Below are 461373 nucleotides of genomic sequence, written 5' to 3'. Positions count from 1 at the left end.
CTGCGGCTCACCGTCGCGGGCCGCACGGACGCCGGGGTGCACGCCCGTGGGCAGGTCGCCCACGTCGACGTCGACCCGGCGGGGTGGGCAGCCCTGCCCGGACGCTCCGACCGCGCGCCCGGCGAGGCGCTCGTGACGCGTCTGGCGGGGGTGCTGCCCCCCGATGTCGTCGTACGTCGCGCCGCGCCGGCGGCTCCCGGCTTCGACGCCCGCTTCGCCGCGCTCGAGCGTCGGTACGTCTACCGCCTGGCCGACCCGGGCGCCGTCCGTGACCCGCTCCGACGTTTCGACACCGTCGCGTGGCGCAAGCCGCTCGACGTCGAGGCGATGGACGCTGCGTCGCGCGGCCTCGTCGGCCTGCGCGACTTCGCCGCGTTCTGCAAGCAGCGCGAGGGAGCCACCACGGTGCGCACCCTCCTCGAGTTCTCGTGGCGGCGCCTCGAGGACGGTGTGCTCGCCGCCACGGTCCGGGCCGATGCCTTCTGCCACTCCATGGTCCGCTCCCTGGTCGGGGCCGTCGTGCCTGTCGGCGAGGGCCGGCACCCGGTCGAGTGGCCGGCCGGCCTCGTCGCGCGCGGGGGGCGGGCCAGCGAGGTGCACGTCATGCCGCCGCACGGACTGAGCCTCGAGCAGGTGCGCTACCCCGACGACGCGGGCCTCGCCGCCCGTGCACGGCAGGCGCGCGCCCGCCGTGAGACCCCCGGCGAGCACGACGGTCAGCCCCTCGACTAGCCGGCCGAACAGCCCCACGAACGGCGTGACGCGTCCGTCGCGGGCGGCGTCGAGGCGTCCCGCTCCCCGGCGCTGACAGGGCGTTCCCACGGGCCCTGTGGTTGGATCTTCGGCATGATCGCGCGCCCCTCCCGCCTCGCGTCGGCCCTTGCCGTGACGTGTGTGCTCGTCCTCGCCGGCTGCTCCAAGGACGCCGGCGGCACGGGCGGTGCGTCCGGTGGCGCCTCGGCCGGAGCCACGTCCACGGCGGGCACGACCTCGGCGGGCGGGGCGGGCACGACCCCGGCCGGCACCGGGACCGCGGCCGCAGGTGACGCCGTACCGGGCCGGTCCGCGAGCTTCACGGTCGTGCCGCCGGAGGGGTGGGCCGAGGCCACCGACCGCGCCAACGGCATCAAGGACATCGACCTCGTGCTGCTGTCCTCGAAGAAGGTCGGCAGCTTCGCCAACAACCTCGTCGTGCTGAGCAGCCCCGGCGACGACCAGACCCTGCGCGACGAGCTCGACAAGGGACGCACCCAGCTGCAGGCGGCCGGCCGCACCGTGTCCGCAGCCCCTGACCAGAAGGTGGCCGGCGCGACCGCCACCGGTTTCACCTCGGCCTTCGAGCAGCAGGGGATCAAGGTCGTCGCCCGGTCCTACGGACTCGTCCACCAGGGCCGGGTGTTCCTGCTCACCCTGTCGTCCTCGCAGGAGGACGCCGACCATGCCCTGACCGAGCTCGACGAGATCCTCTCGTCCTGGTCATGGTCCTGACGACCGCCGGACGACACCCGGACACGCTCGGACGACCCCTCGTGAACCGACTCGGACCCGCCCTGCCCACGCTCGCCCTCGTCCTCGGCCCCGTGCTGCTCGCCGGCTGCTCGCACGACCCGGCACCCGCACCGCCCAAGCCCACCGACATCGGCACGGTGATCCTGCCCACCTCGAAGGCGCCGACCACCGACAGCGCCGGTCACCTCATCGAGCCGCTGCCGACGAACCTGCCGCAGGCCGCGCTCACCGACGACCGCGTCCGGGGCAAGGACTACAGCTACCCGATCCCGGTCGGCTGGGCCTCCGGCCGGCGCGACCTCACCCCGCGGCCCGACACGCTCGTCCAGCCGCAGGACACCGACGTGCCCGGGTTCATCGCGGTCGAGCGGCCGTTCGACGTGGGCTCCTCGCAGCTGCCCGACGTCGTCGACAAGCTGCGGTCCGGCTTCGAGCAGAAGGGCTTCGCGCCCAAGGCAGCCCCCGAGCGGCAGGTGGCCGGCTACCAGGCGCAGGGCATCGTCGTCGACCAGTCCGAGGACGTGCGGCACGTCTACTACATCGTCGTGTACACGCAGCAGGCCTTCGCGATCCGCCTCACCTACGACCCCCACGACCCGACGGCGCTCGCGGCCTACGAGGCCGTCCTCGACGCGTGGTCCTGGGGCTGACCCCGCCCGAGCGGCCACTCGGGGATATCCGCGCGACGGCGGCCCGGCCGATGCGTCAGGCTTGACCCTCGTGGGTCACGTCGACGTCAACTCGGTCTCCTTCAGCCTGCCCGACGGCAGGCCGCTGCTCGGCGACGTCTCGCTGCGGGTGGGCGAGGGCGCCAAGGTCGCGCTCGTCGGTCCCAACGGCACCGGCAAGACGACGCTGACACGCATCATCGCCGGCGACCTCGCCGCGCACGACGGCGCTGTGACGCGCTCGGGCGGGCTCGGTGTCATGCGCCAGTTCGTCGGGTCGGTCCGCGACGACTCGACGGTGCGCGACCTGCTCGTGTCGGTGGCGCCCGAGCGGATCCGCGTCGCGGCGCAGGAGATCGACCGCACCGAGCTGCTCATGATGGAGCGCGACTCCGAGGACGACCAGATGGCCTACGCCCACGCCCTCGTCGAGTGGGGCGAGGCCGGCGGCTACGAGCAGGAGACGCTCTGGGACCAGTGCACGACCGCCGCGCTCGGCATCGCGTACGACACGGCCCAGTGGCGCGCGGTCAACACGCTGTCCGGCGGCGAGCAGAAGCGGCTCGTGCTCGAGGCGCTGCTGCGCGGCCCCGAGGAGGTGCTCCTGCTCGACGAGCCGGACAACTACCTCGACGTGCCCGGCAAGCGCTGGCTCGAGGACGCGCTGACGGCGTCGCCGAAGACCGTCCTGTTCATCAGCCACGACCGCGAGCTGCTCGACCGTGTCGCCACCCGTATCGCGACGCTCGAGCCGGGCGCCGCCGGGGCGACGCTCTGGGTGCACCCCGGCCGGTTCTCGACGTACGCGCAGGCGCGGGAGGACCGCAACGCGCGGCTCGAGGAGCTGCGCCGGCGCTGGGACGAGGAGCACGCCAAGCTCAAGGCGCTCGTGCTCATGTACAAGACGAAGGCCGCCTACAACGACGGTCTGGCCTCGCGCTACCAGGCGGCGCAGACGCGTCTGGCCAAGTTCGAGGAGGCCGGCCCGCCCGAGGCGACGCCGATGACCCAGCACGTGAAGATGCGCCTCACCGGTGGGCGCACCGCCAAGCGGGCGGTCGTCGCCGAGGGGCTCGAGCTGACCGGCCTGATGAAGCCGTTCGACCTCGAGGTCTGGTACGGCGAGCGGGTGGCCATCCTCGGCAGCAACGGCTCGGGCAAGTCGCACTTCCTGCGGCTGCTCGCCTCCGGCGGCACCGACCCCGAGCGCGAGCACCAGCCCGTCGGGGACATCCGCCCCGAGCCGGTCGCCCACGACGGTGTCGTGCGGCTCGGCTCGCGGGTGCGTCCGGGGTGGTTCGCCCAGACCCACCAGCACCCGACGCTCGTGGGCCGCACGCTGCTCGAGATCCTGCACCGCGGCGACGAGCACCGGGCCGGCAAGCCCCGGGAGGAGGCGGCCCGTGCGCTCGACCGGTACAACCTGGCCCGCAGCGGCGAGCAGCGGTTCGAGTCGCTGTCGGGGGGCCAGCAGGCGCGGTTCCAGATCCTGCTGCTCGAGCTGTCGGGGGCGACGCTGCTGCTGCTCGACGAGCCCACCGACAACCTCGACCTCCAGTCCGCCGAGGCCCTCGAGGAAGGGCTCGACCGGTTCGACGGGACCGTCGTCGCGGTGACGCACGACCGGTGGTTCGCCCGTGGGTTCGACCGCTACCTCGTGTTCGGCCAGGACGGCCGGGTGTACGAGTCCGACGAGCCCGTGTGGGACGAGGGGCGCGTCATCCGTCCTCGCTGACCCCGGCTGACCCCGGCTGACCCGGGCTGACGCCGGCTCACGTCAGCCGGCGGTGACGCGGCCGGGCCCCGGCGGTAGCGTCGGGGGATGGCCGACTCACCGCTGCTGACGCTCTTCGAGGTCCCCGTCGTCGGCGCGCCGATGGCAGGCGGCCCCTCGACGCCCGATCTCGCGTCGGCGGTCAGCGAGGCCGGCGGGCTCGGCTTCCTCGCCGGAGGCTACCTCGGCGTCGATCAGCTCGCCCGCCAGCTCGCCGACGTCTGGGACGCCACGAACCGGCCCTTCGGCGTCAACCTCTTCGTGCCGGAGTCGGCCAACGCCCATCCCACGCAGCAGGGCCTCGAGGGCGTGGAGCGGGCCGGCGCCGTGGCGGCCTACCGCGAGCGGCTGCTGGCGGACGCCGAGCGCCTCGGCGTCGACCTGCCCGTACCCGAGGCCGGCGACACCGACGACTGGGAGCGCAAGGTCGACCTCCTCGTGCGCGAGCGGGTGCCGGTCGTCTCGTTCACGTTCGGGCTGCCCGAGGCCGCGGTGCTCGGTGCCCTGCGCCGGTCGGGCTCGCTCACCGTCGCGACGGTCACCGACGCGGGGGAGGCGCGCAGCGCACTCGAGGCCGGTGTCGACGGTCTCGTCGTGCAGGGCCACGAGGGCGGCGGCCACCGGGGGACGCTCGACCCCCAGGCGGTGCCCGGCGAGGACGACCTCGTCGACGTCGTGTCCGAGGCGGCCCACCTCGCCGACGTGCCCGTGGTCGCGGCCGGGGGCATCGCCGACGCCGGCCAGGTTGCCGACCTCCTCGCGGCCGGTGCGGCAGCCGTGCAGGTGGGCACGGCGCTGCTGCTGACGCCGGAGGCGGGCACCGGGCTCGCCTACCGCCGGGCCCTCGCCGACCCCTCGTTCACGGCGACCCGGGTGACCCGGGCCTTCTCCGGGCGCCTGGCCCGCTCGCTCGAGACCGACTTCGTGCGCGAGCACTCGGACGCCGCGCCGGTGGCCTACCCGGAGGTGCACCACGTAACGGTGCCGCTGCGTCGGGCCTCGGCGGCGGCCGACCGCCCGGACCACCTCGCCCTCTGGGCCGGCACCGGGTGGCGCAGCGCCCGGTCGGTGCCCGCCGCGACCGTCGTCGCGAGCCTCCTCCCACGCTGACCTCCCGGGGCGGAACTACGGTGAGCGCATGGCATCTGCGCAAGGAAACCTGAGCTGGGTCCCGGCGGGGGAGCGGCCCGACTTGCTGGCGGCACCCGTGGCCGCCGCCCTGACGCTCGTCCCCGAGGCTCGGGTGGCACCCATCGACGCGGCGCTCGCCGACACCGCGGCGTTCTGTGCGGCCTACGACGTCGCGCCCGAGGCGTCGGCCAACTGCGTCGTCGTGGAGGCGCGGCGGGGTGAGGTCACGACGCTCGCCGCGGTCATGGTGCTCGCGACCGACCGTGCCGACATCAACCGGGTCGTGCGCAAGCACCTCGGGGCGCGCAAGATCTCCTTCGCCGACCAGGCGGTCGCCGAGTCGCTGACGGGGATGCAGCAGGGCGGGATCACGCCCGTCGGTCTCCCGGCGGACTGGCCGGTGCTCGTCGACGCGGGCGTTGTGGCGGCCGGATCAGTCGTCATCGGGGCCGGGGTGCGCGGGGCCAAGCTGCTCCTGGACGGAGCGAGCCTGGCGGGACTGCCGAACGCCGAGGTGGTGCAGCTGGCCGTGCCCGCCCCCGCGCCGGTCGTCGACCCCGCGGGCTGAGCACGGGGGACGGCGCGGGGGCGGCGTGGTGCGCAGAGCGCGCCCACGCTCCGACGAGCCGCGAGGGGGGCGGCTCAGCCGGCGGCGTCCCAGAGCAGGCGCGAACGCTCGGCGGCGGTGGTCCCGCCCCAGATGCCGAACGGTTCGGGCACCCGCATCGCATGGTCGAGGCACTGACGGGCGACGGGGCAGGAGGAGCACACGGCCTTGGCGGCGTCGGTGCGCTCCCGGCGGGCCACCTGCCCGAGGTCGGGGTCGTCGGCGAAGAACTGCTCGACGTCGGCCCCGCGGCACAGGCCCTGCTCCTGCCACTCGTAGGACTCGTGCACGGGTCGAGGAAGTCGCGTCACGGTCATGGGTCGGTCCTTCCGGCCTGGTGGCCGCTCGTGCGGCCCGGTGTTGGTGGTTCGGGGTCCAGGGCCGGCCGGTGCGTCGTCCTGCCAGCGGACTGGCACCCCGTGAGCACGATCGGACCCTGCACACCAAACTTATGCACAACTCATGCACTTGCACAAGATTGCTGCGCAAGTTTATGGTTAAGAGGTCGAACGGGCCGCGCGCCAGGACGACAGGAAGTCCCGCGCAGCGCGGCACCGGGCGGCACGACGGTTCGGTGAGGCAGGCATGAGTGATGACGTGACGGCACAGGACGGGACCGCCCAGGAGGGCGGCCCCGACGCCGACGTGCCCGGGCGACATGTGCCGGCGCTGAGCTGGTCGGTCGGTGCCGTCGCCGAACGACTCGGACTCTCCGCCTCGACCCTGCGCTCGTGGGAGCGTCGCTACGGCCTGGCCCCCACCCACCGCACGCACGGCAACCACCGCCGCTACGGCCCGGCCGACGTCCAGCGCGTCCAGCTCATGGCGCGCCTCACCTCGCAGGGCGTGCCCGCCCAAGTGGCCGCCGAGTCGGTCAGCGCCCTGACCGATGCCGCCGTGGCCGCGCGGCTCGCCTCGTCCGAGGCGTTCGAGGCCGCCTTCGGCCTCGACCGCGAGAGCGCGCGGTCGACCGGGCGTGACCGCGACACGGTCGACGACGTGCCTGAACCCTCGTTCGCCCCCGAGGCGATCGTCGAGGGGATCATCGGTGCGGCCCTCCATCTCGACTCCGGCACCCTCGTGGCCTTCTACCGCCAGGCCCTGCGCCAGCTCGAGTTCCGCGACGCGTGGACGTCGGTCTTCGCTCCCGCGCTGCGCCTCGTCGGGGAACGCTGGGGCGACGGCTCCCTCGGTGTCGAGGGGGAGCACCTGGCGAGCGAGCTGCTCCAGGGCGAGCTGCGCTCGGTCGTGCGCGCCAACCGCAAGCGGGTGTCCGGGGTGCCGGTCCTGCTGGGCAGCGCCGACGACGAGCACCACCACCTGCCGGTCATCGCCGTCGAGGCCGAGCTGGCACGCTGCGGGGCCCCCAGCGTCTTCCTCGGTGCGCGGGTGCCGGCCAGATCGATGGTCGATGCGCTCGTGCAGACCCGGGCCCGCGTCATGTTCCTCTGGGCCTCGCTGCCCCGCCCGGAGTCAGAGCCGTTCTGGCGGCTGGTCTCCGACTCGGGTCGGCCCGTGACGGTCGTGCTCGGTGGGCCGGGGTGGCCGGAGGAGCCGCCCGAGGTGGGTCCCGGCGTCGACGTGCGCCTCGTCGGCGACCTCGAGGGTGCCGTCGACCTGCTGCTCGAGGTGAACGAGCGGGGCCCCCGCGCCTGACGCGTGTCGCCACTCCGCAAGAAATGGGCGTTCGCTGCAAAAAGTTGCAGCCAACCCCTAGCGAGTCGGACGAATGGGACGCTACGTTGCCGGGTGGCCGGCGAGGGGACCCTCCACGAACGCGTGGCGACCCGCCGGCTCCTCACTGCACGAAGGAGTGCACATGCGTCGTAGGCCGGCTCTGACCGCCGCCAGCGTCTCCGCCCTCGTCCTCGCCGGCGCGGTCGTGCCTCTGACCGGGACCACGACCGCCCGCGCCGCCGAGCGCACCGCGACGCTCGTCGGCTCGCTGCAGAGCGAGCTCGGCTGCTCCGGTGACTGGCAGCCCGACTGCACCGACACCGACCTCGTCCGGCAGGCCGGAACGAGCACCTATGCCGCGGAGTTCGACGTACCCAAGGGCTCCTACGAGCTCAAGGTCGCGATCGACCACGGATGGGGCGAGAGCTACGGCCAGGACGGCGGCGGCTCGAACGTGCCCCTCGTCCTCGAGGGCCCCGAGCGGCTCAGGGTGACCTACGACGACACGACGCACGCCGTCGGCATCGCGCCCACGGACCTGCCGGGCACGGCCACGAAGGCCGACGCCGCGCTCGCCGGCCAGTCGCTGCGCACCGGCTCCACGCGTGAGCGCTTCTACTTCGTCATGGCCGACCGGTTCGCGAACGCCGACTCCGCCAACGACCGCGGCGGCCTGACCGGCGACCGTCTCGCCACCGGCTACGACCCCACGGACATGGGCTTCTACCACGGTGGCGACCTCAAGGGCGTCATCGGCAAGCTCGACTACATCAAGGGCCTCGGCACCACGGCGATCTGGCTGACGCCCTCGTTCAAGAACCGCCCGGTCCAGGGCTCGGGGTCGAACGCGAGCGCCGGCTACCACGGCTACTGGGTCACCGACTTCACGCAGATCGACCCGCACCTCGGCACGAACGCCGACATGAAGGACCTCATCGCCGCGGCGCACGCCAAGGGGATGAAGGTCTACTTCGACATCATCACGAACCACACGGCCGACGTGATCTCCTACCAGGGCGGCCAGTACACCTACGTCCCGAAGGCCGACAAGCCGTACAAGGACGCCCAGGGCAACGCCTTCGACGACGCCGACTACGCGGGCAAGGACACCTTCCCGGCGATGGACCCGGCAACGTCGTTCCCCTACAAGCCGGTCGTCGCCGACGCCGACAAGAACGTCAAGGTGCCGGCGTGGCTCAACGACGTGACGCTCTACCACAACCGCGGCGACTCGACCTATGCCGGTGAGTCCTCCACGTACGGCGACTTCTCCGGTCTCGACGACCTCTTCACCGAGAACCACACGGTCGTCACGGGCATGGAGGACATCTACAAGGCGTGGGTCGACTTCGGCGTCGACGGCTTCCGCATCGACACTGCCAAGCACGTCAACCTGCCCTTCTGGCAGCAGTTCTCGCCGGCGATCCTCGACCACGCGAAGCAAGCCGGGAAGAACTTCTTCATGTTCGGCGAGGTGTACGACGGAAACCCCTCGTACACCAGCCAGTTCACGACCAAGGGCAAGCTGCCGGCGACCCTCGACTTCGGCTTCCAGGGTGCTGCGCTCGGCTTCGCCCAGAGCAAGGCGACCACCGGCGTCCGTGACCTGTTCGCCGGCGACGACTACTACACCGACACCGACTCCAACGCCTACGAGCTGCCGACCTTCCTCGGCAACCACGACATGGGCCGTGTCGGTGCGATGCTCCAGGCGGCCGGCTACACCGGCAAGGAGCTGCTCGACCGCGACGCCCTCGCGACGTCGCTGATGTTCCTGACGCGCGGGCAGCCCGTCGTCTACTACGGCGACGAGCAGGGCTTCACCGGTCCGACGACCGACTTCGGTGACAAGCGCGCCCGGCAGGACATGTTCGCGACGCAGACGGCCGACTACGCCGACGACACGATCGTCGGCAGCGCCGACAAGGCCGGTACCGGCGAGCACTACGACAGGAGCGCCCCCCTCTACCGGCAGATCGCCGCCCTGTCCGCACTGCGCCAGGCCCACCCGGCGCTCGCCGACGGCGCGCAGGTGCACCGCTACGCCAGCGACAGTGCCGGCATCTACGCGATCAGCCGCATCGACAAGGCGGCCAAGCGCGAGTACCTCGTCGTGGCCAACAACGCGACGACGGCCAAGCAGGCCACCTTCCAGACCTACTCGGCACGGTCGAAGTTCAGCCCGCTGCTCGGCGGCCCCGGCGACCTGCGCGCCGACGCGTCGGGTCGCGTCACGGTCAGCGTCCCGCCGCTGTCGGTCAAGGTCTTCCGCGCCGACTCGACGATGGAGGTCTCGCGCACGGCCCCGCCGGTCTACCCGCTCTCGCCGAGCGCCGGCGGTGTCGTCGGTGGGCGCGCCGAGATCTCGGCCGCGGTCCCCGGCGACACGTTCGCCGACGTCACGTTCCTCGCGCGTCCGGCCGGCACGTCGGCCTGGACGACGCTCGGCACCGACGACAACGCGCCGTACCGCGTCTTCCACGACGTCAGCGGCTACGCCAAGGGCACGCTCATGGAGTACCGCGTGCTCGCCCGCGACCTCGCCGGCCACGTGTCGGCGACCTCGACGTACGGCGTCGTCGGCGACCCCGCGCCGGCAGGAGGCAGCGGTGGTGGCGGCGGCGTCGGCCCGGTGACCCAGCCGGCCAACGTCAGCGTGCCCGGCAGCCTCAACAGCGGGATGGGCTGCCCCGGCGACTGGCAGCCGACCTGCGACCAGGCGCAGCTGACCCTCGACCCGAAGGACGACATCTGGAAGGGCTCGTACTCCTCGATCCCGGCCGGTGACTACGAGTACAAGGCCGCGATCAACAAGTCGTGGGACGAGAACTACGGGGTCGGCGCCGTCAAGGGCGGTTCGAACATCCCCGTCACGGTGCCCGGCGGCAAGGCCGTCAGCTTCTACTACGACCACCGCACCCACTGGGTCACGAGCGACGCGCAGGGCCCGATCATCACCGCGCCCGGCTCCTTCCAGAGCGAGCTCGGCTGCCCGGGCGACTGGTCGCCGGACTGCATGCGCTCGTGGCTGCAGGACCTCGACGGTGACGGCACGTACACCTTCAGCACCGACGCCATTCCCGCGGGCAGCTACGAGTTCAAGGTGGCGCACGGGCTGAGCTGGGACGAGAACTACGGCGCCGGCGGTGCCGCGGGCGGTTCGAACGTCGCGTTCTCGGTGCCGTCCGACGGCGTCGTCACGACGATCAGCTACGTCCTCGCCACGCACCAGATCTCGGTCAAGACCTCACGTGCCGGGGCGGCGCCCGACCTGACGAAGGCCAAGGCGTTCGTCGTAGGGCCCGGCCTCGTCGCGTGGCCGGCCACCGGCCTGCCGGCCGGCACCGACCCGGCGACGCTCTCCTGGCGTCTGCACTGGTCGGCCACCAGTGGCCTCGGCCTCGATGCCGAGTCCGTGACGGGTGGCTCGGTGGCGACGCTGACGCGTGACCCGGCCGGACTGCCGGCCGCGCTCACGGCGGCGCACCCGGAGCTCAAGGGCTACGTCGCGCTGCGCACCGACAAGGCCACGTCGCGGCAGATGGCCGAGATCCTGCGCGGCCAGGTGGCCGTCGCGATGTACGACTCGTCGGGCGCCCTGCTCGACGCGTCGGGCGCCCAGACGGCGATCGCGCTCGACGCCCTTTATGCGACCCCCGCGAGCCGGGGCGCCTACGGCGTCAGCGTCTCCGGCGGTCGCGTCGGGTTCCGCCTGTGGGCGCCGACGGCCCAGGGCGTCACGCTGCTGACGTGGGCCGCGGGCTCGGCCGACCAGCCGGTCGCCACGGCGCACCGCACGCCGATGACGCGCTCGACGGACGGTTCGTGGTCGGCCTCGCTCGGTGCTGCGGGACGCAACGTCCGGTACCTCTACGAGGTCAAGGTGTGGGCTCCGAGCACGCAGAAGGTCGAGACGAACGTCGTGACCGACCCGGCGTCGGTGGCGCTGACGCCGAACTCGACAAGGTCGGTGGCCGTCGACCTCGCCGACCCGACCTTCATGCCCTCGGCCTGGCGCACGACCCCGTCGCCACGCCTCGCCCAGGACGTCGACTCGACGATCTACGAGCTGCACGTGCGCGACTACTCGATGAGCGACGCCAAGGTGCCGGCGGCGCTGCGCGGCAGCTACCTCGCCTTCGCCGAGAACGGTGACGGGCGGGCCCACCTCAAGGCCCTGGCGAAGGCGGGCCTCAACACCGTGCACCTGCTGCCGACCTTCGACATCGCCTCGATCGAGGAGGACAAGGCCAAGCAGCAGACGCCGCAGTGCGACCTGCGCACCTACGCCCCGGACAGCGAGCAGCAGCAGAAGTGCGTCACCGCGGTCGCGGGCAAGGACGCCTTCAACTGGGGCTACGACCCCTACCACTGGAACGTCCCGGACGGCTCGTACACCTCGACGACCCAGGCCGCCGACGGCGGGCAGCGCGTCTCGCAGTTCCGCACGATGGTGGGCGCGCTGCACCAGGACGGCCTGCGCGTCGTGCTCGACCAGGTCTTCAACCACACGTCGGCCTCGGGCCAGGCCGACCAGTCGGTCCTCGACAAGATCGTGCCCGGCTACTACCACCGGCTCAATGCGACCGGCGCCGTCGAGACGTCGTCGTGCTGCCAGAACGTCGCCACGGAGCACGCGATGGGCCAGAAGCTCATGGTCGACTCGGTCGTGTCGTGGGCGCGCAACTACAAGGTCGACGGCTTCCGCTTCGACCTCATGGGCCACGCGAGCCGCGACAACATGCTCGCCGTGCGCTCGGCGCTCGATGCCCTGACGCCGGCCAAGGACGGCGTCGACGGCAAGGCGGTCTACCTCTACGGCGAGGGCTGGAACTTCGGTGAGGTCGCGAACAACGCGCGCTTCACCCAGGCCACCCAGGGCCAGCTCGGCGGAACCGGCATCGGCACGTTCAGCGACCGGCTGCGCGACGCCGTCCGCGGTGGCGGCCCGTTCGACGACGACCCGCGCCGCCAGGGCTTCGGCTCGGGCGAGTCGACCGACCCCAACGGGGCGGCCGTCAACGACGGTGCCGCAACGCGTCTCGCGCACGACACCGACCTCGTGCAGCTCGGCCTCGCCGGCAACCTGCGGGCCTTCGAGTTCCGCAGCCAGGAGAGCGGGCAGGTCGTGCGGGGCGACAAGGTCGACTACAACGGCGCGCCGGCCGGCTATGCCGACCAGCCCGACGAGGTCGTCAGCTACGTCGACGCGCACGACAACGAGACGCTCTTCGACGCGCTGACGTACAAGCTGCCGGTGGCGACGTCGATGACCGACCGGGTGCGGATGAACACCCTGTCGCTCGCGACCACCGCTCTGGCACAGACGCCCTCGTTCTGGCACGCCGGCGCCGACCTGCTCCGCAGCAAGTCGCTCGACCGCGACTCCTACGACAGCGGCGACTGGTTCAACCGCCTCGACTGGACCGGCGCCGACAACGGCTTCGGACACGGGCTGCCGCCCGAGGGCCCGAACTCGAACAAGTGGTCGTACATGAAGCCGCTGCTCGCGAACCCGGCCCTCAAGCCGGCCGCGGGCGACGTGCAGAAGGCGAGCGCCATGGCGCAGGACCTGCTGCGCCTGCGGTTCAGCAGCCCGCTGTTCCGCCTGGGCTCCGCCTCGGCCATCGAGTCGAAGGTGTCGTTCCCCGTGTCGGGCACTGCCGACGCGCACGCCGGCGTCGTCGTCATGCGCGTCGACGACACCGTGGGCGCCGACGCCGACCCGCGACTGGACGGCCTCGTCGTCGTCTTCAACGCGACGCCGGATGCCGTGTCCCAGAAGGTGCCCGGGCTCACCGGCGCGCTGACGCTGAGCTCGGTGCAGGCCGGCGGGTCCGACGCGGTCGTCAAGCAGTCGACGTGGAACGCCGGGACCTCGACGCTCACCGTCCCGGCCCGCACCGTGGCCGTGTTCGTCCAGGCGCACTGACGAGCCGGTCCAGCCGCACGACGACGGGCCCCGGGGAGACGTGTTCTTCCCGGGGCCCCGTGCATCCGAGAGCTGTTTGACGAGTCCTGCCTTGCCCACCCTCGGGCCGGACGCGTCGGGGCGGGTCTACGTTGGACCGGTGACCGACATGACGTACCGACAGCTCGGCGACAGCGGCCTCACCGTCTCGACGGTGGGGCTCGGCTGCAACAACTTCGGCCGCCGCATCGACCAGGAGGCGACGAACGCCGTCGTGCGCACGGCGATCGACGCCGGCGTGACCCTCTTCGACACGGCCGACATCTACGGCCAGGGGGCGAGCGAGGAGATGCTGGGCCTGGCCCTGGGCGCCGAGCGCGAGAACGTCGTCGTCGCGACGAAGTTCGGCATGGACATGCAGGGCTCGAACGGGCCCGACTGGGGCGTCCGTGGCTCGCGGCGGTACGTCCGCAAGGCCGTCGAGGCAAGCCTGCGCCGCCTCGGCACCGACTGGATCGACCTCTACCAGCTGCACCGCCCCGACCCCGTCACGCCGATCGAGGAGACCCTCGCGGCCCTCGACGAGCTCGTCCGCGAGGGCAAGGTGCGCTACATCGGCAGCAGCAACTTCACCGGCTGGCAGGTCGTCGACGCCGACTGGACCGCCCGCGCCGCCGGCACCACGCCGTTCGTGTCGGCCCAGAACGAGTACTCGCTGCTCGAGCGCGACGTCGAGGACGAGCTCGTGCCCGCGTGCGAGCACGTCGGGGTCGGCCTCCTGCCGTTCTTCCCGCTCGCGAGCGGCCTGCTCACCGGCAAGTACCGCCGCGGCGAGGCGGCCCCCGAGGGCACCCGCCTGGCCGGCAGTGCCGACCGGCTCGCCGGCGCCGACTGGGACACCGTGGAGGCCCTCGAGGCGTTCGCCGCCCGACGCGACCTCCGGCTCATCGACGTCGCCATCGGTGGTCTGGCCGCCCAGCCGGCCGTCGCGTCGGTCATCGCCGGCGCGACGCGTCCCGAGCAGGTGCTCGACAACGTCCGTGCCGGCGGCTGGGACCCGAGCGCCGACGACCTCGCCGAGCTCGACGACCTCACCGCCCCGCCCGCCTGACGCCGCCCGGGGTGTTTCACTCGATGGGGAGGGGAGCCGACGTGTCGGCGGGGACGCCGGCCGGCTCGCCGGCGCGCTCGACCTCGGCGCGTCGGGCGGCCCGGTAGAACACCGCGCCCACGATGCTGACCGCGCCGGCGCAGACCATCGCCGTCTGGGTCGACGTCGCGTCGGCGAGCACACCCATGACGGACGCGCCGACGGCGAAGGCGGCCGAGGCGACCATCGAGTTCATCGACAGCACCGTCGCCCGGTTGCGCGCCTGGGCCTCGCGGTGGAGCAGCGTCGAGTGAGCCGGCCCGGCCGACCCGTGCAGCAGGTAGGTGACGGCGTAGGCGGCGATGAGTGCGGCCGGGCCGGAGACCAGGCCCATGACGACGGCGCCGAGTCCGTTGAGGACGCGGGCGAGGATCGCGGTGCGGGCCACGCCGATGCGGCGGCTCGACCACCCGGACAGCGCCGCGCCGACCGCGAAGATCGCCCACCCGGCCGCCGCGACCGGCCCCATGATGGCGCCGGCCCGCTCCTCACCGCCGACGAGCTCGGCCAGGCGAATCGGCTGGAAGGTCTCGAAGACGATCATCGCGACCGACCAGAACACCTCGACGAGGACGATCCCGCGAAGCACCCGGTTGGCGCGCAGCATGCCGAGGCCCTCGCGGACGACGACCGGTGCCTCACGCGTCGAGGCGATCGCGCGACGCAGCCCGGTGGCGTCGACGTGCTCGGTCGAGGGTGGCTCGCGCAGCAGGACGAGCACGGCGACGAGGTGCACCACGTTGAGGGCGACGAACACGGCGACCGGAAGCACGAGAGCCGACGCGCCGGCGAACGGGTGCCACCACACGAGCCCGCCCGACAGGAGCGCCCCGGCGGCGATGCTTCCGCCGAGGACGGTGCCCTGGGCGGCGAGCGCGCCGTCGACGTCGGCGCCGGGGGTGCTGGCGTGGACGGTGTCGACGAACCACGCCTCGAGCGGGCCGGAGTCGAGGGCGCGGAAGACGCCGGTGAGCACTGCGGCGAGCAGGAACATCCAGTACGTGTGCGCGGCCAGCAGCAGCGCGCTCGCGACGACGTTGACGACCGCCGACACGACGAAGACCGGTTTGCGGCCGAACGCGTCGGCGAACCCGCTGGTCGGCAGCTCGAGCAGGAAGATCGTCAGCCCGGCGGCCGAGGACGCCGTCATGGCCTGGGCCACGGTGAGACCCCGCTCGAGCTGCCACAGCGTCAGCAGGCCGACGACGAGGCCGACGGGGAACCAGCGGGTCAGGGTCAGTGCGAGGAAGACGCGTCGGGCGGCGGTGGGGGACAGCACCGCCGCCCGCCTCGCGGCGCTCATCGGTGGCCTCGTTCGGTCGGCGCGTCGCCGCTGGTGCCGCCGGGCGGCCGGCCGAGGTCGATGGGGTAGGCGAAGGCGTACACGGCCACCCGGCGGGCGCTCGGGTTGCCCTGGCCCACGCGCCGGTAGCGCTCGATGAGGTCCCACATCTCCTCGCGCAGCTCCTCGAGCGCCTCCGGCGTGACGAGCACCGCGGCGTCGCTCGAGCCGCAGGCGTCCTGCCAGGCGGGGGGCCAGGTCATCGAGACGTCGAGCCAGCGGTCGTACTGCTCGGAGAAGTGCCGGGCGTAGTCACGGGTCAGCCAGTTGAGGGCGGTCTCGGAGTCCTCGTCGCCCTCGAAGTCGCTCGGGTGCCACGAGTGGAACTCCGAGCCGGCGCGCCAGAGGCGACGCTTGCCCTCGCCGTCGCCGGTGTCCTCGACGAGGCCGACCGACTCGAGCTTGCGCAGGTGGTAGCTGGTGGCCCCGGAGTTGGTGCCGAGAGCCGTGGCGAGGTCGGTGGCCGTGGCCGGACCGCTGCGGCGCAGCGCCCCGAGGAGGCGGGAGCGCAGGGGGTGGGCCAGGACCCGGAGGCTCTCCGGCGTGAGCCAGATGTTGTCCGGTGTCGGGGAGTGTGCAGCCATAGTGTGCACACTACCTTTGCACAATCTGTTTGCACAAGAGTTCTGCACGAACCCGGGAGGCGTGCATCGCCGCAGGTCAGAGCGGGTTTCAGGGGGTCGGTGCGACGATTTGGCCGCGAGCCGCCTCCTCCGTAGACTGGATCACTGTTGTGTCGAACCGGCAGGGCGAGGCCCCGGACGCTCGCGCGATCAGCGCGAAGGGTCCGAGCCACACGCATCGGACCGGCGCGGGTCATCGCCCCGGCGGCACGCATCCATCGTTTGAAGCGAGAAGGCAGACTCCATTGCGTACGTACACCCCGAAGCCCGGCGAGGTCACTCGCACGTGGCACGTCATCGACGCGACCGACGTCGTGCTCGGTCGCCTCGCGAGCCAGGCTGCGATCCTGCTGCGGGGCAAGCACAAGCCGCAGTTCGCGCCGCACGTCGACACCGGTGACTTCGTCATCATCATCAACGCCGACAAGGTCGCCCTCACCGGCGCCAAGCTCGAGCAGAAGAAGGCCTACCGCCACTCGGGCTTCCCGGGCGGCCTGCGCTCCACGTCCTACACCGAGCTGCTCGCCAAGAGCCCGGAGAAGGCCGTCGAGAAGGCGATCCGGGGCATGCTCCCGAAGAACTCGCTGGCCCGCCAGCAGCTGTCCAAGCTCAAGGTCTACCGCGGTGCCGAGCACCCGCACGCGGCCCAGCAGCCCGTCCCCTTCGAGATCACCCAGGTCGCGCAGTAAGCCCGGCCCCGCCGCTGCTGCGTAGAAAGCGAACACACACGTGACTGACATCATCAACGAGGGCGTCCTCGACACCGACGAGCCCGAGCTCACCGAGTACACCTCCGAGTCCGACGCCTCGGTGGCCGGCGAGGCCAAGCGTGCCCGCCAGGTCTCGACGCCCGGCGCGGCCACCGGCCGCCGCAAGCAGGCCATCGCCCGCGTCCGCATCGTGCCGGGCACCGGCGAGTGGAAGATCAACGGCCGCGCCCTCGAGGACTACTTCCCGAACAAGGTGCACCAGCAGATCGTCCGCGAGCCGCTGACCATCCTCGAGCTCGAAGGCTCCTACGACGTGCTCGTCCGCGTCCACGGCGGTGGCCCCTCCGGCCAGGCCGGCGCGGTCCGCCTCGGCGTCGCACGCTCGCTCAACGAGGTCGACTCCGAGCTCAACCGCCCGGCGCTGAAGAAGGCCGGCTTCCTGACCCGCGACGCCCGCGTCCCGGAGCGCAAGAAGGCCGGTCTCAAGAAGGCCCGCAAGGCGCCGCAGTACAGCAAGCGCTGATCCGTCGCCCCGGTCGGGGCGCGCGTCACGCCCGAAGGCCCCCGAGCAGTGCTCGGGGGCCTTCGTCGTACCTGGCGTGCCGGTCGCGCGACGCGTCAGCTCACGGTCGCGTGCGACAGGTCGCAGCGGTTCGTGTCGTTGGACCACGTCGCCTGCATCGCGAAGGAGCCCTGCGCCGTCGACACGTTGCCCGCGCCGCCCGCCGATCCCGGGGAGATCCAGGCGCACTCGTCGGCGTTCTCCTCGCCGGAGTACGTGCGCGAGGTCGTGTTCGTCCAGCCGCCGGCCGGGTTCTGGTCGGTGATCGTCTCGGCGTACTCGTGGCCCTCGACCATGGAGTAGCCGTCGTCGGTGCCGGCGGCCCCCGCGTTGACGAAGTTCTGCCCGCAGCTGGTGCCCATGTCCATGACGTAGGGCATGTTCGTGAAGGCGATGTCGCCGTAGGCCGAGGCCGAGCCGACGTACGGGTCACCGTTGTAGTCGTGCCACGCGCAGAAGTTGCCCGACGCCGTGTTGAAGCCGTCCGGGTGGGTGCCCGTCGGGGAGAGCACGACGTACTGGACGTACCGGTTGCTCGCGGCGGTCGTGTTGCCGAAGTGCCCGGCGGCCTTGACGGCCTCGTCGCCGAGCTGCTTGGCCGTGGCCGAGGACGGGGCGGCGGTCGACGGGTCGTACCAGACGCCGGCGAGGTTGCCGCCGGTCGGGTAGCCGACGTGCGCCGAGCCCGCGGGGCACGAGGTCGCCCCCTTGGCCACGAGCGGGCCGTCACAGTACTGCGTCATGACGCCGCTCCACGCCTCGCCGTTCGTGCCCAGGCCCTTGAAGAGCTTCTGCACGACGGGCGCACCCGTCTTCGGGTCGCCGGTGAAGGTGAGGTTGCCCGACGCGTCGGTGCCCTGGGTGCCCCACTGGCTGCCCCAGAAGACGAGGTACACCTTCGGGGTGCCGCTCGTGACGCCGATGCCGTCGACGCCGCCGCCGTAGGACAGCGTCTTGCTCGCGGCCGGCCTGGCGCCCTTGGTCTGGGCCTCCCAGCGGTGCATCTGGGTGTTGAGCTCACGCGTCGGCACGCTGCCGTGCCGGTAGGGGTGCCCGTACGCGGGGGAGTACGGGTTCGTGACGCCACCGGACGTCGAGGGTGCGGCGTCGGGGCTGCTCGCGGTCGCGCTCGTGGCGCCGAAGGCCGTGCCGAGGGCGAGCGCGGCTGCCGAGACAGCGACGGCGACCGAGAGGCGACGGGAACGTCGAGTGCTCATGCGGGTCCTTTCACAGGGAACTCCCGGGGGATGGCGGGATGCCGCACATCGTCGTGGCGCGCGTCTGTGAAAGTGGTGGGAGCCGGCTGCCAGTTCCCTGCCACTTCCTCCCGGTCTGCACCGGGGCGGACCGGGCGCAAGCAGGAGGAACGGGGCGCGCCCGCCTCGTGCGGTGGTCGACGGGGACTGGCGGTATCGTCGTGCGAGCACATGACCTGGGTCGGCCCGTGGGCCACCCGACCGGGAAGGCACAACGCGTGGCTCGACTCTTCGGCACGGACGGCGTCCGTGGCATCGCCAACCAGGACATCACCGCCGAGCTGGCCCTCGACCTCTCGGTCGCGGCTGCGCACGTGCTCGGCGAGGTCGGGGAGTTCAACGGGCACCGGCCCGTGGCCGTCGTCGGGCGCGACCCGCGCGCGTCCGGTGAGTTCCTCGCCGCGGCGACGATCGCCGGGCTCGCCTCGGCGGGCGTCGACGTGCGCGACGCCGGCGTCCTGCCGACGCCGGCCATCGCCTACCTCGTGGCCGAGCAGGACGCCGACCTCGGCGCCATGCTGTCGGCCTCGCACAACCCGATGCCCGACAACGGCCTGAAGTTCTTCGCCCGGGGCGGGCACAAGCTCGCCGACGAGCTCGAGGACCGCATCGAAGCGCGGCTGCGCGCCGACTGGCAGCGACCCGTCGGGGGTGCCGTGGGCCGGATCACCACGCTCGAGGACGGCGCCGACCGGTACGTGCGTCACCTGCTGTCCGTCCTGCCGCACCGCCTCGACGGCCTGCACGTCGTCATCGACGCCGCTCACGGGGCCGCGTCGGAGGTTGCCCCACGCGTCTTCCGCGAGGCCGGCGCCACCGTCACGACGATCGGCTGCGAGCCCGACGGCATCAACATCAACGACGGCTTCGGCTCCACCCACACCGACGCCCTCAAGGCGGCCGTCCTCGAGGCGGGCGCCGACCTCGGGATCGCTCTCGACGGCGACGCCGACCGCTGCCTCGCCGTCGACGCCGCGGGCCGTGAGGTCGACGGCGACCAGATCATGGCCATCCTCGCGCTGGCCATGAAGGAGCAGGGCGTGCTGCGCGGCGACACCCTCGTCGCGACGGTCATGAGCAACCTCGGCATGATCCACGCCCTCGCCGACGCCGGCATCAGCGTCGTGCAGACGGCCGTCGGCGACCGCTACGTCCTCGAGGGGATGAAGGAGGGTGGCTTCGTCCTCGGCGGCGAGCAGTCCGGCCACGTCGTCATGCTCGAGCACGGCACGACCGGCGACGGCACCCTGACCGGCCTCATGCTGGCCTCGCGCGTCGCGGCGAGCGGGCGCCCCCTCGCCGACCTCGCGACGGTGATGTCGCACTTCCCGCAGGTGCTCGTCAACGTCAAGGACGTCGACAAGTCGGCCCTCGAGGCCAACTCCGTCGTCGCCGAGGCGGTGCGCGTGGCCGAGGGTGAGCTCGGCAGCACCGGCCGCGTCCTGCTGCGCAAGTCGGGCACCGAGCCGGTCGTGCGCGTCATGGTCGAGGCTGCCGACGGCGACCAGGCCCGGCTGCTGGCCGACCGACTCGTCGGCGTCGTCAGGGCCGAGCTCAGCCTCTGACGCGTCGCGTCGACAAACGGGATGCCCCGGTGGGGCGTGCTGCGTAGGGTCGCGTCATGCCCGACGCCGCCACCACCGCCGCCACCGACACCAGCGACGCGAACCCACTGCTCGAGCCGAGCACGCTGCCGTTCTCGCTGCCGCCGTTCGCCCAGATACGGGTCGAGCACTACGGCCCGGCCCTCGACGCCGGCATGGCCGAGCACCGCGCCGAGGTGGAGGCGATCGCCGGCAGCACCGAGCCGCCGACCTTCGAGAACACCGTTGTCGCGCTCGAGCGGTCGGGTCGGCTGCTGAGCCGGGTCAGCCTCGCCTTCTTCGGCACGTCGAGCTCGCTGGCCACCGCCGAGATGCAGGCCCTCGAGGAGGAGTACGCGCCGAGGCTCACCGCCCACGGCGACGCCGTCCGCCTCGACCCACGCGTCTACGCGCGCATCGCGGCGGTGCACGGCGACACGGAGGCGATGGCGGCCCTCGACGCAGAGTCGCGTCGGCTCGTCGAGCGACACCTGACCGAGATGACCGTCGCCGGCGCAGGCCTCGACGACGACGCGAAGGACCGGCTTCGCGACCTCAACGGCCGGCTCGCGACGCTGAACACGCGCTTCGAGAAGCAGCTGCTGTCCGACTCCAACGACCTCGCCGTCCTCGTCGAGGACGCCGCGCAGCTCGAGGGCCTCACCGCAGGCGAGGTCTCCGCTGCGGCGGAGGCGGCTCGTGAGCACGGCCACGACGGGGCCTGGCTCGTCACCCTCGTCCTGCCGACGAGCCATCCGCACCTGGCTTCCCTGACCGACCGCGACCTGCGCCGCCGCATCCAGGACGCGCAGACGAGCCGCGGCAACCGCGGGAACGCCGACGACACGAAGGACCTCGTCCTGCAGATCGTGCGGCTGCGGGCGGAGCGGGCCCGGCTGCTCGGCTACGACACGCACGCCGGCGCGGCCCTGGCCGACTCGACCGCCCGCTCGCCCGAGCGCGTCCTCGAGCTGCTCGGTCGTCTGGCGCCCGCCGCGGCCCGCAACATCGAGCGAGAGCGCGAGCTGCTAGAGCGGGACGCCGGCCGCCCGGTGGAGGCGCACGACTGGGCGTTCTGGTCGGAGAAGGTGCGTGCGTCGACGTACGACGTCGACCTCGCCGCGATGCGTCCCTACTTCGAGGCCGAGCGGGTGCTCCAGGACGGCATCTTCCTCGCCGCGGAGCGGCTCTACGGCCTCACCTTCCACGAGCGCGACGACCTCGTCGGCTACCACCCCGACGTCCGTGTGTTCGAGGTGCACGACGCCGACGGCACCCCGTTCGGCCTCTACCTGCTCGACCTCTACACCAGAGACACGAAGAAGGGTGGTGCGTGGATGAACAGCCTCGTCCACCAGAACACCCTGCTCGGCCAGTCGAGCGCCGTCGTCGTCAACAACCTCAACGTGCCCAAGCCCGGCGACGGCGAGCCGACCCTGCTCACCTACGACGAGACCCGCACCTTCTTCCACGAGTTCGGGCACGCGATCCACGGCCTGCTCGCGCGGGTCACCTACCCGCACTTCGCCGGCACCCGGGTGTTCCGCGACTTCGTCGAGTACCCGAGCCAGGTGAACGAGATGTGGATGCTCTGGCCGGAGGTGCTCGGCAGCTATGCCGTGCACCACCAGACGGGGGAGCGGCTGCCCCAGGAGCTCGTCGACCGGCTCGTCGCCGGGCAGTCGTGGGGCGAGGGATTCGCGACGGGGGAGTACCTCGCGGCAGCGCTGCTCGACCAGGCCTGGCACGCGCTGACGGTCGAGGAGGCCGAGGCGGTCACCGACGTCGAGGAGTTCGAGGCGCAGGCCCTGGCGAAGGTCGGGCTCGCGAACCCGCTCGTGCCGCCGCGCTACCGGTCCACGTACTTCGCGCACACGTTCTCCTACTCCTACGACGCGCAGTACTACGCCTACATCTGGAGCGAGGTGCTCGACGCCGACACGGTCGCGTGGTTCCGCGAGAACGGGGGTCTGACCCGGGAGAACGGCGACCGCTACCGCCGGTACGTCGTCGGCATCGGCGGGTCGGTCGACCCGCTCGCCTCCTACCGGGAGTTCCGCGGCGCCGACGCCGACATCCGCCACCTCCTCGAGCGTCGCGGCCTCGACTGAAGGCCTGCTGGCAGACTCGGGTCGTGAGCCACGTCAACGTCGTGCCCCTCTCGCGACGCATGCAGCCTCGGGACCCGCACGAGGAGCACCGCGTCGCGACGCCGCTCGAGCTGTTCTTCGACCTCGTCTTCGTCGTCGCCATCGCCAGTGCGGCGGCGCAGTGGCACCACGGACTTGCTGCCGGACACCTCGGCGAGCTCGTCAACTTCGTCATGGTGTTCTTCGCCATCTGGTGGGCGTGGATGAACTACACGTGGTTCGCCTCGTCCTACGACTGCGACGACGTGCCCTACCGGCTGCTGACGTTCGCGATCATGGCCGGGTCGCTCATGCTCGCCGCCGGCATCCCCGAGCTCTTCCTCACCGAGCAGTCGGGGCTCGTCGTCGGCGGCTACGCGCTGATGCGGTTCGCCATGGTCGCGATGTGGCTGCGCGCCGCCAGGAGCCATCCGGAGGGCCGGCGCACCGCGCTGACCTACGCCGTGGGCATCTCCGCCGTCCAGGTGCTGTGGATCGGCCGGCTCCTCATCCAGGACCGCACGGCGCTCATGGTGACGTTCTTCGCCCTCGTGGTCCTCGAGCTGCTCGTGCCGGTCGTCGCCGAGCGGAGCGGCATCACGCCGTTCCACCCGCACCACATCGCCGAGCGCTACGCCCTGCTGACGCTCATCGTGCTCGGGGAGGTCGTCCTCGCGTCGGTGCAGGCCGTGCAGGGAGCGCTGGCCACCGGTGCGGCGGGCGGCCTGCGGGCCCTCGTCGTCGGCGGGCTGCTCATCGTCTTCTCGATGTGGTGGCTCTACTTCAAGCGCGAGCACGCGGGCCTGTTCGAGGGGTCCATCGCCAGCGTCTTCCTGACGGGCTACGGGCACTACCTCGTGTTCGCGTCCGTGGCGGCGACGGGTGCGGGGCTCGCTGCTGCGGTGGACGTCGTGCAGAGTCACGCGGAGGCGTCCGCGCGCGTCGTCGGTCTGGCTCTGACCGGTGCTGTCGCCGTCTACGTGTGGTGCCTGACGGCGATGCACTCGATGGCCGGCGCGCCGGCCGCCGAACGGCGCGTCGGCATCGGCGTGGGTCTGCTCGTGCTCGTCGTCGCGGCCGTGGCGCAACCGATCGGCGTCACGGTGCTCGTCACCGGCCTGGTGCTCGCGGCCGCCGTGGCCCACCACGTCTGGAGCACCCGCTGAGGCAATCGAAAGAGCAGTTCGTCCCCGTGATCGAAAGAGCAGTTCGTCCCCGTGATCGTGAGCGCGCGGTCCACTGGCAGGGGACGAACTGCTCTTTCGATCAGGTCAGGCGACGTGGCGCAGCAGGCCCGTGTCGACGTCGTAGATGAACCCGGCGACCTGCGTGCCCTGGGCGATGAGGGGGTGCGAGCGCACCCGGGCGAGGTCCTCGCGCAGGGCCCGCTCCTGGTCGGCGATGGCGTGGAAGTGCATCCACGACGCGTCCTCGCCGGCGCTCGCGCCGACGCGCTCGCGCAGCTCGGCCTCGGTGTTGGAGGCCATGGCGCACCTCGTGTGCGGCACGACGAGGATGCGCTCGACGCCGAGCAGGTGCGTGGCGAGCACGAGCGCCTCGAGGGCGTCGGAGCCGACGCGCCCGCCGGGGTTGCGGAAGATCTTCGCGTCGCCGGGCTTGAGGCCGACGAGCTGCAGCGGCGCGATGCGCGAGTCCATGCAGGTGACGATGGCGACGCCCGCACGGGCGATGCCGTCGAAGCCAGCCATGTCGAAGTTGTCGGCGTACTCGCGGTTGGCGGCTACGAGATCCTCGAAACCGGCTGGTGCGGAAGCGTTCTCGGTCAATGCAGTTGTCTCCTTGTTCACTCGAGCCCGGGGCGCTTGGCGATGGTGAAGGCGACCGGCTTGCTCACCTCGGCGAAGAAGTCGTTGCCCTTGTCGTCGACCACGATGAAGGCGGGGAAGTCCTCCACGTCGATCTTCCACACCGCCTCCATGCCGAGCTCCTCGTACTCGAGGACCTCGACGTGCTTGATGCAGTCCTGGGCCAGGCGCGCGGCCGGGCCGCCGATCGAGCCGAGGTAGAAGCCGCCGTGCTCGTGGCAGGCGTCGGTGACCTGCTTGCTCCGGTTGCCCTTGGCGAGCATCACCTTGCTGCCGCCGGCGGCCTGGAACTGGTCGACGTAGGAGTCCATCCGGCCGGCCGTCGTGGGGCCGAAGGACCCCGACGGCATGCCCTCGGGCGTCTTGGCCGGCCCGGCGTAGTAGACGGGGTGGTCCTTGAGGTACTGCGGCATGTCGTCGCCGGCGTCGAGGCGTTCCTTGATCTTGGCGTGCGCGATGTCGCGGGCCACGACGAGCGGACCGCTGAGCGAGAGGCGCGTCTTGACCGGGTGCCTGCTCAGCTCGGCGAGGATGTCGTCCATCGGCTGGTTGAGGTCGATCTTGACGACGACGTTGCGGCTCGTCGAGCTGACGCCGATGGCGTCGTCCTCGTGGTCGCCGAGGTCGACCGAGCCGGCGTCGGGAAGGAAGCGGGCCGGGTCGGTCTCGAGCTGCTCGATGAAGACGCCCTCGGGCGTGATCTTGCCGAGCGCCTGGCGGTCGGCGGAGCACGACACGGCGATGGCCACGGGCAGCGACGCGCCGTGGCGGGGGAGTCGCACGACGCGGACGTCGTGGCAGAAGTACTTGCCGCCGAACTGGGCGCCGATGCCGAACTGGCGGGTCAGCTCGAGCACCTGCTCCTCGAGCTCGGTGTCGCGGAACGCGTGCGCCGTCATCGAGCCGCTCTTGGGCAGGCTGTCCAGGTACTTGGCGGACGCGTACTTGGCTGTCTTCAGGGCGAACTCGGCGCTCGTACCGCCGATGACGATGGCCAGGTGGTACGGCGGGCAGGCCGCGGTGCCGAGCGAGCGCAGCTTCTCGTCCAGGAAGCGCATCATGGCCTCCTCGTTGAGGATGGCCTTGGTCTCCTGGTAGAGGAAGCTCTTGTTGGCCGACCCGCCGCCCTTGGCCATGAAGAGGAACTTGTACGACGTCTCGTGCCCGGGCAGCGTGTCGGCGTAGAGCTCGATCTGGGCCGGGAGGTTCGAGCCGGTGTTCTTCTCCTCCCACGTCGTCAGCGGCGCCATCTGGGAGTAGCGCAGGTTGAGCCGCGTGTACGCGTCGTAGACGCCCTCGGCCACGGCCCGCTCGTCGGTGCCCTCGGTCAGCACGTGCTGACCGCGCTTGCCCATGACGATGGCGGTGCCCGTGTCCTGGCACATGGGCAGCACGCCGCCGGCGGCGATGTTCGCGTTCTTGAGCAGGTCGAGCGCGACGAACTTGTCGTTGTTGCTCGCCTCGGGGTCCTCGAGGATGTTGCGCAGCTGCTGCAGGTGCCCGGGCCGCAGGTAGTGCGCGATGTCGTGCATCGCGGTCTCGGTGAGCAGGCGAAGCGCCTCGGGGTCGACCTCGAGGAAGGTGCGGCCTCCGGGACCCTCGACGGTTCGTACCCCGTCGGTGGTGAGCAGGCGGTACGGCGTCTCGTCGGCGCCGATGGGCAGCAGGTCCTCGTAGGCGAACTCGACCACGACAGCTCCTTGGTGCGTCGGTTGCAGCTGCGACGCCGCCCCACGGGCGGCGCCCGGACCACGACGGCTCCGGCCGGCGAAGCGGCCGTGGACGCGAAAGTCCCCTCCCAGCCTAGTGATGGCCGGGAGGGGACCTTCGCGCAGGTGGTGCTGTGGGCCTCCTCAGCCCTTGACGGCGCCGGAGGTCATGCCGCGGACCATGAACCGCTGGAGGGCGAAGAACACGATGAGCGGGACGATCATCGTGATGAACGCGCCGGCGGTGAGCAGCTCCGCGCCCTGGCCCTGCGTGCCGAGCAGCTGCTGGAGCTTGACGATGACCGTCGTGTTGCCGCTGTTGAGGAACAGCTTGGCGATGAGCAGGTCGTTCCACACCCAGAGGAACTGCAGGGTGGCGAAGGCCGCGACGGCCGGGATCGACATCGGGAACACGAGGCGCCAGAACGTCTGGTAGTGCGAGCAGCCGTCGATCTTGGCCGACTCGATGACGCTCTTGGGCAGCGTGCTCATGTAGTTGCGCAACGTGTAGATGCACAGTGGCATGCCGAAGCCGGTGTGCAACAGCCACACGGCGATGTACTGGCCCGAGATGCCGAGGCCACGCGGGCCCAGGATGTTCAGCATCGGCTGGAACGCCACCTGGATGGGCACCACCATGACGCCGATGATGAGCAGGAAGATGAACTCCTTGAACGGGAAGTTCATGAACGTGAAGGCGTAGGCCGCGAACGCCGCGAACATGATCGGGATGACCGTCGCGGGGATGGCCACCACGATGCTGTTGATGAAGCCGCTCGCGAAGTCCTGCCCGCTCCACACCCCCTGGTAGTTGCTCGTCGTCCAGTTGGCACTGCCTGGGTTGAACAGCGCCGTCCACCACCCCGACGACGCGGCGTCGTCGCGGGTGCGGAAGGAGGTGACGAGCAGACCGATGGTCGGGATCGTCCAGAGGAGCGCGAAGATCGTCATGGTGACGATCGAGAACGGGCTGAGCGGCCGCCCGTCCTTCATGAGTCGCCTGCTCATCGGTTCGCCTCCTCGTCCTTGAAGTGCTTGATCTGGTACCAGATCAAGGGGATGACCGCGACGAGCAGGACGACGACGATGGCAGTCGCCTGACCAGCCTCGCTCGCGGCGAACAGCTTGTTGAAGAAGAGGTTCGCGATGACGTTGGTGTTGTAGTTGCCGTTCGTCGTCACGTACACGATGTCGAAGACCTTGAGCACGAGGATGAACACCGTCACGAAGACCGTGATGATCGTGCCCTTGATCTGCGGCACGACGACCCGCCAGAAGATCTGGAACTCCGTGGCGCCGTCGATGCGCGCCGCCTCGATGGTGTCGTCGGGAACGCCCTTGATCGCCGAGGACAGCAGGACCATGGCGAACCCGACCTGCAGCCAGATGAGGATCACCATGAGCAGGAGCGAGTTGAGCTTGGCCGTCGAGATCTGCAACCACGTCTGCGGGTCGCCGCCGAGCCCGGTCCAGATCGCGTTGAGCAGGCCGGTCTGGGCCTCACCCGGGTTGTTGTACGCGTAGACGAGGCCCCAGATCGCCGAGGCGCCGACGAACGAGATCGCCATCGGCATGAACACGAGGCTCTTGGCGACCTTCTCCCCGAGCGCCGACAGCTTGTCGGACAGGACGGCGACGCCGACGCCGAAGCCGACGACGACCGCCGGCACGATGATGAGCCACAGGATGTTGTTGAGGATCGAGTTCCAGAACTCGCTGTCGCCGAAGATCGTCTTGTAGTTCTGCAGGCCGACGTAGGCGGTGCTGTCGGCGTTGGCGAACGAGTAGTTGATGGTCTGGAACGTCGGGTAGATGAGCATCAGCGCGACGAAGAACAGAGCCGGCAGCAGGAAGGCGTACGGGATCACTCCCTCGGACAGGCGTGAGGGCAGGCCCTCGACGAACATGTTGAGGAAGAAGAAGATCGCCCCGGCGCCACCGACCCCGGCGATGATGGCGAGCAGGCCGATGACGACCTTGTTGCCGAACCACTGGGGGTAGAAGCCGAACGCGAGGAACAGGTTGCCGAGGAACCAGACCACGACGACCATGCCGACGACGCCGAGGATGATCTTGAGCGGGTTGGCCCGCAGCGCGGCCTCGGGGTCGCTCGGGCGCGACCTACTTCCTTGCGTGATGGATGCGGTGTCGGCGGTCATGACTTCGGCCAGGAGTTCTCGATGTTGTCGACCGTCTGCTGGGTCGGCTGGCCGTTCATCCACTTGACCATCTCGGTCCAGAACGTGCCCGACCCGACGGCCTTGGGCATGCTGTCGGAGCCGTCGTAGCGCAGGGCGCTCGCGGCGCCGGCCAAGGCGGCGATCTCCTTGGTGGTCTTGTCCGGGTAGTTGCTCGCGTCGAAGGTCTTGTGCGGCGAGAGCCACCCGCCGGCCTTGGCCCACTCGGCACCGAACTTGTCGGAGGTCAGGAACTGCATGACCTTCTGCGCGTCGGGGTCGCCGCCGTTGAAGAGCCCGGCGATGTCGCCACCACCGAGGACGACGGGGCTGTCGTAGCCGCCCTTCCACTGCGGGAAGACCATGATGCCGACCTTGTTGTCGAGGTCGGCCTGGACCGGCTTGGGCAGGAAGGTCGTGATGAAGTTGCCCTGGCGCAGGAGCATGCACTTGGCCGGGGTCTGGAACGCCGGGTTCATGGCGTCACCGAACGCGGTGTTGAGGATGCCCTTGGGGCCACCGAAGGAGTTGTTGTCGTCCTTGATGATCTTGCCGACCTCGTCGAAGGCCTTGACGACCTTGGGGTCGTTGAACGGGATGCGGTGGGCCACCCAGTCGTCGTAGACCTGCGGGCCGTACATCGACAGCATCAGCTGCTCGATCCAGTCCGTGCCGACCCAGCCGGTGGCCTGGTCCGAACCCCAGGCCTCGCACCAGGGGGAGACGCCGCCGGCCTTGATCTTGTCGATGACCTGGGACTGGAGGTCCTGGAAGGTGTTGAACCGCGTCGGGTAGCCGGCCTTGGTCCAGGCGTCCTTCGGGTACCAGAGGACGCTCTTGAAGGCCATGCGCATCGGGGCGCCGTAGACGCGGCCCTTGTAGCGGCCGGCGTCGAGGAAGCCCTTGATGAGGGTGCGGTCGAGCTGGTCGTAGTTGAGGAAGGTGTCGATCGGCTGGATCTTGCCCTGGGCGGCGAACTCGAGCAGGCCACCGGGCTGCGGGAACAGGCCGATGTCGGGGGAGTCGCCGGACTGGACCTTCTGCTTGATCGTCGTGGTGAAGTCCTGGTCGGAGGTGTACTGCACCTTGATGCCGGTCTGCTGCTCGAACTTGGCGAGCGAGGCGTTGAAGTTTTTCTCCTCGTCGCCACCGAAGGCGCCGAGGATGGTGACGACCTTGTCGTTGGGGGCACTGCCCCCCTGGGCCACGGCGTTGCCGCCGCCGCCGGCACCCCCGCCACCGCCGCCGGCGTTGGGGTTCTGCAAGCACCCGGACAACAGCGCCATCGCGGCCGCGACCGCACCTGCCGTCGTGAGGGCCCGTCTCGGAAAACCGGTCATGCTCGCTCCTCGTCGTTGAGTCGTGCCGTCGATCCCCGCCGACCACGTGAGCAGAGTCACGTTTCGTAGTCCATTCCTACCGCGACGGAGGGGGGCGGTCCAGCGTCGCTACCGCACCGTGATCTTGCGGCCGGTGGTGCCGAAGCGCTCGATGGGACGTATGGGGCACCGCGCTCATACCCGTAGCGTCGCTGTTCGCCGCGGTGGTCGCGTCACACCCGTGCCACGCGAAGGGGCCCCCACCGCGGTCGCGGTGGGGGCCCCTCGGCGGGTGTGCGGCGGGCTCAGACGCAGCGCCCGTTCTTGCAGTCGTGGTCGAACAGCGCCCGCGCGAGCACGGTCGTCATGTCGGCCGGGGTCGGCGCCGAGTAGAAGTCGGAGTACGTCATCTTCGAGATCGCCGTCAGTGCCGTGGCGTCGACGTCGGGCCCGATGCCGATCGTCGTGATGGCGATCGGCTTGTTCGGGTCGCTCGCGGAGCGCAGGTTGGCCTTGAGCTGCTCGAGGGAGATGCCGGCCGGGTCCTCGTTGCGACCGTCGGTGAGGATGACGACGGCGTTGACGCGTTCGGGGTCGTACTGCGCCTTGGCCTTCTGGTAGGCGGCCCAGATCGTGTCGTAGAGGCCGGTGCCGCCGCCGACGTTCTTCGACAGCGTCGCGGCCGCGGTGGCGACCTGCGCGCGGTGGCTGTCGTCGTCGAGGCGGCCGATCGGGGCCAGCTCACGCCAGTCCCGGCCGGGGCCGCCCTTGTCGATGGAGAAGATCCAGAGGCCGAGCTTCGTCGTCTTGGGCAGGGCCGAGAGGGCGATGCCGGCGGCCTCCTGGGTGATGGCCACGCGCGTGCTGTTGCCGACCTTGTCGTTCATCGACCCCGAAACGTCGAACACCGACAGGATCGAGAAGTCGGTCGTCGCAGACTGCCACGTGTCGGTCGCGGCCGACACGGTGGCGGCGTCCGGCGTCGGGCCGATCTTGACGTCGCCGATGCTGCCGGTGGGCGTCGGCATCGTCACCGGCACCGCGCTGGAGCGGATGCCGTACTGCGCGAGGATCTTGGCGGCGTCCGGCGTCATGAGGTAGGTGCGGAGCATCTCCACGGCCTGGGCCTTGACGGGGTCGGTGGCGACGTTGATGAGGGAGAACTCGAAGGCGGGCGTCCCCTCGCTCGGGGTCACCGACACCATGCGATGGTCGGGGTAGAGCCGGTTGTGGTCGATGAGGTCAGCCTCGGCGACGGGGAACGAGGCAGCGTCCTGCGGCTTGGCGTTGTAGGTCGAGAAGAGCTCGTCGATCGAGGAGGCAGCACCCTTGGCGAGCGTGGGGATGACGACGCGGCCCTGCTCGGTGCTCAGCTGGGGCAGCGCCGAGGCCAGCGTCAGCATGCCGGCGGTCGTCGAGCGCGGGTCGCTCATCCGGATCGGGGAGTCCGAGCCGACGAGCTCGAGCCACGTCGGCTGCCCGTCGAGGGCCTTGGCGCGCGCGGGGTCCATGGCGATCACGAGCGGGCTCTTGGCGAAGGGCTTGGCGACCTTGGCGTTGATCTTGGCGGACTCGTTGACCCGCTCGACCCAACGCTCGGAGTCGGGGATCCACCCGTCGGGGCGGTTCGGCTGACCCTGGCCGAGGCCGATCATGGCCTCGATCGGGGTCTTGCTGCGCACGACGAAGTCGACGCACGGCGAGTCTGGGTCCGCCTGGTACTCCTTGGCGAGCGCGAGGACGGCGGGCTGCGCCGCCTCGGACACCCAGAGCGAGACCGGCGTGCGCTCCGGGCAGGACTTGCCCGGCGTACCGGTCAGGGCGGCGACGGGTGCCTGGTCGCGGCCTTGCCACCACGTGAAGCCACCCGCGCCGGCGCCGACGACCACGAGCACCAGGGCGAGCGCGACGGCGATCCGCCGGTTGCGACGGCTGCGGGCCAGCTTGGCCTCGAGCGCCTTACGGGCGGCACGGCCCTCGAGAAGGCTCTGCTCGTACGGGCCGAGGGGGCGACGTGGAGGGGTCGGGTTGGACACGGGGTTTCCTCACATGAGGACGCCCCGGTGCCGGGACGTCGGGGTGAACCACCGAGCAACGGTACCGGGCGGCTCGCGCAGAATGGTGCCTGAACTGTCGCGCGTTTGTCGAATGCCCGAAATGTCCTATCGCAGCGTGGATCTCGTCGGTGCGAACGCGCCCGCTCGCTGCACCGTCAGGGCCCCGGTCAGCAGGGCGCGCTCGACCGCAGGCGTCACGTCGGCCAGCGTCGCGGCGTGCAGCCGCTCGCGGGACGCGGCTCCGCCGAGCAGGCCGGCGTCGAGCAGCCCCGAGATGAGACCTGCCATGAAGGAGTCGCCCGCGCCCACGGTGTCGACGACGTCGACGCTCGGGGCGGGCAGGGACACCTGCTCGCCGGTGACGGTGACCCGCACGAGGGCGCCCTGCCCACCGCGCGTCACGACGACGACGGCCGGGCCGAGCTCGCCCCAACCGCGCACGACGTCGTCGAGGGACTCGCCCGGGCAGAGCCACTCGACGTCCTCGTCGGACAGCTTGACGACGTCGGCCAGGGCGACGGCGGCCTCGATGACCCGCCGCGCGTCGGCCGGGGCGCCCATGAGCGTCGGGCGGGCGTTGGGGTCGTAGGAGACGGTGGCACCGGCGCCCCGGGCCGCCTCGAGCACGGCGCGAACCTCGTGGCCCCCGGGCTCGATGACCGCGGCGATGCTGCCGGTGTGCACGTGGCCGTAGGCCTGCAGGTTGGGCACCGGTGCGACGTGCCACTCGAGGTCGAAGACGTAGGTGGCCGCGCCCGACGCGTCGAGCGTCGCGTGCGCGAGGGAGGTGGCGGCGGCCTCGCGGGACCCCTCGGTCAGGGTGACCCCGCGCTCGGCGCAGTGTGCGGCGATGCGCTCGCCGCGGGCGTCGTGACCGATCCACGTGGCCAGGTCGACCGGGTGATCGAGCGCGGCCAGGCCGAAGGCGACGTTGGCCGGGCTGCCCCCGACGTGCTCGGCGGTGGCGCCGTCGGGCGTCGTCACGGCGTCGACGAGCGCCTCACCGACGACGAGCGTGCGGATGTCGGACACGCGCGCCCCCTCAGGCGTCGACCATGTCGGCGCTGCCGAACCAGCCCGGACGGTCGAAGCGGTGCTCGCTGTCGATGGTGCGGATCGTGCCGCTGCGCGAACGCATGACGAGGGAGTTGGTCCGAGCCGACTTGGCGCCGTAGCGGACTCCGCGCAGCAGCTCGCCGTCGGTGATGCCGGTGGCCACGAAGAAGCACTCGCCGACGACGAGGTCATCGGTGGACAGCACCCGGTCGAGGTCGTGGCCGGCGTCGAGGGCCTTCTGGCGCTCCTCGTCGTCCTTCGGCCACAGCTTGCCCTGGATGACGCCACCGGTGCACTTGATGGCGCAGGCCGCGATGATGCCCTCCGGGGTGCCGCCGATGCCGAGGAGCAGGTCGACGCCGGTGCCGGGGCGGGCCGCCATGACGGCGCCGGCGACGTCGCCGTCGACGATGTAGCGGATGCGGGCGCCGGTGTCGCGGATCTGCTGGGCGAGTCCCTCATGGCGGGGCCGGTCGAGCATGACCACGGTGACGTCGGCCGGGGTCTCCTTCTTGGCCTTGGCGATCCGGCGGATGTTCTCGGCGACGGGAAGCCGGATGTCGACGACCTCGGCCGCCTCGGGCCCGGTGGCGAGCTTGTCCATGTAGAACACCGCCGACGGGTCGTACATGGCGCCACGGTTGGCGACGGCCATGACCGCGACCGCGTTGTTCATGCCCTTGGCCGTGAGGGTCGTCCCGTCGATGGGGTCGACGGCGACGTCGACCTCGGGGCCCGTGCCGTCGCCGACCTGCTCACCGTTGAAGAGCATGGGGGCGTTGTCCTTCTCGCCCTCGCCGATGACGACGACGCCGCGCATGCTGACGGTGGAGATCATGGCGCGCATCGCCTCGACGGCGGCGCCGTCGGCCTTGTTCTTCTCACCGCGGCCGACCCACCGGCCACCCGCCATGGCGGCGGCCTCGGTGACCCTCACCAGCTCGAGGGCGAGGTTGCGATCGGGCTGGCTGTGCTTCATCGGGTCCTCCGTCGGCGCAGAACGAGTCCGCGCCAGCCTAGCGGTGGCCGGACCCGCGTTTGGACGGCGTCCGCACGTCGGGGACGATGGGGGCATGAGCACGACCTCCACCCCCTCGCCGACCGACCTGCCGGGTCAGCAGCCGGTGGAGGAGCCTGCGGCACCGCGCAGCCGGTACTCGATGGGCACGCTGCCCAACATGCTGCGCTCGATGCTCGTCATCGGCCTGTTCGTCCTCGCGCTCGTGGCCATCGTGCCGCGCACCGACCACGTCGACCGGCCCGCCGTCGACGCGCTCGACAAGGCGCGTCAGGTCGCGGCCCAGGCGAAGATGACCGTCCAGCTGCCACAGGGCCTCGGGTCCGGCTGGGTGCCGACCGTCGCGTCGTACGCACCCGGCACCGAGAAGGTCCGCACCTTCACGACGGTGTGGACGACGCCGAATGGGGCGGACATCAGCCTCAAGCAGGCCGTCAACCCGACCGACGGCTGGCTGCGCCGCTCGGTCAACGACGGTGACGCCGCCGGCACGGTGCAGGTGTCGGGCCGCAGCTTCGAGCGGTTCACCGCCTCGGACGCCGGTCAGGTGGCCTACGTCGTGCGCGGCACCGGCGCGACGCAGCCGACCATCGTCGCCTCGGGCAACGCGTCCGAGGACGAGCTCAAGGCGTTCGTCGCGGCGATGCGCCCGGTGCAGCCGGCAGCGGCACCCTGACGCCGGGGCCCTGACGCGTAGGGCGGTCGCTCAGGACTCGTCGTCGAAGACGGCGTCGTCGGCGTGCAGCGGGTTGCCCTGGGCGGGCGCGGGGGCGCCGCCGCGGGTGGCCCGCTCGATCTCGGCCTGGGCGCCGTCGAGCCAGGTCGCGCAGTGCGCGGCCAGGGCCTCGCCCCGGCGCCACAGGTGCATGGAGTCCTCGAGCGGGGCCTGACCGGCCTCCAGCCGCGCGACGATCCCGACGAGCTCCTCGCGGGCGTCCTCGTACCGCAGCCCGGCGATGTCGGGGAAGTCGGCGGTGCTGGCGGTGGGAGATGCGTCGGACATGCGCGTCACCCTACGGTGTCGGGCCGACGTCGCCGTCGGCGTGCGGGGTCGGCGTCGCCTGCTCCGAATCCGCCGTGGGGGCGGCCGGCTTCGTCGACGTCGTTGTCTTCGTGGGCGCGGACTTCCGGGCCGGCGTGGTGCGTGCCGTGCTCTTCGCCGTCGGCTTCTTCGTCTCCGCGGTCTTCGCCGAAGCGGTCTTCGCCGTGGCCTTGCTCGCCATGGCCTTGCGCGCCGTCGCCTTCTTCGGCGTCGTCACCTTCTTCGGCGTCGTCGCGGCGCCGTCGGTGCCGGTGCTGACCGGCCGGACGCCGAAGTCGCCGCGGGCGACGCGGACGCGCAGCAGCTCACCGACGCCGACGTCGTCGCGGTCCATGACGACCCGTCCGTCGCGATGCTGGACGACGGCGTAGCCGCGCTCGAGCGTCGACTGCGGCGAGAGCGCGACGACCTGCCGACGCAGGTGCTCGGCCTCGTCGGCCGCCCGGTGCAGGCGTGCCTCGAGACGCGTCGCCGCCCGGTCTCGGAGGGAGGCCAGCTCGACGCGTCGCTGGCGCACGAGCGCGACGGGGTCGGCCATGACGGGGCGCGACACGAGTGCCCGCAGCCCCGCGCGCTCGTGCTCGAGGCGTCGGGCCAGGGCCCGGCGCAGGCGCTCGCGGCCGGTGTCGACGGTGCCGCGTTCGTGGGCGGCGTCGGGCACGACGCGCTTGCCGGCGTCGGTGGGGGTGGAGGCACGCCAGTCGGCGACGAGGTCGAGCAACGGCTGGTCGACCTCGTGGCCGATGGCACTGATGACCGGGGTGCGGGCCTCGGCGACGGCCCGGACCATCGCCTCGTTGGAGAAGGGCAGCAGCTCCTCGAGGGCGCCACCACCGCGGGCCACGATGATGACGTCGACGTGGGGATGGGCGTCGAGCTCACGCAGCGCCGCGACGACCTCGGTGACGGCGTTGGTGCCCTGCACCGCAACCTCGCGCAGTTCGAAACGTACCGCGGGCCAACGGCGCCGGGCGTTCTCGACGACGTCGCGCTCGGCGGCCGAGCCCCGGCCCGTGATGAGCCCGACGCGGTGGGGCAGGAACGGGATGGGTCGTTTGCGGTCGGCGTCGAAGAGCCCCTCGGCGGCGAGCGTGCGCTTGAGGATCTCGACGCGGGCGAGGAGGTCACCGATGCCGACGGGGCGGATCTGCCGGGCCTCGAGCTGCAGGGTGCCGCGCTTGGTCCAGAACGTCGGCTTGGCCTGGAGCACGACGCGGGAGCCCTGGGCCAGCGGTATCGCCATGGCGTTGACGGCGTTCATCGGCACCGACACGGAGAGCGACATGTCGACGTCGGGGTCGCGGAGAGTCAGGTACGCCGTGCCGCCGCGCGGGTTGAACTGCACGACCTGCCCCTCGACCCACAGCTGGCTCATCCGGTCGACGTAGTCGCTGATCTTGAGGCTGAGCACGCGGACCGGCCAGGGCTGCTCGGCGGTGGTGTCGGCTGCCTTGTCCGGCAGCGGGTTCGGCAGGCTCACGCGGGCAACGATAAGGCGTTGCGGCGACAGGACCGCGTCCATACCGTCGATCCGGTGACGACACCGCTCGGGACGGACGCGACGACCTGGCTCGCCGACGCCTTCGACCTCGGCTCACCGGCCGGGTCCCGGTGGGTCGCGCGCGGGGCCATGGGCGTCGTGCATCGGCTCGACACGACGAGCGGGTCGTTCGCGGTGAAACGGGCCTTCTGGCAGGAGAACCCGCCGGAGGTGGCCGAAGCGCTCGCGGAGCGCGAGGTCGACCTCGTCGAGCGGGCCCGCGGCGTGGGCGTCCGTGCGCCTTGTCCGGTGCGGTCGCGGTCGGGGACCGTTCTCGCCCACGACCCACAGGGCGTCGCGTGGCGCGTCCACGAGTTCGCGCCCGGGGCAGTGCCGGATCGCTCCGACGAGGACGCGCAGCAGTGGGTCCTCCGCTGTGGGGCACGGATCCACCGGCTCGGCCTCGTCACGGCACCGAGTGAGGGTGTGCACCCCTTCTACACGACCGTCGACGTCGACTGGGCTGCCCTCGCCGACCGCGCCCGCGATGCCGGCACCGACTGGGCGCGGAGACTGGCCGGCCGGGCCGCCGAGCTCGCGGACCTCGCCGCCTGGGCCTCGGCGACGCCCCTCGGTCCGACCCGGCGATGTCACCGGGACCTCAAGGCGAACAACACGCTGCTCGAGCCCGACGGGCGCCGGTGGCTGCTCGACTGGGAGGACGCCGGACCGCACGACCCGGCGCGTGAGGTGGGCACGGTGCTGCTCCACCACGTCCCCGACGAGGGGGTGCTCGCGCGCCTCGCCGCGGCGTACGGGGCGGCCGGAGGGGTGGCGCTGCCAGAGGGTGGAGAGGTCTTCGCGAGCGGGATCGCCGTGTGGCTCAACTTCCTCGGCGGGCAGGTCGGCGTGCTCCTCGACCCTGACGCCGGCGCGGAGCACCAGGCCTTCGCGGCGCCCAAGGTTCGCGGCCTGCTCGACGACGTCCCGGACGCGTCCACGCTGGAGCGCTGCGGGCGCCTCGCGGCTCGGGCTGCCCGCGGCGGGGCCCGTACGATGGACCCATGAGCGCCACCCCCGAGACGCCCGCCCCGACCACCGGCACCGACACGCCCGACACCCCTGCCGCAGCGAGCAAGAAGGTCCTGCTCGCTGCGCCCCGCGGCTACTGCGCGGGCGTCGACCGAGCCGTCGTCACGGTCGAGAAGGCCCTCGAGCTCTACGGCCCGCCTGTGTACGTGCGCAAGCAGATCGTGCACAACAAGCACGTCGTCACGACCCTCGAGAAGCGCGGCGCGATCTTCGTCGACGAGACGGACGAGGTGCCCGAGGGTGCCACCGTCATCTTCTCGGCCCACGGCGTGGCCCCTGTCGTCCACGAGGAGGCCAGGGCCCGCAGCCTCAAGACGATCGACGCCACCTGCCCGCTCGTGACGAAGGTGCACCGCGAGGCGGTGCGGTTTGCGAGCGACGAGTTCGACATCCTGCTCATCGGCCACGAGGGCCACGAGGAGGTCGTCGGCACGAGCGGCGAGGCGCCCGAGCACATCACGCTCGTCGACGGCCCCGACGACGTCGACAACGTCACGGTCCGCGACCCCGAGAAGGTCGTCTGGCTCTCGCAGACGACGCTGTCGGTCGACGAGACGATGGAGACGGTCAAGCGCCTCAAGGAGAAGTTCCCGGCGCTGCAGAGCCCGCCCTCGGACGACATCTGCTATGCCACGCAGAACCGCCAGCTGGCCGTCAAGCAGATGGCCGGCGACACCGACCTCATGATCGTCGTCGGCTCGCGCAACTCCTCGAACTCGGTGCGCCTCGTCGAGGTCGCCCTCGAGCACGGTGCGCGCGCCGGGCACCTCGTCGACTACGCCGACGAGATCCAGGAGGAGTGGCTCGAGGGTGTCACCACGGTGGGCGTCACCTCTGGCGCCAGCGTGCCCGAGGTGCTCGTGCGCGACGTGCTGTCATGGCTCGCCGAGCGCGGCTACGGCGACGTCGAGGCCGTCATCGCGGCGGAGGAGTCGCTGCTCTTCTCGCTGCCCAACGAGCTGCGCCGCGACCTCAAGGCCCGCAAGGGCGAGGACTCCGGCACCGTGCGCCACGACGCCGCGTTCGAGGACGCCGGCTCGCTGCACTGACGCGCACCGACCCGTCGGGCCGGAGGCACCGCCGGTCGGCGGCCCGACAGGTCAGCCGCCGAGGGCGGAGGTCAGGGCCGGCTGCAGGTCATCGAGGCTGTTCGTCGCGACGTACTGCCCACCGGTGACCGCGATGACCTGCTTGAGCGCCCCGGCGTCGGCCTTGCCGCCGATGTCGACGACGACGAGCCGGACCGGCCGGGCCGGGTCCTTGGCGGCCGACAGCTGCTGCTTGAGCAGGTCGAGGTTCAGGCCGAAGTCGTCCTCGTTCGGGCCGCCGGTGACGATCACGACGGAGTTGGTGTAGCCCGGACGCCAGGCGCCCTTGGCCTGCACGTACGTCGCGGCGATCGAGTCGTAGAGTCCACGGCCTCCGCCGACGGCCGAGCCGAGCCCGGCGACCGACCGGTCGAAGGCCGCGAGCCGCCTGCCGTCGCCGAGGCTGCCGTAACCGACGAGCGGCTTGTAGTCGTCGGCCTTGTCGCCGACGTGCAGCGAGTACACCCACAGCGAGGCGAAGGTCGTCGGCGACACCGCGGCGGTGGCCCGCACGGTGGCGCGCTGCACGGTGCCGAGGCGGGTGGCGCCGCTCTCGGTGCGGTCGAGCATCGAGCCCGACACGTCCACGGCGAGCAGCGCCTGGGTCTTCGGTGCGGAGGCGTTCCACAGTGCCGCAGTCTTGGCCACCGACGCGTCGGCCGGGGCGGATCCCACCGTGATCGTCCCGCGCAGGGCGGAGGGCTCCTTGGGGTCGGCCCCACCCGGCGTGCGCAAACCGCTGTCGCGCAGGATCTTCCGCGCCTCCTCGGTGTGGAGGTAGCTGCCCAGTGCGCTGACCAGGCGCGCGGTCGCGGCGTCGTCGGACAACGACGCGAGTGAGTACGTGGCCGGGCCGGTGCCCTCCGTCGGGGCGACGGCCGTGAGCGGGGCATCGGCATGTGCCGCGTTCCACGTCGTCAGCTGGGCCTCGGTGGTCACCGCGCCGGACGGGGTCTTGCCCGCGAGGTCGTCGAGCGACACCGAGCCGGTGCCGCTCTTGGCGGCGCGCGACACGACGGTGCCCAGCGCGCTGTCCGAGGCCGATGCGGCGACCGCGCCGAGCGCGAGCCGTCCGACGGTCGAGCGGTTCGGGTCGGGAATCCGGACCGGGGTCGTCCCACCGAGCACTGCGCCCCAGGTCAGGTTGTCGCCGAGGGCCTCTGCCGCTCCGTCCGGCATCGCGACGACGACAGCGCTCGTCGCGAACGGTGGGCCAGCGGTCGCCTTGACCCCGGAGATCGAGGCGGCCCTCCCGAACCACACGTCCGAGTCCGTGATCCACGCGTCCGGGCGTCCGGCGCCGATGAGCGACCCCGCGACGGCGAAGGGCTCGGCCGGCTCGAAGGTGTAGGCGGCGCAGGGGCTGTCGGAGTGCTTGCTCAGGGCCTGGGCGGCCGCGGCCACCGCCGGCGCGACGGCCGGCGCGACGGCGACGCGCACCTTCGCCGGGTTGGCGCACGAGGTCGGGCGGGCGGCCACGCCCGGTACGCTCGTCGGCACGTCGCGTCGGGTCAGGAACACCCACGCCCCGACGGCGCCACCCGCGACGAGAACGACGGCGAGGAGCGAGCCGAGCACCTGGTGGCGGCGTCTACGGCGCAGCCGGTCGCGCTCGGCGGCCTCGGCCCGCTCGCGGCCGTCGATGAGGCTCTGCTCGTAGGGGCCGATGCGACGGCCCGTGCCTGCTGCTGGATCTTCGGGTCCCGGCCCCCCGCTGCCGGTCACTGTGCTGCCACTCCCACGCGCCGTATTGTCTGTGGCGGCCCGCGTGGGTGTCCACTATCGCCCTATCCCGGACATTTCGCCCCGACGCATCTCGAGGGGTCGGGGCGGGACGTACGTCGTGGTGGCGGGCGCGCCACGTCAGGAGTGGTGACGCGTCAGGCGGTGTCGGCCCTGCGCTGGGCCGAGGCCTCGCCCTCGTGGCGCAGGAACGCCTCGTCGCGCTCGGCACGTGAGTGCTCGCCGTGGGCATCGTCGAGATCGGGCCCTTCGGTGAGCTCGGCGGCGCTGAGGGAGCGTGGTGCGGCCTCGAGCGGCGCGAGCTCGGTGGGCCGGTCGGTGGCCAGGTGCAGCTCGTGCATGCGTCGGGCGGTGACGAGCACGCGCGACTCGAGCGTGCCGACGAACTTGTTGTACTGCTCCACCGACCGTGCCAGCGACTGGCCCATGCCGGTGACGTGCCCGCCGAGGGTGGCGAGCCGGGCATAGAGGTCCTGGCCGAGGGCGAGCAGCTCGCGGGCGTTCTGCTCCAGGGCGTCCTGCTGCCAGATCGCACCGACGGTGCGCAGCACGGCATAGAGGGTGCCGGGCGAGGCCAGCACGACCTTGCGCGTCAGGGCGTGCTCGTAGAGGCCGGGGTCGTCGGCGAGGGCGGTGGCGAGGATGGCCTCGCCGGGCACGAAGCAGATGACGACCTCGGGCGAGCGGGTGAAGGCGGTCCAGTACGCCTTGGCGGCGAGACCCTCGACGTGCCGGCGCAGCGCCGTGGCGTGCGCGGCGAGCAGCTCGCCGCGCTCGAGGTCGGAGACGGTGTCGCCGTGCGCCTGGAGGAAGTGCGCCATCGGCGCCTTGCTGTCGACGACGACGTGACGGCCGCCGGGGAGGTTGACGACGGCGTCGGGGCGCACCGTGGCGCCGTGCCGGCTGACCCGGGTGACCTGCTCGTCGAAGTCGCACCGGGCGAGCAGCCCCGACACCTCGAGGACCCGCCTCAGCTGCACCTCGCCCCAGGCGCCGCGGACGGTGGACGCGTTGAGGGCGCTGGCGAGCGTCGCGGTCTCCGAGCGCAGCGACTCGGTGGACCGGCTCACCTCGGTGAGGCGCTCACCGAGCTGGCCGAACTGCTGGACGCGGTCGCGCTCGAGGACGCCGACGTGCCGCTCGACGCGGCCGATGGTCTCGCGCAGCGGTGCGAGGACGGCCGCGGTGGCGTCGTCCTCGGCGCGGGAGGCCTCGAGGTCGTCGACCCGCTCCCGCAGCACGTCACGGGCCGCCTCGGCGGCCGCGGTGCGCGACACGAGGGCGGAGCGGACGGCGAGCCAGGCGACGAGCGCGCCGGCGACGAGGCCCAGCGCGAGGCCGGTGAGCAGCGACGAGGTCTCCATGGCCCCACCGTCCCAGAGAGGTCCGACAGGGCCGTGGAGCCCACGCGCTCAGCCGAGCTCGAAGTGCTGGTAGTCCTTGTACCGCCAGTAGCCGCCCCACACGCCGCCGCGGGAGAGCACCTGCTTCGTGATCGTCGAGGAGGCCCAGATCATGCCGGGGTCGTGCAGCTTCCGGTTGATCCAGCGGGTGCCGTTCGGCGGGTACCAGACGCCGTTGGCCGCCTTGTACGGGTTGCGCATCGTGTTGACGTCGATGGCGGTGCCGTAGGAGTGCGGCGACATCCGCGAGCTGTTGCCGGTGACGCGCCGGCAGTTGAACGCCGAGGTGTTGTCGGCCTTCATCATCGCCTCGTCGCTGCCCTTCCAGAGGTTCGGGTTGTCCATCCGGCGGATCTTGAAGCCGGCGAGGTAGGCGGCTCGGAAGATGGCGGCCGTCTGCGTGACCTTGTCCGAGCGGACGATGAGCATGCCGCGGTGGATCCTGCCGTCATAGCCTCGGAAGTTCATGGCGACGACCCGTAGGCGGCTCGGCCCGACGGGGCAGCCCGACCGCCACGTGTAGCGGACGTCGGCGGCCGTCACGCGGCGGACGCTGACGCGTATCGGGTCCGGTGCCGTCGCCGTGGCAGCGGCCGTGGAGGCCGCGACGACGAGGGCGGAGACGTCGGGGAGGGCGCCGAGGGAGTGTGGCTCGGGCGCGAGGCGAGCCACCGGGACCGGCGCCGCCGCGGTGGAGTGCTCGGGGGCGGCGCCCGATGCCGGCGGCGCCGTCGTCGTCAGCGCGAGGGTGGTGAGGGCCGCGGCAGCGAGGCCGCCACCGCGCAGGAGGGATCCAGCCATGAGTCGTCCTTCGGGTCGGTCGGGTGGGTGACCTGCGTCCGTGCGGAGAGAGGGGCGGAGACCGTGCGGATGTCCGTTTCATACCCTTTGTGCGGCTGTGGCCCACGGCACGCCCCGTCCGGACGGGCGGCGTGCCGGCGGTCTGCTAGACAGGCGGCGTGAGCGAGTACGACGACGCGATCCGCCTGACGCCAGGTCCCACCGCCGACCAGCGGACCGGCACGTTCCACGAGGACTGGATGATCGGCAACGCCGTCAACGGCGGCCTCGTCATGGCCGCGGCCCTGACGGCACTCGGCCAGCACCTCGACGCCGACCCGGCCGAGTCCACCCGGCACGTCGATCCCGTCGTGCTCTCGGCGTACTTCACGACCGCCTCCCAGCCGGGCCCGTTCACCGCCACCACCGAGGTGATGCGCTGCGGGCGGGCCCTGTCCACCGGGCAGGTCAGCATCGCCCAGGCGTCGGACGCCGGTGATCCCGTGGAGCGGATGCGCGCCATCGCCTCGTTCGGCAACCTCGACGACGTCGACGTGCAGCGCCAGTCCGACCCGCCCGACATGCCGCCGCCCGAGCAGTGCCTCGGCGCCGACCAGGCGCCCCCGGACTTCCTGGCCCACGCCCGCTTCCTCGAGCGGCTCGACCTGCGCCTCGACCCCGCCACGGCCGGCTGGGCCATGGGCCGCCCGTCGATGCAGGGCGTCATGCGCGGGTGGCTGCGGCTGCGCGACGGCCGCGAGCCCGACACGACGCTGCTGCTCCTCGCCCTCGACGCGCTGCCGCCGGTCGCCTTCGACCTCGGCCTGTTCGGCTGGACGCCGACGCTGGAGTTCACCGGGCACGTGCGACGCCGTCCTGCCCCCGGCTGGCTGCGGGTCGCGCTGTCGAGCGAGAACCTCGGCGGCGGGATGATGGAGGAGGACGCCCGGATCTGGGACTCCACCGGTGCCCTCGTCGCCCAGTCGCGCCAGCTCTGCGGCGTCCGGCCCGCGCCGGCCGGCGCCTGACCGGCGGCCAGGTCCCGGCCATGGACGTCCACCTCGTCTACGAGACCCACGCGACCACCGAGGACAACGAGAACGGCGTCGCCACGGGCTGGCTCCCGGGGCGCCTGTCCCCGGCCGGTCGGCAGCAGGCGGAGGACCTGGGACGCCGGCGCCGCGGCTCCGGCGTCGCGGCCGTGTATGCGTCCGACCTCGCGCGGGCTGTCGAGACCGCGCGGATCGCCTTCGGGCACAGCGACATCCCGGTGCACCTCGACGCGCGTCTGCGCGAGTGCGACTACGGTCGCCTCAACGGTGCGCCGGTCACCGTGGTGGGCGAGCAGCGGCGTCGGTGCATCGACGAGCCGTTCCCCGGCGGCCAGAGCTACCGCGACGTCGTGGCCGCCACGCGCTCGTTACTCGCCGACCTCGTGCGCGACCACGACGGGCAGACGGTCGTCATCGTGTCGCACTCGGCCAACCGTTGGGCGCTGCAGCACCTGCTCGACGGCACGCCCCTCGAGGACCTCGTCGACGCGCCTTTCCAGTGGTGTCCGGGCTGGGAGTACTCGGTGCCCTCGGCGCCCCACGCCTGACGCGTCGCATCCTGGGGCGCCGCCGGGCGGCCGGTGCGTGGTCGGCGGTCGCGTGCGCCCGCACTAGACTCCTGTCCTCGTGGCACTCACCATCGGAATCGTCGGTCTCCCCAACGTCGGCAAGTCGACGCTCTTCAACGCGCTGACCAAGAACAACGTGCTCGCCGCGAACTACCCGTTCGCGACGATCGAGCCGAACGTCGGCGTCGTCCCGCTGCCCGACAGCCGCCTCGGCGCGCTCGCCGAGATCTTCGGCTCGGACAAGATCCTCCCGGCCACGGTGAGCTTCGTCGACATCGCCGGCATCGTCCGCGGCGCCAGCGAGGGGGAGGGGCTCGGCAACAAGTTCCTCGCCAACATCCGCGAGGCCGACGCCATCTGCCAGGTCGTGCGCGCGTTCGAGGACGGCGACGTCGTCCACGTCGACGGCAAGGTGAGCCCGGCCGGCGACATCGAGACGATCCACACCGAGCTGATCCTCGCCGACCTGCAGACCCTCGAGAAGGCTGTGCCCCGGCTCGAGAAGGAGGCGCGGATCAACAAGGACAAGAAGGCCGTCCTCGAGCTGGCCCAGGCCGCCCAGAAGGTCCTCGAGGAGGGCCACACCCTGTACGCCAAGGGCCCGGCCGCCGGCGTCGACCTCGCCGAGGCCAAGCAGCTCGGCCTGCTGACGACCAAGCCCTTCATCTACGTCTTCAACCTCGACGAGGACCAGCTCGCCGACGCCTCGCTGCAGGAGTCGCTGCGCGAGCTCGCTGCCCCGGCCGATGCCGTCTTCCTCAACGCCAAGCTCGAGATGGACCTCATGGAGATGGAGCCCGACGAGGCGCTCGAGATGCTCCAGAGCTTCGGCGCCGAGGAGTCCGGCCTCGACCAGCTGGCCCGCACCGGCTTCCACACGCTCGGCCTGCAGACCTACCTCACGGCCGGGCCCAAGGAGTCGCGGGCCTGGACCATCGGCAAGGGCTGGACCGCACCCATGGCAGCCGGCGTCATCCACACCGACTTCCAGCGCGGGTTCATCAAGGCCGAGATCGTCGGGTTCGACGACCTCGTCAAGGCCGGCTCGATGAACGCCGCGAAGGCTGCCGGCAAGGTCCGCATCGAGGGCAAGGACTACGTCATGCAGGACGGCGACGTCGTGGAGTTCCGCTTCAACGTCTGAGGTCGACGCCTAGAGGTGCAGCACCTTCTCGATCTGGGCCACCGTCGCCGCGGCGATCTGCTCGTGCCCGGCCGCGTTGGGGTGGTCGCCGTCCGGGGCCAGGTAGTGGGTCTCGTCGTAGGCGTGGTCGGGGCCCTTGAAGGCCGTGCGCAGGTCGATGTAGGCCGAGGCCGTCGCTGACGCGGTGGACGCGATGACGGTGTTGACCTGGTCGGTGACCTCCGCCGCCGCGCTGACGTAGGCCTCGCCCTGCGCAGCGGCGTACTGGCCACCGAGCCAGACGCTCCAGTAGTCCAGGAGCACGACGAGCACCGGGTGACCGCTCGTCAGGGCATGCACGCGGCCGACGATGGCGGCGAGGTTCTTCTCGATGACCGGGATCGTCGGCTGGTAGCACGCCACCGAGGGGCCGCACGAGGACGAGTAGCCCACGTCGTTGGCACCGACCTCGACCTCGACGACGTCCGCGGCGCGGACCCGGCCGATGACGGCTGTGTCGCTCTGGAGCTGGGTCAGGACGTCGTCGGTGGTGAAGCCGCCGACCGCGTCGTTGGCCACCGTGACCATCCGCGTGGGGGGTGAGGCCAGGTCGTCGCCGGACAGCTGCGGGTAGGGCGTGCACCCGCAGCCGCTGCCGGCCGGCACGGAGTCGCCGAGGGCCACGATCGACCACGTGTGGGCGGTGGCGCCGGAGGGGGTGGGGCTGGTCGGGGCAGAGAGATCCTGGCCTGCCGGGGCGCCCGCCGGCGAGGCGGAGCACCCCGCCGCGAGGAGGCCCGCCAGGGCCAGCGCCATGACGTGGCATGTCGACCGACGTGCGCCCATGCGCGGAGTGTAGGCCGGTCGGCTGGCGCGACGCTGGGCCCCGATCCGGGCCTCGGGCCGGGTCCGAAGCGGCCTCTGTACCGGCCTCCGCACGAGGTGGTCGTCCGGCTTTGGAGGGGGAGCAGGCATGCCGCAGCGATCCGCTTGATGGGCCGAAATCATCTGTAGCACAGTGGATTTCGTGGATTCGGCGACCATTCGATTTCAGCCCGTGGGCCATCTGTTGCAGGTTCGGGCACTGGTCCCTATGGTGGGAAAGCGCTTTCCGATTATGCGCACGCACAGCTGCACGTGCCACACAACAAGGAAGTTGGTGTCATGAGAACAGCAGGACGCATGGGCTCCACCGTCGCGGCACTCGTCGCCGCGACCCTGCTCACCACCACCGTCGGGACCGACCCGGCACAGGCCGACCGCGGCCGACCTCGCGACGTGCACCCCGCCCTCGCGAAGGACCTCGTCGCCTACTACGACTTCGACCATCCGGCTGCCGGCGACGCGGGCGCCGAGGCCGACCTCGGGCCGTCGGGGACGAGCATCCGGCTCGTCAACGGCGGTGCCGCGATGCGGGTCCCCGACCGGGCCTACCCGGGCAGCGGCAACGCCGTGCAGACCCGACAGGTGGACCCGGCCGTCGCCGGCAACGACGACTGGAAGGCCGGCACCTGGTCGGACACCGGCGTCAGCACGCTGCGCGCCTTCAACGCGGCGTCAGGTGCCACCCTGATGGGCTGGTTCAAGGTCGACATGGACGGCCCCGCACTCAACTCGAACACGACGAGCCCGACCGACCGCTTCAACGCGATCGGCCTGTCGGGTGTGCTCACCGGCGACTCGGAGGGCCACAACGTGCGGGCCCTGCTCGAGCTCATCGACGTGGGCGGCGAGCTGAAGCTCGTGGCCCTCGGTCGCAGGCTCGACGGCGGTCTGTCGCAGACCTTCGCTGCCAGCCAGGACTGGCGCACCATCCTGCCGCGCGGGCAGTGGGTGCACCTGACCGCCACGTTCGACTTCACGACGGGGTCGATGGCGCTCTACCGCAACGGCCGTCCCCTCGAGGGCTTCTACACCCGCACCGACGACCCGTGGCGGCTGACCGGGCCCGGTCCGTACGTGACGACCGGGACCGACCCTAGAGGCATCAAGATCGGCGGCAGCTTCCCGCAGAACACCCGGGAGCAGAACCCCTGCGACTGCCGCATGGACTCGCTGATGTTCCTCGACGCGCCGGTCTCCGCCGGTGACGTGAGGAAGCAGTACGAGTTCATGACCGAGTGACCGCCCCACCACGCATCGACCAGGAGGTAACCGTGCTCCACCGCAACACGAACCCACCACGCCGTCGCCTGCGCGCCCTCGGGGTGTCCCTCGCAGCCGTCGCGACGGCAGCCACGCTCGTTGCAGCGCCGTCGCACGCGGCGGACGTCATCAGTGACCCGATCAAGGACATGCCCTCGCAGTCCCAGCTCGGGCTGGTGCTCAGCGAGTACGCCTCGTTCCCGCAGTCCACGCCGAACCCGCCCCCGACCGACCAGCGTCTCGTCCGGGTCGCCCGGATCAACACGATCATGGAGGTGCCGGACGGCTCGGGCCGCCGGGCCGTGCCCGACCTCAACGGCAACCTCTACCTCGTCCGCGACGGCAAGCCCCACGTGTACCTCGAAGTCGCGAAGACCTTTGCGCCGCAGTTCTTCTCGGGCCGCGGCCTAGGCCAGGGCTTCGGCTACGTGGCCTTCGACCCGCAGTTCCGGACCAACGGCAAGTTCTACACGCTGCACACCGAGAACGCCGCCACGACGACGGCGGTGCCCGACTACGCCCAGCCGAAGACGATCTACCACGGCGTGCTCACCGAGTGGACCGCGGACGACCCCACGGCCGACACCTTCTCCGGCACCCACCGCGAGGTCCTTCGCATCGGGTTCGCCGGGCAGGTGCACGGCGTCCAGGAGATCAACTTCAACCCGACCGCCGAGCCCGGCGACCCCGACTACCGGCAGCTGTACCTCGCGGTCGGCGACGGCGGCGTGGGCTACAGCAACGGCGACCCGCAGAACATGGCGATCCCGCACGGCAAGCTGCTGCGCATCGACCCGAACGGCCACGACTCCGCCAACGGCCACTACGGCATCCCGGCCAGCAACCCGTTCGTCGGGCGGCCCGGCGCGCTCGGCGAGATCTACGCCGTGGGTTTCCGCGACCCGCACCGCTTCAGCTGGGACCGCAACACCGGCCGGATGTACCTCGGCCACATCGGCGAGCACGCCATCGAGTCGATCTACGAGGTGCGCGCCGGCGACAACATGGGATGGAGCGAGCGCGAGGGGTCGTTCGTCTTCGACAAGACGACGACGAACCCGTGCGACAAGCTGCACCCGCTGCCGGCCGACGACGCGAAGAACGGCTACACCTACCCCGTCGCCGCCTACGACCACGACCCAGCGCCCGGCTGGGACTGCAAGGGAGACGTCGGCGTCGCCGTGGCGGGAGGCTTCGTGTACCGCGGCGCGGCCATGCCGCAGCTGCGCGGCAAGTACGTCTTCGGTGACCTCGTCGACGGCCGCATCATGTACACCGAGACCTCGCAGATGCAGCGCGGCAAGGGCCTGGCGACCATCCACCAGCTGGCGCTCTACGACCCCGCGGGCAACCTCGTGACGATGCGCGACCTGTCCACCCCCGGCTCGGTCGGCGACCCGAAGCGCGTCGACCTGCGGTTCGGCACCGACGCCGCCGGCGAGCTCTACATCGTGTCGAAGGCGAACGGCAAGATCTGGAAGGTCGCCGGCAGCAAGGTCGTCGCGGACGGCGCCGTCGGTGGCACGACGCTCCGCCCGTCGCCCGCGCTGTCCGACTGGACGCCGATCACACCCTCGAAGTGGCAGTTCACGAAGGACGAGGTGATCCTCGCGCAGGCCGGGGAGAGCCGTCCCGGACCGCGGCGGCCGTTCGAGTACGCCGTCGTGAGCAAGGGCGCGCCGTGGTCCTCGGTGGACATCGAGGCCGACGTGCGCATCGACACCCCCGTCGAGGTGACCAACCGCGACGTCATCATCGTCTTCGGCTGGCAGTCGGACACGAAGTTCTACTACGCGCACCTGTCGACCGACAACACGATCTACCCGCACAACGGCATCTTCAAGGTGGACGACGCCGACCGTGAGCGGATCGACGACCAGTGGAACGGGCGGTCGCGGGGAGCCAACCCGACCGTCACCGACGCCGACTGGCACAAGGTGCGGGTCGTGCACCTGCCGCGCACCGGCGAGATCGCCGTCTATGTCGACGGACGCAAGGACCCGGTGCTGACCGCGAGCGACAAGACCTTCGCGTCCGGACGCGTCGGCTTCGGCTCCTTCGACAACGAGGGGAGGCTGCGCCGGATGGTCGTCACCGGCACGCCGGCCGCCTGAGGCGGCCGATACGTCCAGCCACCCGGACCCCGGCGAGGCCCGCCGTCGCACCCGCGACGACGGGCCTCGCCCACGGAGCCAACGGCTCTGCCGCGGGGCACTCCTGCGGCCGAGCGCCCCGGCGAGCAACGCCGGATCGGCGGGATGGTAGACCCGCGGAGCCAATCGCGCGCGTCGGCGAAGTGACCGTCGGGTAAGGGTTGCCCCGGGTGGCCCGCGCCACTTGGATCGGCTCACCACGACCGTGGAACCCTTTTCGCCGAAAGGTTGTTCGCATGGAAAGTCGCCGATTCCGGCGGCGCTGGACCGCGGGACTCACCGCGGGCGCGCTGGCCGTGACCATGGCCCCTGCACTGGCCGGCATGGCCGCCGCGGAGGCCCCGTCTGGTACCGCCGTCGGGGCCGACGGGCCGTCAGAGCCGTCCCTCGTCGCCCTCGTCGCCCGTGACGACGCAGCCGTCGAGCGGCTGGCCGCCGAGGGCTACGACCTGACCGAGTACACCAAGCCCCTCAGCTCGGGGATCGAGGTCCACGTCGTCGCCGACGCGCAGGAGCTCGCGACCTTGCAGGCCGAGGGGTACCAGGTCCGCGAGACGATCCAGGGCACCGACGACGCTGCCGGCAACCGCGCCGAGCGCACGGCCACCCTCGGCGCCCTCGCTGTCGCCGCGCAGTCCGCCGACACACTGACCACCTTGCGGTCGGAATGGTTCTCCTCTCTCGAAGGCACCCGCTTCCTCAACGTCGAGGTCCGCGCGTCCGACAGCAGCGCTGCGAACGTGCTGACGGCACAGTGGGACTCGGGCCCCGGGACCGCCATGGGCAGCGGTGGCACCGCGACGATGCAGCGTTTCGTCGACGCCGGCCAGTACATGTACCACCGGTTCAGCGCACCGATCAACGTCGACGCCGTGCCCAGCAAGGTCACGGTCACCAGCTCCAGCGGAGCCACCGTGACGGCCGACGTGACGCAATGGCTCGGCGGCCCGCGCAAGGCCCCGAGCCCGCACTACGCGGCCGACTTCGTCGACCACTACATGGACCCCACGGAGGTGTACGCCCGGATCCGGTCGCTCGCCGCCGAGTTCCCCGCGATCAGCGAGGTCGTCGACCTGCCCAACAAGACGAACGGCTACCGCCGCAAGGCGCAGGCGCTCGTCGGGCTCGCGAGCGCTTCCGGCTTCTACGTGACCTCCAAGGCCTGGGGCCACGAGGGCGGCAACGACCTGTCCGTCGCGCTGAAGAACCCGGCATCGAGCAACGCGCCGCTGTCGGTGTCCGTCGCCGGCAAGGACATCACCGTCAGCCTGGCGACCAACACCTCGGGCGCCCTGACGAGCACGGCCGCCCAGGTGGTCGGTGCCCTCAACGCGAGCCCTGCCGCGGCAGCGCTGGTGACGGCCGCCCCGTACCGCACGACCGGCGGGTCGGGCACGGCCGCAGCGGTTCCGGCGGTCAGGCTGACCGACAACCTCAAGGCACCGGCGAGCGTCAGTCGCGAGCCGTTCCAGATGCAGGCACTGCGCATCGGCAAGGCCCGCAACGGGTCGAAGACCGGCGTCCTGCTCTACTGCCAGGAGCACGCTCGTGAGTGGGTCACCCCGCTCGTCTGCGTCGAGACCGCAGAGCGGCTGCTGCGCAACTACCGCAACGACCCGACCACCAAGAAGCTCGTCGACAACCTCGACATCTTCATCGTCCCGTCGATGAACCCGGACGGAGGCCACTACAGCTTCTACGACAGCGCGATGCAGCGTCGGAACCTGACGAACTACTGCCCGGCCACGAGCGGCGACCCGAACAACCGCAACAGCTGGGGCGTCGACATCAACCGCAACTTCTCGGTCGGGTCGGTCTACGACGGGTACACCGGCGGCTCGACCTCGTGCACGAGCGACACCTTCGCCGGACCGTCGGAGCTGTCCGAGCCCGAGGCGCGCAACGAGGTGTGGCTCGCCCAGACCTTCACCAACATCAAGTTCGCCATGAACACCCACTCCTACGGCGGCTACTTCATGTGGCCCCCGGGCGCCTACAAGACCGCCGGGCGCGAGCTGCTGCCCAACGTCGACCTCGGGACCGAGGAGTTCTTCTGGGGTGCCTCCTCGCACATCCTCTCGGCCGTGCAGGAGTGGCGCGGCACGGCGATCTGGCCCGGCCGCACCGGCCCGGTCACCGACGTGCTGTACTCCGCGGCCGGCAACTCCGCCGACGAGCTGTGGTACAGCTACGGCATCATCGGCTGGGACTTCGAGGTCGGCGCCGACGTCTGGAACCCGACGACGAAGCGCTTCTCGGCGGTCGGTTTCCAGCCGCCGTTCGCCGAGGGGCACCAGGAGGCGATGGAGTTCGCTGGCGGCCAGATCGGCATCCTCGAGGTGGCGCTCGCGCACCAGTCCGACGTGCGACCTCCGAGGTCGGAGGTCGTCGTGACCGACCGCACGCCCGGCGCGTCGACGTTCACCATCTCGGTGGACGAGCCGGCGACGGTCTACTACACGCTCGACGGCAGCCGGCCGACCTTCTCGTCGCCGAAGCTGAAGACGGCGGGCATGCGTCAGGGCGCCGAGTCCGTGCGGCTCACCTCGACGACCGAGGTCCGCTGGTTCTCGGTCGACATCGCCGGCAACGTCGAGGCGCGCTACTCGCCGACGGGCAAGGGGCAGAACTTCAACAAGAAGATCGTCACCGTCGGCTGAGCGCCGGCCGACCGTCGGGTCACCCGGACCATGCACCGGGTGACCCGACGCGTCGGCGGGATGATCCGTCGGCGGTGACGCCTCGAGCAGGGCACGGCGGCCGTCGCTAGGGTTCGGCGCATGAGCGACGACGTGACGATCCTGCACAACAACCGCTGCTCGACCTCCCGGTCGGCCATGGAGCGCCTCGACGAGGCACACGCGCAGGCCGAGGTCGTCGACTACCTGCGCCACCCGCTCGACGCCGCCGCGCTCGAGGACCTCCTCGACAAGCTGGAGGACGCCCCGACCGACCTCGTGCGCCGTGACCCCCACTTCGCCGAGCTCGGCCTCACCGACGCGGACGTCGCGACCCGCGAGCAGGTCGTCGACGTGCTCGTGCGGCACCCCCGGCTGCTCCAGCGCCCCGTCCTCGTCAAGGGTGAGCGCGCCATCATCGGCCGGCCCAAGGAGCGCGTCGCGGCCTTCCTCGCCGAGTGACCGCACCGGGTCCGTCCACCCGGCCCGACGCTTCCCGCCGGGACGTGTAACGCGGCCGGTGGTCATGCCGATGGAACGGCTGAAAGAGGCGCCTCCCGGACCCCCGAGCGGGAGGCGCCTCTTCGCACGTCCGGCGGTCACCGAGCGGAGACGCGCCGACCGCCCGGAGCGTCAGCCGGCCTGCTGCTCGCCGAGCCCGGAGACCCCCGACGCCTCGTCCAGCGGACCCAGCCCCGACGCGTCCGCCACGGTGTCGCCGGGGTGCCCCGACGCATCGGTGCCTCGCGTGCCCCCGGTGCCCCCGGTGCCCCCGGTGCGACCCGGCTCGCGCATGAACGCTCGCAGCGCGTCGGCGAACCGCTGCGGCTCGTCGAGGTGCGGAAAGTGCCCGGCGCCCTCGAACAGCTCGATGCGGCAGCCCGGGATGGCCTCCCGGGCCAGGGCCGCGTGCGCCGGCGGGATGATGAAGTCGCGGGTGCCCCACACGACCAGGACCGGCAGGTCGACGAGGTCGGGCAGGTAGTCGGTGGCGCTGACGCGCTGGCCGCCCGGGTCCATGACGGCGCGTGTCGTGGCGAGGAAGGCGCGCCGGCTGTCGGCGTCACCGAGCGAGGTGAACCCCTCCCAGGCGGCCCGCATGTCGTGGCTCGCGCGCCAACCGGCCAGCGACAGCACCCGCCCCACCGCGGCCGCGCCACCGCGGACCCACGGGGAGGCGATGACGGGCAGCACCCACTCCGCGCCGGGCAGGGTGGCCGAGCGCAGGACGGGGTTGACCTGCCGCCCGAGGCCCCCGCTGCCGACGAGGACGAGTCGGTCGACGCGGTCCGGGAAGAGGTAGCAGAACTCGAGGGCGATGCCGCCGCCGAGCGAGTGCCCGACGATGGTCACCCGGTCGATGCCGAGCCGGTCGATGAGGTCGCGCAGGGTGGCCGCGTGGGCCGCGACGGAGTAGTCGCCGATGTGCTTGGCCGACGCACCGTGGCCGAAGAGGTCGGGCACGACGACGCGGAAGGAGTCGGCGAGGGTGTCGACGAGGTGGCCCCAGTAGCGGTGCGAGCCGAGCAGGCCGTGGACGAAGAGGATCGTCTCGCCGGCACCGGCGTCGACGTAGGAGAGCGCGTGCCCGTGCAGGGTCACCGTCATCGGCTCGGACGTGCTCACGTCGATCTCCTCCGGAGGCGCTCGCTGCGCCGCCTCCCCCTCCTACTCAGGGTAGGTCGAGCGCGGACCCGGCGCGGGGGCTTTGAGTCCGGCTTCACAGAACGGTCACGGACGCCTGCGGACTCGCGACGCGGCAGCCTCGACGGCGGGGTGCGTGGGACCCCTGTGGCCTGCGGTGCCGGTGGGGCGCTGTCGCCGGAACACCGGGAGAAAGGGCGTCCGGTCCTGTAACGGCCCGCTCCACCCGAGCGATGGTGTGGGTGAACGAGGCGCCACTCGAACCCCCGAGCGAGTGGCGCCTCGTCATGTCCAAGGGCCGGGCCGTGGTCAGCCGGGGCTGACGACGAGGAACGGCAGGCCCGCGCACCGCAGGGCGGTCCACCCGCCGGGGCCGGTGACGTCGGGACCCGTCGGGTCGAGCCAGGCCGCGAGCGGCAGGTCGCGCACGAGGTCGCCGGTGACCCACGCGGCGTCCGAGGAGGTGACGACGCGTCCCGCCGCGTTGACGAGCAGGCAGGTGTCCTCGACGTCGTCGAGGACGTCGAGCAGCTGCTCCTCGAACCAGGCCACCAGGACGTCGGCGCCGACGACGCCGGCGAAGCGGCCCCCGAGCAACAGGGGCTGGGTGAACGTCAGCGTGTACTGGTCCGTGCAGAGGTAGTCGACGTACGGCCCGGTCACGTGCCGTTGGCCGGTCGTCAGCGGCCTGGCGTACCAGGGCAGCTCGGTGTAGTCGCGGAAGCCGACGGCCCGCGGGTCGGTCTCGGCCGCGAGCTTGCCGACGACCGGGCCGCCGGACGACTGCTCGGCGGTCCACCACTCGAGCCAGTACGGCGCGTCGGCCAGGACGCCGGGCGCGAACACCGCCCCGGCGCCGGCCACCGGGGTGCCCGGCTCGGTGAGCAGCCGGCGGCACCACGCCTCGAGATGGAGGTCGGCCCTCCTCGGCACGGCCGCGGCGTCGAGCTGCGACGCGGTCAGTGCGCCGAGGTCGTCGAGGCGCCCGAAGAGGTCGGTGCCGAAGGCCGACACCCAGGCGGCGACGTCGGCGGCGTCCGCCGCGGGGGTCGGTGCGGGGGTCGGCGCTGGGGTCGGCGCTGTCGTGCTCATCGCGGCCTCCTCGTGCGCATCCGGCGGTGCAGGGTCTTGACCGCCTCGAACAGCTCCGTCACATGATCCTCCGCCTCGCGCCGGGCCGCGTCCGGATCGCCCGAGGCCACCGCCGCGACGATGGCCTCGTGCCGGTGCGCGGACTGCTCCTGCTGGACGGACAGGCCGACGCCGCCCTCCTCGAGGTCGGCCAGCCAGAGGACCGGCCCGATCTCGCGCTGGAGGGCCATCTCCTCCCGGGTCAGGCGTGCCGACTGTGCCGCCGCCGCGAGCTCGAGGTGGAAGGTGCCCTCGTGGCGGGCCGCCTCGCTCGGGGCCTCGAGGCCAGGGCGCTGTGCCGCCAGACGCGCCAGGCGGGCGAGGTCGTCGGGGTCGGCGCGCCGGGCGGCGAGCACCGCGCAGTGGCCGCTGATCGCTCCGTAGTGGTCGGCGAGGTCGCGCAGCTCGCCGAGGCCGGTGTGCGACAGGCGCGCGAGCAGGGCCGCCCGCCCGCCGTCCTGAGGGGCCCTGACGAAGGAACCGCCGCCGCGGCCGCGCCGGGTGACGATGAGGTCGTCGTCGCGCAGCGTGCCGAGGGCCTCGCGGACCGTCACCGTGGCGACCCCGAAGCGCTCGGCCAGGTCGCTCTCCGGCGGCAGCATGCTCCCGTCGGGCAGCAGCCCGAGGGCGATCGCCTCGCCGAGCCGGCGTCGCACGGCGTCGGCGCGGCCCTCCGCGGGCAGTGGCGCGAAGACCGCGGCGTAGGGGCCGAGCGGCAGTGACCGGTCCGCCATGGCGACGTCCTCCTAACGGTTTGGTCATACCGGTTGCGGCTAAACATATGGAGCCATATGTTTTCCGCCGAGACAACACACCCTAGATCGAGGGAGTGCCATGCAGGCCCCGACCGGCTCCACGCCCGCCATCCGGCTCGTCCGGCTGCGCAAGGAGTTCACGGGCACCCCGCCCGTCGTCGCCGTGGACGACATCGACCTCGAGATCGCCCAGGGCGAGTTCTTCTCCATGCTCGGCCCGTCCGGGTCGGGCAAGACCACGGTGCTGCGCATGATCGCCGGGTTCGAGGAGCCGACGTCCGGCACCGTCGAGCTCGCCGGCGCCGACGTGACCCGTCGCCAGCCCTACGACCGCGACGTCAACACCGTGTTCCAGGACTATGCGCTCTTCCCGCACATGAGCGTCGCCGAGAACGTCGGGTACGGCCTCGTCGTCAAGAAGGTCGCCCGCGCCGAGCGGCGCGCGCGGGTGGCCGAGGCGCTCGAGCAGGTCCGGCTCGGCGACCACGGCGCCCGGCGCCCGGGCCAGCTCTCCGGCGGTCAGCGCCAGCGCGTCGCCCTGGCCCGCGCCCTCGTCAACAGGCCCAAGGTGCTCCTGCTCGACGAGCCCTTGGGGGCCCTCGACCTCAAGCTGCGCGAGCAGATGCAGGTCGAGCTCAAGGCCATCCAGCGCGACGTCGGCATCACCTTCCTCTTCGTCACCCACGACCAGGAGGAGGCGCTGACGCTCTCGGACCGGGTCGCGGTCTTCAACGCGGGACGCATCGAGCAGGTCGGCACCGCCCACGAGGTGTACGAGAGCCCCCGCACGGCGTTCGTCGCGGGCTTCGTCGGCACCTCCAACCTGCTCACCGGGGAGGCGGCGCGGTCCGTCATCCGCCGCGACGGCTCGTTCGCCATCCGCCCGGAGAAGCTCGTCGTCGTGCCCGAGGTGGGCGCGGGGCGCTCCGACGGCGGCCCCGAGGCGGCCGGCACGCTCGAGGAGGTCGTCTACGGCGGACCGGTCACCCGGTACGTCGTCGCCCTCGACGCCGGGGGTCGCCTCACCGCCCTCGAGCAGAACAGCGGGGCCCGTGCCCCGTCGGCGCCGCGGCGTGGGGACCGCGTCACGCTTCGCTGGGATCCCGCGCACGTCATCGACGTCCCCAGCACCCCGGCGGCCGTGCCCGCGGCCGCCGCGTCCGGCCCCTCGGGGCCCGGATCGACAAGGACCGACTCATGAAGGAGAACGGCGTGCGTATGTCACACAAGTCGCTCACCGTCGTCGCGGCCGTGGCCGCGCTCGCCCTCGCCGGCTGCGGCTCGACCGGAGGCGGTGGCGGCGGCAGCAGCGCGGCCCCGGGGGGCATGCAGGTGCCGGCGCTCAAGGCCCTCGACAAGCTCGGGACCCCGGAGGGCGAGGTCAACGTCCTCGCCTGGCCCGGCTACGTCGAGGACGGCAGCAACGACCCCAAGGTCGACTGGGTCACCGACTTCGAGAAGTCGTCCGGCTGCAAGGTCAACATCAAGACCTTCGGCACCTCCGACGAGGCCGTGCAGCTGATGCGCACCGGCCAGTACGACGTCGTGTCCGCCTCGGGCGACGCCACGCTGCGGCTCATCGCGGCCGGCGACGTCGAGCCGGTCAACACCTCGCTCATCACCAACTACCCGGACATCTTCGACGCGCTGAAGATGAAGCCGTGGAACTCGGTCAACGGGGTGGCCTACGGCATCCCGCACGGCCGCGGGGCCAACCTGCTCATGTACCGCACCGACCTCGTCAAGCCGGCCCCCGACTCGTGGTCGGCCGTCTTCGACCAGGCCGGGGCGCAGAAGGGCAAGGTCACCGCGTACGACTCGCCGATCTACATCGCCGACGCCGCGCTCTACCTCATGGCGACCAAGCCGGACCTCAAGATCAAGGACCCCTACGCCCTCGACGAGACCCAGCTCGCCGCGGCCGTCGACCTGCTCAAGGCGCAGAAGGCGAACATCGGCGAGTACTGGAGCGACTACCTCAAGGAGATCCAGGCCTTCAAGAACGGCACGTCGACCGTCGGCACGACGTGGCAGGTCATCGCCAACCTGGCCAAGGGCGAGAAGGCGCCGGTCGAGGCGTTCCTGCCCAAGGAGGGTGCGACCGGCTGGTCGGACACCTGGATGGTCGGGGCGAAGTCGCAGCACAAGACGTGCGCCTACAAGCTCATCGACCACCTCGTCTCGCCGAAGGTCAACGCCCAGATCGCCGAGTACTTCGGCGAGGCCCCCGGCAACCGCAAGGCGTGCGCCGAGACGGTCGACAAGAACCACTGCACGACCTTCCACGCCGAGGACGAGGCGTACTTCAGCAAGGTCCACTACTGGACGACGCCGATCGCCACGTGCCTCGACGGGCGTACCGACGTCAAGTGCACCGACTACGCGACGTGGTCCAAGGCCTGGACCGAGATCCGCAACAGCTGACCCGCACGACCCGGTCACCGACCGCTGACCACCGACCACCGAAGACCGACCACCGAAGACCGACCACCGAGGAGGCGACGATGAGATCACGCAGGGCGCTCGTGGCGCTGCTCACGCCACCCATGCTCTGGCTCGTCGTCGCCTACCTCGGGGCGCTCGCGGTGATCTTCGCGACGGCGTTCTGGACGACCGACCCGTTCACCAACCTCGTGGTGCGCACCTTCACGCTCGAGAACTACCGCGAGCTGCTCACCCCGACCTATCTCGGGATCATCGGGCGCACCCTGCTCATCGCCGTGCTCGTCACGGTTCTCTGCGTGCTCATCGCCGTGCCGTTCGCGTTCTTCATGGCGCGGGTGGCTCCACGACGGCTGCGGGCGCTGCTCCTCGCGGCCATCCTCGTGCCGCTCTGGGCCAGCTACCTCGTCAAGGCCTACGCGTGGCGCACGATGCTGCAGCCGGGCGGGGTGGTCGACAGCGCGTTCGGCGCCACACCCGGCTACGGCTTGGCGGCCGTCGTCCTGACGCTGACCTACCTCTGGCTGCCGTACATGATCCTGCCGGTCTACGCCGCCTTCGAGCGGCTGCCCGAGAGTCACCTCGAAGCCAGCGCCGACCTCGGCGGGCGCCCGGGAGCGACGTTCCGACGCGTCGTCGTCCCGTCGCTGCGGCCGGCGATCGCGGCGGGCTCGGTCTTCACGTTCTCGCTCAGCCTCGGCGACTACATCGCGGTGCAGATCGTGGGCGGCAAGCTGCAGGTGCTCGGCACCACGGTGCTGCAGAACATCACCCTCGACCTGCCGTTCGCGGCGGCGCTCGGCACGGTGTCGGTGCTCATCATGGTCGTCTACCTGCTCGCGGTGCGGCGCACCGGCGCGCTCGAGAACCTCTGAGGAGCCGCCGTGAGACTCACCCGCGCCACCCGCATCGCCCTCGGCGTCTTCGCGACCCTCGTGCTCGCCTTCGTCTACGTGCCGCTCGTCGTCATCGGCATCAACTCGTTCAACAGCGACCGCACCTTCGGGTGGCCACCGCCCGGGTTCACGACGCAGTGGTGGAGCGCGGCGCTGCGCGCCGAGGGTCCGCGCGACGCGCTCGTCACCTCGGTCAAGGCCGGCCTCGGCGCGACGGCGATCGCGCTCGTGCTCGGCACCCTGCTGGCGCTCGCACTGTCCCGCTACGACTTCTTCGGCAAGCACTCCATCTCGGTCCTCGTCGTGCTGCCGATCGCGCTGCCGGGCATCGTCACCGGCATCGCGCTGCAGTCGGTCATCCAGAACATCCTGACGCCGGTGTTCGGCATCGGCGCCGGACTGTTCACGATCATCGTCGGCCACGCGACGTTCTGCATCGTCCTCGTCTTCAACAACGTCACTGCGCGGCTGAGGCGGCTCGGCGGCTCGCTCGAGCAGGCCTCGGCCGACCTCGGGGCGCGGCCGCTCACGACGTTCCGACGCGTCACGTTCCCGCTGCTGCGCTCGAGCCTCGTCGCCGGCGCCCTCCTGGCCTTCGGGCTGTCCTTCGACGAGATCGTCGTCACGACCTTCACGGCCGGGCCGGAGAGCCCGACCCTGCCGATCTGGATCTTCAACAACCTCTTCCGGCCCAACCAGGCACCGGTCGTCAACGTCATCGCCGTCGTGCTCGTCGTGCTGTCGATCCTGCCGGTGTGGCTGGCCCAGCGCCTCGGTGGCACGGACGCCACCGAGAGCCGCCTCTGAGCAGGGCCGAGGCGGCTCCCGGCGGTGACCGGTGTTCGGTGACGCGGGCCTCAGCCGGCGCGCCTCGCGGTGAGCAGCAGGTACTCCCAGTGCATCAGGCCACCGGCGTCGGTGGCCTCGCGGGCGAGGTCGGCCAGCCCGGCGTCGAGGGCGGCGACCCGGTCCGGGTCCTCGGCGATGGAGCGGTAGGTGGCGACCGTCGGGCCGTAGGCGGTCTTGAAGAAGTCGCGGAACGCCTCGGGGGAGTCGAACCGGACGTCGAGCAGCTGCCGCGTGGCCTCGATGTCGGTGACGCCGTCGCCGAGCAGCGCGCGCACGTGCGACTCGTCGCCCCAGAGCGGTGCCGGCTGCGCCCCGGGAGGGGGCGGCGGCGCGAACGGCTTCATGACCCCGAAGAGCCGGCCGATGAACCCCGACGGGGTCCAGCTCAGCAGGGCGATCCGCCCCTGCGGGCGAGTGACCCGGACCAGCTCGGCGGCCGAGCGTTCGTGGTGCGGGGCGAACATGACCCCGACGCACGAGAGCACGACGTCGAAGGACGCGTCGGGGAACGGCAGCGCCTCGGCGTCGGCGACGTGCCACTCGACGTCCAGGCCCGCGTCGGACGTGACGCGGCGTCCGACGTCGACGAGGGCGGGCGCGAGGTCGGCGGCGACGACGGCGGCGCCGGTCCGCGCGGCGGGCAGCGTGGCGTTGCCCGTTCCGGCGGCCACGTCGAGGACGCGGTCGCCGCGGCTCACGCCGGCGGCGTCGACGATGGTGCCGCCGAGCGACGGGATGACGTCACGGGCGACGGCGGCGTAGTCGCCGAGGCCCCACATCGTCGCGTGACGGGCCTTGAGGGCGGCGTCCTCGGCGTCGGGTGTGGTCGGGATCGTGGTGGTGGTGCTGGTCGTCATGCTGGTGTCCTCCGGTGCCGGGCCCGCGGTGTGCGGGCCCTCTGCCGTCCACTGTCCGGTGCCGACCCTGCCTCGCGGCAGTCCAGAAGATGGACTGACGCGGTACACGTCCGGGACCGATACTGGGTGGGGCCCAGGCCGCACGATCCAGGCGCCGGGCCGGAGGTGGCACGGAGGTGTTGCATGGGGACTCACGATCCAGGCGCGGGGCAGTACTGCCCGATCTCGCGGACGCTCGACGTCGTGGGAGAGCGGTGGACGCTGCTCATCGTGCGCGACATGCTCGTCGGCGCGACGCGCTTCAGCGACCTCGCCCGCGGGCTGCCCGGCCTGTCCCGGACGCTGCTGTCCAAGCGGCTGCGCCACCTCGAGAAGCACGGCGTCGTCGAACGACACGGCCAGCACTACGTGCTCACCGGCGCCGGGCGGGCCCTCGAGCCGCTCGTCTTCGGCCTCGCCGAGTGGGGTGCCCGCTACCAGTTCGGCGACCCCGAGCCCGAGGAGCTCGACGCCCAGCTGCTCGTGTGGTGGATGCACACCCGGCTCGACACGTCGGGCCTGCCGGGGGAGCGGCACGTGCTGCACCTGCGCTTCGCCGACGACGCGCGCAGGTTCTGGATCCTCGTCGACCACGGGGTCCCGTCCGTGTGCATGAGCGACCCGGGGTTCCCGGTCGACGTGACGATCAGCTCGGACGTGTCCTCGCTCTACGCCGTGTGGCTCGGGCGGGTGCCGCTGCCGGTCGCGCTGCGCGCGGGGTCGGTGCTCGTCGAGGGGCCGACCACCGTGACGCGGCACCTCGACGAGCTGCTGCGCCTGTCGCCCGTAGCGCCCTTCGTCGCCGCCATGGCCTGAGCGCTCCTCAGACGGCGCAGCCGTCGGGACCGCACGACGGGTCGGCGCCGCCGGTCGAGCCCGTCGGACCGACCATGACGAGCGGGTTGGTCTCCCGCCACACCTGCTCGAGAGCCTGCGTGAACATCTCGGTCGGCTGTGCGCCCGAGACGCCGTACTTCCCGTCGAGGACGAAGAACGGCACGCCGCGGATCCCGAGCCGCTGCGCGTCGGCGACGTCGGCGCGCACGGCGTCGAGGTGGGTGTGCTCGTCGAGGGCGCGCTCGACGTCGTCGGCAGCCAGACCCACGTCGGTGCCGACCCGCACGAGGACGGCGCGGTCGCCGATGTCCTCGCCGTGCTCGAAGTGTGCCGACAGGAGCGCCTCCTTGACGGCATCACCGACGCCGTGGGCCCTGGCGAGGTGGAGCAGCTCGTGGCCGGGCAGGCTGTTCGCGACGACGACGCGGTCGAAGTCGTAGGTCAGTCCCTCCTCGGCCGCGATCTGCGTGACCTGGTCGAACATGGACCGCACCTGCTCGCGGGACATCCCCTTGCGCGAGACGAGGTAGTCGAGCTCGGTGCCGTCGTGGTGGTCCGGGAGCGAGGGGTCGAGCTGGTAGCTGCGCCACGTCACCTCGACGTCGTCGCGGTGCGGGAACGCCGCGAGCGCCTTCTCGAACCGGCGCTTGCCGATGTAGCACCACGGGCACGCGATGTCCGACCAGATCTCGACCTTCATGTCGTGCCCAACCACGACGCGCCCGGTTTGCTTCCCGGGTGCCGCCACGCGTCACTCGGTCCACCCGCCCGGCGGAATCGACAGAACAGCTCGTCCCACCGTGGGGACGAGCTGTCCTGTCGATCGGTCGAGCCGGGCGGTCAGGCCCCGCCGGGCCCGGACGCGTCCGGCGACGTGTCACCCGAGGTGCCACCCGACGCGTCGCGCGGGACGACCCGGGGGGCGGCGCGGGACGCGTCGTCGTGCGGTACCTCGCCCGCCGGGGAGAGGTCGGCGGCCGCCGCCTCCAGCGGCGACGACGCACCGGGACGCAGGGCGGGGTCGGGCAGGTCGACGTTCTCCGGGAAGTGGCAGGCGACGGCGTGGCCTGTCCGCAGCTCGACGAGCGGCGGCGTCTCCGTCTTGCAGACCTCCTGCGCCTTCCAGCAGCGGGTGTGGAAGCGGCAGGCCGGCGGCGGGTTGATCGGGCTCGGTACGTCGCCCTCGAGGCGGATCCGCTCGCTGCGACCCCGGCGGGTCGGGTCGGGGATCGGCACCGCCGACATGAGCGCCGTGGTGTACGGATGCATCGGCCGGGAGTAGAGCTCGTCGCGGTCGGCGATCTCGACGAGGTTGCCGAGGTACATGACCGCGACGCGGTCGCTCATGTGCCGCACCACCGACAGGTCGTGCGCGATGACGACGTAGGTCAGGTCGAGCTCGTCCTGGAGGTCCTCGAGGAGGTTGATGACCTGCGCCTGGATCGACACGTCGAGCGCCGAGACGGGCTCGTCCGCGACGATGAGCTTCGGCTTCAGGGCCAGCGAACGGGCGATGCCGATGCGCTGGCGCTGGCCGCCGGAGAACTCGTGCGGGTAGCGGTTGTAGTGCTCCGGGCTCAGGCCGACGAGCTCGAGCAGACCCTGGACCTCGCGCTTGACGCCGTGCTCGGTCTTGACGTTCTGGAGACGGAACGGCGAGCCGACGATCGTGCCGACCGTGTGCCGCGGGTTGAGGCTGCCGTAGGGGTCCTGGAAGATCATCTGCACGTCGCGGCGCAGCGGGCGCATCTCGCCGACCGACGCGTGCGTGATGTCGCGGCCCTCGAAGAGGATCTCACCGTTGGTGGGCTCGAGCAGGCGCGTCAGCATCCGCCCCGTCGTCGTCTTGCCGCAGCCGGACTCGCCGACGAGCGAGAGCGTCTCACCCTTGGCGACCTCGAAGGTGAGGCCGTCGACGGCCTGCACGGCGCCCACGACCCGCTGGAGCAGGCCGCGCCGGATCGGGAAGTGCTTGGTGAGGTCGGTGACCTTCAGCAGCGGCTCGAGCTTCTGCGAGGCCGCCGTGGGTGCGGTGGCGGGGGAGGCGGTCACGCTACGGCTCCTCGGGTCGTGGCGCTGGACGCGCCGGTCGGGGCGGTCACAGCGTCGGCCTGATCTCGTCGTCCCAGATGGACCTGCGCTGCTCCAGCGAGAGGTGGCAGGCCGCCCATTGCCGCGGCAGCGACTCCTCGAAGGCGGGCCGCTCGTTCTCGCTGCGACCCCCGGTGAGCGTGCGGTACGCGCAGCGCGGGTGGAACGGGCACCCCGAGGGCACGTTGATGAGGCTGGGTGGGGCTCCGCCGATGGGGCGCAGGCGGTCGGTGCGCGCGCGGTCCAGCCGCGGCATCGAACCGAGCAGGCCCCAGGTGTAGGGGTGCTGCGGGTTCTCGAACACCTCGGTCGAGGACGCGTACTCGACCGAGCGCCCGGCGTACATGACCATGATGTCGTCGGACAGCTCGGCGACGACGCCGAGGTCGTGGGTGATGATGACGACCGCCGAGTTGAACTCCGCCTGCAGGTCGCGGATGAGGTCGAGGATCTGCGCCTGGACCGTGACGTCGAGGGCGGTTGTCGGCTCGTCGGCGATGAGCAGGTCGGGGTCGCACGACAGCGCCATGGCGATCATGGCGCGCTGGCGCATGCCACCGGAGAACTGGTGGGGGTAGTCGTCGACGCGGCTCGCAGGCTGGGGGATGCCGACCCGGCCGAGCATGTCGATGGCGTGCTTCTTGGCCACCGACGTGCTGACCTTGTTGTGGATCTTGTACGCCTCGATGATCTGGTGACCGACCGTGTAGAACGGGTGCATCGCCGAGAGCGGGTCCTGGAAGATCATCGCCATCTGCTTGCCGCGCAGCGACCGGACGGTCTCCCGGCTGGCGCCGACGAGCTCGGTGCCGTCCAGGCGGATCGAGCCGCGCATCTGCACCGTGCCGGGCTTGTGCAGGCCCATGATCGCCATGCTCGTGACGCTCTTGCCCGAGCCCGACTCCCCGACGATGCCGAGCGTCTGGCCGCGGGCGAGGTCGAAGGACAGGCCGTCGACCGACTTGACGAGGCCGTCGTCGGTGGGGAAGTGCACGCGCAGGTCGCGCACCGACAGGAAGGTGCCGGGCGCCGGGGCGCCGAGACCGCCGATGCCGTCGAGGGCGTTCGGGGAGGCATCCCCCTTGCGCCGACGTCGTCCGGAGTGGTCGACCGTGACGGACGCGTCGGACAGCGCCTCGGCCTCGGCTTCGGTGGTTCGTTTGCTCGGCTCGCTCATGCTGTTCGCACTCTCGGGTCGATGACGGCGTAGAGAAGGTCCACGACGAGGTTGGCGATGATGATGAAGACGGCGCCCAGGATCGTCACCCCGAGGACCTTCGGGAGGTCGTTGTTCTCGATCGCCTGCACGGCGTACTGGCCGACACCAGGAAGCGTGAAGGTCGTCTCGGTGAGGATGGCACCACCGAGGAGCAGGCCGAGGTCGAGGCCGAAGATCGTCAGGATGGGCGTGAGCGCCGCGCGCAGACCATGTCGGACGACGACGTCGTTCTCCTTGAGCCCCTTGGCCCGCGCGGTGCGGATGTAGTCCTCGTTCATCGTCTCCAGCATGCCCGCGCGGGTGAGCCGGGCATAGGCGGCGGCGTAGAGGAACGCCAAGGTGATCCACGGCAGCAGAAGGTCGTAGGCCCACATGAAGGGGTTCTGCTGCAAGGGCGTGTAGGACCCTCCCGGGGCGGTCCAGCCCAGGCCGTAGCTGAAGATCGACAGGGACAGCAGACCTGTGAAGAAGATGGGCAGGGACACGCCGGCGAGTGCCACGGTCATGCTCGCGCGGTCGATGAAGGTGCCGCGCCGCAGCGCCGACACCACCCCGGTGGCGACCCCACCGAGCAGCCACAGGAACGCCGCGCCGGCAGCCAGCGACAACGTCACGGGGAGGCGGTCGAGCAGGTCGGGCAGGACCGGGTTCTGGGTGAGGAACGAGTAGCCGAGGCACGGGGCGGGGCAGTGCTCGACCCCCGCGCCGTAGTCGTAGTCGGCCCCGGCGACCAGGCCCTTGACGTACCGGCCGTACTGGACCCAGATCGGGTCGGTGAAGCCGAGGCGCACGGCGGTGTCGTGGATCTGTGCCGCCCCGGCCGACTTGCCGACGTACCTCGAGGCGAGGTCGTCGGCGCTGGCGCCGCCGATGCGCGGTAGCAGGAAGAAGATGGCGAAGACGACCGCCGTCACGATGAACAGCAGGACGATGGCGCTGAGTAGGCGTCTGGCGAGATACGCGAGCACTGTGGTCGGCGGCCCCGCCGGTGGCAGTCGACGTCATCGTCGACTGCCACCGGGGCCACGCCTTCACCTTCCTTCGGTGGATGGGGCGGTGGGAGGTCGGGAACCGCTTTTACTGCTTGGAGGTGCCCATGCCGACGTAGTCGTACATGTTGAACGCGTCGTTGACGTACACGTTCGTCAGCGTCGGGGGCCGGTAGAGCAGCACCTTCGGCCAGACACCGGGCAGGATCACCGCGTTGTCCATGACGGTCTTGTCGACCTGGCCCCAGATCGCCTCGCGCTTGGCCGTGTCGTTCTCCGACAGCGCCTGGTCGATGAGCTTGTCGACCGCGGGGAGCTTGATGCCGAGGTTGGTGTTGCCCGCCGCCCGGATGACGCGGCTGTCGACGATCTGCTGGAGGAAGCCGAAGCCGTCCGGCCAGTCAGCACCCCAGCTCATGACCATGAGGCCGAGGCCGTTGGCCTTGGCGTAGTCCGGCTTGCCGGCGTAGAGCTTGAAGTAGTCAGCCTTCGGGAAGCCCTTGAGGGTGACGTTGACGCCGATCTTGGCCAGGGACTGCTGCAGCGACTCGGCGACGGCCTTCTCCTTGGGCCGCTCGGTGCGGTAGGAGACGATCGTGTCGAAGCCGTTCGGCTTGCCGCACTTGGCCAGCTCGGCCTTGGCGGCCACCGGGTCGCCCTGGGGCTTGGCGGCGAAGTTGTACTGGTCCGTGTCCTGGTGACCGGGGATGACCGGGGGGAGCAGGCTCGTGGCGATGGTTCCACCGATGGAGCCGCCGTAGGCGCGCTGGTAGCCGGTCTTGTCGTAGGCGAGCAGGACGGCCTTACGGCAGTCGATGTTGTCGAACGGCGCCACGTCGGTGTTGATCTGCGTGTAGTTGGTGCGCGCCGTGTTCGGGTTGTCGCTGTTCGCCTTGAGGCTCTGGTCGGCGAGGATCTTGCCCTGCGCAGCGGCCTGCACGCCGGCACCGTCGAGGTCCACGTCGAGGTCGCCCGACATGAGGCGGTTGTCGAGGTCGGCCGCGTTGATGCCGATCTGGACGGTGATCTTGTCCGGCAGGGCCTTGCGACCGGTGTCGGGGTCGGTCTTCGGGTCGTAGTTCGGGTTGCGGTCAAGCTCCATGAGCTTGCCCTCCTGGTACGTCACGAACTTGTACGGACCGCTGGAGATCACGTGCTCCTTGTACTTCGCGCCCGTGTCCTTGGCCTGCGGCACCGGTGCCGTGGCGGGGAGCATCGCGAAGTAGTCGAAGCTGGAGAACGGCTGGTTCAGGTGGAAGACGATCGTCTTGTCATCCGGCGTCTCGATCGACTTGAGGTCGTCGAGGTTCTTGTCCTTGTAGACCGAGTAGTCCTTCGGGACGTCCTTGAGGAAGGAGTTGAAGTACGAGGGCCCCTGCGGGAACGTCGTCTTGTCGAGCGAGCGCGCGACCCCGTACTTGACGTCCTTGCTCGTGATCGGCGTGCCGTCCTCGAACTTCAGTCCGTCGCGCAGCGTGTAGGTCCACGTCATGTTGTTGTCGCTGGGCTTGCCCAGGGACGTCGCCAGGTCGGGGGCGAGCTTGTTGCCCTCGGCGCCAGGCGCCGACTTGAAGGCGACGAGGGTGCGCGCGTAGTTGCGCAGGAAGTTCCACGACTGGCCGTAGTACGTGTCGCCGGTGTCGACCGAGTCCCACATGGCGGCGACGCCGAAGCGCAGGGTGCCGCCCTTGGTGGTCGATGGGTTGTAGGCGCTGGACAGGGCTGCGTTGGGGGCGGCCTTGGCCCCACCGCCTCCGCTTCCGCCAGTGCCGTTCCCGGAACTGGTGGTGCCGCCTCCACAGGCGGTCACCCCCAGCGTCAAGGCCGCCGCACCGGCGAGGGCCATGATGCGCTTCATCTTCATGTGCTTTGCGCTCCCTTGTTTTCTAGGGTGGTGCCTACGGTCGCAGTGGTCACCGCGACCGAGGATCGAGGGCGTCACGCAGACCGTCCCCGAAGAGGTTGAAGGCCAGGACCGTCACGAAGATGGCCATGCCCGGCGAAATCATGAACCAGGGGTCGATCTGGTACCAGGTGGCGGCGTCGGACAGCATCCCGCCCCACGTGGCCCGGGGCGCCTGCACGCCGACGCCGAGGTACGACAGGGCCGCCTCGAACAGGATGTTGGTCGGGATGAGCAGGGTGGCGTAGACGAGGATCGGCGCGAAGAGGTTCGGCAGTAGCTCACGCGTCACGATGTACGGGGTCCGACCGCCGAGGCTCCGCGCGGCGTCGATGAACTCGCGCTCTCGGAGCGAGAGCGTCTGCCCGCGGACCAGGCGCCCGATGTACGGCCAGTTGAAGAAGCCGATGATGAAGATGATGACCGCGATGCGCAGCGAGTCGCCCTTGAGGCCGAAGGCCTGCTCGGGGATGACACCGACGAGGGCGAGGGCGAAGAGCAGCAGCGGGAACGCCAGGAAGATGTCCATGAGCCGGCTGATGAGGCTGTCCACGGCGCCGCCGAAGTAGCCGGCGATCAGGCCCATCGTCGTGCCGATGACGACGGAGACGAGGGTCGCGAAGAAGGCGATCAGCAGCGAGATCTGCGCTCCGTAGAGGATCCGGCTGAACAGGTCGCGCCCGTTGACCGGCTCGACGCCGAAGAGGAAGTCCTTCGAGACCCCGCCGAACGGCCCGGTGGGGACCTGCAGGTTCGGGTCGACGAGATCCTGGTGGAACTCGTTCGGTGGGTGCCCGAGGACCTTGACGATGAGCGGGGCGATGATCGCCACGACGATGAGGAAGATGACGAAGAATCCACCCGCCAGCGCGACCTTGTCGCGCTTGAGCCTGGTCCACGCGATCTGGCCGAGGGACCGACCCTCGATGGCACCGCCGCCTTCGAGGACTGCCTCCGGTGGAGCCGAGGCTCCGCCTGGTTCGAGCTCGACGGGAAGGGTCATCTGCCGTCACCTCCAGTACGACTCGGGCCGGGCGGCCACGGTGCCAGCTCCGACGTTCTGTGACGCAGCGCAAAGGTACGCGCCCCACAACCGCGCCGCCCATCATTCAGCGACGGAACACGGTCGGCAACCGACTTGGCCGAATCGTGACAGGGCGGAGATCTTCCGGCGATCTGGCCCGCCCGAGCGAAGGATTCCGCGGTTCGGCGCCCATTTCGGGCGCCGAACCGCAACTCGGGGCAAGGCCTCCCCATCCGGCTCACCGGGTACTGGGAGGTGACTCTCAGGCGTCGGTCTCGTCGTCGAAGCGCCCGAGGACGCGTTCGAGGAGGTCCTCCATCGTGACGATGCCGACCGGGCCGGCGGGCCCGTCGACGAGGGCGAGCTGGGCGCGCTCACCCCGCAGCACCGACAGCGCGTCGAGCAGCGAGAGCCCCGACGCGACGCGCACGACGGGAGCCGTCACCGTCGTGACCGGCGCCTCGGGGGCGGCTCTGACGACGTCGCGCACGTGCGCGAGACCGACCGGACGGCCCTCCTCGGTGACGACGAGCCGGGAGCGCCCGGACTCGCGCGAGACCGCCTCGGCGTCGGCGCACGAGGCCGTCGTCGGCACGCCGACGACCCGCTCGAGCGGTACGACGGCCTCGGCGAGCGGCGTCGTGTCGAGGGCGATGGCCCCGGCGAGCACGCGGTGTTCCGGCTCGGCCAGCTGGCCGTGCTCGTGGGCGCTGGCGAGGAGCAGCTGCAGCTCCTTGGGGCCGTGCACCTGGGCCAGCTCGTCGACCGGCTGCACCCGGACGAGCCGCAGGCAGGCGTTCGCCATGGCGTTGAGCAGGCTGAGCGCCGGGCGGACCACCCGGGCGAAGCCGCGGAACGGCAGCGCGAGGAGCACGGCGGAGCGCTCGGGGTGGGCGATGGCCCACGACTTCGGGGCCATCTCACCGACGACCATGTGCAGGAACACGACGATGCCGACGGCGAGCACCACGGCGATCGGGTAGGCGGCCGCCTCCGGCAGGCGCAGGAAGATGAACACCGGGGTCAGCAGCTCGGCGACGGCAGGCTTGGCGAGCGAACCGAGGCCGAGGGTGCACAGGGTGATGCCGAGCTGGGCGCCGGCGAGCATGAGGGAGAGCTCACGCGAGCCCTTGACGGCCGAGCGGGCGGCGACACTGCCCTTCTCGGCGAGATCCTCGAGGCGGTGCCGCTTGCTCGCGACGAGCGCGAACTCGGCGGCGACGAAGAAGGCGTTCAGCACGAGCAGGAGCAGCGAGACGAGCAGGGCGGTGGTCATCGGTCGGCCTCCGTCCGCTCGACGGCCGGGCCGTGGTCGGCATCCTCGCCGCTCAGGTCCTCGAGGTCGGACATGAGGTCGAGCACCTCGACCCGGACCGAGGAGGGTACGTGTCGCTCGACGGCCTCGACCGTCACGCGCACCGAGACCGGCAGGCGGCGCGGCTCGTGGTCCTGGCGGTCCTCGCGCCCCTCGCGCCCGTCGCGCTCGCCGCTCGACCCGGGATCGACTGCATCAGAGTCGCTCCCGTCGGTGCTCGCGTCGTGGCGCCGGTCGGCGACCTCGCGCCTCGCTGCGACGACGACGACGTCGCCCGCGACGGCCGTGCGACCGAGGTGCTCGAGGACGAGCCCGCTCAGTGTGGAGTACTCGTCGCCGCTCTCGAGGCGCAGGCCCGTGGCGGTGTCGAGCTCGTCGAGACGTAGGTGGCCCGGCGCGAGCCAGGCGTCGTCACCCGCGTCGGCGATGCCGGCGGGGACGGCGTCGTCCTCGTCGAGGATCTCGCCGACGACCTCCTCGGCGATGTCCTCGAACGTGACGATGCCGGCGAAGCCGCCGTGCTCGTCGACGACGACGGCCAGCTGCCGGTGGTCGGCGCGGATCTGCTCGAGGACGCGGGGCAACGGGGCGCTCGTCGGCACGACCGTCGGCTCGGGGACGACCGACCCGATGCTCGTCGTGGCGCGCCGCGACGGCTCGACGGCGAGCACCTCGGCGATCCCGGCGACCCCGACGATGTCGTCGCCGTCGCGGCCCGTGACCGGGAAGCGCGACCAGCCGGTGTCGAGCAGCTCGACGAGGCGCGCGACCGGCTCGGCGGCGCGGACCGTCGTGACCCGCACGCGCGGCGTCATGACGTCGCCGGCGTCGAGCTCGCGGAAGCGCAGCCCGCCCTCGAGGACCTCGGAGAGGTCGTCGTCGAGCAGCCCGCCGGCGTGCGACTCGTCGATGATGCGGGTGAGGTCCTCGGCGGTGGCGCCGTGCTCGAGCTCCTCGACGGGCTCGATGCCGACCTTGCGCAGCAGCGTGGTCGAGGCGCGGTCGAAGAGGCGCACGAGCGGACCGGCGAGCGTGAGGTAGACGAGCGTCGAGCGGCTCAGGGCCCGGGCGAGCGGCACGGTGCGGGCGATGGCGAGGTTCTTCGGGGCGAGCTCGCCGAAGACCATCTGGACGACGGTCGAGAAGACGAGCACCGCGGTGACCGACAGGCTCAGGCGCGCCGCGTAGGACATCGACGGGTCGAGCAGCTCGGCCAGGCCCGCCCCGACCAGGGGTTCGGAGACGTAGCCGACGAGCAGCGCCGTGACGGTGATGCCGAACTGGGCGGCCGACAGCGTGAACGACAGCCGGGAGGTGACGCGCAGCGCGCGCTCGGCGGCGGCGTCGCCGTCGTCGGCGAGCTGCCGGAGGGCGTTGCGGTCGACGGCGACGTAGGCGAACTCCTGGGCCACGAAGTAGCCGGTCGCCGCGGTCAGGGAGAGGATCAGCAGGATGCCGAGGGCGATGCCGAGAAGGGTGCTCATGCGATCACCACCCCGGTGAGCGGGTGGCGGGACTGGGGCGGCCGGACGGCGTCCGGCGAGGGACTATGGCCCTCCTGGGAGCCGTCGCGGGACCCGCGCGACTCGTGCCTCGTGTGGGATCGCATGAGGTGATCCTACGTTCCGGCGCGGCTCAGGACGGTGTCGTCGACCCGGCGCTCGCCCCGAGCCGGGCGGCCGCCTGCGAGATCTGGTGCGCCAGCTCGACGTCGAGCTGGGTCAGGCCGCCCTCCGAGTGCGTCGAGAGGGCGAAGGCGAGGGTCGTCCACCGGATGTCGATGTCGGGATGATGGTCCATGGACTCGGCGTCGGCCGCGACCTCGTCGACGAGGCGGATGCCGGTCGGGAAGTCGGGCGCCGTGAAGCTGGCCCGGATCGTGTCGCCGTCACGCGTCCAGTCGGGCAGGTCGCCCAGCTGCCGCGTGATCTCCTCGTCGTCCAGTCGTCGTGCCATCGCCCCAGTAAACCCCTCCCGCACGGCCGGGCGCGTCCGAGCGGCAGGGCCACCGGTGGAGGAGGGCGCGGTAGGCGGGGAGGTGGCCGCCTCGGGGGTTCGCGAGGTCGCTGAGTCTTCCGGCAGCCCCTGCCTGTGGCACCATCGACGACGCCATGAGCACGACTGCCCCCGTCCCCGCGCGCCTCGTCGTCGGCGCAGCGCTCGTCGACGACCTCGCCCGACCGACGCGTCTGCTGTCGGCCCGGCGCACCGAGCCCTCGGCGCTCGCAGGCGGCTGGGAGCTGCCCGGCGGCAAGGTCGAGCCGGGGGAGGAGCCGCTCGCCGCGCTGCACCGCGAGGTGCGCGAGGAGCTCGGCGTCACGGTCCGCGTCGGGGAGCAGGTCCCCGGTCCGCTCCGCGGCGCCACGTGGCCGCTCGGCGACAGGTACGAGATGCTGGTGTGGCTCGCCGAGGTGCTCGAGGGCGATCCGTCGCCGCTGGAGGACCACGACGAGCTGAGGTGGCTCGGCGTCGATGACCTGCGTGACGTCGCCTGGCTGCCGGCCGACCTGCCCATCGTCGAGCAGATCGAGGGCATGGTCCGCGCGGGCCGGGCCCCCTGACGGTCCCGTTCCATCCCTTTTTGTCCTGCATCGCCCGGCACGTCCGGTGGTCGGAAGCACCGCCCAAACCCTGAGAGACTGTCCCTCATGCCCCAGAAGACCCGTGCGGACATCCGCAACGTCGCCATCGTCGCCCACGTCGACCACGGCAAGACCACCCTCGTCGACAAGATGCTCTGGCAGGCCGGCGCCTTCGGCGAGCACCAGCACGTCGACGAGCGGGCGATGGACTCCGGTGACCTCGAGCGCGAGAAGGGCATCACGATCCTCGCCAAGAACACCGCGATCCACTACACGGGCAAGGCGGCGACCGACCGGGGCCTCGGCGACGGCGTCACCATCAACATCATCGACACCCCCGGGCACGCCGACTTCGGTGGCGAGGTCGAGCGCGGCCTGTCGATGGTCGACGGCGTCGTGCTGCTCGTCGACGCGTCCGAGGGCCCGCTGCCCCAGACCCGCTTCGTGCTGCGCAAGGCGCTCGCCGCGAAGATGCCGGTCATCCTCTGCATCAACAAGGTCGACCGCCCCGACTCGCGCATCGCCGAGGTCGTCGACGAGGCCTACGAGCTCTTCCTCGACCTCGACGCCACCGAGGAGCAGATCGACTTCCCGATCGTCTACGCGTCGGCCAAGGCCGGTCGCGCCTCCCTCGAGCGCCCCGCCGACGGCGGCCTGCCGGAGGGGGAGGACCTCGAGGCGCTCTTCGCGACGATCCTCGAGACCATCCCCGCCCCGACCTACGACGACGAGGCCCCGCTCCAGGCCCACGTCACGAACCTCGACGCGTCCAACTTCCTCGGCCGCCTTGCCCTGCTCCGCGTGCACAACGGCACGATCAAGAAGGGTCAGCAGGTCACCTGGTGCCGCCACGACGGCTCGCAGCAGCGCGTGAAGATCACCGAGCTGCTCATGACCGAGGCCCTCGAGCGCAAGCCCGCCGAGGAGGCCGGGCCGGGCGACATCATCGCCGTCGCCGGCATCCCCGAGATCACGATCGGCGAGACCCTCGCCGACCCCGAGAACCCCATCCCGCTGCCCCTCATCACGGTCGACGAGCCGGCCATCTCGATGACGATCGGCACGAACACCAGCCCGATGGTCGGCAAGGTGCGCGGCTCCAAGGTGACCGCCCGCATGGTCAAGGACCGCCTCGACAAGGAGCTCATCGGCAACGTGTCGCTGCGCATCCTGCCGACCGAGCGTCCCGACGCGTGGGAGGTCCAGGGCCGTGGTGAGCTCGCGCTCGCCATCCTCGTCGAGCAGATGCGCCGCGAGGGCTACGAGCTGACCGTCGGCAAGCCGCAGGTCGTCACCCGCGAGGTCGACGGCAAGGTGCACGAGCCGGTCGAGCGCCTCACGATCGACACCCCCGAGGAGTTCCTCGGCCCGATCACCCAGATCATGGCCGCCCGCAAGGGCCGCATGGAGCAGATGACCAACCACGGCACCGGCTGGATCCGCATGGAGTTCCTCGTGCCGAGCCGTGGCCTCATCGGCTTCCGCACCGAGTTCCTCACCGAGACCCGCGGCACCGGCATCGCGCACCACGTCTTCGAGGACTACGAGCCGTGGTTCGGCACCATCACGACCCGCACGAGCGGCTCGCTCGTCTCCGACCGCACCGGCGTCGTCACGTCCTACGCCATGGTCAACCTCCAGGAGCGCGGCGTCCTCTTCACCGACCCGACGACCGAGGTCTACGAGGGCATGATCGTGGGCGAGAACTCCCGCGCGGACGACATGGACGTCAACATCACGAAGGAGAAGAAGCTGACCAACGTGCGCGCCTCCTCCTCCGACAACTTCGAGAAGATCGTGCCGCCACGCAAGCTGAGCCTCGAGCAGAGCCTCGAGTTCTGCCGTGAGGACGAGTGCGTCGAGGTCACGCCCGACGCGGTGCGCATCCGCAAGGTCGTCCTCGACGCGAACGAGCGAGCGCGCACCGCTGCCCGGGCCCGGTCGGCGGCACGCGCCGAGGCTTGATCCGGCGTGGCGGGCGTGGTGAGAGCGCTTCGGCAGTCCCTCGTGTCCCGGCGGGCCGCGGTGGCCGGCCTCGCCGCCGTCGTCCTGTCGACGGTGGCGGCCGGCTGCTCCGGCTCGGGTGAGGCCGGTTCGGCCACCGACGTCGCCCGCTCGTCGCCCTCGGCGGGCGCCAGCGGCGATGCGGCCCCGGCGCCCGGCGGCACCCTCAAGGTGCTCGTCGCCGGCGACGTCGCGACGTGGGACCCGCAGCTGATGTACGTCGGTCCCGAGGCGTTCTTCGCCCAGCGCGTCTTCGCCCGGGGCCTGACCGCCTACGGCACCGGCAAGCACCAGCGCGACGTCGTGCCCGACCTCGCCACCGACACCGGAACCGCCAAGGACGGCGCGAAGACGTGGACGTTCACGCTGCGCGAGGGCCTCACCTGGCAGGACGGCTCGCCGATCACCTGCGAGGACGTCCGGCACGGCATCGCCCGCACCTTCGACCGGCGCACGCACGTCGCCGGCACGAACTACGCCAGCTTCCTGCTCGCCATCCCGACCAAGGTCACGCTCGAGGGCCTGGAGAAGCCGGTCTACGAAGGGCCGGGCGACAAGAGCCACCAGAAGGACTTCGACCAGGCCGTCGGCTGCAACGGGCGCGCCATCACCTTCCACCTGCGCGACGCCGAGCCCGACTTCCCGCAGGTCGTGGCGCTGCCGGAGTTCGCCCCGCGCAAGGCCTCCAGCGACCGCAAGGACGACAAGACCTCCTACGACGTCATGTCGAGCGGCCCGTACAAGCTGGAGAAGCCGTGGAAGCCCGGCGAGGGCGGCACGTTCGTGCGCAACACGAAGTGGGACCCGCGCACCGACCCCGTGCGCCAGGCCTATCCCGACCGCATCGAGGTCACCGCCGGCCTCGGTGAGTCCACCGTCATCCAGCGCCTGCTCAACCAGAGCGACGACGACTCGAACGCGGTGTCGTGGGTCCAGGCGAGCCCGACCCTGCGCAACCAGGCCGGCACCGACCTGCAGGCCCGCCTCACCTTCCCGTACACGGGCAACGTCGACTACCTGGCGCTCAACATGCGCAGCAAGGTGATGTCGAATCCCGCTGTGCGCAAGGCGTTCTCGATCGCGACCAACCGCGCCACGTACGTCACCGCCAACGGTGGCGACGGTGCCGGCACACCGACGTGGTCGATCCTGTCGCCCGCGGTCGACCCCTCCACGGTCGAGGTGCCGAGCGGCGCCAAGGTCGACGGCGACCCCGAGCAGGCCCGCCGGGTGCTCCAGCAGGCGGGCGTCAGGACGCCGGTGCGGGTGCGCGTCGTCTACGCGCGCTCGGTCCTCGGCGACAAGGCGTACGCCGCCCTCGCCGCCGGCTGGGAGCGCGCCGGCTTCGACGTGCAGCTGACCGGGGTGCCGCCGGAGGAGTACTACGAGACGATCGAGCGCAAGACCTCCGGATCGTCCTTCGACGTGTTCCGAGGCGTCTGGACGCCCGACTGGCCGTCGGCGTCCGGCGTGCTGCCGGCCCTGTTCGACTCGCGCATCAACATCGACTCCACCGGCCCGGGCCAGGACGTCGGCTACTTCGACGACAACACCGTCAACGGGCTCATCGACAAGGCCGAGACCACGGCCGACCCCGCGGCGCGCGAGAAGGTCTGGATGCAGGCCGACACCGCGCTGCGCGACGCCGGTGGCTACGTCGCGCTCTCGGCGACCAAGGCGCTCTACCTGCACGGCGCGGGCGTGGTGCACTACGAGGACCACGCGGTCGGCGGCATCGTCGACCTCGCCACCGTCGCCGTCCGCTGACGGCCGTCCCCACTCGTCCCGAAGCGAGGAGGCCTCGTGGCCCGGCTCCTGTTCGTCCACGCCCACCCCGACGACGAGACGCTGACGTGCGGCGTCGCGATGGCCCACCACGTGGCGCGCGGCGACGACGTGCACGTGCTGACGTGCACGCTGGGGGAGGAGGGCGAGGTGATCCCCGCCGACCTCACCCACCTCGAGGGGCATCCCGACGACGCCCTCGGGCCGCACCGGCACGCCGAGCTCACCGAGGCGCTGCGCCGCATCGGCGCCACGATGCACGTCCTGGGCGCCGACCCGGGGTCCGGCCGGCTCTCGCGCTACCGCGACTCCGGCATGGCCGGCTCGCCCGCGGCGTCGCGGCCTGACGCGTTCGCCGGCGCCGACCTCGACGCGGTGGCCGGTCTCGTGGCCGACGTGCTGCGCTCCGTGCGTCCGGACGTCGTCGTCACCTACGACGAGCACGGCGGCTACGGCCACCCCGACCACGTGCGCACCCACGACGCCGTCCGGCGCGCGCTGACCCTCCTCGGGACCGAGGAGCTGCCGGGCCGCACGTTCGAGATCCTGACCCCGGAGTCATGGGCCCGTGCCGACCGCACCTGGCTGCGCGAGGCGGACCCGTCGACCCGGGGCCGTCCCGCCGGCCTGCCGCCGCTCGTCCTGCCCACCGACGCCGACCCGTTCCCGCCGTCGGTCGTGCCCGACGACCGCGTCACGCACGTCGTCGAGGACGCCGCCGCCCGACGCGTCAAGAACGACGCCCTGCGGGCGCACGCCACCCAGGTCATCGTCGCAAGCGAGGAGGTGCACGCGCTGTCCAACCTCCTTGCGGCCCGCACGTCGGTCCGTGAGGGTTTCCGACGGGTCGACCCCCTGACGTGGGAGACCGTCGGAGCCGCCGTGCCGGCCACCGAGGCGGGCCTGCTCGCCTGACGCTAGCGCCACGGCTGTGACGCGTGGGACTGCGTGCTCACTCGACAGGTGAGAGGCGAGCGCCCGAGGGGAGCGCCAGAGGGGAGCGCCAGAGGGGAGCGCCAGAGGGGAGCGCCCGCGTCCTTCCTGCATCGAGTGAGCAGTTCGTCCCACCCGTCACACCGCACGCGACACGGGGCGGCAACGAGTCGGTCACGTCGGTGGCACGCCGCGCCGCCTCGCACCATCGCGCGCCGCGCCGGGTTACCGTTCCTGCCACCTGACCCGCACTGCACCGCACCCGAGGCCGTGCCACCGCACGGCGCCGCGCACGGAGAACCATGGAGACCTGGCAGCCCCAGCCCCGCCGCGAGACCCGCGGCACCGCCCTGCGCCTCGTCGTCGCCGCGCTCGTCCTCGGCGGTGCCTACGCCGGCCTCGGCTACTGGTCCTCCGAGCACCTGCCCTCGAGCGTCACCGTGGGCGGCATCCAGGTCGGCGGCATGACGCCGGAACATGCGGTGGCCCGGGTGCAACGCGGGGCGGCCGAGGTGCTCGCGCGTCCCATCGCGCTGAGCGTGCCGGGGCGCGCGGACCCGCTGCAGGTCGTGCCCTCGAAGGCGGGCCTGCACGTCGACGTCGACCGCTCGCTCGAAGGCCTCACCGGCTTCACCCTCAGCCCCACGCGCATCTGGGAACGGCTCACCGGCACGGTGCAGCGGCCCCTGCTCACGAGCGCCGACGACGACCTCCTGCAGGCCTACGTGACGACGCTGGCGCGCACCGTGGAGCAGCAGCCGCACCAGGGCGGCGTCGCGTTCGGCGGTGGCCGGGTCACCGTCGACCCCTCCCGCCCCGGCGCCACCCTCGACGTCCCGGCCACCAAGCTCGCCCTGCGCCTCGCCTTTCCCGACACCGCCGTGGCCACCGCCGCGGTCCACGTCGTGCGGCCCGACGTCGCCGCCCCCGACATCCAGCGGTTCGCCGACACCGTCGGCCGGGCCGTCGTCTCCGCCCCGGTGACACTCGTCGCTGGGGCGAACCGGGCCGTCGTCGGCCCGGCGGCCTTCGCGCCCTTCGTCTCGGCCGAGCCGGACGGCAACGGCGCGTTGGAACTCGTCTTCGACCAGCCGGGCCTGGCCCGCCTCGTCGCCTCGCAGGTCAAGGTCCCGACGAAGGTCGCCGCCAACGCGCGCTGGACCCTCGCCACCGCCGAGACACCGCCGACGCTCGTGCCCTCGGTCGACGGTGCGGCCGTCGACGAGGACGCCGTCGCGAAGCGCTTCGCTGCGGCGATCAGCGGCTCGAACCGCGTCGTCGACGTCGGTGCCGTGGCCGCCGCGCCGGCCTTCACGACCGCGGACGCCCAGCAGGCCGGCGTCACGACGGCGGTGTCCCGGTTCGACGCCGCCTTCCCCAAGACCGACGCGGCCCTCACGGGACGCCTCGTCGCCGCCACGCAGCGCCTCAACGGCACGTACGTCCCGCCGGGGGGCAGCTTCAGTCTCCGCGCCGTCCTGGGCGAGGGGGTCATGACGTCGGGCGAGACGTGGGACCCGGAGAGCGCGGTCGTCGTCGACGGCCGTGTCCTGCAGGGGACGGGGGGCGGCATCTCACCGATCCCGACCGTGGTCTACAACCTCGCCTACTTCGCCGGCGTGCCGATCACCGAGGCGAGGGCGCACGCCTCGTTCCAGTCGCGCTACCCCGAGGGCCGCGACGCAGCCGTCTACTGGCCGTCGGTCGACACCGCGTGGACGAACGACTCCCCGTACGGGATGCTCCTGCAGGTCTGGGTGGCCGACGGCGTCGTCCACGGCCGCCTCTGGAGCACGAAGGTGTGGGACGTGCGCTCCGTGGCAGGCCCGCGCACCGACGTCGTCGAGCCCCGGACGGTCAGCCGCGGCGACCTCTCGTGCATCCCGCAGCAACCCGTCCAGGGCTTCGAGGTCACGGTGACGCGGCAGTGGTACCGCCCGGGCTCACGCGACCTCGTCCGCAGCGAGCCGGTCACGACGCGGTACGTGGCGCAGGACCGCGTCGTGTGCACCAACCCCTTCGTCACGCCTCCGTGACCGTGGGGGCGGGCTGACGCGCCGCGTGGCCCGCTGCGTCAGGCCTCGGGCTTGGCGAGGTAGGTGTACTCGTGGTGGGTCTCGAAGCCGAGCCCGTTCCAGAACGCGATGCCGTCGGCGTTGTCGCCGGAGACCTGCAGGTAGATCGCCGGCATGTTGTTCTCGCGGGCCACCATGGCGATCGCGGACACGATGGTCGAGGCGATGCCGCGACGGCGGTGGTCCGGGTGCACCCAGAGGCCGAAGATGCCGGCCCAGCCGGGCTGGATGGCCATCCTGGCGATGCCGACGATGCGCTTGCTCGCCTCGTCGCGGACCGACAGGAACAGCTGGCCCTCGCTGCCGGTGAGGACGGCCTCGGTGGTACCAGGCACGACGCGGCGCTGCTCGGCGTAGGCCATGAGCCACTCGGGCGACAGCTCGGCATCGGCGTTGACCGGCAGCGACTCGGTGGTCAACGGCGGCACCTGCGCCGACAGGGCGGTCAGCACGAGGACCCGCGACCAGTCGGGGCGGCCACCGCCGGCCTCGTAGCCGCGCTCGAGGAGCGCCCGGCCGAGGGGCTCCTCGGCCACGTCGAAGCCGGAGCGACCGTGCACCTGGAAGAGGGCCGGGGCCTCGTGCTCGGCGTACCAGGCCTCGGCGTAGTCGATCGCCTTGTCGAGGGGGAGGCTCGGATCGCCAACGACGAGAACGGAGTTCGCGCGGCCGGTGAAGCCGGACGCGGAGCGGAGCACCCAGTCGCCCAGGCCCTTGCGCTCGGTGGGCTGCCAACCGCGCGCCATGAGCTTCTCGAGCTCGTCGGCCGAGACGCGCTGGTGGGCCCGGCCCGGCTGGCTCGCCGGCGGCGGGACGTCCTTGGCGGCGATGACGTCGGCCCGGATCAGCTTGACCCGCTCGGTCGCCTGACCGCCCTGAGCGCCCTGACCGGCCCCGCTCACCCGGGCGTCGACGACGAGGAAGTCGTCGTTGCGGGCGATGAGCTCGCCGACGAAGTCGGTGGCACCGGCGTCGCTGCCCTCCTGGAGCCGGTAGCGCACGACGACGCGGCCGCCGACCGTCAGCCCGGCCGTGACCCGGTGTCCCGTGGTGTCGGTGATGCCCGGGGATGCTGCCGCGGAGGCGCTCTCGTGGTGGGCCAGGGGGCTCTCCTCGGGACCCGTCTCAGCAGCGGGGTCGTGCATGGGCTCGCCAGTCATGTCCGGCATACTAGGCGGTGCAGCAGCCCACCCCGAACGCTCCCAGGAGGTCCCCTCCCCATGACCTACGTCATCGCCCAGCCGTGCGTCGACCTCAAGGACCGCGCGTGCATCGAGGAGTGTCCGGTCGACTGCATCTACGAGGGCAAGCGTTCGCTGTACATCCACCCCGACGAGTGCGTCGACTGCGGCGCCTGCGAGCCGGTGTGCCCGGTCGAGGCCATCTACTACGAGGACGACGTTCCCGAGCAGTGGGCCGACTACTACAACGCCAACGTCGAGTTCTTCAACGACCTCGGCAGCCCGGGTGGTGCCGCCAAGCTCGGCGTCATCGACAAGGACCACCCGCTCGTGGAGGCCCTGCCGCCCCAGTCGCACGACGAGTGACGCGGCCGGCTGACGACTCGGTGTCCGCGACCCCCGCCTCCGGACCGGCGCCGCCCGACCTGCCCGCCTTCCCCTGGGACTCGCTCGCGCCCCACAAAGCGCGGGCGAGCGCGCATCCCGGGGGTCTCGTCGACCTCTCTGTCGGCACACCCGTCGACCCCACCCCCGAGGTGGTCCGGCGCGCGCTGGCCGAGGCCGCAGACGCGCCGGGCTACCCCCTGACCGTCGGCACCACCGACCTCCGCGCGGCGATCGTCGAGTGGTTCGCCCGCCGTCGCGGCGTGCCCGGGCTCGGCGCCGACGCCGTGCTGCCGACCATCGGCAGCAAGGAGCTCGTCGCTTGGCTGCCCCTCCTGCTCGGGGTCCGCCACGGCGACGTCGTCGGCATCCCGGAGGTGGCCTACCCGACCTACGACATCGGTGCCCGCCTCGCCGGGGCCACCCCGCGCGTCGTCGGTTCGCTCACCGGCCTCGGCCCGCTGACGCCGTCCACGACGCCGAAGATGCTGTGGCTCAACAGCCCCGGCAACCCGCACGGCCAGGTCCTCGGGGTCGGCCACCTGCGCAAGGTCGTCGACTGGGCGCGTCGCCACGGCGTCGTCGTCGCGAGCGACGAGTGCTACGCCGAGCTCGACTGGCGCGAGGGGCAGTACGGCACGGCGACGCCGAGCATCCTGCACCCCGACGTCTGCGACGGCGACCACACCGGACTGCTCGCGGTGTACTCGCTGTCCAAGCAGTCCAACCTCGCCGGGTACCGCGCCGCGCTCGTCGCCGGCGACCGGGCGCTCGTCGGGCGGATCCTCGAGGTCCGCAAGCACGCCGGCATGATCATGCCGGCACCGGTGCAGGCCGCGATGGCCGCGGCCCTGCGCGACGACGCCCACGTCGAGGCCCAGCGCGCCGTCTACGCCCGGCGTCGGGCCCTGCTGCTCGAGGCCGTCACGCGGGCCGGGCTGCGCGTCGACCACTCCGAGGCCGGCCTCTACCTGTGGGCCACCCGCGACGAGGACTGCTGGTCGACGGTGGCCGACCTCGCCGAGCGAGGGGTCCTCGTGGCCCCGGGGGCCTTCTACGGCAGCGCCGGTGCGCGGCACGTCCGCATCGCGCTGACCGCGAGCGATGAGCGCATCGCCGCCGCGGGCGAGCGGCTCTGAGCCGCGGGCTTCGCGCGGACCGGTTTTCTCTGGTCAGGTGACGCTGGGGTAACGTCGCTGCGGAATACGAAGACTCAGCGCCTCGTGCCCGGGGCAACCAGGAGGAACGAAGTGACGAAGGCAGTGGACGCGACGCTCAAGGTCGCCGACAAGGAGCTCACCTTCCCCGGTGTCGAGGCCGTCGAGGGCAATGACGGGCTCGGCGTGAGCTCGCTGCTCAAGGAGACCGGCCTGGTCACCTACGACGTCGGCTTCGTCAACACCGCGTCGTGCAAGAGCGACATCACCTACATCGACGGTGACGAGGGCATCCTGCGCTACCGCGGTTACCCGATCGAGCAGCTCGCGGCGCACTCGTCCTTCACCGAGGTGTCCTACCTGCTCATCTACGGCGAGCTGCCGACCCCCGAGCAGCTGACGCGCTTCGAGGACTCCATCCGCCGGCACACGATGCTGCACGAGGACCTCCGCGCCTTCTTCAACGGCTTCCCGCGTGACGCGCACCCGATGCCGGTGCTGTCCTCGGCCGTCTCGGCGCTCGGCACCTTCTACCAGGACAGCCTCGACCCGTTCGACCAGGAGCAGGTCGAGATCTCGACGGTCCGCCTGCTCGCCAAGCTGCCGACGATCGCGGCGATGGCCCACAAGAAGAGCGTCGGCCAGCCGTTCATGTACCCGGACAACTCGCTCTCGCTCGTCGAGAACTTCCTCCGGATGACCTTCGGCTACCCCGTCGAGCCGTACGAGGTCGACCCGACGATCGCCAAGGCCCTCGACCTGCTCTTCATCCTGCACGCCGACCACGAGCAGAACTGCTCCACCTCGACGGTCCGTCTCGTCGGTTCGGCGCACGCCAACCTCTTCAACTCCGTGTCCGCGGGCATCCACGCCCTGAGCGGTCCGCTCCACGGCGGTGCCAACTCGGCCGTGCTCGACATGCTCGACCAGCTGAACGCCTCGGGCGACGACCCGAAGAAGTTCATGGAGAAGGTGAAGAACAAGGAGGGCGGCGTCCGGCTCATGGGCTTCGGCCACCGGGTCTACAAGAACTACGACCCGCGCGCGGCCATCATCAAGAAGTCGGCCGACGAGATCCTGGCCAAGCTCGGCCACGACGACCCGCTGCTCGACCTCGCCAAGGGCCTCGAGGAGATCGCCCTGGCCGACGACTACTTCGTCGAGCGCAAGCTGTACCCGAACGTCGACTTCTACACGGGCCTCATCTACAAGGCGATGGGCTTCCCGACCAAGATGTTCACGGTCCTGTTCGCCATCGGCCGCCTCCCGGGCTGGATCGCCCAGTGGCGCGAGATGATGAACGACCCGGAGACCAAGATCGGCCGCCCGCGCCAGATCTACACCGGCTCGCCCGAGCGCGACTACCCGCAGCGCTGAGCCCGCCGGCCCCACCGCACCAGACGCCTTCGGCACCGAACGACTCGTTCGGTGCCGAAGGCGTCGGTGCACCGGCGTGTTCGCGCCTCGGCTACGAGGTCGGCACCGAACGGCTCGTTCGGTGCAGGCGGGGATGGGGCAGGGTGGGTCCATGGCGACGTACACGGTCAACGACGCGGCGGTGGCGGCGGTGCGCGAGCGCATCGACCGGCGGCAGTACGTGCTCGACAGCGACTGGGGACAGGTGCAGCCCGACGCCGAGACGCAGAACGCCTACCTCGAGCGGCACTCGTGGGAGGAGTACGCGTCGTGGCACCTCGGTCTGACCGAGGGCGCGAACGACGGCACCAAGGCCCGGTACGCCTTCGTCTGCGGCGACCTGCGCCGCGTGCACCGCAGCGGGCTCATCGCCTGCGTCTACCGGGCCGCCGAGTGGCGCCACAAGGAGGTCGAGCTCGCCGCGCACGACCTGCTCCAGCACCTCGACGCCGTCGCCGGCATCGACTGACGCGCCGGGCCGCCGGCGGTCAGGCGAGGGTGATGGTGACCGTGGTGCCGGCCGAACCCGGGGACCAGCCCTCGTCGCCCTTCGAGCGGTCCCAGACGCGGTCCCCGATGGCGACGCGGGTCGCGCCGTACTGCTCGGCGCGGGCGACGCCCCAGTGCGCGACGGCCCAGGCGAGGGTCGCGTTCGGTGCGGTGACGACGACCTTGCCCTGGGCCGTGCGTACCGAGGTGATGCCCATCTGCTCGGCGAGGTCGCTCGCGACCCGGTCCGGCCCGACGCTCGTCTTGGCCGCGTCGAGGCGGCAGGTGAGCCCGGCGGGGGAGTGCCCGGTCAGCGTCGAGGCCAGCACGCGGCCCTGGCCCTCGTGGTCGCGGTAGGCCTCGGGGAAGCCGCTGCGCTGGACCTTCTGGGCGATGGTCGTGATGTCGGCGGTCTGGTAGCCCTTGAACTTCACGAGCGCGTCGTAGAAGGCGTTCGTCGCGTGCACCATGTCGAGGATCTGCTTGTCGGTGCCCCAGCCCTGGCTCGGCCGCTGCTGGAAGAGGCCGAGGGAGTCGCGGTCGCCGTAGCGCAGGTTGCGGATCTTCGACTCCTGGAAGGCCGTCGTCAGCGCGATGGTCGCGGCCCGCGGGGGCAGCTCGCGCTTGACGGCGAGCGCGGCGACGAGCGCGGCGTTCGCCGTCTGCTCCGGGTCGAAGGTCTCGGTCATCCCGCCGGCCGTGATGGTGCACGTCGGGTTGACGACGCTCGTGTAGAGGAAGCGCGCCCCGAACCAGACGCCGGCGGCCACAAGCGCGACCACGACGAGCACGACCAGGCCCCGCCTACGGCGTCGGGCGGGGCTGGGCCGGGGTGCGCGGGACTCGGCGAGAGTCGAGCGCGTACGGGTCGGCATGAGGTCCTCGTCGTCGTCGGCGTCGCGCGCCGGGTCGTGCGCTGCTGCGGGCGGGTCAGTCGTTGGCGTGGAGTGCGGCGTTGAGCGCGATGCCCGTACCCGCGCGGTCGCGGGCCTCAACGGCGCCGGTCACGCTGTTGCGGATGAACAGGATGTTGCTCGACCCCGACAGCTCGCGGGCCTTGACGACCGAGCCGTCGGGGAGGGCCACCTTGGTCCCCGCCGTCACGTAGAGACCGGCCTCGACGACGCAGTCGTCGCCGAGGGCGATCCCGATGCCACCGTTGGCCCCGACGAGACAACGCTCGCCGATGCTGACGCGTTCCGTGCCGCCGCCGGAGAGCGTGCCCATGATCGAGGCGCCCGCCCCGATGTCGGAGCCGTCGCCGACGACGACGCCCTGCACGATGCGGCCCTCGACCATCGAGGTGCCGAGCGTGCCGGCGTTGAAGTTGCAGAAGCCCTCGTGCATGACCGTGGTGCCGGGGGACAGGTGGGCGCCGAGCCGGACCCGGTCGGCGTCGGCGATGCGCACGCCCTGGGGCACGACGAAGTCGGTCATGCGCGGGAACTTGTCGACCCCGTACACCGAGACGTGCTGTCCCGACGTGCGCAGCCGCATCCGGGTCTGCTCGAAGCCCTCGACGGCGCAGGCGCCCACACTCGTCCACACGACGTTCGGCAGCACGCCGAAGACGCCGTCGAGGTTGACGGTGTTGGGCGCGACGAGGCAGTGCGAGAGCAGGTGCAGGCGCAGGTAGGCGTCCGGGGCGTCGGCCGGGGCGGCGTCGAGGTCGATCTCGACGAGCCGCACCTCGGTGCGCACCCGGCGCACCGTGTCCTCACCGGCCAGCGAGGCGAGCCCCGCCGGCGTGCCGGCGTCGGCCGGCCGGGCGCCCAGCGCGGGCTCGGGGAACCACGTGTCGAGCACCTGCCCGCCGTCCGTGATCGTCGTCAGTCCGTGACCCCATGCGCTGCGCTCCGACATGCGCGAAAGGATAGGGCCGTGCCGCCGCTGGTCGAAACCCGACCGCCGGGCCGTCCGGCTGGCGGGCAGCCGCCCCGCTAGCCTTCCCGGTATGCCGCAGCCGACCCCGTCCACCGAGCCCGTGACCGCCGAGCGCGCGGAGCCGGCCGCCTCGGCGCCCGTCGCCCCCGCGCTCGACCTCACCAGCGACGTCACCTCGCTCGTCGCAGCGATCTGCGACATCGAGTCGGTGAGCCAGGACGAGCAGGCCCTCGCCGACGCCATCGAGGCCGCGCTGCGACCGCTGGCCCACCTCGAGGTCGTCCGCGACGGCAACACCGTCGTGGCCCGCACCGACCTCGGACGCGCCGAGCGCGTCGTCCTCGCCGGCCACATCGACACCGTGCCGCTCACGGCCGAGCCGAACCTGCCCACCCGGCGCGTCGAGGAGAACCTCTGGGGCCGCGGCACCGTCGACATGAAGGGCGGCGTGGGCGTCATGCTCCGCATCGCCGCCCAGCTGGCCGAGCCGAACCGCGACCTCACCTTCCTCTTCTACGAGTGCGAGGAGATCGACGCGAAGTACAACGGCCTGGCCCGGGTGGGTCAGAACCGGCCAGACCTGCTCGCCGGCGACTTCGCAGTGCTCCTCGAGCCGACGAACGGCGCCATCGAGGGTGGCTGCAAGGGGACGCTGCGCGCGGAGGTCACGACGACCGGCGTCGCGGCCCACTCGGCCCGGCCCTGGAAGGGGCACAACGCCATCCACGACGCCGCCACCGTGCTGGCGCGCCTCAAGGCGTACGAGGCCGAGACCATCACCGTCGACGGCCTCGACTACCACGAGGCCCTCCAGGCCGTGGGGATCGCCGGCGGCATCGCGGGCAACGTCATCCCGGACCGCTGCACCGTCACCGTCAACTACCGGTACGCCCCCGACAAGGACTCCGCCGAGGCCTTCACGCACGTGCAGCACGTCTTCGAGGGCTTCGAGGTGACCCTCGCCGACGCCGCCGACGGCGCGCGTCCCGGCCTGCAGCTGCCCGCGGCCAAGGCCTTCGTCGAGTCGCTCGGCGTGCCCGTCGACGCCAAGGAGGGCTGGACCGACGTCGCCCGGTTCTCGGCGCTCGGCATCCCCGCCGTCAACTACGGTCCCGGCGACCCGAACCTCGCCCACATGGACGACGAGCACTGCCCGGTCACCCAGTACGTCGACGCCGAGGCCGCGCTGCTGCGTTGGCTCGGCTGACGCGTCGGCGCACGGCACCGGCACGTAGGGTGACGCTGTGACTGACGACGAGCACGCCTCCGCCGACGAGCCGACGCCGACGCGTCGGCCCGCGCCGGCCTCGAGGCCGGGCGGGCGCGCCGAGACCCGGCGCCAGACCGGCCCGGTCACCCTGCGCCGGGAGCAGGTGCCTGCGACGACCACCGACCAGAGGCTGCTCCAGCAGCCGCAGCGCACCGACTGGCTGCACGCCGACCCCTGGCGCGTCATGCGGATCCAGTCCGAGTTCGTCGAGGGCTTCGGTTCGCTGGCCGAGCTCGGGCCGGCCGTCGCCGTCTTCGGGTCGGCCCGCACGGGTGTCGACGACCCCGCATACGCGATGGGTGTCGAGGTCGGCCGCCGGCTGGTCGAGGCCGGCTACGCCGTCATCACCGGCGGGGGCCCGGGTGCGATGGAGGCCGCCAACCGCGGCGCGTACGACGCCCGCGGCACGTCGGTGGGCCTCGGCATCGAGCTCCCCTTCGAGACCGGCCTCAACGAGTACGTCGACCTCGGCATCAACTTCCGGTACTTCTTCGCCCGCAAGGTCATGTTCCTCAAGTACTCGCGCGGGTTCATCGTCCTCCCGGGGGGCTACGGCACCCTCGACGAGCTCTTCGAGGCGCTCACCCTCGCCCAGACGCAGAAGGTCACCGAGTTCCCGGTCGTGCTCATGGGCGCGGCGTACTGGTCCGGGCTGCTCGAGTGGCTGCGCGGCACCGTCCTGGGGCAGGGCATGATCTCGCCCGCCGACCTCGACCGCCTCGTCGTCACCGACGACCCCGCCGAGGCCGTCCGCGCCATCCGTGCCTTCGAGGAGCCCGGCCCGACGCCGTCCGACGAGAGCCGGGCGGCCACCGACGCCGAGGGCGAGGGGGCCGCCTCGTGAAGTGGCTCATCCTGCTCGTCGGCGTCGTCGTCGTGTGCGCCGTCGTCGCGATGATCCTCGGCCTGGCCGGCGGTGGTCTCGGCCGGCCGACGGCGTCGCTGTCGCACGAGCCGCTGCCCGAGGACGCCATCGCAGACGACGACTTCGACGACCTCGTCTTCGACGTCGCGGCCCGCGGCTACCGGATGAGCCAGGTCGACGGCGTCATCGACCGGCTCCGGAGGGAGCTGCGCGAGAAGGACGAGCAGATCGCCGTCCTCCGAGGCGAGGAGGGCGAGCCGACGCAGCCGACCGAGCCGACCGAGCCGACCGAGCCGACCGAGCCGACCGAGCCGACCGAGCCGACCGAGCCGACCGAGCCGACGACGCCGCAGCACGAGTCCGCGCCGCAGCACGAGTCCGCCGAGGCGGAGCCGGAGGCCGACGCCGCGACGGCGAAGGACAGCCGCACCGCATGAGGGACCTCGCCCCGAGCCTGTCCCGCCGGGCCTTCGTCGGGTGGGTGCTGGGCCTCTACGCCCTGGCGCGGGTCGTCACGACGACGATCCTGCTGCTCGTCATGCGACACCAGGTGCCGAGCGGCATGACGGGCGGCGACGACGTGCCGGTCACCTACTTCCCGTTCACCGCGCTCTGGGACGGGCAGTGGTACCAGACCATCGCCCACGACGGGTACCCGTCGCAGCTACCGGTCGACGAGCTCGGCTCGGTGCGGCAGAACGCCTGGGCCTTCTACCCGCTCTTCCCCTACGCGTCGCGGGCCCTCATGGCCACGGGCCTCTCGTTCCCCGCGGCGGGCTCGACGATCGCGCTGCTGTGCGGGTTCGGAGCCGCGGTGCTCATGGGCCTGTTGCTCCGCGACCGCATCGGCGACCGGGCTGCCCTCGTCGTCGTCCTGCTCTGGGCGAGCTTTCCGGCGTCCGCCACCCTCCAGCTGGCCTACACCGAGGCGCCGGCGATGCTGCTGCTCGTCGGCTACCTCTACGCCCTGGCCCGTGAGCGCTGGCTCGTCGCCGCCGGGGTGGCCGTCCTGCTCGGCCTGACGCGTCCGGTCGCGGTGCCGCTCGGCGTCGTGACGCTCGTGGCACTGTGGCTGCGCTGGCGCGCCCGTGGTGAGCGGCCGGTGACCCGAGGCGAGTACGTCGCCGGGCTCACCTCCCTGCTGGCGTGCGGCGTCGCCGGCTTCCTCTGGCCGGCGATCGCGTGGTGGGGCACCGGCGAGCGCGATGCCTACACCCGCACGATGGGGTCGTGGCGGGGCTCGGGCACCGTCGAGCCGTTCACGCCGTGGCCAGGCATGGCGCGCTACGTCTTCGGCGACACCTGGGGACCGGTCCTGCTGTGGGTCGTGCCGATCGCCGTCGTCGTGCTCGTCGCCGGCCCGTGGGCGAAGGCTCTCGGCGCCGAGCTGCGCACCTGGTCGCTGGCCTACCCGGCCTACCTCGCGGCGGTGCTCGACCCGTTCACGAGCATCTTCCGCTACCTCGTGCCGCTCTTCCCGCTGCTCGCGGTCGTCGTCGGCGCCGGGTGGCAGGACCGACGCGGCACGACGTGGACCCGGCTGCTGCTGCGCGCCGGGCCGCTGCTCGTCCTCTTCGTCGTCGGCCAGTGGTTCTGGGTCGACATCCTGTGGCGTTACGTGCCGTCGCCGAACGGCGACTACCCGCCGTGACCGCGGCGCCGGCCACGGCGAGGCGCGCCCGCGCCCCGGGGCGTCAGCGTCCGGTGTAGACCGGCTTCTCCTTGGCCAGGAACGCGTCGACGGCCGCCCGGTGGTCGGCGCTGTGACCCGTGTAGGCCATCAGCTCGGCCTCGTTGGCCAGGGCGTCGGCCAGTGGGGCGGTGGCACTGAAGGCCACGGCCCGACGGATCGAGCCGTAGGCCAGCGTCGGGCCGGCGGCGAGCGTCGTCGCGAGCTCGCGGACGGTGGCCTCGAGCTCGGCAGCCGGCACGACGCGGTTGACCAGGCCGAGTTCCAGCGCCTCCTGCGGCGCGACGGTGCGCGGGAACATCAGCAGGTCCTTGGCTCGGGCCGTGCCGACCAGCCGCGGCAGCGACCACGAGGCGCCCGAGTCGCACGAGAGTGCGATGCCGGCGAAGGAGGTGTTGAGCCCGGCGGTGTCGGCGGCGACCCGCACGTCGCAGGCGAGCGCGAAGCTGAGACCGGCACCGGCGGCGACGCCGTTGAGCGCGGCGACGACCGGCTTGTTCATCGTCGCGAGCGCGGTGACGATCCGGTTGTAGTGGCGGGTCACCGTCGTGGCGAGGGTGGCGCTCGCGTCGGCGAGGCTGCGCACGTGCTCCTTGAGGTCCTGCCCGACGCAGAAGGCCCGGCCGGTGCCGGTGAGCACGACGCACCGCACCGCCTCGTCGGCGGCGAGCGTCTCGAGGGCCTCGACGAGCGCGTCCTTGAGTGCCTCGTCGAGTGCGTTCATGGCGTCGGGGCGAGACAGGCGCACCCACGCGACGCCGCCGCCCACCTCGACGACGAGCGGGCCGGGGGCGTCGGTACCGGGCACGCCCGCGCCGTCCGAGGTGGCGTCCGCGGTGGCGTCGGGGGTCAGGTCGTCACGGGGTGCGGTCATGGGCGTCACTCTGTCCCATCGGGCCCGCCGACGGTAGGTCGGGGCCCCCACGTGCGGTTCGTCACGTCCCGGATTAGGTCTCGGAATCGAGACACGGAATAATGGGACCAAAGCGCGAGGATTCCTAGGGAAGGGGAACCATGGCAGCAATGAAGCCGAGGACCGGAGACGGACCGCTGGAGGTCGTCAAGGAGGGTCGCGGCATCGTGCTGCGAATGCCCCTCGAGGGCGGCGGCCGGCTCGTCGTCGAGATGACCCCCGACGAGGCTGCGGCTCTGCGCGACGCCATCCAGGGTTGCGACGGCGTCAGCTGACGCCGTCCGGCGAGGGATCCTCGCTCCAGGCTCCGACGGCCCCCGACCTGTAGGTCGGGGGCCGTCGTGCGTCCCGGCCGGGGAGCGCGGTCCGGCCGGGGTCAGGGGACGGCGACGCTGAAGCGGTCGGCCACGGCCGCGGCGACGTCGACGAACGCCTCCCGCGTCGCCGGCGCCAGGTTGGAGAGCAGGGTGCGCCCGCCGGTCTCGAGGGCCGGGTCCCACGGGATGTGGGAGACGTGCGCGCAGCGACGGGAGAAGTGCTCGGTGATCGCCATGACGGCCGGCTCGCCGGGGTGGGTCACGGCGTTGACGACGACGACCGCCGAGGACACGAGGTCGCCGAAACCGTGCGCCTCGAGCCAGTCGAGGGTCTGGGCGCCGGCGCGGGCCCCGTCGAGCGCCGGCCGCAGCACGAGGACGAGCTGGTCGGCCTCGGCGATGAGCCCCTGGTTGGCGCTGTCGAGGATGCCGGTGCCGGTGTCGAGCAGGACGAGGTTGTAGTAGACGTCGAGGAGGGACACGACGCGCCGGTAGGCCGGGCGGTCGAGGGCCTGGCTGATGCTCGCGTCGTCGTCGGAGGCCAGCACCTCGAGGCGCGACTCGTCGCACTGCGAGGTGTAGCGGCGCATCGCCCCGAAGGTGTCGATGGCCTCGGCGTCGGACAGCAGGTCGGTGATGGTGCGTGGACAGTCGCCGGCGATGCGGCGCGCGAGGTTGCCGGCGTCGGGGTTGGCGTCGACCGCCACGACCCGGTCGCCCCGGCCCTGGGCGAAGGTCGCCCCCAGCCCGACGGTGACGGTCGTCTTGCCGACGCCGCCCTTGCGGCTCATGACGACGATGCGCCGGGTGCCCTCGATGGGGGCGCGGACGCGGGACTCGAGCGCGTCGTGGCGTCGTTCGGCCGCTCCCGGTCCGGGGGCGAGGCGACCGCCGGTCAGCGTCGCGACCCGTCGTCGCCACCCGGTGCGCGCCGTGGCGCGCTCGCGGCCGAGAATGCCCTCGTCGGTGAACGCCTCGGCGGTGAGCGGGGCGGAGGGCGTGGCCGGCCCTGGGTCGGCGGCATCCCTCGCGCGAAGCTGCCCCGGACGCGTCGGGCGTGAGAAGAGGCCCGGCCGAGAGGGACGCTCGGCGCTCGCGGCGCCGGCCGCCCGGGCGGCCTGGGCGAGGTCGCGAGCCGTCGGGCCGGAGGCCGTGGGGCGCTCCGGCGCGCCGGGCTGCCGGGGCTGCCCGGGGGGCTCGGGCTGCCCGGGGGAGTACGGAGGCCGTGAACCGGCACCGCCGGCGGGTGGGGTGGAGGGTTGCTCGATCGTGCTCATGCGCGCCCGTCTCCTGTGGCGAGCCGGGCGCGGGGCCCGGCAGCAGAACGAACCGTGAGGAGGCCAAGGCTAGCCCTCGCGACCCGCCCGGAAGCGGGTCGACGCCGACATCGATGACACGTGTGGGCGGTCTGTCCCGGTACATCCCGGTACGTCCTGCGCCGCGGCGTTCGAGGATGGGGCCCGGGGCGTGACGGCGGGGGCGGAGAGCCGCCCGGGACGGATGTGGCGGGTGGCGGCCGGGTCGGCGCGTCAGCCCTTGACGGCGACGAGCAGGCCGTCGCTGACCGGCAGGAGCGCCACGGTGAAGCGGTCGTGGTCGCGCATCGTGCGCCCGACCTCGCGCAGCGTGCGGGTCTCGGGGTCTCGCCGGGCGGGGTCGGACTCGTCGTCGGACCACGTGAGCACGAGGGTGCCGCCGGGGCGCAGCAGCCGCGCGGCCTGCTCGACGTAGTCGGGGTACTCCTCCTTGTCGGCGTCGACGACGACGAGGTCGTAGGCGGCGTCGGTCATGCGCGGCAGGACGTCGAGGGCCCGGCCGGCGATGACACGGGTGCGCTGGTGGGCCACTCCGGCGGCCGAGAAGGCGTCACGGGCGGCGCGCTGGTGCTCGGTGTCGAGGTCGATCGTCGTGAGGACGCCGTCGGCGGGCATACCGCCGAGCAGCCAGAGGCCGGACGTGCCGGCGCCGGTGCCGACCTCCATGACGGCCTTGGCACCGGTGGCGGCCGCGAGAACCTGGAGGGTCGCCCCGACGCCGTTGCCGACCGGGCGGGCGCCGAGCTCCTCGCCGCGCAGGCGGGCCTGCTCGACGTGCTCGCTCGGGGCGACGAACTCCTCGGCGTGCGACCACGCGGCGACCTTCTGCGAACTCATGGCCGCAACCCTACTGCGGCGAGGGCACGGGATTCCGGACGCCGCCGGGCCCCGTCGTGCCTATGGTGCGGACATGGACGAGACCGATCTGCCGACGACGCCGCCGGAGCTCGACCGACCCACCGGCGAGCACTGCCGCCCGCCCGGCGTCGACGACGCCACCGTCGCGGCGCTCGGCAAGCTCTCGGAGGCCTTCGAGGTCGTCGAGGACGCCCGCGGCCACCTCTACCGGTTCCACCGGCTCACCGGCACCGCCGACCTCGCCCTCGGCGAGGCCGTCGACATGCTCCGTGAGGCCGGCCACACCGACCTCGCCGAGCGCATCGACCGCGAGCTCGTCGGCCGCAACGTGCTCGAGGGGCGCTGGACCTTCCAGGTCATCGAGGAGTACGACGACGACTACTACGCGACGTTCCGGCGGTTCGACCGGGAGGCGCGCGAGGCCCTCGTCGGCGGCCGGCGACACCTCTTCGAGGCGGAGATGAAGAACCGGGAACGGACGCCGGGGCTGCGCCACCACGAGGCGATCCCGGACGACGCGAGCGAGCAGGGCGCCCGGGGGCCGGCGGGCGAGCGAGCTCGGGCGGCCGGGTGGAGCGGCACCGGGGGGAGCGACTCCGGGGAGTGCGACGACGGTGGCCGCTAGGCCGACCACTCGGCGACTCACAGCGTGCGCACAGGTTCCGGCTGGTAGCCGGACAGTGCGATCGGGCACTGTGAGGGGGAACGAATCAGCGACGCGGCGCGTTCACGTCGTTGAACCGATCCTCTGAAAGGCCTCAGGCTCTCTCGTGACCAGCAGCGTGCCGTCCACCCAGCCCACCTCCACGGTGGCGCCGGCCGAGTCGACGTGGACCCCTCCCACGTGGGAGGAGATCGTCGAGCAGCACTCGGCGCGCGTCTACCGCCTGGCCTACCGCCTCACGGGCAACCCGCACGACGCCGAGGACCTCACCCACGACGTCTTCGTCCGGGTCTTCCGCTCGCTCCACTCCTACCAGCCCGGCACGTTCGAGGGCTGGCTGCACCGCATCACGACCAACGTCTTCCTCGACAAGATGCGCCGCAAGCAGCGGATCCGCTTCGATGCGCTGCCCGAGGATGCCGCCGGCCGGCTGCCCAGCTACGAGAAGGGCCCCGAGCAGACCTACCACGACGCCCGCTTCGACGACGATGTGCAGCGCGCGCTCGACGCCCTGGCGCCGGAGTTCCGCGCCGCCGTCGTCCTGTGCGACATCGAGGGACTGTCCTACGAGGAGATCAGCGCGACGCTCGGGGTCAAGCTCGGCACCGTCCGCTCGCGGATCCACCGGGGTCGCGCCCAGCTGCGCGAGGCCTTGGCCCACCGCGCCCCCGACGCCGTCGCCGCCCCGGCCGCGGCCAAGCCCGCCAAGCCGGCTCGTGCCGGCCTGCGCCTCCCCGGTCGCCGTGTCGCGGCCGGCACCCGCTGAGCACCACCTACTGAGCACCACCCACTGACCGCCCCGACCCCGAACCGCCTGGAGGTGAACCCGTGACGCCGCACCTGCGAGGTTACGTGCGCGCCTACGTGGACCGGGCCCTGCCGCCGGCGATGTTGCACCTGTACGACAAGCACCTCGTGTGCTGCCTGTCGTGCCGCGACGCGGTCGACCGGGAGCGACGGATCGTGGCGTCCCTGCGCTCGGACACCGGCGTGCCGACGTCCCTGCGCTCGGCGCTGCTCGGCCTCGCGGCCACGCCCCCGGCCTCCGAGCCCGAGCGTGACCACGGCCCGCGCATCCCGATCGCGCCGGCGGGGGTGCGGGGCGCCCTGCCGACCTACGACCCCGTCCCGACCGTGCACCCGGGAGCCCCGGCGCTGCACCGATCGCCGATGCGGGCCGCCGTCGTGGCCTCGATCGCGGCGGGCGCGTCGGTCGCCGCGGCCTGGGGCCTGGCCGTCTCGCCCGTCCCGGGCGGCACGCGCCTGCCCACCTCCCGCGTCCCCGTCGCGAGCTTCGGCGCCGGACCCGGCTCGGCCGGCGGCGGCCCGAACGTCCTGACGGTGAGCCGGTCGACGTCGTCCTCGGGCTCCGGCTCCACGGCCGGGCCCGACGCGTCGCTCACGAGCCGCCTCGGTGCGGTCACCGTGCCGTACTGGGTCATGACCCACCGCGTCGTCAACCGGGCGCCGCAGCTGGGTCAGGTGCGCTTCTCCGGCGCGGGTTCGGCAGAATCGACCCCATGAGCGACGAGCCGCGCAGGCCCGACCCCGAACACCCCGGTGTTCCCGAGCCCGGTGGCGCGTCCGACGCCGACCGCACCACGGTGCGAGGCGGCGAGCGGACGGAGCGCACCGGCATCATCGACCTCGGCGACACCCAGCAGATCCCCGACGCCTCGGGCCCGCAGGGTGCGCCGGCTCAGGGTGATCCGGCTTCCGGTACTGCGGGTGCCGGCGGCGAGGAGTCGGGCTCCGACGCCTGGTTCGACGTCTTCGGCGGCGACCCCGCCGACGGGCCGGGCGTTCCCGCCCGGGCCGACGCCACCTGGGGCAGCGACCGTGCCGACGCCGCGGCCGAGGCGGCCCATCGCGCGTCGTACGCGCCGCCGGTCGCGTCTGCCGACGAGCCGGCCGCCGCCCCCGGCACCGCGAGCGCGTCGCCTGCCGCGGCGTCGGGCGACGCCGAGGCCACCACGAGCTCGACCCCGAGCGGCTACTGGGCCGCACCCACCGGCTCGCCCGTCACGGTGCCCATGGCGCCCGCCGGCGGGGAGGCCTCGGACGCCGCGCCCGGTCCCGTCACCACGACCACGAGGCGCCGCCGCCGTGGCGTCCTCGTCGCGGCCGTCGCGGGACTGTGCCTCCTCTCGGCGGTCGTGGGAGGCGTCGCCGGGCAGCTGCTCGGCGACCGCGTCTCCCTCACGAGCGGCTCGACCCTGCCCGCGCCCGGCGTCGGGGTCACGTCCCGGCCCGCCGGCAGCATCGCCAACATCGCCGCGACCGCGGTGCCGAGCGTCGTGACGATCAAGGTCGACGGCGGTAGCGAGGGCTCGGCCACCGGGTCCGGGTTCGTCATCGACCGCAAGGGCCACATCCTGACGAACAACCACGTGGTGTCCGCCGCGAGCGGTCAGATCGACGTCATCCTCAGCAACGGCGACACCGAGAAGGCCACCGTCGTCGGCAAGGACGCCTCCTACGACCTCGCCGTCATCCAGATCGACCGCACCGACCTCACGCCGCTCACGCTCGGCGCGTCCGACAAGGTCGTCGTCGGCGACCAGGTCATCGCCGTGGGCGCCCCGCTCGGGCTCGACCAGACGGTGACCACCGGCATCGTCAGCGCGCTCAACCGCCCGGTGACCCCGGGCGAAGGCACCGAGTCGTCGTACATCAACGCCATCCAGACCGACGCGGCGATCAACCCGGGCAACTCCGGCGGTCCGCTGCTCGACATGAACGGCCAGGTCATCGGCATCAACTCGGCGATCGCCCGCGTGCCCGGCACGAGCGGCTCGACCGGTGGCAGCATCGGCCTCGGCTTCGCCATCCCGAGCGACCAGGCCCGGCGCACCGCCGACCAGCTCATCGCGACGGGCAAGGCGACCCACCCGATCATCGGCGTCGCGCTGAGCCGTACCTTCGCGGGCGAGGGCGCCGAGGTCGATGACACCCCCCGCGCCGTGACCTCGGGAGGTCCCGCGGACAAGGCCGGCATCAAGCCGGGCGACGTCATCATCGCCTTCGAGGGCAAGCGCATCCGCACGCCCGACCAGCTCATCGTCGGGATCCGTGCTCGCGCGGTCGGTGACACGGTCACGCTCAGGGTGCTGCGCGACGGCAAGCAGACCGACCTGCGGATGACGCTCGAGGCCGAGCCGGACAAGTGAGCCGGCTCCCGGCGCGCTTCCGTATGATGTCGCGCGCCGGCCTGCAGGGAAGCGAGGAAGAGTGTTCGACATCAACGGGTGGGAGCTGCTCCTGCTCGGCGTCCTCGCCGTCATCGTCCTCGGCCCGGAACGCCTTCCGGAGTACGCCGCGAAGTTCGGCCGGTTCGTCCGGCAGGCGCGCGCCATGGCCGACCGGGCCAAGGAGCAGCTCAAGGACGAGATGGGTCCGGAGTTCTCCGACATCGACTGGCGGGCCTACGACCCGCGCCAGTACGACCCGCGCAAGATCGTCCGCGACGCCCTCAGTGCGCCGGACGACGACGCCGAGGTCGCGCCGGACAAGCCGGTCAGCGCGCCCCGCGGCCACGACCCGTCCAAGCCGACGCCGTGGGACGCCGACGCCACGTGAGCGGCTCCGGGAGGTCCCGCAGGGGCGTCCGGAGCGCGACGCGCGAAAGAATCTGACCCAGAGGCATCGGTAGTCGGTGGCGGGGGTTATCGTCACCCCTTGATGCCTCACGAACCCGCCGCGCACCCGCCTGCCTCCGTCCGGTCCCTCTGGCGCCTGCGGGGGTACCTGCGGCCGCACCGATGGGCCCTGCTCGTCATGTTCGTCGCCTCGCTCGCCGGCGTCGGGCTGTCCATCGCGCTGCCCCTCGTGACGCGCGCCATCATCGACGGGCCGATCACGCACCACGAGCTCGGACCGGTCCTGCCGCTCGGGCTGCTCGCCCTCGGTCTCGGGGTCCTCGAGGCCGTCCTGATCTTCCTGCGCCGGTGGGTGCAGTCCAACGCCGTCCTCGGCCTCGAGACCGACCTGCGCCGCGACCTCTACGAGCGGCTCCAGGCGCTGCCGATGAGCTTCCACACCCGGTGGCAGTCGGGCCAGCTGCTCTCGCGCGCCACCACCGACCTCTCGGCGATCCGCCGGTTCAGCGGGTTCGGGCTGCTCTTCCTCGTCGTCAACGTGCTCCAGCTCGCCGTCGTCACCGGCGTGCTCCTGTCGATGTACTGGCCGCTCGGGCTCGTCGTCGCGGCCGTGTCGGTGCCGATCATCTGGCTCTCGATGCGCTTCGAGAAGGCCTACGTCGTCATATCGCGCAGGGTCCAGGACCAGCAGGGCGACCTCGCCACGCAGGCGGAGGAGGGCGCCGTCGGCATCCGCGTCATCAAGTCCTTCGGCCGCAGCGACCACGTCGCCGGGCGCTACGACGCCGCCTCCCTCGAGCTGCGCGCCACGAGCATGGACAAGGTGCGCCTGTCGGCGAAGTTCTGGACGTTCCTCGAGGTCATTCCCAACCTCGCCGTCGTCGTCGTCCTGCTCCTCGGCGCCATCGGGGTCGGCCGGGGCGCCCTGACCCCGGGCGAGCTCGTCGCCTTCATCACCCTCATGCTGTCCCTCGTGTGGCCGGTCTCCTCGCTCGGCGTCATCCTCGCGATGGCCCAGGAGGCGATGACCGCGGCGGCTCGTGTCCTCGAGATCTTCGACACCGAGCCCGACATCGTCTCCGGCGAGCACGCGGCGCCGCCTCGGCGCGGCCACCTGCGCTTCGAGCACGTCGACTTCGCCTTCCCCGACGCGCCCGACCAGCCCGTCCTGCGCGACGTCAACCTCGACCTCCCGCCCGGCCAGACCCTCGCGCTCGTCGGGGCCACCGGCACCGGCAAGACGGCCCTGACCTCGCTCGTGCCGCGCCTCTTCGACGTCACCGGCGGTCGCATCACCATCGACGGCGTCGACGTGCGCGACCTCGACCTCGCGGCGCTGCGCAGCCTCGTGGCGACGGCCTTCGAGGAGCCGACCCTGTTCTCGATGAGCGCTCGCGAGAACGTCACCCTCGGGCGGGTCGACGCGGGCGACGAGGAGGTCCTCGCCGCGCTCGAGATCGCCCAGGCCGGGTTCGTCCACGACCTGCCGTGGGGCCTCGACACCCGCATCGGCGAGCAGGGCATGTCGCTGTCCGGTGGCCAGCGACAGCGCCTCGCCCTCGCCCGCGCCGTCCTGTCGCGCCCGGCGGTGCTCGTCCTCGACGACACGCTGTCCGCGCTCGACGTCCACACCGAGAAGCTCGTCGAGGAGGCGCTGTCGCGCGTGCTGTCCGACACCACCGGTCTCATCGTGGCCCACCGCGCGTCCACGGTGCTGCTCGCCGACCGCGTCGCCCTGCTCCAGGACGGCACCATCACCCACGTCGGCACGCACCGCGAGCTGCTCGACACCGTCCCGGCCTACCGCGACCTGCTCGCCGCCGACCCCGTCGACGGTCCCGTGGACGATCCGGTGGGTGACCGCGACACCGGCCGCCACGCCGGGAGCGCCGCGGGCCACGGCGCCTCCGAGGGGGTGCCGGCATGACCACGCCCACCACGACCACCGCCGACGCCGCCAGCACGACGCAGGACTGGCGCGGCGTCGCGTCCGACGAGATCGAGGGCGAGCTGACGGCGGAGACCTCCGCCCGCCTCGCGGGGCGCTCGCGCCGGCTGCTCGCCGACGTGCTCCGGCCGTGGCGTCGGGCCCTGGGCTGGCTCATGGTCGTCGTCGTCGTCGAGAACGCGGCCCGCCTCGCGATCCCGTACCTCGTCAAGGAGGGCATCGACGTCGGCATCCCGCCGATCCGCGCCTCGGGCGAGCTCGGGCCGCTGCTGGGAATCGTCGGGCTCGTGCTCCTCGCGACGGTCACCCAGGCGGTCGCGCGCAACCTCTTCCTCGTGCGCTCGGGCCGCATCGGCCAGGACATCCTCCTGTCGATCCGCCGCCGGGTCTTCCGCCACTTCCAGCGCCTCAGCCCGGCCTTCCACGACCGCTACACCTCCGGTCGCGTCATCTCACGGCAGACCTCCGACGTCGACGCCATCTACGAGATGCTCGAAACCGGCTTCGACGGCCTCGTCACGGCGGCGCTGACCCTCGTCGGTACGTCGGTGCTGCTGCTCGTCCTCGACGTCAAGCTCGGCCTCGTGGCGCTGCTCTGCGGGCCGTTCCTGGCCTGGCTGACCAACTGGTTCCGCAAGGCCTCGGCCCGCAGCTACCGCGCCACCCGCGAGAAGGTCGCGCTCGTCATCGTCCACTTCGTCGAGTCGATGAACGGCATCCGCGCCGTCCAGGCCTTCCGCCGCGAGCCGCGCAACCAGGAGATCTTCGACGACGTCAACGACCAGTACCGGCAGGCCAACCTCGTCGCGTTCCGGCTCGTCGCGTGGTTCATGCCCGGCATCCGACTCATCGGCAACATCACCATCGGCGTCGTGCTGCTCTACGGCGGCTACCTCGCCTACCACGGTGAGGTCACGGTCGGCGTGCTCGCGGCGTTCCTGCTCTACCTGCGGCAGTTCTTCGAGCCGATGATGGAGATCTCGCAGTTCTACAACACCTTCCAGTCGGCCTCCGCCGCGCTCGAGAAGCTGTCGGGCGTCCTCGAGGAGGAGCCCGACGTGGCCGAGCCCGGCGACCCGGTGCCGCTCGTCGACGCGCATGGCGAGGTGCGTTTCGACCACGTCCGGTTCGAGTACGTGCCCGGCACCCCGGTGCTGCCCGACCTCGACCTCACGGTCCCCGCCGGCCAGACCCTCGCCCTCGTCGGCACGACCGGCGCGGGCAAGACGACGCTCGCCAAGCTCGCCACCCGGTTCTACGACCCCACCGGCGGCACGGTCAGCCTCGACGGCACCGACCTGCGAGGCGTCACCTCCGAGGACCTGCACCGCGCGGTCGTCATGGTGACCCAGGAGAACTACCTGTTCAGCGGCACGGTCGCCGACAACATCCGCTTCGGCCGTCCCGACGCCACCGACGAGCAGGTGCAGGCGGCGGCGCGGGCGCTCGGGGCCCACGAGTTCATCTCGGCGCTGCCCGAGGGGTACGCGACGCCGGTCTCCAACCGCGGCGGGCTGCTCAGCGCCGGGCAGCGCCAGCTCGTCGCGTTCGCGCGGGCCTTCCTCGCCGACCCGGCGGTCCTCATCCTCGACGAGGCCACATCGTCCCTCGACATCCCGTCCGAGCGGCTCGTCCAGCAGGCGCTGCAGACGATCCTCGCCGGGCGCACGGCCATCGTCATCGCGCACCGGCTCTCGACCGTCGAGATCGCCGACCGGGTCATCGTCATGGAGCACGGGCGCATCGTCGAGGACGGCGCCCCGGGCGAGCTCATCGAGGCGGGGTCCGGCCGGTTCGCCGGCCTGCACCAGGCCTGGGTCGCCTCCCTCGCCTGAACCACCCCCAGCTCAGCGATCGAAAGAGCACTCAGTCACGGGCCACAATCGAAAGAGCACTCCGTCACGGGCCGTCATCGAAAGAGCACTCCGTCCCGCTTCCGGAATCGAGAGAGCACTCCGTCAGATGACGGAGTGCTCTTTCGATTGGGCTGGCCGTGACGCGCTGCTCTTTCGATCAGGTCAGCGACCGACGGGGGACAGGCCCAGCGAGCGGCCGGCGAGGCCACGGGCCCGGTTCGCCAGGCCGCGGGAGATGCCGCGCAGTGCGACGCCGGCGGCGGAGTCTGGTGCGCCGAGGACGACCGGCGTGCCGGCGTCGCCCCCCTCGCGCAGCCGGGTGTCGAGCGGGATCTGGCCGAGCAGCTCGACCGGCGCACCGATGCTGCGGCTCAGCGAGTCGGCCACGGCCTTGCCACCGCCGGAGCCGAAGATCTCCTGGCGCGTGCCGTCGGGCAGCTCGAGCCAGCTCATGTTCTCGATGACGCCGGCGATCCGCTGGTGGGTCTGCAGGGCGATCGAGCCGGCCCGCTCGGCGACCTCGGCGGCGGCCTGCTGCGGCGTCGTGACGACGAGGATCTCGGCCGTCGGGATGAGCTGGGCCACCGAGATGGCGATGTCGCCGGTGCCGGGCGGCAGGTCGAGCAGCAGGACGTCGAGGTCGCCCCAGAAGACGTCGCCGAGGAACTGCTGGAGCGCGCGGTGCAGCATCGGGCCGCGCCAGACGACGGGCTGGTTGCCGGGCACGAACATGCCGATCGAGATGACCTTCACGTCGTGGCTGATCGGCGGCAGGATCATGTCGTCGACCTGAGTCGGTCGCTGCTCGACGCCGAGCATGCGCGGCACGGAGAAACCGTAGACATCGGCGTCGACCACACCGACGCGCAGGCCCTGCTCGGCCATCGCGGCCGCCAGGTTGACGGTGACCGAGGACTTGCCCACGCCGCCCTTGCCCGAGGCCACGGCGTAGACGCGGGTCAGGCTGTTGGGCTTGGCGAAGGGGATCTCCTTCTCCGGGGCGCCCCCGCGCAGCTGCTGGCGCAGCGCCGAACGCTGCTCGTCGCTCATGACGTCGAGGGTGACCTCGACCGAGGTGACGCCCTCGACCGCGAGGAGGGCGTTCGTCGAGTCCTTCGTCAGGGTGTCCTTCATCGGGCAACCGGAGACGGTGAGGAAGATGGCGAGGGCCACCGCACCGGCGTCGTCGATCTCGACCGACTTGACCATGCCGAGCTCGGTGATCGGCTTGCGGATCTCGGGGTCGTTGACCTTCGACAGCGCCGTGAGCAGGGCGTCACGGCTCGGCAGTGCGGGGACGGACATGTGCTCCATCGTAGGTCGCGCCGGCACGGCCCCCGACCACGGGCCGTGTCTACCGCGACACACCCGGTCGGTGGCTACTCGCCGTGGTGCGGCGCTGCCGACCCGTCGACGCGGTGGATCAGGGCGCGCTCCTCGAGCTCGTCGAGCAGGCCCCGCAGCTCGGAGCGGACGAAGTCGCGGGTCGCCTGCTCGCGCAGCGCCAGTCGTAGCGAGGCGACCTCACGCGTCAGGAACTCGGTGTCGGCGAGGTTGCGCTCGTCGCGGGCGCGGTCCTGCTCGAGGGCGACGCGGTCACGGTCGGCCTGACGGTTCTGCGCGAGGAGGATGAGGGGGGCCGCGTACGAGGCCTGCAGGCTGAGCATCAGCGTCAGGAAGATGAACGGGTACTCGTCGAAGACGAGGCCCTTCGGCGCGAGGAGGTTCCAGGCGACCCAGGCGACGACGAAGATCGTCATGCCGATGAGGAACTGCGCCGTGCCCATGAAGCGGGCGAACTTCTCCGACAGGACCCCGAACGCCTCCTGCGAGAACGACCACGTCAGGAGCTGGGCCCGCTGCTCGCGCGGCTGGTCGAGCTTGTCGAGCTTGTCGCGCTTGTCGATGCGGCCCGAACGAGATCCGCCGCGGCGCTCTGCTCGCTCGCTCACGGGCGCACCTCCAGCTCGTGCCGCTCCTCACGCCAGTCCTCCGGGAGGATGTGGTCGAGGACGTCGTCGACGGTGACCGCGCCGATGAGGCGTCCGTCGTCGTCGACGACGGGCAGCGACACGAGGTTGTACGTCGCGAGGGTGCGGGTGACGGTCTCGAGCGACGCGCTCGCCGGCACCGGCTCCATCTCCTTGTCGATGATGCTGCCCACCGCGCCGTGCGGCGGCTCGCGCAGCAGCCGCTGGATGTGCACGAGGCCCAGGTAGCGGCCGGTCGGCACCTCGAGCGGCGGGCGGCACACGTAGACCATCGAGGCGAGGGCCGGGGCCAGCTCCTCGCGGCGGACCATGGCGAGGGCCTCGGCGATCGTCGCCTCGGGGCCGAGCACCACGGGCTCGGTCGTCATCATGCCGCCGGCGGTGTTCTCGTCGTAGGACAGCAGGCGGCGCAGGGGAGCGGCGTCCTCGGGCTCCATGAGCTGCAGCAGGGTCTCGGCCTGCTCGGGCGGCAGGTCGGCGAGCAGGTCGGCGGCGTCGTCGGGCTCCATCGCCTCGAGGACGTCGGCGGCCCGCTCGGTGTCGAGGCCGGCGATGATCTCGACCTGGTCGTCCTCGGGCAGCTCCTCGAGCACGTCGGCGAGGCGCTCGTCGTCGAGGGCCGCGGCGACCTCGGCGCGACGCTTGGGGTTGAGGTCGTGGATGACCTCGGCGAGGTCGGCGACCTTGAGGTCGTCGTAGGTCTCGAGGAGGCGCTCGGCGCTCTGGGCGGCGGCCTGGTCGTGCAGGCCCGTCACGTCGCGGATGTCGACGAGCATCGTCTTGCCCGAGCGGCGCCGGGTCAGGCGCGACACGGCGCGGGAGGCCGACGAGACACCGGACACCTGCCGGACGAACACCTTGACGCCGAGCCAGTCGCGCCGTGGGCCCTGCTCGATGGCGAGGTCCTCGACGACGGCGTCGGCGAACCCGGCCTCGACGGCCTCGGGAGTCGTGACCTGAACGGGCCGGTCGAACAGCTCGGCCGCGACGAGCACCTCGTTGGTGCGCTGCTCGAAGCGGCGCATGTTGACCAGGCCGGTCGTGATGACGGCGCCGGCGTCTATGGACGTGACGCGCGTCATCGGCACGAAGACGCGTCGGCGCCCCGGCACCTCGACGACGAGACCGATGACGCGGGGCTGGGGGCGGCCGGAGGGGAACATCACGACGACGTCGCGGACCCGCCCGACCTGGTCACCGAGCGGGTCGAAGACGCTCAGGCCGGTCAGGCGCGCGACGAAGACGCGGGTGCTTCCACTCATGGGGCCAAGGCTATGGGGTCACGACGGGCGCCGACGTCCGCCACGTCGCTTGCGCATCCTGGCCCGTTCCTTGGCGGCCTTGCGGCGTGCCTTCTCCTCGGCCCGGGCCTGCTGGCGCTGTGCCTTCTCCTCGCCGCGGCCGCCGAGGTGCCACGGACGCCAGGCGGTCGTCGTCGCGGCGGTGCGCGCGGGGGCGGCGCGGTGCGCGTCGTTCGAGTACGCGCCGGGCGACTCGACCGGCTCGCCGAACGGCACGAGCGCGGTGATGGTGCACTCGGCGGCCCAGCGCGTCAGGGAGTCGTCGACGGCGTTGAGACGCGAGGCCTTGAGCAGGTCGGCGGCGCGGGCCCACTGCTCGGTGCCGGGGTCGAGGACGTGCACGGTGGCCCGGACGGTGAGCAGGCGGCCGCCGGTGTCCTTGCTGCGCAGGACGAGCCGGACCTCCTTGGGCAGCCACGGCAGCGGCTGCTCACCGGGGCCGCTGACGACGAGCGCGGCGCCGTCGTCCCACACGTGCCAGGCGGGCCAGGCCCGGTCGTCGGCGACGTCGATCCACAGCAGCCCCGACTTGCCCATCGCCTCGCCGAGCAGGGCGCTGAGGTTGGCGGCCGGCTGGGCGGGCTCCTCGGTCGGTCGGGTGCTGGCGTCGGTCACAGGCCCCACCCTAGTGATCCGCGCCTCATGCCGGTCGGGCGTGAGCGCGGTCATAACGGACGCCGCCGGGCCGACGCTAGGTTGGCGCCCATGCGCAGCGCGAAGGACTTCTTCCGACCCCTCGCGGTGGGCGCGCCGGCTCCTCTCACCGAGGTGCCCGCCCGTCCGTCGCGGGTCATCCACTTCTTCGACCCGAGCAACGAGAAGATGGCGGCCAAGGTCCCCGCCCTCGTCGGCACGGTCGACGTGCTGCTCGGCAACCTCGAGGACGCCGTCAAGGCCGACCGGAAGGAGGCGGCAAGGGCCGGCCTCGTCGCGATCGCCAAGGCCACCGACTTCGGCGAGCACACCCAGCTGTGGACCCGCGTCAACGCCCTCGACAGCCCCTGGGTGCTCGACGACCTCACGACGCTCGTCACCGAGATCGGCGACAAGCTCGACGTGATCATGGTGCCGAAGGTGCAGGGCGCCGAGGACATCCACTACGTCGACCGCCTCCTGGCCCAGCTCGAGGCCAAGGCCGGGCTGACGCGTCCGATCCTCGTGCACGCCATCCTCGAGACGGCGCGCGGCATGGTCAACGTCGAGGAGATCTGTGGTGCCAGCCCGCGCATGCAGGGCCTGTCGCTCGGGCCGGCCGACCTCGCGGCCGACCGCCGGATGAAGACGACCCGCGTCGGCGGAGGCCACCCGGGCTACCTCGTGCGCGAGGACGCGCCCGGCGACGACGTCCACGCGACGCGTCCGGTGCACCAGCAGGACCTCTGGCACTACACGATCGCCCGGATGGTCGACGCGTGCGCGATGCACGGGATCTACCCGTACTACGGGCCGTTCGGCGACATCTTGGACGTCGTCGCCTGCGAGGACCAGTTCCGCAACGCGTTCCTGCTCGGCTGCGTCGGCGCCTGGTCGCTGCACCCGGTGCAGATCGAGATCGGCAAGCGGGTCTTCAGCCCCTCGGCCGAGGACGTGCGCCATGCCCGACGCGTCGTCGCCGCGATGGGCGACGGCACCGGGGCCGTGATGCTCGACGGCAAGATGGAGGACGACGCGAGCCTCAAGCAGTGCCTCGTCATCGTCGAGCTGGCCGAACGGCTCGCCGGCACCGACCCTGACCTGGCCCGGCTCTATGCAGAGCCGGCCGACGCAACCGCGAGCCAGGAGGCCTGAGCCGCAATGGGATACGAGCAGTCCACGTTCCGTCCGCGACGCTCCGTGCTCTACATGCCGAGCTCGAACGAGCGGGCGCTCGAGAAGGCGAAGACGCTCCCGGTCGACGCCCTGATCCTCGACCTCGAGGACGCCGTCGCACCTGACGCCAAAGACGCCGCACGCGAGAACGCCTGTGCGGCAGCCCGGTCCGGTGAGTACGGCCGGCGTGAGGTGACGATCCGCGTCAACGGTCTCGGCTCGCAGTGGCACGACGCCGACCTCGCCGCCGCGGCCGCCGCGGGCCCCGACGCCGTCGTCGTGCCCAAGGTCGGATCGGCCGACGAGGTGCGCGCCCTCGTCGCGGCGCTCGAGGCGGCCGGTGCCCCGGACCACATGCGACTGTGGGCCATGGTCGAGACGCCGGCGGCGATCCTGCACGCCGCCGAGATCGCCGCCGCCTCGGAGCGCCTCGCCTGTCTCGTTCTCGGCACCAACGACCTGTACAAGGAGCTCGGCGCCACGTACGCGCCCGGGCGCGCCGCCGTCATGACGAGCCTGCAGCTCGCGGTGCTCGGTGCCCGGTCGGCCGGGGTGGCCGTCCTCGACGGAGTCTTCAACGACGTCAAGGACGGCGACGGCTTCCTCGCCGAGGCGCGTCAGGGCCGCGAGATGGGCTTCGACGGCAAGACCCTCATCCACCCGGGCCAGGTGGAGCCGGCCAACGCGGTCTTCGCGCCGAGCCCCGAGCAGGTGGACGACGCGCGCGCCGTCATCGACGCGTTCGAGCAGGCGCAGGCCGAGGGTCGTGGCGTCGCGACGCTCAACGGCCGCCTCATCGAGAACCTCCACGTCGACACCGCCCGCAAGGTCCTGGCGACCGCCGACGCCATCGCCGCCCTCGACGGCTGAGCCGCGAACCGACAGGCACGGCGTCAGGTGACGGCGTGCAGCTTCTCCGGGTTGCGCACGCCGTGCAGGGCGACTGCCCGGTCGCCCTCGACGGTGAGGAACCACACCGAGTCGACGCCCTCTGCGGTGAGGAACACGACGGCGTCCTCGCCGTTGACCACGCGCATCTCCGCACCGGTGACGAGCTGCGCCTCGGGACGGTTCATCACGGCGGCGAGCCAGCGGATGACCTTGTCGGCGCTGTGGATCGGGCGCAGCGCCGCCTTGCGGATGCCGCCGCCGTCGCTGACCAGTGTGACGTCGGGCGCGAGCACCTCGAACAGGGACTCGACGTCGCCGCTCGTCGCGGCGGCGAGGAAGCGCTCGACGACCTGCCGGTGGCGTGCCGCGTCGACGACGCCGCGGGGGCGGCGGGCCTCGACGTGCGAGCGCGCGCGGTGCACGAGCTGGCGCACGGCGGCGGGGGAGCGGTCGAGGGTCGTGGCGACCTCGGGTGCCGGCATCCCGAACACCTCGGTCAGCACGAAGGCGGCCCGTTCGAGGGGGCTGAGCGACTCCAGGACGATGAGCATCGCCATCGACACGTCGTCGGCGAGCTCGGCGGCGGCCGCGCCGTCGTCGCGTGGGTCGGTCGCGACGGGCTCGGGCAGCCACGGCCCGACGTAGGCCTCCCGGCGTGAGCGCAGCTGGCGGATCCTGTTGAGGGCCAGACGCGTCGTCACCGTCAGCAGGTAGGCGCGCGGCTCGTCGATGGTGTCGAGGTCGACCTCGCGCCATCGCAGCCACGCCTCCTGCACGACGTCCTCGGCGTCGCTGTGGCTCGACAGGATCCGGTAGGCAGCGCCGACGAGCGAGCCGCGGTGCTGCTCGAAGACGGTGGTCGCCGCGTCTCGCGGGTCGACAGCCCCATCGGTGGGGCGGTCCGGCGTCGGGGGCGTCGTCATCGGTCATCACCTCGGGATGCGTGGGTCGGCGGCGGCCTGGTACCGCGATCATCGCAGCGTCCGGCACGGGCTACATCGGGTGGACACGCGACGTCTGCCGACTGTGACATCGCCGACGCCTCGCGACGGGCAAACGGACATTTCGGACGCGCCACGCGGGGACGAGGTTTCCCGGTGAGGCCCGGCTCGGGTGAGACTGGGGTGGTGACGACGTCCGAGACGCGCCGACCGAGCCCTCCAGCGTCGGGACCCCGGCCGTCGGTAGGGCGACGCGCGGCACCGAGCGGGGAGCCCCCGCTGCGCCTGACGCGTCGGGGCGTCCTCGTCCTCGGCGGCCTCGGGGCCGCCGCGGTCGCCGGTGGCGGCTGGGCCCTGGCGTCGGCCACGGGGCCCGACCACCCGGTGACGATGACGCCCGAGGCGCGTGCGCACCCCGTCGCGCTCGACCGCGAGACGCTCCGGCGGCGCACCTCGGTCGGTGGCGCCACGCACGTCTACGAGGTCGACGGGCGGGCGACGCCGTACTACGTGCAGGACGCCTTCGCGGCGACGCTCGCCGCGTGGATGACGACGCACCGCACCCTGACCGGCCAGCGCCCCGACGCGCTGCACTCCTACGGCGGGTGGACCCAGGGCACGGGCACGTCGTGGCACCACTCGGGCCAGGCGCTCGACATCGCCCGCCTGCGCACCGGCGGCGTCGACGTCGCCTCGCTGCGCTACGACCGCTGGCGCGACGACACCGCGGCCGAGGTGCGGCGCCGGATGCGCACGTACTGGCAGGTGGCCGCCGGCCTGCACCTGCACTTCGCCGACGTGCTGACGTACCTGTTCGACGCGTCGCACTCCAACCACATCCACGTCGACAGCGGACGCTTCGGCCCCGGCGGGGTGCCCCGGCTCATCCCGCGCTCGGGCGCGCAGGTGCAGGCGGTCCAGGCGATGTGCGTGCACGTGTGGGGACGCTCAGGGGTCCGGACCACGGGCGAGCTCGACGGTCCGACGCGTGATGCCACGACGGCGATCCTGCGCGACCACGGCGGCGTCGGCGAGCTGGCCGACGGCGTCGAGGCGTGGCAGGCGTTCCTGCGCGCGACGGTCCGCAAGGCCCGCGACGCCTGAGCGTGCACCGCCACCCTAGGATCGAGCGCATGCCCAAGAGCGTGCTGACCCCGCAGTCGCAGGACTTCCCCCGTTGGTACCAGGACGTGGTGGCCAAGGCGGAGCTCGCCGACAACGGACCGGTGCGCGGCACCATGGTCGTGCGACCGTACGGCTACGCGATCTGGGAGCGGATGCAGGCCGACATGGACCGGCGCATCAAGGAGGCCGGGGCCCGCAACGCCTACTTCCCGCTGTTCATCCCCGAGTCCTACCTCAAGCGCGAGGCCGAGCACGTCGAGGGGTTCAGCCCCGAGCTCGCCGTCGTGACGCACGCCGGCGGCAAGCAGCTCGAGGAGCCCGTGGTCGTGCGCCCGACGTCCGAGACCGTCATCGGCGAGTACATGGCCAAGTGGACCCAGAGCTACCGCGACCTGCCGCTGCTGCTCAACCAGTGGGCCAACGTCGTGCGGTGGGAGCTTCGCCCGCGAATCTTCCTGCGCACCAGTGAGTTCCTCTGGCAGGAGGGGCACACCGCCCACGCCTCGGAGCAGGACGCACGTGCCTACGCGCGGCGGATCCACGCCGACGTCTACGCGGCGTTCATGCGCGAGACGCTCGCGATGCCCGTGGTGCTCGGCGTCAAGACCGCGCGCGAGCGGTTCGCCGGCGCGACGAACACCCTTGCGCTGGAGTCGATGATGCGCGACGGCAAGGCCCTCCAGATGGGCACGAGCCACGAGCTCGGCCAGAACTTCGCCCGGGCCTTCGACATCACCTACCTGTCCGAGCAGGGCCGGCAGGAGCTGTGCTGGACGACGTCGTGGGGCACCTCGACGCGGATGCTCGGGGGCCTCATCATGGGCCACGGCGACGACGCAGGCCTGCGGCTGCCGCCGCGGCTCGCGCCCGTCCAGGCGCTCGTCATGGTCGTCAAGGACGGTGAGGGCGTGGCCGAGGCGGCCCGCCAGGTCGTGACCGACCTCCTCGCCGTCGGCGTCCGGGCCGAGCTCGACGACCGTACCGACACCGCCTTCGGACGACGTGCCGTCGACGCCGAGCTCAAGGGGATCCCGGTGCGTGTCGAGGTGGGTCCGCGCGACCTCGCCGAAGGGTCGGTCACCGTCGTGCGGCGGGTGGCCGGCGGCAAGGCTCCGGTGTCGCTCGGCGCACTGGTGCCGGCCGTGACGGCGGCACTCGACGAGGACCACGACGCCCTCTACGCCGAGGCGCTCGCGCGCCGCGACTCGGGCACCCGTGCCGTGACGACGGTCGAGGACGCCCTCGAGGCTGCTCGAACCGGGTGGGCCACCATCCCGTGGGCGACGCTCGGCGTCGAGGGCGAGGCGCTCCTCGCCGCGTCGGCCGTCACGGTGCGCTGCCTGACGATGCCCGACGGGTCGGTGCCCGACTCGGAGGACGCGGACGGCGTCCTCGCCGTCGTCGGCCGCGCGTACTGACCGACGAGGGTTCGCCACGTCCACCCGACGGCCGTCGTGGGCGCCGTCACGCCCCGCCGGGGAAGGTCCGGGCACGCGGCGTCGTTGAGGTGGGGGAGAGGACGGTGGACGCGTGAGCGACCAGAGCAGTGACGAGACGGTGACGCCGGGGCGCCCGGCTACGGCGCAGGCGACGACGGCCCAGCCCGAGGTGCTGACGCCGCTGCTGCGCGACCGCGAGAGCGTCATGGTCTACGACCGCGAGCACGAGCTGTCGCCCGACGCGCTCCGGGCCATCCTCGAGGCCGCCCGGTGGGCGCCGTCGGCGGGCAACTCCCAGCCGTGGGGGTTCATCGTCGGCCGGCGCGGCGACGCCACCCACGACGCGATGCTCGAGGTGCTGACCCCACCGAACCGCGTGTGGGCGCCGTCGGCGTCGGCGATCGTCTTCACGCTGCACCAGGTGGCCACCGACGAGGACCACGAGGTGTCCTACAGCGACTACGCGATGTTCGACCTCGGCCAGGCCGTCGCCCACATCACCGTGCAGGCCCGCTCGATGGGACTGCAGGTGCGTCAGTTCGGCGGCTTCGACCACCGCGCCGCCACCGAGGCGTTCGCGGTCCCGCGCCACTGGGCCGTGACGACCGGCATCGCGCTCGGGCTGCCGGCACCGGGTGGCGAGGACGAGCAGATGCCCGACTGGGTGCGCACCCGGGCCCGGCTCCCCCGCTCGCGCCTGCCGCTCGAGGAGTTCGTCCACTCGGGCAAGTTCGGCCATCCCGCGGACTTCCTCACCGACGCCGACGGCTGACGCGCACCGACGGGTCGCCACGGGCGGGGCCACGCCACGAACGCGTGGCCCCGCCGTGCCGTCCGGTCCCTGCCGGTGTCACCAGCGGGACGTCGCGGCGGCCATGAGGTCGCCGAAGAGCAGGCCGTGGTCCACCTCGAAACCGCGGCGGGTGAACCAGTCGCCCATGTTGCGTGCGTCGCGCTCGAGGAACTCCGGGCCGTGCGGGTTGCCGATGACGTCGACGACCTGTGGCCAGTCGATGAGGACCAGGCGCGAGGCCTCGCCCTCACCCTCGAGCAGCACGTTGTACGGCGACAGGTCGCCGTGCGCCCAGCCGAGCTCGGCCAGCCTGAGCATCGCCTCGCGCAGCTGCTCGAAGAGCACCGGCAGCAGCTCCGGGTGCGGGCGGGTCTGCGCGAGGCGCGGTGCGGCCTGCCCGTCGGGGGAGCCGATGAACTCCATCAGCATCTCGTCGTCGGACATCTGCACCGGGTAGGGCACCGGCAGCCCCTCGTGCCAGAGCCGCACCAGCGTCTCGAACTCGGCGAAGGCCCAGAGGCCGCTGATCAGCTCCTTGCCGAACGAGGTGCGGGTCCGGATGGCCCGAGTCTCGCGCGACTTCCGCACGCGGCGCCCCTCGAGGTAGCCCGAGTCGCGGTGGAAGAGGCGGTTCTTGCTCGACCGGTAGCGCTTGCCGGCCATGAGCACGTCGCGCTCGGGCGAGCCCGGAACCCACCGCCGCACGAGGTGGACGTCGGCCTCCTTGCCGGTCTTGAGGACGCCGAGGTCGGACTCGACGGCCCCGAGGTCGGTGATGACCCAGCCCGGTCGCGGCTTGGGGCCGTGCGTGGCGCCGTCCCAGGACGACCATCGGTCACCCTCGGGCGGGCCGTCGGGGTCGGTGTCGACCGCGAGCTGGTGGACGTCGCGGTCGGAGGGGCGGCCGTCGGTCAGCCGAGGATCGAATACCTCGTACTCGTCCTCGTGGAATGCATTGAAAGACAAGGGAACTCCAAGGAAGAAGTGAACTGGGCAGGCGTGCCCGGGACCGTGATGGACATGTCACCCTCCTTGGGTAGGTGTGGACGGCCGTGTGCCGCCGCGCTCGGGTAGAGAGTGGCGCGACGGCACACGGTGCCGCAACCGGTTTTCCGGTGTGGGTCCGGCCTCAGCCGGTGATCTTGCCGTAGCGGTACGGCAGGAAGGTGCCGTAGCCGGAGAAGTACGGGTAGGGGACCGTGCGCGCGATGGCGCCGTGGGAGCCGGACTCCTCGCTCGCGTAGTACGACGTGTGTGCCGAGTTGGCCCAGCCACGGAAGAGCACGACGTGCCCGGACGCGCCCGCCGACCCGGGGCCGCCCTTGAGGAGCACGTCGCCGGGGCGCAGCTCGCCCTTGGTGATGCGGTGCGAGACGTTCGGCAGGGTCACCGTCGACAGCGACGACGACAGGTGCCAGGCCATGGAGACGAATCCCGAGCAGTCCGTACGGTACTGACGACCCTGCGGGTCGCCCGTGTAGCGGTTCATGCTGTACGGCACCCGTCGGTCGGTCCAGTACCTGGCACGGGCGAGCACCTCGGTGCGCGAGATGGTCCCGCCGACCTTCGAGCCGCCGCTGGGCGGCGGCGCCGGCGTGCACGACAGGACGCGCTTGATGCCCATCGCCTTCATGGTCAACGGCCCTGCCTGGCCGCCGGTGGGGATGCCGTGCGCCTTCTGGTAGGCCTTGACCTTGCCCGTCGTCACCGGGCCGTAGACGCCGTCGGCCGACGCGCCGGCCTTGCTCTGTACGGCTTTGACCTTCGCGATCACCGTGGGCTGGGTGGCCGCACCGGCGACGCCGTCCTGGGTGAGGCAGTTGTCCTTCTGGAAGGCGCGCACCGCGGCCTTCGTGCCCGAGCCGTTGACGCCGTCGACCGGCCCGGAGTAGTAGAGCAGCCCCCAGAGGTCCTGCTGGAGCTGGCGGGTCGTCAGCGAGCTGACGGCCTGGGCCGGGGCGTCGTGACCGATGACGGTGACGGCCGTCAGCGCGAGTGCTGCCAGCAACGCCGTGACGAGGCGCGCGGCCCGCGGCGCCGGAGTCCGCTGCGCGGTGGTGGTCGAACCCATGGTGTGTCCCTTCGTCGACGGGGTCCCCCTGTGGATCCCGCGCCCGACCGTAGGGGTGTCCGGGCCCTGCACGGAATGGGGAGCACTCCCCGACGTCGACGACCCACTTGGCGCGATCCGTATCAAAGCGACCCGCCGCGGCTCTACCGTGACAAGGAGCAGGTCCGTCTCGGAGGTGAGCCAGGAATGCCGTCCGCGTCCTTCGGTGGGGGAGTGCGCGTCCACACGCCACCGGGTTACGACGCCGTCCCCGTGCCCGACCGCACCCGCGACCTGCCGCTGCCGTCGTCGGACGCGGCCCGCAAGGAGGGTGTCGTCGCGGCCCTGCAGGGCGACGAGTTCGACGTGGTGCAGCGGATCGCACTGTCCCCGAGCGTGACCCGTGACCTGGACACCTCCGCCTCCACCCGCGTTGGGACGGTAGCAGTCGACGTCGACGTCGCCCCCGAGCAGGATGCCGTCGTCCTCGTCGAGCGCGACGGCGTCTGGTCCTGGCACCTGCCCGCCGAACGCGCGCGCGAGCTCGGCGACGGGCCGCGCACGGTGACCTTCCGTATCGACGTGCAACCGGTGGGTCCGGCAGGCCGGCCCCGCGGAGGGACCGACGGCACCGGCAGGACCACCCGCGACCTCGGGGAACCGCCTGCTGACCGAGGCCTCATCGGTGACCTCGTGCACGGGGCCGCGGAGGCGATCGTGCTGCGCTTCGCCGCGCCGCTGCTCGGACACCTCGTCGACCACCTCGAGGCCTCGACGCGCACCGGCCTCGTCCACGTCACGGGCGAGCCGCTCGAGGCGTGGCACCCCGTCGACACGCTGGCCGCCGTCCCGCTTCCGACGGACCGCACGCCGCGCGTCCTGCTGCTCGTCCACGGGACCTTCTCCTCGACGGCCGGCGCGTTCGGGGCACTGTCGCTGGCACCGGGGGCGGGTGGGTTCGTTCGAACCCTCGTCGACGCGTACGACGCCGTCGTCGGCTACGACCACCGCACCCTGAGCCTCGACCCGGAGCAGAACGCCCGGGACCTGCTCGACCGGTTGCGGGTGCCGGGGGTGCGCGACGACCTCGTCATCGACGTCGTGACGCACAGCCGCGGCGGCCTCGTGACGCGGTCGTTCATCGAGGAGGTCCTGCCTGGATCCGGTTGGGGCGCAACGGTGGACAATGCAGTGTTCGTCGCCTCGACGCACGGCGGAACCCATCTGGCCGACCCGTCGCGCTGGCACGACCTCGTGGACCTCTACACCAACCTCGTCACCATCGCCGCGAGCGGGCTCGGGCTCGTGCCGGGTGCGGCCCCGTTCGCGGCGGTCGTCGGCGGCGTGGTGCGGGCCGTCGGTGGCCTCGTCAAGGTGCTCGCCACCGCGGCGACCTCCGGCGGCGAGCACGCTGCCGTGCCCGGGCTCGCGGCCATGGTCCCCGGAGGCCCGTTCGTCACCGAGCTCAACGCCGACCAGCCGGGCCAGCCGGGGCCGGGCACGAGCTGGTTCGTCGTGAGCAGCGACTTCCACGCGGACCTCGACGGGCACGACGCGCCGTCGCGGCTGCCGAAGGAGCTCGCGACGTGGCTCACCGAGGGGTTCGTCGACGGGCTCTTCCACGGCCCGAACGACCTCGTCGTCGACGTCGCGTCCATGTCGGCGATCGGCCCACCGAACGGTGGCTACGTGCGCGACTCGCTCGCGCTGGGCCGCAACGGAACCGTCACGCACGTGGACTACTTCGCCCAGCTCGAGGTCATCGGGGCGCTGTCGCAGTGGCTGCCGCTCGGCCTCGGAGCGGGTGGCGGTGACGACGCGTCCCTGCCGGGCTGGATGACCGGGGGCGACGAGGCCATGCCGTCCGACGCGGCTGCCGAACTTGCCGAGGCGGGCGCCGAGCCACCCGAGGCCGGCGCCGAGCCCGACGATGGCGGGTCGCGCGACCTCGCTCCCGCGCCGCCCGTGGCCCCACCCGCACCCGCTCCGTCACGGGCCGTCCCACCCGCACCGCCCCCGCCCCCGCCCTCGTCGAGCCCGCCCGCGTCGTCCCGCGCCGTCCCTCCCGCGCCGACCGTGCCAGCCCCCGCCCCACCGCGTGTCGCCGCGGGGCGCGGACCGGGGACCAGCCTGGCCCGCGCCGTCCGCAGGGCCCTGGGACGGATCACCGCGTCCCGCATCACGAGCAGCAGGCCCGCCGAGCCGCCGCCCCCCGCGCCCGCCGCGGCCCCGACGACCCGTGCCAGCCTCGGAGCCGAGATGCCGTCGGTCCTGACCCCGGGGCAGACGTTCACGGTGCGCGTCCGGCTCGCCCGCGGCCGGCTCACTGCCACCGAGGGCACCGCGAGCGTCAGCGAGACCGTCGAGGTCGTCGCCGAGCGGCCGGTGTCGGTGCAGGTGCTCGCCAAGGACAACGTCGAGGTGCTCGACCGCGAGCCGAAGGTCTTCGGCCTGCCGTCCGGCGACTGGGCCAGCGAGCTGACCTTCAGCGCGCGGCCCCTCGCAGCCGGACGGGTGGCGGTCGCCGTCGTGCTGCGCCAGGGCTGGGTGCCCGTGGCGAACGTGACGCTCGAGGCCACGGCCGGGGCGGCGTCGATCCTGACGCCCCCGCCCGTGAGTGCGACGGTGCATCCCGGCATCGACGCGCCCGAGCTCGACGGGCTGCCCTGCCTCGACATCGTCGAGGGTCGGCGGCCGAACGGCGACCGCGTCTACTCCTACGCCGTGCGGCTCGTGCCGGGGGAGGAGCCGAGGCTCTTCGAGTCCGAGCCCGTCGTCGGGCGTGACGACTTCGTGCGCGACCGGATCGCCGAGGTCGAGCACGTCATCCGCGACCCCGACCTGAGCGACTCCCGGCGCCTCAAGCAGCTGCAGAACACCGGCTCGCTCCTGTTCGACCAGTTCTTCCCCGAGGACATGCGCGCCTACCTGTGGGACAACCGCGACCGCGTCACCGACCTCATCGTCTACACGGACGAGCCGTGCGTGCCGTGGGAGCTGTTCCACCTCAAGCCTGCCCGCGGCAAGCGTGGCGTGGAGCCACGGTTCCTGGCCCAGGGCGGGCTCGTCCGCTGGCAGCTGGGCAGCTTCCCGCCGCAGCGGATCCGGGTCCGGTCGGGCAAGGCGCGGACCATCTGCCCCCAGTACGCCGACCCCATGTTCAAGAACGACGTCGGCCTGCTCGAGGCCGCGTACCTGCACGAGCGCTTCGGGGCCCGACCGGTCACCGCCACGCCCGACGGAGTCGAGCGCGTCCTGCGGGGCGGCTCCTTCGACCTGCTGCACTTCTCAGGTCACGGTGCCGCCGACGCCGCGGACATCGCGGACGCGAAGGTGCTGCTCAAGGGGCGGCGCCGGGGCCAGGAGGTGCTCCAGGAGTTCCTCACCTCCACCGACGTCTCGCAGAACGTCGCGTGGGCGGCGGCCGGACAGCCCGGGCCCGTCGTCGTGCTCAACGCCTGTCAGACCGGGCGTGGCGGCGAGCTGTTCACGACCGTCGGCGGGTTCGCCAAGGCCTTCCTCGACGCCGGGGCGTCGGCCTTCGTCTCGTGCCTGTGGTCGGTACACGAGGAGCCGGCCCGCGTCTTCGTCGAGACGCTCTACGACGAGCTGCTCCGCGGCACACCGATGTCGCGGGCCACCGCCGCCGCACGCACCGCCGCACGTGAGGCGGGCGACCCCACCTGGCTCGCCTACGTCGTCTACGCGCGCCCCGACGCGGTGCTCGAAACCGCCTGAGACGCAGACTCGCCCGGCCCGCACCTCCACCGACCGTGCACCACCCGCACCACCACCCGAATCACCTCCACCCCTCGAAGTAGGAAGGAACGGCCATGGCACGCAAGGCCCTCTGCGTCGGCATCAACCAGTTCGCGTCGCTCCCGCGCACGAGCTGGCTCAACGGCTGCGTCAACGACGCCAACGACGTCGCGGCAGGACTGCGCGCGTTCGGGTTCACTGCGCGCAACACGACGGTCCTCACGGACGCCGACGCCACGAAGAAGAACATCATGGCCGCGCTCACCGACCTCGTCGGCAAGGCCAAGGCCGGCGACACCATCGTCTTCACCTTCTCCAGCCACGGCACCCAGGTGCCCAACGAGCCGGGCGGTGACTACGAGCCCGACGGCCTCGACGAGGCGTTCGCGTGCCACGACATCCGCCAGCGCGGCAACCAGTGGGACCGCGACACCGTCATCGTCGACGACGAGCTGCACGACCTCTTCGCGTCGGTGCCGAACGGCGTCCTGCTCGAGGTGCTCCTCGACACGTGTCACAGCGGCACGGGGCTGCGCGACCTCGAGGAGGTCATGCAGGCGGCCGTCCTCGGCCGTGCGCCCCGGTTCCTGCCACCGCCGACCCCTGCCGGGCTCGAGCAGGTTCGCTCGATCCGTGCCCTCGCACCGCCCCGGACCGTCGACCGCAAGGCCCTCGTCGAGCTGACCAAGGGCCGGCGCGCCGGTGCCAAGCCGGTGCTCTTCGCGGCGTGCAAGCCCGACCAGACCGCCGCCGACGCCACCTTCGACGGCCGCTCCAACGGCGCCTTCACCTACCTGTTCCTCCAGGCGCTCAAGTGCAACCCGACCGCATCCCGCACCGAGCTGCTGCGCTCGGTCACCTCGGGGCTCAAGGGGGGCGACTTCAGCCAGCGTTCGACGCTCGAGGGCCCGGTCGCCTCGAAGAAGGTCGGGTTCGGCCAGCCCTGGTGACCGATGCCACAGGTGGGCACCCTCACACGCGAGGGCGCTGCGGGGGTGCGTGACGCGGCGGCATACTCGGTCGCAGCCGACCCCGGCACGATGCAGCCCAGACGCAAGGTGGCGATCCGAGCATGTCCCGACTCCAGCAGACCGATGGCCTCACCGAGGAGCAGACCGAGCTGGTCAAGCTCGTCCGTGAGTTCGTCGACGAGCAGATCATCCCCGTCGCGACCGAGCTCGAGCACCGCGACGAGTACCCGACCGAGATCGTCGAGGGCATGAAGGAGATGGGGATCTTCGGGCTGATGATCCCCGAGGAGTACGGCGGCCTCGGCGAGTCGCTGCTCACCTACGCCCTGTGCGTCGAGGAGATCGCCCGCGGCTGGATGAGCGTCAGCGGGATCATCAACACCCACTTCATCGTCGCCTACATGCTGCTCCAGCACGGCACCGACGAGCAGAAGCAGCGCTACCTGCCGAAGATGGCCACCGGTGAGATCCGCGGGGCGTTCTCGATGAGCGAGCCCGGTTGCGGCAGTGACGTGTCCGCGATCAAGACCAAGGCCGTCAAGGGCGACGACGGCGAGTGGACGGTCAACGGCCAGAAGATGTGGCTCACCAACGGCGGCTCGGCCAACCTCGTGGCCGTCCTCGTCAAGACCGACACCGGCGCCGACTCGGTCTACAAGAACATGACGACGTTCCTCGTCGACAAGGAGCCCGGCTTCGGCGAGACGGCACAGGGCATCACCGTGCCCGGCAAGATCGAGAAGATGGGCTACAAGGGCGTCGACACGACCGAGCTGATCCTCGACGGCCACCGCACCACCGACGCGCAGATCCTCGGCGGCGAGCCGGGCAAGGGCTTCTACCAGATGATGGACGGCGTCGAGGTGGGCCGTGTCAACGTCGCCGCCCGCGGCTGCGGCGTCGCGCGTCGGGCCTTCGAGCTCGGCGTCTCCTACGCCCAGCAGCGGGAGACCTTCGGCAAGAAGATCGTCGACCACCAGGCGGTGCTCTTCCGCCTCGCCGACATGGCCGTCAAGGTCGAGGCGGCTCACGAGATGATGGTCAAGGCGGCCCGCACGAAGGACTCCGGCCAGCGCAACGACCTCGAGGCCGGCATGGCCAAGTACCTCGCCTCGGAGAACTGCGCCCAGGTCGTCGAGGACTCCTTCCGGATCCACGGCGGCTACGGCTACTCCAAGGAGTACGAGATCGAGCGGCTCTACCGCGAGGCGCCGATGCTGCTCATCGGCGAGGGCACCGCCGACATCCAGCGGATGATCATCGGCCGTCGCCTCGTCGAGGAGTACAAGCTCAAGGCCTGAGGCCCTGGGTGCCAGATGCCCCGAGGCCCCCGAGGTGCCCCGCGCTGCCCTGAGGTGCCCCGAGGTGCCCTGAGCGCAGCGCCCGGGATGCGAGGATGGGGACATGAGCCTGCAACCGAAAGGTCCCGGGGGACGACCGGGATTCGCGACGCTCTCCCTCGACTACCCCATGTCACTCGGCATCTTCGACAAGTACGAGGACGCCCAGCGGGCCGTGGACACCTTGTCCGACAAGGCGTTCCCGGTCGAGAACTGCCTCATCGTCGGCACCGAGCTCAAGCAGCTCGAGCGCGTCACCGCCCGCCTCACGTGGGGGCGGGTCGCGCTCGGCGGCATGCTGTCCGGTGTCTGGCTCGGCCTCTTCGTCGGCCTCATCCTCATGCTCTTCACGCAGACCTCCAGCCCCCTCAACCTGCTGCTGCTCACCGTCGCCTACGGCGCCGGGTTCGGCCTCATCTGGTCGCTCGTCGGCTACTCCTTCACCCGCGGGGCGCGCGACTTCTCCTCGGTGAGCCAGGTCGTCGCCACGAAGTACGAGGTCTTCTGCGAGCACAAGTTCGCCCAGCAGGGCCGGGCGATCCTCACCGAGGCCGGCATCGCCGGCGTCGCCCGGACGACGCACCCCACCCATCCGGCAGCGGCACCGTCCTCGACCCCGGCCGGGCCGTCGGGCACGACCCCGGACGACGCCCCCCGCTCCGACCCGCCCGCTCCGCCGAGCGCCTAACCTAGGGACGCCGGTGCGTCGGGGCGTGGAACGGTTCGCGGCCCCGACGTGTCACCACGGGTGAAGGACCACCCGATGGAGGAGCTCCCGATGCCGACCCGCCCGTCCCGCAGCACCCTCGCCGTCACCGCCCGGACCAGGCACGGCGGCCCGTTCCGACGCGTCGTGCTCGTGGGCGCTGTTCTCGCGGCGGGTTCGGCCCTGACCGCCTGCGGCTCGACGCCGTCGCCGGGCACCGGTGCCACGACGCCGCCGGGGGCGACGGCAGGGCCGAACCGCCCGGTCACCGCCCAGGCCGTCGACGCCGACGGTGCACTGTCGTGCCCGAAGAGCCTCGCCTCGGCCGACGGGCTCACGGTGCCGCAGAAGCCGCAGGGGCTCGACGGCAACGCCCGGCTGCTGCCCGAGCGCGACCCGGCCTCGCTCGTCGTCTGCGGCTACCCGACGATGACGGTCACGTCGTCGACGCCGCCCACCGCGCCGTACCGGCTCACCGAGCGCTCGGTCGCCACGGCCGAGCAGCGCCGTCAGGTCGTCGACCTGCTCTCCTGGGCGCCACGGTGGAACGGGCAGGAGAACGTCTGCACGATGATGGCCGGCGACGAGACGGCCTACCTCGTCGGCGTCCGCTACGACGACGCGATCGTGTGGGTGGCCGCCAAGGCCGACGCCAACTCCTGCTCGAAGGCGACGAACGGTCACTTCACGTCAGGCGCCCCCCTGGGCGTCCCGCTGCGCGCCCTGCTCGCCCAGACCCCCGAGCCGGGCGGGACACGTTGCGACGCAAGGACGTTCGGGCGTCTCGGTGACGAACGAACGCTCGCCCCGGAGGGCGCTCCCCTCGTCACGGTCTGCCGGACCGCTGCGGACGGCGGCAGCAGACCCACCGACCTCGACGCGTCACGGTCGGCCCAGGTCGTCGCGGCGCTACGGGCGCTGCCGACGCGACCGACCTCACACACGTGCAACGGCTCCGGCAAGGCCGCCGACCGGCGCTTCCACCTCGTGCTCACCTACCCGGAGGGCCCGGCCGTGCGCGTCGACGTCGACCCCGACTGCACGCCGCCCGTCCGGGGCGGTGGCGTCGAGTCGGCGCAGGTGGGGCAGGTCGTGGGGCTCGTCGAGCAGTGGAGCCCGCGCATCCCGGGCCCGGACCCGAACGGCGCGGTGTCGTCCGGCGGGAGCGGGGCCGGGGTCATCAGCCCGGAACGACCCGTGGCGCCCGACGCGACGCCGGGCAGCACGGGAGGGTCGAGCGGGTCGGGCGCGGTGCCGGGCCCCCCCGGCACCGGCATCGGGACGGCGACGCCGACCGACCTCCCGCTGACGCCCTGACGCGGGTGGCTCAGGCGGTGACGCCGCGCTCCGCCCAGATTCGCGCGATCCAGGCCTCGACGTCGGCGCTGCTGCGCGGCATCGCGGCCGAGAGGTTCTCGCAGCCGTCCTCGGTGATGAGCACGTCGTCCTCGATGCGCACGCCGTTGCCGCGCAGCTCCGCCGGAACGAGCTCGTCGTCGGCCTTGAAGTAGAGGCCCGGCTCGACGGTGAGGATCATGCCCGGCTCGAGGATGGCGTCGTTGTACTCCTCGCGGGTGGCGAGGGCGCAGTCGTGGACGTCGATGCCGAGGTGGTGGCTCGTGCCGTGGACCATCCAGCGCCGGTGGTACTGGCCGTGCTCGGCGTCGAGGGTGCCCTCGACGTCGACGCCCTCCGGGAGCAGGCCCCACTCGTGCAGGTGCTCGGCGATGACGCGGATCGCGGCGGCGTGGACGTCGCTGAACTTGTTGCCCGGCTTGCAGGCCGCGATGCCCGCCTCCTGTGCGGCGTACACGGCGTCGTAGATCTTGCGCTGCGCGTCGCTGAAGGTGCCGCTGACGGGCAGGGTGCGGGTGATGTCGGCGGTGAAGAGGGAGTCGACCTCGACGCCGGCGTCGAGCAGGAGCAGGTCGCCCTCGGTGATGTCGCCGGTGTTCTTGATCCAGTGCAGCGTGTTGGCGTGGTCGCCGCTGGCGCAGATGGAGTCGTAGCCGATGCCGTTGCCGTGGTGGCGGGCGTGCAGGCCGAAGACGCCCTCCACCCAGCGTTCGCCGCGGCCGCGGCGGACCGCCTCGAGCAGGTCGGCGATGACGGCCTCGAAACCCTGGTGCGTGCCCTCGATGGCCGAGCGCATCTGCTCGACCTCCCAGTCGTCCTTGACGAGGCGCAGCAGCGACAGGAAGTGGGCCAGCGCGTCGTCGGCCTCGCGCTCCTGCTCGGTGCGCGACTCGACCTCGGCGGCGTCCTGCGACTCGGCGGCGGCCGCGCGGGCCTTGTCGACGCGCTCGGAGACCTCTGCGTCGGCGTCGCGCACGACGCGGACGGTGACCGAGCCGGCGTCCTTGGCCACCGCGTCGGCGAACTCGTCGATGTGACGGGCCGTCAGCCCGAGCTCGGACTCGACGTCGGCGAGCGTCGGGCGGGCGCCGACCCAGAACTCGCCGTAGCGCGAGTCGCCGAAGAACTCCTCGGTGTCGCGGTCGGCGAGCGGGCGGAAGTAGAGGACGGCCTCGTGCCCGGCGTCGTCGCCCTCGCCCGTCGGCTCGAGGACGAGCACGGCGTCGGGCTCACGGTCGCTGCCGAGGCCCGTCAGGTGGGCAAAGGCGCTGTGCGGGCGGAAGACGTAGTCGCAGTCGTTGCTGCGCACCTTGAGCCCGCCCGCGGGCACGACGAGGCGCTCGCCGGGGAAGGCGGCGCTCACGGCGTCGCGGCGCTTGGCGGCCCAGCCGGCGGCCTCGGACCGGGGGGTCACCCCGGCGCTCCGCGGCGCCCAGCCGGAGGCGACGAACGCCCGGAACTCGTCGGTCGTCGGGCGCTTGCGGCTCGGTGAGGTCTGCTGCTTCTCGCTCATCACCGGCTCATGGTGCCACGAACCGACGGGTACGCCGTAGCCGGTTTCCGGAGCCCGCGGCAGTGCCGGCGACAACGGGCCGGGCGGCTCCGTGGCGCCGCTCCGCACGACCCCGCGACGCCACCGCGACGGCCCCGGGGGTGCCGCGTCCGCGTCGGCCCGGTGTCCTAGGGTCAGGGAGGTGGCGCGCACCGACCGACCGACCCGGCCGACGACCGCTCGACGGGCCCTGCCCTCGCTTCGCGCGAGCACCCGCCGGGCCATGCGACCGAGCGGTCCACCGACCGACGAGATCCCCATCTGGACCAGTCCCGACGGCGTCGACCGCGACACCTCGCTGGCCGTCATCGACCTCGCCATTCGTGCGGGTGTCGCGATGCTGTCCACCGGGGCCGCGGCAGCCGACGTCACGGCCACTGTTCTCATGCTGACCAGGGCCTACGGCCTGGCCACCGTGCACGTCGACGTCACGTACACCTCGGTCTCGGTGTCCTACCACCGCGGGCCGCACGCCGACCCGATCACCGTGCTGCGCATCGTCCGCTTCCGCGTCCAGGACTACACGCGCCTCGAGCGGCTGCGGGAGCTCATCGTCGGCCTCGTCCAGGACCCCGTGAGCGTCGACGAGGCCAGGGTGCGCTTCGACGCCGTCATCACCGCGCCACACCCGTACCGACGCTGGGTCGTCACCGTCGCCGGCGGCGTGCTCGCGGCAGGCGCGGCCGGCCTGCTCGGGGCCGGCTGGCTCATCATCCTGACCAGCTTCGTCACCGCGACCCTCGTCGGCCGCGTCATCACCTGGCTCGCCGGGGCCGGGGTCTCGGCCTTCTTCGCCCAGTGCGTCGGTGCGGCCATCCCGACGGCCGTCGCCACCCTCGTCGTCGTCGCGGGCTCCTTTGGCGTGAACGTCGCCGAACGCGTCTCGCCCTCGCTCGTCGTCGCCTCGGGCATCGTGCTGCTGCTGTCCGGGCTCTCGATCGTCGGCGCGGCGGACGACGCGCTCGAGGGGTACTACGTCACGGCGGGAGCGCGCGCCTTCGAGGTCATCGTGCTCTCGCTCGGCATCGCCGTCGGCATCTCGGTCGTCCTCGCCATCGGCACACGGCTCGACTACCCGATCGCCATCTCGTCGCAGACCCAGCTCATCGGCAACCTCACGATCCAGGTGATCTGCGCGGCGATCATCTCGGTGGCGTTCGCGGTGTCGTCGTACTCGAGCGGTCGCGCGGTCGTCGTGGCCGGGCTGGCGGGGGCCCTCGGCTGGCTCGCGCTGGCCGGTGCCGAGGCCCTCGCGTTCGGCGCGGTGGCGGCCTCGGCCATCGCCGCCCTGCTCACCGGTTTCGCGGCGCGGCTCGTGTCGCGGCGGCTCGGCGTCTCGGCGCTGGCCGTCACCACGGCCGCCATCGTGCCGCTGCTGCCGGGGCGGATGGCCTACGAGGGCATCTCGGCCATCGTCACCAACCCCGACGGCAACGGCCTCGCCACCGGGATCCCGACGCTGCTGCAGGCGTTCGGCCTGGGTCTGGGCCTGGCCGCCGGGGTCTCGCTCGGCACGTACTTCGCCGGGCTGCTCGAGGCCAAGAAGCAGGGCGTGCGGCCCCGACCGGCAGCCGGAGCCACCCTCCCGTCCGACCCCGACCGCGATGCCGCGGCCAGCACCGCGCCGGTCCTGTCCGACACCGGGGAGCTGTCGGCCGTCCTGGACGAGGCCGCCGCGAGCGGCGACGCGTCCGCGCCTGGGGTGTCGGCCACGATGGGTGCCTCGTCGGCGTCGGTGAGCGATCCCACGGCGTGAGCAAGCCCACGGCGTCCGGCGGTGTCCGGACGCGTGGGGCTCCGGCAGGCTGGGGACCGTTGGCCGTCGGTGTCTGGCAGATGGAGGAGCGAGCGATGCAGTTCGGGCGCAGCTACGAGGAGTTCGAGGTCGGTGCGGTGTACAAGCACTGGCCGGGCAAGACGGTCACCGAGTACGACGACCACCTCTTCTGCCTGCTGACGATGAACCACCACCCGCTGCACCTCGACACGAACTACGCGGGCGAGACGACGCAGTTCGGGCAGAACGTCGTCGTCGGCAACTACGTCTACTCGATCCTGCTCGGCATGTCGGTGGCCGACGTCTCGGGCAAGGCGATCGCCAACCTCGAGATCGAGTCGCTGCGGCACGTCGCGCCGACCTTCCACGGCGACACGCTCTACGGCGAGACCCGCGTCCTCGACAAGTGGGAGTCGACGAGCAAGGACGACCGTGGCGTCGTCCACGTCGAGACGATCGGCTACAAGCAGGACGGCACCGTCGTGTGCATCTTCCGGCGCAAGGTCATGGTGCCGAAGGAGTCCTACCTCGAGGCGCGAGGCGGCGAGCAGCCCGGGCGACCCCTCCCGGTGCCCGACCGCAACTGGCCCGGTCCCGACCCCGCCTCCCAGGCCTGACGCGTCACGCCGCCTCGCACACCGGCCGGGTCACGGGGTGGCGGTCTTCGACGGGCCCGGGTCGGGGGTGGCGGTGGCCCCCATCGCGGCGCGCTCCTGGGTGAAGTCGACGGTGCGCGTCGTGCCGGCCGCCGTCACCGTGAGGATGCCGCTGAAGTGCGGCCTCGTCGAGGTGAGCAGGAAGGCGCGGCGCCCGTCGACGACGGCGTCGGAGACCGTCCACGCGTCGGCAGGGTCGGAGGAGCGGACCGTGGGGGCGGCCGTGCCCTCGACCCAGCCGAAGAGCACGTCCGGGAGATTCCCCGGGCCGTCGTTCGTCGGCGCCGGGTAGAGCTGGACCGGCCCGGAGTCCGGCTTGCCGCCGGATACGCCCCGGGGGCCGATGCCGATGTGGTCGTTCGTGGCCCAGCTGAGCCACTGCTGTCCGTCGGGAGCGCGGAGCACCGCCGCGACGGTCCCTGCGGGAAGGGGCCGCAGGGCGATCGCCCGCGTCTGGGGCATGGTCGACCGTGCCGGGTCGATCTCGCTCCACGTCACGCCGACCACGTCGTCGGGGATCGGGGTCGTCGAGGTCTCGGCGAAGGCGTGCACGGTGCCCGTCCCGCCCGTCAGGGGCGCGTCGGTGCCGCTGACCCTGTCCGATGACGTCGGTGACGCGGGAAAGGGCGTGGTGGACTCGGGCATCGCCCACAGGGCGTCCGGTCGGCCGGTGTCGACGTAGCCGGCGAGCAGCCTCGGCCAGCCGGACTGGCTCGGCAGCAGCAGGCTGGCCTGTCCCACCGTGACGGCGCCGACGATCCGGCGCACCGTCTTGGCCGGCGAGCCGCCGACGATGATCGTCCAGGTCTCCTCGACCCGACGCGCGTCGACCGGCGTGACCGACACCCGGACCGACGGCGCGTCCGCGGTCCCGTTCGGGTCGCTGCCCGTGGTCACGCCCCCGGAGAGGGCGGCGGGGGCACCGGTGCGCTGGCCGGCGGGCGGCAGGGCCCGGGTCTGCCCGGTGCCGAGCTGGACGGCCACGACCGCGACGACGGTGGCAGCGGCCGCTCCGACCGCCCCGCCGAGGACGCGTCGCCTGCGGACGACGCGGTGTCCCTGGTGGAGCACGAGCGCGGGGTCGATGCGGAGGTCGGGAGCGCCGGCCGCGGCGTCGAGGGCGGCCCGCACGTCGGCGTCGGGTGTGGTGGTCATCGGGCGCTCCTCTCGGTGGCGGAGGCATCGGGGCTCCGGTGGGGTGCGGTGGCGTCGGCCAGACCGGCCCGCAGGGTCGCGAGGCCGCGGGAGCCGGCGCTCTTGACGGCGCCCACCGAGATCCCGAGGACGTCGGCCGTCGCCTTCTCCGACAGGTCGGTGTAGTAGCGCAGCACGACGACACGGCGCTGCTGCTCGGGCAGGGTGGCGAGCAGGCGCACGACGAGGTCGCGGTCGTCGGACCCGCCCATCGGGTCGGCCGGGCGGGACGAGGGCTCGGGCACCGCATCGGTCGGGTGCTCCAGGCGGGTGGCCCGCCAGCGGTCGGTGCGGTGGTTGACGAGCACCCGGCGCGCGTAGGCCAGGCCTTCGCCGTCGCGGACCCGGCCCCAGGCGACGTAGGTCTTGACGAGCGCCGCCTGGGTCAGCTCCTGGGCGTCGTGGGCGTCGCCCGTCAGCAGCCACGCGGTGCGCAGCAGCGAGGGCCCCGCCTGTTCCATGAACTGCGCGAATGCCGCGTCGCGTGCCGCGTCCTTCCCGCTCACCGTGCGCCCCTGTCGTCGTCCATGCCCGGTGATACGGGAGGATCCCGCGAAAGGTTGCCATGCCTGCCGTCTGGTCTCGGCCCCGGCCAGGCCGGACACACCGGTCTGCACACCGGAGGTCACAGCGACCACGACGGCGGCCTCGCCCCTACGCTGGGGCCCGTGAGCACGGTCAGGGGAGGGGCGCCGGTCATCGACCTGCACGCCCACTCGACGGTCAGCGACGGCACCGAGACGCCGTCGCAGCTGCTCGCGTCCGCCTCCGCCGCCGGAATCGACGTGCTCGCCATCACCGACCACGACACGGTCGGCGGCTGGGACGAGGCGGCTGCAGCGGCCGCGGAGCACCGGGTCGGGCTCGTTCGCGGCATCGAGGTGTCGTGCACGTGGCGCTACGCCTCGGTTCACCTGCTCGGCTACCTCACCGACCCGCACGACGCCGACCTGATGGGCGCACTTGCCCGAGCCCGTGAGAGCCGGGCGACGCGCCTGCAGCGGATGGTTGCCAAGATGGCCGCCGACGGCATCCCGGTGACCTACGAGCAGGTGCTCGCCCAGGTGGCGCCGGGTGCCACGCCGGGGCGTCCGCACATCGCCGACGCGCTCATCGCCGGCGGCATCATCGCGCACCGGGACGAGGCGTTCCGCGAGTGGCTCACCGACGACTCGCCGTACTACGTCGGGCACTGGTCGCCCGACCCGATCCAGGCCGTCGAGCTGGTCCGTGCCGCGGGCGGGTCCCCGGTCGTGGCGCACCCGTTCACGCGCACCCGCAGCGGCGGCCTGACCGACGACCTGCTCGAGCGGATGACCGATGCCGGGCTCGTGGGCCTCGAGGCCTTCCATCGCGACCACGGGCCCGAGGAGGTCGCCCGCGCCACGGCGCTCGGCCAACGCCTCGGGCTCGTCGTCACCGGCTCGAGCGACTACCACGGCAGCGGCAAGCTGAACCGCCTCGGCGAGAACACGACGAGTCCCGAGGCGCTCGCGGTCATCGAGGCGCGCAGCAGCGGCGTCACGCAGGTGCTGCGCCCGTAACCCTGGTCCGACGCCGGCCCGGGAGGGGTGCGGGCTTCCTGCAAGAGTGCGTGTTTCCTCCAAGAGTGCGTGTTTCCTCGACGGGTGCGCGACGCGTCGCGCACTGCTGGAGGAAGGGCGCACCTCTGACGCGAACGGGCACCCGGCACGCCGGTCGGGGTCGCGAGTCGCGCGTCTGGTCGGGGACCGGGTGGGGTGCCGGGCCGAGGCCGGTCAGGGGTCGACGCGCTCGAGGAGGACCGCGGTGCCGAGCCCGGCCGCGCCGCTCACGGCGGCGACCCCGTAACGCCCGCCGCGTCGCTCGAGGGCCTCGACACACGCGCCCACGAGGATCGCGCCAGTAGCCCCGAACGCGTGACCCATCGCCATCGTGCCGCCGTCGGGGTTCATCCGGTCGGGCCCGGCACCGAGGTCGCGCCGGAAGCGCAGGCACAGGCCGAGAAGGCTTCCGCGAACTCGAACACGTCGATGTCGCTGGGCCGCAGGCCCGCCCGTGCGAGGACCTGCTCGACGGCACGCTGCCCCGCGGTGAGCATGACGACCGGGTCGACCGCCGTCGAGGCGGCCGCGACGACCCGCGCGCGTGGCGCCACCCCGACCTGCTCAGCAGCCCGACGCGTGCCGAGCAGCAGGAGCGCCGCCGCGTCGGCGACGGCGGGGGAGGTGCCGACCGTGTGGAGGTGCTCGATCCGGGCGAGCGGCGTCCGACCCGCGGCGCGCCCGTACGCGTCGAGGGCGACGGCGTCCTGCCCGTCGGCACCGAGTGCCGCGAAGGCCGGTGGCAGGGCCGCCAGGGTCTCGGCGCTGGTGCCGGGCCGGACGAGCTCGTCGTGGTCGAGACCGGGGCCGCGCTCGTCGGCCGGGACCCCCACGAGGGACCGGGCGAACACGCCGTCCGCGCGGGCCCGTGCGGCCTTCGTCTGCGTCTCGAGCCCGTACGCGTCGAGCTCGTCGCGGGTGAACCCCTCGAGCGTCGCGTTGAGGTCGGCGGCGATGCCCATGTGCACGGAGCCGACGCGCCGCACGACCGCCGGGTCGGCGTAGAGCGGGCCGCGGTCGGAGAACATCGGCACCCGCGACACGCTCTCGACGCCTCCGGCCACCGCCAGCGAGAGGTCGCCGGCGCGCACCCGCGCGGCGGTCTGGCCGACAGCGTCGATGCCGCTCGCGCAGAACCGGTTGATCGTCGCCCCCGGGACCGAGTCGCCCCATCCCGCAAGGAGGTTCGCGGTGCGGGCGAGGTTGGCTCCCTGCTCGTCGCTCTGGGTGGCGCAGCCGAGGGTGACGTCGTCGACGCGTTCCGGGTCCAGGGTGGTGCGGCGCACGAGGGCGTCCTGCAGGTGGACCACGAGGTCGACGGCGGTGAGGCCGTGCAGCGAGCCGCGGGCGCTCGCCCGACCCCGCGGCGTCCGGACGAAGTCGAGGACGAACGCGTCAGGACCATCGGCGCCACCCGCGTCGGGGGCTGTCGTCGTCACGCCGCCTCCTCGCCCGCGCCGCCGGCGTACCCCACGGGCCGACCCGTCCCCTGCGCTGAAAGCGGCCCCTGCCGCAAGCCGACCCGTGGAGTAACTCTGCTAGTTGTAGTACGGTCTGGCGTGGGAGGCAAGGCACGTCGCCCTGGCGACGCTGACGAGCCCGGCCCCGACGCCGCGAGGCCGGCCGGGCAAGGAGGCACCGATGACGCACACGACAGTGTGGGTGCTCGGCGGATACCAGAGTGACTATGCGCGCAACCTCAGCCGGGAGGGGAGGTCCGTCGCCGATCTCACGTCAGAGATCGTCGGCGGAACCCTTTCCGCCTCCCGGGTGCCGCCCGCCGACGTCGAGGTCGTCCACGTCGGCAACGCCTTCGGCCAGCTCTTCACCGGCCAGGGCCACCTCGGCGCCATGCCCGCCACCGTCGAGCCCGACCTCTGGGGTCGGCCCGCCACCCGGCACGAGGCCGCGTGCGCGTCGGGCGGCGCGTCCGTCCTCGCGGCCATGGCCGACCTCGAGTCCGGCCGCTACGACTGCGCGCTCGTCGTCGGGGTCGAGCTGGAGAAGACCGTGCCGGGCGACGAGGCCGCCCGCCACCTCGCGGCGGCGGCCTGGGTCGGCCACGACGGCGAGGGCGCCACGTTCATGTGGCCGCACGTCTTCAGCGCCGTGGCCGACGAGTACGAGCGCCGCTACGGCCTCGACGAGGAGCACCTGCGCGCCATCGCCGCCCTCAACCTCGCATCCGCCCGCCGCAACCCCAACGCGCAGACCCGCGCCTGGGACGTCCCCGACCTCACCGACGCGTCGGTCGCCCGCGACGACACGCGAAACCCCGTCGTCGAGGGCCGGCTGCGCCGCTACGACTGCAGCCAGGTGACCGACGGTGGCGCCGGCGTGGTCCTCGTGTCCGACGCGTGGCTGCGCGCCCACCCGGAGGTCCGACCGGCCGCCCGCGTGCTCGGCTGGGGCCACCGCACCGTCGGTCTCGGGCTGCGGCAGAAGCTCGAGCGCGACGCCGACGACCCCTACGTCATGCCGCACGTGCGGGACGCCGTCACCGACGCCTTCACCCGGGCCCGTGTCACCCTCGCGGACGTCGACGGTTTCGAGGTGCACGACTGCTTCACGCCCACCGAGTACCTCGCCATCGACCACATCGGCCTCACCGGGCCGGGCGAGTCGTGGAAGGCCGTCGAGGACGGCTCGATCGAGCTGGGCGGCCGACTGCCGGTCAACCCGGGCGGCGGCCTCATCGGCGGGGGACACCCTGTCGGCGCCACCGGCGTCCGGATGCTCGTCGACGCCACCCGCCAGGTCAGCGGCGCGGCGGGCGAGTACCAGGTCGAGGGGGCGACTACCTTCGGCACCTTGAACTTCGGCGGCAGCACGGCCACGACGGTCGCGCTCGTCGTCGGTGCGGCGCCCGACGGGCGCGGCATGGGCACCTGAGCCACCAGGAGCGCCGGCACCACCAGAGCAGCAGCACGACAGCTCGGAGCACCACCACAGCACGCAGCACCACCAGCACGACCCGCACAGCCAACCGCGGCGCAAGGAGACTGACATGGACGTCGAGATCGTCGGCCGGATGCTGTCGACGCTGCCCCCCGACGACGACCATCCGTACCGCACCGGCCCGTGGCGGCCGCAGACCACCGAGCTCGTCGCCGACGACCTCGAGGTGGTCCAGGGCGAGGTGCCCACCGACCTCGACGGCGTCTACCTGCGCAACACCGAGAACCCGGTGCACCCGTCGCTGAAGAACTACCACCCGTTCGACGGCGACGGCATGGTGCACGTCGTCGGCTTCCGGGAGGGAAAGGCCTTCTACCGCAACCGGTTCGTGCGCACCGACGGGTTCCTCGCCGAACAGGAGGCCGGGCAGTCGCTGTGGGCCGGCCTCGCCGAGCCGCCGTACCTGTCGCTGCGCGAGGAGGGTTGGGGCGCACGCGGGCGGATGAAGGACGCGTCGAGCACCGACGTCGTCGTGCACCGCGGCACCGCCCTGACGAGCTTCTACCAGTGCGGCGACCTCTACCGTCTCGACCCGACCACCGCCGAGACGCTCGGCAAGGCGACGTGGAACGGCCGGTTCCCCTTCGACTGGGGCGTGTCGGCCCACCCGAAGGTCGACGACCGCACCGGCGAGCTGCTCTTCTTCAACTACGCCAAGGACGACCCGTACATGCACTACGGCGTCGTCGACGCGTCCGACGAGCTCGTGCACTACATCGACGTGCCGCTGCCCGGACCGCGGCTGCCGCACGACATGGCCTTCACCGAGAACTACGTGGTCCTCAACGACTTCCCCCTTTTCTGGGAGCCGGAGGCCCTCGCGCACGGGGCGCACGTGGCACGCTTCCACCGTGACCTGCCGAGTCGCTTCGCCGTCGTGCCGCGCCGCGGACAGACGCGCGACATCCGGTGGTTCGAGGCCGACCCGACCTACGTGCTGCACTTCGTCAACGCCTACGAGGACGGCGACACGATCGTCCTCGACGGCTTCTACCAGGGCGACCCGTCGCCGCGCGACAACGGCATGGGCAACCGGTGGGAGCGCGCGTTCCGCTTCCTCGCCCTCGACCGGATGCAGTCGCGGCTGCACCGTTGGCGCCTCGACCTTCGCACCGGGCTCGTTCGCGAGGAGCAGCTCTCCGACAGCATCACCGAGTTCGGCATGATGAACGGCAGCTACGCCGGGGGCGGCTACCGGTACGCCTACGCGGCCACGGGCAAGCCGGCGTGGTTCCTCTTCGACGGCCTCGTCAAGCACGACCTGCACACCGGCAGCGAGGAGCGGTACGCCTTCGGCGAGGACGTCTTCGGCAGCGAGACCGCGATGGCGCCCCGCGTCGGCAGCACGGGCGAGGACGACGGCTACCTCGTCACCCTGACCACCGACATGCGCGCCGACGCGTCCTTCTGCCTCGTCCTCGACGCGTCGCGGGTGTCCGACGGGCCGGTGTGCACGCTGCGCCTGCCCGAACGCATCTCGAGCGGCACGCACTCCACCTGGGCACCGGGCGCCGAGCTGCGCCGCTGGCGCGAGACCGACCGGGCGGCCGATGCCATCGGTCTCTGAGCGTCTCGTGCCGCGTCCTGCCGACGCCGACGTGCCCGGTGGCCCCCTGCCGCCCGGACCGCTCGCCCCGCCCACCCTGCCGGCCCGGTCGGGCGACGCCCCGACGCGCCTCGAGCGAGGCTCGACGAACTCGATCGGGCGGATGCTCGGCCTCGTCGGCGACGAGTGGACGCTGCTCATCCTCCAGCGCGCGCTGCGTGGGGTGACGCGGTACGGGCACTTCCTCGAGCAGCTGCCGATCTCCAACGCCGTGCTCACCGCCCGTCTCGCGACGATGGAGCGCGAGGGGGTGCTGACGCGCGTCGTCTACCAGCAGCGGCCGGTGCGGGCCGAGTACGTGCTGACGGCGCGCGGCCGGGCGATGTGGCCGATCCTCATCGCGATCTGGGAGTGGGAGCGGCGGTGGGTCACCCGCCACGCACAGACGCTGCCCGACATGGAGCACACCGCGTGCGGCCGGCACTTCTCGCCGGTCCTGCAGTGCACCACGTGCCGGGCGACGGTGACGATCCGGGACATCGAGGGCCGGTTCGGCCCGAGCGGCTCGTGGCAGCGGTCCGTGCCCGGGGGAGCGACGCGCCGCCGACCGGCCAGCGAGGCGCGCACCGACGCCGGGCTCTTCCCCGAGACGATGACGATCTTCGGCAACCGGTGGTCGGCGGCCATCACCGGCGCCGCCATGCGCGGCGTCCGGCGCTTCGGCGACTTCGAGGAGGCCCTGGGCGCACCCCCGGCGGTCGTCGCTGAGCGGCTGCGGGCCTTCACCGACATCGGGTTCCTCGCCGCCGTGGCGGGGGAGCGCCCTGACCGGTTCGAGTACCGCCTCACCGAGAAGGGCCGCGCCTTCTACCCACCGGTCGCGCTGGCCCTCGAGTGGGCCGAACACTGGTACGTCGCGCCCGAGGGGCCGGCCCTCGTGCAGCGGCACCAGGCCTGCGGCGCGGCCCTCGCCGTGGGCCTGGCGTGCGACGCCTGCGGCGAGCTGCTCCACGGCAGCGACATCCGGGTCGTGCCACGCAACGGCTCGGGGCCGCGGCGCCCGAGCCTCACGTAGTCCAGGCGCGCCCCAGCCACCTGACCCCACCGGACCCACCGAGCCCTCCGACCCGACAGGAGCCCACCCGATGGCGATCGCACGAGGACTGCACCCGGCCGACAAGGTCGCCGACTACCGGGCGCGCGGCTGGTGGACCGACGACACCCTCGACGGGCTCTTCCGGCAACGCGTCGCCGAACGGGGCGACGCGCTCGCCGTCGTCGACCCCGCCAACCGTGAGGCACTGACGGGCTCGGCCCCGCGGCGCCTCACCTGGACCGAGCTCGACGCCGAGGTGACGTGGCTCGCGGCCCGACTGCTCGAGCTCGGCCTGCGCCGCGGCGACGTGCTCGGCGTCCAGCTGCCCAACACCGTCGAGCTCGTCGAGGTCTACCTCGCGGCGTGGACCCTTGGCGTCGTCGTGTCGCCACTGCCGGTCCAGCTGCGCGAGCGCGAGGTGGCCGGCGCGGCGCGCCAGGCCGGGCCGGTCGCGTTCGTCACGACCGGACGCGTCGGTGAGCACGCGCTCGCGGCCGAGGCCGCGCACGCGCTGGCCGGCGTCGACTCGGTACGGACGGTCGTGGCCTTCGGGCCCCCGGCCGACACGGCCGCCACCGCCGACGTCCCCGAGGGCGTCGTCGTCTGGAACCCGGCCCCCGCCTCGGAGCAGGACCGCGCCGCGGTGGCCGAACACGTCATCGCCGACCAGGGCGACCCCAACGACGCCGTGACGATCTGCTGGACCTCCGGCACCGAGAGCGAGCCGAAGGGCGTCCCGCGCTGCCACATGGACTGGCTCGCGGTCGGCGTGGCCACCACCGAGGCGCCGCGGGTCGCCGTCGAGGACGTCCTGCTCAACCCGTTCCCGATGGTCAACATGGCCGGCATCAGCGGGATGTTCCTGCCCTGGCTGCTCAGCGGCTGCGTCCTCGTGCAGCACCACCCCTTCGACCTGCCGACCTTCCTGCGGCAGGTGGCCACCGAGCACGCGACGTACACGTGCGCCCCGCCGGCCCTGCTCTGGATGCTCCTCGGCAACCCCGAGCTGCTCGCTGCCCTCGACACCTCGAGCCTGACCCGCATCGGGTCGGGATCGGCCCCGCTGCAGCCGGCGATGGTGCGCGGCTGGCAGGAGCGCGGCATCAGCGTCATCAACTTCTTCGGCTCCAACGAGGGCATCGGGCTGCTCTCGAGCCCCGAGGACTTCCCCGACCCCGACGACCGCGCCCAGTTCTTCCCCCGGTTCGGCGCCCCCGGCGTCACGTGGTCCACGAGCGCCGGGGAGTGGATGCGCACCCGCCTCGTCGACATCGTCACCGGCGAGGAGGTCACTGAGGCCGGCCGTGCCGGCGAGCTGCGCATCAGCGGGCCGACCGTCTTCGCCGGCTACCTCGGCGGCGACCAGCTGCCGAGCCCCTTCGACGAGCAGGGCTACCTGCGCACCGGCGACCTGTTCGAGATCGCCGGCGAGCAGGGCCAGTTCCTGCGCTACCTCGACCGGGCCCGCGACCAGGTGATCCGCGGCGGCATGAACATCGCCCCGGCCGAGATCGAGGGGCTCGTCGCGGCCCACCCGGCCGTCGCCGACGTCGCTGTCATCGGCGACCCCGACGACGCGCTCGGCGAGCGCGTGGCGGCCGTGGTCGTCCTGCGCGAGGGGCAGAGCCTGACGCTCGAGGAGCTCGTCGCGTGGCTGCGCGACCAGCAGGTCGCCTCGTTCAAGCTGCCCGAGCGCCTCGAGGTGCGCGACGCGCTGCCGCGCAACCCCGTCGGCAAGGTGCTCAAGCGGATGCTGCGCCACCCCGACGCCCCCGACGTGCGCGAGAACGTCCCGTGACCGACGCGTCAGCCGGGGCGGACGCGTCAGGCGGGGTCGACGCGTCCGGCGTGAGCGACGTGCCCGACGCGTCCGGAGTGGTCGACGCGTCCGGCGTGAGCGGCGTGCCCGATGCGTCCGGCGGGATCCACCGGGCGCGGACGCTGGCCGCAGGGCTGCGGGTGCCGGTCGTGGCGGCGCCGATGTTCCTCGTGTCGGGGCCCGAGCTCGTCGTCGCGGCCGCACGGGCCGGGATCCTCGGGGCGTTCCCGACGCAGAACTGCCGCACCGCCGAGGAGCTCGACGGCTGGCTCGCGCAGGTTGCCGCCGGTGTCGGCGACGCGCCCTGGGCCGTCAACCTCGTGACGCACCGGAGCAACGCGCGCCTGCCTGCCGACCTCGAGCACGTCGTGCGGCACCGGCCTCCGGTCGTCATCACGGCGCTCGGTTCGCCCACGCCGGTCGTCGAGGCCGTGCACGGCTACGGCGGGGTCGTCATCGGCGACGTCGTCGACCTGCGGCTCGCGCACAAGGCGGTCGACGCCGGGGTCGACGGGCTCGCGTGCATCAGCGCGGGTGCCGGCGGCCACACCGGCCACCTGTCGCCGTTCGCGTTCGTGTCGGCGGTGCGCGCCTTCTTCGACGGCCTCGTCGTCGTGGGCGGTGGGGTCGCCGACGGGTTCGGCGTCGCGGGGGCCGTCGCGGCCGGGGCCGACCTCGTCTACATGGGCACGCGGTTCCTCGCCACGCGCGAGAGCCGGGCCGCGGAGGACTACAAGCGCATGGTCGTCGAGTCCGCGAGCAGCGACCTCGTCGTCAGCGACGGCGTCACCGGTGCTCCGGCGTCGTGGCTGCGTCCGAGCCTCGAGGCGCACGGTCTCGACCCCGAGCACCTCGTCTTCACCGGCGACCGGACCTACGACGTCGCCCAGCCACAGCCGAAGCGGTGGTCGGAGCTGTGGGCGGCGGGGCAGGGGCTCGGCGCGATCACCGGCATCGCGTCCGTGGCCGAGGTCGTCGACGCCCTGGAGATCGAGTTCCACACCGCGGCAGACCGGCTCGCTCGTCTCGCCCCTGTCGCGCACCGCGACTGAGCCCCCGCGGACGCCACTCGACCGGGGGAGCTCGGCGGAGAAGGTGCCCACTCGACGGTCTGGGGTGGTGGGGCTGGGGATGTCGTCGGGCGGGGTGTCCGCGGAGGGTCGTAGGGTGTCGGCGTGACGACGGGACCGGCAGAGCAGACGACCTTCGCCGGCATGCCGACGCCCCTCTACACCGGCTCGCCGTCCAAGCTGCTCGCCTGGCTCGACTGCCCGCGCCGCTACCGGATGCAGTACCTCGACCGCCCGCGTCCGCAGGCCCGGCCTCAGCGCGCGCACACGTCGGTGGGCATCGCGACGCACAACGTCCTGCGCGACTTCTGGGACCTCCCGGTGTCGCAGCGCACCCCCACCGGGGTCGCCGAGCTCGTCCGCTCGTCGTGGATCGACGTCGGCTTCCGCGACCCCGAGCAGTCGATGGCCTGGCGCCTGCGCGTGCGTGACCTCGTCACCGAGTACCTGCGTCACAGCGACCGCGACAACCAGCCGGTCGGCATCGAGCGCAGCGTGTCGCTCAAGACCGACGAGATCGCCGTCACCGGGCGCATCGACCGCCTCGACGACCGCGACGGCGAGCTCGTCGTCGTCGACTACAAGACCGGGCGGCAGGTGCCCACCGACGACGACGCGCGCACCTCGCTGCCGCTCGCGCTCTACGCCGTCGCGGTGGCGCGGATGTTCCGCAGACCGTGCCTGCGGGTCGAGCTGCACCACCTGCCGAGCGGCACCGTCGCGAGCCACGTGCACACCGAGGAGTCGCTGGCCCGCAAGGTGGCCGAGGCCGAGTCCATCGCCTCCGACCTGCGCCGCGCCGACGCCGACTTCAAGGACGTCGGCGTCGAGTCCACCCGGTTCGCGCCGCGCACCTCGCCGTTGTGCTCGTGGTGCGACTTCCGGGCGCACTGCCCCGAGGGCCAGCAGCAGGGGCCCGAGAAGTCCGACTGGGCCGGCCTCGAGCGCGACGACGTCTGATCGCCCCAGACCAGCAGACCCCCCGAGGAGACCTGTCGTGACCGACCTGCGTGAGGCGTTCCTCGCCGCCACCGACCACGTGCTCGCCGTCGTGTCGCGCGGCGACGTCGCCGAGGCGTGGGAGCGCCCGAGTGCCCTGCCCGAGTGGACCGTCGGCGGCCTCGTCGCCCACCTCGCCGCCCAGCCGGCCACGGCGGTCACCCTCCTGTCGGCCCCGCCGCACCACCACCCGATCCCGCTCGAGGAGCACTACCGCCGCTCGGCGTGGGCCGCCGCCGGCCTCGACGACGACGTCAACGTGTCCATCCGGGCCGCGGGCGACGAGAAGGCGGCTGCCGGCCCGGACGAGGTCGTCGCGGGCGTCGTCGCCGCCCGGGCCGCCCTGCCCGGCCTCCTCGCCGCCCAACCGGCCGACCGCGCCGTCCTCATCCCCTGGAACGACTGGTCGCTCGCGCGCGACGACTTCCTCACCGGTCGGATGATGGAGGTCGTCGTCCACGGCGAGGACGTCGCCGCCAGTGTCGGCTTCACGTCCCCGGTGCTGCCGGCTGCGGTGCTCGACCCGGTCCTACGGCTGCTCACCCACCTCGCCGCCGAGAAGCACGGCCAGGGCGCGGTCGTGTCGGCGCTGTCACGCTCCGAGCGTGCCCCTCGGACGATCTCCGCGTTCTGACGACGCGCGGCAAAGCGCCATGTGGTCGCTTGTCGCGCCCGGTGGGCGGGTTCCGACGCGGTGGCGCGCCACGTGGTCGCTTGTCGTGGTCGGCGGGCGGCAGCTGACGCGGCAACGCGCCAGGTGGACGCTCGTTGCGGTCGGGGCCGACGTCAGCGGCCGCGACGCGGACCGGCGCTGCCGTGTCGGCTGCGTCACGCTCGGGCGCGCCCGCGGACGATCTCGGCCCACCGAGCCCTCGACCTGACACACTGACGGCCATGGCCGCCCGTTCCCGCCAGGACGCCAGCACCGCACCGACCCCCCGCCCGCAGTCGGCGGAACGCCCGACCGTGCTCGCCGTCGCCAACCAGAAGGGCGGCGTCGCCAAGACCACCTCGGTGGCGAGCCTGGGCGCAGCCTTCGCCGAGCACGGCAGACGCGTCCTGCTCGTCGACCTCGACCCGCAGGCCTGCCTCACGTTCTCCCTCGGCGTCGACCCCGACACCGTCGAGAAGTCGGTCCACGACGTCCTGACCGGTGGCACGCCGCTGGCGGACGTCGTCGTGGCGTGCGAGGAGGGCGTCGACCTCGTGCCCTCGACGATCGACCTCGCCGGAGCGGAGGCTGCCCTCATGCCGCGCCCGGGCCGCGAGTACGTGCTGCGCACGGTCCTCGAGGACCTCCCGACGCCGTACGACGTCGTCCTGCTCGACTGCTCTCCGAGCCTCGGTGTGCTGACCCTCAACGCGCTCACCGCCGCCGACGGCCTCGTCATCCCGATGCCGTGCGAGATGCTGAGCCACCGCGGCGTGGGGCAGCTGCTCGACACCGTCGCCGACGTGCAGCGCATCCTCAACCGCGAGCTGCAGGTGTGGGGCATCCTGCCCACGCTCTTCGACGGCCGCAGCAACCACGCGCGCGAGGTGCTCGCCGACGTGGGGGAGCGCTACGACCTGCCGGTGCTCGACCCGCCGATCCCCAAGACGGTCCGCTTCGCGGAGGCGCCGGCGGTCGGCCGCTCGATCCTGTCGACGGCCCGCACGTCGCGCGGCGCGCAGGCCTACCGCGACGTCGCGGCCTCGCTCCTGCCGCGCCTCTGACGGGACCCACGTGGACCCGTCGCGGTTCGTGGATCCGCGCCGGCGGGAATGTTTCGGGGGACGGGTGACGCTGCACCTGAGAGCGTCGCCAACCCCTGTGAAGGAGAAACCCCTGTGATTTCCACGCCCGCACTGGTCGCGCCGAGCGCCGGAGCCGCCTTCGAGGCCCGGACCGTCGAGCACCGTGACCTGCGTGACGACGACGTCCTCATCGACATCAAGTTCGCCGGCATCTGCCACAGCGACATCCACCAGGTCCGGGAGGAGTGGGGCAGCGCGATCTTCCCCATGGTCCCGGGGCACGAGATCGCCGGCGTCGTCTCCGCCGTCGGCGACGGCGTCACCCGCTACAAGGTCGGCGACCGCGTCGGCGTCGGCTGCATGGTCGACTCGTGCGGCGAGTGCGAGTTCTGCAAGAACGGCGAGGAGCAGTTCTGCACCCAGGGCGCCGTCATGACCTACAACGGCACGGGCTACGACGGCGAGAAGACCAAGGGCGGCTACGCCCAGCAGGTCGTCGTGTCGGAGCGCTTCGCCGTCGGGATCCCCGACGGCATCGAGCTCGACGTCGCCGCGCCGCTCCTCTGCGCCGGTATCACCGTGTGGTCGCCGCTCAAGCGGTGGGGCGCCGGCCCCGGCAAGAAGGTCGCCGTCATCGGTCTCGGCGGGCTCGGCCACATGGCCGTCAAGCTCGCCGCAGCCCTGGGCGCCGAGGTCAGCGTGCTGAGCCGCACCGACGCCAAGAAGGAGGACGGCCTCGCACTGGGCGCCTCCAGCTACCACGCGACCGGTGACGAGGGTGTCCTCAAGGACCTCAAGGGTTCCTTCGACCTCATCATCAACACCGTGAGCGCCGACCTGCCGATGCAGACCTACATCGGCCTGCTGCGTCCGCTCGGCGTCATCGCCAACGTCGGACTGCCTCCGGGCAACTACGACTTCGCGCCGGGCGCCGTCGTCGGCGGCAGCCGCGTCGTCGCCGGCTCGACCATCGGTGGCATCCCCGCCACGGCCGAGATGCTGGCCTTCTGCGCCGAGCACGGCATCGGCGCGAGCATCGAGACGATCTCGGCCGACGACGTCGACGCCGCCTATGAGCGCGTCGTCGCCGGCGACGTGCGCTACCGCTTCGTCATCGACACGGCCACGATCACCCCGCAGTCCTGACGCGGGCGTCCGCGGCCGTCTGCTCCCACGGCCCGGACGCGGAGGGCCGGCACCGCGACCCGGTGCCGGCCCTCCGTCGCGTCCGGGCACCGACGCGTCAGGCGGGTCGACGCGTCAGGTGGGTCGATGCGTCAGGTGGCCTCGGGGTCGAGAGCGGGCAGCCCGTCGATCGACGTCGCGTTCTTCTCGGTCCGGTAGGCGGCCAGGCTCGCTGGCCCGCGCCGGCCGGCCCATGAGGTGAGCAGGTCGCGTTGCTCGGTGAACTCGTAGAGCGGCACGGCGAACCCACAGGAGTCCGAGACCCGCTCGACGTCGACGACGACCACGCCCCGGATGCCGGGCAGGTCGCCGACGAAGCGCGCGGCCCACGCGTCGAAGCCCTCGTCGCCCGGGCGCAGGTGCCGGCCACGACCGTGCAGACGGACGATGTTCGGCGGGCCCTCGAAGGCGCAGAACATCAGCGTGATCCGGCCGTTCTCGCGCAGGTGCGCGGCCGTCTCGGCGCCGCTGCCGGTGAGGTCGAGGTAGGCGACGGTGTGATCGTCGACGACGAGGAACGTGCCGTCGAGGCCCTTCGGCGAGACGTTGACGTGCCCGTCGGCGGCGAGGGGCGCCGTCGCCACGAAGAACATCCGCTGCGCCTCGATGAACGCACGCAGCCTCCCGTCGATCGACGCGTGCAGCTTCATCGTGGGCTCCTCAATCGACCGTCGGCGGCCGTCTCTCGCCGGTCACTCGACGGTGACCGACTTGGCAAGGTTACGAGGCTTGTCGATGTCGAGGCCCAGGGATCTCGCGGCGTGGAGGGCCAGCAGCTGCATCGGGACCATGAGCAGGATCGGGTCGAGCTCGGTCTCGTTGCGCGGCACGACGATCCGCCGCGCGTCCAGCGCACCGAGCCGCACCCCGGGGTGGGTCACCGCGACGATCCGGCCACCGCGCGCCATGACCTGCTCGGCCGCGGCGAGGTTGCGGTCGGTCAGCTCGTCGTCGGGGATGACCGCGACGGTCGGGCGCGCCGCCTCGATGAGCGCGAGCGGGCCGTGCTTGAGCTCGCTCGTCTGGTAGGCCTCGGCGTGCCGGTAGGAGACCTCCTTGAACTTCTGGGCGCCCTCGCGCGCGACCGGGAACCCGCGGACCCGGCCGATGAAGAAGAGGCTCTCGGCACCGGCCAGCTCGCGCGCGATCCCCGCGATGGCGTCCTCCTGCTCGAGCACCGCCGCGATGTCGGCGGGAAGTCGCTCGAGGCCGGCGATGATGCGCTGCCCGTCGGCCACCGACAGGTCGCGCACCCGGCCGAGCAGCAGGGCGAGCAGGGCGAACCCGACACCCATGTGGGTCAGGGCCTTGGTCGAGGCGACCGCGATCTCGGGGCCCGCGTGCAGGTAGATCCCGCCGTCGCACTCGCGGGCGATCGTCGAGCCGACGACGTTGACGAGGCCGACGACCTGGCCGCCCTTGCGCTTGATCTCGCGCACCGCGAACGCCGTGTCGGCGGTCTCGCCGGACTGGCTCACGGCGACGTAGAGCGTGTCGGGCTCGATGATCGGGTTGCGGTAGCGGAACTCGCTCGCCGCCTCGGCGTGAGCGGGGATGCGGGCCAGCTCCTCGATGAGCAGGGCGCCGAGCTCGCCGACGTAGTAGGCCGACCCGCAGCCGAGGATCTTGACGCGTCGGAACGCCCGCAGCTCGCGCGGGGTGAGGTTGAGCCCGTCGAGCCTGGCCGTGCCGAACCGCGCGTCGAGGCGCCCACGGAGCATCCGGGCGACGGTCTCGGGCTGCTCGGCGATCTCCTTGGCCATGTAGTGGCCGTGGTCGCCGAGCTCGACGTCCTCGTCGGCGACCTCGATCGTCGTGGGCACCCGACCGGTGTCGTGGGTCTCCCGGGTGAAGGTGCGGTAGTCGCGGGCGGTGACGACGGCGAGCTCGCCGTCCTCGAGGTGCACGACCGAGGACGTGTGCCGCACGAGCGCGGCCACGTCGGAGGCGACGAACATCTCCTTGTCGCCCACGCCGAGGATGAGCGGCGAGCCGTTGCGGGCCACGACGAGTCGATCGGGCGCCGCGGAGTCGAGGACGGCGACCGCGTAGGTGCCGACGACGTGGTCGAGCGCATCGAGCACGCGGGCCTCGAGGTCGACGGCGGGCGAGCGCGCGACGAGGTGGGCCAGCACCTCGGTGTCGGTGTCGGAGGTGAACGTGACGCCCTCGCCCTCGAGCCGCTCGCGCAGGGCGGCGGCGTTGTCGATGATGCCGTTGTGCACGACGGAGACGCGGCCGTCCTCGCTCGTGTGCGGGTGGGCGTTGGCCTCGGTGGCGGGCCCGTGCGTGGCCCACCGGGTGTGGCCGATGCCGATGGTGCCGGGCAGGCGTCGCGGCAGCGCGGCCTCGAGCTCACGGACCCGCCCGACGCGGCGCACGACGGTCTGGCCGTTCGGGCCGGCGACGCTGAGGCCGGCGGAGTCGTAGCCGCGGTACTCCAGTCGGGTCAGGCCCTCGACGAGGACCGGGGCGGCCGGCTGGCGACCGACGTAGCCGACGATTCCGCACATGGTTTCTCCTTGGGTGAGGACGGATGGCGTTGTGGGGGGAGGGGCGACCTGGCGGGTCAGCCGTAGACGATGCGGCGCAGCTGCCGCTCGGACAGCTCGGGGGCCGCGACGAGGCGGCCCCGCAGCTCGGCCGCGACGGTCCGGAACGCCTCGTCGTTGCGGACGCCGTAGGTCTGCAGCTCGCGGTGGCGCCGGCGCACGTAGGCGTCGACCGGCTCGGCGTAGTGGGCCAGGACGTCGCCGATGACGCGGGCGGCCTCCCCGTGGGTCAGGCCGGACGAGTCGGCGACCCTCGCCACGAGTTCCGGATCGAGCACGGGTCGACTGTGCACGATGAAGCCGGTGAGTGCCAAGAATCTGCCCGGAATCGGGCAGGAAGCGAATGGTTGGCGTGCCTACCGGGTCCGGACATGCCGAGAGGCCGCGCCCCGTTCCGGGGCGCGGCCTCTCGGCTGCTGCTCAGAGCATCGGTTGCCGATGCTGCCGACCGCGGTCGGCAGGGGCCTTCCGGGTCACTCGCCGCCGGTCGTCGCGGGCGCGCTGTCGGCCTGCTGGCCGGACCGGCCCGAACCGCCGCGGCGACGACGGCGACGCGGACGCGACGAGCCCTCCTCGGAGGACCCGGAGGACCGCTCGCCCGACGACGCGGTCGAGGACTCGCCCTCGGCCGACGGGGCCGCACCGGCGGCGGCCGCGCCGCCACCGCGCGTGCGGCGTCGGTTGCGCTGTCGGGGCGGGCGGCTCTCGCCGTCCTCACGCGTCTCGTCCGAGGCGTCACGGCCGCCGGAGCGCCCACCACGGGAGCCACCCTGCGAGGAGCCCTGACCCTGGGCGCCCCGTCCCGGGCCGGCACCCTTGCCGTGGCGCTTGCCCGTCTCGCCGAGGTCCTCGAGCTCCTCGGCGGCCAGGCCGGCGCGGGTCTGCTCGGACTTGCGCAGGTAGCCCTTGGCGTCGGTCGGGATGTCGAGGTCGGAGTAGAGGTGGTCCGAGCTGGAGTAGGTCTCCTGCGGCTCGGGGATGCCGAGGTCGAGCGTCTTGTTGATGAGCGCCCAACGGTGCAGGTCGTCCCAGTCGACGAAGGTCACCGCGACGCCGGTGTTGCCGGCGCGCGCCGTGCGCCCGATGCGGTGCAGGTAGGTCTTCTCGTCCTCGGGGCACTGGTAGTTGATGACGTGGGTGACGTTCTCGACGTCGATGCCGCGGGCCGCGACGTCGGTGGCCACGAGGATGTCGACCTTGCCGTTGCGGAAGGCGCGCAGCGCCTGCTCGCGGGCGCCCTGGCCGAGGTCGCCGTGGATCGCGGCGGCGGCGAAGCCGCGCTCGGCGAGCTCGTCGGCGACCTTCGCGGCGGTGCGCTTGGTGCGGCTGAAGATGATCGTCAGGCCGCGGCCGTCGGCCTGGAGCATCCGCGAGAGCATCTCGACCTTGTCGAGGGCGTGCGCGCGGTAGACGAACTGCTCGACGGCCTTGACCGTGTGGGCGTTCTCGTTCTCGTCGCCCATGGCGCGGATGTGCGTCGGCTGGGACATGTAGCGGCGAGCGAGGGCCACGATGGCGCCGGGCATGGTCGCGGAGAAGAGCATCGTCTGGCGTGAGGCGGGCGTCAGCGCCATGAGGGTCTCGACGTCGGGGAGGAAGCCGAGGTCGAGCATCTCGTCGGCCTCGTCGAGCACGACGGTGCGCGCCTGCGAGAGGTCGAGGTGGCCCTGCTTGGCCAGGTCGATGAGGCGGCCCGGCGTGCCGACGACTACCTCGACGCCGGTCCTGAGCGCCTCGATCTGCGGCTCGTACGCGCGACCGCCGTAGACGGTGAGCACGCGGATGCCGCGCCGCTTCCCGGCGCGCTCGAGGTCGCCGGCCACCTGGACGGCGAGCTCACGCGTCGGGGCGACGGCGAGGGCCTGCGGCTTGCCGGGACGCGTCAGCGCCGCGAAGGCGTCGTCGCCGGGGGCGACGACCCGGTTGAGGATCGGCACGCCGAAGCCGAGGGTCTTGCCCGTGCCGGTCTTGGCCTGGCCGATGATGTCGTGGCCGGACAGGGCCACCGGCAGCGTCATCGCCTGGATGGGGAACGGGTGCGTGATGCCGGCGTCGCCGAGCGAGGCGACGATGTCGGGATGGACGTCGAAGTCGGCGAAGGTCAGCTCGGGGGCCACCTCGGCCGCGGTCTGCGCGGCCTCCGTGGCGGCATCGGTAGCGGCTGCGGCGGCAGCGTCGGTGGTGACCTCGGCCGGTGTCTCGGGGGCGGCCGGGGTCTCGTTGGTCTGGGTCATGTGCATCTCTCGATCGGCACGAGCACCCCGCAGGACGCGGGAGCTCAGTGGCGGGACGGGCCGATCGGGAAGTGTCTTGACGGGCAGATCCCCGCGTCGTGGCGGGCTCCGCCGGTGCGCGGGAGAGTGTCCGCGAGCACCATCTGGGCGATCCATCGGGCCGACCGGGCACCGAGTTGTCCGGCACAGTCTACCGGCAGCACGGCTGAGCGCCCGAATCCACGCCGGTAGGTTGGGGGCATGAGCGATGCGGCCCCGACGACGCCCACCGACGACCCCGGCTACCTCGCAGCGGTCACCGACCTGCTCGGCGTCCTCGCCTACGGCGAGCTGCGCGCCTTCAGCCAGCTCGCGCGCGACGCCGAGCTGGCCCCGACGCTGCGGCACAGTGCGGCGCTCGCGCGGCTGGCGGCGCACGAGCTGCGCAACTACGAGGTGCTGAGCGACCGACTCGCGGCGCTCGGGGTGACGCCCGAGGAGGCGATGGAGCCGTTCGTGGCCGCCGTCGACTTCTTCCACGAGCGCACCAAGCCCTCGGACTGGCTCGAGGGTGTCGTCAAGGCCTACGTCGGCGACGGCATCGCCCAGGACTTCTACCGGGAGATCGCCCAGTACGTCGACCCCGACACCCAGGCCCTCGTGCTCGGGGTCCTCGAGGACACCGGGCAGGCCGACTTCGCCGTCACCGTCGTGCGCGAGGCCATTGCGGCCGACCCACGCGTCGGCGGACGCCTCGCGCTGTGGGGACGCAGGCTGGTGGGGGAGGCGATCACCCAGGCGCAGCGCGTCGGGGTCGAGCGCGACTCGCTCGCCGGCATCCTCGTCGGGGCGCCCGGGCGCCCCGGCGCCGACCTCGCCGAGCTGGGGCGGATGTTCGCCCGGCTCACCGACGAGCACACGCGTCGGATGGAGCGGCTCGGACTGTCGGCCTGACCCGCCCCGGCATGACGGAAGGGCCCGACCGCACGGTCGGGCCCTTCGTCGTCGTGGACGCCGCGCAGGGTGTCCGAGGCGTCAGACCGGTCGCTTGCTCACGCGGCCGTACACGGAGATGCCGATCGCGGCGAGGACGGCGCCGACGATCCAGAACCACCAGCGGACGCCGCCGTTGGAGTTCGAGTAGCCGAAGATCGCACCGAGGATGAACGTCGCGACGAGGGAGGCGACGACGCCGATGACGATCGTCATGAGGATCGAGATGTTCTGCTTGCCCGGCAGGATGAGTCGGCCCAGGGCTCCGATGATGAGTCCGGCGATGATCGCGCCGATGATTGCGCCAACCATGTCTCAGCCTTTCTGGCCACCTGCGGTGGCCGGCTTCGTCCCGTGCTGGTGCGCGGGTACCAGTTGCAACACTGTCAATCTCCCACCAGATGAGTCTGAGGTGGTGGATGTGACGGTGAATTGTTCGTAACTGGCACGTACCCCCATCAGGGGTTCGTCGATCAGCAACGGCCCAGCCGCGACGGACGTGGACGTTCCGGTCGCGAGGGGCGCTGTGGGACAGGCGTGGTGGCGCGGCGTCAGCGGCGTCGGCGGCGTCAGCGGCGCCGGCTGTCGCTCGCGACCATGCCGTAGCCCACGATGAGCGCGGCGGCCACGACGGCGCCGATGAGGAACGAGGTCCAGTCGATGCCCGACGTCTGCGAGCCCGAGGCGGCCTTGTAGATCCAGGCGCCGACGAGGGCGCCGAACGCGCCGAGCACGACGGTCGTCGTGACGCTGGTGTCGTGACGGCCGGGCAGCGCGGCGCGCGCGAGGGGACCGATGAGGGCCCCCGCGACGAGGGCCGCGACGAGGGTTGCGGTCATGCTGGCTCCTCCTCCGGGCCGGACCTCGGGGCCCGCACCTCGTACGTACCCGGTCAGTGTCCGGCACCAGCCGGACGGCGCCGGTCGGCGCCACCCGGCCGGTGACCGGCTCGACCGGGCTCGGGGTCAGGAGGCGCCGAAGCCGACGCCACTGCGACGCTCGGCACCGGTCGTCACGTAGCCGAGCGACGAGACGGGGACGAGGATGCGCCCGCCCTTGTCGTCGGTCAGCTCGAGGACGTCGCCGTTGGTGCGGGCGGCCTTGACGGCAGCCAGGAGCTCGTCGGAGCTCAACGTCGTCTCGAAGGTGATCTCGCGTGCCACGTTCTGCACGCCGATGCGGACCTCCACGTCAAACCTGCTTTCTCGGTTCGTCCTACGGTGGTGCGCGGAACGGGGCCCCGCGCCTGTGGCCACCTTAACCAGCGGTGCTGCCGACGGATTCCCGCGACGTGCCGGACGCGTCGTCGGAAGCCGCCCCGGACCGCGGGAAGGCGCCGAAGCCGCGGCGGATCAGGGAGCCGGTGATGCGCACGGCCGTCTCCTTGGACAGGCTCGCCTCGTGGGTGAGCCAGTGCCGCGCCGACGTCTGGGCGAGCCCGACGAAGGCGACGCCGACGAGGACGGCCTCCTCGCGCGTCATCGAGGTCTCGCTGCTGATGATCTCGGCCATCGCCTCGGCGCAGGTGAGGTCGATCTGGTCGAGGCGGGCCCGCACGGCCGGCTCGTTCGCGAGGTCGGACTCGAAGATGAGGCGGAAGGCCGCACCCTCCTTGCCGACGAAGTCGAAGTAGGCGCGGGTCATCGTGTTGATGCGGGCCTTGTTGTCGGAGAGGGCGAGCGCGTCGCGGACGAGCTGCTCGAGCTCGCCGGCGTGCTGGTCGATGAGCGCGAGGTAGAGCTCGAGCTTGCCCGGGAAGTGCTGGTAGAGAACGGGCTTGGACACTCCGGCCCGCGCGGCGATGTCGTCCATCGCTGCGGCGTGGTAGCCGTTCTCGACGAAGACGGCGAGTGCCGCCTCGAGCAGCTGGGCGCGTCGCTCGGAGCGGGGGAGCCGCTGTCCGCGGCCCGGCGTGATGGTCTCGTCTGCCATGCGTCCTGGGGGCACTCTCTGTGTGGTGCTCGTCGTCCGCGGGCGCAGACGACCGTGTCGTTCCTCACCATACCGAGCAGTACGGTGATGGCATGCCGACGGATCCGCTGGTCAAGACGGGCCGCCCGCTGTCGAAGGCCGAGACGACGCGGTACGCCCGGCACGTCCTGCTGCCCGACGTGCGCCTCGAGGGTCAGGAGCGGCTCGCCGCCGCGCGGGTCCTCGTCGTCGGTGCCGGCGGTCTCGGGTCGCCCGCGCTGCTCTACCTCGCCGCGGCCGGTGTCGGCACCATCGGCGTCGTCGACGCCGACGTCGTCGACCTCACCAACCTGCACCGGCAGGTCATCCACTCCGACGCCGACATCGGCCGGCCCAAGACCCAGTCGGCCGAGGCCGCGGTGCACCGGGTCAACCCGCACGTCACCGTGGTGCGCCACGACGTCGCCCTCGACTCCTCCAACGCCCTCGAGATCATCGGTGGCTACGACCTCGTCGTCGACGGCACCGACAACTTCCCGACGCGCTACCTCGTCAACGACGCCTGCGTCATGCTCGGCAAGCCGCACGTGTGGGGCTCGATCCTGCGCTTCGACGGCCAGGTGTCGGTGTGGTGGGCCGGGCACGGCCCCTGCTACCGCTGCGTGTTCCCCGACCCGCCGCCGCCCGGGTCGGTGCCGAGCTGCGCCGAGGGCGGCGTGCTCGGCGTGCTGTGCGCGGCCGTCGGGTCGGTGCAGTCGACCGAGGCGATCAAGCTGCTCCTCGGCATCGGCGAGCCGCTCACCGGGCGGATGATCGTGCACGACGCGCTGCGCCAGACGTGGGACACCCTGACCGTGCGCCGCGACCCGGAGTGCCCCGTGTGCGGCGACGAGCCGACGGTCACCGAGCTCATCGACTACGTGGAGTTCTGCGGGGTGCCCGGCGCGGCCCACGACGACGAGGACGCCCTGCCGGCCGTCACGGTGCAGCAGATGGCCGACGAGCTGCGCGCCGACGCCCCGCCGCTGCTCGTCGACGTGCGCGGGGAGGAGGAGCGGGCCATCGCCTCCATCCCCGGGGCCGTTCCGATCCACCTCGACCTCTTCCGCTCGGGTGAGGCGTTCGAGCAGCTGCCCCGCGACCGACGCGTCCTCATCCACTGCAAGGTCGGCGGCCGTTCCGCGGAGGCGACCCGCCTCGCGCTGCGGGCCGGGTTCTCCGACGTCGCGAACGTCTCCGGTGGCGTCGTGGCGTACGTGCGCGAGATCGACCCCTCGCAGCCGGAATACTGAGGCGCGCCTTCCCGCTCGTCCGCCCGGCCGACGCGTCGGGCGCGCTGTGCCCTGAACGTCCCTCCCCCGAAAGGACCCCGGTGGCTCTGGAGGACCACGCCGACCGCGTGCTCTCGCTCGTCGCGTCGATCCCGTCCGGTCGCGTGCTCGCCTACGGCGACGTCGCCAAGCGGCTCGGCGGCCTGGGGCCGCGCACGGTCGGCTCGGTGATGAGCCGCTACGGCTCCGACGTGCCGTGGTGGCGGGTCATCCGCTCCGACGGGCGCCCGCCCCAGGGACTCGAGGACGAGGCGCTCGAGCACTGGCGCGCCGAGGGCACGCCGATGGTGCGCGGGCTCGTCGAGGGTGGGCGGGCCGACATGGGTGCGGCCCGCTGGGACTTCGCGGGAGCGTCCGCGCCGGGTGGGGGCGGCGCCGGGGCGCGCGGCGGGCTGCACCACGTCGAGATCTGGGTCGAGGACATCGCGGCGGCCGGGCGCGAGTGGGGCTGGCTGCTCGGCCGGCTCGGCTACCACCTCGGTGACGACTGGGGCCACGGGCAGGCGTGGGAGCTGGGTTCGCTCTACGTCGTCGTCGAGAGCGGCCCCGACGTCGAGAAGGGCCGGCACGAGCGCAGACGCGCCGGGCTGAACCACCTTGCCTTCCATGGCGGTTCGCGAGCGGAGGTCGACGCTGTCGTCGACGCGTGCGCCGAGGGCGGGTGGTCGCTGATGTTCGCCGACCGGCACCCGTACGCCGGCGGGCCGGAGCACTACGCGGCCTATCTCGAGAGTGGCGAGGGATTCGAGGTCGAGCTCGTCGCCGACTGAGGCCCGCGCGGGCGGGGCCCCGGCTCCCTCCTCCTGGCGCCTGGTCAGCGTCCGCCGGGGTGTTCGCGCCGACGGGCGCGACCCGGTCGGATGCCCCGGGGATACGGGCGGTCCGGGTGGGGGAGGGCGTCGTGCACGATCCGGGGCAGCTGCGCCAGCGGGCGGCGCTCCTGCTCCTCCTTCCACTGCTCGTGCATCCTGGCCCGGTCCTCGAGGTCGAGCCGTGCCAGCACCTGCCCGACGGCGGCGAGGATCGAGCCGCGCAGCAGCCAGGACGACGTGTCCTCCCTGGCACGTACCAGGATGAGCTCGGCGAGGATGGCCTGCGTCTCGCGCAGGATGTCGAGACTCTCGGCGAGGGCCTTCTCGGTGTCCGTCTCGTGCCCTTCCGACTCGGCGATGACAAAGCCTCCGAACGCGCGGAGACAGTCGGCGCAGTCGTGCAGCACCACCGCGAACGCCCCGCGCAGCTCGTCACCGTACGGGTCCTCGGGGGCATCCCGTGGGGGCAGCTCCGCGAGCAGGAGGGTGAACAGGGCGCGGATGGCCAGGAGGCACTGCTCGAAGGTGTCGAGGGCCGAGGCGAGGACGGGCTCGACGTCGACGGTGCCCAGGGCCCGCGGGTTGAGGCGCCGGCTCTCCCTCAGGTGGCCGATCGTCTCCGTGGCACGGGCCACCTCGCGGTTGGCCGAGCGGACCCGGTCGACCCACGCCTCGACCTGGGCGCGGCTCACCGGACCCTTCTCGAGGGCCTCTGCCGCGTGGTCCAGGGCGGAGGCCCCCGCCTCGACCACGCGCAGCAGCGCCTGCCTGGCCGGGCCGATGGGCATGGCCGGCGGGTAGACGAGGTTGAAGGCCACCCCGACCGCGGCGCCGATGAGGGTGTTGACGATCCGGGTCTCGGCGGCGACGTCGTGGTTGCTGACCCCGAGGATCAGCATGGCGCTGATCGGCGTCTCGAGCGCCTGCTCGCCGAGGCGCAGCACCTTGGCCAGAAGCAGGGACGTGGCGATCGCCGCAGCGAGGCTCCACCAGGTCAGGCCGCTCCACGTCGACAGGAGGGTGGCCACGAGGATGCCGGACAGCACGGCGCCGACCCGGACCGCGCCCATCCTGATGGTCGAGAAGGCCGAGGCCTGCACGACGAGGAGTGCCGTGAGCGGGCCGGTGAGGTCGGGGGTGCCGGGGGTGATCGCCTGCGCGAGCACGTAGGCGACCGCCGCTGCCGCCGTGAGACGGAACACCGTCCCGAGCGTGGGTCGCAACCGGGCCGGCACCTCGCGCCACGTCGCGGGGTGGCTCGGCCAGACGCGGGCGGCCAGACGGCTTCGCAGGGAGTCCGCGCTGCTGGTGTCTGGTGACATGGGCTGCCCCCGGAGGTGCGATGTGGTGCCGCGGCTGGGCGGAGCGTCCTGCCGTCTGCCCCACGCGCATCGTACGAGATGCCGCCCCTGCGCCCGGTCGTGCCACGTTCGGCGGGACCGCCTGTCAAGACTTGATTTGTTCAAGAAGAACCGAAAGACTCGGATCATGTCCGGCACCGACGTCGAGGAGCTGCTGCGCGGGTCGAGCCTGCGCGTCACCCGACAGCGCGTCGCCGTGCTCGAGGTCCTGCGCGACCACCCCCACGCCGACACCGACTCGGTGATCCGACGCGTCCGCGAGGTCTCCGGCGACGTCTCCCACCAGGCCGTGTACGACGTCCTGCGCGCTCTCACCGACGCCGGCCTGCTCCGGCGCATCCAGCCCGCCGGCTCGGTCGCGCGCTACGAGGTGCGCGTCGGTGACAACCACCACCACGTCGTCTGCCGCTCGTGCGGCGTCATCGCCGACGTCGACTGCGCCGTCGGCCACACCCCGTGCCTCACGGCGTCGGAGGACCACGGCTTCGTCATCGAGCAGGCGGAGGTGACGTACTGGGGCACCTGCCCCGACTGCGTCGCCGCCGCCTCGTGACGCCCCCAGCCGGTCACCCCGTAGCCACCTGACCACCCGAAAGTGCCCGCAACCGAAAGTGAAGGACCACCAGTGTCTGACGTGAAGCCCGAAGAGCAGACCGTTCCCCAGAACGCCGAAGTCGGCGAGATGAACGAGCCGCAGGCGCAGTCCTGCCCGTTCGGCCAGGGCAAGGAGCCGGTCCCGGCCGCGGGCGGCACCAACCGCCAGTGGTGGCCCAACCAGCTCAACCTCAAGATCCTCGCCAAGAACCCCGCCGTCGCCAACCCGCTCGGCGAGGACTTCGACTACGCCGAGGCCTTCAACCGTCTCGACCTCGCCGCCGTCAAGGCCGACATCGCCGCGGTCCTCACCGACTCGCAGGACTGGTGGCCCGCCGACTTCGGCCACTACGGCCCGTTCATGATCCGGATGGCCTGGCACAGCGCCGGCACCTACCGCGTCCAGGACGGCCGCGGCGGCGCGGGCGCCGGCCAGCAGCGCTTCGCCCCCCTGAACTCCTGGCCCGACAACGGCAACCTCGACAAGGCCCGCCGCCTGCTGTGGCCGGTCAAGAAGAAGTACGGGCAGAGCCTGTCCTGGGCCGACCTCATGGTCCTCACCGGCAACGTCGCCCTCGAGTCGATGGGCTTCCGGACGTTCGGCTTCGCCGGCGGCCGCCCCGACGTGTGGGAGCCCGACGAGGACGTCTACTGGGGCCCCGAGACCGAGTGGCTCGGCGACGCGCGCTACACCGGCGAGCGCGACCTCGAGAACCCGCTCGCCGCCGTCCAGATGGGTCTCATCTACGTCAACCCCGAGGGCCCCAACGGCAACCCCGACCCGCTGAGCGCCGCCCGCGACATCCGCGAGACGTTCGCCCGCATGGCGATGAACGACGAGGAGACCGTCGCCCTCATCGCCGGTGGCCACACCTTCGGCAAGACGCACGGCGCGGCCGACCCGCTCGAGAACGTCGGCCCCGAGCCCGAGGGCGCCCCGCTCGAGGAGCAGGGCCTCGGCTGGAAGAACGCCTACGGCACCGGCAAGGGCAAGGACGCCATCACCTCCGGCATCGAGGTCACGTGGACGCCGACGCCGACGCAGTGGGGCCAGGGCTTCTTCGACATGCTCTTCGGCCACGAGTGGGAGCTGTCCAAGAGCCCCGCCGGCGCCTCCCAGTGGGTCGCCAAGGACGCCGAGGCGATCATCCCGGCCCCCGAAGAGGGCGGCGCCAAGCGACTGCCGACGATGCTGACGACCGACCTGTCGCTGCGCGTCGACCCGGTCTACGAGAAGATCTCGCGCCGCTTCCACGAGAACCCCGCCGAGTTCGCCGACGCGTTCGCCCGCGCCTGGTTCAAGCTGACCCACCGCGACATGGGCCCGATCGAGCGCTACCTCGGCCCGGAGGTCCCGCAGGAGGAGCTGCTCTGGCAGGACCCGCTGCCCAAGGCCGAGGGCGAGCCGGTCACCGCCGAGGACGTCGCCGCGCTCAAGGCGAAGATCGCGGACGCCGGTCTTACCACGACCCAGCTCGTCAAGGCCGCCTGGGCCTCGGCGTCGACCTTCCGCAGCAGCGACAAGCGCGGCGGCGCCAACGGCGCCCGGGTGCGCCTCGAGCCGCAGGCCGGCTGGGACGCCAACGACCCGGCCGAGCTCGCCACGGTCCTGCGCGCCCTCGAGGGCGTCCAGGCCGACTTCAACGGCTCGTCCGAGCGCAAGGTCTCACTGGCCGACCTCATCGTCCTCGGCGGCAACGTCGCGGTCGAGCAGGCGGCCGCCGCGGGTGGCGTCACCGTCGAGGTGCCGTTCCGCCCGGGCCGCGTCGACGCCTCGCAGGAGCAGACCGACGTGGAGTCGTTCGGCTACCTCGAGCCGAGGTACGACGGCTTCCGCAACTACCTCGGCAAGACCGGCCGTGTGCCGGCCGAGTACCTGCTGCTCGACAAGGCCAACCTGCTCGGCCTCTCGGCCCCGCAGATGACGGTCCTCGTCGGTGGCCTGCGCGTCCTCGGCGCGAACAGCGGCGGCTCGACCGTCGGCGTCCTCACCGACCGCCCCGGCACGCTGAGCAACGACTTCTTCGTCAACCTGCTCGAGCTCGGCACGACGTGGACGCCGACCTCCGAGGCGGCCGACCAGTTCACCGCGACGAACGCCGCCGGTGAGCAGACGTGGACCGGTAGCCGCGTCGACCTCGTCTTCGGCAGCAACTCCGAGCTGCGCGCCCTCGCCGAGGTCTACGCGAGCGACGACGCGAAGGAGAAGTTCGTCCGCGACTTCGTCGCCGCGTGGTCGCAGGTCATGGAGGCGGACCGCTTCGACGTGAAGTGACGCCCGCCTGACGCGTCACGAGCGTCACGCTGCAGCACGACGGGTGGGAGGGCCCGGCACCACTTCGGTGCCGGGCCCTCCGGCGTGTGCAGACGGCTCGGACGCTGCTCGGACGCTGCTCAGACGCTGCTCAGACGCTGCTCGATGCGCGTGCCGTGCGGCCGTCCGGCGACTCGACGACCACCTCGACGGTGAGCGGCGCGACCGCCGGGAACCACACGGCGTAGCGACGCGCCCCGGCCAGCCCCTTGACCCGGACGGCGTGCACCTGCCCGTCGGCCGGGAACAGCGGCAGGCCGACCGGGATGTCGGCGAGCACGAAGTCGGCGCTCGCGACGACGACGAGCGGGAACAGCGGCCCGATCGGCGGCCGGCCGGGTCCCAGCGGGCCCGCCGGCGTCAACGGGCCGACAGGTGGACGGACGACCGGCGGGCGCAGCGGGCCCACCGGCGGCAGCGGCCCGACGACGGGACCCCCGGGACCCACGGGACCCCCGGGGCCAACCGGTGGCAGTGGCCGGTCGGGCAGCGGCGACACCGGCCCGAGGACGGGCCAGACGATCGGCCCGAACCGGCGCTTGAGCGCCCGCACGTGCAGGACGACACCCTCGGCGGCAGCGGTCGGCGCGTCGGTCTCGACCCCGGCGAGCACGCCCGTCGGCCGGGCGACGAGCCCCGTGATCGTCACCGTGAACGGTGGCGGCGGCACCCACGCCGGGACCGTGACGGTCCGTTCCGTCGTGCGCCCGAACGGGTCGATGAGCCGCAGCGTCACGTCGACGGGGTCGGTGGCCACGGGCCGGGTGAACCACACGGCCAGCGGTGACCGCCCCGAGGCACGCGCGCCGCGCTCGAGCACCGTCGACGTCGAGGCCGCGGCGGGCGGCGTCGTCAGGGCGGTCTCCTCGAGCGACTCGAGCGGCACGGGCACGGCGACGTCGGTGGCACCGGGGCCGGTGGTCGCGCCGAGGCGGTGCGGCCCGCTCGCGGTGGCCCGGGCGGGGGCGCTCGTGGACGACCGGACCACGACGCCGCGGTGGTCCGAGCCCCAGATCTCTGCCGTGGGCACGTCGAGGTCGGGCGGTCCGGCGGGTGGCACGAGCACCGAGACGACGTCGGAGGCGTCGGAGATCTGGCCGCGGACGCCCTCGACGGGCAGGGTGTCGACGGGCCTGGCAACCGCGCGCACGAGCCACGGGTCCCAGGCCGTGACGCCGAGGCTTCCGGTCCAGCTGCCCTGGTACACGGGCGAACCCGTGACCGGGTCTGGGCCCCCGACCGTCGCGGTGACCACGGCCACGGGTGGCCCCATGGACTCGCGGTCGCGGGCCGCGGCCTCGGAACGGGTGGTGAAGACGAGGAACCGGTCGACCGGGATGCGGCTGGCCGAGAAGAGCGCGAGCGTCACGGTGCCGTCGTCGTTCGGCGTCGCGCGCACGAGCGGCGGTGCCGGGCGGCGCAGGCGCGGGGCGATCGCGGCCTGCAGGTGCAGGTGCGCGTCGGCCGTGCCGGTGCCCGGCCACGGCGGCTCGATGCCGGTCATCGTCTGGGTCGTCACGGTGAAGAGGTGGATGTCGGTGGAGCCCTTCGGCAGCTGCACGTCGTGCGCCGTCACCGACGCGTCGACCTCTGCGAGCCGCCGGAAGGCCGCCCGACGCGCGGTGTCCCCCATCCGGTCGTAGGCGTCCCAGAGGGCCGCGAGGCGCAGCCCGGGGGACGGCGACCCGGCCGAGCCCACCGGGACCGGCGGCGGCGTGTAGAGCCCGCCGGCCGCCCTGACCAGCGCGGTCTCCGACACCTCCCACACGATCGAGGAGCGCACCGACGCGCCGGCGGGCAGCGACCACCGCACGCGTACGTGCGAGCAGCCCTGCGCGTCGAGGGTGCTGCCGAGCGGCACGCCGGGCGGCGCGGGCGGCGGGAGCGGGGTCACGGGCACCGGGCTCGCGGCCACGGCACGGGCCGGGTTCGGGGCGCCGGGCACCCACGGCGTCGGGGAGGCCCCGACGGTCAGGTGGCTGCGCAGCCACACCTGCACGCCCCACCGCTGCGTCGGCGTCCAGTCGAGCGAGGGGATCGGCACCTCGAGGGCGTAGCGCCGACCGCCGTCGCCCTGGCCGGGACCGGCGAGCACCTCCTCGGTGCCGTCGGCCGACAGGCACACGACGCTGCACCCCGACGGCAGCGGGGTGTCGGTCGGGAAGGCCAGGGCGAAGTCGCGCCGGAAGCACCCGGCGGGCGTCGCGAGGTCGGGGTCGAGGCCCGCCGGCGGGGGCGACGAGGCGCTCGCCATCGGGTAGAAGAGGGCCACGCCGACCACCTGGGCCGGGGTGCGCTCGCTCCAGTCGACGGCGGTCTCGAGCCGCACGCTCGACGGGCAGGCGGCGGCGTTGCCGGTGAAGGTGCTGTCGAGGGCCAGCGAGATGACCCGGGGTGCCTGCGGGCCGGGCTCGTCACCGGCGTAGGGCACGTCGCGCCACGCCGACCACAGCCCGTGGATGTCGACGAGCGTCGCCGCGTAGCCGACGTCGCGGCCCCCGCTGCCGATGGGGATGTCGGCGGCGCCGTCGACGAAGGCGATGCGGTCGTGCCCCGGATCGCCCTCGGGCCCGTCCGGGCTCAGGGTCAGCGGCCGCACACCACCGGAGTCGCGGGGCGGCGCGAGGCACTCGCTCGTCAGCGACGACGCGTCCCAGCGGGCGAGCACGCCGGCCGACACGCGTCCGAAGCTGACGGTCGTCGGCAGGGCGTCCCAGGAGACGCGCACGCTCTCGCGCCACGGGTCGTCCGGGTGCTGCGGCCCGACGAGACCGGCCCGCCCGGCGGTGAGGCCCGTGGGCGGCGCCGTCGCCGTGTGCGGCCCGACGACCGGGGCGTACGCCGCGAAGGTGCCCTTGCGGCGTCTGGGCGGAGGCGTGCGCGAGTAGTCGGCCGTCACCATGAAGTCGAGCCGCTCGGCGATGTCGGGCCAGCCGTCGAAGGGCAGCTTCGTGTCGACCGTGTACGTCGTGCCGAAGCCGGTCGCGAGGTTGAGCAGCGGGTCGGTCTGCGCCGGCAGCGTCAGCAGGGACAGCGGCCGGATGACCGCCGACGTGTCGAGGCTCGATGTGCGCGGCCCGTTGCTCGGCCCGGCCACCGCACGCGTCTCCTCGAGGGTGCGCTGCGTCCACTCCTGCACGCTCGCCCGGTAGAGCGGCTCGAGCTCGGGCAGCAGCTCGACCTGCACCTCCTTGACGAGGCTGTCGGGGTCCGCGGAGACCCAGGGTGGGGCGGCACGCCCGGACTGGGTCATCGGCGACCACCCGAGCGGCGGCGCCCCGCGCACGAGACGGTCCACGGCCGCGTCGCGCGGCGGCTTGAGGTCGCTCACGAGCCCCTGATCGGTGGTGTCGTAGTCCGTTGCGGGCCAGGGCTGCTCGGCCGGGACCCCGACCACCTCGAGTCGTTGCCAGCCCGGGTCGTTGACGACGTCGACGAGGCTGCGGATGCGGACGCCGGTGACCGACGCGTTGTCGACGCGGGCGAACGTCGCGCCGGAGCAGCGCAGCCCGACCTTCGTGGGGCCGCTGCCGGCCGGCACGACGGCCGCGGCCACGACGTCGGCGAGGCTGCCGGTGAGCCGGTGCAATGTGACGCGCACGGGCCGGGCCGCGTCGAACGGGGTCACCGACAGCTCGACGACGGCGGCCTCGACGTGCCACGCGGTGATCGGCGCCTCGCCGGAACCGCCGGCGACGGTGACCGTGGCGACCTTGGCCAGTGGGTCCTTCGGGACGCGCGCCCACACGGTGAACGGGGCGCGCGGCACCCCGAGGCGCGGGCTGCACGCCCACCACACGTGCAGGTCGCGGGAGCGTCGCTTCGCCTCCTCGAGCTGGCGACCCGACGGCATGAGCTTCTCGGCGAGGGGCGACTGCGACCGGTGCACCTGCTCCACCTGCGCCTCGACGACGCGCCCCCAGTCGAGGCGCATCGCCTCGGCACGGAAGAGCCGGCTGCTCGCGAGGAGTGCCATCAGTCCTCCACCTCCCACGGGGCCCGCAGCAGGCCCATCCGCACACAGGTCCGACGTTGCTCGGCCGCGCCCGCGAGCGGGTCGGCGGCGACGACGAGGTCGAGGCGCACCTCCTGCCCGCGCGAGCCGGGCGCGAGCAGGGCGATGGCCCGCGTGTCGCCCGGGCAACGGACGATCCGGGTCACGGTCGCCCGTGGCAGGTCCCCACCAGCCACGGGCGACGTGCTCCCCTGGAGCGAGAGCCAGTCGTCGCGAACGCCCTTCCACCACTTGTGGGTCGGGTCGCTCGCGTCGATCGGGCCGGTGACCACCTCAGGCATGACGCGTGAACGCCACAACGGCTCGCTGCACTCGACGACGAGCGCCACGGGCTGCGGCACGGCGTCGCCCGACCACAGCACCTCGACGGCCGGGAACGAGGGCACCTCCGGCACCGAGAGCCCTGCCGCCTGGTAGGCCGTGTCGACGTCGTCGCCGCTCGGTCGCAGCGGCAGCGTCGACAGCGCGGCGCCGGTCGGCACGAGCCGCCCCCGGACGGTGGCCGGCGCGACGTAGGCGACGAGGTCGTCGAGACCGAGGAAGCGCGACGTCGTGAACCCGATGCGGTGGATGCGGTTGTCGGTCGTGGTGCCCTCGCCCGAGGCGACGGCGTGCACGTCGACGAGGTAGTCGGTGAGCGGCTCGAAGTCGTAGGGGAGCGTCAGCACCTCCTGCAGGGTCCGCTCGCCGCTCGCGTCGATGCAGCGGGTCCCGTCGCCGCCGGCGGTCACGACGTCGCGGACGGCGTCCTCCCACGGCGTCAGCACCTGCAGCCCGGTCGCCGGTGTCAGCAGGGCCTCCGGGTCGAGGGTGATGTCGTAGGGCGAGCCGGGGTCGGTCGAGCCGGGGGCCGGCGGGTGGGCGCCCGACGCCGACCGCACGACGGCCTTGAGGGTGCGGCCGTGCGCGTCGTAGAGGGCGGCGACCTTCTGCGTCGCGAAGGCGATCCGCACCGGCTCGCGGCAGAACACCCCGACGTCGTCCATACCGGGCGCGGTCGCGACGAGCCACGGCGAGAGGACCCTCGGGTAGGCCGACGCGGCGTCGGTGCGGAACCGGAACGACTGGGTCACGGCGGGCTGCACGGTGCCCGCGTCGGTCGGTGCGGGCTGGTCGTCCTGCTTGATCCACGCGGCGGTCCACGTGACGGCCACGGTCCACGTCTGGCCCGGCTCGAGGAGGGCGCGGTCGTCGGGGTCCTGGGTCAGGGCGGTCTGCAGGGCGTCCTGGTCCGCCGAGGACGTCGAGCTGTCCCAGTCCTCGCGCCACGCCTCGGAGCCGACCAGCCCGGTGGCGGCGACGACGTAGAAGGGCTCGTCGAGCTTGGCCGCCACCTCGGGGCGCCAGCCGACGACGACGCTCGCCGTCTCGTCGGGCAGCTTCTCGAGGTCGACGAGCACGAACATGAGGCCGGAGCCGGAGGTGGCACGAAGGCGCGCGGCGTAGAGCCCGGCCCGCAGCACCGGGTCGACCCAGGGTCCCGACGCGTCGAGCCACGGCGCCGGCAGCGGGTGGCCCGCGCCCACGAGGTCGCCCCCGCTGACAGGGCGGTCGAGCAGTACCGAGCGGTCGGCCGCCTCGGCGCGCAGCACGAGCCCGCCCCCCACGGCCCGCTCGGGCACGAGGAGCAGGAACGTCGCCCCGCGCACACCGCCGTCGGGAGAGAACCGGACGGCGTCGCGCAGCTCCTCCGGCACGAACTTCGTTCTGGCCCAAGCCTCCTTGACCTCTTCACGGTCCTCGTCGGTGCCGAGTGGCGCCGGGTCGAGGGAGTCTCGACGCGGGCTGCGCAGGATCGCGCCCCGGCACCCCACCCCCGCCTCGCCGGCATCGGGGCTCCACGCGGTCGTCGCACGGGCGGCCATGACGTCGGGCAGCGGCGTGCCGGCGTCGATGAGGTCGAGGGTCGCCGCGTCACCGGTGGTCCACGCCGACGCGGACGCGCTGGCGGTGAGCGCGGTACCGGCCGTGAGGGAGACGGGCAGGCGGGCGTCGGAGCGGCGCACCTTCCCGCCGCGGCACGGCACGGCGTCGGCGAGCACGACGGCGGGGTCGGTGCCCTGGAGCAGGTCGACGTCGGGGTCGCCGGTGCGCCACGGCTCGGTGACCCGCATCAGCGCCTGGACCGGCGCCGAGCGCGTCGTGCCCGGAGGGTCGGGCCACGCCACACCCGCGAGGCGCCAGCCCGGGACGCTCGGCCCGGCCGGCTTGCCGTCGAAGGTCCACAGCACCGGCGCCGCGGGTGCGGCCGGGTGGCACACGGTGCCCCAGCGCTCGGTGACGCTCGTCGTCAGCTGTTCGCCGTAGGGGATCGCGCGGGAGAAGGGCGTCGGCAGCCAGTCGAGCAGGGCCAGGGCCGTCGTCGGCACCGCCGTGCCCGCCGGGGCGCCGGTCCACCAGACGCTCGGCGTCTTGCCCGTCGGCGGCGCGGGGATGAGCGCCCCACCGGTCAGCGTCACCGAGGAGACGTCGTAGCGCCACCAGCGGTCGCCGATGCGGCTCCACGGGTTGGCGGCGGCGCCATTCTGCCCCAAGGGGTTTCCGCCCATGACGCAGTTCGCGGCGACGCGCGGCGGCGTCGAGAACGTCAGCACCGGAACGGCGTCGATCGGCACCACCGGCATCGGCGGAGGCGTGGTGGCGTCGGCGTCGACGCCGTCGCCGATCTTGGCGTCGACGGCCCGCTCGGTGGCGGTGCCCTCGACGAGCGCGGGGGAGCGCGACACGAGGGCGAGCCCGGCGACCAGGGGCTTGGCCTTCGGGTTGTCCTCCGGCTCGGCGCCGATGGTCAGCGAGACGCAGCCCTTGATCGAGAAGAAGAACAGGTCGATCTCGCCACACACCTCGCCGTGCACGTACGGGTCGTCGCGGACCACGCCGCCCACGGTCCGCTTGCCCACCATGACGGTCAGCTCGGCCGAGGCCCCGATGCTGATGACGAAGAGGCGCAGCTCGCCGCGGGCGTAGATCTTGCCGGCGATGAAGAACGGGTCGAACCCGACGATGGCGTCGAACCCGGCCGCGACCTCGAGGTAGAGACCGACCGACTTGCTGCCCATGAGGACGGCGCTGATGTGGAACCCCGTCGCGATGGCGAGGCCGTTCGGCGCCGCGGGCAGGCCGTCGACGGGCAGCTGGGCGTGGGTGATCCCGTTGCCGTGGATCATGAGGTAGCCGCTGCCGGTGATGACCTCGAGCACCTCGACGGTGACGCGGTCCTGGTAGTTGCCGAGCTCGACGAGCCACGACTCGACGTCGTTGGTGTCGAAGAACGCGGTGACCGGCACGCGCACCTTGAGGATCATCTCGATCTGGTACTCGGCGACGATGCCGATGGTGATGGTGCCGCGGCCGAAGTCGAGGTCGAGGACGGCGAGGAACGTCGCGCTCTGGTTGGCGTCCTTGAGGGCCGGCGGCATCTTGATGACGTCGGCCTTCATGACGAACAGGAGGCGTGGCCCGGGCACCTCGACGATGACCAGGCCCTTGAGGTGGATGACGTAGCCGCCCTCGAGCGTGCCCACGAGAACGCCTGCGGCGAAGGCGAACCCGCCCTGGTGCAGCTCCCAGCCGGCGCCGTTCATGACGCCGCCCGGTCGGCCCAGCTGGTCGCGCAGCCAGTCGAGGGCGGGCACCTGGCCGGTGCCCTCGATGCGCTTGTGGTTGATGCCGACGCCGACGAGGAAGCCGTAGATGCCGAGGCCGGAGCTGCCGAGCACGAGCGGCACGGGGAACTCGATCTCGGCCCCGAGCAGCACGCCGCTGACCCCGCCCGCCTGGCGGAAGGTGAAGGTCAGGCTGCCGCGGATCTTGACCGGCACGATCTGCACGTCCAGTGCACCGGAGAAGCCGCCCGGCTCGATCGAGACCTCGCCCCGCCCGGTGATGACGTTGGGGATGTCGATCGACGCGGCGAGCTTGGTGATCTGCAGGTCGAGCGGGGGGCCGTCGACGCGGGCCCGCACCCGGATCGTCTCGATGGTGATGATGCCGAGGTCGAGCCCGAGGCCCACCTCGACCTCGAGGTAGGTCGGGTTGTCGCGGCTGACCCGCACGCCCATGATCCGCAGCACGCTGTCGAGCGGCGGCACCGCGTGCATCGACCCGGCGGGGATGTCGAGGGAGTAGCCCTTGCTCGGGTCGAAGACGGGCAGCGGGACGTAGTCGAGCGAGCCACCCGAGCCGGTGCCCCACTGCGAGCGCACGCCGATCGCCTTGTACCGCGTCGTCACCGGCATGTTCGGGTCGATCCGCACGAGGGTGAGGTCGAACCAGAACGCCACCTCGACGTCGAGGAGCACACTGACCGCGGTGCCGCGGTCGCTGACCGTGGTGATGCCGTCGGCACCGAGGACGCCCTGCGACACGATGACCTCTGCGCCGCGCAGCGTCAGCCGCTTGGTGTGCAGCAGGTCGCTCGCCCCGAGCGCCACGGACCCGAGTGCGACCACGGCCCCGGCCGCGGGCGACAGCTCGGTGGCCGACGACGTCAGCGGCGCGAGGACGCTGAGGGCCCCGAGGATGTTGAGCGTGACCGGGTGCGCCTGCGAGTCACGCATCTCGGCCAGTCCGTCGAGGTCGCCCTCCTTGGCGCGGAACTCGCCGGTGATGTCCCACGAGCCCTGGTCCTCGGCGATGCGCAGCCGCACGAGGAACGTGCAGATGCCGTCGTTCGGGTTGGGCCGGTCGCCGGCCCGCAGCGGCTCGGCGCCGTGGGCGGCGAGCCGTCGCTCGGTGGCCGTCTCGATGTCGAACTCGCCGTAGACCTCGCAGCGCACGAAGGTGCTGCGGACCAGCTCGACGCGGGCGCCGAGCAGGTGGAAGCAGTCGGGCCGGCCGGGCTGGTGCGGGGCGGGGTCGTCGTCGTGGGTCGGCGGTGGCGGGTCGCGGTGCAGGTCGGCGGTCACGGTGACCGGCGCGGGTCCTGCGGCGGAGGTCGCGGTGGCGTGCCACCAGCGCGGCGCCGCGGGGTCGCTGCTCGCCTGGGCCGGGCCGTGCCCGTGGGCGGTGCCCCGCGTGGCGTTGGTGTAGCCCGCGGCCGCGAGTGCGTCGAGCATCGCGGTGATCCGGCGCTCGCTCAGCGCCTGGTTGTGGCCGGGCTGCTGCTCCGGGCCCTCGTACGACGCGAACCCGTCGACGGTCAGGGCGGTTCCGGCCCCCACGACCGACCGGCGCGCGGTCGCGTCGGTCATGAACGACGGACCTGCTGAGGGGTGGGTCCGGTCGGTCGCGGGGGAGACGCTGAGGTTGGCGGGGTTGACGGCGTAGTCGTGTCCCTCGCTCGGGCTCGGGTGGTCGAAGAGGAAGTAGGCGTCGAGCTGCTGCTGTGCCGCGCTGGTCGTCGTGGCGGTGACGCTGACGGTGGCGCCGGAGCCGACGTCGATCTCCGCCTCGGTGGCGGCCGACCGACTGCCCGAGCTGCCGCCGGTCCACGACCAGTCGGCGGCCACGCCGCTGGCGAGCGCGACGCGGGCGCTCGTGCCGGTCTGCGACACGATGACGACCCGCGTCGCCTCGTGCGAGGTGTCGGTGACGGTGACCGGCATGCCCGCCGCGCCCGGGGTCACCGGATCGGTGCGCCGCCCGACGCTGAAGGTGCGCACCGTCGTGTGCGCCCCGGCGTCGGTGACGGTCACCGTGACCGCGACGGTGCCGGTGGCCGGCGTCGTCACGGCGGTGCGGTCGGTGTTGACCGGGGTGGCGGTGACGCCGCCCACGACGATCGTCGTCGACAGGGGAGCGAGCCCGCCGTCCGCGTCGACGAACAGCGTCGACTGCTCGGGCAGCATCGCCGTCCCGGTGCCGGGGTCGTCGACGAGCTCGCCGGTGGCCGTGCGGAAGTGGACGCGGACGTTCGGGTTGGTGCCGCGGTTGACGACCTCGGCCTCGAAGACGCCGGTGACGCCCTCGTGCACGCCGATGCCGATCCAGAGGTTGCGCACGCCCGCGCTGACGGCGATGCCCTCCATGCCGTTGGGTGCGACGAAGAGGCGTGCCTCAGGCAGGTAGAAACCCTGCCAGTCGCCCGGCATCGCGCGCGCTCCGGCCGGAACGCCCGGGCCTGCCGTGCCGGACAGGTCGAGCACCGCGGTGCGGAACGCGAACCCGACGCAGTCGCTCGGCCCGACGAGGGCGTACGGCGGGTCCATCCGGATGAACTCGTAGATCTGGTCGACCGGGGTGCCGGACGTCGTCGCCGAGAGGATGTCGACGCCGACCGAGCCGCCCGGGAGCTGCTGCACCCGGAAGCGCACCCGCGGCACGACGAACCCGACCTGCGGCTTGGCCGGGTCGGCACGCAGCTGGCCCTGGCCGTCGAGCATCGCGCCGCGCAGGAACGGCACGTGGAACAGGAAGCCGGGAGAGGTGATCCGCAGCCGCCACCCGCCGTCGCGGGTGCCGCCCGGGCCGCTCTTGTGCAGCGAGAAGTCGCCGTCGACGTGCGGGTCGGTGAACTCCACCGGCGTGCCGGTGGAGCCCTGGCTCGCGCCGAACCCGCCGGTGCGCGGGTCGAGGGCCAGGGTGCGGGTCAGGTCCTGGTCGAAGGTCCAGACGTCCCACGTGCCGTCGGCGTCGCTCACCTCCGTCGGCCCCGAGGTGTTGAGGTCCTGGAGCAACGGGCGCAGCCCGTCCAACGCTCCGGAGTTCTGGACCGGTTGCGGCAGGTCGTCCCACATCGACATCGGCGTCACGTCCCCGAACGGGTGAGCACACAGGGCGATGAAACGCCTTCGACGGTACGCCCGGCCGCACGGGGCCACACCGAAAACGGAGAAACCGCCCGACTCGCCCATCGCGGGGCACCGTGCCGGTGTCGGCGGCCCGTGATGGAATCCTCCGGTGGTCATCCTGCGTCGCGCCCCGGTCCCGGTCGCGCGGCAGGTGCGCCTCGACGCGTCCCAGCAGGCGGCGCTCGACTCCGACGCGCGCGTGCTGCGCGTGCTCGGCGCGCCCGGTACCGGCAAGACCACCGTCGCCGTCGAGCTCGTCGCCGACGCCGTCCGCCGTCGTGGGGTCCGCGCCGACCACTGCCTCCTGCTCACCTCGAGCCGGTCCGCGGCGGCCGAGCTGCGCCAGCAGGTCACGGCCCGCCTCTCGGGCACGACCACCGAGCCGCTGGCACGCACGTGGCAGGCCTTCGGCTTCGGCGTCCTGCGCGCCGAGGCCGCGCTGCGCGGGGATCCCGGCCCGCGACTGCTCAACGGCCCCGAGCAGGACGTCATCCTGCGCGACCTGCTCGCCGGGCACGCGTCGGGCGAGGTGCCCGGCCCCGACTGGCCGGCCGCGCTGCGCGAGGCCCTGGGCACCCGCGGGTTCCGCAACGAGCTGCGCGACCTGCTCATGCGTGCGGTCGAGCACGGCCAGGGGCCCGACGACCTGCACCGTCTCGGCATCGAGCACGAGCGCCCCGAGTGGGTGGCCGCCGCGCACGTCCTGCGTGAGTACGACCAGGTCACCTCCTTCAGCCGGCACGGCTCCTACGATCCGGCATGGGTGCTCACCGCCGTCGCCGAGCACCTCGAGGACGACCCCGACGCCCTCGACCGGCTCCACGCGCGCCTCGACCTCGTCGTCGTCGACGAGGCGCAGGAGGTCACCGCCGCAGCCGCCCGCCTGCTGCGCGTCGTCGCGCCCGCGGGCCCTCGCGTCGTGCTCCTCGGCGACCCCGACGTCGCCGTGCAGACCTTCCGCGGCGCCGACCCCCGCTTCCTCGCCCACGGGTGGGAGGCGCTGGCCGACGCCCGGCGGCGCTCCGCCGCGCCGCCGGCGTCCGTCGACACCGTCGTGCTCGAGCACGGCCACCGGCTCGGCCAGAGTCTCGATGCCGTGGCCGAGCGGGTCTCGCGGCGCATCGGCGCGCTCGGCGGCGGCGACCAGCGGCGCCACGAGCCCGACGCCTCGCGCGCCGACCAGCGCGTCTCCGTGGCCCTGCTGCGCTCGGCCGCGCAGGAGGCGAGCCACGTCGGCAGCCTGCTGCGCCGCGCACACCTCGTCGAGGGCGTGCCGTGGACCGACATGGCGGTCATCGTCCGTGGCTCGGGCCGGGCCGACACGATGCGCCGCACCCTGGCCCAGGCCGGCGTGCCCGTCACCGCCGGGACCGCAGAGACCCCCGTCCGCGACGAGAGCGCGGTGCGGCCGCTGCTCGCGATCCTGCAGGAGAGCCTCGCGGTGGCCCGCGCCGAGGTCGCCGGCGGGCGCCACGCCATCGACCCCACCGTCGCTGCCGATCTCGTGCTGTCGGCCGTCGGCGGCTCCGACGCCGTGGGACTGCGGCGGCTGCGGCGAGTCCTCCGGCAGGACGAGCTCGCCTCCGGCGGGGGGCGGTCCAGCGACGAGCTGCTCGCCGACCTCCTCCTCGAGCCGCAGCGCGCGCGCCTGCTCGGCTCGGTCGGGCGCGCCGCCGCGCGCGTGGCCGATGCCATCGCATCCGGGGCCACGGCGGCCCGCTTGACTCCCGAGGGGCGGTGGGGCGCCGGCGTCACCGCCGAGACCGTCCTGTGGGCCGTCTGGCAGGGCGCGGGTGTGGCCGAGGGGTGGCGCCGCACGGCCCTTGCCGGCGGACCGCCCGGCGAACGCGCCGACCGCGACCTCGACGCCGTGCTCGCCCTCTTCGACGCCGCCGGCGCCTACGTCGACCGGCTGCCGACGGCCGGGCCCGACAAGTTCCTCGACCACGTGCTCGGCCAGGACGTCCCCGGCGACACCCTCGCGGCCCGCGGGCAGGCCGGCGGCAGCGTCGCGCTGCTGACGCCCCAGTCGGCCGCCGGGCGGCAGTGGCGCATCGTCGTGGTCGCCGGGGTGCAGGAGGGCGTCTGGCCCGACCTGCGTCTGCGCGGCTCGGTGCTGGGGTCGGAGGACCTCGTCGCCGTCGTCGCCGAGCGGCCGCTCGGGTTCCGCGCCGCCCAGGCCCAGGTGCGCTACGACGAGACGCGGCTGTTCCACGTCGCCGTCACCCGCGCCACCGAGCGCCTCCTCGTCACCGCCGTCGGCAACGAGGACGAACAGCCCTCGGTCTACCTCGACCTCGTCGACCCCCCGGAGGGCGAAGGCGTTGCGGCAGAGGTGCGCCCGCACTCCGAGGTCGCCCGCACCATGACGCTCTCGGGCCTCGTCGGCGAGCTGCGCCGCGAGGCCGTCAGCCCCGACCCGGGCGTGGCCGAGCCGGCCCTCGCCGTCCTCGCGGCTGCGGCCCAGGCCGGCGTGCGCGGCGCCGACCCGGCGTCGTGGTGGGCGCTCCGCTCGCTCACCGACGACCGCCCCGTCCGCCGACCCGACGAGCCGGTGCCGGTCTCGCCGTCGAAGGTCACCTACTTCTCCGACTGCGGACTGCGCTGGTTCCTCACGGCGGTCGGCGGCGAGGGCACCCAGCTCGGCGCCGCGTCGGTCGGCACGTTCGTCCACGACGTCGTCGCCGAGCTGCCCGACGCGTCCCTCGCCGAGCTGCGCGCTGAAGTCGACGCGCGCTGGGGCCGGCTCGGCCTGCGCCCGGGCTGGACCACCGAGCGCACCCGCCGGGAGGCCCACGACATGGTGGCCCGCTTCGTCTCCTACCGCGACGGCACGGAGGCGGCGTGGCAGCGGGTCGGCATCGAGAAGGACTTCCGCGTGCCGGTGGGGCGCGCCCTGCTCGGCGGGCGCGTCGACCGCATCGAGCGCAACGCCGCCGGTGGCATCCGCATCGTCGACCTCAAGACCGGCTCGTCGAAGCCGTCGCGCGCCGAGCTCGCCGCGCACGGCCAGCTCGGCGCCTACCAGGTGGCCGTGCAGGAGAACGGCTTTCCCGAGCTCGGCACCGACAGCGCCGGTGCCGCCCTCGCCTTCATCGGCAAGGCCGGCCTGTCCGGCCTCAAGCCGAGCGTGCTCGACCAGCCGGCCCTCGACGCGAGCCCCGACCCCGCGTGGGCGCGAGCCCTCGTCGAGTCCACGGCCGAGGGGATGGGCGCGGCGGAGTTCGTCGCGGCCCAGGGCAAGGCGTGCGAGACGTGCCCGGTGCGTTCCTCGTGCCCGGTCCAGCCGGAGGGGGACGCGCTGTGACGACCACGACGGAGACCGTCACTCGGTCGACGGAGGGAGCGTCGGTGCACGACGTGACGGCGCCGCGGCACTCGGCGCTCGACATCGCCCATGCCCTCGGCATGCCGCCGCCCACCGCCGAGCAGGCCGCCGTCATCGAGGCGGGCCCGAGGCCCCTGCTCGTCGTGGCCGGAGCCGGGTCGGGCAAGACCGAGACGATGGCCGCCCGCGTCGTCTGGCTCGTCGCCAACGACCTCGTCGCCCCCGACCAGGTGCTCGGCCTCACCTTCACCCGCAAGGCCGCCGCCGAGCTGAGCCAGCGCATCGGCAAGCGCCTGCGCGGCCTCGTGCGGGCGGGGCTCTGGGAGCCGCCCGCCGACGACGGCACGGGCGCCGAGGTGCTCGGTGGCACGCCGACGGTCTCCACCTACCACGCCTACGCCGGTCGGCTCGTGCGCGAGCACGCCCTCCGTGTCGGCATCGAGCCCGAGTACCGCGTCCTCACCGAGGCCGGCGCCTGGCAGCTGGCCGCCGAGGCGGTCGCGCGCTGGGACGGCCCGATGGAGGACGTCGTCAAGAGCGAGTCCACCGTCATCTCCGCCGTCATGGCGCTCGCGGGCGAGATGGCCGAGCACGTGCGCACGCCGGCCGAGGTCATGGAGCACCTCGACGCCGTCATCGCGCGGCTCGAGTCGCTGCCCGACGGCGAGGGCCGGGGCAGCACCACGCCGGCCCGCGACGCCCTGGCCGTCCTGCGCGAGCGGCGCACCGTGCTGCCCATCGTCCAGGCGTTCCTCGACCTCAAGCGCGAGCGCGAGTCGCTCGACTTCGCCGACCAGATGGCCGTCGCCGCACGGCTGTCCGGCTCGGTCCCGGCCGTCGGAGCCACCGAGCGCGAGCGGTTCCGCGCCGTGCTGCTCGACGAGTTCCAGGACACCTCCGAGGCGCAGCTGGCCCTGCTGCGCTCGCTCTTCCACCACCGCGACGTCGCCCTGACCGCTGTCGGCGACCCCAACCAGTCGATCTACGGCTGGCGCGGCGCGTCCGCCACCACGCTGCTGCGCTTCCCCGGCGAGTTCGCCGACGCATCCGGGCCGGCCTCGGTGCTGCCGCTGTCGACGAGCTGGCGCAACGACGCCGCCATCCTCGAGGCCGCCAACGTCACCGCCGGTCCGCTCGCCACCGAGCACGTGCAGCCGCTCCGGTCCCGCCCCGACGCCGGTCGCGGGGCCATCTCGGTGGCCCGCCTCGACACCGCCGAGGCCGAGGCCGACCACCTCGCGGCGTGGATCGCGAGCCGCTGGAGCTCTCCCTCCGGGCGGCGCACCGGTCGGTCCGCGGCGGTGCTGTGCCGGCGTCGGTCCAGCTTCCCGATCGTCCTCGAGGCCCTGCGGCGGCAGAACCTCCCCGTCGAGGTCGTCGGGCTCGGCGGCCTGCTCGTCACTCCCGAGGTCAGCGACCTCGTGGCGGCGCTGTGGGTCGTGCAGGACCCCACGCGCGGCGACATGCTCATGCGGCTGCTCACCGGGCCCGTCGTCCGGCTCGGCGCCGCCGACCTCGCCGGGCTCTGGTCGTGGGCGCGTGAGCTGCACGCGCGGCCGTGGCGCGTCGGGGCGGCACCGACGACCCAGGGCGCGCTGCCCCTCGAGGCGCTCACCGAGGCGTCGCCCTCCGGGCCGGACGAGCCATCCACCCCCGACACCGTTGGGGACGCCGACGACGCGTCGGACCGGCGCGGGTCCGACCTCGCCTCCGACAGCGCCGACACCGCCACGCTCGTCGAGGCCCTCGACGAGCTGCCGCGGCCGGGCTGGACCGGCCGCGACGGCGCCCGCATCGGCGACGAGGCGCTGCGCCGGCTGCACGACCTCGCCGACGTCGTGCGGCGGCTGCGACGCCTCACCGCGCTGCCGCTCGTCGACCTAGTCGGCGAGGCCGAGGTGGCCATCGGCCTCGACGTCGAGGTGCTGGCCCGCGCCGAGCACACCGCGTCCACCGCCCGCGTGCACCTCGACGCCTTCGCCGACGTCGCGGCCCGCTACGCCACGAGCTCGGACCGCCCGACGCTCTCGGGCTTCCTGTCCTGGCTCGACGCCGCGCGCGACCAGGAGCGCGGCCTCGACGCCGGTCACGTGGAGTCGGACGCCGACGCCGTCCAGGTGCTCACCGTCCACGCCGCGAAGGGCCTGGAGTGGGACGTCGTCGCCGTGCCCTCCCTCGTCGAGGGCGTCTTCCCGGCCCACTCCGCCACCTCGGTGTCCGTCGTCGACGACGCCGACCCGGTGGAGTATGCATGTGCCGGCGAGCCCAAGGACAAGGGCTGGCTCGTCGGCCTCGACTCGGTGCCCTACGACCTGCGCGGCGACCGCGACGGCCTGCCCTTCCTCGACTGGCGCAGAGTTGCCGACCGCAAGGCGCTCAGCGCCGCGATCGAGACCTTCGTCCTCGACGGTGGCCGGCACGCGGTGGCCGAGGAGCGACGCCTCGCCTACGTCGCGCTGACCCGCGCCCGCTCGGAGATGCTCCTGTCGTGCCACCTGTGGGGCGTGACGAAGAAGACCCTGTCGGTGCCCTCCCGCTTCCTCACGGAGGTGTGCGAGGCGATGCCCGACGAGGTCACCCGGACCCACTGGGAGCCGGCCCCGGAACCCGTCGTCGACGACAAGGGCAAGACCGCCGCGCCGACCAACCCGCACCTCGCCGTCCCCGTCTCCGCCATGTGGCCCCACGACCCGATGGGCGACCGGCGGGCCGCGCTCGAGGGCGTCGCGTCACGGCTGGCCTCGGTTATGGACTCGGGTGTTCCTGTGCCGCAAGGCGACCCGCGGGTCGACGACCTGCGCCTGCTCCTCGCGGAGCGCGCGGCGCGGCGGGCCCGGGGGCAGGAGCCGGTCGTCGACGTGCCGCGGCACCTGTCGGCGTCGGCCGTCGTGTCACTCGCCCGCGACGTCGAGGCCTTCGCCATGTCGCTGCGCCGCCCGATGCCGCAGCCGCCGGCCCTCGCCGCCCGGCAAGGAACGGCTTTCCACGCCTGGGTCGAGGAGCACTACTCGAGCGCCGCCATGGTCGACCTCTTCGACCTGCCCGGCAGCGCCGACGAGGGGGCGGCCGACGACGCCGACCTCGACACGATGAAGGAGCACTTCCTCGCCGGCGAATGGGCCGGGATGGTGCCCGAGGAGGTCGAGCTGTCGATCGAGACCGTCGTCGACGGCATCGCGGTGCGTGGCCGCGTCGACGCCGTGTTCCGGCGCCCCGACGGCGGCTTCACCGTCGTCGACTGGAAGACCGGTGCGCGTCCCACCGGCCGTGACGCCGCGGTCCGGGCCCTGCAGCTCGGGGCCTACGCCCTCGCCTTCGCCCGGCTCCGCGGCGTGCCACCCGAGCAGGTCGACGCGGCGTTCTACTACGCGGCCGAGGGCGTCACCGTGCGTCCCGAGGTGCCGGGGGAGCAGCAGCTGCTCGACCTGCTGCGGACCGTGCCGGACTGACGCCGTCCCGACCGAGTGGGCCGACGGACGCGATCCGGCTGACGCGGCTCAGCCGGTGCGGTCGGACTCCGTCGGGGACTCGGGCAGCGCCTCGACCTCGTCGATCTCGAACGGCGAGGAGTCGGCTGCATCGACGTACGGCACCGGTTCGGCGCGGCGAGGGGCCCGGTCGTCGTGCGTGCGGCGTTCCACGTCGGGCACCCTCGACGGCTCCCGGCTCGGTTCCGCAGCAGGGGTGGCGGCCGCCTCGGCCGGGCCCTCGACGTCGGGCGGCGGCACGTGCACCGAGGGGTCGATGAGCACGGTGTCGGCTCCCCTGGAGGCGAACCGATCCGCAGCCGCTGCCTCGGGGGCCGACGCGTCGGACTCCTCGTCGGGACCGGGACCGTCGTGCAGCAGCGGCGCCATCGGGACCGCCTGGGTCTCCGATCCCGCTCCCTCGTGCAGCAGCGGCGCCATCGGGACCGCCCGGGTCTCCGATCCCGCTTCGGCGCGCAGCAGCGGGGCCATCGGCACCGCCTGGGTCGCCGGTGCGGGGCCGTCGCGCAGCAGCGCGGCCATCGGTACGGCCTGGGTCTCGGCGAGCATCGGGAACGCCGACCCGGGCCCGGCGTCGGTGCTCGGGAGCGGTCGCTCCGGGTCGTCGGGGTCGAGGAGGCCGGCGTCCGTGTCGGCGTCGCCGTCAGGGCGCGCGGCACGGCTTCGCCCGCTGCGCAGCGCGTCCTCCCGCTCGTACTCGGCGTCGAGCTCCTCGATGTGCTCGTCGAGCTCGCGCAGCAGGGCCGCGGTGCGCTCGACCGCGTCGGTGCGGCCCTCGGCGGAGGCCTGCAGCAGGGTGGTGAGCGTGGCCATCTCGGCGGCGAGGCGGGCCCGGCGCACCAGGTGGCCGTCGGGTCGCTCGACCCGCGACTCGGCGTAGGCGGCGAGGACGGTGTCGAAGGTGTCGGGGTCGAGCGAGGCGACGAGGTCGGCGAAGTCGTCTGCGGGGTCGCCGACGCGCGACTCCTCCCACGCGAGCAGGCCCACGACGCGTCCGGTCGAGGCGTCATCGTCGTCGTCGAACTCGGCGAGCACGTTGGCGCCGGTGAACGTGCCGTGCACGGCCGTGGGGGCGAACCGCCACACCGAGACGTCCTCGAGCAGACGCTCCCAGCGGGTCAGCAGCCCGGTCGGGACGTGCCCGGTGGCGGCGGCGCGGTCGAGGTCGGACAGGCGCCGGTGCCGGTGCGTCTCGGCGTCGTAGGTGGGTCGGCCGGCCTCCTCGTAGAGCAGGTGCTCGACGTTGTGCACGTGGGCGAGCGCACGGCCGACGGCCTCGGCGAGCGGGCCGGGCGGGAGTGCCGTGAAGTCGAGCGGGCGGCCCTGCAGGCGCGGGTACACGGCGGCGCGGCCCTCGGCGACCGGCGCGTGGCCGTGGTAGGCCGGGACCGCGAGGTCGAGGCGCCGGGCGAGCAGGCCCGAGAGGGTGACGACGTCGTCGAGCTGCGCGCCGGCGCCCGGGGTGCGCGGCACCTTGACGACCCACTCACGCTCCTGGCGGTCGCGCACGTGGGCGACCTCGAAGCGGTCGTCGGCGAGCGCGGCGACGCCCCGGACCGAGACCGGGTCGAGGCCCGGCACGGCAGAGCTCGCCAGGGCGGCGAGGAACAAGGGGCTGCGCGTCACGCGCCCACGGTAGGCCGCGCGTGCGCCCGATCGTGGGAGGCGGGGTGTGCGGGCCCGGTCGCGCCGCCGGGCGGGGGCCGCCGCCGGGACGCCCCGGCGCGGGGTGGCGGGACGCGTCCTAGGGTGGGGTCGTGGCCCAGGTCGACGACACCCTGCACGATCTCGCGCTCTCCAGGGGCACCCTCGACCGTGTCGCCCACGAACGAGCGCGTCCCGACGCCGTGGCGACGCTCCTCGCCGACCCGAGCACCGTCGTCGTCGACGTCCGCGGCGACCGCCTGCACACCGTGGACGACGGACGCGGGGCGCTCGCCCTGTCCTCCCGCACCCCGGAGGCCGGCGACGCCGACCGCCTCGTCCTGCACCTCGGGCGTGACACCGACGGGGTGGCCCACGTCGCCGTCGTCGAGCCCGCGGCCGACCGGCGGCCGGACACGACCGACGCGGCCCCGACCTCCGACGCCTCGGACGGCTGGCTCACCCTGCGGCAGGCGGGCGAGGCGATGGCCGCGCGCGACGCCGGGGTCTTCACCACGGCGCTCGCGCTGGCCCACTGGCACGCCTCGCACCGGTTCTGCCCGCGCTGCGGCGCACCCACCGAGGCCGTCCAGGCCGGCTGGGTGCGCCGGTGCACGGCCGACGGCAGCGAGCACTACCCGCGGACCGACCCTGCCGTCATCATGTCGGTCGTCGACCCCGACGACCGGCTGCTGCTCGGCCGGGGCGCGCAGTGGCCGGAGGGGCGCTTCTCGGTGCTCGCCGGCTTCGTCGAGCCGGGGGAGTCGTTCGAGGCCGCGGTGGCGCGCGAGGTCCGCGAGGAGGTCGGCATCCCCATCGAGGGCGCCCGCTACCTCGGCAACCAGCCGTGGCCGTTCCCCTCGTCGGTGATGATCGGCTTCGCGGCCACGACGACGACGACCGAGCTCGTCCTCGACCCCGCCGAGATCGCCGAGGCCCGCTGGGTCACGCGCGAGGAGTACCGCGACCTGCTGGTCGGCGGCACGATCCGCACGCCGAGCGGGATCTCCATCGCGAAGCGGATCATCGAGAGGTGGCTCGGCGCCACCGTCGAGTCCGTCACCGGTGGCGCGTCGCCGCGCTGGTGAGTGTCGCCCGACGCGTCGGGGCGGAGCCGACCGGTGCCCACCGGGCGCCGGTGACGCGTCGGGGACACGGGGTCGGCGTCAGCCGGCGAGGCGCTGCTTGACCTCGGCGAGGGACGGGTTCGTCGCCGCGGTGCCGTCGGGGAACACGACGGTCGGGACGGTGCGGTTGCCGGCGTTGACCTGCTCGACGTAGTCGACGTGCTCGGGGTTGGCCTCGAGGTCGATCTCGGTGAACGGCACGCCCTCGCGGGTCAGCTGGCCCTTGAGCCGGGTGCAGTAGCCGCACCACGTCGTGGTGAACATCGTGATCGAGCCCTCGTCGGGGGTGACCTTCGGCATGCCGTTCCTTCTCCTCGTCCGGCCGTCCGTACGACCGGATCTGCGTCGCCGCACGGTTCTCGTGCCGGCTGGGGACGACCCGTCGCACGTGTCGTCCCTCGATGCAAGGATGACTCCATGGCCTCGCGCGGTGCAAAACGACCCCGGAAGATGGACATCGGGGTCTACGAGGCCGAGGTCCGGCGCCTGCAGTCCGAGCTCGTCTCCTTCCAGGAGTGGGTCCGGGCCACCGGGCAGCGCGTCGTCGTCGTGTTCGAGGGTCGCGATGCCGCCGGCAAGGGTTCGTCGATCAAGCGCATCACCGAGTACCTCAACCCCCGTGTCGCGCGTATCGCGGCGCTGCCTGCGCCCACCGACCGCGAGCGCAGCCAGTGGTACTTCCAGCGCTACGTCGCGCACCTGCCCGCGGCCGGCGAGATCGTCCTGTTCGACCGGTCCTGGTACAACCGGGCCGGTGTCGAGCGGGTCATGGGCTTCTGCACCGACGAGCAGTACCACCGCTTCCTGGCCCAGGCGCCCGTCTTCGAGCAGATGCTCGTCGAGGACGGCATCATCCTGCGCAAGTACTGGTTCAGCGTCTCCGACGTCGAGCAGGAGCGGCGTTTCCGGTCGCGCGCCAAGGACCCCATGCGCCAGTGGAAGCTCTCGCCGATGGACCTCGAGTCCATCACCCGGTGGGAGGACTACTCCGAGGCCAAGGACCTCATGATGGCCGCGACGAGCACCCTGTGGGCGCCGTGGCACGTCGTCGAGTCCGAGGACAAGCGGCGCTCGCGGGTCAACGTCATGCACCACCTGCTCACCTCCATCCCGCACGAGCCGATGACGCCCGACGTGCCTCCGGTGCCCGAGCGGCCGGCCCCCCGCGGGTACGAACGCCCGCCCCAGGGCGACCAGAACTACGTGCCCGACCACGCCGCCGACGTCCTCGCCGATGCGGCCGAACACCACCGCTCGAAGGGTGATCCCTCCTGAACCCCGCACGCCCCGCCGGCCCCGCACCGACCGCCGCACCGCCCCGCTCGGCCGACGACATCCTTGCCGGACTCGACCCCGAGCAGCGCGAGGTCGCCGTCGCCCCGGCCGGCCCCCTCTGCATCCTCGCCGGTGCCGGCACCGGCAAGACACGCGCCATCACGCACCGCATCGCCTACGCGGTCCACTCCGGCGCCCAGCAGCCCCAGCGCGTCCTCGCCCTGACCTTCACGGCCCGTGCGGCGGGGGAGATGCGCACCCGCCTGCGCGGGCTCGGCGTCGCCGGGGTGCAGGCCCGCACCTTCCACGCCGCGGCCCTGCGCCAGCTGCACTACTTCTGGCCGCAGGCCATCGGTGGCGCGGCGCCGGAGGTCATGAGCCACAAGGCGCCGGCCGTCGCCGAGGCCGCCTCGCGGCTGCGCATGCAGTTCGACCGCACGACGATCCGCGACCTCGCCGCCGAGGTCGAGTGGGCCAAGGTCAACCTCCTGACGCCGCAGTCCTACGCGACGCGCGCCCGCGAGGCCCGACGCGAGCCCCCCGGCGTCGACCACACGGCGATGGCGCGCCTCTTCGAGGCCTACGAGGACGTCAAGCAGCGGCGCGGCGTCATCGACTTCGAGGACGTCCTGCTGCTCACCGTGGGCATCCTCGACGAGCGCGACGACATCGCCCGCGCGGTCCGCTCGCAGTACCGGCAGTTCGTCGTCGACGAGTACCAGGACGTCAACGACCTCCAGCAGCGGTTGCTCGACCTCTGGCTCGGCGAGCGCACCGACATCACGGTCGTCGGCGATCCCGCCCAGACCATCTACTCGTTCACCGGGGCCAGCCCACGTCACCTCGTCGGCTTCCCCAAGCGCTTCCGCGGGGCGCACGTCGTGCGGCTCGTGCGCAACTACCGGTCCTCGCCGCAGATCGTCACGCTCGCCAACACCATCGTCGGCTCGGGCACCCAGGCGGCCCGCGAGGGAGCCGTGCGCCTGCAGGCCCAGGGCGAGAACGGCCCCGTGCCCGAGCTGCTGTCGCACGCCGACGACCCGGCCGAGGCCGCGGCGGTCGCCGCGCGCATCCGTGCCCTCGTCGACGACGGCCACGAGGCGGCCGAGATCGCCGTGCTCTTCCGCACCAACGCCCAGTCCGCAGCGTTCGAGTCGGCGCTCACCGATGCCGACGTGCCCTACCTCGTGCGCGGGGGCGAGCGGTTCTTCGCGCGCAAGGAGGTCCGCGACGCCATCCTGCTGCTGCGCGGAGCCGCCCGCAGCGACGACGGCGAGAAGTCGCTCGGCAGCATCACCCGCGACGTCATCACCGGCGCCGGCTGGTCGCCCGAGCCGCCGTCGGGCGGGGGAGCGACGCGTGAGCGGTGGGAGTCCCTGAGCGCCCTCGCCACGCTGGCCGACGACATGACGGCCGCGGCTCCCGAGGCCCGGCTGCCCGAGCTCGTCGCCGAGCTCGACCGGCGCGCCGCCGAGCAGCACGCGCCGGCCGTCCAGGGCGTCACCCTCGCGAGCCTGCACGCGGCCAAGGGTCTCGAGTGGGACACCGTCTTCCTCGTCGGCGCCTCCGACGGACTCATCCCGATCTCGATGGCCGAGGGACCCGACGCGGTCGAGGAGGAGCGTCGCCTCCTCTACGTCGGCCTGACCCGGGCGCGGCGCCGGCTGCTCATCTCGTGGTCGTCGGCGCGCACCCCGGGCGCCCGCCCCACCCGACGCGTCTCGCGCTTCCTCGGGCCGGCCACCGACGTCCTCGGGTCCGGGGCCCGGGCCGAGGCGCGCAGCGGCGGCTCGCGCCGGTCCGCCCCGAAGCAGGCGCGCCTGGCCTTCTGCCGCGGCTGCGGCACCGAGCTGACCACGGCCGCCCAGCGCAAGACGGGCCGGTGCGACGCGTGCCCGCCGACCTACGACGAGGCCACCTTCGAGCGGCTGCGCGTGTGGCGGCTGGCCGTCGCCCGCGCTGCCAGCGTGCCCGCGTACGTCGTCTTCACCGACGCCACGCTGACCGCGATCGCCGAGGACGCGCCCTCCGACGACGCCGGGCTGGCGGCCATCAGCGGCGTCGGGGCCCGCAAGATCGAGCAGTACGGCGCGGACGTGCTCGCCATCCTCGGCGGCGCAGATCCAGAACCACTGCTTGAAAGCCGTTCTGCCGCAAAGGAATCCGCGAATTCTTGAGATCGCGTGAAAAAACTTCGGAAATCTTCGGTAAATGAGTTGTTCGGCAACTCGCGCCCCGCGTACCCTTTAGGACGTCAAGCCCAGTGGCTCAGGTGGCCAGCTGGGGTTCGCGAGACAGAGATAGGAGGGTCGGCCTGATGGACATCACCACGATGACGATGAACGCAGTTTCCTGCGTCCTTTCCGTGCGTCCGCGCGTTGCCGGCCCGATCCGTCTTGCGCACTCCACGTTCGAGGGCCAGGGGACCGCTGTGTCCGCCGCCGTCCAGGGCGGTCGTGTCGCCGATCTCCGCGCCCCGATCACGGGAGACGTCTCGGTCCTCGGCCGCACGTTCGCCCCCGCCTACAAGACCACCGATGTCGTTCGCTCCCGCTCTGGGAGGCCACCGGTCTGACACCCAGACCTCAGCCTCACCTCCAGGCCGCGAACCCGACATCACCGGGTCCGCGGCCTTCGTGTTTCCCCCGGGAAGCCCCCGGACCGATTGCCGCCCCGCACAGCAGTAACCGACACCGCAGCAGCGCGCCCCACCGGGCGCCGGACAGATCAGGGACACAGAGATGACTCCTCGGATGCCGAGCAGCAGGACCGAGACCCGCACCACCGGTGCCGGCCTTCGGACCCGACCCGAGATCAGGACAGACACGAGTGAGCAGGGGCACCCGAAGGGAGCCCCGGAGACGGAGGTGAGAACGATGCAGCTGAGCGAACTGATCGACATGAGGACCGAGGCCGAGCAGGTCGGCGAGACCATCCCGTGCCGCGACTACGACGCCGAGCTCTGGTTCGCCGAGCGACCCGAGGACGTCGAGTTCGCCAAGACCCTCTGCGGGCTGTGCCCCGCACGGGTCCAGTGCCTCGCCGGCGCCCTCGAGCGCCAGGAGCCGTGGGGTGTCTGGGGCGGGCAGCTGCTCGTCCAGGGCGCCGTCGTCGCGAGGAAGCGACCCCGCGGCCGTCCGCGCAAGCACCCCGTGGCCGCCTGATCCCTGTGACGCGACGCGACCCACATGGATCACCGGACCACCACCCACACGACCACCCGCATTCTTCCCAGACGAGGAGACCGTCATGAACCAGCTCGAGATGCTGGCTCGCGACCGGATCAACCAGCGCAGTCAGCGCCAGGAGCGCAGCGGCATCCGTCGCAGCGCCCGGCTGATCGCGCAGGAGATCCGCGCCAGTCGACGCCACGACCAGAAGTGACGCAGGGCCCGGCCGACCGGGACGTCACGACCAGCACCACCTGTTCCACCAGCACGACACAACTGAACGCCAGTGAGCGAGCCGCGGGTGACGCGCACGTCACCCGCGGTTCCGCGTTCCCGGGCTCCGTCCACTCGACGCCCCCGCCCGCCTCCCGCTGAGCCCCACTGCCCGGCCCGACTCTTGTGGCGTGGCTCCCACACGACCCGCGTCCGCGGCGGATACTCGAGGTGAGGAGAAGGGAGATCCCCATGGTCACCTCGCACACCGACGCAGCGCAGGACGCCGCGTCCACCAGCCCCACCGACGCAGCCTCCGCCGACGCCCCCATCGTGTGCGGCTCGTGCGGGCGCGTCACCTCCCGCGCCGAGGCCCTCCTGTCGTGGAGCCGAGGCACCGAGCGCGGCCGCACGACGTGGACGTGCGTGGCCTGCAGCCGCGAGAACGTCCGCTCCATCGAGAGCAAGTTGGACCCTGCCTGGTGGTGAGCCGCAGCTCTCGCGCTCGTCCCTGAGTCGCTTTGCGGCACAGCAGGCTTCGCGGAGTGTGCTTCTTCGCCGAAGCTGACGCATCCGCTCGGGCGGAAGGCCGCTCAGGCTTCGGTGCGGGCGCTCGGGTCCTCGGTGGTCGGCAGCTGCTCGATCGGGGGAAGGTCGGCGCCCGGCAGCAGCGCGTCGACCGCTTCGCGTCCGCGCACGGTTCCGCCGAGCTGCGACAGCACCCCGATGCCCCCGCCCCAGACCCGGTGGATGAGCAGGTACTCCCGCGGCAGGTTGAGCTTGAAGGCGACGGCGTAGTTCGGCTGGCGCGGGTCGTTGATGTGGGCGAAGACCCCGCGGAGCCACTCGCGGCTGAAGGTGAACTCGTCGGTGCGGAAGGGCGCCATGAACGGCTCGAGGTAGTCGAGCAGCCGCCTGGCGTCGATGTCGATGCCCGAGCGGACGAAGCCGAGCTCGCGCAGGCCCTCGAGGACCTCCTCGGCGCTGCCGCTCAGGCCCGTCGTCAGCAGCGGCCCGATCTCGGCGGGCATGCCGCCAGGCAGCCGGTTGACGGCCCCGAAGTCGATGATGCCGAGGCGTCCGTCGGGCGTGATGCGGAAGTTGCCGGGGTGCGGGTCGGCGTGCAGCAGCCCGGCCCGGGCCGGCCCCGCGAGGAGGAACTCGAGGTAGAGCTGAGAGGCGGCGTCGCGCTGCTCCGGTGTGCCCGACTCGATGATGCGCGAGAGTGGCAGGCCCTCGAGCCACTCCGAGACGATGACGTGCTCGGCGCCCTCGACGACGTCGGGCACCGCGAACTCGGGGTCGTCGCGGAACGCGGCCGCGAAGGCCCGCTGCGACTTCGCCTCGAGGCGGTAGTCGAGCTCCTCGGCCATCCGCTCGCGCAGCTCCTCGAGGATCGGGCCGAGCTCGATGCCGGGCACCCAGCCGGCAGCCACCTTGGCGACGCGGGAGATCTGGCGGAGGTCGCTCATGAGAGCCGCGCCGGCACCGGGGTACTGGATCTTGACGGCGACCTCCCGGCCGTCCTCCCACACACCTCGATGCACCTGGCCGATCGAGGCCGAGGCCACGGGCTGGTCGTCGAACGAGATGAAACGGGTGGGCCAGCGGGCGCCGAGGCTCGCTCGCAGCACGCCGTGGACCGAGCTCGTCGGCATCGGCGGCGCGCTGTCCTGCAGCTTGGTCAGCATGACCCGGTAGGGCCCGGAGAGGTCCTCGGGCAGGGCCGCCTCGAAGATCGACATGGCCTGCCCGAACTTCATCGCGCCGCCCTTGAGCTCGCCGAGCACCTGGAACAGCTGCTGGGCCGTGCGCGCCTGCAGCTCGGCGGTGACGATCTCGGCCGGCCGGCCGCCGATGCGCTTGCCGAGGCCGAGGGCGGTGCGACCGGCGAACCCGAGGGGCACGGAGGCGAGCTTGGCCGAGCGCACGACGGCCTTGCGGGGCAGGTCGGTCATCGGGCACCTCCTTGGCGGGGCTCGCGAGGCCGGTCCTTCCGGCACGCTCCCGACTCTAGATGTTCGGGGCCACGGTTCGGACGGACGGCCCCATACCCGGCCTCAGGCAGTGCGGCGGCCCGAGGTGGCTCCTGCGTCCGGGTGGGCGGTGCACAACGGGTGCGGGCTCCAGCGCCGGTGGTCCATCCGCGGCCATGGCAGCCCGACCTCCACGGAGACCCCGCCGGGTAGCACGTCACCGCGCAGCACCCGGCCGGCGAGGAGGGTGACGGCGCCGGCGACCAGCTGGGAGAGCCCGGGTGCGAGGGGCTCGCGCCACGGCGAGGTGCCGGTGACCCGGACGCCGGCCGGCGCCGGGTCGTCGTGGCGCATGGCCTGGGTCAGGACGGTCGGCCAGGCGTCGTCGCGGTCGGTGCGGTGCCGCTCGAGGCACCAGAGGCACGGGCCGGACCCGTCAGCCGTCACGAGCGGGCCCACGCTGGCCGCCGGCCCGGCACCGCTCACCGGCAGGTGCGGGACGCCGTGCCGCAGCCAGACGTCGCCGCGGCGCGGGTCGACGAGGGGTGCGCCGACGAGCACCACGAGGGCTGGGGCGTCGCGACGAGGGTCCGCGACCGCGACGTCGACGTCCGAGCGTTCGCTGACGACGAGGGCGGATCCGGCGTCGACGAGCGCGGTGGCGACGTCGGCGGCCAGGGACGCGTCGCCGTCGACGAGGACGCGGCGTCGGACGGGCGTGGATGACGCGGACGTGGAGGCGACCGATCCGGGGACCTCGACGACGTGGGGGCCTCGCGGCCCCGTGTCGATGACCCGCGCGGCGTCGACGAGGACACCGAGGGATGTGGCGAGCAGGAGGACGTCGCGCCAGCGCCTGCGGGCGACGCCCGCGTCGGCCGCGACGGCGTAGGTCTGCTCGCGCGTCAGGGATCCGTCGAGGCCGGCGAGCAGGGCCGCCTCTTTCGGCGTGACGCCCTCGACGACGGGCGCGCCTGGCCGCAGGCCGAACTGGACCTCGCCGGGCCGACGCACGTAGGGGCGCAGCCACGCCGGCAGGCGGGGACGGTCGGGGACCGGGGAGGGGGACATCGGGACCTCCAGGGCAGCTCGGGCGGTGGACCCGCGCCCTTCGGGCGGGTGTCCGGGTCCGCTCAGGCTGGCAGGCGCACCTCGGGGTGCGAGCGCGTCGTCCACAGGCCCCGGGCGCGCACGAGGGGCGGGACCCGTTCGGGTCCCGCCCCTCGAAGTACGACGTCAGCGACGCCGTCGCGACCTGGTCAGGCCTTGCCCAGAATGCGGTTGAGGTTCGTGCCACAGACGGGGCACTGGCCCTTGGCCATGCGGCGACCGTTGTCGGAAACGACAACCTTGCCCTCGGCCTCGCGCTTCTCCTTGCACTTCACGCAGTAGAACTCGCCCTTGTAGGTCTCGTCAGCCATTGGTGTCTCCTTGTAGATGGCGCCCATCCGACGGGCGCCTCGACTCCTGCAACCCTAGAGCACGCTGAGCACGAAATCATGCTCATCCCCCGCTGGGCGCGCGCGTCGCCGATGAGGTACAAGCCGCCTTGAGCGACGTGCTCGCCCCCTCGCCGACGGCCACAGCGGCGTGAGCACGGCAGGAGCTCGGCAGGAGCACGGCGTGAGCACGGCGTGAGCACGGCAGGAGCACGGCGTGAGCACGACGTGAGCACGGCGTGAGCAGGGCGTGAGCACAAGGCAGTCGGGCACGAGGACCGGCATCGGCGTGAGCCCGGCAGCACCACCTCCCGCGGCCCGCACACCCCGTCGAGTGAGCACTCCGTCACTCCCGCATCAGTGACTCGCGTGAAGGGAGGGATACGTGGGGCTGGCTGCTCACTCGAGGAAGCGGGGCCCGCGGGGGCTGAGTGACGGGTGGGATCGGGTGCTCACTCGACGGGGTGGCGTGGGTCGGGTGTGGTGGGTGCGGGAGGTGTGACGGGTGGGGCAGAGTGCTCACTCGACGGGGAGGCGAGATGCGCGTCGGTGCGAGGTCTGCGGGGTGCGTCGGCGGGTAGGAGAGCCACGCGTGCAGCCGGCCGGCTACCGCGCGTCCGCTGCGTGCTCCCGCCCGCTGTCGGCGGGCTGGCCTAGCCTGCCCCTATGACAGTGGCGTCGCGTGAGGTGGTGCACACGGTGGTCGACGGTGTCGCCGTCGAGGTCCGCCGCAGCCCCCGCCGCCGTCGCACCGTGTCGGCCTACCGGCAGGAGGGCCGCCTCGTCGTCCTCGTCCCGGCGCGGATGAGCCGCGCCGAGGAGGGGGAGTGGGTGCGCACCATGGTCGCCCGCGTCGCGGCGTCCGAGAAGCGGCGGCAGCGCAGCGACACCGACCTGCAGCGCCGTGCCCTCGAGCTGTCCCGCGAGCACCTCGGCGGCCGCGCCGTCCCCTCGAGCGTGCGCTGGGTCGGCAACCAGGCGAGCCGCTGGGGTTCGTGCACGCCGGCCGACGGCACGATCCGCCTGTCCGACAAGCTGCATGGCATGCCGTCGTGGGTCGTCGACTACGTCCTGCTCCACGAGCTCGCGCACCTGCTCCAGCCCGGGCACGGCCCGCAGTTCTGGGCGCTCCTTCAGGGCTACCCCCGGCTCGAGCGGGCGCGCGGCTACCTGCAGGGCGTCTCCGCGGCGGCCGGCCTCGGCCTCAGCGACGAGTGACAGGGCTCCACAGGGGGCGCCTGGGTTCGTTCCCGTGGGGTTCGAACCGACGTGTCAGCCGCGCAGTGCCTGGAGCCCCGCTCGGACGAGCGGCCGCAGCTCGTCGCGCGTGCCCTGGGGCAGGTCGTCGACGGGCCACCAGCGCACGTCGAGCGACTCGTCGCTGACGCGGGCCCGGGCCCCGCTGGGCACCACCGCGGCGAACCGCACGTCGAGATGCTCCCGGCACGTTCCGAAGTCGCCGACGAGCTCGTGCCGGTCGAGCTGGACGATCCCGGGCAGCACGAAGAGCCCGTCGATGCCGGACTCCTCCGTGGCCTCGCGACGCGCGGCGTGCCACACCGAGGCGTCGCCGGGCTCGTAGTGCCCGCCGAGCTGGAACCACGCCAGCGCCCGGCGGTGGTGGGTGAGCAGCGTCGACGTGCCGCCCGCGTCGAGGACGACGACGCTCCCGGTCAGGTGTGCCGGAGGTCCCTGCTTGCTCATCGCGTCGGGGTGGGCGGCCAGGTGCGCGAGGAACTGCTCGCGCAGGCACTCCTGTCCGGCGTCGGGGGCCTCCCACGCCTCGAGCCGCGCGACGGCGTCGGCTCGAAGGCGCAGCCAGGCGTCGGCGACCCCGGCGGAGCCGTCCATCTCGTGAGCCCGTGCCGACTCCGTGTGCCGAGCCGCGGTCACCGCGTCGGGCCGGGCTCGTCGCCGGTCTCGTGGCCGGTCTCATCGCCGGGCTCATCGCCGGACGCGCCGGACGCCCCGGGCGCGTCCGTCCCACCGTCCCGGCGCTCGCGGTCGGCGTCCTCGAGGATGCCGCGCAGGACGGCGTCGAGGTCACCGAGCTCGCCGACGCCCGCACGCTCGTCGGGACTCGCAGCCGGGCCTGCGTGGACCCGCTCGACGTAGCCGATCGGGTCATCGAGGTCGGCCGACGTGGGGGCGAGGTCGGGGTGGGCCCAGCGACCGTCGCGCAGCTCGGCACCGCCGGCGCTCTCCAGAGCAGCCCAGAGGTTCGCGGCGTCGCGCAGCCGTCGCGGACGCAGCTCGAGGCCGACGAGCCCGGCGAACGTCTTCTGCGCCGCGCCGCCGACCCGACGCCGGCGGATCGTCTCGGCGAGGGCGGCCGACTGCGGCAGGTGCCGTGCGGTGGCGCGGTCGGTGACGTGGTCGACCCAGCCCTCGGCGAGGGCGAGGAGCGTCTCGAGCCGGTCGAGGGCTGCCTGCTGGGCGGTCGTGGGCTGGGGCCGGAACAGGTTGCCCTGCAGGGCCGCTCGCAGCGCCTCGGGGTCGGAGGGGTCGATCGTCGACAGCGCCGACTCGATGGCGTCGGTGTCGATGGTGATGTTGCGGGCGTAGTCGGACACGGCCGACAGCAGCTGCGGCCCGAGCCACGGCACCTCGGCGAAGAGCCGGATGCGGGCGGCCTCACGGACCGCGAGGTAGAGGCGCACCTGCGCGACGTCGATCTCGAGGGAGTCGGCGAGGGCCGCCACGTTGCCCGGCAGCAGCGCGACGAGGCCGGGCTCGGTCAGGGGGAGCCCGACCTCCGTGCCGCCCACGACCTCGGTGGCCAGCGTGCCGACGGCCTGGCCGAGCTGCGCCGAGAACATCTGCCGGCTGAGGTTGCCGAGCATCGGGGCCCACTGGTCGACCATGGCGCGCGGGTCGAAGCCGGCCGGCAGGCCGGGCGGAAGCGCGTCGCCGAACGCCTCGGGGCCGAGCTCGCCGACCTGCTTGCGCAGCGCCTCAGACGTCGCGGCCGTGACCCCGTCGGAGACGGGCTCGATGAGCTCGAACCAGCGGGGCATCGTCGCCTCGACCCATTCGGCCCGGCTCAGGCCGGTGGCCCGCCAGGCCGGCGTCGACAGCGTCGTCTGCTCGTCGAGCCACAGCGAGGCGACCGACACGGCGTCGACGACCGCGCGGGAGGCGGCCTCGTCGTGCACGTCGTTGCCCTCGGCGGCGCTCACGTGCTTGCGGGCGACGTCGGTGGCGAGGTCGCGCGAGCCGGTGGGGGAGTCCTGGGCTGCCATGAAGCTGCCGAGCTGGGCGCGCATCGCCGCCTGGGTCGCGGGGTCGGTGAGGTCGACGCCCATGCTGCGCATCGCCTCGGCGAGCTCGGGGTTGCCCGCGGCCTCGCCGAGGACGTGCTCGAGCATGGCGTTGAGGTCACCGGTGGGCAGGCCACCCGTGGGCAGGTCACCGCCGTCGCCCGGTCGGCGCAACGGCAGCCCGAACGGGCTCTCGGCACCGAAGAGGCTCGACGGGTCGGACGGCACCGAGGGCATCGACGCCTCCGCGTCGGACGAGAGACCCTCGTCGCGGCCCTGCTCGTGCTGCTCAGCCTGCTCGTCGCCCGGTCGCTCGACGGGTGCGTCGCCGTGCACGTCGTCCTGTCCGTCGTCCTTGCGGGGGCCCTGGTCGTCGGCCATCCTGCTCATCCCCATCGCCGCTGTCGGTTGTCTCTCCAAGACAACCACGGACGCGTCCGGTTGGTTCCCCCACCGTCGCGCACAGCGGGCGCATCCCACGGCCGGGCAGCATACGATGGCCCGCGTGACGGTCACCCTTGCCGAGATCCGCGAGGCACCCCTGTCGGTCGACGAGGTGCTCGCGAGCGTGTCCGACCCCCGCGCGGGCGGCACGTGCCTCTTCGTGGGAACCGTCCGCGACCACGACGGCCCGGCCGACGCTTCCCCGGACGAACCGGAGGCCAAGGGCGTCAGCCACCTCGACTACACGGCGCACCCGCAGGCCGCCGACGTCGCGCGCGAGCTCGCCGAGAAGCTCGCGGCTGAGGGCCGGGTTGTGCGGATCGCCGTCGTGCACCGCGTCGGCTCCCTCGAGGTGGGCGACGTCGCGGTCGTCGTCGGCGTCAGCGCCGAGCACCGCGGCGAGGCGTTCGAGGTGTGCCGTGCCCTCATCGACGAGTTCAAGGCGAGCGTCCCCATCTGGAAGCACCAGCAGTTCACCGACGGAGCCGACGAATGGGTCGGACTGCCGTGAGGACCATCAAGCGGGTGCCGGCCGAGCAGCCCGGCACGTTCCCCGGCGCGCCCTCCGACGGCTCGGGTCCGGGCCGCGCGGGCGTGGCACCCGGCGACGACGGCCGCCTGACGCGTGGCAACAAGGTCGTCCTCGGGCTCTTCTTCGCCTTCCTCGTGGCGATGGTCGTCGGCTCGCTCGTACACCTGCCGTACGCCGTCATGAGCCCCGGCCCGACCCAGGACACGCTCGGCGTCTCGGCCGACGGCAAGAAGACCCCGATCATCTCTGTCTCGGGGCTGCCCACGTACCCCACCGACGGCGCCCTGCGGTTCACGACGGTCCGCGTCGAGGGTGGGCCCGGCTACCCCGTCGACCTGTGGGACGTCCTGCGCGCGTGGATCGACCCGGCCCGCGACGTCTACCCGGTCGACGACGTCTTCGACCCGAAGGTCAGCGAGGAGCAGGTCGCCGAGGAGAACGCCGTCCAGATGGCCGGCTCGCAGGAGGAGGCCACCGCCGTGGCCCTGCGTGCGATCGGCAAGGACGTGCCGACGCACATCGTCATCGCCCAGCTGAGCGAGCAGTCCAAGGCCAAGGACCTGCTCAAGCCCAAGGACCGCATCGTCCGTGTCGGCGACACCGAGATCACCTCGGCCGACGACGTCCGCACCGCGCTGCAGCAGCACCGCCCCGGCGACACCGTCGAGCTGACGGTCGTGCGCGACGGCAAGGACGTCACCGTCAGCGTCCCGACGATCGAGGGCCAGGGCGGGCGCACCGCGCTCGGCGTCGTCCTCAGCCTCGAGCACGACTTCCCGGCCACGATCAAGATCGACGCCGGCTCGATCGGCGGCCCGTCCGCCGGGCTGATGTTCAGCCTCGGCATCTACGACAAGCTGACTCCCGGTGCGCTCGCCAACAACCACCAGATCGCCGGCACCGGCACCATCGACGACAGCGGCAAGGTCGGCCCGATCGGCGGCATCCGCCAGAAGCTCGCCGGCGCCCGCGCCGACGGCGCCACGTGGTTCCTCGCTCCGGCGGACAACTGCGACGAGGTCGTCGACCACGTGCCCGACGGCCTGAACGTCGTCAAGGTGTCGACCTTCGACCAGGCCAGGAGTGCCGTCGAGGCGATCGCCGGCGACAAGACGGGTTCGCTGCCGCACTGCTGAGCGGGCGCCGACCGGGCGGGCGCCTGTCGCCGACAGGGCGCTGACCGGTGTGGGCGGATCTGGCCGTGCCGAGCGGGCGGGCCGAGGGCCGGGGTCAGTCCGCCAGCGTGGAGCGCAACGCCTCGACGAGGCCCGGCGCCAGGTCGCGCCCGGTGGCCACGGCGTCGTCGGAGTCGTGCTCGCGCTGACGCAGCAGGCAGATCGAGGAGCCGTCGCGCAGCACCGCGACGAGCAGTCGTACGTCCTTGCGGTCGGGGTGGGAGGCGAGCGCCTCGACGGCGTCGTCGGGCCGGCCGGGCAGGTCGCGCTCGGCCTCGGGCGGCACGACCATCCGCTCGATGGCGAAGGCGCAGCCGTCGACCTCCGCCGGCCAGGCGATCCGGCCGAGCAGCGTCTCGAGCGAGCTCGTCTGCGGCAGGCCCTCCTGCTCGATGGCGGTGAGGGCGCCCTCGGCGAGGTCCGAGGGGCCCATGCCGGCGCGCAGCTGCGGCTCGCGCTCGAGCAGGTCGGCGGTGCGCACGAGCGCGAAGAGCCGGGCGGGCTGGTCCCAGCCGGACGCGGCGACGTGGCGCTCGGTGTCGAGGGCGGCGACGGAGAGGGGATCGATGACGGGCTGGGAGGTCACGCGTCCATGCTGCCGCATCACGCCGCGACCGCCGCCCCCGGACCCGCCCCGAGCGACGCCGAGTCACGGTGCGGTATCAGCTCGGCGGACCGCACGGGTCGCCGGGTTATGGTTTGGCTGGCGGCCCCGGCCGCTGCCGTCGGCGGAGCCGAACCCGCCCGACCGCCCTGCCCGCCCCAGCACCCGAGGCAACTCCACGTGAGCGACAGCAACTTCGGTCCACCGCCCCGCAACTTCGACGACGACGCGGGCCCGCCGCGGCGTCCCGACGGCCCGACGCTGGCGCCCGCGCGGCGGCCGCTGGTCACCGCGCTCGTCGTGGCCGGGGCCCTCGTCGTGGTCCTCGCGATCGCGGCCCAGTTCTGGACCGAGGTGCTCTGGTACCAGTCGGTCTCCTTCTCTTCGGTCTTCACGACGCAGCTGGTGACCAAGGTCGTCCTCGGCGTCCTCGGCGGCCTGCTCACCGCGGCGGTCGTGTGGTCGAGCATCCACGTCGCCTACCGCACGCGACCGATCTACGCGCCATCCCCCGACACCCAGGCGATGGAGCACTACCGCCAGCTCGTCGAGCCGATGCGGCGCACCGCGACGGTCGCGGCCCCGCTCGCGATCGGCCTCTTCGCCGGCCTGTCCGCCGCGACGCAGTGGGACACCTTCCTGCTGTGGCGCAACGGGTCCCCGTTCGGCACCACCGACCCCGAGTTCGGGCTCGACGTCGGCTTCTTCGTCTTCGACCTGCCGTGGATCAACTTCGTCATCGCGTTCCTCACGATGATCCTCGTCATCGGCTTCATCACCGCGGCCTTCACGCACTACCTCTACGGCGGCATCGTCGCGAGCCAGAAGATGCGCTCGACGCAGGCGGCCCGGGTGCACCTGTCGGTCATTGCCGCGGCCCTCGTTCTCGTGCGCGGCGTCGCCTTCTGGGTCGACCGCTACAACCTGGCCACCGCGCAGAGCACGAAGGTCACCGGCATCCAGTACACGCAGGCGCACGCCGACATCCCGACCAAGGGGATCCTCGCGCTGGCCGCCGTCATGTGCGCGCTGATGTTCCTCACCGTCATCTGGACCCGGTCCTGGCGCCTGCCGGTCGTCGGCGTCGCGGTGCTGGCCGTCATCGTCGTGGCTGTCGGCGGCATCTACCCGGCGCTCATCCAGTCGCTCAAGGTGCGCCCGTCGGAGAAGTCGCTCGAGGTGCCGTACATCCAACGCAACATCGAGGCGACGAGGGCGGCGTACGGCTTCGACCAGATCAAGGTCGAGCCCTACGACACCAAGACCGTGGCGCAGCCGAACGCCCTGCGCAGCGACGCCGCCACCGTCCCCGGTATCCGCCTCATCGACCCGAACATCGTCAGCCCGACGTTCAAGCAGCTCGAGGCGAGCAAGGGCTACTACCAGTTCGCCGACGTCCTCGACGTCGACCGGTACAAGATCGACGGCAAGTCGCAGGACACCGTCATCGCCGCCCGCGAGCTCGACCTCAACGGCGTGCCCGAGGGACAGCGCAACTGGCTCAACGACCACACGGTCTACACCCACGGCTACGGCGTCGTCGCGGCCAAGGGCAACACCCGCGACGACGACGGCGCACCGACGTTCTTCGAGTCCCAGATCGGCACCCAGGGCGCCCTGGGCACGTACGAGCCGCGGATCTACTTCGGCGAGTACTCGCCCGACTACTCGATCGTCGGCGGTGGCAAGAAGGAGTTCGACTACCCGGACCCCAAGGGCACCGGGCAGATCCAGTACGCCTACCAGGGCACGGGCGGCGTCCAGCTCGACGGGCTGCGCCGGCTCGCGTACGCGATCAAGTACCGCGAGATCAACTTCCTGCTCTCCGACGCCGTGACGAACGACTCCCGCATCCTCGACTACCGCACGCCGCGCGAGCGCGTGCAGCGCGTCGCCCCGTGGCTGACGCTCGACGGCAACGCCTACCCGGCGGTCGTGGACGGCCGGGTGCTGTGGATCCTCGACGGCTACACGACCTCGGCCAACTACCCCTACTCGCAGACGACGACCCTCGATGCCGCCACCGAGGACGCCGTGACGAGCACGCGCACCGCGGTCCGCGCCGTGCAGGGTGGTCAGGTCAACTACGTGCGCAACTCGGTCAAGGCCACCGTCGACGCCTACGACGGCTCGGTCACGCTCTACCAGTGGGACGAGAAGGACCCGATCCTCAAGGCCTGGATGTCGATCTTCCCGGGCACGGTCAAGCCGTTGTCCGACATCAAGGGCTCGCTCATGGAGCACCTGCGCTACCCCGAGGACCTCTTCAAGGTCCAGCGGCAGCTGCTGCAGAAGTACCACGACAACGACGCCAACTCCTTCTACGGCGGCCAGAACTTCTGGCAGGTGCCGGAGGACCCGTCGCAGACCGAGTTCGTCCAGCCGCCCTACTACCTCTCGCTCGCCATGCCCGGCCAGTCGAGCCCGGCGTTCTCGCTGACCTCGACGTTCATGCCGACCGGCGACCGGAACGTCCTGTCGGGCTTCCTCGCCGTCGACGGCGACGCCGGTTCGCAGGCCGGCAAGAAGTCACCCCAGTACGGCACGATGCGGCTGCTCGAGACCACGGGCGGTACCGTCAACGGCCCGGGCCAGGTGTACAACGCCATGCGCAGCTCGGCGGTGTCCTCCAAGGACCCGGAGCTGCCGACCACCCTCGCGCAGTACATCGGCACGACGAACTCGAATGGCAACTCGGTCATCTTCGGCAACCAGCTGACGCTGCCGGTCGGTGGCGGCCTGCTCTACGTCCAGCCGATCTACTCCCAGGCCAAGGCGCAGTCGGGCTCCTACCCGCGCCTCGTCGCCGTCGCCGTCTCGTTCGGCAACAAGATCGCCTGGGCCGGATCGCTCGACCTCGCCCTCAACGACCTCTTCGAGGGGCAGTCGGGCGCGTCGGCCGGTGACACCGGCACGAACACGCCGTCGACGCCGGGCACCGGCAGCACGCCGACCCCGACGCCCACCGGCACGTCGACGCCGAACCCGACGACGTCACAGCCGGCTCCGACGGGCACGCCCGACGCTGCCGCGCTGGCCCAGGCGATCAAGGACGCCCAGGCGGCCTACACCGAGGGGGAGGCGGCGCTCAAGCGTGGCGACTTCGCGGCCTACGGGCAGGCACAGACGCGTCTCGAGCAGGCGCTGCAGCGGGCGGCGGCCGCCGCTCCGAAGAGCACCGCGACGAAGAGTCCCTGAGGCGCCACGCCCTTCACGGCGCAGCCGGTCTGAGGCGAACAGCACTGGGGCAGCACCTGATTCGGGTGCTGCCCCAGTGCCGTTCCGTCTTCGACCAGCGATTCTGTGGCGCGCGGACGGGCGGTCCCAGGGGCGTCAGCAGGCCGATTTGGTCTTTCCCGGGGGAGTCGTCTAGGGTTAAGGCATACCGACGCGGGGTGGAGCAGCTCGGTAGCTCGCCGGGCTCATAACCCGGAGGTCGCAGGTTCAAATCCTGCCCCCGCTACCATGTGATGTCTCAAGACATCGGCGACAGTGGCCCTACGGAAACGTAGGGCCACTGTTGTTTTTTCTGTGGTGTTGTGGCTGGTAGTCGCGGGTGGGGTCGAGGGTCAGCTCGCGCAGGATCTCGCCGGTGGCGGCCTCGACGATGGTGATGTCGAGGTCTTGGACCAGGAGCCGGACGTAGGTCCCGACGTGGGTCCGGCCGACGCCGATGTGGTGCAGGCGCCCGTTGTGGCGCAGGGTGAGGTTGCCGGTCTTGGACACGCGGTCGACGCGGACGCGGTCGTGGGTGTCGCTGCTGCGGTCGCCGGGGCCGGCCTTCGGACGGGCGGTGTAGGCGGCGTGCGGGGTGGCGCGGTGCTGCAGCGAGCGGTGCGGTCGGTGCTGGTTGTACAGACTGCAGAAGAGGTCGACCAGGGCCTGCAGCTGGGCGATGGTGGCCGGCTGCTGGGGTTGGGCGCGGAGCCACTTCTTCAGGGTCTGCTGGAAGCGTTCGACCTTCCCGCAGGTGGTGGGGTGGTTGGGGCGGGAGTTCTTCTGGGTGATCCCCAGCCGGCGCAGCTCGGCCTCGAGCTGGCTGCGGCCGCCACGGCCGCCGGCGAACCGGACGGTGTACACCATGCCGTTGTCGGTCAGGGTCGAGGCGGGGTGCCCGTGCTCGGCCGCCGCGGCGGTGAAGCTGGCCAGCACGATCGCCCCGGTGATCCGGGCGTGGGCGGTGACGTGCAGGGCGTAGCGGGAGTGGTCATCGAGCCAGGTGAGGATCTCGGCGTCGGTGCCGGGGCGCCCGTCCGGTTGGGTGAGGCGGTAGTGCGTGAAGTCGGACTGCCAGGTCTCGTTCGGCTGCTCGGCCTCGAACCGGATGTAGGAGGACTTCGGCCGTTTGGCGGGTTGCGGCGTGACGGCGGCATGGCGCACCAGGATGCGGTGGGCCGTGGCCCGGGAGATGACGAGGTGGTGGTGTTGGCGCAGGTGCCAGCACAGCGTGTCGGCGCCGGCGTCGAGGCCCGCGTCGGTCAGGTCCTTGCGCAACGCCAGCACGAGCGCGACGGTGCTGTCGGGGATGGCACGTGGGGTGGTGAGCGGGCGGCGTGACCTGGGCTCGAACGCCGCCTCACCCTCCTGCTCGTAGCGGCCCTTGAGGCGGTACACCCAGGAACGGTGCACCCCGTACCGGGCGGCCACCTCGGCCACGGTCTGACCTTCGGTGAGCAGGGCCGTGATCACCAGACGCGCCTTCGACATGGCTGAGCATCAGCCGCGCCCGCCCTGTCGCCGATGACCCGAGACACGGTGTCGCCGATGTCTTGAGACACCTGTCGCGCATGTCCTGAGACTGGACACTGCCCCCGCTACCAATCGCGTCAGGCGAGACGAAGGCCCGGACCATCTGGTCCGGGCTTTCGTCGTTCCGGTCCACCGGGGTTTCCGTGACGGGGAACCGGTCGGCGGCGTCCGGCGTCCCTCACCCGTGGCACCTGACGAGCGAAGCGACCTCGACCGTCCCGGTACGTCCGACCCGTCCGTCGGCGCCCCGCCGGGCGCAACGGGTCCGGCCCGACCGGGCCTCGGGTCACGCGTCGTCGGCAGCGCCGTCGGCATCCTCCCGGGAGGGCGCCCGATGCGCGGCACGCTCGTGCGCGCGGTCCCCATGCCGTGGGTCGAGGGTCCCACCGCCACCGACACCGTCTACCCCAACGGCACGCGTCCGGTCGTCGTCGGCTACGTGCTGCTCGCGCTCCTGCTCAGCATGCTCTGCCTGGGTCTGGCTGCGCCGCTGCTGCTGGGGCTGCAGGCGGCGGCGCGCAACATCCGGGGTTTGCCGGTCGCCTGAGGGCCGCTGGTCAGTCCTGGGCGGCGCGCGCCGCAGCGATGACCGTCGTGAGCGAGCGGTGCAGCTCCTGCAGCTGCGACACGTCCATGCCGAGCCGAGCGATGACCTGGGGCGGCACGCCGAGGGCCTGTTCGCGCAGGCCTCGCCCCGCCGGTGTCAGCGTCACGTGCAGGGCCCGGTCGTCGGTGGGATGCGGGTCGCGGCGCACGAGCCCGGCACCCTCGAGTCGGCGCACGAGGGGGGACACGGTCGCCGGCTCGAGGCTGAGCAGGTCGCCGATCTCCTTGACCGTCAGGGGAGCCCGCTCCCAGAGCGCCAGCAGGACGAGGTACTGCGGATGGGTCAGCCCGAGCGGCTCGAGCACCGGCCGGTAGAGACCGATGACGTTGCGCGCCGCGACCGCGAGCGCGAAGCACACCTGCTGGTCGAGGCGGAGCAGGTCGTCGGGGGAGTGCGGCTCCGAGCCACCCGACGTCCCTGGCGTCGTGGTGGCCCCGGGGCGCTCCGTGCGGGTGGCGTCGTGCTCGGGTGCCGTCACAGCGTCTCCTGTCCTCGTGGCTCTCCGGACAGGATAGTATGTGCACTAATCATCAGTGCACTAACGATCTTTCCGAGGTGGTCCTCCATGCCGCGATCCTCCCGCAGGGGGCGCCTGTCGCTCGCCTACCGCGTCGGCTACGCCCTGCGCATGTTCGGGCTGTCGATCTTCGGCCCGGCGCAGCTCGGGGAGAGCAACGACCCGAAGGAGCGGCTGCGCCGCGAGCGGGCCGCGCGCGAGGCCGCGGCTGCCGCCACCCGCGGCGGGGACCCGCGCTGACGACCCGCGCCGACGCCGCGCGACGCGTCGCGCTGGCGGCGGCCTGACGCGTCGTCGCCCGTCCCGTCCGCGGGTCCCTGGGGTGGTCGCGGGTGCTCTCAGGTGCGGCTGGTGACGAGGCTCGTCGCGGGCAGCTCGAACCAGCGCAGGTGGTCGAAGTCGACGTCGACGCTGCCCGCGTCGCACGTCACCGGGCGCGCGTCGGCGAGGACGCGTCGTGCCTCGGCGAGGTGCTGCTCCAGGGCCTCCTCGCCGAGCCGGTCCGCGTGCCGCGGGTAGCGCAGGCCCTCGGGTCCGAACGAGACGTCCCGCAGGCGCAGCGGCGGCTCGACCGGGCCGCTGCGGTGGCGCCAGAGCCCCGTCGCGGGCTCGAAGGAGTAGTCGCCGAGGAGGCGCCAGCCGTCTCGGGCCACGAGGCGGACCGCCTCGATGACGTAGTCCGCCACGGCGTCGGAGATGAAGTAGTTGAAGTTGATGCGCACCCACCCGGGCTTGATGCCCTCGCAGCCGCGCCCGATCTCGCGCTCGAACTCCTGCGAGCGCTCGAGGTCGATACCGAGCAGGTGGTGGCCGTAGGGCCCGGCGCACGAACAGCCGCCGCGCGACTGGATGCCGAAGAGGTCGTTGAGCACCGCGACGACGAAGTTGTGGTGCAGGTACGGGCCGTCCGGGGCGCGCACGACGAACGAGACGATCGACAGCCGTTCGGCGTCGAGGTTGCCGAGGATCTCGATGGCCGGCTCCTGCGTCCAGGCCGTGACGGCTCGCCTGAGGAAGACGTCCTCGCGGGCTCGGATGGTGTCGACCCCGACGGCCTCCTTGAGTGCGAAGACGAGCCCGGCGCGGATCGACTCGACGATGGCCGGTGTGCCGCCCTCCTCGCGGTGGACGGGGTCGGCGAGGTAGTCGTGCGCGGTGGGGTTGACGTAGGCCACGGTTCCGCCGCCCGGGACGTCGGGGACGCGGTTGGTGAGCAGCTCGCGGCGGACGACGAGCACGCCCGGCGTGGCCGGCCCGCCGATGAACTTGTGCGGGCTGAGGAAGATGGCGTCCTTGTGGGCGAGATCGCCGGCGACGCCACGACCACCGCGTCCGTACATCTCGATGTCGACGTACGGCCCGGCGGCCGCGAAGTCCCAGAAGGCGAGGGCGCCGTGCTCGTGCAGGAGCGTCGAGATGGCATCGGTGTCGGTGACGATGCCGGTGACGTTGCTCGCCGCGGAGAACGAGCCGATGCGCACCGGCCTCTCGGCGTACTGCTCGAGCCGGGCGCGCAGGATCGCGAGGTCGACGTGGCCGTCCAGGTCCTGTGGGATGACGACGACGTCGGCGACGCACTCGCGCCACATCACCTCGTTCGAGTGGTGCTCGTAGGGGCCGATGAAGATGACCGGGCGCTGGTCGGTGGGCACGAGATCGCTGGCGTGCCAACGGTCCTCGAAGTTGGACGGCACCCTCAGCCCGAGGATGCCGACGAGCTTGTCGATGGCGCCCGTGCAGCCGGACCCTGCGAAGACGACCACGGTCTCGTCGTCGCCGCCCACCGCGTCGCGGATGGTTCGCCGGGCGTCCTCGCGCAGCCGCGTCGTCTGCAGGCCGGTGCCGGAGCTCTCGGTGTGGGTGTTGGCGTATCGGGGGAGCACCTCGTCGCGGACGAAGTCCTCGATGAACGACAGCGCGCGACCTGACGCCGTGTAGTCAGCATAGGTGACGCGGCGCGGGCCGTAGGGCCCGACCATGACCTGGTCGTCGCCGATGACGGAGGCCCGGATCGTCGCGAGCAGCGACTCGGATGACTCGTTGGTGGTGCCGTTCATGCAGTAACCATACTCTGAGTCATGCTAAACCGGCAAAGCATAACCATGAGTTTTGGAATGTGGTGCCGGACAGACGACTGGGCGCCCCGGAGGCCGAGGCGCCCAGCGTGCAGCCGGTGGGGCTGCCGCGCTCGCTACTTGCCGCTGACGCAGACGACCGTGCCCTTGCCCCCGGTGCTGTCCGCCGCCGTGTACGCGCTGTTGGCGCCGTGCTGGTCGCACAGGTCCAGCGCCGCCTTCTCGGACGTCTCGGCGTCCTTGGCCACGAAGGTCACCTTGCCGAGCGAGTCGGCGGAGCTGCACTCGACCTGCTTGAAGTCGTCCGAACCGTCCGCCGCGACGCACTGGCCGACGGCGACGCCGTGCGTCGGGTCGTCGGCCAGCATGTAGCCCAGGCCGAACTTCACGGCGAGCAGGACGACGACCGTGCCGAGCGCCGACAGGATCTTCTTGCGCTTCGAGCCCGAGCCGGAGGTGCTCTTCGGCGCCTCGGCGCCCTGCGGCGCCGGCGGGACAGGCTGGGCAGCGGGCTGCGTGGTCGCCGGCGCGCCGTCCGGCGTGGTGGCGGGGGTGCCGGCCGTGGCGGGCGCGTCGGGCGTGGCGGGCGCCGCGGGCGTCGCGGGCGCGTCGGGCGCCGACGGCGTCACGTCGGAGGTGGGCTGCTCGGGCATGGTGAATCGCTCCTCATGGAGAAAGTTGTGACCCCTGGTGGTGGCCGCGTCGCGGCCCCGACGGCGGCGTGCGCGGTCGGCCAGCAGATCATGGCGGGTCGGGGCGCCCCGCGGTGCCCGGATGCGGCCAGGACCGATAACGACTTCGCAAAAGTTGTCGCATAGGGTCGAGCGCGTGACGTCGATCTCCTACCCGCTCGCGGAGCACACGCTGGCCAACGGCCTGCGCGTCATCGTCAGCGAGGACCACGCCGTGCCCAACGTCGCCGTCAACCTCTGGGTCGGCGTCGGTTCACGCCACGAGGCGCCCGGACGCACCGGCTTCGCCCACCTCTTCGAGCACCTGATGTTCCAGGGCAGCCGCAACGTCGCGTCGGGAGAGCACTTCTCGGCGCTCATGGACGAAGGGGCGCGCCTCAACGCGACGACGTGGTTCGACCGCACGAACTACTTCGAGACCGTCCCCACCGGCGCCCTCGACCTCGCACTCTGGCTCGAGGCCGACCGCCACGGCTACCTCCTCGACGCCGTCAACCAGGAGAACCTCGACAACCAGCGCGACGTCGTCAAGGAGGAGAAGCGCCAGCGGTACGACAACGTCCCGTACGGCACGGCCCTGATCGACATCTACGCGACGGCGTTCCCGGCCGACCACCCCTACCACCACCCGACGATCGGGTCGATGGAGGATCTCGACGCCGCGACCGTCGAGGACGTCCACGCCTTCTTCCGCGCCCACTACGGCCCGAACAACACCGTCCTGACGCTCGTCGGCGACGTGACGCCGGAGGACGGGTTCGCCGCGGCGGAGCGGTACTTCGGCCACCTGCCCGCCATCGAGCTGCACGAGCGGCCGCGTCTGCCGCAGCTGGCCCCGCTCTCCGCGCCGGCGCGCCTCGACCGCGTCGGCGACGTGCCGAACGACCGCCTCTACGTCGCCTTCCGCCTGCCCGTCGACACCACGCCCGAGTACCACGCGTGCCAGGTCGCGGTCGACGTGCTCGGCGGCCTTGCGAGCTCGCGGCTCATCCGGCGCCTCGTGCGGCGCGACGAGACGGCTGTGGCCGTCGGGGGCTGGACGATGGGGCTCGTGGACGGCGTCGGGCTCGGTGCGTTCACCGTCGACGTCGCCGAGGGGGCCGACGTCGAGCGCATCGAGGAGGTCCTCTGCGAGGAGATCACCGCGCTCGCCGAGCACGGCCCCGACGCCGAGGAGATGGAGTCGGTCGTCGCCGACACGGAGCGCTCGTGGCTCAGCGCCCTCGCCAGCATCGAGGAGCGCGCCGACCACATCAGCCACCACGCCCTGCTGACCGGCGACCCCGGGTACGTCAACGCGTTCGTCGACCACGTGCGGGCCGTGACCCCCGACGAGGTCCGTGCCGTGACGGCCGCCTGGCTCGCCCCCGAGTCGCGGGCCGTCGTGCGCTACCTCGCCGAACCCGGGGCCACTGCGGGCGACGAAGGGGAGGCGGCGGCATGAGCACTCCCACCCCCGACGCCACCAGCGTCGACCCCACCAGCACCGTCGCGCGTCCGACCGTCGACCCACCCCAGCCGTGGACGTTCCCCGAGCCGGTGACCCACGACCTGCCCAACGGCCTGCACCTCGTCACCTACGACGTGCCCGGCCAGTACGTCCTGTCGGTCCGCCTCGGCCTGCCGGTGTCGCTGCGCGACGAGCCGCGCGACCGCGAGGGTGTCGCGACGATCATGGCGCGCACGCTCGACGAGGGCACCGAGCAGTACACCGCCGACGAGTTCGCGCGCCTGCTCGAGCGCAAGGGCGTCGGGTTCGGCGCGGGACTGTCCGACGCCGGCCTGTCGGTCGACCTCGACGTCGTCAAGGGCAACCTCGAGCCGGCCCTCGACCTGCTGCGCCAGATCCTCACCGAGCCGGTCTTCCCGCAGTCCGAGGTCGCGCGCCAGGTGCGCACCCGGCTCTCGGAGATCGAGCAGGAACGCTCCGTGGCCGCCCATCGGGCGATCCTCGAGTTCGTCCGCACCTTCTACGACGTCGACGACCGCGCGTCCCGCCCCACCGGTGGCACCCGCGAGACCGTCTCGGCGATCACCCGCGACGACGTCGTGGCCTTCCACGCCGAGCACGTCGTCGCTGCCGGCGTCACGATGGTCGTCGCCGGCGACCTCGGGGGTCTCGACGTGCCCGCCCTCGTCGAGGTCGCGCTCGGCGGCTGGCAGCACGGGCCGCGCGAGCGGGGCAGGCTCCTCGACACCGCCGCCACCCTGGCCGGGGACCGTTCTCGCGTCGTCTTCGTGTCGCGGCCCGGCTCGGTGCAGACCGAGCTCGTCGTCGGGGCTCCCGGACCAGACCGGTCGGTCGAGGGCGGCTGGGCACCGTTCCCGGTGCTCGGCTTCGTCCTCGGCGGGTCACCGAACGCGCGCGTCGACGCCGTGCTCCGCGAGGAGAAGGGCTACACGTACGGCATCCGGTCCAGCTTCCGTCCACGACGCCGGGGCGGCCTGTTCCTCACGACCGGCTCGGTGCGCTCCGACTCCACCGAGGACGCCGTTCGCACGCTGCTGGAGATCCTGGGTGGCGGCTCGACCGGGTTCAGCGACAAGGAGATCCGCTCCGGCGTCGACTTCATCTCGAAGACCGCGCCCGGGCGCTACGCCACCGCCGACGCCATCGCCGACGAGGCCGTCGGCATGGCGCTCGACGGGCGCACCACGGCCTTCACGACCGAGAACCTCCGCGACCTCGCCACCGTCGACGCCGCCCGCGTCGACGCCGCGTTCCGGCGCTTCGCCGCCGAGGCCGGGATCACGGGCGAGGGCCCCGGTGCGGGATGGACGATCGTCCTCGTCGGTGACGCCGACGCGCACCTCGACGCGATCCGCGGGCTCGGTCTCGGCGAGGTCACCGTGGTGCGCGACGCCGCCCGCTGAGGCCCCACCTGGCGGGGGCCACCGGGCGGACCGACCCTGGCGGGGGCGACCGGGCGGACCCACCTGCCGGGAGCCGCTCGCCCGGCGTCAGGCGAGCGGCTGCTCGAGCACGTAGTCGTCCTCGTACTGACCTCCGACGAGGAAGCGCTTGGCGCCGACGCGCTCGAAACCGCTCTTGGCGTAGAAGCGCTGGGCCCGCTCGTTCTGCTGGTTGACCCCGAGCCAGATGCCGGCGGCGCCGGTGGAGCGGGCCCAGCCGATCGACTCGGCCATGAGGCGTGACGCCGTGCCGCCGCCGTGCGAGGAGGGCAGCACGTAGATCTTGCTCAGCTCGACGGTCGGACGGTGCCTGATCGCGGCCCGGACCTCGTCGTCGGCGGGCTCGCCGGCCACGAGCATCGCGTACCCGACCGCGGTGCCGTCGTCCTCCGCGAGGAGCAGGTGCCGGGCGGGGTCGGCGAGGTACTCGGTGAACCGCTCGGGCGAGAGGACGTCCACGATGAACGCGTCGACCCGCTCGCGCGACATGCTCGGAGGGCACGCGAGCCCGAAGGTCTCGGCCGCGACGGCGGCGAGCTCCGGCACATCGGCGGGCAGCGCCTGTCGTACGAGCAGGCCCATGGCTCAGCCGTTCTCGGTGCCCGCGCCGCGATGGGCATCGCGCTCCGCGTGCTGTTCGGACGGCATCCCGATGCGCTCGAGCACCGTGTCGTGGAGCAGCCCGTTGGTGGCCACGGCGTTGCCGCTCCAGCAGCCGGGGCGGCCGTCGAGGCCGGTGAAGCGGCCGCCGGCCTCCTGCACGATCGCGACGAGGGCGGCCATGTCGTGCACCGCGAGCTCGGGCTCGGCGGCGATGTCGACGGCGCCCTCGGCGACGAGCATGTAGGACCAGAAGTCCCCGTAGGCGCGGGTGCGCCAGCAGTCGTCCATGAGGTCGAGGAAGTCGTCGCGGCGCCCGCGGACCCGCCACCCGGACAGGGAGGAGTAGGACAGCGATGCGTCGCCGAGGCGTCCCACCTGCGAGACGCCGATGCGCCTGGCCGAGGCCAGGGAGCGGCCGGTCCAGGCCCCGCTGCCGACGGCGGCCCACCAGCGGCGGCCGAGGGCGGGGGCGGACACGACGCCGAGGACCGGCTCGTTGTCGACGACGAGGCCGATCAGCGTGGCCCACACGGGCACGCCGCGCACGAAGTTCTTCGTGCCGTCGATGGGGTCGATGACCCAGCGCCGCGGCCCGTGTCCCGTGGTCTCGAACTCCTCGCCCTGCACGGCGTCGCGCGGGCGCGTGCGCTTGAGCTGGGAGCGGACGAGCTCCTCGGCGGCGCGGTCGGCGTCGGTCACGGGGGTGAGGTCGGGCTTGCTCTCGACGACGAGGTCGGCGGCTCGGAAACGGCCCAGCGTCACGCGCTCGACGGCGTCGGCGAGCACGTGGGCCAGGCGGAGGTCGTCGTCGTAGGAGGTCACCGGCTCAACCTAGCCTGCGGCGGGGTCGTGCGGTGGGCAAGCCCGCGCCGGGGCGTCGGGCGGGGCGAGCCGACGTGCCGAGGGTGCGAGCACGACTGCGGCTCAGCGTTCCTCACCGGAGCGGCTCGACAGGAGCCGGCGCAGCGACGCGAGCCGCGAGGGACCCGCCGGGCCCGCGTGACCGTCGGCCACCCACGCGTCGAGGGCGCACTCCTCCTCGTCGTGCGTGCAGCCGCGTGGGCACTCGGCCGTGCCCTCGGCGAGGTCGGGGAAGTGGTCGATGATGCGGTTCGGGTCGATGTGCGCGAGCCCGAAGGAGCGCACGCCCGGGGTGTCGATGACCCAACCGTCGTCGTCGGGCAGGCGCAGCGCCACGGCGTTGGTCGAGGTGTGCCGCCCGCGGCCGGTCGTGTCGTTGACGTCGCCGGTGGCGCGCATGGCCGTGGGCACGAGCCCGTTGACCAGCGTGCTCTTGCCGACGCCGGAGTGCCCGACGAGCACTGAGACCCGGCCCGAGAGCCGCTCGCGCAGCTCCTCGAGCCCCGTGAAGTCGTCGGCCGTCCGCGCCGTCACGACGTGCTCGACCTCGAGCGGGGCGTAGTTCGCCAGGAACGGCCCCGGGTCGACGAGGTCGGCCTTGGTCAGGGCGAGGAGCGGCTCGAGGTCGGCGTCGTAGGCGGCGACGAGGCACCGGTCGACCATCCGCGGCCGCGGCTCGGGGTCGGCGAGTGCCGTCACGATGACGAGCTGGTCGGCGTTGGCCACGATGATGCGCTCGTAGGGGTCGGTGTCGTCGGCGGTGCGTCGCAGCACCGACCGGCGCTCCTCGATGCGGACGATGCGGGCCAGCGCGTCGGGTCCGCCGGCGAGGTCACCGACGAGCGCGACGTCGTCGCCGACGACGACCCGGGTGCGGCCGATGTCGCGGGCCTTCATCGCGGTGACGACGCGCTCGGGCTCCTTCTTGCCGAGCGAGCCCTTGGGTACGAGGCAGGTGTAGCGGCCCCGGTCGATGCCGATGACCATCGCCACGACGGCGTCGGCGTGCGCCGGACGTTCCTTGGTGCGGGGCCTCGAGCCCTTGCGGCTGGGGCGGACGCGGACGTCGCCCTCGTCGAGGTCCCGCCAGCTCATCGGGGCAGCACCACGGGCGCCGCGCCGGCGAGCATGCCCTGCCAGAGACCGACGAAGTCCGGCAGCGTCTTGCGCGTGGTGCCGATGTCCTCGACGCGGACGCCGGGCACGCGCAGGCCGATGATGGCGCCCGCGGTGGCCATGCGGTGGTCGTGGTAGCTGCGGAACCGCCCACCGTGCAGCCTCGCCGGGGCGATGCGCAGGCCGTCCTCGGTCTCGGTGACGCGGCTGCCCAGCGCGCCCAGCTCGGCCGTCAGCGCGGCGAGGCGGTCGGTCTCGTGGCCGCGGATGTGCGCGACACCACGGATCCACGTCGGGCTCGAGGCGAGCGCGGCGAGCGCCGCGACGGTCGGCGTCAGCTCGGCGGCGTCGTGCAGGTCGATGTCGATGCCGGCGAGCTCGTCGCCGCCGCTCACGGTGAGGCCGGTGCGGTCGAGCCGGACGTCGGCGCCCATCGAGTCGAGGATCTCGCGGAGCATGTCGCCGGCCTGGGTCGTGTGCTGCGGCCACCCGGGCACGCGGACCGTGCCACCGGCGACGAGCGCCGCGGCGACGAACGGCCCCGCATTGGACAGGTCCGGCTCGACCGACACGTCGAGGGCGTTGATCTCCGACGGCTCGACGCGCCACGTGTTGGGCTCGCTGTCGTCGACGATCGCCCCCGCGTCGCGAAGGGTCTCGACGGTCATGAGGATGTGCGGTTCGCTCGGTACGGGCTTGCCGTCGTGGTGCACGGTGACGCCGTCGTCGTAGCGCGCGCCGGCGAGCAGGAGGCTCGAGATGAACTGCGAGGACATCGAGGCGTCCATGGTGACGCTGCCGCCGGCCAGCCCGCCGCGACCGTGCACCGTGATCGGCAGGCGGCCCTCGGCGTCGTCGATGTCGGCCCCCAGGGCGCGCAGGGCGTCGACGACCGGGCCCATCGGGCGCACCCGGGCCTGTGGGTCGCCGTCGAGCAGCACCGGGCCGTCGGCGAGCACGGCGACGGCGGGCAGGAAACGCATGACCGTGCCGGCTAGGCCGCAGTCGACCCGACCACCGCCGCGCAACGTCTCGGGTGGCGTGACGAGCCAGTCGTCGACCGCGCCCGGCGTGGCGTCGCCCTCGGCGGGCACGTCGTCGAGGCGGACGCCGAGGCTGCGCAGCGCGTCGGCCATCAGGAGCGTGTCGCGCGAGCGCAGCGGCGCCCGGAGGCGGGACCGGTCGCTCGCGAGGGCCGCGAGGACGAGGTAGCGGTTGGTCAGCGACTTGCTGCCGGGCAGGACGACCGTCGCGTCGAGCGGCCCGGGCGCCGTCGGCGCCTCCCAGTCGCCGAGCGGGTCGGCCACCAGGGTGCTGGTCGCCGTGCCGCCGCGCGCCGGCTGAGCCTCGTGCGCGTGGTGCGGGTCGTGCAGGTCGTGCGGGTGAGACTGCAGGTGCTCTTCGGGGAGGGGATCAGCGGGACTCAAGTCAGCTCACGACGTCCTGGGCTCGATGGGCGAGGAGGCGGGCCTCGCGCGCGGCGGTTGCCTTGGCGTGACGCGCCTCGCGGCGGGTGGTCCTGGTGGCGTGCTGGGCGCGCCACGCGAGGCCGGGGCGACCCTCCGTGTCGACGGCCGCGAGGAGCAGGCCGCCGAGCAGGCCGACGTTCTTGAGGAAGAGGCTGCGGCTCGCGGCCCTGCGCTCCGGGTCGGTCTCCTCCCAGAACGCGTGCTCGATCGCCGTCGTCGGCACGATCGAGGCGGCGAGCACGGTGGAGGCGAGGCGGGGGAGGCGGCCGGTGGCGAGCAGGAGGCCGCCGCCGAGCAGCGCGGCACCGTTGACCCGGACGACGAGGTCGGGGTCCTTGGCCGCGCGGGCCACCTTGTCGGCGCCCGGTACCTGGTCCGGCACCTTCTCGAGCAGGTGCGCCGCCTGGTCGGTGCGCGCGGACGGGTTGCGCAGGGCATCGACCCCCGCGGCGATGAACACGGACGCGAGCAGGGGACGAGCGAGACGGCGGACGATCATGACCTTCCTCCTCCGGCCGGGGCCGTGCGTGACGGACCGCGGCCATCGTGGACCAGTGGGACCTACGGTAGCGACATACCCAAGGCGGCACGCCCGATGCCCACCCCTGGACGCGTCCGCGGCGCCGGCCGCACACGCGTGGTCCGACGCCGGTCGTGCGTCGCCGGGTGGACCTAGGCTGGGCCGCATGTGTGGGAGGTATGCCGCCAGCGCCCGGCCTGACGAGCTCGTCGAGGCCTTCGACGTCGACGAGGACCACACCGGCGAGCCGGCGCGCAGCATCCTCAAGAACCCGCAGAGCCCTCCCGCCGGCGAGCCGGACTGGAACATGGCCCCCTCCAAGCAGGCGCCCGTCGTGCTGACGCGCACGCCGCGTCCGGCCGAGGGCGAGCCCGACGCGGACGCCGCTCCGACGCGTCAGCTGCGCCTGCTGACGTGGGGTCTGGTCCCGTCGTGGGCCAAGGACGTCAAGATGGGCCTGCGGATGACGAACGCGCGGGCCGAGTCGGTGCTCGGCAAGGGCGCCTTCGCCAAGGCGGCCCTGTCCAGGCGCTGCATCGTGCCGGCCGACGGCTGGTACGAGTGGCAGGCCTCGCCCACCGCCGTCGACGCCAAGGGCAAGCCGCGCAAGCAGCCGTTCTTCATCCACCGCGCCGACGGCGAGAAGGTGGGGTTCGCCGGCCTCTACGAGTTCTGGCGCGACCGCGACCGCCCCGACGGCGACCCCGACGCGTGGCTCACGACGTTCACCATCATCACCACCGACGCCGACCCCGGCATGGACCGCATCCACGACCGGCAGCCGCTCGTCCTCGAGCCCGACCAGTGGGAGCGCTGGCTCGACCCGGCGGAGAAGGACCCGGACTACGTGCAGGGCGTGCTCGAGTTCGCGAGCCCCGGCCGGTTCGAGGCCTACCCGATCGGCCGCGGCGTCGGGGCCACGGCGAACAACGGGCCGCACCTGCTCGACCGTGCACCCGCCGAGGAGCTCGTCGGGGTCCTCGACCCGATGACGGGTGAGGTGATCGGGTCGTGACCGGAGCGCTGGACGCGGCCGTCGGGGGAGTGCGGCCCCGCGTCCGTGAGGTCGCGACGCCCCAGGGTCCCGCACGCGTCCACGTGTGGCGCCCGGCCGGGGCGGGCGCGACCGTCGTGCTCGGGCACGGCGCCGGCGGCGGCCTCGGGGCACTCGACCTCACCGTGGCCCGCGCGGTCCTCGTGGCGTCGGGGCGTGCGGTGGCGCTCGTCGAGCAGCCGTGGCTCGTCGCGGGCCGCAAGATCGCCGGGCGCCCCCCGACGCTCGACGAGGCCTGGGTGCCGGTGGTCGAGGCGCTGCTGACCGGGCGTGGACGCCTGCCGCGCCCGCTCGTCGTCGGCGGCCGCAGCGCCGGTGCCCGGGTCGCCTGCCGCACGGCGGCCGCACTCGGTGCCGACGCCGGCCTGCTGCTCAGCTTCCCGCTGCACCTGCCCGGGCGGCCCGACCGGCTCCGCGCCGACGAGCTCGCCCTCGCCCCGGACCCGACGTGGGTCGTGCAGGGCACCCGGGACACCTTCGGCACGCCGGAAGAGGTGCGCCCGCACCTGCCGCCGGGGGCCACGCTCGTCGAGGTGCCCGGCGGGCACAGCTTCCCCGGGGGGTCGCGGGCCCGGCTCGTCGACGAGCTGACCCGGATCGCGGGAATGCTCCCCGGCGCGTGACCGTTGCACGGGGCATGGTTCCCAGCCCCTGCGTCGCGCCTGAGCGCCCGTCCGGCCTGCCCTCCCAGGGCCGCCGCACCGGCGCGGCCGTGACGACCCGCCCGGCGCGACTAGGCTGGGAGGCGATGGCTAAGGACAAGCAGACCGACCCGACGGCCCCGCTGGGCCTCGTGGAGCCCGGCGCCGGTGCGCCGGGGCCCGATGAGACCGACGCCCAGACCGACGCGCACACCGACGCCGAGGCCCAGGCCCTCGCAGACGCGTCCGTCGACGTCAAGGCCGAGACCTCCGAGGAGCGCCGCGCCCGCTTCGAGCGCGAGGCGATGCCGCTGCTCGACCAGCTCTACAGCGCCGCCCTGCGCACGACGCGCAACCCGAGCGACGCCGAGGACCTCGTCCAGGAGACCTTCGCCAAGGCGTACGCGGCCTTCCACCAGTACCGCCCGGGTACCAACCTCAAGGCGTGGATGTACCGCATCCTCACCAACACCTACATCAACAGCTACCGCAAGAAGCAGCGCCAGCCGCTCGAGTCCGACGCGTCCGACATCGAGGACTACCAGCTGGCCCGTGCCGAGTCCCACTCGTCGTCCGGGCTGCGCTCGGCCGAGGCCGAGGCGCTCGACCACCTGCCCGACAGCGACGTCAAGCGGGCCCTGCAGGCGATCCCCGAGGAGTTCCGCCTCGCGGTCTACTTCGCCGACGTCGAGGGCTACTCCTACAAGGAGATCGCCGAGATCATGGAGACGCCGATCGGCACCGTGATGAGCCGCCTGCACCGCGGTCGGCGCCAGCTGCGCGAGCTGCTCTCCGAGTACGCGGCCGGACGGGGCTTCGCCCAGGCCGGCGCCTCCAGCGCGACGAGCGGGGCGGCCGGCAGCGGCCGCCCGGGCACGGAAGGAACCGGGTCATGAGCCACCACGACACCACCGGTGGGGACAGCGGGCGCACCGACTGCTCCGAGGCGTTGCTGCGGGTCTACGAGTACCTCGACGGCGAGCTCGGCCCGGAGGACTGCGCCAAGATCCAGGCGCACCTGGACGAGTGCGGCCCCTGCCTCAAGGAGTACGACCTCGACACGACGCTCAAGGCGCTCATCAAGCGCTCGTGCGGTCGCGAGGAGGCCCCCGACTCGCTGCGCACGACGATCATGTCGCGCATCTCGATGACGGTCATCACCGTCGAGCGCGGCAAGTAGCGGCACTCGCCGGCGTCCGACCCCCCCTGAGGTCACCCGGGAACGACAAAGGCCCGCCTCCCGTCCGGGAGGTGGGCCTTTTCGACGTCTTCAGGCTCAGGCGTTGGGCTTGCGGCCGTGGTTGGCGGCGTTGCCCTTGCGCGAGCGACGCTTGCGGGCGCGCTTGCTCATCGGGGTCTCCTCGTGGATGCTTCTGGGGTGCTGCCCTCAACGGGCATGAGGCAGCAAGTCTCCCACACGCGGGACGCGGTGCCGAATCCGCAGGGGTTCAGGCGCACAAACGTAAAATCTTGGTATAGATCCGGGCCCAACCGACCGGCTCTACTTCCGTGCGCCTTCACGCTAGTGCCACGATGAAGCAGAGGGAAACCTCTGTGTTCTTGTGCACCCGCGGCAACGCCCCTCCATGGCGCACGCATCCGGGAACATCACCACCTGAAGGAGCCCCCCACCATGTTCGCTGCCCTCCTGTCGGCCCTCGCCGCCACCTCCGACTTCACGACCCGCGCCCTCATCTCGTTCGCCAACACGTGGTCCTGGGGCTGATCCTTCGGGCCTTCGCAGTGCACGGTTCGGTCTCGCATCCGGCTCCCGGTTGCGGGGCCGAACCGCTGTCCGCAGCCTTTAGCAGGTGAGCACCAGACCCGAGCCCGCGATCTCCTCGCGGCTCCTGCCGTACTACATCGCCCTCGTCTGCCTCGTCTCGGTCGTGGCTGGCGTCGTGTCGTGGCTCTACGGGCGTCGCCCCGAGGTGGGCCCGCTCCTGCTGCTGTCGGCGATGGGCATGCTCAGCTACCGGGTGCGCGAGCCGGCCGTCACCTCGCGGATCGGCTTCTCGTTCCTGTCGATCATCTTGCTCGCCTCCGGCGCGATCCTCGGCCCCTTCGGGGCCTGGTTCGTCGGTCTGGTGTCGCAGTCGATGGAGCGTCCGGGACGCATCCGCTGGTTCCAGTGGCTCTTCAATGTCGCGATGATGAGCATCATCGGCGCCGCTGGCGCTCTCGCCTACATCGTCTGCGGGGGTGCCGCAGCCCTCGACGCGGTCAGCGGGTTCTCCAGCCTGGCCGTCAAGGTCGGGCTGCCCCTCATGGTCGCCGACGTCGTCCAGTGCCTCACCAACGCCGTCCTGCTGGCCGGCGCCGTCACGCTCTCGCAGCAGGTGCCGTTCTGGGTCTTCGTCCGCCGGATCCTCGTCGGTTCGGGCGTCGCCTACATCGGCTACGGCGTCATCGGCTTCCTCTTCGTCGTGCTCTGGTACCCGGCCGGCCTCGGGGCCTTCAGCGCCCTTCTCGTCATGGCGCCCCTGCTCGCCGCGAGGTGGGCCTTCGTCCAGTTCGGCGAGGAGCAGCGTTCGCACGAACGCGTCGTCGAGACCCTCGTCACCTCGCTCGGCACCAAGGAGCCGCCCGCCGTCGAGCGCAGCGCCCGGGCGGCGCAGCTGGCCGAGTGGACCGCTGAGGAGCTCGGCCTCGGTCCGCGCCAGATCGCGACGGTCACCTACGCGGCCACCCTCCACGAGATCGGCCATCTCGGCGTGCCGACCCGCCTGCTGCGTCGGGCCCCCGGAGCGCTGACGGAGTCCGAACGGAGGATTGTCGACAGGCACAGCGTCATGGGCGCCCGGATGATCGAGGGCATCGACTTCCTCGAGGAGGCCCGCTCCGGCGTGCGGCACCAGGGCGAGCGGTTCGACGGCCGCGGGCTGCCGGACGGGCTCACCGGCGCCGACATCCCCGTGGCGGCGCGCGTCGTCGCCGTCGTCACGGCGGTCGAGGCCACGATGACCGAGGATGTCGCGGGTGGACAGCCCCCGCCCGAGCTCTACCGGATGCTCACCGCCGACGTCGGTCGCTTCGACCCGGCGGTCGTCGACGCCGCGTGGGCCGCTCTCGACAAGCACGGTCTGCCGACGGGTGTGGTTACGGTGAGCCCCGCGTGAGGCTCGCGCTCTACCGCGACCCCGTGGCACTGGTCGTCGGCCTGCTCGGGCTGGTCCTCAGCGTCGCCGTCGCCGTGGGCACCGGGGACTCTCCCGGGGTCGACGGGCAGGTGTCGCTGCTGGTCACCGCGACCTTCGCGGTGACCATCGTGCTCGGGGAGTGGTTCCAGCTGGCGGCCCCGGGCTTCCGGGGGTCGGCGCCGATCGCCTCCGCCACGGCGCTCGCCTTCGCCTTCGCCGTCCACGTCGGACCCGCCGAGCTGGCCTTCTCGACGCCGTACGTCCTCGCGGTGACGTCCGTGTCCATGGCGCTCGGGGCGGGGGCGCGCGTGCTCGGTGGCCGTGAGGTCAGTCTCGTCGAGACGACCGGGCGCTTCATCGCCGTCGCCGTCGCGGCCCTGCTCTACCGCAACGCGCACCTGGGTCAGAGCCCCGGCGGCCCACCCCACGACGACGCCCTCGTGCCCTGGCAGCGCGCCATGCTCATGCTCGCCATCTGCGTCGCGGCCCTCGTCGCCGACACCCTGTTCACCTCGGTCCTGCGCGCGATGGCCACGGCCGACCTTCGCCGCACGTTCGTCGACGAGGCCCGCTCCTCGTTCGCCCTGTCCGGTGCCGTCGCGGTCACCGGTGTCCTCGTGGCGCTCGCCCTCCCGACGCTCGGCATCATGGCCCTGCCGCTGTTCATCCTGCCGCTCGTGCTGACGCTCTTCGCCTTCCGTCGCTACGTGAGCATCCGCGCCACCTACCTGCAGAGCATCCGGACGCTCTCGCGCCTCACCGACGCGGCCGGCTACACCCCGTCCGGGCACTCCGAGCGTGTGGCGGCCCTCTCGGTGCGCGTGGGCCGGCAGCTGGGTGTGTCCGAGCGTGACCTGCTCGATCTCGAGTACGCGGCCCTGCTGCACGACATCGGCCAGGTGGCCCTCGTCGAGCCGATCCCGGGCGGCGCCACGGTGCTGGCGGCCCCCGCCGACCAACGGCGGATCGCCGCCGACTCGGTGGCCATCGTCCGCGAGACCGGTGTCTTCGAAGGGGCGGCCCGCATCCTCGAGCACCAGACGACGCCCTACCGGCAGGTGCGCGAGCTCGGCGAGGAGATCCCGCTGACCAGTCGCATCCTCAAGGTCGTCAACGCCTACGAGGACCTCACGGGCGGTGCCAGGAGCGCCCGGGCCCGCGAGGCGGCGGTCGAGCGCATCTACCTCGGTCTGGGCTACGAGTACGACCCGCGCGTGGTGGACTCGCTGCTCGGCATCCTCGGCTCGTCGCACCAGGACTGACGCGGGCGCCGCCGACCTCGCGCGGTCGACGCCTGCAACGGGGGCCGTGGCGAGCCTGAGACGGCTGTCACACGTCGCTCCCGACCCTTGGGCGGAGCGTCGGGGCGTGCCAGACTGTCCGGAATCGGGCAACCCCCGGACGCGTACGACGACGTGCAGGCAAGACCCCCGCACCGCTCCACCCAGCGAGGGCAGCCCTGCCCTCGCCTCTCCCACGCGAACGAGGTGTTCCGTCATGAGTGCGTTGCCCACCAACCAGCTCGTCGACCCGATGGACCCGGTCTTCCGGGCCCACGTGGGCGGCAAGCTCGGGGTACACGCCACGTCCGAGCTGCGTGACGCGGCCGACCTGTCCCTGCTCTACACGCCCGGCGTCGCCGACGTGTCCCGGGCCATCGCCGCCGACCCCACGCTCGCGGCGGTCTACACGACGCGCCGCAACACGGTGGCGGTCGTCAGCGACGGCACCGCGGTGCTCGGCCTCGGCGACGTCGGCCCGCTCGCCGCGATGCCCGTCATGGAGGGCAAGGCGGTCCTCTTCAAGCACTTCGCCGGCGTCGACGCCGTGCCGGTGTGCATGGAGACCGGCACCGTCGAGGAGATCGTCGACGCCGTGGCGCGCATCGCGCCGACGTACGGCGGCATCAACCTCGAGGACATCTCGGCGCCGCGCTGCTTCGAGATCGAGCGGCAGCTGCGCGAGCGGCTCGACATCCCGGTCTTCCATGACGACCAGCACGGTACGGCGATCGTCGCCCTGGCGGCGCTCGTCAACGCGGTGCGCGTCGTCCACAAGACGCTCGCCGACGTCACCGTCGTGGTGTCCGGTGCCGGGGCAGCGGGTGTCGCGGTGAGCCGGATCCTGCTGGCCGCCGGCGTCGGCGACGTCATCGTGGCCGACTCGCGTGGCGTGCTCGGCCCCGACCGCGAGGGCCTGGCCCCGCACAAGGCCGACCTCGCCGCCGTGACCAACCGCCGGGGAGTCACCGGCACCCTCGGTGACGCACTCGAGGGCGCCGACGTCCTCGTCGGGGTCTCGGGAGGCACGGTCGCCGAGCGTGACCTGCTGCGGATGGCACCGCGGGCGGTCGTCTTCGCCCTCGCCAACCCCGACCCCGAGGTGCATCCGAGCGTCGCGACACGGTTCGCCGAGGTCGTCGCCACCGGGCGCTCGGACTTCCCGAACCAGATCAACAACGTCCTCGCCTTCCCCGGCATCTTCCGAGGGGCGCTCGACTCGGGTGCCCGCGAGATCACCGAGGACATGAAGCTGGCCGCGGCGTATGCGATCGCCGGGCTCGTCGAGGAGCCCACGGCCGACCGCGTCGTGCCGAGCGTCTTCGACGAGCGCGTCGCCCCCACGGTGGCGCGCGCCGTCGCGGCGCTCGCTCCGTAGGACCGGTCGCCCGACGACACGGCACGACACGGCCTGACGCGTCCGGGAGTCCGGACGCGTCAGGCCCGGTCGTCGGGATGGTCCGGATCATCGGGGTCGGTGAGCCCACGCGCCGCGAGGGCCTCGCCCGTCGACCTGGCGTAGGCGACGACGTGCAGCGCCGTCGGCACGACGACCGCACGGGGGCTGCGCTCGAGCCCGCGGGCCCGGGCCGCGTCGCGCACCGATGCGAACGACCCGGCCACCCAGGGCACCGAGCGCATGACGACCGCGAGCGTCAGGGCCACGACCTCCGGGTCGACGAGGCGACGCAGCGGCCGGGCGCCGCGGACGACGCCGTCGAGCAGGTCGGTGACCGGTGTCGTGGCAGTGAGGATGCCGGCTGCGAGGTACGCGTTGGCGATCCCGAGGATGACCCCCACCGCGTAGGAGAGGCCTTGCGCCCACCACTGGAACACCAGCAGCAGGACGAGCACCGGGGCGATCGCGCGGACCGACCGGGCCAGCCGGCGTGGCGGTAGCTGGGCCAGCACCGCCGCCGCGAGGACCAGCCCGAGGGTGACGAGCAGCGGCGTCAGGGAGCTGGTCACCCACGGCACGACGCCGACGGCCAGGACCCCGGCGAGCTTGAGCCACAAGGGCGCCCGATGCACCGGCGAGCTGCCCGGCAGGTGTGCGGCGAAGAGGCCGGCCGTGTTCACGATCGGGACGCGAGCGAGCGGTAGTGGTCGACGGCCTCCGCCGGCGGCCCGTCGAAGACGACGCGTCCGGCGTCGACGACGAGCGTCCGGTCGGCCTCGAGGGCGAGCTCGAGGTCGTGGGTCGCGAGGACGAGCAGCTGTTCGAGGTCGGCGAGCAGGTCGCGCAGCAGGGCGGTGTTGCGCAGGTCGAGCAGCGTCGTCGGCTCGTCGAGGACGAGGACCGCGGGCTCGGTGGCGAGGACGACGGCAAGGGCCATGAGCTGCCGCTCGCCACCGGACAGCTCGTGGACGCTCCGGTCGGCGAGGTGGGACAGGCCGAAGCGGGCGAGCACCGACTCGGCCGCCGACCGGCGCCCGGCGCGCGAGCGGTGCACGCGGCGCAGCGAGAGCTCGACGTCCTCGCGCCCCGTCGGCATGACGAGCTGGGAGAGCGGGTCGGTGAAGGCGAAGGCGACGCGTCGGCGCACGCGGGAGCCGTGCCGTCGGGTATCGAGGCCGTCGACGTCGACGGAACCGCTCGTGGGCAGGACGAGGCCGTTGAGCAGCCGCAGGAGCGTGGACTTGCCCGAGCCGTTCGCGCCGACGACGGTGACGCGGCGTTCGGTCAGCTCGAGGTCGACCGGGCCGAGGATCGTCCGCTCGCGACGGGTGGCGTCGCCGTCGACGGGCACGGTGACCGTCGCGCCCTCGAGGCGGAGGCGGCTGCGGGCACCCGCCGACGACCCTGCTCTCACGCCTCGCGCTGGCGGCGTCGGGCGCGCACGAGGACGTCCGGGAAGGCCCGGTGCACGGCGGCGGCCGCCACGGCGGCGACGAGCGCCTTGAGCAGGTCTCCGGGCAGGAACGGCAGGTCTGCCGCGACGGCGGCCGACAGCGGCAGGTGCAGGTTGAGCACGAGGCCGGCGACGCCGAGCACGTGGATGACCACGACCGAGGTGACCGCCGCGACGGTGGCGAGCAGCGGCACCCACCAGCGTCGGTCGGTGCGTCGCACGACGAGCGCCGCTCCGGCGCCGGCGACGAGGGCCGCGAGGAGGAACGACACGAGGTAGCCGGCCGTCGGGCCGCTCAGGACCTGCAGACCCGACTGGCCCTTGCTGAAGACCGGGAAGCCGACGAAGCCGATGGCGAGGTAGACGAGGACCGCGAGGGCCCCGCGGCCGGGGCCGAGGACCAGGCCGGTGAGCAGCACCCCGAGCGTCTGCAGCGTGATCGGCACGCCCAGCGCGCCGACCGGGATGCCCGGCACGACGGCCGTGGCGACGAGCAGGGCCGCGAAGACCGCGACGTGGGCGACCGAGCGCGCCTCGACGCCCCGCGGGCTGCGCGAGCCCTGGGGGCCACGCGGGGTCTCGGAGGCGGCCACGGCGCCCGGGGTGGTGCCGGGGGAGGCGTCGCGGAGGCCGGTCTGGGTCCGGGTGTCGTCGGTCACGGCCCGCACCCTACCGGGGCCGCGACGGGGGCCCGCTCACTATGGTGCTGGGATGCTCGCTGCCTACGCCGCCAGTCAGTCCGCGTCCGACCCGCTCTCCGGCCTCGTCGTCGGCGAGCGCCCCGACCCCGAGGCGCGGCCCGGCTGGTCGGTCGTCGACCTGCGCGCCGCCGCCCTCAACCACCACGACGTGTGGTCGCTGCGTGGCGTGGGCCTCCCCGCGGACCGGCTGCCCATGGTCCTGGGCTGCGACGGCGCCGGTGTCGACGCGGACGGCCGCGAGGTCATCGTGCACGCGGTCGTGCCCTCGGAGGGCTGGCGCGGCGACGAGACGCTCGACCCGCGGCGCACCCTGCTGTCCGAGCTGCACGACGGCACGCTGGCCGAGAAGGTCGCCGTCCCGACGGCCAACCTCGTACCCAAGCCGGAGGGCATGTCGTGGGAGGCGGCCGCGTGCTTGTCGACGGCGTGGCTCACCGCCTACCGGATGCTCTTCACGAACTCCGGCGTGCGCCCCGGCGGCACCGTCCTCGTGCAGGGAGCTGGCGGCGGCGTCGCGACGGCGCTCGTCCAGCTCGGCGCGGCGGCCGGCTACCGGATGTGGGTCACCTCGCGCGACGAGGCCCGGGGCGCCCGCGCCCTCGACATCGGCGCCGACCGCGTCTTCGCCTCGGGCGAGCGGCTGCCCGAGCGCGTCGACGCGGTCATGGAGACCGTCGGGGCCGCGACGTGGTCGCACTCGGTCAACTCCCTCAACCCCGGCGGGACCATCGTCATCTCCGGAGCGACGTCCGGTGACGCGCCGGCCAAGGCCGAGCTGACGAAGATCTTCTTCAAGCAGCTGCGCGTCGTCGGGTCGACGATGGGCACCCGCGAGGAGCTGGCTCGCCTGGCGCAGCTGGTCGTCACGGCGGGCATCGAGCCGGTCGTCGACTCCGTCATGCCGCTCGCGGACGCTCGTGACGGCTTCGCCCGCATGGTCGACGGCGACGTCTTCGGCAAGGTCGTCTTCACCAACGGCTGACCCCGCCCGGTGCGGGGGTGGCACCCCGGCGGGCGTCAGCGGGCGTCGGCCGCCGACACGTGCACGAGGACCGACAGGCCGTCGGGCGCGGGCACGTCGGCCTCGCCGCGCAGCCCCTCGGCCCACAGCGCCACCTCGAGCCGGGCCGCGGCCCGGCCGAGCTCGTGCGGGGTGTCGGCGCCGAGCGTCACGGTGAGCGGGCCGATGTCGGCCGTGCCCGACTCGACGCCGTGCAGGGCGGCGCGGACGGCCCGCGACACGGCGTCGACACGGGTGTCGGCGCCGGCGGGTGCGATCCCGACGGCCAGGGCGTCCGTGCTGCCCGGCTCGACACCGAGGGCCGCGCGGACGGCCTCGACGCGGCCGTAGCCGAACCAGTCGCCGGGGCCGGTGCGCACGAGGTCGCGCCCGCGCGGGTGGGCCGTCAGCGGCTCGTCGACGAGCGCGTCCACGAGACCACGCACCACGGCCACTGGCACGGCACTGACCTTGCCCTTGGCGAGGTCGGCAGCGGCCGCGACCTCGTCGGCGACGCACCGCGTCGTGACCTCGAGGGGCTTGCCGTCGGCGTCGACCCCACCGCGAAGGTCGTCGAGCGCGCGCACGCCATGGGCGCCCAGGGCGAAGTCGACCTGGCCGACGCGCCAGGGGCGTCCGGCGGTGTCGGACAGGACGACCCCGAGCCGGACGCCGTGCCTGGCCACGAGCGCGTCGTGCAGGTCGGCGCAGATGCCGTCGGGGTCGTGAGGCAGCAGGAGCCAGCCGCCACGGTCGCCGGTGTTCGAGCCGTCGACGCCGGCAGCCGCCATGATCGGTCCGGCCTTGGCGCGCACGACGCGGGTGACCCGGTCGCCGAGGGAACGCTCGGCCACGACGTACTCGGTCTCGGCGTGGACGACGCGGTCCTTGTCCGGATCGTGCGTGACGAGGCCCAGCGACTTGCTCGCGATCTTGCTCGAGACGACGACGACGTCGCCGTCCTCGAGCCGCAGACCGGCGTGCTCGAGACCGTCCGCGACGACGTCGGCGAGGTCGTCGCCCTCGCGCACCTCGGGGATGCCGGTCAGGGGCAGGACGCTGACCGCACCGACCGTCCTGATCGCGCCGTGGGCCCGGGACGCCGGCGTCGTCACGCGGGCGTCCTCGTGGCGCGCAGCCGCAGCCCGAGGTCGAGGGCCGCGCCGGCGAGGTCGGCCGCGGCGTCGGGCGAGCTCATGAGCAGCGGCCGGTGCACGACCTCGAGGCCACGCCGCGGCGGCATCGGGTCGTCCTCGGAGACGAGCCAGCCGTCGAGGAAGTCGGCGTAGAGGCCCGCGACGCCGTCACTCGACTCCTCGACCCCGATGGTGCGCAGGCACGCGTCGGCGTGGCCGCGCACGGGTCGGCCACCGACGAGGGGCGAGACCCCGACGACGGGCGCCCGGGTGCCGCGGAGCGCGTCACGCACGCCGGGGACACCCAGGACGATGCCGATCGACACGACGGGGTTGCTCGGCGGCAGCAGGACGACGTCGGCGTCGCGCAGCGCGTCGAGGACCCCGGGTGCCGGGGCCGCGGCGTCGAGGCCGGCGACGACGAAGCGCTCGGCGGGCAGCTCGGCCCGGTGGCGCACCCACCACTCCTGGAAGTGGATGGCGCGCGGCCCGTCGCCCTCGTCGACGACGACGTGGGTCTCGACGGGGGTGTCGGTCATCGGCAGGAGGCGCACGCCCTGCTGGGGCAGCCCCCATCGGGCGGCCAGCCGGTCGACGACCGCGGACAGGGGCAGGCCCTGGCCGAGCAGCTGCGAGCGGTACACGTGGGTGGCGAAGTCCTTGTCGCCGAGGGTGAACCACTGGGGCGTCGCCCCGAGCGCCGCGAGCTCCTCGGCGAGGTGGTGCGACTCGTCGGCCCGGCCCCAGCCCTGGCCCTCGTGGACCGCTCCGCCGAGCGTGTAGAGCAGCGTGTCGAGGTCGGGACAGACCCGCAGGCCGAAGAGCGTGATGTCGTCGCCGGTGTTGCCGATGACGGTCAGCTCGACCGGCTCGTCGCCGAGGACGGACGCGGGGGAGTGGACGTGGCGGAGCAGGCCGCGGAGGAACCGGGCGCCGCCGACGCCTCCGGCGAGGGCAGTGATGCGCATGGGACCGATCCTCTCAGCCGCGTCCGGACGCCTCTGAAGATGGGTCGGACGCTTGTCTACCACAGGCGCGGAAGCGCCTCACCGAGTTCGAGCAAATATCACTATCGGGCTTGACGTAGGGCATATGACACGCATGTAATTTCATTGTTGTACTCGTCGGAGTCGGTACCGCGGCCAACGGAACCCACGTGGGGTGGGGTCCAGTGCCAGGGGAACGGTGCCGCCGGGTACAGCGAGTGCTGACACACAAGGAGTCAGGGTCGAGGAGGGGTCATGCACGAGCTGATGGTGGTTATGTCGGACGTCGGTACGGAGGAGGGTGAGCTCTCCTGGCAGGAGCGCTCGCTCTGCGCCCAGACCGACCCGGAGGCGTTCTTCCCGGAGAAGGGCGGCTCCACCCGCGAGGCCAAGAAGGTCTGCGTCGGGTGCGAGGTGCGAGCCGAGTGCCTGGAGTACGCCCTCGCGAACGACGAGCGCTTCGGGATCTGGGGCGGTCTGTCCGAGCGGGAGCGCCGCAAGCTGAAGAAGCGCGCGGTCTGACTGTGGTCGCAGGGCCCGGGCCCCAGGTGTCCGGGTGAACGTGACCGCTGTGCCAGACGAGCTCGCCGAGGACCGCAGCGCCCCCCGGGGCGCCGCGCCCGGGTCGATGTCCGCACCCTCCACCGGACCCCGTCCCAGCGCGATGGTCGACGCGATCGTCGTCGTGCACAACGGTGCGACGTGGCTGGCGCAGTGTCTGGACGGGATCGCCTCCCAGACACTGCCGCCCGCCCGTCTTCTCGTCGTCGACGTCGCGAGCAGCGACACGTCGGCGGCGATCGCGCAGGCGCACGCGCGGGTCCGCCAGGTCGTGCCCGTCGACGTCCTGCGCCTGCCGTCGCGCGTCCCGCTCGGACGCGCCGTCGAGGCCGCGATGCAGCACCTGCGCGCTGCCGGCGACGCCGGCATCCGCCCCGAGTGGGCGTGGCTGCTGCACGACGACACCGTCCCCGAGCCGACCGCGCTCGCCCGCCTGCTCCAGGAGGGCCTGCGCTCACCGTCGGTCGGGATCGCCGGGCCCAAGCTCGTCGCGTGGGACGACCCGCGGCGCCTCGTCGAGCTCGGCATCCAGATCACCCGCACGGGTCGCCGGCTCGGCCGCCCGGTCCGCGGTGAGGCCGACCAGGGGCAGTACGACCACCGCACCGACGTCCTCGCCGTGAGCACGGCCGGGATGCTCGTGCGACGTTCCGTGTGGGACGACCTCGGCGGGTTCGACCCCGCCTTCACCGAGTACGGGGCCGACCTCGACCTCGGCTGGCGGGCCCAGCTCGCCGGCCACCGCGTCGTCGTCGTGCCCGGAGCCGTCGTGCGCGACGCGTCGGCAGGCGTCGACGGCGCCCGCCCCGGCGGTCCGCGCCCGCGTGAGGTCGAGCGGCGTTCGCGCCGCGCCGCCCGCCAGGTGACGCTCGCCCGCTGCACGCCGCTCGTCGCCCCGTTCCTCGCCGTCTGGCTCGCCGTGTCGAGCGTCCTCTCGGCCCTCGGGCTGCTCGTGGCCAAGCGGCCGCGGCTCGCCTGGCGCGAGCTGTCCGACGTCGCCGCCCTGTGGCACCCCGCCGCGACGACCGCCGCGCGCTGGCGCGGGCGGTCCACCAAGCGCCTGCGCCGCGACCACCTGGCGACGCTCTTCGTCCCGCCGTCCGTCGCCGCGCGCACCACTCTCGACCACTTCCAGGACGCCGTCGCCCCCGAGCGAGCCGCCCGCCGTGAGGCCGCGCCCACCACCGAGACCGGCCCGACCGCCGACGACACCGACTCGCTGGCGAACCTGCCTACCTCGATCGGACGACGCGTCCTGACCCATCCCGGTTTCCTCGCGGTCGCCGTCGTCCTCGGCGCGAGCGTCGCGGCCTGGCGCGACACGATCCGCGCCGGCGGCCTGTCGCCGTCGCACACCGGCCTCGCCGGTGGCGAGCTGCACCCCGTCGCCACGGGGTCCGACGGGCTCTGGCACGCCTTCCTCGACGCCTGGCACGGCTCCGGCCTCGGCACGGGCGTCGACGCCGGCCCGCACCTCGCGGTGCTCTCGGCCCTGACGTGGCTCGCCGAGCAGGTCCCCGGCGTGGCCGAGGGCCGCTCGAGCGCCGGCCTGACGATCGCCTGGCTGCTCGTGCTCGCACCGGCCCTCGCGACGTGGTCGGCCTACCTCGCCGGGCGCGTCGTCACCACCTCCCGCGTGGCTCGCGGCGTCGCCGCGGTCGCCTGGGGGTCCTCGGCCGTCGTGCTCGCGGCCACGGCGCAGGGACGGGTGACGCTCGCCGTCGCCCACGTCCTGCTGCCCTTCGTCCTCGCCGGCTTCGCCCTCGCGGCACGCCGCGACGGCACCTTCACGGCGACCTTCGCCACGGCCCTCGCCACCGCAGTCGTCGGGGCGTTCGCCCCGCCGCTGCTCGCCGCATCGGTCGCTGCCGCGTTCCTGCTGGTTCTCTTCGGCCCCGGCCTCGCACGGGCCCGAGCCCTCGTCCTGCTGGTCGTGCCGACCGCCCTGCTGGGCCCGTGGGTCCTGCGCCTCGTCGACGACTGGCGCCTGGTGCTGTCCGGGCCCGGCCTCGTGGCCACGGGCTCGGACGCCGGCCCGTGGGGCCCGGTGGCGCTCGTCCTGGGCCACCCCGGGGCGTCGTCGTGGACGGCGTGGCTGGCGGCCCCGCTCGTCGTCCTCGGGCTCGTCGGGCTCGCGGTCCGGGCGCGCACGCGGGCCGAGTCGGTGGGCCTCGCAGTCGGCGCGCTGCTCGCCGTCGTCGGCCTCGTCGCGGCCGTCGGCGGGTCCCGTGTGGTGCTCGGCTCGGCCGAGACCGGCGTCGGCACGTCCGCCGCCGCGCACCTGTGGGCCGGTGTCGGCCTGCAGCTCTGGCTCGCGGGCCTGCTCGTAGGGATGCTCGCCGGCAGCCGTCCCGTCCTCGCGCACCTGCGCCGTGGCGTCGGGCGGCTACGCCTGGCCGGCGCGGTCGCGGCCGTCGTGCTCGTCACCGGGTCGGTCCTCGCCGGCCCGGCACTGTGGGCCGTCCGCGGTGCCGGCGACACGCTCTCGGTCGGGGAGGCCACCCTGCCGGCGGTCGCCGTCGACCAGGCCACCGGGCCGCTCGGCAACCGCATCCTGCTGCTGCGCCCCTCCGACGACGTCGTCGACTTCGTGCTCGCCGGCCAGGAGCCCGGTGAGCTGCTCCGCGACCTCGACCGGCGCCCGGACGCCGACGACGCGGCGCTCGTGTCCGCCGTCGCCGCCATCGTCGGCGGCCGCGCCGCCGACGCCCTCGACGCCTCGTCCCTGGCCCGCCTCGGCATCGGCTTCGTGCAGGTGGCCGGCGGGGCCGAGAGCCCGCTCGCTCGCCGGCTCGACGCCGCCGAGGGCCTGAGCCGTCTCGGCAGCGGCGCGCACGGCGTGCTCTGGAAGGTCCGGCCGCCGGCCGCCTCGAAGGGCGCCGAGGACACCACGGCGCCGTCGCGCGCCCGTCTGGTCGACCCCTCGGGGGGCGTGCTCGCCGTCGTCCCGACCGTCGGCCCCCACGCCGCCGTCGACACGACGCTGCCGGCCGCGCCGGGCCCCCGGCGCCTCGTCCTCGCGGAGCCGTCGGAGTGGGCGGCCCACGCCGTCGTCACCTACGACGGCGCCCAGCTGAGCCCGGTCGTCGGCTCGACCCAGCCCACCTACGACCTCCCGGGGCAGGGCGGAGCGCTCCGCGTCGACCTCGCTGCGGCCCAGCCGTGGTGGCGCATCGGTCAGGCTGCGCTGCTCGCGTTCGTCGTGTTCATGGCGCTGCCCTTCGGCAACCGTCGTTCGAGGAGGCGCGCATGAGCCGGGCCGCAGGCATCGTCCGGGCCGCCGCGGTGGCCGTCGTCGCGGCGGGGGTGGCCGTCGGAGCCACGCACGTCAGCGGCTCGCTGCAGCTGGCCGCGCCCGGCGAGCGCGCCGGGCTGCCCGAGACCTCGAGCGTCCTCGTCGACGACGCCACGCTCGTGTGCCCGGGGCAGCAGCGCCTCGGCGGCGTGGGCCTGCGCGACGTCGAGGGTGACGTCACCGTGGCTGCGGCCGCGCCGGATGCCGGTGTGGTCGCGGGCGCCCCGAGCGGGGGCGCCCTCTCGCTGCTGGGCGGCAGGGACGCGTCGGGGCTGGCCCAGGGCGACGCCGCCGGGTCGCTCGTCAGCGCCGCGGCGCAGCGCGCCGACGCCGTGTTCGCCCGTGGCACCAAGGGGCTCGCCCCCGGCCTCGTCGCCACGCAGGTGTGGAAGCACACCGGCGACGACGACCGCGGCCTCGCCGTCACCCCCTGCCAGGTTCCCTCCTCCGACGTCTGGCTCGTCGGCGGAGGGTCCGGGCCCTCGCGCACCGAGCGCGTCGTCGTCACCAACCCGGGCGCCAACGCCGTCACGGTCACCACCGAGGTGCTCGGCCGCCAAGGCCGCGTTGCCGGCACGGACGACCGCAGCATCTCGGTCGCCCCGCGATCACGCGTCGTCGTGTCCCTCGACGCCGTCGCGCCCGACGAGCCCAGCCCCGTCGTGCACGTCTCGGCCACCGGTGGCGTCGTGTCGGCGGTGCTCGACGAGCAGTGGATCGACGGGGCCACCGCCCGCGGCATCGACGACGCCACCCGTGCGGCGACCCCCGGCACCGACCTCGTCGTGCCCGGCGTCGACGCGTCCGGTTCGGTCTGGGCACGCCTGGCCAACCCCGGCACCAGCGAGGCCCTCGCGCAGCTGCGACTGCTCACCGACGCCGGACCCGTCCAGCCCGACGCGCTGCGCGCCGTGCGGGTGCCCGCGGGCTCGACCGTCGACGTCGCGATCCCGCGGACCAGCGGTGCGTTCGGTCTCGGCGTCCGCGCCGACCACGCGCTCGTCGCCGCCGCCTGGACCGAGCGACGGGCCACGACCGGCGACCAGATGGGCGACTTCGCCTGGACCGCGGCCGCGCCACGGATCACCGGGGTGGGCGGGGTCCTGCTGCCGGGGCTCGGCGGCACGACCAAGCGCCTGCTGCTCACCTCCGGCGAGACGGCTTCCCGGGCCCAGGTGCGCATCGGCACCGGCGACGGCGCGCGCACCTCGACCGTCGAGGTCCCCGCCGGCTCGACCGTCGCCACCGACCTCGGCGACGCCGACAGCGTCTGGGTCGTGCCGACCCGGGGCGACGTGCGCGGCGCCGTCTCGGTCGTGGGCAGCGACGGCGGCGTGCCGACCTTCTCGATCGCGGCGGTGCTCTCCGCGCCGGTGCGGGCCCTGTCCGTGCCGGTGCGCCAGGTCCGCAACTGAGGCTCGCGCCGGCCGAGGCGCGCCGTCGGGCGCCCCCGTGGTCGGTCGCCCGGGTGCGGCGCCTGAGTCAGTCGCCGAAGCCGGGGTCGAGCTCCTCGGGGGACACCCCGAGGAGCCCGGCGACCTGCTCGGTGACGATGTCGGCGACGAGGGCCGCGACGTCACGGCGGTCCGAGACGCGCGTCTCCACCGGTCGGCGGTACACGACGATTCGTGCCGGCCGGGCACCGGTGGCCGCGAAGAGCCGGCCGAGCGGCACCTCGCGGTGGTCCCAGGCGGCCGGGCCGCGAGGGACATCCTCGACCGCGAACTCCACTGCGGGGAAAGCGCGCCCGCACGTCGCCTCGAGACGGGCGGCGGCGTCGAGGACGTAGTCGTCGAACTCGTCGCGACGCGACACCATCGCCGGCACCGGTGGCCATGCGAGGGGGCCGCGGCGGCCGCGCCCGTGCCGGTCCCGGCGACGGGGCACGGGCTGCGAGGTGGTGCTACCGGTGGTGCTGCCCGTGGTGCTCACGGCTCCACTGTAGATCGGGCCGCGTCGCCGGCAGGCCAGGACGTCGACGTGTCGACGGCGTGGTGATTCGTCCTCGTCCGACCGGGCGACTAAAGTCCCCGGACGTGGGTCTGACACGTGGTTGCTCGAAGACGGGGTGCGCGCGCCCTGCTGTGGCGACCCTGACCTATGCCTACGCCGACCGGGCGGTCGTCGTCGGCCCGCTCGCGACATATGCCGAGCCGCACACCTACGACCTCTGCCTCGAGCACGCCGAACGCATGACGGCCCCGCGCGGCTGGGACGTCGTGCGCGTCGGCGGCGAGTTCCCCGAGCCGCAGCTGGCGGGCGACGACCTGCTCGCCCTGGCCGATGCCGTCCGCGAGGCCGCCCGGCCCCGGCAGCCGCGGCCGGGCGAGCGCAGCGGCGACCCCCGGGGTCAGGCGGCCGCAGAAGCCCAGGCCGGTGTCGTCGAGTCCGGGCGCCGCGGACACCTCCGCATCCTGCGCGACACCTGACCACTAGGGTGGGGCCCGTGCCTCAACTCGTCGACTTCGTCAAGGCCTACGACGTCCGGGGGATCGTTCCCGACGAGCTCTCGCCCGAGGTGGCCCGGGCCATCGGCGCCGCGTTCGCCGAGGTCGTGGCCATCCCGGACGGCAGCCCTGCGGTCGTCATCGGCCACGACATGCGCCCCAGCTCGCCCGAGCTGTCACAGGCTTTCGCGGCCGGTGTCACCTCGCGCGGGGTCGACGTCGTGCACATCGGCCTGTGCTCGACCGACGGCCTCTACTACGCGAGCGGCGCCCTCGACCTGCCCGGTGCGATGTTCACCGCGAGCCACAACCCGGCCCAGTACAACGGCATCAAGCTGTGCCGTTCGGCCGCGCGCCCGGTCGGGCAGGACTCCGGTCTGGCCGAGGTCCGCGACCTCGCGCAGTGGCTCATCGACGGCGGCACCGGCCTCGCCGAGCCGGTCGGCGGCCCGGGTGGGATCACCACGCGCGACCTCCTCGGCGACTACGCAGGCTTCCTGCGCTCGCTCGTCGACCTCTCCGCCGGCCGGCCCCTCAAGGTCGTCGTCGACGCCGGCAACGGCATGGGAGGCCACACGGTTCCCGCCGTCCTCGGCACCGGCGCCGGCCTGCCCGAGCTGCCGCTCGAGGTCGTGCCCATGTACTTCGAGCTCGACGGCACGTTCCCGAACCACGAGGCCAACCCGCTCGACCCGGCCAACCTCGTCGACCTGCAGGCCGCCGTGCGCGAGCACGGCGCCGACATCGGCCTCGCCTTCGACGGCGACGCCGACCGCTGCTTCGTCGTCGACGCCGACGGCGAGCCCGTCTCGCCGAGCGCCGTCACCGGCCTCGTCGCGGTCCGCGAGATCGCCAAGGCCCGTGAGGGCGGCGACCGCGACGTCTCGATCGTGCACAACGTCATCTCCAGCGCCGCGGTCCGCGAGATCGTCACCGAGCAAGGCGCCAACCCGGTGCGCACCCGCGTCGGCCACTCCTTCATCAAGGCCGAGATGGCCCGTGCCGGAGCGGTTTTCGGCGGCGAGCACTCGGCGCACTACTACTTCCGCGACTTCTGGTTCGCCGACACCGGCATGCTCGCCGCGATGCACGTGCTCGCCGCGCTGGGGGAGCAGGACGCCCCCCTGTCGAAGCTGTGCAGCGAGTACGAGCGCTACGTCGCCTCCGGCGAGATCAACTCGACCGTCGAGGACCAGGCCGCCGTCGTCGAGCAGGTCCGCGCGTGGGCCCAGGTCCGTGGCGCGGGCACCGACGAGCTCGACGGCCTGACGGTGAGCTGCCCCGAGGGCGCCGAGCCGATGTGGTGGTTCAACGTGCGCGCCTCCAACACCGAGCCGCTGCTGCGGCTCAACGTGGAGGCCGCCGACCGTGAGACCATGGAGCGCCTCCGCGACGAGGTGCTCGCCCTGATCCGTTCGGGCGACGGTGTCGCCGACGCCGGGACGGACCCGACCGACGCAGGAGACGCATCGTGACCACTCAGCAGACCATCGAGCCGTGGCTGCGCGGCATCCTCCGCTGCCCCAAGTGCAAGGGCGAGCTGACCGACGCCACGCACGACTCCGGGTCGGGTGAGATCCCCGAGCTCCGTTGTGCCACCTGCTCGCTCGGCTACCCGGTCGAGTCCGGAGTGCCGGTACTGCTCGTCGACCTCGCCCGGCACCTCGAGGGCTGACACGGTCCCCGCCGTGTTCGACGAGACGCGCCTCGACGACGAAGGGACCCTCGCGTCCCTCGACCGCAGCGACACGCTGCTGGCCCTGGCGTCTGCCGGGGCCCAGGTGCGGCGCTCGCTCGCAGCGGCGTCCGACGCCGGTCTCGAGCGTCTGCGCGGCCTCGACCCCCGCGGCATCGTCGTGGCCGCCGCCGGGGGTTCGGCCGCCGTCGCCGACCTCTTCGAGGCGCTCGCGTGCGCGGGTGCCTCGCTGCCGGTCCAGAGCTGCTCGGCTGCCCCGCTGCCGGGTTGGGTGGGCACGCTGGACCTCGTCATCGCCGTCTCCCAGTCGGGCCGCGCCGCAGGCACGCTCGCGCTCGCGGCCGAGGCCCAGCGCCGGGGCGCCTCGTTGCTGACGATCGGCGCAGCCGACTCGCCGCTCGCAGAGGTGAGTGCCCGGGCCCGTGGCGTCCACGTGCCGATCCCCGTGTCGGGCACGTCGTCGCGCACCTCGATGTGGGCCCAGGCCACGCCGGCCCTGCTGGCGGCCGACGCGCTCGGCATCGCGGCCGTCGGCAGCGACATCCTGGAGTCCCTCGCGGACGTCCTCGACCGGTGCGCCACCGAGGCACGGCCGGCGTCGGAGTCGTTCGTCAACCCGGCCAAGGTGCTGGCCACCGAGGTCGCCGAGTCGGCGCCGATCGTCCTGGGGGAGGGGCCGTTCGGCGGCGTCGCGGCCCGACGTGCGGCTTCGATGTTCGGGCGCACCGGCCGGGTGCCGGTGGCGCACGGCGCCCTGCCCGACGCCGCCAGCCAGATCGTCGCCTGCTTCGACGGCCTCCTCGCCGGGGGCGCGACCGAGGGTGGCGGCGACGACATCTTCGCCGACCCGTTCCTCGACGGCCCCACCCGGCCGCCGCTGCGGCTCATCATGCTGCGCGACACGAGCGAGGGCGCCGACGAGCGCCTCACCTCGACCATCGTCTCCGTCGCCGAGGACACCGGTGTTCGCATCTCGCTCGTCGACGCGCCCGCGCAGGACCCGCTGCTGCGCTTCGCCCACCACGTCGCCCTCACCGACTTCGCCGCCACCTACCTGGCGCTCGGGCAGGGCTTCGACCCGGCGACCTCACCGCACGTCGAGCTGCTGCGCGGGGCCCGCGGTCGCTGACCTCCGCCGGACGCGGAGCCGGGCGTGCGCGGTACCGCCCGGGGCGCCACCGCCTCCGACACGTCGCGCGTACGTAGGCTGCGGAGGTGGCTCACTACGACCTCGCGATCATCGGCTCCGGCAGCGGCAACTCGCTCGTCACCCCCGACTTCGCCGACAAGCGCGTCGCCGTCATCGAGGGCGGCACCTTCGGCGGCACGTGCACCAACGTCGGGTGCATCCCGACGAAGATGTTCGTCTACGCCGCCGAGGTGGCCGACGCCGTGCGTGACGCGGCGCGCTACGGCGTCGACGCGACGCTCGAGGGGGTGCGCTGGCGCGACGTGCGCGACCGCGTCTTCGGGCGGATCGACCCGATCTCCGAGGGTGGCCTGCGCTACCGGCAGGAGGGGCCGAACACGGCGGCGGTGCTCGGCCACGCGCGGTTCACCGCCGAGCGCGAGCTGACCGTCGAGCTCGCCGACGGCGGCACCGAGGTGGTCACGGCCGACCAGGTCGTCATCGCCGCGGGGGCCCGGCCGGTGATCCCTGACGTCGTCGCCGGCTCGGGCGTGCCGTTCCACACCTCCGACACCGTCATGCGCATCGACGAGCTCCCGCGGCGGATGGTCGTCGTCGGGGGTGGCTTCATCGCGGCGGAGATGGCGCACGTCTTCTCGGCGTTCGGCGTGCACGTCACGGTGCTGGCCCGCGGTTCACAGCTGCTGCGCCATCTCGACACCGAGATCTCCGAGCGGTTCACCGACCTCTCTCGCGAGCAGTGGGACGTGCGCACCGGCGTCGAGGTCACCTCCCTCGAGCCGGCCGACGACGGCGCGTTCCGGGTCCACCTCACCGGCGGCAGCTGCGTCGAGGGCGACCTCCTTCTCGTGGCCACGGGCCGGCGTCCCAACACCGACGACCTCGGCGCCGAGGCCGTCGGCCTGCGGCTGCACGAGGACGGGCGGGTCGTCGTCGACGAGCACGGGCGCACGAACCTGCCCGGCGTCTGGGCGCTCGGCGACGTCAGCTCGCCGTGGCAGCTCAAGCACGTCGCGAACGCCGAGGCCCGCGCGGTCGCGCACAACCTCGTGCGCCCGGACGACCTGCGCCGCCTCCCGCACGCGCACGTCCCCTCCGGCGTCTTCAGCCACCCGCAGGTCGCGTCGGTGGGGCTGAGCGAGCAGGCCGCCGTCGACGCCGGCGTCGAGCACGTCACCTTCGTGCAGCGTTACGGCGACACCGCCTACGGCTGGGCCATGGAGGACACGACGAGCGTCTGCAAGCTCGTCGCCGACCCGCGCTCGGGGCGGTTGCTCGGCGCCCACCTGCTCGGGCCCCACGCGACGAGCCTCGTACAGCCGCTCGTCCAGGCCATGGCCACCGGCGCCCACGTGCACGACGTCGCCCGCGGGCAGTACTGGATCCACCCGGCCCTGGCCGAGGTCGTCGAGAACGCCCTGCTCGGGCTCGAGGTCGACCCGCCCGCCTGAGAAGCGCGCCGCTTCGGGCGGTGCCAGGCGATCGCGCGCCGTCGCGTGACCGGCCGCCCGCGCGGCGGGACCCGTCCCTGAGAGAACGCTGGGACGGGCCCTAGGCTGTGCGCATGGCAGGTGGACTCGTAGCGCTCCTCGACGACGTCGCGGCCCTCGTCAAGCTCGCGGCCGCGTCGGTCGACGACGTCGGCGCGGCGGCCACGAAGGCCAGCATCAAGGCCACCGGCGTCGTCGTCGACGACACCGCCGTGACGCCGCGCTACGTGCAGGGCCTCGAGCCCGAGCGCGAGCTGCCGATCATCCGCAAGATCGCCCTGGGCTCGCTGCGCAACAAGCTGCTCATCATCCTGCCGGTCATCATGGTGCTCAGCCAGTGGGTGCCGTGGCTGCTGACCCCGATCCTCATGGTCGGTGGCGCCTACCTCGCCTACGAGGGCGCCGAGAAGGTGTGGGAGCTCGTCTCGGGCCACCACGAGGAGGAGCCCGAGGCGGGCGAGGTCGACGAGAAGGCCGTCGTCTCGGGGGCCATCCGCACCGACTTCATCCTGTCGGCCGAGATCATGGTCATCGCTCTCAACGAGGTCGACACCGAGCCGTTCCTCTCGCGCCTCATCATCCTGGTCATCGTCGCGGTGCTCATCACCGCGCTCGTCTACGGCGTCGTCGGGCTCATCGTCAAGATGGACGACGTCGGCCTGGCGCTCGCGCGGCGCGAGTCGGGTGCCTCGCAGCGCGTCGGCCGGGCCCTCGTCAAGGGCATGCCGAAGCTGCTGTCGGTGCTCTCGACCGTCGGCATCGCCGCGATGCTGTGGGTCGGTGGCCACATCCTGCTCGTCGGCGTCGACGAGCTCGGCTGGCACTGGCTGTACGGGCAGGTGCACCACCTCGAGGAGGCAGTCGGGGGAGTGGCCGGCATCGGCGGGGTGCTCGCCTGGGTCGTCAACACGCTCGCCTCCGCGCTCATCGGTCTCGTCGTCGGTGCCCTCATCGTGGCCGTGCTCCACGTCGTCCCCCGACGCCGCAAGCCCGCCCCCCACTGACCCCACCTCGGTTCGAGGTGATGCGCGACCGCATCCGGTCGTCGATCACCTCGAACCGACGCGGAGGGGCACGGTTCGACAGCGGCCTTGGGGTCCGGAGGGCCACGTCGCTAGACTGGTCAACCGCCGGCGTGGGTGATGACCCGCGAACGATGGCCCAGAGGGGCGCGCCGGGTCTGCACACCGACCACCAGAGGAAGCGATCACCCATGTCCTTCGACTACAAGGTTGCCGACCTGAGCCTCGCCGAGGCGGGCCGCCACCAGCTCCGGCTCGCCGAGCACGAGATGCCCGGCCTCATGGCCATCCGCGCCGAGTACGCCGACGCCCAGCCGCTCAAGGGCGCCCGCATCGCCGGGTCCCTGCACATGACCGTCCAGACGGCCGTGCTCATCGAGACCCTCACCGCCCTCGGCGCCGAGGTGCGCTGGGCCTCCTGCAACATCTACTCCACCCAGGACGAGGCCGCCGCGGCCGTCGTCGTCGGCCCGAACGGCTCGGCCGACGACCTCCAGGGCGTGCCGGTCTTCGCCTGGAAGGGCGAGACCCTCCCCGAGTACTGGTGGTGCACCGACCAGATCCTCACCTGGCCCGGCGGCGAGGGCCCGAACATGATCCTCGACGACGGTGGCGACGCCACGATGCTCGTCCACAAGGGCCGCGAGTGGGAGCAGGCCGGCCAGGTGCCGCCGACCACCGACGAGGACTCCGAGGAGTTCGGCGTCTTCAAGGAGCTCGTCCGCCAGACGCTGGCGACCGACCCGCAGAAGTGGACCACGGTCGCCGCCGGCATCAAGGGCGTCACCGAGGAGACCACGACCGGCGTCCACCGCCTGTACCAGCTGGCGGAGGCCGGCGAGCTGCTCTTCCCGGCCATCAACGTCAACGACGCGGTGACCAAGAGCAAGTTCGACAACACCTACGGCTGCCGCCACTCGCTCATCGACGGCCTCAACCGCGCCACCGACGTGCTCATCGGCGGCAAGGTCGCCGTCGTCGCCGGCTACGGCGACGTGGGCAAGGGCTGCGCCGAGTCGCTCCGCGGCCAGGGCGCTCGCGTCATCGTCACCGAGATCGACCCGATCTGCGCGCTGCAGGCCGCGATGGAGGGCTTCCAGGTCGCCCGCATGGAGGACGTCGTCGAGACCGCCGACATCTTCATCACGACGACCGGCTGCTACGACGTCATCACCGCCGAGCACATGACGAAGATGAAGAACAAGGCGATCGTCGCCAACATCGGCCACTTCGACAACGAGATCGACATGGCCGGCCTCGGGCGAGTCCCCGGCATCCAGAAGACCCAGATCAAGCCGCAGGTCCACGAGTGGACGTTCGAGAGCGGCAGCTCGATCATCGTGCTGTCCGAGGGCCGCCTGATGAACCTCGGCAACGCCACCGGCCACCCGAGCTTCGTCATGAGCAACAGCTTCAGCAACCAGACGATCGCCCAGATCGAGCTGTTCACGAAGACCGGCGACTACGCCAAGCAGGTCTACACGCTGCCGAAGCACCTCGACGAGAAGGTCGCCCGCCTGCACCTCGACGCCCTCGGCGTCCAGCTCACCGAGCTGACCAAGGGCCAGGCCGAGTACCTCGGTGTCGACGTCGCCGGCCCGTACAAGCCGGAGCACTACCGCTACTGACGCCGCCGCGTCCCGACGCGCTCGCCGCGTCCCGACGCGTCAGCCACGGTGCCGCTCGCCCCGCTGGGGGCGGGCGGCACTCGTGCGTCAGGAGCCGGACGCCGCCGGTGCCTGCAGCAGGACGAACTCGCTGTCCTTGCCCGCGACGCTCCAGCCGGTCTGCTTCTGCAGCGCCTCGGACGCCGCGGACGACGTGGACACGAGCGCCCATCGGCACCCGGTGTGGGTCAGGTAGGCGGTCCAGCCCGGGCTCGCGGCGGAGAAGGCGACGTACTCGCGCACGTGGGCGAGGCTGTACACCTCGACACGGCCGTCGATGGCGGGTCGCACGTTCGGGTGGCGCCAGATGAGCCAGCCGCCGAGGCCGTAGTCGTTGCACACGACGGTGCCGGCCGGCAGCTTGGCGAGCGCGGGGTCCAGGCCCGCGGCCCCCGAGCCCGGCACGACCGCCCGCACCGCCACGACGACCGCGGCCACGACGAGCCCGAGCGTGGTCAGCCCCAGCGTGAACCGGACCTCGCGCCGTTCGAGCGGCTCGGGCTCCGTGGGCAGCAGACCCTGCAGGGTCACGGCGGCCACCGGCGCGACGACCGCGGCGCCGACGGCGACGGTGCGCGCGTAGAGCAGCGCGAGGCCCGTGCCCAGGACGAGCAGCAGGACGTCGGTCCAGGACACCTTGTCGCGCGAGCGGGCCCACACGAGGACGATCACGGCGACCATCCCGACGAAGAACGCGAACCCCGGCTGCTTGATCGAGGGCGCCATCCACTCCTGGATGAACTGCGTCGTCTCGTTGACGGCGAACGGCGACAGCAGCAGCTCGGGCCCGGTCGGCGTCAGGGCGGCGACGGCGAGCGAGCCGAGCGGCACGAGGGCCAGGCGCCCCCACTGCCGGGGTGTGACGCGTCGGTCGAGGGCGAGGCCGAGCAGCGCCACGACACCGACGAGCACCCCCATGAACCACATGCCGTGCGAGCAGGCCCACACCCACGTCATCGGCACGAGCCACCAGCGGGCGCGGCGGTCCTGCCACGTGCGCAGCCACGCCCCGGTCGTCACGACGGTCAGCGCGAAGGTGACCAGGTGCGGCCGCAGCGACAGGCTCTGGCTCATCGCGGCCAGCGACACCGCGGTGACCGCTGCCGAGACGAGCAGGGAGCCCCGACGCCGCGTGACGCGCCACAGGGCAAGGCCGATGCCGGCGACACCGAGCGGCAGCAACCAGGCCACCCCGGGCAGCGCGAGCAGCTGCTGGAAGCCGCTCATGAGCAGCTCGGGCAGCCACTCGTGCAGGCGCCACGGCTGGGTCGACATCGTGCTCCACGGGTCGGGCCCGTTGAAGACCCACGTCTGTCGGAGCCGGTCGCCAGCGGCAAGGTGCCAGAACGTGTCGGGGTCCGACACCGGCCGGGCCACCTGGACGACGGCGGCGAGCACGACGAGCCCGGGCAGCAGCTGGCGCACCCGGTAGGGCAGTGGTGGCCGCCGCGTCGCGGCACCTGCGTCGGGGGTGCCGGACGCGTCGGGGGTGTCGGACGCGACGAGGTTGCCGGAGGCGTCGGGGGTGCCGGACGCGTCGGCGTGAGTCGCACGCGTCGCAGCGGACGCTCGCGACGCCGAGTCCTCGCCCGATGCGTCGGGCGCGGCGGCGTCCTCCGGGGCGGTGGTGCGGGTCGTGTCGCTCGTCACGGCCCCGATCATCCCCGCTCGACGCGTCCGGCAGGGTCGTTTTGGCCCGATCGGTTCCCCGCGCGGCGGGCTGCGCCGGGCGGCAGCGTGCGAGGATCTGAGGGCACCTCACTTCGTCTGCCAGCAGGGACCCTCCATGAAGAAGCTCACGACCGCCGCGCTCGCCGTGGCCCTCTCGGTGTCGCTCGCGGCCTGCAGCAAGGCCACCGACACGACCGGGCCCTCCTCGAGCACGACGCCCGCCGCGTCGTCCACCACGACGTCGTCGACGCCGTCGGACACGGCATCGGACACGGCGTCGGGCACCTCGTCGGGCGGCACCGGCGACTCGACCACCGCGGCGACCCCGGTGGCGGTCGACCAGTCGACGCCCGAGGCCGCGATGGCCTCCTGGCTCGGGGCCATGGTCGCCGGCGACGGCACGTCGGTGTGCAACCTCATGGCCTACAAGAACAAGCCGATCTCCGGCATCCCCGGTGCCGGCGCCGCGTGCGCCAAGACGATCACGCCCACGCTCGACCAGCTCAAGGACCTCGGTGGGGCCTTCCAGGGGCTGAAGATCAGCGGCGCCACCGTCACCGGTGACAAGGCCACCTTCGAGAGCGTCACCACCGAACCGGCGCTCGCCGCCGACGTCGTGTCGAAGTTCAAGGCCGTGCGCATCGGCGGGAAGTGGTACGTCACCCAGAGCTGAGCCCGCGTGAGCCCGGGGGACCACGAGCCCCGGGTGGACGAGCGGGACGGGGGACTGCCGGCCGCCGCGCGCGGTACCGGCCGTTCAGCCTGCCTGTGTGATGATGTGCCAAGGACTACGGGACACGGGACACCGCCGTCCCGGGAATGGAGTGTGTCGTGAAGGGTCGGGTACTGGTCGTCGACGACGACCTCGCACTCGCCGAGATGCTCGGGATCGTGCTGCGCAACGAGGGTCTCGAGGTCTCCCACGTGGCCGACGGCGCCGAGGCGGTCGCCGCGTTCCGCGAGTCGCGTCCCGACCTCGTCCTGCTCGACGTCATGCTGCCCGGGCTCGACGGCATGGAGGTGTGCCGGCGCATCCGCTCCGAGAGCGGCGTGCCGATCGTCATGCTGACCGCCCGCACCGACACCGTCGACGTCGTCGTCGGCCTCGAGTCCGGCGCCGACGACTACGTCGTCAAGCCGTTCAAGCCCCAGGAGCTCATCGCCCGCGTCCGGGCCCGCCTGCGTCGCGGCGACGAGCCGGCACCGGAGAAGCTCGCCATCGGCGACCTCGAGATCGACGTCGCCGGCCACTCGGTCAAGCGCGACGGCCGTCCCCTGTCCCTGACGCCGCTCGAGTTCGACCTCCTCGTCGCGCTTGCCCGCAAGCCGTGGCAGGTCTTCACCCGCGAGGTCCTCCTCGAGCAGGTGTGGGGCTACCGCCACGCCGGCGACACCCGCCTCGTCAACGTCCACGTCCAGCGGCTGCGCTCGAAGATCGAGCACGACCCCGAGCGCCCCGAGATCGTCGTCACGGTCCGTGGCGTCGGGTACAAGGCGGGTCCGGCGTAGCCATGACCACGCGATCGGGCAGCGCGTCGCGCGCCGCCGAGGTCGCCGGTCTCATGGGCCGAGCGGGCTCCGCGCTGCGCCGGGCCGGCGCGCGCCTCGTGCACCTGTGGCGGTCCTCCCTCGGGTTCCGTGTCGTCGTGGTGACGATGCTGCTCGGCATCCTCGTGCTCACGGCCGTCGGCACCTACCTCTACGGCTCGATCGCCCAGGGCCTCGTCGACAGCCGGCAGCGGATCGCCGCCGACGACAGCCTGCGCGATGCCATCGACGCGCAGAAGAAGTTCGACTCGACCGACCAGAACGGCTCCGACGCGGCGCTCACCCAGTTCGCGACGACCCTGGTCAACCAGTACCGCCGCGACGCCGGCAACGAGAAGCGCTACGTCGTGCTCTCGCGGCTCGACAACACCACCGGTCGCATCATCTTCGGGCCCGTCGAGAGCGGCGCGGTCGGGGCCCGCTTCATCCCGGAGGAGCTGCGCCACCAGGTCGCCACCCAGCCCGACCGCCAGCACCTGCAGGTCGCGACGATCGAGGAGGGCACCGACTCGATCTCGGCGGTCATCGTCGGGCAGCGCATCGCCACCGGGGTGGCCGGTGACTACGGCCTGTACTTCATCTACCCGATGCACCGAGAGCGCGAGATCATCTCGTTCATCGGCCAGACGTTCCTCGTCGGCGGTGCCATCCTCGTGCTCCTCATCGGGGCCATCGCGTTCGTCGTGACCCGCCTCGTCGCCGACCCGGTGCGGCGGGCCGCGCTGGTCGCCGAACGGTTCGCCGAGGGCAACCTCAACGAGCGGATGCGCTCCAAGGGCGAAGACGACCTCGCCCGGCTCGGCAACTCCTTCAACGCCATGGCGGCCTCGCTCCAGCAGCAGATCGCCCAGCTGGAGAACCTCTCCCGGGTCCAGCAGCGGTTCGTCTCCGACGTGTCGCACGAGCTGCGCACGCCGCTGACGACGATCCGCATGGCCGGCGACCTCATCCACGACTCCCGCGCCCGCTTCGACCCGACCGTCGCACGGTCGGCCGAGCTGCTCCACAAGGAGCTCGACCGGTTCGAGTCGCTGCTCACCGACCTGCTCGAGATCTCCCGGTTCGACGCCGGTGCAGCGGTGCTCGAGGTCGAGGCCACCGACCTGCGCGCGTCGGTCGAGCGCGCCGTCGACGCCCACCGGGCCCTGGCCGCCAGCCGCGGCACCGATCTCGTGCTGCGGATGCCTTCGCAGCCGGTCCTGGCCGACATGGACTCCCGTCGCATCGAGCGGATCCTGCGCAACCTGGTGTCCAACGCCGTCGAGCACGGCGAGGGCCGGCCCGTCGAGGTGACGATCGGCGAGAACGACTCGGCCGTCGCCGTCACGGTCCGCGACCACGGCGTCGGGCTGCGCCCGGGTGAGGCCGCCCTCGTCTTCACCCGCTTCTGGCGGGCCGACCCGGCTCGCGCCCGCACCACCGGCGGTACCGGCCTGGGCCTGGCCATCGCCCTCGAGGACGCCCGCCTCCACGCCGGCCGGCTCGAGGCGTGGGGCGCGCTGGGGGAGGGGTCCTGCTTCCGGCTGACCCTGCCGCGCCAGGCCGACGCCACCATCACGAGCTCGCCACTGCCCCTGAGCCCGCTCGCCGCCGAGGCCGCCCGCGCCCGCCGCGAGGGCGCCGCGCTCGGCGAGGCCACGCGCAGCGACGGCACCGGTGGCAGCGACGAGGACACCCTGCGCCTGCGGCGCATCGCCGTGGAACGGTCCCCGTGACCGAGGCCCGAGGCACGTCCGGACGCCGGGCCGGACGCCGTTCCCGACGACGCTCGCGGTGCGCGCCACGGGCGGTGCTCACCCTCGTCCTGGTGGCGGCCACGCTGGTGCTGGCGGCCTGCGGCGGGCTGCCCGGCACCGGGCCGGTCGTCGATGGCCGGGCCCTCGGCGACAGCGCCGTCGAGCCGGTCCGGGTAGCGGCCGTCGGACCCGCCGACGGCGCGAGCCAGCAGGCCGTCATCAGCGGGTTCCTGCGTGCCGGTGAGGACAGCGACGAGACGCACCAGACCGGCAAGCTCTACCTCGCGCCGCAGTCGGTCGACCTGTGGCGCCCCGGCACCGAGGACGTCATCGTCTACGACGGCGACCTGGCCTTCCGCCGCATCGACGAGAACACCCTCGAGGTGTCGACCGACGAGGTCGCCCGGCTCTCGCCCGACGGCCACTACGAGGAGCAGGAGCAGGGCACCCGCGCGAAGATGGTGCTCGGCCTGACGAAGGTCGGCGGGGAGTGGCGCATCGAGCTGCCGTCCCGGGGCTTCGGGCTCTGGCTCGACACCGACCAGTTCGAGCGCACCTACACCAACCAGCTCGTCTACTACGTCACCAAGACCGGCCGCGACCTGGTGCCCGACTCGCGGTGGTTCCCCATCGGCACCCGCCTGCCGACGACCCTGGCCCGCGCCCAGCTCTCGCCGGTGCCGGCCTACCTCGCGGGCGCGGTCTTCACGGCGGTCCCGCCGGGTACGCGCCTCGGCGTCAACGCCGTCCCCGTCGAGAACGGGCAGGCACAGGTCAACCTCAGCAGCCAGGCGCTGTCGGCCGACCCCGACGGCCGGGCGGCGATGTGGGCCCAGCTGACCGAGACGCTGCGCCAGGTGTCGGCCGTCTCGGCGGTGTCGCTGGCCGTGGCCACGACCCCGCTGGAGCTGCCGGGCGGGCTGACGAGCGTCGGGGCCGCCGTCGACCTCGGTTTCGACACGGTCACCCGCCCGCCCCAGGACACCGCGCTGCTGCGCTCCGGCGACTCGATCGTCCGGATCGACCCGACGTTTGTGCCCGACACGGGAAACGGGGGTCGCCGCCCCGACCTCAAGCCCCGCGACGGCGACGTCGCGCGCGTCCCCGACACGTGGACCGCCCTCGCCCTGTCGGTCGACGGCAAGCAGGTGGCCGCGGTCTCGACCGGCCGCGCCGAGCTGTCGATCTGGAGCGCGACGACCGAGACCCGCTTCCTCGCACCCTTCGCGACCGCGCTGACCCGGCCGAGCTACGACGCGAGCGGGTACCTGTGGATCGGTGGCACGGGCCGCGACGGTGCCGCGCACGTCTACGTCCTCGACTCGGTGTCGAAGGACCCCGCGGCCAAGCCGCGGGCCGTCAACGCGCCGTGGCTCGCCGGTCGTCGCGTGGAAGCGGTCAGCGTCTCGGCCGACGCCGCCCGCGCCCTCGTCATCAGCACCGACCGGTTCGGCCGCGACCAGCAGCTCGGGCTGACCGGCATCGTGCGTTCGAGCAACGGCGAGCCGCTGACCCTGACCAAGCCCGAGCGCGAAGGCCAGTCGCTGAGCCAGCTGCAGGACGTCACGTGGCTCGGGCCGGCGTCCTACGCGGTGCTCGGGACCGAGGGCACGAGCGGGCGGATGCGCCCGTGGACCGGCACGCTCGGTGCGGGCGTCGACGGGCGCCGCCACTCGGCCCAGGCCCTGGGCACGGTGGCCGGGGCCGTCCGGATCACGACGGTCGGCGGACCGCGCGGGCTCGCCATCGTCACCTCCGACGACCACGTGTGGGTCCGCGCCGGTTCCACGTGGCGCAAGATCGAGAGCGGCAGCGACGTCCTCGTCCCGGGCGGCTGACCCACCGGCCATGGAGGCCGGCGCGTAGCTCCGCGCGTCCACACCCCCCGGACGCGTGGCCGTCCGTCCACAGGTGTCCGGCCGCACGGCGCGGCCGGACAGCGCAGCGCGGTGTCATGGGGCGGTGCCCGTCCCGCCCGAGGTGGCCGGACGCGTCCGGGCGGTCGCCGCCGGGCTGCTCCTGCCGCTCGCCGACCTCGTCCTGCCGGTCGAGTGCGCCGGGTGCGGCCGGCCCGGTCGCCCGTGGTGCCGGCGCTGCGACCGGGCGCTCCCGGGCCTGGCGTTCGGCGCCGGCGGCGACGCCGAGGTGGCCTCCGCGGGCCCGGGCGCCCGGGTCGTCCCGCCGCGGGCGCCGGCGATGCTGCCCCCGGTCTGGGCGTGGGGCCCCTACGACGGGCCGCTGCGCCGAGCCGTGCCCGCGTGGAAGGACCACGGACGCCGCGACGTCGAGGCGGTCCTCGCACCGTTGCTGGCTGCCGCCCTCGGTGCGGCGGTGCGAGGGTCCGGGTGGGCCGCAGGCCCGGTCCTCGTCGTGCCGGTGCCCTCCTCGCGTCGCGCCGAGCGCCGGCGCGGCGACACGCCGCTGACCGAGCTCACGGCCCGCGCGCTCGGCGTGTCGCAGCACCCCGCGGTTCCGGTGCCGCCGGTCGCCATCCGGCTCGTGAGCGCTCTTGCCCCGACTCGCCGCACCCGGGACCAGGCGGGCCTCGGCCGCTCGGAGCGGCGACGCAACCTCGAGGGGTCGATGGTGGTGAAGTCGTTGTGGCGCAACGTGATCCGTGGCCGACGATGCGTCGTCGTCGACGACGTCCTGACCACCGGGGCCACCCTCGCCGAGGCTGCCCGGGCGCTGCGAGCAGCCGGCGCGGCGGACGTCGTGGGCGCCACCGTGGCGGCCACACCTGCCCCGACGACGCGCCCGGGAAGGGGCGTCCGAGGCGCGCGACTGTGATGTTCGACGAGACACCGGGCACTCCTTCCACCGGGGTCGCAGCCGAAGTAGTGTCGGGTCATGGAACCCCGTCCTCCGGGGTCCGGCTTCGGGTATGACCAGCGGGTCAGTGCTCCGGTGCCGGACCGGAGGCGTGATCGAGCGGAAGGGGTGGTGCCGACCCGACAGTGGGCCGGCCCCCGCGTGGCCCGGCCCGAACCGCTTTCTGCGCTGCACGAAGAAGCCGTGCGCGATCAAGGAGGAACCGTGGAGATCGTCGTCACTGGGCGTCACGTCCAGATCCCCGACCGATTCCGTCAGCAGCTGGACGAGCGACTGGCCAAGGTGCCCGCGCTCGCCCCGAAGGTGCACCGCATCGATGTCGTCGTCACCCACGAGCGGGTCGCCCGTGGGTCCGAGAAGGTCGAGATCACGTGCCGGGCCAAGGGCCCCGTGATCCGTGCCGAGGCCTGCCTCGACGACAAGTACGCCGCGCTCGACGCGGCCGTCGACAAGCTGATGGATCGGTTGCGGCGCCTGCACGACAAGCGGAAGGTGAGCCGCGGACGGCGGGTCCCCGAGTCGGTGGCACAGGCGACGGCACGCATCGACGCAGCGGGCGAGACCGCCGCGCTCGACACGGCCCCCGACGACGGACGCGTCGACGACCTCGACCGCTTCGGCGCGCTCGGCAACAGCCCGATCGAGGTGCGCGAGAAGGTCCACACGGCCGCCCCGATGTCCCTCGAGGACGCCGTCAACCAGATGGAGCTCGTCGGCCACGACTTCTTCCTCTTCCACGACGCCGACACCGACCGCCCGAGCGTCGTCTACCGGCGCCGTGGGTGGAGCTACGGCGTTCTGCACCTCGAGACCGACCAGGAGGTCGCGGCCGCCGGCTGAGGCCCGCGCCGCGTCTGCTACGCCGGGGCGCCGTCCGCACGAGCGGGCGGCGCCCCTGCTGTCCCGAGACCTGTCATCGTGAGCGTCGGGGATTCGTGCGCGCGGCGTCGTGCGTTGCCGGCGGGTTTTGGCAGGATGGGCAGGTGAACCAGCCGCCGGACGTCATCCGTGTCCTCATCGTCGACGACCACGCGCTCTACCGCCGCGGACTGCAGACCGTGCTCGAGACCGAGGACGGCATCAAGGTCGTCGGTGAGGCCGCCGACGGCGTCGAGGCGGTCAGCGTCGCCGAGGAGAAGGCCCCCGACGTCATCGTCATGGACGTCAGCATGCCCAAGCGCGGCGGCATCGACGCGTGCCGCGCGATCAAGCAGCGCATGCCGTCTGCGCGCATCCTCATGCTGACCAGCTCCGACGAGGAGGCCAACCTCTTCGAGGCGGTCCGCGCCGGAGCCAACGGCTACCTCCTCAAGGACGTGCCGCCCGAGGAGGTGGCCGACGGCATCCGTCGGCTGCACGACGGTCAGTCGCTCCTGTCGCCGCTGATGGCCTCCAAGCTGCTCACCGAGTTCGCCGCGATCAGCCAGCGCGACTCCGTGCCGGCCGCCACGTCGGGCCTGGAGGCGCCCCGGCTCACCGAGCGCGAGCTCGACATCCTCAAGCACGTCGCGCGGGGCCGACTCAACCGCGAGATCGCCGGCGAACTGTTCATCTCCGAGAACACGGTGCGCAACCACATCCGCAACATCCTCGACAAGCTGCAGATGCACTCGCGGATGGAGGCGGCGATGTACGCCGTGCGCCAGCGGCTCATCGACCCCGACTGACGAGCCCGACTGACGAGCCCGACCGACGAGCCCCGGCGACCTGAGCCGGAGCGGCGAGCCGACGCACGAGCGCCCCACCCGGGCGCCCCACCCGACGAGGACCTTTCCGTGACCGCTGCCCCGCGCCGGCTCAGCCGCGCCCAGGCCCGACGCGTCGCCATCGCCGCGCAGGGCTTCCTCGACCCGCGACCCGAGCCCTTCACCGCGACGATGCGCCACGTCCAGCGCGTCATCGACCGCGTCGGTGTCATCCAGATCGACAGCGTCAACGTGCTCGCACGCAGCCAGTACCTGCCGCTCTTCTCCCGCCTCGGGCCCTACGACACGTCGCTGCTCGACCGGGCGCGCGACCGCGCACCCCGCCGGCTCGTCGAGTACTGGGCCCACGAGGCGAGCCTCATCCCGCCGTCGACGTGGCCGCTGCTCGACCCGCGGATGCGCGCGGCAGCCGAGAAGGCGTGGGGTGGCATGCGGCGGATCCTCGCCGAGCGGCCGGACTTCGTCGACGTGGTCGAGGCCGAGGTCGTCGCGCGCGGACCGATGACGGCTCGCGAGGTCGAGGCCGCCCTCGAGCACGACCAGCCGCGCCGCAAGGACCACTGGGGCTGGAACTGGTCGGAGGTCAAGCAGGCCCTCGAGTACCTCTTCTGGGCCGGGCGCATCAGCTCGGCCGGGCGCACGACGCAGTTCGAGCGGCGGTACGCCTCGCTCGCGTCCACGGCGCCGCCAGCCCAGCGGACCGCATGGACCCACCGGCCCGGCCCCGACGCCGACCCCGACCGCTACCTCGAGCTCGTCCGCATCGCCGCCCGCGCCCACGGCGTCGGCACCGAGCTGTGCCTGGCCGACTACTTCCGGATCAAGCGTGAGGACGCCCGGCCCGCCATCGCGCGCCTCGTCGCCACCGGTGAGCTCGTGCCGGTCGAGGTGCCCGGCTGGCGTCCGGCGTGGCTGCACGCCGAGGCCCGGCTGCCCCGACGCGTCCACGCCGAGGCGCTGGTCAGCCCGTTCGACTCGCTCGTGTGGCAGCGCGAGCGGATCCACGACCTCTGGGACTTCCACTACCGCATCGAGATCTACACGCCGGCCCACCAGCGCGTGCACGGCTACTACGTCCTGCCGTTCCTGCACGGCGACGCCCTCGTGGCCCGGTGCGACCTCAAGGCCGACCGGGCCGGCGGCGTCCTGCGCTGCCCGCGCGTCACGTGGGAGCCCGGTGCGCCCGCGGAGGCCCGGGGCGCCCTGGTGCGCAACCTCGAGTCGATGGCCCAGTGGCTGGGGCTGGGGCGGGTGGACCTGCCCACCGGCTGGGCCGACGCGCCGTGATGCGACCGTGACCCGTTCGGAACCGAGCGGGTCCGGTGTGCGTTGGTCGGAGAGTCGGAAGGGCGGCTAGCCTAGGCGGGTCCCGTGACCCATCACGGGCGATGGAGCCCGCCCACCGGGCGAGCCCACACGTTCAGTCGGGAGTGAGATCACCAGATGGCCGTCATCGAGAAGCTGCTTCGCGCCGGCGAGGGCCGGACCCTGAAGAAGCTCCAGGGCATCGCCAAGCAGGTCAACGCCCTCGAGGCCGACTTCGAGAAGCTCACCGACGAGGAGCTGCGCGACGAGACCAAGGGCTTCCGCGAGCGGCTCGACAACGGCGAGACCCTCGACCAGCTGCTGCCGGAGGCCTTCGCCGCCGTCCGCGAGGCGAGCAAGCGCACCCTCGGCAAGCGCCACTTCGACGTGCAGCTCATGGGCGGCGCCGCCCTGCACATGGGCAACGTCGCCGAGATGAAGACCGGTGAGGGCAAGACGCTCGTCGCGACCCTCCCGAGCTACCTCAACGCCTTGACGGGCAAGGGCGTCCACGTCATCACCGTCAACGACTTCCTCGCCGAGTACCAGTCCGAGCTCATGGGCCGCGTCCACCGCGCCCTCGGCATGGAGACCGGCTGCATCCTCGCCTCGATGACACCCGAGCAGCGTCGGGCCGAGTACGCCAAGGACATCACCTACGGCACGAACAACGAGTTCGGCTTCGACTACCTGCGCGACAACATGGCGTGGGAGCCCGCCGAGCTCGTCCAGCGCGGCCACAACTTCTGCATCGTCGACGAGGTCGACTCCATCCTCATCGACGAGGCGCGCACGCCGCTCATCATCAGCGGCCCGGCCGACCTCGCGACGAAGTGGTACGTCGAGTTCGCGCGCATCTCCCAGCGCCTGCACCGGGGCGAGGACGGCCGCGGTGACTACGAGGTCGACGAGAAGAAGCGCACCGTCGGCGTCCTCGAGTCCGGCATCGCCAAGGTCGAGGACGTCCTCGGCATCGACAACCTCTACGACACCGTCAACACGCCCCTCATCGGCTACCTCAACAACTCCATCAAGGCCAAGGAGCTGTTCAAGAAGGACAAGGACTACGTCGTCATGAACGGCGAGATCCTCATCGTCGACGAGCACACGGGCCGCATGCTGCCGGGGCGTCGCTACAACGAGGGCATGCACCAGGCGATCGAGGCGAAGGAGGGCGTCGAGATCAAGAACGAGAACCAGACGCTCGCCACGATCACCCTGCAGAACTACTTCCGCATGTACGACAAGCTCTCGGGCATGACGGGCACCGCCCAGACCGAGGCGGCCGAGCTCAACTCGATCTACAAGCTCGGCGTCATCCCGATCCCGACGAACCGCCCGATGATCCGCAAGGACCAGCCCGACCTCGTCTACCGCACCGAGGTCGCCAAGTTCGACGCCGTCGTCGACGACATCGTCGAGCGCCACAACGAGGGGCAGCCGGTCCTCGTCGGCACGACCTCGGTCGAGAAGAGCGAGTACCTCTCGCAGCAGCTGAAGAAGAAGGGCATCAAGCACGAGGTCCTCAACGCGAAGCAGCACGAGCGCGAGGCCGCGATCGTCGCCGACGCCGGGCGCAAGGGCGCCGTCACCGTCGCGACGAACATGGCCGGTCGAGGCACCGACATCATGCTCGGCGGCAACTCGGAGTTCCGGGCCGTGGCCGAGCTCAAGCGCCGTGGCCTCGACCCCGAGGAGACCCCGGAGGAGTACGAGGCCGCCTGGGACGAGGCACTGGCCTCGGCCGAGGAGGTCGTCGCCGCCGAGCACGCGGAGGTCACCGACCTCGGTGGTCTCTACGTCCTCGGTACCGAACGGCACGAGTCGCGCCGCATCGACAACCAGCTCCGCGGTCGTTCCGGCCGCCAGGGCGACCCGGGCGAGTCCCGCTTCTACCTCTCCCTGCACGACGACCTCATGCGCCTGTTCAACGCTGGCATCGTCGACCGGTTCATGCAGACGGCCGGCATGGAGGACGACGTGCCGATCGAGAGCAAGATGGTGTCGAACTCGATCCAGAAGGCCCAGGGCGCGGTCGAGGCCCAGAACTACGAGATCCGCAAGAACGTCCTCAAGTACGACGACGTCATGAACCGCCAGCGCCAGGTCATCTACGAGGAGCGGCGCGCGGTCCTCGAGGGCGAGGACCTGCACGAGCAGCTGCGCCTCTTCGTCAACGACGTCGTCGGCGGGTACGTGGACGCCGCGACGGCCGAGGGCTTCGCCGCGGACTGGGACCTCGAGCAGCTGTGGGACGCGCTGCGGCAGGTGTACCCGGTGTCGCTGTCGATCGAGGAGATCGAGGACGTCGCGGGCGGCCGCCAGTCGATCTCGGCCGGCCTGCTGCGCGAGCAGCTGCTGTCCGACGCCCACCGCGCCTACGACCAGCGCGAGGAGACGCTGGGCTCCGACACGATGCGCGAGGTCGAGCGGCGCGTCGTCCTGTCGGTCCTCGACCGCAAGTGGCGCGAGCACCTCTACGAGATGGACTACCTGCAGGAGGGCATCGGCCTGCGCGCCATGGCCCAGCGCGACCCGCTCATCGAGTACCAGCGCGAGGGTTTCCAGCTCTTCGAGGCGATGATGGAGGCCATCAAGGAGGAGTCGGTGAGCCACCTCTTCTCCGTCGAGGTCCAGGTGGCGCCGCAGCCGGCGGCCGTCGGGGCGACCCCGATGGCCGTCTCCGACCTCGTGGGCGGGGTGGCCGCAGCGACCGCCGACCGCACGGGTGCGGCCGCGGAGGACGTGCAGGAGGCCGAGGACGAGGGCTCCCACGCGTTCGGTTCCGGCGTCCTGGTCTCGGGCGTCGACCACACCGACGGCCAGCGGGCGGGCGCGCTCAGCTACTCGGCACCGGGGGAGGACGGCCGGGCCGTCGTCACCGGCGACCAGCAGCCGGTCGAGCGTCGTGCTGACCGCCGCGGCAAGAAGGTCAAGCGCAAGCGTCGCTGACGCCGCGACGCGACGAACGCCACGCAACAGACGGCGCGGGCCCCGACCACCTCGGTCGGGGCCCGCGCCGCGTCGTGCTGTGCCGCGTCCTGGCGGGACGGACGCGTCGCGCAGGCGCGCATCCTGCCGGCCGGCGCTGGTCGCGGGCTGACCGGGCCGGCTCAGCGGGCTCAGCCGATGGTGAGGGCGGTGACGACCCAGCGGCCGTCGAGGCCCTCGAGACGCAGCGCCAACGCGCGCACGCGCCCGTGCGAGAGCACCACGGCACACGCCTCCACGACGCCGTCGCGGGGCTCGCAGACCCGGACGCGACGCACGATCGCGGGGCGTCGCGGGCCGGGCGTCCGACGGCGTGCAGCCACCATGGCCTGGCGGGCGAGGACGGAGTAGGTCGTCGGGCTCGTGTGGCGGATGAGCTGGGGCGCCGGACGCTGCCCGGAGACGACCTCGACGACGGCCTGGGACAGCTTGGCCACGAAGGCTCCGGCGTCGGGCAGCTGGCTCGTGCGGGTGGGGCGACGGCCGAAGTCGTCGTCCTCGCGGGCGCCGAAGAAGTCGAGGGCCAGGGCGTCCTGGGCGTAGGGCTGCTCGCCCTGCCACGCCTCGTCGGCGGAGATCACGGCCGGCGCCGTCTGCGGCAGGGTGCGCACGGTGAAACCGCCGGGAAGGGTTGCTTTCGAGGTCGGCACGGTCATCACTCCTTCGGGACCAGGTGGCGGGTCGTGGGGCTCGTGTCGCTCACGGCCGGGTCGGCGGGTCCCGGCGGGACGAGCTGCAGGCCCGGGACGAGAAGGTCGGGATCGGCGCCGATGACCTCCCGGTTGGCGGCGTACCAGCGGGGCCAGGCCCGTGCCACGTCGGCGTCGGAGGCATCGGGGCCGAGGTGGCTGCGTGCGATGCCCCAGAGCGTGTCGCCGCGACGGACCGTGACCAGGGAGTGCGAGACCGACGAGGGACGAGGGCTCGGAGCGAGCAGCCGGCCCCGGTCGCCGTCGGCGACGCGCACGGGTGCACTCGGCCGGAAGCCGGGGGACAGCGTCGGACGCCGCTCGGCGTCGGTCGTCGGCGCGTCCGGAGGTACCGGAGCGGCGGGGACCGCGGGATCGGCCGTGGGCCTGAACCCCGGGCCGAGCGGTGCCGCCACGGCGGCGGCGCCGGCAGCCGGGATGGCGGGTGCTGCCGACGGCAGGAAGCCCGGGCCCGGCAGGCGTGCGGCTGCGGCATCCGGGCCGCCGGCTGCCTCACTCGCACCGCGCGCCGCCACGGGGGAGCTGCCCGCGGAGGAGACCGAGGCCGGCGGCAGCGCGAGCGACCCCACCGAGGCGCCGAGCAGGAGCGTCAGCAGCTTGCGCACGGCGAGCGGCGTGACCCGGTCAGCGATGGCGGCGGCGAGACGCCCTGTGGCGCCGGGAACCAGGGCGAGGAGGGCCAGCGCCGAGCCGACGGCGAGCCAGAGGGCGAGGGCCACGCCCAGCCAGGCGAGCCCGACGAGCACGAGGTCGTCGGGACGGGCGGCCCCGGCGGCCGCGACACCCTGGGTGGCCACCTGCACGAGCAGTCGGGCCGTGCCGGCGGCGACGAGGACGCCGGCAGCGGCCCACGCCGCGGCGCGCAGCCGCCCCCGGACCGAGGCGCTGGAGTGGGTCGTTCCCCTGTTCATGGCTCCATTCAATGCAGTTTGCCTTCGTTTGGCAATACTTGACGCTCACAGGTTGTGGACGACACGACTGGCGCACGGCTCGAAGACGGGTCACAGTGGACCCCATGCGATGGGACCGGCTCTTCGACGACCTCGAGGCCCAGGCGGATGCCGACGAGGCGCGCGCTCGGGTCGCCGAGGTCGCCGACCGGGTGCGCCGCGAGCGGGCCCAGCTCGACCTCCACACCCGGCTGCTCGCCCACGTCGGGTCCGGTGCACTGACGTTGCGGCTGCCCGGACGGGCGCTCACGGGCAGCCTCGCCGACGTCGGGCCCGACTGGCTGCTGCTCGAGCCGGCCGCCGACCGGCAGGTTCTCGTCGCCCTCGCTGCGGTCCGGTCGGTCTCGGGCCTGGGCCGGGGCGCCCTGACACCCTCGGTCGTCGCGAAGCGGTTCGGCCTCGGGGCTGCACTCCGTGCCGTCAGCCGGGACCGGGTCCCGGTCGAGCTCGCGGACGTCGAGGGTCGTCAGGCCACCGGCACGATCGACGTCGTCGGCGCCGACCACCTCGAGCTGGCCGAGCACGCACCCGACGAGCCGCGTCGTCGCGACAACGTCACCGGCTCGGTCGTCGTACCGTTCGCGGCGCTCGGCACGGTGCGGCGCCTCGCCTGACGCCGGTCAGACGTGGTCGGCCGTGACGGGCCGGTGGTCAGTCCTCGTCGCCGGCCCCACCGAACGGATGGGTCTTGACGAAGGTGCGCGTCTCGGCGTACATCCGCTGGATGTAGGTCTCGAGCTCGGTGGCCTCGACGCGCCACTGGCCGCGCCCGCCGATCTTGATGGCCGGCAGCTCGCCGGAGCGGACGAGTGCGTAGGCCTGGGCCGAGGAGATGTTGAGGATCTCGGAGACCTCGGCGAGCTGCAGGAACCGCTGGGCCACGTCCGCTCCTAGTCGTGTCAGGCGATCGGGAGAACCGCGTCGTGCTTGGGCGTCGGGTCGCGCCGACGGCGGTCCGTCGGCGGACGTCGTGGACGCGTCCGGCACCCCGTACCCGTCCCCGGCCGCTCGTACCCTGCGCCCGGCATCCCCTGCAGCGGCCGGACGTCGGGTGCGGCTGCGTCCGACTGCCACATGGTAGGTCCCGGTGCGCCCTGTCGCGTTCGTTCGTCCACAGGTGTCGGCACCGGCGCGCAGTGGGCTTCGGCCTGGTGCAAGATGGCGCTGTGCCGGGTGCGTCCCGGATCGTCCATCAGCACGTGACCACAGGGGGTCCCATGTCCGAGCTGGCGCGTCCCGCCGCCAAACGCCTCGAGCGGCCGAGCTGGCGTGACAGCCGCCTCGTCGTCGGCGTCCTGCTCGTCGTCGTCGCGGCGACGCTCGGGGCCAAGGCCGTCGCGAGCGCCGATGACCGCGTGCCTGTCTGGGTGGCCGGATCGGACCTCGTCGCGGGCGACCGCGTCGAGGCGTCCTCGTTCGTGCGCGCCGACGTGCAGCTCGGCGACGGCACCTCGCCCTACCTCGGGGCCGACGCGCCGGCCCCCGTCGGGTCCTACCTGCTGCGCGACGTGCGCGCAGGCGAGCTCGTGCCCTCCTCGGCCGTCGGCAACGGCGACCAGGTCGACGTGCAGCGCGTCACCGTCCGGGCCGACTCCGCCTCCGCCCAGGGACTCGCGCGCGGCATCCGTGTCGACGTGTTCGTGACTCCCCGCGCGACGACCGCCTCCGACGCCGCTGCCGCCCGCACCACGCGCCTCATCGAGGCCGCCGCGGTGTCGGGCGTGCTGACGAGCCAGAACGGCTTCGGCTCCGATGCCACGACCTCGGTCCAGCTGCTCGTGCCGAGCGACAAGGTGCAGGCCCTCGTCGAGGCCGTCGACGGAGACGCGCACCTCACCCTCGTGCCGGTCGTCGGCGCGGTCTCGGGCTCCGGCGCATGACCGAGGTCCTGACCGGCCTCAGCCCGCGGTGGGAGTCGCCCGTCGCCGAGGCCCTCGAGGCCCTGCCCGGGGTCACCATCGCGCGGCGCTGCGCCGACGTCGCCGAGCTGCTGTCCGTGGCCGAGGCCGGACTCGGGTCGGTGGCCGTCGTGTCGTGGGACCTGCGCGGCCTCGACCTCGATGTCGTGAGCAGGCTGCGGCGTGGTGGCTTCGTCGTCATCGGTCTGGTGCCCGCCGGCGACGAGGACGCCGATCGGCGGCTGCGCCAGCTGTCGGTCCAGCGCATCGTGCCCGTCGACGCCGAGCCCGAGCGCCTCGCCGAGGCGCTGGCCGACCGTGCCCCCGACTCCGCCGATGCCCTCGAGGCCGCCCTCGGCGCCGTCGGCACGGTAGATACCGACGCCGACGCAGGCGCCGGCCTCCGCGGCACGGAGGGCGACGTCGACGCGACCGGTCAGCCGGCCTCCGACGACACCCACGACGTCGGGGCCGGAGACGGGCCCCACGGGCCCGGTCCGTCCGGCTGGACGCCCAGGGACGCCGAAGCATCCGACGCGTCCGAGCCGGGTGCGTCCGGCCCCCGAGACACGGCCACGGGTGGCGCCGGCCACGCCCGCCCGACGCGCGCTCCGGTCGTTGCCGTCTGGGGCCCGAACGGCGCCCCGGGCCGTACCACCCTCGCGACGACCCTGGCGGCCGAGCTCGCGGCACGGGAGGCGTCGGTGCTGCTCGTCGACGCCGACACGTACGGCGGCTGCGTGGCACAGGCGCTCGGGCTGCTCGACGAGGCGCCTGGTGTCGCGGCGGCGTGCCGGGCCGCCGACCAAGGACTGCTCGACCTGCCAGCCCTCGCCCGCACGGCACCCGAGGTGGTCCCCGGGCTCCGGGTGCTCACCGGGCTCCCCAAGGCCGAACGCTGGCCCGAGGTGCGTGCCGGAGCGCTCGAGCGGGTCCTCGACCTCGCCCGCTCGCTCGTCGACGTCGTCGTCGTCGACTGCGGCTTCTGCCTCGAGGACGACGAGGAGCTCAGCTACGACACGTCGGCCCCGCGCCGCAACGAGGCGACCCTGACGACGCTCGCCGTCTCCGACCTCGTCGTCGCCGTTGGTGGCGCCGACCCGGTGGGCCTGCAGCGCTTCGTGCGCGGGCTGCAGGAGCTCGGCACCGTGCCCTCCGGCGAGCCGGTCCCCGTCGTCAACCGCGTGCGGGCCGCCGCCGTCGGTAGCCGGCCGCAGGCCCGCATCGCCGACTCGCTCGCACGGTTCGCCGGGCTGGCGGCCGTGCGCTTCGTGCCCGACGACCCCGAGACCGCCGACGCCGCGATGCTGGCGGGGCGCTCCGTCGTCGAGCACGCCCCGGACTCGCCGCTGCGGAACGCCGTGGCCGACCTCGCCTCGCACGTCGCCCCGTGGACGGCCTCGAGGCAGCGGACCGGCGGGCGCCGACGTCGCTCCGGCCGCTCCGGTCTGGGCCGTCGCGAGGCCGTCAGGGCGTGAAGAGGATCGTCAGCCCGGCGAGGGTGTAGACGATCATGACGACCATGAGCGGCACCTGGCCGATGACGGCGGCGCGCCGTGGCAGCACGGTGATGGCCCGCTCGTGGGCTGCGAGGACGCCGAGCAGGTGCCCGACGACGATGCTGACGGCCTGGACGGTGGCCACGAGCGTCGGCTGGATCAGCGTGTCGTTCGGCACGAGGTGGGCCGTACCGAGCAGGTCGGCGCCGGTGCCGAGGGGGTCGGTGAGCAGCACCCACGCGTACTGGCCCTGGTACACGAGCAGCGACCAGTAGTGCGCGACGACGTACCCGCCGGCGATCGGGATGAGGGAGGGCGCGATGTCGCTGACGAACGTGAACGAGCGGGCGAACGGCTCTCCGGCGAGGAGCACCGAGACGGCCGACGCGAGCCAGATCGTGCCGGCCACGAGGAGGAAGAAGGCGACGAGCGTGCCGGTCTTGAGCAGGGCCGAGGGCAGCGGCGAGCTCTGGACGAAAGTCGACCAGGACAGGTTGGCCGAGAAGCCGTCGTAGGCGGTGCTGCCGAGCATGACGGAGACGGTCGCGACCAGTCCTCGGCAGCCGCGCAGCGTGTTGACACCGTGCAGGGGCGTGCGGAGCACCCACCGCCCGTCGGGGTGGCGTCCGAGGGGGGACAGCAGTCCGAGCAGGCGCGACCAGGCCTCGAACGGGTCGGCCTCGTCGAACCACGCACGCCCGAAGACGGCCGAGCCGAGCAACGTCACCGCGACGTAGGCGCCGATCGTGAGGCGGAGGAAGCCCAGCTCGGTGTTGTCGCTCGCGACGAGCTCGACCCACGTGAAGGCGCCGAGGCCGAACGCCGCCGGCCACAGTCCGGCGCGGTAGCCGGCCACGGAGGTGTCGGCGGGCACCCGGGCGAGCGCGAGCAGCCCGCGGTGCAGCAGGCGCAGCGGGTTGACGACGCGCCACACCGGGCCGAGGAGCATCGAGGTGAAGGCGAGGCCGACCCAGAACCACACGTAGACGACGTGCGGCACCGGGTTGCGGGCCGAGTCGGGCCCGGCGACGAGGGCGAGCAGCGTCCACAGGGTGGCCGCGCCGACGGCGACCCGGGCCACGAGGCGCAGCCAGCGGGAGTCGAGGAAGCGCCCGAGGGCGCCCGGCAGCGGTACGCCCTGGTCCGCGCCCAGCCGCGGCTCGCGCCACAGGACGCCGATGGCGACGAAGGAGATGAGCAGCGCCGCCACCGCGGCGACGACGAGTGCGGTGAACGGCAGCGGGAGGTCGCCCCGGCTGCCGACGCCGTGCGCGGGAGCCAGGGCCGGGACGAGCGAGGGGGCGAGGGCGCTGCTCACGACGTGTCCGGTGCGGTCAGCGGACCGCGACGGTCAACAGGGTCAGCGCGGGATCGTGGGTCTCGACCTCGTAGAGCCCGGCGTCCTTGGCCGTGAGGCGCAGCGTCGTCGGCTTGCCGGCCTTGAGCTGGGCCTCCTGGTCGAAGCCGTGGGCGTGCAGCTCGTCGTCGTGGTCGCTCGTCACGACGAGCTCGAGGGTCGACCCGACGGGGAGGTCGATCTGGGCGGGGGCCGGCGTGACGGTCGTGCCGGTGATCGCGACCGCGAGGTGCTTGACCGAGCCGGTGCCGCTGGCGCTCGCGGCGGGAGCGCCCGACCCGGTGCCGGTGGCCGAGCTGCTGCACCCGGCCGCCCCGGCCAGGGCGAGGACGCAGACGACGGGCGACAAGGCACGGATCACACGCATGGCCACGATCCTAGATGTGGGGGTCTGGCAGAGTGTGAGCATGTCCGACCGCCTGACCTCGCTCGACGCGTCGTTCCTCTACCTCGAGGAGACGACGACCGCGATGCACGTGGGGTCGGTCATGGTCTTCGAACCGCCGCGTGAGGGCTTCGACTACGACCAGCTGGTCGGCATCATCGGCAGCCGCATCGGCGCGATCCCGCGGTTCCGGCAGAAGGTCCGCGACGTGCCCGGCCGCATCGCCAACCCGGTCTGGGTCGACGACGAGTCGTTCGACATGAGCTACCACGTGCGCCGCGCCGCCCTCCCGCGACCCGGCACGGACCGACAGCTGCAGGACTTCGTCGCCCGGGTGCAGCCGCGACGCCTCGACCGCACCCGTCCGCTCTGGGAGGTGTACCTCGTCGAGGGGCTCTCCGGCGGGCGCTTCGCCATCGTCACCAAGACCCACCAGGCGCTCATCGACGGCGTCAACGCCCTCGACATCGCCCACGTCATCGTCGACGCCGTCAAGGGCGAGGACATCGACCCGGTGCCGTGGGACCCCAAACGTGCGCCGTCGTCGGTCGAGCTCGTCACCGAGGCGGTCGTCGACGTCGTGCGACGCCCGAGGGAGGTCGTCGACCTCGTGCGTGGCGGAGTCAACGACGCGCTCAACGTCGCGGTCCGCGCGGCCGAGTCGGCGGGGCACCTGCTCTCGACGGTGGCGCGCACGGCGGCCCGGCCGGCGCCCGACTCGCCGCTCAACGCCGAGGTCGGCTCGGCCCGTCGGTGGGTCATGATCGCGACCGACCTCGAGGACTACCGGCGGGTGCGCACGTGCCTCGCCCGGGGCGCGTACGCCGAGGACGTCACGATCAACGACGTCGTCCTGGCGACCATCGCCGGCGGCTTCCGCACGTGGCTGCTCGGCCGTGGAGAGCCGGTGTCGGCCGCCACGAAGGTGCGCGCCATGGTGCCGGTCAGCATCTACGGCGACGACCCGGCCGGCATGTACGCCAACCAGGTCATGGCCTGCGTCGTCAACCTGCCCGTGGGCGAGCCGGGTGCCTCGATGCGGCTGCACCAGATCGCCTTCGCGATGCGCCAGCAGATGGAGGGCGGTCAGGCCGTCGGCGCCACGTCGCTGGCCAACCTGGCCGGCTTCGCACCGCCGACGCTGCACGCACTCGGGGCCCGGGTGGGCTCGGCGATGTCGCGGCGGCTCTACAACGTCATGATCACCAACGTGCCGGGGCCGCAGTCGCCGCTCTACGCGGGCGACGCGCGGATGCTGTCGACCTACCCGGTGACCCCGCTCGCCAAGGGCCAGGCCCTCTCGATCGGGATCACGTCCTACGACGGCGGCGTGTACTACGGCCTCAACGCCGACCGCGAGGCGATGCCCGACGTCGACGTGCTCGGCCAGTCGATCCTCGAGTCGCTCGAAGAGCTGCGCAGTGGGAGGGAGTCCTGATGCCGGTCGTCCGCGTCTACGTGCCACTCGGGCGTGACGGGCTCGAGGAGCTCGCGACGTCGGGGCGGCTGTCCGCCGGACCGGGGACGCCACGCGTCGCCTTCGCGGTGACCCGGGCCCTCGAGGCGTCGGCGCCGGGGCATGACGTCGAGGACCTCGAGTACGCCGCGTTCAGCGACGCCGTCGCCGCGGCCGGTGGGCTGCGCGTCGCACGCGCCGATCGCCGGGTCGTCGCCTCGGCGGACGCCGACGCCGAGGTGGTCGTCGACCAGGTGGCGCCGCGTGAGGGGGCGCCCGTGTCGCGGGTCGTCGTCACGGCGCCCGTGCCCCTCTCGCGGGTGGCCTCCTTCCACGTCGACGACGAGGTGGCGGCGGGCCAGCCGGACGACGAGGCGGACGAGCTGCTCTGGTACGACGTCACCGAGCTCGACGACGTCCGCGGCTTCTTCGCCTGAGCCGCAAGGAGATCCGCGTGGACGAGCAGGTGGCGCTCTACGACGACGAGGGGCGCGTCGCCGGGAGCGCGCCGCGTTCGGTGATGCGCGCGCGCAACCTCCGCCACGCCGCGTCCTCGATCGTCGTGCGCGACCCGGCCGGACGCGTCTACCTGCACCGGAGGACGACGACGAAGGACGTATACCCGGGGCTGCTCGACTTCGCCGCCGGTGGGGTCGTGCTCGCGGGGGAGGACCCCGACGACGGGGCGGTCCGTGAGGTGGAGGAGGAGCTCGGCGTCCACGGCGTGCCGCTCGTGAAGCTCGGCGTGGCCGACTACGCCGACGACGCGACGCGGTACCGGGCCTTCCGCTACACCGTGACGTGGGAGGGGCCGGTGCGCTGGCAGCCGGAGGAGGTGTCGTGGGGTGAGTGGGTCGGACTCTCCGACCTGGTGCGGATCCTCGACGACGAGCCGGGGACCGTCGTGCCCGACAGCATTGCGGTGTGGGGAGCGACGCTGCGCGAGTGGCTCGGCGGCGCAGGCTGACGGACTGCAGACTCTTGTCACAACCGAACGATCGTGCTTTTATGGCGGCATGGGCAAGGGTGACGCCACGAAGCAGGCCGTCCTCGAGGAGGCGGCCGAGCTGGCCTCGCTCGTCGGCCTCGGCGGCCTGACGATCGGCACGCTCGCGGCTGCGACGAAGCTGAGCAAGAGCGGCCTGTACGCCCACTTCGCGTCCAAGGAGGCACTGCAGGTCGAGGTGCTGCAGCACGCGCGCGAACGGTTCACCGACGTCGTGCTGAGACCGGCCCTGGCCACGCCGCGGGGAGAGCCGCGGCTGCGCGCCTTCTTCGAAGCGTGGCTCGCCTGGCAGTCCCGCGGCTACAGCGGCGGCTGCATCTTCGTCGACGCCGCAAGCGAGTTCGACGACCAAGAGGGGCCGGTTCGCGACGAGCTCGTCCGCGCCGAGCGCGACCGACAGGAGTCCGTCGGCCTCATCCTCGGCACCGCCGTCGCGGAGGGGCACTTCCGCGACGACATCGACCCCGGGCAGTTCGCCTACGAGCTCGAGGGCATCGTCCTCGCACACCACCAGGCCGTCCGGCTGCTGCGCGACCCCCGCGCCGGGGAGCGGGCGCTGCGGGCGTTCGACCGGCTCGTCGACGCGTGTCGCCCGGTCGCGCGCACCGCCTGAACCCTCGACCACGCCCCGCCCGCCGCGAGGCCCCATCAGAAAGATGACCATGGCACGGATCTCAGCTCAGAAAAGCACGAACGGTCGGTCTATTTATTACGCCGGGATCCGCGGCCTCGGACTCGTCGCCCCGGGCGTGGCGGCGCGCCTCCTCGAGCGGGAGTGGTTGCGCGTGCCGTCCTCCGCACGCAGCGGTGCCGTCACACCCTGGCCCGAGGCGGCGCCCTCCGTCCGAGAGCTGCTCGGGTCGCCCTTCGAGGTGCGGGTCGACGGTCGTGCGGTGCGGGGCTGGTCGTGGGGCACCGGCCCGGTCGTCTACCTCGTCCATGGCTGGGGCGGCACGCTCGAGCACCTCGTGCCGTTCGTCGGGCCGCTGCTCGACGCAGGGCTGCAACCGGTGGCCCTCGACGGTCTGGGCCACGGCACCTCCGACGAGGGGCCGCACGGCCACGGCACGAGCGACGCCGTCGAGCTCGGACGGTCCCTCGACGCCGTGGCCGCGCGCTTCGGGCCCGCCCGCGCCGTCGTCGCCCACTCGATGGGCGGGCTCGCGGCGCTCCTCGCCCTGCGCGACGGCTGGGTCGGCACCGAGCGGCTCGTCCTCGTCGCACCGGTCCCCGGCGTGCCGGCGCTGCTCGAGCGGCTGCGCGACGAGCTGGCGCCGGGGGAGCCCACCCTGCGCCGGCTCGCCGCCCGGGCAGAGCGCCGCACCGGCTACCCGGTCGCCCACCTCGACCTCGCCCGGCTCGGCACCGACCTCGGGCGGGACGGCGACCGTGCTGCCCGCGGCTCGGCCGCCGGGCCGGGTCGACCCGAGCTCCTCGTCGTCCACGACCTCGGCGACCGCGAGGTGCCCCACGCCGCGTCGGCGGCACTCGTGCGCACGTGGCCGGGAGCCCGCCTGCTCAGCACCGTGGGGCTCGGGCACCGGCGCATCCTCGCCGACCGCGCCGTCACCGGCGCCGTGGCCCGGTTCGCCGGCCGCCTCCCCGTCGAGGCGAGCCTGCACGCAACGGACGTCCCGGCGCCGTGGCCGTTCGCCGCGGAGGCTGTGGACGCCGCCACGTGGTCGGTGGCGGCGGCCGGCGACGTCGCGTGAGCCCACGGGCGCGTCCCACGGAGTGGGCCGGGGGAGTCGCGCGGGCCGGGTGGCTTGTTACGTTGCGCGAATGGACTTCACCGCTGACGAGTACGCACGCCGGGACGCCGACCGGCTCCGGGAGATCCTCGCCGGCCCGCCGGTCACGTGGGTGTTCCTCGGCGACAGCATCACCCAGGGCGTCGTGCACACGCACGGGCGGCGCAACTACGTCGAGCTCTTCGCCGAGCGCGTGCGCGGCGAGCTCGGCCGGCTCGGCGACGCCGTCGTCAACTCCGGGGTCTCCGGCTCCACCGCAGAAGACCTGCTTCCCGAGTTCCACTGGCGGGCAGGCCGGTTCGGGCCCGACGTCGTCTTCGTCATGTTCGGCACCAACGACATCGTCGCCGGCGCCGACGGCATCCGCGCCTTCCGGTACCGCATCGACCAGATCGTCCAGCGCTCGCGCGACGTCGGCGCCACGGTCGTGCTCCAGACCCCGCCGCCGGTCCTCGCCGACGGCGCGCGCTCGCCCGAGCTCATCGAGCTCTACTCCGACGCGGTCCGTGAGGTCGCCGAGTCGCTCGGCGTGCTCGTCGTCGACCACGCGGCAGCCTGGCGCGAGGCGGCCGACGCCTCGGGGGCCGACGTCGCGCCGGAGGGCTGGCTCGACGACTCCTTCCACCCCGGGGCGCGCGGGCACCACGAGATGGTCCTGACGCTCCTGCGCACGCTCGGCATCGCCGACGGGTCGAGCGCCGTGTGCTCGCTCACCGTCGACGACACGGTGGGCGCGGGCGCCTGACGCGTCGGGCCGGCGGAGGTCGCCGGAGAGGCGCCGGCACCGGTCAGTCGCGCGAGCGGCTCAGGGGCGGGTCAGGGTCCGATCAGGGCCGTCCCCAGCAGCGGCGCACCGCCGGGAGGGCGACGATGGAGTCATGACACAGCCGATTCCCAACCCCTACGGCCAGGCCCTGACGCCGACGCGCGACGAGCGCACGTGGGCGATCCTCGGACACCTCGCCGCCATCGTCGCCGCCGTCATCTCCGTCGGCTGGCTCAGCTTCGTAGGCCCACTGCTCATCTGGGCCGTCTACAAGGACCGCAGCGCCTTCGTCCGCCGGGCGGCAGCCGGGTCGTTCAACTTCAACCTCGCCGTGTGGGCCGCCATCATCGTCGGCTGGCTCATGTTCTTCACGGTCATCCTCATCCCCGTGGCGATCATCGTCTGGGTCGTCGCCGTGCTGGCGGCCCTGTGGTTCCACGTCCGTGCCGCGATGGCCGCGAACCGTGGTGAGTCGTTCCGCTACCCGTGGGGCATCCCGGTCCTGCACTGACGACGCTCCCGACCACTGCGGCGGTCATGGAACGATGGGGTGGCTCGCCCACGAGGCGGCCACCCCATCGCCCGTTCCGGGCGACGACAGCGAGAACCGCGCCAACCCGCAGGAGAACTTGATGGACGCCGTGACCCACGTGCCCGCACCGGCCAACGAGCCGGTGCTCGACTACGCGCCGGGCTCGCCCGAGCGCGCCGCGCTCGAGGTCGCCCTCGCCGAGCTGGGCGCCGACCAGCGCGAGCTGCCCCACACGATCAACGGGCAGCGCGTCACGGGGACCGGCCGCAAGATCGCCGTGCGGCAGCCGCACGCCCACCGCAAGGTGCTCGGCACGCTGCGCAACGCGACCGTCAAGGAGGGCCAGGCCGCCGTCGACGCCGCCAAGGCCGCCGCCCCGATGTGGCGCGAGCTGTCCTTCGACGACCGGGCCGCGATCCTGCTCAAGGCCGCCGAGCTGCTCTCCGGCCCGTGGCGCGCCCGCCTCAACGCCGCGACGATGCTCGGCCAGAGCAAGACCGCCTACCAGGCCGAGATCGACGCCGCCTGCGAGCTCATCGACTTCTGGCGCATCAACGTCCACTTCGCGCGCCAGATCCTCGAGCAGCAGCCGCCGCTCAACGCCAAGGGCATCTGGAACCGCTCGGACTACCGCTCCCTCGAGGGCTTCGTCTACGCGATCACGCCGTTCAACTTCACCGCCATCGCCGGCAACCTGCCGACGGCCCCGGCCCTGATGGGCAACACCGTCGTGTGGAAGCCGAGCCCGACGCAGCAGCTGGCTGCCCAGCTGACGATGGAGCTGCTCGAGGAGGCCGGCATGCCGCCGGGCGTCATCAACATGGTCACCGGCGACGGCATCAACGTCAGCAAGGCGGCCCTGTCCGACGAGGACCTCGCCGGCATCCACTTCACCGGCTCGACGCCGACCTTCAAGCACCTGTGGCACGAGGTCGGCACGAACCTCGACCGCTACCGCACCTACCCGCGGCTCGTCGGCGAGACCGGCGGCAAGGACTTCATCCTCGCCCACCCGAGCGCCGACCCGGCCGTCCTGCGCACCGCGATGATCCGCGGCGCCTTCGAGTTCCAGGGCCAGAAGTGCTCGGCTGCCTCGCGCGCGTACGTGCCGGCGTCGGTGTGGACGCAGATCAAGGGCGACCTCGTCGACATCACCAACGGCCTGAGCCAGGGTGACGTCACCGACCTGTCCAACTTCATGGGCGCCGTCATCGACGACCGCGCGTTCGCCAAGCACAAGGACGCCATCGACCGGGCGCACGCGACGAAGGGCATCGACGTCGTCGCCGGCGGCACCTACGACGACTCGGTCGGCTACTTCGTGCGCCCGACGGTGCTGGAGATCAAGGACGCGGCCGACGAGTCGTTCCGCACCGAGTACTTCGGCCCGATCCTGTCGGTGCACGTCTTCCCGGACGCCCAGTACGACAAGGTCCTCGACCAGATGGAGCGCTTCGCGCCGTACGGACTGACCGGCTCGATCATCGCCCAGGACCGCCGCGCCATCGCCGACGCCACGCAGCGCCTCCGCTTCGCCGCCGGCAACTTCTACGTCAACGACAAGCCCACCGGCGCCGTCGTCGGCCAGCAGCCCTTCGGCGGCGGTCGCGCGTCCGGCACCAACGACAAGGCCGGCGCCGCGCAGAACCTGCTGCGCTGGACGAGCGTCCGCTCCATCAAGGAGACGTTCGTCCCGCCGACGAACCACGCCTACCCGCACATGGGCTGACGCGTCGGGGCAGACGTCAGGAGGCCGGTCCCCGTCGGGGGCCGGCCTCCTCTGCGTCCGGGATCCGTTGCGGCTCAGGCGTGCTCGGCGAGCCAGGTCTGACCGGTCTGCTGCTCGCTGCGGATGGCGTCGACGACCGCGGGGGCGGCGGCCTTCTCGACCTTCCCCCCGAAGAGCGGGATCGAGGCCTTGAGGTCGCCCTCGATGGTGATCGTCGTACCGCCGCCGGAGGGGAAGAGGCGCACGTCCGAGCGCATGGCGACCGGGGCACCGGCGACCTCTACGGTCAGGGTGCCGGTGCGGGCGGCGTCGCCGTCGGGACCGGACCACTCGTAGGTCTCGGTGATCGACAGGGTGCTGCCGACGACGGACTTGGCGAAGTCGGGCAGGCCGTCGGTGGGCAGGTCACGGCGGGTGACGACGCGGGCGCCGTCGCCGGCGGCGGTGACGGCGGCATCGTGGCGCAGCGCGCCGGCCTCGACGCACTTGCGCTCCTGGAACTGCGGGTCGGTGACCATGGCGAACACGGCGTCGGGAGCGGCGACGTACGAGATCGTCTCGGAGATCCTCATGGGCGACAACGCTATGCCACGCGCGCCCACTCGCCACGGCAGGTGGCATCGAGGGTGTCGCTCAGCTGCCGGATCGCGACCGGTCCGAGACGCGTGCGAGGACGGCCGTCGAGCGCTCGAGCTCGCGGCGCAGGCGGGCCAGGTCGCGGGCGCGGGTCGAGGTGATGCGGTTGAGCAGCTCCTGCAGCCGCGCTCGTTCGCGCAGCCGCGTGTCGGGCTCGACACGGCTGGGGCCGGGCTCCTCGACGACGAGCTGACCCTCGAGCGCGAGGCCGGCGCGGCGCAGGTCGGGCTCGAGGGCACGCAGGCGGGCGGCACTTTCGGCCGTCGTGGCGGTGAGGGCCTGCAGCAGCCCCCCGACGGAGTCCAGCTCGGTGGCGGTGCGGGTCAGCAGGTCGCGCTCGCGCGCCGTGGGGTCGGACCCGCCACGCCGGACCTGCCGCCCGGCGGGCGCGTCGAGGTCGTGGACGTGGTCGGCGAGCCGGCCGGCGCCTCCCCGCAGGGTGCCCCCGAGCGCCGAGATGGACGCGGCGTCGCCGTCGGTGCCGGTCACGGTGCCCACCCCCGGAGCCCGCCGGCCTCGACCGAGTGGTCGGAGTGGTCGGAGTGGTCGCCGCGGTGCCGACCGTCGGTAGCGGGAGAGGAGCCGACGCCGGCCGAGCCGAGGTCGAGGAGCCGCTCCTCGAGGGCTTCGGCCAGGGCCCGAAGCGTGTCCGCGCCCTGCTCGACCCACGCGTCGAGGAGCCGCTGGGTGGCGAGGTCGCCGACGTCCGGCAGGTGCGTCAGCAGCGCGTCGGACAGCGAGCGCGCCAGGGCACGAGCGTCGGCGAGAGCCCGCAGCGTCGCAGGGTCGGCGGTGCCCGCGGCCCGCTGCCCGGTCCCGTCGGTCCCGTCGGTCATGGGCTCCACTCTAGGCAGTCGCGGCGCGGCCCCTCGGGAGTTCTCCACCGCGTCGCGGCGGGCCGGCGGGGGTGGTTCGGCGCCACCGGCCGACGGGGATAGGCTCACATGGTGAGATGCCGGCACAACGGCGTGCCGTGCACGAGGCCCACGGTGAGGAATCCGAACAGCGCATGTCCGCGTCACTCGAACAGACTCGAATCGACGTCCTGAAGGCCGCGGCAGCGGCCGTCGCAGCGCCGGCCCCGAGGAGGGGCCGGGGCGCCGCAGACCACACGAGCGAGCTCGTGGAGTACCTGCTCGCGTACTACCGGCTCGTCGCCACCGAGGACCTCCTCGCGCGACCGGCCCGCGAGCTGGCCACGATCGCCCAGGAGCACCGGGGCTTCGCCGCGGAGCGGCCGGTCGGCACGTTCAACGTCCGGGCCTTCAACCCGACGCCCGAGGACGAGGGCTGGTCGACGACCCACACGGTCGTGCAGGTCGTCGTCGACGACATGCCGTTCCTCGTCGACTCCGTCGTCGCCACGCTCGGCGGCTTCGACCGCGGGGTCCACCTCATCGTCCACCCGCAGATGACGGTGTCGCGCACCATCACCGGCGAGCTGCAGACCGTCGTCACCGACGGCAGCACCACGGTGCCGAGCGGTGGCGTCGGCCTCGTGCGCGAGTCGTGGATGCACCTGGAGATCGACCGGCTGCCCGACGACGCGCTGCCCGACGTCGAGAACCGCCTGCGCCACGTCCTGGAGAACGTCCGCGACTCGGTCGAGGACTGGCCCAAGATGCGGGCGCACGCGCTCACCATCGCGAGCGAGCTGCGTTCGGCGACGCCGCCCGGCACCGACCCGCACCAGGCCCGTGAGGCGGCCCGTTTCCTCGAGTGGCTCGCCCACAACAACTTCACCTTCCTCGGCTACCGCGAGTACTCGCTGAGCCATGAGGAGGGCAAGGACATCTCCCGGCAGGTGCCGGGCACGGGCCTGGGCCTGCTGCGCTACGACCGCCCCCGCGCCGGCAGCGGGCTGGTCCTGACGCCCGCCGCGAGCCGCGCCGCCCGCGACTCGACGATCCTCATCATCACCAAGGCCAACTCGCGCGCCACCGTGCACCGCGACGTCTACCTCGACTACATCTCGATCAAGAAGTTCGACGCGCGTGGCGAGTGCGTGGGGGAGCAGCGCTTCCTCGGCCTCTACGCGTCGGCCGCCTACAACGACACGATCCACGACATCCCGCTCGTCGACGTGCGTGCCCAGGAGGTCCTGCGCATCACCGGGCTGTCGGCCGACAGCCACTCGGGCAAGGACATCCTCCAGATCCTCGAGACCTACCCGCGCGACGAGCTCTTCCAGACGAGCGCCGCGCAGCTGGCCGACATCGCCACGAGCGTCCTGCACCTGCAGGAGCGTCGCAAGACCAAGCTGTTCCTGCGCCGTGACGAGTTCGGCCGCTTCGTCTCGTGCCTCGTCTACCTGCCGCGCGACCGCTACAACACGACGGTCCGCCTGCGCATCGAGGCGCTGCTGCTCGAGGCGTTCGGCGGCGAGAACATCGACAACACGACGCGGGTCAGTGAGTCGGTCCTCGCGCGGCTGCACTTCGTGGTCCGCATGCCGGCGGGCGTCGACATCCCCGACGTCGACGAGGCGGCGCTCGAGCAGCGTGTCATCGACGCCACCCGCACGTGGGACGAGGACCTCGGCGAGGCGCTCGCGAACGCGCGCGGCACCGACGGCGCCGCGCGGGCCATGGCCGCCTACGCCAAGGCCCTGCCGGAGGCGTACAAGGAGGACTTCGACGTGTCGACGGCGGTCGAGGACCTCGACCGCATCGAGGCGCTCGGCGACGGCGACCTCACCACCGCGCTGCACCTCTACGAGGACAGCGCGAGCGACTCGGCCCAGGAGCGGCGCTTCAAGCTCTACCGCCGCGCCGAGCTGTCGCTGACGCAGGTCCTGCCGCTCTTCACCCACCTCGGCGTCGAGGTCGGCGACGAGCGTCCGTACGAGCTGCGCGGCGCCGACGGACGCACCCTGCGCATCTACGACTTCGGGCTGCGCGCCGACGCCCACCTGTGGGCCGGCGCGGCCACCGGGGCCGGCGCCGACGACGTCCGTCGCCGCTTCGAGGACGCCTTCCGCGCGGTCTGGGACGGGCGCGCCGAGTCCGACGGCTTCAACGCGCTCGTCCTCGGCGCCGGGCTGACGTGGCGCCAGGTCGTCATCCTGCGCACCGTCGCCAAGTACCTGCGCCAGACCGGGTCGACGTTCTCGCAGGACTACGTCGAGTCGGCCCTCGTCGCGCACACCGGCCTGGCCCGCAGCCTCGTCGAGCTCTTCGAGGCGCGGTTCGACCCCGACGCGTTCCCCGACACCGACGCCGGCCGCGACAAGCGCGCGGCGCGGCAGAAGGCGATCGTCACGCACGTCAAGGAGGCGCTCGACGACGTCGCGAGCCTCGACCACGACCGCATCGTCCGGGCGCTGCTCGGCGTCATCCTGGCCAGCCTGCGCACGAACTTCTACCAGCCCGACGAGCACGGCCACGACAAGTCCTACGTCTCGCTCAAGCTCAACCCGAAGAAGGTCCCCGACCTGCCGGCGCCGCGACCGATGTTCGAGGTGTGGGTCTACAGCCCGCGCGTCGAGGGCGTGCACCTGCGCTTCGGCAAGGTCGCCCGCGGCGGCCTGCGGTGGTCCGACCGCCGGGAGGACTTCCGCACCGAGGTCCTCGGTCTCGTCAAGGCGCAGATGGTCAAGAACGCGGTCATCGTGCCGACCGGCTCCAAGGGCGGCTTCTACGCCAAGCAGCTGCCCGACCCCGCCGTCGACCGCGCCGCGTGGATGGACGAGGGCATCGCGTCCTACAAGCTGTTCATCTCCGGCCTGCTCGACCTCACCGACAACCTGGTGTCCGGCGAGGCCGTCCCGCCGAACCGCGTCGTGCGCCACGACGAGGTCGACACCTACCTCGTCGTCGCCGCCGACAAGGGCACGGCGAAGTTCTCCGACATCGCCAACGGCATCTCCTCCGACTACGGCTTCTGGCTCGACGACGCGTTCGCCTCGGGCGGCTCGGCGGGCTACGACCACAAGGGCATGGGCATCACGGCCCGTGGCGCGTGGGAGTCCGTCAAGCGGCACTTCCGCGAGCTCGGCCTCGACACGCAGAGCGAGGAGTTCACCGTCGTCGGCGTCGGCGACATGAGCGGTGACGTCTTCGGCAACGGGATGCTCCTGTCCGAGCACATCCGCCTCGTGGCCGCCTTCGACCACCGGCACATCTTCGTCGACCCCGACCCCGACGCCGCCACGTCCTTCGCCGAGCGGCGCCGGATGTTCGACCTGCCGGGCTCGTCGTGGGCCGACTACGACGAGTCGCTCATCAGCAAGGGCGGCGGGGTCTTCCCGCGCTCGGCCAAGTCGATCGCGGTGACGCCGCAGATGGTCGCTGCGCTCGGCCTGCGCGCCGGCACCAGGAGCCTGACGCCGGCCGAGCTGATGAAGGCGATCCTGCTCGCGCCCGTCGACCTGCTCTGGAACGGCGGCATCGGCACGTACGTCAAGGCCGCGGCCGAGACGAACGCCGAGATCGGCGACCGCGCCAACGACGCCATCCGCGTCAACGGCGCCGACCTGCGGTGCAAGGTCGTCGGCGAGGGGGGCAACCTCGGCCTGAGCCAGCTCGGACGCATCGAGGCGGCCCTGGCCGGTGTGCGGGTCAACACCGACGCCATCGACAACAGCGCCGGGGTCGACACCTCCGACCACGAGGTCAACATCAAGATCCTGCTCACCGAGCTGACCCGTACCGGCGAGCTGACGACGAAGCGCCGCAACACGCTCCTCGCGTCGATGACCGACGAGGTGGCCCAGCAGGTGCTGCGCGACAACTACGAGCAGAACGTCCTGCTCGGCAACGCCCGGGCCCAGCAGCACCAGATGCTCGTCGTGCACGAGCGGCTCATCCATTTCCTCGAGGAGCACGGCGACCTCGACCGGGGGCTGGAGTTCCTGCCGAGCGACTCCGAGATCGGCCGACGCCAGAAGGACGGCCTCGGCCTGTCCTCGCCCGAGTTCTCGGTGCTCGTCGCGTACGCGAAGCTCTACCTGAAGAACCAGCTCATCGCGACGGCGCTGCCCGACGACCCGTGGTTCGCCACGACGTTGTCGGAGTACTTCCCGAAGCCGCTGCGCGGCAAGTACGCCGAGCAGATCGCGGCCCACCCGCTGCGTCGCGAGATCATCACCAACGCGGTCGCGAACTCGATGGTCAACCGCGGCGGCATCACCTTCGCCTACCGCGCCACCGAGGAGACCGGCGCGTCGCCGGAGCAGGTCGCCCGCGCCTACGTCGTGTGCCGCGAGGTGTTCGACCTCGCCGGGTTCGTGCGCCGCGTCGAGGCCACCGACAACCAGGTGTCGACGGCCGCGCAGACGGCGCTCTACCTCGAGTTCCGCCGGCTCATCGACCGGGCCGTGCGCTGGTTCCTCACCGCCCGGCCCGCCGAGCTCGACATCGCGGCCGAGGTGGCCCGGTTCCGGCCCGGCGTCGAGGCCTACGCGGACCGGATGTCCGACGTCCTCCAGGGCAGCGAACGCACCCGCCTCGTGCGGCGGGCCCGCGACCTGCAGGGCAAGGGCGTGCCCGAGGAACTGGCGCTGTCGGCGGCATCGCTGCTCGACGCGTACTCGCTCCTCGACTGCGTCGAGCTGGCCGAGGACACCGGCGAGCCGCTCGAGAGCGTCGTCGGCGTCTACTTCCTCGCCTCGGAGACCTTCAGCATCGACGCGATGCTGACGCGGGTCACGGCGCTGCCGCGCGAGGACCGCTGGGACGCCCTCGCCCGGGGAGCCATGCGCGACGACCTCTACGCCGTGCTCGAGAGCCTGACGCGCTCGATCCTCGAGGTGGGCGACCGGTCCGCCGACGCCGCCTCGCGGCTCGAGGCGTGGTCCGAGCTCAACGCCGACGCCCTCGGCCGGGCCCGTCAGGCCCTCGGCGGCATCGAACGGATGAGCCACGCCGGCATCGCCGCGCTGTCGGTGGCGCTGCGGACGCTGCGGACGGTGACCCGTCCGGCTGGGTCGTCCGCGCCGCAGCCGGCCGAGCCGCCGGCGCTGCCGGCCGGCGCCGCGAGGACGGCCGCGACGAAGGCCGCCAAGAAGGCCGTCAAGAAGGCGTCGAAGGCGTCGAAGAGGGCCGCGACGGCAGCGTCGAACGGGTCGAACGGATCGAAGGCCCCGACGAAGGACGCCGCGAAGAAGACGGCGAGCAGGACGGCGTCGAAGGCCACCGCGAAGGTCACCACGAAGAAGACGCCGGCCAAGAAGGCAGCCGCGAAGTCGGCGACCAGGGCCGCGGCCCGCACCGCTGCAGCGAGGTCCCGCAGCTGACGGTGCAGTCGAGCGAGCGAGCGCCCCGCCGCGGCGGTCCCCGGACCGGCACAGCGGGGCGCTCGCCCGTCCGGGGCCGGCGGCAACAGGAACGGAACGGCACGAGACCGCTGGACTCGTCCGGCTGCACGCTCACTAGGCTCGTGACGTGGCGACCCTCAGCGAGCTCCTGCGCGGACGCACCGACCTGCCGGACCACGACATCGAGTGGCTCCAGCTGCTCGTCGGCGACTGGCAGCTGGTCGCCGACCTCTCCTTCGCCGACCTCGTCCTGTGGGTCCGCTCGGTCAGCGACCGCTGGGAGGCCGTCGCGCACGTGCGCCCCACCACGGGCCAGCTCGTCTTCGTCGACGACCAGGTCGGGCGGGTGGCCGACCCCGGTCGCACCCGCGACCTGCTCGACGAGGCCGCGGCCGAGCAACGCATCCTGCGCGTGCGCCAGGTCGTCGTGCCGCACGAGCAGGGGCCCGACCAGTCGGTCCGTGAGGAGTACATCCCCGTCGTGCGCGGAGGCCACGTCGTCGCCGTCATGACCCGGCACACCAACCTCTGGACGACCCGCACCCCGAGCCGACTCGAGCTGACCTACCTGGCCACCGCCGACGCCCTGTGCCGGATGATCACCGGTGGGGAGTTCCCGCACGGCAGCGCCCCGACCGGCCTGCGCCGCGGCGCCCCGCGCGTCGGCGACGGCGTCATCCGGCTCGACGTCGACGGCGTCGTCACGTACGCGAGCCCGAACGCGGTGTCGGCGCTGCACCGGCTCGGGCACCTCGGCGAGGTCGTGGGGGCGAGCCTGGCCCAGATCGTCACGGACAACGTCCGCGAGTCCTACCCCGTCGACGAAGGGTTGCCGCTCGTCGTCACCGGTCGACAGCCGTGGCGCACCGAGGTCGTCGCCGGCGGCACGACCGTGTCGATGCGGGCCATCCCGCTGACCGAGGCGGGACAGCGGTTCGGGGCCATCGTCCTCATGCGCGACGTCGGCGAACTGCGGCGGCGCGAGCGCGAGCTCATGACCAAGGACGCGACGATCCGCGAGATCCACCATCGCGTCAAGAACAACCTCCAGTCCGTCGCGGCCCTGCTGCGCCTGCAGGCCCGGCGCGTGCCCCAGGGCGAGGCGCGGATCGCGCTCGAGGAGGCCGAGCGACGCGTCGGCACCATCGCCATGGTCCACGACCAGCTGAGCCAGGGGTTCGACGAGACCGTCGACTTCGACGCCATCTCCCAGCGCGGCCTCAACGCCGTCGTCGAGGTGGCCTCGAACGGCGCCCCGGTGCGCGCCGTCACCGAGGGCTCCTTCGGGCGGCTGCGTGCCGAGGACGCCACGGCGCTCGCCATGGTCCTGAGCGAGCTGGTCCAGAACTCCATCGAGCACGGACTCGGCGATGCCGGGGGAGTGGTGCGCGTCAACGTGGAGCGGCAGTCCGACGACCGCGGTCAGCCGATGGTCGTCGTGTCGGTCGAGGACGACGGGAAGGGCATCGACCCGGCCCGCCGCCCGGGATCGGGCCTCGGCACCCAGATCGTCCAGTCGCTCATCGCCGACCTGCAGGGCCGGATCACGTGGGAGCCGGTGTCGCCGCACGGCACCCGGGCCCGGTTCACCGCGAGCCTGCGCCCGATCACCTGACGCGCGAGCCGAGGGCTGTTCGCCAGCGGCGTCCGGGCAGCGGAAAACCCGGCGACCATGACGGTCACCGGGCTCGCTTCGGTGGTGTGCGTGAGGGGTTGAGGTGCTGGATGCGGCCGTCCTCAGCCCGCCCGACGGGCGCGCGCGTTGCGGCGCTTGAGCGCACGGCGCTCGTCCTCGGAGAGCCCGCCCCAGACGCCGGCGTCCTGACCGGTCTCGAGCGCCCACTTGAGGCACGTGTCGATGACGGGGCAGGTCCGGCACACGGCCTTGGCCTCCTCGATCTGCAGGATGGCCGGGCCGGTGTTCCCGATCGGGAAGAACAGCTCGGGGTCGGCATCCAGGCAGGCAGCGCGGTCGCGCCAGTCCATGCGGATCTTGCTCCTTCAGGTTGGTTGCGGCAGCCAGGAACGGGGTGCCGTCCTGCTGCAGGTCTCGGGCGCCATCGTCATTGTCGGAGCCTGGTCTCGGCGGGTGGTCCCAGAGGGTTACCCCCTGACCAACGACGACGCGCACGAAGGTGTTCCGTACGCGTCGAGGCCGTGAACCAGTGTGACCAACATCCATGTCCGTGTTCAACGCCGCGGGCGCAGATCACACCAAGGATTGATCTTATCGGCAGATGCCTCCCAGTTCCAGACCGGCGCTCGGGCTGTGACGGACGGCTCGGTACGCTGCGGCGGTGAGTGCCACCGATCCGTCGCCAGCCCCGACTCCGGCGAGCCCGGCCATCCCGGGCGCGTCGCAGCGCCTGGCGGGGGCGCTGACGCTCCTCGAGGCGCTCGTCGTCGTCGGCTTCGCCGGTTTCTTCGCCTACGAGATCGCCACGGGGGCCACCTCGACCGTGACCACGGCCGTCACCTCGGGGCTGCTCATCCTCGTCTTCGGCGTCGGCCTCGGACTGCTCGCCCGCGGCTGGTTCCGGGGTCGCGACTGGCCGCGTACGCCGACGCTGCTGTGGAACGTCCTGCTGCTGCCCGTCGCGTGGTCGCTGCACGACGCCGGTCGCACCCCGGTGGCGCTCGGTGTCGCCGCCGTGGCGCTCGTCAGCATCGGTGCCGCACTCGCGACGCCGATGCGCCGCGACGCAGGAAGTCCGGACGAGCACGACGAGCAGGACCAGCAGGACGAGCAGGACAAGCAGGACAAGCGGGACAAGCAGGACTGACCGCGCGGCCCAGAAGTGGGAGCGTCGCCGCTCCCTTCCCGCGTCGAGTGAGCACTCCGTCCCAGGAGCCCCACCCGTTCGCTCGGCGCCTGTGACGGGTGTGGTTTCGTGCTCACTCGACGAGAGGAGCGCCGTCGGGTCGGGCGGGGGTTCGGGTGCGCGAGGGCGCCCCCGGGGTGCCGTCAGCTGAGCGAGAGCCAGTCGTTCCAGCCGTTGTGCAGCACGAGCCAGGCGATGAGCCCGTAGCCGGCCTGCCCGGGGTGGGCACGGTCGGGGCTCGCCGCGAGGTCGGCCATCCACTGGTCGTGCGTGACCAGCGGGCGGAAGCAGTCGACGTAGGTGATGCCGCGGCGGGCGCAGACGTCGGCCTGGGCCTCGGCGAGGGCCTCGAGGCGCCGGTTCAGCTCGGTGTCGAGCGTCGGGGACAGGCCAACGACGAAGACGCCGATGCCGGCGTTGGTGGCCTCGTCGAGGATGTTGGCGAGGTTGAGCCGCGAGCGGGCCATCGTCATGCCCGACAGCACGTCGTTGGTGCCGACCGACAGCACGAGCCGACGCTCGCTGCGGCCCTTCCAGCGCGGGTGGCACTCGGCTCCCCAGCGGGCCACGACGTCACCGGACGTGTTGCCGCGAACCCCGAGGTTGTAGGCCGTGAGGTCGAGGTCGGGGTGCTGCGTGCGGGCGACGACGCGCCCGACCCATCCGAGGCCCTTGGGGTCGCCGTAGCCGGCCGTCTGCGACGCGCCGACGAAGACCATGCCGACGTCGCGCACGCCCTCGGAGACGGTCAGCTCGGCGCTCGGCGTGTAGTACGGCGTCGCCTCCTCGACCGGGGGAGCCTCGACGGGCTCGGGTGCCTCTGCCGGGTACCGCGTCGGCGTCGAGTCGGTGAACTGGGTGTGCGACGAGGGGTAGGCCGGGCCCACGCCGTACGGGTCGCGGGTGTCGCTGTCGCTGCTGTCGGTCACGGATCAGTCCTCGTCGTCGTCCAGCCGGGCGAGCCAGGTGGCCAGGCGCTCGACCGGCACCTCGAACTCGGGGTTGAGGTCGACGAAGACGCGCAGCTGCTCGGCCAGCCACTCGAGGGTGACCTCCTCCTCGCCACGACGGGCCGCCAGCTCCTCGATGCCCCGGTCGGTGAAGTACACGTGGGGAGGTTATCGCGTCCGCCGCACGGCCCGGCGGAGGCGGGCCGAGAACGGCCGAAGGGCCCCCGCCACGGTCGGCGGGGGCCCTCCTGGAGGAACGCGGTCGCAGCGTCCGTCCCGGCTGGTCAGGACGCGTCGGTTCAGCGGTCGAACGCCTTCGCCAGCAGCTCGGCCTGCTCGACGGCGTGCTTCTTCGAGGAGCCCGTCGCGGGCGATGCGGCGGCCTTGCGAGCCACGACGCGCCACGGACGCTGCTCGCCGACGTCGCAGAGGTCCTCGTGCAGCCACTGGGCCATGATCGGCCAGGCGCCCTGGTTGCGGGGCTCGTCCTGGACCCACACGAGCTCGGCGCCCGGGTAGGCGGCGACGACCTCGGCGATCTCCTTGACCGGGATCGGGTAGAGCTGCTCGACGCGGACGATCGCGGTCGAGCGGTCGCCGCGCTTGGCGCGCTCGGCGTCGAGCTCGTGGACGATCTTGCCGGAGGCGAGGAGCACGCGGGTGACCTGGTCGGTGACGCCCTCGTGGTCGGGCAGCACCGGGCGGAAGCCGCCCGTCGTGAAGGCGTCGACGTCGCTCGCCGCCGCCTTGCTGCGCAGCATCGACTTCGGGGTGAAGACGACGAGCGGGGTGCGCGGACGGTTGTAGGCCTGGCGACGCAGCAGGTGGAAGTAGCTCGCCGCGGTCGACGGGTAGGCGACCGTCATGTTGTTCTCGGCGCAGAGCTGCAGGTAGCGCTCGATGCGCGCCGAGCTGTGGTCCGGCCCCTGACCCTCGTAGCCGTGGGGGAGCAGGAGCACGACCGAGCTGCGCTGGCCCCACTTCTGCTCCGAGCTCGAGATGAACTCGTCGACGATGGTCTGGGCGCCGTTGCCGAAGTCGCCGAACTGGGCCTCCCAGAGGACGAGGGCGTCCGGGCGCTCGACCGAGTAGCCGTACTCGAAGCCCATGGCCGCGTACTCCGACAGCAGCGAGTCGTAGACCCAGAACCGGGCCTGGCCCTCGCCGAGGTAGAGCAGTGGCGTCCACTCCTCCGCGTTGTCCTTGTCGATGAGCACCGCGTGGCGCTGGACGAACGTGCCGCGGCGGCTGTCCTGGCCGGCGAGGCGGATCGGCGTGCCCTCCTTGAGGAGGGTGCCGAAGGCGAGCAGCTCGGCCATCGGCCAGTCGATGCCGCCGTCGTGGACCATCTGGGCGCGCTTGTCCATGAGCTGCTTGAGCTTCGGGTGGATCGTGAAGCCCTGCGGCGGGTTGGCGAAGGTCTCGCCGATGTGGACGAGCTCGGCGGCCGCGACGCCGGTGTCGGTGGCCGAGCGCACCGGGCGCGCGTCGTCCTGCACCTGGGCGGTGGGACGCTCGAGGCCGGCGTTGTCGGGGGCGTCGCTGTCGGCGTCGGACTGGGCCGCCGCGGCCGCGGCGGCGCTCTTCTTCGCCTCGCGCGTCTCGATGAAGACGCGCTCGAGCTGCTGCTGGTAGTCGCGCAGCGCGGCCTCGGCGTCCTCGACGCTGATGTCGCCGCGGCCGATGAGCGACTCGGTGTAGAGCTTGCGCACCGAGCGCTTGGCCTCGATGAGGTTGTACATGAGCGGCTGGGTCATCGACGGGTCGTCGCCCTCGTTGTGCCCGCGACGGCGGTAGCAGATCATGTCGACGACGACGTCCTTGTTGAACGCCTGGCGGAAGTCGTAGGCGAGCTCGGCGACGCGCACGCACGCCTCCGGGTCGTCGCCGTTGACGTGGAAGATCGGCGCCTGGATCATCCGCGCGACGTCGGTGGCGTACACCGACGAGCGCGAGCTGCTCGGCGACGTCGTGAAGCCGACCTGGTTGTTGATGACGACGTGGATCGTTCCGCCGGTGCGGTAGCCGCGCAGCTGGCTGAGGTTGAGCGTCTCGGCCACGACGCCCTGGCCGGCGAACGCGGCGTCGCCGTGCATGAGCACGGGCAGGACGGTGAAGGCCTCGCCGGCGAGGTTGAGGCGGTCCTGCTTGGCGCGGACGATGCCCTCGAGCACCGGGTTGACGGCCTCGAGGTGCGAGGGGTTGGCCGCGAGGTAGACCTTCGTCTTGCTGCCGTCCTCGGCGACGAACTCGCCCTCGGTGCCGAGGTGGTACTTGACGTCGCCCGAGCCCTGGACCGACTTCGGGTCCTGGGTGCCCTCGAACTCGCGGAAGATCTGGCCGTAGGACTTGCCGGCGATGTTGGCCAGCACGTTGAGGCGTCCACGGTGCGGCATGCCGATGCAGACCTCGTCGAGGTCCTCGCTCGCGGCACGGCACAGGATCCGGTCGAGCAGGGCGATGACCGACTCGCCACCCTCGAGGGAGAAGCGCTTCTGGCCGACGAACTTCGTCTGCAGGAACGTCTCGAAGGCCTCGGCAGCGTTGAGGCGGCGCATGATCCGCATCTGCTCGTCGCGGTTGGCCTTCTCGTAGGGCCGCTCGACCTTGTCCTGGATCCACTTGCGCTGCTCGGGGTCCTGGATGTGCATGTACTCGATGCCGACGGTGCGGCAGTACGAGTCGCGCAGGATGCCGAGGATCTTGCGCAGCTTGAGGAACGGCGCTCCGCCGAACCCGCCGGTGGCGAAGGTCCGGTCGAGGTCCCACAGGGTCAGCCCGTGCGTCGTGACGTCGAGGTCGTGGTGGCGACGCTGCTTGTACTCGAGCGGGTCGGTGTCGGCCATGAGGTGGCCGCGGACGCGGTAGGCGTGGATGAGCTCCTGGACGCGCGCGACCTTGTTGATGTCGTCGTCGTGCGAGGAGTCGATGTCCTGGATCCAGCGGACCGGCTCGTAGGGGATGCGCAGCGACTCGAAGATCTCGTCGTAGAACGCGTTCTTGCCGAGGAGCAGCTCGTGGATGATCCGGAGGAACTCGCCGCTCTGGGCGCCCTGGATGATCCGGTGGTCGTAGGTCGAGGTGAGCGTGAGGATCTTGCTCACGGCGTTGCGGTTGAGCGTCTCGTTGCTCGCGCCCTGCCACTCGGCCGGGTACTCGAGGGCGCCGACGCCGATGATGGCGCCCTGGCCCTTCATGAGGCGCGGCACCGAGTGGACGGTGCCGATGCCGCCGGGGTTGGTCAGCGAGATCGTCGTGCCCTGGAAGTCCTCGACGGTCAGCTTGTTGCCGCGGGCCTTGCGGACGAGGTCCTCGTAGGCGGTCCAGAAGTGGACGAAGTCCATCTCCTCGGCCGACTTGATCGAGGGCACGACGAGGGTGCGGCTGCCGTCGTCCTTGGCGAGGTCGATGGCCAGGCCGAAGTTGACGTGGGCGGGGCGCACGAGGGCGGGCTTGCCGTTCACCTCGGTGAAGCCGTTGTTCATCTCCGGCATGAGCGCGATGGCCTTGACCATGGCGAAGCCGATGATGTGGGTGAAGCTGACCTTGCCGCCGCGCGAGCGGGCCAGGTGGTTGTTGATGACGACGCGGTTGTCGATGAGCAGCTTGGCCGGCACGGCACGCACGCTCGTGGCGGTCGGGACGGTGAGGGACGTCTCCATGTTGGCGACGACGCGCGAGGGGGCGCCGCGCAGCGGGACGACCTCGTCCTCGTTGACCGGGCCGGTCTCCTTGACCGCGGGGATGTCGCGCGGCTTGGGCGTCTCGGCGGCGACCGGCTCGGTCTTGGGCTCGGTCTTGGGCTCGGTCTTGGGCTCGGCCTTGGCCTCCTGCTTCGGCTCGGCCTTGGCTGAGGCGGGTGCGGGGGCTGTCGGCTTCTCGGCCGCGGGGGCGGCCGTCGCGGGGGCGCCGTTCGTCGCGCCGTTGGTCGCCGGGGCGGCCGGCGCTGCGGGAGCTGCTGCCGGGGCAGCGGGAGCCGGCTGGGCCTTCGGGGTGGGCGTCGTGGCACCGTTCGCGTCCGTGTCCCCGGGGCGGTAGTCCTCGAAGAACCCCCACCAGGCCTTGTCGACGGACTGCTTGTCCGTCAGGAACTGCTGGTAGAGCTCGTCGACGAGCCATTCGTTCGGACCGAATGCTGCGATCGGGTCTCCGGACGTGGACTGATCGGACACGGCGAATGCGCCTCTTTCGTTGGCTGGGGTGCGTCGGTGCCTAACAGGGGTCAAGCCTAGACCCGCGCGCTCGGATACCGGACATGGGTTCGGATGTCGAGCCGGGATGGTGACGAGGCCTTCGTCACGTTGCGATCCGGCACCGATCCTGCGTGCCGGACCCCGTGCGCCGTCACCGGCCCGGACGCGTCAGCTGATGTCGCTGCGCACCGTGCGCCACGTGCCGAGGCCGGCCATGAGGGCGGCGTAGCCGGCGAGGACGAGCGCCCCCGCCCACCACGACAGCTGCTCGAGCACCTCTCCGTTGAAGCCGCCGCCGGACGTGTCGAGCATCGCCGCCGTGGCTCGGCTCGGCAGGTACGGCGCGATGGCCTTGCCCCAGTCGGTCAGGGCCAGCACGAGGCTGAGGACCGGCTCGACGAGCCAGGCCACCGCGACCGAGATGAGCAGCGCGGCCACCTGGTTCGGGATGAGGATGCCGGCGCCGAGGCCGATGAGGGCCCAGAGCCCGAGGACGAGCAGCGACAGGGCCAGCGTGCGCCAGATGGCCGGGTCGGCGAAGGGCTCGTGGCCCTTGGACCGGAGCACGAGGGTGCCGGCCGCGACGGAACCGGCCAGGGACAGCACCCCGTAGAACGCGCCGATCGCGAGGAGCGAGACCACCTTGGCGGCCATGACCCGACCGCGGCGGGGGGTGGCCAGGAAGGTCGCGGTGATCGTCTTGTGCCGGTACTCCGAGCCGATCGTCATGACGCCGATGGCGAGGGTGAGCAGGTAGCCGACCTGGATGCCGCCGGTGAACACGGCCTTGGCCAGGGCGAGGTCGGTGCGCGGCACCGCGGCGGCCTGGGGCCCGCGGATGGCGTTGCTGGTGAAGACGAAGGCGAAGAGCACGGCGAAGGCCGCGCCGGCGACGGCGATGGCGATGGCCATGCCCCACCACAGGCGGGTCGTGAAGAACTTGCGGAACTCGGAGCGGATCGCGGCGGTCATCGGGCCTCTCCCTCCCGTCGGGCGTCGGGCGCCCACGGCCCCGACGTGCCCGAGTCGCCCGGTGCGCCTGACGCGGCGGGCGGTGGCACGTGCTCGACCGGAGGTCCGCTCGGGGGCGGCAGGTCGGGTGGCACGTCTGCCGCGGAGGGAACGTCGCGGGGGACGCCGGAGGAGGTGGTCGCGGGGGCAGCGGTGCCGTCACCGAGGTTGCGGTTGCGGTGCTCGCCCGACTCGGTGAGGTTGAAGAAGAGCTCCTCGAGGTGGGTCTGCTCGCCGCGCAGCTCGTGGATCGCGACGTCGCTGGCGTGGGCGACGTCGCCGACGACCTGCAGGTCCTGTGTCGTGACGCGCAGGGCCGCGCGGCCGTCGACGGCGTCGACGCGCAGCCCGCGGCTGCGCAGGGCGCCCGCGAGGCGGTCGGGGTCGGACGTGCGCACGAACGCGGTGGGCTCACCGCGCAGCTCGGCGACGGTGCCCTGGGCGACGCGTCGGCCGTTGGCGATGATGACGACGTCGTCGACCGTCTGCTCGACCTCCGAGAGCATGTGGCTCGAGATGAGCAGCGTCTTGCCCTCGCCGGCCAGGTGGCGCAGGAAGCCGCGCAGCCAGCGGATGCCCTCGGGGTCCAGGCCGTTGGCCGGCTCGTCGAGGATGACGACCTGCGGGTCGCCGAGGAGTGCCGCTGCCAGGCCGAGGCGTTGGCGCATGCCCATCGAGTAGCCGCCGGCGCGCTTGCGGGCGGCCGCCGGGATGCCGACGAGCTCGAGCAGCTCGTCTACGCGTCGGCTGGGCACCCCGGCGACCGACGCCTGGACGCGCAGGTGGTCGCGCCCGCTGCGGCCGGGATGGAAGTTCGTCGCCTCGAGCGCCGAGCCGACGACGGCCAGGGGGTTGGGGATGTCGACGTAGCGCCGTCCGTCGATCGTCGCGGTGCCGGCGGTCGGCCGGATCAGGCCGAGGAGCATCCGCAGGGTCGTCGTCTTGCCGCTGCCGTTCGGGCCGAGGAACCCGGTGATCCGGCCCGGCTCGACGTCGAGGTCGAGGTGGTCGACGGCCGTGAAGGAGCCGAACCGCTTCGTCAGCCCGCGCACCTCGATGGTCCCGGTGAAACCCGGACGTGCACCCACCGCACGCTCCCTTCGTGTCCGGCGCGTGGCGTCCGTCGCGCTCCCGTCGCGCCGACCCGACCCCGCGTCTGGCGCCCACTCAACCACAGCATCGTGCGGGGCCGTGACGCCCCCGCCAAGAGGGCGATCGTCCGGGCCGCAGTCGAGCCGTGCGGCGCGCGACGGCGGCCACCACCGGTGGGCGGCGGTCACCCTCGCCAGACTCGGGAGCCCTCCGGCACGGACGTCGACCGCGCCCGTGTCCTCGATAGGGTGGACGGACCATGACACCCCACGAAGACGGCCACCGCCCGTGACCGAGTGGCTCCTCGTCCTCGGGGCGGTGCTGCTCACCGCGGGGACGGCCGTGTTCGTCGCGGCCGAGTTCTCCCTCGTCGCCCTCGACCGGCCGACCGTGCAGCGCGCCATCGACGAGGGCGACTCCCGCGCCCGCGTCGTGCTCCAGTCGCTCAAGCAGCTCTCGACGCAGCTGTCGGCGGCCCAGGTCGGCATCACCATCACGACCCTGGTCGTCGGCTACCTCGCCGAGCCCTCGATCGGCCAGCTCGTCTCCGGTCCGCTGACGAGCCTCGGGCTCGGGGCCGGCGCCGTCCAGGCCCTGTCGAGCGCCATCGCGCTCGTGCTCGCCACCGTCTTCTCGATGATCTTCGGTGAGCTGCTTCCGCAGTTCCTCGGCATCTCCGTCCCGCTCGCGACGGCCAAGGTGGTCGCCCTGCCGGTCCGCGTCTTCGCCGCCCTGGCCAAGCCGCTCATCGTCGTGCTCAACGGGTCGGCCAACAGGTTCCTGCGATCGGTCGGCATCGAGCCGCAGGAGGAGCTCTCCGGCGCGCGCACCCCGCAGGAGCTCGCCAGCCTCGTCCAGCGGTCCGCCGAGGCCGGCACCCTCGACCAGACGACGGCCCGGATGCTCACCCGTTCGCTCGGCTTCGGCGAGCGCACCGCCGACGACGTCATGACGCCTCGGGTGCGCTGCACCGGGATCCACCGCGACGAGTCGGCCGACGACGTCCTGCGCCTCTCGCGTCGCACCGGCTTCTCGCGCTTTCCCGTGCTCGGCGACGACTGGGACGACGTCGACGGCGTCGTCCACGTCAAGAAGGCGATGGCCGTGCCGCACGAGCGGCGCAAGGACGTGCCGGTGTCGGCGCTGATGTCCGACCGCCTCGTCGTGCCCGAGACGATCCGCCTCGACCCCCTCCTGCGCCAGCTGCGCGAGGGCGGCTTCCAGATGGCCGTCGTCGTGGACGAGTACGGCGGCACGTCGGGGATCGTCACCCTCGAGGACGTCGTCGAGGAGATCGTCGGCGAGGTGTCCGACGAGCACGACCGCAGCCGTCAGAGCGGCCGCGAGCTGCTCGACGGGTCGTGGACCGTGCCTGGGCTCTGGCGCCCCGACGAGGTGCGCGACGCCTTCGACGCCGACGTGCCCGACGGGCCCGCGTACGAGACGATGGGCGGCTTCGTCATGGCCGCGCTCGGACGCGTCCCGGCCGTCGGCGACACCGTCCACCTCCCGGGCTGGCGGATCAACGTCGTCGGCATGGAGGGACGCCGGGTCGACCGGCTGCGCTTCGTGCCCGACCCCGACTCGATGCCGGACCGCGGTCGCGCGGAGGGCGTGCCCGACGCGCCCGACGCGTCGGGTTCCTTTGCGGGGGAGGGGCGCTCGTGAGCGGGGCCTGGGTCTACGTCGTCTCGCTGTTCCTCCTCTTCGGCAATGCGTTCTTCGTCGGCGCCGAGTTCGCGGCCATGACCGTGCGCCGGTCCACGCTCGAGCCGCTCGCCGAGGGCGGCAGCAAGCGCGCCGCGTCCTGCCTGCAGGCCCTCGAGCGCCTCGGCTCGATGCTCGTCACCGCCCAGCTCGGCATCACCGTGTGCTCGGTCGGCCTCGGTGCGCTCGCCGAGGCGGCGCTGCACCACCTGCTCGAGCCGGTCTTCCACTCCGTCGGTCTCTCCGACGCGTGGGCCAGTGGCGTCGCCCTGGCGCTCGCGCTGCTCATCGTCAGCTACCTGCACGTCGTCGTCGGCGAGATGATCCCGAAGAACCTCGCCATCGCCGGGCCCGACCGGGCCGCGCTCGTCCTCGTGCCGCCGCTCTTCTTCATCGCCCGCACGCTCCGGCACATCGTCGCGGCCATGGAGGCCACGGCCAAGGCCCTCGTGCGCCTGCTCAAGGTCGAGCCGAAGGACGAGCTGACCTCGGCCTTCACGGTCGAGGAGGTCGCCCACATCGTCGGGGAGTCCCGCCGCGAGGGCCTCATCGAGGAGGAACGGCACGGACTCGTCACCAAGACGCTCGAGTTCTCCGACAAGCTGGCCGCCGACGTCGCGGTGGCCGCCGACGCGCTGACGACCGTCGAGCTCGGTGCCACGCCGGCCGACATCGAGCGGCTCGTGGCCCGGCACGGGTTCAGCCGCTACCCGGTGCGCGACGCCGCCGGCGAGCTCGCCGGCTACATCCACCTCAAGGACATCCTCTACGCCGACGACGAGCGGCACGAGCAGCCGGTGCCGCCCAAGCGTGTCCGGCGGCTGGCGACCGTGCGCGAGGGCGACGAGGTCGAGGACGTGCTCGCCACGATGCAGCTGACCGGCGCGCACCTGGCCCGGGTCATCGACGAGGGCGCGCGGGTCACCGGGGTCGTCTTCCTCGAGGACGTCCTCGAGGAGCTCGTCGGCGAGGTCACCGACACGACGCAGCGCTGACGCGTCAGGCGTCGCCTTGCTCCTCGTCGTCGTGGGCGGCCCGCCAGTCGAGGTAGGCCTGCCCGCGTGGGGCGAGCTCGTAGCCGACCTCGTGGCTGATCGTCAGACCGAGTGCCTTGAGCTTGCGGATGTCGACCTTCATCGGCAGCAGGTCGACCTCGCGCCGCGCTGCCAGCTCCCGGGCCACGACGTGCGGGTTGTCGCGGATCCACTCGAGGATCTCGCGGGTCCAGGGACCGCTCGGGCGGGCGTCGAGCCGGTCGAGGCGCCGACCGAGGTCCTCGAGCGCGGCGGCGTCGGGGAGCGCGTCGCGCAGGGCGAGCCGGGGGTCCTCGCCGGCCCACGAGAGGCGGACGCGGTACACCTTGTCGCCCCCCTTGCTGCCGCGCGGCGACGGCGTGCGCTCCTTCTGCTCCAGGGCCCGAAGCAGCGTCCGGAGGTCCTTGACCCCGGCCCGGCGGGCGTAACGCTCGGTGAGACGGCTGACGTCGCGCACGAGCGTCACGGCCTCGAAACGGACGACGCCGGCGGAGGTCAGCTGCGTCCCGCCGACCTTGACGCGCGGGGCGTCCCAGCGTCGGAACGCCTGGGTGACCGTGCCGGCGCGGATGCCCGCGGCCACTGGTTTCGAGATGAGCACGGGCTCAGCCTCGCAGACGCATCGGCTGTCGCGCGCACCTCTCAGCGCGTGCGTGATCCGTGGCTCGGGGTGATTCACGGAGCCGTCACCCGGACTGCTACTCTCACCGGGCGCACGAAAGTGCGTGTGTCGCCCCCGTAGCTCAGGGGATAGAGCACCGCCCTCCGGAGGCGGGAGCGCAGGTTCGAATCCTGCCGGGGGCACGCTCCAGGGCCCAGACCTTGACCGACGCGAAGCGCGGTCAACGTCTGGGCCCTTTCGCGTGCCCCGGCCGCTTCGGGGAGAGGTCCTCCGCGGAGCGAGGAGGACGTCGGAGTCCTGCCGGGGGCTCCCGCCGGTGAGCGAGTGCCCTGTCCTCGGCCGACTGCTCGCCGTCGGCATGACTGGTGCGGCATGCCGGCGCAGACGTGCAGTCGCCGGGCAGTCGTGCGGTCGCCGGGCAGTCGTCGGGTGGCCGGGCAGCCACCCGGCGTGTGTCGCCGGGCCGGCTCGTAGACTCGGCGGCATGACGCCGGAGCAGCTGCGCGCCCTCCTCACCGAGGTCGCGGCGCGGGCCGCGCGCACCGGCGAGCTGCCCGACGAGGCCGAGGCCGGCCCACCCGCCGGGCCGCTGTTCCGCCCGGCCGACCCCAGGGCCGCCGGGGTCGTCGCCGACTGGGTCACGCCCGTCGCGCAGCGCTGGGCCCCGCAGCTCGACCTGGTGCCCCGCGACCTCGCCCGCACCCTGGCGCAGGGGATGGTCGAGCAGCGTCCGGTGTCGGCGGTCGAGGTGACCCCGACGGGCCTCATCGCCCTGACGCTCGAGGACGCCGACCGCGCCGCGATCATCGAGGTCGTCCGGGCCGAGGCCGACACCTACGCCTGCCCGCACGGCACCGCCCACGTCGAGGTCACGGAGCGGCCGGGGCAGCGCGACGCCACCGACCCGCTGCGCGCCGTCCAGCTGGCCCACGCGCGGCTGTGCCGGCTCGTGCGCAACGCCGAGGCCGCCGGTGTGCAGGTCCGCGCCTCGACCCGCCCGGAGGTCCTGACCCACGTCACCGAGCGACACCTGCTCGTCGCCCTCGCCGACCTGCCGCAGCGGCTCGAGCACCACCGCGGCGACACGGCCGCCCAGGTGCGTGCGCTCGGCGAGCTCGGAGGCCTCGCCGACGCGTGGGACCACCCCCTGCGCCCCCTCGTCGTCGGTGCCCCGATCGCCGGCGTCCACGGGGCGCGACTCGCGCTCGCCGATGCCGCGCGCATCGTCTTGCGCAATGGACTCGGCCGCCTCGGTGCGGCGGCCCCGGAAAGGATGTAGGGATGCGCGCACACGAAGCCGGAGCGCTCCACGCCGAGGGCTACCGCGGCCCCGCGTGGCTCCAGACCCCCGTCGACGTCAACGCCCTCGTGCCCTCGCTGTGGGCCTCGTCAGTGGGCCGCGGGTCCGACGGCGCGCTCACGGTGGGTGGGGTGTCCGTGGTCGACCTCGCCCGCGAGTTCGGCACCCCCGCCTATGTCATCGACGAGGACGACTTCCGCTCCCGCGCAAGGGAGTTCAAGCAGACCTACGCCGAGGTCTTCGACGACCTCTGTGGCGGGGCCGACGTGTACTACGCCGGCAAGGCGTTCCTCTGCACCGAGGTGGCGCGGTGGATCCACCAGGAGGGGCTGCACCTCGACGTCTGCACCGGCGGCGAGCTCGCCGTCGCGATCCGGGCGGGCGTGCCGGGGGAGCGGATCGGCCTGCACGGCAACAACAAGAGCCTCGCCGAGATCCGTCAGGCCCTCGAGCACGGCGTCGGTCGGATCGTCGTCGACTCCTTCGACGAGATCGAGCGCGTCGCCGGCGTCGCAGCCGAGCTCGGCGTCGTCGCGCCCGTCCTCGTGCGCGTCACGGTGGGCGTCGAGGCCCACACCCACGAGTTCATCGCGACGGCCCACGAGGACCAGAAGTTCGGGCTCTCGCTGTCCGGCGGCCAGGCGTTCGAGGCGGTTCGGCGCATCCTCGACCGCTCCGAGCACCTCCGGCTGCTCGGGCTGCACAGCCACATCGGCTCGCAGATCTTCGACACGTCCGGCTTCGAGGTGTCGGCCCGGCGCATCCTCGGCCTGCACACCCAGGTGGCCCGCGAGCTCGGCGTCGAGCTGCCCGAGCTCGACCTCGGGGGCGGCTTCGGCATCGCCTACACCACCGAGCACGACCCGCTGTCCCCGAAGCACCTCGCGGCCGGCATGGCCGAGATCGTCGAGCGCGAGTGCCGGGCCGACGACGTCGCGGTGCCGCGCATCTCCATCGAGCCGGGCCGGGCCATCGCCGGTCCGAGCACCTTCACGCTCTACGAGGTCGGCACCGTCAAGCCGGTCGACCTCGATGGCGGCGCCCGACGCGTCTACGTGTCCGTCGACGGCGGGATGAGCGACAACGTCCGGACGGCGCTCTACGACGCCAACTACTCGTGCACCGTCGCCGGCCGGGCCTCCACGGCGCCGCCGGTTCTCGGGCGCGTCGTCGGGAAGCACTGCGAGAGCGGCGACATCGTCGTCAAGGACGAGTTCGTCCCCGCCGACGTGACGGCCGGCGACCTCATCGCGGTCCCCGGCACGGGTGCCTACTGCCGGTCCCTGTCCAGCCAGTACAACCACACGCCCCGGCCCCCGGTTGTCGCGGTCCGCGACGGCGCCGCGCGGGTCATCGTGCGGCGCGAGACGGTCGACGACCTCCTCGCCCTCGACGTCTGATGGGCCAGCAGATCCTGCGCCGCTCGTGTCCGGATCGCGAAACAATGGCCGTCCAGCACCCGGACACACGGCAGGATTCGCACGGTGGACAGCGCTGTGAGTGACCGGAAGCCGTTGCGCGTCGCCCTGCTCGGGGCCGGCGTCGTCGGCGGAGCCGTCGCGCGGCTGCTCACCGAGCACGCCGACGACATGGCCGCCCGCGTGGGCGCGCCGCTCGAGATCGCGGGCATCGCCGTGCGCCGTGCCGGTCGTGACCGGTCCGAGCTCGGCGTCGACCCCGCCCTCTTCACGACCGACGCCGAGGACCTCGTGACGCGCGCCGACGTCGTCGTCGAGGTCATCGGCGGCATCGAGCCGGCCCGCTCGCTCATCCTGCGCGCCATGGAGCACGGCGCGTCCGTCGTCACCGCCAACAAGGCGCTGCTCGCCGAGGACGGCCCGACGCTCTACGCCGCGGCCGCCGAGCACGGCGTCGACCTCTACTACGAGGCGGCCGTGGCCGGTGCGATCCCGCTGCTGCGGCCGCTGCGCGAGTCGCTCGCCGGCGACGAGGTGACCAAGGTCCTCGGCATCGTCAACGGCACGACGAACTACGTGCTCGACAAGATGGACACCACCGGGGCCGGTTTCGCCGACGCGGTCGAGCAGGCCCAGTCGCTCGGCTACGCCGAGGCCGACCCGACCGCCGACGTCGAGGGCTTCGACGCCGCCGCCAAGGCAGCGATCCTCGCCTCGCTCGCCTTCCACACCCGGGTGGGCGGCACCGACGTGCACCGCGAGGGGATCACCGAGGTCACGGCGGCCGACGTCGCGGCGGCCCGCGAGATGGACGCCGTCGTCAAGCTGCTCGCGATCTGCGAGCGCACCGCCGACGGCGTCAGCGTCCGCGTCCACCCGGCGATGATCCCGCGCACCCACCCGCTGGCCGGAGTCCGCGAGGCGTTCAACGCCGTCTTCGTCGAGGCCGACGCCGCTGGCCAGCTCATGTTCTACGGCAAGGGAGCGGGCGGCGACCCGACCGCCTCGGCCGTGCTCGGCGACATCGTCGCCGTGGCCCGCCACCGCGTCGGGGGAGGGCTCGGGCCGGGGGAGTCGACCTACGCCGACCTGCCCGTCCTGCCGATGGGACAGGCGCAGACGCGCTACCACATCAGCCTCGAGGTGGCCGACCGCTCGGGTGTCCTCGCCCAGGTCGCCGCCGCGTTCGCCGACCAGGACGTCTCCATCGAGACCGTCCGCCAGCAGCTCGTCCGCGACGAGGACGGTCAGGGGGCCCGCGCCACCCTCATCATCGTCACGCACACCGCGAGCGACGCAGCCCTGTCGGCCACCGTCGACGCGCTGCGCACCCTCGACGTCGTGCGTGGCGTCAACTCCGTGATGCGCGTGGAAGGTTCCTGATGGCCCACCAGTGGCGGGGCGTGATCCCCGAGTACGCCGACCGGCTGCCGATGCTCGAGGGCGCGCCCGTCGTGACCCTCCGCGAGGGCGGCACGCCGCTCATCCCCGCCGAGAAGCTGTCCGCGCGCGTCGGCGCCGAGGTGCACCTCAAGTACGAGGGCCTCAACCCGACCGGCTCCTTCAAGGACCGCGGCATGACCGCCGCGATCAGCATGGCGGCGAAGAAGGGCGCGAAGGCCGTCATCTGCGCGAGCACCGGCAACACGAGCGCGTCCGCCGCGGCCTACGCCACCAAGGCCGGCATGACGTGTGGCGTCCTCGTGCCCGACGGCAAGATCGCCATGGGCAAGCTGAGCCAGGCCATCGCCCACGGCGCGACCCTCCTGCAGGTCGAGGGCAACTTCGACGACTGCCTCACGCTGGCCCGCAAGCTCGCCGAGGCCTACCCGGTCGAGCTCGTCAACTCGGTCAACCCGGCCCGCATCGAGGGCCAGAAGACCGCCTCGTTCGAGGTGGTCGACGCGCTCGGCGACGCCCCCGACATCCACTGCCTGCCGGTCGGCAACGCCGGCAACATCACGGCGTACTGGAAGGGCTACCGCGAGTACCTCGCGACGCCCGTCACCGATGCCCCGGCCGGGCCGGCCACGCACCTGCCCGTCATGTGGGGCTTCCAGGCCGCCGGCGCCGCGCCGATCGTGCTCGGCCACCCCGTGGACGAGCCCGAGACGATCGCCACGGCGATCCGCATCGGCAACCCGGCGTCGTGGGAGCAGGCCGTCGCTGCCCGTGACGAGTCCGGCGGCCGCATCGACGCCGTCACCGACGAGCAGATCCTCGCCGCGCACCGGTTCCTCTCCGCCCAGGAGGGCGTCTTCGTCGAGCCCGGTTCCGCGGCGTCGGTCGCGGGGCTCCTCGCGTGCCACGAGGCGGGGCTCGTGCCGGCCGGCGCGCGCATCGTCTGCACCGTCACCGGTCACGGGCTCAAGGACCCGCAGTGGGCGCTGCGCACCGCCGACGGCCGCGACGTGACGCCGGTGCGGGTGCCCGTCGACGCCGTGAGCGCCGCCCGGGCCCTCGGCCTCGAGGACTGAGCCGTGACGCGTGTGGCCGCAGGGCGGTCGGCGCACGTCCGCGTGCCCGCGAGCAGCGCCAACCTCGGGCCGGGCTTCGACTCGATCGGCCTCGCGCTGGGCCTCTGGGACGAGTACGTCGTCACGACGACCGACACCCCGGGACTGGCCATCACCGTCACCGGTGAGGCCGCCCACGAGGTGCCCACCGACGAGAGCCACCTCGTGCACGCCACGATGCGGCACACGTGGGACCGGCTCGGCGTCGAGGCGCCGGAAGGGCTCGTCATAGACGCGCGCAACGGGGTGCCCCACGGGCGGGGCCTCGGTTCGTCGGCCACCGCGATCGTCGCGGGCGTCGTTGCGGCACAGGCCCTCTCCGGGCCAACCGTGGGCTGGCGCCCCGACGCGTCCCCTACCGGAGACGCCGAGTGGCCCGCGCCGGGAGAGCAGGTACCCGTCGACCTCGACCTCGCCGACGACGTCGCGAGCCTCCTCGAGGGTCACCCCGACAACGCGTCGGCGAGCGTGTTCGGCGGGCTCACCGTCAGCTGGATGCCCGACGGCACCGGTGCCGACCGCGGCGAGCACACGGTCACGGCGCGGCTGGCGCTGCACGAGGACGTCGACGTCGTCGTCCTCGTGCCCGGCACGCAGCTGGCCACCAGAACCGCGCGTGCCGTGCTGCCCGACGCCGTCCCGCTGCGCGAGGCCGCGGCCGGGGCGGGCCGCGCCGCACTGCTCGTCCACGCGCTGACCGCCGACCCCTCGCACCTGCACGCCGCGACCCGCGACTGGCTCCACCAGGAGGCTCGGCGGCCCTCCTACCCCGAGACCATGGACGTCGTCGACATCCTGCGCGCCCAGGGGCACGCCGCCGTCGTGTCGGGCGCGGGCCCGAGCATCCTCGTCCTCACGTCGCGCGCCTGTGCGCCCGAGGTGCAGGTGCCGGCCCGGCACGACGGCTGGCGTCGCCTGGCGCCGGGCGTGCCCACGAGCGGCGCCGTCGTCACGGTGCGCTGACGCGCAACAAGCTGGACCGTCGACGCGGTACGGAAGACACGGAGGCGGGGGAGACGCGCCGTGCGCCGCCCACCTGCGCGACGGGGTCGGATGGTATCCTGCGGGTGCACCACACGCCGCGAGTGTTCGCAGGCCGGTGCATCACCCCACGCAGAGGCCCTTCATCGCCTCTCGGCGCCGTGCGCCGTCGTGGACCACCTTCAGGCCAGCACTGGCCCAAGTCCGACCCGTGCGAGTCCGCCCCGGGTCGCAAACGAGGGGGAAGGATCCTTCGTGTCAGAAACCACCACCCGCCCGGTTTCGGGCCTGTCCGCCATGAAGCTGGACGAGCTCAAGGGCGTCGCGTCCTCCATGGGCATCAAGGGCACCGGGAAGATGCGCAAGAGCGACCTCGTCGAGGCCATCCGGGCTCGCCAGTCCGGCGGCTCGTCGGCCCCCGCGGCCGCTCCCGCAGGTTCGTCCGCCGGTTCGTCCGCAGCGGCGTCGACGGACGCTCCCGCCACCACCGCCACCACCGCCACCGAGGCCCCGCCCGCCGGCAGCTCGGCGGGGTCCGACGCCCCGGCGCAGGACGCGGGCACCAGCCGCGCCCGCACCTCGCGCCGGGCCAGCCGCCCCGCGGGGTCCTCGACCGGCACCGACGCCGGCACGGGCACCACCGACGCCCCGGCGTCGGACAGCTCCACCGGCGACCGTGTGCAGGGCGCCGACGAGCCCCGCGAGCGTCGCGACGAGCGCACCCGCTCCCAGCGCACCGACCAGCAGCGCGGCGACCAGCAGCGCGGCGACCAGCAGGGTCGCGACGAGCGGGCCGACCAGGCCGTCCGCGAGGCGCGTGAGGGCCGGCAGGGCGAGCGCCAGAACGACCGCCAGGGCGATCGGCAGGGCGAGCGCCACAGCCAGGGCGCGACCACCCGGGGTCAGCAGGGCCAGGGCCAGAACCGCGAACAGAACCAGAGTCAGAACCGCAGCCAGGACCGCGACCAGAACCGTGGCCAGGACCGCGCTCAGGGCGGTCAGGGCGGCCAGAACCGCGACCAGAACCGTGGCCAGCAGGACCGGCTCGACGACGACGAGCGTGGCGGCCGCCGCAGCCGCAACCGGCAGCGCAACCGGGACCGCAAGCGCGGCCGCGGCACCGATGGCGGGAGCGAGTGGGCCGAGACCGACCTGCAGGTCGGCGACGACGACGTCCTCGTGCCCGTGGCCGGCATCCTCGACGTCCTCGACAACTACGCGTTCGTCCGCACGTCCGGCTACCTCGCCGGCCCGAACGACGTCTACGTGCCGCTCGGCATGGTCAAGAAGCACGGCCTGCGCAAGGGCGACGCCGTCACCGGCGCCGTCAAGGCGCTGCGCGACGGCGAACAGCCCCAGGGCAACGTCGGCCGGCAGAAGTACAACGCGCTCGTGCGGCTCGACAGCATCAACGGCGCCGGCCCCGACGACGCCGCCAAGCGCGTCGAGTTCGGCAAGCTGACGCCGCTCTACCCGCAGCAGCGGCTGCGGCTCGAGACCGAGCCGGGCAACCTGACGACACGGATCATCGACCTCGTCGCCCCGATCGGCAAGGGCCAGCGCGGTCTCATCGTCGCGCCCGCCAAGGCCGGCAAGACGATGGTCATGCAGGCCCTCGCCAACGCGATCACGACGAACAACCCCGAGTGTCACCTCATGGTCGTCCTCGTCGACGAGCGTCCGGAGGAGGTCACCGACATGCAGCGCGCCGTCAAGGGCGAGGTCATCGCCTCGACCTTCGACCGGCCGGCCGAGGACCACACCACCGTCGCCGAGCTCGCCATCGAGCGGGCCAAGCGCCTCGTCGAGCTCGGCCACGACGTCGTCGTGCTGCTCGACTCGATCACCAAGCTGGGGCGCGCCTACAACCTCGCAGCCCCGGCGAGCGGGCGCATCCTGTCCGGTGGCGTCGACTCGGCCGCGCTCTACCCGCCGAAGAAGTTCTTCGGCGCCGCGCGCAACATCGAGAACGGCGGCTCGCTGACCATCCTGGCCACGGCCCTCGTCGAGACGGGCTCGAAGATGGACGAGGTCATCTTCGAGGAGTTCAAGGGCACCGGGAACATGGAGCTCAAGCTCGACCGGCAGCTGGCCAACCGTCGCATCTTCCCCGCCGTCGACATCAACGCGTCGGGCACCCGGCGCGAGGAGATCCTCCTCGCGACCGAGGAGCTGAAGATCATGTGGAAGCTGCGCCGGGTCCTCGGTGGCCTCGACGCGCAGCAGGCCATCGAGCTGCTCCTCGACCGGCTGCGCAAGACGAAGACGAACTACGAGTTCCTGACGCAGGTGCAGCAGACGAGCGGCAACCGCCTCGACACCGACGCCTGAGCCCGCCGCGCTCCGGCGCGACGTCGTCACCTCGAAGGGGTGGGACCGCACGACGCGCTCCCACCCCTTCGCCGTCCCGTCTCTCGGCGTTTCAAGTCGGAACTGTCCGAAATGTTCGTAAACTGGACTGACCCACCAGCCCCACCGTGATGGAGTGCCATGACCGCGCCTGCCGGCGACCACGTCTCCGCCAGTGACGAACCGGACCAGCCGGTGCGCGTCCTCGTCGCCGACGACGACGCCGACATCCGAGACCTCGTCGAGTTCAAGCTGGCCCAGGCGGGCTACGCCGTCGAGGCGGTCCCGGACGGCGCGTCGGCGTGGGAGTCCTTCGAGGCTCGCCCGCCCCAGCTCGTCGTCCTCGACGTCATGATGCCGGGGCTGTCGGGCATCGACGTGCTCCGCAAGATCCGCGAGAGCGAGCACCCCGGCGTCCCGGTCCTGCTGCTCAGCGCGAAGTCGCGCGACTCCGACGTCGACACCGGCTTCGCCGTCGGCGCCGACGACTACGTCATCAAGCCGTTCAGCCCCCGCGAGCTGCTCCACCGCGTCAACGGCATGCTCGCCCGGGCACGCTGAGGAGACCCGTGCTGACCTTCAGTGCGCAGCTGCTCGTCGGCGCCACGATCGCGGTCCTCGGCACCTGCCTCGTCCTCGTCCTCGTCGTCATCGCCGTCCGGATGCGGCGCCAGGGTCGGCAGAAGCGTGACGAGATGCTGCTGGCACCGCTGCGTGGACCGCTCATCACGGTGGCCTCGGGCGAGGACGACGACGGCGCGGCCTCCGAGCAGCTGACGTGGGCCACCGGCGTCACCCGCGACGTCCTCGACGCCGCCATCGTCGACCTGCTGACGAAGATCCGCGGCCTGCCGGCCGAGCAGTTCGTCGGGGTGCTCACGGCCCACGGTGCCGTCGACCGCGCCAAGGCCGACCTGCGCCACCGCTCGCTCGTCCGCCGCGCCAAGGCGGCCCAGATGCTCGGTCTCGCAGGCGGTCCCGACGCGGTGCCGCTGCTCGTGGAGGCCCTCGGCGACAGCACGGTCCAGGTGCGCAACAGCGCGGCGTGGGGGCTCGGGCTCATCGGCGACGCGTCGGCCGCCGGCGCGGTCCTCGCCGCCACGGGCGGCGAGCAGGGCGGCATCCCGGCGAGCACGTCGGCCGAGACGCTCCAGTCGATGGGCGTCGGCATCTCCGACGTCCTCGGCGCCGCCTTCGACGACGGCGTGGCCCGCACCCGCATGGTTGCCGCGCACGTCACGGGCGACCGCAGCTTCACCCGGGGCCTGCCCGCCCTGCGTCGCCTGCTCGCCGACGACCCCGACCTCACCGTCCGCGAGACGTGCGCGACGGCGATCGGACGCCTCGGCCGTGTGGAGGACGTCACCGTGCTCGCGCGCCACGTCGCAGCCGACGCGCCGCTCAGCCTGCGCCGCGCGTGCGCTGCGGCCCTCGGCGAGCTCGGCGAGGGCGGCGCCGTCCCCGTGCTCGGGACGCTGCTCGACGACGCCGACCCGCGCCTGGCCGAGATCGCCGCGTCGGGCCTGCTCGGCCTCGGCGCCGACGGTCGCGCGGCGCTGGCCGGACGAGAGGACACCGCACCCGTCCGGGCCGCCCGCACCGTCGCCGAGCTCCAGCGGGCATCGGCATGACGGGCGTCCTCGAGGGGCTGCGCTCGGCGGTCGTGTGGGTCATGGACGTCACGTCCATCCCGATCCTGCTCTACTTCCTCCTCATCAACACCTCGCTCATCGTCCTCATCGTCCTGGCCTACCTCGAGTTCCGGGCCCAGGAGCGGCGCCGGGCCACGGCCGTGGAGTGGCAGGGCGCGGGTCTGGCGCCGGGCGTCTCGCTGCTCGTCCCCGCCTACAACGAGGAGGCCGGAATCGTCACGGCCGTCAAGTCCTTCCTCACCCTGCGCTACCCGCGGCACGAGGTCGTCGTCGTCGACGACGGCAGCACCGACGAGACCTTCGCCCGGCTCGAGCAGGCCTTCGACCTCGTCGAGGTGCCGCGCGAGCTGCCGCACGAGGTCCCGGTCCGGGCCCGCATCCTCGGGGTGTACGTGCCACGCGACGGTCGCACCCGACTCGTCGTCGTGCGCAAGGAGAACTCCGGCCGGTCCGAGGCCATCAACGTCGCGATCAACGCCGCAACCGAGCCCCTCGTGGCGATGATCGACGGCGACTCCATCCTCGAGCCCGACGGGCTGCTCCACGTCACGCGCCCCTTCGCCGACGACCCGACGCGCATGGTCGCGACCGGCGGCGCCATCCGCCCGGTCAACGGCAGCCGGGTCATCGCCGGGCGCATCGTCCGCGTCGAGATGCCGCCGACGTGGCTGCCGCGCATCCAGCTCGTCGAGTACCTGCGCGCGTTCCTGCTCGGTCGCACCGGCTGGTCGCGCCTCGGCTCGCTCATCCTCATCAGCGGCGCCTTCGGGCTCTTCCGCCGGGACGTCGTCGTCGAGGTCGGCGGCCTCGACCCGAACAGCATCGGCGAGGACTTCGAGCTCGTCATGCGCATCCACAAGCGCCTCCGCGACGAGGGCCGCGACTACCGCATCGAGTTCGTCCCCGAGCCGGTGTCGTGGACCGAGGTCCCGGTCACCGCGAAGGTGCTGCGCAACCAGCGCCGCCGGTGGCACCGCGGCCTCTGGGAGACGCTGTGGGCCTACCGCTCGATGCTCTTCCGGCCCAAGTACGGCCGCGTGGGCTGGGTCGCGCTGCCCTACTACTGGCTCTTCGAGCTCTTCGCGCCGCTGCTGGAGTTCTTCGGCATCATCATCGTGCCGCTGGCCCTGTTCCTCGGCGTGGTCAACATCCCCTTCGCCATCCTCTTCCTCGTCCTCGCCTACGGCTACGCGGTGCTCGTGACGCTCGCGGCGATGCTCGTCGACGAGTGGGCCTTCCACAAGCACGACCGGTGGCAGGCGCTCGGTGTCACGGTCGCCGCGTCGGTCCTGGAGAACATCGGCTACCGTCAGGCCACGGTGTGGTGGCGCCTCGAGGGCTGGTGGTCGAGCCTGCGCGGCAAGAAGCACGTGTGGGGCGTCATGACGCGGACGGGCTTCGACGAGGGTTCCGCGTGAACGTCGGGCTGCGGCCCTTCACGCGCAGCTCCGTCGGCACGCAGATCCGGATCTTCGTCGGCATCATCGTCGTGCTCGTGACGCTCGGTGCCGTCGTGTCGGTCGTGACCATCCAGATGCAGAGCCGGTCGGTCCGGGCGCTCACCCTCGTCTTCGAGCCGGCCAACGACGCGAACAACGACGTCGCCCAGTCGATGGCACAGGCACATGCCGCGTGGCAGCTGGCCGCCGTCGGTCGCCCTCCGGCGCTCTCGGCGGACGGCTACCGCTCGACCGTGCAGGCCGACCTCGAGCGCCTCGTCGAGTCGATCCGCCAGCCCGAGCTGCCCGACGCCGACCGTGCGGCGTACGAGCGCCTCGCCGCGGCACAGCAGCAGGCGGCCACCCGGTGGTTCGACGCGGTCGAGCGTGCCCTCGCCGGCCGGTCGCCGGCGGCCGAGGTGCCGCCGGACGTGCAGACCGTCGTCGAGGACGCCTACTCGACGTTCCTCGGCGCGAGCACGGAGTTCGGGGTCCAGGTGCGTGGCGACCGCAACGAGGCACGGATCGACTCGCGCAACGGCTCGAGCCTGGCCTCCGACGTGCTCATCGGCGTCACCATCGTCGTCGTGCTGCTCCTCGTGGCGGCCGGGTTCGGCATGGACCGTGCCGTCGGGCGGCCGATCGCGCGGCTGCGCGAGGTGGTGCGCCGCCAGGCCGAGGACGACGTCATCGCCATGGCCAACCAGGAGGAGGGCGCGCTCGAGGTGCGGATGCTCGCCCGCGACTTCAACGACCTCACCCGGGCCAACGCCCGCCTCGTCGACCAGCAGGCAGCGGTCCTCGAGATGCAGGAGCTCGTCCTCGACGTCGGTCGCCGGGTGCGCGCCGCGAGCGACGTGCCCGAGGCGCTGCAGCGGGTGTGCGCCCGGCTCGGTGTCGGTCTCGGGGCCGACCGCGTCCTGCTCTACACGCTGGCCGACGACGGCCAGAGCATCGAGGACCGGCTCCAGTGGTGCGCGGGCGACCTGCCCGACCTGCCACCGCTGCCGCGCTCGCTGTCCCAGCAGATCGGGGCCGTCAACGACGAGCTGCGCCGCGACGCCGGCTTCTTCGACCTCGGCGACCTCCTCGCGCACCAGGCCTTCGAGGACGAACGGGCCCGGGCCTTCCACCGCGCCACGGGTGCCCGGTCGCTGCTCATGCTCCCGGTCGGCACGGGCGGCCGCGGCCTCGGCATCATCGCGATCATGATGGTCGACGGCCCGCGCCGCTGGCACCGGCACGAGATCCAGGCCGTCCAGCAGTGCGCCGCCATCGCGGCCCAGTCGATCATCGCCCTGCGCCTGACCCTGATGCAGGAGGAGCAGGTGCGCCGCCTCACCGAGCTCGACCGGCAGAAGACCGACTTCATGGCGACGATCAGCCACGAGCTGCGCACTCCGCTCACCTCGATCAGCGGCTACCTCGAGCTGCTCACCGACGGCGACTTCGGCGACGTCAGCCAGAGCCAGTCCGTGGCCCTCGACATCATCGGGCGCAACGCGACCCGCCTGCGTGGCCTCATCGAGGACCTCCTCGTGCTCAACAAGATCGAGGCGAGCGGCCTGCAGTCGGTCGCCGAGGACGTCGCCGTCGCCGCCTTGCTGCGCACCGTCACCGAGACGATGGAGCCGGTGGCGGTCGCCGGCGGCGTCGAGCTCATGTGCCACGACGTGCCCGAGGACCTCGTCGTCCACGTCGACCGCGGCCAGCTCGAGCGGGCCCTGATCAACCTCGGCTCGAACGCCGTGAAGTTCACCCCCGAGGGCGGCCAGGTCGTGCTGTCGGCCGAGCGCTCCGGCGACTCCACCATCGTCTCGGTGCGCGACACCGGCATCGGCATCCCCGCGGCCGACCTCGCCCGCCTGTCCGAGCGGTTCTTCCGGGCCGGCAACGCGACGGCGGCGGCGATCCCCGGTACCGGCCTGGGCCTGGCCATCGTGCGGGCCATCGTCGAGGGCCACGGCGGCGAGCTCGTCATCGCCTCGGTCGAGGGGGAGGGCACGACGATGCAGGTCGTCCTGCCGGTCGCCCAGCCCGCCCACGTCGAGGTCTTCGCCGACGCCTGACGCGTGCCGCCCCCTGGCAGCAGGACCAGGCGGCGGCCTAGAAGCAGCCGCCGCGCGGCTGCCGCTCGAGGCGCTGGGTCACGCTCCAGCCGGAGGCCGGGTCGCGGACGGCGGTCGCGATGTCGTCTCCGGAGCCGCTGTCCGGCTTGGCGCGCGTCGGCCGCCCCAGCGTCCGGCCGGTGCCGGAATCGACGCGCCAGCCGACGTAGTCGATGCCCTCCCCGCCCGTCACCGCGGGCGCGTCGGTGGTGCGGTAACCGGTGACGACCGCGACGGCCGTCCCGTCGAGCCCGACGTGCTGGGAGACCGGGTCGTCGGGCCGGGGAGGCAACGTGCGCCACGCGACGCGTCGGGCCGCGAGGTCGACGCCGAGCACCGACCCGTCGTCACCCGGCACGACCACGTGGTGGGGGTCGACGAGGAGGAGCCGCTCCCCGCGCTGCGCGCCGACGGGCAGGGAGACGTCGGTGCGCTCCCACCGGCGCGTCCCGGGCGCCCAGACGACGAGCGTCCGGCCCAGCACGCCGACCACCGAGGTGTCGGTGAGCACGGCCGAGGAGCGGTAGCCGTTGCGGGCCCCGGGGTCGTCGGGGGACTCCGTCCACGAGAACCCTCCGGGCCCTCCGGCGACCGGCTCGGCGACGAGCATCGCGTCGTCGTCCGGGAACCCCACGACCTGCCCGTCGACGACCCCGAGGACCTCCGTCAGGCGCTCGGGGGTCGACACGGCCCCGGTCGCGACCTGCACGACGTGCGGGGCGTGGCACCCCTCGATGACGACGTAGCCGTTGGCCCCGGTCGGCGAGCGCGACACGAGATCGGCGATCGTCGTGCTCCAGCGCACGGCGCCCGACGCGTCGACGCCGGTGACGCGTCCGGCCCGCTCGGACGGCACGTCCGGACACGGGTCGAACGAGCACTCCCGGCCGCTGCAGCCACCAGCGGCGAGCACGGTGACGAGTGCCGCAACGGCAGCGCGGCGCGTCGATGCCCCTCGCCACCAGCCACTGTGATGCATGCCTGCCCCCTGTCCCTCCGGTGCCCCCGGGCTCGTGCCGGAAGAGACACCGTGACACCGCGGATCGTTGCACCCGCGACGCGGGCGCGTGTGGGGAATGCGGAGGGGCCCCGACGCGTTTGGGAGGACGTGCGCCTTTCTGGCACACTCTTCCTTCGGACCGGTTCACGGCCGAGCGACCCACCAGGGTGGTTAGCGACGACACCGACCCGGCCACTACACACTCGAGGAGATCATTGTGAAGAAGGACCTTCACCCCGACTACGTGGAGACCACGGTCACCTGCACCTGTGGCAACACCTTCACGACCCACAGCACCGCGACCTCCGGCCAGATCTCGGCCGACGTCTGCTCGCAGTGCCACCCGTTCTACACCGGCAAGCAGAAGATCCTCGACACCGGTGGCCGCGTGGCCCGGTTCGAGGCTCGCTACGGCAAGAAGGCCGCCAAGTAGGTCTCCCGCACGCCGGCCCCACGACTCCTGTCGTCGGGGCCGGCGTTCGTCGTTCCGGGGCCCCGCGGCGCAGGCCGCGCGGCCGCATCCACCCACCACCAGGCAGGAGACGCCGGTGCTCGACTCCGTGCGGTCGGTCCTCGACGAGTTCACCGACCTCGAGACGCGCCTGGCCGACCCGGCCGTGCACGGCGACCAGGACCTCGTCCGAACCCTGAACAAGCGCTACGCCGCGCTCGGCCCGACCGTCGCCGCGGCCCGCGCGTGGCAGGCCGCCCGTGACGACCTCGACGCCGCCCGCGAGCTCGCCGCCGAGGACGCCGGCTTCGCCGCGGAGGTGCCGGCGCTCGAGGCGAGCCTCGCCACCGCCGAGGAGCACCTGCGCCGGATGCTCATACCGCGCGACCCCGACGACGACCGCGACGTCATCCTCGAGGTCAAGGCGGGGGAGGGCGGTGACGAGTCGGCGCTCTTCGCCGGCGACCTGCTCCGCATGTACCTGCGCTACGCCGAGACCCGCGGGTGGAAGACCGCGCTCGAGGACGCCACCGAGAGCGACCTCGGCGGCTACAAGGACGTCCGCGTCTCGATCCGGGCCAAGGGCACGCCCGGCCTCGGCGAGGCGCCCTGGGCGCGCCTCAAGTACGAGGGCGGCGTGCACCGCGTCCAGCGCGTGCCCGTCACCGAGAGCCAGGGCCGCATCCACACCTCCGCCGCCGGCGTCCTCGTCATGCCCGAGGCCGAGGAGGTCGAGGTGACGATCGACCCGAACGACCTGCGCATCGACGTCTACCGCAGCAGCGGCCCCGGCGGGCAGAGCGTCAACACCACCGACTCCGCCGTGCGCATCACCCACCTGCCCACCGGCCTCGTCGTCTCCTGCCAGAACGAGAAGTCGCAGCTGCAGAACAAGGAGGCCGCGATGCGCGTCCTCCGGGCCCGGCTGCACCAGATCGCCCAGGACGCCGCCGACGCCGAGGCGTCCGCCGCCCGGCGCTCGCAGGTGCGCACCGTCGACCGCAGCGAGCGCATCCGCACCTACAACTTCCCGGAGAACCGCATCTCCGACCACCGCACCGGCTACAAGGCCTACAACCTCGACGCCGTCCTCGACGGCGACCTCGACCCCGTCGTGCAGTCGGCCCTCGACGCCGACGAGGCCGCCAAGCTCGCCGCGCTCGCCGCGGGGTCCGGCGCGTGACCGACCTGCGCACCGGCGTCCGGGCCGCGGCGCGCGACCTGGCCGAGGCCGGGGTGCCCTCGCCCGACGCCGACGCGCTCGAGCTCGCTGCCCACGTGCTCGGGCTGGAGGCGGGAGAGGTGCGCCGGCGGATGGTGCTCGGCGGCACGACCCTGCCCGACGCGTACGCCCGGCTCGTCGACGAGCGCGCCGCGCGCGTCCCGCTGCAGCACCTGACCGGCCGGGCGCACTTCCGCCGCCTGACGCTGTCGGTCGGGCCCGGCGTCTTCGTCCCGCGCCCCGAGACCGAGGTGCTCGTCGAGCTCGCGCTCGCCGAGGTGGACCGCCTCCTGCGACCCCCGGCCCCCGGCCTCTCCGCACCGAACGAGTCGTTCGGTGCCGACAACGGCGGCGCACCGGCGCGTTCGGTCCCCACCGACGCGTTCGGCACCGATCGAGTCGTTCGGTTCGTCGACCTCTGCTCGGGCTCGGGGGCCATCCCGCTCGCCGTCAAGGACGAGCGCCCCGACGTCGAGGTGCGCGGCGTCGAGCTGTCACCCGAGGCGCATGCCTGGTCGGTGGCCAACCGCGACCGCCTCGGCCTCGACGTCGAGCTGCTCGAGGGCGACGCGTCCGGCCCGTGCCTGCCCGACTGGGAGGGCCGCGCCGACGTCGTCACCGTCAACCCGCCCTACATCCCGGTCGGTCAGGTGCCGCTCGACCCCGAGGTGCGCGACCACGACCCGGAGATCGCGCTCTACGGCGGCAGCGAGGACGGCCTCGCCATCCCGCTCGCCGTCGCGCGCCGGGCCGCCGACCTGCTGCGCCCCGGCGGCCTGCTCCTCGTCGAGCACGCCGACTCGCAAGGGGGTTCACTGCCGGCCCGGCTGGCCCGCACCGGCCTCTGGGTCGAGGTGGCCGACCACGACGACCTCACCGGCCGTCCCCGCGTCACCACCGCCCGCCGCGCCTGACGCCGGGTGCCGAGACTAGGCTCTGCCGGGTGAGCGAGCGCTACGACTGCACCGACCCCGAGGGCCGCGCCGAGGGCATCCCCGCCGCTGCGGCCGCCGTCCGACGAGGTGAGGTCGTCGTCCTGCCGACCGACACCGTCTACGGCATCGGCTGCGACGCCTTCGACGCCACCGCCGTCGCGTCGGTCCTCGCCGCCAAGGGCCGTGGACGCGACATGCCCCCGCCGGTGCTCATCCCGACGGCGCGCACCGCCCAGGGCCTGGCCACGCAGGTGCCCGACTACGCCAACCGGCTCATGGAGAGGTTCTGGCCCGGTCCGCTCACGGTCGTGCTCAAGGCCCAGACCTCCCTGCACTGGGACCTCGGCGAGACCAACGGCACCGTCGCGCTGCGCGTGCCCGACCACGAGCTCGCCCTCGACCTGCTCGGCGACATCGGCCCGATGGCCGTCACGAGCGCCAACACGACCGGCGACCCGGCGGCCCGGTCGGTCGACGAGGCCCAGGCGATGCTCGGCGAGTCCGTCGCGGTGTACCTCGACGGCGGCCCGACCGACGGCGGTGACCCCTCGACGATCGTCGACTGCACGGGGGAGGCGCCGGTCACGCTGCGCCTCGGCGCCATCCCGCAGGAGGACATCGACGCGGCGCTGCTGCCTGACGAGCCCACCGACGCGTCCGCGGCCGGCGACGCCGACGCCGACGCGTCCGCCGACGCCGACACGTCCGCCGACGCCGACGCGTCCGGGCCGCTCGACCCGTCGCGTGACGTGCTCTTTGCCGAGCCGGTGACCGAGCCCTCTGCCGACGCCACCCGGAACGGCACGACCGACGCACACGGCTCCGACGCCCACGGCCCGACGGCATAGAGTTGGTCCGCGCCAGATCCGTACGCGCACCGCTCGCGCTGCACCCCGTCCTGCACCGAAACCCCGCACCTCCCGGAGATGTCCCATGGCTGACGACACGACGTTCTACGGCTCCGACTTCGGCGCCCTCCAGTCCTTCGACCCGGACATCGCCGGCGTGCTCCTGTCCGAGCTCGACCGCATCCGAGGCGGCCTGCAGCTCATCGCGAGCGAGAACATCAGCTCCCCGGCGGTGCTCACCGCTCTCGGGTCGACGCTGTCGAACAAGTACGCCGAGGGCTACCCGGGGCGTCGCTACTACGGTGGCTGCTCCGAGGTCGACAAGGCCGAGACGATCGCCATCGAGCGGGCCAAGGAGCTCTTCGGGGCCGACCACGCCAACGTCCAGCCGCACTCGGGGGCGAGCGCCAACCAGGCCGTGTACGGCGCGTTCATGAAGCCGGGCGAGACCCTCCTCGCGATGGCGCTGCCGATGGGTGGTCACCTGACCCACGGCGCCAAGGTGTCCTTCTCCGGCAAGTGGTTCGACGCGGTGCCCTACGGCGTCGACAAGGACTCCGAGGACATCGACTACGACGAAGTCGAGCGCCTCGCCAAGGAGCACCGCCCCAAGGTCATCTGTGCCGGCGGGTCGGCCATCCCGCGCCTCATCGACTTCGCGCGCTTCCGCGCCATCGCCGACGAGGTCGGCGCGATTCTCTGGGTCGACGCCGCGCACTTCATCGGCCTCGTCGCCGGCAAGGCGATCCCGTCGCCGGTGCCCTACGCCGACGTCGTCACGTTCACCACCCACAAGGTGCTGCGCGGCCCGCGCTCGGGCGCGCTCGTGTGCAAGCAGGAGCACGCCGCAGCGCTCGACAAGGCCGTCTTCCCGATGATGCAGGGCGGCCCGCAGATGCACACGATCGCGGCCAAGGCGGTCAACTTCAAGGAGTGCGCGACGCCGGAGTACCAGCAGTACGCCGCCGACGTCATCGCCAACAGCAAGCAGCTCGCGCAGAGCCTCAAGGACGTCGGCATCCGCCCGACCACCGGCGGCACCGACACCCACCTGTCGCTGCTCGACCTGCAGGGCATCGGCGTCACGGGCAAGGATGCCGAGGCCCGCGCCGACGCGGCCGGCATCGTCCTGAACAAGAACGCCATCCCGTTCGACCCGCAGAAGCCGAACATCGCGAGCGGCATCCGCGTCGGCACGCCGTCCGTGACGACCCAGGGCATGGGCCTGCCGGAGATGGAGACCATCGCGCGTCTCATCCACACGTCGGTGACCCAGGGCGACGCAGACCCCGACCACCCGGTGAGCAAGGAGGTCCGCGCCGAGGTCACCGACCTCGTCACGCGCTTCCCGGCCTACCCCCGCTGACCGTCCGCGGTCGGCGCCCGAGCGAGGGTCGGTAGGTGCACGAGTACGTCCTCGTCCTCATCGTGGCCGCAGCGGTCACGTACCTCGCCACACCCTTCGTGCGCAGCCTCGCGGTCGCGACGGGCGCCTTCACGGCGGTCCGCTCGCGCGACGTCCACACGACGCCGATCCCGCGGCTCGGGGGAGTGGCGATCTACATCGGGTTCGTCGCGGCGGCGCTCGTCGCGCGGGCGTTGCCGTACCTCGGCTCCCTCTTCTCCTCGAAGCAGATCATCGGGGTCGTCCTCGCCGGTGGAGTCGTCTGCCTGCTCGGCGCCTTCGACGACATCCGCGAGCTCGACTGGATCACCAAGCTGGCCGGGCAGATCCTCGCGGCGGGGCTGATGGCCTACACCGGCGTGCAGCTGCTGTCGCTGCCGATCTTCGGCACGACGATCCTGCCCACCCCGGTGCTCGTGCTCTTCACCATCATCGTCGTCATGGTCTGGACCAACGCCGTCAACTTCATCGACGGACTCGACGGGCTCGCCGCGGGCGTCGTCGGGATCGCGGCGCTCGCGTTCTTCATGTACAGCTACATCGTGTCGCGCTCGTTCGTGCCGGCCAACGTCTTCTCGACGGCGACGTTCATCTCGGCGGCGCTCGTCGGGGTGTGCGCCGGCTTCCTGCCGCACAACTTCCACCCGGCGCGGCTCTTCATGGGTGACTCCGGGGCGCTGACGCTCGGCCTGCTCATGTCGGCGGCGACGATCACCCTCACGGGAAACGTCGACCCGTCCCAGGTGAGCGGCAACGAGGTCACCGCGGCCTTCCTGCCGATCGTCGTGCCGCTGGCCGTGCTCATGCTGCCGCTGCTCGACATGGTCCTGGCCGTCGTCCGGCGCACGCTGGCCGGCCAGAAGCCCTGGGATGCCGACGCCAAGCACCTGCACCACCGGATGCTGCGGATCGGGCACGGTCACCGCCGGGCCGTCCTCATCCTCTACCTGTGGGCAGCCATCGTGGCTCTCGGGTCGGTGTCGTTCGTCATCTGGGACGGCTGGCGCCCGCTCGCCGTCGTCGGCGCGGCAGCCGTGATCGGTGTCGTGCTCACCGTCTGGCTCCCGCGGTGGAGCCCCGTCGAACGCTTGTGATAGCATTCACAAGCACCTGAGGAGAGTCTGAGAACGGCACTCCGAAGGGCGCGGATCTTCTTTCCGCACAAGACAATCGAGTACCAGCGACCGTCAGCAGCCCACCCGGTCCCCGCCGACCAGACGCACCCAGGCAGGTCTTCCCGTGAGCACCACCCCGGCCCGCACCGCATCCCAGAACGATGCGTTCGCGCAGCTCCTGCGCGGGTCGCTGCCGCCGACCCTCGTCGCCGGCGCCGTCTGCATCGTCGTCGGGCTCTTCTCCAGCCCCAAGGCCGCCTGGTCGGCCGCGATCGGCGCGGCCCTCGTCATCTTCTTCTTCACGCTGACGCTGCTCGCCATGCGCTACACCGCGCACCTGGCGCCCACCACGGTCATGGCCATCGTCATGGCGACCTACACCGTCAAGGTGCTGGTCCTCGGCGTCACCCTCTTCGCCCTCCGCGACGTCACGTGGGCCTCCGGGTACGCCATCGGCGTGTCCGTCACGGTCTGCGCCGTCGTGTGGCTCTTCTTCGAGATGCGGGCGTACAAGCGCCTGCGCATCTTCGCCTTCGACCCCGAGACCGACACGGACACAGACGCCGCGTCGGACGCCTCGTCCTCAGCCCCCGCCGACAGCCCGTCCGAGCCGCCGCGGGAGCCGCGTGATGAGTCGTGAGCAGGGAGGTCACCATGAGTACCCCGTCGACGCCGCCGTCCGGCAGCGAGCCCACCGAGCCCACCGAGCCCACCGAGCCCACCGAGCCCACCGAGCCCACCGAGCCCACGCGTCCGCCCACGGCTGCCGAGCAGCAGGAGCAGGAGCGGGAGCGGCTCAACGCCGAGAACCGGCGCGAGTCCGACTCTGCCTGGAAGTCGGTCGCCTACCTGTTGACGGGCCCGCTCGTCTACGGGGGCCTCGGTGCCCTCGCCGACCACTGGCTGGGCACGTCGTGGCTGGTCGGGGTGGGAATCGTCGGGGGGATGGCCCTGTCGCTCTACCTGATCTGGTTCCGATACGGTACGCATTGAGCCAGGCGGACGGAGCGTCGCCAGCCGGCGCGACGCCGCCCGGCCCGCCGAGCAGCACCTGCAGCATCTGCAGCACCAGGGCCTGGCACCCCACCACCACAGCTTCGGGCCCCAACCCCGTGCCGATGACCGGCGTCATCGGACGAGCAGCCCAGAACGTACGAAGGAGTAATCCGTGAGCATCGTCGCCGCCGCACCGACGGACTTCGAGGCCCCTGGAGTCAGCGAGTTCTGGCAGCCGCTGTGGGGCACCGATGGTCCGTGGGCCGTCACCCGCCCGATGCTGCTCATGGCCGTGTCCGCCATCCTCGTCATCTGGTGGCTCATCGCCTCGACGCGCAAGAAGGCGCTCGTCCCGAGCCGCGGCCAGATGGCCACCGAGGCCCTCTACGGGGTCGTGCGCAACGGGATCGCCAAGGACCTCATCGGGTCCAAGGAGTTCCTCAAGTTCGTTCCGCTGCTCTTCTCGCTGTTCGTCATCATCCTCGTCAACAACTTCTTCGGCGTCGTCCCGCCGTTCAGCTACCCGACGATGAGCCGCATCGGCTTCCCGATCGCGCTGTCGCTCATCGTCTGGGTCGTCTTCCACGTCGTCGGCATGCGCAAGCACGGCTTCATCGGGTACTGGAAGTCGCTCGTCCCGGCCGGCCTGCCCAAGGGCATGATCGTCCCGATCTTCATCCTCGAGCTCATCACCGACCTCTTCACCCGGCCGGTCACGCTCGCGCTGCGACTCTTCGGCAACATGTTCGCCGGCCACATCCTCATCGTCCTGTTCATCACGGGCGGCTGGTACATGCTCACCAACGGCGGCATCCTCGTCGTCGCCGGCGGCGTCACGTGGATCTTCGCCGTCGTCATGACCCTGTTCGAGCTCCTCGTGGAGTTCCTGCAGGCCTACGTCTTCACGCTCCTCGCCGCGCTCTACATCGGGGGCGCCCTGGCCGACGAGCACTGACGGCCGCACCGACCAGCACGACCGCACGACCCGCACGACCTGCTCCACCCGTTCCACCACACGCTTCACCCAGCCCCGTTGGTAACCGCCACCGGGACCGACCAGAAGGAAATGGAATCAACATGACCGGCAACATCGCCATCCTCGGTTACGGCCTCTCCGCCATCGGCCCCGGTATCGGTGTCGGCCTCATCTTCGCCGCGTACATCAACGGCGTCGCCCGCCAGCCCGAGGCCCGCGGCATGCTCCAGCCGATCGCCTTCCTCGGCATGGCCATCACCGAGGCCCTCGCCATCTTCGGTATCGCGCTCGCGTTCGTCTTCAAGGCCGGCTGAGCCCCTCAGGGCGACAGCTCGTCGACGTACCGACCGTTTCTCTCTAGGAGACCCGCATGCATGCAGTGACCATGACCGCCGAGAGCGGTGAGAGCGGCTTCTGGGCCACCGCGGCACCGATCATCCCGCACCCGCTGGAGTTCTTCTTCGGCCTCGTGGTCTTCGCGGCCCTGTACTTCGTCGTGAAGCGCACGGTCGTGCCGCGCCTCGAGCAGATCTACGCCGAGCGCACCGCGGCCATCGAGGGCGGCATGAACAAGGCCGAGGAGGCCCAGGCCCAGGCCCAGGCCGCGCTCGAGCAGTACCAGGCGCAGCTCGTCGAGGCCCGCGCCGAGGCCGCCCGCATCCGTGAGGACGCCAAGGCCCAGGGTGCGCAGATCATCGCCGAGATGCGCGAGCACGCCGTCGGCGAGGCCTCGCGGATCACCGACACCGCGCACAAGCAGATCGAGGCCGAGCGCCAGCAGGCCCTCGTCTCGCTGCGTGGCGACGTGGGCCGCATCTCGACCGAGCTCGCGAGCCGCATCGTCGGTGAGTCGCTCGAGGACGAGACCCGCCAGAAGGGCATCGTCGAGCGCTTCCTCGCCGAGCTCGAGTCGGGCGACGTCGTCCGCGAGAAGGTCGGGGACCGCTGATGCAGGGATCCTCACGCGCAGCAGCGGCCGCCAGCCGCGACGCGTTCACCGGCGTGCTCGCCGCCGGTGCCGACCGTTCGCGGTTGGCCGAGGAGCTCTTCGCGGTCGTCGGGCTGCTCGACGGCAACGCGACCCTGCGTCGCGCCGTCGGTGACCCGTCGCGCGAGGGGGCCGACAAGGCCACCCTCGTCGAGCGACTCCTCGCCGGCAAGGTGAGCGCCGAGGCGCTCGTCGTGCTCAAGGGCGTCGCCGCGCAGCGGTGGAGCACCGAGCGCGACCTGTCCGACACCGTCGAGGGCTACGCCGTCGAGACGGTCATCGCCGAGGCCGAGACGGCCGACCGCGCCGACCGCGTCGAGGACGAGCTGTTCCGCTTCGAGCGGATCGTCGCCGCCGACGCGGCCCTGCGCACCGCGCTCACCGACGCCTCGGCGCCGGCCGAGCCGCGTGGGGCGCTCGTCGCGAAGCTCCTCGAGGGCAAGGTCGCCCCCGAGACCCTCGCGCTGGCCCGCCAGGCCGTCGTGTCGCCCCGTGGGCGACGCTTCGACCGCACCGTCGAGGCCTACCTCGACATCGCGTCCGCCCGGCGTGAGCAGCAGACCGCGACGGTGACGTCCGCGGTCCCGCTCACCGACGGCGACCGTGAGCGTCTCGCTGCCGGCCTCGCCGCGATCTACGGCGGCAAGGTCCACGTCAACACCGTCGTCGACCCCCGGGTCCTCGGCGGCGTCAAGGTCGAGATCGGTGACGAGGTCATCGACGGGACCGTCATCCGCAAGCTCGACGGCGCACGCCGCGCCATGGGCGCCTGAGGCCCCACCACCTGCTGTGAACACCCACCGGCCCGCAACCCCGGGTCGAAACCGAGGAGAAGATCTGACATGACGGAGCTTTCGATCCGTCCGGAGGAGATCCGGGACGCACTGGACTCCTTCGTCCAGTCCTACGAGCCGGGCGCGGCCTCCCGCGAAGAGGTCGGCCGCGTCAGCGACGCCGGCGACGGCATCGCCCACGTCGAGGGCCTGCCCTCGGCCATGACGAACGAGCTGCTCCAGTTCGAGGACGGCACGCTGGGCCTCGCGCTCAACCTCGACGTCCACGAGATCGGTGTCGTCGTCCTCGGTGACTTCGCCGGCATCGAGGAGGGCCAGTCGGTCAAGCGCACGGGCGAGGTCCTCTCGGTCCCCGTCGGTGACGACTTCCTCGGCCGCGTCGTCGACCCGCTCGGCAACCCCATCGACGGTCTCGGCGAGATCAAGTCGGAGGAGCGCCGCGCACTCGAGCTGCAGGCGCCGACGGTCGTCCAGCGCAAGTCGGTGCACGAGCCGCTTCAGACCGGCATCAAGTCGATCGACGCCATGACGCCGATCGGTCGCGGTCAGCGCCAGCTCATCATCGGCGACCGCCAGACGGGCAAGACGACCGTCGCGATCGACACGATCATCAACCAGAAGCGCAACTGGGAGTCCGGCGACCCGGACCAGCAGGTCCGCTGCATCTACGTCGGCATCGGCCAGAAGGGCTCGACCATCGCGTCGGTCCGCGGCACCCTCGAGGAGGCCGGCGCGCTCGAGTACACGACGATCATCGCGGCGCCCGCGTCCGACTCGGCCGGCTTCAAGTACCTCGCCCCGTACACCGGTTCGGCCATCGGCCAGCACTGGATGTACCAGGGCAAGCACGTCCTCATCGTCTTCGACGACCTGTCCAAGCAGGCCGAGGCCTACCGCGCCGTGTCGCTGCTGCTGCGCCGCCCGCCGGGCCGCGAGGCCTACCCGGGTGACGTCTTCTACCTGCACTCGCGGCTCCTCGAGCGCTGCGCGAAGCTGTCCGACGACCTGGGCCACGGCTCGATGACCGGCCTGCCGATCATCGAGACGAAGGCCGGTGACGTCTCGGCGTACATCCCGACCAACGTCATCTCGATCACCGACGGCCAGATCTACCTGCAGGCCGACCTCTTCAACGCCAACGTGCGTCCGGCGATCGACGTGGGTGTCTCGGTGTCCCGCGTCGGTGGTGCCGCGCAGATCAAGGCGATGAAGTCGGTCGCCGGTCGACTCAAGCTCGACCTCGCGCAGTTCCGTGCCATGGAGGCGTTCGCGATGTTCGCCTCCGACCTCGACCCCGCCTCGCGAGCCCAGCTCGCCCGTGGTGCGCGCCTCGTCGAGCTGCTCAAGCAGCCGCAGAGCAACCCGTACCCGGTTGAGGAGCAGGTCGTCTCGGTGTGGGCCGGCACGACGGGTCGTCTCGACGACGTCGCGGTCGAGGACATCCGCGCCTTCGAGACCGAGCTGCTCGAGACGCTGCGTCGCGACGGCAAGATCCTCCAGACGATCCGCGAGACGCAGAAGCTCGACGAGGACACCGAGACGGCCCTGAGCAAGGTCGTCGACGAGGTCAAGTTCACCTTCCGCGGCACCGGTCGTGACGGCCTCGAGGCCGGCCACGAGGAGGCCGAGGAGCTCGACGACGACGCGATCGCCCAGGCGAAGATCGTCAAGAACAAGTGAGTCGCCGCCCCGGTGCCGCTCGGCCTCGCTGAGCGGCACCAGGGGCGCCACCACCCCCACACTCCTCGACCGACCCTTCCAGACCAAGAGAGGCGGAGCTCATGGGAGCGCAGATGCGGATCTACCGCCAGCGCATCAAGTCCGTCCAGTCCATCAAGAAGATCACCAACGCGATGGAACTGATCGCGGCCGCGCGCGTCGTCAAGGCCCGCCAGAAGGCGGCCGAGGCGATGCCGTACACGACCGCCCTGACGCGCGCCGTGTCCGCCGTGGCCACCAACACCAACGAGGACCACCCGCTGACGACCGACAACCCCGACGCCAAGCGCGCCGGTGTCGTCATCATCACCGCGGACCGTGGCCTCGCCGGTGCCTACTCCGTGTCCGCCATCAAGCGCAGCGCCGAGCTCATCGCGCACCTGCAGGCCGAGGGCAAGGAGGTCTCCTCCTACCTCGTCGGTCGCAAGGCGGTCAGCTACTACAAGTTCCGCCGGCGCGAGTACGCCGCCGAGTGGACCGGCTTCTCCGACGCCCCGACGTTCGAGAACGCCAAGGAGATCGCCGACCGGATCACCGCGGACTTCCTCAAGGACTACGCCGAGGGCGGCCACGACGAGATCCACGTCGTCTTCACCCGCTTCCGCTCGATGGTCCGCCAGGAGCCGCACGTGCTGCGACTGCTCCCGCTCGAGGTCGTCGAGGCCGACGACGAGGGCGAGGAGGGCCTGGACCTCACGGTCAACCGGTACGAGGACGGGCAGATCCCGCCCGAGTACTCGTTCGAGCCGAGCGCGTCCGAGGTGCTGGACCAGCTGCTGCCGAAGTACGTGCGCAACCGCATCTTCACGGCGCTGCTGTCCTCGGCGGCGTCCGAGCTCGCGGCACGCCAGCGCGCCATGAAGTCGGCGACGGACAACGCGACGGAGCTCATCAAGACCTACCAGCGCCTGGCCAACCAGGCCCGCCAGGCCGGCATCACCCAAGAGATCAGCGAAATCGTGGGCGGCGCGAACGCCCTCGCGGACGCCCAGAAGTAACCCGCCCAGAGGTAAGGAAGTCAACCACCATGACTGCAACCGTCAGTGACAACGCTGTGGCTGCCGAGGCCGCGGGCGGCGTCGGCCGCATCTCCCGCATCATCGGCCCGGTCGTCGACGTGGAGTTCCCCGTCGACGCGATGCCCGAGCAGTACAACCTGCTCACCACCGAGGTGACCCTCGCCGGCGAGACGAAGGACCTCAACCTCGAGGTCGCCCAGCACATCGGCGACAACATGGTCCGCGCCATCTCGCTGCAGCCGACCGACGGCCTCGTCCGCGGCTCGGCCGTGCAGGACACCGGCGGTCCGATCACGGTCCCCGTCGGCGACGTGACCCTCGGCAAGGTCTTCAACACCACCGGCGTCTGCATGAACCTCGCCGAGGGCGAGACCCTCGAGGTCTCCGAGCGCTGGGGCATCCACCGCAAGGCCCCGGCCTTCGACCAGCTCGAGTCCAAGACGACGATGTTCGAGACGGGCATCAAGGTCATCGACCTGCTGACCCCGTACGTCCAGGGTGGCAAGATCGGCCTCTTCGGTGGCGCCGGTGTGGGCAAGACGGTGCTCATCCAGGAGATGATCGCCCGCGTGGCCCGCGACCACGGTGGTGTGTCGGTGTTCGCCGGTGTCGGCGAGCGCACCCGTGAGGGCAACGACCTCATGGTCGAGATGGAGGAGGCGGGCGTCCTCGGGCAGACCGCCCTCGTCTTCGGCCAGATGGACGAGCCGCCGGGCACGCGTCTGCGCGTCGCCCTGTCGGCGCTGACGATGGCGGAGTACTTCCGCGACGTCCAGAAGCAGGACGTTCTCCTCTTCATCGACAACATCTTCCGCTTCACGCAGGCCGGTTCCGAGGTCTCCACCCTCCTCGGGCGCATGCCGTCCGCCGTCGGCTACCAGCCGACCCTCGCCGACGAGATGGGTGTGCTCCAGGAGCGCATCACCTCGACGCGTGGTCACTCGATCACCTCGATGCAGGCGATCTACGTGCCCGCCGACGACTACACCGACCCGGCCCCCGCCACGACGTTCGCGCACCTCGACGCCACGACCGAGCTCTCGCGTGACATCGCGTCGATGGGTATCTACCCCGCCGTCGACCCGCTGACCTCGACCTCGCGCATCCTCGACCCGCGCTACATCACGGCCGAGCACTACAACACCGCGGTGCGCATCAAGTCGATCCTCCAGCGCAACAAGGAGCTGCAGGACATCATCGCGATCCTCGGCATCGACGAGCTGTCCGAGGAGGACAAGATCCTCGTCAACCGCGCGCGCCGCATCCAGCGCTTCCTGTCGCAGAACACCTACGTCGCCAAGCAGTTCACCGGCATCGAGGGTTCGACGGTGCCGCTGGTCGACACCATCGAGGCGTTCACGAAGATCGCCGACGGCGAGTACGACCACGTCGCCGAGCAGGCCTTCTTCATGTGTGGTGGCCTCGACGACGTCGAGCGTCAGTGGGCGGAGATCCAGAAGAACCTCTGACCACTGTGCCAGTCTGACCGCATGTTCCATGCGACCCGAGGACGGGGAGGAGCCCAATGGGCCCTCCCCGTCCGACGTTGGCACCAGCCATCGAGACGTCTCGCTCCGGCGACTCACCGCAACGACGACGGGCATGCCCTGGGTACGTGAGGTGTTGACGAGAGTGGACACACCGTCATCGCCGACGAGTTCACCACCTCGAGACGGAAGGACCCCTTCGTGAGCACGTCCACCCCGCAGGCCCCGCGCCACCGCGTCGTCGTCATCGGTTCCGGGTTCGGCGGCCTCTTCGCCACCCAGCGCCTCAAGCGGGCCGACGTCGACGTGACGCTCGTCGCCCGCACGACGCACCACCTGTTCCAGCCGCTGCTCTACCAGGTCGCCACCGGCATCCTGTCCGAGGGCGAGATCGCGCCCTCGACGCGGGAGGTGCTGCGCCGCCAGGACAACGCGCGGGTGCTCCTCGGTGACGTCACGGGAATCGACCTGGCGAACCGCGCCGTCACCCACTCGACGGTCGGCCGCGAGACGGTGACCCCCTACGACTCGCTCGTCGTCGCTGCCGGGGCGGGCCAGTCCTGGTTCGGCAACGACGAGTTCGCCCGGCACGCGCCCGGCATGAAGTCGATCGACGACGCCCTCGAGCTGCGCGGCCGGATCTTCGGCTCCTTCGAGCTGGCGGAGCTCGCCTCGACGCCGGCCGAGATCGATCGGCTCATGACCTTCGTCGTCGTCGGCGCCGGGCCCACCGGTGTCGAGATGGCGGGGCAGATCGCCGAGCTGGCACGCCGCACCCTGCGCCGCGACTTCCGCCGCATCGACCCGACGAAGGCGCGGGTCATCCTCCTCGACGCCGCGCCGGCCGTCCTCGGCTCGTTCGGCGAGAAGCTCGGCGACCGCGCTGTGCAGCGCCTCACCTCGATGGGCGTCGAGGTGCGCCTCGGGGCCAAGGTCGTCGGGGTCGACTCGACGGGCATCGAGGTCGAGCGCGAGGACGGCAGCCGCGAGCGCATCGAGTCGGTCTGCAAGGTCTGGGCCGCGGGCGTCAGCGCCTCGCCGCTCGGTCAGCAGCTCGCCGAGCAGAGCGGTGCCACGCTCGACCGGGCCGGCCGGATCGCCGTGCAGCCCGACCTGACGCTGCCCGGCCACCCCGAGGTGTTCGTCGTGGGCGACATGATGGCGCTCGACAACCTCCCCGGCGTCGCGCAGGTCGCCATCCAGGGCGGGCGGTATGCGGCCGACCAGATCCGCCGCCGCCTCGAGGGCAAGGAGCCCAAGGGCCCCTTCGAGTACTTCGACAAGGGCTCGATGGCCACGATCTCGCGGTTCTCCGCCGTGGCGTCGGTGGGCAAGGCGCAGTTCAGCGGGTTCATCGCGTGGCTGCTGTGGCTCGCCGTCCACCTCGTCTACATCATCGGGTTCAAGCACCGGATCACGACGCTGCTGCACTGGGTCGTCAGCTTCCTGGGCCGGGGCCGGTCCGAGCGCACCGTGACCGAGCAGCAGGTGTTCGCCCGGCAGGCCATCCACGACCTCGGCGACCGGTTCCACCCCGAGCTGCCGCGCCTGCCCAAGGACCGGCCGCACGAGCCGGCGGACCGGTCGGCCTGAGCCCGGCCGCCCCGCCACCGACCGCGCCGGCCCCAGACGCGACGAGGCCCCGACCGCACGGCGGTCGGGGCCTCGTTCAGCGCCCGGTGGGGCGTCGTCGCGCCGTCGGCGGATGCCTCAGGCCGGCGTCGTCACGGGACGAGGCGCTCCACGGCCGCGCCGAGGCGGGGGAGTGCCGCCACGACGTGCTCCTTGGCCTTGCCGCGCAGCGTGCCGTAGACCTTCGCCGCGGCGCCGTGCGAGGTGTTCGCGGCCTTGGTGTCGGTGACGGACAGCAGCGCGTCGGCGACGGCGTCGGACTGGCCGGCCAGGTGCGCGCCGAACGGTGCCGCGCCCTTGGTCGCCCAGAACGGGTCGAGGGCCGAGGCGAACTGGGGCAGGAGACGGTCGGTGGCGCTCGAGACGAAGTTGCCGCCGAGCTTCTTGGCCGCGGCGTAGCCCGTCTTGACCGCGGCACCGCCGAAGCCGGACTTGTCGGCGACCTCGGCATCGATGACGTCGGTGAGGGTGTCGACCGCGACAGGGCGGCGGGTCGGGTCGAGGAGGGCGTCGGACACGGCAGTGCTCATGGATCGGACTCCTGTGGAGGGTGGGGGGATCGGTGCGGGCGGCGGGAGCCACCGCGCGGTACGGAGCATCCTTGCAGAGGCACTAAACTGCGAGGCACACCCCCACGATCCGGAGGAATTGTGAGTTCGCTCAAGGTTGAGATGGTCGCCGCCGACCGAAAGGTCTGGGAGGGCGAGGCCAAGTTCGTACGCGCCCGGTCCATCTCGGGCGAGCTGGGCATCCTGCCCGGCCACACCCCGCTGCTCGGCATCCTCGTCGAGGGCGAGGTCTCCATCGACTCCCTCGAGGGCGAGCGCAGCACGGTCATGGTCGACGGCGGCTTCCTGTCGGTCGACTCCGACGTCGTGACGATCGTCGCCGAGCACGTCGACGCATCCTCGCTCCAGACGAACCACTGAGGTTCGCGCGTGCCGTCCGTTCTCGTCTCCACCGAGATCGTGATCGGCACGCTGCTCGCCCTCGCCGTCGTCATCCTCACGACGACCTACCTCCGTCGGCGCTACATCGCGCGCGGCCTGCAGCTGACGCTCTGTGGCCTGCGCCAGCCCGGCACGGCCCGCTGGCGCCTCGGTCTCATCAGGTTCGGTGACAACGCCCTCGAGTGGTTCGCGCTCGGGGGCGTCTCCGTGCGCCCGAAGCGCCGCTGGGCACGCCAGCGGCTGCGGATCGAGGCCCCGGTGCCGCTGACCGGCACCGAGTCGATCCCGCTGCTGCCCGACGCCAGCATGGTGCCGTGCACCGACGGCGAGGCCGGCTTCGAGCTGGCCCTGCAGGGATCCGCCTACACGGCGCTGCGGTCCTGGCAGGAGGCCGCGCCTCCCGGCTACAACGTCAACGTCGCCTGACGCCGGGCGGACGACCCGCGCGAACTGCGCCGTGGCGCAGTTTCGCGCGGTCGATGGGCCCGGATCTGCGCTGGAAGTGCGCCGTGGCGCAGTTCGCGCGGCGCACGTGCGGACGGTCAGGCCCTGGCGCGTCGCTGGGGCTTCTCGACGCGGCCGCCGCCGGGCTGCCACAGGATGTCGCCGCCGATGGGCTTGTTGGCGACACGGGCCAGGATGAAGAGCAGGTCGGACAGCCGGTTGAGGTACTTCGCGGTGAGGACGTTGACCCCGCCGAGCCCCCGCGCGTCGCCGTCGCCACCGGGCTCGACGCCGTGCGCCTCGACGGCGGCCCACGCGGCGCGCTCGGCCCGACGCGTCACGGTCGTCGCGAGGTGCAGGTGGGCCGAGCCGGCGGTGCCTCCGGGCAGGATGAAGGAGCGGAGCTTCTCGACCTGGTCGAGGTAGTGGTCGCAGTCGGCCTCGAGGTCGTCGATCCACGGCTGCTCGACGCGAAGCGGCGGGTACTCGTATGAGGCGCGCAGCGGCGTCGAGAGGTCGGCCCCGACGTCGAACAGCTCGTTCTGGACGCGGCGCAGCGTCGTGACGACCTCCTCGGGCAGCTCGCCGCAGGCGACGGCGATGCCGATGGCGGCGTTGGCCTCGTTGGCGTCGGCGTACGCGTGCAGGCGCGGGTCGTTCTTGCTCGTCCGCGAGAAGTCGCCGAGGCTCGTCGTGCCGTCGTCGCCCGTCCGGGTGTAGATCCGCGTCAGGTTGACCATGGGGTCACTCTCTCACCCGGGCCGGCCCGGCCGGGTGGGCGGGTGACCCGGATAGGGTTCGGTGGGTGAGAGAGCGATTCCGTGTCGTCGGTGGGGCCCGCCTGGTCGGCGACGTCACCGTCGTGGGTGCCAAGAACAGCGCCCTGAAGCTCATGGCCGTGGCGCTGCTCGCCGAGGGCCGTACGACCCTGACGAACGTGCCGGCCATCGCCGACGTGACGATCATGGCCGAGCTGCTCCGGCGCCTCGGCGTCGACGTCGACTACGTGCCCGAGGACAACCGTGTCGTCCTCGACGTCCCCGCCACGATCGGCCACCGCGCCGACTACGAGCTCGTCCGGGCGCTGCGCGCCTCGATCTCGGTGCTCGGCCCGCTCGTGGCCCGCACCGGCCAGGCCGACGTCGCCGTGCCGGGCGGTGACGCCATCGGCTCACGTGGCCTCGACCTGCACGCCGCGGCGCTGGAGTCGCTGGGGGCCCGGGTCCACGTGACGCACGGCTACCTCGTCGCCGAGGCGCCCGACGGTCTGCGAGGCGCCGAGATCCGCCTCGACTTCCCGAGCGTCGGCGCCACCGAGAACGCCCTGACGGCCTCGGTCCTGGCCCGCGGTACGACGACGATCGACAACGTGGCCAGGGAGCCCGAGATCATCGACATCGCGACCATGCTCACCTCGATGGGGGCGCGGATCGAGGGTGCGGGCACCTCACGGATCGTCGTGCACGGCGTCGAGGCGCTGTCGCCGACCGAGCACGCCGTCGTGCCCGACCGCATCGCCGCCGGCACGTGGGCCTTCGCCGCGGCGACGACCCGCGGCGACGTCCAGGTCGTCGGGGGAGTGGCCGACCACCTCCGGGTGCCGCTCGGGATGCTCGCCGACGCCGGGTGCACCGTCGAGTCGACGGACCGCGGCTTCCGCGTCGCGGTGCGTGACGGCCGGCCGCGCTCGTTCGACGTCGCGACGCTGCCCTACCCGGGCTTCCCGACCGACCTGCAGCCGTTCGCGCTGGCCTACAACGTCGTCGCGGACGGCTCGGCGATGATCACCGAGAACCTCTTCGAGGCCCGCTTCCGCACCGTCCAGGAGCTGGCCCGCCTCGGGGCCGAGGCCCAGGTCGACGGGCACCACGTCATGACGCACGGCGTGCCGCTGCTGTCTGGCGCGCCGGTCGAGAGCAGCGACATCCGCTCCGGCGCCGCGCTGGTCATCGCGGGGCTGGTCGCCGAGGGCGACACCCTCGTCAGCGGCGTCCACCACATCGACCGCGGCTACCCGCGGTTCGAGGTGGCGCTGCGGGCGCTCGGTGCCGACGTCACCCGCGAGCCGGACGACGCCCCCGACTTCGAGTGAGCCCGTCCGCACGGTTCGTCGGGACTGCCCCGGTTCGTCCGTCGGGAGGCACTCGGACTCCTGCCGATCTGCACGCGCCGCACGTATTTTCTTGACTGGATCTTGACTCCTCAAGGCAACGTTTCCGGGACACGGCGCGTCATCATGGTGACGGCAGCCGCGTTGAGAGGGGTCCACGATGGCGCTGAAAACCCACCGCAGGGGACCGGTCCGAGTAGTCGACGGACCGGATGGGCACGACGTCATCATCGAGGGTCGCCTCGACATGCACACGGTGCCGGACATCCGCGACGCGATCCACGCGATCATCCCCCAGGGGCGCGGCGACATCCGCCTCCACCTGGCCGACGCCGAGATCGGTGACGCCACCGGGCTCGGGGTCCTCGTGCACCTGCATCGCCGTGCCACGCGCGCCGAACGTCGGCTGCTGCTCGTCGACCCGACCGACCGCACGACGCGCCTCGTCCGGGGTTGCCGCCTCGACCGCATCCTCGCGACGCAGACCGCCGCGACTGTGGCGCCTCTCACCGCCTGAGCGACTCCCCGGCGCAAGGGCCCGCCGCTACCGTCGAGCCATGTCCTCGACGGAGAGTGCCCCGCCCGCACCGGCCCGGCCGCAGCGCGACCGACCGTGGGTCATGCGGACCTACGCCGGCCACTCGAGCGCCGCCGCGAGCAACGCCCTGTACCGGCGCAACCTCGACAAGGGCCAGACGGGGCTGTCCGTCGCGTTCGACCTGCCGACCCAGACCGGTTACGACCCCGACCACCCGCTCGCCCGCGGCGAGGTCGGCAAGGTGGGCGTGCCGGTCAGCCACGTCGGCGACATGGCCGCACTCTTCGACGGCATCCCGCTGCGCGAGATGAACACCTCGATGACGATCAACGCCACGGCGATGTGGCTGCTCGCGCTCTACCAGGTGGCCGCCGAGCGGCAGGCCGATGACGCGGACGAGGACGCGGTGGAGTGGGTCCACGCGCTCGCCGGCACCACCCAGAACGACATCATCAAGGAGTACCTGTCGCGGGGCACCTACGTGTTCCCGCCCGGGCCTTCGCTGCGGCTCATCACCGACCTCGTCGCGTACACGGTGCGCGAGATCCCGAAGTGGAACCCCATCAACATCTGCAGCTACCACCTGCAGGAGGCCGGCGCGACGCCGGTGCAGGAGATCGCCTTCGCGATGTCCACCGCCGTCGCAGTGCTCGACGCCGTGCGCGACTCGGGCCAGGTTCCGGCAGAGGAGTTCTCGGCGGTCGTGGCGCGAATCTCCTTCTTCGTCAACGCCGGTGTGCGGTTCGTCGAGGAGATGTGCAAGATGCGGGCCTTCGTCGAGCTGTGGGACGAGCTGACCCGCGAGCGCTACGGCGTCACCGACGACAAGGCCCGACGCTTCCGCTACGGCGTGCAGGTCAACAGCCTCGGCCTGACCGAGGTGCAGCCGGAGAACAACGTGCAGCGGATCGTCCTCGAGATGCTCGCAGTGACCTTGAGCAAGGACGCCCGCGCCCGTGCGATCCAGCTGCCGGCGTGGAACGAGGCGCTCGGCCTGCCGCGGCCGTGGGACCAGCAGTGGAGCCTGCGGATGCAGCAGGTGCTCGCCTTCGAGTCCGACCTGCTCGAGTACGACGACCTCTTCGCCGGGTCGGTCGTCGTCGAGCGGAAGGTGGCCGAGCTCGTCGCCGGGGCGAAGGCCGAGATGGCGCGCATCGAGGAGATGGGCGGCGCCGTCGCGGCCGTCGAGTCGGGCTACATGAAGTCGGCGCTCGTCGCCTCGCACGCCGAGCGTCGTCGACGGATCGAGAGGGGCGACGAGGTCATCGTCGGGCTCAACCGGTTCGAGACCACCGAGCCCAACCCGCTGACCGCCGACCTCGGCACCGCGATCCAGACCGTCGACGCGTCGGTCGAGCAGGCCGCCGCCGAGGCGGTGCGCGCCTGGCGCGACTCGAGGGACGCCGACGCGTCCGACAAGTCCCGGGCGGTGTGGGCGCTGGAGCGCCTGCGGGCCGACGCGGCGTCGGGCACCAACCTCATGGCGGCCACGCTCGAGTGCGCCCGGGCAGGCGTCACGACGGGGGAGTGGGCTGGAGCGCTGCGCGAGGAGTTCGGCGAGTACCGCGCTCCCACAGGGGTCTCCGGGTCGGTGGGCGTCGGCGGTTCGGAGCCTGGCGACGACCTTGCTCGCGTCCGCGGGCTCGTCGCCCGCACCGGCGAGGAGCTCGGCGAGAAGCTGCGCCTCCTTGTCGGAAAGCCCGGGCTCGACGGCCACAGCAACGGTGCCGAGCAGGTGGCGGTGCGGGCCCGCGACGCCGGGTTCGAGGTCGTCTACCAGGGCATCCGCCTGACGCCCGAGCAGATCGTCGCGGCCGCGGTGGCCGAGGACGTGCACCTCGTCGGCCTGTCGATCCTCTCCGGCTCGCACATGGAGCTCGTGCCCGAGGTGCTGCGCGGCCTGCGCGAGGCCGGGGCGGGCGACGTGCCGGTCGTCGTCGGGGGCATCATCCCGGAGTCCGACGCCGCGGCGCTGCGCGAGGAAGGGGTGGCGATGGTCTTCACGCCCAAGGACTTCGGGCTCAACGAGATCATGGGCGAGATGGTCGGCGTCATCCGGCAGGCACGTGGTCTCGCGCCGCTCGAGACCGCACCGGCCTGACTGGCGTAGCGTCGGGGCATGAGCGACCTGCAGTGCGCCGCGCGAATCGTCGTCGTCAACCCGCCCGGGCTGGCCGACGTCGGCTGGCTCGCCTCGGCGATCCACCTCGAGAAGGTCCAGGCCGTCTACGCGGCCGACGACGTGCCCGACACCGGCCCGGTCGAGTCGCTCGCCGACGACCTCGGAGTGCCCTCGCACCTCGGCCACGGCGACCTCTCCGACGGCTCGGAGGGGTTGGGGCAGATCGTCGACCAGCACCGCGGCGAGACCGTCGTCGTCGTGCGCGGCGGGTCGGACGCCGAGCCGGTGCTGTTGATCGTCGACGCCGACGGGGTGTCGCGCCGGCCCCTCGAGGGCCTGGCCTGATGCCGCTCTCGGGCACGGCCGACGCCGTCGTCGCCGAGCTCGAGCAGGAGCGCACCGAGGAGGACCTCGCCAAGGTCCGCAAGCGGCTCGCCGAGGGCGAGGAGGCCATCGGTGTCCGCATGGGCACGCTCTTCGCGATCGCCCGGCGCCACACGAGCCTGCCGCTGCCTGAGGTCGAGCGCCTGCTCGCGCTGCCTGCGTACGAGCCGCGCCTCGCCGCGCTGTGCGTCCTCGACTTCAAGGCGCGCCGACGCCGCACCGGCGCCCACGAGCGCGGCACCCTGGCCCGCACCTATCTCGGCCACCACCACCGGATCACGACGTGGGACATGGTCGACCGGGCGGCGCCGAGGGTCATCGGACTGTGGCTCGTCGGGCGCGACAAGCAGATCCTGCGCGACCTCGCCGGCTCCTCCGACGCCCTGCGCCGGCGTACCGCGATGGCCGCTCCGCTCGGGTTCCTCGACACCCCCGACGTCGAGGCCGGCTACGGGATCGCCGACCTGCTCGCCGGCGACCGGAACCCCCTGGTGCACAAGCCTGTCGGCATCTTCCTCAAGCACGCGGCCGCCCGCGACGAGAAGCGCCTCCTGGCCTTCCTCGACGAGAACGTCGCGCGGATGCCGCGGCCCGCCGTGCGCCTCGCCGTCGAGAAGCTCCCGCCGGAGCTGCGCTCCCGCTACGTCTGACCCGCGTGACGCGTCAGACCCGCCGGGCGCATCGGACGCGGGCGCTCAGAAGAGGCGGGACTCGGCGTCGTCGATGCCCTTGAGGGCGTCGTAGTCGAGGACGACGCAGCGGATGCCGCGGTCCTCGGCGAGGGTGCGGGCCTGCGGCTTGATCTGCTGGGCGGCGAAGACGCCGGTGACCGGCGCGAGGTGCGGGTCGCGGTTCATCAGCTCGAGGTAGCGGGTCAGCTGCTCGACGCCGTCGATCTCGCCGCGTCGCTTGATCTCGACGGCGACGCTCGCACCGGCGTCGTCCCTGGCGAGGATGTCGACGGGGCCGATGGCGGTCATGTACTCACGGCGAACGAGCGAGTAGCCGTGGCCGAGGGTGTGGATGTGCTCGGCGAGCAGCTTCTGCAGGTGCGCCTCGACGCCGTCCTTGACGAGGCCGGGGTCGACGCCGAGCTCGTGGGCGCTGTCGTGGAGCACCTCGTGGATGAGCACCGAGAGGCGGTCCTCGGACTTCGCGTGCTGCACCCGCCACACGGCGACGACGCCGTCGCCGGACTGGCTCTCGTCGGGCTCGACCTCGGCCATGGTGCACGGCGGCGACATCCAGTTGAGCGGCTTGTACGAGCCGCCGTCGCTGTGCACGAGCACCGAGCCGTCGGCCTTGACGACGAGCAGCCGGGTCGCGAGCGGCAGGTGGGCGGTCAGACGGCCGTCGTAGTCGACGCTGCAGCGGGCAATGACGAGGCGCACCCGGTCACCCTAGAGCAGGGCGGCCCGGCCCCGTGCCACGTGGGCGCGTCACGCGGTGCCGTCGGGTGGGCGTCACGTGGGCGCCGTCACGTGGGCAGCGTCACCCCCGGTGCGGGTGTGGGTGGGCGGACGCCTCTGCGAGACTGCCACCCATGGCTCGTGAGTTCACCAAGGTTGGTGTCATCGGACTCGGCACGATGGGTGCCGGCATCGTCGAGGTCTTCGCCCGCAACGGCATCGACGTCGTCGCGGTCGAGGTCACCGACGAGGCGGTGGAGAAGGGCCGCGGCGTCCTGCAGCACTCGACCGACCGCGCCGTCTCCCGCGGCAAGCTGTCCGAGGACGAGCAGGCGACCCTCACGGCCAGGGTCCAGTTCACCTCCGACATGGCCGACCTCAAGGAGTGCCAGCTCGTCGTCGAGGCCGTGCCCGAGAAGCTCGAGCTGAAGAAGGAGATCTTCTCCCGCCTCGACGCCATCGTCGCCGACGACGCGATCCTCGCCACGAACACCAGCTCGCTGCCCGTCACCGAGATCGCCGTGGCGACGATCAACCCCAAGCGCGTCGTGGGCATGCACTTCTTCAACCCGGCCCCGGTGCTCCAGTTCGTCGAGGTCATCAAGACCGTCATCACGAGCGACGAGATCTTCGCCGACGTCAAGGCACTGGCCGAGCGCCTGGGCAAGAAGCCCGTCATCGTCGGTGACAAGGCCGGCTTCATCGCCAACGCGCTGCTCTTCGGCTACCTCAACCACGCCGTGTCGATGTTCGAGAGCCGCTACGCGACGCGTGAGGACATCGACGCCGCGATGAAGCTCGGCTGCGGCTACCCGATGGGCCCGCTCGCCCTCATGGACCTCATCGGCCTCGACACCGCCTACGAGATCCTCGACACGATGTACAAGCAGGGCCGCGACCGCCTCCACGCGCCGAGCCCGGTCATCAAGCAGATGGTCACGGCCGGCCTCAAGGGCCGCAAGAGCGGCCGCGGCTTCTACACCTACGCCGAGGCCGGCAGCTCGCAGGTCGTCGACGACGCCCTGACGCCGGCGCCCGCCGAGGCGTCAGGGGCCCCGACGCGTCCGGTGCACGCCCTCGGCGTCGTCGGCTCGGGCACCATGGCCACGGGCATGGTCGAGGTCTTCGCCAAGGCCGGCCTCGACGTCACCTTCGTCGCGCGGTCCGAGGGCAAGGTCGACGCGGTCCGCGCGGCCATCGAGCGCAGCCTCGAGAAGGGCATCCAGCGCGGCAAGCTGACCGAGGACGAGCGTGCCGCCGCCCTGGGCCGCATCACCGGCTCCACGCGGCTCGAGGACCTCGCGCAGGCCGACCTCGTCGTCGAGGCCGTCGTCGAGGACCTCACCGTCAAGCGCGCCCTGTTCGAGAACCTCGACGAGATCTGCCGGCCCGGCGCGATCCTCGCCACGACGACGAGCTCGCTGCCCGTCGTCGAGTGCGCGGCCGCGACGACGCGTCCGCAGGACGTGATCGGCATGCACTTCTTCAACCCCGCGCAGGTGATGCGGCTCGTCGAGGTCGTGCACACCGTGTCGACGGCCGACGACGTCGTGGCGACGGTCCAGCAGCTGTGCCGCACCATCGGCAAGCACCCCGTGACCTGCGGTGACCGCGCCGGCTTCATCGTCAACGCGCTGCTGTTCCCGTACCTCAACGACGCCGTCAAGATGCTCGAGGCCAACTACTCGACGGCCGACGACATCGACACCGCGATGAAGACCGGCTGCGGCCTGCCGATGGGCCCGTTCGAGCTGCTCGACGTCGTCGGTCTCGACGTGTCCCTCGCCATCGAGCGCGAGCTCTACCTCGAGTTCCGCGAGCGCGGCTACGCCCCGGCGCCGCTGCTCGAGCACCTCGTCACCGCCGGCTACCTCGGCCGCAAGACGGGCCGCGGCTTCCGCACCTACGCCTGACACCTACGCTGGGTGCATGCCCTCGCGCCGTCGTCCCAGCAAGCACGCGCGCGAGCACGTGCCGCTCGACGTGACCCGGATCCAGGGCGGGTCCACGCGTGAGGAGTCCTACGCCGGCGGGCGCTGGACGGTCCGCTCGGTGAGCGGGGCGTCCGCGACGCGTCCGTACCTGTGTCCCGGCTGCCAGCAGGACATCCTGCCGGGCGTGCCGCACGTCGTCGCGTGGCCGGCCGACGGCGTCGGAGGGGTCGATGACCGGCGCCACTGGCACACCGGGTGCTGGCAGCGCCGGGACGCCCGCCCGCCCGGCAACGCCTACCGCTGAGCACGACCGCCCCATCGGGGCGGTGCCTCAGGCGTCGAGGACCGGGGCGAGCTCGCGCGCGACCAGGCGCAGCGGCGCGGTGTCGCGCTGGGCACGTGCCAGCAGGATCGCGCCCTCGAGCGCGCACAGCATGAGGGTCGACAGCGTCTCGGCACGTCGTCGGCTCCGGCCCAACTGCGCGAGCGCGTCGGTGAGGGGACGTCGCCACGTCTCCAGCGCGGCCGAGGCGGCCTGTCGGACGGTGGCGTCGGAGCCGGCGCAGTCGACGACCGCGGCCGCGACGGGACAGCCGCGCTCGAAGTCACGGCGCTCGAGCTCGCGGACCCAGTCCTCGACGACCGCGGCGAACAGGCGGCCGGGCGTCGGTTGGTGCAGCCGCGTGACGTGGTGCCCGACGCGTGCCGCCGCCCAGGCGCCTGACCACTCCAAGGCCTCGGCGACGAGCTGGTCCTTTCCGCCCGGGAAGTAGTGCTGGAGGGACCCGCGCGGTGCGTCGGCGGCGGCGACCACCTGGCGAAGGCCCGTCCCGGTGACCCCCGCGCGACGCAGGTGCTGCGCCGCCTCGTAGACGATGCGCTGTCGGGGCCCCGCATCGGACATGGTCCGTCCCTCGCTCTCGGTCGGTGCTCTCGCTGATCGGTCAGGGCGACTATGACAGTCGTCATGAACTGACGCTAGTATGACGATCGTCATAGTGGACGGGAGGCGACATGGACCGGGTCGGCTTCATCGGGCTGGGGATCATGGGACGACCCATGGCCACCAACCTGCTGAGCCGCGGGGTGAGGCTCACGGTCTGGAACCGGTCTCCCGGCGCCGCGGGGGAGCTCGGACGGCTGGGCGCCACGGTGGCCTCGAGCCCCGACGAGGTCTTCGCGATGTCCGACGTGGTGCTGCTGATGCTGGCGCACGAAGCCGCCGTCGACGAGGTGCTCCGACGTGGGGGACCCGGCTTCGCCATGGTGGCCGACCGGACCGTCGTCGCCCTGGGAACGACGTCCCCGGCGTTCTCCGCCGGGCTCGAGCGCGACGTCGTCGCGGCAGGGGGCCGCTACGTCGAGGCGCCGGTCTCGGGGTCGCGGGTGCCGGCCGAACGGGGGGAGCTCGTGGGCCTCGTCGCCGGCGCCGACGACGCGGCCGAGCAGGTCGTGCCGCTCCTGCACCCGATGTGTCGCTCGGTCTTGCGCTGCGGACCGGTTCCCTCGGGCCTCGGTACGAAGCTCGCGGTCAACCTCTACCTCTGCACCATGGTCGCCGGCCTCGCGGAGGCCTACCACCTGGCGACGGCGATGGGCCTGGACCTGGCGGCCTTCCGGCAGGCCCTGGACCTCGGGCCGATGGCGAGCGCTGTGTCGACCGTCAAGCTCGCCAAGCTCGCCGAGCGCGACTTCGAGGCGCAGGCCGCGGTCCGCGACGTCCACACCAACACCCGGCTCGTCGCCGAGGCCGCTCGGTCCGTCGGCGCGGTCAGCCCCCTGCTCGACGTGACCCGCGAGCTCTTCCGGCAGGTCGAGGAGTCAGGGGCCGGGGCGCTCGACATGGCCGCGGTCATCACGGCGCTCGAGGTGCGGGACGGGATCGGCGGGCGACCACCTCCTGCGTCCCCGGCGGGTGACGGCTGATCCGCAGAGGCGTCAGTCGGCCGGCCGGGCGGCCAGCACCTGCTCGCGCAGGATGTCGGCGTGGCCGCAGTGCTGGGCGAGCTCGCGCAACACGTGGAGGTGGACCCAGCGCAGCGGCAGCGGTCCGAGCCGGTGGCCGCGCACGAGGTCGTCGAGGCCCAGGGGCGCCGTCGCCCGGCGGGAGGCCTCGCACGCCGCCGCGTGGGCCTGCGACACCGACGCGACGGTGTCGGCGTCGGTGAGCACGAACGAGTCGCGGGAGTCCTCCGGGATGCCGATCTCGGCCCGGGTGCGGCCGCTCACCGCGTGGTCGAACCACACCTTCTCGACGTAGGTCGCGTGCTTGACGAGGCCGAGCAGCGTCGTCGCCGACGGCACGAGTGAGCGCCGGGCCTCGTCCTCGGTGAGCCCGTCGAGCGCACCCCGCAGGGCGGCCCGGTGCTCGTCGAGGAACGCCTCGGCCTGGGCCCGCGCGGGCTCGTCGATGACGTCCCGGGAGAACGTCGCGGGGAGCGTCTGGGGCCACGACGGCGGCGGTGAGGGCGATGAGGGCGATGAGGGCGATGAGGGCGGTGTCGGCGGGACGGTCATGGACCGACCCTGCCACGCCGAAGCGCCCGCGCAACCGGTCGGCGCGGCTACGACGAGGCCGGCGCCCACCGGTTGCGTGGGCGCCGGCCGAAGGTCGGTGGGACCGTCCAGTCCTACTGGTTGCGGAAGCGGTTGATGGCGTGCTCGAAGCCGGCGCGCTTGTCCGGGTTCGTGATGCCGAGGCCCGCCTCGGGAGCGAGGGTCAGGACGCCGACCTTGCCCTGGTGGGCGTTCTGGTGCACGTCGAGCGCCGCCTGGCCGACCTCCTCGAGCGCGTACGTCTTGGACAGCGTCGGGTGGATGAGGCCGCGGTTGACGAGCTCGTTGGCCTCCCACGCCTCGCGGTAGTTGGCGAAGTGCGAGCTGACGATGCGCTTGAGGTTCATCCAGAGGTAGCGGTTGTCGTACTCGTGCATGTAGCCCGACGTCGAGGCGCACGTGACGATGGTGCCGCCCTTGCGTGCGACGTAGACGCTGGCGCCGAAGGTCTCCCGGCCCGGGTGCTCGAAGACGATGTCGACGTCGTAGCCGCCGGTCAGCTCACGGATCTTCTTGCCGAGGCGCTGCCACTCCTTGGGGTTCTGCTCGGTGCCGTCCTCGTTCCAGAACCGGTAGCCCTCGGCGTTCCGGTCGATGATGAGGTCGGCGCCCATGTCGCGGCAGATCTGGGCCTTCTCGGGAGAGGAGACGACGCAGATCGGCGTCGCGCCGCCGGCGAGGGCCATCTGGGTCGCGTAGGAGCCCAGGCCGCCCGACGCGCCCCAGACGAGCACCCGGTCGCCCAGCTTCATCGCGGCGCCGTGCTTGGAGATGAGCTGGCGGTAGGCCGTGCTGTTGACGAGTCCGGGGGAGGCGGCCTCCTCCCACGTCAGGTGGCCCGGCTTGGGCATCAGCTGGTTGGCCTTGACGATCGCGAGCTCGGCGAGGCCGCCGAAGTTCGTCTCGAAGCCCCAGATGCGCTGCTGCGGGTCCATCATCGTGTCGTCGTGGCCCTCGGCGTCCTCGAGCTCGACCGAGAGGCAGTGCGCGACGACCTCGGTGCCCGGCTTCCACTTGGTGACGCCGGGCCCGGTGCGGAGGATGACGCCGGCGAGGTCGGAGCCGACGACGTGGTAGGGCAGGTCGTGGCGCTTGGCGTACTCGGACGTGCGCCCGTAGCGCTCGAGGAACCCGAACGTCGAGACCGGCTCGAAGATCGAGGTCCACACGGTGTTGTAGTTGATGGCGCTGGCCATGACGGCGACGAGGGCCTCGCCCGGTGCCAGCTCGGGGACCGGTACCTCGTCGATGTGCAGCGACTTGCGGGGGTCCTTGTCGCGGGTCGCGATCCCCTCGAACATGTCGACCTCGTCCTTGTGGACGGTGGCCCCGCGGTAGGTCTGCGGGATCTCGAGGGCAGCGTAGGTCTCCTGCGTGCGGTCGCCGGAGAGGATGGCGTCGCGGATGGCCTGCATGTCAAAGGTCCTTACGTCGCAGCGTCATTGGTCAGCGTCATTGATCAGCGTGGGTGGCACGCGCCCGCTCGCCGCGGGCGGCAGGTGACTCGACGGTAGTGAGGGGCCCGGAGGGCGGCGCCCGATCTGAGACGCCCACCACAGGTGACGTGGGTCACGAGCGCTCGACGCGCCGCAGACCGGCTTCAGGTGCGGCCGAGCAGGGCCGACACGGTGACGAGCTCGTACCCGTCGGCACGCAGCCGTTCGATGATCCGCGGCAGGCGGTCGATGGTCGTCAGCCGGTCGGTCGAGCCGGTGTCGTGGGCCAGCACGATGCTGCCGGGGTGCACGAGCGAGGCGAGGTCATCCACGATCCCGTCGGGGTGGCTCGCGACCACGTCCTCGCGGGCCTGGGCCGACCACATCACGGTCGTCAGGCCCAGCTCGGCGGCGGCGAGCACCGCCGCCCCGCCGACGTGCCCGTACGGCGGCCGGAAGAGCGTCGGCGGGGTGCCCCAGGCCTTCTCGATCTCGGCGGTCGTGCGGCTGATCTCGTCGCGGCAGCGGTCGTAGGCGAACCGGGCGAGGTCGGGGTGGTCCCAGGTGTGGTTGGCCAGCTCGTGCCGGCCGACGCTCGAGCGGTGGATCGCCGCGTGGTCGCGCACGTTGCGCCCGAGGCAGAAGAACGTCGCCGGCGCCTGCGCCGCGTCGAGGGCGGCGAGAACCTTCGGCGTCCAGTCCGGGTGCGGGCCGTCGTCGAAGGTCAGGGCGATGCGGCGGGTCGTGGGGGCGCCGCCCCACACGACGGTTCCCGAGGCCGCGGCGGGCGCGCTGCGGTCGGGACGGACGCCGCTCGCCGGGCTCCCGTAGAAGGGCAGCGGCGTGTTCTCGGCGAGCCGGTCGGTCACGGCCCGGACCGTGACGGCGCCGACCGCACCCACGGCCACGCCGACCCCGCCCGTGAGCGCCCGCCGCCTCGAGATGTCCATGCCCGGATGCTACGGCGACGCTCGGGCCCGATCCCGGTGTGCCGGCCCTCGTGCTCTGCCACACTGTCGGCGCCACGGAAGGGGGCGACGATGCGACGGCGGGCGACGACGGCGGCCGGGGTGACGGCGGCGGCAGTGCTCGCGCTCGGGCTCGCGCTGCCCCACGTCGTCGGACCGCAGCCCCTGCCCACGCTGCGCAACGGCGCGGAGTGGCGCGACCGGGCCCCGTTCGCGCCCGCTGGCCTGGGCGGGCACCTCCTGCGTCCCGTCGAGGACTTCGTCTGGCTGGCCCGGGGCCGGGCCCCGCTCGACCCCGGCCGTCGTCGTCTCGTGCTCGGGGCGCTGGCCGACCTGCACGGCCTCACGGGCGAGTCCGGGGCCGTGGCCGCCGGGCCCGACGCCCCGTGGGCCTACGCGTGGCCGCGCGACAGCGCGTTCGTGGCCGCCGCGTTCGCCGTGTCGGGGCACGACGACGACGCGTGGCGGGTGTGGCGCTTCCTCGCCCGGGTCCAGCGTCCCGACGGGGGTTTCGAGGCGCGCTACCGCCTCGACGGCTCCGGTCCGCCGGACGACCGGCCGCGCCAGACCGACGGCGCCGGCTGGGTGCTGTGGGGCCTCGAGGCCACGCGCACGGCCACGGGGGCCCGCGTGCTACCGACCGAGCTGCGCACCCTGCGCGACCGGGCCGTGCAGTTCGCCCTCGACCAGACCCGCGACGGCCACCGCCTGCCCGACGCGACGCCCGACTACTGGGAGGTTCCCGAGCGGGACGTGACGCTGGGTACGGCCGCACCGCTCGCGGCCGGGCTCGAGGCGGCGGCGAGGAGCCTTGCGGTGGAGGGGAACTCAGCCGCCTCCGGCCGATGCGCCGCGGCCGCCCGACGCCTGCGCGTCCTCGTGCGGACGACCTTCGGGCCCACGTACGAGCGGCACGGCTCCTCGGGCGGCCTCGATGCCGCCGTCGCCGTGCTCATGCCGCCCTTCACGGCGCTCGACGACGCAGCGGCCGTCCGCGCGTGGGAGCGCTACCCCGTGCTCGCACTCCGCGAGGCCGGCGGGCTGGCGCCCGGAGCAGCGTGGAAGTCCGACGGGGTGTCGTGGACGCCGGAGACCGCCCTCGTGGGCTACACGGCTGCCGCGTCGGGACGCGTCGAGCTGGCGGAGCGCTGGATGGGCTGGCTCGAAGAGCACTGCACGACCTGGGGGAGCCTGCCGGAGAAGGTGCTGCCCGACGGGCGTCCGGCCGGCCCGGCGCCGCTCGCGTGGACCGCGGCGCTCGTCGTGCTCACCGAGCACGAGCTCGAGGCCCGCCGCGCCGACCTGCCGGCGAGCTGACCGGCGGCCGACGGGTCAGTGGGCGACCGACGCCGCCGGCTCGACGAGCTCGACGAGGACGCCACCGGCGTCCTTGGGGTGGATGAAGTTGACGCGGCTGTCGCTCGTGCCGCGCTTCGGGGCGTCGTAGAGCAGGCGCAGGCCGCGCTCGCGCAGCGTCGCGCAGACGGCGTCGATGTCGCCGACGCGGTAGGCGAGCTGCTGGATGCCCGGGCCACTGCGGTCGAGGAACTTCGCGATCGTCGACTCGGGCGAGAGCGGGGCGAGCAGCTGGATGCACGAGCCGGACTCGCCGACGCCCATCATCGCCTCGCGCACGCCCTGCTCCTCGTTCGTCTCCTCGTGGAGGAGGGCCATGCCGTAGGTGTCGCGGTAGAACGCGATGGCGGCGTCGAGGTCGGGCACCGCGATGCCGACGTGGTCGATGTGCGTGAACAGGGGACCGGTCAGCGTGCTCATGCGACCAACGTAGGACCGCCGGCGCCGGGGCAGAAGCCGGCGCGCGTGTGCGCTTGGTCATGGTCGGCTCGGGGTGTCCAGCAGCCGAGACTAGAGTGGCCGGGACATCCGCCAGACATCCCCCGATGACGTTGGAGAGGCACTTCCCATGACTTCTGACCGCCCCACCTCGGTGATCGTCGCCGGAGCCCGGACCCCCATGGGCCGGCTGCTCGGGTCGCTCAAGGACTTCTCCGGGGCCGACCTCGGCGGCATCGCGATCAAGGGCGCCCTCGAGAAGTCGGGCGTGGCGCCCGAGCAGGTCGAGTACGTCATCATGGGCCAGGTGCTGCAGGCCGGCGCCGGCCAGATCCCGGCCCGCCAGGCCGCCCACGCCGCCGGCATCCCGATGACCGTGCCGGCCCTGACCATCAACAAGGTCTGCCTCTCGGGAATCAACGCCATCGCCATGGCCGACCAGCTGATCCGCGCCGGCGAGTTCGACGTCGTCGTCGCCGGTGGCCAGGAGTCGATGACCAACGCGCCGCACCTCATGACGAAGTCGCGCGAGGGCTACAAGTACGGCGACGTGACGATGCGCGACCACATGGCCTTCGACGGCCTCTGGGACGCCTTCACCGACCAGGCGATGGGTCTGCTCACCGAGCAGGCCAACACCGGCTCGCAGGCCTTCACCCGCGAGGAGCAGGACGAGTTCTCGGCGCGCAGCCACCAGCTCGCGGCCAAGGCGTGGAAGGACGGCCTCTTCGAGGACGAGGTCGTCGCGGTGAGCATCCCGCAGCGCAAGGGCGACCCGATCGAGTTCAAGAGCGACGAGGGCATCCGCGCCGACACGACGGCCGCCTCGCTGTCCGGGCTGCGGCCCGCCTTCAGCAAGGACGGCACCATCACGGCCGGCTCGGCCTCGCAGATCTCCGACGGCGCAGCCGCGGTCGTCGTCATGAGCCGGGCCAGGGCCGAGGAGCTCGGCCTGACGTGGATCGCCGAGATCGGCGCCCACGGCGTCGTCGCCGGCCCAGACTCGACGCTCCAGCAGCAGCCGGCCCGCGCCATCGCCCGCGCCTGCGAGAAGGAGGGCATCACGCCCGCCGACCTCGACCTCGTCGAGATCAACGAGGCCTTCGCGGCCGTCGGCCTGGCCTCGGCCAAGGAGCTCGGCATCGACGTCGAGAAGGTCAACGTCAACGGCGGCGCCATCGCCCTGGGCCACCCGATCGGCATGTCGGGCGCCCGCATCGCCCTCCACCTCGCGCTCGAGCTCAAGCGGCGTGGCGGTGGCGTCGGCGCGGCCGCGCTCTGCGGCGGCGGCGGTCAGGGCGACGCCCTCATCGTCCGTGTGCCGAAGTCGGCCTGAGCCCCACTCGTCGCCGACGAGCTTGCCTGCGCCCCAAGTGAGCCCACGCCGCACCGTCGACGTCCCCGCCCTGGTCGAGTCTGCCCGGGCGGGGTCGCCGCGTGCCGTCGCACGCCTCATCTCGCTCGTCGAGGACCGCCACGAGGCACTGCGCGAGGTGATGGCCGCGCTGGCCCCGCACACGGGCAACGCATGGGTCATCGGCCTCACCGGATCGCCCGGCGTCGGCAAGTCGACCTCGACCACGGCGCTCGTCGGGGCCTTCCGCGAGCGAGGCCTGCGCGTCGGCGTCCTCGCCGTCGACCCCAGCTCGCCGTTCTCCGGCGGTGCCCTGCTCGGTGACCGCGTCCGGATGCAGGACCACGCCCTCGACCCCGAGGTCTACATCCGCTCGATGGCCTCCCGTGGCCACCTCGGCGGCCTCTCGTGGGCCACGCCGCAGGCGATCCGGGTGCTCGACGCCGCGGGCTGCGACGTCGTGCTCGTCGAGACGGTCGGGGTCGGCCAGTCGGAGGTCGAGATCGCGGGCCTCGCCGACACGTCGATCGTGCTGCTGGCCCCCGGCATGGGCGACGGCATCCAGGCGGCCAAGGCCGGCATCCTCGAGATCGGCGACGTGTTCGTCGTCAACAAGGCCGACCGCGACGGCGCCGACGCGACGGTCCGCGACCTGCGACACATGATCTCGCTCGGCGACCGTACGGAGCCGGGGCTGTGGCGTCCTCCTGTCGTGAAGACCGTTGCGGCACAAGGGATCGGCATCGACGAGGTCATGGAGGCGCTCGACAAGCACCGGGCCTTCATCGAGGAGTCCGGCGAGCTCGGCCGCCGCCGCGAGCGCCGCGCCGCCGACGAGGTGCAGGCCATCGCCCTGGCGCAGCTGCGCTCCCGTTTCGCCCAGCTCGGCGGCCGGGCCGACCTCGCCTCCCTCGCCCAGGACGTCGTGGCCGGACGCCTCGACCCGTACGCCGCCGCCGACCGGCTCGTGGCCCACCTCGACGACTGAGCGCCGACGCGCGGGGCCGGCCCCGGCGTCGACCGTAATTCCGTTGTGGCGGTGGCCCCGGCGGTGTCACCGTCGAGTCATGGACATCATCCCGCTCGACCGCGACGACGACGTCATGGTCAAGGAGCTGTACGGCATCGCCACCCGCGTCGATGCCGTGTCGCGCGCGCATCCGGTGCAGCGCACGGCCGAGGAGTTCGCCGCCTGGCTGCGCTTCGACTTCCCGGGTGAGCGCATGGAGTCGGCCGTGGTCGTCGTCGACGGGGCGCCCGTCGGCTGGTCGCAGCTGTACTTCCCCGAGCGCGACAACCTCGACAAGTGCTGGACCGAGCTGCGCATCGACCCCGAGCACCGGCGCAGCGGCTACGGCAGCGCGCTGCTCGACTGGAGCGAGACGCAGGCCCGCGCCGGCGAGCGCTCCATGCTGCTCGCCGAGGTCTACGTGCCGCAGGGCGACCGCGAGTCCCACCCCGATCGGGCCTTCGCCGAACGCCGGGGATACCGCGTCGCGAGCACCGAGATCGTCCGGTCGCTGCCCCTGCCGATCGACGCCGACCTCCTGACGCGCGAGCGCGAGCGCGCCGCCGACGCGATGGGCGACGCCTACGAGGTGAAGGTCTTCACCGGCGGCGTCCCGGAGGAGCTGCGCCAGGGCGTCTGTGACGCCTCGAACCGGCTCATCCTCGACGCCCCGACCGGCGACGTCGACTTCGAGCCGGAGTCGCAGACCGTCGAGGACTACCAGACGATGCTCGACCACCACGCCCACGTCGGCGACACGCTGCTCACGGCCGTGGCCGTGCACCGCGGCACCGGCGTCGTCGCCGCCTACACCGACCTCAACGTCCCGCCGACCGACCCCGACGTCGTGCACCAGTGGGGCACGCTCGTGCTGCCCGAGCACCGCGGGCACCGGCTCGGCATGGCCGTCAAGGTTGCCAACCTCGACCTGCTCGCCGAGACGTTCCCCGAGCGCACCCGGGTGCAGACGATGAACGACGAGCAGAACCCGTGGATGGTGCGGATCAACGTCGACCTCGGCTTCCGCATCACCGAGGAGGCCCTCTCCATGCGCAAGGACCTCTGAGCGCGGGCCCCGCCTGCAGCACCACGACCCCGCAGCCTACGGTGGGCGCATGCTGATCGCCTTCTCCGTCGCGCCCTCCGTCGCCGCCGACGACACCGGTTCCGTCAGCGAGGCCGTCGCCTCGGCCATCCGCCTCGTGCGCGAGTCCGGCCTGCCGCACCGCACCGACGCGATGTTCACGACCGTGGAGGGGGACTGGGACGAGTGCATGGCCCTCGTCAAGCGCTGCTGCGACGTCATAGCCGAGGTCTCGCCGCGGGTCGGTCTCGTGCTCAAGGCCGACATCCGGCCCGGGTTCACCGGTGAGCTCGACGGCAAGCTCGAGCGGCTCGAGGCCGCGCTCGAGCGCCAGGACGGCTGACATCGTCGGCCCCGCGCGGGCCGTCCCCGGCCGGGCACTGCCGGACGGCTGGCGCCTCGCGTCGCTCGCGCCTGCCGACTGCGACGAGCTCGGGCGCGTCCACATGGCCGTCTGGCGCGAGGCCTACGCCGGCATCATGCCGGCCGACTACCTCGCAGGCCTCAGCGACGAGAGCTGCGCCGCCCGCTGGCGCACGATCGCGGCCGCCCCGCCGGCCCAGGGCGGCACGCTCGTCGTGCACGACCCCGCTGGACGAATCGCCGGGTTCGCGAGCGCCGGACCGAGCCGCGACGACGACGCCCCGACGCCGTGGGAGCTCTACGCCGTCAACCTGGCCGCTCGTGCGCGGGGGACCGGCGTCGCCGACGCCCTCGTCGACCGCCTCGTCGGGGACCGCGACGCGTCGCTGTGGGTCGTCGAGGGCAACGCCCGGGCGCTTGCCTTCTACGAGCGCCGGGGCTTCGCCGACGAGGGCGGCCGCTGCGAGCACGAGCCGACGGGCACCACGGAGATCCGGATGGTGCGCCGCACCGTCTCCTGACTCGTCCTGAGACCGTTGGTGACGATGCGGTCACGATCCCGGCCTGCGCGGGCTCCCTTGCGCCACGCGCCGGCCCACGGGTGCACACTCGCCCGCGGACACCGAGCCGGAAGGGGACGGCAGTGGGGACAGGGACCGACGTGGGTCTGGTCGCGGGGGGACACGGCGCCGCGGCGTACCGACCCTCCCCGACGGTCGCGGTGGAGGGCCTGGGCGTGCGCTTCGGGCAACGCCGGGCGCTCGAAGGGCTCGACCTCGTGGCCCGGCCGGGTGTCGTGACGGCGGTGACCGGACCCTCCGGGGCCGGCAAGTCGACGCTGCTCTGGTCGGTCGCCGGAGCGCTCACCGGCGCGACGGTCGAGGGCACGGTCCGCGTCGGCGACGCCACGGTGCGTCCGGCCGGCGGGCGCGCCGCCACGCTGGCGCTCGGCATCGGCCTCGTGCCCCAGGGCAACGGGCTGGCGTCGGTGCTGACGGCCTGGGAGAACTGCGTCGTCCCGCTGCTCGATGCGGGCGTCGGCCCGGGCGAGGCCGCACAGCGGGTGTCCCAGGCGCTCACCGCCGTCGGCCTCGAGGAGTCCGGCGGACACCTCATCGAGGAGCTGAGCGGCGGACAGCAGCAGCGCGTCGCCGTCGCGCGGGCGCTCGCGTCCCGCCCCGCGGTGCTCCTCGCCGACGAGCCGACCTCCGAGCTCGACCACGTCAACCGCGAACGCGTCCTCGTGCTGCTCCACGACCTCGCCGGCGCCGGCTGCACCGTCCTCATGGCGACCCACGACCCGGAGGCCGCCGCGCAGGCCGCCGCCGAGGTCCACCTCGACGAGGGCCACGTGGTGAGGGCCCGATGAGCGCCGGTCGTCTCGCCGTCGCCTGGTCCGCGGCGCGTCACCGCCGCGGCCAGGCCCTGGCCCTCGTGCTGCTGTCCTCGCTCGTCACCGCGAGTGCGGTCCTCGGCCCGCTCTACGCCCGGTCGCTCGAGCACGCCCTCCTGCACGACGCCCTCGACCGGGCCAGCATCATGTCCACCGGCATCGCCCTGGAGCAGGTGACCGACGGCACGTTCGCACCGTCGACGCCGGCTGTGCTCTCTCGGATCCCGGAGCAGGTGCGCCCCTTCCTGCGGCCGCCGACGTCCATCGTCTCCGGACAGGTGACGATGTCGATGTCCACGCGGCGTGGTGGGGGCGGCGTCCTCGTCACCGCCTACGCACCGGCCGCCGGCTGTCTGCGCCTGACGCTGGTGAGCGGACGCTGCCCCACGGCGGAGACCGAGGTGCTCGTGTCCGCCGCGGAGGCCCGGTTCGAGGGGTGGAAGGTCGGCGACCGCGTCGGCTTCGCCTCCTCGCCGGGAGGGCAGGTCTCCGACGCCCGGGTCCACGACACGGCTCGGATCGTCGGAACCTATGAGCAGGTGCGCGACGATGCCTACTGGTTCGGCACGCGGCTCACCGGGCGCGCCGGCACGCGCGTCGTCGCCGGGCTCGGCTCGACCCCGCAGGTCGACGCGCCGGTCGTCGCCCCGGCGTTCTTCGCCACGTTCACCGCAGGCTCGACCCTGACGGTGACGAGCGCCCTCGACCGCCCGACCCTCGGGGTGGACGACCTGCCGGCTGTCTCCGCGGCCCTGACGGCGGAGAAGGCCCGTCCTCAGGGCGATTCGGGCGGACCGACCATCACGACGGCCCTCGACGACCTCGCCCGGACCGTCGTGCGGGGCCAGGCCCAGGCGTCCGTCCTCGTGCCGCTGCTCCTCGGCCAGCTGGCCCTCCTCGCGGCCGTCGTCCTCGGACTCGCGGCGTCGGCGGCGGTGGAGCAGCGCCGTCCCGAGATCGCCCTGGTGCGCCTGCGCGGCCACGGCATCCGTGGCGCGAGGCGGATGCTGCTCGCGGAGCTCGGTGGCCTCGTCGCGGTCGGCGTGCCCCTCGGTGTCGTGGTCGCCGGCGTCCTCGACGTGCTCGTGTCGCGCGTCTGGCTGCCGGGTGGTGGGGCGCTCGACGTCCCGCTCGGGGCGGTCGTGGCCGCCGTCGCGGCTCTCCTCGTCGGCATCCTCACCGTCCTGGTCGCGGCCCGCGGACCGCTCCGCGAGCCCATTCCCTCGCTGCTGCGCCGGGTGCCCCCGCGCCAGGGCGCGTTCGCGGTCGGGCTCGTCGACGCGGTGGTCGTCACCGTCGCCGCCGCCGGCGTGGTCACCATCGTCACCGGGTCGGTGTCCGGACCCGTCGTGCTGGCGACGCCGGCGCTGCTCGCGCTCGCCGTCGGGCTGCTCCTCGCGATGCTCCTCGTCCCGGTCGCCGCCGGTCTCGGGCACCTGGCGCTGCGGCGCGGGCACGTCGCCGCCGGCGTCACCGCGCTGCAGGTGGCCCGTCGACCGGGCGTGCGTCGCGTCGTCGCCATCGTCACGGTCGCGTCGGCGCTGCTCGTCTTCGCGACGGACGCGTACCTCGCCGGGCAGCGCAACCGCGCCGAGCGCGCCGCGCTCGAGACCGGCGCGCAGGTCGTGCTCCAGACCGACTCCAAGGACCCCCGCCAGCTGCGAGCGCTGCTGCAGCGCCTCGACCCCGGGGCGACGTGGGTGGCCCCCGTGGCGCACCTGCAGCCCGGCAGCTCCGACGCCGTCGCGACGATGGCCGTCGTGCCGCGGGCGATGGCCCGGGTCGCGCTGCCCATCGGCGCCGGCTCCGGGCCGGCCGTCGACTGGTCGTCGGTCCTGGCATCCGACCTCAGCTCGGCCGAGCTCACCGGGCGCCGGGTCGCCGTCCAGGTGTCGGACGTGCAGATCCAGCGCGTGCTGACCGGCCTCAACCCGACGCCGACGGCGCCCGACCTCCTGCCGCTGCGGCTCGAGCTGCAGGACGCCGACGGCGGGTCCGTGTCCGTGCCGCTCGGTGCGGTGCCCTTCAGGCCGTCGGGCACCACGACGCTCACGGCCGCCGTGCCGTGCGCCCCGCGCTCCTGCACCCTCGTCGGCATCAGCATCGACCGGGCGCCGGACGAGACACGCCTCCTCGCCGGCGAGGTCACCGTCGCCCGGGTCGCCGCTCCGGGTGCGCCCCCGGTCGAGCTCGGCCGACTGACCTGGTCCTCCTACGGCACCCCCTACTCCCTGGACCGGCTGTCGGCCGAGAGCCCCGGGTTCTCCTACGTGACCACCACGAAGTCCGAACCGGCCGTGGCACGCATCCGCTTCGCGTCGTCCGGTGGGATCGTCACGGCCTCGACGACGCCGGCCGCCCTGCCCGTCGTCGTCGCCCCCGCCACGCGCGGCGCCACGCCCGAGGTGACCTCGGTCAGCGGGTTCGTCGGGACCGCGGTGACCGTCGCGGAGAAGGGCCGGGTGCGCGTCGTGCCGGGCGGCTTCACCAACGTGGCGCTCGTCGACTACGACGCCCTGGCAGCCCGCGCCAGCCGGCTCTACGCGAGCGGGTCCCTCGATGTGCTCGTGGCCGACGAGGCGCGCGTCGGCGAGGTGACCAGCGCCCTGGCCCGCTCCGGGATCTCGGTGCGGGAGCGGACCGACCGGGCCGAGGTGCTCGACGCGTTCGACCGGTCGGCGTCGGCCTGGTCCCTGCGCCTCGCGCTCGTCGTCGGCGTCATCGCCCTGCTCATGGGCGCGCTCGTGCTCGTCCTCGTGGGCGTGACGTCGTGGCGGTCGCGCTCGCGCGACCTCGCGGCGCTGCGGCTGGCCGGAGTCGGCGGACGCACGCTCCGACGCGTCGGCGTCGCCGAGCAGGTGGCCGTCATCGTCGTGGCCGTCGTCGTCGGCTCGGCGTGCGGAGTCGCCGGGGCACGGCTCGCGCTCAGGCTCGTGCCGTTCTTCACGACCCCGTCCGAGGTTTACGTGCCCGACGTCCGTCCGGCCGTGGGGGCGATGGCCCTCTCGGCGGGCGTGACGATGGTGTGGCTCGTCGCCGTCGGGCTCGTCCTGGGGCTGTGGCTGGCCGGCCGCGCCGTCGTCTCGCGTGTGAGGGAGCAGCCGTGACCGCACTGGACCAGGAGCTCGACCGGACACCGTCGGCCCCCGACGCGGGCGGCGACGGCTCCGGCGGGTCGGCCGGCCGTGGGCTGCCGGTGACCACCCGTGGCCTCGTCGTCATCTACCGGTCCGAGGGCCACGACGTCGCGGCGCTCTCCGGCGTCGACCTGCACGTCGGTGCGGGCGAGATGGTCGGCCTGCTGGGGCCGTCAGGTGCCGGCAAGTCGACGCTGCTCACCGTCTTCGGCGGCCTCACGGCACCGAGCGCGGGAACAGCGCTCGTCGGCGGCCACGACCTGCGCTCGCTCTCGCCCTCGGCCCTCGACGACCTGCGCGCAGGGCAGATCGGCCTCGTCCTGCAGGGCGCCGCACGCAACCTCGTGCCCTACCTGACGCCGCGGCAGAACGTCGAGGTGGCTCAGGCGCCCGCGCGACGCCTGGCCCGGAGACTTCCCACCGTCGAGGACGTGCTCGACCCCCTCGGCATCGGCGACCTCGCCGACCGCGAGGTGTCGACCCTGACGCCGGGCCAGGCGCAGCTCGTCGCCATCGCCGTCGGTGTCGCCTGCGAGCCCGGGCTGCTGCTCGTGGACGAGCCGACGAGCCAGCTCGACCACGCCGCACGGGACCGGGTGCTCCGCGCCCTGCACGACGTCAACGGCCGTGTCGGCTCGACGGTCGTCGTCGTCACCCACGACCCCGACGTCGCGGCCGCGTTGCCGCGCACCGTGACGATCCGGGACGGACGCGTCGGGGCGGAGGGCCGGCAGGGGGAGGAGTTCGCGGTCGTGTCGGCCGACGGCTCCCTGCCGCTCGCCGGGGCCGCCCTCGACGAGTTCCCGCCCGGGTCGCTCGTGCGGCTGCACCATGACGGTCGCGCCTGGCTGCTGCTGCCGGCCGACGCGCCGCTGCCCGGTGAGGCCGAGGACGGAGAGGGCCCCGGCACGGTCGCGACGTGAGCCGTCTGACAGGCGTCGGTGGGGTCGTGCGGCACGAGGCCGACCGTGGCGTCCCGACTGTCCGAGTATGTCCTCGGCGGGCGTCGGACTCGATTTGTGGTATCGCGATGACTCGTGCGTAACTTGACGCTGGCCGTGCCCCGTGGCGGCCGCCCGACGTCCCCCGCGCTGCCCCTCGGCGCCGGTGGTGCACGCCGGTGAACCGGTCTTCCCGAGTCCCGAAAGGTCTCTCCATGCCCCGCCCCGCGACCCGTCGCCGCGTCCTGGCCGCTGCCCTGGCCTCCGTCGCGATGCTGTCCGCGTGCACCGGAAACGCCGACGACGGCAGCGACGGCTCCGGTGCCTCCGAGACTCCCGCGGTCGCCGCCGACGCCGCCGGTACGACGACGAGCGGCGCCGTGTCGGCCGTCGCGTCCTCGCTGCTCGACGCCTCTGCCGGTGGCGCCGCTGCCCGCGGCAAGGCGTTCACCGGCGCGGCACTGGAGTCGGCCAACGCCTACGCCAAGACCCTCGGTGGCCGTACCGCCGCCGAGAAGGCCGAGGCCGAGCTGTCCACGAGCGGCGCCAAGGTGCTCGGCATCTCCCGCGAGGGCGACAAGCCGGTGCAGATCCTGGCCCAGACGACGCTGAAGAAGACGGGCGCCGCGGTGCTCGTCCTCCTCGTGGCCGACAGCCCCGGTGGGCCCTTCAAGGCCGCCGCCGTCACCCCGATGCTCCCCGACGCCAAGCTCGACGCGCTCGACGACACCGGCAACGGCTCCGCCGCGGTCGCCGACGGCAAGGGCCTGGCCGCCAAGCCCGACGACGTCGTCTCCGCCTTCGCCGGCGCCGTGCAGTACCCCTCGCCGGTGGCCACCAAGGTCCTCGCCGACGACCCCCTGACCGAGCAGCTGCGCCAGTCCGCCACGGCCCAGTCGCAGGCCCTGAACAACCAGGGCTCCTTCAGCCAGAAGCACGAGCCGAAGGGGATCATCGGCGGGCTGCGCCTCAAGGACGGCCAGGGCGCCATCGTCTTCGCCGAGCTCGTGCGGCACGACGCCATCGCGATGCGCACGCCGATGAAGCTCAAGCCGGCCAAGGACCTCACCCTGCTGACCGGCATCAAGCAGATCACGACCGAGGCCGACCTGACCTCCAACGAGATCGTCGCCTTCGTCATCCCGGCCTCCGGCCAGGCCCGCGTCGTGGCCGCGGCGGACCAGCTCGTCAACGGCACGGGGCGGTGAGGCAGGATTGATCCATGAGCCAGCAGCCATTCACCGCAGCGGCACTGCGCGGTGCCGTCGACCTCTCGTCGCTCAAGCGTCCGGCCCAGCCGGCTGGCCCCGGCTCCGCCGCGGGCTCCACCTCGACGGACGCTGCCGGCGTCGTCGTCGAGGGCACTGACGCCTCGATCCGTGACCTCGTCGGGGCGAGCACCAGCCACCCCGTCGTCATGGTCCTGTGGTCGCCGCGCCTGCAGGAGTCGGCCGACTTCGTCGCGACGCTCGAGACGGTGGCCCGCCGCTACGCCGGCCGCTTCCAGCTCGCCACCGTCGACGTCGACGCCAACCCCGGCATCCTGCAGGCCTTCCAGGTGCAGGCCGTGCCGGTGAGCTTCGCGTTCGTCGCCGGCCAGCCGGTGCCGCTCTTCGAGGGCGTCCAGCCCGAGGCGCAGGTCGTCGCGGTCATCGACCAGGTGCTCGCGCTCGCGGCCCAGCACGGCGTCACCGGCACCGTCCCGGGCGCCGACGCCACCGGGCCGGACGGCGACGGCGCGCAGGGCGAGGCCCCGGAGGAGCCGCCGCTGCCGCCCCTGCACCAGAAGGCGTTCGACGCCATCGAGGCCGACGACCTCGACACCGCCGCCGACGCCTACCGCGAGGCGCTCGCCCAGAGCCCCGCCGACACCGACGCCAAGATCGGCCTGGCCCAGGTCGGCCTGCTCCAGCGCACGCGGGGCGCCGATCTCCAGCAGGCGCGTGCCGCGGCCGCCGCGGCGCCCACCGACGTCGACGCGCAGATCCTCGTCGCGGACCTCGACGTGCTCGGGGGCCACGTGGAGGACGCCTTCGTGCGGCTCATCGACACGGTGCGCGTCACGACGGACGCCGAGCGCAACCAGGCCCGCGAGCACCTCGTCGAGCTCTTCGAGGTGGTCGGCACGTCCGACGAGCGTGTGGTGCGGGCCCGCAAGGCCCTCATGAGCGCCCTCTTCTGACCACCCGATCGAAAGAGCAGTTCGTCCCCACGGGCGCACGAACTGCTCTCTCGATCGTCGGGTGACGGAGTGCTCTCTCGATCGTCAGGTGACGGAGTGCTCTCTCGATCGCCAGGTGACGGAGTGCTCTCTCGATCGTCAGGCGGTCTCGACGAGCGACTCGGCGAGACGCTCCACGACCTCGGCCGCGGTGCCGGCGAGAGCGTCCTCGTCACCGGTCTCGGGCGGTGTCGTCACCCACAGCCCCCAGCCGGGGGTCGACGGGTCGATGCCGGCTCCGACGACGACGAGGTGCACCGGCTGCGGCGCCGCGAGGTCGAGGTAGTCCTCCAGCCGCTCGCCCTCGACCCGGTCGGCGACGACGACGTCGTGACCCTCGATGAGGTAGGCCTCGGCGAGGGCCAGCCCGGCCGACCACCGCAACAGCTGGCGGCGCACCAGCGCGACGCCGGTGGGCGCGAGCGGCGCGGACGTGCCGCCGACGAGCATGTCGTCGAGCGCCTGTCCGTCGACGACGAGCGCGCCGCCGAGCCGCTCGCTGACCGCGCGGGCCAGCCGCCCGAGCCCCGACGCGTCGGCGCCCGTCACGAGGACGAGGCGTCCGGGCGCGGTGGGGGAGTCGGACACGTCGGTCCGGTCGGCCGGGCCGGGGGCGTCCGTCGGGTGGATCGGGTCGGTCATCCGCCGAGCGCCGCCGACACGACGTCCTTGGCCTCGGCCTGGACCTGCGCGAGGTGCTCGGCGCCCTTGAACGACTCGGCGTAGATCTTGTAGACGTCCTCGGTCCCGGACGGGCGCGCGGCGAACCAGGCGCTCTCGGTGGTGACCTTGAGCCCACCGATCTTCGCGCCGTTGCCCGGGGCGGAGGTCAGTTTGCCCGTGATCGCCTCTCCGGCAAGCGACTCCGCGCTCACGTCGTCGGGGGAGAGGGCCGCGAGCTTGGCCTTCTCGTCACGATTCGCCGCCGCGTCGATGCGCGCGTACGCCGGTGAGCCGAAGCGCTCGGTGAGCTCGGCATAGTGCTGGCTCGGCGTCCGGCCGGTCACGGCGAGGATCTCCGAGGCGAGCAGGGCGAGCAGGATGCCGTCCTTGTCGGTGGACCACACGGAGCCGTCGGTGCGCAGGAAGCTCGCGCCTGCGGACTCCTCGCCGCCGAAGCCGACCGACCCGTCGAGGAGTCCGGGCACGAACCACTTGAAGCCGACCGGGACCTCGAGCAGCGTGCGGCCGAGCTCACCGGCGACGCGGTCGATCATCGAGGAGGACACGAGCGTCTTGCCGATGGCGGTGCCCTCGCCCCAGCCCGGGCGCGCGCCGCCGTAGAGGTAGCGGATCGCGACGGCGAGGTAGTGGTTGGGGTTCATGAGGCCGGCGTCGGGTGTCACGATGCCGTGGCGGTCGGCGTCGGCGTCGTTGCCGGTGGAGATGTCGTAGTCGTCCTTGGCGCCGATGAGCGAGGCCATCGCCGACGGGGAGCTGCAGTCCATCCGGATCTTGCCGTCCCAGTCGAGCGTCATGAACGCCCACTGCGGGTCGACGCGGGGGTTGACGACGGTGAGGTCGAGGCCGTGCCGCTCGGCGATCTCGCCCCAGTAGCCGACCGATGCGCCCCCGAGCGGGTCGGCGCCGATGCGCACGCCGGCCTCGCGGATGCGGGCGAGGTCGAGCACCGAGGGGAGGTCGTCGACGTACGTGCCGAGGAAGTCGTAGGCGCCGGCCTCGCCCCGGGCCTTCTCGAACGCCACCCGCTCCACGTCGCGCAGGCCGCCGCGGATGAGGTCGTTGGCGCGCGTGGCGATGACCGACGTGGCGTCGGTGTCGGCAGGTCCGCCGTGTGGCGGGTTGTACTTGAAGCCGCCGTCGGCCGGCGGGTTGTGCGACGGCGTGACGACGATGCCGTCCGCCAGACCTCTTGCACCCGTTGCCTTCCCGCGGTTGGCCCTGAGGATCGCGTGCGACACCGCCGGCGTCGGGGTGTAGCCGTCGCGGTCGTCGACGAGCACCGTCACCCCGTTGGCGACGAGCACCTCGAGGGCCGAGCGCCAGGCCGGCTCGGACAGGCCGTGGGTGTCGCGGCCGATGAAGAGCGGGCCGTCGAAGCCCTGCGAGGCGCGGTAGTCGACGATGGCCTGGGTGGTGGCGAGGATGTGGTCCTCGTTGAACGCGGTGCGCAGGCTCGAGCCGCGGTGGCCCGACGTGCCGAACGCGACCTGCTGGTCGGGGTCGTCGACGTCCGGGTGGCGGTCGTAGTACGCGGCGACGAGCGCGTCGACGTCGACGAGGTCCTCGGGGCGGGCCGGCTGGCCCGCGCGCGGGTGGTTCATGAGAGGTCTCCGTTCGTCGTCGGACGGTCGGCGCCGGTCCCGCCGGCCGGAAGCGTCTGAGCCGACGCGGCGCCGGCAACCGGGGCGGCCGCGGGCTCCGCAACCGGGACGAGCCACACGGTGGAGAACCGGGGCACGGTGATCGCGGCCGAGAACGGCTGGTCGTTCCACGGCTCGGCCGCCGCGTCGATGACCATGCCGGCGCTGCTCGGGGCGTCCGGGTGGTAGCCGGCGGTGTCGAGGACGACCTCCCACCGGCCGCCGCGCGGCAGACCGAGGCGGTAGTACGGCTGGGTCTCGCCGCTGAAGTTCATGACGCACGCGATGGCCGGTGCGTCGGTGCCGCGGTCGCCGCGACCGAACCGCAGCCACGAGAACGTGTTGTGGTCGGCGTCGTCGGCCTCGAGCCACTCGAACCCGGACGGGTCGTTGTCGAGCTCCCAGAGGGCGCGATGGTGCCGGTAGATGCCGTTGAGGTCCTTGACGAGGTTGTGGACGCGGTAGTGCAGCGGCTGCTCGAGCAGCCACCAGTCGAGGCTGCGCCCCTCCGACCACTCCGACTCCTGGCCGAACTCGCAGCCCATGAAGAGCAGCTGCTTGCCCGGGTGGCACCAGAGGTAGGCGAGGAAGGCGCGCAGCGTCGCCACCTGCTCCTCGCGCGGGCCGCTCGACTTGCGCAGCAGCGAGCCCTTGCCGTGGACGACCTCGTCGTGGCTGATCGGCAGGACGAAGTTCTCGTCGAAGGCGTACATGAGCGAGAAGGTCAGCTTGCCGTGCTCGTACTTGCGGTAGATCGGGTCCTGCCCCAGGTACTTGAGCGAGTCGTTCATCCAGCCCATGTTCCACTTGAAGCCGAACCCGAGGCCGCCGTGGTTGGTCGGGCGCGTGACGCCCGGCCACGTCGTCGACTCCTCGGCGATGGTGACGATCCCGCCCTCGCGCTTGTACGCGGTGGCGTTCGTCTCCTTGAGCAGCTCGACGGCCTCGAGGTTCTCGCGGCCACCGTCCTTGTTCGGCTCCCACGCGCCGGCGTCGCGGGCGTAGTCGAGGTAGAGCATCGAGGCGACGCCGTCGACGCGCACGCCGTCGGCGTGGAACTCCTCGAGCCAGTAGAGGGCGTTGGCGACGAGGAAGTTGCGCACCTCGGGGCGGCCGTAGTCGAAGATGTTGGAGCCCCACTCGGGGTGCCAGCCGCGGCGCGGGTCGGGGTGCTCGTAGAGCGGCAGGCCGTCGAACCGGGCCAGGGCCCACTCGTCGGTGGCGAAGTGCCCCGGCACCCAGTCGAGGATGACCCCGATGCCCGCCTTGTGCAGCTCGTCGACGAGGTGGCGGAAGTCGTCGGGAGTGCCCCAGCGCGAGCTCGGCGCGTAGTAGCCGGTGACGTGGTAGCCCCACGACGGCACGTACGGGTGCTCCATGACGGGGAGGAACTCGACGTGGGTGAAGCCGAGGTCGCGCACGTAGTTGACGAGGTGCTCGGCCAGGCCGCGGTAGCCCTCTCCCTGGCGCCAGGAGCCGAGGTGCACCTCGTAGATGCTCATCGGCCCCTCGTGGGAGTTGCGGGTTCGGCGCGCCTCCATCCACTCGCCGTCGCCCCAGCCGTAGTGCGTCTCGGTGACGATCGCCGCCTGCTTGGGGGCCACCTCGGTCATCCGGGCCATGGGGTCGCTCTTGAGCCGGACGAGCTCGTCGGGGCCGCGCACGGCGAACTGGTAGTTCATGCCCTCCTGCGCGCCGGGGATGAACAGCTCCCAGATGCCGCTCTCGCCGAGAGCGCGCATCGGGTGGGTGCGGCGGTCCCAGCCGTTGAAGTCGCCGATGACGTGGACGGCCTTGGCCCGCGGGGCCCACAGCGCGAACGAGACGCCCCACACGTCGCCGAGCGGGCCGGCGTAGTGACGCACGTGCGAGCCGAGGACCTTCCACAGCTGCTCGTGGCGGCCCTCGTTGACGAGGTGCCGGTCCATCTCGCCGAGCGTGGGGGCGAACCGGTAGGGGTCGTCCTGCTCGTGCTCGACGCCGTCGCCGTACTCGACGAGGAGTCGGTAGTCGTGCGTCGTGCCGAAGTCGGGGGAGGTCATCGACCACAGGCCGTCGCGCACGTGCTGCAGCTCGACGCGGTCGCCGGAGTCGAGCCGGGCCGCGACGCGCGTCGCGAACGGGCGGAAGGCCGTGATGGTCAGGCCCCCCGGGCCCACGTGGTGGCCGAGCAGGTCGTGCGGCTGGCCGTTGCGCCCGTGCAGGAACGCGTCGATGGCGTGGTGGTCGAGGGTGGGGGAGCTGGTGGGGTGGGTCGGGCCGGTGGTCACGGGGTGGCCTCCTCGCTGGTGAGCCGCTCGACGGCGCCGAGCGGGATCGGCAGCCACGTCGGCCGGTTGCGCGCCTCGTAGACCACCTCGTAGAGCGCCTTGTCGAGCTCGAGCGCGCGCACGAGCGCGCTGGCGTCAGGGGCCGGTTCACCGGCGACCGACGCGTACCCCTCGAGGAAGGCGGTGCGGCACGCGGATGCCCACGCCGTGGCGTCGACGGGGGCGTCGGCGAGCGCGACCGAGCCGGCCGCGTAGTCGAACGAGCGCAGCATCCCGGCGACGTCGCGCTGGGTGAGGTCGGGGGCGACGCGTTCGGACAGCGGGCGCAGGGGCTCGCCCTCGAAGTCGAGGGCGACCCAGCCGCGCTCGGGCACGTCGAGCACCTGACCGAGGTGGTAGTCGCCGTGGATCCGTTGCAGCGCAGGCCATTCCACGTCACGCACCGAGGTGGCCACGCGCTCGACGGCGTCGACACGGGAGGCGAGGTCGGGCACGAGCGTGACCGCCGCCGCGCAGCGCTGGCGCATCGAGGCGACGAGCGCCTCGCGGGCCTGCGGGGTCACCTCGGTGGTGCCGAGGGCGTGCGCGAGCGCGACGTGGATCTGTGCCGTGACGACGCCGAGGTCGCGGGCGCGGGTCGAGAAGTCGGTGCCGGCCGCGGCGGCCACGAGGGCCACCCGCCAGGCGTCCTCGACCCCGGGGATGAACTCCTGCGCGAAGGCGAGGTGGCCGTGCTCGACGCCGCCGCCGGCCGGAGCGTCCCACGCGCCGTGGAGGTTGCCGTAGGCGACGGGTACGCGGTCCGACCCCTCCTGGGTCAGGGCCGACTGCACGACGACGTCGGGGTTGTCGCCGTCCTGCACGGTGCGGAAGACCTTGACGATGAGCGGCTCGGCCGGGCCGCCACCCTCGGCGCCCATCCGGCAGATGACCGAGGTGTTCGACTGCTCGCCGGTGAGGACCGCGGACGACGTGACGCTGCCGGCCGCCTGGCCCGTGGCCGAGCCGGTGGCGCGGGCGTTGCTGCCGACCGACGCGTGCGCGTCGTCGGAGACGTCCGACTCGAGGACGGTGCGGACCAGCTCGGAGACGTACACCGGGTCGTGCGGGCCGTCGTAGACCCATCGGGTGCCGAGGACGCTGTGCTCCATCGTGCCGAGCAGGGCGTGCTCGGCACCCTCGAGCGGCGCGCCCCGGTAGGTCAGCGGAACCTGGTAGACGACGGCGGGCGCCACGGCCTCGTCGGCGAGCAGGAGCGTCTCGACGCCCACCTCGCCGGCCGGGTCCTCGAACCGGAACCCGCCGACGCGCCTCAGCTGCGGCAGGTGGCCCTTGCCGTGGTACCAGCGCTGCCGCGGCATCCACTCGGTGACCATCTCGATCTTCGTCGGGGTGATCGTGGCTCCCTTGTGGACGACGGCCATCAGCGGTTGTCCTCCTGTCCGCGCAGCTGGAGCCAGAAGAAGTCGCGCGAGCCGAGGGTGAGCGTCACGCGTCCGTCGGCGGCCACCCACGGGAACCCGCTGCCGCCGAAGAGGTCGACGAGCACCCGGCCCGAGAAGTGCTCGGGCAGCTGGATCGTCGCCGCCTGGGGGCGGCTGCTCAGGTTGTTGACGCAGAGCACCGCCTCGGGGGCCTGGTCGCCGTCGGCGTCCATCGAGCGGGTGTAGGCGAGGATGTGGTCGTTGTCGGCCGGCACGACGGTGAAGTCGCCGAGGCCGAAGACCGGGTGCCGGCTGCGCACCTGGAGCATCCCGCGCACCCAGTGCAGCAACGAGGACGAGGACGCCATCTGCGCCTCGACGTTGACGTTGTTGTAGTGGTACACGAGGCTGCTGATGACCGGCAGGTAGAGCTTGCCCGGGTCGACGGTCGAGAAGCCCGCGTTGCGGTCGGGGGTCCACTGCATCGGGGTGCGCACCGCGTCGCGGTCGGTGAGCCAGATGTTGTCGCCCATGCCGATCTCGTCGCCGTAGTAGAGGCACGGCGAGCCCGGCAGCGAGAGCACGAGGGCGTGGATCAGCTCGATCTCGGGGCGGCTGTTGTCGAGCAGGGGAGCGAGGCGGCGCCGGATGCCGACGTTGGCCCGCATCCGCGGGTCGGGCGCGTACCAGCCGTACATCGCGGCGCGCTCCTCGGGCGTCACCATCTCGAGCGTCAGCTCGTCGTGGTTGCGCAGGAACGTGCCCCACTGCGTCCCCGACGGGATGGCGGGCGTGTCGGCGAGCACGTCGATGATCGGCTGGGCCTTCTCCTCGCGCAGCGAGTAGTAGAGCCGCGGCATGACCGGGAAGTGGAAGCACATCTGGCACTCGGGCGACTCGTCGGTGCCGAAGTAGTCGACGACCTCGGCCGGCGGCTGGTTGGCCTCGGCGAGCAGGATGCGGCCCGGGTACTCGGTGTCCACCATCGTGCGCAGCTTGGCGAGGAACTCGTGCGTCTTCGGCAGGTTCTCGCAGTTGGTGCCCTCCTCCTCGAAGAGGTAGGGCACGGCGTCGAGACGGAAGCCGTCGATGCCGAGGTCCATCCAGAACCGCACGACGTCGAACATCGCCTCCTGCACGGCCTCGTTCTCGAAGTTGAGGTCGGGCTGGTGGCTGAAGAACCGGTGCCAGAAGAACTGCCGCCGGATCGGGTCGAAGGTCCAGTTCGACACCTCGGTGTCGACGAAGATGATGCGGGCGTCGTCGTAGCCCTCGTCGGTGTCGGACCACACGTAGTAGTCGCCGTACGGCCCGTCGGGCTCGGCGCGACTGGCCTGGAACCACGGGTGCTGGTCGCTCGTGTGGTTCATGACGAGGTCGGTGACGATGCGGATGCCACGGGCGTGCGCCTGGGACACGAGCTCGGTGAACTCCGGCAGCGTCCCGAACTCCGGCAGCACGGCCTTGTAGTCGGCGATGTCGTAGCCGCCGTCGCGCAGTGGCGAGGCGTAGAAGGGCGGCAGCCAGAGACAGTCGACACCGAGCCACTGGAGGTAGTCGAGACGCTGGATCAGCCCGGTGAAGTCGCCGGCGCCGACGCCCTTGCTGTCGGCGAAGGCGCGCACGAGCACCTCGTAGAAGACCGCTTTGCGAAACCACTGCGGGTCGTGCTTCAGCCCCGGCTGGGAGAGGTTGAGTCCCTGCATGTGGTCAGTGGCTCCTCACGGTGATGATGTGAACGGGTTCCGAGTCGGGGCCGAGGCGGACCCAGTTGTCCTGCCGCCACTGCCACGTCTGGTTGGTGATGTGGTCGTGCGCGTCGAAGGTCGACCACGAGGCCATACCCATCGCGTCGAGGTCGAGGTGCACCCACGTCTCACGAGTCGCGTGCGGGTCGAGGTTGGCGACGACGAGGACGGTGTCGCGCTGGCCGGTCGAGCGGTCGACGCGCGTCTTGCTGAAGACGAGGACGTTGTCGTCCTCGGCGGAGTGGAAGTGCAGGTTGCGCAACCATCGCAGTGCCGGGTGCCAGCCGCGGATCTCGTTGAGCCGCTTGAGGTACCACGCCAGGGAACGGTGCTCGAGCGGGCCGCCGGGCTCGTACAGGAACCACTGCCGGTCCTTGTACTCGTACTTCTCGTTGTCGATCTGCTCCTCGGCGCCGGGCCGGGCCACGTGCTCCATCAGCTCGTAGCCGGCGTAGATGCCGTAGGTCGGCACGAGCGTCGCCGCGAGGGCGGCGCGCAGCTTCCAGGCCGTCGGGCCGCCGTACTGCATGTACGGCGTGAGGATGTCGTGCGTCGTCGGCCAGAAGGCCGGGCGCATGTACGTGGCACCGCTGTCGTCTGAGGCCAGCTCGCGGCCGTACTCCTCGAGCTCCCACTTCTCGTTGCGCCACGCGTAGTAGGTGTAGCTCTGCTGGAAGCCGGCCTTGGCCAGCTCGTGCATCATCGCCGGCTTCGTGAAGGCCTCCGACAGCCAGATCGTCTCGGGGTACTGCTCCGCGACGTCGGCGATCAGCCACTGCCAGAAGCGAACCGGCTTCGTGTGCGGGTTGTCGACACGGAAGATCCGCACGCCGTGGTCGAGCCACACCTGGATGACCCGGCGCACCTCGGCGTAGGCCGAGGCGGGGTCGTTGTCGAAGTTGAGCGGGTAGATGTCCTGGTACTTCTTGGGCGGGTTCTCGGCGTAGGCGATGGTGCCGTCGGCGCGCGTCGTGAACAGCTCCGGGTGGGTCTGCACCCACGGGTGGTCCGGCGAGGCCTGCAGCGCGATGTCGAGCGCCACCTCGAGGCCGACGCGTCGGGCCTCGGCGACGAACGCGTCGAAGTCCTCGAAGGTGCCGAGGTCGGGGTGGATGGCGTCGTGGCCACCGTCGGGCGAGCCGATGGCGTACGGGGACCCGGGGTCGCCGGGCTCGGCCGTCAGGCTGTTGTTGCGGCCCTTGCGCGCGGTCGTGCCGATCGGGTGGATCGGCGTCAGGTACACGACGTCGAAGCCCATGTCGGCGATGGCGGGCAGCCGCTGCGCGGCGGTGCGGAACGTGCCCGACACCCATTCGCCGGTCGTCTCGTCGCGGCGGGCGCCCTCGGAGCGCGGGAAGATCTCGTACCACGCGCCGAAGAGGGCGAGCTCGCGCTCGACGTGGAGGGCGTAGGACGGTGAGGGGGAGACGAGCTCGCGCAGCGGCATGATCGCGGCGAGGCCGGTGATCTCCGGAGAGGTGGCCGCCCCGAAGCGGTGCGCGGCCGGGCGACGCGTGTCGGCGAGGGCGAGGGCCCCCTTGTCGATCTCCGACGCGTCGGCCCCCTGGCCGCGGACGGCCTCGGCGAAGCGCTCGAGCACCTTGACGCCCTCGGCGCACATGAGGTCCTCGTCGACGCCGGCGGCGATCTTGATGCCGGCGTCGTGGACCCACGTGGCGTACGGGTCGGACCAGCCCTCGACGCGGTAGGTCCACCAGCCCTCCCGGCCGGCGACGACGGGTGCCGACCACTCCGAGGTGCCCGGGTTGTCGCAGTGCATCGCGAAGTAGTGGTCGCGGCCGTCGGGGTCGGTGAGCACCGCGGTGGCGTTGACGGCGTCGTGGCCCTCGCGGAAGACCTTGGCGCGCACGACGAACTCCTCGCCGACGACCGACTTGGCCGGGCGGGTGCCGCCGTCGACGAGGGGGCGCACGTCGCTGACGGGGATGCGGCCGATGGGCAGCGCGTCGCCGGGGTAGCCGGCCACGGTGGGCGCCTCGCTCGCCGGGTGCTCGGGGGCGAGCGTCGACGCACCGGCGGACGTGTCGTCGACGAAGGCGGCGTCGGCGCCCGGGTGCGAGTCGTCGGGGGCGAGCGCGGGCCGGGCCGGCGAGGCTGCGCCCGGCGCGGCCGAGGTGGCGTCGCGCGACACGGTGGTCACCGGTGTCGGGTCGGGGCGGCTCGCGGGCGACACCTGCGAGCGCGGTCGTGCGGGCTTGCTGGAACGGGACTTCTTCGCTGAGCCAGTCACGGGATCGACCGTATCGAAGTTGTGCCCGTCCCGACACGGGCGCGCGGCGGGCGGCAGGCCCGTCTCGGCGGGTGGGCACGAATCGGGACCATTCGGGTCCGAGGGATGAAACCCGGCTGCAAGAGTTGCAAGAACACGACAGTGGGACCCTTATGCTGGCTCCTCGTGAAGGCCATCCGTCGCTTCAGCGTCCGCACCGTCCTGCCCACCCGGATCGAGGGTCTCGGCGTCCTCGCCAGCAACCTCCGGTGGTCCTGGCACCCGCCGACGCGTGACCTCTTCGAGAGCATCAGCCCGCGCAAGTGGGCCCAGGCGAACGAGGACCCCGTCAAGCTCCTGTCCCGTCTGTCGGCCGAGGAGCTCGCCTCGCTCGCTGCCGACGACGACTTCGTCGGCAGCGTCGTCGCCGCCAACGCCGACCTGCAGTCCTACCTCACCGACGAGCGCTGGTACCAGCGCTGGAGCCGCGAGCAGGCGTCCGGCGGCCAGGCCGCGCCCGCCGCGATCGCCTACTTCAGCCCCGAGTTCGGCATCACCGCCGTGCTCCCGCAGTACTCCGGCGGCCTCGGCATCCTCGCCGGCGACCACCTCAAGACTGCCTCCGACCTCGGCGTGCCGATCGTCGGCGTCGGCCTCTTCTACAAGACCGGCTACTTCAAGCAGGCCCTCGACCGCGACGGCTGGCAGGTGGAGTCCTACCCCGTCCTCGACCCCGACGGCCTGCCGCTGTCGCTGCTGCGCGAGGACGACGGCACGCCCGCCGTCGTCACCGTCGACCTGCCCGCCGGGCGCGTCCTCAACGCCCACGTCTGGAAGGCGCAGGTCGGCCGCGTGCCGCTGCTGCTGCTCGACTCCGACGTGCCCGGCAACGACGAGCAGACGCGTCGGGTCACCGAGTCGCTCTACGGCGGCGGCGGCGACACCCGCCTCGAGCAGGAGCTGCTCCTCGGCGTGGGCGGCGTCCGCGCCCTCCGCCTCTGGTCGCGCCTGTCGGGTGACCCCGCCCCCGAGGTGTTCCACACCAACGAGGGCCACGCCGGCTTCCTCGGCGTCGAGCGCATCACCGAGCTCGTCCGCGACCGCGGCCTCAGCTTCGACGAGGCCCTCGAGGCCGTCCGCTCGGCCACCGTCTTCACGACCCACACGCCCGTGCCGGCCGGCATCGACCGCTTCGACGCCGCGAAGATCAACCTCTTCTTCGGCGGCCCCAACGCGATCCCGGGCGTGCCCGTCGAGCGCCTCCTCGCCCTCGGCGCCGAGGACTACGAGGGCGGCCAGCCCGGCATCTTCAACATGGCCGTGATGGGCCTGCGCCTGGCCCAGCGCGCCAACGGCGTCTCCCAGCTGCACGGCGTCGTGAGCCGCGAGATGTTCGACGGCCTGTGGCCCGGCTTCGACGACGACGAGGTGCCGATCACGAGCATCACCAACGGCGTCCACGCCCCGACGTGGGTCGACCGTTCCGTCTACGACGTCGCCCTCAAGCACCTCGGCACCTCCGACATCGCCGGCGAGAACGCCTGGGACCGCATCGACGAGGTTCCCGCCGAAGCCGTGTGGTCGACCAAGCGCGAGATGCGCGAGAAGCTCGTCACCGACGCGCGTCGCCGCGTCCGCTCGTCCTGGCTCAAGCGTGGCGCCACCGAGCTCGAGCTCGGCTGGACCGACAGCATCCTCGACCCCGACGTCCTGACGATCGGCTTCGCCCGACGCGTCCCCACCTACAAGCGCCTGACGCTGATGCTCCGCGACCCGGAGCGTCTCAAGCGCCTCCTGCTGCACCCGGAGCGCCCGGTGCAGCTCGTCATCGCCGGCAAGTCGCACCCGGCCGACGAGACCGGCAAGCGGCTCATCCAGGAGATGGTCCGCTTCGCCGACGACCCCGAGGTGCGCCACCGCATCGTCTTCCTGCCGAACTACGACATCGCCATGGCCCAGCACCTCTACCCGGGCTGCGACGTCTGGCTCAACAACCCGCTGCGCCCGTTCGAGGCGTGCGGCACGTCGGGCATGAAGGCGGCCCTCAACGGCGGCCTCAACCTCTCCATCCTCGACGGCTGGTGGGACGAGTGGTTCGACGGCCGCAACGGCTGGGCCATCCCGACCGCCGACGGTGTCGAGGACGCCGACCGCCGCGACGACATCGAGGCGGCCGCGCTCTACGACCTCATCGAGCACGACGTCGCGCCGAAGTTCTACGACCGCGGTGTCGACGGCCTGCCCAACGGCTGGATCTCGATGATGACCCACACGCTGAAGACGCTCGGGCCGAAGGTCCTCGCCAGCCGCATGGTCGAGGACTACGTCACCCGCCTCTACAGTCCCGCCGCCGGCGCGGGCCGCTCGCTCAACGGTCCGGAGTTCGCCGGGGCCAAGGAGCTCGCCGCCTACAAGGCGTCGGTGCGCGCGGCGTGGCCGAACGTCAAGGTCGAGCACCTCGAGCCCTCCGGCCTGTCCGACTCGCCGCAGGTCGGCGACACCCTCGACCTGCGTGCCTACGTCGACCTCGCCGGGCTGCGCCCCGAGGACGTCGAGGTGCAGCTCGTCCACGGCCACGTCAACGAGGCCGACGAGCTGTGGGGGGTCGAGACGACGCCGCTCGCCTTCGTCGAGAGCTACGAGAACGGTCGCGCCCAGTTCGCCGGGAGCCAGCCGCTCGGCCGCACCGGGTCGTTCGGCTACAGCGTCCGGATCGTGCCGCGGCACCCGGCGCTCGCGTCGCCGGCCGAGCTCGGGCTGGCCCGCACCGCCTGACACACCTCACCGTCGGCATCGAGAGAGCAGCTCGTCCCCCTTCTGCACCGGGAGTCCCTGACGTGGGACGGGGACGAGCTGCTCTTCCGACGGGTCAGTCGACGTCGACGGCGCACCAGACCTGCATCGAGGCGGGTCCCATCGGCAGCGTCGTGCCCGCGGGCACCGGCGCTCCGGGCCCGGACGGGCGCGCGTCAGAGCTGTCCCACACGAGCTCGTAGGCGCTCGTGCCGGCGGCGCCGGGCAGCGTCACGTCGGCGGGCTTGGCCGCGCCGTTGAACACGACGAGCACCGACTGCTGGTCGTGCCACAGGCCGTTGTAGAGCGCCTGGAGCACGTGCTCGGCGGGGCCGTCCCAGCGGTGACCCATCGGTCCGCCGTCGCCGGCGAACCACGCGAGGTCGGTCGAGCCGTCGGTGTGCACCGGCCGGCCGGTGAAGAACGATCGCTGGCGCAGCACCGGGTGCTCGCGGCGCAGCCGCACGAGGTGGCGCGTCGTGGCGAGGAGGTCCTGCTGCCACGGCTCGAGGTCCCACGCCATCCAGCTGATCTCGTTGTCCTGCGAGTACGGGTTGTTGTTGCCACGCTGGCTGCGGCCGAGCTCGTCGCCGGCCGTGAGCATGGGGACGCCGGTCGACAGCAGCAGCGTCCCGAGGAGGTTGCGCATGGTGCGCCGACGCGCCTCGAGGACCCGCTCGTCGTCGGTGCGGCCCTCGACGCCGTGATTCCACGAGCGGTTGTCGTTCGAGCCGTCGGTGCCGCTGTGGCCGTTGACCCCGTTGTGCTTGGTGTCGTAGGCCGTGAGGTCGTGCAGCGTGAAGCCGTCGTGGGCCGTGACGAAGTTGACCGACGCGATGGTGCCGCGGTCGTGGCTGTCGAAGAGGTCCTGCGAGCCGGCGAGTCGGGTGGCGAGCTCGCGGACGCCGTGGCCGACACCGCCGTCCGCCGACGCGGCGAGGTCGCGCAGCCAGAAGGTCCGCGCCGTGTCGCGATAGCGGTCGTTCCACTCCGAGAACGGCGGCGGGAACTGGCCGGTACGCCACCCGTGGATGCCGAGGTCCCACGGCTCGGCGACGAGCTTGGTGCGCGAGAGGACGGGGTCGGTGCGCAGCGCGACGAGGAAGGGGTGGTCGCGGTCGAAGTGGTCGTCCTTGCCGCGGCCGAGGGCGACGGCGAGGTCGAAGCGGAAGCCGTCGACGTGGCACTCCTGCACCCAGTAGCGCAGCGAGTCCAGGACCATCCGGGCCACGACCGGGTGGGTGAGGTCGAGGGTGTTGCCGCACCCCGTCACGTCGATGTCGCGACCGCGGCTGTCGACCCGGTAGTACGCGCGCTGGTCCAGGCCCCGCCATGACAGCGTCATGCCGTCGCGCGACTTCTCGGCCGTGTGGTTGTAGACGACGTCGAGCAGCACCTCGATGCCGGCCGCGTGCAGCGTGCGCACCATCGCCTTGAACTCGTCGAGGGCGCCCTGCGGGTCGCCCACCGACGCGTACGCCGGGTGCGGTGCGAAGAAGCCGAGCGTGTTGTAGCCCCAGTGGTTGGTCAGCCCGCGCAGGACCAGCTCGGGCTCGTGGGTGAAGGTGTGGACCGGCAGCAGCTCGACGGCCGTGACGCCCAGCGAGGTCAGGTGCTCGACGAACGCCGGGTGCGCCAGCCCCGCGTAGGTGCCGCGCAGGGGCTCGGGCACGCCGGGGTGCAGGGCCGTCGCGTTCTTGACGTGCACCTCGTAGACGACCGACTCGGTCAGCGACGTGCGCGGGAACTCGTCGTCGCCCCAGTCGAACTCGCCGTCGACGACGACGCACCGCGGCATGAAGGGCGCCGAGTCGCGGGTGTCGCGCACGGCCAGGTCGCCGGTGAGGTCGGCCCGCACCCGGTGGCCGAAGAGGGCCGGGTCGAGCGAGACCTCCCCCTCGACGGCCCGCGCGTACGGGTCGAGGACGAGCTTGGCGGGGTTGTGCAGCAGCGACTGTTCGGGGTCCCAGTCCCCGTCGACGCGGAAGGCGTAGCGCTGTCCCACTCCCACGCCGGGGACCGTGTCGAACCACGTGCCGTGGGCCCGGTGGCGCAACGGCACGCGTCGCTCGGTCTCGACACCGTCGGCGTCACGGTCGAAGAGGCAGACCTCGACGCCTCGCGCGTGCCCCGCGTAGACCGAGAACACCGCGCCCTCGGGGCACAGGTGTACCCCCGGCTCGGGCGGCAGGTCCGGGGTCGGGGGTGGAGGGGGGCCCATGGGGTCAGCGTATGGGGAGCCGGGGGAGCGCGAGAGGGCTGCCTCCGGCCGCTCCCACCGGGCACGAGGCCTCAGCCCGTCAGCGCGAACCGGCACACGACGGCGCCGTGGTCGGACGCGACGTCGACGACGTCGGCCCGCACGGGCTCGAGGTCGCGGTAGAGGACGGCGTCGAGCTCGGCGTCGAACCGTTCGACGTCCCAGCCGGTCAGGCGGGCGCCCGCCCGCGCGAGCCACTCGTGCTTGGAGCCACGGATCCGCCACGTCGGAGCGTCGAGCTCGACGTGGCGCAGCCCGAGGCCGCGGGCCAGGGCGCGGTCCGGCCGCGCCGGGCCGGGGTAGTGGTTCATGTCGCCGGCGAGCACGAGGGGGCCGGTGGCGAGGCGCGGGTCGGCGAGGGCGCGGTGCAGGCGCCGCACCTGGTTGCCCCGCGCGATGGCGCGCGCGAAGACGATGAGGTGGGCCGTCGCGACGGTGACGACGCGCCCGTCGCCGTGGCGGTCGTCGTGGAGGGCGTAGGACCCTGACAGTGCGCCGCGCTCGTGCCAGTGGTCCGACCACCGCAGCAGGGGCCCCGCCGGCTGGAGCGTGGCCCGCAGCGGGGGAGCCGCGAGGCGTACGCGTCGGGGGTCGTGTGCGAGGACGAGCCCGGCGGGCAGGTGCGCGGCGCTCGGCACGAGGCCCGCGGCGGTGAGCGCCCGGGCCACGGCGGCAGCCTCGAGGTGGTGCACCTCCTGCAGCGCGAGCACGTCGGGCCCGGCGGCCACGACCGGCCCCAAGCCGTCCGGGAGGGTCAGCAGCCGGCTCGAGAAGGTGTTGACGGTGGCGACGGTCAGCTCGGGCACAGGCCACCTCGCGTCGGTCGGGGCGATCAGTCTACGGTGGTGCGCATGACCGACCCGACCTCCCTGCCCAACTTCATGCCGAGCTCCCCGGGTGACATCCCGAACGGTGCGCCGGCGTCCGACACCCCCGTGCGCGACCGTGTCATCGCGGTCCTCAAGGGCCTCGGCATCGAGGCGAGCATCGACGGCGACGGCGACATCGAGTTCGCGATCGTCGACAACGAGGGCACGAGCACGACGCTGTTCGCGCGCGTCGCGGAGGGCGACCTCGCCGTCGTCCGCTTCTTCGGCCAGTGGCAGCTCGCCGAGCCCGTGTCGCCCGACCGCAACGAGCGTCTCGCCCGCTGCAACGACCTCACGATGCAGCTGAACATCGTCAAGCTCTCGCTCGTCCAGGAGAGCCTCGTCGTCTCGGCCGAGCACGTCATCACGCCGAACGCCGACCTCGACATCCTCGTGCCGCTCTCGGTCAACCACATCCTGCAGAGCGTCGGCTTCTTCTTCCAGTCCTGGCTGCCCCAGGACGCCGCCGCGCCGGGCGAGGCCTGATCCGATGGGCGAGTTCGTCCGGCTCGAGGTCGAGGGCGGCATCGGCACGATCCGCCTCGACCGGCCGAAGATGAACGCGCTCAACGTCCAGGTCCAGGAGGAGATCCGGGCCGCGGCCGCCGAGGCCACGGACCGCGCCGACGTCAAGGCGGTCATCGTCTACGGCGGCGAGCGCGTCTTCGCGGCCGGCGCGGACATCAAGGAGATGAAGGCCATGTCGTACACCGACATGGTCGACCGCTCGGGTCCGCTCTCGAGCTCGATCACGTCCGTCGCGCGCATCCCCAAGCCGGTCATCGCCGCGATCACCGGCTACGCGCTCGGCGGCGGCTGCGAGCTCGCGCTCGCGTGCGACTTCCGGGTCGTGGCCGACGACGCGAGGCTCGGCCAGCCGGAGATCCTCCTCGGCGTCATCCCGGGCGCCGGTGGCACGCAGCGGCTCTCCCGCCTCGTCGGGGCCTCCCGGGCCAAGGAGATCATCTTCTCCGGCCGGTTCGTCGACGCGCAGGAGGCGCTCGCCATCGGCCTGGCCGACCGCGTCGTTCCCGCCGCCGACGTCTACACCGCGGCCCGCGAGTGGGCCGCCACCTTCGTCGCGGGGCCGACGTACGCGGTCCGCGCCGCCAAGGAGGCCATCGACCGGGGTCTCGAGGTCGATCTCGAGACCGGCCTGGAGATCGAGCGGATGCTCTTCGCCGGGCTCTTCGGCACCCGCGACCGCGAGATCGGCATGACCTCGTTCGTCGAGCAGGGGCCGGGCAAGGCGCAGTTCGAGGGGCGCTGACCCTCGTGACGCTCCGGTGACACCGCTGTGACCCAGCCGCTGGACGTCCTCGTGTTCTACTCGCCCGTCGGGTCGACCGAGGACGTCCTCGCGGCGGTCTTCGCCGCGGGTGCCGGCGCGATCGGCGACTACACAGAGTGCGCCTGGTACGTCGAGGGAACGGGACGGTTCCGGCCCGGTCCCGGCGCGAATCCCGCCATCGGCGCCGTCGGCGAGCTCGAGGTCGTGCCCGAGCACCGGGTCGAGGTGACCTTCCCGCGTCACCGGCGTGCCGCCGTCGTCGCCGCCCTGCGCGCGGCCCATCCCTACGAGGAGCCGGCCTTCCACGTCCTCGAGACCGGCGCCGTCTGAGGCGTGCCCGCGCTCGTCGCCGGTGCGACCGGCGTCACGGGTGGTGAGCGTCACGCCCCTGGCGTGCCGAGTGAGCGTTTGCTCAGTGAGAGGATGGCGGGCAGTGCCGGAGCCACCTCCGGCAGTCCATCAGACCCGCTCCACCCGCTACGGAAGAGGACGTTCACCCATGAACATCGTCGTCTGTGTCAAGTACGTGCCGGACGCCCAGGCCGAGCGCACGTTCAACGCTTCCGACAACACGACCGACCGCGAGAACGTCGACGGCCTGCTCTCCGAGCTCGACGAGTACGCCGTCGAGGAGGCGCTCAAGATCGTCGAGGCCGGCGAGGGTGAGGTCACCGTCGTGACGATCGGCCCCGACGCGGCTGCGGACGCCATCAAGAAGGCGCTGCAGATGGGTGCCCACAAGGGCGTCCACGTCAACGACGCCGCGATCCACGGCTCCGACGCCGCCGCCACCTCGCTCGTGCTCGCCGAGGCGGTCAAGAAGCTCGGTGCCGACAGCCGCGTCGACCTCGTCGTCACCGGCATGGCCTCGACCGACGGCACGATGGGCGTCGTCCCGACGATGCTCGCCGAGCGACTCGGCCTGCCGGCGGTCACGTACGCCTCCGAGCTGACGGTCGAGGGCGACACGGTCTCGATCCGCCGCGACGGCGACGCCTCGACCCAGACGATCACCGCGACACTGCCGGCGCTGGTCTCGGTCACCGACCAGATCAACGAGCCGCGCTACCCCTCCTTCAAGGGGATCATGGCCGCGAAGAAGAAGCCGGTCGAGACGTGGTCGCTGGCCGACCTCGGCATCGACGCCGCGCAGGTCGGTCTCGACGCCGCCTGGACCGCGGTCGAGTCCTTCGCCGCCCGCCCGCCGCGCACGCAGGGCGAGATCGTCACCGACGAGGGTGACGGCGGCAGCAAGCTCGCCGCGTTCCTGTCCGAGCGCAAGTTCGTCTGACCCCACCAGCCAGAGAAGGGAACCCACGAACCATGGCTGAAGTCCTCGTTCTCGTCGACCACGTCGACGGCACGGTCCGCAAGACGACCTCCGAGCTGCTCACCATCGCCCGGCGCCTCGGCGAGCCCTCGGCCGTCTTCGTCGGCGCCGGTTTCGACGCCGCGAAGGAGACCCTCGCCAGGTACGGCGCGGCCAAGGTGTACCGCGTCGAGTCCGACGACGTCACGAGCCACCTCGTCGTGCCGCAGGCCGAGCTGCTCGCGCAGCTCGTCGGCTCCACCTCGCCCGCGGCCGTCCTCGTGCCGGCCTCCACGGAGGGCAAGGAGATCGCGGCGCGCGTCGCGATCAAGACCGAGTCCGGCCTCATCACCGACGCCGTCGACGTGCAGGCAGCGGGTGACGGTGTCGCCACGACGCAGTCGGTCTTCGCCGGCTCGTACACGGTCCAGGCGAAGGTCACCAAAGGCACGCCGATCATCGCCGTGAAGCCGAACTCGGCCACGCCGGAGGAGGCCCCCGCGGCCGCCGCCGACGAGGCCGTCGACTTCACGCCGTCCGAGGCCGCCAAGGGCGCGCGGATCACCGAGTCCAAGCCGAAGCAGGCCACCGGCCGTCCTGAGCTGACCGAGGCGGCGATCGTCGTGTCCGGCGGCCGCGGCACCGGCGGCGACTTCTCCAAGGTCGAGGACTTCGCCGACTCGCTCGGTGCGGCCGTCGGCGCGAGCCGTGCCGCCGTCGACGCCGGCTGGTACCCGCACACCAGCCAGGTCGGCCAGACCGGCAAGCAGGTCAGCCCGCAGCTCTACGTCGCGTGCGGCATCTCCGGGGCCATCCAGCACCGCGCCGGCATGCAGACGTCCAAGACGATCGTGGCCGTCAACAAGGACAACGAGGCGCCGATCTTCGAGCTCGTCGACTTCGGCGTGGTCGGTGACCTCTTCGCCGTCCTGCCGCAGGCCACGGACGCGATCAAGACCGCCAAGGGCTGAGCCCGCCCGGTCCGCGACAGCACGGCGAGGGCCCCCGACCGGATGGTCGGGGGCCCTCGCGGTGCCTCAGGCGACGGCCGTGCCCGTGGGATCGTCCCCGTCGTCGTCGTCGCGAGCCACGCGGGAGGTGGTCCGCGTCCAGCTCGACAGCCGCTCGCGGTTGGCGACGTAGCGGCGTCCGCCGGAGCCGAAGGACCACCACGGCCCCTGGAGCGCCTCGCAGGGCAGGCGCGTCAGCCGCTCGGACCCGCGCCGGAACTCCACGCGCCCGGCGCTCGACACCCGGCGCACGACGCGTCGCTCGACGGTCGTCGAGGAGAGCATGTTCAGCACGCGGAGCGCGTCCGGTCCGAGCTCGACCCGGGCCCGCCAGGCGCGCACCGCGAGCAGGAGCCCGGCCGCGAGGCACACGACGTACGCAGCCACCTCGGGCACGGCCGGCACGAAGCGGACGAGCAGCCGCGCGACGAAGTAGGCGATGACGGGGCAGGCGAGCGCGGTGACGGCACGGTGCGCGGTCGGGGCGCGCAGGGTGCTGCCCCCGGTGTCCTCGTGCCTGCGACCCATGCCGCCGATGATAGGCGGCGGACCGGTGGGTGCCCCGGATCCCGAGCGCGACGACCCCGCGGAGCCCTCCGGGGAGGAGGGTTCCGCGGGGCCGGCAGCGCCGGGGGTCACCGCGTGAGGGCTGCCACCGCCGCGACGACGTCGACGAGGCCGTGGCCCTTGTCGTAGGACGTCGTCCCGTTCGTGCCGGGCTCGTACGCGGCGCCGTCGGTGTACTTGTACGCCGACGACTCGAGCGCGGCCTCGATCTGGGCGGGCGTGGCTGCCGGGTCGGCCTGGAACAGCTGCGCGACGATGCCGGAGATGTGCGGCGTCGCCATCGACGTGCCGCTGATGGTGTTGTAGTCGCCGCCGTCGCGCGGGTCGCCGCCGGTGGTGCAGATCGGCAGGTAGATCCGGCACGACGACGTGATGCCCTCACCGGGCGCCGAGATGTCGGGGTAGCTCGACAGCTGCCCGCGCTTGCCGCGCGAGCTGAAGTCGCTCACGGGGCCGTTGCGGGTACCGGTGTCCTGGTCGTTGTACGAGGCGACGGACAGGATGCCGGGCGTCGGGTCCTGGCCGGGCGGGTTGGACAGGTTGGCCGAGCCGTCGCCGCCGTCGTTGCCGTTGGCCCAGACGCTGACGACGCCCTCCTTGACGAGCTCGCGCTGGAGCTTGACCGTGGCCGAGTTCGGGTCGAACTCGCCGCCACCGGACGGCCCATAGGAGTTGCTCGTCACCTTGATCGGCGGGCACGTGCTCGCAGCGACGCCGGCGCCGCACGGGGCGCCGTGGTTCTCCAGGACCCAGTTGAGGGCGGAGTCGGCGCCGACGATGAACAGGACCGCGCCGGTGCTGAGGCTGACGAGGCTGGCGCCCGGGGCCGCGCCGTGCATCCTCGTGCCGTCGGAGAGCGTGACGTCGCGACCGGCGACGATGCCGTTGACGTGCATGCCGTGGCCGCCGACCGAGAGCAGGTCGGTGTTCAGGCCGCCCGCGTCGACGGGCTGGCAGGGGAGCACCTCGAGCGGGTCGCAGACCATCTTGAGGTTCTTGACGACGGCCGAGCTGCCGTCGGGGTTGCGCAGGAACGGGTGGCTCGGGTCGACGCCGGAGTCGATGACGGCGACGCTGACGCCTGAGCCGTCGAGGGGCTTGCCGTTGGCGCCGGTCAGGGTGGCGCGCGCCTCCGAGCCGCGCGTCGCGGTGTTCGACGTGGACAGGAACAGCGTGATCGGCTCGTTGCCCTCGACGTAGGTGACGCCGGGCACGGCTCGTACGGCGGCGATCTGGGCCGGCAGGCCGGCTGCGACGACGACGCCGATCTTGTCGAAGCTCTCGCGGACCACGAGGCCCGATGCGGTGGCGGCCCGCCGTGCGGCGGCGACGTCGGTGCCGTGGACGAGGACGGTGGTCGGCTTGAGCGCGGACAGCGCCGACCACTGGCGGGCGAGCCAGGGCGACAGCGGCGCGAGGCCGGTCGAGCTGCTGGCGCGGGTGATGCCGTCGAGCGCCGGGGGCAGGCCGTCGGACGGTGCGGCCGCGCCCGCGGAGACGGCTCCGGTCAGTCCCGAGGCGGCGAGCGCGACGGTGCCGACGCCCACGGCGACGGCGGTGCGGAGGCGGGTTCTGGTCGTGCCGGACATGGTTCCCTCTCTGCCGGTGGCTGCCGCCGACACCGGCGACAGGGTGACCCGACAACGAGGCGCCGCCCGCACAGGTTACGCACGGTAGCCACGGGGCGGACGCTCCAGCGGCCCCGGCGCCCGGACCGGACGGCGCTGCGCCACGGCCTAGAATCGTGCGGTGACCGCGTACCTCGACCATGCCGCGACGACGCCGATGCTGCCCGCGGCGCTCGACGCGATGACCCGTCAGCTCGCGGTCGTCGGCAACCCGTCCTCGCTGCACCGCACCGGGCGCGAGGCGCGCCGGGCCGTCGAGGAGTCGCGCGAGAAGATCGCCCGCGCGCTCGGGGCCCGCCCCTCCGAGGTCGTCTTCACCTCGGGCGGCACCGAGTCGGACAACCTCGCGGTCAAGGGCACGTTCTGGGCCCGGCGCGACGCCGACCCGGCACGCGTCCGGCTCCTCGTCGGGGCCACGGAGCACCACGCCGTCCTCGACTGCGTCGACTTCCTCGTCGCGCACGAGGGCGCCAAAGTCACGTGGCTCGAGTGCTCACCCGAGGGCTTCGTCGAGCCGGCCACGGTGCGCCGCGCCATCGAGCAGGACCCGGGCTCGGTCGCCCTCGTGTCGGTCATGTGGGCCAACAACGAGGTCGGCACCGTCCAGGACGTGCAGGCCCTCGCCGCGGTCGCCCACGAGTTCGGTGTCCCGTTCCACACCGACGCCGTGCAGGCTGCCGGCCACGTGCCCGTCGACTTCGCCGCGAGCGGAGCCGACCTCATGTCGGTGACGGCGCACAAGCTCGGCGGCCCGATCGGCGTCGGTGCCCTCGTCGTGCGCCGCGACGCCACGCTCGTGCCGCTGACCCACGGCGGCGGCCAGGAGCGCCAGGTGCGCTCGGGCACGCTCGACGCCCCGGCGATCGTCGGGTTCGCCACCGCGCTGACCGCGGCGGTGGAGTCGATGGACGCCGAGTCCGCGCGGCTCGTCGCGCTCCGCGACGCCATCGTCGAGCGGGCCATGGAGGTGGCCCCAGACGTCCGGCCCACCGGCTTCTGGGAGCCCGGCGACTCGACGCGTCGGCTGCCGGGCAACGCCCACCTGCTCGTCGCCGGCTGTGACGGCGACTCCCTGCTCTACCTGCTCGACGCCGCCGGCGTCGCCTGCTCGACGGGCTCCGCCTGCCAGGCGGGTGTGCCGCAGCCGAGCCACGTGCTGCTCGCGATGGGCGTCAGCGAGTCCGACGCGCGCGGTGCGCTGCGCCTGACCCTCGGGCACACGTCGACCGAGGCCGACGTCGAGGCGTTCCTCGACGCGCTGCCCGCGGCACTCGAGCGGGCGCGGAGGGCGCGCGAGGTCACCTCGTGAGGGTCGTCGCGGCGATGAGCGGCGGCGTCGACTCGGCGGTCGCCGCCGCCCGGATGCTCGACGCCGGCCACGAGGTCGTCGGCGTCCACCTCGCGCTGAGCCAGAGCGCGGCGACCCTGCGCGAGTCGGCGCGTGGCTGCTGCACCATCGAGGACGCGGGTGATGCCCGACGCGTGGCCGACGTGCTCGGCATCCCCTTCTACGTGTGGGACATGGCGGAGCGGTTCAAGCGCGACGTCGTCGAGGACTTCCGCGCCGAGTACGCGGCCGGCCGCACCCCCAACCCGTGCCTGCGCTGCAACGAGCGGATCAAGTTCGCGGCCCTGCTCGACAAGGCGCTCGCGCTGGGGTTCGAGGCCGTCGCCACCGGGCACTACGCGCGCGTCGTCGAGGTGCCCGACGCGTCGGGCACCCGTGGCGCGGCGGGTGGCGTGCGCCGCGAGCTGCACCGGGCCGTCGACGCCGCCAAGGACCAGAGCTACGTGCTCGGCGTCCTCGACGCCGACCAGCTCGCCCGCTCGTTCTTCCCGCTCGGCGACACGACGAAGCCGGAGATCCGGGCCGAGGCCGCCGAGCGGGGCTTCTACGTCGCGAACAAGCCCGACAGCCATGACATCTGCTTCATCGCCGACGGCGACACCCGCGGCTGGCTGACCCGCGAGCTCGGCGAGGCCTCGGGCGAGATCGTGGACGCCGACGGCACCGTCGTCGGTGAGCACCGGGGCGCCTTCGCGTACACGGTCGGTCAGCGGCGGGGCCTCGCGCTGGGGCGCCCTGCGGCCGATGGGCAGCCGCGCTACGTCGTCGAGGTGCGCCCCGAGACCAACCAGGTGGTCGTCGGCACGGCCGACCTGCTCGGGGTCAACGCGATGACCGGGCAGCACGCGCGCTGGTGCGGTCCGGCGCCCGAGGGGGTCGTGCGCGTCGGGGCCCAGGTGCGGGCGCACGGCGAGGAGTACCCGGCGACGGCGTGGGCCGAGGGTGATCGCGTCGAGGTGCGCCTCGACGAGCGGATCCGCGGCGTCGCGCCCGGCCAGTCGGTCGTGCTCTTCGAGGGCACGCGCGTCGTCGGGTCGGCGACGATCGCCGCCTCCCGCCTCGAGCGCGACCCCGTGGCGTGACGCGCGGGCGGGCTCCGGTCGCGACCTGCGCGGCGGCGCGCGGCCGGCCCGGACTCGCCGCGGTCCTCGACCGGCACGAGATGGCGGTCTCGCTCTAGCCGGCCGAGCGGCTCCACGTGAGCACCCGCGCCGTCGGCTCGAAGCCGAGGCCGCGGTAGATGCGCTGGGGGCCCGGGTAGGCGGCGTCGCCGCGTGGCGTCACCTGTGCGACCCGACCACCGGCGTCGCGCAGCGCGTGCAGGGCCGCGAGGGTCACGGCTGCGGCCAGGCCACGACCGCGATGGTCCGGGAGGCAGCCGACCGGCTCGACGAGCCCGGCGCCGGTCGCCGGGTCGAGCCAGACGAGCGCCGAGGCGACCATGGTCCCTGACGCGTCGAGGACCACGAGGTCGAGGTCGCCGCGGTAGGGCCACGCCGCCATGAGCTGTCCGTAGGACGACGCGTCGACCTGCGAGGGGCCGAGATCGGACCACGCACCGACGTGGACGGCCGCCCGCTCGGCCACCTCGTCGCCCCGGACCGGGCGGAAGGTGTACCCGGGCACGGCGGGGACCGGCCGCAGCGCGTCGAGGTCGAGGACGTGGTGGATGAAGAACGGGGCGTCCGGCTGGGGCTGGAAACCCGCCTCGGCGAGCGCCGACTCGACCGCGGCGTCGCCCTCGACGGCCATCACCGACTGCTCGTCGGCGTCGCTCCACTCCTCGAACCACTCGAGCACCTCGACGGCCACCTCAGGGTGGGCCGGGTCGACCTGCAGCTCGAGCCAGTCGGGCGCCTCGGCCCAGCCGAACCCGACGGCGTGGCCGTCGTCGGCCCACACCGACACGGCCTCGGTCGCATCGAGCGCGAACGGGTCGACGGGCCGGTAGTAGCGGCTCCACGCCAGCTGACCGGGGTGGAACCGGCTCGTCGGCGTCCACGTGCGCGAGCACAGGTCCTGGATGGCGCGCAGGTCGCCGGGGCCGGAGAAGTCGCGTCGCATCACCGCGCCACGCTAGCGCGCTTCCTGACCGCCCCGAGGTGGCGGCGGCGCGTGAGCACCGCGCGGCCTCGGCGCGACCCGCGCGGGCCGGCGAGACGCGTCCGCCTAGGCTGGCGCGGTGACCCTCGCTTCCGGCATCGGCTCCTGGCCAGGCACTTCCGTGCGTGACGCGCTCGCCCAGGTCGGTGAGCTGCTCGAGGGCCAGCTGCCCTACCTGCCCGAGCTTCCGGCCCGCGGTCCGGGTGCCGACATGGTCGGGCGCACCGCCGGCCTGCTCGTCGAGCTGCCGGTCGACCTCCAGCCCGTCGGGTGGCGGCTCGTCGACCGGCCCGGACGCGACGCCGGGCGCACCGCTGCGCTGCTGCGCGAGGACCTCGACGAGCTCGCCGAGGCCTTCGACGGGCACACCGGTCCGCTCAAGGTGCAGGTCGTCGGCCCGTGGACCCTCGCCGCCTCGCTCTGGCTGCCACGCGGGGAGCGGGCCGTCGTCGACGAGGGTGCCTGCCGCGACCTCGTCGAGTCGCTCGCCGAGGGGATCCGCCAGCACGTCGGTGCGGTGCGCCGGCTCGTGCCCGGCGCCGAGGTCGTCGTGCAGGTCGACGAACCGTCGCTGCCCACCGTGCTGGCCGGCCGGCTGCCGACGGCCTCCGGCTTCGGGAGGCTGCCCTCGCTCGACCCGCAGGTCGCCGCGGGCGGCCTGCGCTCGGTCCTCGACGCCGCGGCCGAGGTCGCCGAGGGTCGCACCGTCGTGCACTGCTGTGCCGTGGACCCGCCCCTGCCGCTGCTGCGTGCCGCCGGCGCCACGGCGATCTCGCTCGACACGAGCCTGCTACGCCCCCGCGGCTGGGAGGGCGTTGCCGTCGCCGTCGAGGACGGGGTGACGCTGCACGCCGGGTCCGTGCCCACCGACGGATCCCGGTTGCGCGCCACCGACGTGGCCGACCACGTCGAGACCGCGTGGCGCCGCGTCGGGCTGCCCGTCACCGATCTCACGGGCGTCGTCGTCACCCCGGCCTGCGGTCTGGCCGCCACCACCCCGGACCTCGCCCGTCGCATCCAGCGCACCGCCGTCGACGCGTCCCGCGAGCTCGCCGAGCGGGCCGAGGACTGAGCGAAGGTCAGGCTGACGCGTCGGTCGAGCTGTCGCGTCGGCCGGGGTGACCCGTCGCGCACGAACCTGCACGGGAACGACCGAGGCCGACCACCCCGTGCGGGTGACCGGCCTCGAGCCGTGCTGGACTCAGCGGCGTCTCAGAGCGCCGAGCCCTGGGCCCACGCGCTCGGGCTGAGGTTCCAGTCGGCGTAGCCGTTGCCCATCGTCATCGGGCGGCTCGTGCCGGTCGTCTCGACGACGTCGCCGATGATCGTGTGGTCGTACATCCACTTGCCGTTGGCGTCACTCATGCCGGTGCAGCCGTGGCTGACGTTGCGGTGGCCCTGGTCGGCGACCGACCACGGGGCGGAGTGGAGGAACTCGCCGGAGTTCGTCACCCGCATCGCGTACTTGACCGGGGTGTCGGCGTAGTAGTTCGGGTCGTTCTTCTTCAGGCCGATCGTCTCGGCCTTCATGGTGATGTTCGTCTGCTTGTCCATGATGACCTTGACGCCCGAGCGGGTGATGAAGCCGGGGCGGCCGCCCGTGATCGGGATCCGCTTGGTCCACTTGCCGTTGATGTAGACGTCCATCTGGTCGGTCTTGAGGTTGACCTTGGCGACGAGGGCGCGCCCGATCGTGAAGTCGGACGTGCGCGACATCTGGCCGTACTTTCCGTTGCCGGCCGAGACGCCGTTGAGGTTCGCCTCGACGTGCACCTTGGTGCCCGCCTTCCAGTACGTCTTCGGACGCCAGTGCGCCTCGGTGGAGCTGAGCCAGTACCAGGAGCCCGCCTGCGACGGCTGGGTCGTGACCTTCATGTGCTTCTCGAACTCGGCCTTGTCCTTGACCGGCAGGTCGAACCGCACGACGACGGGCATGCCGATGCCGACCGTGCCGCCGTCACGCGGTGAGACCGCGACGTAGATCTGGTCGTCGAGCGTCAGGTTGGCGGTGCGGAAGGTGCGCGTCGCCTCGGACGTCTTGCCGTCGGCGTCCTTGCCCACGAGGGTGAGGGTGTACTTGACGCCCGGCTCGAGCAGGTCACCAGCGGTCCACGTGCCACCCTCGAGGGTGCCGTCGACGGCGACGCGGTTGCCCTTCTTGCTCGTGTAGGACAGCGACGCCTTGGTCAGGGTGCCCTTCTGGGCCGAGGCCTTGACGCGGGTGTCGACGGCGACGTCGGTGGCCTCGTCGGCGGGCGTCGTCGTGAACGCGACCGGCTCGGTGGTCGGGCTGGGGGCGGCGCTGCTCGTCTGGCCCGGCGCCGAGGTGCCGGACCCTCCCGGGTTCGCGGTGTCCGCGGTGCCGGCCGAGCTGCAGGCGGCCACACCGAGCAGGGTGAGGGCGGCCAGGCCCGAAACGACGACGGAACGGATGTTCGACTTCACGCGTGCTGTACCCCTCGAGAAAGTGCCGGAGTCCCCGGGGCGGAGCGGGGACGGCACGTCGGTAGTGACCCGTCATCAGTGTCGCCGAATCCGGGCAATACTCCAAAACGTACGGCGAGTCCAGCCGCCCGCGTGTCGCGACGGTGCGACGCCGGGTGCGGGTACCCGCTGGTAGTTCTGAGCCGGCTCCCGCGAGACCGCCCGGTCACGGTAGCGGAGCGGGCGCAACGACGCCTCCGGAGATGCGTCGGCACCCCTGGGCGCGCGTCGGCACGCGTCGGCACGCGTCGGCACGCGTCGGCACGCGTCGGCACGCGTCGGCACGCGGCGGCACGCGTCGGGACGCCTCGGGACGCGTCGGCACGCGCGGACGCCTGGCGGTGCCCGCGACCGTGGTCAGGCGTCGGTGCGGGGTCGCACCTCGCGTCGCAGGATCTTGCCGGTGGGGCCCTTGGGCAGTTCGGGCAGCAGCCAGAGCCGCCGCGGGTACTTGTAGGCGGCGAGGCGTTCCTTGACGTAGCCCTGGACGTCCTCGAGCGTCGCCGTCGCACCCGGCCGGAGCACGACGGCCGCGCCGATCTCCTCGCCCATGAGGTCGTCGGGCACGCCGACGACCGCCGCCTCCAGGACGTCCGGGTGCGTGTAGAGCACCTCCTCGACCTCCCGCGGGTACACGTTGAGGCCGCCGCGGATGATCATGTCCTTCTTGCGGTCGACGATCGTGAAGTAGCCCTCGTCGTCGACGGTCGCGAGGTCGCCCGAGCGGAACCAGCCGTCCGGGATGGCCTCCTGCGTGGCATCCGGGCGGTTCCAGTAGCCCTTCATGATGTTCTCGCCGCGGATCGCGATCTCGCCGATCTCGCCCGCCGGGGTGTCGTTGCCCTCGATGTCGACGAGCTTCATCTCGCAGCCGGGGATCGCGCGGCCGATGGTGCCCGGCTTCGTCGGCTTGTCGGGCATGTTGAACGACGCCACGGGCGAGGTCTCGGACAGGCCGTAGCCCTCGAGGATCTGGCAGTGGAACTTCTCCTCGAAGGCCTTCATGACGGCCTCGGGCATGGCCGAGCCGCCGGAGGCGCACGTGCGCAGGCTGCTCGTGTCGGCGTGGTCGGCCTCGGGGTGGTTGAGGATCGCGGCATACATCGTCGGGACGCCCTGGAAGATCGTCACGTGGTCGCGGCCGAGCACCTCGATGGCCTTGGCCGGGTCGAAACGGGGGATGAGCGTGAGCGTGCAGCCGCGCTGGACCGAGGTGTTGAGCCCGCACGTGAGGCCGAAGACGTGGAAGAGTGGCAGGCAGCCCATGATCACGTCGTCCTCGGTGATCTGCATGATGTCGGCGGCCGAGCGTTCGGCGTTGCGGTGCAGGTTGAAGTGGGTGAGCTCGGCTCCCTTGGGCTTGCCGGTCGTTCCGCTCGTGTAGAGGATGACGGCCGTGTCGTCGTCGGCGCGGTCGACGGCCTGGAGCACTGGCTCCGCGGCGGTCTCGGAGGCGTCGAACTGTCCGTCGGCCGGGCCCATCGGGCCACAGACGACCAGACGGGTGCCCGTCTCGGCGGCGGCCTTGCCGGCCTCGTCGGCGAAGTCGGGCCACACGAAGCTGAACCGGGCGCCGCTGTCCTCGTAGAAGTACTGGATCTCGCCCGACTTCAGGAGCGGGTTCATCGGCACGACGATGCCGCCGGCGAGGAGCGTGCCGTAGAAGACGACGGGGTAGGCCGGCACGTTGGGCAGGATGAGCGACACGCGGTCGCCGGGCTCGAGGCCCGCCGCGCGCAGCTGCCCGGCGACGGCCGCAGCAGCGCGGTGCAGGGCGCCCCACGTCACCTCGAGCTGGTCGAGCTTGATCCCGACCTTGTCGGGGACGCGCCCGGCGGTCGCGACGAGGTTGGCGGCGAGGTTGGTCATCGGTGCTCCTTTGCAGCGCTGGCGTGCGGCCATTGTTACCCGTCGGTCCGTTCGTGAACAGGGGTTCGTCGTCGGCTGTGGGCGGTCTCTCGCCCCCGTCCGCCGGACGGGCTCCGGTGGCGGTGCGCGGCGGGGCGATTCGCGGCGTGCCGTGGCCGCTGCGGTGTCCGACCCGGCTGGCAGGATGGGCGGGTGAGCGAGACCACCGGAAAGGCCGCCGGCGCGACGCCGGTCACCGACGACGTCCCCACCGCGGTCCACCAGGAGTGGGCCGAGCTCGCCGAACAGGCCTCAGCGGCTCAGTTCGCCTACCACGTCAAGGACGCGCCGACGATCAGCGACGGCGAGTACGACGCGATCATCCGGCGGCTCAACGCGATCGAGGAGCAGCACCCGTCGCTGCGCACGCCCGAAAGCCCTACGCAGAATGTCGGCGGGGCCTCGTTCGCGACCGGCTTCGAGACCGTCGACCACGTCGAGCGGATGCTCAGCCTCGACAACGCGTTCTCGTTCGAGGAGCTGCACACGTGGGCCGAGCGCGTCGAGCGCGAGGTCGGCAGCGGCGCCCACTACCTGACCGAGCTGAAGATCGACGGCCTCGCCATCAACCTGCTCTACGAGAAGGGCCGGCTCGTCCGGGCGCTGACCCGCGGCGACGGCCGCACGGGCGAGGACGTCACCAACAACGTGCGCACCATCGACGGCATCCCCGAGCGCCTCGCCGGCGACGACGTGCCCGAGCTCGTCGAGATCCGCGGTGAGGTCTTCTTCCCGACCGCGGCCTTCGCCGACCTCAACGCCTCGCTCGTGGAGGCCGGCAAGGCGCCGTTCGCCAACCCGCGCAACGCGGCGGCCGGCTCGCTGCGCCAGAAGGACCCGAAGGTCACGGCGACGCGTCCGCTGCGGATGCTCGTGCACGGCATCGGGGCGCGTCGGGGCTTCGACGTCGAGCGGCAGAGCGAGGCCTACGACCGTCTGCGCGGCTGGGGCCTGCCGACCTCCGACGAGGTGCGCGTGCTCGACGACATCGCGGCCGTGCAGAAGTTCGTCACCTACCACGGCGAGCACCGGCACGACCGCTCCCACGAGATCGACGGCATCGTCGTCAAGGTCGACGAGGTGCCGCTGCAGCGTCAGCTCGGGGCCACCTCGCGGGCGCCGCGCTGGGCCATCGCCTTCAAGTACCCGCCCGAGGAGGTCAACACCCGGCTCCTCGACATCCGGGTCAACGTCGGACGCACCGGGCGCGTCACGCCGTACGGCGTCATGCAGCCCGTCGTCGTCGCCGGCTCGACCGTCGAGCAGGCGACGCTGCACAACGCCTACGAGGTCGAGCGCAAGGGCGTCCTCATCGGTGACACCGTCGTGCTGCGCAAGGCCGGCGACGTCATCCCCGAGATCGTCGGGCCGGTCGTCGACCTGCGCGACGGATCCGAGCGGGCGTTCGTCATGCCGACGGAGTGCCCGTCGTGCGGCACCCCGCTCGCGCCCGAGAGGGAGGGCGACAAGGACATCCGCTGCCCCAACTCCCGGGCGTGCCCGAGCCAGCTGCGCGAGCGCGTCTTCGGCCTGGCCTCGCGCGGGGGTCTCGACATCGAGGCGCTCGGGTGGGAGGCCTCGATCGCCCTGACCGACCCGGAGTTCGACCGGCCCGACGAGGCCGACGCCGACGGCGTGCCGCGCTCGGAGCCCGTGCTGCCGGGGGAAGCGGGCCTGTTCGACCTGAGGCCCGAGGACCTGAGCGAGGTCACGGTGTGGCGTCGCCGCAAGGTCAAGGGTGTGCCCGGGCCGTGGCAGCAGGAGCTCTACTTCTTCACCAAGCCCACGGCCAAGACGCCCTCGAAGCCGCGCGCCAACACCGAGGTCCTCTTCGCCGAGCTCGAGAAGGCCAAGACGCAGCCGCTGTGGCGGGTGATCGTCGCCCTGTCGATCCGGCACGTCGGGCCCACGGCGGCGCGGGCGCTCGCGTCTCACTTCCGGTCGATGGACGCCGTCCGCGCGGCCTCGCGTGAGGAGCTCGCCGAGGTCGAGGGTGTGGGCGGCGTCATCGCCGACGCCGTCATCGACTGGTTCGGCGTCGACTGGCACCGCGAGATCGTCGACCGGTGGGCGGCCGCCGGGGTGCGGATGGAGGACGAGGTCGACGCGTCGGTCGAGCGCACGCTGGAGGGCAAGACGGTCGTGGTGACCGGCTCGCTCGACGGCTTCTCGCGCGACGAGACGAAAGAGGCCATCATCAGCCGCGGCGGCAAGGCGTCGGGCTCGGTGTCGAAGAAGACCGACTACGTCGTCATCGGGGCGAACGCCGGGACCAAGGCCGCCAAGGCCGAGGAGCTCGGGCTGACGATCCTCGACGAAGACGGCTTCCGCCGCCTCCTGGAGACCGGCTCGGCCGACTGACGCGCACACGGTCGTCGCGTGTCGAGGCGGCGCCTCCGGCCCGTGGACACCGCTTGGGTCGCCGCCGGCTGCGGCGGGTCAGGGGTTTGCGGTGGTGGTCTGGATCGACCAACAGCCTTGCCGGTCAACCGAATTCGCCTGTAGGTAAGTCTGGTCATTGACGCCCGAAAGGCGTAGAATCGAACGCATGTTCGACAAAGCGCTGCGTACGGCGAAGGGGCTCGAGTCCCTCGTCGATGCGTTGCGCGCCGTCGACGGCGGGGGCAGCGACTCCGACCGCGTCGACCAGCTCGCGGCGCTCGAGCGCGTCAAGGCCGCCGTGGCGGCCGCACAGGCGCGTGTGACGGTTGCCTTCGTCGAGTCTCAGGCAGAGGTCGCGCAGCAGTGGCGCGAGCGGGCCCGGGAGTGCTCCGCGGCAGGCGATTTCGAAGGATGGCGCGCCGCGCGCGACGAGGCGCGCCTCGCCTCGGTCTCCCCGAATGCCGCCGAGGACGGGGCGGCCGCCACGCGTCGGGCGCGGCGTGGCGTGCGGCGAGAGTCGCTCCGGAGCGTGGCCGGTCAGGTGGCTTTGGCGCGTCGGGAGTCGCCGGCGCGCGGCAGCCACCACGTCCGTCTCGCGCTGCGGCTGCTCCGCGAGATGCCGGAGACGTTCGCGGCGCTCGAGCGCGGTGACCTCAGCGAGTGGCGGGCCTGGATCGTCGCTCGCGAGACCGAGGGCCTCGACGAGGACCAGCGTCGTCAGGTCGACGCCGAGGTCGCGGGGCGGCTCGGCGACGAGCTCGGCTCACTCGGCGACCGTGAGCTCGCACGTCGTGTCCGGGCCGCTGCCTACGTGGTCGAGCCGGCCTCGGTGCTCGCGAGAAGCGCTCGGGCACAGGCTGATCGACGGGTCACGATCCGTCCTGCCCCCGACACCATGGCCTACGTGACGGCTCTGCAGCCCGTGGCCCAGGCCGTCGCCACCCACGCGGCGCTGACCGTAGCCGCCGGCTCGGCCCGCGCGGCCGGCGACGACCGGACCAAGGGGCAGGTCATGGCCGACGAGCTCGTGGTCCGGGTCACCGGGCAGGGGCGCGCCGAGGACGTCTCCGTGGAGGTGCAGCTCGTCATGACCGACCGCGCCCTGTTCTGGGGCGACGACGTGCCAGGGCGGCTGCCGGGGTACGGCGCGGTCCCGGCCGCGTGGGCGCGCCGCCTGCTGGCCGGCGACGCCGGTTCGGACCGGTTCGACCCGCGACCGGATGCGAGGCGGTCGCGGATCTGGCTGCGACGGCTCTACGCCGACCCGAGCGCCTCCGAGCTCGTCGCCATGGAATCCGCGCGCCGCACCTTCGACGGCGGCCTGCGCCGCTTCCTCGTCGCCCGCGACGGAGGCGTCTGCCGAACGCCGTGGTGCGACGCCCCGATCCGCCACCTCGACCACGTCGAGGACCATGCGTCGGGCGGCGCGACGAGCGCCGGCAACGGCCAGGGCCTCTGCGTCCGGTGCAACCACACCAAGCAGCTGCCGGGATGGAGAGCCGTCGCCGACCCGACCGCTGGTCAGCGCGCCGGACCCCACCGCGTCGTCACCACGACGCCGACCGGGCACAGGTACGAGTCGCTGGCGCCCCCGCTCGTCCCGGGTCATGTGCGCGACCTCTGCAGTCCTCTCGAGCGTCACCTCGAGGTCCTCCTCCTCGACGCCGCCTGACCCGAGTCCTGCGTACCTGCAAGGGTGGAGGCATGGAGTTCTTCTGCTACCACCGCGACCGCCACGGCTCGACGTCGCTCCGGGCGCGGATGGTGGAGCTGCACTGGTCGTACATGGACCGGTTCGCCGACACGATGATCGCCCGGGGTCCGACGTTCGCGCCCGACGGGACGCTCACCGGCAGCGTGCACATCCTCGACCTGCCTGACACCGCAGCGGCGCGGGCCTTCGCCTTCGAGGAGCCCGGATGGCAGGCGGGTGCCTATCGCGACGTGCTGCTGCGCCGCTGGCGCAACGCATCGGGCCGGACCATGTGGGAGTTCGACAGCGGGCGCCTCGACGATGCACCGGACGGTCCGAGATACCTCGTCCTCGGCTTCGCCGAGCCCTCGAACGCTGCGCCACCGATGGCGGACGGCGCCGAGGTCATCGTGGGCGGACCGCTGCTGTCCGACGACGGTTCCACCGCCGTGGGCGCGGCCGTACTGCTCGAGGCGCCCGACGCCGACCTGGCGCGGGCGGTCCTGGCCGACCCGGCGTTCGTCGCCGTCGAGGTCCACGCATGGAGGGCCGGCGGCCGCCCCTCGTGAGGCGGCAACCTGTGCCGGGGCCGACTGAACGTCCTCCCGGGCCGAGGGGGTCCCAGCACCGTCGAGGTGGGCCCAGCCGCATGTGTGCCCGACCCACAGAACCGGGCGAGGTGTGTGGGTGCCCACCGTCCTTTCGCTCTTCGGCCCTCCTAGGCTTTCCCGCAGCCTCCCCGGTCCCGACGCCGGGTCCGAAGTCCGGGAGGCGCCACCGTCGGCGACCGGCCGACAGCCGGCTCACCGCAGCGCGACGCACGAGGAGGTGCAGGTCTTGACGGGTACCCCGTTGCTCGAGACCAGGGCCCTGACCAAGGAGTTCCGAGGGTTCACGGCGGTCTCCGGCGTCGACCTCTCGGTCGCGCAGGGCACGGTCCACGCGCTCGTCGGGCCGAACGGCGCCGGCAAGACGACCCTGTTCAACCTGCTCACCGGCTTCCTCACCCCGACGTCCGGCACCGTCGTCTTCGACGGCCAGGACGTCACCGGCAAGGCCCCGGAGCAGATCGCACCGCTCGGCATCGCCCGCTCCTTCCAGATCACTAGCCTCTTCGAGCAGATGACGCTGCGTGAGCACCTCGAGCTCGCACTCGCCAGCCCGACCGGCCTGGGCAAGCAGTGGTGGCGCTCGGTCAAGCGGTTGGCCACCTTCGGCGACCGTGCGATGGACCTGCTCGAGCAGGTCGGCCTCGCCGACCGCGCCGGCGCTCCCGCCGCCTCGCTCGCCTACGGCCAGAAGCGCGCCCTCGAGCTCGCCATCGCCCTCGCCCTCGACCCCAAGCTGCTCCTGCTCGACGAGCCCACCGCCGGCATGGGCATCGAGGACGTCGACCGGACCATCGCGCTCGTCAAGACCCTCGCGGTCGGGCGCACCGTGGTGTTCGTCGACCACAACATGCACGTCGTCGGTTCCCTGGCCGACCGCGTCACGGTGCTCCAGGCGGGCCAGGTGCTCGCCGAGGGGCCCTACGACGAGGTCCGGGCCGACGAGCGCGTCATCTCGGCCTACCTCGGAGCGTCCCATGAGTGAGCCCGCCACGACCGACGCCGCCCGCGCGTCCGTCGCCACCACCGACCGCACCCACTCCTCCCGCGATGCCGCCGCGCACGTGCTCGATGTCGCCGGCCTCTCGGCCTGGTACGGCGAGGCCCGCGTCCTGCGCGAGGTCTCGGTCGGCGTCGGTGCCGGTGAGGTCGTCACCCTCGTCGGGCGCAACGGCGCCGGCAAGACGACGCTGCTGCGCTCGGTCATGGGGCTGCACCGGCACGTCGAGGGCACCGTCACCTTCGACGGTGCCGACGTGACGAAGCGCTCCGCCGACGCGCGGGCCAGGGCCGGCCTCGGTTGGGTGCCCGACGACCGCGGCATCTACGCGAGCCTCACCGTCGCCGAGAACCTCCTCCTGCCGCCCGTGGTCCACCCCGACGCATGGTCCCTCGAGAAGGTCTACGAGTTCTTCCCCGTCCTGCACGAACGGCGCGACTTCCCCGGCACGCGGCTGTCGGGTGGCGAGCAGCAGATGCTCGCCATGGCCCGGGTGCTGCGGATGGGGTCGCGCCTGCTGCTGCTCGACGAGCCGAGCGAGGGTCTGGCCCCCGTCATCGTCCAGCGCATCGGCGAGATCATCCGCGAGATCAAGGGCCAGGGCGTCGGTGTCCTCCTCGTCGAGCAGAACGTCAAGTTCGCCTCGACCGTCGCCGACCGGCACTACCTGCTCGCCCAGGGACAGGTCGTCGAGCACCTCGACAACGACGAGTTCCGCTCCCGCGAGAGCGAGCTGCTCACCCACCTCGGGATGTAACCCACGTTGGCCGCCCCCGGCCGGGCCGGCCGACGGCAGCGTCATCCGCATCACCCCGCGTCACCCCGGTTCCACCGGCGCACCCGCGCACCACCACGCACACGCACCACACACATCCGACACGACACATCCGACGTCACCCCAGGAGGGGACATGCGTAGCAGGAAGATCCACGCATCGCTGGCCGTGGCCGCCACGGCCTCGCTCGCGCTCGCCGCGTGCGGGCAGGGCGGCCCCCAGTCGGGCGGCTCGAGCAAGCTGACCGACGACAAGGTCGTCATCGGTCTGCTCAACGACCAGTCCGGCGTCTACAAGGACCTCTCCGGCCCCAACTCCAAGGTCGCCATCCAGATGGCCATCGACGACTACAAGGCCAAGTACGGCGACAAGGCCGTCGCCAAGGACATCGAGATCGTCACGGCCGACCACCAGAACAAGGCCGACGTCGCCAACTCGAAGGCCCAGGAGATGTACGACCGCCAGAAGGCCGACATCATCCTGGACGTGCCGAACTCCGCGGCCGCGCTCGCCGTCGCCACCCAGGCGAAGAACAAGAAGAAGCTCTACATCAACATCGGCGCCGGCACGACGAAGCTCACGGGCGAGAGCTGCAACAAGTACACGTTCCACTGGGCCTACAACACCGCGGCCCTCGCCCGCGGCACCGCCGCCACCATCACCAAGGCCGGCGGCACGTCGTGGAACATCGTGTACCCCGACTACGCCTTCGGCCAGGACATGAACAAGTCCTTCACCAAGGAGATCCAGGGCGCCGGCGGCACGGTCGGGCAGTCGATCGCCTCGCCGTTCCCGAGCGACAACTTCGCGACGTTCATCACCAAGGCCGGCGAGGGCAACCCGAAGGTCATCGGGTCGATGCACGCCGGTGGAGACCTCATCAACTTCGTCAAGCAGTTCAACCAGAGCCCCCTCAAGGGCAAGGTGCAGCTGGCCGTCGGCCTCATGTTCATCACCGACATCCACTCGCTCGGTGTCGACCAGTTCGCGGGCACGCAGTTCACCGACGCCTGGTACTGGAACTTCGACGCCCAGAACAAGAAGTGGGCCGACCGCTTCAAGGAGAAGACGAACACGCGTCCGTCCTTCGCCCACGCCGCGAACTACTCGGCCGCGATGAACTACCTCGAGGCGGTCCAGGAGGCCGGCACCGACGACGCCGACGCCGTGGTCGCCAAGCTCGAGGGCAAGAAGATCAACGACGTGTTCCTCCGCAACGGCGAGGTGCGCAAGGCCGACCACGCCGTCATCCACGACATGTACCTGGCGAAGGTCAAGAGCTCGGCGCCGGAGGAGTGGGACTACGAGGACATCGTCAAGACGATCCCCGCGGCCGAGGCCTACGGCCCCGCCAACCCCGACTGCAAGATGGGCTGACCGGGTTCCTGTGCCGTCCGGTGCGCACACTCGCGCGCCGGACGGCCACCCCGGTCGCCACGCCACACCCACCGTCCACCGAACGTCCCAGGTCCCTCGGGCCTGCGCGACGAACGCGAACGAGTCTGTGACATGAGCGAATTCATCCAGTACACCCTGCAAGGCCTCGCGGCGGGCGGCTTCTATGCCCTGTCGGCCCTCGGCCTCGCGGTGATCTTCGGCGTCCTCGGCGTCGTCAACTTCTCGCACGGCGCCTGCTACATGCTCGGAGCCGTCATCTCCGCGGTGCTCCTCGCCGAGCTGCACGTCGGGTTCTGGGTGGCGCTCGCCGTCGTCCCCGTGCTGATGTTCCTCTTCGGCGTCCTCATGGAGCGGCTCCTCGTGCGCTGGCTCCTCGCCCTCGACCCGCTCTACAACTTCCTGCTCACCTTCGGCCTGACGCTGATCCTCGTCGAGGCCGTCAAGCAGCGGTACGGCGTCTCGGGCCTTCCGTACGAGATCCCCGCGGGGCTCGGCGGCCAGGTGACGATCGGCAGCGTCAACCTGTCGGTCTACGCGATCTTCGCCTGCGTCTTCAGCGTCGTCGTGTGCGTGGCCGTCGGCCTGCTGCTGACGCGAACGCGCATCGGCATGATCGTGCGCGCGGCCACGGAGGATGCCGAGCGGACGCGTGCCCTCGGCATCAACGTCGGCCGTTTCGTCACGCCGGTGTTCGGCTTCGGCATCGCCCTCGCCGGGCTCGCCGGCGTCCTCGCGGCGCCGACGCGCGCCATCACCGCCGAGATGGGCAGCAACTTCATCATCATCCTGTTCGCCGTCGTCGTCATCGGCGGCCTCGGCTCGATCCTCGGCGCTGTCGTCGGCGGCTTCCTCGTGGGGCTCGTCGAGGCCTACGGCGTCGCCTACCGACCCGAGCTCGCCCAGATCGTCATCTTCGTCCTCATGGCGGTCGTCGTCCTCGTCCGGCCCTCGGGGCTCTTCGGACGGGAGGAGGTCGCATGAGCACCCAGCTGACCGGCAAGGTCGACGTCGACCTCGCCCAGCCCTCGATCCTGTCGCGCCGCAGCCCGGTCCGCTACGTGCTGCTCCTCGCGGGCCTCGCTGTCCTCGTCCTGCTGCCGTACTGGGTCTACCCGCCCGTCGCGATGGACATCCTCTGCTGGGGCCTCTTCGCGATCAGCGTCGACCTGCTCCTCGGCTTCACCGGCCTGCTCAGCTTCGGGCACGCCGCGTTCTGGGGCGGATCGGCCTACTGCACCGGCCTCATCGCGATCCACTGGGGCGTGCCGTTCCCCGTCGCCGTCATCGGGGGAGCGGTGTTCTCGATGCTCATCGCCTGGCCGATCGGGTACCTGTCGGTGCGCCGCACCGGCATCTACTTCGCGATGGTGACGCTCGCCTTCGCGCAGATGCTCTACTTCATCGCCAACCAGGCGCGCTCGCTCACCGGCGGTGAGAACGGCCTGCAGGGCATCCCGCGGAACTTCTTCGGCATCGAGCTGGTCGAGACCGACTCGTTCTACTTCTACTACGCGGGCGCCGCGATGATCGTCGTCGGCCTGCTCCTGGCCTGGCGAGTCGTCAACTCCCCGTTCGGACGCGTCCTGACGGCCGTGCGCGACAACCCGGCGCGGGCGCGAGCCCTCGGCTACGACGTCGAGGTCTACAAGATCAAGGCGTTCGTCATCTCGGCCGGCCTCGCAGGCCTCGCCGGCGGCGTCTTCGCGATCAGCCACCAGTTCGCCTCGCTCCAGGAGCTGATGTGGACGACGTCGGGCAAGGTCGTGCTCATCACCGTCCTGGGCGGCATCGGCACGCTCTGGGGAGGCCTCGTCGGGGCCGCGATCGTCGTCGTCCTCGAGGACTACCTCGCGAGCTCGGGCTTCGAGGGGATCGGCCTCATCACCGGCACGATCTTCGTCGTCATCGTCCTGCTCTTCCGCCACGGCGTGTGGGGCACGGCGCGCAACCTCGTGCGCACCTACGTCCTCGACCGGCGCCGCGCCCGCCGGGACTGAGCTTCTCCGCCGGGCCTCCGCGGAGGCCCGGCGGCGCTCGTCAGCGTCCGTCAGCGTCGGCGTCGGTGCCGGTCAGGCGTCGAGCAGGCCGCGCAGGGTGCGGCGGACGACCTCCGGGAACACCTGCTCGGGGTCGGTCGGCCCCTCGGGACGCAGGGCAGCCAGCCGGGGGTGCCCACCCCGGGCCACGACGCGGCCGACGTAGGCGGCCTGCCTCTGGGCGCGCGCGGGGTCGGTGCCGTAGCCGGTGCGAGCGAAGGCGCCGAGGAGTGCGTTGGTCACCGCGAACGCCACGAGCTTCTCGCTGTCCGGGGCGGGGTGGTCGGCGAGCGCGGCCAGCCAGCGTTCGGTCAGGGCCAGCCCGTGGGGTCCCGGGACCGGGGGCGCGACGATGTCACCGAGCCACGGGTGGCGCCGGTGGATCGCGAGCCCCTGCTCCGCGAGCTGGGCGAGGTCGTCGAGCCAGCCGCCCGTCGACGGTTGCAGGTCGTACTCTCCCGCGACGCGGTCGACCATGAGGTCGACGAGCTCGTCACGACCGGTGACATGGCGGTAGAGCGACCCAGCGGCAGTGCCCAGGGACGAGGCGACGCTGCGCATCGTGACGGCCGCGAGACCGTGCTCGTCCCCGATGCGTACGGCCGCGTCGGTGATGGCGGCCCGGGTGTGCCGCGCCGGGCGCCCGACGGCGGACTGCTCCGGACGCAACCAGATGACGTCGTCGTCCACGGCACCGACTCTCATCGGTGGCGCTGCGCCGCGCCGTCGAGCTCGCGGAGCCACTCGCGAAGCGGCGCGCTGCCGTCCTCATCGGCGAGGGCACGGGCGACGCGTGCCGCGCCGTCGCGCAGGTCGGTGGAGGAGGCGGCCTCGTAGACCCGCGCGGCGAGGGCCTGCGAGGTCAGGCGCTTCATCGGCACCAGTGCGGTGCCGGCGGACAGGGCGCCCAGACGACGCGCCCAGAACGGCTGGTCGGTGTGCATCGGCACCGGCACCGACGCGACGCCTGCTCGCAGCGCCGCCGACGTGACGCCGGCGCCCGCCTGGTGCACGACCGCCGCGGCCTGCGGCAGCAGCCACTCGTGGGGCACGTCGCCGGCGTGGGCCACGCGGTCGGTCCCGAGCTCGGCGGCAAGGCGCCCGGCGACGCCTGCGAGCGCGTCGCCCTGCAGGATGACGCGGTGCCGTCCCGGCCGGAAGGCGGCCTCGACCTGCGCCGCCGTGCCGGTACCGGGCGGCAGGCTGCCGAGGGTGACCACGACCGGAGCAGGGCCGGCGTCGAGGAACGCCGCCAGGGCGGCCGGTGGCTGCCAGTCGGCGGGGGCGGGGTACCACCAGAAGCCGTCGAGCACGAGGCGCTCCGACCAGTCGTCGGGGCGAGGGAGGACCGCCGGGCTGACGCCGTGGTGCACGGGCAGCCCGTCGCGGCGGCGCCGGCGCTGGGCGGCAGCCCGGCTCTCGGGCGGGAGGCCCACCTCCGACCGCACCCGGGCGCAGGCCGGGTCGTACGGCGTCCGGACCCGCTCGGCCAGACGGCCGGCCAGGCGGTTGCCCAGCCTGCCGAGGTCGCGAGCGCTGGCGATCATCGGTGGGTAGGCGCCGCTCGGCTCGGCGGGCTGGAGCAGAGCGGCCGCGGACGGCACCCCGAGGTGCTCGGCGATGTCGTGGCCGTAGGGGGAGATCGCGTTGGTGAGCACGACGTCGAACGGTCGGTCGGGGTCGAGGGCCGCGAGAGCCGACGTCGCCGACGCGTCCATGTAGCGACGCAGCGCGTCGAGGTAGGCACGCACGCCCGACTCGTCGCCCGGGGGAGTCATGGACGCATCGATCGGCACGTGGGTGCACCCGACCTCGGTGACGAGCGAGGCGTGCTCGGCACCGGCCACGACCGTGACCTCGTGCCCGTCGCTGACGAACGCCCGGCCGAGGCCGGCGGCGGGGGCGACGTCGCCCCGGGTGCCGGGGGCGAGCGAGAGGATCCTCATGGCGACTCCTTTGCGAACAGTGTTAGCAAAGGAAGCGTAGCGCGGCGCCCCGCCCTGCCGAAACCGCAGGTCAGTGGGCGCCGAGGGTGAGCAGGCGGCGCACGACGCGGCCGACGACGAGCCAGGCGATGGCGCCGAGGCCCCAGTTGACGACGGCGTTCTTGACGACCGCACCCTCACCGGTGAACTGCTTGACGCCGGTGTCGCGGCCGAAGACGCCGAGGTCGAGCACGTCGGCGGCCTTGAGCACCCACTCGACGAGGGCGTTGCGGGTGTTCGCGTCGGCGACGACGAGCGCGACACCCAGCAGGAGCACACCGGCCGCCACCAGCGCGGCGGTCCACACGAGCCTGGCGAGGCCCGACCGGGCGTGGTCGAAGCCGCGGCGACCGGCCCCGGCGGCCGAGCGTAGGGCGGAGCCGACACCGCCCTCGCGGGAGGCGTCGCCCTGCTCCTTGCGCAGCCGGCGCACGTGCGCCCGCGTCCGCGCCGGGCGGGGTGCGGCCGCCGGAGCCCTGTCGGCGGCGGGCGTGCCGGTCGATCCCGCCTGGGGCGCGTCGGTGGTCGGGGGGATGGACGCGTCACGCGTCGTCGGGGTGGACGCGTCGGTCGTCGTGGGGGTGGACGCCTCCACGGCCGGGGGAACGGACGCGGGGGCCGCGTCGAGGGTGGAGGTGCTGGTCGGACTCGTCATCGGGTCTCCTCGGGTACCGGTCTGCCTGCTGACAACGAGGCACCCCGGCCCGAGGACACGGCCGGAGCGGCACGGGCCCGTCGTGCCCCGTCACAGGCGCCCGGGACGCGTGCCCGGCGCACCACGCCCGACCCATAGACTGGCCCGCATGTCCTCCCTGTCCCGCGACGACGTAGCCCACCTCGCCGGCCTCGCCCGGATCGAGCTGTCCGAGGCCGAGCTCGACCGGATGGTCGGCGAGCTCTCGGTGATCCTCGAGTCCGTGGCCAAGGTGCAGCAGGCGCCGACCGACGGCGTCGCCCCGATGTCGCACCCGATGCCGCTGACGAACGTCACGCGTCCCGACGTCGTGCGTCCGAGTCTCACGCCGCAGGAGGCCCTTTCCGGCGCGCCCCAGTCCGAGCACCAGCGCTTCTCGGTGCCCCGCATCCTCGACGAGGACTGACCAGCCCCGACGCCCGAGGTCCGGCGCGCCCCGTGCGCCGCCGGGCCCCGCGTCCCCCGACCACTCCACCCGCAGCGACGACGAAGGCACTGACGTGACCGACCTGCCATCCGACCTGACCCGCGCCACCGCGTCCGCGCTGGCCGAGGCCCTCGCGGCCTCCACGATCTCCTCCGAGGAGGTCACCCGTGCCCACCTCGACCGCATCGCGGCCGTCGACGAGCAGGTGCACTCCTACCTGCACGTCGACGCCGACGGAGCCCTCGAGCAGGCCCGCGCCGTCGACGCGCGCCGCGCCGCGGGTGAGCCCCTCGGTGCGCTCGCCGGCGTGCCCATCGCCGTCAAGGACGTCATGACGACCAAGGGCCTGCCGACGACGTGCGGCAGCAAGATCCTCGAGGGCTGGGTGCCCCCGTACGACGCCACCGTCGTGACGAAGCTGCGCGCGGCCGGCCTGCCGATCCTCGGCAAGACGAACATGGACGAGTTCGCGATGGGCTCCTCGACCGAGCACTCGGCGTACGGGCCCTCACGCAACCCGTGGGACCTCGACCGGATCCCCGGTGGCTCGGGCGGCGGCTCGAGCTCGGTCATCGCCTCGTTCCAGGCGCCGCTCGCGACCGGAACCGACACCGGTGGCTCGATCCGCCAGCCGGCGGCCGTCACCGGCACCGTCGGCACCAAGCCGACCTACGGCGGTGTCTCGCGCTACGGCCTCGTGGCCCTCGCCAGCTCGCTCGACCAGGCCGGCCCGTGCGCGCGCACCGTCCTCGACACCGCCCTGCTGCACGCCGTCATGGGCGGGCACGACCCGATGGACTCGACCTCCATCGACGCGCCGGTGCCGCCGGTCGTCGAGGCCGCGCGCCGCGCCGACGTCAGCGGCATGCGCATCGGCGTCGTCAAGGAGCTCGGCGGGGAGGGCTACCAGCCCGGCGTCCGCGCGCGCTTCGACGAGTCGGTCCGCCTCCTCGAGGAGCTCGGTGCCGAGGTCGTCGAGGTCAGCTGCCCGAACTTCGAGTACGCCCTCGCCGCGTACTACCTCATCCTGCCGAGCGAGGCGTCGAGCAACCTCGCGAAGTTCGACGCCATGCGCTACGGCCTGCGCGTCGGGCCGAGCGACGTGCCCGACCCGAGCGCCGAGCAGGTCATGGCCGCGACGCGTGACGCCGGCTTCGGCCCGGAGGTCAAGCGCCGCATCATCCTCGGCACCTACGCCCTGAGCTCGGGCTACTACGACGCGTACTACGGCTCGGCGCAGAAGGTCCGCGCCCTCATCGCGCAGGACTTCAACCGCGCGTTCGAGTCGGTCGACGTCCTGGTCAGCCCGACCGCGCCGACGACGGCCTTCCGCCTCGGCGACAAGCTCGAGGACCCGATGGCCATGTATCTCAACGACATCGCCACGATCCCGGCCAACCTCGCCGGCGTGCCCGGGATGTCGCTGCCCTCCGGCATCGCCGATGAGGACGGCCTGCCGGTCGGCATCCAGGTGCTCGCTCCCGCCACGAAGGACGAGCGCCTCTACACCGTCGGCGCGGCCCTCGAGGCGGCCCTGGTCTCGCGCTGGGGCGGCCCGATCCTCGACCGTGCCCCCGAGCTGGGCGCCTCCGCCGTGAAGGGAGCCTGACGATGACGACCACCACCGACGCCGTCCTCGACTACGACGAGGCCCTCGAGCGCTTCGACCCCGTCATGGGTCTCGAGGTGCACGTCGAGCTGCACACGGCGACGAAGATGTTCTGCGGCTGCCCCACCGAGTTCGGCGCCGAGCCCAACTCGCAGGTCTGCCCGGTGTGCCTCGGCCTGCCCGGCGCCCTGCCGGTCGTCAACGAGAAGGCCGTCGAGTCGGCCATCCGCATCGGTCTCGCGCTCAACTGCGACATCGCGGCCTGGTGCCGGTTCGCCCGGAAGAACTACTTCTACCCGGACATGCCGAAGAACTTCCAGACCTCCCAGTACGACGAGCCGATCGCCTACAACGGCCACCTCGACGTCGAGCTCGAGGACGGCACGGTCTACCGCGTCGAGATCGAGCGCGCCCACATGGAGGAGGACACCGGCAAGTCGCTGCACGTCGGCGGCTCGACCGGCCGCATCCACGGCGCGACGCACAGCCTCGTCGACTACAACCGTGCCGGCATCCCGCTCATCGAGATCGTCACCAAGCCGATGACCGGTGCGGGGGAGCGGGCGCCCGAGGTGGCGCGCTCCTACGTGTCGGCGCTGCGCGACCTCCTGCGCGCCCTCGACGTCAGCGACGTCAAGATGGAGCAGGGCTCGATGCGCTGCGACGCCAACGTGTCGCTGCGCCCCAAGGTCGGCGACCCGACGTCGCCCGAGCAGGCGGCGGTGCCGCTCGGCACGCGCACCGAGACGAAGAACGTCAACTCGCTGCGCTCGGTCGAGCGGGCCGTACGCTACGAGATCTCGCGGCACGCCGCGATCCTGTCCGGGGGTGGCTCGATCCTGCAGGAGACCCGCCACTGGCACGAGGACACCGGCATCACGACGTCGGGCCGAGAGAAGTCCGACGCCGAGGACTACCGCTACTTCCCGGAGCCCGACCTCGTGCCGGTCGCTCCGCCGGCCGAGTGGGTCGAGCAGCTGCGCGGCACGCTGCCGGAGAACCCGGCGGCTCGCCGCAAGCGGCTCCAGTCCGACTGGGGCTACAGCGATCTCGAGATGCGTGACGTGCTCAACGCGGGCGCTGTCGAGCTCATCGAGGAGACCGTCGCCGCGGGTGCGACCCCGGCGGCGGCGCGCAAGTGGTGGCTCGGTGAGCCGTCGCGTCGGGCGAACTCCGAGGCCCAGGACCTCGTCACCTACGCCGCGTCGATCGGCCTGACGCCGGCGCACGTCGCCGAGCTCGACGGCCTCGTCACCTCGGGTCGGCTCAACGACTCGATGGCCCGCCAGGTGCTCGACGGCGTCCTCGCCGGCGAGGGCAGCCCGACCGCCGTGGCCGACGCCCGCGGGCTCGAGCTCGTGCAGGACGACAGCGCCCTCGAGGCAGCCGTCGACACCGTCATCGCGGCCAACGCCGATGTCGCCGAGAAGGTCCGCGGCGGCAAGGTGCAGGCCGCCGGCGCGCTCATCGGGCAGGTCATGAAGGAGATGAAGGGGCAGGCGGACGCCGGCAAGGCCCGCGCCCTCATCCTCGCCAAGCTCGGCCAGGGCTGACCCCCGCCCCGCCCGACCCCGCCCGACCCCGCCCAACCCAACCGTCGAGAGGCCACGAATGGTGGCCCTGCTGACGTCGAGAGGCCACGTCTCGTCACGAAACGTGGCCTCTCGACGTCTTCACCACCGCCATTCGTGGCCTCTCGACGGTGAAGACCGGCGGTGCCGGGGAGGCTGGGCAGCTGCGCGATGCTAGCGCCGGCCACCACCGAGCAGGCCCCCGAGGATCCCGCCGAGGACGCCACCCGCGCCGGAACCGCTGCCGCCGCCGGACGCCCCGCCGAGGACCTGCCCGAGGATGTCCTGCAGCGGGTTCGAGGCGGACGCGCCGGCCCCACCCGACGCGTCGGCGCCGGCTGACGCGTCAGTCGTGCCCGAGGGTGGCTGGACGGGTGCGCTGCCGGCGCCCTGCCCGCCCGGGAAGAGCGGCCCCGACTCGGGGGAGGACGCCGGACCGCCCGTCGACCCGGAGGAAGCCGCCGGTGCGTCGCCCGACGAACCGCCGCCGAGCATCCCCCCGAGGCCGCCGAGACCGCCCTGTCCGATGCGGTTCGCGAGCCACGACAGGACGATCGGCGCGAGGATCGGCAGCAGCTTGCCCACGAGCCCGCCCGAGGAGCCGGACGCGCCGCCGAGCCGGCTCACCACCTCATCGGTGTTGTCTCCGAAGATGTTGCCGACGATGCGCTGCCCGTCACCCTCGTCGATGTCGTCGATCCCACCGACCTGTCCCTGGTGGTCGCCGAGCGCGCCGAGCAGCGAGCTGGCCCCGGCCGGGTCGCCGGCATTGGCGTGCAGCCCACCGAGCAGCGCGGGCAGGGCGCTCTGCGCGGCCTGCTCGATCTCGCCCGGCTCGACGCCGAAGCGCTGGGCGAGCTCGTCGACCGGGACCTGGCTGAGGATCTCGTCGTAGGAGGACATGCACGTGCCTCTCTGTCGTCTTCAGGTGCGCGGCGGCTCCGTTGCCGCCACTCGCCTCAGGCTAGCCGCGCCGCCGGCTCAGGCTGCCCCGACGGCGCTGCGGGGCAGCGACACCAGCCGGTCGTCGTCGCCGTTGCTCGTCGTCAGCCACACGCGGCCGTCGACGAACCGCACGTCGCGGACGCGGCCGTAGGTCCCCTCGAGGTGACGCGTCGGGGTGCCCGCCCTCCCGTCCGAGCCGATCGGGACGCGCCAGACCGACTGGCCGCGCAGCGCGGCGAGGTAGACGGCACCGTCCGGGCCGACCGCGATGCCGCTCGGCGACATCTCCGAGGTGGGCCACTGGGCGACCGGGTCGACGAAGTCCTCGCGGTCGGCCCGTCCCTCGACCTCCGGCCAGCCGTAGTTGCCGCCCGCCTCGATGAGGTTCAGCTCGTCCCACGTGTTGGCCCCGAACTCGCTGGCCCACAGACGATTCCGCGAGTCCCACGCCAATCCCTGGACGTTGCGGTGCCCGTAGGACCAGATCGGTGAGCCGCCGAACGGGTTGCCCGGTGCGGGGTCGCCCTCGCGCGTGACACGCAGGATCTTGCCGCCGAGCGAGCCGAGGTTCTGCGACAGTGACGAGTCACCGGCGTCACCCGTGCCGACGTAGAGGAAGCCGTCGGGACCGAAGGCGATGCGGCCGCCGTTGTGGTTCGTGCCGCGCGGGATCCCGGTGAGCACCGCCTCCGGGTCTCCGAGCCTCCCGCCCCGCCACGGCACGGCCGCCACGCGGTTGTCGCTCTCGGTGGAGTAGTAGGCGAAGACGACCGGGTCGCTGGTGAAGTCCCGCGCGACCGCGAGCCCGAGGAGGCCGCCTTCCCCGCCGCTGCGGACGATCGGCAGCCGCCCCACCACCTGCGGCGCGCCGCCGCTGCCGGGGCGTGGTACGTGGTGCACGCGGCCGGTGTTGCGTTCGGAGACGAGCGCGCTGCCGTCGGGCAGGACCGCCACGGACCAGGCGATGTCGAGGCCTCCGAGGAGTGTGACGGGCCCCGCGGGCTGGGCGGGTGGGGGCGAGGGCGAGCGCGTCACGGTCGTGGACGGGCCGGTGGCGTCGGTCGCGTCGGCGGAGGTGGCCGTCGGCTCGGGACCCGTGGTGGCCGACGCGGCGGCACCTGGACCGGTGCTCGGGCTCCCAGTCTCGGGCGCGGACGAGCACCCCGCGCAGAGCAGGGCCGCTGCGGCCAGGCCGGTGAGGGCGCGCCGGACGCGAGCGGACGTTCGGGTGATCGGCGACATGTGCCATTCTCACCCGCGACCACCGCGGTGGCGCGGCCTGGTCAGCCGGCGCGTCAGTGAGCGCGTCAGCCCGCGCGTCGGCGCAGCGTCTCGACGAGGTCGGCCTGCACCTCGGCGTCGACGACAGTCGCCTCGACGACGCGACGGGTGGCGTCGAGGTCGCCGGTGAAGGCGCGGAACAGCGTCAGCAGGTCGATGTCGTGGTCGGGACGCTCGACGGCGACCGCGTCACCGGTGGTGATGCGTCCGGGGGTCGTCACGGACAGGTAGGCGCCGGTGCGGCCCGCCTCCGTGAAGCGCTTGACCCAGCCGCGTTCGTCCATGTGGCCGGCGAAGGTGCGGCAGGGGATGCGCGGCACCTCGACTCGCAGCACTGCGGTGCCGACGCGCCAGACCTCGCCGACGAGGGCGTGTGTGGTGTCGATGCCCTCGATGGTGAGGTTCTCGCCGAACTCGCCTGCGGCGACGGGCCGCCCGATGCGTTCGGCCCACCACAGCTGGTCCTCGCGCGGGTAGGCGTAGACGGCCTGGAGCCGGCCGCCGTGGTGGCGCGGGTCGCCGATCTCGTCGCCGACGACGCCGCTGCCGAGCCCGCCGTGCTTGGGCCCCGGGTCCCGCACCTCGACCGACGCGGTGGCGCGCTTGTCGATGGCCGTGGCGTCGGCGCTCGTGTACGGCTGCGGGGTGCGCCGGCCGACGTTGACCGACAGGACGTGTCCGGTGGCGTCGGCCGGGCGGGTGCTGTTCGTGCCGTCGGTGGTGACCACGGGGTGGAGCCTAGTCCGGCCCGCCCGGGCCGCTGGGTAGCGTCTCGGACATGAGCACCGAGCGCCTCGTCGTGTCCGTCCCCGAGCAGGACTACGCCGACCGGCTGGCCGACCTCGCGGGGGACGGCCGCGTCGAGCTCGTCGTGTGGGACATGCAGGAGCCGCACCCGCGAGGTGGTGAGATCCGGTTCGCGGTGGTGCCCTACATGACCCGGCTGCGGCTGGGTGACGTCACGCCGGGCCTCGACGCGCTCGAGGCCTTGCAGCTGCAGAGCGCCGGCTATGAGCAGTTCGCCGACGACGTGCCGCCCGGGGTCGCCCTGTGCAATGCCGCCGGCGTGCACGACGCCAGCACGGCCGAGCTCGCCCTGACGCTCGCTCTCGCCTCGATCCGCGAGGTGCCGGAGTTCGCCGCCGCTCAGGCGGAGGGCGACTGGAAGCCGCTCGTGCTGCGCCGGTCCCTCGCCGACCGGCGCGTCCTCGTCCTGGGCTACGGCAACATCGGACGCGCCGTGGTGCGGCGTCTCCTGCCGTTCGAGGTGTCGGTGACGGCCGTTGCCAGCCGGGCCCGCGCGGGGGACGACCTCGTCGACGCGGTCCACGGCATCGCCGAGCTGCCCGACCTGCTGCCGCACCACGACGTCGTCGTCGTCATCGTGCCCCTGACCGACGCCACGCGCGGGCTCGTCGACGCCGAGGCCCTGGCGCTGCTGCCCGACGGAGCCGTCGTCGTCAACGTCGCGCGCGGACCGGTCGTCGACACCGACGCGCTCGTGGCCGAGTGCGCGTCGGGCCGGCTACGCGCCGGGCTCGATGTCACCGACCCCGAGCCCCTGCCGACCGACCACCCGCTGTGGACGACCCCCGGGGTGCTCATCACCCCGCACATCGGCGGCGCGACCGACGCGATGCGACCGCGCGCCGTCGCCCTCGTGCGGCGGCAGGTCGAGGCGCTGCGCGACGGCCGACCCCTCGACAACGTCGTCGTCGACGGGCACTCGAGCGCCGGCTGAGAGGCGGCGTCGGGCAGCTTCGGACCGCCCCGCGCGTCGAGACCTTGTCGCTGTCGGTGGGGTAGTGGACACTGTGAACATGACAGAGACCATCGTCGCCATCGGCACGCGCAAGGGGCTGTGGGTGGCCCGGAGCACCGACCGGGTGGAGTGGACCCTCGAGGGCCCGCACTTCCTCATGAGCGAGGTCGCCTCGGTCGCGATCGACACCCGCGCCGGTCGCACGAGCGTGCTCGCCGGCGTCAAGTCGTGGCACTGGGGCCCGACCGTCCAGGTGAGCACCGACGCCGGACGTACGTGGACCGAGAGCGCCGAGCGGGCGCTCGCGTTCCCCACCGACACCGACACCGCGCTCGAGCGGGTCTGGCAGCTGACCCCCGACCCCAACGACGACGACGTCGTCTGGGCCGGCGTCGAGCCGCATGCCCTCTTCCGCAGCTCTGACCGCGGTGAGCACTACGAGCTGGTGCGCGGGCTCTGGAACCACCCGCACCGGCCGAAGTGGGAGCCGGGCTTCGGCGGGGGAGCGGTCCACACCATCATCCCCGAGGCGGGCCACCCCGAGAACCTCCTCGTCGCGATGAGCGCGGGCGGCGTCTACCGCTCCTCCGACTCGGGCGAGACCTGGGCGCCGTCCAACCCCGGCATCCGCGCGTACTTCATGCCCGACGACGAGTACCCCGAGTTCGGCCAGTGCGTCCACAAGGTCGCCCGCGGCCGCGCCGACGGCGAGCTCTACGCCCAGAACCACAAGGGCGTCTACCGCTCCGACGACAACGGCGCCACGTGGGAGTCCATCGCCGACGGCCTGCCCACCGACTTCGGGTTCACGATCCTGGCCCACCCGCGCCGCCCCGGCGTCGTGTGGAACATCCCGGTCGCCGACGACGGCGAGCGAATCCCACCCGGCGCCCAGCTGCAGGTGCAGCGGTCCGACGACGGCGGTGCGCACTGGCGCATGCAGGCCCAGGGGCTGCCCTCGGACAGCTTCACCTGCGTCCTGCGCGACGCCGCCTCCCTCGACACCGCCGACCCGGTCGGGGTCTACCTCGGCACCCGAAACGGCGACGTCTTCGCCTCGGTCGACGAGGGTGAGTCGTTCCAGCGCATCGCGACGCAGCTGCCCGACGTCCTCGTCGTGCGCGCAGCCCAGATCGGCTGAGGGGCAATGGTGTCCGCATGAGCGCCCCCGTCCGCGTCATCCTGCCCGGCATGCTCCGCGACCTCGTCGGGGGCGTGGCCGAGATCGAGGTCGAGTCGCCCGGCGACAGCCAGAGCGTCAGCGAGCTGCTCGACCGCGCGTTCGCCGAGCACCGCATCCTCGACGGCAAGGTCCGCGACGAGCGCGGCCTGATCCGGCGTCACGTCAAGGTCTTCGTCAACGGTGAGGACGCCACGCGCGGCGAGGGTGTCGCGACGCCGGTGCCTGCCGGCGCCCGGGTCCACATCATCAACGCCGTCTCAGGCGGCTGACGAGTCAGTCGCCGACGCCGAGAAGGATCGGCAGCACCGTGCGCTCCAGCTCGCCGACGGCGAGCGAGCGCGGCTCGACGAGACGCTGCGTCAGCGACCCCTGGGTCAGTGCCATGGCGACCCGGACGAACACGTCGGTGGGCATCGGCAGGGTCAGCCCCTGCCGGCCCACCGCCTCGTCGACGACGGCGGCGAGCTCGTCGCGCACCCGGCGCTGCTGGGCCGCCCAGGCGCGTCGTGCCGCGGCGTCACGGATGGCGTGCAGCGTGAACTCCGTCGTGAGGACCACCCAGCGCTCCTTGCTGCGGCTGTCGTCGGCGAGGGCGGCGAGCACGTCGCGGAGCACCTCCTCGGCGCTCGCGTGCTCGACCTTGCTCGCGGCGCGGATGCGGTCGACGAGGTCCTCGGCGTGCCGACGCGTCAGCTCGAGGACGAGGTCGTCCTTGGAGGAGAAGTTGGAGTAGAAGGCGCCGCGCGTGAAACCGGCGCGCTCGCAGATGTCCTCGACGGTCGCCCCATGGAAGCCGCGCTCGGCGAAGACCCCGCTCGCCGCCTCGAGGACGCGCTCGCGGGTGGCCTGCCGTCGGGCGCTGATCCGGGGCTCGGACGTCGTGGTCATGCTCACAGGATACGTCGTCGAATTGGATACGAGTGTGTATTGGATGCATACTCGTATCGTGATTGATCTCGAGCAGGAGGATGGCAGCCGCGGGCCGGACCAGCGCACCGTCGTCGTCGACGACGTCAGCGTCGCGGGGACGCACGAGCCGTTCGTCGAGCACGTCTCCTTCACCGCCCCGGCCGGCGAGGTCACCGTCGTGGCCACCGACCCCGGCATCCCACAGGTCGCCCTCGCGCTCGCCATCGGTGGCCGCGTCGAGCTGCTCCGCGGCCGGGTCAGCATCGGCGGAGCCGCCGGTCTGCCCGACCTCCAGCTGCGCACCCGCCTAGTCGACGTCGCAGACGTCACGGCGCCGGAGGACGGCATCGCCGTCCGGGCCGTCGTCCAGGAGGAGCTCGCGCTCGCCGAACGCCCAGCCTCACGGGCGGCTGTCACCGCCTTCCTCGCCGAGCGCGACCTCGCCGACCGGGCCGGCCGGCCCTGGGAGCAGCTACCGCCCGGCATCCGCTCCAGCCTGCTGCTCGATCTCGCGGCCCTGCACCCGCACGTGCGCGTCCTCGTCCTCGCCGGCCCCGAACGGCACGGCGGCGACCACGCCGGGTGGCTCGACACCTGCCACCGGCTCGCCGCGACCGGCCTGGCCGTCGTCGTGCTGACCACCGCCGCCACGGCCGCGGCCCTCGCCCACACCACCGAACCCACCCTCGCCAAGGAGCTCTCGGCATGAACCCCGTCCGCCTCGCGGTCGCCGAGCTGCGCCGCCTCACCTCCTCGCGGCTGGCCCGCCTCGCCCTCGCCGCCCTCGTCCTCGTCCCGACGCTCTACGGCGGCCTCTACCTCTACGCCAACCACGACCCCTACGGCGCCTTCCCGCAGGTGCCGGCCGCCGTCGTCAGCGACGACACCGGAACGACCCTGAGCACGGGCGAGGAGCTCCAGGTGGGCGACCGCGTCGCCGACCACCTCGTCGACTCGAAGTCCTTCGACTGGCACCGGGTGTCGCACGCCGATGCCATGCGCGGCGTCGACGACGGCACGTACGCGTTCGCCGTCATCATGCCCCGCACCTTCTCCGCCGACCTCGCCTCGACCGCCGAGTTCGAGCCCCGGCAGGCCACGGTCCAGCTCGCGACGAACGACGCGAACAACTACATGACCTCGACGATCGGCAACCAGGTCGTCAAGCAGGTCACCGCCTCGGTGGCCAGCGAGGTGAGCCAGACCGCCGCGAGCAAGCTGCTCCTCGGCTTCAGCCAGGTGCACGACCAGCTCGTCAAGGCCGTCGAGGGCTCCGAGAAGCTGCGCGCCGGGGCGGCCAAGGCCGACTCGGGCGCGCACGAGCTGGCCAACGGCGCCTCGGGCCTGGCCGGCGGCCTGCACGACCTCGCCTCCGGAGCCGCCCGCCTGCACACCGGCGTCGGCCAGGCGGCCTCCGGCGCGGACGCCCTGGAGGCGGGCGCCGGGCAGCTGGCCACCGGTCTGGGCACCCTGCAGTCGCGCACCGCGTCGCTGCCGGCGCAGACCGACCGGCTGGCCGACGGCGCCGAGCAGGTGGCCGCGGGCAACCGCACCATCGCCGGCTACGGCACGAAGGCGGCCACCGCCTCCGCCGACCTGAAGAAGCAGGTGTCCGCCGACCGCGCCGCGCTCGTCGCCGCCCTCCGTGCACAGGGCCTCACCGACGCACAGCTCGCGGTGCTCGAGCCGCGCCTCGACGCCATCGGCGGCTACGTCGACCGCGCCGACGCGACGATCCAGACCGCATCCGGCGACCTGACCCGCCTGTCGAAGGGCAGCGACGAGGTGGCCAGGGGCGCCCGCGCGCTCGCGAACGGGATGCCCGCGCTGACCGACGCCATCGCCTCGGCGCACGCCGGTTCGGTACGCGTTCGTGACGGGGCGGGGACGCTCGCCGACGGCCTCGACACGCTGAAGGCCGGCTCCGCCCAGCTGTCGAGCGGCGCGGCTCGTGCGGCGTCGGGTGGCGACTCGCTGGCGACCGGCGCCACCTCGCTCGCCTCGGGCCTCGACACCATCGCCAAGGGCGCCACCGACCTGCACGCCGGGCTCGTCAAGGGTCGCGACTCGGTGCCCGACCCCAGCGACGCGCAGCGCAAGGCGATGGCCCAGACCATCGGCAATCCCGTCGGCGTCTCGAGCGACTCCCTCGCCTCGGCCGGCTCCTACGGCGCCGGCCTCGCGCCGTTCTTCATGAGCCTCGCGCTGTGGATCGGCGCCTACGTCCTGTTCCTGCTCGTCCGGCCCCTGTCGGCACGGGCCCTCGCGACGAGCCAGCGCTCGCTGCGGACCGCGATCGGCGGCTGGCTCGCCCCGGCGCTCGTCGGGCTCGTCCAGGCGGCGGCCCTCGTCCTCGTCGTCGGGCGCGGCGTCGACATCCCGATCGCCCACCCCGTGCTCGCGTTCGGCTTCCTCGCGGTGGTGTCGATGACGTTCGTGGCGATCCTGCACGCGCTGGCCTCGCGGTTCGGTGCGATCGGCAAGTTCCTCGGGCTCGTGTTCATGGTCGTGCAGCTCGTCAGTGCCGGGGGCACGTTCCCGTGGCAGACGCTGCCGGGACCGCTGCAGGCGGTCCACCACGTCGTGCCGATGACCTACGCCGTCGACGGTCTGCGGCGGCTCATGTACGGCGCCGACCTCGGCCCCGTGCTCGGCGATCTCGGTATCCTCGCGGCCTATGTGGTCGGGGCCTTCGCCCTCTCGACGGTGGCGGCCCGACGCTCGCGGATGTGGACCCCGAAGCGGATCAAGCCGGCCCTCGAGCTGTGACCCCGGGCTGACAAGGCCGACGGAACGGAGCATGCTCGGGGCATGAGCACCGCCGCCCGTGAGAAGACCCTCGTCCTCATGCGTCACTCCAAGGCCGAGCAGGTGCTCGGGAAGCCGGACCATGACCGCGAGCTCACCGACAGGGGGCGCCGCGACGCCAAGGCGGCCGGTGCCTGGCTGCGCACCGAGGGTCTCGTGCCCGACCTCGTCATCTGCTCGACGGCCGTGCGCACCCGGCAGACCTGGGAGGAGGCGTGCCACGGCGGCGCCCACACCGAGTTCGTCGAGTACCGGCGCACCATCTACGTCGGCGGGCCGGAGCAGACCCTCGAGACGGTCCGCGAGGACGCCGGGGACACGGCCACGGTCCTCGTCGTCGGGCACAACCCGACCACCGCGCACCTGACGAGCATCCTCACCGAGGGCGACGGCTCGCGCGAGGCGCACGACGCGCTCGCTGCAGGGTTCGCCACGAGCGGTCTGGCCGTGCTGCGCTACCAGGGGGAGTGGGCCGACCTCGACGCCGGTTCGTGCTCGCTGGCGCGCTTCCACGTGAGCCGCGCCTGACCCGACCGACGCTCACCGGTCCCGGCCGGGGCCGGGACGTGAGATGCCATGTCCACGGAGCGGACAGCGTCCTATGCTGCAGAGCATGACGCAGACGCCTGACATCAAGCCCCGCAGCCGCGACGTCACGGACGGTCTCGAGAAGACCGCCGCGCGGGGGATGCTCCGGGCGGTAGGCCTCGGCGACGACGACTTCGCCAAGCCGCAGATCGGCGTCGCGAGCTCGTGGAACGAGATCACGCCCTGCAACCTGTCGCTCGACCGGCTCGCCAAGGCCGTCAAGGACGGTGTCCACGCCGGCGGTGGCTACCCACTCGAGTTCGGCACCATCTCCGTCTCCGACGGCATCTCGATGGGCCACGAGGGCATGCACTTCAGCCTCGTCTCGCGCGAGATCATCGCCGACTCCGTCGAGACCGTCATGAACGCCGAGCGCCTCGACGGCTCGGTGCTGCTCGCCGGCTGCGACAAGTCGCTGCCGGGCATGCTCATGGCCGCAGCACGTCTCGACCTCTCCTCGGTGTTCCTCTACGCCGGCACGATCCTCCCGGGTGTCGCAAAGCTCTCCGACGGCACCGAGAAGGAGGTCACGATCATCGACGCGTTCGAGGCCGTGGGCGCGTGCAACGCCGGCCTCATGTCGCGCGAGGACGTCGACGCCATCGAGCGGGCCATCTGCCCGGGAGAGGGCGCCTGCGGCGGTTTCTACACCGCCAACACCATGGCCGCCGTCGCCGAGGCGATCGGCATGTCGATCCCCGGCTCGGCCGCTCCGCCCGCGACCGACCGCCGCCGCGACATGTACGCCCGCAAGTCGGGCGAGGCCGTCGTCGAGCTGCTCCGCCGCGGCATCACGGCGCGCGACATCATGACCAAGCCGGCCTTCGAGAACGCCATCGCCGTCGTCATGGCGTTCGGCGGCTCGACGAACGCCGTGCTCCACCTGCTCGCGATCGCCCACGAGGCCGAGGTCGACCTCACCATCGAGGACTTCCGCCGCATCGGTGCCAAGGTGCCGCACCTGGCCGACGTCAAGCCCTTCGGCAGCTTCGTCATGAAGGACATCGACCACATCGGCGGCATCCCGGTCGTCATGAAGACGCTCCTCGAGGCCGGCCTGCTCGACGGCGACTGCCTCACCGTGACCGGCAAGACCATGGCCGAGAACCTCGAGGAGATCAACCCGCCCCACATCGACGGGCGCGTCATCCGCGAGATGGGCCAGCCGATCCACAAGACGGGCGGCCTGACGATCCTCACCGGCTCCCTGGCGCCCGAGGGAGCCGTCGTGAAGTCGGCCGGGTTCGACGAGTCGGTCTTCGAGGGCACGGCCCGCGTCTTCGACGGCGAGCGCGCCGCGATGGACGCCGTCGAGGACGGCTCGCTGAAGAAGAACGACGTCGTCGTCATCCGCTACGAGGGCCCCAAGGGTGGCCCCGGCATGCGCGAGATGCTCGCCGTGACGGGCGCCATCAAGGGAGCGGGCCTCGGCAAGGACGTCCTGCTCCTCACCGACGGACGCTTCTCCGGCGGCACCACCGGGCTCTGCGTCGGGCACGTGGCTCCGGAGGCCGTCGACGAGGGGCCGATCGCCTTCGTCCGCGACGGCGACACGATCCGCCTCGACGTCGCCAGCGGCACGCTCGACGTCCTCGTCGACGAGGACGAGATGGCGCGTCGTCGTAGTGAGGGCGTCACGCACCCCGAGCCGAAGTACACCCGCGGCGTCCTCGCCAAGTACCGCAAGCTCGTCGGCAGCGCGAGCGGCGGCGCGGTCTGCGGCTGAGGCTCCACGCCCGCTGACGCAGCGGCGGTGCGTCAGCGGGACGCGTCGCGGAAGGCGCGCGGTGTGAGGCCCGTCGCGGCGCGGAAGCGCCGGATGAGGTGACGCTCGTCGGTGTAGCCGGTCGCTGCCGCGATGTCGCGCACCCCGAGGCCGGTGTGCACGAGCAGCTCCGTGGCGGCCGCGAGCCGGTGCGCGGCCCGGTGTGCGTACGGGCTGGTCCCCGTCTCGACGCGGAACCGCCGTCGCCAGGTCTCGTACGGCAGGCCGACCGCAGAGGCGACGTCGTGCAGGTCGAGGGGCTCCCCGAGGTCGTGCTCGAGCAGCTCGACCGACCGCGCGAGCCACGCGTCCGTGGCGCGGGAGGCGGGTCCACGGCGTCGGCGCTGCTCGTCGACCGCCAGGGCGTCCAGGAGGGCCGCGAGCAGCTCGAGTGCCTCGGCGTCGCGGGCCTCGACCGTCGCGGGCCGGGGGCGCTCGAAGGAGGCGAAGCGGGCCGCCCAACGTCGCACTGGAAGGTCATGGACGAGCGGGCGGCCGGTGGAGAGGGCGCCCCGCCGTGCAGCGAGCTCGTAGGCGAGGCCGTCGAACACCACGAAGTGCTCGTCCCACCCGCCCGCGTCCGCTCCGTACCAGTGCGGGTGTCCGGGGTGCACGAGGATGAGCGTGCCTGAGACGACGGGCTCGTCGTGGGCGGTGTCGCGGTAGCGGCCGGATCCGGCGGTGACGAACGTCAGCCCCCACGTCGGGTGCCGACGGGAGGTGCCGGTGGGCAGCCCGCTGCCGCCGAGGATGCGGCCGGCGACGAGCACCTCGCCGAGCCGGCCGGCGGCGGTCATGCCTCGCCTGCGTGGATGCGCATGACACCAGAACGTACCCCTGCGACCATGCCGTCCCGTGCGGGCGGCTCCGGGGTCTGGTGGGCTGGGCGGACCGACGACCACTCCGGTCGCGCACGATCCGTGAAGGACGGCCCCGCGATGCCCACCGACACCCTGCCGGAGCTCACCACGGCATACCCCCTCACCGACGAGCAGCTCGCGGCCTACCGGGCCGACGGCTTCGTCCGCCTGGCCCAGGTGGCGACGGGGGAGGAGGCAGCGGCCTACCGTGCGCCTGTGGCGGAGGCCGTCGAGCGCCTGAGGACCGAGACGCGGCCCCTCGCCGAGCGGGACAGCTACGGGATGGCGTTCCTGCAGGTCATGAACCTCTGGCGGCACGACCCGGACGTCGCCCGCTTCGTCCTCGCCGCACGCTTCGCGGGCGTCGCCGCGCGCCTGCTCGGGGTGCCGCGGGTCCGCCTGTACCACGACCAGGCGCTCTTCAAGGAGCCCGGCGGCGGGTACACACCGTGGCACCAGGACGCCATGTACTGGCCCCTCGACGGGTCGCGCTGCCTGACCATGTGGATGCCGCTCGTCGACATCACGCCGGCCCACGGCGGTCTCGCCTTCGCGACCGGCAGCCACGTCGACGGTCCGCTCAGCGACATCGGCATCTCCGACGCGTCCGAGGAGCACTTCGACCGGCTGCTCGCCGAGCGCGGCGCACGCGTCGACGAGTCCGTGGCGATGCAGGCCGGTGACGCGTCGTTCCACTCCGGCTGGACCGTGCACCGGGCCCTGGCCAACAGCTCCGACGCCATGCGCGAGGTGATGACCGTCATCTGGTTCGCCGACGGGCTGCGGGTGCTCGAGCCGGCCAACGGCGCGCAGGGCAGCGACCTCGCGACCTGGCTGCCGGGACTGGCCCCGGGCGATCTCGCCGCCTCCGGGTCCAACCCGCTCCTCGGCGCCGTCGACGGACGCGCCTGACCACGGCGCCCCCCCACCACGTCGACGCTAGGGCGTCGACCCGTCCTCGGACCGCGCCTTGAGGCCGGCGGCCTCCATCGCGAGGTATCGGTCGGTGAGCCCGCGGTACACGCGCCCGACGAGGGAGCCGAGCCACCCCTCCTGGCTGATCGACAGGGTTGCCTGGCTGCGTCCGGCGTCGAGTGGTTCGACGCCGTGCCGGGCGACCGTGTGCACGCCGGGCCCCGTTGCCTCCCAGACGAACTCGCGGCCCTCGTCGATCGAGGTCACGGTCCACTGGGTGCGCGGGAGGCGCGGCTGCTCGATCAGCGCTCGCGAGCCGACCCGCAGCGGGGCGGGATCGAGCAGGTGCAGTGACGTGACGGAGTCGGTCCACTCCGGCCACCGCTCCACATCCGTGATGACCGCCCACACGCGCGCAGCGTCGGCGTCGACGTCGATCGAGGTCGCCTGGTGCATGCCACCATCCTGCTCACTCCGCCGTCGCGGTGTCGACGCTTCGGGAGCCGTCGGATGCCGTGTCGCCGGTGCTCGTGTCGATGGCCCAGTGCCGCCACGTCGAGGTCACCTCCATGCCGACCTTCTCGTAGAGGCCGAGCGCGCCGGTGCGCGAGTCGGTCGACAGCTCCGAGCGCGTCGCGCCGTGGTCGCGGGCCGCGCCGAACGCGTCGACGAGCAGGGCCCGGGCCAGGCCCTTGCCGCGCTGGTCGCGACGCACCGCGAGCTTGTCGATGTAGCCGAAGTCGTCGTTGACCATGAGGAGGGCGACGCCGACGACGACGCCCGACGGGTCGGTCATGAGCCGCAGGTGCCAGGGCTCGAAACCCGGGCGCAGCACCGTCCCGGCCGCCCAGTCCTCGAACGGCTCGCGGTCGCGCTGCGACCACTCGAGGAAGGCGTCCTCGACGACCTCGTGGGCGATGCGGTGGTCGGGGGTACCCTCGGCGGACCGCACGGAGTAGCCGTCGGGGACCGGCTGCGGCTCGATCTGCTTGCCCCCGGGCATCTCCAGCACCCAGGAGGTCCACAGCGGCGTGTACCCGAGCGACTGCAGCAGGTGCTCGCCGCTCGACCCGACGGGCACCGGCTGGCCGACGAGCCCGGCACCGTCGCGCCGCGAGAGGCGCTGGCACCACAGGGCCAGGGAGGTGCCGATGCCGCGACCGCGGGCGTCGGGGTGCACGTGCGCATGACCCCAGCGACCGCGGTCGACCTCGCCGTAGGCGACGAGGCGGTCACCGTCGTAGACGCCGATCGTCTGCCGGTCGATGTCGAAGCTCGGCCGCTGCCAGTCGCCGACGATGTCGGCCTCCTCGATGACGACGGTGCCGACGTCGGCCAGCTCGGCGTCGCGCATCAGCTCGAAGACGGCGCGGGCCTCGTCGGGGCGCAGCGGGCGCCACGTGATGCCGTCGAGGTCCTCGAGGCCGAGATCGTTGATGGCGGGGCCGATGTCGGGGTTCATGTCGCTGGTCATGGCTTCTCCGGTGTGGTCGTCCCGGCTACGCCGGGGGAGTGCGGGATGTCGAGGCCGATCGAACGGCGGAAGGGGCGCATCGCCGTGCCGATGCCGCGCCCCTGGTGGGGCAGGCCCAGCCACGAGCCCGTCTCCCCGGTGCGCGTCACGAGGTAGTCGCTCGTCGAGAACCCTGCGTCCCGACGAGCATCCCCTCGTGCCAAGCCGCGAGCTCGAGGCGCCAGGCCTCGGGCGAGACGTCGGCGCGGCACCGCCAGTGGTACTGCACGAGGCCCCGGGGCAGCTCCTCCGGCGGAGCCCCGGTCCACGGCACGTAGAACCGCATGCGGGCCGGGTCGTGCACGCCGCGAGCCGCGAGGTCGGCCAGGGCGGCGAGGTCGTCGTCGCCGAGGCCTCGCAGCTCGAGCGGTCCGGCCGTGAGGCGCAGGCCGAGAGCGGGCAGCAGGTCGGCGACGGTGTCCATGGGTCGTCAGTGTCCTGACGCGTCGGTCGCTCCTCAACCGACTTTCCGCGGGTCGACGGCACGGGGGGCCGACGCGTCAAGCCCCTGTGACAATGGGTGAGATCACAGTGCCACATGTTGAGACAGCCCGTACGGCCGATTGACACCGCTGGGGCCGCGTAGGACGGTTGACGCGTGGCCCGACTCCTCGTACTTCCCTAGCGCGCCGACCAGCAGCACCGGTCAGCGCGCTCCCTTCCGTCCCACCACGGGACCGAAGGGTTTTTTTGTGGGCCGGGACGGGTCCACGACCGGGTGGACGAGGCGACGGAAGGGCCACGAGCAGCACCAGAGACCGCAACACCACGCAATGCTCGAGACAAGGAAGAGATCGTGAGCGACACGACGAAGCAGGCGCCCTCGCCCGCCGACGTGGCCTCGATGGCCCGTCACCGTCCGACGCCGTCCTCCCCGGCGCGGCCCAGCGACCCCGGCGCGTCCGCGCCCGTCGCACCGGTCGTTCCTGCGCAGGAGGTCACCGGCGCCCAGGCGCTCGTACTCTCCCTCGAGGCCATCGGCGCCGACACCGTCTTCGGCATCCCCGGCGGGGCGATCCTCCCGGCGTACGACCCGATGCTCGACTCGGACAAGGTGCGCCACATCCTCGTGCGCCACGAGCAGGGCGCCGGCCACGCGGCCGAGGGCTACGCGGCCGCCACCGGCAGGGTCGGGGTCTGCATGGCGACCTCCGGTCCGGGAGCCACCAACCTCGTGACGCCGATCGCGGACGCGCACATGGACTCGGTGCCGATCGTCGCCATCACCGGCCAGGTCGCGAGCGGTGCCATCGGCACCGACGCCTTCCAGGAGGCCGACATCCGCGGCATCACGATGCCGATCACCAAGCACAACTACCTCGTCACCGACCCGGCCAAGATCCCGCAGGCGATCGCCGAGGCGTTCCACGTCGCCTCGACCGGTCGACCCGGCCCCGTGCTCGTCGACATCAGCAAGGACGCCCTCCAGGCGAGGACGACCTTCACGTGGCCGCCGCCGATCGACCTGCCCGGCTACCGGCCCGTCCTGCGGCCGCACGGCAAGCAGATCCGCGAGGCCGCCCGCCTCATCGCCCAGGCCAAGCGCCCGATCTTCTACGTCGGGGGCGGCGTCGTGCGGGCCAAGGCGAGCGAGCAGCTGCGCCGCCTCGTCGAGCTGACCCGGATCCCGGTCACGACGACCCTCATGGCCCGCGGCACCGTGCCCGACAGCGAGCCGCTCAACCTCGGCATGCCCGGCATGCACGGCACGGTGGCGGCGGTGACCGGCCTGCAGAAGTCCGACCTCATCATCGCCCTCGGCGCCCGCTTCGACGACCGTGTCACCGGCCAGCTGTCGACGTTCGCCCCCGATGCGAAGATCATCCACGCCGACATCGACCCGGCCGAGATCAGCAAGAACCGCATCGCCGACGTGCCGATCGTCGGCGACGTGGGCGAGGTCATCGACGACCTCATCGAGCAGATCACCCTCGACCGGGCCACGGCCGAGGAGGGCTCGGGCGCCTGGGACTACGCCGACTGGCGCGAGCGCGTCGCCGGGTGGAAGTCGACCTTCCCGCTGGGCTGGACCGACAGCGAGGACGGCACGCTCTCGCCGCAGTACGTCATCGAGCGCATCGGCGCCCTGACCGGCCCCGAGGCCACGTACGTCGCCGGCGTCGGGCAGCACCAGATGTGGGCCGCGCAGTTCGTCCAGTACGAGCGCCCCAACGCGTGGATCAACTCCGGAGGCCTCGGCACGATGGGCTTCTCCGTGCCGGCGGCCATGGGCGCCAAGGTCGCCGAGCCGGAGCGCACCGTGTGGGCCATCGACGGCGACGGCTGCTTCCAGATGACCAACCAGGAGCTCGCGACCTGCGTCATCAACAACATCCCGATCAAGGTCGCCGTCATCAACAACAGCAGCCTCGGCATGGTGCGCCAGTGGCAGACGCTCTTCTACGACGCTCGCTACTCCAACACCAACCTCCAGCCGCTCGAGCAGCGCGTGCCCGACTTCGTCAAGCTCGCCGACGCCTACGGCTGCCTCGGGCTGCGGGCCGAGACGCCCGAGGAGGTCGACGCCGTCATCAAGCAGGCCCTCGAGACCAACGACCGCCCCGTCGTCATCGACTTCATCGTCCACCGCGACGCCATGGTGTGGCCGATGGTCCCCGCGGGCGTCAGCAACGACATGATCCAGGCCGCACGCCACGAGGCGCCGGTCTGGGAGCGAGAGGACTGAGGCCGAGCATGAGCAAACACACCCTGTCCGTGCTCGTCGAGAACAAGCCCGGCGTCCTGACGCGCGTCGCGGCCCTGTTCTCCCGGCGCGGCTTCAACATCGACTCGCTCGCCGTCGGCCCGACCGAGATCCCCGAGATCTCGCGGATGACCGTCGTCGTCGAGGTCGAGGGCGCGGCCCTCGAGCAGGTGACCAAGCAGCTGAACAAGCTCATCGAGGTGCTGAAGGTCGTCGAGCTCGACCCGACCGCGTCGGTCCAGCGCGAGATCATCCTCGTCAAGGTGCGCGCCGACGCCGCGACCCGCAGCCAGATCGTCGACACGATCCACCTGTTCAAGGCCAAGGTCGTCGACGTCACGACCGACGCGGTCGTCGTCGAGGCGACGGGCAACTCGGACAAGCTGCGCGCCCTGCTCGACGTCCTCGAGCCGTTCGGCATCAAGGAGCTCGTCCAGTCCGGGATGGTCGCCGTCGGGCGCGGCGGCCGCTCGATCACCGACCGCAGCCTGCGCAGCGCCTGAGACCCACCAGACCACCAGCAGCACACCGCAACCGCACCCCCAGCAGAAGGAGAAGGCCACCATGGCCGAGATGTTCTACGACGACGACGCCGACCTGTCCGTGATCCAGGGCAAGAAGGTCGCCGTCATCGGCTACGGCAGCCAGGGCCACGCCCACGCGCTCAACCTGCGCGACTCCGGCGTCGACGTCCGCGTCGGCCTCGCCGAGGGCAGCAAGAGCCGGGCCAAGGCCGAGGCCGAGGGCCTGCCGGTCAGCTCGGTGGCCGACGCCGTCAAGGAGGCCGACCTCGTCGTCATCCTGACGCCCGACCAGGTGCAGCGGACGGTCTACTCGAACGACATCAAGCCCAACCTCAAGGACGGCGCCGCGCTGCTCTTCGGCCACGGCTTCAACATCCGGTTCGGCTACATCAAGCCCGAGACCGACGCCGACGTCCTCATGGTCGCGCCGAAGGGCCCCGGCCACATCGTGCGCCGCGAGTTCGTCGACGGCCGTGGGGTGCCCGTGCTGCTCGCCGTCGAGCAGGACGCGTCGGGCAGCGCCTGGGACCTGGCCAAGGCCTACGGCAAGGCGATCGGCGGCCTGCGCGCCGGCGGCATCAGGACGACCTTCACCGAGGAGACCGAGACCGACCTCTTCGGCGAGCAGGCCGTGCTATGCGGTGGCGCGAGCCAGCTCGTCATGTACGGCTTCGAGACGCTCGTCGAGGCCGGCTACCAACCCGAGGTCGCCTACTTCGAGTGCCTTCACGAGCTCAAGCTCATCGTCGACCTCATGATCGAGGGCGGCATCGCCAAGCAGCGCTGGTCGGTCTCCGACACGGCCGAGTACGGCGACTACGTGTCGGGCCCGCGCGTCATCGACCCGCACGTCAAGGAGAACATGAAGGCGGTGCTCGGCGACATCCAGAACGGCACCTTCGCCAAGCGCTTCATCGACGACCAGGACGCCGGTGCCCCCGAGTTCACGGCCCTGCGGGAGAAGGGCGCCCAGCACCCGATCGAGGCCACCGGTCGTGACCTGCGCAAGCTCATGGCGTGGGTCAAGCAGACCGACTCCGACTACACCGAGGGCAGCGCGGCCCGCTGAGGCGCGTGTCCCCGGACCGGACCTGACGGCCGGCCACCCGTTCGTGGGGTGGCCGGCCGTCGCCGTCGGGACACCACCCGGTCAGCGACCGTGCGAAGAACGCTGCGAGCGAGTGGAACTGGGTCGCGCGCAGCACGGTTGGATGGTCCGCCGCGGACGGTGACCGCGTCGTCGGCGCAGTGCACGACGGCGTCGGTGTCGGCCAGGACGGCCTCGAGCCCGAGCCGGGCGGCGACGTCGACGCCGCGGCGACGGCGAGGCCTCCCGAGGTGTCCGCGATCCGGGCATCCGCATCCACTCCGTGGGACGTCCACGCTCGTTCACCCTCCAGTTCACATTCTGGTTACAACCCGTGCCAACGCAGGACGCAGTCCCTAGACTCGCTCGCGGCACACCGGGGTGCCCCGTCGGCCCGCGTCCCTCCACGGACGCCCGGCCCCGTCACGTCCGAGAGGGTCCCTCGTGAGCAAGCCCGTCGTCCTCATCGCCGAAGACCTGTCGCCCGCCACGATCGAGGCGCTGGGGCCCGACTTCGAGGTCCGATCGGTCGACGGGTCCCGCCGCGACGCCCTGCTGCCGGCTCTCGCCGACGTCGACGCCGTCCTCATCCGGTCGGCGACGAAGATGGATGCCGAGGCCATCGCCGCCGGCCGGCGCCTCAAGGTCATCGCCCGCGCGGGCGTCGGCCTCGACAACGTCGACGTGCAGACCGCGACGCGCGCCGGGGTCATGGTCGTCAACGCCCCGACGTCGAACATCACCTCGGCCGCCGAGCTGGCCGTCGGCCTCCTGCTCGCGACGGCACGCAACATCGCGCCCGCCAACGCGGCGCTCAAGGGTGGCGCCTGGAAACGCGGCGACTACACCGGCGTCGAGCTGTTCGACAAGACGGTCGGCGTCGTCGGTCTGGGCCGCATCGGCGCCCTCGTCGCCGAGCGGCTCAAGGGCTTCGGCATGAAGATCCTCGCCTACGACCCGTACGCCTCGCCCGCCAAGGCCGGCCAGCTCGGTGCCCACCTCGTCGGGCTCGACGAGCTGCTCGAGCACTCCGACTTCATCACCGTCCACCTGCCCAAGACGCCCGAGACGCTGGGCCTCATCGGCGAGGAGGCGCTGTCCAAGGTCAAGCCGACGGTCCGCATCGTCAACGCGGCCCGTGGCGGCATCGTCGACGAGGGCGCCCTCGCGCGTGCCCTCGCCGAGGGTCGGGTCGCCGGCGCCGGGCTCGACGTCTTCGCCAAGGAGCCCACGACCGAGTCGCCGCTCTTCGAGTACGAGTCCGTCGTCGTGACCCCGCACCTCGGCGCCTCGACCGACGAGGCGCAGGAGAAGGCGGGTATCGCGGTCGCGCGGTCGGTGCGCCTGGCGCTCGGCGGCGAGCTCGTCCCCGATGCCGTCAACGTCAGCAGCGGCTTCATCGCGGAGGAGGTGCGCCCGGGAATCCCCTTGGTGGAGAAGCTCGGTCGCATCTACACGGCGATCGCCGGCAGCGTCCCGGCGCAGCTGGACGTCGAGGTACGCGGCGAGATCACCGCCCACGACGTCAACGTGTGGAAGCTCGTCGCCCTCAAGGGGCTGTTCACCGACGTCGTCGAGGACCCGGTCACCTACGTCAACGCCCCCGTCTTCGCGGAGCAGCGCGGCTGTGTCGTGCGCCTCGTCACCGATCCCGACTCCGGCGACTTCCGGAACGTCACGACGTTGCGGGGCACCCTCGCCGACGGCACGGTCGTGTCGGTGTCGGGCACGCTGACCGGCCCGAAGAAGGTGGAGAAGCTCGTCGGCGTCAACGGTCACGACCTCGAGGTGCCGATCTCGGACCACATGCTCGTCTTCGAGTACACCGACCGGCCGGGCGTCATCGGCAACGTCGGTCGCATCCTCGGCGACGCCGCCATCAACATCGGCGGCATGCAGGTCTCTCGCCAGGAGGACCGCGCCATCGGCGTGCTCAACGTCGACTCAGCCGTACCGGCCGCCCTCGCCGCCGAGCTGTCCGACGTCGTCGACGCCAAGACGTTCACCGCCGTCGACCTGCAGGACTGAGAACCGGTCCGCCGGGAGGGTCCCGGGCCCTTCGGCACTGGGCCGGCGGCACGCGGCGAGCGACCATGCCCTCATGGGCACGGTGGTGATCCGCTGCGCGGCCGTGACGAAGCGGTTCGGCAGCACCGAGGCGTTGCGCGGTGTCGACCTCGTCGTCGAGCAGGGCGACCTCTTCGGCTACCTCGGCCCCAACGGCGCGGGCAAGACGACGACGCTGCGCCTGCTCATGGGCCTGACGCGGCCGACCTCGGGGGTGGTCGAGGTGCTCGGCATGGACGCGTGGACGCGCCGCGAGCAGATCCACCGTCGGGTCGGCTACGTGCCGGGCGACGTCGCGCTCTACGACCGGCTGAGCGGGCGCGACCACGTCGACTTCGTCGGGCATCTGGGCGGACTCGGCGCTCCCGCGTCGGCGACCAAGCTCGCGGAGCGGCTCGACCTCGACCTGACACGTCCAGCGCGCGAGCTGTCGCGCGGCAACCGCCAGAAGCTGGCGCTCGTGCTCGCGCTCATGATCGAGCCCGAGCTGCTCGTCCTCGACGAGCCGTCGAGCGGGCTCGACCCGCTCGTGCAGCGCGAGTTCCACGCGCTCCTCGCCGAGCACGTCGCCGGCGGCGGCACCGTGCTGCTCAGCTCGCACGTGCTGAGCGAGGTGCAGCGCGTCGCGTCACGGATCGGCGTCCTCAGCCGGGGCCGGGTCATCGCCGTCGAGCGCCTCGACGAGCTTCGTGCGCGCTCGCTCCACCACATCGAGGCACAGTTCGCCGGGCACGTTCCCGCCGTGGCGTTCGACGCCGTCCCGGGGCTGCGTGACGTCCGCAACGAGGACGGCGTGCTGCGTTGCGACGCACCGCAGTCCGCCCTGGACGCGCTCCTGAAGGAGGTCGCCCGGCACGACGTCGTCGACTTCTCGTGCACCGAGGCCGAGCTCGAGGAGACGTTCATGGCCTTCTATGCGCCAGGTGGCGACGATGCTGCGTGACGTCCTGCTCAAGACCCTGCGCGACCAGCGGCGCTCCTACGTCGCCTGGTGCGTCAGCGTCGTGCTCCTCGTCGCCATGTACGTGGCGATCTGGCCGAGCCTGCGCGGCCAGCCGTCGATGAGCAGCTTCCTCGACCAGATGCCCGAGGCGCTGCGCAACCTCTTCGCCATGGCGGGTGCCGACCTGTCGACGCCCGTGGGCTACATCCAGATCGAGCTGATGTCCTTCATGGGCCCGATCCTCGTCATCCTCTACGCGGTGCTCGCAGGGTCGGGCGCCGTTGCGGGGGAGGAGGACCGGCACACACTCGACCTGCTTCTCGCGACGCCGGTGCCGCGTTGGCGCATCGTCGTCGACAAGGCCGCCGCGATGGTCCTCGGCACCACCGGCCTTGCCGTGCTGCTCGGGCTCGCACTCGTCCTCGAGGGGCGCCTCGTCGACCTCTCGCTCCCCGTCGACCGGGTGGCGGCGGCCATGCTGCACCTGGCCCTGCTCGGGCTCGTCTTCGGCGCCCTGTCGCTGGCCGTCGGTGCGGCGACCGGCCGCAGCGGGCTGAGCCGCGGCGTGCCGGTCGCGGTCGCCGTCATCGCCTACCTCGTCAACGGGCTCGGCGGCATGGTCGACTGGTTGCGCCCCGTGCGGTCGTGGTCACCCTTCTACCAGTACGCGGGTCACGACCCGCTCGGCACGGGCGTCTCGGTGCCCGCCGCGCTCGTGTCCGTCGCCACGGTCCTCGTGCTCGTCGGGGTGGCGGCCTGGGCCTTCGACCGGCGGGACGTGCGCACCTGAGCGTGCTGCGGGTCGCGCCGGCCGCCGTCAGTCCGACTCGGCCGCCGGGGCGCGGTCGTTGCGCGGGGTGGGCTCCTCGCCCTCGTCACCGAGATCGGCGAGCTCGGGCAGCAGCTCGTGGCGCTTGCTGAAGGTGTCGAGGATGGCGAGGGCCACGGCCGCGATGGGGATGCCGATGAGCGCACCGATCGGGCCCCAGATCGCAGCTCCGGCGATGACGGCCCCGAGGGCCACGGCCGGGTGGACGTCCATGGTGCGCTGGCTGATCCGCGGCGTGAAGACGTAGTTCTCGATCTGCTGGTAGACGGTCGCGAAGATGACGATCCACAGCGCGCTCAGCGGGTTGGCGAGGAGGGTGAACAGCGCCGGGAGCGCCACCCCGATGTAGGTGCCGATGGTCGGGATGAACTGGCCGACGATGCCGGCGAAGATGCCGAGCGGGAGCCAGAAGGGCACGTCGACGAACCAGAAGAACGACGCGTGGAAGACCGAGGACAGGGTCGCGAGAAGCAGCTTGGACACGACGTAGCCGCCGGTCTTCTCGACCGAGATCGTCCACACCGTGACGAAGACGCGCTGGAAGCGTTGGGGCAGCCAGGAGCCGATGGTCTGGCGCAGCCTGGGGCTGTCGGCCGAGAGGTAGTAGGCGAAGACGAGGATCGTCAGGGCGTCGAAGGCGAAGGTCAGCACCGACCCGAAGACGCCGAGGATGCCACCGCCGTACTTGCCGGCGAGCTCGCCGAGCTTGTCGGGCGTCAACGACAGCGCCTGCTGCAGCTGGGAGAGGTCGAAGGTCGTGTGGAACGTCGCGTTGACCCAGTCGAGCGCCGCCGCTGCGGCCTCCGGCAGCCGCGTGCCGAGCTGGGAGAGCTGCGAGGCGAAGACCGCCCCGAAGAGCTCGGCGAGGCCGACGAAGACGAGCACCATGGCCAGCATCGTCAGGCCGGTCGCGAGGCCCCGCTTGACGCCACGACGGCTGAGCCACAAGACGATCGGCTCCATCGCGATGGACAGCAGCCACGCCAGCAGGAGCAGGAACAGAAACGAGCTCATCGACTGGAAGACGGTGACCCCGACCCACAGCAGCACCAGGGCGGCCAGCGCGGTGGCCACGATGCGTCGGGCGTTGGACGGTGTCACCGCGACCCAGCGGGCGCGCTCCTCGAAACGCTGCTCGGGGTGTACCGCGTGGGCCACGTGGACGGAGTGCCCGGCGGGCAGCGGCTCGTGCTCCGAGGACGGTGTCTCGTGCTGCGTGTCGTGCCCGCGCTCGTGTCCCGACTCGTGCCCCGGCTCGTGGTCAGCGCTCACCAGCCGAGCGTACGGCGGCGATCGCGTCGAACGCGGGAGGCCGGAGCGCGGGCCGTCCTCGCGTCGCGTGCGTCACACGCCGGAGGATCTCCTGCACACATGCCGGACGCCGCGTCTCATTTGCTGGAAACCCCCTTTACCCCCCGGTAGCCGCGCGTACCGTCGAACCCATGACGCGGCAGCTCGTACTCCTCATTGCCAGCCGCGGCGAGTCCCAGTAGTCAGCGACCTCGCCGCGGAGATCCCGCGCACCCATCGCTGACGGCTCGCCCACCCGGGCTCGAGCACCTGAGACCACACGGACAACTGGCACGAAGGAAGTGATCCCCATGAGCGATGACGCCATGGCCGCCCGACAGGCGCTGCAGGAGTCGATGGACCTGCGCGACCAGGGCCACACGGAGGACTGAGGTCCGACCCAGCCACGACGACGAAGGCCCCCGCCCACCGTGGGCGGGGGCCTTCGTCGTGTTCATTTCGTGAGACGCGCGTTCCACATCACAAGACGCGTCCTACGCTGGACGCATGGGAGAGACGCAGGTCAAGGACGCCTACTCGATCGCCGTGATCGGCGGTGACGGCATCGGTCCCGAGGTCGTCGGCGAGGCACTCAAGGTGCTCGACGCGGCCACCGGCTCCAGCGGTCCGAAGTTCGCGACGACCGACTACGACCTGGGCGCCCGCCGCTGGCACGCCACCGGCGAGACGCTGCCCGACTCGGTCCTCGAGGAGCTGCGCGGCCACGACGCCATCCTCCTCGGCGCCATCGGCGACCCGACCGTCCCCAGCGGCGTCCTCGAGCGCGGCGTCCTGCTGCCCCTGCGCTTCGCCCTCGACCACTACGTCAACCTGCGCCCCGCCAAGCTCTACCCGGGTGTCTCAAGCCCGCTCGACGTCGCGCGCGTCGCGCCCGACGGCATCGACTTCGTCGTCGTCCGCGAGGGCACCGAGGGCCCCTACACCGGTAACGGCGGGGCGCTGCGCGTCGGTACGCCCGCCGAGATCGCCACCGAGGTGAGCGTCAACACCCGCTACGGCGTCGAGCGCGTCGTCCGAGACGCCTTCGCCCGGGCCCAGGCCCGTCCGCGCAAGCACCTGACGCTCGTGCACAAGCACAACGTCCTCACGTACGCCGGGCACCTGTGGCGGCGCACCGTCGAGGAGGTCGGCGCCGAGTTCCCCGACGTGCAGACCGCCTACCAGCACGTCGACGCCGCGACGATCTTCATGGCCACCGACCCGGGTCGCTTCGACGTCATCGTCACCGACAACCTCTTCGGCGACATCCTCACCGACATCGCCGCCGCCATCGCCGGCGGTATCGGCCTCGCGGCGTCGGGCAACATCAACCCGGCCCGCACCACCCCGAGCATGTTCGAGCCGGTCCACGGCTCGGCCCCCGACATCGCGGGGCAGGGCAAGGCCGACCCGACGGCCGCGATCCTCTCGGCCGGCATGCTCCTCGCCCACCTCGGCCTCGGCGCCGACGCCGCGCGCATCGAGGCCGCCGTCGCCGAGGACCTCGCGCAGCGCGGCCACGCCGTACGGTCCACCACCGCCGTCGGCGACGCCGTGGCCGCCCGCCTCTGACCCACACCTGACGAGCCGGGCCGGTGCGACGAGCACCCCGGCCCGGCTTCGTCGTCTCACCATGTGGGCGATAGCCTGCAAGAGATCACCGCAGATTGGCTCCCCTGGAGGTTCGAGATGTCCCAGCTGTCCTTCGAGGTCACGCGCCGCGACGACGAGACGTCGCCCGAGCGCGTCGCCGAGATCCTCCAGAACCCCGGCTTCGGCAAGGTCTTCACCGACCACATGGCCGTCATCGACTGGAGCGCCGAGGGCGGCTGGGGCAACGCGCGCATCCAGCCCTACGGCCCGTTCCAGCTCGACCCCGCCGCCGCCGTCCTGCACTACGCGCAGGAGATCTTCGAGGGAATGAAGGCCTACCGGCACGCCGACGGCTCGATCTGGACGTTCCGTCCCGAGGCCAACGCCGCCCGGTTCGCCCGGTCCGCCCGCCGCCTCGCGCTGCCGGTGCTGCCCGAGGCCGACTTCATCGAGTCGCTGCGCCAGCTCGTCGAGGTCGACCAGGTGTGGGTGCCGGCCGGTGACGCGGGGGAGAAGAGCCTCTACCTGCGCCCCTTCATGTTCGCCTCCGAGGCCTTCCTCGGCGTCCGCCCGGCCCAGCGGGTGACCTACTCGGTCATCGCCTCGCCCGCCGGTTCGTACTTCTCCGGTGGCCTCAAGCCGGTGACGCTGTGGATCTCGACCGACTACGCGCGCGCCGGGGAGGGTGGCACCGGTGCCGCCAAGTGCGGCGGCAACTACGCGAGCTCGCTCGCCGGCCAGCTCGAGGGCATCGAGCACGGCTGCGACCAGGCGGTGTTCCTCGACTCCTCGACGCACACGTACATCGAGGAGCTCGGTGGGATGAACCTGTTCCTCGTCACCAAGGACGGGCGCATCATCACCCCCGAGCTCACCGGCACGATCCTCGAGGGCGTCACCCGCAGCTCGATCCTCGAGATCGCCAAGGAGCTCGACCTGTCGCCCGAGGAGCGCCGCATCCCGATCGAGGAGTGGAAGGAGGGCGCCGCGAGCGGCGAGATCGTCGAGATCTTCGCCTGCGGCACGGCCGCCGTCATCACCCCGGTGGGTGAGCTTCGCTGGGAGGGTGGGTCGGTCGACCACCGCCGCGAGGGCCACGAGGACCGCTACGCCGAGGCCATCCGCAGCAAGCTCCTCGACATCCAGTACGGCCGCGCCGAGGACACCCACGGCTGGCTGACGCGTCTCGTCTGACGCGGCTGCGCCCGTGGGTTCCGTGACGGGCCGGTCCCGGCCGGGGCCGGACCTCCCTGTCGCCCGGCCGCCGCGTCTCGTGGCGTCCGACCTCGACGGCACGCTGCTGCGCACCGACGGCTCGCTGTCCGGGCGCACGGCCACCGCCTGGGCGGCCGCCACGGACGCCGGCATCGAAACCGTCCTCGTCACGGCGAGGCCACCGCGCTGGCTGCACGACCTCGAGCACGTCGTGGGCCCGCGGGGCACCGCGATCTGCGGCAACGGCGCGTTCGTCTACGAGGTCGCGACGCGCCGAGTGCTCGAGACGCACTGCTTCGACAGCGACGTCGTCGACGAGGTCGTGGCCGACCTGCGTCGCGTCGTGCCCTCGGTGTCGTTCGCGGCCGAACGGGCCACCGGCCCGTTCGTCGCCGACGACTACCCCGACCCGCACCGCGACCGTGGCGCCGACCGGGCGGTGCACGGGTCCTGGCGCGAGGTCGCCGCCGAGCCGGTCGGCAAGCTGCTCGCGCTCGCCCCTGACCTCCCGGTCGAGGAGTTCCTCGCCGTCGTCGAGGAGGTCGTCGGCGAGCGTGGGCACCTGCACTTCTCCGGGGCCCACGGCCTCGCCGAGATCAACGCACCGGGCGTCACCAAGGCTGCCGGGCTCGAGCGCTGGGCCGGCCGCCTGGGTATCGGCGCCGCCGACGTGTGGGCCTTCGGCGACATGCCCAACGACCTGCCGATGCTCGAGTGGGCCGGCGTCGGCTGGGCCGTGGCCAACGGGCACGAGCAGGTGCGGCGCGCGGCCGACCGGGAGTGCCCGGCCAACGACGAGGACGGCGTCGCTCAGGTCCTCGAAGCGGTCCTCGTGTCAAAGGTTTGATCCGGAACCATTGACGGCGTGAGCCGTGCGGGTATTTGATGCCACGCATCACATGGCGCGGCAGGCAAAGGTCTGTCGCCTGATGTTTGCGAGGTAGTGCATGAGCGTTCCTCCGTCCCCTCCCGTCGACCCGCCGCTCGACGCGCCGGCCGGTCCGACCACAGCCCAGCCGGCCCGGGCGGCCCTGGCTGCCGACGAGCACGACGACGAGGGAATTCTCGCGTCGCTCGGCTACAAGCAGGAGCTGCACCGCGGCATGTCGGGGTTCTCGAACTTCGCCGTGTCGTTCTCGATCATCTCGGTCCTCGCCGGCTGCATCACGACCTACTACCTCGCGATGGACGCGGGGGGCCCGGTCGTCATCTCGGTCGGCTGGCCCGTCGTCGGTGCCTTCGTCCTCTGCGTCGCCCTCGCCATGGCCGAGGTCTGCTCGGTGTACCCGACCGCGGGCGGTCTCTACTTCTGGGCCGGTCGTCTCGCCCGCCGCAACAAGCGCGTATGGGCCTGGTACGTCGGCTGGTTCAACTTCCTCGGCGAGGTCGCAGTCACCGCCGCCATCGACTACGGCGCGGCCGTCACGTGGATGGCCCTGCTCAACCTCACCTTCGGCGTCGAGGTGTCGCTGACATCGACCTTCGTCGCCTTCCTCGTCATCATCGCGCTGCACGGCCTGCTCAACACCTTCGGCGTCAACCTCGTCAAGGTGCTCTCGAACGTCAGCGCCTGGTGGCACCTCGTCGGCGTCGCGGTCATCGTCGCGGTCCTGTGGATCGTGCCGGACCAGCACCAGTCGCTGTCCTGGACCTTCACCGAGTACCGCAACGCGACCGGGTTCGACGTGTCGGTCCTCGGCATCCCGTACGCGTTCCTCGTCGGCCTCCTCATGGCGCAGTACACGTACACCGGCTACGACGCGTCCGCCCACGTCGCCGAGGAGACGAAGTCGGCCTCGACCGAGGCTCCCAAGGGCATCGTGCGCAGCGTCTGGGTGTCGATCCTCGCCGGCTGGGTGCTGCTCGTGTCGGTCACCGCCGCCATCCAGGACTACGACGGCGCCCGCCACTCCGCCACCGGCCTGCCGCCGGCCCAGATCTTCATCGACGCCGCCGGCGCGGGCCTCGGCAAGCTGCTGCTGCTCATCTGCGCCGTGGCCCAGTTCTTCTGCGGCATGGCGTCGGTCACCGCGAACTCGCGCATGTCCTACGCGTTCTCGCGCGACAACGCGCTGCCCGGCTCGCGCCTGTGGTCCAAGGTCAACCCGCGCACCGGCACGCCGACCAACTCGATCTGGTTCTGCGTCTTCTGGTCGGTCGTCCTGACCCTGCCGGCGCTGTGGAACCTCACGGCGTACTTCGCCGTGACCTCCATCGCCGTCATCGGCCTCTACATCGCCTACGTCGTGCCGGTCTACCTGCGACGCACGAACCCCGAGTTCCGGGTCGGGCGCTGGAACCTCGGCCGCTGGAGCGCGCCGATCGGCTGGGTGGCCGTGGTCTGGGTCGCGATCATCGTCGTGCTCTTCATGCTGCCGCAGTATGCGCCGGGCACGTGGGGCGACGCGACGTTCAACTACGCCCCGATCGCCGTCGGCTTCGTCCTGCTCTTCGCCACGGTCACGTGGTTCGTCGGCGGGCGCAAGCACTTCATGCGCGACGTCCCCGAAGGGCACGACACCAAGCCCGCGGCGGAGATCTTCGGCTGACATGGAGCCCGTCGGGGGAGCCCAGCCGCCTCAGTCCCTTGGTCTCACGGCGTTGCCGGACGCGGTGCTGCGCCCGGCGTCCGGCAACGCCTTCGAGCACGCGGTCGAGCAGCTGGCCCGGGCGATCCGCCTCGGTGTGTTCCCCGACGGGGAGCAGCTGCCGCCCGAGCGCGAGCTGGCCGAGCGCCTGGGCATCGGGCGCAACACGTTGCGCGACGCCATCGCGGCGCTGCGCGAGTCGGGGCTCGTGACGACGCGCCGCGGTCGGAGCGGGGGCACCTGGGTCACCTACGACGGGTCGGTCCGCGCTGCGACGTGGGAGCCGAAGGACTCACCGGCGCGCAGCGGCGCCGCCATGCTCGACGCGCTGACGTTCCGCCGCGTCGTCGAGCCGGGCGCCGCCTGGCTCGCCGCGTCGCAGCCCCTCGCCGGCGACCAGCGGGCCTGGCTGGCCGACAGCCTGCGCGACGTCGACGAGGCGCCGGACGCCGCGGCCCACCGGGTCGCCGACTCCCGCCTGCACCTGGCGATCGCGACCCTGTCCGGCTCGCCGATGCTCGTCGACGCCGTGACGCGCGCCCAGGCGGCCCTGCACGACATGCTGACCGCGATCCCCGTCCTGACCCGCAACATCGAGCACTCGAACAGCCAGCACCACGACGTCGTCGCAGCGATCCTGCGAGGCGACCCGGAACGCGCCCGGGCCGTCATGGAGGAGCACTGCGACGCCACCTCCGCCCTCCTGCGCGGCCTCATCGGATAGGACAGCCCACATGGCAGCAGCCCCGACGCTCACCCTCGACCAGCTCCGTTCCGACATCGAGGCGGGCACCGTCGACACGGTCGTCGTCGCCTTCACCGACATGCAGGGCCGGCTCACCGGCAAGCGCCTGCACGGGCACTACTTCCTCGACCACGTGCTCGAGGCCGGCACCGAGGGGTGCAACTACCTGCTCGCCGTCGACGTCGACATGAACACCGTCGACGGCTACGCCATCTCCTCGTGGGAGCGCGGCTACGGCGACATGATGTTCGACCTCGACCTGTCGACGCTGCGCCGCACGCCGGGGGCGCCGCACTCGGCGACGATCCAGTGCGACCTCAGCTGGCTCGACGGGAGCGGTCCGGTGCGCCAGTCGCCCCGGCAGGTGCTCAAGGCGCAGGTCGACAAGGCGGCCGGGATGGGCTTCCGGGCCTTCTGCGGCACCGAGCTGGAGTTCATCGTCTTCGAGGACTCCTTCGACGCGGCCTGGGACCGTGGCTACCGTGGCATGACGCCGGCCAACCGCTACAACGTCGACTACTCGATCCTCGGCGGCGACCGCGTCGAGCCGCTGCTGCGCGAGATCCGCAACGAGATGTACGCGGCCGGTGCCACCGTCGAGGGGGCCAAGGGGGAGTGCAACCTCGGCCAGCACGAGATCGCCTTCCTCTACGACGAGGTCGTGCGCACGTGCGACAACCACGTCATCTACCGCAACGCGGCCAAGGAGATCGCGGCCCGGCGCGGGCAGTCCCTGACCTTCATGGCCAAGTACGACGAGCGTGAGGGCAGCTCGTGCCACGTGCACCTGTCGCTGCGGGGCACCGACGGCGAGATCGTCTTCGCCGACGAGAATGGTGCGCACGGCCAGAGCGCGGTGTTCGACCACTTCATCGCCGGCGTCCTGGCCACGATGCGCGACTTCACGTACTTCTACGCCCCGAACATCAACTCCTACAAGCGCTTCCAGCCCGGCAGCTTTGCCCCGACCGCCGTCGCGTGGGGGCACGACAACCGCACCTGCTCGTTGCGCGTCGTCGGTCACGGGGCCGGGATGCGCGTCGAGAACCGCCTGCCGGGCGGCGACATGAACCCCTACCTCGGTGTCGCCGCGATGCTCGCGGGCGGCCTCCACGGCATCGAGCACGAGCTCGCCCTCGAGGACACCTTCGAGGGCAACGCCTACACCTCCGGCAAGCCGCGCGTGCCCTCGTCGCTGCAGGAGGCGCGCGACCTGCTCGACCGCTCGGAGCTGGCCCGCACGGTGTTCGGCGACGACGTCGTCGCGCACTACGTCAACGCGGCCGACGTCGAGATCACCGCCTTCAACGCCGCGGTCACCGACTGGGAGCGCCGCCGCGGCTTCGAACGCCTCTGACCCCGCCGAAACCCACCCATACACACAGCGATTCGAGGTATTCCGCGACCGCCGGTGATCGCGGAACACCTCGAACCGGGAGGACCTGGAACGACATGACCCAGACGCACGACGTCATCAACCCGGCCACCGAGCAGGTGGTGCGCTCCGTCGAGCTCGCGTCCCTCGAGGACGCCGATGCCGCGATCGCGCGCGCCGCCGCGGCCTTCCCGCCGTGGCGCGACCTGGCTCCCGGTGAGCGGGCGCGGCTGCTGCGGCGGTTCTCCGACCTCGTCGGCGAGCACCAGGAGGAGCTGGCACGGCTCGAGGTCGAGAACGCCGGCCACACGATCGGCAACGCCCGTTGGGAGGCCGGCAACGTCCGTGACGTCCTCGCGTACTACGCCGGCGCCCCGGAGCGCAACCTGGGCCAGCAGATCCCCGTCGCGGGCGGCGTCGACGTGACCTTCCGCGAGCCCCTCGGGGTCGTCGGGATCATCGTGCCGTGGAACTTCCCGATGCCGATCGCCGGTTGGGGTTTCGCGCCCGCCCTCGCGGCCGGCAACACCGTCGTGCTCAAGCCCGCCGAGCTGACGCCGCTCACGGCGATGCGCCTGGGCGAGCTCGCCCTGGAGGCAGGCCTGCCCGAGGGCGTCTTCACCGTCGTGCCGGGCAAGGGCTCGGTCGTGGGGGAGCGGTTCGTCACCCACCCCCAGGTGCGCAAGGTCTGCTTCACCGGCTCCACGGAGGTGGGCCAGGGGATCATGCGCGGCGCGGCCGCCCAGCTCAAGCGGGTCACGCTCGAGCTCGGCGGCAAGAGCGCGAACGTCGTGTTCGACGACGCCGACCTCCAGCTCGCCGCGGCCCGTGCGCCGTACGGCGTCTTCGACAACGCCGGCCAGGACTGCTGCGCCCGCAGCCGGATCCTCGTGCAGCGCAGCGTCTTCGACCGCTTCATGGAGCACTTCGAGACGGCCGTGCGCGGGGTCGTCGTCACCGACCCCAGCGACGAGGCCTCGGAGATGGGCCCGCTCATCAGCGCCGACCAGCACGCCCGGGTCCGCTCGTACGTCGAGGACGCGTCCGACGGTGTCGAGGTCGCCTTCCGCGGCGAGGCCCCCGGCGGGGCCGGGTACTGGTACCCGCCGACGGTCGTGCTGCCGCGCTCGACGGGCGACCGCGTCTGGCAGGAGGAGGTGTTCGGCCCCGTCGTGGCGGTCATGCCGTTCGACGACGAGGCCGACGCCGTGAGCAAGGCCAACGACACCGCCTACGGGCTCTCCGGGTCGATCTGGACGCGCGACGTCGGCCGCGCCCTGCGCGTGGCCCGCGGCATCGAGGCGGGCAACCTCTCGGTGAACTCCCACAGCAGCGTGCGTTACTGGACGCCGTTCGGCGGGTTCAAGCAGAGCGGTATCGGCCGCGAGCTCGGGCCCGACGCGCTCGAGCCCTTCACCGAGGTCAAGAACGTGTTCATCTCGACCGACTGAAGACTCCACCCACACGACTGACCACACGACGAGAACCACCGGACGGCAAGGAAAGAGGACTCATGGCAGGCAGGCTCGACGGCAAGGTCGCGGTCATCACCGGCGGGTGCTCCGGCATCGGCCTCGCCACGGTGCGACGGTTCGCCGAGGAAGGTGCGAAGGTGGTCATCGGTGACCTCGACGAGGTCAACGGGCCGCGCGTCGCGCAGGAGGTGGGCGGCACGTTCGTGCGGACCGACGTCGTGAGCAAGGAGGACGTCGACGCGCTCTTCTGCACGGCGAAGGACACGTACGGCTCGGTCGACATCGCCTTCAACAACGCCGGCATCTCCCCGCCCGAGGACGACTCGATCCTCGACACCGACCTCGACGCCTGGCGCAAGGTGCAGGAGGTCAACCTCACGTCGGTCTACCTGTGCTGCAAGGCCGCCCTGCCCTACATGCTCGAGCAGAAGAAGGGCTCGATCATCAACACCGCCTCGTTCGTGGCGGTCATGGGCGCGGCGACGAGCCAGATCTCCTACAGCGCCAGCAAGGGCGGCGTGCTGTCGATGAGCCGCGAGCTCGGCGTGCAGTTCGCCCGCGAGGGCGTTCGCGTCAACGCCCTCTGCCCCGGGCCCGTCAACACGCCGCTGCTGCAGGATCTCTTCGCCAAGGACGAGGAGCGAGCCGCACGGCGGCTCGTCCACGTGCCGATGGGCCGGTTCGGCGAGCCCGAGGAGATGGCCAACGCGGTGCTCTTCCTCGCCTCGGACGAGTCGAGCTTCATCACGGCCTCGACGTTCCTCGTCGACGGCGGCATCTCCGGCGCGTACGTCACCCCGCTCTGACCTGTGGTGCAGCAGCAGCAAGGAGGAGCCTTGTCCGGCAGTCCGGTCCGCCCGGTCATCGGCATCACCGCGTACGTCGAACCGGCGACGCGCGGGGACTGGGCCGACGTGCCCTCGGCCCTCGTGCCGCACAGCTACGTGCGCAAGGTCGAGGAGGCCGGCGCGATCGCCCTGCTCGTCCCGCCTCGGCTGGACGGCTCCGAGGACCTCGTCCGCGAGGTCCTCGGGCGGCTCGACGGCCTCGTCATCGCGGGCGGCGCCGACGTCGCCCCCGAGCTGTACGACGCCGAGCGGCACCCGACGGTGCAGGCCTCGCGCCCGGACCGCGACGCCACCGAGGTGGCCCTGGCGCGCGCCACGGGCGAGCTCGACGTGCCGCTCCTCGGCATCTGCCGCGGCATGCAGGTCATGGCGGTCGCTGCGGGCGGCCGGCTCGAGCAGCACACGCCCGAACGCGTCGGCCACGACGACCACTCGCCGGGCCCCGCGACGTACGGACGCCACCCGGTGCACACCGTGGCCGGCACCCGCGTCGCTGACGTGCTCGGGGCGTCGGTCGACGTGCCGAGCTACCACCACCAGTCGGTCCTCAGCCACCCGGGCTACGTCGCGTCGGCCTGGGCCGACGACGGCACCCTCGAGGCGATGGAGGACCCGTCCGGCTCCTTCCGCCTCGCGGTCCAGTGGCACCCCGAGGAGGGTGAGGACCCGCGGCTGTTCGAGGCGCTCGTCGCTGCGGCCCGGGTGCGCGCCGAGAGCAGGTCGGCGCGTGGCTGAGAGCGCGCCCTTCGTCGCCGCGACGGCCGGGCGCGCCGCTCCCGCGCGCCCGGTCGTCGCGGTGTCAGCCCACGAGGAGCACGTCGTGCGCCCGGGCGAGCGCGAGCCGTCCTCGGTGCGGCTCGCGAGCAGCCGCTACGTCGACGCGCTCGGACGCGTCGGAGCGGTGGCGCTGCTCGTGCCCGCTCGCGCCGATCTCGACGCGGCGACGGCCCGACGCGTCCTGGCGTCGGTCGACGCGCTCGTGCTCACCGGCGGCGGCGACATCGCCGGCCGCTGGTTCGGCGAGCCGGACCACCCGGACATCGGCCCGGTCGACGCGGCGCGCGACGTCACCGAGCTCGCCCTGGCCCGGGCGGCACTCGATGCCGGGCTGCCGGTCCTCGGCATCTGCCGCGGCATGCAGGTGCTCGCCGTGGCGGGCGGCGGCACGGTCGAGCAGCACCTGCCGGACCGGCTCGGCCACGACGACCACCGGGGTGGCGCGTCGCCGGACGGCCTGCACCGGCACGACGTCGCGACCGTCCCCGGCACGCGCGCGGACCTGATCCTCGGAGCCTCGTTCGCGGCGCGGTGCCACCACCACCAGGGCGTCGGCGTGCTCGGCCCGTTCGTGGCGTCGGCGTGGTCGGCCGACGGCGTCTGCGAGCTCATGGAGCTGCCTGGTGACCGAAGCGAGGGGAGCGCGTTCGCCGTCGGCGTGCAGTCGCACCCGGAGACGGTGCCGGACGACCGGCTCTTCGCCGCCCTCGTGGAGGCGGCCCGATCGCGAGACGCGGGTCCCAGCATCCGGACCGGGTGTTTCGGCGACGTTTCGGCGGCCCTACATTGACGAGCGTGAAGCCGCACCTCGTGCCCACCAGCACGCTCATTATCGACTAGCGCGACGAGAGACCCTCGTCGCGCAGACCTCCCGCACCTCGGGGGGTCTTTTTGTTTCCCGAACCACCGTGACGGAGACGCGGCCCACGCCACACCCCGGCGCAGGCGGCACCCGGCCCACCGGCCCGATGAGAGCACCGAGGACGACCCACGCGGAGCCATCCCCGAGATCGAGGACAATGAAGGTCATGGAAGCGCTGCACGTCTACGACACCACCCTGCGCGACGGCGCCCAGCAGGAGGGTCTCAACCTGTCGGTGTCGGACAAGCTGGCCATCGCCGCCCTGCTCGACGACCTCGGGGTCGACTTCATCGAGGGTGGCTGGCCGGGTGCCAACCCGAAGGACACCGAGTTCTTCGAGCGCGCCAAGGGTGAGCTGCGCCTGCGCCACGCGACGCTCGCCGCCTTCGGGGCCACCCGTCGCGCGGGGGGCGCCGCGGCGCAGGACCCCCTCGTCCAGGCGCTCGTCGACTCGGGCGCGTCGGTCGTGTGCCTCGTCGCCAAGTCGCACACCGGCCACGTCGAGCGGGCGCTCAAGACGACGCTCGAGGAGAACCTCGCCATGGTCCGCGACACGGTGTCGCACCTCGTGGCACAGGGCCGCCGGGTCTTCGTCGACTGCGAGCACTTCTTCGACGGCTGGCACCTCGACCACGACTACGCGCTCGAGGTCGTGCGCACGGCGCACGAGGCCGGCGCGGAGGTCGTCGTGCTCTGCGACACCAACGGCGGCATGCTGCCGCACCAGGTGGAGGAGGTCGTCGCCGACGTCATCGCCTCGACGGGCGCGCGCATCGGCGCCCACTGCCACAACGACAGCGGCTGCGCCGCGGCCAACTCCGTCGCTGCGGTGCGCGCCGGCGCGACCCACGTGCAGGGCACCGTCAACGGCTACGGCGAGCGCACCGGCAACGCCGACCTCGTCACGGTCGCCGCCAACCTGCAGTTCAAGCTCGGCCTGCCCGCCATGGCGCCGGCGTCGTTCCGGCGCGCCATGCACATCGCCCACGCGATCAGCGAGGTGACGAACGTGCCGGCCTACAGCCGCCAGCCCTACGTCGGCGCGAGCGCCTTCGCGCACAAGGCCGGCCTCCACGCCAGCGCCCTCAAGGTCGACCCCGACCTCTACCAGCACATGGAGCCCGAGCTCGTCGGCAACGGGATGCGCACCCTCGTGTCCGACATGGCCGGCCGCGCGAGCATCGAGCTCAAGGCCCGCGAGGCCGGCCTCGACCTGTCCGAGCGTCCCGACGTCGTCGCGAGCGTCCTCGCCGAGGTCAAGGACCTCGAGCTGCGCGGCTGGACCTTCGACGCGGCCGACGCCACGGTCGAGCTGATGATCCGCGAAGCCCTGCAGCCGGGCTGCACCCACTACTTCGAGGTCGAGTCGTGGCGCGTCATCACCGACTCCTCGGGCACCGGTGACGCGTCGTCCGAGGCGACGGTCAAGCTGCGCGCCGACGGCTCGCGCCTCATCGCCACCGGCGAAGGCAACGGCCCGGTCAACGCGCTCGACCACGCACTGCGCGACGCGCTCTCACGCGCCTACCCCGAGATCGAGAAGCTCGAGCTCATCGACTTCAAGGTCCGCATCCTCGACGCCTCGCACGGCACCGACGCGGTGACGCGCGTGCTCATCGAGACCTCCGACGGCGAGACGTCGTGGGACACCATCGGCGTCGCGGGCTCGATCCTCGCCGCGTCGTGGCGGGCCCTCACCGACGGCATCGTCCGCGGCCTCATCCGCCAGGGCGTCCCACGCCGCTGACAGGTCGGCCGTCTGAGTCAGTCGTCCACGCCGAGGCCGGCCACGAGCCCGGGCAGCCACTCGGCCGCCGACGCGCGGAAGGCGTCCGACCCCCGAGCGGGGGCACCGCCGGGGACGACGCCGAGCAGCCCCTCGGGTAGCTTGGCGAAGACGTCGAGGTTCGTCGTCTCGATCGGGCCAGGGTCGTCCGGCCACGCGCCGACGACGATGCCGAGCTGACGGATCCCTCTGTGTGCGAGGGCTTCCCGGGTCAACATCGTGTGGTTGAGAGTGCCGAGGGCAGCCCGCACGACGAGCACGACCCCGGCGTCGGGCAGGGCCCGGGTGAGGTCGGCGAGCGTCTCCGCGGCCTCGGTCAGCTCGACGAGCAGGCCGCCGGCACCCTCGACGAGCACGTGCTCGTGGTCGTCGGCGAGGCGTCGGACGGCATCGACATGATCGGCGAGCGTGGGCAGCGTCGCGGCCTCGAGGGCGGCCGCCGGACGGGGCGCCATCGGGGCGTGCAGGCGGACGCCCTCGCTGCCGGACACCCCTGACAGCCGGGTCACCTCCGCGACGTCGCCCGGCTCTCCGGGGGCCACACCCGTCTGCGTCGGCTTGTACACGGCGACGCGCCGGCCGGTGCCGGCGAGCACGGCTGCGACCGCCGCGGTCGCGACGGTCTTGCCGACGTCGGTGTCGGTGCCGGTGACGACGAGGACCCGCGGCAGCGTCATGACGCCTCACCGGGCCCGGCGAGGGCCGGACGCGTGTCGTCTCCCGCGGCCGGTGCGGGGTCCACCTCGACGCCGGGGACGGCGCGGACGGCGTCGGTGCTCGTGTCGCTGGGTGCCGCGTGCGCGGCCGCGACGACGGCGACGAGCTCGGCTGCCTCGGCGAGGGTGTCGGTGGGCAGGTCGGCGCGCGCCGTGATGCGCAGCCGGGACACGCCGTCGGGCACGCTCGGTGGCCGGAAGCAGCCGACGAGGATGCCCTGGGTGCGCAGGTCGAGCGCGGCGGCCACCGCGGCGTCGGGGGAGGGCATCGGCAGCGACTGGACGGCGCCGGCGGCCGGCTCGATCCCGCACCGGGCGGCGATGACGCGCGCGTTCTCCCGCACGCGCGCGGCCAGGCCGGGATCGGCTTCGACGACCCCGACCGCCGCGAGGGCGGCACCGGCGGCGGCGGGCGCGAGCCCGGTGTCGAAGATGAACGGCCGGGCGGTGTTGACGAGGTGCTCGCGCAGGGCCACCGGGCCGAGGACCGCGCCGCCCTGCGAGCCGAGGGCCTTGGACAGGGTGACCGTGACGACGAGGTGCTCGGCGTCGGCCAGGCCCAGCGCGGCGACGAGCCCACGACCCCCGCCCGCGACGCCGACGCCGTGTGCCTCGTCGACGACCAGGAGCGCGTCGTGGCGTCGGCAGACGGCGTGCAGCTCGCGCAGCGGCGCGGCGTCGCCGAGCACCGAGTACACCGACTCGACGGCGACGACGACCCGCTGCCCCGCGCGCTCGCGGAGCCGGGCATCGAGGTCGGCTGGGTCGTTGTGCGCGAAGGTCGCGTACGGCACCCGCGCCATCCGCGCGGCGTCGTGCAGCGACGCGTGGGCGTGGGCGTCGAGGAGGACCTCCGCCCCGCGTCCGGACAGCGCCGTCAGCACGCCGAGGTTCGCGGCGTAGCCGGTCGAGAAGGCGAGGGCGCTGCGCTGCCCGGTGAGCCGGCACAGGGCGGCTTCGAGCTCGCGGTGCACGGGCAGGGTCCCGGTCACGAGGCGGCTGGCCGTCGCCGAGGTGCCGTACCGGTCGAGGGCCTCGTGGGCGGCGGCGACGACCCGGTCGTCCTGCGACAGGCCGAGGTAGTCGTTGGAGGCGAGGTCGAGCAGCTCGTGCGCACCGGGGTGCCGGCCGCCGAGCCGCAGCACCGGGTCGAAACGCACCGTGCCACGGTCCTCGCGCAGCTGCGCCCGCTCGCGCAGCCACGCGTCCCAGGTGCTCATCCGTGCGCCTGCGCCACCGCACCGATGACGGCGCGGGTGATGGCGTCGACGTCGGCGTCGGTGCTGACGTAGGGCGGCATCGTGTACACGAGGTCGCGGAAGGGGCGCACCCACACGCCGCGTTCGAGGGCCGCACGGGTGACGGCCGGCACGTCGACCGGCCGGTCGAGCTGGACGACGCCGACCGCGCCCAGGGTGCGCACGTCGCGGACCGCCGCGAGATCGCGGGCCGGCGCGAGGCCGTCGGCGAGGCGCCGCTCGATGCGCGGCACGTCGTGGTGCCACGCCGACTCCACGAGGTCGAGCGATGCGGCGGCCACGGCACAGGCGAGCGGGTTGGCCATGAAGGTCGGGCCGTGCAGCAGGGCCCGGAACTGCGAGCGCGTGACGGTCGCCCCGACGTGCTCGGTCATGAGGACCGCTGCGAGAGTGAGGTACCCACCGGTCAGCGCCTTGCCCACACAGATGACGTCGGGGGCGATGCCGGCCCACTCCGAGGCGAAGAGGCGACCGGTACGGCCGAAGCCGGTGGCGATCTCGTCGGCGACGAGGAGCAGTCCGTGCTCGTCGGCCACCTCCCGCATGACACGGAGGCACCGAGGGTCGTAGACGTGCATGCCGCCGGCGCCCTGCAGGACCGGTTCGGCGACGACGGCCGCGAGCTCGTCGGCGTGCTCGCGCGCCAGCGCACGGAACTGCGCCTCCCACGCGTCCAGTGCCGCGGCGTCCGACTCCCACGACCCGGTGGCGGCGTCGCGACGGGCCGCCGGCGGTCGCGGGGCGAAGACGTGGCGGGCGAGGACGCCCGGGAAGGCCGAGTGCATGCCGTCGACGGGGTCGCAGACGCTCATCGCCGCGAAGGTGTCGCCGTGGTAGCCGCCACGGACGGTGAGGAACCGCTGGCGGACCGGACGGCCGGAGGCAGCCTGGTACTGCAGGGACAGCTTGAGGGCCACCTCGACCGACACCGAGCCGGAGTCGGCGAAGAAGACGTGCGACATGGGTCCGGGCGCGAGGGCGATGAGCCGCTCGGCCAGGGTCACGGCCGGCTCGTGGGTCAGGCCACCGAACATGACGTGGCTGAACCGGTCCACCTGCGCGTGCGCCGCCGCGTCGAGGCGCGGGTGGCGGTAGCCGTGCACGGCGCACCACCACGACGCCATGGCGTCGATCGCCTCGAACCGGGAGCCGTCCGGGGCGGTCAGCTCGAGCCGGACGCCGCGCGCGGCGGTCACCGCGTAGGGCGGAATGCCGTCGAGGGGCGCGTACGGGTGCCAGACGAGGCCACGGTCGCGCTCGACGACGCCGGTGCCGACGCCCGTCGAGCCGCGGGCCAGCACGTCGGCCGGCTCAGGCATTGGGGAGGGCCGCCGTGCCGGCGCCACGGCGACGCTTGGCCGGGTCGTGGGACGCGCCGACGAAATCCTCGCTCGAACCGGACTCTGCCGAAACGGGTTCGGCGCCGAGGACGACGAAACCGTTGTCCCGGACCAGCTCGAGGTCGGCCTCCGCGGCCTGGCCCTCGGACGTGAGGTAGTCGCCGAGGAAGATCGAGTTGGCGACATGGAGCGCGAGGCCCTGCAGCGACCGCAGGTGCATCTCGCGGCCGCCGGCGACGCGCACCTCCCGGTCGGGGCACACGAAGCGGGCCGCGGCGAGGATGCGCACGCAGCGCGAAGGTGTCAGCTCCCACGTGCCCTCGAGCGGGGTGCCGTCGAAGGGCATGAGGAAGTTGACGGGGATCGAGTCGGAGCCGAGGTCGCGCAGTGCGATCAGCGCCTCGACGAGCTGCTCGTCGGACTCGCCGAGCCCGGCGATGAGCCCCGAGCACGCCGACAGGCCCGCGGCCTGCGCCTTGCCGACGGTCTCGACCCGGTCGGCGTAGGTGTGGCTCGTGACGATCGAGTCGTGGTGCGACTCGGACGTGTTGATGTTGTGGTTGTAGGCGTCGACCCCGGCGGCGCGCAGGCGCTCGGCCTGGCCGTCCTTGAGCAGACCGAGGCAGGCGCACACCTCGACGCCGGGGTGCTGGGCCTTGAGCGCACCGACCATGCCGGCGACGCGGTCGACGTCGCGGTCGGTGGGGCCGCGGCCGCTGCTGACCATGCAGACGCGCGATGCGCCACCCCGCAGACCGGCCCTGGCCTGCTCGATCGCCTCGTCGTTCTTGAGCCAGGTGTAACGCAGGATGTCGGCCGTCGAGCCGAGGCGCTGCGAGCAGTAGTGGCAGTCCTCGGGGCACAGGCCCGACTTGAGGTTGACGAGGTAGTTGACCTTCACCGTGTCGCCGAAGTGCTTGCGGCGCAGGCGAGCCGCGGCGGCGACGACGTCGAGCAGCTCGTCGTCGGTCGACCGCAGCACGTCGAGGGCGTCCTCGGCGGTGGCCGGGGTGCCGGACAGCACGGCGTCGGCGAGGTCGTCGAAACGGCGGGTCATGCGGGCTCCTTGCGCTCGGCACTGAACGATGTTCAACTTGAACGGCGTTCAGTATGCCGACTGGCTAGGCTCGGGTGTCAACGTGGTCCGGACCCGTGAGCATGCGACGCCCGTCACGCGCCGCCGACAGGCGGGCACCGGAGCAACAACCGGCGAACAGGGGAGCAGGGCATGGCGTTGAGCAGGGAGCAGGTCGTGACGACGGCCGTCGACATCCTGCGCCGCTACGGCCTGGCCGACCTGACGATGCGCCGCCTGGCGCGCGAGCTCGCGGTGCAGCCGGGGGCGCTCTACTGGCACGTGGCGAACAAGCAGGAGCTGCTCGTCGAGGTCGCCGGGCGGCTGCTCGCCGCGATCCCGGACCCGGACCCGGACCGCCCCGCCGAGGAGGCCCTCGCCGCGCACGCCCACGCCCTGCGCGAGGCCGTGCGGTACGTGCCCGACGGCGCCGACGTCGTGGCGCTCGCGCACGCGGTCGACCCGGGCTCGCTGCGCGCGGTCGAGGAGCTCGTGCGCCTCGTCGGCCGCGCCGGCGTGCCCCCGCGCGAGCGCGAGGCCGTCGCGGAGGTCGTGCTGCACCACGTGCTCGGCTCGGTGACCACCGAGCACAACCAGCGGATCGCCCTCGACCTCGATCCCGACTTCCGGGCGCGCGACGCCGCGGCGGTCGCCAAGGCGTTCGAGGTGGGGCTCGAGGTGGTCCTCGCCGGCCTGCGCCGGGCCTGACCACCCGACGGCCGTGCCGTGCGGCAGGGTCCGTGGGCAGCCACGTGCTGGACGGCCCAGGCCCCGTCCAGCACCAGCCCCCTGCCGGGAGCGTTCGTCGACGCGCGCGCCTGGACCTTCGCCGACACCCGTCAGTGGGTGGGGGCCCCGGCCTGATACACCCCGTCGGGAACCACCCACCGGCGGGTGATCCGGGCCAGACTCGGTGGATGCCTCTGCGCACCCGCACCCACTGGTTCGGCGTCGTGCTCGATGCCCCCGACGCGTCCGAGCTCGCGCACTTCTACCAGCGCCTCCTCGGGTGGACCCTCTTCAAGGACACCCCGGGCTGGGCCACGCTCGCGCCCTCGGCCGACCACGGCTACAACCTGGCCTTCCAGCAGGAGCCGAACTACGTGCGCCCGGTGTGGCCGAGCGAGCAGGGCAAGCCGCTCATGATGCTGCACCTCGACCTCGAGGTCGACGACCTCGAGGAGGCGGTGGCCCACGCCGTCGGGGTCGGCGCGGACGTCGCGGAGTACCAGCCGCAGGAGGACGTCCGGGTGCTGCTCGACCCGGCCGGCCACCCGTTCTGTCTCTACGTCGACGATGGCGGGGGCGACGACGACGCCGACGGTCCGGGCGAGGACTCGGCCGGCTCGAGCGCCTGACCCAGCACCACGTCGAGCGCCTCGACGAGCCGCACCCGCAGCGCGTGGCCACGCTCGGCGAATCCGCGCTGCTCGGCGACGTAGGCGGCCTTGCCCTCGGCCGTCTCGATCGGCACCGGCTCGTAGCCGAGCTCGCACAGGTCGTAGGGGGCCGCACGCATGTCGAGCGAGCGGATGTCGCGGGCCAGCTCGAAGCAGTCGGCCACGAGGTCGGACGGCACGACGGGCACGAGCTTGTGCGCCCACTTGTAGAGATCCATGCCGGCATGGAGGCAGCCGGGTTGCTCGAGCTCGAGCTGGCTCGCCCGCGTCGGGCTCAGGGCGTTGAGGGGCACGGCGTCGGGGGTGAAGAAGCGGTAGGCGTCGAAGTGCGAGCACGCCACCTGGTGCGACTCGACGACCGCGTCGGTGCCCTCGGGCCCGAGGCGCAGCGGCCAGGCGGAGTGGCGCACGTCCGAGGGGTCGAGCCGGTACACCATGGCCCACTCGTGCAGCCCGAAGCAGCCGAACCGGCCGGGCCGTCCGGCGGTGCGCACGAGCAGCTCGCGGACGAACCGCGCCGTGTCACCACGCCGCTCGAGGAACGCTTCGACGTCGATGGTCACAGCCCCGGACGCGTCGATGCGGTAGAAGCGCCAGTCTGCTTGCGGAGCAGGGCCGTCCAGCCCCACTCCGGGGCCGGGGTGCCAGCGCCGCAGCTGGGAGGGCGTGAAGGAGTAGTACGTGAAGAGGAAGTCCTCGACCGGGTGTGGCCGCGCGTCACGCCGCCGCGCCCGGTGCCCGGCGGTCGCGGCATCGACCCGGGCCTCGTGGGCGCGGGTCCGCTCGCGCCACTCGGGCTCGGTGAGGACGTGCACGCGTCGAGGGTAGGTGATCGACGCGCCGGGCCCCGCACGCCCGAGCACGCCCGAGCACGCCCGAGCACGCGCAGGGGCCGCGCCGGGGTCCGCGACGGCCGCGCGCCGAGCACGGTGCTGGAGCAGGATGGGCCCATGGCACCCGCCGACGAGCTGCCCACCCACCTGCTGCACCGCCTCACGTCCTACTCGCCCGACCGGGAGTGGACCGAGGTGCCGCCCGACGACCGGCTCGTGCAGGACCTCGTGCCGAACGACCTCGCCCACCGGCCCCGCTGGTACAAGGACTACGGCGACGACCTGCCGCGCACCCTGCTGCCCCAGGAGCTGCCCGCGAGCAGTGTTCCGGCCACGGCGGTCCTCGCCGGAACGGCCGATGTCGCGGCCACCCGCCTCGACCTGCCCGCCCTGGCCCGCCTGCTGTACCTGTCGGCCGGCGTCACCCGCCGCACGACGCGTCCGGGTGCGGGCACCCTGCTCTTCCGGGCGGCGGGGTCAGCGGGCGCGCGGTTCCCGCTCGAGCTCTACGTCGCCGTGCCGCGCTCCGCCGGTACCGACGCCGGTGAGGTCGCTCCCGACCTGCCGGCGGGCCTGCACTGGTACGACCCGGAGGCCCACGCCCTCGTCACCATCGGCCCGCCCCCGTCGGGGGAGTCCGTGACCCTCGTCGTCACCGGGATCCCGTGGCGCACCGGCTGGCGGTACCGCGAGCGGGGCTTCCGGCACGTCTACTGGGACGCCGGCACGATGCTCGCCCAGACCCTCGCGCTCGCCGACTCCGCGGGCGTCCCGGCCCACCTCGTCACCACCTTCCCCGACTCCGAGGTCGCGGCCCTCGTCGGCGCCGACCGCGTCCGCGAGTGGCCCGTGGCGCTCGTCGTCCTCGGCGACGGACGGCCTGCGATCCACCCCACGGGTGACCCGCTCCCGGGGCGCCACGACGCGGACGGGCGCGAGCTCCCGCTCGTCACCGCCGCCCAGCGGGCGGGGGAGCGCGACGCCCTCGGCCCGGCCCACCCGCGGGGGCCGGCCGTGCCCGTGCTGTCGGTCGAACCCGGGCCGAGCACCGACGAGGTGGTGGCGAGCAAGGGCTCGATCCGTCGGCTGCACCGCGACCGCTCAGTGCCGCGGGTCCTGCTCGTCGACGCGATGGCGGCGGCGACGCGCGGGGTCGACGTGCCGCACTGGGTCGGGGTCAGTGCCGTCGACGGCGTGCCCACCGGCATCCACCGCTGGCCCGACGTCGCCGAGGCCGTGCGGCCGCTCGACGAGGCCACGGTCCGCGACGAGCTGTTCTCGGTGGCCCTCGAGCAGGGCCTGGCCGGCGACGCGTCGTTCGTGGCCATCAGCGGGGTCGACCTCGTGACGCTCGACGACCACGGCTACCGCGACGCCCAGCTGCTCGCCGGCCTCGTCGAGGGCCGGTTGCACCTCATGGCGTACGCGCTCGGTGCGGCGGCCTCCGGGATGACCTTCCGCGACAGCGACCTCGCCCACCTGCTCGGCGCCGACGTCGCCGGGCTGCTGTGGACGTGCGTCGGCGTCCCCGAGTACCGGACGCGTCCGAGCGGGCTGCCCGGCTCGCCGGCGGACGTCACCATCGTCTGGCCACGGTGATCGCGCCCCACCACGACCGGGGGCGGCCTACGCTCGGTCCCGTGGCCGCCGCCGACTGGTACCTCACCGCCGACGAGCGGGGCAACCCGGCGACGCGCCTCGACCGTCGTCACCCCGGCGGCCGGGCGTGGACCGAGGGCAACCTCGTCACGCCGCTCGTCCACGGTGCGGCGTACTTCACGGCCCTGGCTGAGCACGTCTCACGGATGGCGTCGGGGGATCTGCTGCTCTTCGTCGACTGGCGCGGCGACCCGGACGAGCGGCTGAGCGGCTCACCCGGCAGCGAGGTGGGCACCCTGTTCGCCGACGCGGCCCGACGGGGGGTCGACGTGCGGGGCCTCGTCTGGCGCTCGCACTGGGACCGGCTCGCGTTCTCGGCCGAGGAGAACCGCCACCTCGGCGAGGAGGTCGACGCCGCAGGCGGCGAGTGCTACCTCGACATGCGGGTGCGCCTCGGCGGGTCGCACCACCAGAAGTTCGTCGTCCTGCGCCACCCCGGCCGGCCCGAGCGCGACATCGCCTTCCTCGGCGGCATCGACCTGTGCCACAGCCGCCGTGACGACGCCGCCCACGGGGGAGACCCCCAGCCCCAGACCATGGCGAAGGTCTACGGCCCTCGCCCGCCCTGGCACGACGTCCAGCTGGCACTCACCGGTCCCGCCGTGGGCGACGTCGAGACGGTCTTCCGGGAGCGGTGGGAGGACCCGCAGGCCCTGAGCCGTTCGCCGGTGCGGTGGGCCGTCGACACCGTCCGCGGCGACCGGCCGACCCGACGCCCGCTCCCGCCCCAGCTGCCCGACCCGGCGCCCACCGGACCGCATCCGGTGCAGCTGCTGCGCACCTACGGCCACCGCCTCGGCGGCTACCCGTTCGCACCCCGCGGTGAGCGGAGTGTCGCGCGGGCCTACGCCAAGGCGTTCGCGAGGGCCCGGCACCTCATCTACCTCGAGGACCAGTACCTGTGGTCGCCGCAGGTGTGCTCGGTGCTCGAGTCGGCCCTGCGCCGCGCACCGGACCTGCGTGTCGTCGCCGTCCTGCCGCACCAGCCCGACCAGGACGGCGCCCTGAGCCATGCCCCCAACCTCGTGAGCCGGGCCCGCCTGCTCAGGGAGCTCGAGGCCGTCGCCCCGGGGCGTGTCGCCGCCTACGGCGTCGAGAACCCGGCGGGGACACCCGTCTACGTGCACGCGAAGGTTTGCATCGTCGACGACACGTGGGTCACGGTCGGCTCGGACAACTTCAACCGACGCTCGTGGACCCACGACTCGGAGCTCTCGGCGGCCGTGGTGCACGAGCAGCTCGCGCGCGACCTGCGCCAGCAGCTGGCGCGCGAGCACCTCGACACCGAGCACCCGCCGGCGCTCGAGGAGCACTTCGAGGCCTACGCCGACAGCGCGCGGACCCTCGCCGCGTGGCGCCGCGAACCGGCGTCGGCGCCCCGACCGCCGGGCCGGCTGCGCCCGCTCGACCGCCCGGACCAGACGCGCCTCACCCGGCTGTGGGCCGACCCGCTGTACCGGCTCGTCTACGACCCCGACGGCCGCCCCCTGGACCTGCGGCTGCGGCGCACCCTCTGAGGCGCGACGGGAGCGGCGCCTCCCGGGTGGCTAGGGTGGTGCCCGTGCGCATCGCGAGGTACACGACCGGGGAGGACCCGGCCTACGGCATCGTCCAGGGCGACCCCGGGCAGGAGGTCATCACCCCGCTCGCCGGCGACCCCCTGTACGTGGGGCTCCAGCCGAGCGGTCAGGGCCCGGTCATGCTCGAGGACGTACGCCTGCTCGCCCCGGTCATCCCGCGCTCGAAGATCGTGGCCATCGGCAAGAACTACGCCGACCACGCCAAGGAGATGGGCGGCGAGGCGCCGGCCGAGCCGATGATGTTCTTCAAGCCGAACACCGCCGTCGTCGGCCCGTTCGACCCCGTGGTGCTGCCGGCCGGCAGCAGCGAGGTCTCCTACGAGGGCGAGCTCGCCGTCGTCATCAAGACGATCACCAAGGGCGTCAAGGCCGACGACGCGGCCGACTGCATCTACGGCTACACCGTCGCCAACGACGTCACGGCCCGCGACTGGCAGCGCACCGACGGCCAGTGGGCGCGCGCCAAGGGCTTCGACACCAGCTGCCCGCTCGGCCCGTGGGTCGAGACCGAGCTCGACCCTGCCGACCTGTCGATCGTCACGACGCTCGACGGCGAGGTGAAGCAGGACGGCTCGACGGCCGACATGATCCACGGCATCGGCGCGATCATCGAGTACGCGTCCGCAGCCTTCACCCTGCTGCCGGGCGACGTCATCCTCACCGGCACCCCGGCCGGCGTCGGCCTCGTCGAGGCCGGTCAGCAGACCACCGTCGAGATCGAGGGCATCGGCTCGCTGACGAACACCTTCGTCAGGCGCTGAGCCCGGGCCCGACCGTAGGGTCGGGCCATGAGCAACGACGACGTGACCCAGCAGACGTCCCCGAGCGACGCGCCGGCCGCTGCCGAGCAGGAGCACTACACCGGCCGTCACGCGGGCCCGGGCGAGCCCGACCAAGGGCCCGACGAGGACGCCACCTACGACGCCCGCCACGACGACGTCGACGGCCCTCCCGGGGCCGTCCAGCGCTGACCCGTCCGACCCGTCCGGCACGCCGGCCGCAAGCCACGACGCCGCCCCGACCTCCACGGTCCGGGCGGCGTCGCCGCGTGCCGGGGCCTGCGGCCCGCCCACTAGGCTGGGCCGCACCATGAGCGAGAACAGCACCAGCACCGGTACGCCGACGTCCACCGCCACCTCCGACCCGCAGGTCGAGGTCCGCAGCGAGCAGCCCGAGCGCCGGTCGACCTCCGACGGGTCCGGTCCGGTCCGCACGCGCGTCGCGCCGTCGCCCACCGGCGACCCGCACGTCGGCACCGCGTACATGTCGCTGTTCAACCTCGCCTTCACCCGCCAGCAGGGCGGCCAGTTCGTCCTCCGCGTCGAGGACACCGACCGCGCTCGCTTCCGCGAGGACTCCGAGGCCCAGCTCTACGACACCCTCGCGTGGCTCGGGCTGCACTGGGACGAGGGGCCCGACATCGGCGGCCCCTACGAGCCCTACCGCCAGAGTGAGCGGCTCGACACCTACCGGCCGTACGTCGACCGCCTCATCGAGGACGGGCACGCCTACTACTGCTGGTGCTCCAAGGAGCGCCTCGACGAGATGCGCGAGATCCAGCAGAAGACGAAGCAGCCCACCGGCTACGACCGCCTCTGCGTCGGCAAGACGCGCGAGGAGCGCGCCGCCCTGCCCGGCTTCACCGAGACGCCCGTCGTGCGGATGCTCATCCCCGACGACGTGCCGCTCGTCTTCGACGACGTCATCCGCGGCAAGGTGTCGGCGCCCCGCCCCGACGACCAGGTCATCCTCAAGGCCGACGGCTTCCCGACGTACCACATGGCGGTCGTCGTCGACGACCACCTCATGGGCATCACCCACGTCGTGCGCGGCGAGGAGTGGATCTCCTCGACGCCCAAGCACGTCCTGCTCTACCGCTGGCTCGGGCTCGAGGCGCCACGGTTCGCGCACATGCCGCTGCTGCGCAACACGGACAAGTCGAAGATCTCCAAGCGCAAGAACCCCGCGGCGCGCCTCACGTGGTTCCGCGAGCAGGGCTACCTGCCCGAGGCGCTCGTGAACTTCCTTGCGCTGCTGGCCTACCCGCCGCAGCAGGATGCCGAGGGCAACGACGTCGAGGTCTTCACGTTCGAGGACTTCAGCCGCACCTTCGACTGGGCCAAGGTCAACCCGATCGGCCCGATCTTCGACCTCAAGAAGCTCGAGTGGCTCAACGGCGTCTACATCCGCCAGCTCGAGGTCGGCGAGTTCGCGAGCCGGCTGCTGCCCTACCTCGTCGAGGCCGGCATCCTCGGCGAGACGCAGTCGCTCGGCGAGCTCGCGCGCCTCAAGGCCGTCACCGAGCTGATCCAGACCCGCATGGCGCTGCTCACGGAGGCCCCGGCGCTCGTCGGCCCGTTCTTCGTCGCCGACGACCAGCTCGAGATCGCCGACGACGCCCGGGCCCAGCTCAAGGACGACGCCGGCAACGTGCTCGACGCCGCCCTGCGCGTCCTCGGCGACATCGACGACCACGGGCCCGGCGTCCTCGGCACGGGGAGCGCCTGGAGCGCCTCGACCATCGAGGAGGCGCTGCGCACCGCGATCGTCGAGGGCCTCGGCATCAAGCCTCGGTTCGCCTTCGGCCCGCTGCGCACCGCGGTGTCGGGGCAGCGCATCTCGCCGCCGCTGTTCGAGTCGATGGAGATCCTCGGCAAGACCTCGACCCTGGGCCGCCTCCGGGCGCTGCGCGACTCCCTCTGAGGGCGGGGTGGCAGGGGTGCTCGACCGGGTGTGGCCGCTGCACGGCATCCGGCTGGCCACGGCCGACCTCGACCTGAGGGTCATGACCGAGGCCGACCTGCCGGAGGTCTGCGACGTCCTGCCTCCCGACCTCGAGCTCAACCCGCACGCCACGACCTACGCCGGCCTCGACGTGCCCGCCAACCGGCGGGCCGTCGTGGTCCAGGGCTACTGGCGTGCCCTGGGCATGTGGTCGCCCGAGGACTGGGCCCTGCCCTTCGTCGTGCGCCGGGCGGGACGGATCATCGGCGGGCAGTGGCTCGAGGGGCCCGACTACCGGGCCGACCGCACCGTCGACTCGTCGTCGTGGCTCGTGCACGAGGCCCGCGGCAACGGGTACGGCCGGCAGATGCGTGCCGCCGTCCTCGAGCTCGCCTTCGGCCGTCTCGGCGCCCGGGCAGCCATCTCCTCGGCGGTCGTCGACAACGCGGCCTCGCTCGGCGTCTCCCACCGCCTCGGCTACCTCGACACCCACACCTCGGTGCTGGAGCACTCGGGGGAGAGGCTCCAGCACGTCCGCCTCGAGCGAGCGGCCTGGCTCCGCGGCGGGCACGGGCGCGACATCGGCATCGAGGGGGTCGAGGCGGCGCTGCCGCTCTTCGGCCCGCTCACGGGGGAGGGGGACTCGTGACCGCGGCCGACGCGTCGGGCGACGACGCCCTTGCTCTCGTGCTCGACGGCGCCCGGGCCCTGCTGCTCGACGTCGACGACACCATCGTCGACACCCGCGAGGCGATGGTCGTGGCGGGCACCCAGGCGCTCGGCGCGCTGTGGCCAGGCCGCGACGTCGACCACCGCGCCATGGCCGAGCGGTACTACGCCGACCCCGAGCGGTGGTTCCCGCGGTACGCGTCGGGCGCGATCGCCTTCGAGGCGATGCGCTCCGGCCGACTCGCGGAGGTGGCCACGGCGTTCGGGGCCGACCTGTCGCGCGAGGCCTACGACGTCTTCGAGGACGCCTACGCGCCCGCCTTCCGGGCCGCGCAGCGACTCTTCCCCGACGTCCCGCACCTGCTCGCGACCGCCGAGGATGCGGGGCTGCCGGTGGCCCTGCTGACGAACTCCGCCTCGGCCCCGACGCAGGTCAAGCTCGAGGCCCTCGAGCTCGCGGCGCGGTTCGAGGTCGTCGTGACGACCGACACCCTGGGGTTCGGCAAGCCCGACCCCCGCGTGTACCGGGAGGCCTGCCGTCTCGTCGGGGTCGACCCGGACGTCGTCGTGTGCATCGGCGACAGCATCGCCTGGGACGTCCTCGGGGCGCGCGATGCCGGTCTGCGGGCGCTCTGGCTCGACCGCGCGGGACTGGGCACCGACGAGGACGTCGTGGTCGTCGACGGGCTGGACGTCGTGGCCGAGGCACTGCGCACGACCCGATTTGGGGGTTCGGTGGTCGACCGGTAACATTTCCACTCGGTTCACCACCGCAGAAGGCCGTGAGGCGCGCTCGGGAGTGAAACCCCTTGGGGTATGGTGTAATTGGCAACACTACGGTTTCTGGTTCCGTCATTCTAGGTTCGAGTCCTGGTACCCCAGCTCTGGTTCTCCCTCGGGAGAGCCGATTCGGAGAAATCCTCGCCAGCCGGTAAGGTCTCTCCTGTGCCGAGCGATCGGCACCGCTCACGGCCCCGTTGTGTAGCGGCCTAGCACGCCGCCCTCTCAAGGCGGTAGCGCGGGTTCGAATCCCGTCGGGGCTACGTGATGCTCACAGGAGCAACAGCACACCCCGGTCCACCAGGACCGGGGTCTGCTGCATTTCAGGCGTCAGTCGCGGCGCGCTCGCATCCCGGCAAGCGCGAGCTCGCGCATCGAGGCGCCGGGCAGATAGGCCGACGTCAGGGCCAGGCCGATCCGCGGCAGGGCCGCCTCGTCGCGGAAGACGAGATGCAGGGGCACGCCACGAGGGGAGAACTTCTGCTTGAAGCTCTCGAGCGACCGGAACCCGTAGAGCGGCTCCAGGGCTTCGCCGACCGAGCCGAGGAGCCGGTCCAGCGGCTCGACGCCGGCATCGGGGGCGGCGCCCCCGGCGTGCGCCAGAGGTGCCCCGGACAGTGACACCACCTCGGCGCCCGCCTCGCGGAAGGACAGGCACGCGCTCGCGATGAGGAACTCGGTGACCGGGCGGAAGCCGTCGGGCAGGCGCCGCATGACATCGAGGGTCCACCCGCGCACCACGCCACCGCCGGCGTGCACCGGCAGCCACGACGTGACGCCGTGGACCGTGTGGTCCGCGTCCACGGCGAGCCCCACGATGGTGTGCGGGTCGAGCGCCTCGTCGACGCCGCCGAGGGTGAAGCCCATCTCGGGCAGCCCCTTGTCGCCCACCCAGAGCTCGGAGATCGCGCGGACCTGGCTCAGGACACCCCGCGGCATGTCGGCCAGGTGGCCCCCGCGGTACGTGACGCCCTCCTTGGCGGCCCGGTTGAGGGCAGTGCGCACGTCCTGCCACCGTCTGCCGGTGAACTGGAGGGTCGGCAGGTCGATGAGGGCCTCCTCGGCGACCGTGAGGGACCGGTAGCCGCGGTCGGCGCCCCAGGCGCGTACCTCCTCACTCACGGAGAAGAAGCACACCTGCCGGCCGCGAGCCTCCTGGTCGTCGACGAACGCCCCGAGGATGCGGGCCCGCGTCGCGGCGTCGCCTGCCACGGGGTCACCGAGCGCCACGGCGACGCCGCGGTGCACCTGGTGGGCGAGGTAGCCGACGGGCCACGCGTGGGTCGCGTCGGTCGCGTCGGACGCGTCGAACGCGTCGGACGCGTCGGTTGCGTCGGTCGCGTCGGCCGGTAGGAGGAACCAGTCGTTGTCCTCCCACGTGCCCATCCACGAGATCGTCGTGCCGCCGTGGCGCTCGAGCAGGGCGATGGCCGTGTGCCGGTCGTCCGGCGCCGTCACGTGCACGGCGAGCTCGGCCCGCTGGCGTCGGTGCGGGCGCGCCCGGAAGGCCGAGCGGCCGGCCACGAGGACGCACAGCTGCAGCGACCACAGCAGCACGTCGACGACGATCTGCGGGACCGCCGAGACGATCTCGTCGCCCGGCCCGATCCGGTCCGGTGCCAGCACCTCGACGACGAGCACAGCGAGCCCCGCGAGCAGGCCGAGCGTGGTCAGGGCGCCGGCGAGCTGCCACACCCGGCGCGAGCCGTGCCGCAGCCCGTCGGCGAGCAGCACCGAGACGCCGGCCCCGACGAGGACGCTGACGACGTCGGCGTCGTTGGTGCTGGCACCGAGCGGGCCGTCGGAGGGCACGACGTAGAGGACGACCCGCACCGCAGCCGCGACGAGGAAGAGCGTGAAGGCGAGGACCCGCCACTCGTGCCGCGTGAACCGCACGTGCGGACGCATCGGCGTCCGCCCGACGAGGTAGGGCCCGAGCAGGAGGCCGGTGCCGATGGCGAGCAGGTGCTCGAGGTCCCAGAGCAGGCCGATGTAGAGGAACGACAGCACGGCGTAGAGGGACAGGACGGCGCGCAGGCGGCCACGCCACGGCGGGCGGAGGGAGGCCGATGCCGCCGCCACCGCTCCCAGCGCGCCCGCGCTGAACCCGACGTCGAGGACGCCGGCCGTCGTGTGCGCCCACGACCACGTCGTGCGCGCCAGGGGCCCGAGCACGACCGAGGCGCCGAGGATGCCGGCCAGGTGACAGGCCGCGGCGGCGAGGGCCACCCCGCGCGTGCCGAGCCGCAGCTCGGACCAGCCGAGCAGCACGAGCGCACCCCCGGCGATCGGCAGGTACTGGGCCGGGACCAGCGCGAAGAACGCGCCGGTGACCGGCGTCCACCAGCGGCCTGCCTCGAGAGCCGGCAGCCCGTAGGCCACGACGTCGAGCAGCGGCCGCTCACGCAGAGGTGACCAGAGCGACTGGGTCGCGGCTCCGAGCACGAGCATGAGCCCGACGACGGCCAGGGTGAAGGGGACCCGGCGCGCCACCGCCGCTGCGCGGGCCCACCCTGCCCCTGCTCGTGCTCCTCGTCGCGGAGCCCGCGGCTCCGGTGTCCCCTCGGCCGTCACGCGTCCTCCCCTTTGCGCCGGCGACGCCTCGGACTCTAGTCCCGCCACGCCCGCCGAGAGGGGATCTCGACGCGTCAGCCGAGCTCGCGCAGCCCGGGCAGGACGTCGGCGGCGAACTGGCCGAGGAAACGCGCCTGGTCGTGGCCGGGAGCGTGGAAGACGACGTGGTCGAAGCCCCAGTCGACGTACTGGCGCACGGCGTCGACGGCCTCCTGTGGGTCGCTCGTGACGATCCACCGCTTGGCGATCTGCTCGTCGCTCAGCTCGTCGGCGAGGCGCTCCATCTCGACCGGGTCGTCGACGCCGTGCTTCTGCTCGGCGGTCAACGACAGCGGCGCCCAGAACCGGACGTTGTGCAGCGCCTTCTCGGGGTCGCGGTCGTAGGACAGCTTGATCTCGATCATCCGGTCGATGTCGCTGCGGGTGCGACCGGACTTCGCCAGGCCCTCGTCGACGGCCGGCATCAGCTGGTCCTCGTAGAGCTCGCGGCCCTTGCCCGAGGTGCAGATGAAGCCGTCGCCCGAGCGGCCGGCGTACCGGGCCACGAGAGGCCCGCCGGCGGCGACGTACACCGGGATGGGTTGCTCGGGGCGGTCGTAGATCGTCGCGGCGTGGGTGCGGTAGTAGTCGCCCTCGAAGTCGACGCGCTCCTCGGTCCACAGGCGGCGCATGAGCCGGACGGACTCGCGCAGCCGCGCGAAGCGCTCCTTGAACTCGGGCCAGGGCGAGCCGGCCGCGCCGACGGCGACCTCGTTGAGGGCCTCGCCGGTGCCGATGCCGAGGACGATGCGCCCCGGGTTGAGCGCGCCGAGCGTGCCGAAGGCCTGCGCGACGACGGCCGGGTTGTAGCGGAAGGTCGGTGTCATGACCGACGTGCCGAGGGTGATCCGCTCGGTGCGCTCGCCGGCCGCGGCGAGCCAGGACATCGCGAACGGCGCGTGCCCCTCGTGGTGGCGCCACGGCTGGAAGTGGTCGGAGATGAACGCCGAGTCGAGCCCGACCTGCTCGGCCTGGGCGGCGAGCGTGACGAGCTCGCGCGGACCGAACTGCTCCGCGGACGCCTTCCAACCAACCTTGAGCACGATGCCTCCTGCGACTCGGGAACCGGTCCGGTCAGCCTACGTCCGCGGTGGCGGGCTCCCCGCAGGGCGGGTCACCAGTGGATGACGACCTTGTCTCCGATGCGGGACTCCCCGTAGAGCCGGACGATCCCGTCCCAGTCGCGCACGTTGACGCAGCCGTGCGACGAGCCGGCGTAGCCCAGTCGGGCGAAGTTCGAGGAGTAGTGCACCGCCTGGCCGCCGGAGAAGAACATCGAGTACGGCATCGGCGTGTGGTACAGGTTCGAGATGACGTCTTTCTTCTTCTTGTAGACCGTGAAGACGCCCTCGCGCGTGGGCAGCTCGTCGCTGCCGAACCGCACGTCGAAGCCGTACTGGGGGACGCCGTCGATGACCCACGTGAGGTGGCGGGTCGTCTTGCTGACGCACATGACGCGCCCGGTCATGCAGCGCGGGTCGAGGTCGGCCGCGGCGGTGTCGGGCGTCGGCTTCGGCTTGACGTTGTTCAGCTCGTCGGGCGTGGGGCGCCGGGTCATCGACACGAGCCTGTCCCACGTCGGCTCGTCGAGGCTGCCGGTGGCGGCGACGCCGCGCTTGGCCTGGAAGCCGCGCACGGCGGCCTCGGTGCGGCTGCCGTAGAGGTCGGACACGTCGCCGTCGAACCAGCCGATCTGCTTCAGCCGTGCCTGCAGCGAGCGGACCTTGGCCCCGGAGTCGCCGCGGCGCAGCAGGACGACGGGTGCAGGGGTGGGCGTCGCACTCGGCGTCGCCGAGGGTGTCGACACCGGTGGGGCGGTCGTCGGGGGAGCGGTGGTGGGCTCGGGTGTCGTCGGCTCGGGCGTCGACGCGTCGGTGCTCGTCGCCGTGGTGGTCGGGGTCGCTCCGGCGACATGGGTCGCGGCCGGCTGGCCGCCGGCATCGGGGGAGCAGCCCGTGAGCGAGACGACGAGCGCGCACCCGGCGGCGACGAGCGCGGCTCGCGACCACGAGGTGCGGGCACCGGGCACGGACGGGTGCGCGTGACGCGTCGGACGGGCGGGCGACGTGAGAGCCGGCATGGGTACCCCTGACCAGGACGATCGGTGCCAGCCCCTGCTCGCACCGTGGTAGCACGAGAGTGACGCGCCAACCGTCCCGGAGGTTGTCCGAGCGGACGTCCCGCGCCGCATCGTGACCGATCCGTTGCGAAACGCCCGCTCGACGGGGCCCGGCGCGTCAGGCGTTGTGCTGCTGCTGTTGCTGCTGCTGCATCGCGTGGTGGCGCCGCAGCACCTCGGTCAGCTTGTTCGCGCCGGCGACGACGGTCGCGGCGTGCAGCCGACCGGGCTGGCGCGAGAGGCGCTCGATCGGCCCGGAGATCGACACGGCGGCGACGACCCGTCCGGACGGGCCGCGCACCGGCGCCGAGACCGACGCGACGCCGGCCTCGCGCTCGGCGACGCTCTGGGCCCAGCCGCGTCGGCGCACCGCCGAGAGCGTCGTGGCCGTGAACGCCGCACCCTGCAGGCCGCGGTGCAGCCGGTCGGGCTCCTCCCAGGCGAGGAGCACCTGGGCGGCCGACCCGGCGAGCATCGAGAGCGTCGCGCCGACGGGGATCGAGTCGCGCAGGCCGACGGGCCGCTCGGCGGCCGCGACGCAGATGCGCTGGTCGCCCTGGCGCCGGAACAGCTGAGCGCTCTCGTTCGTGTGGTCGCGCAGGGCGCCGAGCACGGGTCCGGCGGCCGCGAGGAGCCGGTCCTCGCCGGCCGCCGACGCGAGCTCGCCGAGCCGCGGACCGAGGACGAAGCGGCCCTGCATGTCGCGCGAGACGAGCCGGTGGTGCTCGAGGGCGACGGCCAGGCGGTGCGCCGTGGGGCGGGCCAGACCGGTGGCACCGACGAGCTGTGCGAGCGTGGCCGGACCGGCCTCGAGGGCGCCCAGCACCGTGGCCGCCTTGTCGAGGACGCCGACCCCAGAAGAGTTGTCCATGCACTGATATTGACGTCTCAGGCACTGAGACGTCAATCCATGACGCGCACAAAAGGGCGAGGCTTTCAGGACAGCGACGTCGCGAGCCGGTCCTCGGTGGCGCACGCGCTGGAGCAAGCGAACGCCGCCCGGAGGGATGAGATGGCAGGGACACTGGCCGAGAAGGTCTGGGACGCACACGTCGTCAGGCGCGCCGAGGGCGAGCCCGACCTCCTCTACATCGATCTGCACCTGCTGCACGAGGTGACGAGCCCGCAGGCCTTCGACGGCCTCCGGCTCGCGGGCCGCCCGGTGCGACGCCCGGACCTCACCCTCGCGACCGAGGACCACAACGTCCCGACGACGCCCGGTCCGATCACCGACCCCGTCTCGAAGGTCCAGGTCGAGACGCTGCGACGCAACTGCGAGGAGTTCGGGGTCCACCTCTACCCGATGGGCGACGCCGACCAGGGCATCGTCCACGTCGTCGGCCCGCAGCTCGGCCTGACGCAGCCGGGCATGACCGTCGTCTGCGGCGACAGCCACACCTCGACGCACGGCGCGTTCGGCGCCCTCGCCTTCGGCATCGGCACGTCGGAGGTCGAGCACGTGCTCGCCACGCAGACGCTGCCGCTCAAGCCGTTCCGCACCCTCGCGGTCAACGTCACCGGTTCGCTGCCGGGCGGCGTCACCGCCAAGGACATCGTGCTGGCCGTCATCGCCAAGATCGGCACCGGCGGCGGTCAGGGCTACGTCATCGAGTACCGCGGCGAGGCCATCGAGGCCCTGTCGATGGAGGCCCGGATGACGGTCTGCAACATGTCGATCGAGGCCGGGGCCCGAGCCGGCATGATCGCCCCCGACCAGACGACCTTCGACTACCTGCAGGGCCGTCCGCACGCCCCGACCGGCGCCGACTGGGACGCCGCCGTCGCCGAGTGGACCGCGCTGCGCACCGACGCCGACGCCCTTTTCGACGCCGAGGTGGACATCGATGCGTCGAGCCTGACGCCGTTCGTCACGTGGGGCACCAACCCCGGACAGGGGCTCCCGCTCGGCGACTCCGTGCCCGACCCCGAGTCCTTCGCCGACGAGAGCGACCGTCTCGCGGCGGCCAACGCGCTGGCCTACATGGGCCTCGAGGCCGGAACGCCCTTGCGCGACATCAAGGTCGACACCGTCTTCGTCGGCTCGTGCACCAACGGCCGCATCGAGGACCTCCGGGCCGCCGCCGACGTCATCAAGGGCCGTCGCGTCGCCGACGGCGTGCGGATGCTCGTCGTGCCCGGCTCGGCCAAGGTGCGCCTGCAGGCCGAGTCCGAGGGGCTCGACGCGGTGTTCACCGATGCCGGGGCCGAGTGGCGCCTGCCCGGCTGCTCGATGTGCCTCGGCATGAACCCGGACACCCTGTCGCCGGGGGAGCGCAGCGCGTCCACGTCCAACCGCAACTTTGAGGGACGCCAGGGCAAGGGTGGGCGCACCCACCTCGTCAGCCCGCTCGTGGCTGCCGCCACGGCCGTGCGCGGCACGCTCTCGAGCCCCGCCGACCTCGGCTCCGCCGTCGAGCACGCGGTCGCGTCCAGCACCACCGGGGAGGCCTGAGCCATGGAGAAGTTCGAGACCCACACCGGGGTCGGGGTGCCGCTGCGGCGCAGCAACGTCGACACCGACCAGATCATCCCGGCCGAGTACCTCAAGCGCGTCACGCGCACCGGGTTCGAGGACGGCCTCTTCGCCGCCTGGCGCAAGGACGAGTCGTTCGTGCTCAACAGCCCCGTGTACGCCAACGGGTCGGTGCTCGTGGCCGGCCCGGACTTCGGCACCGGCTCGAGCCGCGAGCACGCCGTCTGGGCGCTGATGAACTACGGGTTCCGCGTCGTCATCTCCTCCCGCTTCGCCGACATCTTCCGCGGGAACAGCGGCAAGCAGGGGCTGCTCACGGCCGTCGTCGCCCAGGACGACGTCGAGCTCATCTGGAAGCACCTGGAGAACAACCCGGGCGCCGAGGTCGATGTCGACCTCGTGGCCCGCACGGTCCGCGCCGGCGAGATCGTCGCGGCCTTCGACATCGACGACTACACCCGCTGGCGGCTGCTCGAGGGCCTCGACGACATCGGCCTGACCCTCCGACACGAGGACGAGGTGTCCGAATTCGAGAAGCGTCGCCCGAGCCACAAGCCGGTGACCACCCCGGCCTGAAACCGGGGCTCGGGGCGGGTCCAGAACTCGCTCCTTACGACGGATCCCACTGTGTCACAGTGGGATCCGTCTCTCATTCCCCGTCCGGTGTGCGAGTCCGGATCCGGCGTCCGCGGCCCCCGGGGCGGGGGCGCGACACGTCAAAGTCCTTGCGACACAACGAAAAGCACGCCCTGGGGTGATGGACGAACCTGCCCGACGGGCCTAACGTCATGTCGTAGCCGGACGAGTTCCGGATGCCCACGTCGGGTCGCCTGACACCGACAGTCCTCTGGAGGGAAAGACGTGAACAAGGCAGAACTGGTCGACGCGCTCGAGAAGAAGCTCGGCAGCAAGAAGATGGCCTCCGACGCTCTCGAGGCCTTCCTCGACGTCGTCATCCGCGAGGTCGCCAAGGGCAACAAGGTCGGGATCACCGGCTTCGGCACCTTCGAGCGCGCCGACCGCGCCGCCCGGACCGGGCGCAACCCCAAGACGGGTCAGACCGTGCGCATCAAGAAGACCCGCGTCCCCAAGTTCCGCTCGGGCACGAACTTCAAGGAGATCGTCTCCGGCGCCAAGAAGGTCTCGCGCACCGAGTCCGCCGCCGCCCGCGCCACGGCCGGCAGCGCCACCGCGGCACCGGCGACGAAGGTCGCTGCGAAGAAGACGACCGCCAGGAAGGCCACGGCCACCACGAAGGCGGCAGCGACGAAGACCGCGGCGAGGAAGACCGCGACCAAGGCCGCCCCCGCCAAGACGGCGGCGAAGACGACCACCACGGCCCGCAAGACCACGGCCACCAAGGCCGCCCCGGCCCGCGCCGCCGCCACGAAGACCGCGGCGAAGAAGACCGCGACCAAGGCCGCCCCCGCCAAGACGGCGGCGAAGACGACCACCACGGCCCGCAAGACCACGGCCACCAAGGCCGCCCCGGCCCGCGCCGCTGCCACGAGGACGACGGCGAAGACCGCGACCAAGGCCGCCCCCGCCCGGACCGCGGCGAAGAAGACGACCACCACCAAGGCCGCCGCGAAGAAGACGACGGCCCGCAAGAGCGCCCGCTGACGCGTCGGTCCCACCGGCTGGGCCGGATGGGGCCACGTACTGCCACGAGGGCCCGGCCGTGCGGCCGGGCCCTCGTGCGTCCCGACGTGTACCGGGGGTGTACCGGGGGTGTCCTGGGGGTTACCGGGGGTGTCCCGCGGGAGACCGGCTCAGCGGATGCGCTGTCCCGGGCCAACGCCGACGATGCGCAGCGCCACGACGACGTCGTCGACGACGTCGACGGTCAGGCGCTGGCCGATTCGCAGCAGCCGCAGGCCGCTCGCCTCGAAGGCGGGCGAGCCGAACGTCAGCTCGACGCCGTCGTCGCGCAGGAGGCTTCCGGTGCGCGTCTCGGGGTCGTAGCGGTGGACGGTCGCCTGCATGCTCCTGATCCAAGCAGATCCGCGGTGCTCGAGCACCGCGCGGGTGGCGGCCCCCGGCCCGAGGCGACGCGCAGCGGCCAGGCCCGCGGCGTCATCGACATCGCTGCGCAGCCGGGGCAGGTCGAGCTCGAGCCGCACGGCCCCGTCGGACTCGTGGCGCGCCGCGCTGCCCGTGCCGAACCGGGGCGTGAAGTGTCGGCCGGTACGCAGCACCGTGCCGGTGCCGTCGGCGTCGGGGACGAAGGCGTCGTCGTGGCGCGCTGCCTCGGCGAGCGCTGCCCGCAGTGACACGGCGTCGAGGGCGGGCAGGTCACCGAGCAGGACGCCGACGAGTGGTGTCGTGCCGCCGACCCCGCGGGCCGCGTCGATCCCGGCGGTGACGGCGTCGTTGAGCCCGGTGCCCGGGTCGCCGACGACGGTGACGCCGCGCGCGCTCCACGTGGTGCCCAGGGTCGGGTCGGTGGTGACGAGCACGACCGAGGCGGCGCCGACCGCCTCGACGACGGCCTCGAGGGTGTCGGCGGCGATGGCCCGGCTCAGGGTCTCGCGGTCGGCGCCGACCGCGCGGGCGAGCCGCGACTTGCCGTGCCGGGGGTCCTTGACCGGCACGACGACCCGCCAGGCCGACGCATCGGCTCCGTCGGTTCCGTCGGCGTGGTCGCCGCCGTGGGCCGCTGTCGGGGCGTCCGGGGGAGTTGTCATGCTGACGCCATCGTCCCACTCGCCGCGCGGTCGCTCGACACCGCGCCGGGTGATGACAAGATGAACCCAGCCACGCCGAGGGGCGGGCACGACGAGGAGGACGTGACCAAGTGACGGGTGCCCGACCGAGGCGGCTGCCGTGGGCCTACCGGTTCGCGGCGCTGCTCCTGCGCCGGCCGCTGCTGCTGCTCACCAAGCGCGACTGGCGCGGCGTCGAGAACCTCCCGAAGGAGGGCGGCTTCGTCGTCTCGCCGAACCACATCTCCTACGCCGACCCGCTGCCGTTCGCGCACTTCCTCTTCGACAACGGCCGGGCCACCTACTTCCTGGCCAAGGACAGCCTCTTCACCATTCCCTTCGTGGGGATGATCCTGCGCCGCTCGGGCCAGATCCCGGTGTACCGCAACTCGGCCGCAGCCACCGACGCCTACCGCGCGGCCGTCGAGGGCGTGCGCGCCGGCAAGGCGCTGGGGATCTTCCCCGAGGGGACCATCACCCGCGACCCCGACCTGTGGCCGATGCGCGGCAAGACCGGCGCCGCCCGCGTCGCCCTCGAGACGCGCTGCCCGCTGATCCCGGTGGCGCAGTGGGGCGCCCACGAGATCCTCTCGCCCTACGGCCACCGGCCCTCGCTCTTCCCGCGCAAGACGATGCACGTCATCGCCGGCCCGCCCGTCGATCTCTCCGACCTCTACGACCGGCCCATCGACACCAAGACCCTGCGCGAGGCCACCGACCGGCTCATGGACCGCATCACCGGGCTCCTCGAGGAGATCCGTGGGGAGAAGTCGCCGCACGAGCGCTTCGACCCGCGGCGGCACGGCGTCTCCGAGATCGGCCACCCGGTCAACCACGACGACATCGGCCGCCCGACGCGGTCGCGGATCCACCGGAAGGACCCCTCGTGACCCGCGTCGCCGTCATGGGCAGCGGCAACTGGGGCACGGCGTTCGCCGTGATCCTGGCCGATGCCGGCTCCGAGGTGCGGATGTGGGCCCGGCGCCCCGAGCTCGTCGAGAGCATCAACGCCGGCCGCAACGCCGAGTACCTCCCCGAGCTGGAGCTGCCGCCGACCGTCCGGGCCACCGCCGACCCGCAGCAGGCGCTCGACGGCGCCGAGGTCGTCGTGCTCGCCGTGCCGTCCCAGACCCTGCGGGGCAACCTCGACCAGTGGGGTGCCGCCCTGCCGGCGGGCGCTCCCGTCGTGTCGCTCATGAAGGGCGTCGAGCTCGGCACGACGCTGCGGATGAGCCAGGTCATCGCCCAGGCGGGCGTCCGCGAGGACCGCATCGTCGTGCTCTCCGGGCCCAACCTCGCTCCCGAGATCGCCCTCAAGCAGCCGGCCGCCGGGGTCGTCGCCTGCACCGACATGGACACCGCCGAGCTCGTCGCGTCGGCGTGCGTCACCCCGTACTTCCGCCCCTACACCGACACCGACGTCATCGGCGCCGAGGTGTGCGGTGCGACGAAGAACGTCGTCGCGCTGGCGTCGGGGATGGCCGAGGGCCTCGGGTTCGGCGACAACACGAAGGCGACGATCATCACCCGCGGCCTGGCCGAGATCACCCGCCTCGGTCTCGCGCTCGGGGCCCACCCGCAGACCTTCATGGGGCTGGCGGGCGTCGGTGACCTCATCGCCACGTGCATGTCGCCGCTGTCGCGCAACCACTCCTTCGGCGTCCGGCTCGGCCGCGGCATGAGCGTCGCCGAGGCCACCGCCGAGATGCGCACGACGACCGAGGGGGTCAAGTCGTGCGAGTCGATCCTGACCCTCGCGCGCGAGCACGACGTCGACATGCCGATCTGCGAGCAGGTGGTGGCCGTCATCCGAGACGGGCACTCGGCGAGCGAGGTCGGTCCGCGTCTCATGTCGCGCGACCTCAAGGCCGAGAAGCACTGACCCACCGTCCGATCCGGGGCGCGCGCCCTCCGTCGCGTAAACCCGGTGGCCGCGACGCAGTCCGGCGGGCGAGCATGACGTCATGAGCGAGCAGCCGACGCGATGGACCCGCGCCACCGTCTACCCCGACATGTGGACCGACCCCGACGACGACCCGCGCAACACCGACGGCTCGAGCCCGGACGGTGAGCTCGCGACCCTGCAGGACTACCTGAGGGACTACCGGCTCACGCTCCTGATGAAGTGCGAGGGACTCGACGCCCGGCAGCTGGCCAGGCGGTCGGTGCCGCCGTCGTCGATGTCGCTGCTCGGCCTGGTGCGCCACCTCGCCGAGGTCGAGCGCGACTGGCGCGGCTGGATCGGCACCGACGGACGGCTCCCCAAGCTGTACCCCGACACCGAGAGCAGCTCGGACGGAGACTTCGACGGTGCCGTGGGCGAACAGGAGGTCGTCGACGCGGCCTACGCCGACCTGGCGCGCGAGCAGTCCGAGACCGATGCCGCCCTCGCGGCCCACCCCGACCTCGGTGAGCGGCTCGGCACGGACCGGATCGCGGTGCGCGAGCTCATGGTGCACCGGATCGAGGAGTACGCCCGGCACTGTGGCCACGCCGACCTGTTGCGCGAGTGCATCGACGGCCGGGTCGGGCAGTGAGCCACAGCCCGGCTCTGCGAGGACGGTTCGTCCGGCCTGCTGCTCAGGCGCTGTGCAGCGCCTGGTCGAGGTCGGCCCAGAGGTCCTCGACGTGCTCGATGCCGACCGACAGGCGCAGCAGGTTGACCGGCACCTCACGTGACTCCGAGGGATGGCGCCGGCGGCGCTCCACCTGTGACTCCACACCGCCGAGGCTCGTCGAGTGCAACCACACCCGCGTCGACGCGCAGACGCGCTCGGCGGCGGCCTCGTCGCCCGCGACGTCGATCGCCAGGATGGCGCCCGTCCCGGCGTAGCGGACCCGCTCGACGCAGGGGTGGTCCGCGAGGCGTCGTGCCAGCTCCGCCGCGCTGGCGCTCGCCCGCTCGAACCGCACCGAGAGGGTCCGCAGCCCGCGGAGTGCGAGGTAGACCTCCATCGGACCGGCGATCGCGCCGTGCAGGGTGCGGTGGCGGCGCAGCCGCTCGGCCAGGCCGCGGCCGCGTTCGGTGTCGGCCGTGACCGTCGCGCCCAGCACGACGTCGCTGTGGCCGGACAGGTACTTCGTCACCGAGTGGACGACGACATCGGCACCGAGCCCGAGCGGCCGGCACAGCAGCGGCGTCTGCAGGGTGTTGTCGACGACGCTCGTGACCCCGAGCTCGCGCGAGCGCGCGAGGACGACGTCGAGCTCCGTGACGTCCATGAGCGGGTTGGTCGGGGACTCGAGCCACAGCAGGTCGGCCAACTCCAGCGCGTCGAGGAAGCCGGCGGTGTCGGTGGCGTGGACGCGCACGACCGTGCCGCCCGCCTCCTCGTGAGCCGCCAGCAGGTCCCCGGTGCCGTTGTAGGTGGTGTCGGGCGCGACCACCGTGCCGCCGGCAGGCAGGAGCGACAGGGCGGCCGAGATGGCCCCCATGCCCGAGGCGTGGACGAGGGCACGGCCGCCCTCCAGGCCGCCGAGGGCCTCCTCGAACGCGTCCCACGTCGGGTTGCCGACGCGGGCGTAGTTGACGTCGCCCTCCGCGGCATAGGTGGAGGTGAACTCGACCGGGACGTTCACCGAGGCGCCGGGTGAGCGTCCCGGCCGACCGGACGCCACGAGGAACGTCTCGACGTGCAGCTGGCGCGAATCCTCATCCCTGACCACGGCGCCAGCGTACGAGGGGCGTCTGAAGGCTTCGATAGAGTCTCGTCTGATGACCACGGACCAGCCCCAGCCCGCCCAGGACAGCCGCCGCCCGCGCGTCGCCATCGTCTTCGGAGGCCGTTCCTCCGAGCACGCCGTGTCGTGCTCGACGGCCGCGAGCGTCCTGCGATCCATCGACCGCGACAAGTACGAGGTCGTGCCGGTCGGCATCGCCCGCGACGGGCACTGGGTGCTCGTCGCCGACGACCCCGAGCCGCTGCGGCTGCTGCCGGGCCAGACGCCCGAGGTCGACGGCGCCGGCGCGTCCGTGGTGGTGCCGCTCAGCACGGGCGACCGCTCGCTGACCGTCCTCGAGCCCGGTCTGCCGCCGCGGGCGCTCGGCGACGTCGACGTCGTCTTCCCGCTCCTGCACGGCCCGTTCGGCGAGGACGGCACCCTCCAGGGACTGCTCGACCTCGCCGACGTGCGCTACGTCGGCTCCGGGGTCACGGCCTCGGCGGTCATGATGGACAAGGCGATGATGAAGGTCGTCTTCGAGGCCGCCGGCCTCAAGGTCGGCCCGTACGTCGTCATCACCGACCGCGAGTGGAACCGCGACCCCGAGGCGGCGCTGTCGCGGGTCGAGCCGCTCGGCTGGCCGGTGTTCGTCAAGCCGGCCCGCGCGGGCTCCAGCATGGGCATCACGAAGGTGGACGACGCGTCCGCCCTGCGCGCCGCGGTCGAGGCAGCCCGCGAGCACGACCCGAAGGTCGTCATCGAGGCCGCGGTCGTCGGCCGCGAGATCGAGTGCGGCGTGCTCGACGGGCACGGCACCGACGCCCCGCGGACCAGCGAGCTCGGCGAGGCCGTCGTCGTGTCGGGCCACGCGTTCTACGACTTCGAGGCCAAGTACCTCGCCGAGGACGACGTGCGCCTCGACTGCCCCGCCGACGTGCCGCCCGAGGTGGCCGACCGGATCCGCGAGATGTCGCTGCTCGCCTTCGAGGCCGCCGGCTGCGAGGGGCTGGCGCGCGTCGACTTCTTCTACACGCCCTCCGGCGACGTCGTCATCAACGAGATCAACACGATGCCGGGGTTCACGCCGCACTCGATGTACCCGCGGATGTGGGCCGCGTCGGGCCTGGCCTACCCGGACCTCATCGACGAGCTCATCTCGCTCGCCCTCGAGCGGCGCACCGGCCTGCGCTGACGCGGTCGGCGCCCCCACGCGTCGGGCCGGGACGCGTCAGGTGCAGGGACGCCTCAGCTGCAGTGGCGTCCGGTGGCGGGCAGCGAGCGCGCCAGGTCGCCGAAGGCGGGCAACAGCAGCGGCACCGGGCCGTAGGCGGTGGGGGCGAGCACCTCGATCGCGGGGTCGCGGCCGTAGGTCGTGGCCATCGTTCCGTCGGACAGCCGTCGCACCACCCAGTCGACGCCGTCGACCGTCACGCACTCCTCGGTGGTCGGCGCCAGGGGCTCCAGCCCGCAGCGGGCGATGAGAGCCGGGTCGCCCCAGGCCGCCACGGACGGGTCGGCAGGGTCGGTGGCCACGCGGTCGTGGCCGCTCACGGTCGCGGGCCACGTGGCGTCGCGGCACACCGGCGCCGAGGCCTGCGGGGCGAGCGCCACCTCCGTGGACCGGCTGCACGCCCCGAGCGTGATCAGGGCGAGACCGGCGAGGGACAGCACGACGGCGGCGCCGCGGGGCGCCGCCGTCGGGATCAAGCTGCTCAGGTCGGCCGGTCCTCAGACGTGGACGACGGTGCAGGTCAGCGTCCGGGTGATGCCCGGGACGTCCTGCAGCTTGGCGATGACGAGCCGGCCGAGGTCGTCGACGTTCTGGGCCTCGACGCGCGCGATGACGTCGTAGGGGCCCGTGACGTCCTCGGCGAGCGTCACCCCCGAGATGCCGGCGATCTGCTCCGCGACGCTGGCCGCCTTGCCGACCTCGGTCTGGATCAGGATGTAGGCCTGGACCACGTGTCACCTCACTGTGTTGGGAGCATCTGTGCGGGGTGCCGCGGCGCGCGGCTGCAGGGCACCTCGGTGTGACGGTGCCGCTGCCCTGACGCTACCTTGCCATGGGACCTCACGTCCCGGGGAAGCCGGCCCCCTGCCCGGCGCTGAGACGGCAGCACGGCGTCAGCGGGACGCTCGCGACGACAGTGGGACGACAGCGGGACGCCGGAGGGCGTGCCGGACGACGAGGAGGGCCGCGGTGAGCGATCCGCATGCGAGCACGCCGGGCGACGGGACGCCCCGCCCGTCGGGCGAGAGCGTCGACGCGGCCGGCACGGTCGCTCCGGCGGCGGACCGGCCGGCCCGGGGCCCGATGCTCACCGGCGGCACGCCGCTTCGCTCGCTCGACGAGGACGCGCTCCTCGCGCGGATCCTGCCGCTCTTCCCGGCCGGCGCCGACCTCGACGTCGCACCCGGCGACGACGCCGCCGTGCTGCGCACCGGCCCGCGGACCATCGCCACCACCGACACCGTCGTGCTCGGCCGTGACTGGCTCGACGCGTGGTCGTCCGGCGCCGACGTCGGTCACAAGGTCGTGGCGCAGAACCTCGCCGACGTCGCGGCCATGGGCGGGCGCCCCACCGGCGTCCTCGTGACGCTCGTCGCCGACCCTGGCGTCGCCGTCGAATGGGTTCTCGACCACGCCCAGGGGATCGCCGAGGCGTGCCGCGCGGCCGGCGTCGACGTCCTCGGCGGCGACCTGTCCTCGGCCCCGGCCGGCGTCGTCATGGCGTCGGTGACCGCGCTCGGAGCGCTCGACGGGGACCCCGTGCTGCGCTCGGGAGCGCGGCCGGGCGACGTGCTCGCGGTGCGGGGCTCGCTCGGCCTGGCCGACGCGGGACTGCGTCTGCTCCTCGCCGGGGCGGGGGAGCGACTGCCGGAGGCCGTGGACCGGCAGCGCCGCCCGCGGCCGCCGCTCGCCGACGGTCCGCTCGCCGCCCGCGCCGGGGCGAGCGCGATGCTCGACCTGTCAGACGGCCTGCTGCGCGACGGCGGTCGGATCGCACGCGCCAGCGCGGTCGTCGTCGACCTCGACCCGGTCGCCTTGGAGCCGTTCGTCGCCGCCCTCGCGCCGGTCCTGGGCCGTGAGGTCGCCCGCGACTGCGTGCTCGCCGGTGGGGAGGAGCACTCGCTCCTCGCGACGTTCCCGGAGGAGCGGCTGCCCGAGGGGTGGACGCGCCTGGGTGCCGTCCGGTCACCGGCCACGGGGGAGCGGCCCGGCATCGTCGTCGGTGGACGCGTCGTCACCCACACCGGCTGGGACCACTTCCACGGCGACCCCACCTGAGCGACCTTGCGGCGCAGCCGCGCCCAGGTGGTCACCCGGGTACACGAAAGGCCGGCACCCGAGGGGGCCGGCCTTCAGCGTTGGGGGTGTCTTGCGCTCAGCGCGCGACCTTGCCCGCCTTGAGGCAGGACGTGCACACGTTGAGTCGCTTCGGCGTCACACCGTTGACCAGCGTACGAACGCGCTGGATGTTCGGGTTCCAGCGGCGCTTCGTGCGGCGGTGCGAGTGCGAGATGTTGTGACCGAAGCCCGGCCCCTTGCCGCAGACGTCGCAGTTGGCAGCCACGGGTATCTCCTGAAAGCTCGATGATGAGAGAGTGCGTCTCCAGCCCGTCCCCGGTGGACGCACATGAGCGTGCGTCACCCCGGTCGATGGACGGGGGAACCGGTCAAGAGTAGCCGACGAGACGCGTGGACGACAAAACGGCATCGGGGCCGCCCTCGGCCGGGGGCGGAGCGGCTCACGAGAGGGCGCGGGCGGTGTCGACGAGCTGCGCCGCGTACGCGGGGCCGTGCGACGACGCGTGGGTGGCGAGCGGGTGCAGCTGGTGCAGGTCGAGGCGCTCGTGCCAGCCCCGCTCCAGGCCGGCCGCCTCGGCGTAGGCCGCCGTGACCCGGTCGAGTCCGGGGCAGCCGAAGAGGGCGAGCATCGCGAGGTCGGTGAGGCCGTGCCCACCGTGTGCGGCCGGGTCGATGACCACCGGACCCTCCAGCGTGAAGACGACGTTGCCCGACCACAGGTCGCCGTGGATCCGCGCCGGCGGCCGGTCGTCGTCGAACTCGCCGGCGGCGATGCGGTCGCAGAGCCGCTCGACGACGCGCGCCCCGGCCGGGTCGAGATGGCCGACGCGCACCGCGTTGCGGGCGAACGGGCGGACCCGCTGCTCGGCGTAGAAGAGGCCCCATGACGCGGTGGGATCGTTGGACTGCACCTGGCGGCCGATCCACGCCTCGCCCGTCCAGCCGGGGGGTGGCGCGCCGAACGCCGGGGCGCCCGCGGCGTGCGTCGCGGCAAGGCCACGCCCCAGCGACTCGGCCGCGGCCGCGGACGGCGCGGCGGGGTGCAGACGCGCGAGGTCGATGTGGTCGGGCCCGAGGCCACGGACCTCCACGACGCGCACCCCACCCGCAGCGTCGCCGAGCCAGCGCAGGCCGGCGGCCTCGACCTCGTAGAAGCCGGCGGGGGCGCCCGCCCACGACTTGCGGTGGACGGCGGTGGAGGCGCTCGACACAGGGCCAACGTAGCCGCACGGCCGGGCCGGTTGCATGCGACGGTCGGGGCGAACCGCTAGCCTGCCGAGCACCCGCACGAGCACGAGACGAGCAGGAGGACCGTTTGCCCGGCGCCGAGCCGCAGCCCGACGGGGCGCTCACGCTCCTCGACCTCGTCGCGGTGCGACGGTGGGCCGTGCTGACCCGCTCGCTCTACGCCGCGCAGCGTGCCGAGATCGACGCCCTCAACGTGTTCCCCGTGCCCGACGGTGACACCGGCACCAACCTCTACCTCACCTTCGACGGGGCCGTCGAGCGCACCCTGGGGGCCGAGGAGCCCGAGTCCGCCGGCGCGCTCCTGACGACGTTCGCCCGCCACCTGCTGTGGACCGCCCGCGGCAACTCCGGGGTCATCCTCAGCCAGCTGGCGCGCGGCCTGGCCGAAGGCTGCGAGCCGGCCGAGGAGATCGACGGCGCAGTCCTGGCGGGCGGTCTGCGCCGCGCGGCCGAGCGCGCCCAGCAGGCGGTGACCGACCCCAAGGAGGGCACGATCCTCACCGTCGCCCGCGCGATGGCCGACGCCGCCGAGGCGGCTGCCGCAGGGCACGCCTCGCCCGTGCCCGTCCACGTCGTGGCCACCCGGGCCCTCGAGGCGGCGCGCGAGGCCCTCGCCGCCACGCCCGAGCAGCTCGAGGTGCTGGCCCGCGCCGGGGTGGTCGACGCCGGGGGCGCGGGGCTCGTCGTGCTGCTCGAGGCACTCGAACGCGTCTGTTCCGGCCAGCGGGGGCGACCGTCGCCCGACGCGTCGGACCGGCGCCAGCGGCTGCGCCCCGGCCGGTCGCACCCGGTGCTCGGTCCGGGGCCGGACGAAGCCCGGCCCGCCGAGGACCTGCCCGACTACGAGGTCATGTACCTGCTGGCCGACTCCGACGACACCGCGGTCGACACCCTGCGCGAGCGTCTCCTCGGTCTCGGCGACTCCGTCCTCGTCGTCGGCGGCGACGGCGAGTGGAACGTCCACGCCCACGTCCACGACGCCGGTGCCGCCGTCGAGGCCGGCATCGAGGCCGGGCGCCCGCACCGGCTCCGCATCACGCGTCTCGTCGACGCGCACCCCGGCCACGACCACGCGTCGGGGAGCCATCCCGGCCGTGCCGGCGCGGGGGCGGCGGAGGCCCGTACGGGGTCGGCATCCGGGATCGTCGCGTGCACGGCCGGCGCCGGCCTCGAGTCGCTCTTCGAGGACGCCGGCGCCGTCGTCGTGCGTTCGGGTCCCGGCCGCCGCGCCTCGACCGGCGGCCTCATCGACGCCATCCGCGCCCAGCACGCCCGCGGGGCCGGCGGTGTCGTCGTGCTGCCCAACGACGGCGACACCCTGCTCGCCGCCGCGGCTGCCGCCCGGGCCGTCGCCGACGACGGCATCGAGGCCCATCTCGTCCACGTCCGCACCGCCGTCCAGGGCATCGCCGCGCTCGCGGTCTTCGAACCCGACGCCCCGGCCACCGAGAACGTCCTCGCGATGCAGGCCGCCGCGTCGGCCACGCGTCACGGTGCCGTCACCCTCGCCAACCGGGCGGCCCTGACGAGCGGCGGCCCGTGCAGCCCCGGCGACGTGCTCGGTGTCGTCGACGGCGACATCGTCATCGTCGGATCCGACGAGCTCGACGTCGCCCGGGAGGTCGCGCGACGCCTGCTCGGCAGCGGGGGAGAGCTCGTCACGGTCGTCGCGGGTGCCGATGCACCGCACGGCCTCCTCGACGCCGTCACCGCGGAGGCGCGCCGCGCCCACCACGGCATCGAGGTCACCCTCATCGACGGGGGCCAGCCCGTGTACAGCGTCCTGCTCGGCGTGGAGTGACCGTGCCGGCCCAGACCTTCACCGAGGACTCGCCCCTGACCAAGCTGCTCAAGAAGCCGGAGGCCGAGCAGCTGGCCCGCACCAAGGGCCTGCTCAGCGTCGCCGACCTCTTCGAGTTCGCGCCGCGCCGGTACGTGCGCCCCGGTCAGCTCACCGACCTCTCCTCGCTGCACGTCGGCGAGGACGTCCTCGTCGTGGCCGAGGTCGTCACGGCGACGACACGCAGCATGCGCAACCGCCGCGGCAAGATGCTCACCGTCGTCATCGGCGACGACCAGGGCAACGAGCTCGACGTCACCTTCTTCAGCGCCTACGGCCACGAGAAGAAGCTGCTGCCCGGGGTCCGAGGGCTCTTCGTGGGGCAGATCGGCAGCTACGGCCGGCGGCTCCAGCTCACCCACCCGGAGTACGAGCTCTTCGCCGACGACGAGCAGGGCGAGGCGACCGTCGAGTGGTACCGGACCCACCGCGTGCCGGTCTACTCGACGACCGGCAAGCTCAACTCCCTCAAGCTGCGCCGCCTCGTGTACCAGGCGCTCGACTCCGTCGACCACGTCCGTGAGCCCGTTCCCGAGGCCGTGCGCGCGGCGCGCGGCCTGCCCGACCGCGCGGCCGCGCTCGAGCTCGTGCACCGGCCCTCGCTCGAGGACAAGCCGGCGCGCGGGCTCGACCGGCTCAGGTACGACGAGGCGTTCGTCCTGCAGACGATCCTGGCCCAGCGCCGCAAGGCGGCCGAGGCCGAGCTCGCGACGCCACGACCGCCACGGCCGGGTGGCCTGCTCGCGGCCTTCGACCAACGGCTGCCGTTCGAGCTGACGCAGGGACAGCGCGAGGTCGGCGAGGTGCTGACCTCCGAGCTCGCGTCGGAGCGGCCGATGCACCGGCTGCTGCAGGGCGAGGTCGGCTCGGGCAAGACGATCGTCGCGCTGCGCGCCATGCTCGCCGCCATCGACGCCGGCGGCCAGGCCGCACTCCTCGCCCCCACCGAGGTGCTCGCAGCCCAGCACCACCGCTCGATCACGGCGATGCTCGGCGACCTCGCCCAGGGCGGCATGCTCGGCGGTGCCGAGCACGGCACGACCGTCACGCTGCTCACCGGCAGCCAGAACGCCGCGACCCGGCGCAAGGCGCTCCTCGACGCGGCCTCGGGGGAGGCCGGCATCGTCGTCGGCACCCACGCCCTCATCCAGAAGCACGTCCAGTTCGCCGACCTCGCGCTCGTCGTCGTCGACGAGCAGCACCGTTTCGGCGTCGAGCAGCGCGACGCGCTGCGTGAGAAGGGCGTCCGGCCACCGCACGTGCTCGTCATGACGGCCACCCCGATCCCGCGCACGGTCGCGATGACCGTCTTCGGCGACATGGAGACCTCGACGCTGCGCGAGCTGCCCCGGGGCCGCTCGCCGATCGCGACGCACGTCGTCGACGCCCAGCGGCCGGGCTGGGTCGAGCGCACGTGGCAGCGGGTCGCCGAGGAGGTCGCCAAGGGCCACCAGGCCTACGTCGTGTGCCCCCGCATCGGGGGAGACGACGCCGGCGCGCGGGGGGAGTCCGGATCAGGAGCTGACTCCGAGGACGCCGGCGACTGGGACGGCCAGTGGGAGGGCGAGGACGCCGACGCGCCCCGGCGCGAGCTCACCGGCGTCCACGAGATGCTCGACGACCTCGCCTCCATGCCCGCGCTCGCCGGCCTGCGCCTCGGCCTCCTTCATGGCCGCCTCGACGCCGACACCAAGGACGCCACGATGCGCGCCTTCGCGGCCGGCGACATCGACGTCCTCGTGGCGACCACCGTCATCGAGGTCGGCGTCGACGTGCCGAACGCCTCGGTCATGGTCGTCGTCGACGCCGACCGCTTCGGCATCTCCCAGCTGCACCAGCTGCGGGGCCGCGTCGGCCGTGGCTCGGTGCCGGGCCTGTGCCTGCTCATGACCAAGGACCCCGGCGAGCGCGCGATCGAGCGGCTCGACCAGGTGGCCGCCACGACCGACGGCTTCGAGCTGGCCCGCGTCGACCTCCAGCTGCGGCGCGAGGGCGACGTCCTCGGTGCTCGCCAGAGCGGCCGCGGCAGCTCGATCCGCCACCTGCGCCTCGGCCGGGCCGAGGACGAGCAGATCATCGCCGACGCGCGCGAGGACGCCTTCGCGATCGTCGACGCCGACCCGCAGCTGCGCGAGCACCCTGCCCTCGCCGCCGCGGTCGCCATGCGCCTCGACGACGAGCAGGCCGCCTGGCTGGAGAGGGGCTGACATGACGCGCGTCATCAGCGGGACGGCCGGCGGCCGCCGCCTGCGCACCCCACCCGGATCGGGCACGCGACCCACGTCCGACCGGGTCCGCGAGGCCCTGTTCAGCAGGCTCGAGCACCGCGGCCTGCTCGAGGGCACCCACGTGCTCGACCTCTACGCCGGATCCGGGGCCCTGGGCCTCGAGGCCGCGAGCCGCGGGGCGACCATCGTCCTGCTCGTCGAGTCGAACGCCGCCGCGGGCAAGGTCATCAGGGCCAACATCGGGGTCGTCGGCGTACCGGGCGTGCGGCTGCTGGCCACGACCGTCGAGAAGGCTCTCGCGGCGGGTCCGCCGGCAGAGGTCCGGATGGACCTCGTCCTGCTCGACCCGCCCTACGACGTCGACGAGCCGACGCTCGCGGCCGTCCTGCGCTCGCTCGTCGAGCACGAGTGGCTCGCCGAGGACGCCTTCGTCGTCGTCGAGCGCTCGAGCCGCACGCCGCAGCCGACGTGGCCCGAGGGGCTCGAGCTCTCGGGGGAGAAACGCTACGGCGAGACGACGGTGTGGTTCGCGGAACCGCCGACGGGCGGGGCCGCCTGAGCCCGACCCCGAGCGACCCCGCGAGCGCGAGACCGTGTCGCCCGGTCCGCAGCCCTCCTGCGCGACGGTCGGCCGGTAGGTTGGGCGCGTGAGCACCGAGACGCGTCGCTGTGTGTGCCCCGGTTCCTACGACCCCGTGACGAACGGGCACGTCGACGTCGTCACGCGCGCGAGCCGCCTCTTCGACGAGGTCGTCGTCGCGATCCTGCACAACCCCGCCAAGGAGGGCACCTTCTCCGTCGCCGAGCGCACCCGCCTGCTCGAGGCGTCGGTCGGGCACCTGCCGAACGTCCGCGTCGGCGACTGGGCCGGCACGCTCGTCGTCGACGTCTGCCGCGAGGTCGGGGCCGAGGCCATGGTCAAGGGACTGCGTGGCGGTACCGACTTCGCCTACGAGCTGCCCATGGCGCACATGAACCACCACCTCACCGGCGTCGAGACGCTCTTCCTCGCCTCCGAGCCGACGCTCCAGCACGTGAGCAGCTCGCTCATCAAGGAGGTCGTGCGCTACGGCGGCGACGTCAGCGGGCTCGTGCCGGACGCCGTCCTGACCGCGCTGCGCGACCGCGTCGGGGGCGAGACCGCCTGATTTGGGTGCCGGGGACCGCTCCGGTAGCCTTGGAGGTCGGTCCACGTCCGTCTGGCGCGGACCGAACCTACGACCGTGCGCAGGAGACATGAGCCGCCCCCATTCCCGTTCACCACTGGTGCTCGACACCAGGGACCTGAACCGGCGACCCGGGACGATGCATGAGCTCTCGCGCACGGTGACGTTCCCCGACGACCTCGGCACCGACGTCATCGCGATCACGGCCGGTTCCCCGGTCGAGATCGAGGTGCGGCTCGAGTCCGTCGTGGAGGGCGTCCTCGTCACGGGTTCGGTCAGCGGCACGGCGACCGGCGCCTGCGTGCGGTGCCTGGATCCTGTCGACCTCGAGGTCGACGGGACCTTCCAGGAGCTGTTCGCCTACGCCGACCGGGCGGCGCACCACCACGAGGTGGGAGCCGACTCGGACGAGGACGAGGTGCACGTGCTGGTCGATGACCTCATCGACCTCGAGCCCGTGCTCCGGGACGCGGTCGTTCCGACGCTGCCGTTCCAGCCGGTGTGCCGGGAGGACTGCCCGGGCCTGTGCTCCGAATGTGGGGCCAAGCTCGCGGACGACCCGGACCACCACCATGAAGTGATCGACCCGAGGTGGTCGGCTCTCGGCGGACTGCTGGGAGACGACCCGCAAGAGAAGAGGAACTGACGTGGCTGTCCCGAAGCGGAAGATGTCGCGCTCCAACACCCGTTCGCGTCGCGCGAACTGGAAGGCTACGCCGACCACCCTGACCACGTGCCCGTCGTGCGGCGCCGCGGCCCAGCCGCACATCGCCTGCCCGTCGTGCGGCACCTACAAGGGTCGTCACTACGCCGCCGCCGAGCGCACCGAGCACCAGGCCTGACCCGCCCGTGAGCGGCCCCGTGAGCGACATCGACGCCGGGGGTGTTCCGGCGGTGATGCAGGAGCCGCAGCGGCCCGTCGACGCCCTGCTCGCCCACCTCGACGAGGTGGTCGGCCAGGGAGTCGACGAGCCGTTGCTCCTGCGTGCCCTGACCCACCGCTCGTACGCGTACGAGAACGGTGGCCTGCCCAACAACGAGCGTCTCGAGTTCCTCGGCGACTCCGTCCTCGGACTCGTCGTCACCGAGTCGCTCTACCGCGAGCACCCCGACCTCGCCGAGGGCCAGCTGGCCAAGCTGCGCGCGGCCGTGGTCAACATGCGTGCCCTCGCCGACGTCGCACGCACCTTCGACCTCGGCGGCTACGTCATGCTCGGCAAGGGCGAGGAGGCGACCGGCGGGCGCGACAAGGCCTCGATCCTCGCCGACACCCTCGAGGCCCTCATCGGCACGGTCTTCCTCAGCGTCGGCATCGAGCGGGCGGGTGACTTCGTGCACCACCACTTCGACGCCCTCATCGAGGAGGCGGCCACGCTCGGCGCCGGCCTCGACTGGAAGACGAGCCTGCAGGAGATGGCCGCCGGTGCCACGCTCGGCACGCCCGAGTACCGCGTCAGCGAGCAGGGGCCGGACCACGAGAAGGAGTTCCACGCCCAGGTCTTCGTCGGTGACGAGGTCCTCGGTGAGGGGCGCGGCCGCTCCAAGAAGGAAGCCGAGCAGAAGGCCGCCAAGCAGGCCTGGCACACGCTCGACGACCGTCGCTCCGACGCGGTCGCTGCCTCCACCGACCCGGCCGACGTGTCACCTACGACGCGCGCCCTCGGCTGACGCGTCGAGCCTCCACAACCACCTGCTGCGATGCCCGAGCTGCCCGAGGTCGAGGTCGTCCGCCGCGGTCTCGAGGGGCACGTCGTCGGTCGCCACGTCACGCGGACCCGGATCACCGGGGTCCGCGTCGCGCGGCGGCACGACGCCGGCCCCGAGGACCTCGCGGCCCGCCTGCACGACGTCACCGTCACCGCCGCGTCGCGCCGCGGCAAGTACCTGTGGCTCGCCCTCGACGGCGAGGACGCCCTCATCGTGCACCTCGGGATGAGCGGGCAGATGCTCGTCGAGCCGGCCGACGCGCCGCTGGAGAAGCACTGCCACGCGCGGTTCGACTTCGCGGACGGCGACCCGCAGCTGCGGTTCGTCGACCAGCGCACCTTCGGGGGCCTGCAGCTCTCGCCCCTCGGGCCGGGTGGGATCCCCGAGGTCGTCGCCCACATCGCGCCGGACCCCTTCGAACCCGCGTACGACCAGGCCGCCGTCGTGCGCCGGATGAAGCAGCGCGACAGCGCCGTCAAACGGGCCCTTCTCGACCAGACCCTCGTCTCCGGCATCGGCAACATCTACGCCGACGAGGCCCTGTGGCGCGCGAAGGTGCACGGTGAGCGGCTGTGCTCCGGGCTGACCAAGCCGACCCTGTCGCGCATCCTCGACCACGCCCGGGAGGTCATGGCCGCGGCGCTGGGCCAGGGCGGTACGAGCTTCGACGCGCTCTACGTCAACGTCAACGGCGCGAGCGGCTACTTCGACCGGTCCCTGCACGCCTACGGCCGTGAGGGCACCCCGTGCGACCGGTGCGGTGCCCTGATGCGCCGCGAGCAGTTCATGAACCGCTCGTCCTTCTCCTGCCCGGTGTGCCAGCCGCAGCCGCGGCGACGCGCCACCAGCTGACGCGGTCCGCCTCCGGACGCGCGAACGGTCCGGCCCCCACCGGGACCGGGCCGTGTCGCGTCGGGTCAGTGACCGCCCGT

402 protein-coding genes, 4 tRNA genes and 2 pseudogenes (2 of these 408 only partly in view) are annotated in these 461373 nt (G+C 72.7%); 258 read left to right on the top strand and 150 right to left on the bottom strand.

The features are described 5' to 3' along the window. The 6 genes from truA to AC3A5R_RS04155 all read left to right on the top strand — a co-directional run. On the top strand, window positions 1-732 hold the 3' portion of the coding sequence (gene truA, locus AC3A5R_RS04180; RefSeq protein ID WP_487619500.1) for a tRNA pseudouridine(38-40) synthase TruA. The gene continues 183 nt to the left of window position 1, outside the view; only the last 732 of its 915 coding nucleotides appear in the window; the start codon falls outside the window, past its left edge; the stop codon is at window positions 730-732. Window positions 733-846: 114 nt separating this feature from the next. Next, window positions 847-1488 carry a hypothetical protein gene (locus tag AC3A5R_RS04175; protein ID WP_487619499.1) on the top strand — a complete coding sequence of 214 codons (642 nt, stop codon included), beginning with the start codon at window positions 847-849 and terminating at the stop codon, window positions 1486-1488. Window positions 1489-1529: 41 nt separating this feature from the next. After that, a complete protein-coding gene (locus tag AC3A5R_RS04170; RefSeq protein ID WP_487619498.1) occupies window positions 1530-2159 on the top strand; it encodes a hypothetical protein in 630 nt (209 codons plus the stop codon). Between the two features lie 70 nt (window positions 2160-2229). Then, window positions 2230-3912: an ABC-F family ATP-binding cassette domain-containing protein gene (locus AC3A5R_RS04165; protein ID WP_487619497.1), complete on the top strand. Its 1683-nt coding sequence runs from the start codon at window positions 2230-2232 to the stop codon at window positions 3910-3912. A gap of 87 nt (window positions 3913-3999) precedes the next feature. Beyond that, on the top strand, window positions 4000-5061 hold the full coding sequence (locus AC3A5R_RS04160) for a nitronate monooxygenase (RefSeq protein WP_487619496.1): 1062 nt from the start codon (window positions 4000-4002) through the stop codon (window positions 5059-5061). Between the two features lie 28 nt (window positions 5062-5089). Then, window positions 5090-5650, top strand: a complete 561-nt coding sequence (locus AC3A5R_RS04155; RefSeq protein WP_487619495.1) for a YbaK/EbsC family protein — start codon at window positions 5090-5092, stop codon at window positions 5648-5650. Between the two features lie 74 nt (window positions 5651-5724). Here the strand turns inward: AC3A5R_RS04155 and AC3A5R_RS04150 are convergent, their stop codons facing one another. Beyond that, the gene (locus tag AC3A5R_RS04150; protein ID WP_323096521.1) at window positions 5725-6006 is read right to left on the bottom strand and encodes a WhiB family transcriptional regulator; all 282 of its coding nucleotides are present in this window, start codon (window positions 6004-6006) and stop codon (window positions 5725-5727) included. Between the two features lie 268 nt (window positions 6007-6274). Here AC3A5R_RS04150 and AC3A5R_RS04145 point away from each other — a divergent pair, with 268 nt between their 5' ends. The 3 genes from AC3A5R_RS04145 to AC3A5R_RS04135 all read left to right on the top strand — a co-directional run bounded on the left by AC3A5R_RS04145 (window position 6275) and on the right by AC3A5R_RS04135 (window position 14388). After that, the gene (locus tag AC3A5R_RS04145) at window positions 6275-7345 is read left to right on the top strand and encodes a MerR family transcriptional regulator (protein ID WP_487619494.1); all 1071 of its coding nucleotides are present in this window, start codon (window positions 6275-6277) and stop codon (window positions 7343-7345) included. 163 nt (window positions 7346-7508) lie between these two features. After that, window positions 7509-13298, top strand: coding sequence for a pullulanase-type alpha-1,6-glucosidase (gene pulA, locus AC3A5R_RS04140; RefSeq protein ID WP_487619493.1), 5790 nt, complete (start codon window positions 7509-7511; stop codon window positions 13296-13298). 148 nt (window positions 13299-13446) lie between these two features. Next, a complete protein-coding gene (locus AC3A5R_RS04135) occupies window positions 13447-14388 on the top strand; it encodes an aldo/keto reductase (protein ID WP_487620117.1) in 942 nt (313 codons plus the stop codon). A gap of 16 nt (window positions 14389-14404) precedes the next feature. On the opposite strand, the gene AC3A5R_RS04130 is transcribed toward AC3A5R_RS04135, so the two are convergent. Both AC3A5R_RS04130 and AC3A5R_RS04125 read right to left on the bottom strand, forming a co-directional pair. Beyond that, complete coding sequence (locus AC3A5R_RS04130; protein ID WP_487619492.1) at window positions 14405-15730, bottom strand: MFS transporter; 1326 nt, start codon at window positions 15728-15730, stop codon at window positions 14405-14407. Continuing rightward, on the bottom strand, window positions 15727-16353 hold the full coding sequence (locus AC3A5R_RS04125) for a winged helix-turn-helix domain-containing protein (RefSeq protein ID WP_487619491.1): 627 nt from the start codon (window positions 16351-16353) through the stop codon (window positions 15727-15729). The genes AC3A5R_RS04130 and AC3A5R_RS04125 overlap by 4 nt, the downstream gene beginning before the upstream one ends. A 284-nt stretch (window positions 16354-16637) precedes the next feature. Between AC3A5R_RS04125 and rplM the strand changes: the two genes are divergently transcribed. Together rplM and rpsI are read left to right on the top strand one after the other, a co-directional pair. Further along, window positions 16638-17081, top strand: a complete 444-nt coding sequence (rplM, locus tag AC3A5R_RS04120) for a 50S ribosomal protein L13 (protein WP_323096526.1) — start codon at window positions 16638-16640, stop codon at window positions 17079-17081. Window positions 17082-17121: 40 nt separating this feature from the next. After that, a complete protein-coding gene (gene rpsI / locus AC3A5R_RS04115; RefSeq protein ID WP_487619490.1) occupies window positions 17122-17625 on the top strand; it encodes a 30S ribosomal protein S9 in 504 nt (167 codons plus the stop codon). A 95-nt stretch (window positions 17626-17720) separates the two neighbouring features. Here rpsI and AC3A5R_RS04110 read toward each other — a convergent pair whose 3' ends face one another. After that, entirely contained in the window at window positions 17721-18881 is a 1161-nt protein-coding gene (locus AC3A5R_RS04110; protein ID WP_487619489.1) for a hypothetical protein, read from the bottom strand. Window positions 18882-19138: 257 nt separating this feature from the next. Here AC3A5R_RS04110 and glmM point away from each other — a divergent pair, with 257 nt between their 5' ends. From glmM to AC3A5R_RS04095, 3 genes are read left to right on the top strand one after another with little or no spacing between them, the layout of a single operon-like run. Beyond that, window positions 19139-20485 (top strand): phosphoglucosamine mutase, encoded by a 1347-nt coding sequence (gene glmM, locus AC3A5R_RS04105; RefSeq protein ID WP_487619488.1) that lies wholly within the window; start codon window positions 19139-19141, stop codon window positions 20483-20485. 56 nt (window positions 20486-20541) lie between these two features. Further along, window positions 20542-22614, top strand: a complete 2073-nt coding sequence (locus AC3A5R_RS04100; RefSeq protein ID WP_487619487.1) for a M3 family metallopeptidase — start codon at window positions 20542-20544, stop codon at window positions 22612-22614. A gap of 23 nt (window positions 22615-22637) precedes the next feature. Continuing rightward, window positions 22638-23798, top strand: coding sequence for a low temperature requirement protein A (locus AC3A5R_RS04095; protein WP_487619486.1), 1161 nt, complete (start codon window positions 22638-22640; stop codon window positions 23796-23798). 105 nt (window positions 23799-23903) lie between these two features. Here AC3A5R_RS04095 and AC3A5R_RS04090 read toward each other — a convergent pair whose 3' ends face one another. The 8 genes from AC3A5R_RS04090 to glpX all read right to left on the bottom strand — a co-directional run bounded on the left by AC3A5R_RS04090 (window position 23904) and on the right by glpX (window position 33755). Continuing rightward, on the bottom strand, window positions 23904-24419 hold the full coding sequence (locus tag AC3A5R_RS04090) for a beta-class carbonic anhydrase (RefSeq protein ID WP_487619485.1): 516 nt from the start codon (window positions 24417-24419) through the stop codon (window positions 23904-23906). A gap of 17 nt (window positions 24420-24436) precedes the next feature. After that, complete coding sequence (locus AC3A5R_RS04085) at window positions 24437-26149, bottom strand: fumarate hydratase (protein ID WP_487619484.1); 1713 nt, start codon at window positions 26147-26149, stop codon at window positions 24437-24439. A 162-nt stretch (window positions 26150-26311) separates the two neighbouring features. Beyond that, entirely contained in the window at window positions 26312-27175 is an 864-nt protein-coding gene (locus tag AC3A5R_RS04080) for a carbohydrate ABC transporter permease (RefSeq protein ID WP_487619483.1), read from the bottom strand. Then, window positions 27172-28326 (bottom strand): carbohydrate ABC transporter permease, encoded by a 1155-nt coding sequence (locus AC3A5R_RS04075; protein ID WP_487619482.1) that lies wholly within the window; start codon window positions 28324-28326, stop codon window positions 27172-27174. Before AC3A5R_RS04075 ends, AC3A5R_RS04080 begins: the two co-directional genes overlap by 4 nt. Then, the gene (locus AC3A5R_RS04070; protein WP_487619481.1) at window positions 28323-29684 is read right to left on the bottom strand and encodes an ABC transporter substrate-binding protein; all 1362 of its coding nucleotides are present in this window, start codon (window positions 29682-29684) and stop codon (window positions 28323-28325) included. The genes AC3A5R_RS04075 and AC3A5R_RS04070 overlap by 4 nt, the downstream gene beginning before the upstream one ends. 284 nt (window positions 29685-29968) lie before the next feature. Continuing rightward, complete coding sequence (locus AC3A5R_RS04065) at window positions 29969-31699, bottom strand: substrate-binding and VWA domain-containing protein (protein ID WP_487619480.1); 1731 nt, start codon at window positions 31697-31699, stop codon at window positions 29969-29971. Between the two features lie 126 nt (window positions 31700-31825). Further along, a complete protein-coding gene (locus tag AC3A5R_RS04060) occupies window positions 31826-32752 on the bottom strand; it encodes a carbohydrate kinase family protein (RefSeq protein ID WP_487619479.1) in 927 nt (308 codons plus the stop codon). Window positions 32753-32762: 10 nt separating this feature from the next. Continuing rightward, window positions 32763-33755: a class II fructose-bisphosphatase gene (gene glpX / locus AC3A5R_RS04055; protein WP_487619478.1), complete on the bottom strand. Its 993-nt coding sequence runs from the start codon at window positions 33753-33755 to the stop codon at window positions 32763-32765. A gap of 94 nt (window positions 33756-33849) precedes the next feature. On the opposite strand from glpX, the gene AC3A5R_RS04050 reads away from it, so the two are divergent. Continuing rightward, on the top strand, window positions 33850-34470 hold the full coding sequence (locus tag AC3A5R_RS04050) for a DUF4245 domain-containing protein (protein WP_487619477.1): 621 nt from the start codon (window positions 33850-33852) through the stop codon (window positions 34468-34470). A 30-nt stretch (window positions 34471-34500) separates the two neighbouring features. Here AC3A5R_RS04050 and AC3A5R_RS04045 read toward each other — a convergent pair whose 3' ends face one another. Both AC3A5R_RS04045 and xseA read right to left on the bottom strand, forming a co-directional pair. Next, window positions 34501-34797, bottom strand: coding sequence for an exodeoxyribonuclease VII small subunit (locus tag AC3A5R_RS04045; RefSeq protein WP_487619476.1), 297 nt, complete (start codon window positions 34795-34797; stop codon window positions 34501-34503). A gap of 10 nt (window positions 34798-34807) precedes the next feature. After that, the gene (xseA, locus tag AC3A5R_RS04040; RefSeq protein WP_487619475.1) at window positions 34808-36316 is read right to left on the bottom strand and encodes an exodeoxyribonuclease VII large subunit; all 1509 of its coding nucleotides are present in this window, start codon (window positions 36314-36316) and stop codon (window positions 34808-34810) included. Between the two features lie 54 nt (window positions 36317-36370). Here xseA and AC3A5R_RS04035 point away from each other — a divergent pair, with 54 nt between their 5' ends. Together AC3A5R_RS04035 and AC3A5R_RS04030 are read left to right on the top strand one after the other, a co-directional pair. Further along, window positions 36371-37384 (top strand): aminoglycoside phosphotransferase family protein, encoded by a 1014-nt coding sequence (locus AC3A5R_RS04035; protein ID WP_487619474.1) that lies wholly within the window; start codon window positions 36371-36373, stop codon window positions 37382-37384. Further along, window positions 37381-38457 (top strand): 4-hydroxy-3-methylbut-2-enyl diphosphate reductase, encoded by a 1077-nt coding sequence (locus tag AC3A5R_RS04030; protein ID WP_487619473.1) that lies wholly within the window; start codon window positions 37381-37383, stop codon window positions 38455-38457. Before AC3A5R_RS04035 ends, AC3A5R_RS04030 begins: the two co-directional genes overlap by 4 nt. 51 nt (window positions 38458-38508) lie before the next feature. Here the strand turns inward: AC3A5R_RS04030 and AC3A5R_RS04025 are convergent, their stop codons facing one another. The 3 genes from AC3A5R_RS04025 to AC3A5R_RS04015 all read right to left on the bottom strand — a co-directional run bounded on the left by AC3A5R_RS04025 (window position 38509) and on the right by AC3A5R_RS04015 (window position 42443). Next, window positions 38509-40221, bottom strand: a complete 1713-nt coding sequence (locus tag AC3A5R_RS04025; RefSeq protein WP_487619472.1) for a substrate-binding domain-containing protein — start codon at window positions 40219-40221, stop codon at window positions 38509-38511. Window positions 40222-40376: 155 nt separating this feature from the next. After that, window positions 40377-41603, bottom strand: coding sequence for a DNA recombination protein RmuC (locus AC3A5R_RS04020; protein ID WP_487619471.1), 1227 nt, complete (start codon window positions 41601-41603; stop codon window positions 40377-40379). A gap of 48 nt (window positions 41604-41651) precedes the next feature. Then, the gene (locus AC3A5R_RS04015) at window positions 41652-42443 is read right to left on the bottom strand and encodes a M15 family metallopeptidase (RefSeq protein ID WP_487619470.1); all 792 of its coding nucleotides are present in this window, start codon (window positions 42441-42443) and stop codon (window positions 41652-41654) included. Between the two features lie 158 nt (window positions 42444-42601). On the opposite strand from AC3A5R_RS04015, the gene AC3A5R_RS04010 reads away from it, so the two are divergent. From AC3A5R_RS04010 to ychF, 3 genes are all read left to right on the top strand, one after another. Next, complete coding sequence (locus AC3A5R_RS04010) at window positions 42602-43450, top strand: thioesterase family protein (protein WP_487619469.1); 849 nt, start codon at window positions 42602-42604, stop codon at window positions 43448-43450. A gap of 20 nt (window positions 43451-43470) precedes the next feature. Next, a complete protein-coding gene (locus AC3A5R_RS04005) occupies window positions 43471-44022 on the top strand; it encodes a histidine phosphatase family protein (protein ID WP_487619468.1) in 552 nt (183 codons plus the stop codon). 79 nt (window positions 44023-44101) lie between these two features. After that, a complete protein-coding gene (ychF, locus tag AC3A5R_RS04000) occupies window positions 44102-45187 on the top strand; it encodes a redox-regulated ATPase YchF (protein ID WP_487619467.1) in 1086 nt (361 codons plus the stop codon). Window positions 45188-45196: 9 nt separating this feature from the next. Here ychF and AC3A5R_RS03995 read toward each other — a convergent pair whose 3' ends face one another. Further along, the gene (locus tag AC3A5R_RS03995; RefSeq protein ID WP_487619466.1) at window positions 45197-46012 is read right to left on the bottom strand and encodes an SGNH/GDSL hydrolase family protein; all 816 of its coding nucleotides are present in this window, start codon (window positions 46010-46012) and stop codon (window positions 45197-45199) included. 318 nt (window positions 46013-46330) lie between these two features. Between AC3A5R_RS03995 and AC3A5R_RS03990 the strand changes: the two genes are divergently transcribed. The 4 genes from AC3A5R_RS03990 (at window position 46331) to AC3A5R_RS03975 (ending at window position 52604) form a co-directional block, all read left to right on the top strand. Then, window positions 46331-47290, top strand: coding sequence for a LamG domain-containing protein (locus AC3A5R_RS03990; protein ID WP_487619465.1), 960 nt, complete (start codon window positions 46331-46333; stop codon window positions 47288-47290). Window positions 47291-47322: 32 nt separating this feature from the next. Next, window positions 47323-49425 carry a PQQ-dependent sugar dehydrogenase gene (locus AC3A5R_RS03985; RefSeq protein WP_487619464.1) on the top strand — a complete coding sequence of 701 codons (2103 nt, stop codon included), beginning with the start codon at window positions 47323-47325 and terminating at the stop codon, window positions 49423-49425. Window positions 49426-49700: 275 nt separating this feature from the next. Beyond that, the gene (locus AC3A5R_RS03980) at window positions 49701-52124 is read left to right on the top strand and encodes a M14 family metallopeptidase (protein WP_487619463.1); all 2424 of its coding nucleotides are present in this window, start codon (window positions 49701-49703) and stop codon (window positions 52122-52124) included. A gap of 120 nt (window positions 52125-52244) precedes the next feature. Further along, window positions 52245-52604 carry an ArsC/Spx/MgsR family protein gene (locus AC3A5R_RS03975; RefSeq protein ID WP_487619462.1) on the top strand — a complete coding sequence of 120 codons (360 nt, stop codon included), beginning with the start codon at window positions 52245-52247 and terminating at the stop codon, window positions 52602-52604. A gap of 171 nt (window positions 52605-52775) precedes the next feature. Here AC3A5R_RS03975 and AC3A5R_RS03970 read toward each other — a convergent pair whose 3' ends face one another. The 3 genes from AC3A5R_RS03970 to AC3A5R_RS03960 form a co-directional block, all read right to left on the bottom strand. Continuing rightward, on the bottom strand, window positions 52776-53768 hold the full coding sequence (locus AC3A5R_RS03970; RefSeq protein ID WP_487619461.1) for an alpha/beta fold hydrolase: 993 nt from the start codon (window positions 53766-53768) through the stop codon (window positions 52776-52778). Between the two features lie 327 nt (window positions 53769-54095). Then, a complete protein-coding gene (locus AC3A5R_RS03965) occupies window positions 54096-54878 on the bottom strand; it encodes a cache domain-containing protein (RefSeq protein ID WP_487619460.1) in 783 nt (260 codons plus the stop codon). Next, a complete protein-coding gene (locus AC3A5R_RS03960; RefSeq protein ID WP_487619459.1) occupies window positions 54875-55651 on the bottom strand; it encodes a FadR/GntR family transcriptional regulator in 777 nt (258 codons plus the stop codon). Before AC3A5R_RS03960 ends, AC3A5R_RS03965 begins: the two co-directional genes overlap by 4 nt. Window positions 55652-55751: 100 nt before the next feature. On the opposite strand from AC3A5R_RS03960, the gene AC3A5R_RS03955 reads away from it, so the two are divergent. The 4 genes from AC3A5R_RS03955 to AC3A5R_RS03940 all read left to right on the top strand — a co-directional run bounded on the left by AC3A5R_RS03955 (window position 55752) and on the right by AC3A5R_RS03940 (window position 59817). After that, window positions 55752-56873: an ABC transporter ATP-binding protein gene (locus AC3A5R_RS03955; RefSeq protein WP_487619458.1), complete on the top strand. Its 1122-nt coding sequence runs from the start codon at window positions 55752-55754 to the stop codon at window positions 56871-56873. Window positions 56874-56890: 17 nt separating this feature from the next. After that, window positions 56891-58096 carry an ABC transporter substrate-binding protein gene (locus tag AC3A5R_RS03950; protein ID WP_487620116.1) on the top strand — a complete coding sequence of 402 codons (1206 nt, stop codon included), beginning with the start codon at window positions 56891-56893 and terminating at the stop codon, window positions 58094-58096. An 80-nt stretch (window positions 58097-58176) separates the two neighbouring features. Continuing rightward, on the top strand, window positions 58177-58989 hold the full coding sequence (locus AC3A5R_RS03945; RefSeq protein ID WP_487619457.1) for an ABC transporter permease: 813 nt from the start codon (window positions 58177-58179) through the stop codon (window positions 58987-58989). A gap of 9 nt (window positions 58990-58998) precedes the next feature. Continuing rightward, window positions 58999-59817 (top strand): ABC transporter permease, encoded by an 819-nt coding sequence (locus tag AC3A5R_RS03940; RefSeq protein WP_487619456.1) that lies wholly within the window; start codon window positions 58999-59001, stop codon window positions 59815-59817. A 50-nt stretch (window positions 59818-59867) separates the two neighbouring features. On the opposite strand, the gene AC3A5R_RS03935 is transcribed toward AC3A5R_RS03940, so the two are convergent. Then, on the bottom strand, window positions 59868-60716 hold the full coding sequence (locus tag AC3A5R_RS03935; protein WP_487619455.1) for a class I SAM-dependent methyltransferase: 849 nt from the start codon (window positions 60714-60716) through the stop codon (window positions 59868-59870). Between the two features lie 183 nt (window positions 60717-60899). Between AC3A5R_RS03935 and AC3A5R_RS03930 the strand changes: the two genes are divergently transcribed. Further along, complete coding sequence (locus tag AC3A5R_RS03930; RefSeq protein WP_487619454.1) at window positions 60900-61571, top strand: winged helix-turn-helix transcriptional regulator; 672 nt, start codon at window positions 60900-60902, stop codon at window positions 61569-61571. A gap of 7 nt (window positions 61572-61578) precedes the next feature. Here the strand turns inward: AC3A5R_RS03930 and AC3A5R_RS03925 are convergent, their stop codons facing one another. From AC3A5R_RS03925 to AC3A5R_RS03885, 9 genes are all read right to left on the bottom strand, one after another. Then, complete coding sequence (locus AC3A5R_RS03925) at window positions 61579-62292, bottom strand: DsbA family oxidoreductase (RefSeq protein ID WP_487619453.1); 714 nt, start codon at window positions 62290-62292, stop codon at window positions 61579-61581. Window positions 62293-62432: 140 nt separating this feature from the next. After that, window positions 62433-63644 carry an ABC transporter ATP-binding protein gene (locus tag AC3A5R_RS03920; RefSeq protein ID WP_487619452.1) on the bottom strand — a complete coding sequence of 404 codons (1212 nt, stop codon included), beginning with the start codon at window positions 63642-63644 and terminating at the stop codon, window positions 62433-62435. A gap of 46 nt (window positions 63645-63690) precedes the next feature. Beyond that, the gene (locus AC3A5R_RS03915; RefSeq protein ID WP_487619451.1) at window positions 63691-64860 is read right to left on the bottom strand and encodes an ABC transporter ATP-binding protein; all 1170 of its coding nucleotides are present in this window, start codon (window positions 64858-64860) and stop codon (window positions 63691-63693) included. After that, on the bottom strand, window positions 64857-65870 hold the full coding sequence (locus AC3A5R_RS03910; protein ID WP_487619450.1) for an ABC transporter permease: 1014 nt from the start codon (window positions 65868-65870) through the stop codon (window positions 64857-64859). The genes AC3A5R_RS03915 and AC3A5R_RS03910 overlap by 4 nt, the downstream gene beginning before the upstream one ends. 109 nt (window positions 65871-65979) lie before the next feature. Then, complete coding sequence (locus AC3A5R_RS03905; RefSeq protein WP_487619449.1) at window positions 65980-67749, bottom strand: ABC transporter substrate-binding protein; 1770 nt, start codon at window positions 67747-67749, stop codon at window positions 65980-65982. Window positions 67750-67804: 55 nt separating this feature from the next. Continuing rightward, the gene (locus tag AC3A5R_RS03900) at window positions 67805-68797 is read right to left on the bottom strand and encodes an ABC transporter permease (RefSeq protein WP_487619448.1); all 993 of its coding nucleotides are present in this window, start codon (window positions 68795-68797) and stop codon (window positions 67805-67807) included. 283 nt (window positions 68798-69080) lie between these two features. Further along, complete coding sequence (locus AC3A5R_RS03895) at window positions 69081-70094, bottom strand: hemolysin family protein (protein ID WP_487619447.1); 1014 nt, start codon at window positions 70092-70094, stop codon at window positions 69081-69083. Next, window positions 70091-71617: a hemolysin family protein gene (locus AC3A5R_RS03890; RefSeq protein ID WP_487619446.1), complete on the bottom strand. Its 1527-nt coding sequence runs from the start codon at window positions 71615-71617 to the stop codon at window positions 70091-70093. The genes AC3A5R_RS03895 and AC3A5R_RS03890 overlap by 4 nt, the downstream gene beginning before the upstream one ends. Window positions 71618-71768: 151 nt before the next feature. Continuing rightward, window positions 71769-72089, bottom strand: coding sequence for a 4a-hydroxytetrahydrobiopterin dehydratase (locus tag AC3A5R_RS03885; RefSeq protein WP_487619445.1), 321 nt, complete (start codon window positions 72087-72089; stop codon window positions 71769-71771). 155 nt (window positions 72090-72244) lie between these two features. Between AC3A5R_RS03885 and AC3A5R_RS03880 the strand changes: the two genes are divergently transcribed. From AC3A5R_RS03880 to AC3A5R_RS03860, 5 genes are all read left to right on the top strand, one after another. Next, window positions 72245-72694, top strand: a complete 450-nt coding sequence (locus AC3A5R_RS03880; protein ID WP_487619444.1) for a (deoxy)nucleoside triphosphate pyrophosphohydrolase — start codon at window positions 72245-72247, stop codon at window positions 72692-72694. Between the two features lie 87 nt (window positions 72695-72781). Then, entirely contained in the window at window positions 72782-74680 is a 1899-nt protein-coding gene (gene typA, locus AC3A5R_RS03875; RefSeq protein WP_487619443.1) for a translational GTPase TypA, read from the top strand. Between the two features lie 18 nt (window positions 74681-74698). Next, window positions 74699-76486 (top strand): ABC transporter substrate-binding protein, encoded by a 1788-nt coding sequence (locus tag AC3A5R_RS03870; protein WP_487619442.1) that lies wholly within the window; start codon window positions 74699-74701, stop codon window positions 76484-76486. Between the two features lie 36 nt (window positions 76487-76522). Further along, entirely contained in the window at window positions 76523-77419 is an 897-nt protein-coding gene (mshB, locus tag AC3A5R_RS03865; protein ID WP_487619441.1) for an N-acetyl-1-D-myo-inositol-2-amino-2-deoxy-alpha-D-glucopyranoside deacetylase, read from the top strand. 320 nt (window positions 77420-77739) lie between these two features. Beyond that, window positions 77740-79473, top strand: a complete 1734-nt coding sequence (locus AC3A5R_RS03860; protein ID WP_487619440.1) for a VanW family protein — start codon at window positions 77740-77742, stop codon at window positions 79471-79473. Between the two features lie 38 nt (window positions 79474-79511). Here the strand turns inward: AC3A5R_RS03860 and AC3A5R_RS03855 are convergent, their stop codons facing one another. Next, on the bottom strand, window positions 79512-80672 hold the full coding sequence (locus AC3A5R_RS03855) for a GNAT family N-acetyltransferase (RefSeq protein ID WP_487619439.1): 1161 nt from the start codon (window positions 80670-80672) through the stop codon (window positions 79512-79514). 60 nt (window positions 80673-80732) lie between these two features. Here AC3A5R_RS03855 and fdxA point away from each other — a divergent pair, with 60 nt between their 5' ends. The 4 genes from fdxA (at window position 80733) to AC3A5R_RS03835 (ending at window position 84119) form a co-directional block, all read left to right on the top strand. Further along, entirely contained in the window at window positions 80733-81059 is a 327-nt protein-coding gene (gene fdxA / locus AC3A5R_RS03850) for a ferredoxin (protein ID WP_487619438.1), read from the top strand. A gap of 20 nt (window positions 81060-81079) precedes the next feature. Next, window positions 81080-82216, top strand: coding sequence for a succinyldiaminopimelate transaminase (gene dapC / locus AC3A5R_RS03845; RefSeq protein ID WP_487619437.1), 1137 nt, complete (start codon window positions 81080-81082; stop codon window positions 82214-82216). A 111-nt stretch (window positions 82217-82327) separates the two neighbouring features. Continuing rightward, window positions 82328-83611, top strand: coding sequence for a citrate synthase (locus AC3A5R_RS03840; protein ID WP_487619436.1), 1284 nt, complete (start codon window positions 82328-82330; stop codon window positions 83609-83611). 151 nt (window positions 83612-83762) lie between these two features. After that, on the top strand, window positions 83763-84119 hold the full coding sequence (locus AC3A5R_RS03835) for a hypothetical protein (RefSeq protein WP_487619435.1): 357 nt from the start codon (window positions 83763-83765) through the stop codon (window positions 84117-84119). A gap of 19 nt (window positions 84120-84138) precedes the next feature. Here the strand turns inward: AC3A5R_RS03835 and AC3A5R_RS03830 are convergent, their stop codons facing one another. After that, window positions 84139-85014, bottom strand: coding sequence for a hypothetical protein (locus tag AC3A5R_RS03830; RefSeq protein ID WP_487619434.1), 876 nt, complete (start codon window positions 85012-85014; stop codon window positions 84139-84141). A gap of 55 nt (window positions 85015-85069) precedes the next feature. Continuing rightward, a complete protein-coding gene (gene dapD, locus AC3A5R_RS03825; RefSeq protein ID WP_487619433.1) occupies window positions 85070-86002 on the bottom strand; it encodes a 2,3,4,5-tetrahydropyridine-2,6-dicarboxylate N-succinyltransferase in 933 nt (310 codons plus the stop codon). Between the two features lie 91 nt (window positions 86003-86093). Between dapD and dapE the strand changes: the two genes are divergently transcribed. From dapE to AC3A5R_RS03805, 4 genes are read left to right on the top strand one after another with little or no spacing between them, the layout of a single operon-like run. After that, window positions 86094-87230 carry a succinyl-diaminopimelate desuccinylase gene (gene dapE, locus AC3A5R_RS03820; RefSeq protein WP_487619432.1) on the top strand — a complete coding sequence of 379 codons (1137 nt, stop codon included), beginning with the start codon at window positions 86094-86096 and terminating at the stop codon, window positions 87228-87230. Window positions 87231-87267: 37 nt separating this feature from the next. Then, window positions 87268-88137 carry an LOG family protein gene (locus AC3A5R_RS03815; RefSeq protein ID WP_487619431.1) on the top strand — a complete coding sequence of 290 codons (870 nt, stop codon included), beginning with the start codon at window positions 87268-87270 and terminating at the stop codon, window positions 88135-88137. Continuing rightward, window positions 88134-88595 (top strand): cell division protein DivIVA, encoded by a 462-nt coding sequence (locus AC3A5R_RS03810; protein ID WP_487619430.1) that lies wholly within the window; start codon window positions 88134-88136, stop codon window positions 88593-88595. The genes AC3A5R_RS03815 and AC3A5R_RS03810 overlap by 4 nt, the downstream gene beginning before the upstream one ends. Then, the gene (locus tag AC3A5R_RS03805; RefSeq protein WP_487619429.1) at window positions 88592-89809 is read left to right on the top strand and encodes a hypothetical protein; all 1218 of its coding nucleotides are present in this window, start codon (window positions 88592-88594) and stop codon (window positions 89807-89809) included. The genes AC3A5R_RS03810 and AC3A5R_RS03805 overlap by 4 nt, the downstream gene beginning before the upstream one ends. Before the next feature lie 43 nt (window positions 89810-89852). Here the strand turns inward: AC3A5R_RS03805 and AC3A5R_RS03800 are convergent, their stop codons facing one another. Beyond that, the gene (locus AC3A5R_RS03800; protein WP_487619428.1) at window positions 89853-90722 is read right to left on the bottom strand and encodes an enoyl-CoA hydratase/isomerase family protein; all 870 of its coding nucleotides are present in this window, start codon (window positions 90720-90722) and stop codon (window positions 89853-89855) included. 140 nt (window positions 90723-90862) lie between these two features. Between AC3A5R_RS03800 and AC3A5R_RS03795 the strand changes: the two genes are divergently transcribed. Continuing rightward, on the top strand, window positions 90863-91036 hold the full coding sequence (locus tag AC3A5R_RS03795) for a DUF3117 domain-containing protein (protein ID WP_076262632.1): 174 nt from the start codon (window positions 90863-90865) through the stop codon (window positions 91034-91036). 101 nt (window positions 91037-91137) lie between these two features. On the opposite strand, the gene AC3A5R_RS03790 is transcribed toward AC3A5R_RS03795, so the two are convergent. Both AC3A5R_RS03790 and AC3A5R_RS03785 read right to left on the bottom strand, forming a co-directional pair. Continuing rightward, the gene (locus AC3A5R_RS03790; RefSeq protein WP_487619427.1) at window positions 91138-92355 is read right to left on the bottom strand and encodes a MinD/ParA family ATP-binding protein; all 1218 of its coding nucleotides are present in this window, start codon (window positions 92353-92355) and stop codon (window positions 91138-91140) included. A 252-nt stretch (window positions 92356-92607) separates the two neighbouring features. After that, a complete protein-coding gene (locus AC3A5R_RS03785; protein WP_487619426.1) occupies window positions 92608-93231 on the bottom strand; it encodes an O-methyltransferase in 624 nt (207 codons plus the stop codon). Window positions 93232-93304: 73 nt separating this feature from the next. Between AC3A5R_RS03785 and AC3A5R_RS03780 the strand changes: the two are divergent. The 7 genes and pseudogenes from AC3A5R_RS03780 to AC3A5R_RS03750 all read left to right on the top strand — a co-directional run. Then, window positions 93305-93763, top strand: a pseudogene (locus AC3A5R_RS03780) (hypothetical protein); the annotation flags it as partial. Window positions 93764-94022: 259 nt separating this feature from the next. Next, window positions 94023-94682: an RNA polymerase sigma factor SigE gene (gene sigE / locus AC3A5R_RS03775; protein WP_487619425.1), complete on the top strand. Its 660-nt coding sequence runs from the start codon at window positions 94023-94025 to the stop codon at window positions 94680-94682. A 62-nt stretch (window positions 94683-94744) separates the two neighbouring features. Beyond that, on the top strand, window positions 94745-95440 hold the full coding sequence (locus tag AC3A5R_RS03770) for a hypothetical protein (protein ID WP_487619424.1): 696 nt from the start codon (window positions 94745-94747) through the stop codon (window positions 95438-95440). Continuing rightward, a complete protein-coding gene (locus AC3A5R_RS03765; RefSeq protein WP_487619423.1) occupies window positions 95437-97086 on the top strand; it encodes a S1C family serine protease in 1650 nt (549 codons plus the stop codon). The genes AC3A5R_RS03770 and AC3A5R_RS03765 overlap by 4 nt, the downstream gene beginning before the upstream one ends. Window positions 97087-97147: 61 nt before the next feature. Further along, complete coding sequence (gene tatB, locus AC3A5R_RS03760; protein ID WP_487619422.1) at window positions 97148-97495, top strand: Sec-independent protein translocase protein TatB; 348 nt, start codon at window positions 97148-97150, stop codon at window positions 97493-97495. Between the two features lie 102 nt (window positions 97496-97597). Continuing rightward, on the top strand, window positions 97598-99442 hold the full coding sequence (locus AC3A5R_RS03755; RefSeq protein WP_487619421.1) for an ABC transporter ATP-binding protein: 1845 nt from the start codon (window positions 97598-97600) through the stop codon (window positions 99440-99442). Continuing rightward, window positions 99439-101298 (top strand): ABC transporter ATP-binding protein, encoded by a 1860-nt coding sequence (locus AC3A5R_RS03750; protein ID WP_487619420.1) that lies wholly within the window; start codon window positions 99439-99441, stop codon window positions 101296-101298. Before AC3A5R_RS03755 ends, AC3A5R_RS03750 begins: the two co-directional genes overlap by 4 nt. A gap of 183 nt (window positions 101299-101481) precedes the next feature. Here AC3A5R_RS03750 and AC3A5R_RS03745 read toward each other — a convergent pair whose 3' ends face one another. The 4 genes from AC3A5R_RS03745 to AC3A5R_RS03730 all read right to left on the bottom strand — a co-directional run bounded on the left by AC3A5R_RS03745 (window position 101482) and on the right by AC3A5R_RS03730 (window position 105226). Continuing rightward, the gene (locus AC3A5R_RS03745) at window positions 101482-102624 is read right to left on the bottom strand and encodes an Mrp/NBP35 family ATP-binding protein (RefSeq protein ID WP_487619419.1); all 1143 of its coding nucleotides are present in this window, start codon (window positions 102622-102624) and stop codon (window positions 101482-101484) included. A gap of 74 nt (window positions 102625-102698) precedes the next feature. After that, on the bottom strand, window positions 102699-103271 hold the full coding sequence (locus AC3A5R_RS03740; RefSeq protein WP_487619418.1) for a DUF1003 domain-containing protein: 573 nt from the start codon (window positions 103269-103271) through the stop codon (window positions 102699-102701). Continuing rightward, on the bottom strand, window positions 103268-104572 hold the full coding sequence (locus AC3A5R_RS03735; protein WP_487619417.1) for a magnesium transporter MgtE N-terminal domain-containing protein: 1305 nt from the start codon (window positions 104570-104572) through the stop codon (window positions 103268-103270). Before AC3A5R_RS03735 ends, AC3A5R_RS03740 begins: the two co-directional genes overlap by 4 nt. A gap of 18 nt (window positions 104573-104590) precedes the next feature. Further along, a complete protein-coding gene (locus tag AC3A5R_RS03730; RefSeq protein WP_487619416.1) occupies window positions 104591-105226 on the bottom strand; it encodes a hypothetical protein in 636 nt (211 codons plus the stop codon). Window positions 105227-105316: 90 nt separating this feature from the next. Between AC3A5R_RS03730 and AC3A5R_RS03725 the strand changes: the two genes are divergently transcribed. Both AC3A5R_RS03725 and AC3A5R_RS03720 read left to right on the top strand, forming a co-directional pair. Next, a complete protein-coding gene (locus AC3A5R_RS03725; RefSeq protein ID WP_487619415.1) occupies window positions 105317-106399 on the top strand; it encodes an HpcH/HpaI aldolase/citrate lyase family protein in 1083 nt (360 codons plus the stop codon). 6 nt (window positions 106400-106405) lie between these two features. Beyond that, on the top strand, window positions 106406-107290 hold the full coding sequence (locus tag AC3A5R_RS03720) for an HpcH/HpaI aldolase/citrate lyase family protein (RefSeq protein ID WP_487619414.1): 885 nt from the start codon (window positions 106406-106408) through the stop codon (window positions 107288-107290). Window positions 107291-107313: 23 nt separating this feature from the next. On the opposite strand, the gene AC3A5R_RS03715 is transcribed toward AC3A5R_RS03720, so the two are convergent. After that, window positions 107314-108234: an RNA polymerase sigma-70 factor gene (locus AC3A5R_RS03715; RefSeq protein WP_487619413.1), complete on the bottom strand. Its 921-nt coding sequence runs from the start codon at window positions 108232-108234 to the stop codon at window positions 107314-107316. A gap of 204 nt (window positions 108235-108438) precedes the next feature. Between AC3A5R_RS03715 and AC3A5R_RS03710 the strand changes: the two genes are divergently transcribed. The 3 genes from AC3A5R_RS03710 (at window position 108439) to AC3A5R_RS03700 (ending at window position 111588) form a co-directional block, all read left to right on the top strand. Further along, entirely contained in the window at window positions 108439-109356 is a 918-nt protein-coding gene (locus tag AC3A5R_RS03710; protein ID WP_487619412.1) for an extensin family protein, read from the top strand. Window positions 109357-109385: 29 nt separating this feature from the next. Continuing rightward, window positions 109386-110795, top strand: coding sequence for a proline--tRNA ligase (gene proS, locus AC3A5R_RS03705; RefSeq protein WP_487619411.1), 1410 nt, complete (start codon window positions 109386-109388; stop codon window positions 110793-110795). A 112-nt stretch (window positions 110796-110907) separates the two neighbouring features. After that, entirely contained in the window at window positions 110908-111588 is a 681-nt protein-coding gene (locus AC3A5R_RS03700; RefSeq protein ID WP_487619410.1) for a nitroreductase family protein, read from the top strand. A 78-nt stretch (window positions 111589-111666) separates the two neighbouring features. Here AC3A5R_RS03700 and AC3A5R_RS03695 read toward each other — a convergent pair whose 3' ends face one another. Both AC3A5R_RS03695 and AC3A5R_RS03690 read right to left on the bottom strand, forming a co-directional pair. Next, complete coding sequence (locus AC3A5R_RS03695; RefSeq protein WP_487619409.1) at window positions 111667-112575, bottom strand: serine protein kinase RIO; 909 nt, start codon at window positions 112573-112575, stop codon at window positions 111667-111669. A 163-nt stretch (window positions 112576-112738) separates the two neighbouring features. Then, window positions 112739-113680, bottom strand: a complete 942-nt coding sequence (locus tag AC3A5R_RS03690) for a peptidoglycan-binding protein (RefSeq protein WP_487619408.1) — start codon at window positions 113678-113680, stop codon at window positions 112739-112741. 186 nt (window positions 113681-113866) lie between these two features. Between AC3A5R_RS03690 and AC3A5R_RS03685 the strand changes: the two genes are divergently transcribed. From AC3A5R_RS03685 to AC3A5R_RS03665, 5 genes are all read left to right on the top strand, one after another. Continuing rightward, entirely contained in the window at window positions 113867-117397 is a 3531-nt protein-coding gene (locus AC3A5R_RS03685; RefSeq protein WP_487619407.1) for a DUF7379 domain-containing protein, read from the top strand. A gap of 95 nt (window positions 117398-117492) precedes the next feature. Continuing rightward, window positions 117493-118368, top strand: coding sequence for a caspase family protein (locus tag AC3A5R_RS03680; protein ID WP_487619406.1), 876 nt, complete (start codon window positions 117493-117495; stop codon window positions 118366-118368). 122 nt (window positions 118369-118490) lie between these two features. After that, window positions 118491-119690, top strand: coding sequence for an acyl-CoA dehydrogenase family protein (locus AC3A5R_RS03675; RefSeq protein ID WP_487619405.1), 1200 nt, complete (start codon window positions 118491-118493; stop codon window positions 119688-119690). Window positions 119691-119793: 103 nt separating this feature from the next. Further along, window positions 119794-120417, top strand: a complete 624-nt coding sequence (locus tag AC3A5R_RS03670) for a YflT domain-containing protein (RefSeq protein ID WP_487619404.1) — start codon at window positions 119794-119796, stop codon at window positions 120415-120417. Between the two features lie 75 nt (window positions 120418-120492). Next, on the top strand, window positions 120493-121752 hold the full coding sequence (locus tag AC3A5R_RS03665) for a hypothetical protein (protein ID WP_487619403.1): 1260 nt from the start codon (window positions 120493-120495) through the stop codon (window positions 121750-121752). 10 nt (window positions 121753-121762) lie between these two features. Here the strand turns inward: AC3A5R_RS03665 and AC3A5R_RS03660 are convergent, their stop codons facing one another. After that, entirely contained in the window at window positions 121763-123304 is a 1542-nt protein-coding gene (locus AC3A5R_RS03660) for an aminopeptidase P family protein (protein ID WP_487619402.1), read from the bottom strand. A 181-nt stretch (window positions 123305-123485) separates the two neighbouring features. Between AC3A5R_RS03660 and AC3A5R_RS03655 the strand changes: the two genes are divergently transcribed. Then, entirely contained in the window at window positions 123486-125099 is a 1614-nt protein-coding gene (locus tag AC3A5R_RS03655) for a threonine/serine exporter family protein (RefSeq protein WP_487619401.1), read from the top strand. A 95-nt stretch (window positions 125100-125194) separates the two neighbouring features. Next, window positions 125195-125737 carry a MaoC family dehydratase gene (locus tag AC3A5R_RS03650; RefSeq protein WP_487619400.1) on the top strand — a complete coding sequence of 181 codons (543 nt, stop codon included), beginning with the start codon at window positions 125195-125197 and terminating at the stop codon, window positions 125735-125737. A gap of 30 nt (window positions 125738-125767) precedes the next feature. On the opposite strand, the gene AC3A5R_RS03645 is transcribed toward AC3A5R_RS03650, so the two are convergent. Both AC3A5R_RS03645 and AC3A5R_RS03640 read right to left on the bottom strand, forming a co-directional pair. Then, window positions 125768-126931 (bottom strand): hypothetical protein, encoded by a 1164-nt coding sequence (locus AC3A5R_RS03645; RefSeq protein ID WP_487619399.1) that lies wholly within the window; start codon window positions 126929-126931, stop codon window positions 125768-125770. Beyond that, window positions 126928-127476, bottom strand: coding sequence for a SigE family RNA polymerase sigma factor (locus tag AC3A5R_RS03640; RefSeq protein ID WP_487619398.1), 549 nt, complete (start codon window positions 127474-127476; stop codon window positions 126928-126930). The genes AC3A5R_RS03645 and AC3A5R_RS03640 overlap by 4 nt, the downstream gene beginning before the upstream one ends. Before the next feature lie 162 nt (window positions 127477-127638). Here AC3A5R_RS03640 and AC3A5R_RS03635 point away from each other — a divergent pair, with 162 nt between their 5' ends. After that, entirely contained in the window at window positions 127639-128514 is an 876-nt protein-coding gene (locus AC3A5R_RS03635; protein ID WP_487619397.1) for a PHP domain-containing protein, read from the top strand. Between the two features lie 213 nt (window positions 128515-128727). On the opposite strand, the pseudogene AC3A5R_RS03630 reads toward AC3A5R_RS03635, so the two are convergent. Beyond that, window positions 128728-129992 (bottom strand): annotated as a pseudogene (locus AC3A5R_RS03630) (acetyl-CoA C-acyltransferase). Window positions 129993-130194: 202 nt separating this feature from the next. Between AC3A5R_RS03630 and AC3A5R_RS03625 the strand changes: the two are divergent. The 9 genes from AC3A5R_RS03625 to AC3A5R_RS03585 all read left to right on the top strand — a co-directional run bounded on the left by AC3A5R_RS03625 (window position 130195) and on the right by AC3A5R_RS03585 (window position 140924). Continuing rightward, the gene (locus AC3A5R_RS03625) at window positions 130195-131445 is read left to right on the top strand and encodes an acetyl-CoA acetyltransferase (protein WP_487619396.1); all 1251 of its coding nucleotides are present in this window, start codon (window positions 130195-130197) and stop codon (window positions 131443-131445) included. Between the two features lie 115 nt (window positions 131446-131560). Beyond that, entirely contained in the window at window positions 131561-133078 is a 1518-nt protein-coding gene (locus AC3A5R_RS03620; RefSeq protein ID WP_487619395.1) for a carotenoid oxygenase family protein, read from the top strand. Further along, window positions 133062-134132: a winged helix-turn-helix transcriptional regulator gene (locus tag AC3A5R_RS03615; RefSeq protein WP_487619394.1), complete on the top strand. Its 1071-nt coding sequence runs from the start codon at window positions 133062-133064 to the stop codon at window positions 134130-134132. The genes AC3A5R_RS03620 and AC3A5R_RS03615 overlap by 17 nt, the downstream gene beginning before the upstream one ends. Before the next feature lie 70 nt (window positions 134133-134202). Continuing rightward, window positions 134203-135951: a class I adenylate-forming enzyme family protein gene (locus AC3A5R_RS03610; RefSeq protein ID WP_487619393.1), complete on the top strand. Its 1749-nt coding sequence runs from the start codon at window positions 134203-134205 to the stop codon at window positions 135949-135951. Continuing rightward, entirely contained in the window at window positions 135948-137024 is a 1077-nt protein-coding gene (locus AC3A5R_RS03605; RefSeq protein WP_487619392.1) for an NAD(P)H-dependent flavin oxidoreductase, read from the top strand. The genes AC3A5R_RS03610 and AC3A5R_RS03605 overlap by 4 nt, the downstream gene beginning before the upstream one ends. Before the next feature lie 123 nt (window positions 137025-137147). Then, entirely contained in the window at window positions 137148-138002 is an 855-nt protein-coding gene (locus tag AC3A5R_RS03600; RefSeq protein WP_487619391.1) for a RecB family exonuclease, read from the top strand. 37 nt (window positions 138003-138039) lie between these two features. Then, window positions 138040-138675, top strand: coding sequence for a maleylpyruvate isomerase N-terminal domain-containing protein (locus tag AC3A5R_RS03595; protein WP_487619390.1), 636 nt, complete (start codon window positions 138040-138042; stop codon window positions 138673-138675). A 260-nt stretch (window positions 138676-138935) separates the two neighbouring features. Continuing rightward, window positions 138936-139757 carry a ParA family protein gene (locus AC3A5R_RS03590; protein WP_487619389.1) on the top strand — a complete coding sequence of 274 codons (822 nt, stop codon included), beginning with the start codon at window positions 138936-138938 and terminating at the stop codon, window positions 139755-139757. Window positions 139758-139871: 114 nt separating this feature from the next. Continuing rightward, on the top strand, window positions 139872-140924 hold the full coding sequence (locus AC3A5R_RS03585; RefSeq protein WP_487619388.1) for an NAD(P)-dependent alcohol dehydrogenase: 1053 nt from the start codon (window positions 139872-139874) through the stop codon (window positions 140922-140924). 131 nt (window positions 140925-141055) lie between these two features. On the opposite strand, the gene AC3A5R_RS03580 is transcribed toward AC3A5R_RS03585, so the two are convergent. From AC3A5R_RS03580 to AC3A5R_RS03565, 4 genes are all read right to left on the bottom strand, one after another. Next, window positions 141056-141613, bottom strand: a complete 558-nt coding sequence (locus AC3A5R_RS03580) for a pyridoxamine 5'-phosphate oxidase family protein (RefSeq protein ID WP_487619387.1) — start codon at window positions 141611-141613, stop codon at window positions 141056-141058. Window positions 141614-141655: 42 nt separating this feature from the next. After that, window positions 141656-143476 (bottom strand): glutamine--fructose-6-phosphate transaminase (isomerizing), encoded by a 1821-nt coding sequence (glmS, locus tag AC3A5R_RS03575; protein WP_487619386.1) that lies wholly within the window; start codon window positions 143474-143476, stop codon window positions 141656-141658. A 56-nt stretch (window positions 143477-143532) separates the two neighbouring features. After that, the gene (locus AC3A5R_RS03570; RefSeq protein WP_487619385.1) at window positions 143533-143793 is read right to left on the bottom strand and encodes a hypothetical protein; all 261 of its coding nucleotides are present in this window, start codon (window positions 143791-143793) and stop codon (window positions 143533-143535) included. Window positions 143794-143988: 195 nt separating this feature from the next. Next, on the bottom strand, window positions 143989-145749 hold the full coding sequence (locus tag AC3A5R_RS03565; protein ID WP_487619384.1) for a DEAD/DEAH box helicase: 1761 nt from the start codon (window positions 145747-145749) through the stop codon (window positions 143989-143991). Window positions 145750-145989: 240 nt separating this feature from the next. Here AC3A5R_RS03565 and AC3A5R_RS03560 point away from each other — a divergent pair, with 240 nt between their 5' ends. Beyond that, a complete protein-coding gene (locus AC3A5R_RS03560) occupies window positions 145990-146682 on the top strand; it encodes a ferritin-like fold-containing protein (RefSeq protein ID WP_487619383.1) in 693 nt (230 codons plus the stop codon). A gap of 81 nt (window positions 146683-146763) precedes the next feature. On the opposite strand, the gene AC3A5R_RS03555 is transcribed toward AC3A5R_RS03560, so the two are convergent. The 4 genes from AC3A5R_RS03555 to AC3A5R_RS03540 form a co-directional block, all read right to left on the bottom strand. Then, window positions 146764-147033 (bottom strand): GlsB/YeaQ/YmgE family stress response membrane protein, encoded by a 270-nt coding sequence (locus AC3A5R_RS03555; RefSeq protein WP_487619382.1) that lies wholly within the window; start codon window positions 147031-147033, stop codon window positions 146764-146766. Window positions 147034-147290: 257 nt separating this feature from the next. Beyond that, window positions 147291-147560, bottom strand: coding sequence for a GlsB/YeaQ/YmgE family stress response membrane protein (locus tag AC3A5R_RS03550; RefSeq protein WP_323096632.1), 270 nt, complete (start codon window positions 147558-147560; stop codon window positions 147291-147293). A 126-nt stretch (window positions 147561-147686) separates the two neighbouring features. Continuing rightward, window positions 147687-147911 (bottom strand): DUF3107 domain-containing protein, encoded by a 225-nt coding sequence (locus AC3A5R_RS03545; RefSeq protein WP_323096633.1) that lies wholly within the window; start codon window positions 147909-147911, stop codon window positions 147687-147689. Window positions 147912-147978: 67 nt separating this feature from the next. Then, a complete protein-coding gene (locus AC3A5R_RS03540; RefSeq protein ID WP_323096634.1) occupies window positions 147979-148653 on the bottom strand; it encodes a TetR/AcrR family transcriptional regulator in 675 nt (224 codons plus the stop codon). 92 nt (window positions 148654-148745) lie between these two features. Here AC3A5R_RS03540 and moeB point away from each other — a divergent pair, with 92 nt between their 5' ends. Continuing rightward, a complete protein-coding gene (moeB, locus tag AC3A5R_RS03535) occupies window positions 148746-149924 on the top strand; it encodes a molybdopterin-synthase adenylyltransferase MoeB (protein ID WP_487619381.1) in 1179 nt (392 codons plus the stop codon). 80 nt (window positions 149925-150004) lie between these two features. Further along, window positions 150005-150733: an MGMT family protein gene (locus tag AC3A5R_RS03530; RefSeq protein ID WP_487619380.1), complete on the top strand. Its 729-nt coding sequence runs from the start codon at window positions 150005-150007 to the stop codon at window positions 150731-150733. Window positions 150734-150777: 44 nt separating this feature from the next. Here the strand turns inward: AC3A5R_RS03530 and AC3A5R_RS03525 are convergent, their stop codons facing one another. Then, window positions 150778-152097: an FUSC family protein gene (locus tag AC3A5R_RS03525; protein ID WP_487619379.1), complete on the bottom strand. Its 1320-nt coding sequence runs from the start codon at window positions 152095-152097 to the stop codon at window positions 150778-150780. A gap of 166 nt (window positions 152098-152263) precedes the next feature. Between AC3A5R_RS03525 and AC3A5R_RS03520 the strand changes: the two genes are divergently transcribed. Beyond that, on the top strand, window positions 152264-152689 hold the full coding sequence (locus AC3A5R_RS03520; protein WP_487619378.1) for a Fur family transcriptional regulator: 426 nt from the start codon (window positions 152264-152266) through the stop codon (window positions 152687-152689). Between the two features lie 129 nt (window positions 152690-152818). Beyond that, entirely contained in the window at window positions 152819-155005 is a 2187-nt protein-coding gene (gene katG / locus AC3A5R_RS03515) for a catalase/peroxidase HPI (protein WP_487620115.1), read from the top strand. A 130-nt stretch (window positions 155006-155135) separates the two neighbouring features. On the opposite strand, the gene AC3A5R_RS03510 is transcribed toward katG, so the two are convergent. Both AC3A5R_RS03510 and AC3A5R_RS03505 read right to left on the bottom strand, forming a co-directional pair. Next, entirely contained in the window at window positions 155136-159020 is a 3885-nt protein-coding gene (locus AC3A5R_RS03510) for a hypothetical protein (protein WP_487619377.1), read from the bottom strand. Further along, window positions 159020-165742: a hypothetical protein gene (locus AC3A5R_RS03505; protein WP_487619376.1), complete on the bottom strand. Its 6723-nt coding sequence runs from the start codon at window positions 165740-165742 to the stop codon at window positions 159020-159022. Before AC3A5R_RS03505 ends, AC3A5R_RS03510 begins: the two co-directional genes overlap by 1 nt. A 157-nt stretch (window positions 165743-165899) precedes the next feature. Here AC3A5R_RS03505 and AC3A5R_RS03500 point away from each other — a divergent pair, with 157 nt between their 5' ends. Together AC3A5R_RS03500 and AC3A5R_RS03495 are read left to right on the top strand one after the other, a co-directional pair. After that, the gene (locus AC3A5R_RS03500) at window positions 165900-169097 is read left to right on the top strand and encodes an ATP-dependent helicase (RefSeq protein ID WP_487619375.1); all 3198 of its coding nucleotides are present in this window, start codon (window positions 165900-165902) and stop codon (window positions 169095-169097) included. A gap of 44 nt (window positions 169098-169141) precedes the next feature. Then, window positions 169142-172567: an ATP-dependent helicase gene (locus AC3A5R_RS03495; protein WP_487619374.1), complete on the top strand. Its 3426-nt coding sequence runs from the start codon at window positions 169142-169144 to the stop codon at window positions 172565-172567. A 48-nt stretch (window positions 172568-172615) separates the two neighbouring features. Here the strand turns inward: AC3A5R_RS03495 and AC3A5R_RS03490 are convergent, their stop codons facing one another. After that, complete coding sequence (locus tag AC3A5R_RS03490; protein ID WP_487619373.1) at window positions 172616-174232, bottom strand: phosphotransferase; 1617 nt, start codon at window positions 174230-174232, stop codon at window positions 172616-172618. A gap of 131 nt (window positions 174233-174363) precedes the next feature. On the opposite strand from AC3A5R_RS03490, the gene nudC reads away from it, so the two are divergent. Then, window positions 174364-175338, top strand: a complete 975-nt coding sequence (nudC, locus tag AC3A5R_RS03485; protein WP_487619372.1) for an NAD(+) diphosphatase — start codon at window positions 174364-174366, stop codon at window positions 175336-175338. A 78-nt stretch (window positions 175339-175416) separates the two neighbouring features. Here nudC and AC3A5R_RS03480 read toward each other — a convergent pair whose 3' ends face one another. Next, window positions 175417-175677, bottom strand: a complete 261-nt coding sequence (locus tag AC3A5R_RS03480; protein WP_487619371.1) for a mycoredoxin — start codon at window positions 175675-175677, stop codon at window positions 175417-175419. A 150-nt stretch (window positions 175678-175827) separates the two neighbouring features. Here AC3A5R_RS03480 and ppk2 point away from each other — a divergent pair, with 150 nt between their 5' ends. The 5 genes from ppk2 (at window position 175828) to AC3A5R_RS03455 (ending at window position 180524) form a co-directional block, all read left to right on the top strand. Beyond that, a complete protein-coding gene (ppk2, locus tag AC3A5R_RS03475; protein WP_487619370.1) occupies window positions 175828-176652 on the top strand; it encodes a polyphosphate kinase 2 in 825 nt (274 codons plus the stop codon). Window positions 176653-176711: 59 nt separating this feature from the next. After that, window positions 176712-178829 carry an ATP-dependent DNA helicase UvrD2 gene (locus AC3A5R_RS03470; protein ID WP_487620114.1) on the top strand — a complete coding sequence of 706 codons (2118 nt, stop codon included), beginning with the start codon at window positions 176712-176714 and terminating at the stop codon, window positions 178827-178829. 699 nt (window positions 178830-179528) lie between these two features. Beyond that, the gene (locus tag AC3A5R_RS03465) at window positions 179529-179816 is read left to right on the top strand and encodes a WhiB family transcriptional regulator (protein ID WP_076262531.1); all 288 of its coding nucleotides are present in this window, start codon (window positions 179529-179531) and stop codon (window positions 179814-179816) included. An 85-nt stretch (window positions 179817-179901) separates the two neighbouring features. After that, the gene (locus tag AC3A5R_RS03460) at window positions 179902-180036 is read left to right on the top strand and encodes a hypothetical protein (RefSeq protein ID WP_487619369.1); all 135 of its coding nucleotides are present in this window, start codon (window positions 179902-179904) and stop codon (window positions 180034-180036) included. 251 nt (window positions 180037-180287) lie between these two features. Then, window positions 180288-180524 carry a hypothetical protein gene (locus tag AC3A5R_RS03455; protein ID WP_487619368.1) on the top strand — a complete coding sequence of 79 codons (237 nt, stop codon included), beginning with the start codon at window positions 180288-180290 and terminating at the stop codon, window positions 180522-180524. A 104-nt stretch (window positions 180525-180628) separates the two neighbouring features. Here the strand turns inward: AC3A5R_RS03455 and AC3A5R_RS03450 are convergent, their stop codons facing one another. The 3 genes from AC3A5R_RS03450 to AC3A5R_RS03440 form a co-directional block, all read right to left on the bottom strand. Continuing rightward, complete coding sequence (locus AC3A5R_RS03450; protein WP_487619367.1) at window positions 180629-181993, bottom strand: ABC1 kinase family protein; 1365 nt, start codon at window positions 181991-181993, stop codon at window positions 180629-180631. 102 nt (window positions 181994-182095) lie between these two features. After that, on the bottom strand, window positions 182096-183082 hold the full coding sequence (locus AC3A5R_RS03445) for a hypothetical protein (protein WP_487619366.1): 987 nt from the start codon (window positions 183080-183082) through the stop codon (window positions 182096-182098). Window positions 183083-183270: 188 nt separating this feature from the next. Beyond that, complete coding sequence (locus AC3A5R_RS03440) at window positions 183271-183432, bottom strand: DUF5679 domain-containing protein (RefSeq protein WP_020143053.1); 162 nt, start codon at window positions 183430-183432, stop codon at window positions 183271-183273. Window positions 183433-184116: 684 nt separating this feature from the next. Between AC3A5R_RS03440 and AC3A5R_RS03435 the strand changes: the two genes are divergently transcribed. After that, window positions 184117-184668 carry a M48 metallopeptidase family protein gene (locus AC3A5R_RS03435; RefSeq protein ID WP_487619365.1) on the top strand — a complete coding sequence of 184 codons (552 nt, stop codon included), beginning with the start codon at window positions 184117-184119 and terminating at the stop codon, window positions 184666-184668. A gap of 54 nt (window positions 184669-184722) precedes the next feature. On the opposite strand, the gene AC3A5R_RS03430 is transcribed toward AC3A5R_RS03435, so the two are convergent. Together AC3A5R_RS03430 and AC3A5R_RS03425 are read right to left on the bottom strand one after the other, a co-directional pair. Continuing rightward, window positions 184723-185301, bottom strand: coding sequence for an NUDIX hydrolase (locus AC3A5R_RS03430; protein ID WP_487619364.1), 579 nt, complete (start codon window positions 185299-185301; stop codon window positions 184723-184725). 38 nt (window positions 185302-185339) lie between these two features. Continuing rightward, on the bottom strand, window positions 185340-187091 hold the full coding sequence (locus AC3A5R_RS03425) for a zinc-dependent metalloprotease (protein WP_487619363.1): 1752 nt from the start codon (window positions 187089-187091) through the stop codon (window positions 185340-185342). Between the two features lie 115 nt (window positions 187092-187206). Here AC3A5R_RS03425 and AC3A5R_RS03420 point away from each other — a divergent pair, with 115 nt between their 5' ends. Together AC3A5R_RS03420 and AC3A5R_RS03415 are read left to right on the top strand one after the other, a co-directional pair. Then, entirely contained in the window at window positions 187207-187665 is a 459-nt protein-coding gene (locus AC3A5R_RS03420) for a molybdenum cofactor biosynthesis protein MoaE (protein ID WP_487619362.1), read from the top strand. Further along, the gene (locus AC3A5R_RS03415) at window positions 187662-188822 is read left to right on the top strand and encodes a YlbL family protein (protein ID WP_487619361.1); all 1161 of its coding nucleotides are present in this window, start codon (window positions 187662-187664) and stop codon (window positions 188820-188822) included. The genes AC3A5R_RS03420 and AC3A5R_RS03415 overlap by 4 nt, the downstream gene beginning before the upstream one ends. A gap of 94 nt (window positions 188823-188916) precedes the next feature. Here the strand turns inward: AC3A5R_RS03415 and AC3A5R_RS03410 are convergent, their stop codons facing one another. After that, window positions 188917-189465 carry a PPA1309 family protein gene (locus AC3A5R_RS03410; RefSeq protein WP_487620113.1) on the bottom strand — a complete coding sequence of 183 codons (549 nt, stop codon included), beginning with the start codon at window positions 189463-189465 and terminating at the stop codon, window positions 188917-188919. Window positions 189466-189645: 180 nt separating this feature from the next. Here AC3A5R_RS03410 and AC3A5R_RS03405 point away from each other — a divergent pair, with 180 nt between their 5' ends. Beyond that, complete coding sequence (locus AC3A5R_RS03405) at window positions 189646-192663, top strand: UPF0182 family membrane protein (RefSeq protein ID WP_487619360.1); 3018 nt, start codon at window positions 189646-189648, stop codon at window positions 192661-192663. 191 nt (window positions 192664-192854) lie between these two features. Then, a tRNA-Met gene (locus tag AC3A5R_RS03400) sits at window positions 192855-192931 on the top strand. A 32-nt stretch (window positions 192932-192963) separates the two neighbouring features. Here the strand turns inward: AC3A5R_RS03400 and AC3A5R_RS03395 are convergent. Then, window positions 192964-194172 (bottom strand): IS481 family transposase, encoded by a 1209-nt coding sequence (locus tag AC3A5R_RS03395; protein ID WP_487619359.1) that lies wholly within the window; start codon window positions 194170-194172, stop codon window positions 192964-192966. A 226-nt stretch (window positions 194173-194398) separates the two neighbouring features. On the opposite strand from AC3A5R_RS03395, the gene AC3A5R_RS03390 reads away from it, so the two are divergent. Further along, window positions 194399-194761, top strand: a complete 363-nt coding sequence (locus tag AC3A5R_RS03390) for a hypothetical protein (RefSeq protein ID WP_487619358.1) — start codon at window positions 194399-194401, stop codon at window positions 194759-194761. A gap of 10 nt (window positions 194762-194771) precedes the next feature. On the opposite strand, the gene AC3A5R_RS03385 is transcribed toward AC3A5R_RS03390, so the two are convergent. Then, window positions 194772-195200 (bottom strand): MarR family winged helix-turn-helix transcriptional regulator, encoded by a 429-nt coding sequence (locus AC3A5R_RS03385; RefSeq protein WP_487620112.1) that lies wholly within the window; start codon window positions 195198-195200, stop codon window positions 194772-194774. Window positions 195201-195386: 186 nt separating this feature from the next. Here AC3A5R_RS03385 and AC3A5R_RS03380 point away from each other — a divergent pair, with 186 nt between their 5' ends. Next, on the top strand, window positions 195387-195578 hold the full coding sequence (locus tag AC3A5R_RS03380; protein WP_487619357.1) for a hypothetical protein: 192 nt from the start codon (window positions 195387-195389) through the stop codon (window positions 195576-195578). A gap of 98 nt (window positions 195579-195676) precedes the next feature. Here the strand turns inward: AC3A5R_RS03380 and AC3A5R_RS03375 are convergent, their stop codons facing one another. Continuing rightward, the gene (locus AC3A5R_RS03375; RefSeq protein WP_487619356.1) at window positions 195677-197395 is read right to left on the bottom strand and encodes an aminotransferase class V-fold PLP-dependent enzyme; all 1719 of its coding nucleotides are present in this window, start codon (window positions 197393-197395) and stop codon (window positions 195677-195679) included. A gap of 134 nt (window positions 197396-197529) precedes the next feature. Then, a complete protein-coding gene (locus AC3A5R_RS03370; RefSeq protein WP_487619355.1) occupies window positions 197530-198066 on the bottom strand; it encodes a hypothetical protein in 537 nt (178 codons plus the stop codon). Window positions 198067-198241: 175 nt separating this feature from the next. Here AC3A5R_RS03370 and AC3A5R_RS03365 point away from each other — a divergent pair, with 175 nt between their 5' ends. Next, the gene (locus AC3A5R_RS03365; protein ID WP_487619354.1) at window positions 198242-199549 is read left to right on the top strand and encodes a M16 family metallopeptidase; all 1308 of its coding nucleotides are present in this window, start codon (window positions 198242-198244) and stop codon (window positions 199547-199549) included. After that, the gene (locus AC3A5R_RS03360; protein ID WP_487619353.1) at window positions 199546-200979 is read left to right on the top strand and encodes a M16 family metallopeptidase; all 1434 of its coding nucleotides are present in this window, start codon (window positions 199546-199548) and stop codon (window positions 200977-200979) included. The genes AC3A5R_RS03365 and AC3A5R_RS03360 overlap by 4 nt, the downstream gene beginning before the upstream one ends. Window positions 200980-201066: 87 nt before the next feature. Here the strand turns inward: AC3A5R_RS03360 and AC3A5R_RS03355 are convergent, their stop codons facing one another. The 5 genes from AC3A5R_RS03355 to AC3A5R_RS03335 all read right to left on the bottom strand — a co-directional run bounded on the left by AC3A5R_RS03355 (window position 201067) and on the right by AC3A5R_RS03335 (window position 205566). After that, window positions 201067-201600 carry an N-acetyltransferase family protein gene (locus AC3A5R_RS03355; RefSeq protein ID WP_487619352.1) on the bottom strand — a complete coding sequence of 178 codons (534 nt, stop codon included), beginning with the start codon at window positions 201598-201600 and terminating at the stop codon, window positions 201067-201069. 3 nt (window positions 201601-201603) lie between these two features. Beyond that, window positions 201604-202443, bottom strand: a complete 840-nt coding sequence (hisN, locus tag AC3A5R_RS03350) for a histidinol-phosphatase (protein WP_487619351.1) — start codon at window positions 202441-202443, stop codon at window positions 201604-201606. Window positions 202444-202545: 102 nt separating this feature from the next. Further along, window positions 202546-203577, bottom strand: coding sequence for a ribosome small subunit-dependent GTPase A (gene rsgA, locus AC3A5R_RS03345; RefSeq protein WP_487619350.1), 1032 nt, complete (start codon window positions 203575-203577; stop codon window positions 202546-202548). Continuing rightward, window positions 203574-204905, bottom strand: coding sequence for a 3-phosphoshikimate 1-carboxyvinyltransferase (gene aroA / locus AC3A5R_RS03340; RefSeq protein WP_487619349.1), 1332 nt, complete (start codon window positions 204903-204905; stop codon window positions 203574-203576). The genes rsgA and aroA overlap by 4 nt, the downstream gene beginning before the upstream one ends. 121 nt (window positions 204906-205026) lie before the next feature. Continuing rightward, window positions 205027-205566 carry a DoxX family membrane protein gene (locus tag AC3A5R_RS03335; RefSeq protein WP_487619348.1) on the bottom strand — a complete coding sequence of 180 codons (540 nt, stop codon included), beginning with the start codon at window positions 205564-205566 and terminating at the stop codon, window positions 205027-205029. 187 nt (window positions 205567-205753) lie between these two features. Here AC3A5R_RS03335 and AC3A5R_RS03330 point away from each other — a divergent pair, with 187 nt between their 5' ends. Genes AC3A5R_RS03330 through rsrA form a run of 4 tightly spaced genes read left to right on the top strand, consistent with a single transcriptional unit; the run spans window position 205754 to window position 208462 of the window. Continuing rightward, window positions 205754-206602, top strand: a complete 849-nt coding sequence (locus AC3A5R_RS03330) for an SOS response-associated peptidase (RefSeq protein WP_487619347.1) — start codon at window positions 205754-205756, stop codon at window positions 206600-206602. Continuing rightward, on the top strand, window positions 206599-207264 hold the full coding sequence (locus AC3A5R_RS03325; RefSeq protein WP_487619346.1) for an alpha/beta hydrolase family protein: 666 nt from the start codon (window positions 206599-206601) through the stop codon (window positions 207262-207264). Before AC3A5R_RS03330 ends, AC3A5R_RS03325 begins: the two co-directional genes overlap by 4 nt. Window positions 207265-207278: 14 nt before the next feature. After that, complete coding sequence (locus AC3A5R_RS03320) at window positions 207279-208178, top strand: sigma-70 family RNA polymerase sigma factor (RefSeq protein WP_487619345.1); 900 nt, start codon at window positions 207279-207281, stop codon at window positions 208176-208178. Continuing rightward, the gene (rsrA, locus tag AC3A5R_RS03315; RefSeq protein WP_487619344.1) at window positions 208175-208462 is read left to right on the top strand and encodes a mycothiol system anti-sigma-R factor; all 288 of its coding nucleotides are present in this window, start codon (window positions 208175-208177) and stop codon (window positions 208460-208462) included. The genes AC3A5R_RS03320 and rsrA overlap by 4 nt, the downstream gene beginning before the upstream one ends. A 96-nt stretch (window positions 208463-208558) precedes the next feature. Here the strand turns inward: rsrA and AC3A5R_RS03310 are convergent, their stop codons facing one another. Continuing rightward, window positions 208559-208633: a 50S ribosomal protein bL37 gene (locus AC3A5R_RS03310; RefSeq protein WP_369791897.1), complete on the bottom strand. Its 75-nt coding sequence runs from the start codon at window positions 208631-208633 to the stop codon at window positions 208559-208561. 460 nt (window positions 208634-209093) lie between these two features. Between AC3A5R_RS03310 and AC3A5R_RS03305 the strand changes: the two genes are divergently transcribed. From AC3A5R_RS03305 to AC3A5R_RS03295, 3 genes are all read left to right on the top strand, one after another. Beyond that, on the top strand, window positions 209094-210401 hold the full coding sequence (locus tag AC3A5R_RS03305) for an HD-GYP domain-containing protein (protein ID WP_487619343.1): 1308 nt from the start codon (window positions 209094-209096) through the stop codon (window positions 210399-210401). After that, window positions 210398-211684: an HD-GYP domain-containing protein gene (locus tag AC3A5R_RS03300; protein WP_487619342.1), complete on the top strand. Its 1287-nt coding sequence runs from the start codon at window positions 210398-210400 to the stop codon at window positions 211682-211684. Before AC3A5R_RS03305 ends, AC3A5R_RS03300 begins: the two co-directional genes overlap by 4 nt. 235 nt (window positions 211685-211919) lie before the next feature. After that, window positions 211920-213080 (top strand): NAD(P)-dependent malic enzyme, encoded by a 1161-nt coding sequence (locus AC3A5R_RS03295; RefSeq protein ID WP_487619341.1) that lies wholly within the window; start codon window positions 211920-211922, stop codon window positions 213078-213080. 59 nt (window positions 213081-213139) lie between these two features. On the opposite strand, the gene AC3A5R_RS03290 is transcribed toward AC3A5R_RS03295, so the two are convergent. Genes AC3A5R_RS03290 through AC3A5R_RS03280 form a run of 3 tightly spaced genes read right to left on the bottom strand, consistent with a single transcriptional unit; the run spans window position 213140 to window position 215213 of the window. After that, window positions 213140-213781 (bottom strand): energy-coupling factor transporter transmembrane component T family protein, encoded by a 642-nt coding sequence (locus tag AC3A5R_RS03290; protein ID WP_487619340.1) that lies wholly within the window; start codon window positions 213779-213781, stop codon window positions 213140-213142. Then, window positions 213778-214515 (bottom strand): energy-coupling factor ABC transporter ATP-binding protein, encoded by a 738-nt coding sequence (locus AC3A5R_RS03285; protein ID WP_487619339.1) that lies wholly within the window; start codon window positions 214513-214515, stop codon window positions 213778-213780. Before AC3A5R_RS03285 ends, AC3A5R_RS03290 begins: the two co-directional genes overlap by 4 nt. Then, a complete protein-coding gene (locus AC3A5R_RS03280; protein WP_487619338.1) occupies window positions 214512-215213 on the bottom strand; it encodes a biotin transporter BioY in 702 nt (233 codons plus the stop codon). The genes AC3A5R_RS03285 and AC3A5R_RS03280 overlap by 4 nt, the downstream gene beginning before the upstream one ends. A gap of 52 nt (window positions 215214-215265) precedes the next feature. On the opposite strand from AC3A5R_RS03280, the gene AC3A5R_RS03275 reads away from it, so the two are divergent. Beyond that, window positions 215266-216237: a zinc-binding dehydrogenase gene (locus tag AC3A5R_RS03275; protein WP_487619337.1), complete on the top strand. Its 972-nt coding sequence runs from the start codon at window positions 215266-215268 to the stop codon at window positions 216235-216237. Between the two features lie 35 nt (window positions 216238-216272). Here AC3A5R_RS03275 and AC3A5R_RS03270 read toward each other — a convergent pair whose 3' ends face one another. Both AC3A5R_RS03270 and cofD read right to left on the bottom strand, forming a co-directional pair. Then, entirely contained in the window at window positions 216273-217370 is a 1098-nt protein-coding gene (locus tag AC3A5R_RS03270; RefSeq protein ID WP_487619336.1) for a coenzyme F420-0:L-glutamate ligase, read from the bottom strand. Continuing rightward, complete coding sequence (gene cofD / locus AC3A5R_RS03265) at window positions 217367-218359, bottom strand: 2-phospho-L-lactate transferase (protein ID WP_487619335.1); 993 nt, start codon at window positions 218357-218359, stop codon at window positions 217367-217369. The genes AC3A5R_RS03270 and cofD overlap by 4 nt, the downstream gene beginning before the upstream one ends. Window positions 218360-218632: 273 nt before the next feature. Here cofD and AC3A5R_RS03260 point away from each other — a divergent pair, with 273 nt between their 5' ends. The 3 genes from AC3A5R_RS03260 to AC3A5R_RS03250 are packed head-to-tail and all read left to right on the top strand — an operon-like array spanning window position 218633 to window position 223648. Then, the gene (locus tag AC3A5R_RS03260; RefSeq protein WP_076258264.1) at window positions 218633-218899 is read left to right on the top strand and encodes a WhiB family transcriptional regulator; all 267 of its coding nucleotides are present in this window, start codon (window positions 218633-218635) and stop codon (window positions 218897-218899) included. Between the two features lie 40 nt (window positions 218900-218939). Continuing rightward, entirely contained in the window at window positions 218940-222191 is a 3252-nt protein-coding gene (locus tag AC3A5R_RS03255) for a glycosyltransferase (protein WP_487619334.1), read from the top strand. Next, a complete protein-coding gene (locus tag AC3A5R_RS03250) occupies window positions 222188-223648 on the top strand; it encodes a DUF5719 family protein (protein WP_487619333.1) in 1461 nt (486 codons plus the stop codon). The genes AC3A5R_RS03255 and AC3A5R_RS03250 overlap by 4 nt, the downstream gene beginning before the upstream one ends. Window positions 223649-223715: 67 nt before the next feature. Here the strand turns inward: AC3A5R_RS03250 and AC3A5R_RS03245 are convergent, their stop codons facing one another. Then, on the bottom strand, window positions 223716-224165 hold the full coding sequence (locus AC3A5R_RS03245) for a metallopeptidase family protein (protein WP_323096691.1): 450 nt from the start codon (window positions 224163-224165) through the stop codon (window positions 223716-223718). 104 nt (window positions 224166-224269) lie between these two features. Between AC3A5R_RS03245 and AC3A5R_RS03240 the strand changes: the two genes are divergently transcribed. From AC3A5R_RS03240 to ahcY, 7 genes are all read left to right on the top strand, one after another. Then, entirely contained in the window at window positions 224270-224662 is a 393-nt protein-coding gene (locus AC3A5R_RS03240) for a DUF3499 domain-containing protein (protein ID WP_487619332.1), read from the top strand. A gap of 17 nt (window positions 224663-224679) precedes the next feature. Further along, window positions 224680-226155, top strand: coding sequence for a phosphomannomutase/phosphoglucomutase (locus tag AC3A5R_RS03235; RefSeq protein WP_487619331.1), 1476 nt, complete (start codon window positions 224680-224682; stop codon window positions 226153-226155). Further along, a complete protein-coding gene (locus tag AC3A5R_RS03230; RefSeq protein WP_487619330.1) occupies window positions 226152-226355 on the top strand; it encodes a Trm112 family protein in 204 nt (67 codons plus the stop codon). Before AC3A5R_RS03235 ends, AC3A5R_RS03230 begins: the two co-directional genes overlap by 4 nt. Window positions 226356-226368: 13 nt before the next feature. After that, window positions 226369-227505 carry an SIS domain-containing protein gene (locus AC3A5R_RS03225; RefSeq protein WP_487619329.1) on the top strand — a complete coding sequence of 379 codons (1137 nt, stop codon included), beginning with the start codon at window positions 226369-226371 and terminating at the stop codon, window positions 227503-227505. A gap of 86 nt (window positions 227506-227591) precedes the next feature. Further along, window positions 227592-228977 (top strand): mycothione reductase, encoded by a 1386-nt coding sequence (locus AC3A5R_RS03220; protein WP_487619328.1) that lies wholly within the window; start codon window positions 227592-227594, stop codon window positions 228975-228977. A gap of 113 nt (window positions 228978-229090) precedes the next feature. Further along, window positions 229091-230020: a DUF808 domain-containing protein gene (locus AC3A5R_RS03215; protein ID WP_487619327.1), complete on the top strand. Its 930-nt coding sequence runs from the start codon at window positions 229091-229093 to the stop codon at window positions 230018-230020. A 209-nt stretch (window positions 230021-230229) separates the two neighbouring features. Next, the gene (gene ahcY, locus AC3A5R_RS03210; protein WP_487619326.1) at window positions 230230-231666 is read left to right on the top strand and encodes an adenosylhomocysteinase; all 1437 of its coding nucleotides are present in this window, start codon (window positions 230230-230232) and stop codon (window positions 231664-231666) included. An 87-nt stretch (window positions 231667-231753) separates the two neighbouring features. Here the strand turns inward: ahcY and AC3A5R_RS03205 are convergent, their stop codons facing one another. Next, window positions 231754-233355: a hypothetical protein gene (locus AC3A5R_RS03205; protein ID WP_487619325.1), complete on the bottom strand. Its 1602-nt coding sequence runs from the start codon at window positions 233353-233355 to the stop codon at window positions 231754-231756. A 136-nt stretch (window positions 233356-233491) separates the two neighbouring features. On the opposite strand from AC3A5R_RS03205, the gene AC3A5R_RS03200 reads away from it, so the two are divergent. The 9 genes from AC3A5R_RS03200 (at window position 233492) to secA (ending at window position 245455) form a co-directional block, all read left to right on the top strand. After that, the gene (locus AC3A5R_RS03200; RefSeq protein WP_487619324.1) at window positions 233492-234049 is read left to right on the top strand and encodes a hypothetical protein; all 558 of its coding nucleotides are present in this window, start codon (window positions 233492-233494) and stop codon (window positions 234047-234049) included. Window positions 234050-234207: 158 nt separating this feature from the next. Next, entirely contained in the window at window positions 234208-234885 is a 678-nt protein-coding gene (gene mtrA, locus AC3A5R_RS03195) for an MtrAB system response regulator MtrA (RefSeq protein WP_076258289.1), read from the top strand. A gap of 2 nt (window positions 234886-234887) precedes the next feature. Next, complete coding sequence (gene mtrB, locus AC3A5R_RS03190; RefSeq protein WP_487619323.1) at window positions 234888-236639, top strand: MtrAB system histidine kinase MtrB; 1752 nt, start codon at window positions 234888-234890, stop codon at window positions 236637-236639. A 92-nt stretch (window positions 236640-236731) separates the two neighbouring features. Next, the gene (locus AC3A5R_RS03185) at window positions 236732-238498 is read left to right on the top strand and encodes an LpqB family beta-propeller domain-containing protein (protein WP_487619322.1); all 1767 of its coding nucleotides are present in this window, start codon (window positions 236732-236734) and stop codon (window positions 238496-238498) included. A 124-nt stretch (window positions 238499-238622) separates the two neighbouring features. Next, entirely contained in the window at window positions 238623-239450 is an 828-nt protein-coding gene (locus tag AC3A5R_RS03180) for a ComF family protein (RefSeq protein ID WP_487619321.1), read from the top strand. 246 nt (window positions 239451-239696) lie between these two features. After that, window positions 239697-240332 carry a ribosome hibernation-promoting factor, HPF/YfiA family gene (gene hpf / locus AC3A5R_RS03175; RefSeq protein WP_487619320.1) on the top strand — a complete coding sequence of 212 codons (636 nt, stop codon included), beginning with the start codon at window positions 239697-239699 and terminating at the stop codon, window positions 240330-240332. A gap of 143 nt (window positions 240333-240475) precedes the next feature. Beyond that, window positions 240476-241159: a response regulator gene (locus AC3A5R_RS03170; protein ID WP_487619319.1), complete on the top strand. Its 684-nt coding sequence runs from the start codon at window positions 240476-240478 to the stop codon at window positions 241157-241159. Window positions 241160-241267: 108 nt separating this feature from the next. Beyond that, complete coding sequence (locus AC3A5R_RS03165; RefSeq protein WP_487619318.1) at window positions 241268-242485, top strand: winged helix-turn-helix domain-containing protein; 1218 nt, start codon at window positions 241268-241270, stop codon at window positions 242483-242485. A 156-nt stretch (window positions 242486-242641) separates the two neighbouring features. Next, window positions 242642-245455, top strand: a complete 2814-nt coding sequence (secA, locus tag AC3A5R_RS03160) for a preprotein translocase subunit SecA (protein ID WP_487619317.1) — start codon at window positions 242642-242644, stop codon at window positions 245453-245455. Window positions 245456-245625: 170 nt separating this feature from the next. Here secA and AC3A5R_RS03155 read toward each other — a convergent pair whose 3' ends face one another. Further along, complete coding sequence (locus AC3A5R_RS03155; RefSeq protein ID WP_487619316.1) at window positions 245626-246144, bottom strand: Rv3235 family protein; 519 nt, start codon at window positions 246142-246144, stop codon at window positions 245626-245628. A gap of 5 nt (window positions 246145-246149) precedes the next feature. After that, window positions 246150-247115, bottom strand: coding sequence for a LysM peptidoglycan-binding domain-containing protein (locus tag AC3A5R_RS03150; protein WP_487619315.1), 966 nt, complete (start codon window positions 247113-247115; stop codon window positions 246150-246152). Window positions 247116-247219: 104 nt separating this feature from the next. Between AC3A5R_RS03150 and AC3A5R_RS03145 the strand changes: the two genes are divergently transcribed. Continuing rightward, window positions 247220-247768, top strand: coding sequence for a hypothetical protein (locus AC3A5R_RS03145; RefSeq protein ID WP_487619314.1), 549 nt, complete (start codon window positions 247220-247222; stop codon window positions 247766-247768). A 37-nt stretch (window positions 247769-247805) separates the two neighbouring features. On the opposite strand, the gene AC3A5R_RS03140 is transcribed toward AC3A5R_RS03145, so the two are convergent. Further along, on the bottom strand, window positions 247806-248036 hold the full coding sequence (locus AC3A5R_RS03140) for a helix-turn-helix domain-containing protein (RefSeq protein ID WP_487619313.1): 231 nt from the start codon (window positions 248034-248036) through the stop codon (window positions 247806-247808). A gap of 335 nt (window positions 248037-248371) precedes the next feature. Here AC3A5R_RS03140 and AC3A5R_RS03135 point away from each other — a divergent pair, with 335 nt between their 5' ends. Both AC3A5R_RS03135 and AC3A5R_RS03130 read left to right on the top strand, forming a co-directional pair. Continuing rightward, a complete protein-coding gene (locus AC3A5R_RS03135) occupies window positions 248372-249034 on the top strand; it encodes a CpaB family protein (protein WP_487619312.1) in 663 nt (220 codons plus the stop codon). After that, window positions 249031-250530: a CpaE/TadZ family protein gene (locus AC3A5R_RS03130; RefSeq protein WP_487619311.1), complete on the top strand. Its 1500-nt coding sequence runs from the start codon at window positions 249031-249033 to the stop codon at window positions 250528-250530. The genes AC3A5R_RS03135 and AC3A5R_RS03130 overlap by 4 nt, the downstream gene beginning before the upstream one ends. Here AC3A5R_RS03130 and AC3A5R_RS03125 read toward each other — a convergent pair. Together AC3A5R_RS03125 and AC3A5R_RS03120 are read right to left on the bottom strand one after the other, a co-directional pair. Further along, complete coding sequence (locus AC3A5R_RS03125) at window positions 250520-251869, bottom strand: hypothetical protein (RefSeq protein WP_487619310.1); 1350 nt, start codon at window positions 251867-251869, stop codon at window positions 250520-250522. The genes AC3A5R_RS03130 and AC3A5R_RS03125 overlap by 11 nt on opposite strands. 16 nt (window positions 251870-251885) lie before the next feature. Then, window positions 251886-252275, bottom strand: coding sequence for a hypothetical protein (locus tag AC3A5R_RS03120; protein WP_487619309.1), 390 nt, complete (start codon window positions 252273-252275; stop codon window positions 251886-251888). Window positions 252276-252315: 40 nt separating this feature from the next. On the opposite strand from AC3A5R_RS03120, the gene AC3A5R_RS03115 reads away from it, so the two are divergent. The 8 genes from AC3A5R_RS03115 (at window position 252316) to pruA (ending at window position 259533) form a co-directional block, all read left to right on the top strand. Beyond that, window positions 252316-253731: a WS/DGAT/MGAT family O-acyltransferase gene (locus AC3A5R_RS03115; RefSeq protein WP_487619308.1), complete on the top strand. Its 1416-nt coding sequence runs from the start codon at window positions 252316-252318 to the stop codon at window positions 253729-253731. After that, window positions 253731-254186, top strand: a complete 456-nt coding sequence (locus AC3A5R_RS03110) for a DUF6912 family protein (protein WP_487619307.1) — start codon at window positions 253731-253733, stop codon at window positions 254184-254186. The genes AC3A5R_RS03115 and AC3A5R_RS03110 overlap by 1 nt, the downstream gene beginning before the upstream one ends. Before the next feature lie 17 nt (window positions 254187-254203). Beyond that, on the top strand, window positions 254204-254716 hold the full coding sequence (locus AC3A5R_RS03105; RefSeq protein WP_487619306.1) for an NUDIX hydrolase: 513 nt from the start codon (window positions 254204-254206) through the stop codon (window positions 254714-254716). A 49-nt stretch (window positions 254717-254765) separates the two neighbouring features. Then, complete coding sequence (locus AC3A5R_RS03100) at window positions 254766-255368, top strand: TetR/AcrR family transcriptional regulator (RefSeq protein ID WP_487619305.1); 603 nt, start codon at window positions 254766-254768, stop codon at window positions 255366-255368. Window positions 255369-255417: 49 nt separating this feature from the next. Beyond that, entirely contained in the window at window positions 255418-256467 is a 1050-nt protein-coding gene (locus AC3A5R_RS03095; protein WP_487619304.1) for an alpha/beta fold hydrolase, read from the top strand. Between the two features lie 70 nt (window positions 256468-256537). Further along, on the top strand, window positions 256538-257251 hold the full coding sequence (locus tag AC3A5R_RS03090; protein WP_487619303.1) for an SGNH/GDSL hydrolase family protein: 714 nt from the start codon (window positions 256538-256540) through the stop codon (window positions 257249-257251). A 133-nt stretch (window positions 257252-257384) separates the two neighbouring features. After that, entirely contained in the window at window positions 257385-257783 is a 399-nt protein-coding gene (locus tag AC3A5R_RS03085) for a DUF4870 domain-containing protein (protein WP_487619302.1), read from the top strand. Window positions 257784-257904: 121 nt separating this feature from the next. After that, window positions 257905-259533, top strand: coding sequence for an L-glutamate gamma-semialdehyde dehydrogenase (pruA, locus tag AC3A5R_RS03080; protein WP_487619301.1), 1629 nt, complete (start codon window positions 257905-257907; stop codon window positions 259531-259533). Between the two features lie 74 nt (window positions 259534-259607). Here pruA and AC3A5R_RS03075 read toward each other — a convergent pair whose 3' ends face one another. From AC3A5R_RS03075 to AC3A5R_RS03065, 3 genes are all read right to left on the bottom strand, one after another. After that, window positions 259608-260105 (bottom strand): DUF2505 domain-containing protein, encoded by a 498-nt coding sequence (locus AC3A5R_RS03075; RefSeq protein ID WP_487619300.1) that lies wholly within the window; start codon window positions 260103-260105, stop codon window positions 259608-259610. A 61-nt stretch (window positions 260106-260166) separates the two neighbouring features. Then, window positions 260167-260658: a hypothetical protein gene (locus tag AC3A5R_RS03070; protein WP_487619299.1), complete on the bottom strand. Its 492-nt coding sequence runs from the start codon at window positions 260656-260658 to the stop codon at window positions 260167-260169. Next, the gene (locus AC3A5R_RS03065; protein WP_487619298.1) at window positions 260655-261005 is read right to left on the bottom strand and encodes a hypothetical protein; all 351 of its coding nucleotides are present in this window, start codon (window positions 261003-261005) and stop codon (window positions 260655-260657) included. The genes AC3A5R_RS03070 and AC3A5R_RS03065 overlap by 4 nt, the downstream gene beginning before the upstream one ends. A gap of 173 nt (window positions 261006-261178) precedes the next feature. On the opposite strand from AC3A5R_RS03065, the gene AC3A5R_RS03060 reads away from it, so the two are divergent. Continuing rightward, window positions 261179-266404 (top strand): NAD-glutamate dehydrogenase, encoded by a 5226-nt coding sequence (locus AC3A5R_RS03060; protein ID WP_487619297.1) that lies wholly within the window; start codon window positions 261179-261181, stop codon window positions 266402-266404. A gap of 148 nt (window positions 266405-266552) precedes the next feature. Next, window positions 266553-268040, top strand: coding sequence for a sensor histidine kinase (locus tag AC3A5R_RS03055; protein WP_487619296.1), 1488 nt, complete (start codon window positions 266553-266555; stop codon window positions 268038-268040). A gap of 122 nt (window positions 268041-268162) precedes the next feature. Here the strand turns inward: AC3A5R_RS03055 and AC3A5R_RS03050 are convergent, their stop codons facing one another. Then, window positions 268163-268411, bottom strand: a complete 249-nt coding sequence (locus AC3A5R_RS03050) for a WhiB family transcriptional regulator (RefSeq protein WP_013493302.1) — start codon at window positions 268409-268411, stop codon at window positions 268163-268165. A gap of 311 nt (window positions 268412-268722) precedes the next feature. Here AC3A5R_RS03050 and AC3A5R_RS03045 point away from each other — a divergent pair, with 311 nt between their 5' ends. Continuing rightward, complete coding sequence (locus AC3A5R_RS03045) at window positions 268723-269208, top strand: hypothetical protein (protein ID WP_487619295.1); 486 nt, start codon at window positions 268723-268725, stop codon at window positions 269206-269208. A 182-nt stretch (window positions 269209-269390) separates the two neighbouring features. Here the strand turns inward: AC3A5R_RS03045 and AC3A5R_RS03040 are convergent, their stop codons facing one another. The 5 genes from AC3A5R_RS03040 to AC3A5R_RS03020 form a co-directional block, all read right to left on the bottom strand. Then, complete coding sequence (locus AC3A5R_RS03040; protein WP_487619294.1) at window positions 269391-270176, bottom strand: GDSL-type esterase/lipase family protein; 786 nt, start codon at window positions 270174-270176, stop codon at window positions 269391-269393. A gap of 3 nt (window positions 270177-270179) precedes the next feature. Next, window positions 270180-270356 (bottom strand): DUF6104 family protein, encoded by a 177-nt coding sequence (locus AC3A5R_RS03035; RefSeq protein WP_207555675.1) that lies wholly within the window; start codon window positions 270354-270356, stop codon window positions 270180-270182. 140 nt (window positions 270357-270496) lie between these two features. Continuing rightward, window positions 270497-274369 carry a multifunctional oxoglutarate decarboxylase/oxoglutarate dehydrogenase thiamine pyrophosphate-binding subunit/dihydrolipoyllysine-residue succinyltransferase subunit gene (locus AC3A5R_RS03030; protein ID WP_487619293.1) on the bottom strand — a complete coding sequence of 1291 codons (3873 nt, stop codon included), beginning with the start codon at window positions 274367-274369 and terminating at the stop codon, window positions 270497-270499. Window positions 274370-274558: 189 nt separating this feature from the next. Continuing rightward, a complete protein-coding gene (locus AC3A5R_RS03025) occupies window positions 274559-275362 on the bottom strand; it encodes an ABC transporter permease (protein WP_487619292.1) in 804 nt (267 codons plus the stop codon). Continuing rightward, on the bottom strand, window positions 275359-276489 hold the full coding sequence (locus AC3A5R_RS03020) for an ABC transporter ATP-binding protein (protein ID WP_487619291.1): 1131 nt from the start codon (window positions 276487-276489) through the stop codon (window positions 275359-275361). The genes AC3A5R_RS03025 and AC3A5R_RS03020 overlap by 4 nt, the downstream gene beginning before the upstream one ends. Before the next feature lie 292 nt (window positions 276490-276781). Between AC3A5R_RS03020 and AC3A5R_RS03015 the strand changes: the two genes are divergently transcribed. Both AC3A5R_RS03015 and AC3A5R_RS03010 read left to right on the top strand, forming a co-directional pair. Beyond that, complete coding sequence (locus tag AC3A5R_RS03015) at window positions 276782-278161, top strand: hemolysin family protein (RefSeq protein ID WP_487619290.1); 1380 nt, start codon at window positions 276782-276784, stop codon at window positions 278159-278161. Next, window positions 278158-279195 carry a hemolysin family protein gene (locus tag AC3A5R_RS03010; RefSeq protein WP_487619289.1) on the top strand — a complete coding sequence of 346 codons (1038 nt, stop codon included), beginning with the start codon at window positions 278158-278160 and terminating at the stop codon, window positions 279193-279195. The genes AC3A5R_RS03015 and AC3A5R_RS03010 overlap by 4 nt, the downstream gene beginning before the upstream one ends. A 4-nt stretch (window positions 279196-279199) precedes the next feature. Here AC3A5R_RS03010 and AC3A5R_RS03005 read toward each other — a convergent pair whose 3' ends face one another. Next, window positions 279200-279835: an ASCH domain-containing protein gene (locus AC3A5R_RS03005; protein ID WP_487619288.1), complete on the bottom strand. Its 636-nt coding sequence runs from the start codon at window positions 279833-279835 to the stop codon at window positions 279200-279202. 131 nt (window positions 279836-279966) lie between these two features. Here AC3A5R_RS03005 and AC3A5R_RS03000 point away from each other — a divergent pair. From AC3A5R_RS03000 to AC3A5R_RS02950, 11 genes are all read left to right on the top strand, one after another. Beyond that, a tRNA-Arg gene (locus tag AC3A5R_RS03000) sits at window positions 279967-280038 on the top strand. 302 nt (window positions 280039-280340) lie between these two features. Further along, window positions 280341-281135, top strand: a complete 795-nt coding sequence (locus AC3A5R_RS02995) for a DALR anticodon-binding domain-containing protein (protein WP_487619287.1) — start codon at window positions 280341-280343, stop codon at window positions 281133-281135. Between the two features lie 2 nt (window positions 281136-281137). Next, on the top strand, window positions 281138-282556 hold the full coding sequence (lysA, locus tag AC3A5R_RS02990; protein ID WP_487619286.1) for a diaminopimelate decarboxylase: 1419 nt from the start codon (window positions 281138-281140) through the stop codon (window positions 282554-282556). Between the two features lie 84 nt (window positions 282557-282640). Next, window positions 282641-283957 carry a homoserine dehydrogenase gene (locus AC3A5R_RS02985; RefSeq protein WP_487619285.1) on the top strand — a complete coding sequence of 439 codons (1317 nt, stop codon included), beginning with the start codon at window positions 282641-282643 and terminating at the stop codon, window positions 283955-283957. Then, entirely contained in the window at window positions 283957-285051 is a 1095-nt protein-coding gene (thrC, locus tag AC3A5R_RS02980; RefSeq protein WP_487619284.1) for a threonine synthase, read from the top strand. Before AC3A5R_RS02985 ends, thrC begins: the two co-directional genes overlap by 1 nt. 3 nt (window positions 285052-285054) lie before the next feature. Continuing rightward, complete coding sequence (locus AC3A5R_RS02975; RefSeq protein ID WP_487619283.1) at window positions 285055-286053, top strand: homoserine kinase; 999 nt, start codon at window positions 285055-285057, stop codon at window positions 286051-286053. A 315-nt stretch (window positions 286054-286368) separates the two neighbouring features. Continuing rightward, window positions 286369-288402, top strand: coding sequence for a transcription termination factor Rho (gene rho / locus AC3A5R_RS02970; RefSeq protein ID WP_487620111.1), 2034 nt, complete (start codon window positions 286369-286371; stop codon window positions 288400-288402). Window positions 288403-288561: 159 nt separating this feature from the next. Beyond that, entirely contained in the window at window positions 288562-288981 is a 420-nt protein-coding gene (locus AC3A5R_RS02965; protein ID WP_487619282.1) for a response regulator transcription factor, read from the top strand. 8 nt (window positions 288982-288989) lie between these two features. After that, window positions 288990-290051 carry a HEAT repeat domain-containing protein gene (locus AC3A5R_RS02960; RefSeq protein ID WP_487619281.1) on the top strand — a complete coding sequence of 354 codons (1062 nt, stop codon included), beginning with the start codon at window positions 288990-288992 and terminating at the stop codon, window positions 290049-290051. After that, the gene (locus tag AC3A5R_RS02955; protein ID WP_487619280.1) at window positions 290048-291490 is read left to right on the top strand and encodes a glycosyltransferase family 2 protein; all 1443 of its coding nucleotides are present in this window, start codon (window positions 290048-290050) and stop codon (window positions 291488-291490) included. The genes AC3A5R_RS02960 and AC3A5R_RS02955 overlap by 4 nt, the downstream gene beginning before the upstream one ends. After that, window positions 291487-293580 (top strand): sensor histidine kinase, encoded by a 2094-nt coding sequence (locus AC3A5R_RS02950; protein ID WP_487619279.1) that lies wholly within the window; start codon window positions 291487-291489, stop codon window positions 293578-293580. The genes AC3A5R_RS02955 and AC3A5R_RS02950 overlap by 4 nt, the downstream gene beginning before the upstream one ends. Window positions 293581-293617: 37 nt before the next feature. Here AC3A5R_RS02950 and AC3A5R_RS02945 read toward each other — a convergent pair whose 3' ends face one another. Beyond that, on the bottom strand, window positions 293618-294598 hold the full coding sequence (locus tag AC3A5R_RS02945) for a hypothetical protein (protein WP_487619278.1): 981 nt from the start codon (window positions 294596-294598) through the stop codon (window positions 293618-293620). Between the two features lie 238 nt (window positions 294599-294836). On the opposite strand from AC3A5R_RS02945, the gene rpmE reads away from it, so the two are divergent. From rpmE to AC3A5R_RS02865, 16 genes are all read left to right on the top strand, one after another. Further along, entirely contained in the window at window positions 294837-295052 is a 216-nt protein-coding gene (gene rpmE / locus AC3A5R_RS02940; protein ID WP_323096753.1) for a 50S ribosomal protein L31, read from the top strand. A gap of 115 nt (window positions 295053-295167) precedes the next feature. Further along, window positions 295168-296253 carry a peptide chain release factor 1 gene (gene prfA, locus AC3A5R_RS02935; RefSeq protein WP_487619277.1) on the top strand — a complete coding sequence of 362 codons (1086 nt, stop codon included), beginning with the start codon at window positions 295168-295170 and terminating at the stop codon, window positions 296251-296253. Further along, on the top strand, window positions 296250-297206 hold the full coding sequence (locus AC3A5R_RS02930) for a N5-glutamine methyltransferase family protein (RefSeq protein WP_487619276.1): 957 nt from the start codon (window positions 296250-296252) through the stop codon (window positions 297204-297206). Before prfA ends, AC3A5R_RS02930 begins: the two co-directional genes overlap by 4 nt. A gap of 29 nt (window positions 297207-297235) precedes the next feature. Beyond that, window positions 297236-298075, top strand: a complete 840-nt coding sequence (locus AC3A5R_RS02925; RefSeq protein ID WP_487619275.1) for an L-threonylcarbamoyladenylate synthase — start codon at window positions 297236-297238, stop codon at window positions 298073-298075. An 85-nt stretch (window positions 298076-298160) separates the two neighbouring features. Then, the gene (locus AC3A5R_RS02920) at window positions 298161-299441 is read left to right on the top strand and encodes a serine hydroxymethyltransferase (RefSeq protein ID WP_487619274.1); all 1281 of its coding nucleotides are present in this window, start codon (window positions 298161-298163) and stop codon (window positions 299439-299441) included. 35 nt (window positions 299442-299476) lie between these two features. Next, window positions 299477-300574, top strand: a complete 1098-nt coding sequence (locus AC3A5R_RS02915) for an MraY family glycosyltransferase (protein ID WP_487619273.1) — start codon at window positions 299477-299479, stop codon at window positions 300572-300574. Between the two features lie 145 nt (window positions 300575-300719). Further along, complete coding sequence (locus AC3A5R_RS02910; protein ID WP_487619272.1) at window positions 300720-301235, top strand: Cg1360 family ATP-synthase-associated protein; 516 nt, start codon at window positions 300720-300722, stop codon at window positions 301233-301235. A gap of 14 nt (window positions 301236-301249) precedes the next feature. Further along, window positions 301250-301588 (top strand): AtpZ/AtpI family protein, encoded by a 339-nt coding sequence (locus AC3A5R_RS02905; protein ID WP_487619271.1) that lies wholly within the window; start codon window positions 301250-301252, stop codon window positions 301586-301588. 175 nt (window positions 301589-301763) lie between these two features. Continuing rightward, window positions 301764-302546 (top strand): F0F1 ATP synthase subunit A, encoded by a 783-nt coding sequence (gene atpB / locus AC3A5R_RS02900; protein WP_487619270.1) that lies wholly within the window; start codon window positions 301764-301766, stop codon window positions 302544-302546. Window positions 302547-302668: 122 nt separating this feature from the next. Then, window positions 302669-302881 (top strand): ATP synthase F0 subunit C, encoded by a 213-nt coding sequence (gene atpE, locus AC3A5R_RS02895; RefSeq protein ID WP_070193816.1) that lies wholly within the window; start codon window positions 302669-302671, stop codon window positions 302879-302881. 56 nt (window positions 302882-302937) lie between these two features. Continuing rightward, a complete protein-coding gene (locus AC3A5R_RS02890) occupies window positions 302938-303516 on the top strand; it encodes a F0F1 ATP synthase subunit B (protein WP_487619269.1) in 579 nt (192 codons plus the stop codon). Continuing rightward, a complete protein-coding gene (locus AC3A5R_RS02885; RefSeq protein WP_487619268.1) occupies window positions 303516-304328 on the top strand; it encodes a F0F1 ATP synthase subunit delta in 813 nt (270 codons plus the stop codon). Before AC3A5R_RS02890 ends, AC3A5R_RS02885 begins: the two co-directional genes overlap by 1 nt. Before the next feature lie 69 nt (window positions 304329-304397). After that, complete coding sequence (gene atpA / locus AC3A5R_RS02880; protein ID WP_487619267.1) at window positions 304398-306029, top strand: F0F1 ATP synthase subunit alpha; 1632 nt, start codon at window positions 304398-304400, stop codon at window positions 306027-306029. Window positions 306030-306130: 101 nt separating this feature from the next. Further along, on the top strand, window positions 306131-307066 hold the full coding sequence (locus tag AC3A5R_RS02875) for a F0F1 ATP synthase subunit gamma (RefSeq protein WP_487619266.1): 936 nt from the start codon (window positions 306131-306133) through the stop codon (window positions 307064-307066). Between the two features lie 29 nt (window positions 307067-307095). Continuing rightward, complete coding sequence (gene atpD / locus AC3A5R_RS02870) at window positions 307096-308556, top strand: F0F1 ATP synthase subunit beta (protein WP_487619265.1); 1461 nt, start codon at window positions 307096-307098, stop codon at window positions 308554-308556. A gap of 219 nt (window positions 308557-308775) precedes the next feature. Beyond that, window positions 308776-310167 carry an NAD(P)/FAD-dependent oxidoreductase gene (locus AC3A5R_RS02865; protein WP_487619264.1) on the top strand — a complete coding sequence of 464 codons (1392 nt, stop codon included), beginning with the start codon at window positions 308776-308778 and terminating at the stop codon, window positions 310165-310167. Between the two features lie 131 nt (window positions 310168-310298). Here the strand turns inward: AC3A5R_RS02865 and AC3A5R_RS02860 are convergent, their stop codons facing one another. Continuing rightward, on the bottom strand, window positions 310299-310736 hold the full coding sequence (locus AC3A5R_RS02860) for a DUF6918 family protein (protein WP_487619263.1): 438 nt from the start codon (window positions 310734-310736) through the stop codon (window positions 310299-310301). Between the two features lie 120 nt (window positions 310737-310856). Here AC3A5R_RS02860 and AC3A5R_RS02855 point away from each other — a divergent pair, with 120 nt between their 5' ends. Next, window positions 310857-311135 carry a F0F1 ATP synthase subunit epsilon gene (locus AC3A5R_RS02855; protein WP_487619262.1) on the top strand — a complete coding sequence of 93 codons (279 nt, stop codon included), beginning with the start codon at window positions 310857-310859 and terminating at the stop codon, window positions 311133-311135. Between the two features lie 9 nt (window positions 311136-311144). Next, complete coding sequence (locus AC3A5R_RS02850; RefSeq protein WP_487619261.1) at window positions 311145-311582, top strand: DUF2550 domain-containing protein; 438 nt, start codon at window positions 311145-311147, stop codon at window positions 311580-311582. 116 nt (window positions 311583-311698) lie between these two features. Here the strand turns inward: AC3A5R_RS02850 and AC3A5R_RS02845 are convergent, their stop codons facing one another. Next, window positions 311699-312340, bottom strand: coding sequence for a cob(I)yrinic acid a,c-diamide adenosyltransferase (locus AC3A5R_RS02845; RefSeq protein ID WP_487619260.1), 642 nt, complete (start codon window positions 312338-312340; stop codon window positions 311699-311701). A gap of 65 nt (window positions 312341-312405) precedes the next feature. Here AC3A5R_RS02845 and murA point away from each other — a divergent pair, with 65 nt between their 5' ends. The 5 genes from murA (at window position 312406) to AC3A5R_RS02820 (ending at window position 317404) form a co-directional block, all read left to right on the top strand. Next, window positions 312406-313692 (top strand): UDP-N-acetylglucosamine 1-carboxyvinyltransferase, encoded by a 1287-nt coding sequence (murA, locus tag AC3A5R_RS02840; protein WP_487619259.1) that lies wholly within the window; start codon window positions 312406-312408, stop codon window positions 313690-313692. A 178-nt stretch (window positions 313693-313870) separates the two neighbouring features. Beyond that, window positions 313871-314227 carry an STAS domain-containing protein gene (locus AC3A5R_RS02835; protein ID WP_487619258.1) on the top strand — a complete coding sequence of 119 codons (357 nt, stop codon included), beginning with the start codon at window positions 313871-313873 and terminating at the stop codon, window positions 314225-314227. A gap of 103 nt (window positions 314228-314330) precedes the next feature. After that, a complete protein-coding gene (locus AC3A5R_RS02830) occupies window positions 314331-316349 on the top strand; it encodes a protein meaA (protein ID WP_487620110.1) in 2019 nt (672 codons plus the stop codon). 18 nt (window positions 316350-316367) lie between these two features. Beyond that, a complete protein-coding gene (locus AC3A5R_RS02825; protein ID WP_487619257.1) occupies window positions 316368-316715 on the top strand; it encodes a hypothetical protein in 348 nt (115 codons plus the stop codon). Beyond that, window positions 316715-317404: a DNA alkylation repair protein gene (locus AC3A5R_RS02820; RefSeq protein WP_487619256.1), complete on the top strand. Its 690-nt coding sequence runs from the start codon at window positions 316715-316717 to the stop codon at window positions 317402-317404. Before AC3A5R_RS02825 ends, AC3A5R_RS02820 begins: the two co-directional genes overlap by 1 nt. Window positions 317405-317449: 45 nt before the next feature. Here the strand turns inward: AC3A5R_RS02820 and nucS are convergent, their stop codons facing one another. Further along, the gene (gene nucS, locus AC3A5R_RS02815) at window positions 317450-318145 is read right to left on the bottom strand and encodes an endonuclease NucS (protein ID WP_487619255.1); all 696 of its coding nucleotides are present in this window, start codon (window positions 318143-318145) and stop codon (window positions 317450-317452) included. Between the two features lie 152 nt (window positions 318146-318297). Between nucS and AC3A5R_RS02810 the strand changes: the two genes are divergently transcribed. Further along, complete coding sequence (locus tag AC3A5R_RS02810) at window positions 318298-320076, top strand: 3-hydroxyacyl-CoA dehydrogenase family protein (RefSeq protein WP_487619254.1); 1779 nt, start codon at window positions 318298-318300, stop codon at window positions 320074-320076. A gap of 16 nt (window positions 320077-320092) precedes the next feature. After that, entirely contained in the window at window positions 320093-320401 is a 309-nt protein-coding gene (locus AC3A5R_RS02805) for a hypothetical protein (RefSeq protein WP_487619253.1), read from the top strand. A gap of 27 nt (window positions 320402-320428) precedes the next feature. Here the strand turns inward: AC3A5R_RS02805 and AC3A5R_RS02800 are convergent, their stop codons facing one another. Next, window positions 320429-321001 carry a TetR/AcrR family transcriptional regulator gene (locus tag AC3A5R_RS02800; RefSeq protein WP_487619252.1) on the bottom strand — a complete coding sequence of 191 codons (573 nt, stop codon included), beginning with the start codon at window positions 320999-321001 and terminating at the stop codon, window positions 320429-320431. A gap of 110 nt (window positions 321002-321111) precedes the next feature. Here AC3A5R_RS02800 and AC3A5R_RS02795 point away from each other — a divergent pair, with 110 nt between their 5' ends. Continuing rightward, window positions 321112-322023 carry an NAD(P)-dependent oxidoreductase gene (locus AC3A5R_RS02795; RefSeq protein ID WP_487619251.1) on the top strand — a complete coding sequence of 304 codons (912 nt, stop codon included), beginning with the start codon at window positions 321112-321114 and terminating at the stop codon, window positions 322021-322023. Window positions 322024-322035: 12 nt separating this feature from the next. Here AC3A5R_RS02795 and AC3A5R_RS02790 read toward each other — a convergent pair whose 3' ends face one another. From AC3A5R_RS02790 to AC3A5R_RS02780, 3 genes are all read right to left on the bottom strand, one after another. Further along, complete coding sequence (locus AC3A5R_RS02790; protein ID WP_487619250.1) at window positions 322036-322614, bottom strand: DinB family protein; 579 nt, start codon at window positions 322612-322614, stop codon at window positions 322036-322038. A 113-nt stretch (window positions 322615-322727) separates the two neighbouring features. Continuing rightward, the gene (gene ccrA, locus AC3A5R_RS02785; RefSeq protein ID WP_487619249.1) at window positions 322728-324068 is read right to left on the bottom strand and encodes a crotonyl-CoA carboxylase/reductase; all 1341 of its coding nucleotides are present in this window, start codon (window positions 324066-324068) and stop codon (window positions 322728-322730) included. Window positions 324069-324253: 185 nt separating this feature from the next. Beyond that, window positions 324254-325039, bottom strand: coding sequence for a polysaccharide deacetylase family protein (locus tag AC3A5R_RS02780; protein ID WP_487619248.1), 786 nt, complete (start codon window positions 325037-325039; stop codon window positions 324254-324256). A gap of 90 nt (window positions 325040-325129) precedes the next feature. On the opposite strand from AC3A5R_RS02780, the gene AC3A5R_RS02775 reads away from it, so the two are divergent. Next, entirely contained in the window at window positions 325130-326374 is a 1245-nt protein-coding gene (locus AC3A5R_RS02775) for a glycoside hydrolase family 15 (RefSeq protein WP_487619247.1), read from the top strand. Between the two features lie 15 nt (window positions 326375-326389). Here AC3A5R_RS02775 and mce read toward each other — a convergent pair whose 3' ends face one another. After that, entirely contained in the window at window positions 326390-326833 is a 444-nt protein-coding gene (gene mce / locus AC3A5R_RS02770) for a methylmalonyl-CoA epimerase (protein ID WP_487619246.1), read from the bottom strand. Between the two features lie 148 nt (window positions 326834-326981). On the opposite strand from mce, the gene AC3A5R_RS02765 reads away from it, so the two are divergent. The 10 genes from AC3A5R_RS02765 (at window position 326982) to AC3A5R_RS02720 (ending at window position 338314) form a co-directional block, all read left to right on the top strand. After that, on the top strand, window positions 326982-328187 hold the full coding sequence (locus AC3A5R_RS02765) for an acetyl-CoA C-acetyltransferase (protein ID WP_487619245.1): 1206 nt from the start codon (window positions 326982-326984) through the stop codon (window positions 328185-328187). Window positions 328188-328224: 37 nt separating this feature from the next. Then, entirely contained in the window at window positions 328225-329193 is a 969-nt protein-coding gene (meaB, locus tag AC3A5R_RS02760; RefSeq protein WP_487619244.1) for a methylmalonyl Co-A mutase-associated GTPase MeaB, read from the top strand. A gap of 79 nt (window positions 329194-329272) precedes the next feature. Then, complete coding sequence (locus AC3A5R_RS02755) at window positions 329273-330280, top strand: N-acetyltransferase family protein (RefSeq protein WP_487619243.1); 1008 nt, start codon at window positions 329273-329275, stop codon at window positions 330278-330280. 49 nt (window positions 330281-330329) lie between these two features. Continuing rightward, on the top strand, window positions 330330-330641 hold the full coding sequence (locus AC3A5R_RS02750) for a thiamine-binding protein (RefSeq protein ID WP_487619242.1): 312 nt from the start codon (window positions 330330-330332) through the stop codon (window positions 330639-330641). Beyond that, a complete protein-coding gene (locus AC3A5R_RS02745; protein ID WP_487619241.1) occupies window positions 330583-331182 on the top strand; it encodes an N-acetyltransferase family protein in 600 nt (199 codons plus the stop codon). Before AC3A5R_RS02750 ends, AC3A5R_RS02745 begins: the two co-directional genes overlap by 59 nt. Window positions 331183-331304: 122 nt before the next feature. Next, on the top strand, window positions 331305-332030 hold the full coding sequence (locus tag AC3A5R_RS02740) for an ABC transporter ATP-binding protein (RefSeq protein WP_487619240.1): 726 nt from the start codon (window positions 331305-331307) through the stop codon (window positions 332028-332030). Further along, window positions 332027-335161, top strand: a complete 3135-nt coding sequence (locus AC3A5R_RS02735) for a hypothetical protein (RefSeq protein ID WP_487619239.1) — start codon at window positions 332027-332029, stop codon at window positions 335159-335161. The genes AC3A5R_RS02740 and AC3A5R_RS02735 overlap by 4 nt, the downstream gene beginning before the upstream one ends. Then, the gene (locus AC3A5R_RS02730) at window positions 335158-336114 is read left to right on the top strand and encodes an ABC transporter ATP-binding protein (protein WP_487619238.1); all 957 of its coding nucleotides are present in this window, start codon (window positions 335158-335160) and stop codon (window positions 336112-336114) included. The genes AC3A5R_RS02735 and AC3A5R_RS02730 overlap by 4 nt, the downstream gene beginning before the upstream one ends. A 233-nt stretch (window positions 336115-336347) precedes the next feature. Next, the gene (locus AC3A5R_RS02725; RefSeq protein ID WP_487619237.1) at window positions 336348-337340 is read left to right on the top strand and encodes a DUF8094 domain-containing protein; all 993 of its coding nucleotides are present in this window, start codon (window positions 336348-336350) and stop codon (window positions 337338-337340) included. Window positions 337341-337354: 14 nt separating this feature from the next. Further along, window positions 337355-338314 carry a co-chaperone YbbN gene (locus AC3A5R_RS02720; protein ID WP_487619236.1) on the top strand — a complete coding sequence of 320 codons (960 nt, stop codon included), beginning with the start codon at window positions 337355-337357 and terminating at the stop codon, window positions 338312-338314. A 138-nt stretch (window positions 338315-338452) separates the two neighbouring features. On the opposite strand, the gene AC3A5R_RS02715 is transcribed toward AC3A5R_RS02720, so the two are convergent. Genes AC3A5R_RS02715 through AC3A5R_RS02690 form a run of 6 tightly spaced genes read right to left on the bottom strand, consistent with a single transcriptional unit; the run spans window position 338453 to window position 348370 of the window. Then, complete coding sequence (locus AC3A5R_RS02715; RefSeq protein ID WP_487619235.1) at window positions 338453-338995, bottom strand: hypothetical protein; 543 nt, start codon at window positions 338993-338995, stop codon at window positions 338453-338455. Continuing rightward, window positions 338992-340638, bottom strand: a complete 1647-nt coding sequence (gene pgm, locus AC3A5R_RS02710; RefSeq protein ID WP_487619234.1) for a phosphoglucomutase (alpha-D-glucose-1,6-bisphosphate-dependent) — start codon at window positions 340636-340638, stop codon at window positions 338992-338994. The genes AC3A5R_RS02715 and pgm overlap by 4 nt, the downstream gene beginning before the upstream one ends. Further along, the gene (gene glgB, locus AC3A5R_RS02705) at window positions 340635-342947 is read right to left on the bottom strand and encodes a 1,4-alpha-glucan branching protein GlgB (protein ID WP_487619233.1); all 2313 of its coding nucleotides are present in this window, start codon (window positions 342945-342947) and stop codon (window positions 340635-340637) included. Before glgB ends, pgm begins: the two co-directional genes overlap by 4 nt. Further along, window positions 342944-344371, bottom strand: coding sequence for a maltokinase N-terminal cap-like domain-containing protein (locus tag AC3A5R_RS02700; protein ID WP_487619232.1), 1428 nt, complete (start codon window positions 344369-344371; stop codon window positions 342944-342946). Before AC3A5R_RS02700 ends, glgB begins: the two co-directional genes overlap by 4 nt. Continuing rightward, window positions 344371-346077, bottom strand: coding sequence for a maltose alpha-D-glucosyltransferase (gene treS, locus AC3A5R_RS02695; RefSeq protein ID WP_487619231.1), 1707 nt, complete (start codon window positions 346075-346077; stop codon window positions 344371-344373). Before treS ends, AC3A5R_RS02700 begins: the two co-directional genes overlap by 1 nt. 4 nt (window positions 346078-346081) lie before the next feature. After that, window positions 346082-348370 (bottom strand): alpha-1,4-glucan--maltose-1-phosphate maltosyltransferase, encoded by a 2289-nt coding sequence (locus AC3A5R_RS02690; protein WP_487619230.1) that lies wholly within the window; start codon window positions 348368-348370, stop codon window positions 346082-346084. 165 nt (window positions 348371-348535) lie between these two features. On the opposite strand from AC3A5R_RS02690, the gene glgP reads away from it, so the two are divergent. Beyond that, window positions 348536-351124 (top strand): alpha-glucan family phosphorylase, encoded by a 2589-nt coding sequence (gene glgP, locus AC3A5R_RS02685; protein WP_487619229.1) that lies wholly within the window; start codon window positions 348536-348538, stop codon window positions 351122-351124. 94 nt (window positions 351125-351218) lie between these two features. Here glgP and glgX read toward each other — a convergent pair whose 3' ends face one another. Continuing rightward, a complete protein-coding gene (gene glgX, locus AC3A5R_RS02680) occupies window positions 351219-353363 on the bottom strand; it encodes a glycogen debranching protein GlgX (protein ID WP_487619228.1) in 2145 nt (714 codons plus the stop codon). A 71-nt stretch (window positions 353364-353434) separates the two neighbouring features. After that, window positions 353435-354208 carry an endonuclease/exonuclease/phosphatase family protein gene (locus AC3A5R_RS02675; protein ID WP_487619227.1) on the bottom strand — a complete coding sequence of 258 codons (774 nt, stop codon included), beginning with the start codon at window positions 354206-354208 and terminating at the stop codon, window positions 353435-353437. 45 nt (window positions 354209-354253) lie between these two features. Between AC3A5R_RS02675 and AC3A5R_RS02670 the strand changes: the two genes are divergently transcribed. From AC3A5R_RS02670 to AC3A5R_RS02650, 5 genes are all read left to right on the top strand, one after another. Beyond that, on the top strand, window positions 354254-354757 hold the full coding sequence (locus tag AC3A5R_RS02670; RefSeq protein ID WP_487619226.1) for a type III secretion system chaperone family protein: 504 nt from the start codon (window positions 354254-354256) through the stop codon (window positions 354755-354757). A gap of 4 nt (window positions 354758-354761) precedes the next feature. Beyond that, the gene (locus AC3A5R_RS02665) at window positions 354762-355541 is read left to right on the top strand and encodes an enoyl-CoA hydratase/isomerase family protein (RefSeq protein WP_487619225.1); all 780 of its coding nucleotides are present in this window, start codon (window positions 354762-354764) and stop codon (window positions 355539-355541) included. Between the two features lie 27 nt (window positions 355542-355568). Further along, window positions 355569-355892 (top strand): hypothetical protein, encoded by a 324-nt coding sequence (locus tag AC3A5R_RS02660; RefSeq protein WP_487619224.1) that lies wholly within the window; start codon window positions 355569-355571, stop codon window positions 355890-355892. A 169-nt stretch (window positions 355893-356061) separates the two neighbouring features. After that, complete coding sequence (locus AC3A5R_RS02655; protein ID WP_487619223.1) at window positions 356062-356853, top strand: electron transfer flavoprotein subunit beta/FixA family protein; 792 nt, start codon at window positions 356062-356064, stop codon at window positions 356851-356853. Between the two features lie 32 nt (window positions 356854-356885). Then, complete coding sequence (locus AC3A5R_RS02650; RefSeq protein ID WP_487619222.1) at window positions 356886-357842, top strand: electron transfer flavoprotein subunit alpha/FixB family protein; 957 nt, start codon at window positions 356886-356888, stop codon at window positions 357840-357842. A gap of 66 nt (window positions 357843-357908) precedes the next feature. On the opposite strand, the gene AC3A5R_RS02645 is transcribed toward AC3A5R_RS02650, so the two are convergent. Together AC3A5R_RS02645 and AC3A5R_RS02640 are read right to left on the bottom strand one after the other, a co-directional pair. Next, window positions 357909-358409 carry a hypothetical protein gene (locus tag AC3A5R_RS02645; protein ID WP_487619221.1) on the bottom strand — a complete coding sequence of 167 codons (501 nt, stop codon included), beginning with the start codon at window positions 358407-358409 and terminating at the stop codon, window positions 357909-357911. A 107-nt stretch (window positions 358410-358516) separates the two neighbouring features. Further along, window positions 358517-360037, bottom strand: a complete 1521-nt coding sequence (locus AC3A5R_RS02640) for a S8 family peptidase (RefSeq protein ID WP_487619220.1) — start codon at window positions 360035-360037, stop codon at window positions 358517-358519. 160 nt (window positions 360038-360197) lie between these two features. On the opposite strand from AC3A5R_RS02640, the gene AC3A5R_RS02635 reads away from it, so the two are divergent. Next, window positions 360198-361385 (top strand): cysteine desulfurase family protein, encoded by a 1188-nt coding sequence (locus AC3A5R_RS02635; RefSeq protein WP_487619219.1) that lies wholly within the window; start codon window positions 360198-360200, stop codon window positions 361383-361385. Further along, a complete protein-coding gene (mnmA, locus tag AC3A5R_RS02630) occupies window positions 361382-362506 on the top strand; it encodes a tRNA 2-thiouridine(34) synthase MnmA (RefSeq protein WP_487619218.1) in 1125 nt (374 codons plus the stop codon). Before AC3A5R_RS02635 ends, mnmA begins: the two co-directional genes overlap by 4 nt. 94 nt (window positions 362507-362600) lie before the next feature. Here mnmA and AC3A5R_RS02625 read toward each other — a convergent pair whose 3' ends face one another. Continuing rightward, the gene (locus tag AC3A5R_RS02625; protein ID WP_487620109.1) at window positions 362601-363488 is read right to left on the bottom strand and encodes a GNAT family N-acetyltransferase; all 888 of its coding nucleotides are present in this window, start codon (window positions 363486-363488) and stop codon (window positions 362601-362603) included. Window positions 363489-363606: 118 nt separating this feature from the next. Between AC3A5R_RS02625 and AC3A5R_RS02620 the strand changes: the two genes are divergently transcribed. Then, window positions 363607-364599: a uroporphyrinogen decarboxylase/cobalamine-independent methonine synthase family protein gene (locus AC3A5R_RS02620; protein WP_487619217.1), complete on the top strand. Its 993-nt coding sequence runs from the start codon at window positions 363607-363609 to the stop codon at window positions 364597-364599. 140 nt (window positions 364600-364739) lie between these two features. Here AC3A5R_RS02620 and AC3A5R_RS02615 read toward each other — a convergent pair whose 3' ends face one another. Both AC3A5R_RS02615 and AC3A5R_RS02610 read right to left on the bottom strand, forming a co-directional pair. Next, window positions 364740-365972, bottom strand: a complete 1233-nt coding sequence (locus tag AC3A5R_RS02615; RefSeq protein WP_487619216.1) for a L,D-transpeptidase — start codon at window positions 365970-365972, stop codon at window positions 364740-364742. A 396-nt stretch (window positions 365973-366368) separates the two neighbouring features. Continuing rightward, window positions 366369-367880 carry a long-chain-fatty-acid--CoA ligase gene (locus AC3A5R_RS02610; RefSeq protein WP_487619215.1) on the bottom strand — a complete coding sequence of 504 codons (1512 nt, stop codon included), beginning with the start codon at window positions 367878-367880 and terminating at the stop codon, window positions 366369-366371. 192 nt (window positions 367881-368072) lie between these two features. Between AC3A5R_RS02610 and ligA the strand changes: the two genes are divergently transcribed. From ligA to AC3A5R_RS02570, 8 genes are all read left to right on the top strand, one after another. Continuing rightward, a complete protein-coding gene (gene ligA / locus AC3A5R_RS02605) occupies window positions 368073-370280 on the top strand; it encodes an NAD-dependent DNA ligase LigA (RefSeq protein WP_487619214.1) in 2208 nt (735 codons plus the stop codon). A 187-nt stretch (window positions 370281-370467) separates the two neighbouring features. Further along, window positions 370468-371973 carry an HNH endonuclease gene (locus AC3A5R_RS02600; RefSeq protein WP_487619213.1) on the top strand — a complete coding sequence of 502 codons (1506 nt, stop codon included), beginning with the start codon at window positions 370468-370470 and terminating at the stop codon, window positions 371971-371973. A 32-nt stretch (window positions 371974-372005) separates the two neighbouring features. Next, on the top strand, window positions 372006-372563 hold the full coding sequence (locus tag AC3A5R_RS02595) for a YciI family protein (protein WP_487619212.1): 558 nt from the start codon (window positions 372006-372008) through the stop codon (window positions 372561-372563). Between the two features lie 268 nt (window positions 372564-372831). Next, entirely contained in the window at window positions 372832-373587 is a 756-nt protein-coding gene (locus tag AC3A5R_RS02590; RefSeq protein WP_487619211.1) for an ABC transporter ATP-binding protein, read from the top strand. Further along, on the top strand, window positions 373580-374359 hold the full coding sequence (locus tag AC3A5R_RS02585) for an ABC transporter ATP-binding protein (RefSeq protein WP_487619210.1): 780 nt from the start codon (window positions 373580-373582) through the stop codon (window positions 374357-374359). The genes AC3A5R_RS02590 and AC3A5R_RS02585 overlap by 8 nt, the downstream gene beginning before the upstream one ends. A gap of 153 nt (window positions 374360-374512) precedes the next feature. Next, window positions 374513-375754, top strand: a complete 1242-nt coding sequence (locus tag AC3A5R_RS02580) for an ABC transporter substrate-binding protein (protein ID WP_487619209.1) — start codon at window positions 374513-374515, stop codon at window positions 375752-375754. Window positions 375755-375886: 132 nt separating this feature from the next. Beyond that, a complete protein-coding gene (locus tag AC3A5R_RS02575; RefSeq protein ID WP_487619208.1) occupies window positions 375887-376756 on the top strand; it encodes a branched-chain amino acid ABC transporter permease in 870 nt (289 codons plus the stop codon). Further along, window positions 376753-377772, top strand: coding sequence for a branched-chain amino acid ABC transporter permease (locus AC3A5R_RS02570; RefSeq protein ID WP_487619207.1), 1020 nt, complete (start codon window positions 376753-376755; stop codon window positions 377770-377772). The genes AC3A5R_RS02575 and AC3A5R_RS02570 overlap by 4 nt, the downstream gene beginning before the upstream one ends. A 72-nt stretch (window positions 377773-377844) precedes the next feature. Here AC3A5R_RS02570 and AC3A5R_RS02565 read toward each other — a convergent pair whose 3' ends face one another. The 3 genes from AC3A5R_RS02565 to AC3A5R_RS02555 all read right to left on the bottom strand — a co-directional run bounded on the left by AC3A5R_RS02565 (window position 377845) and on the right by AC3A5R_RS02555 (window position 380451). Then, window positions 377845-378501, bottom strand: a complete 657-nt coding sequence (locus AC3A5R_RS02565) for a TetR family transcriptional regulator (RefSeq protein ID WP_487619206.1) — start codon at window positions 378499-378501, stop codon at window positions 377845-377847. Between the two features lie 11 nt (window positions 378502-378512). Beyond that, window positions 378513-379757 carry a glycosyltransferase gene (locus AC3A5R_RS02560; protein WP_487619205.1) on the bottom strand — a complete coding sequence of 415 codons (1245 nt, stop codon included), beginning with the start codon at window positions 379755-379757 and terminating at the stop codon, window positions 378513-378515. Between the two features lie 70 nt (window positions 379758-379827). Continuing rightward, complete coding sequence (locus tag AC3A5R_RS02555; protein ID WP_487619204.1) at window positions 379828-380451, bottom strand: hypothetical protein; 624 nt, start codon at window positions 380449-380451, stop codon at window positions 379828-379830. Between the two features lie 148 nt (window positions 380452-380599). Between AC3A5R_RS02555 and gatC the strand changes: the two genes are divergently transcribed. The 3 genes from gatC to gatB all read left to right on the top strand — a co-directional run bounded on the left by gatC (window position 380600) and on the right by gatB (window position 384079). Next, entirely contained in the window at window positions 380600-380896 is a 297-nt protein-coding gene (gene gatC, locus AC3A5R_RS02550; protein WP_487619203.1) for an Asp-tRNA(Asn)/Glu-tRNA(Gln) amidotransferase subunit GatC, read from the top strand. Between the two features lie 103 nt (window positions 380897-380999). After that, window positions 381000-382526 carry an Asp-tRNA(Asn)/Glu-tRNA(Gln) amidotransferase subunit GatA gene (gene gatA / locus AC3A5R_RS02545; protein ID WP_487620108.1) on the top strand — a complete coding sequence of 509 codons (1527 nt, stop codon included), beginning with the start codon at window positions 381000-381002 and terminating at the stop codon, window positions 382524-382526. A gap of 2 nt (window positions 382527-382528) precedes the next feature. Further along, entirely contained in the window at window positions 382529-384079 is a 1551-nt protein-coding gene (gene gatB, locus AC3A5R_RS02540; protein ID WP_487619202.1) for an Asp-tRNA(Asn)/Glu-tRNA(Gln) amidotransferase subunit GatB, read from the top strand. 192 nt (window positions 384080-384271) lie between these two features. Here the strand turns inward: gatB and AC3A5R_RS02535 are convergent, their stop codons facing one another. The 3 genes from AC3A5R_RS02535 to AC3A5R_RS02525 form a co-directional block, all read right to left on the bottom strand. Next, window positions 384272-385000 (bottom strand): DUF937 domain-containing protein, encoded by a 729-nt coding sequence (locus tag AC3A5R_RS02535; protein WP_487619201.1) that lies wholly within the window; start codon window positions 384998-385000, stop codon window positions 384272-384274. A 78-nt stretch (window positions 385001-385078) separates the two neighbouring features. Continuing rightward, window positions 385079-386284, bottom strand: coding sequence for a PQQ-dependent sugar dehydrogenase (locus AC3A5R_RS02530; protein WP_487619200.1), 1206 nt, complete (start codon window positions 386282-386284; stop codon window positions 385079-385081). Window positions 386285-386349: 65 nt separating this feature from the next. Continuing rightward, window positions 386350-387051: an MOSC domain-containing protein gene (locus AC3A5R_RS02525; RefSeq protein ID WP_487619199.1), complete on the bottom strand. Its 702-nt coding sequence runs from the start codon at window positions 387049-387051 to the stop codon at window positions 386350-386352. 50 nt (window positions 387052-387101) lie between these two features. Between AC3A5R_RS02525 and AC3A5R_RS02520 the strand changes: the two genes are divergently transcribed. The 3 genes from AC3A5R_RS02520 to AC3A5R_RS02510 all read left to right on the top strand — a co-directional run bounded on the left by AC3A5R_RS02520 (window position 387102) and on the right by AC3A5R_RS02510 (window position 389537). Next, window positions 387102-388064 (top strand): 2-hydroxyacid dehydrogenase, encoded by a 963-nt coding sequence (locus AC3A5R_RS02520; protein WP_487619198.1) that lies wholly within the window; start codon window positions 387102-387104, stop codon window positions 388062-388064. A 79-nt stretch (window positions 388065-388143) separates the two neighbouring features. Next, window positions 388144-389226, top strand: a complete 1083-nt coding sequence (locus tag AC3A5R_RS02515; protein ID WP_487619197.1) for a WD40/YVTN/BNR-like repeat-containing protein — start codon at window positions 388144-388146, stop codon at window positions 389224-389226. 17 nt (window positions 389227-389243) lie between these two features. After that, the gene (locus tag AC3A5R_RS02510; RefSeq protein WP_487619196.1) at window positions 389244-389537 is read left to right on the top strand and encodes a MoaD/ThiS family protein; all 294 of its coding nucleotides are present in this window, start codon (window positions 389244-389246) and stop codon (window positions 389535-389537) included. Between the two features lie 4 nt (window positions 389538-389541). On the opposite strand, the gene AC3A5R_RS02505 is transcribed toward AC3A5R_RS02510, so the two are convergent. Further along, the gene (locus tag AC3A5R_RS02505; RefSeq protein WP_487619195.1) at window positions 389542-390156 is read right to left on the bottom strand and encodes a TetR/AcrR family transcriptional regulator; all 615 of its coding nucleotides are present in this window, start codon (window positions 390154-390156) and stop codon (window positions 389542-389544) included. A 58-nt stretch (window positions 390157-390214) separates the two neighbouring features. Between AC3A5R_RS02505 and AC3A5R_RS02500 the strand changes: the two genes are divergently transcribed. The 4 genes from AC3A5R_RS02500 to ilvD all read left to right on the top strand — a co-directional run bounded on the left by AC3A5R_RS02500 (window position 390215) and on the right by ilvD (window position 395299). Then, entirely contained in the window at window positions 390215-390886 is a 672-nt protein-coding gene (locus AC3A5R_RS02500) for a hypothetical protein (protein WP_487619194.1), read from the top strand. Then, window positions 390883-392946, top strand: a complete 2064-nt coding sequence (locus AC3A5R_RS02495) for a YhgE/Pip family protein (protein WP_487619193.1) — start codon at window positions 390883-390885, stop codon at window positions 392944-392946. The genes AC3A5R_RS02500 and AC3A5R_RS02495 overlap by 4 nt, the downstream gene beginning before the upstream one ends. A 42-nt stretch (window positions 392947-392988) precedes the next feature. After that, window positions 392989-393513 (top strand): SixA phosphatase family protein, encoded by a 525-nt coding sequence (locus tag AC3A5R_RS02490; RefSeq protein ID WP_323096843.1) that lies wholly within the window; start codon window positions 392989-392991, stop codon window positions 393511-393513. Window positions 393514-393598: 85 nt separating this feature from the next. Further along, window positions 393599-395299, top strand: coding sequence for a dihydroxy-acid dehydratase (ilvD, locus tag AC3A5R_RS02485; RefSeq protein WP_487619192.1), 1701 nt, complete (start codon window positions 393599-393601; stop codon window positions 395297-395299). 32 nt (window positions 395300-395331) lie between these two features. Here ilvD and AC3A5R_RS02480 read toward each other — a convergent pair whose 3' ends face one another. Beyond that, the gene (locus tag AC3A5R_RS02480; RefSeq protein ID WP_487619191.1) at window positions 395332-396135 is read right to left on the bottom strand and encodes a helix-turn-helix transcriptional regulator; all 804 of its coding nucleotides are present in this window, start codon (window positions 396133-396135) and stop codon (window positions 395332-395334) included. Window positions 396136-396276: 141 nt separating this feature from the next. On the opposite strand from AC3A5R_RS02480, the gene AC3A5R_RS02475 reads away from it, so the two are divergent. Beyond that, the gene (locus tag AC3A5R_RS02475; protein WP_487619190.1) at window positions 396277-397110 is read left to right on the top strand and encodes a phytanoyl-CoA dioxygenase family protein; all 834 of its coding nucleotides are present in this window, start codon (window positions 396277-396279) and stop codon (window positions 397108-397110) included. Window positions 397111-397137: 27 nt separating this feature from the next. On the opposite strand, the gene AC3A5R_RS02470 is transcribed toward AC3A5R_RS02475, so the two are convergent. Genes AC3A5R_RS02470 through AC3A5R_RS02455 form a run of 4 tightly spaced genes read right to left on the bottom strand, consistent with a single transcriptional unit; the run spans window position 397138 to window position 399050 of the window. Then, window positions 397138-397569, bottom strand: a complete 432-nt coding sequence (locus AC3A5R_RS02470; RefSeq protein WP_487619189.1) for an SRPBCC family protein — start codon at window positions 397567-397569, stop codon at window positions 397138-397140. A 13-nt stretch (window positions 397570-397582) separates the two neighbouring features. Further along, complete coding sequence (locus AC3A5R_RS02465) at window positions 397583-398587, bottom strand: GNAT family N-acetyltransferase (protein WP_487619188.1); 1005 nt, start codon at window positions 398585-398587, stop codon at window positions 397583-397585. Beyond that, the gene (locus tag AC3A5R_RS02460) at window positions 398584-398736 is read right to left on the bottom strand and encodes a hypothetical protein (protein ID WP_487619187.1); all 153 of its coding nucleotides are present in this window, start codon (window positions 398734-398736) and stop codon (window positions 398584-398586) included. Before AC3A5R_RS02460 ends, AC3A5R_RS02465 begins: the two co-directional genes overlap by 4 nt. Further along, the gene (locus AC3A5R_RS02455) at window positions 398733-399050 is read right to left on the bottom strand and encodes a hypothetical protein (RefSeq protein ID WP_487619186.1); all 318 of its coding nucleotides are present in this window, start codon (window positions 399048-399050) and stop codon (window positions 398733-398735) included. The genes AC3A5R_RS02460 and AC3A5R_RS02455 overlap by 4 nt, the downstream gene beginning before the upstream one ends. A gap of 372 nt (window positions 399051-399422) precedes the next feature. On the opposite strand from AC3A5R_RS02455, the gene AC3A5R_RS02450 reads away from it, so the two are divergent. From AC3A5R_RS02450 to AC3A5R_RS02425, 6 genes are all read left to right on the top strand, one after another. Then, window positions 399423-401312 (top strand): acetolactate synthase large subunit, encoded by a 1890-nt coding sequence (locus AC3A5R_RS02450; RefSeq protein ID WP_487619185.1) that lies wholly within the window; start codon window positions 399423-399425, stop codon window positions 401310-401312. Between the two features lie 8 nt (window positions 401313-401320). Further along, window positions 401321-401833: an acetolactate synthase small subunit gene (ilvN, locus tag AC3A5R_RS02445; RefSeq protein ID WP_076259910.1), complete on the top strand. Its 513-nt coding sequence runs from the start codon at window positions 401321-401323 to the stop codon at window positions 401831-401833. A 61-nt stretch (window positions 401834-401894) separates the two neighbouring features. Continuing rightward, window positions 401895-402923: a ketol-acid reductoisomerase gene (gene ilvC / locus AC3A5R_RS02440; RefSeq protein ID WP_487619184.1), complete on the top strand. Its 1029-nt coding sequence runs from the start codon at window positions 401895-401897 to the stop codon at window positions 402921-402923. A 462-nt stretch (window positions 402924-403385) separates the two neighbouring features. Further along, window positions 403386-404969: a phosphoglycerate dehydrogenase gene (serA, locus tag AC3A5R_RS02435; RefSeq protein ID WP_487619183.1), complete on the top strand. Its 1584-nt coding sequence runs from the start codon at window positions 403386-403388 to the stop codon at window positions 404967-404969. 73 nt (window positions 404970-405042) lie between these two features. After that, window positions 405043-405951: an ABC transporter ATP-binding protein gene (locus AC3A5R_RS02430; RefSeq protein WP_487619182.1), complete on the top strand. Its 909-nt coding sequence runs from the start codon at window positions 405043-405045 to the stop codon at window positions 405949-405951. Further along, on the top strand, window positions 405941-406741 hold the full coding sequence (locus AC3A5R_RS02425) for an ABC transporter permease subunit (protein ID WP_487619181.1): 801 nt from the start codon (window positions 405941-405943) through the stop codon (window positions 406739-406741). Before AC3A5R_RS02430 ends, AC3A5R_RS02425 begins: the two co-directional genes overlap by 11 nt. A gap of 27 nt (window positions 406742-406768) precedes the next feature. Here the strand turns inward: AC3A5R_RS02425 and AC3A5R_RS02420 are convergent, their stop codons facing one another. Continuing rightward, complete coding sequence (locus AC3A5R_RS02420) at window positions 406769-408052, bottom strand: AI-2E family transporter (RefSeq protein ID WP_487619180.1); 1284 nt, start codon at window positions 408050-408052, stop codon at window positions 406769-406771. Between the two features lie 329 nt (window positions 408053-408381). Here AC3A5R_RS02420 and AC3A5R_RS02415 point away from each other — a divergent pair, with 329 nt between their 5' ends. From AC3A5R_RS02415 to cimA, 12 genes are all read left to right on the top strand, one after another. Beyond that, on the top strand, window positions 408382-408462 hold the full coding sequence (locus AC3A5R_RS02415) for a 3-isopropylmalate dehydrogenase (protein WP_141821957.1): 81 nt from the start codon (window positions 408382-408384) through the stop codon (window positions 408460-408462). A 115-nt stretch (window positions 408463-408577) separates the two neighbouring features. Then, on the top strand, window positions 408578-409642 hold the full coding sequence (locus AC3A5R_RS02410; protein WP_487619179.1) for a 3-isopropylmalate dehydrogenase: 1065 nt from the start codon (window positions 408578-408580) through the stop codon (window positions 409640-409642). A 117-nt stretch (window positions 409643-409759) separates the two neighbouring features. Then, window positions 409760-410857: a branched-chain amino acid aminotransferase gene (locus tag AC3A5R_RS02405; protein WP_487619178.1), complete on the top strand. Its 1098-nt coding sequence runs from the start codon at window positions 409760-409762 to the stop codon at window positions 410855-410857. Between the two features lie 13 nt (window positions 410858-410870). Beyond that, complete coding sequence (locus tag AC3A5R_RS02400) at window positions 410871-411725, top strand: HAD family hydrolase (protein WP_487619177.1); 855 nt, start codon at window positions 410871-410873, stop codon at window positions 411723-411725. Between the two features lie 100 nt (window positions 411726-411825). Continuing rightward, window positions 411826-413427 carry an amino acid permease gene (locus AC3A5R_RS02395; RefSeq protein ID WP_487619176.1) on the top strand — a complete coding sequence of 534 codons (1602 nt, stop codon included), beginning with the start codon at window positions 411826-411828 and terminating at the stop codon, window positions 413425-413427. Between the two features lie 52 nt (window positions 413428-413479). Next, window positions 413480-414190: a FadR/GntR family transcriptional regulator gene (locus AC3A5R_RS02390; RefSeq protein WP_487619175.1), complete on the top strand. Its 711-nt coding sequence runs from the start codon at window positions 413480-413482 to the stop codon at window positions 414188-414190. Window positions 414191-414200: 10 nt separating this feature from the next. Next, window positions 414201-415568: a glutamine synthetase family protein gene (locus AC3A5R_RS02385; RefSeq protein WP_487619174.1), complete on the top strand. Its 1368-nt coding sequence runs from the start codon at window positions 414201-414203 to the stop codon at window positions 415566-415568. A 95-nt stretch (window positions 415569-415663) separates the two neighbouring features. Further along, entirely contained in the window at window positions 415664-417037 is a 1374-nt protein-coding gene (locus AC3A5R_RS02380) for an aldehyde dehydrogenase family protein (RefSeq protein WP_487619173.1), read from the top strand. A 62-nt stretch (window positions 417038-417099) separates the two neighbouring features. Continuing rightward, window positions 417100-417867 (top strand): 3-oxoacyl-ACP reductase, encoded by a 768-nt coding sequence (locus tag AC3A5R_RS02375; protein ID WP_487619172.1) that lies wholly within the window; start codon window positions 417100-417102, stop codon window positions 417865-417867. Between the two features lie 30 nt (window positions 417868-417897). Beyond that, window positions 417898-418644: a gamma-glutamyl-gamma-aminobutyrate hydrolase family protein gene (locus tag AC3A5R_RS02370; protein ID WP_487619171.1), complete on the top strand. Its 747-nt coding sequence runs from the start codon at window positions 417898-417900 to the stop codon at window positions 418642-418644. Further along, on the top strand, window positions 418637-419476 hold the full coding sequence (locus tag AC3A5R_RS02365; protein ID WP_487619170.1) for a gamma-glutamyl-gamma-aminobutyrate hydrolase family protein: 840 nt from the start codon (window positions 418637-418639) through the stop codon (window positions 419474-419476). The genes AC3A5R_RS02370 and AC3A5R_RS02365 overlap by 8 nt, the downstream gene beginning before the upstream one ends. 238 nt (window positions 419477-419714) lie before the next feature. Continuing rightward, the gene (cimA, locus tag AC3A5R_RS02360; RefSeq protein WP_487619169.1) at window positions 419715-421295 is read left to right on the top strand and encodes a citramalate synthase; all 1581 of its coding nucleotides are present in this window, start codon (window positions 419715-419717) and stop codon (window positions 421293-421295) included. Between the two features lie 17 nt (window positions 421296-421312). Here the strand turns inward: cimA and bioD are convergent, their stop codons facing one another. From bioD to bioB, 4 genes are read right to left on the bottom strand one after another with little or no spacing between them, the layout of a single operon-like run. Further along, the gene (bioD, locus tag AC3A5R_RS02355) at window positions 421313-422011 is read right to left on the bottom strand and encodes a dethiobiotin synthase (RefSeq protein WP_487619168.1); all 699 of its coding nucleotides are present in this window, start codon (window positions 422009-422011) and stop codon (window positions 421313-421315) included. Beyond that, window positions 422008-423270: an 8-amino-7-oxononanoate synthase gene (locus tag AC3A5R_RS02350; RefSeq protein ID WP_487619167.1), complete on the bottom strand. Its 1263-nt coding sequence runs from the start codon at window positions 423268-423270 to the stop codon at window positions 422008-422010. The genes bioD and AC3A5R_RS02350 overlap by 4 nt, the downstream gene beginning before the upstream one ends. Continuing rightward, a complete protein-coding gene (locus AC3A5R_RS02345) occupies window positions 423267-424628 on the bottom strand; it encodes an adenosylmethionine--8-amino-7-oxononanoate transaminase (protein WP_487619166.1) in 1362 nt (453 codons plus the stop codon). The genes AC3A5R_RS02350 and AC3A5R_RS02345 overlap by 4 nt, the downstream gene beginning before the upstream one ends. Then, entirely contained in the window at window positions 424621-425706 is a 1086-nt protein-coding gene (bioB, locus tag AC3A5R_RS02340; RefSeq protein WP_487619165.1) for a biotin synthase BioB, read from the bottom strand. The genes AC3A5R_RS02345 and bioB overlap by 8 nt, the downstream gene beginning before the upstream one ends. Window positions 425707-425877: 171 nt before the next feature. Between bioB and AC3A5R_RS02335 the strand changes: the two genes are divergently transcribed. Further along, complete coding sequence (locus tag AC3A5R_RS02335; protein ID WP_487619164.1) at window positions 425878-426432, top strand: TetR/AcrR family transcriptional regulator C-terminal domain-containing protein; 555 nt, start codon at window positions 425878-425880, stop codon at window positions 426430-426432. Window positions 426433-426641: 209 nt separating this feature from the next. Continuing rightward, window positions 426642-427082, top strand: coding sequence for a VOC family protein (locus tag AC3A5R_RS02330; RefSeq protein ID WP_487619163.1), 441 nt, complete (start codon window positions 426642-426644; stop codon window positions 427080-427082). On the opposite strand, the gene AC3A5R_RS02325 is transcribed toward AC3A5R_RS02330, so the two are convergent. Further along, window positions 427010-427939, bottom strand: a complete 930-nt coding sequence (locus AC3A5R_RS02325; RefSeq protein WP_487619162.1) for a 3-methyladenine DNA glycosylase — start codon at window positions 427937-427939, stop codon at window positions 427010-427012. The genes AC3A5R_RS02330 and AC3A5R_RS02325 overlap by 73 nt on opposite strands. A gap of 135 nt (window positions 427940-428074) precedes the next feature. On the opposite strand from AC3A5R_RS02325, the gene AC3A5R_RS02320 reads away from it, so the two are divergent. The 9 genes from AC3A5R_RS02320 to AC3A5R_RS02280 all read left to right on the top strand — a co-directional run bounded on the left by AC3A5R_RS02320 (window position 428075) and on the right by AC3A5R_RS02280 (window position 435632). Next, entirely contained in the window at window positions 428075-429556 is a 1482-nt protein-coding gene (locus AC3A5R_RS02320; RefSeq protein ID WP_487619161.1) for a hypothetical protein, read from the top strand. A gap of 41 nt (window positions 429557-429597) precedes the next feature. Beyond that, window positions 429598-431133, top strand: coding sequence for a phospholipase D family protein (locus AC3A5R_RS02315; protein WP_487619160.1), 1536 nt, complete (start codon window positions 429598-429600; stop codon window positions 431131-431133). Between the two features lie 44 nt (window positions 431134-431177). Further along, a complete protein-coding gene (locus AC3A5R_RS02310; RefSeq protein WP_487619159.1) occupies window positions 431178-431957 on the top strand; it encodes a fumarylacetoacetate hydrolase family protein in 780 nt (259 codons plus the stop codon). Between the two features lie 27 nt (window positions 431958-431984). Continuing rightward, entirely contained in the window at window positions 431985-432167 is a 183-nt protein-coding gene (locus tag AC3A5R_RS02305; protein ID WP_487619158.1) for a hypothetical protein, read from the top strand. Window positions 432168-432459: 292 nt separating this feature from the next. Next, complete coding sequence (gene gltX, locus AC3A5R_RS02300) at window positions 432460-433899, top strand: glutamate--tRNA ligase (RefSeq protein ID WP_487620107.1); 1440 nt, start codon at window positions 432460-432462, stop codon at window positions 433897-433899. A 7-nt stretch (window positions 433900-433906) separates the two neighbouring features. Beyond that, window positions 433907-434569 (top strand): GNAT family N-acetyltransferase, encoded by a 663-nt coding sequence (locus AC3A5R_RS02295; protein WP_487619157.1) that lies wholly within the window; start codon window positions 433907-433909, stop codon window positions 434567-434569. Then, complete coding sequence (locus tag AC3A5R_RS02290) at window positions 434566-435339, top strand: HAD family hydrolase (RefSeq protein WP_487619156.1); 774 nt, start codon at window positions 434566-434568, stop codon at window positions 435337-435339. The genes AC3A5R_RS02295 and AC3A5R_RS02290 overlap by 4 nt, the downstream gene beginning before the upstream one ends. Before the next feature lie 60 nt (window positions 435340-435399). After that, window positions 435400-435471 (top strand) — tRNA-Gln (locus AC3A5R_RS02285). Between the two features lie 88 nt (window positions 435472-435559). Further along, window positions 435560-435632, top strand: a tRNA-Glu gene (locus AC3A5R_RS02280). Between the two features lie 67 nt (window positions 435633-435699). On the opposite strand, the gene AC3A5R_RS02275 is transcribed toward AC3A5R_RS02280, so the two are convergent. The 4 genes from AC3A5R_RS02275 to AC3A5R_RS02260 form a co-directional block, all read right to left on the bottom strand. Beyond that, window positions 435700-437862: a bifunctional lysylphosphatidylglycerol flippase/synthetase MprF gene (locus tag AC3A5R_RS02275; RefSeq protein WP_487619155.1), complete on the bottom strand. Its 2163-nt coding sequence runs from the start codon at window positions 437860-437862 to the stop codon at window positions 435700-435702. A gap of 155 nt (window positions 437863-438017) precedes the next feature. Beyond that, window positions 438018-439025, bottom strand: coding sequence for a glucose-6-phosphate dehydrogenase (coenzyme-F420) (fgd, locus tag AC3A5R_RS02270; protein ID WP_487619154.1), 1008 nt, complete (start codon window positions 439023-439025; stop codon window positions 438018-438020). A 71-nt stretch (window positions 439026-439096) separates the two neighbouring features. Then, complete coding sequence (locus AC3A5R_RS02265; RefSeq protein ID WP_487619153.1) at window positions 439097-440062, bottom strand: L,D-transpeptidase family protein; 966 nt, start codon at window positions 440060-440062, stop codon at window positions 439097-439099. 157 nt (window positions 440063-440219) lie between these two features. Further along, window positions 440220-440972, bottom strand: coding sequence for an IclR family transcriptional regulator (locus AC3A5R_RS02260; protein ID WP_323096888.1), 753 nt, complete (start codon window positions 440970-440972; stop codon window positions 440220-440222). A gap of 141 nt (window positions 440973-441113) precedes the next feature. Between AC3A5R_RS02260 and leuC the strand changes: the two genes are divergently transcribed. The 3 genes from leuC to AC3A5R_RS02245 all read left to right on the top strand — a co-directional run bounded on the left by leuC (window position 441114) and on the right by AC3A5R_RS02245 (window position 444197). Beyond that, window positions 441114-442553, top strand: a complete 1440-nt coding sequence (leuC, locus tag AC3A5R_RS02255; RefSeq protein WP_487619152.1) for a 3-isopropylmalate dehydratase large subunit — start codon at window positions 441114-441116, stop codon at window positions 442551-442553. Window positions 442554-442556: 3 nt separating this feature from the next. Further along, the gene (gene leuD, locus AC3A5R_RS02250; protein WP_487619151.1) at window positions 442557-443150 is read left to right on the top strand and encodes a 3-isopropylmalate dehydratase small subunit; all 594 of its coding nucleotides are present in this window, start codon (window positions 442557-442559) and stop codon (window positions 443148-443150) included. Window positions 443151-443435: 285 nt separating this feature from the next. After that, entirely contained in the window at window positions 443436-444197 is a 762-nt protein-coding gene (locus AC3A5R_RS02245) for an HU family DNA-binding protein (RefSeq protein ID WP_487619150.1), read from the top strand. Window positions 444198-444346: 149 nt separating this feature from the next. On the opposite strand, the gene cofC is transcribed toward AC3A5R_RS02245, so the two are convergent. Continuing rightward, on the bottom strand, window positions 444347-445261 hold the full coding sequence (cofC, locus tag AC3A5R_RS02240) for a 2-phospho-L-lactate guanylyltransferase (protein ID WP_487619149.1): 915 nt from the start codon (window positions 445259-445261) through the stop codon (window positions 444347-444349). Between the two features lie 110 nt (window positions 445262-445371). Here cofC and AC3A5R_RS02235 point away from each other — a divergent pair, with 110 nt between their 5' ends. The 3 genes from AC3A5R_RS02235 to AC3A5R_RS02225 all read left to right on the top strand — a co-directional run bounded on the left by AC3A5R_RS02235 (window position 445372) and on the right by AC3A5R_RS02225 (window position 447816). Next, window positions 445372-446169: a lysophospholipid acyltransferase family protein gene (locus AC3A5R_RS02235; protein ID WP_487619148.1), complete on the top strand. Its 798-nt coding sequence runs from the start codon at window positions 445372-445374 to the stop codon at window positions 446167-446169. Continuing rightward, on the top strand, window positions 446166-447161 hold the full coding sequence (locus AC3A5R_RS02230) for an NAD(P)H-dependent glycerol-3-phosphate dehydrogenase (RefSeq protein WP_487619147.1): 996 nt from the start codon (window positions 446166-446168) through the stop codon (window positions 447159-447161). Before AC3A5R_RS02235 ends, AC3A5R_RS02230 begins: the two co-directional genes overlap by 4 nt. Window positions 447162-447243: 82 nt before the next feature. Then, entirely contained in the window at window positions 447244-447816 is a 573-nt protein-coding gene (locus AC3A5R_RS02225) for a DinB family protein (protein ID WP_487619146.1), read from the top strand. Between the two features lie 43 nt (window positions 447817-447859). Here the strand turns inward: AC3A5R_RS02225 and AC3A5R_RS02220 are convergent, their stop codons facing one another. Beyond that, window positions 447860-448945, bottom strand: a complete 1086-nt coding sequence (locus tag AC3A5R_RS02220; protein ID WP_487619145.1) for a trans-sulfuration enzyme family protein — start codon at window positions 448943-448945, stop codon at window positions 447860-447862. Between the two features lie 49 nt (window positions 448946-448994). Here AC3A5R_RS02220 and AC3A5R_RS02215 point away from each other — a divergent pair, with 49 nt between their 5' ends. Further along, window positions 448995-450134 carry a D-alanine--D-alanine ligase family protein gene (locus AC3A5R_RS02215; protein WP_487619144.1) on the top strand — a complete coding sequence of 380 codons (1140 nt, stop codon included), beginning with the start codon at window positions 448995-448997 and terminating at the stop codon, window positions 450132-450134. A 53-nt stretch (window positions 450135-450187) separates the two neighbouring features. Here AC3A5R_RS02215 and AC3A5R_RS02210 read toward each other — a convergent pair whose 3' ends face one another. Both AC3A5R_RS02210 and AC3A5R_RS02205 read right to left on the bottom strand, forming a co-directional pair. Further along, window positions 450188-450649 carry a hypothetical protein gene (locus AC3A5R_RS02210; RefSeq protein WP_487619143.1) on the bottom strand — a complete coding sequence of 154 codons (462 nt, stop codon included), beginning with the start codon at window positions 450647-450649 and terminating at the stop codon, window positions 450188-450190. A 21-nt stretch (window positions 450650-450670) separates the two neighbouring features. After that, window positions 450671-450904 (bottom strand): Lrp/AsnC family transcriptional regulator, encoded by a 234-nt coding sequence (locus AC3A5R_RS02205; RefSeq protein ID WP_323096899.1) that lies wholly within the window; start codon window positions 450902-450904, stop codon window positions 450671-450673. 352 nt (window positions 450905-451256) lie between these two features. On the opposite strand from AC3A5R_RS02205, the gene thiL reads away from it, so the two are divergent. Next, a complete protein-coding gene (gene thiL / locus AC3A5R_RS02200; RefSeq protein ID WP_487620106.1) occupies window positions 451257-452231 on the top strand; it encodes a thiamine-phosphate kinase in 975 nt (324 codons plus the stop codon). Between the two features lie 97 nt (window positions 452232-452328). On the opposite strand, the gene rpmB is transcribed toward thiL, so the two are convergent. Both rpmB and AC3A5R_RS02190 read right to left on the bottom strand, forming a co-directional pair. Then, the gene (gene rpmB, locus AC3A5R_RS02195) at window positions 452329-452517 is read right to left on the bottom strand and encodes a 50S ribosomal protein L28 (protein WP_076259851.1); all 189 of its coding nucleotides are present in this window, start codon (window positions 452515-452517) and stop codon (window positions 452329-452331) included. A 175-nt stretch (window positions 452518-452692) separates the two neighbouring features. Continuing rightward, the gene (locus AC3A5R_RS02190; protein ID WP_487619142.1) at window positions 452693-453499 is read right to left on the bottom strand and encodes a fructosamine kinase family protein; all 807 of its coding nucleotides are present in this window, start codon (window positions 453497-453499) and stop codon (window positions 452693-452695) included. A gap of 68 nt (window positions 453500-453567) precedes the next feature. Between AC3A5R_RS02190 and AC3A5R_RS02185 the strand changes: the two genes are divergently transcribed. From AC3A5R_RS02185 to mutM, 8 genes are all read left to right on the top strand, one after another. Then, the gene (locus AC3A5R_RS02185) at window positions 453568-455301 is read left to right on the top strand and encodes a DAK2 domain-containing protein (protein WP_487619141.1); all 1734 of its coding nucleotides are present in this window, start codon (window positions 453568-453570) and stop codon (window positions 455299-455301) included. A gap of 2 nt (window positions 455302-455303) precedes the next feature. After that, a complete protein-coding gene (locus tag AC3A5R_RS02180) occupies window positions 455304-457547 on the top strand; it encodes an ATP-dependent DNA helicase RecG (protein WP_487619140.1) in 2244 nt (747 codons plus the stop codon). 1 nt (window position 457548) lies between these two features. Further along, complete coding sequence (gene rsmD / locus AC3A5R_RS02175; protein ID WP_487619139.1) at window positions 457549-458127, top strand: 16S rRNA (guanine(966)-N(2))-methyltransferase RsmD; 579 nt, start codon at window positions 457549-457551, stop codon at window positions 458125-458127. An 88-nt stretch (window positions 458128-458215) separates the two neighbouring features. Continuing rightward, window positions 458216-458716 carry a pantetheine-phosphate adenylyltransferase gene (coaD, locus tag AC3A5R_RS02170; protein ID WP_487619138.1) on the top strand — a complete coding sequence of 167 codons (501 nt, stop codon included), beginning with the start codon at window positions 458216-458218 and terminating at the stop codon, window positions 458714-458716. Window positions 458717-458804: 88 nt separating this feature from the next. Further along, a complete protein-coding gene (locus tag AC3A5R_RS02165; protein ID WP_487619137.1) occupies window positions 458805-459380 on the top strand; it encodes a YceD family protein in 576 nt (191 codons plus the stop codon). A 1-nt stretch (window position 459381) separates the two neighbouring features. Beyond that, complete coding sequence (rpmF, locus tag AC3A5R_RS02160) at window positions 459382-459576, top strand: 50S ribosomal protein L32 (RefSeq protein WP_076259839.1); 195 nt, start codon at window positions 459382-459384, stop codon at window positions 459574-459576. Window positions 459577-459631: 55 nt separating this feature from the next. After that, window positions 459632-460402: a ribonuclease III gene (gene rnc / locus AC3A5R_RS02155; protein WP_487620105.1), complete on the top strand. Its 771-nt coding sequence runs from the start codon at window positions 459632-459634 to the stop codon at window positions 460400-460402. A 30-nt stretch (window positions 460403-460432) separates the two neighbouring features. Next, window positions 460433-461293: a bifunctional DNA-formamidopyrimidine glycosylase/DNA-(apurinic or apyrimidinic site) lyase gene (gene mutM, locus AC3A5R_RS02150; RefSeq protein WP_487619136.1), complete on the top strand. Its 861-nt coding sequence runs from the start codon at window positions 460433-460435 to the stop codon at window positions 461291-461293. Between the two features lie 65 nt (window positions 461294-461358). Here mutM and AC3A5R_RS02145 read toward each other — a convergent pair whose 3' ends face one another. After that, on the bottom strand, window positions 461359-461373 hold the end of the coding sequence (locus tag AC3A5R_RS02145) for a hypothetical protein (protein ID WP_487619135.1). 360 nt of this gene lie beyond the right edge of the window; only the last 15 of its 375 coding nucleotides appear in the window; its start codon lies beyond the right edge, outside the window — the gene reads right to left on this strand; its stop codon occupies window positions 461359-461361.

Source organism: Intrasporangium sp. Soil_C_50, assembly GCF_057656595.1.
The sequence above is the reverse complement of the archived record's forward strand: the minus strand, read 5'-3'. Positions and strand labels throughout refer to the sequence as shown.

Bases quoted from the DNA above. Each gene is read 5' to 3' on its own strand.
- AC3A5R_RS04175 (WP_487619499.1), top strand. From the start codon at position 847: ATGATCGCGCGCCCCTCCCGCCTCGCGTCGGCCCTTGCCGTGACGTGT.
- AC3A5R_RS04160 (WP_487619496.1), top strand. From the start codon at position 4,000: ATGGCCGACTCACCGCTGCTGACGCTCTTCGAGGTCCCCGTCGTCGGC.
- AC3A5R_RS04155 (WP_487619495.1), top strand. From the start codon at position 5,090: ATGGCATCTGCGCAAGGAAACCTGAGCTGGGTCCCGGCGGGGGAGCGG.
- AC3A5R_RS04150 (WP_323096521.1), bottom strand. From the start codon at position 6,006: ATGACCGTGACGCGACTTCCTCGACCCGTGCACGAGTCCTACGAGTGG.
- AC3A5R_RS04145 (WP_487619494.1), top strand. From the start codon at position 6,275: ATGAGTGATGACGTGACGGCACAGGACGGGACCGCCCAGGAGGGCGGC.
- pulA (WP_487619493.1), top strand. From the start codon at position 7,509: ATGCGTCGTAGGCCGGCTCTGACCGCCGCCAGCGTCTCCGCCCTCGTC.
- AC3A5R_RS04135 (WP_487620117.1), top strand. From the start codon at position 13,447: ATGACGTACCGACAGCTCGGCGACAGCGGCCTCACCGTCTCGACGGTG.
- AC3A5R_RS04130 (WP_487619492.1), bottom strand. From the start codon at position 15,730: ATGAGCGCCGCGAGGCGGGCGGCGGTGCTGTCCCCCACCGCCGCCCGA.
- AC3A5R_RS04125 (WP_487619491.1), bottom strand. From the start codon at position 16,353: ATGGCTGCACACTCCCCGACACCGGACAACATCTGGCTCACGCCGGAG.
- AC3A5R_RS04110 (WP_487619489.1), bottom strand. From the start codon at position 18,881: ATGAGCACTCGACGTTCCCGTCGCCTCTCGGTCGCCGTCGCTGTCTCG.
- AC3A5R_RS04100 (WP_487619487.1), top strand. From the start codon at position 20,542: ATGCCCGACGCCGCCACCACCGCCGCCACCGACACCAGCGACGCGAAC.
- AC3A5R_RS04080 (WP_487619483.1), bottom strand. From the start codon at position 27,175: ATGAGCAGGCGACTCATGAAGGACGGGCGGCCGCTCAGCCCGTTCTCG.
- AC3A5R_RS04075 (WP_487619482.1), bottom strand. From the start codon at position 28,326: ATGACCGCCGACACCGCATCCATCACGCAAGGAAGTAGGTCGCGCCCG.
- AC3A5R_RS04070 (WP_487619481.1), bottom strand. From the start codon at position 29,684: ATGACCGGTTTTCCGAGACGGGCCCTCACGACGGCAGGTGCGGTCGCG.
- glpX (WP_487619478.1), bottom strand. From the start codon at position 33,755: ATGAAGCACAGCCAGCCCGATCGCAACCTCGCCCTCGAGCTGGTGAGG.
- AC3A5R_RS04050 (WP_487619477.1), top strand. From the start codon at position 33,850: ATGAGCACGACCTCCACCCCCTCGCCGACCGACCTGCCGGGTCAGCAG.
- AC3A5R_RS04045 (WP_487619476.1), bottom strand. From the start codon at position 34,797: ATGTCCGACGCATCTCCCACCGCCAGCACCGCCGACTTCCCCGACATC.
- AC3A5R_RS04030 (WP_487619473.1), top strand. From the start codon at position 37,381: ATGAGCGCCACCCCCGAGACGCCCGCCCCGACCACCGGCACCGACACG.
- AC3A5R_RS04020 (WP_487619471.1), bottom strand. From the start codon at position 41,603: ATGGAGACCTCGTCGCTGCTCACCGGCCTCGCGCTGGGCCTCGTCGCC.
- AC3A5R_RS04015 (WP_487619470.1), bottom strand. From the start codon at position 42,443: ATGGCTGGATCCCTCCTGCGCGGTGGCGGCCTCGCTGCCGCGGCCCTC.
- AC3A5R_RS04005 (WP_487619468.1), top strand. From the start codon at position 43,471: ATGGACGTCCACCTCGTCTACGAGACCCACGCGACCACCGAGGACAAC.
- AC3A5R_RS03995 (WP_487619466.1), bottom strand. From the start codon at position 46,012: ATGGGCGCACGTCGGTCGACATGCCACGTCATGGCGCTGGCCCTGGCG.
- AC3A5R_RS03990 (WP_487619465.1), top strand. From the start codon at position 46,331: ATGAGAACAGCAGGACGCATGGGCTCCACCGTCGCGGCACTCGTCGCC.
- AC3A5R_RS03980 (WP_487619463.1), top strand. From the start codon at position 49,701: ATGGAAAGTCGCCGATTCCGGCGGCGCTGGACCGCGGGACTCACCGCG.
- AC3A5R_RS03975 (WP_487619462.1), top strand. From the start codon at position 52,245: ATGAGCGACGACGTGACGATCCTGCACAACAACCGCTGCTCGACCTCC.
- AC3A5R_RS03965 (WP_487619460.1), bottom strand. From the start codon at position 54,878: ATGAGCACGACAGCGCCGACCCCAGCGCCGACCCCCGCACCGACCCCC.
- AC3A5R_RS03960 (WP_487619459.1), bottom strand. From the start codon at position 55,651: ATGGCGGACCGGTCACTGCCGCTCGGCCCCTACGCCGCGGTCTTCGCG.
- AC3A5R_RS03955 (WP_487619458.1), top strand. From the start codon at position 55,752: ATGCAGGCCCCGACCGGCTCCACGCCCGCCATCCGGCTCGTCCGGCTG.
- AC3A5R_RS03950 (WP_487620116.1), top strand. From the start codon at position 56,891: ATGTCACACAAGTCGCTCACCGTCGTCGCGGCCGTGGCCGCGCTCGCC.
- AC3A5R_RS03945 (WP_487619457.1), top strand. From the start codon at position 58,177: ATGAGATCACGCAGGGCGCTCGTGGCGCTGCTCACGCCACCCATGCTC.
- AC3A5R_RS03935 (WP_487619455.1), bottom strand. From the start codon at position 60,716: ATGACGACCAGCACCACCACCACGATCCCGACCACACCCGACGCCGAG.
- AC3A5R_RS03930 (WP_487619454.1), top strand. From the start codon at position 60,900: ATGGGGACTCACGATCCAGGCGCGGGGCAGTACTGCCCGATCTCGCGG.
- AC3A5R_RS03925 (WP_487619453.1), bottom strand. From the start codon at position 62,292: ATGAAGGTCGAGATCTGGTCGGACATCGCGTGCCCGTGGTGCTACATC.
- AC3A5R_RS03915 (WP_487619451.1), bottom strand. From the start codon at position 64,860: ATGAGCGAGCCGAGCAAACGAACCACCGAAGCCGAGGCCGAGGCGCTG.
- AC3A5R_RS03905 (WP_487619449.1), bottom strand. From the start codon at position 67,749: ATGAAGCGCATCATGGCCCTCGCCGGTGCGGCGGCCTTGACGCTGGGG.
- AC3A5R_RS03900 (WP_487619448.1), bottom strand. From the start codon at position 68,797: ATGACCCTTCCCGTCGAGCTCGAACCAGGCGGAGCCTCGGCTCCACCG.
- AC3A5R_RS03895 (WP_487619447.1), bottom strand. From the start codon at position 70,094: ATGACCACCGCCCTGCTCGTCTCGCTGCTCCTGCTCGTGCTGAACGCC.
- AC3A5R_RS03890 (WP_487619446.1), bottom strand. From the start codon at position 71,617: ATGAGCACCCTTCTCGGCATCGCCCTCGGCATCCTGCTGATCCTCTCC.
- AC3A5R_RS03885 (WP_487619445.1), bottom strand. From the start codon at position 72,089: ATGGCACGACGACTGGACGACGAGGAGATCACGCGGCAGCTGGGCGAC.
- AC3A5R_RS03880 (WP_487619444.1), top strand. From the start codon at position 72,245: ATGAGCACGACTGCCCCCGTCCCCGCGCGCCTCGTCGTCGGCGCAGCG.
- typA (WP_487619443.1), top strand. From the start codon at position 72,782: ATGCCCCAGAAGACCCGTGCGGACATCCGCAACGTCGCCATCGTCGCC.
- AC3A5R_RS03860 (WP_487619440.1), top strand. From the start codon at position 77,740: ATGGAGACCTGGCAGCCCCAGCCCCGCCGCGAGACCCGCGGCACCGCC.
- AC3A5R_RS03855 (WP_487619439.1), bottom strand. From the start codon at position 80,672: ATGACTGGCGAGCCCATGCACGACCCCGCTGCTGAGACGGGTCCCGAG.
- fdxA (WP_487619438.1), top strand. From the start codon at position 80,733: ATGACCTACGTCATCGCCCAGCCGTGCGTCGACCTCAAGGACCGCGCG.
- AC3A5R_RS03835 (WP_487619435.1), top strand. From the start codon at position 83,763: ATGGCGACGTACACGGTCAACGACGCGGCGGTGGCGGCGGTGCGCGAG.
- AC3A5R_RS03830 (WP_487619434.1), bottom strand. From the start codon at position 85,014: ATGCCGACCCGTACGCGCTCGACTCTCGCCGAGTCCCGCGCACCCCGG.
- dapD (WP_487619433.1), bottom strand. From the start codon at position 86,002: ATGTCGGAGCGCAGCGCATGGGGTCACGGACTGACGACGATCACGGAC.
- dapE (WP_487619432.1), top strand. From the start codon at position 86,094: ATGCCGCAGCCGACCCCGTCCACCGAGCCCGTGACCGCCGAGCGCGCG.
- AC3A5R_RS03805 (WP_487619429.1), top strand. From the start codon at position 88,592: ATGAGGGACCTCGCCCCGAGCCTGTCCCGCCGGGCCTTCGTCGGGTGG.
- AC3A5R_RS03800 (WP_487619428.1), bottom strand. From the start codon at position 90,722: ATGACCGCACCCCGTGACGACCTGACCCCCGACGCCACCGCGGACGCC.
- AC3A5R_RS03795 (WP_076262632.1), top strand. From the start codon at position 90,863: ATGGCAGCAATGAAGCCGAGGACCGGAGACGGACCGCTGGAGGTCGTC.
- AC3A5R_RS03790 (WP_487619427.1), bottom strand. From the start codon at position 92,355: ATGAGCACGATCGAGCAACCCTCCACCCCACCCGCCGGCGGTGCCGGT.
- AC3A5R_RS03785 (WP_487619426.1), bottom strand. From the start codon at position 93,231: ATGAGTTCGCAGAAGGTCGCCGCGTGGTCGCACGCCGAGGAGTTCGTC.
- AC3A5R_RS03765 (WP_487619423.1), top strand. From the start codon at position 95,437: ATGAGCGACGAGCCGCGCAGGCCCGACCCCGAACACCCCGGTGTTCCC.
- AC3A5R_RS03755 (WP_487619421.1), top strand. From the start codon at position 97,598: ATGCCTCACGAACCCGCCGCGCACCCGCCTGCCTCCGTCCGGTCCCTC.
- AC3A5R_RS03750 (WP_487619420.1), top strand. From the start codon at position 99,439: ATGACCACGCCCACCACGACCACCGCCGACGCCGCCAGCACGACGCAG.
- AC3A5R_RS03745 (WP_487619419.1), bottom strand. From the start codon at position 102,624: ATGTCCGTCCCCGCACTGCCGAGCCGTGACGCCCTGCTCACGGCGCTG.
- AC3A5R_RS03735 (WP_487619417.1), bottom strand. From the start codon at position 104,572: ATGAGTGGAAGCACCCGCGTCTTCGTCGCGCGCCTGACCGGCCTGAGC.
- AC3A5R_RS03725 (WP_487619415.1), top strand. From the start codon at position 105,317: ATGCGCAGCGCGAAGGACTTCTTCCGACCCCTCGCGGTGGGCGCGCCG.
- AC3A5R_RS03720 (WP_487619414.1), top strand. From the start codon at position 106,406: ATGGGATACGAGCAGTCCACGTTCCGTCCGCGACGCTCCGTGCTCTAC.
- AC3A5R_RS03715 (WP_487619413.1), bottom strand. From the start codon at position 108,234: ATGACGACGCCCCCGACGCCGGACCGCCCCACCGATGGGGCTGTCGAC.
- proS (WP_487619411.1), top strand. From the start codon at position 109,386: ATGCCCAAGAGCGTGCTGACCCCGCAGTCGCAGGACTTCCCCCGTTGG.
- AC3A5R_RS03690 (WP_487619408.1), bottom strand. From the start codon at position 113,680: ATGGGTTCGACCACCACCGCGCAGCGGACTCCGGCGCCGCGGGCCGCG.
- AC3A5R_RS03685 (WP_487619407.1), top strand. From the start codon at position 113,867: ATGCCGTCCGCGTCCTTCGGTGGGGGAGTGCGCGTCCACACGCCACCG.
- AC3A5R_RS03680 (WP_487619406.1), top strand. From the start codon at position 117,493: ATGGCACGCAAGGCCCTCTGCGTCGGCATCAACCAGTTCGCGTCGCTC.
- AC3A5R_RS03675 (WP_487619405.1), top strand. From the start codon at position 118,491: ATGTCCCGACTCCAGCAGACCGATGGCCTCACCGAGGAGCAGACCGAG.
- AC3A5R_RS03670 (WP_487619404.1), top strand. From the start codon at position 119,794: ATGAGCCTGCAACCGAAAGGTCCCGGGGGACGACCGGGATTCGCGACG.
- AC3A5R_RS03665 (WP_487619403.1), top strand. From the start codon at position 120,493: ATGGAGGAGCTCCCGATGCCGACCCGCCCGTCCCGCAGCACCCTCGCC.
- AC3A5R_RS03660 (WP_487619402.1), bottom strand. From the start codon at position 123,304: ATGAGCGAGAAGCAGCAGACCTCACCGAGCCGCAAGCGCCCGACGACC.
- AC3A5R_RS03650 (WP_487619400.1), top strand. From the start codon at position 125,195: ATGCAGTTCGGGCGCAGCTACGAGGAGTTCGAGGTCGGTGCGGTGTAC.
- AC3A5R_RS03645 (WP_487619399.1), bottom strand. From the start codon at position 126,931: ATGACCACCACACCCGACGCCGACGTGCGGGCCGCCCTCGACGCCGCG.
- AC3A5R_RS03625 (WP_487619396.1), top strand. From the start codon at position 130,195: ATGACGCACACGACAGTGTGGGTGCTCGGCGGATACCAGAGTGACTAT.
- AC3A5R_RS03620 (WP_487619395.1), top strand. From the start codon at position 131,561: ATGGACGTCGAGATCGTCGGCCGGATGCTGTCGACGCTGCCCCCCGAC.
- AC3A5R_RS03615 (WP_487619394.1), top strand. From the start codon at position 133,062: ATGCCATCGGTCTCTGAGCGTCTCGTGCCGCGTCCTGCCGACGCCGAC.
- AC3A5R_RS03610 (WP_487619393.1), top strand. From the start codon at position 134,203: ATGGCGATCGCACGAGGACTGCACCCGGCCGACAAGGTCGCCGACTAC.
- AC3A5R_RS03590 (WP_487619389.1), top strand. From the start codon at position 138,936: ATGGCCGCCCGTTCCCGCCAGGACGCCAGCACCGCACCGACCCCCCGC.
- AC3A5R_RS03580 (WP_487619387.1), bottom strand. From the start codon at position 141,613: ATGAAGCTGCACGCGTCGATCGACGGGAGGCTGCGTGCGTTCATCGAG.
- glmS (WP_487619386.1), bottom strand. From the start codon at position 143,476: ATGTGCGGAATCGTCGGCTACGTCGGTCGCCAGCCGGCCGCCCCGGTC.
- AC3A5R_RS03565 (WP_487619384.1), bottom strand. From the start codon at position 145,749: ATGACCCAGACCAACGAGACCCCGGCCGCCCCCGAGACACCGGCCGAG.
- AC3A5R_RS03560 (WP_487619383.1), top strand. From the start codon at position 145,990: ATGAGCGATGCGGCCCCGACGACGCCCACCGACGACCCCGGCTACCTC.
- AC3A5R_RS03555 (WP_487619382.1), bottom strand. From the start codon at position 147,033: ATGGTTGGCGCAATCATCGGCGCGATCATCGCCGGACTCATCATCGGA.
- AC3A5R_RS03550 (WP_323096632.1), bottom strand. From the start codon at position 147,560: ATGACCGCAACCCTCGTCGCGGCCCTCGTCGCGGGGGCCCTCATCGGT.
- AC3A5R_RS03540 (WP_323096634.1), bottom strand. From the start codon at position 148,653: ATGGCAGACGAGACCATCACGCCGGGCCGCGGACAGCGGCTCCCCCGC.
- moeB (WP_487619381.1), top strand. From the start codon at position 148,746: ATGCCGACGGATCCGCTGGTCAAGACGGGCCGCCCGCTGTCGAAGGCC.
- AC3A5R_RS03525 (WP_487619379.1), bottom strand. From the start codon at position 152,097: ATGTCACCAGACACCAGCAGCGCGGACTCCCTGCGAAGCCGTCTGGCC.
- AC3A5R_RS03520 (WP_487619378.1), top strand. From the start codon at position 152,264: ATGTCCGGCACCGACGTCGAGGAGCTGCTGCGCGGGTCGAGCCTGCGC.
- katG (WP_487620115.1), top strand. From the start codon at position 152,819: ATGAACGAGCCGCAGGCGCAGTCCTGCCCGTTCGGCCAGGGCAAGGAG.
- AC3A5R_RS03510 (WP_487619377.1), bottom strand. From the start codon at position 159,020: ATGGCACTCCTCGCGAGCAGCCGGCTCTTCCGTGCCGAGGCGATGCGC.
- AC3A5R_RS03505 (WP_487619376.1), bottom strand. From the start codon at position 165,742: ATGTCGATGTGGGACGACCTGCCGCAACCGGTCCAGAACTCCGGAGCG.
- AC3A5R_RS03480 (WP_487619371.1), bottom strand. From the start codon at position 175,677: ATGCCGAAGGTCACCCCCGACGAGGGCTCGATCACGATGTTCACCACG.
- ppk2 (WP_487619370.1), top strand. From the start codon at position 175,828: ATGGACATCGGGGTCTACGAGGCCGAGGTCCGGCGCCTGCAGTCCGAG.
- AC3A5R_RS03465 (WP_076262531.1), top strand. From the start codon at position 179,529: ATGCAGCTGAGCGAACTGATCGACATGAGGACCGAGGCCGAGCAGGTC.
- AC3A5R_RS03460 (WP_487619369.1), top strand. From the start codon at position 179,902: ATGAACCAGCTCGAGATGCTGGCTCGCGACCGGATCAACCAGCGCAGT.
- AC3A5R_RS03455 (WP_487619368.1), top strand. From the start codon at position 180,288: ATGGTCACCTCGCACACCGACGCAGCGCAGGACGCCGCGTCCACCAGC.
- AC3A5R_RS03450 (WP_487619367.1), bottom strand. From the start codon at position 181,993: ATGACCGACCTGCCCCGCAAGGCCGTCGTGCGCTCGGCCAAGCTCGCC.
- AC3A5R_RS03445 (WP_487619366.1), bottom strand. From the start codon at position 183,082: ATGTCCCCCTCCCCGGTCCCCGACCGTCCCCGCCTGCCGGCGTGGCTG.
- AC3A5R_RS03440 (WP_020143053.1), bottom strand. From the start codon at position 183,432: ATGGCTGACGAGACCTACAAGGGCGAGTTCTACTGCGTGAAGTGCAAG.
- AC3A5R_RS03435 (WP_487619365.1), top strand. From the start codon at position 184,117: ATGACAGTGGCGTCGCGTGAGGTGGTGCACACGGTGGTCGACGGTGTC.
- AC3A5R_RS03430 (WP_487619364.1), bottom strand. From the start codon at position 185,301: ATGGACGGCTCCGCCGGGGTCGCCGACGCCTGGCTGCGCCTTCGAGCC.
- AC3A5R_RS03425 (WP_487619363.1), bottom strand. From the start codon at position 187,091: ATGGCCGACGACCAGGGCCCCCGCAAGGACGACGGACAGGACGACGTG.
- AC3A5R_RS03420 (WP_487619362.1), top strand. From the start codon at position 187,207: ATGGCCCGCGTGACGGTCACCCTTGCCGAGATCCGCGAGGCACCCCTG.
- AC3A5R_RS03410 (WP_487620113.1), bottom strand. From the start codon at position 189,465: ATGCGGCAGCATGGACGCGTGACCTCCCAGCCCGTCATCGATCCCCTC.
- AC3A5R_RS03395 (WP_487619359.1), bottom strand. From the start codon at position 194,172: ATGTCGAAGGCGCGTCTGGTGATCACGGCCCTGCTCACCGAAGGTCAG.
- AC3A5R_RS03380 (WP_487619357.1), top strand. From the start codon at position 195,387: ATGCCGCGATCCTCCCGCAGGGGGCGCCTGTCGCTCGCCTACCGCGTC.
- AC3A5R_RS03375 (WP_487619356.1), bottom strand. From the start codon at position 197,395: ATGAACGGCACCACCAACGAGTCATCCGAGTCGCTGCTCGCGACGATC.
- AC3A5R_RS03370 (WP_487619355.1), bottom strand. From the start codon at position 198,066: ATGCCCGAGCAGCCCACCTCCGACGTGACGCCGTCGGCGCCCGACGCG.
- AC3A5R_RS03360 (WP_487619353.1), top strand. From the start codon at position 199,546: ATGAGCACTCCCACCCCCGACGCCACCAGCGTCGACCCCACCAGCACC.
- AC3A5R_RS03355 (WP_487619352.1), bottom strand. From the start codon at position 201,600: ATGGGCCTGCTCGTACGACAGGCGCTGCCCGCCGATGTGCCGGAGCTC.
- rsgA (WP_487619350.1), bottom strand. From the start codon at position 203,577: ATGAGCTGGCGGGACCTCGACGAGGGCGACGTCCGCGTCCGCCCCAGC.
- AC3A5R_RS03335 (WP_487619348.1), bottom strand. From the start codon at position 205,566: ATGATCGTCCGCCGTCTCGCTCGTCCCCTGCTCGCGTCCGTGTTCATC.
- AC3A5R_RS03330 (WP_487619347.1), top strand. From the start codon at position 205,754: ATGTGTGGGAGGTATGCCGCCAGCGCCCGGCCTGACGAGCTCGTCGAG.
- AC3A5R_RS03320 (WP_487619345.1), top strand. From the start codon at position 207,279: ATGGTTCCCAGCCCCTGCGTCGCGCCTGAGCGCCCGTCCGGCCTGCCC.
- rsrA (WP_487619344.1), top strand. From the start codon at position 208,175: ATGAGCCACCACGACACCACCGGTGGGGACAGCGGGCGCACCGACTGC.
- AC3A5R_RS03295 (WP_487619341.1), top strand. From the start codon at position 211,920: ATGAGTGCGTTGCCCACCAACCAGCTCGTCGACCCGATGGACCCGGTC.
- AC3A5R_RS03275 (WP_487619337.1), top strand. From the start codon at position 215,266: ATGCTCGCTGCCTACGCCGCCAGTCAGTCCGCGTCCGACCCGCTCTCC.
- cofD (WP_487619335.1), bottom strand. From the start codon at position 218,359: ATGCGCATCACTGCCCTCGCCGGAGGCGTCGGCGGCGCCCGGTTCCTC.
- AC3A5R_RS03260 (WP_076258264.1), top strand. From the start codon at position 218,633: ATGCACGAGCTGATGGTGGTTATGTCGGACGTCGGTACGGAGGAGGGT.
- AC3A5R_RS03250 (WP_487619333.1), top strand. From the start codon at position 222,188: ATGAGCCGGGCCGCAGGCATCGTCCGGGCCGCCGCGGTGGCCGTCGTC.
- AC3A5R_RS03215 (WP_487619327.1), top strand. From the start codon at position 229,091: ATGGCAGGTGGACTCGTAGCGCTCCTCGACGACGTCGCGGCCCTCGTC.
- ahcY (WP_487619326.1), top strand. From the start codon at position 230,230: ATGTCCTTCGACTACAAGGTTGCCGACCTGAGCCTCGCCGAGGCGGGC.
- AC3A5R_RS03200 (WP_487619324.1), top strand. From the start codon at position 233,492: ATGAAGAAGCTCACGACCGCCGCGCTCGCCGTGGCCCTCTCGGTGTCG.
- mtrB (WP_487619323.1), top strand. From the start codon at position 234,888: ATGACCACGCGATCGGGCAGCGCGTCGCGCGCCGCCGAGGTCGCCGGT.
- secA (WP_487619317.1), top strand. From the start codon at position 242,642: ATGGCCGTCATCGAGAAGCTGCTTCGCGCCGGCGAGGGCCGGACCCTG.
- AC3A5R_RS03150 (WP_487619315.1), bottom strand. From the start codon at position 247,115: ATGAACAGGGGAACGACCCACTCCAGCGCCTCGGTCCGGGGGCGGCTG.
- AC3A5R_RS03145 (WP_487619314.1), top strand. From the start codon at position 247,220: ATGCGATGGGACCGGCTCTTCGACGACCTCGAGGCCCAGGCGGATGCC.
- AC3A5R_RS03135 (WP_487619312.1), top strand. From the start codon at position 248,372: ATGTCCGAGCTGGCGCGTCCCGCCGCCAAACGCCTCGAGCGGCCGAGC.
- AC3A5R_RS03130 (WP_487619311.1), top strand. From the start codon at position 249,031: ATGACCGAGGTCCTGACCGGCCTCAGCCCGCGGTGGGAGTCGCCCGTC.
- AC3A5R_RS03120 (WP_487619309.1), bottom strand. From the start codon at position 252,275: ATGCGTGTGATCCGTGCCTTGTCGCCCGTCGTCTGCGTCCTCGCCCTG.
- AC3A5R_RS03115 (WP_487619308.1), top strand. From the start codon at position 252,316: ATGTCCGACCGCCTGACCTCGCTCGACGCGTCGTTCCTCTACCTCGAG.
- AC3A5R_RS03110 (WP_487619307.1), top strand. From the start codon at position 253,731: ATGCCGGTCGTCCGCGTCTACGTGCCACTCGGGCGTGACGGGCTCGAG.
- AC3A5R_RS03100 (WP_487619305.1), top strand. From the start codon at position 254,766: ATGGGCAAGGGTGACGCCACGAAGCAGGCCGTCCTCGAGGAGGCGGCC.
- AC3A5R_RS03095 (WP_487619304.1), top strand. From the start codon at position 255,418: ATGGCACGGATCTCAGCTCAGAAAAGCACGAACGGTCGGTCTATTTAT.
- AC3A5R_RS03090 (WP_487619303.1), top strand. From the start codon at position 256,538: ATGGACTTCACCGCTGACGAGTACGCACGCCGGGACGCCGACCGGCTC.
- AC3A5R_RS03085 (WP_487619302.1), top strand. From the start codon at position 257,385: ATGACACAGCCGATTCCCAACCCCTACGGCCAGGCCCTGACGCCGACG.
- pruA (WP_487619301.1), top strand. From the start codon at position 257,905: ATGGACGCCGTGACCCACGTGCCCGCACCGGCCAACGAGCCGGTGCTC.
- AC3A5R_RS03075 (WP_487619300.1), bottom strand. From the start codon at position 260,105: ATGAGGATCTCCGAGACGATCTCGTACGTCGCCGCTCCCGACGCCGTG.
- AC3A5R_RS03065 (WP_487619298.1), bottom strand. From the start codon at position 261,005: ATGACCGACGGGACCGACGGGACCGGGCAGCGGGCCGCGGGCACCGCC.
- AC3A5R_RS03060 (WP_487619297.1), top strand. From the start codon at position 261,179: ATGTCCGCGTCACTCGAACAGACTCGAATCGACGTCCTGAAGGCCGCG.
- AC3A5R_RS03050 (WP_013493302.1), bottom strand. From the start codon at position 268,411: ATGGACTGGCGCGACCGCGCTGCCTGCCTGGATGCCGACCCCGAGCTG.
- AC3A5R_RS03025 (WP_487619292.1), bottom strand. From the start codon at position 275,362: ATGACCGCCGCGATCCGCTCCGAGTTCCGCAAGTTCTTCACGACCCGC.
- AC3A5R_RS02995 (WP_487619287.1), top strand. From the start codon at position 280,341: ATGACGCCGGAGCAGCTGCGCGCCCTCCTCACCGAGGTCGCGGCGCGG.
- lysA (WP_487619286.1), top strand. From the start codon at position 281,138: ATGCGCGCACACGAAGCCGGAGCGCTCCACGCCGAGGGCTACCGCGGC.
- thrC (WP_487619284.1), top strand. From the start codon at position 283,957: ATGGCCCACCAGTGGCGGGGCGTGATCCCCGAGTACGCCGACCGGCTG.
- rho (WP_487620111.1), top strand. From the start codon at position 286,369: ATGAAGCTGGACGAGCTCAAGGGCGTCGCGTCCTCCATGGGCATCAAG.
- AC3A5R_RS02965 (WP_487619282.1), top strand. From the start codon at position 288,562: ATGACCGCGCCTGCCGGCGACCACGTCTCCGCCAGTGACGAACCGGAC.
- AC3A5R_RS02955 (WP_487619280.1), top strand. From the start codon at position 290,048: ATGACGGGCGTCCTCGAGGGGCTGCGCTCGGCGGTCGTGTGGGTCATG.
- AC3A5R_RS02945 (WP_487619278.1), bottom strand. From the start codon at position 294,598: ATGCATCACAGTGGCTGGTGGCGAGGGGCATCGACGCGCCGCGCTGCC.
- AC3A5R_RS02920 (WP_487619274.1), top strand. From the start codon at position 298,161: ATGGCTGACGACACGACGTTCTACGGCTCCGACTTCGGCGCCCTCCAG.
- AC3A5R_RS02905 (WP_487619271.1), top strand. From the start codon at position 301,250: ATGAGTACCCCGTCGACGCCGCCGTCCGGCAGCGAGCCCACCGAGCCC.
- atpE (WP_070193816.1), top strand. From the start codon at position 302,669: ATGACCGGCAACATCGCCATCCTCGGTTACGGCCTCTCCGCCATCGGC.
- AC3A5R_RS02890 (WP_487619269.1), top strand. From the start codon at position 302,938: ATGCATGCAGTGACCATGACCGCCGAGAGCGGTGAGAGCGGCTTCTGG.
- AC3A5R_RS02885 (WP_487619268.1), top strand. From the start codon at position 303,516: ATGCAGGGATCCTCACGCGCAGCAGCGGCCGCCAGCCGCGACGCGTTC.
- atpA (WP_487619267.1), top strand. From the start codon at position 304,398: ATGACGGAGCTTTCGATCCGTCCGGAGGAGATCCGGGACGCACTGGAC.
- AC3A5R_RS02875 (WP_487619266.1), top strand. From the start codon at position 306,131: ATGGGAGCGCAGATGCGGATCTACCGCCAGCGCATCAAGTCCGTCCAG.
- atpD (WP_487619265.1), top strand. From the start codon at position 307,096: ATGACTGCAACCGTCAGTGACAACGCTGTGGCTGCCGAGGCCGCGGGC.
- AC3A5R_RS02860 (WP_487619263.1), bottom strand. From the start codon at position 310,736: ATGAGCACTGCCGTGTCCGACGCCCTCCTCGACCCGACCCGCCGCCCT.
- AC3A5R_RS02845 (WP_487619260.1), bottom strand. From the start codon at position 312,340: ATGGTCAACCTGACGCGGATCTACACCCGGACGGGCGACGACGGCACG.
- AC3A5R_RS02835 (WP_487619258.1), top strand. From the start codon at position 313,871: ATGGCGCTGAAAACCCACCGCAGGGGACCGGTCCGAGTAGTCGACGGA.
- AC3A5R_RS02830 (WP_487620110.1), top strand. From the start codon at position 314,331: ATGCGGACCTACGCCGGCCACTCGAGCGCCGCCGCGAGCAACGCCCTG.
- AC3A5R_RS02825 (WP_487619257.1), top strand. From the start codon at position 316,368: ATGAGCGACCTGCAGTGCGCCGCGCGAATCGTCGTCGTCAACCCGCCC.
- AC3A5R_RS02820 (WP_487619256.1), top strand. From the start codon at position 316,715: ATGCCGCTCTCGGGCACGGCCGACGCCGTCGTCGCCGAGCTCGAGCAG.
- AC3A5R_RS02810 (WP_487619254.1), top strand. From the start codon at position 318,298: ATGGCTCGTGAGTTCACCAAGGTTGGTGTCATCGGACTCGGCACGATG.
- AC3A5R_RS02805 (WP_487619253.1), top strand. From the start codon at position 320,093: ATGCCCTCGCGCCGTCGTCCCAGCAAGCACGCGCGCGAGCACGTGCCG.
- AC3A5R_RS02800 (WP_487619252.1), bottom strand. From the start codon at position 321,001: ATGTCCGATGCGGGGCCCCGACAGCGCATCGTCTACGAGGCGGCGCAG.
- AC3A5R_RS02795 (WP_487619251.1), top strand. From the start codon at position 321,112: ATGGACCGGGTCGGCTTCATCGGGCTGGGGATCATGGGACGACCCATG.
- AC3A5R_RS02790 (WP_487619250.1), bottom strand. From the start codon at position 322,614: ATGACCGTCCCGCCGACACCGCCCTCATCGCCCTCATCGCCCTCATCG.
- ccrA (WP_487619249.1), bottom strand. From the start codon at position 324,068: ATGCAGGCCATCCGCGACGCCATCCTCTCCGGCGACCGCACGCAGGAG.
- AC3A5R_RS02780 (WP_487619248.1), bottom strand. From the start codon at position 325,039: ATGGACATCTCGAGGCGGCGGGCGCTCACGGGCGGGGTCGGCGTGGCC.
- AC3A5R_RS02775 (WP_487619247.1), top strand. From the start codon at position 325,130: ATGCGACGGCGGGCGACGACGGCGGCCGGGGTGACGGCGGCGGCAGTG.
- mce (WP_487619246.1), bottom strand. From the start codon at position 326,833: ATGAGCACGCTGACCGGTCCCCTGTTCACGCACATCGACCACGTCGGC.
- AC3A5R_RS02765 (WP_487619245.1), top strand. From the start codon at position 326,982: ATGACTTCTGACCGCCCCACCTCGGTGATCGTCGCCGGAGCCCGGACC.
- AC3A5R_RS02755 (WP_487619243.1), top strand. From the start codon at position 329,273: ATGGACATCATCCCGCTCGACCGCGACGACGACGTCATGGTCAAGGAG.
- AC3A5R_RS02750 (WP_487619242.1), top strand. From the start codon at position 330,330: ATGCTGATCGCCTTCTCCGTCGCGCCCTCCGTCGCCGCCGACGACACC.
- AC3A5R_RS02735 (WP_487619239.1), top strand. From the start codon at position 332,027: ATGAGCGCCGGTCGTCTCGCCGTCGCCTGGTCCGCGGCGCGTCACCGC.
- AC3A5R_RS02725 (WP_487619237.1), top strand. From the start codon at position 336,348: ATGCCCCGCCCCGCGACCCGTCGCCGCGTCCTGGCCGCTGCCCTGGCC.
- AC3A5R_RS02720 (WP_487619236.1), top strand. From the start codon at position 337,355: ATGAGCCAGCAGCCATTCACCGCAGCGGCACTGCGCGGTGCCGTCGAC.
- AC3A5R_RS02715 (WP_487619235.1), bottom strand. From the start codon at position 338,995: ATGACCGACCCGATCCACCCGACGGACGCCCCCGGCCCGGCCGACCGG.
- pgm (WP_487619234.1), bottom strand. From the start codon at position 340,638: ATGAACCACCCGCGCGCGGGCCAGCCGGCCCGCCCCGAGGACCTCGTC.
- AC3A5R_RS02700 (WP_487619232.1), bottom strand. From the start codon at position 344,371: ATGGCCGTCGTCCACAAGGGAGCCACGATCACCCCGACGAAGATCGAG.
- treS (WP_487619231.1), bottom strand. From the start codon at position 346,077: ATGCAGGGACTCAACCTCTCCCAGCCGGGGCTGAAGCACGACCCGCAG.
- glgX (WP_487619228.1), bottom strand. From the start codon at position 353,363: ATGGGCCCCCCTCCACCCCCGACCCCGGACCTGCCGCCCGAGCCGGGG.
- AC3A5R_RS02670 (WP_487619226.1), top strand. From the start codon at position 354,254: ATGACCGACCCGACCTCCCTGCCCAACTTCATGCCGAGCTCCCCGGGT.
- AC3A5R_RS02665 (WP_487619225.1), top strand. From the start codon at position 354,762: ATGGGCGAGTTCGTCCGGCTCGAGGTCGAGGGCGGCATCGGCACGATC.
- AC3A5R_RS02655 (WP_487619223.1), top strand. From the start codon at position 356,062: ATGAACATCGTCGTCTGTGTCAAGTACGTGCCGGACGCCCAGGCCGAG.
- AC3A5R_RS02650 (WP_487619222.1), top strand. From the start codon at position 356,886: ATGGCTGAAGTCCTCGTTCTCGTCGACCACGTCGACGGCACGGTCCGC.
- AC3A5R_RS02645 (WP_487619221.1), bottom strand. From the start codon at position 358,409: ATGGGTCGCAGGCACGAGGACACCGGGGGCAGCACCCTGCGCGCCCCG.
- AC3A5R_RS02640 (WP_487619220.1), bottom strand. From the start codon at position 360,037: ATGTCCGGCACGACCAGAACCCGCCTCCGCACCGCCGTCGCCGTGGGC.
- AC3A5R_RS02625 (WP_487620109.1), bottom strand. From the start codon at position 363,488: ATGCGACGCGACTTCTCCGGCCCCGGCGACCTGCGCGCCATCCAGGAC.
- AC3A5R_RS02610 (WP_487619215.1), bottom strand. From the start codon at position 367,880: ATGACCAACCTCGCCGCCAACCTCGTCGCGACCGCCGGGCGCGTCCCC.
- AC3A5R_RS02600 (WP_487619213.1), top strand. From the start codon at position 370,468: ATGTTCGACAAAGCGCTGCGTACGGCGAAGGGGCTCGAGTCCCTCGTC.
- AC3A5R_RS02595 (WP_487619212.1), top strand. From the start codon at position 372,006: ATGGAGTTCTTCTGCTACCACCGCGACCGCCACGGCTCGACGTCGCTC.
- AC3A5R_RS02585 (WP_487619210.1), top strand. From the start codon at position 373,580: ATGAGTGAGCCCGCCACGACCGACGCCGCCCGCGCGTCCGTCGCCACC.
- AC3A5R_RS02580 (WP_487619209.1), top strand. From the start codon at position 374,513: ATGCGTAGCAGGAAGATCCACGCATCGCTGGCCGTGGCCGCCACGGCC.
- AC3A5R_RS02575 (WP_487619208.1), top strand. From the start codon at position 375,887: ATGAGCGAATTCATCCAGTACACCCTGCAAGGCCTCGCGGCGGGCGGC.
- AC3A5R_RS02570 (WP_487619207.1), top strand. From the start codon at position 376,753: ATGAGCACCCAGCTGACCGGCAAGGTCGACGTCGACCTCGCCCAGCCC.
- AC3A5R_RS02560 (WP_487619205.1), bottom strand. From the start codon at position 379,757: ATGAGGATCCTCTCGCTCGCCCCCGGCACCCGGGGCGACGTCGCCCCC.
- AC3A5R_RS02555 (WP_487619204.1), bottom strand. From the start codon at position 380,451: ATGACGAGTCCGACCAGCACCTCCACCCTCGACGCGGCCCCCGCGTCC.
- gatC (WP_487619203.1), top strand. From the start codon at position 380,600: ATGTCCTCCCTGTCCCGCGACGACGTAGCCCACCTCGCCGGCCTCGCC.
- gatB (WP_487619202.1), top strand. From the start codon at position 382,529: ATGACGACCACCACCGACGCCGTCCTCGACTACGACGAGGCCCTCGAG.
- AC3A5R_RS02535 (WP_487619201.1), bottom strand. From the start codon at position 385,000: ATGTCCTCCTACGACGAGATCCTCAGCCAGGTCCCGGTCGACGAGCTC.
- AC3A5R_RS02530 (WP_487619200.1), bottom strand. From the start codon at position 386,284: ATGTCGCCGATCACCCGAACGTCCGCTCGCGTCCGGCGCGCCCTCACC.
- AC3A5R_RS02520 (WP_487619198.1), top strand. From the start codon at position 387,102: ATGAGCACCGAGCGCCTCGTCGTGTCCGTCCCCGAGCAGGACTACGCC.
- AC3A5R_RS02515 (WP_487619197.1), top strand. From the start codon at position 388,144: ATGACAGAGACCATCGTCGCCATCGGCACGCGCAAGGGGCTGTGGGTG.
- AC3A5R_RS02510 (WP_487619196.1), top strand. From the start codon at position 389,244: ATGAGCGCCCCCGTCCGCGTCATCCTGCCCGGCATGCTCCGCGACCTC.
- AC3A5R_RS02505 (WP_487619195.1), bottom strand. From the start codon at position 390,156: ATGACCACGACGTCCGAGCCCCGGATCAGCGCCCGACGGCAGGCCACC.
- AC3A5R_RS02495 (WP_487619193.1), top strand. From the start codon at position 390,883: ATGAACCCCGTCCGCCTCGCGGTCGCCGAGCTGCGCCGCCTCACCTCC.
- AC3A5R_RS02490 (WP_323096843.1), top strand. From the start codon at position 392,989: ATGAGCACCGCCGCCCGTGAGAAGACCCTCGTCCTCATGCGTCACTCC.
- ilvD (WP_487619192.1), top strand. From the start codon at position 393,599: ATGACGCAGACGCCTGACATCAAGCCCCGCAGCCGCGACGTCACGGAC.
- AC3A5R_RS02480 (WP_487619191.1), bottom strand. From the start codon at position 396,135: ATGACCGCCGCCGGCCGGCTCGGCGAGGTGCTCGTCGCCGGCCGCATC.
- AC3A5R_RS02475 (WP_487619190.1), top strand. From the start codon at position 396,277: ATGCCCACCGACACCCTGCCGGAGCTCACCACGGCATACCCCCTCACC.
- AC3A5R_RS02470 (WP_487619189.1), bottom strand. From the start codon at position 397,569: ATGCACCAGGCGACCTCGATCGACGTCGACGCCGACGCTGCGCGCGTG.
- AC3A5R_RS02465 (WP_487619188.1), bottom strand. From the start codon at position 398,587: ATGACCAGCGACATGAACCCCGACATCGGCCCCGCCATCAACGATCTC.
- AC3A5R_RS02455 (WP_487619186.1), bottom strand. From the start codon at position 399,050: ATGGACACCGTCGCCGACCTGCTGCCCGCTCTCGGCCTGCGCCTCACG.
- ilvN (WP_076259910.1), top strand. From the start codon at position 401,321: ATGAGCAAACACACCCTGTCCGTGCTCGTCGAGAACAAGCCCGGCGTC.
- ilvC (WP_487619184.1), top strand. From the start codon at position 401,895: ATGGCCGAGATGTTCTACGACGACGACGCCGACCTGTCCGTGATCCAG.
- AC3A5R_RS02430 (WP_487619182.1), top strand. From the start codon at position 405,043: ATGGGCACGGTGGTGATCCGCTGCGCGGCCGTGACGAAGCGGTTCGGC.
- AC3A5R_RS02425 (WP_487619181.1), top strand. From the start codon at position 405,941: ATGCTGCGTGACGTCCTGCTCAAGACCCTGCGCGACCAGCGGCGCTCC.
- AC3A5R_RS02415 (WP_141821957.1), top strand. From the start codon at position 408,382: ATGAGCGATGACGCCATGGCCGCCCGACAGGCGCTGCAGGAGTCGATG.
- AC3A5R_RS02410 (WP_487619179.1), top strand. From the start codon at position 408,578: ATGGGAGAGACGCAGGTCAAGGACGCCTACTCGATCGCCGTGATCGGC.
- AC3A5R_RS02405 (WP_487619178.1), top strand. From the start codon at position 409,760: ATGTCCCAGCTGTCCTTCGAGGTCACGCGCCGCGACGACGAGACGTCG.
- AC3A5R_RS02395 (WP_487619176.1), top strand. From the start codon at position 411,826: ATGAGCGTTCCTCCGTCCCCTCCCGTCGACCCGCCGCTCGACGCGCCG.
- AC3A5R_RS02385 (WP_487619174.1), top strand. From the start codon at position 414,201: ATGGCAGCAGCCCCGACGCTCACCCTCGACCAGCTCCGTTCCGACATC.
- AC3A5R_RS02380 (WP_487619173.1), top strand. From the start codon at position 415,664: ATGACCCAGACGCACGACGTCATCAACCCGGCCACCGAGCAGGTGGTG.
- AC3A5R_RS02375 (WP_487619172.1), top strand. From the start codon at position 417,100: ATGGCAGGCAGGCTCGACGGCAAGGTCGCGGTCATCACCGGCGGGTGC.
- cimA (WP_487619169.1), top strand. From the start codon at position 419,715: ATGGAAGCGCTGCACGTCTACGACACCACCCTGCGCGACGGCGCCCAG.
- bioD (WP_487619168.1), bottom strand. From the start codon at position 422,011: ATGACGCTGCCGCGGGTCCTCGTCGTCACCGGCACCGACACCGACGTC.
- AC3A5R_RS02350 (WP_487619167.1), bottom strand. From the start codon at position 423,270: ATGAGCACCTGGGACGCGTGGCTGCGCGAGCGGGCGCAGCTGCGCGAG.
- AC3A5R_RS02345 (WP_487619166.1), bottom strand. From the start codon at position 424,628: ATGCCTGAGCCGGCCGACGTGCTGGCCCGCGGCTCGACGGGCGTCGGC.
- bioB (WP_487619165.1), bottom strand. From the start codon at position 425,706: ATGACCCGCCGTTTCGACGACCTCGCCGACGCCGTGCTGTCCGGCACC.
- AC3A5R_RS02335 (WP_487619164.1), top strand. From the start codon at position 425,878: ATGGCGTTGAGCAGGGAGCAGGTCGTGACGACGGCCGTCGACATCCTG.
- AC3A5R_RS02330 (WP_487619163.1), top strand. From the start codon at position 426,642: ATGCCTCTGCGCACCCGCACCCACTGGTTCGGCGTCGTGCTCGATGCC.
- AC3A5R_RS02320 (WP_487619161.1), top strand. From the start codon at position 428,075: ATGGCACCCGCCGACGAGCTGCCCACCCACCTGCTGCACCGCCTCACG.
- AC3A5R_RS02305 (WP_487619158.1), top strand. From the start codon at position 431,985: ATGAGCAACGACGACGTGACCCAGCAGACGTCCCCGAGCGACGCGCCG.
- gltX (WP_487620107.1), top strand. From the start codon at position 432,460: ATGTCGCTGTTCAACCTCGCCTTCACCCGCCAGCAGGGCGGCCAGTTC.
- AC3A5R_RS02265 (WP_487619153.1), bottom strand. From the start codon at position 440,062: ATGCCGGCTCTCACGTCGCCCGCCCGTCCGACGCGTCACGCGCACCCG.
- AC3A5R_RS02260 (WP_323096888.1), bottom strand. From the start codon at position 440,972: ATGGACAACTCTTCTGGGGTCGGCGTCCTCGACAAGGCGGCCACGGTG.
- leuC (WP_487619152.1), top strand. From the start codon at position 441,114: ATGGCAGGGACACTGGCCGAGAAGGTCTGGGACGCACACGTCGTCAGG.
- leuD (WP_487619151.1), top strand. From the start codon at position 442,557: ATGGAGAAGTTCGAGACCCACACCGGGGTCGGGGTGCCGCTGCGGCGC.
- cofC (WP_487619149.1), bottom strand. From the start codon at position 445,261: ATGACAACTCCCCCGGACGCCCCGACAGCGGCCCACGGCGGCGACCAC.
- AC3A5R_RS02225 (WP_487619146.1), top strand. From the start codon at position 447,244: ATGAGCGAGCAGCCGACGCGATGGACCCGCGCCACCGTCTACCCCGAC.
- AC3A5R_RS02215 (WP_487619144.1), top strand. From the start codon at position 448,995: ATGACCACGGACCAGCCCCAGCCCGCCCAGGACAGCCGCCGCCCGCGC.
- thiL (WP_487620106.1), top strand. From the start codon at position 451,257: ATGCTCACCGGCGGCACGCCGCTTCGCTCGCTCGACGAGGACGCGCTC.
- AC3A5R_RS02190 (WP_487619142.1), bottom strand. From the start codon at position 453,499: ATGCAACCGGCCCGGCCGTGCGGCTACGTTGGCCCTGTGTCGAGCGCC.
- rsmD (WP_487619139.1), top strand. From the start codon at position 457,549: ATGACGCGCGTCATCAGCGGGACGGCCGGCGGCCGCCGCCTGCGCACC.
- AC3A5R_RS02165 (WP_487619137.1), top strand. From the start codon at position 458,805: ATGAGCCGCCCCCATTCCCGTTCACCACTGGTGCTCGACACCAGGGAC.
- rnc (WP_487620105.1), top strand. From the start codon at position 459,632: ATGCAGGAGCCGCAGCGGCCCGTCGACGCCCTGCTCGCCCACCTCGAC.
- mutM (WP_487619136.1), top strand. From the start codon at position 460,433: ATGCCCGAGCTGCCCGAGGTCGAGGTCGTCCGCCGCGGTCTCGAGGGG.